The sequence below is a fragment of the Bradyrhizobium sp. BTAi1 genome, assembly GCF_000015165.1.
GTDB classification, from domain to species: Bacteria; Pseudomonadota; Alphaproteobacteria; order Rhizobiales; family Xanthobacteraceae; genus Bradyrhizobium; species Bradyrhizobium denitrificans.
The window spans coordinates 7695814-8157186 of sequence record NC_009485.1 but is presented as its reverse complement, the minus strand read 5'-3'; the positions used below and the strand labels follow the sequence as shown (position 1 = coordinate 8157186).

Annotated in this window: 418 protein-coding genes, 2 tRNA genes, 1 other RNA gene, 3 pseudogenes and 1 riboswitch (1 of these 425 only partly in view); of the genes and pseudogenes, 169 read left to right on the top strand and 255 right to left on the bottom strand. The window is 64.8% G+C overall.

Features of this window, described 5'->3' with window-relative positions:
- The first annotated feature begins 101 nt into the window (after positions 1-101).
- Positions 102-728 carry a helix-turn-helix domain-containing protein gene (locus BBTA_RS39415; RefSeq protein WP_168167945.1) on the top strand — a complete coding sequence of 209 codons (627 nt, stop codon included), beginning with the start codon at positions 102-104 and terminating at the stop codon, positions 726-728.
- Positions 729-738: 10 nt separating this feature from the next.
- Here BBTA_RS39415 and BBTA_RS36335 read toward each other — a convergent pair whose 3' ends face one another.
- The gene (locus BBTA_RS36335; RefSeq protein WP_049795447.1) at positions 739-1353 is read right to left on the bottom strand and encodes an adenylate kinase; all 615 of its coding nucleotides are present in this window, start codon (positions 1351-1353) and stop codon (positions 739-741) included.
- Positions 1354-1859: 506 nt separating this feature from the next.
- On the opposite strand from BBTA_RS36335, the gene BBTA_RS39410 reads away from it, so the two are divergent.
- Together BBTA_RS39410 and BBTA_RS36325 are read left to right on the top strand one after the other, a co-directional pair.
- Entirely contained in the window at positions 1860-2321 is a 462-nt protein-coding gene (locus BBTA_RS39410) for a helix-turn-helix domain-containing protein (protein ID WP_012047488.1), read from the top strand.
- Positions 2322-2741: 420 nt separating this feature from the next.
- Positions 2742-3449 carry a helix-turn-helix domain-containing protein gene (locus tag BBTA_RS36325; protein WP_012047487.1) on the top strand — a complete coding sequence of 236 codons (708 nt, stop codon included), beginning with the start codon at positions 2742-2744 and terminating at the stop codon, positions 3447-3449.
- A gap of 281 nt (positions 3450-3730) precedes the next feature.
- Here BBTA_RS36325 and BBTA_RS36320 read toward each other — a convergent pair whose 3' ends face one another.
- Positions 3731-4384, bottom strand: a complete 654-nt coding sequence (locus BBTA_RS36320; RefSeq protein WP_012047486.1) for a BON domain-containing protein — start codon at positions 4382-4384, stop codon at positions 3731-3733.
- Positions 4385-4526: 142 nt separating this feature from the next.
- Here BBTA_RS36320 and BBTA_RS36315 point away from each other — a divergent pair, with 142 nt between their 5' ends.
- From BBTA_RS36315 to BBTA_RS36305, 4 genes are all read left to right on the top strand, one after another.
- Complete coding sequence (locus tag BBTA_RS36315) at positions 4527-5336, top strand: SDR family oxidoreductase (protein ID WP_012047485.1); 810 nt, start codon at positions 4527-4529, stop codon at positions 5334-5336.
- Between the two features lie 98 nt (positions 5337-5434).
- Positions 5435-5659 (top strand): hypothetical protein, encoded by a 225-nt coding sequence (locus BBTA_RS40485; RefSeq protein WP_148221566.1) that lies wholly within the window; start codon positions 5435-5437, stop codon positions 5657-5659.
- A 162-nt stretch (positions 5660-5821) separates the two neighbouring features.
- A complete protein-coding gene (locus BBTA_RS36310; protein WP_041751142.1) occupies positions 5822-6280 on the top strand; it encodes a host attachment protein in 459 nt (152 codons plus the stop codon).
- 256 nt (positions 6281-6536) lie between these two features.
- Positions 6537-9248 (top strand): bifunctional acetate--CoA ligase family protein/GNAT family N-acetyltransferase, encoded by a 2712-nt coding sequence (locus BBTA_RS36305; protein ID WP_012047483.1) that lies wholly within the window; start codon positions 6537-6539, stop codon positions 9246-9248.
- Positions 9249-9278: 30 nt separating this feature from the next.
- Here the strand turns inward: BBTA_RS36305 and BBTA_RS36300 are convergent, their stop codons facing one another.
- Positions 9279-9902, bottom strand: a complete 624-nt coding sequence (locus BBTA_RS36300) for an HdeD family acid-resistance protein (protein ID WP_148221565.1) — start codon at positions 9900-9902, stop codon at positions 9279-9281.
- Positions 9903-10414: 512 nt separating this feature from the next.
- Here BBTA_RS36300 and BBTA_RS41185 point away from each other — a divergent pair.
- Complete coding sequence (locus tag BBTA_RS41185) at positions 10415-10657, top strand: BON domain-containing protein (RefSeq protein WP_201159211.1); 243 nt, start codon at positions 10415-10417, stop codon at positions 10655-10657.
- 331 nt (positions 10658-10988) lie between these two features.
- On the top strand, positions 10989-11957 hold the full coding sequence (locus tag BBTA_RS39405) for a LysR family transcriptional regulator (protein ID WP_168167944.1): 969 nt from the start codon (positions 10989-10991) through the stop codon (positions 11955-11957).
- A 37-nt stretch (positions 11958-11994) separates the two neighbouring features.
- Here BBTA_RS39405 and BBTA_RS36285 read toward each other — a convergent pair whose 3' ends face one another.
- The 53 genes and pseudogenes from BBTA_RS36285 to BBTA_RS36035 form a co-directional block, all read right to left on the bottom strand.
- Positions 11995-12246 (bottom strand): hypothetical protein, encoded by a 252-nt coding sequence (locus BBTA_RS36285; RefSeq protein WP_041751139.1) that lies wholly within the window; start codon positions 12244-12246, stop codon positions 11995-11997.
- The gene (locus BBTA_RS36280; protein WP_012047480.1) at positions 12243-13865 is read right to left on the bottom strand and encodes an IS66 family transposase; all 1623 of its coding nucleotides are present in this window, start codon (positions 13863-13865) and stop codon (positions 12243-12245) included. The genes BBTA_RS36285 and BBTA_RS36280 overlap by 4 nt, the downstream gene beginning before the upstream one ends.
- 2 nt (positions 13866-13867) lie before the next feature.
- Positions 13868-13915, bottom strand: a pseudogene (locus BBTA_RS41510) (hypothetical protein); the annotation flags it as partial.
- Between the two features lie 170 nt (positions 13916-14085).
- On the bottom strand, positions 14086-14352 hold the full coding sequence (locus BBTA_RS41180; RefSeq protein WP_012047478.1) for a transposase: 267 nt from the start codon (positions 14350-14352) through the stop codon (positions 14086-14088).
- Between the two features lie 87 nt (positions 14353-14439).
- Positions 14440-14664 (bottom strand): DUF2274 domain-containing protein, encoded by a 225-nt coding sequence (locus BBTA_RS36270; protein ID WP_012047477.1) that lies wholly within the window; start codon positions 14662-14664, stop codon positions 14440-14442.
- Positions 14665-14666: 2 nt separating this feature from the next.
- On the bottom strand, positions 14667-15866 hold the full coding sequence (locus tag BBTA_RS36265) for a TrbI/VirB10 family protein (protein ID WP_012047476.1): 1200 nt from the start codon (positions 15864-15866) through the stop codon (positions 14667-14669).
- Positions 15866-16843, bottom strand: a complete 978-nt coding sequence (gene trbG, locus BBTA_RS36260) for a P-type conjugative transfer protein TrbG (RefSeq protein WP_041751138.1) — start codon at positions 16841-16843, stop codon at positions 15866-15868. Before trbG (BBTA_RS36260) ends, BBTA_RS36265 begins: the two co-directional genes overlap by 1 nt.
- Positions 16844-17524, bottom strand: coding sequence for a conjugal transfer protein TrbF (gene trbF / locus BBTA_RS36255; RefSeq protein WP_012047474.1), 681 nt, complete (start codon positions 17522-17524; stop codon positions 16844-16846). It lies immediately after the preceding gene.
- Positions 17524-18873, bottom strand: a complete 1350-nt coding sequence (gene trbL, locus BBTA_RS36250; protein ID WP_012047473.1) for a P-type conjugative transfer protein TrbL — start codon at positions 18871-18873, stop codon at positions 17524-17526. The genes trbF (BBTA_RS36255) and trbL (BBTA_RS36250) overlap by 1 nt, the downstream gene beginning before the upstream one ends.
- Positions 18874-18877: 4 nt before the next feature.
- Positions 18878-19213 carry a putative entry exclusion protein TrbK-alt gene (gene trbK-alt / locus BBTA_RS36245; RefSeq protein ID WP_148221564.1) on the bottom strand — a complete coding sequence of 112 codons (336 nt, stop codon included), beginning with the start codon at positions 19211-19213 and terminating at the stop codon, positions 18878-18880.
- Positions 19214-19224: 11 nt separating this feature from the next.
- Positions 19225-19989: a P-type conjugative transfer protein TrbJ gene (gene trbJ / locus BBTA_RS36240; RefSeq protein ID WP_012047471.1), complete on the bottom strand. Its 765-nt coding sequence runs from the start codon at positions 19987-19989 to the stop codon at positions 19225-19227.
- Positions 19986-22424: a conjugal transfer protein TrbE gene (gene trbE / locus BBTA_RS36235; RefSeq protein ID WP_012047470.1), complete on the bottom strand. Its 2439-nt coding sequence runs from the start codon at positions 22422-22424 to the stop codon at positions 19986-19988. Before trbE (BBTA_RS36235) ends, trbJ (BBTA_RS36240) begins: the two co-directional genes overlap by 4 nt.
- An 8-nt stretch (positions 22425-22432) precedes the next feature.
- The gene (locus BBTA_RS36230; protein ID WP_041751137.1) at positions 22433-22711 is read right to left on the bottom strand and encodes a VirB3 family type IV secretion system protein; all 279 of its coding nucleotides are present in this window, start codon (positions 22709-22711) and stop codon (positions 22433-22435) included.
- A complete protein-coding gene (locus tag BBTA_RS36225; RefSeq protein ID WP_012047468.1) occupies positions 22711-23070 on the bottom strand; it encodes a TrbC/VirB2 family protein in 360 nt (119 codons plus the stop codon). Before BBTA_RS36225 ends, BBTA_RS36230 begins: the two co-directional genes overlap by 1 nt.
- Positions 23067-24050, bottom strand: a complete 984-nt coding sequence (trbB, locus tag BBTA_RS36220) for a P-type conjugative transfer ATPase TrbB (protein ID WP_012047467.1) — start codon at positions 24048-24050, stop codon at positions 23067-23069. Before trbB (BBTA_RS36220) ends, BBTA_RS36225 begins: the two co-directional genes overlap by 4 nt.
- Before the next feature lie 169 nt (positions 24051-24219).
- Positions 24220-24654, bottom strand: coding sequence for a hypothetical protein (locus BBTA_RS36215; protein ID WP_012047466.1), 435 nt, complete (start codon positions 24652-24654; stop codon positions 24220-24222).
- Positions 24655-24660: 6 nt separating this feature from the next.
- On the bottom strand, positions 24661-26646 hold the full coding sequence (locus BBTA_RS36210) for a conjugal transfer protein TraG (protein ID WP_012047465.1): 1986 nt from the start codon (positions 26644-26646) through the stop codon (positions 24661-24663).
- Positions 26647-26674: 28 nt separating this feature from the next.
- On the bottom strand, positions 26675-28414 hold the full coding sequence (locus BBTA_RS36205; RefSeq protein WP_041751775.1) for a VirD2 family relaxase/mobilization nuclease: 1740 nt from the start codon (positions 28412-28414) through the stop codon (positions 26675-26677).
- A 244-nt stretch (positions 28415-28658) separates the two neighbouring features.
- Complete coding sequence (locus BBTA_RS36200) at positions 28659-29432, bottom strand: lytic transglycosylase domain-containing protein (RefSeq protein ID WP_012047463.1); 774 nt, start codon at positions 29430-29432, stop codon at positions 28659-28661.
- A 4-nt stretch (positions 29433-29436) separates the two neighbouring features.
- Positions 29437-29772: a DUF736 domain-containing protein gene (locus tag BBTA_RS36195; protein WP_012047462.1), complete on the bottom strand. Its 336-nt coding sequence runs from the start codon at positions 29770-29772 to the stop codon at positions 29437-29439.
- A 45-nt stretch (positions 29773-29817) separates the two neighbouring features.
- The gene (locus BBTA_RS36190) at positions 29818-30363 is read right to left on the bottom strand and encodes a S26 family signal peptidase (RefSeq protein ID WP_012047461.1); all 546 of its coding nucleotides are present in this window, start codon (positions 30361-30363) and stop codon (positions 29818-29820) included.
- Positions 30360-30869, bottom strand: coding sequence for a DUF2840 domain-containing protein (locus tag BBTA_RS36185; protein ID WP_041751136.1), 510 nt, complete (start codon positions 30867-30869; stop codon positions 30360-30362). The genes BBTA_RS36190 and BBTA_RS36185 overlap by 4 nt, the downstream gene beginning before the upstream one ends.
- A complete protein-coding gene (locus BBTA_RS36180; RefSeq protein WP_012047459.1) occupies positions 30866-31120 on the bottom strand; it encodes a hypothetical protein in 255 nt (84 codons plus the stop codon). The genes BBTA_RS36185 and BBTA_RS36180 overlap by 4 nt, the downstream gene beginning before the upstream one ends.
- Positions 31117-31755, bottom strand: a complete 639-nt coding sequence (parA, locus tag BBTA_RS36175) for a ParA family partition ATPase (protein WP_041751135.1) — start codon at positions 31753-31755, stop codon at positions 31117-31119. The genes BBTA_RS36180 and parA (BBTA_RS36175) overlap by 4 nt, the downstream gene beginning before the upstream one ends.
- Positions 31756-31963: 208 nt before the next feature.
- The gene (locus BBTA_RS36170; RefSeq protein WP_012047457.1) at positions 31964-32842 is read right to left on the bottom strand and encodes a replication initiator protein A; all 879 of its coding nucleotides are present in this window, start codon (positions 32840-32842) and stop codon (positions 31964-31966) included.
- Positions 32843-32852: 10 nt separating this feature from the next.
- Positions 32853-33128, bottom strand: coding sequence for an AlpA family transcriptional regulator (locus tag BBTA_RS36165; RefSeq protein WP_012047456.1), 276 nt, complete (start codon positions 33126-33128; stop codon positions 32853-32855).
- A gap of 137 nt (positions 33129-33265) precedes the next feature.
- Positions 33266-33739 (bottom strand): DUF2285 domain-containing protein, encoded by a 474-nt coding sequence (locus BBTA_RS36160; protein ID WP_083780742.1) that lies wholly within the window; start codon positions 33737-33739, stop codon positions 33266-33268.
- Positions 33717-34037: a transcriptional regulator domain-containing protein gene (locus BBTA_RS41175; protein ID WP_012047454.1), complete on the bottom strand. Its 321-nt coding sequence runs from the start codon at positions 34035-34037 to the stop codon at positions 33717-33719. Before BBTA_RS41175 ends, BBTA_RS36160 begins: the two co-directional genes overlap by 23 nt.
- Before the next feature lie 125 nt (positions 34038-34162).
- The gene (locus BBTA_RS36155; protein ID WP_012047453.1) at positions 34163-34420 is read right to left on the bottom strand and encodes a DNA -binding domain-containing protein; all 258 of its coding nucleotides are present in this window, start codon (positions 34418-34420) and stop codon (positions 34163-34165) included.
- Between the two features lie 120 nt (positions 34421-34540).
- Complete coding sequence (locus BBTA_RS36150; protein WP_012047452.1) at positions 34541-34792, bottom strand: helix-turn-helix domain-containing protein; 252 nt, start codon at positions 34790-34792, stop codon at positions 34541-34543.
- A gap of 203 nt (positions 34793-34995) precedes the next feature.
- Entirely contained in the window at positions 34996-35319 is a 324-nt protein-coding gene (locus tag BBTA_RS36145; RefSeq protein ID WP_041751133.1) for a DUF736 domain-containing protein, read from the bottom strand.
- A 589-nt stretch (positions 35320-35908) separates the two neighbouring features.
- A complete protein-coding gene (locus BBTA_RS36140; RefSeq protein ID WP_041751132.1) occupies positions 35909-36349 on the bottom strand; it encodes a hypothetical protein in 441 nt (146 codons plus the stop codon).
- 170 nt (positions 36350-36519) lie between these two features.
- Positions 36520-36942, bottom strand: a complete 423-nt coding sequence (locus tag BBTA_RS36135; protein ID WP_012047448.1) for a type II toxin-antitoxin system VapC family toxin — start codon at positions 36940-36942, stop codon at positions 36520-36522.
- On the bottom strand, positions 36939-37193 hold the full coding sequence (locus BBTA_RS36130; RefSeq protein WP_012047447.1) for a plasmid stabilization protein: 255 nt from the start codon (positions 37191-37193) through the stop codon (positions 36939-36941). Before BBTA_RS36130 ends, BBTA_RS36135 begins: the two co-directional genes overlap by 4 nt.
- A 79-nt stretch (positions 37194-37272) precedes the next feature.
- Entirely contained in the window at positions 37273-38196 is a 924-nt protein-coding gene (locus BBTA_RS36125; protein WP_012047446.1) for a DUF2493 domain-containing protein, read from the bottom strand.
- 334 nt (positions 38197-38530) lie between these two features.
- A complete protein-coding gene (locus tag BBTA_RS36120) occupies positions 38531-39592 on the bottom strand; it encodes a toprim domain-containing protein (protein WP_012047445.1) in 1062 nt (353 codons plus the stop codon).
- On the bottom strand, positions 39592-43947 hold the full coding sequence (locus BBTA_RS36115) for a strawberry notch family protein (RefSeq protein ID WP_041751131.1): 4356 nt from the start codon (positions 43945-43947) through the stop codon (positions 39592-39594). The genes BBTA_RS36120 and BBTA_RS36115 overlap by 1 nt, the downstream gene beginning before the upstream one ends.
- Positions 43948-44086: 139 nt before the next feature.
- Positions 44087-44335 carry a DUF6117 family protein gene (locus BBTA_RS36110; RefSeq protein ID WP_012047443.1) on the bottom strand — a complete coding sequence of 83 codons (249 nt, stop codon included), beginning with the start codon at positions 44333-44335 and terminating at the stop codon, positions 44087-44089.
- Positions 44332-44757: a hypothetical protein gene (locus BBTA_RS36105; protein WP_012047442.1), complete on the bottom strand. Its 426-nt coding sequence runs from the start codon at positions 44755-44757 to the stop codon at positions 44332-44334. Before BBTA_RS36105 ends, BBTA_RS36110 begins: the two co-directional genes overlap by 4 nt.
- A 73-nt stretch (positions 44758-44830) precedes the next feature.
- On the bottom strand, positions 44831-45025 hold the full coding sequence (locus BBTA_RS36100; protein ID WP_012047441.1) for a hypothetical protein: 195 nt from the start codon (positions 45023-45025) through the stop codon (positions 44831-44833).
- Between the two features lies 1 nt (position 45026).
- A complete protein-coding gene (locus BBTA_RS36095; protein ID WP_012047440.1) occupies positions 45027-45680 on the bottom strand; it encodes a hypothetical protein in 654 nt (217 codons plus the stop codon).
- A gap of 72 nt (positions 45681-45752) precedes the next feature.
- A complete protein-coding gene (locus BBTA_RS36090; protein ID WP_012047439.1) occupies positions 45753-45974 on the bottom strand; it encodes a hypothetical protein in 222 nt (73 codons plus the stop codon).
- A 61-nt stretch (positions 45975-46035) separates the two neighbouring features.
- Complete coding sequence (locus tag BBTA_RS36085) at positions 46036-47769, bottom strand: chromosome partitioning protein ParB (protein WP_201767749.1); 1734 nt, start codon at positions 47767-47769, stop codon at positions 46036-46038.
- 166 nt (positions 47770-47935) lie between these two features.
- Entirely contained in the window at positions 47936-48586 is a 651-nt protein-coding gene (locus BBTA_RS36080) for a plasmid pRiA4b ORF-3 family protein (RefSeq protein WP_041751295.1), read from the bottom strand.
- Between the two features lie 87 nt (positions 48587-48673).
- Entirely contained in the window at positions 48674-49186 is a 513-nt protein-coding gene (locus BBTA_RS36075; protein ID WP_244424522.1) for a hypothetical protein, read from the bottom strand.
- Complete coding sequence (locus BBTA_RS36070) at positions 49146-51020, bottom strand: integrase (RefSeq protein WP_011931089.1); 1875 nt, start codon at positions 51018-51020, stop codon at positions 49146-49148. The genes BBTA_RS36075 and BBTA_RS36070 overlap by 41 nt, the downstream gene beginning before the upstream one ends.
- 3 nt (positions 51021-51023) lie before the next feature.
- A complete protein-coding gene (locus BBTA_RS36065; protein ID WP_011931088.1) occupies positions 51024-52835 on the bottom strand; it encodes a hypothetical protein in 1812 nt (603 codons plus the stop codon).
- The gene (locus tag BBTA_RS36060) at positions 52825-53982 is read right to left on the bottom strand and encodes a tyrosine-type recombinase/integrase (protein ID WP_011931087.1); all 1158 of its coding nucleotides are present in this window, start codon (positions 53980-53982) and stop codon (positions 52825-52827) included. The genes BBTA_RS36065 and BBTA_RS36060 overlap by 11 nt, the downstream gene beginning before the upstream one ends.
- Before the next feature lie 345 nt (positions 53983-54327).
- Positions 54328-54729 carry a ParB/Srx family N-terminal domain-containing protein gene (locus BBTA_RS36055; protein WP_012047437.1) on the bottom strand — a complete coding sequence of 134 codons (402 nt, stop codon included), beginning with the start codon at positions 54727-54729 and terminating at the stop codon, positions 54328-54330.
- A 174-nt stretch (positions 54730-54903) separates the two neighbouring features.
- Entirely contained in the window at positions 54904-55275 is a 372-nt protein-coding gene (locus tag BBTA_RS36050) for a DUF2958 domain-containing protein (protein WP_012047436.1), read from the bottom strand.
- Positions 55272-56225, bottom strand: coding sequence for an ArdC family protein (locus BBTA_RS36045; protein ID WP_012047435.1), 954 nt, complete (start codon positions 56223-56225; stop codon positions 55272-55274). The genes BBTA_RS36050 and BBTA_RS36045 overlap by 4 nt, the downstream gene beginning before the upstream one ends.
- Positions 56226-56513: 288 nt before the next feature.
- Positions 56514-57557, bottom strand: coding sequence for a nucleotidyl transferase AbiEii/AbiGii toxin family protein (locus BBTA_RS36040; RefSeq protein WP_012047434.1), 1044 nt, complete (start codon positions 57555-57557; stop codon positions 56514-56516).
- A complete protein-coding gene (locus tag BBTA_RS36035) occupies positions 57554-58216 on the bottom strand; it encodes a DUF6088 family protein (RefSeq protein ID WP_041751130.1) in 663 nt (220 codons plus the stop codon). The genes BBTA_RS36040 and BBTA_RS36035 overlap by 4 nt, the downstream gene beginning before the upstream one ends.
- Positions 58217-58405: 189 nt before the next feature.
- On the opposite strand from BBTA_RS36035, the gene BBTA_RS36030 reads away from it, so the two are divergent.
- The 7 genes from BBTA_RS36030 (at position 58406) to BBTA_RS36005 (ending at position 62900) form a co-directional block, all read left to right on the top strand.
- Positions 58406-58711: a hypothetical protein gene (locus tag BBTA_RS36030; RefSeq protein ID WP_012047432.1), complete on the top strand. Its 306-nt coding sequence runs from the start codon at positions 58406-58408 to the stop codon at positions 58709-58711.
- Positions 58708-59073, top strand: a complete 366-nt coding sequence (locus BBTA_RS36025; RefSeq protein ID WP_041751129.1) for a helix-turn-helix domain-containing protein — start codon at positions 58708-58710, stop codon at positions 59071-59073. The genes BBTA_RS36030 and BBTA_RS36025 overlap by 4 nt, the downstream gene beginning before the upstream one ends.
- The gene (locus BBTA_RS41705; RefSeq protein WP_256374683.1) at positions 59073-59198 is read left to right on the top strand and encodes a hypothetical protein; all 126 of its coding nucleotides are present in this window, start codon (positions 59073-59075) and stop codon (positions 59196-59198) included. Before BBTA_RS36025 ends, BBTA_RS41705 begins: the two co-directional genes overlap by 1 nt.
- Positions 59199-59226: 28 nt before the next feature.
- Positions 59227-59979, top strand: a complete 753-nt coding sequence (locus BBTA_RS36020; RefSeq protein ID WP_012047430.1) for an ImmA/IrrE family metallo-endopeptidase — start codon at positions 59227-59229, stop codon at positions 59977-59979.
- The gene (locus tag BBTA_RS36015; protein WP_244424266.1) at positions 59972-60826 is read left to right on the top strand and encodes a thymidylate synthase; all 855 of its coding nucleotides are present in this window, start codon (positions 59972-59974) and stop codon (positions 60824-60826) included. Before BBTA_RS36020 ends, BBTA_RS36015 begins: the two co-directional genes overlap by 8 nt.
- Before the next feature lie 86 nt (positions 60827-60912).
- Complete coding sequence (locus tag BBTA_RS36010; protein ID WP_049795444.1) at positions 60913-61977, top strand: nucleotide kinase domain-containing protein; 1065 nt, start codon at positions 60913-60915, stop codon at positions 61975-61977.
- A gap of 17 nt (positions 61978-61994) precedes the next feature.
- Complete coding sequence (locus tag BBTA_RS36005; RefSeq protein WP_041751772.1) at positions 61995-62900, top strand: nucleoside triphosphate pyrophosphohydrolase family protein; 906 nt, start codon at positions 61995-61997, stop codon at positions 62898-62900.
- Here the strand turns inward: BBTA_RS36005 and BBTA_RS39390 are convergent.
- The gene (locus BBTA_RS39390; protein ID WP_244424502.1) at positions 62882-63331 is read right to left on the bottom strand and encodes a holo-ACP synthase; all 450 of its coding nucleotides are present in this window, start codon (positions 63329-63331) and stop codon (positions 62882-62884) included. The genes BBTA_RS36005 and BBTA_RS39390 overlap by 19 nt on opposite strands.
- Here BBTA_RS39390 and BBTA_RS35995 point away from each other — a divergent pair.
- From BBTA_RS35995 to BBTA_RS41505, 3 genes are all read left to right on the top strand, one after another.
- A protein-coding gene (locus BBTA_RS35995; protein WP_085972753.1) for an IS3 family transposase occupies positions 63239-64437 on the top strand; the annotation gives its coding sequence in 2 pieces (ribosomal slippage) (positions 63239-63488 and positions 63488-64437; 1200 coding nt in all). The two genes, BBTA_RS39390 and BBTA_RS35995, sit on opposite strands and share 93 nt — an antisense overlap.
- Entirely contained in the window at positions 64403-66088 is a 1686-nt protein-coding gene (locus BBTA_RS35990; RefSeq protein ID WP_201767748.1) for a DNA methyltransferase, read from the top strand. The genes BBTA_RS35995 and BBTA_RS35990 overlap by 35 nt, the downstream gene beginning before the upstream one ends.
- Positions 66085-67878 carry a DEAD/DEAH box helicase gene (locus BBTA_RS41505; RefSeq protein ID WP_012047422.1) on the top strand — a complete coding sequence of 598 codons (1794 nt, stop codon included), beginning with the start codon at positions 66085-66087 and terminating at the stop codon, positions 67876-67878. The genes BBTA_RS35990 and BBTA_RS41505 overlap by 4 nt, the downstream gene beginning before the upstream one ends.
- A 75-nt stretch (positions 67879-67953) precedes the next feature.
- On the opposite strand, the gene BBTA_RS35980 is transcribed toward BBTA_RS41505, so the two are convergent.
- From BBTA_RS35980 to BBTA_RS35935, 10 genes are all read right to left on the bottom strand, one after another.
- A tRNA-Arg gene (locus BBTA_RS35980) sits at positions 67954-68030 on the bottom strand.
- A gap of 313 nt (positions 68031-68343) precedes the next feature.
- Positions 68344-68748 (bottom strand): YccF domain-containing protein, encoded by a 405-nt coding sequence (locus tag BBTA_RS35975; RefSeq protein ID WP_041751128.1) that lies wholly within the window; start codon positions 68746-68748, stop codon positions 68344-68346.
- Between the two features lie 272 nt (positions 68749-69020).
- Positions 69021-72128: an EAL domain-containing protein gene (locus BBTA_RS35970; protein WP_049795443.1), complete on the bottom strand. Its 3108-nt coding sequence runs from the start codon at positions 72126-72128 to the stop codon at positions 69021-69023.
- 211 nt (positions 72129-72339) lie between these two features.
- Complete coding sequence (locus BBTA_RS35965) at positions 72340-73410, bottom strand: branched-chain amino acid ABC transporter permease (RefSeq protein WP_012047419.1); 1071 nt, start codon at positions 73408-73410, stop codon at positions 72340-72342.
- Positions 73407-74417, bottom strand: coding sequence for a branched-chain amino acid ABC transporter permease (locus BBTA_RS35960; RefSeq protein WP_012047418.1), 1011 nt, complete (start codon positions 74415-74417; stop codon positions 73407-73409). Before BBTA_RS35960 ends, BBTA_RS35965 begins: the two co-directional genes overlap by 4 nt.
- Positions 74414-75136 (bottom strand): ABC transporter ATP-binding protein, encoded by a 723-nt coding sequence (locus BBTA_RS35955; RefSeq protein WP_012047417.1) that lies wholly within the window; start codon positions 75134-75136, stop codon positions 74414-74416. The genes BBTA_RS35960 and BBTA_RS35955 overlap by 4 nt, the downstream gene beginning before the upstream one ends.
- A complete protein-coding gene (locus BBTA_RS35950) occupies positions 75133-75897 on the bottom strand; it encodes an ABC transporter ATP-binding protein (RefSeq protein WP_012047416.1) in 765 nt (254 codons plus the stop codon). Before BBTA_RS35950 ends, BBTA_RS35955 begins: the two co-directional genes overlap by 4 nt.
- Positions 75898-75962: 65 nt before the next feature.
- Positions 75963-77156 carry a substrate-binding domain-containing protein gene (locus BBTA_RS35945; RefSeq protein WP_012047415.1) on the bottom strand — a complete coding sequence of 398 codons (1194 nt, stop codon included), beginning with the start codon at positions 77154-77156 and terminating at the stop codon, positions 75963-75965.
- Positions 77157-77299: 143 nt separating this feature from the next.
- Positions 77300-79078 carry a bifunctional diguanylate cyclase/phosphodiesterase gene (locus BBTA_RS35940; RefSeq protein ID WP_012047414.1) on the bottom strand — a complete coding sequence of 593 codons (1779 nt, stop codon included), beginning with the start codon at positions 79076-79078 and terminating at the stop codon, positions 77300-77302.
- Between the two features lie 185 nt (positions 79079-79263).
- Entirely contained in the window at positions 79264-80226 is a 963-nt protein-coding gene (locus BBTA_RS35935; protein WP_012047413.1) for a sensor histidine kinase, read from the bottom strand.
- On the opposite strand from BBTA_RS35935, the gene BBTA_RS41035 reads away from it, so the two are divergent.
- Positions 80225-80398 (top strand): hypothetical protein, encoded by a 174-nt coding sequence (locus BBTA_RS41035; RefSeq protein WP_168167943.1) that lies wholly within the window; start codon positions 80225-80227, stop codon positions 80396-80398. The genes BBTA_RS35935 and BBTA_RS41035 overlap by 2 nt on opposite strands.
- 68 nt (positions 80399-80466) lie before the next feature.
- Here BBTA_RS41035 and BBTA_RS35930 read toward each other — a convergent pair whose 3' ends face one another.
- The 3 genes from BBTA_RS35930 to BBTA_RS35925 form a co-directional block, all read right to left on the bottom strand.
- Positions 80467-81843: a cytochrome P450 gene (locus BBTA_RS35930; RefSeq protein ID WP_172235785.1), complete on the bottom strand. Its 1377-nt coding sequence runs from the start codon at positions 81841-81843 to the stop codon at positions 80467-80469.
- 427 nt (positions 81844-82270) lie between these two features.
- Positions 82271-82429, bottom strand: coding sequence for a hypothetical protein (locus BBTA_RS41030; protein ID WP_011923716.1), 159 nt, complete (start codon positions 82427-82429; stop codon positions 82271-82273).
- 201 nt (positions 82430-82630) lie between these two features.
- Complete coding sequence (locus tag BBTA_RS35925) at positions 82631-82873, bottom strand: hypothetical protein (protein WP_244424264.1); 243 nt, start codon at positions 82871-82873, stop codon at positions 82631-82633.
- Positions 82874-83126: 253 nt separating this feature from the next.
- On the opposite strand from BBTA_RS35925, the gene BBTA_RS35920 reads away from it, so the two are divergent.
- Positions 83127-83537: a response regulator gene (locus BBTA_RS35920; protein ID WP_012047410.1), complete on the top strand. Its 411-nt coding sequence runs from the start codon at positions 83127-83129 to the stop codon at positions 83535-83537.
- 299 nt (positions 83538-83836) lie between these two features.
- On the opposite strand, the gene BBTA_RS35915 is transcribed toward BBTA_RS35920, so the two are convergent.
- On the bottom strand, positions 83837-85078 hold the full coding sequence (locus tag BBTA_RS35915; RefSeq protein WP_012047409.1) for an LLM class flavin-dependent oxidoreductase: 1242 nt from the start codon (positions 85076-85078) through the stop codon (positions 83837-83839).
- A gap of 466 nt (positions 85079-85544) precedes the next feature.
- Between BBTA_RS35915 and BBTA_RS35910 the strand changes: the two genes are divergently transcribed.
- Complete coding sequence (locus BBTA_RS35910; RefSeq protein ID WP_041751768.1) at positions 85545-87068, top strand: PHB depolymerase family esterase; 1524 nt, start codon at positions 85545-85547, stop codon at positions 87066-87068.
- A 114-nt stretch (positions 87069-87182) separates the two neighbouring features.
- Here BBTA_RS35910 and BBTA_RS35905 read toward each other — a convergent pair whose 3' ends face one another.
- On the bottom strand, positions 87183-87851 hold the full coding sequence (locus BBTA_RS35905) for an MBL fold metallo-hydrolase (protein ID WP_012047407.1): 669 nt from the start codon (positions 87849-87851) through the stop codon (positions 87183-87185).
- A gap of 253 nt (positions 87852-88104) precedes the next feature.
- Between BBTA_RS35905 and BBTA_RS35900 the strand changes: the two genes are divergently transcribed.
- On the top strand, positions 88105-88587 hold the full coding sequence (locus BBTA_RS35900; RefSeq protein WP_012047406.1) for an MmcB family DNA repair protein: 483 nt from the start codon (positions 88105-88107) through the stop codon (positions 88585-88587).
- 22 nt (positions 88588-88609) lie between these two features.
- Here the strand turns inward: BBTA_RS35900 and BBTA_RS35895 are convergent, their stop codons facing one another.
- The 3 genes from BBTA_RS35895 to BBTA_RS41025 form a co-directional block, all read right to left on the bottom strand.
- A complete protein-coding gene (locus BBTA_RS35895; protein ID WP_012047405.1) occupies positions 88610-88870 on the bottom strand; it encodes a DUF1488 domain-containing protein in 261 nt (86 codons plus the stop codon).
- Between the two features lie 102 nt (positions 88871-88972).
- A complete protein-coding gene (locus tag BBTA_RS35890) occupies positions 88973-89308 on the bottom strand; it encodes a hypothetical protein (protein ID WP_244424262.1) in 336 nt (111 codons plus the stop codon).
- Positions 89309-89315: 7 nt separating this feature from the next.
- The gene (locus BBTA_RS41025; RefSeq protein ID WP_168167942.1) at positions 89316-89453 is read right to left on the bottom strand and encodes a hypothetical protein; all 138 of its coding nucleotides are present in this window, start codon (positions 89451-89453) and stop codon (positions 89316-89318) included.
- A 499-nt stretch (positions 89454-89952) separates the two neighbouring features.
- On the opposite strand from BBTA_RS41025, the gene BBTA_RS35885 reads away from it, so the two are divergent.
- From BBTA_RS35885 to BBTA_RS35875, 3 genes are all read left to right on the top strand, one after another.
- Positions 89953-90216 carry a hypothetical protein gene (locus tag BBTA_RS35885; protein WP_012047402.1) on the top strand — a complete coding sequence of 88 codons (264 nt, stop codon included), beginning with the start codon at positions 89953-89955 and terminating at the stop codon, positions 90214-90216.
- Positions 90209-90505 carry a hypothetical protein gene (locus BBTA_RS35880; RefSeq protein ID WP_012047401.1) on the top strand — a complete coding sequence of 99 codons (297 nt, stop codon included), beginning with the start codon at positions 90209-90211 and terminating at the stop codon, positions 90503-90505. Before BBTA_RS35885 ends, BBTA_RS35880 begins: the two co-directional genes overlap by 8 nt.
- 288 nt (positions 90506-90793) lie before the next feature.
- The gene (locus BBTA_RS35875) at positions 90794-91159 is read left to right on the top strand and encodes a hypothetical protein (protein WP_041751126.1); all 366 of its coding nucleotides are present in this window, start codon (positions 90794-90796) and stop codon (positions 91157-91159) included.
- Between the two features lie 126 nt (positions 91160-91285).
- Here the strand turns inward: BBTA_RS35875 and BBTA_RS35870 are convergent, their stop codons facing one another.
- A complete protein-coding gene (locus BBTA_RS35870; RefSeq protein WP_049795442.1) occupies positions 91286-92251 on the bottom strand; it encodes a pyridoxal-phosphate dependent enzyme in 966 nt (321 codons plus the stop codon).
- Between the two features lie 116 nt (positions 92252-92367).
- Complete coding sequence (locus BBTA_RS35865; protein WP_012047398.1) at positions 92368-93414, bottom strand: succinylglutamate desuccinylase/aspartoacylase family protein; 1047 nt, start codon at positions 93412-93414, stop codon at positions 92368-92370.
- 130 nt (positions 93415-93544) lie between these two features.
- Here BBTA_RS35865 and BBTA_RS35860 point away from each other — a divergent pair, with 130 nt between their 5' ends.
- Complete coding sequence (locus tag BBTA_RS35860; protein WP_012047397.1) at positions 93545-94459, top strand: LysR family transcriptional regulator; 915 nt, start codon at positions 93545-93547, stop codon at positions 94457-94459.
- A gap of 261 nt (positions 94460-94720) precedes the next feature.
- Here BBTA_RS35860 and BBTA_RS35855 read toward each other — a convergent pair whose 3' ends face one another.
- Entirely contained in the window at positions 94721-95275 is a 555-nt protein-coding gene (locus BBTA_RS35855; protein ID WP_041751765.1) for an ActR/PrrA/RegA family redox response regulator transcription factor, read from the bottom strand.
- Between the two features lie 170 nt (positions 95276-95445).
- Complete coding sequence (locus BBTA_RS35850) at positions 95446-96795, bottom strand: ActS/PrrB/RegB family redox-sensitive histidine kinase (RefSeq protein WP_012047395.1); 1350 nt, start codon at positions 96793-96795, stop codon at positions 95446-95448.
- 97 nt (positions 96796-96892) lie between these two features.
- Between BBTA_RS35850 and BBTA_RS35845 the strand changes: the two genes are divergently transcribed.
- From BBTA_RS35845 to BBTA_RS35825, 5 genes are all read left to right on the top strand, one after another.
- Entirely contained in the window at positions 96893-97684 is a 792-nt protein-coding gene (locus BBTA_RS35845) for an ABC transporter ATP-binding protein (RefSeq protein ID WP_041751125.1), read from the top strand.
- Entirely contained in the window at positions 97681-98493 is an 813-nt protein-coding gene (locus BBTA_RS35840) for an ABC transporter permease (RefSeq protein ID WP_012047393.1), read from the top strand. The genes BBTA_RS35845 and BBTA_RS35840 overlap by 4 nt, the downstream gene beginning before the upstream one ends.
- A gap of 125 nt (positions 98494-98618) precedes the next feature.
- Positions 98619-99947, top strand: coding sequence for a polyhydroxyalkanoate depolymerase (locus BBTA_RS35835; protein WP_041751124.1), 1329 nt, complete (start codon positions 98619-98621; stop codon positions 99945-99947).
- Between the two features lie 208 nt (positions 99948-100155).
- Positions 100156-100995: a M48 family metallopeptidase gene (locus tag BBTA_RS35830; protein ID WP_083780741.1), complete on the top strand. Its 840-nt coding sequence runs from the start codon at positions 100156-100158 to the stop codon at positions 100993-100995.
- A gap of 310 nt (positions 100996-101305) precedes the next feature.
- On the top strand, positions 101306-103984 hold the full coding sequence (locus BBTA_RS35825) for an EAL domain-containing protein (RefSeq protein ID WP_012047390.1): 2679 nt from the start codon (positions 101306-101308) through the stop codon (positions 103982-103984).
- A gap of 40 nt (positions 103985-104024) precedes the next feature.
- Here BBTA_RS35825 and BBTA_RS35820 read toward each other — a convergent pair whose 3' ends face one another.
- The gene (locus tag BBTA_RS35820; protein ID WP_012047389.1) at positions 104025-106229 is read right to left on the bottom strand and encodes a transglycosylase domain-containing protein; all 2205 of its coding nucleotides are present in this window, start codon (positions 106227-106229) and stop codon (positions 104025-104027) included.
- A gap of 154 nt (positions 106230-106383) precedes the next feature.
- On the opposite strand from BBTA_RS35820, the gene BBTA_RS35815 reads away from it, so the two are divergent.
- Entirely contained in the window at positions 106384-106812 is a 429-nt protein-coding gene (locus tag BBTA_RS35815; protein WP_012047388.1) for a DUF1330 domain-containing protein, read from the top strand.
- A 447-nt stretch (positions 106813-107259) separates the two neighbouring features.
- On the opposite strand, the gene BBTA_RS35810 is transcribed toward BBTA_RS35815, so the two are convergent.
- The 4 genes from BBTA_RS35810 to BBTA_RS35795 form a co-directional block, all read right to left on the bottom strand.
- On the bottom strand, positions 107260-108507 hold the full coding sequence (locus tag BBTA_RS35810; protein ID WP_012047387.1) for an ABC transporter substrate-binding protein: 1248 nt from the start codon (positions 108505-108507) through the stop codon (positions 107260-107262).
- Between the two features lie 308 nt (positions 108508-108815).
- Complete coding sequence (locus BBTA_RS35805) at positions 108816-110042, bottom strand: ABC transporter substrate-binding protein (RefSeq protein ID WP_041751123.1); 1227 nt, start codon at positions 110040-110042, stop codon at positions 108816-108818.
- Positions 110043-110360: 318 nt separating this feature from the next.
- Positions 110361-110726, bottom strand: a complete 366-nt coding sequence (locus tag BBTA_RS35800; RefSeq protein ID WP_041751122.1) for a DUF1304 domain-containing protein — start codon at positions 110724-110726, stop codon at positions 110361-110363.
- A 98-nt stretch (positions 110727-110824) separates the two neighbouring features.
- Positions 110825-113620, bottom strand: coding sequence for a [protein-PII] uridylyltransferase (locus tag BBTA_RS35795; protein WP_012047384.1), 2796 nt, complete (start codon positions 113618-113620; stop codon positions 110825-110827).
- A 195-nt stretch (positions 113621-113815) separates the two neighbouring features.
- Here BBTA_RS35795 and BBTA_RS35790 point away from each other — a divergent pair, with 195 nt between their 5' ends.
- The 5 genes from BBTA_RS35790 to BBTA_RS35770 all read left to right on the top strand — a co-directional run bounded on the left by BBTA_RS35790 (position 113816) and on the right by BBTA_RS35770 (position 118096).
- Entirely contained in the window at positions 113816-114790 is a 975-nt protein-coding gene (locus BBTA_RS35790) for an aliphatic sulfonate ABC transporter substrate-binding protein (RefSeq protein ID WP_012047383.1), read from the top strand.
- Positions 114791-114982: 192 nt separating this feature from the next.
- The gene (locus tag BBTA_RS35785; RefSeq protein ID WP_012047382.1) at positions 114983-115831 is read left to right on the top strand and encodes an ABC transporter permease; all 849 of its coding nucleotides are present in this window, start codon (positions 114983-114985) and stop codon (positions 115829-115831) included.
- The gene (locus BBTA_RS35780; protein ID WP_012047381.1) at positions 115831-116616 is read left to right on the top strand and encodes an ABC transporter ATP-binding protein; all 786 of its coding nucleotides are present in this window, start codon (positions 115831-115833) and stop codon (positions 116614-116616) included. Before BBTA_RS35785 ends, BBTA_RS35780 begins: the two co-directional genes overlap by 1 nt.
- A gap of 65 nt (positions 116617-116681) precedes the next feature.
- Positions 116682-117194 carry an OsmC family protein gene (locus BBTA_RS35775; RefSeq protein WP_012047380.1) on the top strand — a complete coding sequence of 171 codons (513 nt, stop codon included), beginning with the start codon at positions 116682-116684 and terminating at the stop codon, positions 117192-117194.
- Between the two features lie 101 nt (positions 117195-117295).
- Positions 117296-118096: a hypothetical protein gene (locus tag BBTA_RS35770; RefSeq protein ID WP_012047379.1), complete on the top strand. Its 801-nt coding sequence runs from the start codon at positions 117296-117298 to the stop codon at positions 118094-118096.
- A gap of 102 nt (positions 118097-118198) precedes the next feature.
- Here the strand turns inward: BBTA_RS35770 and mutS are convergent, their stop codons facing one another.
- Complete coding sequence (gene mutS, locus BBTA_RS35765; RefSeq protein WP_012047378.1) at positions 118199-120931, bottom strand: DNA mismatch repair protein MutS; 2733 nt, start codon at positions 120929-120931, stop codon at positions 118199-118201.
- Positions 120932-121355: 424 nt separating this feature from the next.
- Here mutS and pcaF point away from each other — a divergent pair, with 424 nt between their 5' ends.
- A complete protein-coding gene (gene pcaF, locus BBTA_RS35760) occupies positions 121356-122564 on the top strand; it encodes a 3-oxoadipyl-CoA thiolase (RefSeq protein WP_012047377.1) in 1209 nt (402 codons plus the stop codon).
- Between the two features lie 112 nt (positions 122565-122676).
- Entirely contained in the window at positions 122677-123570 is an 894-nt protein-coding gene (locus tag BBTA_RS35755; protein ID WP_012047376.1) for a dioxygenase, read from the top strand.
- A 317-nt stretch (positions 123571-123887) separates the two neighbouring features.
- Here BBTA_RS35755 and BBTA_RS35750 read toward each other — a convergent pair whose 3' ends face one another.
- The 3 genes from BBTA_RS35750 to BBTA_RS35740 are packed head-to-tail and all read right to left on the bottom strand — an operon-like array spanning position 123888 to position 127082.
- On the bottom strand, positions 123888-125447 hold the full coding sequence (locus BBTA_RS35750; protein WP_041751121.1) for a DHA2 family efflux MFS transporter permease subunit: 1560 nt from the start codon (positions 125445-125447) through the stop codon (positions 123888-123890).
- A 5-nt stretch (positions 125448-125452) separates the two neighbouring features.
- The gene (locus BBTA_RS35745) at positions 125453-126610 is read right to left on the bottom strand and encodes an HlyD family secretion protein (RefSeq protein ID WP_012047374.1); all 1158 of its coding nucleotides are present in this window, start codon (positions 126608-126610) and stop codon (positions 125453-125455) included.
- Complete coding sequence (locus BBTA_RS35740; RefSeq protein WP_012047373.1) at positions 126603-127082, bottom strand: MarR family winged helix-turn-helix transcriptional regulator; 480 nt, start codon at positions 127080-127082, stop codon at positions 126603-126605. Before BBTA_RS35740 ends, BBTA_RS35745 begins: the two co-directional genes overlap by 8 nt.
- Positions 127083-127256: 174 nt before the next feature.
- Here BBTA_RS35740 and BBTA_RS35735 point away from each other — a divergent pair, with 174 nt between their 5' ends.
- From BBTA_RS35735 to BBTA_RS35720, 4 genes are all read left to right on the top strand, one after another.
- Positions 127257-127748 (top strand): Fur family transcriptional regulator, encoded by a 492-nt coding sequence (locus BBTA_RS35735; RefSeq protein WP_012047372.1) that lies wholly within the window; start codon positions 127257-127259, stop codon positions 127746-127748.
- Between the two features lie 48 nt (positions 127749-127796).
- Positions 127797-128750 (top strand): DMT family transporter, encoded by a 954-nt coding sequence (locus tag BBTA_RS35730; protein ID WP_012047371.1) that lies wholly within the window; start codon positions 127797-127799, stop codon positions 128748-128750.
- A 13-nt stretch (positions 128751-128763) separates the two neighbouring features.
- The gene (gene ispG, locus BBTA_RS35725; RefSeq protein ID WP_012047370.1) at positions 128764-130053 is read left to right on the top strand and encodes a flavodoxin-dependent (E)-4-hydroxy-3-methylbut-2-enyl-diphosphate synthase; all 1290 of its coding nucleotides are present in this window, start codon (positions 128764-128766) and stop codon (positions 130051-130053) included.
- 467 nt (positions 130054-130520) lie between these two features.
- Positions 130521-131033, top strand: coding sequence for a GNAT family N-acetyltransferase (locus BBTA_RS35720; protein WP_012047369.1), 513 nt, complete (start codon positions 130521-130523; stop codon positions 131031-131033).
- Between the two features lie 120 nt (positions 131034-131153).
- On the opposite strand, the gene BBTA_RS35715 is transcribed toward BBTA_RS35720, so the two are convergent.
- The 8 genes from BBTA_RS35715 to BBTA_RS35680 all read right to left on the bottom strand — a co-directional run bounded on the left by BBTA_RS35715 (position 131154) and on the right by BBTA_RS35680 (position 140173).
- Positions 131154-132491: an aspartate aminotransferase family protein gene (locus BBTA_RS35715; RefSeq protein ID WP_012047368.1), complete on the bottom strand. Its 1338-nt coding sequence runs from the start codon at positions 132489-132491 to the stop codon at positions 131154-131156.
- A gap of 43 nt (positions 132492-132534) precedes the next feature.
- Complete coding sequence (locus BBTA_RS35710; protein ID WP_041751120.1) at positions 132535-133593, bottom strand: ABC transporter substrate-binding protein; 1059 nt, start codon at positions 133591-133593, stop codon at positions 132535-132537.
- A gap of 64 nt (positions 133594-133657) precedes the next feature.
- Entirely contained in the window at positions 133658-134506 is an 849-nt protein-coding gene (locus BBTA_RS35705) for an ABC transporter permease (RefSeq protein ID WP_012047366.1), read from the bottom strand.
- Positions 134506-135351, bottom strand: a complete 846-nt coding sequence (locus tag BBTA_RS35700) for an ABC transporter ATP-binding protein (RefSeq protein ID WP_012047365.1) — start codon at positions 135349-135351, stop codon at positions 134506-134508. Before BBTA_RS35700 ends, BBTA_RS35705 begins: the two co-directional genes overlap by 1 nt.
- Positions 135352-135370: 19 nt before the next feature.
- Positions 135371-136954 carry a gamma-glutamyltransferase gene (gene ggt, locus BBTA_RS35695; protein WP_012047364.1) on the bottom strand — a complete coding sequence of 528 codons (1584 nt, stop codon included), beginning with the start codon at positions 136952-136954 and terminating at the stop codon, positions 135371-135373.
- Positions 136947-137768 carry an IclR family transcriptional regulator gene (locus BBTA_RS35690; protein WP_049795441.1) on the bottom strand — a complete coding sequence of 274 codons (822 nt, stop codon included), beginning with the start codon at positions 137766-137768 and terminating at the stop codon, positions 136947-136949. Before BBTA_RS35690 ends, ggt begins: the two co-directional genes overlap by 8 nt.
- 393 nt (positions 137769-138161) lie before the next feature.
- Positions 138162-139769: a Na+/H+ antiporter gene (locus tag BBTA_RS35685; protein ID WP_012047362.1), complete on the bottom strand. Its 1608-nt coding sequence runs from the start codon at positions 139767-139769 to the stop codon at positions 138162-138164.
- Between the two features lie 29 nt (positions 139770-139798).
- Positions 139799-140173 carry a nuclear transport factor 2 family protein gene (locus BBTA_RS35680; protein ID WP_012047361.1) on the bottom strand — a complete coding sequence of 125 codons (375 nt, stop codon included), beginning with the start codon at positions 140171-140173 and terminating at the stop codon, positions 139799-139801.
- A 216-nt stretch (positions 140174-140389) separates the two neighbouring features.
- On the opposite strand from BBTA_RS35680, the gene BBTA_RS35675 reads away from it, so the two are divergent.
- A complete protein-coding gene (locus BBTA_RS35675) occupies positions 140390-142294 on the top strand; it encodes a caspase family protein (protein ID WP_041751119.1) in 1905 nt (634 codons plus the stop codon).
- Here BBTA_RS35675 and BBTA_RS35670 read toward each other — a convergent pair whose 3' ends face one another.
- Both BBTA_RS35670 and BBTA_RS35665 read right to left on the bottom strand, forming a co-directional pair.
- Complete coding sequence (locus BBTA_RS35670) at positions 142295-142987, bottom strand: DUF1345 domain-containing protein (RefSeq protein WP_012047359.1); 693 nt, start codon at positions 142985-142987, stop codon at positions 142295-142297.
- A 9-nt stretch (positions 142988-142996) separates the two neighbouring features.
- A complete protein-coding gene (locus BBTA_RS35665) occupies positions 142997-143920 on the bottom strand; it encodes a polyprenyl synthetase family protein (RefSeq protein ID WP_012047358.1) in 924 nt (307 codons plus the stop codon).
- 185 nt (positions 143921-144105) lie between these two features.
- Here BBTA_RS35665 and mtgA point away from each other — a divergent pair, with 185 nt between their 5' ends.
- The 3 genes from mtgA (at position 144106) to BBTA_RS35650 (ending at position 146028) form a co-directional block, all read left to right on the top strand.
- A complete protein-coding gene (gene mtgA / locus BBTA_RS35660) occupies positions 144106-144777 on the top strand; it encodes a monofunctional biosynthetic peptidoglycan transglycosylase (RefSeq protein ID WP_012047357.1) in 672 nt (223 codons plus the stop codon).
- Positions 144778-144944: 167 nt separating this feature from the next.
- A complete protein-coding gene (gene rpmF / locus BBTA_RS35655; RefSeq protein WP_006610266.1) occupies positions 144945-145127 on the top strand; it encodes a 50S ribosomal protein L32 in 183 nt (60 codons plus the stop codon).
- Positions 145128-145314: 187 nt separating this feature from the next.
- Positions 145315-146028 carry a hypothetical protein gene (locus BBTA_RS35650; RefSeq protein WP_012047355.1) on the top strand — a complete coding sequence of 238 codons (714 nt, stop codon included), beginning with the start codon at positions 145315-145317 and terminating at the stop codon, positions 146026-146028.
- A 22-nt stretch (positions 146029-146050) separates the two neighbouring features.
- On the opposite strand, the gene BBTA_RS35645 is transcribed toward BBTA_RS35650, so the two are convergent.
- Entirely contained in the window at positions 146051-146332 is a 282-nt protein-coding gene (locus tag BBTA_RS35645) for a hypothetical protein (RefSeq protein WP_012047354.1), read from the bottom strand.
- A gap of 279 nt (positions 146333-146611) precedes the next feature.
- On the opposite strand from BBTA_RS35645, the gene BBTA_RS35640 reads away from it, so the two are divergent.
- Positions 146612-148303, top strand: coding sequence for a bifunctional diguanylate cyclase/phosphodiesterase (locus BBTA_RS35640; protein WP_012047353.1), 1692 nt, complete (start codon positions 146612-146614; stop codon positions 148301-148303).
- Positions 148304-148399: 96 nt separating this feature from the next.
- On the opposite strand, the gene phaR is transcribed toward BBTA_RS35640, so the two are convergent.
- Positions 148400-148993: a polyhydroxyalkanoate synthesis repressor PhaR gene (gene phaR / locus BBTA_RS35635; RefSeq protein WP_012047352.1), complete on the bottom strand. Its 594-nt coding sequence runs from the start codon at positions 148991-148993 to the stop codon at positions 148400-148402.
- A 385-nt stretch (positions 148994-149378) separates the two neighbouring features.
- Between phaR and BBTA_RS35630 the strand changes: the two genes are divergently transcribed.
- From BBTA_RS35630 to BBTA_RS35615, 4 genes are all read left to right on the top strand, one after another.
- On the top strand, positions 149379-150557 hold the full coding sequence (locus BBTA_RS35630; protein ID WP_012047351.1) for an acetyl-CoA C-acetyltransferase: 1179 nt from the start codon (positions 149379-149381) through the stop codon (positions 150555-150557).
- 270 nt (positions 150558-150827) lie between these two features.
- Positions 150828-151553, top strand: coding sequence for a beta-ketoacyl-ACP reductase (locus BBTA_RS35625; RefSeq protein WP_012047350.1), 726 nt, complete (start codon positions 150828-150830; stop codon positions 151551-151553).
- 148 nt (positions 151554-151701) lie between these two features.
- Positions 151702-152574 (top strand): DMT family transporter, encoded by an 873-nt coding sequence (locus tag BBTA_RS35620; RefSeq protein WP_012047349.1) that lies wholly within the window; start codon positions 151702-151704, stop codon positions 152572-152574.
- Positions 152575-152784: 210 nt separating this feature from the next.
- Entirely contained in the window at positions 152785-154800 is a 2016-nt protein-coding gene (locus BBTA_RS35615; protein ID WP_012047348.1) for a bifunctional diguanylate cyclase/phosphodiesterase, read from the top strand.
- 61 nt (positions 154801-154861) lie between these two features.
- Here the strand turns inward: BBTA_RS35615 and BBTA_RS35610 are convergent, their stop codons facing one another.
- Complete coding sequence (locus BBTA_RS35610) at positions 154862-155296, bottom strand: cupin domain-containing protein (protein WP_041751118.1); 435 nt, start codon at positions 155294-155296, stop codon at positions 154862-154864.
- A gap of 15 nt (positions 155297-155311) precedes the next feature.
- The gene (gene gloB, locus BBTA_RS35605) at positions 155312-156079 is read right to left on the bottom strand and encodes a hydroxyacylglutathione hydrolase (protein ID WP_012047346.1); all 768 of its coding nucleotides are present in this window, start codon (positions 156077-156079) and stop codon (positions 155312-155314) included.
- Positions 156080-156268: 189 nt separating this feature from the next.
- Between gloB and BBTA_RS35600 the strand changes: the two genes are divergently transcribed.
- On the top strand, positions 156269-157036 hold the full coding sequence (locus BBTA_RS35600) for a class I SAM-dependent methyltransferase (RefSeq protein WP_012047345.1): 768 nt from the start codon (positions 156269-156271) through the stop codon (positions 157034-157036).
- Positions 157037-157112: 76 nt separating this feature from the next.
- On the opposite strand, the gene BBTA_RS35595 is transcribed toward BBTA_RS35600, so the two are convergent.
- The 5 genes from BBTA_RS35595 to BBTA_RS35575 form a co-directional block, all read right to left on the bottom strand.
- A complete protein-coding gene (locus BBTA_RS35595; protein ID WP_012047344.1) occupies positions 157113-157967 on the bottom strand; it encodes a DUF4167 domain-containing protein in 855 nt (284 codons plus the stop codon).
- Positions 157968-158488: 521 nt separating this feature from the next.
- Complete coding sequence (gene prmC / locus BBTA_RS35590; RefSeq protein WP_012047343.1) at positions 158489-159376, bottom strand: peptide chain release factor N(5)-glutamine methyltransferase; 888 nt, start codon at positions 159374-159376, stop codon at positions 158489-158491.
- Positions 159377-159455: 79 nt separating this feature from the next.
- Positions 159456-160541 carry a peptide chain release factor 1 gene (prfA, locus tag BBTA_RS35585; protein ID WP_012047342.1) on the bottom strand — a complete coding sequence of 362 codons (1086 nt, stop codon included), beginning with the start codon at positions 160539-160541 and terminating at the stop codon, positions 159456-159458.
- Between the two features lie 65 nt (positions 160542-160606).
- Entirely contained in the window at positions 160607-162874 is a 2268-nt protein-coding gene (gene ptsP, locus BBTA_RS35580) for a phosphoenolpyruvate--protein phosphotransferase (protein WP_012047341.1), read from the bottom strand.
- A gap of 302 nt (positions 162875-163176) precedes the next feature.
- Complete coding sequence (locus BBTA_RS35575; protein WP_012047340.1) at positions 163177-164433, bottom strand: aspartate kinase; 1257 nt, start codon at positions 164431-164433, stop codon at positions 163177-163179.
- A gap of 146 nt (positions 164434-164579) precedes the next feature.
- Here BBTA_RS35575 and BBTA_RS35570 point away from each other — a divergent pair, with 146 nt between their 5' ends.
- The 3 genes from BBTA_RS35570 to BBTA_RS35560 all read left to right on the top strand — a co-directional run bounded on the left by BBTA_RS35570 (position 164580) and on the right by BBTA_RS35560 (position 167047).
- Positions 164580-165047, top strand: coding sequence for a PH domain-containing protein (locus BBTA_RS35570; protein WP_012047339.1), 468 nt, complete (start codon positions 164580-164582; stop codon positions 165045-165047).
- A gap of 47 nt (positions 165048-165094) precedes the next feature.
- The gene (ubiG, locus tag BBTA_RS35565; RefSeq protein WP_012047338.1) at positions 165095-165859 is read left to right on the top strand and encodes a bifunctional 2-polyprenyl-6-hydroxyphenol methylase/3-demethylubiquinol 3-O-methyltransferase UbiG; all 765 of its coding nucleotides are present in this window, start codon (positions 165095-165097) and stop codon (positions 165857-165859) included.
- A 288-nt stretch (positions 165860-166147) separates the two neighbouring features.
- Complete coding sequence (locus tag BBTA_RS35560; RefSeq protein WP_012047337.1) at positions 166148-167047, top strand: EamA family transporter; 900 nt, start codon at positions 166148-166150, stop codon at positions 167045-167047.
- A 7-nt stretch (positions 167048-167054) separates the two neighbouring features.
- Here BBTA_RS35560 and BBTA_RS35555 read toward each other — a convergent pair whose 3' ends face one another.
- The 5 genes from BBTA_RS35555 to BBTA_RS35535 all read right to left on the bottom strand — a co-directional run bounded on the left by BBTA_RS35555 (position 167055) and on the right by BBTA_RS35535 (position 170134).
- A complete protein-coding gene (locus BBTA_RS35555; protein ID WP_012047336.1) occupies positions 167055-167492 on the bottom strand; it encodes an EamA family transporter in 438 nt (145 codons plus the stop codon).
- Positions 167493-167674: 182 nt separating this feature from the next.
- A complete protein-coding gene (locus BBTA_RS35550) occupies positions 167675-168157 on the bottom strand; it encodes a DUF1178 family protein (RefSeq protein WP_012047335.1) in 483 nt (160 codons plus the stop codon).
- Positions 168154-169032 (bottom strand): carbon-nitrogen hydrolase family protein, encoded by an 879-nt coding sequence (locus BBTA_RS35545; protein ID WP_012047334.1) that lies wholly within the window; start codon positions 169030-169032, stop codon positions 168154-168156. Before BBTA_RS35545 ends, BBTA_RS35550 begins: the two co-directional genes overlap by 4 nt.
- Entirely contained in the window at positions 169029-169301 is a 273-nt protein-coding gene (gene grxC / locus BBTA_RS35540) for a glutaredoxin 3 (protein WP_012047333.1), read from the bottom strand. The genes BBTA_RS35545 and grxC overlap by 4 nt, the downstream gene beginning before the upstream one ends.
- Positions 169302-169330: 29 nt before the next feature.
- Positions 169331-170134, bottom strand: coding sequence for a ComF family protein (locus BBTA_RS35535; protein WP_012047332.1), 804 nt, complete (start codon positions 170132-170134; stop codon positions 169331-169333).
- A gap of 77 nt (positions 170135-170211) precedes the next feature.
- Between BBTA_RS35535 and BBTA_RS35530 the strand changes: the two genes are divergently transcribed.
- Positions 170212-171057 (top strand): methyltransferase domain-containing protein, encoded by an 846-nt coding sequence (locus tag BBTA_RS35530; RefSeq protein ID WP_012047331.1) that lies wholly within the window; start codon positions 170212-170214, stop codon positions 171055-171057.
- 151 nt (positions 171058-171208) lie between these two features.
- On the opposite strand, the gene BBTA_RS35525 is transcribed toward BBTA_RS35530, so the two are convergent.
- Complete coding sequence (locus BBTA_RS35525; protein WP_012047330.1) at positions 171209-171619, bottom strand: (deoxy)nucleoside triphosphate pyrophosphohydrolase; 411 nt, start codon at positions 171617-171619, stop codon at positions 171209-171211.
- 189 nt (positions 171620-171808) lie between these two features.
- Between BBTA_RS35525 and BBTA_RS35520 the strand changes: the two genes are divergently transcribed.
- The gene (locus BBTA_RS35520; protein WP_012047329.1) at positions 171809-173158 is read left to right on the top strand and encodes a TadE/TadG family type IV pilus assembly protein; all 1350 of its coding nucleotides are present in this window, start codon (positions 171809-171811) and stop codon (positions 173156-173158) included.
- Positions 173159-173218: 60 nt separating this feature from the next.
- Here BBTA_RS35520 and argJ read toward each other — a convergent pair whose 3' ends face one another.
- Positions 173219-174460, bottom strand: a complete 1242-nt coding sequence (argJ, locus tag BBTA_RS35515; protein WP_012047328.1) for a bifunctional glutamate N-acetyltransferase/amino-acid acetyltransferase ArgJ — start codon at positions 174458-174460, stop codon at positions 173219-173221.
- Positions 174461-174832: 372 nt separating this feature from the next.
- On the bottom strand, positions 174833-175732 hold the full coding sequence (locus tag BBTA_RS35510) for a peptidylprolyl isomerase (RefSeq protein WP_085972659.1): 900 nt from the start codon (positions 175730-175732) through the stop codon (positions 174833-174835).
- 394 nt (positions 175733-176126) lie between these two features.
- Between BBTA_RS35510 and secA the strand changes: the two genes are divergently transcribed.
- Positions 176127-178979: a preprotein translocase subunit SecA gene (gene secA / locus BBTA_RS35505; RefSeq protein ID WP_012047326.1), complete on the top strand. Its 2853-nt coding sequence runs from the start codon at positions 176127-176129 to the stop codon at positions 178977-178979.
- A 320-nt stretch (positions 178980-179299) separates the two neighbouring features.
- Here secA and BBTA_RS35500 read toward each other — a convergent pair whose 3' ends face one another.
- Positions 179300-180598, bottom strand: coding sequence for a flavin-dependent oxidoreductase (locus tag BBTA_RS35500; RefSeq protein WP_012047325.1), 1299 nt, complete (start codon positions 180596-180598; stop codon positions 179300-179302).
- 213 nt (positions 180599-180811) lie between these two features.
- Here BBTA_RS35500 and BBTA_RS35495 point away from each other — a divergent pair, with 213 nt between their 5' ends.
- The gene (locus tag BBTA_RS35495; protein ID WP_012047324.1) at positions 180812-181819 is read left to right on the top strand and encodes a glycerophosphodiester phosphodiesterase; all 1008 of its coding nucleotides are present in this window, start codon (positions 180812-180814) and stop codon (positions 181817-181819) included.
- 102 nt (positions 181820-181921) lie between these two features.
- Here BBTA_RS35495 and BBTA_RS35490 read toward each other — a convergent pair whose 3' ends face one another.
- Both BBTA_RS35490 and BBTA_RS35485 read right to left on the bottom strand, forming a co-directional pair.
- Positions 181922-183832, bottom strand: a complete 1911-nt coding sequence (locus BBTA_RS35490) for an acyl-CoA synthetase (protein WP_012047323.1) — start codon at positions 183830-183832, stop codon at positions 181922-181924.
- A 303-nt stretch (positions 183833-184135) separates the two neighbouring features.
- Complete coding sequence (locus BBTA_RS35485) at positions 184136-184579, bottom strand: MarR family winged helix-turn-helix transcriptional regulator (protein ID WP_012047322.1); 444 nt, start codon at positions 184577-184579, stop codon at positions 184136-184138.
- A gap of 186 nt (positions 184580-184765) precedes the next feature.
- Here BBTA_RS35485 and BBTA_RS35480 point away from each other — a divergent pair, with 186 nt between their 5' ends.
- Positions 184766-185947 (top strand): substrate-binding domain-containing protein, encoded by a 1182-nt coding sequence (locus BBTA_RS35480; protein WP_012047321.1) that lies wholly within the window; start codon positions 184766-184768, stop codon positions 185945-185947.
- Between the two features lie 261 nt (positions 185948-186208).
- On the opposite strand, the gene BBTA_RS35475 is transcribed toward BBTA_RS35480, so the two are convergent.
- Positions 186209-188281 carry a bifunctional diguanylate cyclase/phosphodiesterase gene (locus tag BBTA_RS35475; protein ID WP_012047320.1) on the bottom strand — a complete coding sequence of 691 codons (2073 nt, stop codon included), beginning with the start codon at positions 188279-188281 and terminating at the stop codon, positions 186209-186211.
- A 228-nt stretch (positions 188282-188509) separates the two neighbouring features.
- Entirely contained in the window at positions 188510-190909 is a 2400-nt protein-coding gene (locus tag BBTA_RS35470; RefSeq protein WP_012047319.1) for a membrane-bound PQQ-dependent dehydrogenase, glucose/quinate/shikimate family, read from the bottom strand.
- Between the two features lie 402 nt (positions 190910-191311).
- Here BBTA_RS35470 and BBTA_RS35465 point away from each other — a divergent pair, with 402 nt between their 5' ends.
- On the top strand, positions 191312-192202 hold the full coding sequence (locus tag BBTA_RS35465; RefSeq protein ID WP_012047318.1) for a hypothetical protein: 891 nt from the start codon (positions 191312-191314) through the stop codon (positions 192200-192202).
- 72 nt (positions 192203-192274) lie between these two features.
- Here the strand turns inward: BBTA_RS35465 and BBTA_RS35460 are convergent, their stop codons facing one another.
- From BBTA_RS35460 to BBTA_RS35435, 6 genes are all read right to left on the bottom strand, one after another.
- On the bottom strand, positions 192275-193738 hold the full coding sequence (locus tag BBTA_RS35460) for a hypothetical protein (protein WP_012047317.1): 1464 nt from the start codon (positions 193736-193738) through the stop codon (positions 192275-192277).
- Between the two features lie 126 nt (positions 193739-193864).
- Complete coding sequence (locus tag BBTA_RS35455; protein WP_244424258.1) at positions 193865-194563, bottom strand: hypothetical protein; 699 nt, start codon at positions 194561-194563, stop codon at positions 193865-193867.
- A 380-nt stretch (positions 194564-194943) separates the two neighbouring features.
- Positions 194944-196428 (bottom strand): L,D-transpeptidase family protein, encoded by a 1485-nt coding sequence (locus BBTA_RS35450; protein WP_012047315.1) that lies wholly within the window; start codon positions 196426-196428, stop codon positions 194944-194946.
- A 315-nt stretch (positions 196429-196743) separates the two neighbouring features.
- Positions 196744-197706, bottom strand: coding sequence for an acetyl-CoA carboxylase carboxyltransferase subunit alpha (locus tag BBTA_RS35445; protein ID WP_012047314.1), 963 nt, complete (start codon positions 197704-197706; stop codon positions 196744-196746).
- 218 nt (positions 197707-197924) lie between these two features.
- Complete coding sequence (gene xerD, locus BBTA_RS35440; RefSeq protein WP_041751116.1) at positions 197925-198881, bottom strand: site-specific tyrosine recombinase XerD; 957 nt, start codon at positions 198879-198881, stop codon at positions 197925-197927.
- Positions 198882-199052: 171 nt separating this feature from the next.
- Positions 199053-199199, bottom strand: a complete 147-nt coding sequence (locus tag BBTA_RS35435; protein ID WP_012047312.1) for a hypothetical protein — start codon at positions 199197-199199, stop codon at positions 199053-199055.
- Positions 199200-199537: 338 nt separating this feature from the next.
- Between BBTA_RS35435 and BBTA_RS35430 the strand changes: the two genes are divergently transcribed.
- From BBTA_RS35430 to BBTA_RS35420, 3 genes are all read left to right on the top strand, one after another.
- Positions 199538-200251: a shikimate kinase gene (locus BBTA_RS35430; protein WP_012047311.1), complete on the top strand. Its 714-nt coding sequence runs from the start codon at positions 199538-199540 to the stop codon at positions 200249-200251.
- Positions 200248-201396, top strand: coding sequence for a 3-dehydroquinate synthase (gene aroB / locus BBTA_RS35425; protein ID WP_012047310.1), 1149 nt, complete (start codon positions 200248-200250; stop codon positions 201394-201396). Before BBTA_RS35430 ends, aroB begins: the two co-directional genes overlap by 4 nt.
- Before the next feature lie 75 nt (positions 201397-201471).
- Positions 201472-202776: an HlyC/CorC family transporter gene (locus tag BBTA_RS35420; RefSeq protein ID WP_012047309.1), complete on the top strand. Its 1305-nt coding sequence runs from the start codon at positions 201472-201474 to the stop codon at positions 202774-202776.
- Between the two features lie 63 nt (positions 202777-202839).
- On the opposite strand, the gene BBTA_RS35415 is transcribed toward BBTA_RS35420, so the two are convergent.
- Positions 202840-203109, bottom strand: coding sequence for a BolA family transcriptional regulator (locus BBTA_RS35415; protein WP_041751115.1), 270 nt, complete (start codon positions 203107-203109; stop codon positions 202840-202842).
- Positions 203110-203219: 110 nt separating this feature from the next.
- Between BBTA_RS35415 and BBTA_RS35410 the strand changes: the two genes are divergently transcribed.
- Positions 203220-203861 carry a J domain-containing protein gene (locus tag BBTA_RS35410; RefSeq protein WP_041751114.1) on the top strand — a complete coding sequence of 214 codons (642 nt, stop codon included), beginning with the start codon at positions 203220-203222 and terminating at the stop codon, positions 203859-203861.
- Between the two features lie 43 nt (positions 203862-203904).
- Here the strand turns inward: BBTA_RS35410 and BBTA_RS35405 are convergent, their stop codons facing one another.
- On the bottom strand, positions 203905-204993 hold the full coding sequence (locus tag BBTA_RS35405) for a citrate synthase/methylcitrate synthase (RefSeq protein ID WP_012047306.1): 1089 nt from the start codon (positions 204991-204993) through the stop codon (positions 203905-203907).
- Between the two features lie 83 nt (positions 204994-205076).
- Between BBTA_RS35405 and BBTA_RS35400 the strand changes: the two genes are divergently transcribed.
- On the top strand, positions 205077-206300 hold the full coding sequence (locus BBTA_RS35400) for a citrate synthase family protein (RefSeq protein ID WP_012047305.1): 1224 nt from the start codon (positions 205077-205079) through the stop codon (positions 206298-206300).
- 15 nt (positions 206301-206315) lie between these two features.
- On the opposite strand, the gene BBTA_RS35395 is transcribed toward BBTA_RS35400, so the two are convergent.
- A complete protein-coding gene (locus BBTA_RS35395) occupies positions 206316-206972 on the bottom strand; it encodes a DedA family protein (RefSeq protein ID WP_012047304.1) in 657 nt (218 codons plus the stop codon).
- 293 nt (positions 206973-207265) lie between these two features.
- Between BBTA_RS35395 and cobS the strand changes: the two genes are divergently transcribed.
- From cobS to BBTA_RS35345, 10 genes are all read left to right on the top strand, one after another.
- Positions 207266-208264, top strand: coding sequence for a cobaltochelatase subunit CobS (gene cobS, locus BBTA_RS35390; RefSeq protein ID WP_041751113.1), 999 nt, complete (start codon positions 207266-207268; stop codon positions 208262-208264).
- A 140-nt stretch (positions 208265-208404) separates the two neighbouring features.
- Entirely contained in the window at positions 208405-210306 is a 1902-nt protein-coding gene (cobT, locus tag BBTA_RS35385; RefSeq protein ID WP_012047302.1) for a cobaltochelatase subunit CobT, read from the top strand.
- Positions 210307-210366: 60 nt separating this feature from the next.
- The gene (locus BBTA_RS35380) at positions 210367-211443 is read left to right on the top strand and encodes an esterase-like activity of phytase family protein (RefSeq protein ID WP_012047301.1); all 1077 of its coding nucleotides are present in this window, start codon (positions 210367-210369) and stop codon (positions 211441-211443) included.
- A 109-nt stretch (positions 211444-211552) separates the two neighbouring features.
- A complete protein-coding gene (locus BBTA_RS35375) occupies positions 211553-212665 on the top strand; it encodes an NADH:flavin oxidoreductase/NADH oxidase (RefSeq protein ID WP_012047300.1) in 1113 nt (370 codons plus the stop codon).
- Between the two features lie 233 nt (positions 212666-212898).
- A complete protein-coding gene (locus BBTA_RS35370) occupies positions 212899-213999 on the top strand; it encodes an LLM class flavin-dependent oxidoreductase (protein WP_012047299.1) in 1101 nt (366 codons plus the stop codon).
- 78 nt (positions 214000-214077) lie between these two features.
- Positions 214078-214503 carry a hypothetical protein gene (locus tag BBTA_RS35365; protein WP_012047298.1) on the top strand — a complete coding sequence of 142 codons (426 nt, stop codon included), beginning with the start codon at positions 214078-214080 and terminating at the stop codon, positions 214501-214503.
- A gap of 353 nt (positions 214504-214856) precedes the next feature.
- Positions 214857-216404: an ABC transporter substrate-binding protein gene (locus tag BBTA_RS35360; RefSeq protein WP_012047297.1), complete on the top strand. Its 1548-nt coding sequence runs from the start codon at positions 214857-214859 to the stop codon at positions 216402-216404.
- 82 nt (positions 216405-216486) lie between these two features.
- A complete protein-coding gene (locus tag BBTA_RS35355; RefSeq protein ID WP_012047296.1) occupies positions 216487-217458 on the top strand; it encodes an ABC transporter permease in 972 nt (323 codons plus the stop codon).
- On the top strand, positions 217455-218294 hold the full coding sequence (locus BBTA_RS35350) for an ABC transporter permease (RefSeq protein ID WP_012047295.1): 840 nt from the start codon (positions 217455-217457) through the stop codon (positions 218292-218294). Before BBTA_RS35355 ends, BBTA_RS35350 begins: the two co-directional genes overlap by 4 nt.
- A 3-nt stretch (positions 218295-218297) precedes the next feature.
- Positions 218298-219932 carry an ABC transporter ATP-binding protein gene (locus BBTA_RS35345; protein ID WP_012047294.1) on the top strand — a complete coding sequence of 545 codons (1635 nt, stop codon included), beginning with the start codon at positions 218298-218300 and terminating at the stop codon, positions 219930-219932.
- A gap of 56 nt (positions 219933-219988) precedes the next feature.
- Here the strand turns inward: BBTA_RS35345 and rpsU are convergent, their stop codons facing one another.
- Entirely contained in the window at positions 219989-220288 is a 300-nt protein-coding gene (rpsU, locus tag BBTA_RS35340; protein WP_012047293.1) for a 30S ribosomal protein S21, read from the bottom strand.
- 443 nt (positions 220289-220731) lie between these two features.
- Here rpsU and BBTA_RS35335 point away from each other — a divergent pair, with 443 nt between their 5' ends.
- From BBTA_RS35335 to BBTA_RS35325, 3 genes are all read left to right on the top strand, one after another.
- Complete coding sequence (locus tag BBTA_RS35335; protein WP_012047292.1) at positions 220732-220941, top strand: cold-shock protein; 210 nt, start codon at positions 220732-220734, stop codon at positions 220939-220941.
- Positions 220942-221058: 117 nt separating this feature from the next.
- Positions 221059-221298: a hypothetical protein gene (locus BBTA_RS35330; RefSeq protein ID WP_012047291.1), complete on the top strand. Its 240-nt coding sequence runs from the start codon at positions 221059-221061 to the stop codon at positions 221296-221298.
- Between the two features lie 92 nt (positions 221299-221390).
- Positions 221391-221639: a hypothetical protein gene (locus BBTA_RS35325; protein WP_012047290.1), complete on the top strand. Its 249-nt coding sequence runs from the start codon at positions 221391-221393 to the stop codon at positions 221637-221639.
- Positions 221640-221770: 131 nt separating this feature from the next.
- Here BBTA_RS35325 and BBTA_RS35320 read toward each other — a convergent pair whose 3' ends face one another.
- Both BBTA_RS35320 and rpmB read right to left on the bottom strand, forming a co-directional pair.
- A complete protein-coding gene (locus tag BBTA_RS35320; protein WP_012047289.1) occupies positions 221771-223033 on the bottom strand; it encodes a DUF2235 domain-containing protein in 1263 nt (420 codons plus the stop codon).
- Positions 223034-223371: 338 nt separating this feature from the next.
- Complete coding sequence (gene rpmB, locus BBTA_RS35315; protein WP_012047288.1) at positions 223372-223680, bottom strand: 50S ribosomal protein L28; 309 nt, start codon at positions 223678-223680, stop codon at positions 223372-223374.
- A gap of 590 nt (positions 223681-224270) precedes the next feature.
- Here rpmB and BBTA_RS35310 point away from each other — a divergent pair.
- From BBTA_RS35310 to BBTA_RS35290, 5 genes are all read left to right on the top strand, one after another.
- Entirely contained in the window at positions 224271-225080 is an 810-nt protein-coding gene (locus tag BBTA_RS35310) for a DUF3108 domain-containing protein (RefSeq protein WP_172235885.1), read from the top strand.
- Between the two features lie 439 nt (positions 225081-225519).
- Positions 225520-229053 carry a helicase-related protein gene (locus BBTA_RS35305; RefSeq protein ID WP_012047286.1) on the top strand — a complete coding sequence of 1178 codons (3534 nt, stop codon included), beginning with the start codon at positions 225520-225522 and terminating at the stop codon, positions 229051-229053.
- A 29-nt stretch (positions 229054-229082) separates the two neighbouring features.
- The gene (locus tag BBTA_RS35300; protein WP_041751111.1) at positions 229083-229379 is read left to right on the top strand and encodes an RNA-binding S4 domain-containing protein; all 297 of its coding nucleotides are present in this window, start codon (positions 229083-229085) and stop codon (positions 229377-229379) included.
- 114 nt (positions 229380-229493) lie between these two features.
- Positions 229494-229832: a ferredoxin FdxA gene (gene fdxA, locus BBTA_RS35295; protein WP_012047284.1), complete on the top strand. Its 339-nt coding sequence runs from the start codon at positions 229494-229496 to the stop codon at positions 229830-229832.
- A gap of 495 nt (positions 229833-230327) precedes the next feature.
- Positions 230328-231164, top strand: a complete 837-nt coding sequence (locus BBTA_RS35290; protein WP_012047283.1) for a CarD family transcriptional regulator — start codon at positions 230328-230330, stop codon at positions 231162-231164.
- Between the two features lie 668 nt (positions 231165-231832).
- On the opposite strand, the gene BBTA_RS35280 is transcribed toward BBTA_RS35290, so the two are convergent.
- Both BBTA_RS35280 and BBTA_RS35275 read right to left on the bottom strand, forming a co-directional pair.
- Positions 231833-233299 carry a M48 family metalloprotease gene (locus BBTA_RS35280; protein WP_012047282.1) on the bottom strand — a complete coding sequence of 489 codons (1467 nt, stop codon included), beginning with the start codon at positions 233297-233299 and terminating at the stop codon, positions 231833-231835.
- Positions 233300-233348: 49 nt separating this feature from the next.
- Positions 233349-234038 carry a thermonuclease family protein gene (locus BBTA_RS35275; RefSeq protein WP_041751109.1) on the bottom strand — a complete coding sequence of 230 codons (690 nt, stop codon included), beginning with the start codon at positions 234036-234038 and terminating at the stop codon, positions 233349-233351.
- Between BBTA_RS35275 and BBTA_RS41020 the strand changes: the two genes are divergently transcribed.
- From BBTA_RS41020 to BBTA_RS35260, 4 genes are all read left to right on the top strand, one after another.
- Complete coding sequence (locus BBTA_RS41020) at positions 234037-234186, top strand: hypothetical protein (protein WP_168167940.1); 150 nt, start codon at positions 234037-234039, stop codon at positions 234184-234186. The two genes, BBTA_RS35275 and BBTA_RS41020, sit on opposite strands and share 2 nt — an antisense overlap.
- A 161-nt stretch (positions 234187-234347) precedes the next feature.
- A complete protein-coding gene (locus tag BBTA_RS35270) occupies positions 234348-235532 on the top strand; it encodes an ABC transporter substrate-binding protein (RefSeq protein WP_012047280.1) in 1185 nt (394 codons plus the stop codon).
- 87 nt (positions 235533-235619) lie between these two features.
- A complete protein-coding gene (locus tag BBTA_RS35265; protein WP_012047279.1) occupies positions 235620-236414 on the top strand; it encodes an enoyl-CoA hydratase in 795 nt (264 codons plus the stop codon).
- 14 nt (positions 236415-236428) lie between these two features.
- Positions 236429-237190 carry a hypothetical protein gene (locus BBTA_RS35260; RefSeq protein WP_012047278.1) on the top strand — a complete coding sequence of 254 codons (762 nt, stop codon included), beginning with the start codon at positions 236429-236431 and terminating at the stop codon, positions 237188-237190.
- Between the two features lie 42 nt (positions 237191-237232).
- Here BBTA_RS35260 and BBTA_RS35255 read toward each other — a convergent pair whose 3' ends face one another.
- The 3 genes from BBTA_RS35255 to BBTA_RS35245 all read right to left on the bottom strand — a co-directional run bounded on the left by BBTA_RS35255 (position 237233) and on the right by BBTA_RS35245 (position 240439).
- On the bottom strand, positions 237233-238039 hold the full coding sequence (locus BBTA_RS35255) for an enoyl-CoA hydratase/isomerase family protein (RefSeq protein WP_012047277.1): 807 nt from the start codon (positions 238037-238039) through the stop codon (positions 237233-237235).
- A gap of 155 nt (positions 238040-238194) precedes the next feature.
- A complete protein-coding gene (locus BBTA_RS35250; RefSeq protein ID WP_012047276.1) occupies positions 238195-239352 on the bottom strand; it encodes an acyl-CoA dehydrogenase family protein in 1158 nt (385 codons plus the stop codon).
- Positions 239353-239374: 22 nt separating this feature from the next.
- Complete coding sequence (locus BBTA_RS35245; protein WP_012047275.1) at positions 239375-240439, bottom strand: acyl-CoA dehydrogenase family protein; 1065 nt, start codon at positions 240437-240439, stop codon at positions 239375-239377.
- Between BBTA_RS35245 and BBTA_RS40470 the strand changes: the two genes are divergently transcribed.
- Together BBTA_RS40470 and BBTA_RS35240 are read left to right on the top strand one after the other, a co-directional pair.
- The gene (locus BBTA_RS40470; protein ID WP_148221562.1) at positions 240420-240644 is read left to right on the top strand and encodes a hypothetical protein; all 225 of its coding nucleotides are present in this window, start codon (positions 240420-240422) and stop codon (positions 240642-240644) included. The genes BBTA_RS35245 and BBTA_RS40470 overlap by 20 nt on opposite strands.
- Positions 240645-240680: 36 nt before the next feature.
- Positions 240681-241463, top strand: a complete 783-nt coding sequence (locus BBTA_RS35240) for an SDR family NAD(P)-dependent oxidoreductase (protein ID WP_012047274.1) — start codon at positions 240681-240683, stop codon at positions 241461-241463.
- 114 nt (positions 241464-241577) lie between these two features.
- Here BBTA_RS35240 and BBTA_RS35235 read toward each other — a convergent pair whose 3' ends face one another.
- Together BBTA_RS35235 and BBTA_RS35230 are read right to left on the bottom strand one after the other, a co-directional pair.
- Complete coding sequence (locus BBTA_RS35235; RefSeq protein ID WP_012047273.1) at positions 241578-241844, bottom strand: GlsB/YeaQ/YmgE family stress response membrane protein; 267 nt, start codon at positions 241842-241844, stop codon at positions 241578-241580.
- A gap of 35 nt (positions 241845-241879) precedes the next feature.
- Complete coding sequence (locus BBTA_RS35230; protein ID WP_012047272.1) at positions 241880-242476, bottom strand: YidB family protein; 597 nt, start codon at positions 242474-242476, stop codon at positions 241880-241882.
- Between the two features lie 202 nt (positions 242477-242678).
- On the opposite strand from BBTA_RS35230, the gene BBTA_RS35225 reads away from it, so the two are divergent.
- Positions 242679-244175, top strand: a complete 1497-nt coding sequence (locus BBTA_RS35225) for a TadE/TadG family type IV pilus assembly protein (RefSeq protein WP_041751108.1) — start codon at positions 242679-242681, stop codon at positions 244173-244175.
- 211 nt (positions 244176-244386) lie between these two features.
- Here the strand turns inward: BBTA_RS35225 and BBTA_RS35220 are convergent, their stop codons facing one another.
- Positions 244387-245082 (bottom strand): hypothetical protein, encoded by a 696-nt coding sequence (locus BBTA_RS35220; protein WP_012047270.1) that lies wholly within the window; start codon positions 245080-245082, stop codon positions 244387-244389.
- A gap of 348 nt (positions 245083-245430) precedes the next feature.
- Between BBTA_RS35220 and BBTA_RS35215 the strand changes: the two genes are divergently transcribed.
- Both BBTA_RS35215 and BBTA_RS35210 read left to right on the top strand, forming a co-directional pair.
- On the top strand, positions 245431-247557 hold the full coding sequence (locus BBTA_RS35215) for an NAD(P)/FAD-dependent oxidoreductase (protein WP_012047269.1): 2127 nt from the start codon (positions 245431-245433) through the stop codon (positions 247555-247557).
- Positions 247558-247664: 107 nt separating this feature from the next.
- Positions 247665-248126, top strand: coding sequence for a hypothetical protein (locus tag BBTA_RS35210; RefSeq protein WP_012047268.1), 462 nt, complete (start codon positions 247665-247667; stop codon positions 248124-248126).
- Here BBTA_RS35210 and BBTA_RS35205 read toward each other — a convergent pair.
- From BBTA_RS35205 to BBTA_RS35195, 3 genes are read right to left on the bottom strand one after another with little or no spacing between them, the layout of a single operon-like run.
- Positions 248114-249058: a M28 family peptidase gene (locus BBTA_RS35205; RefSeq protein ID WP_041751759.1), complete on the bottom strand. Its 945-nt coding sequence runs from the start codon at positions 249056-249058 to the stop codon at positions 248114-248116. The two genes, BBTA_RS35210 and BBTA_RS35205, sit on opposite strands and share 13 nt — an antisense overlap.
- A 36-nt stretch (positions 249059-249094) precedes the next feature.
- Entirely contained in the window at positions 249095-249712 is a 618-nt protein-coding gene (locus BBTA_RS35200; protein WP_012047266.1) for a fused MFS/spermidine synthase, read from the bottom strand.
- The gene (locus BBTA_RS35195; protein WP_012047265.1) at positions 249709-250632 is read right to left on the bottom strand and encodes a spermidine synthase; all 924 of its coding nucleotides are present in this window, start codon (positions 250630-250632) and stop codon (positions 249709-249711) included. Before BBTA_RS35195 ends, BBTA_RS35200 begins: the two co-directional genes overlap by 4 nt.
- 333 nt (positions 250633-250965) lie before the next feature.
- Here BBTA_RS35195 and BBTA_RS35190 point away from each other — a divergent pair, with 333 nt between their 5' ends.
- The 3 genes from BBTA_RS35190 to BBTA_RS35180 all read left to right on the top strand — a co-directional run bounded on the left by BBTA_RS35190 (position 250966) and on the right by BBTA_RS35180 (position 253115).
- A complete protein-coding gene (locus BBTA_RS35190; protein ID WP_371260180.1) occupies positions 250966-252015 on the top strand; it encodes an alpha/beta hydrolase in 1050 nt (349 codons plus the stop codon).
- A 123-nt stretch (positions 252016-252138) separates the two neighbouring features.
- A tRNA-Arg gene (locus tag BBTA_RS35185) sits at positions 252139-252215 on the top strand.
- A 189-nt stretch (positions 252216-252404) separates the two neighbouring features.
- Complete coding sequence (locus BBTA_RS35180) at positions 252405-253115, top strand: flavin reductase family protein (RefSeq protein WP_012047263.1); 711 nt, start codon at positions 252405-252407, stop codon at positions 253113-253115.
- A gap of 63 nt (positions 253116-253178) precedes the next feature.
- Here the strand turns inward: BBTA_RS35180 and BBTA_RS35175 are convergent, their stop codons facing one another.
- A complete protein-coding gene (locus BBTA_RS35175; RefSeq protein WP_012047262.1) occupies positions 253179-256712 on the bottom strand; it encodes an autotransporter domain-containing protein in 3534 nt (1177 codons plus the stop codon).
- Between the two features lie 1134 nt (positions 256713-257846).
- On the opposite strand from BBTA_RS35175, the gene BBTA_RS35170 reads away from it, so the two are divergent.
- Both BBTA_RS35170 and BBTA_RS35165 read left to right on the top strand, forming a co-directional pair.
- Positions 257847-258860 carry a hypothetical protein gene (locus BBTA_RS35170; protein WP_012047261.1) on the top strand — a complete coding sequence of 338 codons (1014 nt, stop codon included), beginning with the start codon at positions 257847-257849 and terminating at the stop codon, positions 258858-258860.
- Positions 258861-259119: 259 nt separating this feature from the next.
- The gene (locus BBTA_RS35165; protein ID WP_012047260.1) at positions 259120-261231 is read left to right on the top strand and encodes a tetratricopeptide repeat protein; all 2112 of its coding nucleotides are present in this window, start codon (positions 259120-259122) and stop codon (positions 261229-261231) included.
- A 213-nt stretch (positions 261232-261444) separates the two neighbouring features.
- On the opposite strand, the gene BBTA_RS35160 is transcribed toward BBTA_RS35165, so the two are convergent.
- Positions 261445-262482 carry an LLM class flavin-dependent oxidoreductase gene (locus tag BBTA_RS35160; RefSeq protein WP_012047259.1) on the bottom strand — a complete coding sequence of 346 codons (1038 nt, stop codon included), beginning with the start codon at positions 262480-262482 and terminating at the stop codon, positions 261445-261447.
- Between the two features lie 421 nt (positions 262483-262903).
- Between BBTA_RS35160 and BBTA_RS35155 the strand changes: the two genes are divergently transcribed.
- Positions 262904-263929 (top strand): alpha/beta fold hydrolase, encoded by a 1026-nt coding sequence (locus BBTA_RS35155; protein ID WP_012047258.1) that lies wholly within the window; start codon positions 262904-262906, stop codon positions 263927-263929.
- Between the two features lie 14 nt (positions 263930-263943).
- Positions 263944-264888 (top strand): fatty acid desaturase family protein, encoded by a 945-nt coding sequence (locus BBTA_RS35150; protein ID WP_201767747.1) that lies wholly within the window; start codon positions 263944-263946, stop codon positions 264886-264888.
- Positions 264889-265069: 181 nt separating this feature from the next.
- Here BBTA_RS35150 and BBTA_RS35145 read toward each other — a convergent pair whose 3' ends face one another.
- Positions 265070-267130 (bottom strand): ATP-dependent helicase, encoded by a 2061-nt coding sequence (locus BBTA_RS35145; protein WP_012047256.1) that lies wholly within the window; start codon positions 267128-267130, stop codon positions 265070-265072.
- A gap of 196 nt (positions 267131-267326) precedes the next feature.
- Here BBTA_RS35145 and BBTA_RS35140 point away from each other — a divergent pair, with 196 nt between their 5' ends.
- The 11 genes from BBTA_RS35140 (at position 267327) to BBTA_RS35090 (ending at position 280608) form a co-directional block, all read left to right on the top strand.
- A complete protein-coding gene (locus BBTA_RS35140) occupies positions 267327-269642 on the top strand; it encodes a Tex family protein (RefSeq protein ID WP_012047255.1) in 2316 nt (771 codons plus the stop codon).
- 144 nt (positions 269643-269786) lie between these two features.
- Positions 269787-270431 carry an NAD(P)H-binding protein gene (locus BBTA_RS35135; protein WP_012047254.1) on the top strand — a complete coding sequence of 215 codons (645 nt, stop codon included), beginning with the start codon at positions 269787-269789 and terminating at the stop codon, positions 270429-270431.
- A gap of 281 nt (positions 270432-270712) precedes the next feature.
- A complete protein-coding gene (locus BBTA_RS35130; protein WP_012047253.1) occupies positions 270713-271789 on the top strand; it encodes a cytochrome-c peroxidase in 1077 nt (358 codons plus the stop codon).
- A 14-nt stretch (positions 271790-271803) separates the two neighbouring features.
- Positions 271804-272127, top strand: a complete 324-nt coding sequence (locus BBTA_RS35125) for a plastocyanin/azurin family copper-binding protein (protein WP_012047252.1) — start codon at positions 271804-271806, stop codon at positions 272125-272127.
- Positions 272128-272145: 18 nt separating this feature from the next.
- Positions 272146-273804, top strand: coding sequence for a methyl-accepting chemotaxis protein (locus BBTA_RS35120; RefSeq protein ID WP_012047251.1), 1659 nt, complete (start codon positions 272146-272148; stop codon positions 273802-273804).
- Between the two features lie 315 nt (positions 273805-274119).
- Positions 274120-275013: a TRAP transporter substrate-binding protein gene (locus BBTA_RS35115; protein ID WP_012047250.1), complete on the top strand. Its 894-nt coding sequence runs from the start codon at positions 274120-274122 to the stop codon at positions 275011-275013.
- Positions 275014-275048: 35 nt separating this feature from the next.
- The gene (locus BBTA_RS35110) at positions 275049-277064 is read left to right on the top strand and encodes a methyl-accepting chemotaxis protein (protein ID WP_012047249.1); all 2016 of its coding nucleotides are present in this window, start codon (positions 275049-275051) and stop codon (positions 277062-277064) included.
- A gap of 87 nt (positions 277065-277151) precedes the next feature.
- Positions 277152-277847: an alpha/beta family hydrolase gene (locus BBTA_RS35105; RefSeq protein ID WP_041751106.1), complete on the top strand. Its 696-nt coding sequence runs from the start codon at positions 277152-277154 to the stop codon at positions 277845-277847.
- Positions 277848-277969: 122 nt separating this feature from the next.
- Positions 277970-278971 (top strand): ABC transporter substrate-binding protein, encoded by a 1002-nt coding sequence (locus BBTA_RS35100; RefSeq protein ID WP_012047247.1) that lies wholly within the window; start codon positions 277970-277972, stop codon positions 278969-278971.
- Between the two features lie 40 nt (positions 278972-279011).
- Complete coding sequence (locus BBTA_RS35095; protein WP_012047246.1) at positions 279012-279785, top strand: ABC transporter ATP-binding protein; 774 nt, start codon at positions 279012-279014, stop codon at positions 279783-279785.
- Entirely contained in the window at positions 279778-280608 is an 831-nt protein-coding gene (locus tag BBTA_RS35090; RefSeq protein ID WP_201767746.1) for an ABC transporter permease, read from the top strand. The genes BBTA_RS35095 and BBTA_RS35090 overlap by 8 nt, the downstream gene beginning before the upstream one ends.
- A gap of 5 nt (positions 280609-280613) precedes the next feature.
- Here the strand turns inward: BBTA_RS35090 and gtdA are convergent, their stop codons facing one another.
- A complete protein-coding gene (gtdA, locus tag BBTA_RS35085) occupies positions 280614-281651 on the bottom strand; it encodes a gentisate 1,2-dioxygenase (protein ID WP_012047244.1) in 1038 nt (345 codons plus the stop codon).
- 102 nt (positions 281652-281753) lie between these two features.
- Here gtdA and maiA point away from each other — a divergent pair, with 102 nt between their 5' ends.
- Together maiA and BBTA_RS35075 are read left to right on the top strand one after the other, a co-directional pair.
- Positions 281754-282386, top strand: a complete 633-nt coding sequence (gene maiA, locus BBTA_RS35080) for a maleylacetoacetate isomerase (RefSeq protein ID WP_012047243.1) — start codon at positions 281754-281756, stop codon at positions 282384-282386.
- Complete coding sequence (locus tag BBTA_RS35075) at positions 282376-282885, top strand: MarR family winged helix-turn-helix transcriptional regulator (RefSeq protein WP_012047242.1); 510 nt, start codon at positions 282376-282378, stop codon at positions 282883-282885. The genes maiA and BBTA_RS35075 overlap by 11 nt, the downstream gene beginning before the upstream one ends.
- A gap of 35 nt (positions 282886-282920) precedes the next feature.
- Here BBTA_RS35075 and BBTA_RS35070 read toward each other — a convergent pair whose 3' ends face one another.
- From BBTA_RS35070 to BBTA_RS35060, 3 genes are all read right to left on the bottom strand, one after another.
- Positions 282921-284534, bottom strand: coding sequence for a benzoate-CoA ligase family protein (locus BBTA_RS35070; protein ID WP_012047241.1), 1614 nt, complete (start codon positions 284532-284534; stop codon positions 282921-282923).
- Complete coding sequence (locus BBTA_RS35065; protein WP_012047240.1) at positions 284531-285670, bottom strand: FAD-dependent monooxygenase; 1140 nt, start codon at positions 285668-285670, stop codon at positions 284531-284533. The genes BBTA_RS35070 and BBTA_RS35065 overlap by 4 nt, the downstream gene beginning before the upstream one ends.
- 113 nt (positions 285671-285783) lie before the next feature.
- Positions 285784-286737 (bottom strand): RimK family alpha-L-glutamate ligase, encoded by a 954-nt coding sequence (locus tag BBTA_RS35060; protein WP_012047239.1) that lies wholly within the window; start codon positions 286735-286737, stop codon positions 285784-285786.
- A 285-nt stretch (positions 286738-287022) separates the two neighbouring features.
- On the opposite strand from BBTA_RS35060, the gene BBTA_RS35055 reads away from it, so the two are divergent.
- The 6 genes from BBTA_RS35055 (at position 287023) to BBTA_RS35030 (ending at position 293115) form a co-directional block, all read left to right on the top strand.
- Entirely contained in the window at positions 287023-287796 is a 774-nt protein-coding gene (locus tag BBTA_RS35055) for a ferredoxin--NADP reductase (RefSeq protein ID WP_041751105.1), read from the top strand.
- Positions 287797-288003: 207 nt separating this feature from the next.
- Positions 288004-289569 (top strand): acyl-CoA synthetase, encoded by a 1566-nt coding sequence (locus BBTA_RS35050; protein WP_012047237.1) that lies wholly within the window; start codon positions 288004-288006, stop codon positions 289567-289569.
- Between the two features lie 216 nt (positions 289570-289785).
- Entirely contained in the window at positions 289786-291411 is a 1626-nt protein-coding gene (locus BBTA_RS35045; protein ID WP_012047236.1) for an FMN-binding glutamate synthase family protein, read from the top strand.
- An 81-nt stretch (positions 291412-291492) separates the two neighbouring features.
- Positions 291493-292173 carry an RNA polymerase sigma factor gene (locus tag BBTA_RS35040; RefSeq protein WP_012047235.1) on the top strand — a complete coding sequence of 227 codons (681 nt, stop codon included), beginning with the start codon at positions 291493-291495 and terminating at the stop codon, positions 292171-292173.
- 96 nt (positions 292174-292269) lie between these two features.
- The gene (locus tag BBTA_RS35035) at positions 292270-292791 is read left to right on the top strand and encodes a DUF4142 domain-containing protein (RefSeq protein WP_041751104.1); all 522 of its coding nucleotides are present in this window, start codon (positions 292270-292272) and stop codon (positions 292789-292791) included.
- 9 nt (positions 292792-292800) lie between these two features.
- Positions 292801-293115, top strand: coding sequence for a cupredoxin domain-containing protein (locus tag BBTA_RS35030; RefSeq protein WP_012047233.1), 315 nt, complete (start codon positions 292801-292803; stop codon positions 293113-293115).
- An 11-nt stretch (positions 293116-293126) separates the two neighbouring features.
- Here BBTA_RS35030 and BBTA_RS35025 read toward each other — a convergent pair whose 3' ends face one another.
- The 6 genes from BBTA_RS35025 to BBTA_RS35000 all read right to left on the bottom strand — a co-directional run bounded on the left by BBTA_RS35025 (position 293127) and on the right by BBTA_RS35000 (position 301667).
- Positions 293127-294428 carry an AAA-associated domain-containing protein gene (locus BBTA_RS35025; RefSeq protein ID WP_012047232.1) on the bottom strand — a complete coding sequence of 434 codons (1302 nt, stop codon included), beginning with the start codon at positions 294426-294428 and terminating at the stop codon, positions 293127-293129.
- 15 nt (positions 294429-294443) lie between these two features.
- A complete protein-coding gene (locus BBTA_RS35020) occupies positions 294444-296177 on the bottom strand; it encodes an ABC transporter permease subunit (protein ID WP_012047231.1) in 1734 nt (577 codons plus the stop codon).
- 286 nt (positions 296178-296463) lie between these two features.
- Positions 296464-297774 (bottom strand): hemolysin family protein, encoded by a 1311-nt coding sequence (locus BBTA_RS35015; RefSeq protein WP_012047230.1) that lies wholly within the window; start codon positions 297772-297774, stop codon positions 296464-296466.
- A 300-nt stretch (positions 297775-298074) separates the two neighbouring features.
- Positions 298075-300063 (bottom strand): carbohydrate porin, encoded by a 1989-nt coding sequence (locus BBTA_RS35010; protein ID WP_012047229.1) that lies wholly within the window; start codon positions 300061-300063, stop codon positions 298075-298077.
- A 356-nt stretch (positions 300064-300419) separates the two neighbouring features.
- The gene (locus BBTA_RS35005) at positions 300420-300692 is read right to left on the bottom strand and encodes a hypothetical protein (protein ID WP_012047228.1); all 273 of its coding nucleotides are present in this window, start codon (positions 300690-300692) and stop codon (positions 300420-300422) included.
- Between the two features lie 147 nt (positions 300693-300839).
- A complete protein-coding gene (locus BBTA_RS35000; protein WP_012047227.1) occupies positions 300840-301667 on the bottom strand; it encodes a creatininase family protein in 828 nt (275 codons plus the stop codon).
- A 122-nt stretch (positions 301668-301789) separates the two neighbouring features.
- Between BBTA_RS35000 and BBTA_RS34995 the strand changes: the two genes are divergently transcribed.
- From BBTA_RS34995 to BBTA_RS34965, 7 genes are all read left to right on the top strand, one after another.
- Positions 301790-302779 carry an ABC transporter substrate-binding protein gene (locus BBTA_RS34995; protein WP_012047226.1) on the top strand — a complete coding sequence of 330 codons (990 nt, stop codon included), beginning with the start codon at positions 301790-301792 and terminating at the stop codon, positions 302777-302779.
- A gap of 25 nt (positions 302780-302804) precedes the next feature.
- Positions 302805-303608 carry an ABC transporter ATP-binding protein gene (locus tag BBTA_RS34990; RefSeq protein WP_012047225.1) on the top strand — a complete coding sequence of 268 codons (804 nt, stop codon included), beginning with the start codon at positions 302805-302807 and terminating at the stop codon, positions 303606-303608.
- Between the two features lie 41 nt (positions 303609-303649).
- The gene (locus tag BBTA_RS34985; protein ID WP_041751756.1) at positions 303650-304420 is read left to right on the top strand and encodes an ABC transporter permease; all 771 of its coding nucleotides are present in this window, start codon (positions 303650-303652) and stop codon (positions 304418-304420) included.
- Positions 304420-305403: a 2-hydroxyacid dehydrogenase gene (locus BBTA_RS34980; RefSeq protein WP_012047223.1), complete on the top strand. Its 984-nt coding sequence runs from the start codon at positions 304420-304422 to the stop codon at positions 305401-305403. The genes BBTA_RS34985 and BBTA_RS34980 overlap by 1 nt, the downstream gene beginning before the upstream one ends.
- Positions 305404-305495: 92 nt before the next feature.
- Complete coding sequence (locus BBTA_RS34975) at positions 305496-306092, top strand: AprI/Inh family metalloprotease inhibitor (RefSeq protein WP_012047222.1); 597 nt, start codon at positions 305496-305498, stop codon at positions 306090-306092.
- A gap of 130 nt (positions 306093-306222) precedes the next feature.
- Positions 306223-307875, top strand: coding sequence for a PAS-domain containing protein (locus tag BBTA_RS34970; protein ID WP_012047221.1), 1653 nt, complete (start codon positions 306223-306225; stop codon positions 307873-307875).
- A 103-nt stretch (positions 307876-307978) separates the two neighbouring features.
- Entirely contained in the window at positions 307979-308308 is a 330-nt protein-coding gene (locus BBTA_RS34965) for a glycine zipper domain-containing protein (RefSeq protein WP_012047220.1), read from the top strand.
- Here BBTA_RS34965 and BBTA_RS34960 read toward each other — a convergent pair.
- Positions 308305-309759, bottom strand: coding sequence for a PLP-dependent aminotransferase family protein (locus BBTA_RS34960; protein ID WP_012047219.1), 1455 nt, complete (start codon positions 309757-309759; stop codon positions 308305-308307). The two genes, BBTA_RS34965 and BBTA_RS34960, sit on opposite strands and share 4 nt — an antisense overlap.
- Before the next feature lie 103 nt (positions 309760-309862).
- Between BBTA_RS34960 and BBTA_RS34955 the strand changes: the two genes are divergently transcribed.
- On the top strand, positions 309863-310723 hold the full coding sequence (locus BBTA_RS34955) for a DMT family transporter (RefSeq protein ID WP_012047218.1): 861 nt from the start codon (positions 309863-309865) through the stop codon (positions 310721-310723).
- 50 nt (positions 310724-310773) lie between these two features.
- Here the strand turns inward: BBTA_RS34955 and BBTA_RS34950 are convergent, their stop codons facing one another.
- The 13 genes and pseudogenes from BBTA_RS34950 to BBTA_RS34895 form a co-directional block, all read right to left on the bottom strand.
- Positions 310774-311583: an MOSC domain-containing protein gene (locus BBTA_RS34950; RefSeq protein WP_012047217.1), complete on the bottom strand. Its 810-nt coding sequence runs from the start codon at positions 311581-311583 to the stop codon at positions 310774-310776.
- A 43-nt stretch (positions 311584-311626) separates the two neighbouring features.
- A complete protein-coding gene (locus BBTA_RS34945; protein ID WP_168167939.1) occupies positions 311627-312664 on the bottom strand; it encodes a 2Fe-2S iron-sulfur cluster-binding protein in 1038 nt (345 codons plus the stop codon).
- Positions 312665-312756: 92 nt separating this feature from the next.
- Positions 312757-314238: a PLP-dependent aminotransferase family protein gene (locus tag BBTA_RS34940; RefSeq protein WP_041751102.1), complete on the bottom strand. Its 1482-nt coding sequence runs from the start codon at positions 314236-314238 to the stop codon at positions 312757-312759.
- A 150-nt stretch (positions 314239-314388) separates the two neighbouring features.
- Positions 314389-315114: a hypothetical protein gene (locus BBTA_RS34935; RefSeq protein WP_012047214.1), complete on the bottom strand. Its 726-nt coding sequence runs from the start codon at positions 315112-315114 to the stop codon at positions 314389-314391.
- 306 nt (positions 315115-315420) lie between these two features.
- Complete coding sequence (locus BBTA_RS39385) at positions 315421-315582, bottom strand: JAB domain-containing protein (protein ID WP_083780739.1); 162 nt, start codon at positions 315580-315582, stop codon at positions 315421-315423.
- 108 nt (positions 315583-315690) lie between these two features.
- Positions 315691-315921: a helix-turn-helix domain-containing protein gene (locus BBTA_RS34930; RefSeq protein WP_004620414.1), complete on the bottom strand. Its 231-nt coding sequence runs from the start codon at positions 315919-315921 to the stop codon at positions 315691-315693.
- Between the two features lie 708 nt (positions 315922-316629).
- Entirely contained in the window at positions 316630-316920 is a 291-nt protein-coding gene (locus BBTA_RS41915; RefSeq protein ID WP_012047213.1) for a PilZ domain-containing protein, read from the bottom strand.
- Between the two features lie 771 nt (positions 316921-317691).
- Positions 317692-318997 (bottom strand): annotated as a pseudogene (locus tag BBTA_RS34920) (AAA-associated domain-containing protein).
- A gap of 15 nt (positions 318998-319012) precedes the next feature.
- Positions 319013-320770, bottom strand: coding sequence for an ABC transporter permease subunit (locus tag BBTA_RS34915; protein WP_012047211.1), 1758 nt, complete (start codon positions 320768-320770; stop codon positions 319013-319015).
- Between the two features lie 297 nt (positions 320771-321067).
- The gene (locus BBTA_RS34910) at positions 321068-321604 is read right to left on the bottom strand and encodes a hypothetical protein (RefSeq protein ID WP_041751101.1); all 537 of its coding nucleotides are present in this window, start codon (positions 321602-321604) and stop codon (positions 321068-321070) included.
- Between the two features lie 164 nt (positions 321605-321768).
- Complete coding sequence (locus BBTA_RS34905) at positions 321769-322428, bottom strand: response regulator transcription factor (protein ID WP_004620406.1); 660 nt, start codon at positions 322426-322428, stop codon at positions 321769-321771.
- Positions 322425-323615 (bottom strand): sensor histidine kinase, encoded by a 1191-nt coding sequence (locus BBTA_RS34900; RefSeq protein ID WP_244424253.1) that lies wholly within the window; start codon positions 323613-323615, stop codon positions 322425-322427. Before BBTA_RS34900 ends, BBTA_RS34905 begins: the two co-directional genes overlap by 4 nt.
- 4 nt (positions 323616-323619) lie before the next feature.
- The gene (locus BBTA_RS34895) at positions 323620-323904 is read right to left on the bottom strand and encodes a metal/formaldehyde-sensitive transcriptional repressor (RefSeq protein WP_041751100.1); all 285 of its coding nucleotides are present in this window, start codon (positions 323902-323904) and stop codon (positions 323620-323622) included.
- 61 nt (positions 323905-323965) lie between these two features.
- On the opposite strand from BBTA_RS34895, the gene BBTA_RS34890 reads away from it, so the two are divergent.
- The 7 genes from BBTA_RS34890 (at position 323966) to BBTA_RS34865 (ending at position 332116) form a co-directional block, all read left to right on the top strand.
- On the top strand, positions 323966-324187 hold the full coding sequence (locus BBTA_RS34890; RefSeq protein ID WP_041751099.1) for a hypothetical protein: 222 nt from the start codon (positions 323966-323968) through the stop codon (positions 324185-324187).
- Between the two features lie 288 nt (positions 324188-324475).
- Positions 324476-326104, top strand: coding sequence for an NRAMP family divalent metal transporter (locus BBTA_RS34885; protein ID WP_012047207.1), 1629 nt, complete (start codon positions 324476-324478; stop codon positions 326102-326104).
- Between the two features lie 230 nt (positions 326105-326334).
- On the top strand, positions 326335-326535 hold the full coding sequence (locus BBTA_RS34880) for a hypothetical protein (RefSeq protein WP_041751098.1): 201 nt from the start codon (positions 326335-326337) through the stop codon (positions 326533-326535).
- Positions 326536-326807: 272 nt separating this feature from the next.
- Positions 326808-327125 carry a hypothetical protein gene (locus BBTA_RS40465; RefSeq protein ID WP_148221559.1) on the top strand — a complete coding sequence of 106 codons (318 nt, stop codon included), beginning with the start codon at positions 326808-326810 and terminating at the stop codon, positions 327123-327125.
- A gap of 159 nt (positions 327126-327284) precedes the next feature.
- Positions 327285-329405 (top strand): carbohydrate porin, encoded by a 2121-nt coding sequence (locus tag BBTA_RS34875; RefSeq protein WP_083780808.1) that lies wholly within the window; start codon positions 327285-327287, stop codon positions 329403-329405.
- 44 nt (positions 329406-329449) lie between these two features.
- A complete protein-coding gene (locus BBTA_RS34870) occupies positions 329450-331177 on the top strand; it encodes a Na/Pi cotransporter family protein (protein WP_041751097.1) in 1728 nt (575 codons plus the stop codon).
- 51 nt (positions 331178-331228) lie between these two features.
- A complete protein-coding gene (locus BBTA_RS34865) occupies positions 331229-332116 on the top strand; it encodes a LysR family transcriptional regulator (protein ID WP_012047204.1) in 888 nt (295 codons plus the stop codon).
- 22 nt (positions 332117-332138) lie between these two features.
- Here the strand turns inward: BBTA_RS34865 and BBTA_RS34860 are convergent, their stop codons facing one another.
- From BBTA_RS34860 to BBTA_RS39360, 27 genes are all read right to left on the bottom strand, one after another.
- Positions 332139-332375 carry a DUF2274 domain-containing protein gene (locus BBTA_RS34860; RefSeq protein WP_041751096.1) on the bottom strand — a complete coding sequence of 79 codons (237 nt, stop codon included), beginning with the start codon at positions 332373-332375 and terminating at the stop codon, positions 332139-332141.
- 7 nt (positions 332376-332382) lie between these two features.
- Entirely contained in the window at positions 332383-333558 is a 1176-nt protein-coding gene (locus tag BBTA_RS34855) for a TrbI/VirB10 family protein (RefSeq protein ID WP_244424249.1), read from the bottom strand.
- Positions 333555-334541, bottom strand: a complete 987-nt coding sequence (gene trbG, locus BBTA_RS34850) for a P-type conjugative transfer protein TrbG (RefSeq protein ID WP_012047201.1) — start codon at positions 334539-334541, stop codon at positions 333555-333557. Before trbG (BBTA_RS34850) ends, BBTA_RS34855 begins: the two co-directional genes overlap by 4 nt.
- Complete coding sequence (gene trbF / locus BBTA_RS34845) at positions 334541-335221, bottom strand: conjugal transfer protein TrbF (RefSeq protein ID WP_012047200.1); 681 nt, start codon at positions 335219-335221, stop codon at positions 334541-334543. Before trbF (BBTA_RS34845) ends, trbG (BBTA_RS34850) begins: the two co-directional genes overlap by 1 nt.
- Before the next feature lie 3 nt (positions 335222-335224).
- Positions 335225-336487, bottom strand: coding sequence for a P-type conjugative transfer protein TrbL (gene trbL / locus BBTA_RS34840; RefSeq protein ID WP_012047199.1), 1263 nt, complete (start codon positions 336485-336487; stop codon positions 335225-335227).
- Between the two features lie 5 nt (positions 336488-336492).
- Complete coding sequence (gene trbK-alt, locus BBTA_RS34835; RefSeq protein WP_012047198.1) at positions 336493-336807, bottom strand: putative entry exclusion protein TrbK-alt; 315 nt, start codon at positions 336805-336807, stop codon at positions 336493-336495.
- The gene (gene trbJ / locus BBTA_RS34830; protein ID WP_012047197.1) at positions 336807-337553 is read right to left on the bottom strand and encodes a P-type conjugative transfer protein TrbJ; all 747 of its coding nucleotides are present in this window, start codon (positions 337551-337553) and stop codon (positions 336807-336809) included. The genes trbK-alt (BBTA_RS34835) and trbJ (BBTA_RS34830) overlap by 1 nt, the downstream gene beginning before the upstream one ends.
- On the bottom strand, positions 337550-339982 hold the full coding sequence (trbE, locus tag BBTA_RS34825) for a conjugal transfer protein TrbE (RefSeq protein ID WP_041751095.1): 2433 nt from the start codon (positions 339980-339982) through the stop codon (positions 337550-337552). Before trbE (BBTA_RS34825) ends, trbJ (BBTA_RS34830) begins: the two co-directional genes overlap by 4 nt.
- A 10-nt stretch (positions 339983-339992) precedes the next feature.
- A complete protein-coding gene (locus BBTA_RS34820; RefSeq protein WP_012047195.1) occupies positions 339993-340262 on the bottom strand; it encodes a VirB3 family type IV secretion system protein in 270 nt (89 codons plus the stop codon).
- Positions 340262-340585 (bottom strand): TrbC/VirB2 family protein, encoded by a 324-nt coding sequence (locus BBTA_RS34815; protein WP_012047194.1) that lies wholly within the window; start codon positions 340583-340585, stop codon positions 340262-340264. The genes BBTA_RS34820 and BBTA_RS34815 overlap by 1 nt, the downstream gene beginning before the upstream one ends.
- Complete coding sequence (gene trbB / locus BBTA_RS34810; RefSeq protein ID WP_012047193.1) at positions 340585-341502, bottom strand: P-type conjugative transfer ATPase TrbB; 918 nt, start codon at positions 341500-341502, stop codon at positions 340585-340587. Before trbB (BBTA_RS34810) ends, BBTA_RS34815 begins: the two co-directional genes overlap by 1 nt.
- Before the next feature lie 187 nt (positions 341503-341689).
- Positions 341690-342127: a ribbon-helix-helix domain-containing protein gene (locus BBTA_RS34805; RefSeq protein ID WP_012047192.1), complete on the bottom strand. Its 438-nt coding sequence runs from the start codon at positions 342125-342127 to the stop codon at positions 341690-341692.
- Positions 342128-342129: 2 nt separating this feature from the next.
- Positions 342130-344112: a conjugal transfer protein TraG gene (locus BBTA_RS34800; RefSeq protein ID WP_012047191.1), complete on the bottom strand. Its 1983-nt coding sequence runs from the start codon at positions 344110-344112 to the stop codon at positions 342130-342132.
- Positions 344113-344218: 106 nt separating this feature from the next.
- Positions 344219-345970 (bottom strand): DUF3363 domain-containing protein, encoded by a 1752-nt coding sequence (locus BBTA_RS34795; protein ID WP_012047190.1) that lies wholly within the window; start codon positions 345968-345970, stop codon positions 344219-344221.
- Positions 345971-346217: 247 nt separating this feature from the next.
- Positions 346218-346811, bottom strand: coding sequence for a lytic transglycosylase domain-containing protein (locus tag BBTA_RS34790; protein ID WP_012047189.1), 594 nt, complete (start codon positions 346809-346811; stop codon positions 346218-346220).
- Positions 346812-347038: 227 nt separating this feature from the next.
- Positions 347039-347530, bottom strand: coding sequence for a S26 family signal peptidase (locus BBTA_RS34785; protein WP_012047188.1), 492 nt, complete (start codon positions 347528-347530; stop codon positions 347039-347041).
- A gap of 17 nt (positions 347531-347547) precedes the next feature.
- A complete protein-coding gene (locus tag BBTA_RS34780; protein ID WP_012047187.1) occupies positions 347548-348051 on the bottom strand; it encodes a DUF2840 domain-containing protein in 504 nt (167 codons plus the stop codon).
- On the bottom strand, positions 348051-348305 hold the full coding sequence (locus tag BBTA_RS34775) for a hypothetical protein (RefSeq protein WP_012047186.1): 255 nt from the start codon (positions 348303-348305) through the stop codon (positions 348051-348053). The genes BBTA_RS34780 and BBTA_RS34775 overlap by 1 nt, the downstream gene beginning before the upstream one ends.
- Entirely contained in the window at positions 348302-348940 is a 639-nt protein-coding gene (gene parA, locus BBTA_RS34770; RefSeq protein ID WP_012047185.1) for a ParA family partition ATPase, read from the bottom strand. The genes BBTA_RS34775 and parA (BBTA_RS34770) overlap by 4 nt, the downstream gene beginning before the upstream one ends.
- Entirely contained in the window at positions 348937-349992 is a 1056-nt protein-coding gene (locus tag BBTA_RS34765) for a replication initiator protein A (RefSeq protein ID WP_012047184.1), read from the bottom strand. The genes parA (BBTA_RS34770) and BBTA_RS34765 overlap by 4 nt, the downstream gene beginning before the upstream one ends.
- 8 nt (positions 349993-350000) lie before the next feature.
- Entirely contained in the window at positions 350001-350285 is a 285-nt protein-coding gene (locus BBTA_RS34760; protein ID WP_041751092.1) for an AlpA family transcriptional regulator, read from the bottom strand.
- Positions 350286-350405: 120 nt separating this feature from the next.
- Complete coding sequence (locus tag BBTA_RS34755) at positions 350406-350963, bottom strand: DUF2285 domain-containing protein (RefSeq protein ID WP_012047182.1); 558 nt, start codon at positions 350961-350963, stop codon at positions 350406-350408.
- Positions 350866-351177, bottom strand: a complete 312-nt coding sequence (locus BBTA_RS41500) for a transcriptional regulator domain-containing protein (RefSeq protein WP_244424244.1) — start codon at positions 351175-351177, stop codon at positions 350866-350868. The genes BBTA_RS34755 and BBTA_RS41500 overlap by 98 nt, the downstream gene beginning before the upstream one ends.
- 122 nt (positions 351178-351299) lie before the next feature.
- Entirely contained in the window at positions 351300-351578 is a 279-nt protein-coding gene (locus BBTA_RS34750) for a DNA -binding domain-containing protein (RefSeq protein WP_012047181.1), read from the bottom strand.
- Positions 351579-351626: 48 nt separating this feature from the next.
- Positions 351627-351905 carry a helix-turn-helix transcriptional regulator gene (locus BBTA_RS34745; RefSeq protein ID WP_041751091.1) on the bottom strand — a complete coding sequence of 93 codons (279 nt, stop codon included), beginning with the start codon at positions 351903-351905 and terminating at the stop codon, positions 351627-351629.
- Between the two features lie 194 nt (positions 351906-352099).
- A complete protein-coding gene (locus BBTA_RS39365) occupies positions 352100-352489 on the bottom strand; it encodes a response regulator (RefSeq protein WP_012047179.1) in 390 nt (129 codons plus the stop codon).
- Positions 352486-352887: a response regulator gene (locus tag BBTA_RS39360; protein WP_012047178.1), complete on the bottom strand. Its 402-nt coding sequence runs from the start codon at positions 352885-352887 to the stop codon at positions 352486-352488. Before BBTA_RS39360 ends, BBTA_RS39365 begins: the two co-directional genes overlap by 4 nt.
- A gap of 231 nt (positions 352888-353118) precedes the next feature.
- Here BBTA_RS39360 and BBTA_RS39355 point away from each other — a divergent pair, with 231 nt between their 5' ends.
- Entirely contained in the window at positions 353119-353460 is a 342-nt protein-coding gene (locus BBTA_RS39355) for a zf-TFIIB domain-containing protein (RefSeq protein WP_012047177.1), read from the top strand.
- Between the two features lie 90 nt (positions 353461-353550).
- Positions 353551-354195, top strand: coding sequence for a ZIP family metal transporter (locus tag BBTA_RS34730; protein ID WP_012047176.1), 645 nt, complete (start codon positions 353551-353553; stop codon positions 354193-354195).
- On the opposite strand, the pseudogene BBTA_RS39350 reads toward BBTA_RS34730, so the two are convergent.
- Positions 354195-354614 (bottom strand): annotated as a pseudogene (locus BBTA_RS39350) (helix-turn-helix domain-containing protein); the annotation flags it as partial. The gene BBTA_RS34730 and the pseudogene BBTA_RS39350 overlap by 1 nt on opposite strands.
- A gap of 208 nt (positions 354615-354822) precedes the next feature.
- Between BBTA_RS39350 and BBTA_RS34725 the strand changes: the two are divergent.
- Positions 354823-357111: a heavy metal translocating P-type ATPase gene (locus tag BBTA_RS34725; protein WP_041751087.1), complete on the top strand. Its 2289-nt coding sequence runs from the start codon at positions 354823-354825 to the stop codon at positions 357109-357111.
- Between the two features lie 79 nt (positions 357112-357190).
- Here the strand turns inward: BBTA_RS34725 and BBTA_RS34720 are convergent, their stop codons facing one another.
- Both BBTA_RS34720 and BBTA_RS34715 read right to left on the bottom strand, forming a co-directional pair.
- Entirely contained in the window at positions 357191-357511 is a 321-nt protein-coding gene (locus BBTA_RS34720; RefSeq protein ID WP_041751086.1) for a DUF736 domain-containing protein, read from the bottom strand.
- A gap of 546 nt (positions 357512-358057) precedes the next feature.
- Entirely contained in the window at positions 358058-358540 is a 483-nt protein-coding gene (locus BBTA_RS34715) for a hypothetical protein (RefSeq protein WP_012047173.1), read from the bottom strand.
- Positions 358541-358709: 169 nt separating this feature from the next.
- On the opposite strand from BBTA_RS34715, the gene BBTA_RS34710 reads away from it, so the two are divergent.
- On the top strand, positions 358710-359276 hold the full coding sequence (locus BBTA_RS34710; protein WP_012047172.1) for a flavin reductase family protein: 567 nt from the start codon (positions 358710-358712) through the stop codon (positions 359274-359276).
- Positions 359277-359294: 18 nt separating this feature from the next.
- On the opposite strand, the gene BBTA_RS34705 is transcribed toward BBTA_RS34710, so the two are convergent.
- The 17 genes from BBTA_RS34705 to BBTA_RS34625 all read right to left on the bottom strand — a co-directional run bounded on the left by BBTA_RS34705 (position 359295) and on the right by BBTA_RS34625 (position 382233).
- The gene (locus BBTA_RS34705; RefSeq protein WP_041751752.1) at positions 359295-360233 is read right to left on the bottom strand and encodes a DUF2493 domain-containing protein; all 939 of its coding nucleotides are present in this window, start codon (positions 360231-360233) and stop codon (positions 359295-359297) included.
- A gap of 310 nt (positions 360234-360543) precedes the next feature.
- The gene (locus tag BBTA_RS34700; protein WP_041751085.1) at positions 360544-361605 is read right to left on the bottom strand and encodes a toprim domain-containing protein; all 1062 of its coding nucleotides are present in this window, start codon (positions 361603-361605) and stop codon (positions 360544-360546) included.
- On the bottom strand, positions 361605-365939 hold the full coding sequence (locus tag BBTA_RS34695; protein ID WP_012047169.1) for a strawberry notch family protein: 4335 nt from the start codon (positions 365937-365939) through the stop codon (positions 361605-361607). The genes BBTA_RS34700 and BBTA_RS34695 overlap by 1 nt, the downstream gene beginning before the upstream one ends.
- Before the next feature lie 66 nt (positions 365940-366005).
- Positions 366006-366347, bottom strand: coding sequence for a DUF4326 domain-containing protein (locus tag BBTA_RS34690; RefSeq protein WP_012047168.1), 342 nt, complete (start codon positions 366345-366347; stop codon positions 366006-366008).
- A gap of 147 nt (positions 366348-366494) precedes the next feature.
- Positions 366495-366737 carry a DUF6117 family protein gene (locus BBTA_RS34685; RefSeq protein WP_012047167.1) on the bottom strand — a complete coding sequence of 81 codons (243 nt, stop codon included), beginning with the start codon at positions 366735-366737 and terminating at the stop codon, positions 366495-366497.
- A complete protein-coding gene (locus BBTA_RS34680) occupies positions 366734-367159 on the bottom strand; it encodes a hypothetical protein (RefSeq protein ID WP_012047166.1) in 426 nt (141 codons plus the stop codon). The genes BBTA_RS34685 and BBTA_RS34680 overlap by 4 nt, the downstream gene beginning before the upstream one ends.
- Positions 367160-367260: 101 nt before the next feature.
- Positions 367261-368901, bottom strand: coding sequence for a hypothetical protein (locus BBTA_RS34675; protein ID WP_012047165.1), 1641 nt, complete (start codon positions 368899-368901; stop codon positions 367261-367263).
- A gap of 241 nt (positions 368902-369142) precedes the next feature.
- Positions 369143-369793, bottom strand: coding sequence for a plasmid pRiA4b ORF-3 family protein (locus tag BBTA_RS34670; RefSeq protein ID WP_041751295.1), 651 nt, complete (start codon positions 369791-369793; stop codon positions 369143-369145).
- An 87-nt stretch (positions 369794-369880) separates the two neighbouring features.
- A complete protein-coding gene (locus BBTA_RS34665; protein ID WP_244424522.1) occupies positions 369881-370393 on the bottom strand; it encodes a hypothetical protein in 513 nt (170 codons plus the stop codon).
- A complete protein-coding gene (locus BBTA_RS34660) occupies positions 370353-372227 on the bottom strand; it encodes an integrase (protein WP_011931089.1) in 1875 nt (624 codons plus the stop codon). Before BBTA_RS34660 ends, BBTA_RS34665 begins: the two co-directional genes overlap by 41 nt.
- A 3-nt stretch (positions 372228-372230) precedes the next feature.
- Positions 372231-374042, bottom strand: coding sequence for a hypothetical protein (locus tag BBTA_RS34655; protein ID WP_011931088.1), 1812 nt, complete (start codon positions 374040-374042; stop codon positions 372231-372233).
- On the bottom strand, positions 374032-375189 hold the full coding sequence (locus BBTA_RS34650) for a tyrosine-type recombinase/integrase (protein ID WP_011931087.1): 1158 nt from the start codon (positions 375187-375189) through the stop codon (positions 374032-374034). The genes BBTA_RS34655 and BBTA_RS34650 overlap by 11 nt, the downstream gene beginning before the upstream one ends.
- Positions 375190-375534: 345 nt before the next feature.
- The gene (locus BBTA_RS34645) at positions 375535-375936 is read right to left on the bottom strand and encodes a ParB/Srx family N-terminal domain-containing protein (RefSeq protein WP_012047164.1); all 402 of its coding nucleotides are present in this window, start codon (positions 375934-375936) and stop codon (positions 375535-375537) included.
- Between the two features lie 164 nt (positions 375937-376100).
- Positions 376101-377171 (bottom strand): DMT family transporter, encoded by a 1071-nt coding sequence (locus BBTA_RS34640; protein ID WP_012047163.1) that lies wholly within the window; start codon positions 377169-377171, stop codon positions 376101-376103.
- Positions 377172-377263: 92 nt separating this feature from the next.
- A complete protein-coding gene (locus tag BBTA_RS34635) occupies positions 377264-379189 on the bottom strand; it encodes a potassium transporter Kup (RefSeq protein ID WP_004624790.1) in 1926 nt (641 codons plus the stop codon).
- Positions 379190-379243: 54 nt separating this feature from the next.
- The gene (locus tag BBTA_RS34630) at positions 379244-380521 is read right to left on the bottom strand and encodes a magnesium transporter MgtE N-terminal domain-containing protein (protein WP_004624788.1); all 1278 of its coding nucleotides are present in this window, start codon (positions 380519-380521) and stop codon (positions 379244-379246) included.
- 65 nt (positions 380522-380586) lie between these two features.
- Positions 380587-382233, bottom strand: coding sequence for an Nramp family divalent metal transporter (locus BBTA_RS34625; protein ID WP_004624787.1), 1647 nt, complete (start codon positions 382231-382233; stop codon positions 380587-380589).
- A 678-nt stretch (positions 382234-382911) separates the two neighbouring features.
- On the opposite strand from BBTA_RS34625, the gene BBTA_RS34620 reads away from it, so the two are divergent.
- Both BBTA_RS34620 and BBTA_RS34615 read left to right on the top strand, forming a co-directional pair.
- Positions 382912-383631 (top strand): alpha/beta fold hydrolase, encoded by a 720-nt coding sequence (locus BBTA_RS34620; protein ID WP_004624783.1) that lies wholly within the window; start codon positions 382912-382914, stop codon positions 383629-383631.
- On the top strand, positions 383631-384056 hold the full coding sequence (locus BBTA_RS34615; RefSeq protein ID WP_004624779.1) for a VOC family protein: 426 nt from the start codon (positions 383631-383633) through the stop codon (positions 384054-384056). Before BBTA_RS34620 ends, BBTA_RS34615 begins: the two co-directional genes overlap by 1 nt.
- A gap of 123 nt (positions 384057-384179) precedes the next feature.
- Here BBTA_RS34615 and BBTA_RS34610 read toward each other — a convergent pair whose 3' ends face one another.
- Together BBTA_RS34610 and BBTA_RS34605 are read right to left on the bottom strand one after the other, a co-directional pair.
- A complete protein-coding gene (locus BBTA_RS34610) occupies positions 384180-384551 on the bottom strand; it encodes a DUF2958 domain-containing protein (protein WP_012047159.1) in 372 nt (123 codons plus the stop codon).
- Complete coding sequence (locus tag BBTA_RS34605; RefSeq protein ID WP_012047158.1) at positions 384548-385507, bottom strand: ArdC family protein; 960 nt, start codon at positions 385505-385507, stop codon at positions 384548-384550. The genes BBTA_RS34610 and BBTA_RS34605 overlap by 4 nt, the downstream gene beginning before the upstream one ends.
- 660 nt (positions 385508-386167) lie before the next feature.
- Here BBTA_RS34605 and BBTA_RS34600 point away from each other — a divergent pair.
- Complete coding sequence (locus BBTA_RS34600) at positions 386168-386566, top strand: nuclear transport factor 2 family protein (protein ID WP_049795436.1); 399 nt, start codon at positions 386168-386170, stop codon at positions 386564-386566.
- An 83-nt stretch (positions 386567-386649) separates the two neighbouring features.
- On the opposite strand, the gene BBTA_RS34595 is transcribed toward BBTA_RS34600, so the two are convergent.
- From BBTA_RS34595 to BBTA_RS34585, 3 genes are read right to left on the bottom strand one after another with little or no spacing between them, the layout of a single operon-like run.
- Positions 386650-389274, bottom strand: a complete 2625-nt coding sequence (locus BBTA_RS34595; protein ID WP_012047156.1) for an AAA family ATPase — start codon at positions 389272-389274, stop codon at positions 386650-386652.
- Positions 389275-389305: 31 nt separating this feature from the next.
- Positions 389306-390553 carry a type II toxin-antitoxin system HipA family toxin gene (locus BBTA_RS34590; protein WP_012047155.1) on the bottom strand — a complete coding sequence of 416 codons (1248 nt, stop codon included), beginning with the start codon at positions 390551-390553 and terminating at the stop codon, positions 389306-389308.
- Positions 390546-390881, bottom strand: a complete 336-nt coding sequence (locus BBTA_RS34585; RefSeq protein ID WP_041751084.1) for a helix-turn-helix domain-containing protein — start codon at positions 390879-390881, stop codon at positions 390546-390548. The genes BBTA_RS34590 and BBTA_RS34585 overlap by 8 nt, the downstream gene beginning before the upstream one ends.
- Before the next feature lie 220 nt (positions 390882-391101).
- Positions 391102-391253, top strand: a riboswitch (yybP-ykoY riboswitch).
- A gap of 24 nt (positions 391254-391277) precedes the next feature.
- Between BBTA_RS34585 and BBTA_RS34580 the strand changes: the two genes are divergently transcribed.
- Positions 391278-391835, top strand: a complete 558-nt coding sequence (locus BBTA_RS34580; RefSeq protein ID WP_012047153.1) for a manganese efflux pump MntP family protein — start codon at positions 391278-391280, stop codon at positions 391833-391835.
- Between the two features lie 20 nt (positions 391836-391855).
- On the opposite strand, the gene BBTA_RS34575 is transcribed toward BBTA_RS34580, so the two are convergent.
- From BBTA_RS34575 to BBTA_RS34565, 3 genes are all read right to left on the bottom strand, one after another.
- Positions 391856-393154 (bottom strand): site-specific integrase, encoded by a 1299-nt coding sequence (locus BBTA_RS34575; RefSeq protein WP_012047152.1) that lies wholly within the window; start codon positions 393152-393154, stop codon positions 391856-391858.
- A 148-nt stretch (positions 393155-393302) separates the two neighbouring features.
- Positions 393303-393914 (bottom strand): RadC family protein, encoded by a 612-nt coding sequence (locus BBTA_RS34570; RefSeq protein ID WP_012047151.1) that lies wholly within the window; start codon positions 393912-393914, stop codon positions 393303-393305.
- 126 nt (positions 393915-394040) lie between these two features.
- Positions 394041-395585 carry an alpha/beta hydrolase gene (locus tag BBTA_RS34565; protein ID WP_012047150.1) on the bottom strand — a complete coding sequence of 515 codons (1545 nt, stop codon included), beginning with the start codon at positions 395583-395585 and terminating at the stop codon, positions 394041-394043.
- A gap of 159 nt (positions 395586-395744) precedes the next feature.
- Here BBTA_RS34565 and mddA point away from each other — a divergent pair, with 159 nt between their 5' ends.
- Together mddA and BBTA_RS34555 are read left to right on the top strand one after the other, a co-directional pair.
- A complete protein-coding gene (gene mddA, locus BBTA_RS34560; protein WP_041751082.1) occupies positions 395745-396524 on the top strand; it encodes a methanethiol S-methyltransferase in 780 nt (259 codons plus the stop codon).
- Positions 396525-396748: 224 nt separating this feature from the next.
- Positions 396749-397939, top strand: coding sequence for an MFS transporter (locus BBTA_RS34555; RefSeq protein WP_012047147.1), 1191 nt, complete (start codon positions 396749-396751; stop codon positions 397937-397939).
- Here BBTA_RS34555 and BBTA_RS34550 read toward each other — a convergent pair whose 3' ends face one another.
- The 3 genes from BBTA_RS34550 to BBTA_RS34540 form a co-directional block, all read right to left on the bottom strand.
- Positions 397940-398740 carry an intradiol ring-cleavage dioxygenase gene (locus BBTA_RS34550; RefSeq protein WP_012047146.1) on the bottom strand — a complete coding sequence of 267 codons (801 nt, stop codon included), beginning with the start codon at positions 398738-398740 and terminating at the stop codon, positions 397940-397942.
- 95 nt (positions 398741-398835) lie between these two features.
- Positions 398836-399660 (bottom strand): type I methionyl aminopeptidase, encoded by an 825-nt coding sequence (gene map, locus BBTA_RS34545; RefSeq protein WP_012047145.1) that lies wholly within the window; start codon positions 399658-399660, stop codon positions 398836-398838.
- 98 nt (positions 399661-399758) lie between these two features.
- Complete coding sequence (locus BBTA_RS34540; RefSeq protein WP_012047144.1) at positions 399759-401078, bottom strand: mechanosensitive ion channel family protein; 1320 nt, start codon at positions 401076-401078, stop codon at positions 399759-399761.
- 208 nt (positions 401079-401286) lie between these two features.
- On the opposite strand from BBTA_RS34540, the gene BBTA_RS34535 reads away from it, so the two are divergent.
- Positions 401287-403080: a potassium/proton antiporter gene (locus BBTA_RS34535; RefSeq protein WP_012047143.1), complete on the top strand. Its 1794-nt coding sequence runs from the start codon at positions 401287-401289 to the stop codon at positions 403078-403080.
- Positions 403081-403122: 42 nt separating this feature from the next.
- Here the strand turns inward: BBTA_RS34535 and BBTA_RS34530 are convergent, their stop codons facing one another.
- Positions 403123-403638: a hypothetical protein gene (locus BBTA_RS34530; RefSeq protein WP_012047142.1), complete on the bottom strand. Its 516-nt coding sequence runs from the start codon at positions 403636-403638 to the stop codon at positions 403123-403125.
- A 164-nt stretch (positions 403639-403802) separates the two neighbouring features.
- Positions 403803-404744 (bottom strand): penicillin-insensitive murein endopeptidase, encoded by a 942-nt coding sequence (gene mepA, locus BBTA_RS34525; RefSeq protein WP_012047141.1) that lies wholly within the window; start codon positions 404742-404744, stop codon positions 403803-403805.
- Between the two features lie 409 nt (positions 404745-405153).
- On the opposite strand from mepA, the gene BBTA_RS34520 reads away from it, so the two are divergent.
- Complete coding sequence (locus BBTA_RS34520; RefSeq protein WP_012047140.1) at positions 405154-407364, top strand: bifunctional diguanylate cyclase/phosphodiesterase; 2211 nt, start codon at positions 405154-405156, stop codon at positions 407362-407364.
- 127 nt (positions 407365-407491) lie between these two features.
- On the opposite strand, the gene BBTA_RS34515 is transcribed toward BBTA_RS34520, so the two are convergent.
- Together BBTA_RS34515 and lepA are read right to left on the bottom strand one after the other, a co-directional pair.
- Positions 407492-409459, bottom strand: a complete 1968-nt coding sequence (locus BBTA_RS34515; RefSeq protein ID WP_012047139.1) for a methyl-accepting chemotaxis protein — start codon at positions 409457-409459, stop codon at positions 407492-407494.
- 305 nt (positions 409460-409764) lie between these two features.
- Complete coding sequence (gene lepA / locus BBTA_RS34510; protein WP_041751080.1) at positions 409765-411576, bottom strand: translation elongation factor 4; 1812 nt, start codon at positions 411574-411576, stop codon at positions 409765-409767.
- 116 nt (positions 411577-411692) lie between these two features.
- On the opposite strand from lepA, the gene BBTA_RS34505 reads away from it, so the two are divergent.
- Positions 411693-413297 carry a glycosyltransferase family 39 protein gene (locus tag BBTA_RS34505; protein WP_012047137.1) on the top strand — a complete coding sequence of 535 codons (1605 nt, stop codon included), beginning with the start codon at positions 411693-411695 and terminating at the stop codon, positions 413295-413297.
- 88 nt (positions 413298-413385) lie between these two features.
- Here the strand turns inward: BBTA_RS34505 and BBTA_RS34500 are convergent, their stop codons facing one another.
- From BBTA_RS34500 to BBTA_RS34480, 5 genes are all read right to left on the bottom strand, one after another.
- A complete protein-coding gene (locus BBTA_RS34500) occupies positions 413386-413715 on the bottom strand; it encodes an HPr family phosphocarrier protein (RefSeq protein ID WP_012047136.1) in 330 nt (109 codons plus the stop codon).
- Complete coding sequence (locus BBTA_RS34495; protein ID WP_006611446.1) at positions 413712-414113, bottom strand: PTS sugar transporter subunit IIA; 402 nt, start codon at positions 414111-414113, stop codon at positions 413712-413714. Before BBTA_RS34495 ends, BBTA_RS34500 begins: the two co-directional genes overlap by 4 nt.
- A gap of 204 nt (positions 414114-414317) precedes the next feature.
- Complete coding sequence (locus tag BBTA_RS39340; protein ID WP_012047135.1) at positions 414318-414770, bottom strand: HPr kinase/phosphorylase; 453 nt, start codon at positions 414768-414770, stop codon at positions 414318-414320.
- Positions 414767-416584, bottom strand: a complete 1818-nt coding sequence (locus BBTA_RS34485; protein WP_012047134.1) for a sensor histidine kinase — start codon at positions 416582-416584, stop codon at positions 414767-414769. The genes BBTA_RS39340 and BBTA_RS34485 overlap by 4 nt, the downstream gene beginning before the upstream one ends.
- A gap of 283 nt (positions 416585-416867) precedes the next feature.
- Entirely contained in the window at positions 416868-417569 is a 702-nt protein-coding gene (locus BBTA_RS34480; RefSeq protein WP_006611449.1) for a response regulator transcription factor, read from the bottom strand.
- A gap of 217 nt (positions 417570-417786) precedes the next feature.
- On the opposite strand from BBTA_RS34480, the gene BBTA_RS34475 reads away from it, so the two are divergent.
- Together BBTA_RS34475 and BBTA_RS34470 are read left to right on the top strand one after the other, a co-directional pair.
- Complete coding sequence (locus BBTA_RS34475) at positions 417787-418515, top strand: HugZ family protein (protein WP_012047133.1); 729 nt, start codon at positions 417787-417789, stop codon at positions 418513-418515.
- A 662-nt stretch (positions 418516-419177) separates the two neighbouring features.
- Positions 419178-420791 (top strand): phosphoenolpyruvate carboxykinase, encoded by a 1614-nt coding sequence (locus tag BBTA_RS34470; protein ID WP_012047132.1) that lies wholly within the window; start codon positions 419178-419180, stop codon positions 420789-420791.
- Between the two features lie 368 nt (positions 420792-421159).
- Here BBTA_RS34470 and BBTA_RS34465 read toward each other — a convergent pair whose 3' ends face one another.
- Positions 421160-421981, bottom strand: a complete 822-nt coding sequence (locus BBTA_RS34465) for an acyl-CoA thioesterase II (protein ID WP_012047131.1) — start codon at positions 421979-421981, stop codon at positions 421160-421162.
- Positions 421982-422088: 107 nt separating this feature from the next.
- Entirely contained in the window at positions 422089-424596 is a 2508-nt protein-coding gene (locus BBTA_RS34460; protein WP_012047130.1) for a glycogen/starch/alpha-glucan phosphorylase, read from the bottom strand.
- A gap of 474 nt (positions 424597-425070) precedes the next feature.
- Between BBTA_RS34460 and BBTA_RS34455 the strand changes: the two genes are divergently transcribed.
- Entirely contained in the window at positions 425071-425502 is a 432-nt protein-coding gene (locus tag BBTA_RS34455) for a hypothetical protein (RefSeq protein ID WP_012047129.1), read from the top strand.
- A 54-nt stretch (positions 425503-425556) separates the two neighbouring features.
- Here the strand turns inward: BBTA_RS34455 and BBTA_RS34450 are convergent, their stop codons facing one another.
- Both BBTA_RS34450 and pyrE read right to left on the bottom strand, forming a co-directional pair.
- Positions 425557-426390, bottom strand: a complete 834-nt coding sequence (locus BBTA_RS34450; protein WP_012047128.1) for a DUF2865 domain-containing protein — start codon at positions 426388-426390, stop codon at positions 425557-425559.
- A 179-nt stretch (positions 426391-426569) separates the two neighbouring features.
- On the bottom strand, positions 426570-427127 hold the full coding sequence (pyrE, locus tag BBTA_RS34445) for an orotate phosphoribosyltransferase (protein WP_012047127.1): 558 nt from the start codon (positions 427125-427127) through the stop codon (positions 426570-426572).
- A gap of 173 nt (positions 427128-427300) precedes the next feature.
- Here pyrE and BBTA_RS34440 point away from each other — a divergent pair, with 173 nt between their 5' ends.
- Positions 427301-427927: a glutathione S-transferase family protein gene (locus BBTA_RS34440; protein ID WP_012047126.1), complete on the top strand. Its 627-nt coding sequence runs from the start codon at positions 427301-427303 to the stop codon at positions 427925-427927.
- A 152-nt stretch (positions 427928-428079) separates the two neighbouring features.
- Here BBTA_RS34440 and BBTA_RS34435 read toward each other — a convergent pair whose 3' ends face one another.
- From BBTA_RS34435 to BBTA_RS34425, 3 genes are all read right to left on the bottom strand, one after another.
- Entirely contained in the window at positions 428080-429279 is a 1200-nt protein-coding gene (locus BBTA_RS34435; RefSeq protein WP_012047125.1) for a glycosyltransferase family 87 protein, read from the bottom strand.
- Between the two features lie 1112 nt (positions 429280-430391).
- Positions 430392-433427, bottom strand: coding sequence for a DNA polymerase I (polA, locus tag BBTA_RS34430; protein WP_041751749.1), 3036 nt, complete (start codon positions 433425-433427; stop codon positions 430392-430394).
- Between the two features lie 72 nt (positions 433428-433499).
- On the bottom strand, positions 433500-434354 hold the full coding sequence (locus BBTA_RS34425) for a LysR family transcriptional regulator (protein WP_041751078.1): 855 nt from the start codon (positions 434352-434354) through the stop codon (positions 433500-433502).
- A gap of 98 nt (positions 434355-434452) precedes the next feature.
- Here BBTA_RS34425 and BBTA_RS34420 point away from each other — a divergent pair, with 98 nt between their 5' ends.
- Positions 434453-435421, top strand: coding sequence for a quinone oxidoreductase (locus BBTA_RS34420; RefSeq protein WP_012047122.1), 969 nt, complete (start codon positions 434453-434455; stop codon positions 435419-435421).
- Positions 435422-435429: 8 nt separating this feature from the next.
- Here the strand turns inward: BBTA_RS34420 and BBTA_RS34415 are convergent, their stop codons facing one another.
- Positions 435430-436482 carry an acyltransferase family protein gene (locus BBTA_RS34415; protein WP_012047121.1) on the bottom strand — a complete coding sequence of 351 codons (1053 nt, stop codon included), beginning with the start codon at positions 436480-436482 and terminating at the stop codon, positions 435430-435432.
- Positions 436483-436634: 152 nt separating this feature from the next.
- On the opposite strand from BBTA_RS34415, the gene BBTA_RS34410 reads away from it, so the two are divergent.
- The 4 genes from BBTA_RS34410 to BBTA_RS34395 all read left to right on the top strand — a co-directional run bounded on the left by BBTA_RS34410 (position 436635) and on the right by BBTA_RS34395 (position 442869).
- A complete protein-coding gene (locus BBTA_RS34410; protein ID WP_012047120.1) occupies positions 436635-437954 on the top strand; it encodes a UDP-glucose/GDP-mannose dehydrogenase family protein in 1320 nt (439 codons plus the stop codon).
- Between the two features lie 130 nt (positions 437955-438084).
- Positions 438085-440559, top strand: coding sequence for an ATP-dependent helicase HrpB (hrpB, locus tag BBTA_RS34405; RefSeq protein WP_012047119.1), 2475 nt, complete (start codon positions 438085-438087; stop codon positions 440557-440559).
- A 159-nt stretch (positions 440560-440718) separates the two neighbouring features.
- Positions 440719-441219, top strand: a complete 501-nt coding sequence (locus BBTA_RS34400; protein WP_012047118.1) for a TIGR02281 family clan AA aspartic protease — start codon at positions 440719-440721, stop codon at positions 441217-441219.
- A gap of 150 nt (positions 441220-441369) precedes the next feature.
- Positions 441370-442869: a phosphomannomutase/phosphoglucomutase gene (locus BBTA_RS34395; protein ID WP_012047117.1), complete on the top strand. Its 1500-nt coding sequence runs from the start codon at positions 441370-441372 to the stop codon at positions 442867-442869.
- Positions 442870-442875: 6 nt separating this feature from the next.
- On the opposite strand, the gene BBTA_RS34390 is transcribed toward BBTA_RS34395, so the two are convergent.
- The 3 genes from BBTA_RS34390 to BBTA_RS34380 all read right to left on the bottom strand — a co-directional run bounded on the left by BBTA_RS34390 (position 442876) and on the right by BBTA_RS34380 (position 444875).
- Complete coding sequence (locus tag BBTA_RS34390; RefSeq protein WP_012047116.1) at positions 442876-443376, bottom strand: Lrp/AsnC family transcriptional regulator; 501 nt, start codon at positions 443374-443376, stop codon at positions 442876-442878.
- Between the two features lie 137 nt (positions 443377-443513).
- Complete coding sequence (nudC, locus tag BBTA_RS34385) at positions 443514-444452, bottom strand: NAD(+) diphosphatase (protein ID WP_012047115.1); 939 nt, start codon at positions 444450-444452, stop codon at positions 443514-443516.
- A 3-nt stretch (positions 444453-444455) separates the two neighbouring features.
- The gene (locus BBTA_RS34380; RefSeq protein ID WP_012047114.1) at positions 444456-444875 is read right to left on the bottom strand and encodes an HIT domain-containing protein; all 420 of its coding nucleotides are present in this window, start codon (positions 444873-444875) and stop codon (positions 444456-444458) included.
- A 148-nt stretch (positions 444876-445023) separates the two neighbouring features.
- Between BBTA_RS34380 and ffs the strand changes: the two genes are divergently transcribed.
- From ffs to BBTA_RS34350, 7 genes are all read left to right on the top strand, one after another.
- An RNA gene (ffs, locus tag BBTA_RS38420) (signal recognition particle sRNA small type) lies at positions 445024-445120 on the top strand.
- Positions 445121-445266: 146 nt separating this feature from the next.
- A complete protein-coding gene (locus BBTA_RS34375) occupies positions 445267-447108 on the top strand; it encodes a DNA polymerase III subunit gamma/tau (protein WP_012047113.1) in 1842 nt (613 codons plus the stop codon).
- Between the two features lie 20 nt (positions 447109-447128).
- On the top strand, positions 447129-447449 hold the full coding sequence (locus BBTA_RS34370) for a YbaB/EbfC family nucleoid-associated protein (protein WP_012047112.1): 321 nt from the start codon (positions 447129-447131) through the stop codon (positions 447447-447449).
- Between the two features lie 24 nt (positions 447450-447473).
- Positions 447474-448073: a recombination mediator RecR gene (recR, locus tag BBTA_RS34365; RefSeq protein WP_012047111.1), complete on the top strand. Its 600-nt coding sequence runs from the start codon at positions 447474-447476 to the stop codon at positions 448071-448073.
- Between the two features lie 20 nt (positions 448074-448093).
- Positions 448094-448519 (top strand): hypothetical protein, encoded by a 426-nt coding sequence (locus BBTA_RS34360; RefSeq protein ID WP_012047110.1) that lies wholly within the window; start codon positions 448094-448096, stop codon positions 448517-448519.
- A gap of 100 nt (positions 448520-448619) precedes the next feature.
- Entirely contained in the window at positions 448620-449315 is a 696-nt protein-coding gene (locus tag BBTA_RS34355; RefSeq protein ID WP_041751077.1) for a hypothetical protein, read from the top strand.
- A gap of 8 nt (positions 449316-449323) precedes the next feature.
- Entirely contained in the window at positions 449324-449734 is a 411-nt protein-coding gene (locus BBTA_RS34350) for a hypothetical protein (protein ID WP_012047108.1), read from the top strand.
- 9 nt (positions 449735-449743) lie between these two features.
- On the opposite strand, the gene BBTA_RS34345 is transcribed toward BBTA_RS34350, so the two are convergent.
- The 3 genes from BBTA_RS34345 to BBTA_RS34335 all read right to left on the bottom strand — a co-directional run bounded on the left by BBTA_RS34345 (position 449744) and on the right by BBTA_RS34335 (position 452923).
- On the bottom strand, positions 449744-451126 hold the full coding sequence (locus BBTA_RS34345) for an MFS transporter (protein WP_012047107.1): 1383 nt from the start codon (positions 451124-451126) through the stop codon (positions 449744-449746).
- A gap of 168 nt (positions 451127-451294) precedes the next feature.
- The gene (locus BBTA_RS34340) at positions 451295-451600 is read right to left on the bottom strand and encodes a GIY-YIG nuclease family protein (RefSeq protein ID WP_012047106.1); all 306 of its coding nucleotides are present in this window, start codon (positions 451598-451600) and stop codon (positions 451295-451297) included.
- A gap of 90 nt (positions 451601-451690) precedes the next feature.
- Positions 451691-452923, bottom strand: a complete 1233-nt coding sequence (locus tag BBTA_RS34335; RefSeq protein ID WP_012047105.1) for a DNA recombination protein RmuC — start codon at positions 452921-452923, stop codon at positions 451691-451693.
- 169 nt (positions 452924-453092) lie between these two features.
- On the opposite strand from BBTA_RS34335, the gene def reads away from it, so the two are divergent.
- The 4 genes from def (at position 453093) to BBTA_RS34315 (ending at position 457758) form a co-directional block, all read left to right on the top strand.
- Positions 453093-453620: a peptide deformylase gene (gene def / locus BBTA_RS34330; protein ID WP_012047104.1), complete on the top strand. Its 528-nt coding sequence runs from the start codon at positions 453093-453095 to the stop codon at positions 453618-453620.
- A gap of 141 nt (positions 453621-453761) precedes the next feature.
- Complete coding sequence (gene fmt, locus BBTA_RS34325) at positions 453762-454697, top strand: methionyl-tRNA formyltransferase (protein ID WP_012047103.1); 936 nt, start codon at positions 453762-453764, stop codon at positions 454695-454697.
- Between the two features lie 116 nt (positions 454698-454813).
- Entirely contained in the window at positions 454814-455551 is a 738-nt protein-coding gene (gene truA, locus BBTA_RS34320; protein WP_012047102.1) for a tRNA pseudouridine(38-40) synthase TruA, read from the top strand.
- 149 nt (positions 455552-455700) lie between these two features.
- Positions 455701-457758 (top strand): methyl-accepting chemotaxis protein, encoded by a 2058-nt coding sequence (locus BBTA_RS34315; RefSeq protein ID WP_012047101.1) that lies wholly within the window; start codon positions 455701-455703, stop codon positions 457756-457758.
- 19 nt (positions 457759-457777) lie between these two features.
- Here BBTA_RS34315 and dapE read toward each other — a convergent pair whose 3' ends face one another.
- From dapE to BBTA_RS34295, 4 genes are all read right to left on the bottom strand, one after another.
- Positions 457778-458932, bottom strand: coding sequence for a succinyl-diaminopimelate desuccinylase (gene dapE / locus BBTA_RS34310; protein WP_012047100.1), 1155 nt, complete (start codon positions 458930-458932; stop codon positions 457778-457780).
- A 59-nt stretch (positions 458933-458991) separates the two neighbouring features.
- Positions 458992-459837 carry a 2,3,4,5-tetrahydropyridine-2,6-dicarboxylate N-succinyltransferase gene (dapD, locus tag BBTA_RS34305; RefSeq protein WP_012047099.1) on the bottom strand — a complete coding sequence of 282 codons (846 nt, stop codon included), beginning with the start codon at positions 459835-459837 and terminating at the stop codon, positions 458992-458994.
- A 130-nt stretch (positions 459838-459967) separates the two neighbouring features.
- Positions 459968-460663, bottom strand: coding sequence for a pyrimidine 5'-nucleotidase (locus tag BBTA_RS34300; protein ID WP_012047098.1), 696 nt, complete (start codon positions 460661-460663; stop codon positions 459968-459970).
- A gap of 220 nt (positions 460664-460883) precedes the next feature.
- Positions 460884-461373, bottom strand: partial view of a DUF1036 domain-containing protein gene (locus BBTA_RS34295; protein ID WP_041751747.1) — the 3' portion only. 575 nt of this gene lie beyond the right edge of the window; the window shows 490 of its 1065 coding nt (coding positions 576-1065); its start codon lies beyond the right edge, outside the window; the stop codon is at positions 460884-460886.

Sequence of the window (461373 nt, the reverse complement as noted above, 5' to 3'; positions counted from 1 at the left end):
ACGATCGGGGCTTCGATCATTGCAAGTTCCATTCTCGACTTACAAAATGGCGAACGGTTGTAGCAGCTTCGAAGGGCCAACCGATTTGCGAACCGGACCGATTGGCAGACTACTGGTGGCACATCAAATCCGGCGCGGTCAGGCAGGCCCGGCTGCAAAGTAATGGCTTGCGATGCATACACGAATTCTTTCTGCCGAATGAGTGGTTCGTTTGCGACAACGCAGGCGAAGACACGGTTGTCGACGCCGTCTGCGACGGCACTGTGCTCGGTCGGTACAAGCGGGCCGATCTTGAGGGTCTTGCCGAGGAGGGCTCCTCGATTGCGCAAACTTTACGCGAAGCTCGGCTTCGACGTATCGCCAGAGCGGAGGAGCACATTTTCAATCTTTGGCATCAGCGATCGGTGGACAAGGTGCGTGTCTTTCTCGATCAGATGAGCGCGCGCATGCCCGCTAGAGCCGACGGATTTGTATCATTACCGATGTCGCGTTACGATATCGCTGATTATCTTGGTCTCTCCGTCGAAACCGTCAGTCGGGCGCTAGGTGACCTGCAAGCCCGCCGTATTGTAGAGTTCGATGGCGTTCGGCGACTGCGCATTCTCCGGATGCTGGCAACTTTACCCCCCCCCCCGGCAAATTGGGGCAAAGGGTCGCCAAGGGGTACAGTTTCTTTCGGCAGCATGATTGATGCATCAACGATAAGCTCATCTCGCGCCGATCGCTGAGGGCAGGGCATCAAGCGTCAGAGTCGAGTCCCTTCTGAGGGGGAAGGCACGCCAGAACCCGGTCGATCTCTTGTTCGACCTGAGCAATTGAAAGCATGCCGTTCACGGACTGCAAAAGGCCTTGTCCCCGATAATAATCGAGAACCGGAGCTGTCTGTCGATGGTAGGCATCGATCCGCGGCCGCAGCACCTCGGCATCGTCGTCGACCCGCCGCAACTCTCCACGGCTCCCGGTGTTTGCGTTCCGCGCAGCAATCCGATCAAGCAGTAACCGGTCATCCGCCTTCAGCTCAATCACCGCATCGAGATCGCGGCCTCGTTTCTTGAGCCGACGGCCGAGCGCCTCAGCCTGCGGTATTGTCCGCGGGAAACCATCAAGGATGAATCCTTTGGCGGCATCGGGACCATCAAGTTGCTTCAAGACGATAGTTTGCACGATATCGTCCGATACAAGATCGCCGCGCGCCATGGCATCCTTGATTAGCGGTCCGACCGGCGTGTCAGATGCGACCGCTGCCCGCAGTAGATCGCCGACCGAGAGGTGTGCGATTCCATACTTTTCAGCCACGCGCCGCGCCTGTGTACTTTTGCCCGCCCCCGGCGGCCCCAAGATGACAAGCCGCATCGGCTGACCTCCTTTGCATCTTGCCGCTGCGGAGCTGTCCACGATTGGCCTCGCCCCTGGAGGAGGTGAAGTAGCCTCGGGGCTGCTGCTGCGGGCCCCGCTTGAAAGACGCCTATTCGCAATCGTCCCAGACACAGAAAAATATCAAATATGTGGTGGGTGTGGAACCCATGTGCCAGTGTGGCAATTTTTTGACCTGAGCCCTTGAAACATATTTGACGCTGCCCAAATAATGCGCGCGCGATCTTTTTCAGGTCGCTCCCTCCGCCCAGTTCAATCAGCTATCGCATGCCACGTGCGGCCGCGCCGCTTTCGCGCGACTCGTCTCGCGCGCATGCGGCCAGAATACCGCAGTGTTACGAAAACTGATAGAGTTGCGAACCGCAGTCGCGTGCGCGAAAGGGCGAGAGGTATGCCCACCGGAACGCTTGAACGCATACTGGTGGCAAGTAGAAGCCGGTGCTGCTCGAAAGGTGCTGCTATCGCCCAGTGGGCAGCGGTGCATCTTGGAATTCCTCCTTCCGGGCGAATTCTTTGCATGCCATACCGATGGCCGCGCAGACCTCGTCATAGAGGCCATCGGCGATGGCACAATCCTGGGACGCTACGATCGCGCAGATATCGAGCGCCTCGCACGAGAAGATGGCGCCATCGCTGAAATGGTTCGGGACGCGACTGTCCGTGCGGCATTTTACATGGATAACCACATCAATAATCTCTGGCATCAGCGTTCGATCGATAAAGTGCTTCTATTTCTCACAGAAATGCAGACGCGTTTGGGGCAGGCGCCAGATGAATTCTTTTCGTTGCCAATGAGCCGTCATGACATGGCAGACTACCTCGGGCTTTCCATCGAAACAGTCAGTCGCGCACTGACGGAATTGAAGGAGCGCGGCATCATTGAATTTGACGGGCCTCGCCAAGTGAAATTCGCTCAGCCGATCGATCGTGGCCCTCGGAGACGCTAGTGTCCGCGGCGACCTGCAGGCTTCGCTTGTTCTTTCATGAGCGGGCCAATCATAGGCGAATGGCCTCGGCCCTAAATGCTTGATCTGCAGCCCTTCTGAGCCGCATTGAGCATTGCCGGGCCTTTAGATTTGGCACCGCCTGGCAGGCTTGTCGCCACCATGTCCCTTGGGCGTCAGACCAAGACAGCTTGCCAGATATGCAGCCATACAATCGCGAGCCGTCCACCGGTCAGTACCCGCCTTTGCGCGAGAGCGAAAATGGCTGAAAAATGAGTGATTTGTCAGACTCTTGACTCTTGCGGAGAATGATAATTTTTAACGCTTCAGCTCTTGAAATACAGATCGGGCCTACCCAAATCGACCGGCGCCGCCGCTATCCGGCGTCTCTCGCTCGACAAACGGTTTTGTATGGAGGAATTCATGCAGCTCCGCGCTTGTCACGATGACTTCGCGCGATCCGCTCCGCGTTCGCCTCATCATCGTCCCGAACAAAATCTCCAAAAACTACGGACAACTGTGGCGTGCGCGAAAGGACAAGAAATATGTCCGCCGGATTGCCTAAACGCTTATTGGTGGCAGGTGGAGACGGGCGCTGCTCGAAAGGTATTGTTGTTGCCCAGCGGACAGCGATGCATCATGGAGTTCTTTTTTCCGGGCGATTTCTTTGCATGTCACACTTATGGCTGTGCAGATATCGTCGTGGAGGCGATCTGTGAGGGCACGGTTCTGGGGCGCTACAAGCGTGTCGACATCGAGCGCCTCACGCGCGAAGATAGCAACATAGCCAGAATGCTGCGGCATGCGGATGTTTGCGCAGCCTTCCACATGGAGACTCATATTCTCAATCTCTGGCATCAACGTTCCATCGATAAGCTTCTCGCTTTTCTTACTCAGATTCAAAAGCGCCAGCGACGAAATGAGTTCATATCGTTACCGATGGGCCGGCAGGATATCGCTGACTATCTAGGGCTTTCCGTCGAGACGGTCAGCCGCGCGCTAACAGAATTGAAGGAACATGGCATCCTCGAATTCGACGGAACCCGCAAGCTGAAGATCGCCCCCCAAGCGTATGATTTTCTATCATTGCCTACCAATGCAAATAGCAATCAACTTATGACTGCGGCTTAAGGCGATGTGAATGGCCGCGCGATCGCCGGCCATGGGCCAGCCGGGTACGGAACAGAAGCATGGCAATCAAAGGCGAACGGCCTCAGTCCTGAATGCTTGATCTGCGGTCTTTTGAACTGGAGCAAGAGCAAAATACGCAACGATTGCCAGGGCGACCGCGGCGGCGACCGCGCATAGAAATGCGCGCATTGGAGTACTCCTTCGAATAAAGGCCAGTCGTCAGGCGAACGTGGAGAAGGGCGGCAGCAAGACCCGCCGCCCGTACCCCTGCGGCTGTCAACCTACGGGCTGACGACGATGCGGTTGTCAACCTTGGTAACGCCCGGCGCAGCCCACGCTTGCCGCCCCGCTTCCTCTCGCTCCGCCCACGACCGAACGGTGCCTTTGAGGATCACCTCGCCGCCATTGGCTTCCACGGTAATCCGATTCGCGTCAATCTCGGCAGTGCGCTTGAACGCGTCTTCGATCTTACGTTTGATTTCCGACGGCTGCACGCGCGGCTTGATGACGATCGAATTGATCACACCACGGACACCCTTGAGCCGGCGGACGGCCGATTCCGCCGTACTTTTCTGATAGTACCACTCGACATTTCCTTCGAGCGTAATCCAGCCGTTCTTGACGACCACGCGAATGTCATCGGCGGACAAGGGAAGTTGACTCTTGAGTGCGGAAACGGCATCTCGCGCGATATCTGGATCGGGACGTTCGTCGACGTTCGGGAGGCGTACCTCCAAATCGTTGGCGATGCCGCGGACGCCAGACACGCGCTTGGCTGCCGCTTCAGCTTCGTACTTGTCGCTCCAGCTTTTGACGAATCCAGCCAGCGTTACGACCCCCTGCTTGACCGAGACCGCGATATCGGTCGCGTCGAGATCCGGGTCCCATTGCAGCTCATCCTTCACGTCACGTTCGATCTCATTGTCCGTACGCATTGTCATCTCCAAAGCTTTAGCTCCGTTGGTTGTTAACCCCGTCTCGATTTCCGAGAAGCGGGGCTTTCGCAGGCTAGAATTGTTCGGGTCGCGGCTCGTTTCGCATTGACCGCCGTCAATTTCCTGGCAGGAAGCACATTCTATGGTGATTTCAATAATTGGAACCGGTGAGGTCCCCATTTTGGACATCCGCGGCAAGACGATTGTCATCACCGGCGCTGGCCAAGGTATCGGCCGGGAAATGGCAAAGACCCTGGCTCAGTGCAAGGCAAACCTTGCGATCATCGATCGCGACGCTTCCATGCTGGAGGAGACACTGCGGCAATGTGCTGGCTTGGCCGGCTTGGACGGCATGAGCAAATCCTTCACGCTCGACGTTACCGACGAGCCGGCGGTTGAAGATGCGTTCCGCAAAATCCGTCTTGAATTTGGCTCCATCGACGGACTGATCAACAACGCTGGCGTGGTGAGCGATGCGCTTCTGGTCAAGGCCGTCGACCACAAGGTGCAGCGGAAAATGTCGCTCTCAGAATTCAACAAAGTGATCGCCGTCGATCTGATCGGCGTGTTCCTGTGCGGGCGCGAAGCAGCCCTTCACATGATCGAGGAGCAACGCGGCGGGCTAATCATCAACATTTCAAGCATTTCTCGCTACGGCAATGTGGGACAAACAAATTACTCGGCTGCCAAGGCAGGCGTGGCGGCCATGACCGTGACCTGGGCCAAGGAGCTCGCACGCTATAACATTCGCGTCGCCGGTATCGCGCCGGGTTTTGTCGATACAAGAATGGTGGCCGGAATCCCACCAAGAATCCGAGAAAAAATTGTTTCAAGCATACCGATGCGCCGTCTGGCGACCCCTGCGGAAATAAGTCATGCAGCGACGTTTATCTTGCAGAATGACTACTACACCGGCCGCGTCCTGGAGATCGATGGCGGGCTCCGCTTATGATCCAGTTGAGATGGTGCAACGACCTTATTGACAACTGTCAAGGCGAACCCTTGCACCACTTCAGAATGTTCTGCTGAATAGCCACGGGAGAAGCTCCAATGCCGACGCAAGCTGAAATAGAAGCCGCAGCCCGCGTGCTCTGTCGGATGGCCTATTTTCAGATTCCCGCAAACGAAAGAATTTGTAGCGCCGATCAATGGCCGGATGAGGACGTTATCGATCACAAGCAACATCTCCGCACTACACCTTACAGGCGTTGGGAGACGTTCGTTCACGAGGCGCGACTTGCGCTTGAAGCTGCAGAAAACGTGAAAGGGACATGATTAGAAGTGCTGCCGAAGCCAGTCGCTTCCGATGAAGATGCGGGAGTGATAGCACTAACGTGCCGAGCCGTTCGTAGCAAGAACCAGTATGGCAGAATGAGTCGGCAACAGGCTCTTTCGCAGATGGTGACTGGAAGTGGTCATCCTCTTGAGTGACGCCCGATGACGAAGCTCAAAATCCCGCATGGCGCCTTTGTCTTCGTTGGCGACGGCCGCAAAGCTCTATTTTTACGGAATGACGGCGATGAGCACTATCTGGACTTGAAGACCGAGCGCGTATTTGTCGACGACAATCCCCCAGCACATGAGCAGGGTAGCGATCGACCTGGGCGCGTTTTCAAGCGTGCTCGGACAAATTTGCGCAGCGCTGTGGCGCAGACCGACTGGCACGAACTAGAAGAGCATCGCTTTGCCAAACGAGTGGCGACGGCCATGGAAAACTTGGTACGCGACCGTAACGCACGAGCGCTTGTGGTTGTTGCCCCGCCGCGAACGTTGGCAGACGTGCGCGAGGCGCTCAATCCTGCCATTAAAAAACGCATCATCGCGGAAATCGGAAAGGATCTGACCAAATATCCGATCTATGAGATCGAGAAACACTTACACCATTTCGTTGACTGAAGTCCGATGCTTGGTTCTGTGGACTTGCGGCTTGTCATAAAGCTGCCTTCTGAGGCCATGAGCAAACTTGATCATGCGTGTGTCGATTGACTGACGGGGTTCGGATAGCCAAGGGCATCAACGGAACCGAATGGCTAGACCACCGAGTGCCCAGAAAGTTCGTCGTTGCAGACCGGTGAGTCGGGTTACAATGGGTAACTCTCCCGCGCTTGCCCCAATGTCTCGATATCCAGGCTGCTCCTGATGAGAACGCGGCATGTCGACATACAGGCTTGAAAAGCTCTTGAATCCTGGGTCGATCGCGGTTGTCGGAGGAAGCCTGCGAGAAAAATCGCTTGGACGAGCGGTACTTCGAAATTTACGCACAGCTGGCTTTACCGGGTCAATCAGCCTGGTCAATTCACGATATCCTGCAATCGATGGCAACATATCTGTAAAGGCGCTTGCCGATCTCACCTCACCGCCAGATTTGGTTGTCATTTGCGTTCCTCCGGTCAGTGTACCGTCGGTCGTTGCGGAAGCAGGAGCCCGAGGTGCTGCCGCAGCTATCATTATCACCGCGGGACTCGGTCATGGCTCCGGCTCGCTTGCGGACGTATGCGAGCGCTCGGCCCGCGCGGCGGGACTAAGGCTGGTCGGCCCGAATTGCCTTGGCGTGCTGGCTCCCGGAGCGAGACTCAATGCAAGTTTTGCATCGCGCATGCCGCTGGCCGGAGACCTTGCAGTCGTCTCGCAGTCCGGCGCCATTGCGGCTGGTATGGTCGAGTGGGCTTCTCAGCGCACAGTCGGCTTCTCCGCGATCATCTCTATCGGCGATCAACTCGACGTCGACTTTGGAGACTTGCTTGATTTTTTTGCTTTCGATCGTGCAACGCGTGCCGTTCTCCTTTATGTGGAGTCCGTCAAGGATGCGCGCAAATTCATGTCGGCCGCACGCGCAGCAGCTCGTACCAAGCCTGTGGTTGTTGTGAAGTCCGGACGTCATGCTGCGGCCGCAAAAGCAGCGGCGACGCACACCGGCGCTATGGCCGGCTCGGACGCTGTATATGATGCTGCTTTCCGGCGAGCGGGTCTGTTACGTGTGCTTGACCTTGGTGAATTGTTCGATGCGGCAGAGACATTGAGTCGAGTCAAGACAGTCGCTGGAAAGCGGCTTGCGATCTTAACCAATGGTGGCGGCGCAGGTGTGTTGGCAATCGATCGCCTGCTGGATTTCGGCGGTGTTGCAGCCGAACTCTCGGAGGAGGTCCGCGCGCGTCTTGATACAGTCCTGCCCATTACTTGGTCGAAGTTAAATCCTGTTGATATCATCGGCGATGCCGATGCTGTTCGTTACGAAACGGCATTGGAAATCCTCGCCTCCGACTCCGCAAATGATGCCGTTCTGGTCATAAATGTGCCGACGGCGCTTGCCTCGGCAACGGACACTGCCAATGCGATTGTGAGATTCAACGAAAAGCAACAGAAAAAAGACGGTCTGCCGAAACCACTCTTTTCGGTCTGGCTTGGCGCTGGCAGAGACGTATCCGAAATCTTTGACCGCGCAAGGATACCACACTACCCGACCGAAACCGACGCCGTTCGTGGGTTCATGCACCTGGTCCACCATAGCGAGGCTGCAACGGCGCTCATGGAGGCTCCGCCAAGTCTTCCGGAGACTTTCGCCCCGGACACGTCGACCGCTCGCCGCGTCGTCATGGCCGCCATTTCCGAAACACGGGATTGGCTCGATCCGCTGGAGGTTGTCGAGCTATTCAATGCCTATGCTATTCCAATCGCTCCGACGGCATTCGCCGCTACGCCTGAACAGGCCGAAAAAGCCTGCGCCCCCTTCCTGACTGATGGTAATAAAGTCGCGGTCAAGATCGTTTCTCGCGATATTACGCACAAATCGGATGTGGGCGGGGTGCGGCTCAACCTTTCTAGCCCAATGGAGGTGCGAAGAGCAACCGAAGAAATGTTTGTGAAAGTCAAAGCCGCAAGGCCACAAGCACGAATAACCGGGGTCAGCCTTCATCCCATGATCGTGCGACCGGCCGCCCGCGAACTCATAGCCGGAATCGCAGATGATGAGACCTTCGGTCCCGTAGTTCTATTTGGCCAAGGAGGCACTGCGGTTGAGGCGATCAACGACAAAGCGTTGGCGCTCCCACCGCTGGATTTAAAGCTGGCGCATGAACTCATTGAACGAACGCACGTTTCACGTCTGTTGCGCGCCCATCGCAATGTTCCACAAGTCAACGTAAACGAGGTCGCCCTGGTATTGGTCAAGCTCGCGCAGCTTGTCGCGGACGTGCCCGAAATCCGTGAGCTCGATATCAACCCCCTGCTCGCGGACGACACAGGGGTCCTCGCTCTTGATGGCCGAGTAGTTGTGGGGAAAGTAGTTCCGAAAGTTACCGGGCGTGGCCACCCTCGTCTGACTATCCGGCCATATCCGAAAGAGTGGGAAAGGCATGTTTCTATTGATGAAGATTGGCGTCTGTTCATTCGCCCGGTCCGCCCAGAGGATGAACATCTGGTTCGCGCGTTCTTCGAGCGCGTATCACCAGAAGATTTACGGCTGCGTTTTTTTACTCCAGTCAAAGAGTTTAGTCGTATCTTCATCGCGCGCCTCACCCAACTCGACTACGCGAGAGCGATCGCATTCATTGCCATCGACGAAGCCAGCCACGAAATGATTGGCGGCGTTCGCCTTCATGCCGATGCAGACTATGATGTTGGAGAATATGCCATTCTTCTTCGCTCCGACGTCAAGGAACGCGGGCTTGGCAGGACGCTTATGAACTTGATTATCGAATATGCTCAAGCCGAGGGTATCAAAAACATCAAGGGCCAGATCCTACGTGAAGATGGGGCGATGCTACGTATGTGCCGAGAGCTTGGCTTTAACATCGTCGATGATTCCGAGGATCCGGGAATTTGCACCGCCGTGCTATCGCTTTCGGATAAGAAAAAGCTTCCGTGAACTCAATGATCGTTGTTTGTCGGCTAACGGTCAATGGAAACTCGGTGTGCTTTGTCTGTGCTGCTGTCGCAAAAGCCCGGACAGAACCAAGAGTGCCACAGCAAAAGCCAGTGCGTAACCGATCAACCAGCTACTGACCACATCCGCCGTGCTATCCGGCAAAGGACCTACGACGCCCAGCAGCAAACCCCAGACAATCGACACCAGCCCCGCCAATGCGAGTAGTCCCTGGACGTGGGTCTTCGACGTGCGCCGCGCAGCGGCGAGCAACAATGAACCGGTCGCGACAGCCCAGATACTGGCCAGCCGGACAAAGGCTGTCGCAGCGATGGCAGGCCATACGAGAATGGCGCTTGCGAAAAATAGATTGAGCGCGCCTTCAAAGATCAAGGTCCGCCATGCCTCACCATGCTTCATCTTGAGCAATCCAGCAGCGATCGCGGCTGCACCATCAGCCGCAACATAAATTGCAAAGAACACAACGAGGGTGGCGAATGTATGCGTGGGACCCCAAAAGAGGCTGATTGCAAGCCCAGCAGCAAGCACTGCGCGAATCGCAATCGCCCACCAATTGCGAGCCAGCCCAGCACCGCTCAAAGCGGAATGAACATCTGAAACGTCTTGGCCATTGGTGCTATCAGATGAAGTCATCATTATGGATCACAAAGATCACACGGGTCGCGCCAACGACGCTATTTCCGTTTGAACTTTCTCACATGATCGTTTATTTCGAGGCAAGTCAGTAGAGACGTGTAGGTCGCGCCTACATCGCCTAAAGTCGCCAAGCGCGTGCAGTGGGCGCGATCAGCCGGATCAAATTCCTTCCATTTATGTATGATTGTTTCATATGCCTCTCGCTCCCTGCGTATGCAACTATCGAAGACTAAAAGTGGCGCGGCAAGTTCCGCAATTGTTCGACAGTGCTGCTCGACTTTCAGATGCGGAGCACCCTCTGAAACGAACAAGACGGATGCGGCAACGACAAGCCTGATCAAGTGGCCATCCATTAAAGTTATAATAGTCGAGTAAGCCATATGGCGAGGGTGAATGGCCTGCAGGATCGCCGTCGTTCGAGAGCTATTCTGCTCACGCCTCGGTGGCAAACATTGACAACGGTCAATGATCGTTAACCCGTCACGCAAGTGCCTAAAATCTAGGTGCATACATTGACGATCGTCAATGCGATGTTGATCCAGTGTTGTAGACTTGAAAGCTATCCGAAAGCAGCGGAAGCAAAAATGATATCTCTATTTTGTGCGGACTCAACGATCAAACGCGACGTCGAGGATGAGATCAAGTGGGATTTGTCGATTGGCGATTCCAGTCATATTGCCGTCGCCGTCAAGGATGGTGTGGTGATCCTCCCTGGCTCCACAAAGAACTACATGGTTTCCTGCTCCAGGGGTTAGTAGCGTTGAGAACAAGATTGTCGTGTCGCTTTAGAGTTAGTCAAATTCGAACGCGCAAGGTCGAGATAGTAATGCGCGCTCAAACTTTTGCGAATTGAATGCGCTCGCTGTCTGTGCTGTCATTTAGGACACGGTCAGCGAACTGCACCCGAGGCTGCCTTGCACGTCACTTTGGGAGTCCTGGGGCGAAGGTGAAGATCGCCGGCGGATAGCGGGGGCCCTGGTTTATTCAAAAGGTCCCTGGCGAGTTGGCACTACTGCGCGCAGGGCGGTAACAGGAGCCGAGCGATTCGCGATGGTGTCATCACCTGACCGTAAGGCGCGAGCAGGAATGGACGACGCGATTTCCAGCCTCGGAAACGGGCTCATTTCCGCCATTGCTGGATCGAAGATTAACCTGCATGCAATATTGCAGTCGATTGTGGTGTTGGAGCAGCGAAGCTTCCATCGGGCTGCAAGCATAATCGGGACTGACCAGTCGGTAGTCAGCCGCAGAGTCCGTAAACTTGAGGACGAATTAGGTGTCTCGTTGTTTGAGCGGCATCGTGCGGGTGTTCGCCCGACAGCAGCTGGCAAGGAATTTATTTTCAAGGCGAAGGCGGCTTTATGCGATCTCGACTATGCGGTGAAGTCGGCACGAAGCGCCGGAAGTGGATCCACGGGCTTCCTTAGAGTTGGCTTTCTCTGCTCGCTCGCGTCCGGCTTTCTCCGGAAATTGCTGATAGAGTTTGGCCAAGGCCATAGTGCCGTTACCGTTGACGTGGCGTATGGAGGATCCCGCGATCACATTTGTCAGATACGCGATCGCAGTATGGATATAGCTTTCTTCACAGGAGTTCCTGAGCTCCCAGATTGTGATGTTGAGTTGCTCTGGCACGAGCGCGTTTACTGTGCGCTGCCGGAAGAACATCGGCTTTCTTCGCTCAATGCAGTTCAATGGCCGGATCTTCAAGCAGAAAGCTTTATAGTCAGTCGAGACGAGCCTGGTCCCGAAATCCACGAATACCTCATTCGCCGGCTCGCAACACTCGGCTTTCATCCGCGAGTAAGACGCTTGTCCGTCTGTCGTGAGAGTCTATTCCACCTAGTGTCGATGGGCTTTGGGGTGACGCTGACGAGCGAATCGGCCGTTGCAACTCCATTCCATGGCGTCCGATTCAAACCCGTAGACGGCGATGGAGATCTCCTACCGACGGTGGGCGTCTGGCTTCCCGGCAATGACAATCCGGCACTCCGGCGCTTCGTAGGCCTCGCTCGAGCGATGAAGAACGCGCAGACGTCTGGTCGGAATCCCAACTGAAACGTACGCATCCGGCGTAGGTCGCAGGCTGATTGGATCATTCCCGTTGCCAGCGCGTGAGCAGCTTGGGGTTTTCTTTGTAGAACCTGACGAGCTCGATCAGGTTTTCGATGCCAAAGTCGGTGAACGCCTGAACACCATCTTCGCCGACGCCATAGACCCAGATCAGGCCGTCCTCGATCTCCATTTCGATGGCAATGTCGCGCAGCCAGTCTTCGTCTTCACCGAGGTCCTTTGCGACCTGGGTGATGGTGGTGACGTGATGAACCTTGTTGACGTGCGTGGTCATGCCGCTCGAGCGGAGAACGCTGATGCCGGCGTCCAATTCCAGGGCAGAAGCTCGTCCAGCCGGTGAGCTGGGTGGGCGGCGATGCGGGCAAGGATATCCGTGAGCCAGGCCTGTGGATCGACGCCATTCATTTTGGCCGTGATGATCAAGCTATACATGGAAGCCGCGCGCCGTCCGCCGCGATCAGAGCCGCAGAACAACCAGGATTTTCGTCCAAGGGCGATGCCTCGCAAGCCTCTTTCGGCGGCATTGTTCGAGAGACAGACTCGGCCGTCCTCCAGGAACCGCGTGAAGCTCGCCCACCGCTTCAGGATGTAGTTGAACGTCTTGGCCAGGTCGTGCCCACGGGACAGCTTGGCGAGCTGCTCCCGCATATAGACCTGCAGGTCCTCGACCAGGGGCCGGCTCAGCGTCTGTCGCATCTCCAGACGCTCTTCGGGGCTCCTGCCATTGATGGAGCGCTCGATCTCGAACAGCGCATCGATCCGCCGCACGACCTCGACGGCGATGGGCGAGAGCGGGATCTCTTTCTTGCCGGTGGCCTTGCGACGCGCATTCTCTTCTATATCAGCCATGGCGAAGAATGGGCGCCGCGCATGGACCCAACACGCCGCTTCCCGGATCGGTCCAGGGTGGCGTCCCGCCAGATAGAGCTGGTTGTACCCGTCATAGGCGTCGGCCTGCAGGATGCCGGCATACCCGACCAGATGCGCCTGGGGATGCTCGCCCCTACGGTCGCGGGAGTAGTAGAACATCGCCGCCGGCGGCCCGGCGCCGCCAAACGGCCGATCGTCTCGGACGTAGATCCAGCACCGTGCCGTATCGGTCTTGCCCTTGGCCAGCACCGGCACCGTCGTATCATCGGCATGCAGGCGCTCGGCCGCCATGACATGGGCTTCGACCAGGCGCAGCAGGAGATCCAGCGACGCACTGACCGATCCCACCGCGTCCGCCATGGTCGACAGCGCGATCGGCACGCCTTCCAGGGGGTAGCGCTCAGCCTGGCGGTTTAAGGGCTGATGTTGGCCGAACTTCTCGAACATGATCATGGCCAACAGGCTCGGGCCGGCCCATCCCCGTGCGACGGCATGGAATGGCGCCGGGGCCTGGCTGATCTTCTCGCAGTCGCGGCAGGAGAACTTCTCCCGCACCGTCTCGATCACCTTCCGCTGGCGTGGTACCACTTCCAGTGTCCTCGTCACGTCCTCGCTGAGCTTGCGCAGACGATTGCCGCCACAGCACTCGCAAGCCGTCGGCGGTTCGATCACCACTCGTTCGCGCGGTAAATGCTCAGGGAACGTCTGGCGTTCGCCGCGCTGGCGCGTAAATCCGCGCACCGTCGTCGCCTTGGCCACAGCGCGCTCCGCCGCCAGCTCGTCTTCAGTGGCGTCACTTTCCAACTTGACGTGCTCCCCTGAATTCCGGCCAGGGATACCCGCAGCTTGCGGCCGGTTGCCAGCTGGTCGTGCACGAAGTCCATGGCCCAGGTCTCGTTCGATCGTGTGGCCGGTCGGCGGTCGTCCCGCAGTTTGGCCTTCACGCGACGCTTGGGCGTTTTGTTGAGCAATTGTAGGCCTAACTCGCGGTAGATGCGCCGGGTTTTGTTCTGACCATGACACCAACCCCCTCGTCGCAGCAGCACGTGAACACGCCGATAGCCATAGCGCACGCGCGTCTGGCAAATCTCCTTGATCCGTTGTTCGAGGGGCGCCTGTCCGCGCCGACGCGACTTGTAGTGATAGATGGACGTATCGACCAGCAGCACACGACACGCTCTTCGGATCGAAACACCCCAGTCGCTACGGACTGCGTCAACCAGCTTGCGCTTCCGGACAGGCTTCACAGTTTGCGGCAGATGACGTCCTGCAGCATCTCTTTGTCCAAGCTCAAATCTGCCACGACCTTCCGCAGCTTGGTGTTGTCGTCCTCCAGCTGCTTGAGCCGCCGCATCTCAGTCGGCAGCAGGCCATCGTACTTCTTCTTCCAGTTGAAATAGGTCGCCTGGCTGATCCCGGCCTTGCGGCAGATGTCCGCGACCGGCATTCCGTCAGCCCCTTGCTTCAGAATGAACGCCTTCTGGGCGTCCGGAAACTTCGAAGCCTTCATCGCTCTGCGATCCTCCCAGCCGGGGAATCGGCGCCGAAGACTCTAACCAAAAACGATCCAATTTTGCGGCCTCAGAGCACAGGCATTTCAAGTGTCGCGCTGCCGACGCGCTTTGGCGAACCCGCGATCTGTCGCCATGAATCGACGGATCATGTGAGGAATAAGTTTCACGGGATCGGACACGGGCTTGCTCGTCTCTCGTCCCAAGACCTCGGCATAGGCGATCAGCTCGCGGTGCACCTCAGCGGGCAGATCGAAGGACACCCTGACGGGCTTGTCGTCTTCGAGTGCGGCGAGTCTGAGTTTTGTCATCGCTATCCTCGATAGGGTTCGAGCACGAGATCGCGGGTGACGATCACGCGGACCGGAAAGCCAGGCCGGATGGTGAGCGTCGGCGCGACGTTGAGCTGCCGGCGGATGATTTCCTGGCCGGCATCGTTGATTGTATCCTGGCCACCGTTGCGGATGGCGCGCAGCAAGCGGTCATCGTCGTCGATCGCGAGCTCGGTGCCGACGCTCAGGAGCGTGGAAAGGCCAGCGGCTTTGGCGAGGTCCCACCAATGGTAGTCGACACCGTCCTCGAGGCCGGCGTATCCGGCCGCATCCGCGCCTGGCTGGCGCTCCAGGACGATTGACCGGCCGTTCGGCAGGATTAGGCGATTCCACACCAACAACACCCTGCGTTGGCCGAATTGCACGGCATTGTCGTACTGGCCGATGATCCGGGTGCCTTGCGGCACCAGAAGTAGTCTGCCGGTCGGACTGTCGTAGATGTTTTCGGTCACCTGGGCGGTGATCTGTCCGGGAAGATCGGAGCGAATGCCGGTGATCAAGGCGGCCGGGATCACCGCCCCGGCTTGCAGCACGTAGGGCGAGGCCGGCGGCATCACACGATCCGGAGCGACAGTGCGGCGATCGGCAGCGGCGTTGAGGAAGGCCAGTTGCCGATCCTGCGCGCGTTCTTGCGCCGTCGGCATGTTGAACTGGCCGGGAAGCCCGAGGCCGGACAGGTTCGTGTTGGTGGCGGCGCCGCCAGGTGCAGGCGAAGCGGCAAGCGCCCGCGCCTCGGTCTGGAAGAAGACGCGGCTCGTGCGCGCAGCTTCCTGCTCGGCGAGGCGACGCTGCTCCGCGGCATCCACGGTCGGCTGGATCGTCGGGGGGACGACCGGCTGTCCGCGATCTTGCGCGCTCAGGATGGGGCGGCCCAGGTCGCCCGGCAGCGGTGGTCCAAGCCGCGGGCCGGTATAGTCGCGCGGCAGCCCGGCGAGTCCATCGGCCGTGGGCCGGTTGGTGGTGGAATAGAGTTCCTCGTTGCGGGGGCCGGCATCGCGGGTTTGCAGCGCGTAGATCAGGGCGCCGCCGAGGCCGATCGACGCGACCAGGCCGATCCCCGCCAACGCCTTGCGGGACAATCGGGTGACGCGGGGCGGGTCGCCGCGCAGACGCATAGGCGCCGCGGAGTCACGCGGACCTTGTTCTGTCTCAAGGCGGTCAGGATTGTCAGAGCTGGTCATTACGATGGCCTCCCGTCGCTGCGCGAGATCCTGATCTTTTGCTGGCGGTCACCGCTGCCAAGGCGAAGCTCGGCGGCGCCGAAGAGGCGATCGACGATTAGGACGTTCTGGTAGATGCGGCTGTTGGCGATCTGGAGCTCGCCTTCCGAGCCGATGACGAAGAGCGGCGGCATCTCGCCCTGAACGATGCCGCGCGGGAACTCGACATAAACCCGCCGTCCATCGTCATAGATGGCGATTGGTCGCCAAGGCGGATTGTCGCCGCTCAAAGCGTAGCGATAGTTGCGCGCCGCGGCGGCGGGGATGACCGGCGTCGCCGGGACACCCGCACGCTGCGAAGCGGGAAGTTGTGGATAGGCCCATGCCACGGCCGGCATGTACGGATTGGCGCCGGCCCGCAGCTCGATCATGTAGCTGCGGCGATCGGTGGTGATGACAAGGTTGGTGGTGATGTCGGGCCGCGTCGGCTTTACTAGCACGTGGACACGGCGCGTGATCCCCGATCCGCTTTCGGTGTCGCCGATGATCCAGCGCGCGGTGTCGCCGGCGGCGATCGGGCCGGCGCCGGTCAGGCTCTCGCCAGGCTCAAGCGCGATGTCCGTGATCTGTCCCGGCGAGGTGTAGACCTGATAGAGCGCGCCTTCCGACCATGGATAAATCTGGATGGCGTTGTAGTAGCCCTCTCGGCGAGGCTCGACGCGGGCGGCGGCATTGGCGTTCGCCACCCGCGCCGTCGGCGAATTGGCGGCGGCCCCGCCATGGCTGGGAGTCCAAGCGGGCGGAATGTGCAGCGGTCGCGGCCGCTCGTCCGCGATTGCCGCTGGAACGGCCGGCAATGGCGGGACATCGGAGTCATAGCTGATCTGCGGCGGCCTCTGCGTGGCGCATGCGCTCAGCAGCGCGGCCGACAGGAGCGCGGCAGGGATTGCGTATTTACGGAAAACCGGCTTTGCGGCACAAACGTTCTCTCGATTCATTTACCCCAGCTCCCGCGACCAGTTGATCGCATTGACGTAGATGCCGAGCGGATTGGCGCGCAGCCGCTCTGCGTCACGCGGCGGCTGCACCACGATGGTGAGGATGGCGGTCCAACGTTCGGTCGATGCGAGCTGGCCGTTCTCATAGCGCCGCTCGGTCCAGGCCACGCGGAAGCTGTCGGGCGACGCTCGAATGACGCTCGAAACGTCGACCGCGACCTGTTGCTTGCCCACTTTGGTGAAAGGGTCGTTGGCGCGTGCGTAGTCGTTCAGAGCCGCAGCGCCACGGTCGGTCGTGAAGTCGTAGGCGCGCAGCCAATTCTGCCGAACCACGATCGGATCGGCCGGGATCGAGCGGACCTGCTCGATGAAGCGCGCGAGATGGAACGCGATCTGAGGATCGGTCGGGCGATAATCGGCGACCGCAGGTGCGACTGCCTGGGCTTGGCCGAGATTATCGACCTGCACGACCCAAGGGACGACGGTGCCCCGCGCCGATTGCCAAACCAGCGCACCGGCGAAGGCGGCCGACAGCGCGAGCGAACTGAAAGCCATCAGCCGCCAGTTTCGGGCCTGCACGCGGGCCGAGCCGATGCGCTCGTCCCAGACCTGCGCGGCGCGCTGATAGGGCGTCTCGGGCTCAGGTGTCTTGCCGTAATGCGTCGAAGGTCGCTTGAACATTATTGGTCTCGCTGGGAAAGGTTAACGGAGCTGCCGCCGCCATGGCTGTCGCCGCTGCGGATCGCGTGCGCGGCGGCCATGACGCCGTGATGGAGCTGCTGGGAGCGCTTCATGCGGCGGGCCCAGGCGGGCGGACCGTCAGACACGGGAGCTCCTGACGCGTTGACCGCGCCGCCGATGGTGCCCATCGTTGAAGCGCCGCCGGTCGCCTCGAAAGCGGACTGGGCGCCTCGGGCGTAGCTGGAGCGCATGCTGTCGGCCGCGTGAGAGACCGCGCGGCGAAGCGGCGAGATGGCCGCGCCTCCAGCCGCCCGTGCGACACCGCCGAGGCCGGAGGCAACGCCGGCCGGACCGGATTGTCCGGCCGCCCCGAGGCTGTAAGCGGTCGCCGCGCCGCCCGCGAGGGTCGCGCCTCCGCGCGCTGCCGCGGCGGTGCCCGAGATCGCGGCCGCGCCGCCGCGCAAAGCGAGACCGCCGGCGGCACCCGCTGCGACCACCGCGCCGCCGGCGGCAAGGCCGGTGCCCACGGCCGCGCCGGCGCTGAGCTGCGGGCCGCTGCTGACGAGGCCGTTGGCGATGCCGGGCCCGAAGATCCCGAGGCCGAGAAGCGAGAGCGCCGCGAGCACGATCGCCATGGCCTGATCTATCGTCGGGCTGGCGCCGCCGAAGCCGGCGGTGAACTCGGAGAACAGCGTCGAGCCGATGCCGATGATGACGGCGAGCACCAGCACCTTGATGCCGGAGCTGATGACGTTGCCGAGCACGCGCTCGGCCATGAACGCGCTCTGCCCGAACAGCCCGAACGGGATGAGGACGAAGCCCGCGAGCGTGGTCAGCTTGAACTCGATGAGAGTCACGAAGAGCTGCACCGCGAGGATGAAGAACGCGAGCAGGACGAGCGCCCAGGCGAGGAACAGGCAGGCGATCTGGATGAAGTTTTCGAAGAACGACCAGTAGCCCATGAGGCCCGAGATCGAGTCGAGCAGCGGACGGCCGGCATCGAGGCCGGTCTGCGCGACGCGGCCCGGGCGGAGCAGATCAGCCGTCGTGAAGCCGGTTCCGCTCGCCTTCAGTCCGAGGCCGGCGAAGGACTCGAAGACGATGCGCGCGAGGTTGTTCCAGTTGCCGATGAGATAGGCGAACACGCCGACGAACAGCGTCTTCTTGATGAGGCGGGCGAGGATGTCGTCATCGGCGCCCCAGCTCCAGAACAGAGCGGCGATCGTGACGTCGATCACGATCAGCGTCGTCGCAACGAACGCGACTTCGCCGCCGAGCAAGCCGAAACCGGAGTCGATGTATCGAGTAAATACCTCGAGAAAATGGTCGATGACGCCAGTGCCGCCCATGATTCTACTCGCCGTTCGGCGCGGCGCCTTCGCCGCGCGTCTCGCCGGTGGGCCGGCTCGCATCCGACGGGCTCGTCGAAGGTGTTGTCCGCGGCATCAGAAATCGTCGGCGGCTCTCCGCCCAGGCGCGGAGGCATGCCCGATCGCGCGGCCCGGCCTCGCCGAGGCTCTGGCATCGGAACAACTCGTCTCGCAGCGGGTCGGCCGCACCCACCTCCGCTTGCCGGGCTGGAGTGGTTTCAGGCCGCTCCACTTTCCGGGTCAGCTCGATGACCGTCGCGGTGATCGCGACGGCGACGAACGCGACAGCTCCGATTCGGGCGAGAGTCTTGGCGTCCACGGGACGCGCCCTCATTTGCCGCTATTCGGGAACATGCGGGCGTTTCCGGCCTGATAACCGGCGCCGGGCGTCAGGAAGCGCCGGCGCTGTTCACGTCCTTGCTCGGCCGCGGCCGCGCGCTCGGCATCGGCGAGAGCCCGTGCTCGCCCATCGGCTGCCACGACAGCAGTCAAGTCGGCGAGTTGTTGCGCTTGGAGTGCGAGGATCTGGTTGCCAGCCTGTGTTGCTTGCAGCGCGCCCGTGGCGCCTTGGCTCTGGCCGACCAGCGCCGACATCTCCGTGCGGTTTGTGTCGATGTTGCCGACCACACCGGCCTGGACGCGCATCGCGTCCTGAAGTCCGCCGACCGTATTCTGCCAGCGCGTGCGCGCATCCGCGATCAATTGCTGATCCGATGCCGAGAGTGACGCGTTGCCATAAGTGGTCTGGAACGCGCGGTCGACCTGCTGCACGTCGAAGGCGATGTTCTGCGCCTGGCCGAGAAGCTGCTGGGTGCGCTGGACGGACTGATGGAGACGCTGCAACGAGGAATACGGCAAGCTCGCGAGATTGCGCGCCTGGTTGATTAGCATCTGCGCTTCGTTCTGGAGCGAGGTGATCTGGTTGTTGATCTGCTGCAGCGCGCGCGCCGCCTGCAGCACGTTCTGCGCATAGTTGGTCGGGTCGTAGACGATCCACTGGGCTGCGGCAGGCGCGACCAGGACCGGCGAAAACCAAAGCGGAAGTGAAAGAGCCGTCGCGGCAAGAAGCGCCGCGCGGGAACGACGGACAATCATGATTGTGTCTCCAGGTTGGTGAGGTTTGGGATGAGATCGGCGGCCCACGCGACGCCGCGCAGGTGCAGCCATGCCGGCAGGAAATTCTCACGGCCATGTTCGGCGACGATGCGCTCGATGGCGGCTTGATCGGCCTTGGAGGACGCGGCGCACAGGGCGAGAGCGACGTCGGAGAGGCCGAGTTCGAAGAGCCTGTTGCCGCGTCGCGACTGGCAGTAGTAGTCGCGCTTCGGCATCGCGCGCGCGAGGATTTCGATCTGGCGATCGTTTAACCCGAACCTGCGGTAGATCGCAGTGATCTGCGGCTCGATCGCCCGCTCGTTCGGGAGCAGCACTCGCGTCGGGCAGCTCTCGATGATGGCCGGCGCGATCGGTGAATTGTCGATGTCGGAAAGCGACTGCGTGGCGAAGACGACGCTGGCGTTCTTCTTTCGGAGCGTCTTCAGCCACTCCCGGAGCTGGCCCGCGAAGCCTTCGTCGTCGAGCGCCAGCCAGCCTTCGTCGACGATCAGCAAGGTCGGCCGCCCGTCGAGGCGATCCTCGATGCGGTGAAACAGATAGGCGAGCACGGCCGGCGCCGCGCCGGTGCCGATCAGGCCCTCGGTCTCGAAGGCCTGGACCGATGCCTCGCCGAGATGCTCGTGCTCGGCGTCGAGCAGGCGGCCATAGGCCCCGCCGACACAAAAGGGCCGCAGCGCCTGCTTGAGATCGTTTGATTGCAGGAGCACCGCGAGGCCGGTGATCGTGCGTTCGACGACGGGAGCGCTGGCAAGAGAGGTCAGCGCGGTCCAGAGATGCTCCTTGACCTCGGGTGTGATCGCCACGCCCTCGCGCATCAGGATCGCGACGATCCAGTCGGCGGCCCAGGCGCGTTCGGGGACATGGTGGATGCCGGCGAGCGGCTGCAGCGAAACGCTCTCGGCGGACCCGTCCGTGAGACCGCCGCCGAGGTCGTGCCAGTCGCCGCCCATGGCGAGCGCGGCGGCGCGGATCGAACCGCCAAAGTCGAAGGCGAAGACCTGCGAGCGGGAATAGCGCCGGAACTGAAGGGCCATCAGCGCCAGCAGCACCGACTTGCCGGCGCCGGTCGGGCCGACGACGAGCGTGTGACCGACGTCACCAACATGCAAAGAGAACCGGAACGGGGTGGACCCTTCGGTCTTGCCGAACAGCAAGGTGGGTGCACCGAAGTGCTCATCCCGTTCCGGCCCCGCCCACACCGCCGACAGCGGGATCATGTGGGCGAGGTTGAGGGTCGAGATCGGCGGCTGGCGCACGTTGGCGTAGACATGCCCCGGCAGCGAGCCGAGCCAGGCGTCCACGGCATTGATCGTCTCGGGCATCGCGGTGAAGTCGCGGCCCTGGATGGCCTTCTCGACCAGCCGCAGCTTTTCGGCGGCGATGCGGGGGTCATCGTCCCAGACCGTCACCGTCGCGGTGACATAGGCCTCGCCGGCGTAGTCGGCGCCGAGCTCCTGGAGCGCGAGGTCGGCGTCGGCCGCCTTGTTCGCGGCATCGGTGTCGACGAGAGCCGAGGCCTCGTTGGTCATTACCTCCTTCAGGATCGCCGCGATGCTCTTGCGCTTGGCGAACCATTGCCGGCGGATCTTGGTCAGCAGCCTGGTTGCGTCGGTCTTGTCGAGCAGGATCGCGCGCGTCGCCCAGCGATAAGGAAACGCCAGCCGGTTCAGCTCATCCAAAATGCCCGGCGTGGTTGCCGTCGGAAAACTGACGATCGTGAGCACGCGAAGGTGTGCGTCGCCGAGCCGCGGCTCGAGGCCTCCCGTCAGCGGCTGGTCGGCCAATAACGCGTCGAGATATATCGGCGTCTCGGGCACGCGCACGCGATGGCGCCTGGTCGAGATGCAGGAATGCAGGTAGGTCAGCGTCTCGCCGTCATCGAGCCAGGCGCATTCGGGCATGAAGGCTTCGATGAGCTGCAGGACGCGATCCGTGCGGTCGACGAAGCCGCTTAGGATCTCGTGCGGATCGACGCCGCGGTCGGCCTTGCCCTCGTAGAGCCAGTTCTCGGCGCGCGCGGCGTCCTCGGCCGGCGGCAGGTAGGTGAAGGTGAGGAAGTAGCTCGACTCGAAATGCGCACTCGCTTCCTCGAAGTCCGCCTTGCGCTCGGCGTCGACCAGCGCAGACGCGGCATCGGGAAAGCGGCTCGACGGATAGGCGCCGACGCCGTGACGCTGCGCCTCGACGAAGATCGCCCAGCCGGAGCCGAGGCGCCGGAAGGCGTTGTTGAGGCGGCCCGCGACGGCGACCAGCTCGGCCGGCACGGAGGAGTCGAGGTCGGGGCCGCGGAAGCGTGCCGTGCGCTGGAAGCTGCCGTCCTTGTTGAGGACGACGCCCTCTGCGGCGAGCGCTGCCCACGGCAGGAAGTCGGCGAGGCGCGAAGACGTGCGGCGATATTCGGCGAGGTTCATCATCGGCCGCCTCACACGCCCAGGAAGCCGGGAATGCGCAGGTGCCGGCGCGTGACCTCCACGAACATCGGATCGCGCTTCGCCGCCCACACCGCCGCGAAATGGCCGACGGCCCAAAGGCCGAGGCCGACGAGCCAGAGCCGCAGGCCGAGCCCGAGCGCGGCGGCGAGCGTGCCGTTGAGGATGGCGATCGAGCGCGGCGCGCCGCCGAGGAGGATGGGCTCGGTCAGCGCCCGATGGACTGGCACCGAGAAGCCGGGGACCTCGGCGGTCTCAAGCACACCAGCCATCACACCACCGCCCCACCGCCGAAGTTGAAGAAGCTCAGGAAGAAGGAGCTGGCTGCGAATGCGATCGACAGGCCAAAGACGATCTGCACGAGCCTGCGGAAGCCGCCGCTCGTATCGCCGAAGGCGAGCGTCAGGCCAGTGACGATGATGATGATCACCGCGATGACCTTGGCCACCGGGCCTTCGATCGATTGCAGGATCTGCTGAAGCGGCTGCTCCCACGGCATGGACGAGCCGCTGGCATAGGCCGGCGCCGCGTAGAGAAGCCCTGTCGCGGTCAGACCGATGGCGCCGATCCGGTCGAGAACCGAGCCGACGAATAGGCGATGCTTAGTTGATGGCTGTCGGGCGGCGGTCATGCGTGATCTCCTGCTGGGCCTGCTGTCGCGGGGGTGATGCGGTAGTCGCCGCCGGGTCCGAGGCCCTCGACGCGGGCGAGCTCGGCGAGACGGCGCGAGGCGCCGCGGCCGCTCAGCACGGCGACGAGATCGATGGTTTCTGCGATCAGCGCGCGCGGGACCGTGACGACGGCTTCCTGGATGAGCTGCTCGAGGCGGCGAAGCGCGCCGATCGCGGTGCCGGCGTGGATGGTGCCGATGGCGCCGGGATGTCCGGTGCCCCACGCCTTCAGGAGGTCGAGCGCCTCGGCGCCGCGCACCTCGCCGATGGGAATGCGGTCGGGGCGCAGGCGCAGCGAAGAGCGCACGAGGTCGGAGAGCGTGGCGACGCCGTCCTTGGTGCGCATGGCGACGAGATTGGGCGCCGCGCATTGAAGCTCGCGCGTGTCCTCGATCAGGACGACGCGATCGGCCGACTTCGAGACTTCCGCGAGCAGTGCGTTGGTGAGCGTGGTCTTGCCGGTGCTCGTTCCGCCGGCGACCAGGATATTGCGGCGGTCGGCGACGGCGCGGCGGAGAATCTCCGCCTGCTCGGCCGACATGATGCCGGCGGCGACATAGTCGTGCAGCGTGAACACGGCGACCGCGGGCTTGCGGATCGCAAACGCCGGCGCGGCCACGACAGGCGGCAGGAGGCCCTCGAAGCGCTCTCCCGTTCCGGGCAGTTCGGCCGAGACACGCGGGCTGCCGGCGTGGACCTCGGCGCCGACATGGTGGGCGACGAGCCTGACAATGCGCTCGCCGTCGGCAGGCGACAGTCGCTCACCCGTATCGGCCAAACCCCCGGAAAGCCGGTCGATCCAGAGCCGCCCGTCCGGGTTGAGCATCACCTCGACGATCGACGGGTCTTCCAGGAAGCCTGCAATGGCCGGGCCAAGCGCCGTGCGCAGCATACGCGTGCCGCGAAGGACCGCCTCGGATTGCTGGAATGAAACCGCCATGTCGTCCCCGTTCTGCGCGGGACCGCTCGCGAGCGGCCCTGGATCGGGGATGAGTAGAAGAGGCAGAAAATCGGTCGGTGCAACAAGCGCGATGGGGTCGTCGTAGTGTGGCGTAGAAATACAGGGAAACGGCGAAGCCGCTGACGACTTGCGAGCGTCGTGATCTCGCTTATTCGTTACTCGGTTCGCCCGGAACGTCCTCGGAGATTTCTTGGCCGAGCTTTGGCCCCTTGGCGAGTCGCCGTCCGAGCGCGGCGACAAACGCGTCATAGCGTTCGCCTGCCTTCGCGCGCGCGGCGGCCTGCGCAGGCTCTGGCAGCGGCGGGTTGGTGGTCAGCCAGAAGCGGACGAAGACGGCGAGCGTCTCGACGGCGATGCCAAGATCACGCTCCAGGCGCGCCATGCGCCGGTCGAGCTGATCGAGCCGCCTGGTGAGCGCCGCCTCCTGCCGCTCGGCGGCGTCGGGTGAGAGGAATGAGGCGATGGCCGCCTCCGCGACGAGCGAGCGCGACTGGGCGCGGCGTGCGGCGTATTCCGCCAGCGCCCTGGTCACGCCGGGTTCGAGATAGACGGAAAGCCGCCGCTTCTTGTTCGGATTCGGCATGGCGTCCTACAGCTCCATGCCGTCGTCGGGATCGAGTGAGACCTGGCGCGCGAGGCCTTGCACGAGACGGTTCATGCGGCTCAGCCGTGCGGCATCGTCCGGCTCGTCATCGTTGGGGTCGATCTCGAACTCGTTGTCGATCGGCGGCTTCTTCTCGACCGGGGCCACGCGACTGAGCTCGGGCTGGCGCCGCTTCTCGGAGCCCGTCGGATCCTCGTCATTCATGCCGCTCACGGGTGGCGCGGCTTCCGGCAAAGGTTGCGGCGGCAGGGGCCTGCCGGTCCAGTCATTCGCTTGATGGTGTTCCGCCGCCTTCAGCACCGGCGGCGGCAAGATGCGCGCCTGTAATCTCCGGTCCTCGAAGTAGCGCGCCTTCTTGGCGCGGATGGGCGGCGTGCCGGCGACCATCACGATCTCGTCTGTGGGCGGGAGCTGCATGATCTCGCCGGGCGTGAGCAGCGGCCGGGCCGTCTCCGAGCGCGAGACCATCAGGTGTCCGAGCCAGGGGCTGAGGCGATGGCCGGCGTAGTTGCGCATGGCGCGGAGCTCGGTCGCCGTGCCGAGCGCGTCGCTCACGCGTTTGGCCGTGCGCTCGTCGTTGGTCGCGAAGCTCACCCGCACATGGCAATTGTCGAGGATCGAGTTGTTCGGGCCGTAAGCCTTCTCGATCTGGTTGAGGCTCTGCGCGATCAGGAACGACTTCAGCCCATAGCCGGCCATGAACGCCAGCGCGCTCTCGAAGAAGTCGAGGCGGCCGAGTGCGGGGAACTCGTCGAGCATGAGAAGCAGGCGGTGACGGCGGGACTTCGCATGGAGATCTTCCGTCAGCCGCCGGCCGATCTGGTTGAGGATCAGCCGGATCAGCGGCTTGGTGCGGGCGATGTCGGACGGCGGCACAACGAGGTAGAGCGTCGTCGGCGGCGCGCCGCCGACGATATCGGTGATCCGCCAGTCGCAGCGGCGCGTGACGGCCGCGACGACGGGGTCGCGGTAGAGGCCGAGAAAGGACATGGCGGTGCTCAACACGCCGCTGCGCTCGTTGTCCGACTTGTTGAGGAGCTCGCGCGCGGCGCTGGCGATGACCGGGTGCGGTCCGGCCTCTCCCAGATGCGGGGTCCTCATCATCGCGGCGAGCGTCGACTCGATCGGTCGGCGCGGATCGGAGAGGAAGGAGGCGACGCCGGCGAGCGTCTTGTCCTCCTCGGCGTAGAGCACGTGGAGGATGGCGCCGACCAGCAGCGCATGAGAGGTCTTCTCCCAATGGTTCCTCTTCTCGAGCGAGCCTTCCGGGTCGACCAGGATGTCGGCGATGTTCTGGACGTCGCGGACTTCCCATTCGCCGCGCCGGACTTCGAGCAGAGGATTGTAGGCAGAAGACTTGGCGTTCGTCGGATCGAACAGGAGCACGCGGCCGTGCCGGGCGCGAAATCCCGACGTGAGCTGCCAGTTCTCACCCTTGATGTCGTGGACGATGGCGCTCCCCGGCCAAGTGAGGAGCGAGGGAATGACCAAACCCACACCTTTGCCGCTCCTGGTCGGGGCAAAGCAGAGGACGTGCTCGGGGCCGTCGTGGCGGAGATAGTCGCGGCCGAGCTTGCCGAGCACGACGCCGTCGGGGCCGAGCAGGCCGGCGCCCTTCACCTCATCGGGGCGGGCCCATCGTGCTGAACCGTAGGTGTCGACGTTCTTGGTTTCGCGGGCCCGCAACACCGACATGGCGATCGCGACAGCGATCGCCATGAATCCGCCCGATGCTGCGATGACAGCCCCTTCCACGAAGATCGCCGGCGCGTAGGCGTCGTAGAAGAACCACCACGCATAGAACGCTGGGGGATAATAGACCGGCCAGCCGAACAGGATGAACCAGGGCTCACCGAGCTGCGCCTGAAAGTTCAATCGCCACGCCGTCCATTCCGTGGCGCCCCAGGTCGTCGCCAGGATGATCAGCGCGACGACCAGAATCTGACCCCAGAGAATCTTCGTTGCCGACATCACGCGCTCTCCTTGGCCGATCGTCTCGTCACAAGCCGATCCCCCGTTTGCGGCCGAAGCTCCAGTCGATGCCGCCGTCGCCGCGCGCCATACCGGAGACATGGCGGCCGAGATGCTGTTCGAGCGAGGGCGACCACGGCACGAGCTGGAAGCCGAGGCCGTCGTCGAGCATCGCGAAGCGTCCAGAGGCGAGATCGAAGCGGCGGCGGTAGGTGCCCGCGACGTACTCGCCGGCATTGGATTTGACGGCCGTCCGTCCGGTCCCGGCGGCGAGGCGCTCGCTCAGCGCATCGAGCTCGCGACGCCGCAGCGTCTCGATCAGGTTGCGGCTGAAGCTGACCCCGCGGCTCTGCCGCTCGGCCAGGCCCTGAGCGATGAGATGCTCGGCGCGACGGTCGAGCGCGTCGCGGACCTCGGCGCCGAAGCCGCCGGCGCCAAGCGGGACTGGCTCGCGCGCAATGGCCTGGCGGTCGAGCCAGGTGGCGCCGTTCGCCGTGATCTGCTGCTCGAGCGGAAGGTCCGACCGGACGGCGAGCGCGACACGCCGCCGGCCCTGCGCATCGTCGAACCGGCGCAGCTCGACGATCGAGCCCGGGGCGGAGTCTCCGGCCGCGTTGAGATCGGCGAGCCTGATGTGATGGGTGCGGCCATCGACGCCGTCGACGACGGCGTAGGCGGTGCCCTTCAGCTCGTCGTCGAGCCCGCGCGCCAGCAAGCGGCCGACGATCGGCTCGTCCAGGCTTTCGCCGGCCAGCACGTAGCTCGAAGGCCCGCGTTCGATACCGCGCTCGGCGAGGCCGCGATGAATCCGCTTGATGATGTCGCCACGCTCGCCGAGCTCCCGCAAACTCTTCTCGGCCTGATCGAAGATGACCCATTGACTTGGCCCAATCTGGTCGGCGAGCCCGAGGGCCTCCAGCTTGCGCAGGCGTCCGACCTTCAGCGCGTGGAATTCGTCGGGCTGACGGCCGGCGCGCGGCGCGAGGTCGATGATACCGGTGCGATAGGCATCGCGGGCAAGCTGGCGGTCGAGGTTCGTCCAGCGCTCGGCTTCGATTTGGCGCTCCAGCGCGGTGCGGATGTCGTGGTCGGTGCGCAGGCCGAGTTCTTGGGTGATCAGGTCGCGCGCGCGGTCGCGCATGCCTTCCTTGATGTAGTCGCGCGCGATGACGAGGTTCTCGCCGTCGTCACGAACGCCGCGCACGATCAGGTGGACGTGGGGGTGCTCGGTGTTCCAGTGGTCGACCGCCACCCAGTCGAGTCTTGTCCTGAGATCTTTCTCCATCTGGCCGACCAGGTCGCGGGTGAACCGCTTGAGGTCCGCCATCTCGATCGCGTCATCCGGCGACACGATGAAGCGGAAGTGATGGCGGTCGTCGGCGCAGCGCTCCGCGAAAGCCTTCGGATCGGCTTCATCGGTGCCGGGACCGAAGAGCCGCGCCTTCTCTCCGTCCCGGGTGACGCCCTCGCGCCGGAGATAGCCGAGATGGGTCACGAGCGAGGCGCCGCGTGCGCCGTGGCGGACGACGCGTGCCTTGACGACGGCGCCGCGCGAGCGCGACGTGATGAGCCGGTTGGCCTGGATCGAGGCGCGCTGGCCGCGGCCGAAGCGGGAGCGATGGCCGGGACCGATCGTCCCTTTGCGGGAGACGGAGCCGCCGGCGCGCTGGGCGGCGGCGAGCGCCTGCGCGATGAAGGGCCGCGCCCGCTGCGTGCGCGTCGAGCGGATGCGGCCAGGCCGGATGCGGAAGTCGTCCTCGGCGCTCATGGCCGCGGCCCCGCACATCGCGCCAAGCGACGGAATTCATTGAAGAAGTGCCGAAGCCGCAGGCTGCGCCGGGACGGCGCACCTCGCGGCTTCGGCATGTAAGCTATTGAAAACGCACAACCGTCCTGGCGCGCACCTCGCGCCCCTTTATCCTGCCATCGTGCGGACGTGGTTGCGCCCTCCCGCCTCACCACACGCTCTTGTGCGCTGGGGGTCGCTACATCGCGATTGGGCAACGAGCGCGTCATTGCTGCGGGTCCGGACTCGCTTGCGCGACGAAGAGGCCGGAGGAGCGCGGTGAAAGCGCTGCCGCGTCCCGCGCTCGTGGTGCTGTCGCGTTGTCACCGGGCGCGCGCTGTTCTTGCGATGGGGCTGCATTCGCGTTGCCGTTCGCGCGCACGACGAACAAAGGAGAGCGCGTCCAGGCGAGCGAATCAGGCGCAATCGCGGTCACGCGCTCGAGCGGTTCGCCGCCGACAAGGGGCGCGAGCAAAGCGACATAGGCACGCGTTTCGGCCGGCAGAGCGCGCACGCCCGCAAGGTATTCGTCATAACGCTGCGGGCCCGCATTGTAGGCCGCGAGGAAGCCCGGCGATCCGTAACGGTCGTGCATCTCGCGCAGGTACGCGGCGCCGGCCAGGATGTTGTCGCGCGGATCGAACGGATCGCGGCCGAGACCGTAACGGGCGCGCAGCTCCGACCACGTGTCCGGCAAGATCTGCATCAGGCCCATCGCGCCGTTGCGAGAGACGGCGCGCACATCGCCGGCGCTTTCCGCGTCCATGACGGCCCGTATCCAAGCGACGGGCAGGCCGAAACGCCGCGCCGCTTCCGCGATGTAGTCAGCGATTGTGTGGTCGCTCCGAAGACGCGCGGTAGACGCGTTCTGCGCAAGCGCAACGCTGGTGAAGGGCGCGGCGATCAGCAGGCCGGAAAGGAGAAGAGCGGGAAGACGCCGGGCGAGCGAGCCCCGCCCAGCCGTCTCACTCCGTCTCCGCGAGATCAAGCGGATGACCATCGCGTCAATCCCGCTCGGGGCGCTTTTGAGGGCGGTTCCAGTGCAGGCCCCAGATCGACTTTGCGTCGCCGGACTGGAACAGGTTGGCGCGGATCGGCTGGCTGAGCGCCGGGTCGTCGATCTGGACGGAGACGTAGTCGCCGGCCTTCTCGCCGGTGCGCTTCCAGCCGGCGCCGATCTCAGGCCCGTTGCTGTCGCCGAGATGGACGCGGTAGTCCGGCGCGTTCTCGGCGTCCGAATGCTCGGCCGGAATGAGCACGATCTCGCCGTTCAGCGTGAGCGTGCGGACGTGCCCGGCATAGCCGTTCTTGGTGCGGGTGAACTCTCCGATCTGTGGCATTGAAAGCTCCCTATGTGCGGTGAAGGGGACGTGCTCGGCGCGCCGTCACCGCGTTGCGGCGTGCCATTGGAAGCGGCCGTCGCCGTCCTCGTCGGTCCACAGCGGCACCGCGCGGCCGATGATCGTTTTCGTGGCGAGCGGGCCGAAGTAGCGGCCGTCCATGCTGTCGGGAGCGGCCCAGTTCATCAGGAAGACTTCGCCATGGGCGATGCGGCGGCAGCCCTGCCAGGACGGCAAGACACGGCCGGCGCGGTCGCGCGCCAGCGCGTCGCCCATGTCGATCCCGTCGACCGTGATGTGCGATCCGTCCCGGCAAACCTGCTGGCCAGCAACGGCGGCGACGCGCTTCATCAGCGGCACGCCGCGGGGCAGATAGCGGCGTTCGGCCATGAAGGAGGCGAGCGGCTCGGGCGTCTCGACCGCGACGAGATCGGTGACTTCGAGGTGACGCGCCGGCGCGATGGAATAGAGGCCGAGCGGTACGCTGGCGGACGCATTCCAGATGAGCCTCGGCGTCACTGGAAGGAAGGAGAGAACGCCGACCGCCACCACGGCGAGGGAGGTCGTCATGACATAGCCGAGGCGCGTCACGGCTCGACCCTCCGCCGCAGGAGGATCGCCCGATGCTGCTCCACGGTGTAGCGGCGCGGCTCCTCGCCGGCGGTCAGGCGGTGGTGGACGTGGCGCCAGTGATGCGGCGACACCTCGGCCGGGTCGATGCCGATCGCCTCGATCGCATCGACGATCTGGAGGACGCGCTCGACCTTCGGCCAGCCCTCCATCTTGAGCAAGATGTCGCCGCCGGGGCGCACGAAGGGCAGCGTCTGATAGCGCTCGCCGGGCGTGATCGCGCGCACGATGTCGATGCGCGACAAGATGGTGCCATGGTCGTTGGAGGCCCAGCGCACGAAGGCGAAGACGCTGTTGGGCGTGAAGGCGAGCACGCGGCGGTGCCGGTCGAGGATCTGCTCGTCCTTCTCCTTGCCGAAGCGGATCCAGTATTCGACCTTCTTCTCGATCCAGGTCAGCTCGACGCGTGTCAAGCCGTCGGCGGGAAGCGGCGACGGCACGAGGCGCAGGTGAGGCGCACCGGTCATGGGTGGTCTCCTTCGGCTGGAGGGAATTCGCGGGCGAGCAGGTCGCGCAGCATGTCCGCGACGGTCAGGCCGTGCTGGAAGGCTGCGATCTTGATGCGGCCGCGCAGCTCCGGCGTGATGTCGATCGTCAGCCGCGCGGTGAAAGCGGCCGCGTCGTCGTTGCTGTTGGGGCGCGGTGCAGATGCCTTGATCCAGCGTTCGGGATCGGCCGGCCGCGCGATGAAGGCGCGTTTCGGGGAGCGCTGCGTCATCGCGCCAGCCTCCCGACTTCGGCCGCAAGAGCGGTGATCTCGCGCGCCGCCGGACTTTCTGTGTGTGCTTCCCAGACGAGGCGGCCGGACTGCGCGGCCTCCGCGAAGGCGACACGCTGACCGATCCTGGAGGCGAGCAGCGGCGGGTCGTGATCGGCGAGGGTGAGCGCGGTCTCGCGCGCGATGACAGTGCGCGCGGCGCATCGATTGAGGACGAAGCGGGCGACGAGCTGCGGGCGATACACGCGCGCCTCGCTCAGCAGTGCTAGCATCTCGGCCGATCCCCAGCCGTCGAAGGGCGACGGCTGCACCGGGATCAGGACGATGTCGGCCGCGAGCAGTGCCGAGCGCATGAGCCCGGCGACGCGCGGCGGGCCGTCGATGACGATGTGATCGGCATTGCGCGCGAGCTCGGGCGCTTCCCGGTGCAGCGTATCGCGCGCCAGGCCGATCACGCCGAACAGCCGTGGAAGGCTCTCGCGTGCGCGCTGCTGCGACCAGTCGAGAGCAGAACCTTGCGGATCGGCATCGATGACAGTGACGCGCTGGCGTCGTCGTGCCCATTCGCCGGCGAGGTGGAGGGCGAGCGTGGTCTTGCCGACGCCGCCTTTCTGGTTGAGCAGCGCGACGATCATGGCGCCGCCTCCCGTTGGCGGCACTCATCCACAGGTGTGGAACGCGGAGCGGCCGTTAGAAAGATTCCGAAGGAATCCTGGTTAGAAGAGTTACGCCGCGCACATTGCTTTGAATCGACGCTCGGATTCGATGAATCCGGTCCCCGATGGCACGAGGATCGGGTCCCCGATGGCACGATAGGTTCCGTCCCTGATAGCACGAGGCGATTCACAGCTTGTCCCCAGCGCGAGAAGTCCCGCGCGGCCGCAGCGGAGCGAGGGCCGCGGAAGCGACGGGAACGAATGCGAGGCGTTCTGGGGCGTCCGGCGGCTGCTCGATGGTCAGCCGGTAGCCGGGCAGCGTCTGCCGGCGAACGATGTCGCGCAGGTCGTAGGCGAAATGCTTGAGCGGTGAGAGGCTGCCGGACTTCGCATGGAGATAGGCGACGTCGAAGCTCCAACCGTAGTGCTGGCGGCCGCCGTGCTTGCGCACCAAGCGATACAGCCAGCGCTCCAGCCCGCCGGTCAGACGGAAGTACGCGCGGTCGATTGTGAGCACCAGCGCGTCATCAAGGACAGCGGCAAAGAACCAGTCCGGTACGATCAGCTCGAGACCGAGCGGACGGCCGTGCGCGTCCGCACGCTCCTTCCACTCGTTGATCCAGGAGAAGCGGTGCATCCGCCGCTCGGTTGGCTGGCGGATCGAGGTCGCGACGGTGGTCGATTGCAGGCGGTCGAGCGCGGCCTTCAGGCGGTCGTAGTCGCGCGCGCTCACCCCGCGGCCGATGAAGGAGAGAATTTCGTATGGCGTCGCCGCCACCAGGCGCGACGGCCGCAGGCCGAGGTCGCGCGCCTCGACGATCTGTGAGGCTGCCCAGATCAGCACGTCGGCGTCCCAGATCGTCGCCATGCCGTGCTCCGGGACCGCCTCGACCCGGATGACAATGGTGCCGGCCTTGAAGTCGATCGGCGCCAGCCGCTTCGACTTGGCGAGCGAGAAGAACGGATAGGCCATGAGGTCCTGCGCGTCGCGCGGCGCGAGATCGCCGGGCAGCGCCCGGAAAAGATCGAGCTGCTCGCGTTCGCTATGGCGTCGCGCCCAGGACATGTCGCGCCTCTCAACGGCGGCTACGACCGGCCTGCGCCGAGGCCGAGTCGTGGCGCTTGGCCGGCAGCACGGAGCCGCGCGGGTCGGACGTCGAGGTGACCGCGCCGCGGTCGGCCCAGGCCTTGAGGTCGTCGAGCGCATAGACGACGCGACCGCCGAGCTTCCGATAGGCCGGCCCGGTGCCGTAGGTGCGATGTTTCTCCAGTGTCCGGCTGGACAGGCCGAGGAAGTCGGCGGCCTCCGGCGTCCGCAAGAAGCGCGGCGGCAAGCCGGCGAGATTCGTCATGTCGCACCTCCGGGCGTTCGTTCAAGTTGCCGGCGAGCACCGGCGAGCGAAGGCCACGGTGGCGGAGGAAAGCTGCGTGAGGGGATGGCGAAGATGCGAGTGCTAAAATCGCACCCCTGCGGAATAGCGCGGCAAAACTACTGACGGCGTCGCCGACGCAGGAGCGCACGATAGCCACCAGCGATCAGCGCGAGGCCGTCCTTCACGAGATCAATCGTCACGTCGCGAAGGGCGGAGGTCTTCCAAGACGCATCGGCGATGCGGGCGGCCCCGAAGATAGCTTCGGCGATTTCGCGGTAACTCGCCCCTTCCGTGTGTCCATCCACCGCCTGAAGCATGCGCCGAAGTCGCCGACGCTGCTGCTTGGTCAGTCGCCCGTCGATCGGCACCTTTCGTCCGTTGACGGCACGCCAAAGACGGGTGACCGCGTCGATGCGGTCGAGGCCATCGGCCCCCAGCGGGACCAATGCGACAACTGGGTTCGCGGGCGAGGCATCAGTTGTGAGGAAGAGTCGAACGGCGTTCGCGCCGCGACCCTGGACAATGCTTAACCCGTCTGCGCCGTCGCGGGCGGTATTCGCATCGAGGTCAGGCGGGACGGCGCTCTCCACTGAAGGCGATGGAGGCGCTGCGGTGAGGATGACAGTGCCGGGATCGACATCGGGGGTCCAGAAGACGGGGGCGTTCGTGGCGGCGAGCGACGGGTCGATCGCGAAAGCGCAACCCCCAGCGCGGCCGCACCAGCACGGCGAAGCGCTGGGCGGCAGCGGAGGATCGCTCGCTTTCGGCAAAGTCTCGTTGGTATTTCGGGTTGCGCCTCAGCCATTCCCAGGCGAGGTCCGGCGCGAAGAGATAATCGAGATAGTCGTAGGTCTCGGAGGTGCGCCAGCGCGATGTGTCGGGACCCATGTGTTTCCTCCCCTGACCCTTTGGTCGGGCGCGTGCGAAGGAGGAATACGATCGCGGGTTGAGACGACGGCGGGTAGCCGCCGAACATGCAAGGGGTGATGCTAGGACAGCATCACGTCTCGATATCAGGCCTCGCGCGCGAGCTGCCGGTAGCCGTACTCACGCATCCAACGGGCACGGGCGAGATGGCTGCGGTGCACGCGATAGGCGCGCTCAGGTTCCCTGCCGGCGTCGATGCCGAACAGGAGCGCCACGGCTTCGCGCCAATCGGCGGCGTCGGTTTCCGCGTCGAGCAGCCGCATGTAGAGCTTCATGTGAGCGCGGTCGTAGCTCGTCAGCAGCGTGCTTTGCGGCGGCTCGTCTAGGAATGCTTGGTGTGTCAATTCGAGCCCCGACGGTCGACACGGGTTCGGTGCAACGGATTGTTAACCCTACGCACACTGGCGGCCGGTGCAAGAGGAGCGCCGTGCACGCTCTTCCGCCCGCTGCACGGGGGTGCCGCGTCAAGTTCTGCCGTGGCCGCCCACTTTCGCGCGTACAAGCATCACTCCTTCGCCCTGGTCGGACGACAGGAAGACGATGCCGTTGGCCTCTAGCGTGCGACGGACCTGATCTTCCGTCGACTCGAAGACGGCGCTGTGAGCGGATTCGAGTCGTTTGAGCGCCGTTAGCGATACCAGGGCCTTGTCCGCGAGCGTCTCCTGTGTCCATCCCAGCAACGCGCGAGCGGCCCGCCATTGTCGGGCGGTGATCATGCATGATCACCTCCCACCGGGCCGATCGAGCAGCCAGAACTACGACTAAAATAGTCGTTCTTGGTCAAGGAGGCGATCAAAAATGGCCGACAAAGACAGGCTGTTAGCCGACTCGCCGTGAACTGATTCGGTCGTTTACGCCTCGTCTCCGGGAGCGAGCAAGCCCCGCCCGGTCAAGCCGGGCGGGGCCTGGGGCTTTCGCCTCACTCGCCGTTGCGGCGGTTGGGGCGGGACCAAATCAGGCTGTAGCCTTCGCCTTCCTCGTCGTCGAAGAGGTTGGCGTAGATGGGAGCCGTGAACGACGGGTCGTCGAGCTTGAGACCCAGATAGTCGCGGCCTTCGTTGGAGCGCTTGGTCCAGGCGGCGCCGATCTCGACGCGTCCCGCAAAGACTCGGTGGCTGGGGGCGTTCTCACCCGAGCGGGTGGCTTCGGGGACGATGCGGACGTTCTTGGCCTGGACGCTGAGGGTGACGATCTGGCCGACGAACTCGTTGCCGGACTTCTTGAAGGTGCCGATGGTCGCCATGGTAGTTCTCCTTGATCTCTGTTTCGAGTCCGCACCATTGCGGCCTCGATGGCGATCGGTTGGCCGGAGGCGATCGACGCCGCACCTGCTTGCGGGCCGGAGCGCAGCGGAGGATGGCAGCCGGGAGACTTTCTTGTTTCGCGAGGAATGGGCGCAGCCCAGGGGAAGAAAGTCGACCGGTGCCATTGCGGCATAGGCGGTCGAGGCGAAGCCGGCCTGCGGCCAGATCAGCTCATCAAAGAGGCCGCATGGAGCGCTCGATCAGGCAGAGAGGATCAAGGAGAACTTGGCGGTTCCGTCGTGCAACCGCAGGGGTCCGGCGGCGTCGGCGCACGGCGCTCATCCCGCGTCGAGGCGACCGGACCGGCCGCATCAATGCTCTCGATGAGCAGCGACAGGCGTGCGACCAGCCCGCTGTCTTCGATGGCGTGGAGGTTCGTCGCGCGGGCCAACCCCGCGTTCCAATGCAGCGCGTGACTATGGGCCCAGCTTGGCAATCCGGCGCTCGTTCTCCCCCCGAATTGCCAACAGGCGACGAGGAGCGCGCAGGAGGCGTGATCTCGTCATGCCTTGAACCGCCGAAACAGTCTCAGGCGCGCGCCACGCCGTGGCCGGTCCGGCCGGGCGGGGCCAGCGTCGCCAGCCGCGCGAAGGCGGTGATGCCGACGACAACGGCCCCGACAACTGAGAAGGCGACCTGCCAGGTTTCGGAGGGCATCGTGTGCTTCACGATGCCATGTGTCGCGTGATAGCCGGCGATGGCGGCAGGTGCGACGAAAGCGGCGGAGATCATGAGCCGCAGCCAGAGCGGCTTGACGAATGCGAGCAGGAGGTGGCCGGCAAGCAGGGTCGCGAGGCCGGCGACCGCCCCGACGGCGATTCCGCCAAGCCAGCCGGCGCCTGTGCCATACACCCAGACGCCTGCCATGACGCCCGCGAACAGCGGCAGCGCGTAGACCGCGAGGTAGAACAAGAGACAGCAGATGACGCCGATGGCGGCGATGCTGGCGAGCACGCTGAGTAAAATCATGGTGGTGGCCTCCGTGAGACAAGGATCTGACGGTCGCGCCTTCCACCACCACCACGGCGCAGGGGCTTTATAGCATAAGATCGTCGGCGCGTGAGCGGACATCGCGAACGGCTTCCGTCCGGCGTAGCTGAGCCGGATTGTTCCGCATCAGAAACTTCTCCGACTGCTGATCAGCCGCCGCCCGTCCAGGGATCGATGACCGTCAGGCCGGCGGCCGCGAACGCGGCGGTGTGGCGCGACGCCACGGCGAAGCCGTGCGCGGCGGCGATCGCGGCGATGTAGCCGTCGGGCGTGGGGAAGCCCTTGCCGGCCTTGCGCGCCTTGACGGCGAGGTCGGCGTATCGCCGCGCCGCTTGCGTATCGAAGGGCAGGACTCTCGGCTTGAACAGCTCCATCACGCCGTCGAGCGTGGTTGCCAGGCGGTCCTTGCGCTTGCCCCTGGGCAGCGCGCCGATGCCGAACATCAGCTCCGCGATGGTGACGCTGGAGAGAAACAGCGTTTCCGCGGCCTGGGCGTCGAGCCAGTCCCGGACAGACGGATGTGGCTCGGGCTTCATCGCCTCGGAGACGACATTGGTGTCGAGCAGGATCATCCGAAGCGCATCGGCTGGGCGGGCCGGGTGTCGCGAACCTGTTCGACCGCCTCGACATCGGCATTGTTGAGTCCGATCTTGCGGCTCATCTCCGAGAGCGCGGTGCCGATCTTGAGCCGCCCCGCGGGGCGCACGGCGGCTTCCAGAATGGCGCGCATTTCGGCTTCCGTGCTGCGGTTGTGCTGCGCCGCCCGGACCTTCAGGGCGCGATGCGCCTCCTCCGAGAGGTTGCGAATAGTGACAGCGGGCATGATAGCGTCCTCGGCGGATTGACTGCGGCGCTATCAGTATTACGAATGTGATAGCATTTTTCAAGGATGATGCCGGCGCTCAGGCGCCGCCGAACCGCCAGACCGGGATGCCGAGCTTCTTCGCCTTGTCGGCCAAGTTTTCCTGGATGCCCGTGCCGGGGAAGATCATGACGCCGATGGGCAGCACCTCCAGCATGGCGTCGTTGCGCTTGAAGGGCGCGGCTTTCGCGTGCTTTGCCCAGTCCGGCTTGAAGGCGATTTGCGGCACGTTGCGGTGATCGGCCCAGCGCGCGGCGATGCGCTCGGCGCCCTTCGGCGAGCCGCCGTGCATGAGCACCATGTCGGGGTGCTTGGCGTGCACCTGGTCGAGCTTGGCCCAGATCAGCCGGTGATCGTTGAAGTCGAGCCCGCCGCTCAGCGCGACCTTGGGACCGGGCGGCAGCATGACCTCGGTCTCGGCGCGCTTCTTCGCGGCGAGGAAGTCGCGGCTGTCGATCATCGCAGCGGTCATGGCGCGGTGGTTGACGAGCGAGCCACTGCGCGGCCGCCAGGCCGAGCCGGTGTGGCGCTCGAAATGCTCGCAGGCCTGGTCGCGCATCAGCTCGAAGGCGTCGCGGCGCTCGATGAGGGTCTGCCCCTCGGCGATGAGCCGCTCCAGCTCGACCGACTTGACCTCGGTGCCGTCCTGCTCCTGCTGGCTCCGGCGCTGCGCCTGCTCGTTGTCGTCGAGCTCGCGCGCGATGCGGTCGGCGGCGCGGTGGAAGATGTTGACGGTCGACCAGAGCAGGTCCTCGAGATCGGGCTCGAGGCGGGTGTCGCCGAGCGTGGCAACAAGAGCGTCGAAGATGTCGGCGATGGCCCCGGCGACGGCATTGCCCTCGGGAAGCGGGCGCGGGTCGGGTTCGTCCTGGAAGGGGCGGAAGCCGTAGAGCTGAAGCTCGGTCAGGACGTGATCGGTCGGGGAGGAGCTGTGGTGGGGCTCGAAGTCGTCGTCGCTGGTCATGGGATGCTCCGTCGCTGGATTGGCCGCGACCCTCGCGGCCTTCATGGCGACGGAAGACGGTGGGCGGGCCGGCCCTGCACCTGGAGCGAAGCGCAGGGCCGAAGCGCCAGCGGAGGATGGCGAAGGCCGGCTATTTTGCCTGGCGATGCAAAGGCGCGTCAGCGCCGGCGGAAAATAGCCGGCCGCAGCCATTGCCGGGCCGGGCCGCTTGCCGTCCCGTTCGCCTCTCAGGAAGGCCGCGGGCGCGGCTCTGTCCCGGCGCGAGCAGCATCGGCCGCCGGCGTGACGGCGAGCCCCATCATCCGTTCCGGCCGCACGTCCAGGTTCATCAGGGCTATGCGGCCTCGGCTATGAAGCGAGCGGCATCCCGGGCCGCGATCTGCGCCCGAAGGGCTGCGCGTAGGGCGTCGGGGCCGAGCATCCGGAGATCCTCGTTGAAGTCGGCGAGTCGTGGCGACAGCACGATCGCCTCGATGCTGTCGTGGGACGCGCGCTCGATCAGCGCGGCCATCGCGCCGTTGCCGGCCGGATCGTCATCGCGCGCGATGTAGAGCCGGCGCAGTGTGTCGGCGAAGAGGATGGCCGAGAGATGGGCTGCCGACAGAGCGGCGACCATCGGCATGTCCGGCAGCGCCATCCTCAGCGAGAGCATTGTCTCGATGCCTTCGCCAGCGGCCATGACCTCGCCGGCGACGCCGAAGCGGACGGCGTGTCCGAGAAGATCGCCCATCGCGCGGCGCGGCGTGTCGATCGGCGCCTTACCGAGACGGATGGGATCGAAGCCATCGGGATCGAGCCAGGTCCGGTGCGCGCCGGTGAGGCGGCCGTCGAGATCGGTGACGGCGGCGATCATGGCGGGCCAGGTCTCCGTGGCGGAATGCTCGTCCGGCCGGTAGTAGCAGCGCGGGTGGAAGCGCAGCGAACCGGTTCCGTGCAAAGCCGTAATGCCGCGCCGGCGGAGATACGTCTCGACGAGCGTGCCGTGGATCGGCCGCGACATGGCGAACAGCCGCCGCGCGGCTTCCGGCGAACCCGTTGGGACTGGCTGAATGGCGCGACGACGTTCATGCGCCTGCGGTTCGGGTTGCGGCAGGCTGAGGAAGGCACGTGCCTCCCTCGCGACGTCCGCGAAATCCACGAGGCCGCAGCTCTCGCGGATGACGTCGAGCAGGTCGCCGTGCTCGCCGGTCGCGGCGTCGGTCCACTTGCCGGCCGCGCCCTTGCCGCTCTCCGGGCCGATGAGGCGCACAAACATCGAGCGGCCGGGCGTGTTGCGCACGTCGCCCACCATCCAGTAGCGGCCTTCGCGATGACCGTTGGACAGATAGTGGCGGCACACCGCTTCGGCATTGCGCGCGAGCCGGCGTGCCAGTTCGGAAGCGTCGAGCCGGGACATCACAGCGCCTCCCGCTCGCCGACGCGCTCGATGGGATAGCGGTCCATCACCCTGGCGAGGATCGCGGGACCGCTGGCGTCGGTGGGCACGAACAGGCGCAGCTTCCACGAGATGATCTCGTGGAAGAGGCCGTAGGCGGTGAGCCGCTCGCGCATGGTGTCGGTGAAGCCCGCCAGCTCGATGCGATGACCGCCCATCACCCGGACACGGCGAAGCTGAAGCCCCTCGGCGAGGTCGATGACGGTGTTGCCCTCGATCAAGGCGGCGAAGGCCTCGTCCGGCGTCAGCGACGGCAGGCCGGTCGAGGTTGCCGTGGCGGCCCAGGCCGGAGAGACCTTGCGGCCGATGATGCGTTCGTCATCGTCCGTCTGCAGGCGATACACGCGGGTCGATTCGTTCGGGAGCCGCTTCCAGATCGGCAGCAGCAGGCCGGAGACCATGTGCAAGGTCGAGTCCGTGAACGCGGGGACTTCGGCGAGTTCGGCCGTCCAGGCGGCCGCGAAGCTCGCCTCGTCGGCGTCCTGCCAATGACTCTCCGCCGTCGCGCGGACGGGCACGTTCGGTGCTTCCATCGGCCGGATCAGGCGGACGCGGTACTCGACTTCGCCGTCGTCGAGCATGACGGATGGGGCACGGACCTGCACGGCGGCACGGCCGGATCGCGCGTTGACGAGAAGCCGCGCCCCGCGTTCGCTCAGCCGGCTCAAGGCCTCGTCGAGCGTGAGTGGCCGGTTGCGCTGGCGCTGCTTGATGGTGAGAAGCCGCGTCTCGGCGCCCGTGCCGGGATGGGTATAGATCGTCTGCCGGCCGGTGACGACGAAGCTCTCGGCGCGCAGCGTCTCAAGCCCGACATCGTAGGTGCCCGCGGCAATGGCGCCCTCGATGCGCGCGTTGAGAAGCTGCTCGAACGCGGTGAAGAGTACCCCCTGAAGCTCGATGGTCAGCGCCAGCATACGGTTGAGGAACGTGCTGATGCCCGGCAACTGGTCCTTGAGGCCGTTCGCATCGGTGAGCGTGAGGCCGGTGGCCGCCTCGAAGCGCTCGAGAGAACAGCCCTCGATCTTGCCGCGGGCGATGAGCGCGTAGAGCTGGCGCAGGGCGTCCCGCGCATAGTGGGATTCCAGATTGTCCTCCGGGCGGAACAGGCCCTGGCCGGCCGTCTCGCGCTGGCCGCGCGTGATCGCGCCGAGCGTGTCGAGCCGGCGCGCGATGGTGCTGAGGAAGCGCTTCTCGGCCTTGACGTTCGTCGCGACCGGTCTGAACAGCGGAGGCTGCGCCTGGTTGGTCCGATGCGTGCGGCCGAGGCCCTGGATGGCCGTATCCGCCTTCCAGCCGGGCTCGAGAAGATAGTGCACGCGAAGGCGCGTGTTCCTCGCCGTGAGCTCGGCGTGATAGCTGCGCCCGGTGCCGCCCGCGTCGCTGAACACGAGGATGCGCTTGTGGTCATCCATGAACGCCTGCGCCTCGGCGAGGTTGGCGGACGCCGCGCGCGTCTCGACGACGAGACGGTCGCTTCGGCCGGCGCCGCCCGGCTTGCGGACGATGCGGCGCGAGCGCCCTGTCACTTCGGCCACCATGTCGGCGCCGAAGTGCTGGACGATCTGGTCGAGCGCGCCGGGAACGGGTGGCAGGCTTGCGAGCTTCGCGATCAGAGCATCACGACGGGCAACCGCCTCGCGGCTCTCGACCGGCTGTCCGTCGCGATAGACCGGACGCGACGACAGCTTGCCCTCGCTGTCGGTGTAAGGCTCGTAGAGCTGGACCGGGAAGGAATGGGCGAGATAGTCGAGGACGTATTCGCGCGGCGTGATGTCGACGCGGACGTCGTTCCATTCCTCGGTCGGCAGCTCGGCGAGGCGGCGCTCCATCAGGGCCTCGCTCGTCGAGACGATCTGGACGACGGCGGCATGGCCTTCCTCGAGATCGCGCTCGATCGCGCGGATCAGGGTCGCCGTCTTCATGCTGGTGAGCAGGTGGCCGAAGAAGCGCTGCTTCGCGCTCTCGAACGCCGATCGCGCGGCCGCCTTGGCCTGGCGGTTCAGCGTGCCCGATCCGCCCTCGCTGCCGCCTGTGATGTTGGCCGCCTGCATGGCGGCGTCGAGGTTGTTGTGGATGATCGCGAAGGCGTCGGCGTAGGCGTCATAGATGCGGGTCTGCTCAGGCGTCAGCGCGTGCTCGACCGGCTCGTATTCGACGCCGTCGAAGGAGAGTGAACGGGACGTGTACAGCCCGAGCGCGCGCAGGTCGCGGGCAAGCACTTCCATGGCCGCGACACCGCCGGCTTCGATCGCCTCCACGAACTCAGCGCGCGTCGAGAACGGGAAATCCTCGCTGCCCCAGAGGCCAAGGCGTTGCGCATAAGCGAGATTGTGCACGGTGGTCGCGCCGGTGGCGGAGACGTAGACGACGCGTGCGTCCGGCAGCGCGTGCTGGAGCCGCAGGCCCGCGCGGCCCTGCTGTGAGGGCTCCCGATCGCCGCGTTCGCTCCTGGCGCCGACCGCATTCTGCATGGCGTGCGCTTCGTCGAAAATGATCACTCCGTGGAAGTCGGAGCCCAACCATTCGACGATCTGCTTGACGCGGGAAAGCCTTTCGCCGCGCTCGTCGGAGCGCAGCGTGGCATAGGTTAGAAATAGGATGCCTTCCCGCAGCGTGATCGGCTTGCCCTGCGGGAAGCGGGAGAGCGGCGTGATGAGGAGGCGCTCCATGCCGAGCGCGGACCAGTCGCGCTGCGCATCCTCGATCAGCTTGTCGCTTTTCGAGATCCACACCGCCTTGCGACGGCCCCGCAGCCAGTTGTCGAGGATGATGCCGGCGGCCTCACGCCCTTTGCCGACCCCGGTGCCGTCGCCAATCATGAAGCCGCGCCGGAAGCGAACCGCACCCTTGGTGTCCTCGGCCGCGGCGGTCACGACGTCGAGCGTTTCGTCCACCGTCCAGGCGCCGGCGAGATAGCCGGAATGCGCCTCGCCGGCATAGATCACGGTTTCGAGCTGGGCGCCCGAGAGCAGGTTCAGGATGTTCGCCGGCAGGCGCGGACAATAGCCCGGCTTGGGCGGCGCGACGGATGCCATCGCAGCCGATTGCACGAGCTGTGTGGGATGGTCCTGAGCGCCGGGAATCCGGATGCTCTGGAGCGCATAGTCCTCGTAGATGGAATCGGAGAGACGCGCACCCTGCGGCGGCGTCCAGTCGACGGTCTCGTAGGCGAGCTCGATGCCTTCGGGCTCGGCCGCCATCGCTGGCCGCGCTGCGGCTTGTGCGGTACGGGCGACGTAGCCGCGAACGGTGCGCGGCGTGGTGACAATGGGCACCGCCACGCAGGCATCCACCGGCAGCCGTGCCGGAACGTGCTCTGTGACCCAGGCCAGCAGCGTGGCAGCGTTCGGTGCGACACCGGGCGCGGCTGGGAAGACGGTGGGATTGTCGGCCGGGCGCTTGTCGATCACGGTCAGCCGCGTCGGGAAGGTCGTGCCGTGCCTGGCGTAGACGCGGCCGTCGATGGCGGCGGAGAAGACGACACGGCCGCGCTCCTGAAGCCGGACATAGGCGTCGCGCCAGGCCGGAGCGTCCGGCGCGAATTTGGCGCCGGTGATCGCGACCAGGCGGCCGCCGTCGGCGAGCCGCGCCAGCGCCGAGGCGATGTGCCGGTAGGCGGCATCCGTCATGCGCCCTTGCACGTTGGCCATCACCGAGAAGGGCGGGTTCATGATCACGACGCTCGGCACGATGGTGGCGTCGAGGTGGTCGTGAATCTGTGCGGCGTCATGCCGGCTCACGGCGATGTCCGGAAAGAGGAGGGAGAGGAGGCCGGCGCGGGTCTCCGCCAGCTCGTTGAGGACGAGCGTTCCGTCCGCGATCTCGGCGAGGATGGCGAGCAGGCCGGTACCGGCCGAAGGCTCGAGCACGCGGTCGGCTGGCGTGACCGCCGCGGCCGTCGCGACCGCGAGCCCGAGTGGCATCGGTGTCGAGAACTGCTGGAGGGTCTCGCTCTCGATCGAGCGGCGTGTGTGCGTCGGCAGGAGCCCGACGATCTTGTCCAGCATGGGGAGGGCCAGGGCCGGAGAACCGGCCTTGCGCAAAAGCGCCTTTCCGTATTTGCGGAGAAACAGGACGGTCGCGGCCTCGCAGGCGTCGTAGGCCGATTTCCAGTCCCAGGCGCCGGACGTGTCGGAGCCGCCGAAGGCCTGCTCCATCGCAGCGCGAAGGGTTGCCGCGTCGACCTGACGGCCCTGTTCGAGATGCGGAAGGAGATGGTGCGCGGCTGCGCCGATGCAGCGAGCGATATCGGAGGGAGACGCAAGCGGCGACGCCGCGACCGCGGGCGCGGCCGCGAGAGCGGTGGACGGGGTCATGTCGGTGAACCTCGGGAGAGCGGAGACGGGCGAGCCGGCCGGCGCTCTCTCTGGACCGCTCCGGCTCAAACCCGTCCCGGCTAGGCTCTCCCTCTCGTCACGCCGCCGCCTTCACCGCGCGCCGCCACGCACGCGAGGATCAGGGAGCCGGTTCGTCCGGCAGGGTTACCGAAGGAGGAACGTAGGCGTCGAAGGGGTTGCCGTCGGCGAGATGGCCGAACGGCGTGAACACGAAATCCGTGCCGTCGCGCCCCACGGCACAGATACAGATGACGTAGTGCGCCTCGCCGGTGATGGCGTCGGCGCATTCCATGAGCGCGAGGTTGCCGTCCGCCGCAGCACGGAGCAGCGTCGTGAAATTGGCGCGCGCGTGATCGGGGATGCTCATTGCGCACCTCGCTTTCCCAGCCGGGCGGACAAGGTGCGGTCGAGCCAGCCATTGGTCGCGATCCACGCGACGGTTTTGCGGCGGCCGAGATCGAGCACATGCGCGCCGCCGCCGAAGGCGTTCACGCGCGGGCGCGAGCAGGTGTTCGCCCATTGGAAACCCCAGCGCCCGGAGAGGCCGAATTCCTCGGCGCAGCGGAGCACGAATTCGATGACGGCCTGCGGATCGCCGGTCGTGTCATCGCGAATCCAGAGCTGCGTTCCGCCATGCTCGGGCTGGATGGAAAGAAGAAACGCCTCGGATGGCGGGTCCTCGGCGGTGTTCTCCTCCATCATGCGATTGTAGAGATCGAGCGCACGCGCGGCGTTCTCCGGCGTGCGGACATCGAGAAGGCAGGAGAAGTGCGTGAAGAAGTCGGCCATGTCAGGCTCCTGAAACGACGAAGCCCGGCGCGATGGCCGGGCTGGTTGAAGGACGGGATGGCGATTGTCGGCGTCAGAGCCGGAATTCAGCGACGAGGCGCTGCGCGTTGGAGTGATGCGCCAGCATCTCGCGGTAGAAGCGCCTGCGGGCCTCCCGCTTTGCCGGATCACGCCGCGCGGACCGTGTGAGCTTGCGCCGCGCGGCGCGAATCACCGTGCGGTCGCTGTCCCAGACGGTGACGCCGAGGCGGAGATAGGTGCCGTGCATCTCAGCCTCCGTCCGCCTGCTTCGCCGCTCGCAGGGCGGCGAGCGCCGCGCGGAATTCCGCCGCGCCGACTTCCTCGGACAAGTCGATGTTGGCGGCGACGGACACGCATGCGCTGTGAATGTCAGCGTCCGGCACGGCGTCCGCGGTCACACCTGCGAATTCCAGATCGGTCTCGATGATCGCGCCAATCTGGTCCCGAACGCGGTCCTCCTGGATCTGCGCGAGGACGTGACGTGGGCGTGGAGCCGTGACGGGTTCGTCGGGATCGCGCGCTCCAGCAAGGATCGCTTCGGCCTTCGCGACCGCGGCGCTCGCCCGTGCGAGCCAGTAGGCATCCGTACGCCGCTGGGAGATCTGGTCCGCAACGACGATCTTGAGGAGGCCGAACAGCACCTCGAAATGCGCGGCCTTCCGCTGAATGGTCTCATCGAAGTGCGACGGGACCGGGACGGCCTCGCCCGAATAGGCGGCGTCAGCGCCGATCCAGATGCCGGTGACGTAAGTTTTGCCGGCGGCCTCGTAGTCGAGCTTGTCGTTGGACCAGTCATCGTCCTCGATGGCCTGGCGGCAGGCCTCGACCGGTGTCGCGGCGTGATAGGTGCGCTGCCGGTAGACCGGCACGCGGTAGGTCGTTTCGACGGTGTAAGCGGGCATGACAGGCTCCTGAAAACGCGAAAGCCCGGCGCGGCGGCCGGGCTGTTGGGGTTGGATGGAGAGAAGGTCGGGCTAGAAGCCGAATTGCCAGGACGGCCAGGGCTGGCCGTCATTGGCGGCCTTCACCGCCTCCTTGAGATAGTCGGCATCCCCCTCCACGACGGTCGGGTGTTCGACGGGCGTTTCGTCGATCACCGTCACGCTGTGGACGAGGCCGTCCTCGACTTCGACATGGACGGGCACGAGATACTGGAAGACGACGCGGCGAGGCGCGCCGGGTCTGGGCTTCGTCATCGGATTGCTCCTGATCGAGAGGCTGGCGGGAGCGGCCGAAGCCGCCCCCGCCAAGGTCGCGTCACTCGGCGGCGATCATCGCCGGGTCGTCGGCATCGGGGTCGCCATCATCCGGCTGCTCGTCCTCATCATCCACGAGGAATGCCGGCAGTGCTTCATCGCCTTCACCTCCGCTTGCATCGACCGAGGTCGTCACACCGGGATCGGCGGAACGCAGCGGCTCCGGCAGCCAGCCGGTGTCGGCGAGCAGGCGCTCGGCCTCCCTCGCCATCTCTGGCTTCTTGAGGTGGTCGATGAGCTGCGCCTTCTCCTCGCCGAGGGCTTCGCGAACGGCTTCGACGATCCGGCTCTTCGTCACACGGCCAAGATAGTTCGCCACCGTCGGCCGCCATCCGGCCTCCACCATGTCGAGACCGGTGGCGCGCGCCAGCCGATCGGCATTACGCATGCGCCGGTCGAGACCGTGCTGCGTGACGCCATAGCCGCTATGGGGATTCGGACGCTCGTAGAGCGCGTTGATCCCGTAGCTGACGCAATGGGCGAGCAGCGCGAGGCGGCTCGCATCGTCGAGCGCTGCGATCCAGTCCCAGAGCCGATCGTCGTCATCGAGCGGCATGTCGGCTTTCCAGGCCTCCACGCGGGCCTCGATGGCCTTGGCGGAGGCGCTGTCCTTCAGGTCGGTGGCCTGGACGGGGAAGTGGACCTCCCGGACCGACGCCTCAACGGCGGAGCCGTGCACGTTGCGCCTGAAGGCGTCGAGCACCAGCCTGTGCAGGAGCGCCGTCAAAGCGACCTGCGGGTGATTAGCCACCGCGTCGCGCAGCGCCAGCGTGCGATGGGCGGTGAGCTCGATCACCAGCCGCTCGGGCAGCGGCTTGACGGCATCGTCCTCGTCGTCCTCTTCGGCGCCGGTGGTATGGCCGCCGATGGTGATGACAGCGCGCTGAGCGGACGGCGTCGCGGGAGCATCGTCCCCGCCGGGTTCTCCATCGCTATTGGCGCTACTGCCATCGACGGCGACAGGCGCTTCGTCCTCGGGCGGCACATAGCCGCGATCGACCACGATCTCGCCGTTGCGGTCCACACTGACGAAGACGCCGGCGCGGGTGATGTCGGCGGGGTCGAAGATAACGGGACGCTTCTCGAAGGCTTCGAGCGCCTCCTCGATCTCCCCGAGGCGCTGATCGATCTCGTCCGGCAGCTCGTCGGCGCCGTCATACTCCGCCTCGAGCCGGTCGTACTCGGCGCGCAGCGCCTCGCGTTCGGCCCGCTCCTCGTCGGTGAGATCGACGAACGTGCCGGTGATCTGGCGCAGGCCGTGGTCGTAGCCATACGGCAGGTCTAGGTCGACCTTGATCCACTTCCAGCCTTCGGCGGCGATGTCGTCCGCGACCGTCTTGAGCTTCTCGCTGACCAGGCGGTGAAGGAGTGCCGGGTCGGCGAGCCAGCCGCCGTCATCCTCCTCGAACAGGTCGCGCATGACCGTGCCGCCGGCCGCGACATAGGCGTCGATGCCGACGAAGCGCACGCGCTTGTCGGAAGCGGGGATCGTGGACTCGGTCAGCAACTGGCGGATATGCCAGGGCTGCCGATTGTACGAATGCTGCACAGCCTCCCACACCTGCTCCTGGCGCTGGTGGTCCGGGTTGACGGTGAAGGCCATCAGCATGTCGAGCGTCATGCACTCCTCGGCATAGGCGTCGCGCAGCACGGGTGAGACCGCGTTCAGCCGAAGCCGTTGCTTCACGACCTGGACCGTCGTGAGATAGGCTGCGGCGATCTCCTCCTCGGTCATGCCCTTGTCGAGCATGTCCTGGAAGGCGCGGAACTGGTCGAGGGGATGCAGCGCTTAGGTTATGCGTCAAGTGTCCTGTTAGCTGGATGACGTTGATTCTTTAGTCTTCTTGGCTGCGCCTTGCGTTTTGGGTGTCTCTTTGGCACTGAAGCGCAGCCGGTTGGTGTCAATCACGATGGCTTTCTCGACGGAAGCGATAGTCGTCCTTTGATGCGTGTAGTGCTTTGGCGATAGCCTTGTTGATGTCGTCGAGATTGCAGGACTCCGGGTGGAACTTGCGGCCAGCCCATCGTTGCATCGCTTTATGTTCTTCATGGTCGGGGTCGAGCCAGGCCTCGAGGAAGTCGGCATAGCCTGAAGGCCCACCAGCGTCTTCGGGGGGTCCTGAGCGTGCGGCGGCGATACAGCGAGGATATTGGGCACTCTCCTCGCGCGCGACGCGCTCCAAGCGCAGCAGATGACGCCAATTGTCGCCGAAGTCGTATTCGTAGAGGATCGCGAGAGGGTTTTCGCTGGGATCGTCGGGAAAGTGAAGGTCGATCATCCTGACCTCGGTCGCCTCGAAGATCCTGCTGTCGGACAGACCGTCGTCATCGAACTCTGGAGCTCCGTAGATGAGACCGCCAATATTGAACTGATGCAGATGGCTGTCGGTCCAGCCAAAGGCGGCCTGCAGCACCTCGTGGAGTTGGGCTAGGTTGAGAGTGATTGGCAGTTCGAGGATGCGGCTGATCTTGGGCTCGATGCCGAGGATATGAACCTCGGCGCGCACAATGAAGCTGTCTGGATCGAAGGGGTCAAGCATGCCGCAGATCATGCCGCGCATGATTGTCGCAGGCAATAGATGGGGCGACGATTGTCCTTCGGCGACCGCACCGACACAAACCGGCAGTCGTAGACGACGTCAGGATTTTGGCCCGCGAGTGAGCGGCACTGGTTTCACGGCGCGATCGCGTTCGGCGATCAGGCGGGCATTATGACGCTTCTGCCGCTCAACCTCCGTTTCGGCGTCGAGGATGCGCTTCAGCAGGACGGCATTTTCCGTCACCATACGCCGCTCCTCGATCTGCAAGACCTGGATCAGAGCGCGCTGCTGGGCGAGTTTGTCTTCCCAGGCTGCGAGCTTCTCGGGAACGACCTTGCGATCACTGGCGCGGCGTAATTCGTCGATGATCGATCGATGATTGGCGTAGATCGCATTGCGGCCGACGCGCGCTTCGCGTGCGAGCGTCGCGACGGTCAGGCGGTAGGATCGCTTTTGCAGGTCCGGGTGTGTGGGCAGCCCCTTCACCAGCCGCTCCAGAGCATCCCGCAGCTTGCAGTGGGTGTTGCGCAGGCGCTTTTCGGCAGGCGTGAGGGCCGGCATTTTGCTGGTCTTACGCGCCATGGCGAACATCCTTTGCATGGTCGAGTTCACCAAGGATGCGATCGCATTCGGCAATCCGGGTTTCGGCGAGTTGCCGGCTGACCGGGTCCAGGCCGGGATGGCCGAGAAGATCCGTATTGCGATCGCGGCGGGCCTGCCAGACAGGCCTGTGCCTGGCGGTGACGGCGAAGTTGGCGCAGGCGAGACACGTACTTTCGGTCCTCAGAACGGGGTTGGGGCCTTTCTCATCGCCGAAGCAGGCAGCCGTTTCGACGCGGTAGACGCAATAGCCCCAATCGCAGACGCCGAGCCGCAGATCAGTCTCCTCCATCAGGAAGGAGACATAGGCCTGGACATCGCCGTCGCGCGTGCGCCCGCGGAACTGGGAGCGGGCGGCGATCATCCGTCCGCCCTTGCCCGCGAGGGCGGTTGCCGTCAGCACTTCTTCGAGAGCGGCGCGGGTTTCTTCCCGGGCATGCCGGTCGATCAGGTCGTCGAGCGCGAAGTCGGTCCCGACGTAGCCGCGATCAGTCATGGCCCGGGTCACATGACCGAAGTGGGCCTGAAGCGCATACAGGCCGGTCCGGTCGCGTTTGCCGACGAAGCGGGCAAACGTCTTGCGGCCCTGATGCGTGTTCAGATGCCAGGGCTCGCCCTCGTGGTCCGGCAGGCCGATGAACAGCGCAAACAGATCATTCAGCCGCCTTATGATCGTGGAGCCGACGGGGAGGTTGATGCGGGCCGCAGGACCAATAAGGCCGTTGCTAGCCATCGCCAGAAAGAGATCGTCTCGTCCGCTTTGGGCCCGAAGACGGGCGGTCAGCCGCTCCATGACTACGACAGCCCGCTCGACGGGTGCCGGCGCAACCCAGCGATGGGCTTCGCCATCGATGCCACGCGCCGTCTTGTAAATCCGCCCGACGAGATAGGCGAAGCTCTCGCTGCCGTCGTCGGCAGGATGCTGCTCGATGCAGCCGACCTGAAGGCCGAGGATCTCCGAGATCCGGGCGCCGACCAGATAGCTGACCACCACAAAGCAGGCGTCGTAAATGCGATCGGCGAGATTGCGCACCTGCTTGGTGCTGGTGACGGGCGCTTCATGCCAGGCAGTTTCCTCACCAGGCAGTGTCGCGAAGGTGAACGGCGCGATCGCGTCAGTCACGATGAAGCCGGCCTTGGTCTGGCTGATCCCGTTAGCGAGCGCATGGTCATAGACGGACTGCGCCTGGGCCTGCAGAGCGATGACGTCGTCGGCCGGCGTCCCGATCAGCCGCAGCGCCGCCGAGACCAGGGGCACGGCGATCGCGTCCGGCGTATAAGGCAGCCACCCCCGGTCGCGGCGAACGAACGGCGGCGCGATCCCCGGGAATGGATCGGCGATTGCGATCTCCGGGAACTTTGCTCCCTGCAGATAAAGGCGCGTCAGCAGATTGGCATGGTTTCCCAGTGTCGTGCTCTTCAGCGTACTGCCAGGCTTGTGGCCCGGACGCTGCGCCATCACCGTCATGAACCGGTCGCAGGCGTCGCGGTCGAGATCGGCAAAGCACCGATATCCCTGCGCCGCCATCCAGCGGATCAGCATCCGCAACCTATTGAAGACGGAGACGATCGTCGATTCATGAGCGTTGCGGTACCCAGGAGGCGGATCGAGCTTCAGACTCCATAGGAACAGCTTCGCCGCCTCTCGCCAGTCAGCCCATCGCGGATCACTGAACCGGCTGTCGTCAGCAAGAACAAAACCCCAGTCGAGCGAGAAGTCGCTGCGGTTGCTGCCAGGACGATGACCGTCGAGATGCCAGACCTGATCGGACCATACGGACCGCGCCGATATCCGAAGCGCCGGCCTGACGGCGGCGACAAGATTGCGCGCCGTGGAAGCCGTCATCGCTCACTCCAGCGCCGGAAGCCGTGCGAGAGCCAGCATTCGTTGTTCGGCATCACCTCGCAGTGTTTGCGGGAAGTCCGGCAGGATGTCGTCGACCAAGATGCGCAGGCTCGGCGCATACAGGAGCTCGAAGCGGCGCGGATCAATGCGTTCACGCGCGCGCTCCAGTTCGCCGATCGCCTGAAGGATGCGCGCCATGTGCTCCGCATCGATCGGGATGACCAGTCCCGGGCAGCGCAGGCATCCGCCGAAGTGCCGGCAGACCCGACCTGCTATCGAGTCTGGTGCTGTGCCCGCGAGCGGGTTGAGGCAATCATGACTGAACGGAACCGTCGCATTGCTCGCCAGCGCAATCCGGTCGCGCTGCGCCCGATTCTCGCAGTTCGCCTTCGCGCCGACGATCCAGCCGAGCATCAGCTCCTGCAATCGGGCGATTGTCTCGCGCTGGATGCGGCGCGTCTGCGGCCCCTTGATGTAAAGCTCGGTCGTGTCGGCGCGGGCATGGTTGAGCACATCCTGTGTCGCGACGATGTCGCCGCCAGACGCCTTGTAATATTCGGTGGCGACGCTGCCGCGCAGCAGAACGGCGGCAAAGTCCGGCAAGAGCTGACGTGCCCGCTCCGGTGCAGCCTTGTTCCAGATGGCGATCCGGGCATTGGAGCGTTTGATGAACGGCTTCAGGGCGTGCGACAAGGTCGCCTCCGCAATGAGCGTGACCGCGTCCTTCTTCTCGCTCTTGACCAGGAACAGGCGATTGCGGTCCTGCCGGCTGGCCCGGGAGACGAGCGGCGCCGTCATCGCCAGCAACCGGTCGATCAGGTTCGGCGCAGCATGTCGCCGACGGCGATCGAAGGACCGCCGCTGCGCTCGCTTCACCTTGGCACCGGCCCGGGGCTTGGCCCATTCGACGATGATGCGATGCTCGTCGAGCGGATGCGCCACTTGGCAATCGCGCGTTATCAGCCGCAGCGCATCCGGATTGCCCGCCGTTTGGATCGCAATGGCGATGAAGAACGCGACGACCGTTTCGCCGGTCAAGTGAAGATAACCGCCAAGATGACGAAGCCCGCCATGGCGGCTGACCGCCGATATGTTGACCTGGCTGCGGATCGCAAGCGTCCGCGATGGAAGCACCCCGTCATTCACCCGAGCAAGCGCCCGGACCATGTCGCAAAGCTCGGGATCGACGCCATCAGCCGGGCCGCTCGTCGCGAGGATGGTCCGCCCCGTGTCGAAGCGATCCCACGCCTCGTCGAGTTCTTCATAGCACGCGCGTAGGATCGCCTTGAGATCCTCCCCGCCAAGACGCGGTCGGGTGTCGGCAGTCCGGTTCGGCCAGACCCGCCAGGGGAAGTCGATCCGGGACGGCAGCCGCGACGGATGCCGGCGCTTCGTCCAGTCGATCATCTGGCGAAGCTGCATCAGCACATTCGCCCGCGCCCCCTTTGACCAGGGCTTGTTCGTCTGTCCCGCGATCTGTCGATCCAGCCAGGCGATATAGCGCCCGACCATTGCGGTGGTCAGATCCCCGGCAGAAAGAACATGCCCGTCCTCGACCGCAAAACGGGCGAAGACACGCAGTGCCATCCAGCAATGACGGTGCGTTTCGGAGCTCGATGCGGCATGATGATTGCGGAAGGCGTCCGCCAGAAGCATCGTAACGTCTGTCGGCAACCCAAGCTTGCCGAGATCGTAGCGCTTTGCGACCTCGCCCCAACCGTCGCGGAAGACGGCAATGGCATCGGCCGGCTGCTCCAGCACCTTCGCTGACGCAGCCGATAGACGCCGGTCGATACGCTCACGCTTACCGGCCATCGGGGATCAACTCGCCATAGAGATAGTCGATGCTGTCGGCGAGTTCCCGGGCATTGAGCTCGACGCAGCGCAGGTAGATCGCCGTGCTCTGGATCGAACTGTGCCCCAGCAAGACCTGGACGATCTTCAGCGGATTGAGGTCAGGCGTGATCGATGCCTGTCGCTGTAATCGCACCAGCATCGTCATCGCAAAGGTATGGCGCAACCAATGCAATGAACCCGCCACACCGGCAGCCCGGAAGGCTTCCGCAAACACCGCAGTCAATCGCGTCTTGCTGACGGCATTCCCCTGAAGATTGAGGAAGAGCGCCGATGGCGACCGATAATTTGACCGTTGGCGACGCAACGCCCGTACCTGCGGCGTGCGCACTTCGTCGATATAGCGCTGCGTGCGGTCAACCAAGCGGATCGGCGGGTAGATCGTGCGAGGCTTGTCGCCCTTGGTGATCGTCAAGGGCACGCCGACTAGCGGATGATCCTCGTCATCAAGATGTGCTGTCTCCGGGACCTGGAAGACAGCCAAGCCGCAAAGCTCCTTGCGCCGCAATCCCGTCGCCAGCGCCCATTCCGCCATCAGGCGGTAGGGCATCTCCAACAGGGCGAAGACCCGACGCAACTGATCGACCCGCAACGGTCGCGGCAAGCGCTCATGCTCGGCAACAGTCAGGATGTTTGCCGCCACGACACCGGGACGCGCATCGACATGCGCAAGGAACGCTTGTCGCCGACCAGAGCCCACCCGCACGTCGACAAAGTGGAACGGCAAGGCCTCGATCCAGCCGCGTCCCTGCGCCCAGGCATAAAACCGGCAGACCGTGCGAACCCGATCATTCACCGTCGACCGCGCGTATGGCCGCTTCGTATGCGGGCTCGGCTGTGAGAGCATGCGGTTGCGCCAGGCCGCAATCTCCGCCTCGCCGACCCCGCGCCAATTGAGCCCGGATTGCTCCAGGCTGTCGAACCAGTCATGCAGGTGCTCGCCGTAGGTCCGAATCGTTTCAGCCGCATGGCTGCGGCCCGGTATGGTCGCCAACTCCATCAGCCAGGCAAACGCCGGCTCGATGATCGCCATCCGCTCCGACACCAGAATCGGAAAGCCTGCCGGGATTGCGGCATAGCCCATCGCCGCCTTGATGATCCGCGCCATACTGTCCTCTTTGGTCCTCGCCGTCCGAAACGGCAAAAGACGCCGAGCTCGGCGCAACTCCCTGTACAGCAACAAAGAAGACAGCTTCCCGAACCAGCTGTTATTAAGCGGAGCGCCTGCGGCGCACTCTTTTGTTTAGAATGCGAGGGGTTCCCCTCGCGCTCTCCCGTTCGCCACGTGGCAGGGTTGCAGGACTTCGCCTGCAACCATTTGACTAGTTTGTGGTGTCGCCGCCGCGTCAAGCATTGTCCTCGCTACGCTGCGGGAACGCTTGACTCGGACGTCTACGTGCCCTCCTCAAAATGCCCCACGCATATGAACCATAACGATGACAGCCACACGACTCTAACAGGACAGTTCGAGCACAGAACCTAAAAGTCCGGCGCGCAGCAGGTTCTCGGCGAGGGAGTCGTCCTCGGCGAGGATTGTGGTGTCGGACTTGCGCACGATGCAGGGCACGAGCCCGTCCTTGGGGAAGCGCTTGGCCTTGACCAGGCGCTCGATGGCGCGATAGCGGCGGCCGCCGGCCGGCACCTCGAACATGCCTGTCTCGTTGCCCTCCGCGTCGAGGATGGCGCGCACGTTGAGGCCCTGCACGAGGTCCTCGCGCCGGTCGATGTCGTGGATCAGCGCGTCGAGCTCGGCCTCCGGCCGGGTGCGCCGGACGTTGGACTCGGAGAGCACGAGCTTGTTGAAGGGAATGTCGCGCGAGCGCGAGAAGACGATCTTCCTGGCAGCCTTTGCCATGTCGGGATACTCCGCGACGGGCGCCGAGAGCCTCTCTCTCGGTCTCCAAACCCGTCACGAAGCGAAGCGCCGCCCTCTCACTCTGAGGGGCGGCGGCTCCTCCCGGCGATCCGGGGCGCAAAACCGGAGATGCGCAAACGCTCATCTCCGGTTCCGCGAAGTTCAGGATGGGCGTCACGCGCCGTCACGTCGAGGCGAAGCCGCTCGGTAGAGGATGCGCTCGGCCGCCCGGATGCTTCCCGCCTCGCGGGCGGCCTCCGCCCAGACCGAGATCGGAAAGTCGCCGGTGAAGAGAATGTCGCGCTCGATCCTCATGCCGAAGGGCAGGACGATCGATGCCAGTTCCTCGAGCGAGAAGCTGCCCAGTTCGGGATAGCCGAGATCGGCGAGGCCGAAGAGGGTGTCGCCGTCCGCGTTCCGTTCGGTCGCGAGCCAGACGCCTTCGCCCAGCGGGTTGAAGAACTTGACGACGGGCACATGGTCGGCGCCGCGTTCAAGGCCATTGGCGAGCAGGCGCTCGCGCAGGTCGTCGGTCAGGAGGATCATGCTGCCCTCCTGTCGTTCGCGGGTTCGCCGGCGATGTCCGTTTCGGGGAGGAACGCCAGCAGCCAATTGGCCGCCTTGCTCGCCTGCGACGCGGCGCGGACGATGGCGCGGTTGTCTTCGCGCAGCACGTCCAGCCACGAGCCGATGTAATCGGCGTGGCGCACCGTCGGAGTGATGCCGAGCGAGGCGCAGCAAAAGGCCGCGTTCATCTCGGCGACGAGTTCCTCAAAGGCGTACTTCTTGGAGCCGAAGGAGCCGGTGAGGTCGCGGCCGAGACGGGACGAATGGCCCGTCGCATGGCCGAGCTCATGCAGGGCCGTGCGATGCCAGTTGATCGTCTCGAAATACGCCTGAGGCGGCGGCACCTGAACGGAGTCGTGCGCCGGCACGTAGAAGGCGCGATCGCCGCCGATGCGGAAGTCGATACCCGTCGCCTTGATCAGCGCCTCGACGCGCGGCTCGATCAGGCCGGGCTCCGGCGCAGGCGGCGCGACGGCAAGGCCGTCGGGCAGATCCTCGCACTGCGCGACGTTGAACACGGTGAAGCGCTTCAGGAACGGAATCGCCTGCGCTTCCTCGGCGGTCTCCTGCGCGCGCTTCTTTTCGTCGTCGGGGATGAAGCGGTCGGCGTAGACGACGGTGGTGCCGCGCTCGCCCTTGCGGACATGGCCGCCGAGGGACAGCGCCTGGCGGAAGGTTAGCCAGCTTTGCACCGGAAAGCCGTGCTCGATGACCGCGCCCCAGAGGATCAGCACATTGATCCCGGAATAGGCGCGGCCGGTGGCGGCATTCGCCGGCATGGCGACCGGCGCTTTCGCAGCGGCCGTTCCCCAGGGTTGGACCCAGGGCACGCGGCCGGCCTCCAGCTCGGCGATAATCTTGTTGGTGATGTCGTCGTAAAGGCTCGCCCGGTTGGTCCCGGCGCGAGCGTTGCGGCCATGTCTGGACATCGCGGTTCTCCGCGACGGGCGCCGGAGGCCTCTCCTCCAGCCCTCAACCCGTCACGGCAAACCCGGTCCGCACTCTCACTTTCCTTATGGGGGCGTTGCGGGGTCTCCCCGCTAGAAGGGGTCGGCCCGAGACCGCGGCTCGGCCGCAGGGGAAGGCCTTCACCGCCTGGCCATGCAATGCGCGCTGATCGCCAATTACTGGGCTGGATCGGCTACGCTGGCCTTGTGCCGAGCCATGGTCCTGCCGGGCGCCGGAGCGATGAATCGCCGTTAGGCTGAATGACGGGCTCACGAGGATGCGTTGGCCGCTGCATCGAGCTGATGCATCGAGTCAAGGATAAGGTCGAAGCTGGGGGGCTCGTCAAAAATCATCGCGGCGGTTTTAGCGTAGTCACGGCGAAGCGCGTCAATCATGCCCTCGACAGGGGCAATCGCGAATGTGCCGGGCTGCGCTGACGCAAGATCGAAGTCCGGCCGGTCGAAGAACATGCGCGCGTGGCGCAGGCAGTCGCGTGCAAGCTCCAGGTCGCCCAACGCGTCCTTCCCTGCTTGCGACGCGAGCAGCTGGTGCAGGTCGTAATAATGGCGCGAAATACGCTGGCCTTCCTGGCGCAGCACGCCGCGCCGCTCATACCATCGCCGCAGGCCGTGCGCGATCACCACCTTGTCCCAGAAGGTTCGGCCTGGCTCGATGGTCGTGACGTTGGGGACCGAAAGGTCCAGGTCGGGAGTTTCGTCGGCAATGTATGGCCTGATCAGGACCGGACGGTTGGGATCGAGCGCTGACTTCGCACCTGACTCGATCCGCACGGCCGGGCGCACATAGCCGTCGTCGCGCGGTTCAACCTCCGGATACCAGAGAAGCAAAGTCTGCCCCTCGGGATCGGCCTGATCGATCTCCACGCGCCCGGCTCCGCCCGTGGCCTCGGCCAGGAGCCCGGCGAGGCTCTCCCGAAGCGGACCGGTGACAAAAGCGCGGCAGGCGTCACGGATGGCGTCAAGCCTGGCGCGGCGCTTCTTGCCGGAGAGCGCCTCCAGTTCCTCGGCGGTTGCCGCTTGTTCGAGATCGTCACGGAAGACCGTAACGTCGATGTCCTCTGAAAACCGGTTGATGAGGCCATAGGCTTTGGACAGCGAGGTGCCGCCTTTGAAGAGAAGGCGCGGCCGGTCTGCGGGGAGGCGGTGATAGAGCGCGTCGAGCGTCCAGCAGACCCAGAAGTCCTTTTCGATGTTGCCGATCGGTGCGCCGAGCCGATTGGCAGTGGAGAGGAACAGATCGAGGCGGTCGCGCGCCGGGGCTCGGATGACCGCTGCATAAGCCTCGGCGGTCACGTCTTCGCGCCCTCGCCGACGATCAGCGGACGCAGGAACTCCTGCATCCAGATGGGTAGAGCCGAGAGCCCTTCGCGTAGATCATCGCGAATGCCCTGGCCGTGGTCCGGATCGGCGAGCAGCCGGCGCAGAATCTCGGTGACACGGGCGCGTTCGTCGTTCTCGTTCAGCACGTCCTGAAGCCAGTGCAGAGCCTGGACGACGCGCATCGCCGGCCGGCCGGCCCAGTAGAGCCGGCTTGCCGCGGCTGCCTTGAAGTGGATTTCCTGGTTGCCGAGCTTGATGGGCTTTAGTCGGGCATCGACCAGGACCTCGATGCGGGCGGGCACGGCTGTGGTGAGACCGAGATCGTTGGCAGCCGTCATGCCGTCCACGACGAAGCGGGCCTTGTCGCGCCGGGCGACGGCGCGGATGACGGCGCGATAGTCCGGCACGGTGGGACGGCCGGTCAGGCTGTTGACGCTCGGACGATCATAGAGGCCGCGATCGATTCGCCGGAGCTCGCCTGCAGCCGCCAAGCGCTGCAGCGATTTATCGACGGCGCCGCGGCCGGCGAGATCGGCGAAATCGCTGGGCGTCCACACCTCGCCCGGCTGTTCGGCGATGCGGGCGAGCAAGCGGCTGCGGAGGTCGGAACCCGGCTGGTGAGCATCGGTCATGTCCGAAATATGCCGCATGTTTCGGACGATGAGAAGCGTCCGAAGAATGCTACATTTTTCGGACAACCCTTTTTAAGGAGGGACATTGCGGAATGCCGGGTTGCCTTCGGCCCCTCCAGATGAGAGCCACCCCTTGACTCCGTCTGATGTAAGATTATCTTACCACGTGTCGGACCAAGGAGGTACTTCATGGATCCCGCCGCACTGAAAGAGAAGCTGATCGCCGTCCTCGGCCAGATTCAGGTCGACAGCGGCCTCGAATGCCCAGCGATGACCGGCGCCACCAAGCCGGTCGAGAACTTGCCGAAGTTCGATAGCAAGGTCTGGCCGGTCGCGACCACGATCCTCGCTACGGAGATCGGTGCGACGATCCCCAATGACGTGAACATCTTCGTCGACGAGACGACCAAGCTCCCGCGCTCGATTGACGAGACCGCTGCCTTCGTCTGCGAGCTGCTCAAGAAGGAAAGCGCGAAAGAAGCGGCGGCGGCATGACTGAACTCGATTCCGGCAAGCGAATGCAGATCGCAGAGCGGCTGAAAGAGGCGCGCAAACTCGCGGGCCTGTCGCAAAGCCATGTAGCGAAGATGCTCGGTCTGCATCGCCCCTCCATCAGTGAGATGGAGGCCGGCAACCGGCGCGTTTCGGCCGACGAGCTCGCCCGGCTTGCCGAGACCTATGACGTCAGCGTCGCCTGGCTCCTCGGCGAAGCGCCCGAGACGCTCGACGCCCAAGACCCGCGGCTCGAGCTCGCAGCGCGCGAACTCTCCAAGCTCAAGCCCGACGATCTGGAACGCCTGCTCAAGTTGCTGGCCGCCATGCGCAGCGATTCCACCGCGAACGGAGGCAATCGCTGATGAACATCATGCGCACCACCACGCCCAGTTTCAATCGCCGCGCCCTGGCAACCCAGGCGATGCAGGCCGCCGCGGCGACGCGGGCAAAGGCGAAGCTCGACCAAGTCGGTCCGATCTGCATTTAATGGGCTGTGCGAGACGCTGGGCGTCGCGGTGCGCTTCAACAACATCAACATGGAAGGGATGTACCAGCGCGGCATCCCACCGCGCATCCATCTCTCCGCCCGACGACCGCTGCCGCGGCGCGCCTACAATTGCGCGCACGAGCTCGGCCATCACGTGTTCGGCCATGGGTCGTCGATCGACGAGCTGCGTGAGGACGCGAAGGCGCAGCCCTGGGAGGATCCAAAGGAGTTTCTGGCTGACACCTTCGCCGGCTTTGTCCTCATGCCGATCATCGGACTGCGCCGCGCCTTCTCGGTCCGAGGCTGGACCCCGGAAACGGTGACCCCGGCGCAGATGTTCACCATCGCCTGCGAGTTCGGTGTTGGCTATGCGACGCTCCTGACCCACCTCTCGGCAGGCGTGAATATGCTGTCGCGCGGCCGCGCCGCTGCCTTGCACCGTGTCACGCCCAAGTCGCTTCGCATGCACATTCTCGGCGCACTGACGCCCGAGCCGCTGATCGTCACCGACCGCCATCGCGCTGCGCCCACCCTGGACGCTGAGGTCAAGACGCTGCTCCTGCTGCCGCGCGGAACGGAGGTGGCGGGGGACGGTGGACTCGCCTTCGAACGCGACCTCGAAGGCGGACGCCTGTTTCGGGCAGTGAAACCGGGAATCGTCCAGGCCGCCGCCGGTGACTGGGCCGTCTTCGTGCGCATCGCCCCGATCCAGAAAAACGAGCCCTACGGCTATATCGGTCTCGCGCAATATCGCCATCTGGAGGAGGACCCGGATGAGTAAGGCCAAGATGCTCGCGGCGCCGCCCCCGATGGTGATCGATGACACCAATCTCTCGCGCGCTTGGGCGCGACTGCTGTTGCAGGTCCTCAACGGAGCCGGAACCGAGGTTGCTCCTTTGATTCTGAGCCTTAGTGGCTTCACAGAGAACGGCGCCGCCATCGAAGATCCAGCCGTGCGCCAGGCCCTCGATCGGCTCCTCAAGCGCAAGGGGCGACTCGTGGTCGACGACGTCGCGTTCACGATCTTCCCGCAGCGCCTCTGGGAGATGTCGCGCGGTGACCGGTCCCGCCTTTTCATCCTTTATCGCGCGACATTCCCGCGCTGGCAGGCCATGAACCGCAAAGCCAATGGCCGCGGCCTGTATTTCGAGCGCATGGTCATGTATGGGCGCGGCCCGCACGACGGCAATCAACTGGAGTGGATTTTGTCTCAATTTAGTTCGCGGACGGGCGTGCGCCGCTCGATGCTGCAGGCCACCACCTTCGATCCGGCTCGTGACCATGTCGCGAGCGCGCAGTTGGGCTTTCCGTGCCTCCAGCAGGTGAGCTTCGAGCCGACTGCAGCCGGACTCGTCACCAACGCCTTCTACGCCACCCAGCAAATCTTTGATAAAGCCTATGGCAATTATCTCGGCTTGGCCCAACTCGGAGCCTTCATGGCCCGTGAGATGGGCATGCCGCTGGCGCGCCTAAACGTCATGGTGGGGATCGCTAAGCTCGAGCGGATCACCAAGAGCGACGCGGATTTTGCTCCGCTCGTCGCCGCCGCGCAGGCCCTCGCGGCGCCGCCCGCCGCGCCGTCGGCGCGGCCCGCCATCGCTCCTGCGACAGCAGGAGCGATGCTTTGAGTTCGAGGTCGCCCAAAGTCCCCACAAAACGTCCGCGCGGTCGCCCTCCCAAGTCTCGTCCGACCGCAGCCAATGCATCCCTGCCTATGGAACTGCCAGTCGCCGTTCGGCCGGCGGCAGCGTCGACGGCGCTTACGCCGATCGTGCTGCGGCACCTTGCGCCGGCCAAAGCGTCAGAGGTCTATGAGAGCTATTGGCGTTTTGCCGCCGAACGGCAGGCGGTGTTCTTTCGCCGCGTGCGCGGCGAGACGCGTCCCTGGACCAAGAATCCAGTGCTGGCGATCTACAAGTTCACCAACGCCTATCGTGCGTCCGACCGGGTCAGCCAATTTCTTATCCGGCATGTCATCTATCGCGACGACCTCCCAAGGTCACCACACGAAGTGTTCTTTCGCATTCTGCTGTTCAAGCTGTTCAACAAGATCGAGACTTGGGAGCTTCTCGAACGCGCGCTCGGCCCGATCACCTTCGAGGACTATAGCTTCGTTGCCTATGATGCGGTGCTCTCGCGCGCAATGCAGACCGGCCATCGCATCTACTCGGCCGCGTACATTATGCCGCCCGGCAGTCGCGCCTTCGGACGATCGGCCAAGCACCAGAATCATCTGTTGCTGCTCGAACGGATGATGGCGGATCGGCTTGCCGAGCGGCTGACCGAGATCCGCACGATGCAGGATGGTTTCGAGATGCTGCGCGCCTATCCGACGATTGGTGACTTCTTAGCGTACCAATTCATCACCGACATCAATTACAGCGAGCTCACCGATTTCAGCGAAATGGACTTCGTGGTGCCCGGCCCCGGCGCACGCGACGGCCTGCGCAAATGTTTTGTCGATCCGGGCGGCCTGAACGAGCCAGAGCTGATCCGACTGATGGCGGACCTTCAGGAGCAGGAGTTTGAGCGGCTGGGCATCGACTTCCAATCGCTCTGGGGGCGGCGACTGCAGCTGATCGACTGCCAGAACCTGTTCTGCGAGGTCGACAAATATGCGCGCGTGGCGCACCCGCAGATCGCGGGAAAGACCGGCCGTGTCCGCATAAAGCAGAAGTTCGAGCCGACCCCAGAGCCGATCGAGCTCTTCTATCCCCCCAAATGGAAGCTCAACGACAAGATCCGCGTAGACGCGCCACATCGCGCTGCAGCGGGTTGACGCCGAAGGAGGCGAGCATGGATTTCAGAAGCTATCAGAGGGAGGCATTGCGCACTGATCGTGTGCCCGCCCGCGATGGCGCCGACGATGCCGCATCGCTGATCGTGCCGATGCTCGGTCTCGCAGGTGAGACGGGTCAGCTGCTCAGCGAGTACAAGAAGCATCTGCGCGACGGCGAAGCGCATCGCCTGTTCAAGGAGCGCGTGTCAGAGGAACTGGGCGACCTGCTCTGGTACATCGCCAATGTCGCCAGTAAGTTCGATCTCTCGCTCTCCGACATCGCTGCCGCTAACTTGGCTAAAGTCAAGCAGCGCTGGGCCAGCGAACGCACCGAGCCGCTTACCTTCGATGCCGAGCTCCCCGAAGGCGAGCGGCTGCCGCGCAAGTTCGAAGTTGAGCTCATCGATGTGGAGGGCGAATCGCGCCAGCGGGTGCGTGTTCTGATTGACGGTACACCATTCGGCGCGGAACTCACGGACAACGCCTACGATCCTGACGGCTATCGCTTCCACGATGTCTTCCACTTTGCCTATGCGGCCGTGCTCGGCTGGTCGCCGATCACGCGCGCCTTGCTCCGGCGAAAACGCAAGAGCCAGCCGCTGCTCGACGAGGTCGAGGATGGCGGCCGCGCTGCCGTCATCGAAGAAGGCGTGGCGGCGCTTGCCTTCGACTATGCGCGACGCCACCGCTTCCTCGACGGCGTCGCGGCTCTCGATTTCCAGCTTCTGCGCACGATCAAGGATATGACGTCCCATCTGGAAGTGCGGCAATGCACGACCGGCGAGTGGGAGCAGGCAATCCTGCAAGGGTTCAAGGTGTGGCGCGCCGTACTCGCCGCGCGCGGCGGTCGCATCGCCGTCGATCTCGACGCGCGCCGCATAAGTTTTCTCGGCCCGTCCGGCCGTCAGGAGCCGCGCGCGTGAGTCTCCGCCCCGAGTGCGAGAACGCTCGCCATTGCGAGGCCGCTAGTGTGGCTGATGCTGAGCCGCCAGGCGGTCACCCCCAATGCTGCTGCAGCCTTCGCCGCGCCGCCGGAGAGCCGCACCTCGGGCGTGGTGCCCGGCGCCCGGTGAATTACCACATCGGTGAACGCCACGCCCGCACCGAAACCCGTTCCGAGCGCCTTGAGCACTGCCTCCTTGGCGGCGAACCGCCCCGCCAAACGCTCTATCCGATCGGCTCCAACGCCAATCTCGTCGAGCTCCGCCTGGTCGAAGCAACGCGGAATCAGTGGGTCGCGCGGATCGTCGATCCAGCGCCGCTGAAGAAGTCGCGGTTCAACGAAGAGCAGATCATCGCGATCCTGCGGGAGCAGGAAGCGGGTGCGAAGACGGCAGATGTTTGCCGCAAGCACGGGATCAGCACGGCGGCGTTCTACCAATGGAAGGCGAAGTACGGCGGCCTCGAGGTATCGGAGGCGCGGCGGCTGAAAGCGCTGACGGACGAGAATGCGAAGCTGAAGAAGCTGCTTGCTGAAGCAATGCTCGACAACGCGATGCTGAAGGACCTCAATTCAAAAAAATGGTGACGCCCGCCGTGAAGCGGCAAGCTGTGGCTCACCTTTGTGCGTCCTACGAGGTGAGCCAGCGGCGGGCGTGTTCCGTGATTGGCGCCGACCGCACGTCGATGCGCTATCGCAGCCGGCGTCCTGACGATGCCGCGTTGCGCGCGCGCCTGCGTGAGCTTGCAGCGCAACGCCGCCGCTTTGGCTATCGCCGCCTCCAAATCCTGCTACGCCGCGAGGGCACCCGCGTGAACCACAAGAAGCTCAGAAGGCTCTATCGCGAAGAACGCCTTCAGGTCCGCCGCCGCGGCGGTCGCAAGAAAGCCATGGGAACACGCGCACCGCTGGTATTACCGCAAGGAGCGAACCAACGCTGGTCGCTTGACTTCCTGAGCGACCAACTGACCAACGGTCGGCGCTTTCGCGTGCTGGCGGTCGTCGATGATTTCACGCGCGAATGCTTGACCCTCGTCGCCGATACGTCGCTTTCGGGCAGACGCGTCGCGCGTGAACTGGATGCCATCGTCGCCAAACGCGGCAAGCCATGCACCATCGTCAGCGACAACGGCACCGAGTTGACCAGCACCACCATCTTGAGCTGGTCGCAGGCGATGCAGGTCGAATGGCACTACATCGCGCCAGGCAAGCCGACGCAGAACGCGTTCATCGAGAGCTTCAACGGCCGTCTGCGCGATGAGTTTTTGAACGACACGCTGTTCGGCTCGCTCGATCACGCCCGTGAAGCTCTTGCGCTCTGGATGGACGATTACAACACCGTCAGGCCGCACAGCGCGATCGGCAACGTGCCGCCGGCGCTCTACGCCAAACTCAGCGATCCCTGGAAGCAACGGGACGGGTCGCTTGAGCTGTCATGGGGCTCCGCGCCCCGTCCCGTTGCATCACCGAGCCAACACGGCTCAAATGACGAACGGATTCTACTCGTCGGCGGCGGATAGAAGGGCTCAGGTCACCCGCCTCGCCCTCATCATCGCCGAGTATCAGTGCGACGTGCTCTATCGCGGCCAGAAGGAAGCCCTGCGGGACTTCCTGCCGCTCGATGCCGAGAACTGGATCACCTGCGGCAACGCCCTGCGGCTCGATTGGCTGAGCATTTGCCCACCGACCGGGACAGGTGTGAAGCACCGGGCCGATGACCTGTTTCGCACGCCGCTCGATCAGGCACAGATCGACTTCGAGAACGAAGGCGGCGAAACCTACATCTGTGGCAACCCGCCATATCTCGGCAGCAAGAAACAGACCGACGAACAGAAAAATGACCTTGGCGCGCTTTTTGATGGACGCATTAAGAAGTGGAAGTCGTTGGACTATGTATCTGGATGGTTCATCAAGGCCGCCGACTACGGAACCAGGACCAAAACGACGGCCGCGTTTGTGGCAACAAACTCCATTTGCCAAGGCCAGCACGTTCCGATTCTCTGGCCCGTAATCTTCGCGACTGGCAGTAAGATCGTCTTCGCCCACACGTCCTTCAAGTGGGCGAACCTTGCGAGTCATAATGCCGGTGTGACCGTCGTCATTGTTGGTATTTCCAACACATATGGACTTCCGAGGCGGCTTTATTCAATCTCTGATACTGAGGAACAAACCGTTGAGCGCAAGGAAGTTGCCAACATCAATGCGTACCTTGTCCCCGCGGCGAATATTGAGGTTGAGCAAGCAGCGAATCCAATGCAAGGCATGGTGCCGATGCAATTCGGAAACCACCCGTATTATGGCGCGGCACTAATTTTCTCAAATGACGAAGCATATCAAATCATAAAGCAAGCGCCGGATGCAGCACGTTTCATCCGACCATTTTATGGCTCAACTGAGTTCATCGACCGCTCCCCTCGCGCTTGTTTTTGGATTTCCGATGAAGATGCCTGTGAAGCGTTGAAGCTGAGTCCCATCGCTGAGCGAGTTGCGGTGGTCAAAGCATCTCGCATAGCGGCGGAAAATGGAGAAACCAGCGCAAGAAGCAAAGGCAATGGCGGCGGCGGCAAGAGAAAGAAAGAGGATGCCAGCGCGAGAAAGCTGGCTGATACGCCGTGGCGTTTCCGCGAGCAGGTGATGTCAGAGACTCAGACAATCATTGTGCCCCGCGTGAGCTCCGAGAATCGGCCCTATCTTCCAGTTGGGTTGCTTGAGCCACATTGCGTTGTGCAGGAAAAAGCCTTTGCAATGTACGACGCCCCGCTCTGGAGCCTAGCGGTCATCGCTTCACGCTTGCATTGGGTTTGGATTGCCACAGTCTGCGTTCGACTTCGTACCGATTTTTTGTATTCCAACACTCTCGGCTGGAACACCTTTCCGGTTCCCACGCTCACTGAGAAGAACAAGGCCGACCTGACCCGCTGCGCCGAGGACATATTGCTGGCGCGCGAAGCGCATTTTCCGGCGACCATCGCCGAGCTTTACGATCCGGACAAGATGCCGGACGACCTGCGCGAGGCCCACGAGCGCAATGACGAGGTGCTTGAGCGCATCTATATCGGCCGCCGGTTTCGCAACGACACCGAGCGGCTGGAAAAGCTGTTCGAGCTTTATACCAAAATGGCCGTCTCACCTGGCGCGGCGAAGAAAAGCAAGGCGGAGGCGCGTGCATGACCGACGAGAAGAAATCCATCCCCTCTGTCTCCGTCACCTATGCGCGCAATGGCAGCTCAACCAAAGCCAATGCGCTCGGCATGAGGCCGATGCAGGAGCGCGCCTATGAGAAACGGGGCGAGCAATATCTTCTCATCAAGTCGCCGCCGGCCTCGGGGAAGAGCCGCGCGCTCATGTTCATCGCCCTCGACAAGCTGCACAATCAGGGCTTGAAGCAGGCGATCATCGTGGTGCCGGAAAAGGCTATCGGCGCGAGCTTCAATGATGAAGCCTTGTCCAAGTTCGGCTTCTGGACCGACTGGACGGTCGCGCCCAAGTGGAACCTCTGCAACGCGCCGGGCTCGGACAATGGCGGGAAGGTGAATTCCGTCGAGGCGTTCCTGAAAAGCGGCGACAAGGTGCTGGTCTGCACCCATGCCACCTTCCGCTTCGCCGTGGACAGGTTCGGGGTGGAAGCCTTCGATGACCGGCTGATCGCGGTTGACGAATTCCATCACGTCTCTGCCAACCCCGACAACAAGCTCGGCCTGCATCTCGGCCAGTTCATCGCTCGCGACCGCGTGCATATCGTGGCGATGACGGGCTCCTATTTCCGGGGCGACGCCGAAGCCGTGCTCGCCCCGCAGGACGAGTCGAAGTTCGATACCGTCACCTACACCTACTATGAACAACTCAACGGCTACGAATATCTCAAGCAACTCGACATCGGTTACTTCTTCTACAACGGCCCGTATACGGACGACATCCTGAAGGTGCTCGACCCGGCCGAGAAAACCATCATCCACATTCCGAATGTCAATTCCCGCGAAAGCATGGGCGACAAGATCAAGGAGGTGGAACACATCCTTCACGAGCTTGGCGAATGGGAGGGCCGTGATCCCGTAACCGGCTTCCAACTGGTCAAGACCCCAGAGGGCCGCGTTCTTCGCATCGCCGACCTGGTTGACGACGATCCCGCCAAGCGCGACCGCGTGACCGCTGCGCTGAAGGACCCAGCGCAGAAGAACAACCGCGACCATGTGGACATCATTATCGCGCTTGGGATGGCGAAGGAAGGATTAGACTGGATCTGGTGTGAGCACGCCCTGACGGTCGGCTATCGGTCGAGCCTGGCGGAACTTGCCACCACCGAGAACAAGTCCGGCATTATTTTTGACGATCCAGTATCGTCACTCGACCACATGCACCGAGAGGCCGTCGCGAAACGCTTGGTCGCCGAAGCGGCACGCCGACAGGTTATCGTTTTTACGCATGACCTTGCATTCTTGTTCGAGTTGAACCGTGCGGCGGATAACGCCGATCCAAAACTGCAAGTCGCAATCAGCTCTGTTAGTCGGGGCGCAGACAAGGCCGGCTTTTGCCGTAGCGAGCCGCCATTCAAAGCGCGGCGTGTCAGCGACATTACGGCGAGCCTGACTAATCAGCTCGCGAACGAACGCTACTACTTCGATCAGGGCAACGAGGACGAATGGCGCAAGACCGTCAAATCCATCGCCGGAACGCTGCGCGACACATGGGAGATCGCGGTTGAGGAAGTTGTCGGTCACGTCATCCGGCGTCTGTCTAACGAAGTGAAAACGCCTGGCTTGGTCAAATTGACCGCAATCACTGTTGCTGATTGCGAGGCCATGCGGGACGGATTTGGCCGATGCTCCGAATTGATGCACAGCGCCGCCGCGGCACTGAATCGCCCGCTTCCGAGGCCAGATGTGCTCTCAGCCGAGATAAGCGCTTTGGCTGCTTGGGCGGATAGCCTCCGGCAGCGCCAGGGAGCTGCAAGGCTGCCCTGACTGCGGTCTTCCTGCAATGCCGCTTAGCCGATGATGCCGCCAACGGCGGCTGCCCTTCCTGAGAGGGGTTACAGTTGGCGCACCCAACAGGATTCGAACCTGTGACCTCCACCTTCGGAGGGTGGCGCTCTATCCAGCTGAGCTATGGGTGCATGCCGTGTTGCTTACGTGGTGCTTACGCGGGTTTCTTGCGAGTGAGAAGTCTCTGAGCACCGATCTCGCAAGTCCTTATTTTTCGAGCTCCTTTCGATCTCCTTTCCTGTGCGAACCGGCTTGACACCTGCCTTCGGAGGGCAACGCTCTATCCAGCTGAGCTACGGGTGCGTACGGAATCGGTTTAGCCGATTGCCCCGGGGTCGGCAACGGCCTTGAACGCGACGCCTGGCCGGGTTCGGGGCGACCGCCGGTGCAGTGTTCGGCCTTGAGGGGGCGGATGGGCCGTGGAGCGATCGGCCCCCTCCGGGGTCAGGCCGGCACGATGGTCTTGCCGATCGGCCAAAGCGCCAATCCGGCCAGCTTCAGATGCGCCCAGGCGAAGGGCAGGCCGATGATGGTCACCGCCAGCGCGATCGCCGTCAGCAGATGGCCGAGCGCCAGCCACCAGCCGGCCAGGACGAACCAGATGATGTTGCCGAGCAGCCCCAACGGCCCGGTGCCGACATCCTCCATGCCGGTGAGCTCGTCGCGGCGGACGGCGCGCGAGCCGAATGGCAGCAGCGTATAGGCGGCGATGTTGAAGGCGGCGCGGGCCCAGGGCAGGCCGATGATGGTGATGGCCATGACGACCGCGGCCACGAGCCAGCCGAACGCCATATAGGCGCCGCCGAGCACGATCCAGAGGACGTTGAGAAGCAATGAGACGGGTTGCATGGGCCACCTGCTAGGTTCCGACGACGCTTATATAGGTCTTCCCAGCGCCAGCCAAAGGCACGCCGCGGCGGATCGTGCAGGTGTGTTGTGGGGCGGTTTGGCGCAGCGGGGGCCTGTGACCTCGGACACGAACGGCGCCCCCATGGGGCGGCTTTGTCCTCAAGCCGGCTGCATGACGCGGTCGCCCAAGCAAAGGATCTGGACGATATGGCGGTCTCGCAAAGCGCTTGTCGCGCCGGTCATCGCCGGTGCCGTTACGCCCTGCGGCGCCGTCAGCCGGCGGCCTGCAGATCGTCCGGGACAATCGGGCCCGGCGCGAACAGCTTGCGCAGTTCCGCGGCCGGCTTGGGCGCGCTGAACAGATAGCCCTGCATCTCGGTGCAGCCGAGCTGGCGCAGCGCCGTCTGCTGTGCACCCGTCTCGACGCCTTCGGCCGTGGTCGTCATGTTGCTGGCCGCGGCAATGCTGACCACCGCCTGCACGATCGCCGATGAACTGTCGGCGCCGATATCGCTGACAAAGCAACGGTCGATCTTGATCTTGTCGAACGGAAAGCGCTTGAGGTAGCTGAGCGACGAATAGCCGGTGCCGAAATCATCCAGCGCGATGCGCACGCCCATGGCGTGCAGCTGATGCAGGATGTCGAGCGCCACGTCATCGTCGCCGATCAGAACCGCTTCTGTGATCTCGATCTCGAGCCGTTCTGGTGCAAGGCCGGCGGCTGACAATGCGCTCGCGACATGCAGCGCCAGCGTCGGGGATTTCAACTGGATCGGCGAGACATTGACGGCGACGCGGATGTCGCTCGGCCAGTGCGCCGCTTCGGCGCAGGCCGTTCGCATCACCCAGTCGCCGATCTCGTTGATGAGGCCGGTGTCCTCGGCGAGCGGGATGAAATCGAGCGGCGGCACCATGCCGCGCTCGGGATGCCGCCAGCGCAGCAGCGCCTCGCAGCCGGTCATGATGTTCTCCCTGAAGCCGAGCAGGGGCTGATAATGCAGCTCGAACTGGCCCTCGGTGATGGCGCGGCGCAGATCCTGCTGCAGCTGCAGCCGCTCCCGCGCGCTCTCATCCATCGCCGGCTCGAAGAAGCGGAAAGTATGGCGGCCGTCCGCCTTGGCAGCGTACATCGCGAGGTCCGCATGCTTTGTCAGCTGATCGATCTCGACGCCATGTTCCGGCGCGAGCGCGATGCCGATGCTGGCGTCGGTCGACAATTGATGGCCGAGGCAGCGATAGGGCTCGCGAATCCGCTCGAGAATCTCGGTGACCTTGGCAATGACTTCGTCGCGATCGGCCGCCATGGTCAGGAGCACCGCGAACTCGTCGCCGCCGAGCCGAGCCACGGTGTCCTCCGGCGCAAGGCAGCTCCTGATCCGGCTGGCGATCGTCCTCAGCAGCTCGTCGCCGACGTGATGTCCAAGCGAGTCGTTGATGCCCTTGAACTCATCGATGTCGAGATAAAGCAGCGCGAAGAACATGCCGTGCCGCGCGCGCTCGATCTCGTGGGCGATACGCTCCCGGAACAGGACACGATTCGGCAGCTCGGTCAGCGCGTCGTAATGGGCGAGATGGGCAATCCTCTCATCAGCCAGCCGCCGTTCAGTGGTGTCCTCGATCACGTTGATCAGATAACGCGGCCGCTGCCTGTCGTCGGTGACGACGATCCGGCGCGAGGTGATATAGCGCAAGCCGAGGCCGGGCGTCTGCCACGGATGCTCCTCGAGAACCAGCCCGTCCGCATGCTCCAGCGCCCGGTCGTCATCGGCGGCGGCCTTTTCCGCGATCGGCCGGGGCATCAGGTCGAATAGCGTCTTGCCGACGATCTGCTCGCACGGCCGGCCGAAGCACCGCTCGGATGACTTGTTGACCAGTACGTAACGGCGGTCTTGGACATCCTTGACCATGATAGGCGAGGGAATGTGATCGATGATCTCGCGCAGGAATGCGTAATTGCGATCGCGCTCCTGCTCGAGCTTGCGATGCTCGCTGATGTCCTCGAGGGTCGTGACCCAGCCGCCGGTGGCCAGCGGCTTGTCGATGACGTTGAGGAACCGTCCCGCACCCGCTTCGATGACCATCTGCGAGGTGCCGCCCGCGGCCGCCCGATCGTGGATGGCGGTGCAGAAGTCGGCGACATCCCCGTTGAAGGATCCCTGCGCCTTGCAATGGGCGATGACCTCAGTGAGGTGGACGCCCGGCCTGATCACATCGGTGGACAGGCCGAGCATATCGATGAAGCGTCGATTGAACATCACGACGCATGCGTCGGCATCGAACGAGATCAGCCCTTGTGTCATGTTGTCGAGCGCCGTCTCGACGCGTTGCTTCTCGCCTTCGAGCTGTTGCCGGGCGATCCGGTTCTGCCGCAGGATCTGCCTGATCATCAGGCTGAACATCACGGCAATGACGCCGGCCGCCAGCGTCGCGGCGCCGACCAGCAGGACCACCTGAGAACGCCAGTCCGCGAGCGCGTCGTCGATCGTCCGCGTCGCGGTGATCGTCAGCGGGAAGCGGCTGACCCTGGCTCCGGCAGCAATCTTATCGAGGTCGTCGAAGGGGCTCGTAACCAGCGCGGTGTGGACCGCGCCGTCAGCGACGCTGCTGAGCAGCCCGCCATTTCCTCCGACCCGGCGCCCGATGACGGCCTCGCTGTGCGGGTAGCGCGCGAGCACCGTGCCGTCGGCGTGGAACAGCGTGATCGAAGCGCCATTGCCGAGCGACATCGATTCCAGGAATTTCTCGTAGGTTTTCGGATCGACGCGGCGCGACAGCAGGCCGAGGAATTCACCGTTGGCACCGCTCAAGCGGTGGGCGACGATGGTGGCCCATTTGCCGGTGACATAGCTCACGACCGGTGCAATGATGACGGCGTCGGACTGCTGACTGTCAGCGAGGGTCTTGAAATATTCGCGGTCTGCGACGTTGATCGCCGGGACCTCTCTGTTTTCCGACCAGTTGATGAAGCTGCCATCGGCGCCGATGATCGTCAGGTCGCCCATATAGGACAGGCCATTGATCTGCGACTGCAGCATCTCGCGAATCTCGGGCCGCGCCATGCGCGAGCGGAAGGCCTCGGGCGAGTCGATCGATCCGAGCTGCATGCGGTGGACCGCGTGAGAGACCGCGGTGTCGGCATCCTCGAACTGCTGCGCGAAATGCCGGCTGAGCAACAAGACGGTATTTTCGAGCTCGCGCTCATTATTGCCGATCGTGCGGTCTTTGAAGCCATTGGCCATCACGAGCGTTCCGATCACGATGGCTGCAATGAGGAGCGCGCCACAGGCCGCGAGCCACGGCACCGGACCGCGCCAGATCGACGTGCCCAGCCGCGTTGGCTCGGTCTCGACCGCCCCTGACGTGTCTGCTGCGCGTTGCATGCCTGGATCGACCCGGGAGGAAATCAATGATCGCAAGCATGCTTGATAACAGGGCACTGGTACCGGAGCGGTTAGGAAACTCAGTTAGCCGCTTGTTAAATGCCGGGAGGAATTTCGTCGAAAAGCCGCGCGGTCAGCACGGCGATACCGCGCCGGCAGAATCCGGGACCGGCGCGTGCGCAACAGGCTCGCGCGCTGCCGGAGTTGAAGTTCAGCGCTGGCTGCCTGGCTTGCTGCGGAGGCGGCCGACCACGCCTGTTGGAAAGAAGTAGACGCTGGCGATGAACAGCAGGCCGAGCCACAACAGCCAGCGATCCGGATGCAGCAGGCCCGGAAGAAGCGGCAGTCCGGCGTCTGCCGCGGCGGTCGAGGCGATGCTCATCAGCGCCTGGAGATAGTTCTGGGCCAGGATGAAGATCGCAGCCCCGATGATCGCGCCGTAGATGGTGCCCATGCCGCCGATGACCACCATCAGTAGAATGTCGAGCATGATCGAAAAGCTCAGCGAGGTATCAGGTCCGGCATAGCGCAGCCAGAGCGCGTTCAGCATGCCGGCGCCGGCCGCGATCATCGCGGCGATGCAGTTGGCATAGGTCAGGTGAAACACGGTGCGGTAGCCGAGCGCCTCGGCCCGGAAACGGTTTTCGCGGATCGCCTGCAGCACGCGGCCGAACGGCGAATTCACGACCCGCAGCAATGCCAGGATCATCAGCGCGCAGGCCGACAGCACCAGGTAATAGGTCAGGATGCGGCCGTTGATCGGGAAGCCGAACCACTCCTTGCCGATGAACACGGTGCCGGGACGCAACAGCTCGGGCAGCTGGAAGCTGCGGCCGTCCTCGCCGCCGGTCAGCCACGACAATTGCGACGCCAGTACCAGGAAGGCGGAGGCGACCGCCAGCGTGATCATCGCAAAGAAGATCGCCTCGACGCGCAGCGAGAACAGGCCGATCGCGAGCGCCAGCAGCAGCGCGAGCGGCAGGCCGGCCGCGACGGCCACCGCGACCGAGGTCCAATTGGGCCCGAGTCCATAGAGCGCGATGGCGATCGCGTAGGACCCGATGCCGTAGAACATCGTATGCGCGAACGAGACCGAGCCGGTGTAGCCGAGCAGCAGGTCGTAGGATGCGACGAGCGCGGCGAAGATGCAGATCTTGGCGGCCACATTCAAGGCCTTGGCGCCTGGGAAAATGAAGGGCGTGGCCAGCAATGCCAGGATGATGATGACGAGCAGCACGGACAGCGTGCGGCTGCGGGGAGGATCGCCGGACAGGATCATCATCGGCTGGTCACCGCATAGAGGCCGCGCGGTCGCCACATCAGCACGGCGACCATCAGCAGGATGTTGGAGACGAGGGCGAGCTTCGGCACCAGGAAGCCGCCATAATTCGCGACCATGGCGACCAGGATCGCGCCGATGAAGCAGCCGGTGATCGAGCCGAGGCCGCCGATGATCACGACGATGAAGACCAGCACGGTCAGCTCGTCGCCGATCGAGGCGTGCACCTGCTCGCGATAGAGGCCCCACATCACGCCGCCGAGCCCGGCCAGCGCCGACCCGGTCATGAACACGCCGAGGAACAGGCGGCGGATGCGATAGCCGAGCGCCTCCACCATTTCGCGATTCTCGACGCCGGCGCGGATCAGAAGGCCGATCTTGGTCCGGTTCAGCACCAGCTCGATGGCGACAAAGATCGCAAAGCCGATCAGCATCGCCAGCAGCCGGTATTTGGCGATCGCGATGTCGCCGATGATGAACGAGCCGCGCAGCGCCGCCGGTACTGGCAGCGGGATGATCTGCGGGCCAAACAGCGCATAAAGCGTCTGCTCGGCAACGATGAGGCCGCCGGTGGTCATCAGGATCTGCTTGAGGTGCTGGCCATAGACCGGCAGCACCAGCACGCGTTCGACGACCAGGCCGAGTGCGGCGGTCACGCCCATCGACAGCAATGCGGCCGGGACCAGTACCGCGAGGTTGGCCAGCAGCGAATCGGCCTGCGCCCAGCTTGCGAGCGGCAGCAGGACCAGCGTTGCGACATAGGCGCCGACCGCGATGAACGCGCCATGGCCGAAATTGAGCACGTCCATCAGGCCGAACACGAGTGTCAGGCCGGAGGCCATGATGAAGATCATCATGCCCATCGCCAGGCTGGCGACCGTCAGCGTCACCCAGGAGCTCGCCGATCCGACCAGCGGAAGCATCAGCAGCGCGAGCAGGACAGGCAGCAGCAGCGGGGCGAGGTCGCGCTTCGGCTTCGGCAGCGGATCGGTTGCGGCGATGTCGCTCATTGATGCGCCTCCAGGCTCAGTCCCAGCAGGCGCTCCTGCAGCGGCACGTCGGCGGCGAGCGCCGCCATCTCCCCGCGATGGACGATGGTGCCATTGTCCATCACCAGGACCTGATCGCCGAGCTCGCGCGCGGCGTGGAAATTCTGCTCCACCAGCAGGATGGTGACGCCGCGTCGCTTGATCTCCTTCAGGCATTCGATCAGCGACATCACGATGGCCGGCGCCAACCCCTTGGTCGGCTCGTCGATCAGCAGCAGCTTGCGCGGCTCGACGATGGCGCGGGCGATCGACAGCATCTGCTTCTGGCCGCCGGACAGGCTGCCGGCGCGCGACAACCAGAATTTCTTCAGAGCCGGAAAAAAGCCGAAGATCCAGGCGAGTTGGGCCTCGTCGAGCGGGCCGTTGCGGGCTGCCAGCACCAGGTTCTCCTTGACGGTGAGGTCGGAGAACACCGCCATGCTCTCGGGCACGTAGCCGACGCCTCGCTGCGCAATGTCGGGCGTCGCCAGTTCCTCGATCGCCTCGCCGGCCAGCGAGATGCTGCCGGTCCTCGCCTGCCATAGCCCCATGATGGTGCGCAGCGTCGTGGTCTTGCCGGCGCCGTTGCGTCCCAGCAGCATCGTGGTCTGGCCTTCGGGCACGTCGAAATCGACGCCCTGCAGGATGTGATAGCGGCCGATATAGGTCTGGACGCCCGACAGCTTCAGCAGCGCGCTCATGCCGCGCTCCGCGGTGCGACGCCGAGATAGGCCTCCTGCACGATCGGCGAGGCGATGACCTCGGCCGGCTTGCCATCGGCGACCAGCTGGCCGTTATGCAGCACGATGATGCGATCGGCGAGCGAGCGGACGACGTCCATCTTGTGCTCGACGAGCAGGATGATCTTGCTCTTGTCCTGCTTCAGCCGGCCGATCAGGTCGAGCACGACCGGCACCTCGTCGATGCTCATCCCGGCGGTCGGCTCGTCGAACATGAAGACCTTGGGCTCCAGCGCCATCATCAGCGCGACTTCGAGCTTGCGCTGGTCGCCATGCGAGAGCGTCGTTGCGGTGACGCCGCGGCGGCTGCCGAGGGCGACCTGATCGAGGATCGCATCGGCCCGCGCGATCAGGTCGCGCCGCGCCATCCACGGACGGAGCAGGTCGTAATGGGTGCCGCTCTGCGCCTGGACGGCGAGGCGCACATTCTCTTCCACGCTGAGATTCGGAAACAGATTGGTGAGCTGGAACGCGCGCCCGAGGCCCGCGCGGGTGCGCAGCGGAGCAGAGAGTTGGGTGATATCGCGGCCATCGAACAGGATGGAGCCGGCTGAGGCCCGCAACTGGCCGGATATTAGGTTGAAATAGGTGGTCTTGCCGGCGCCGTTCGGGCCGACGATCGCCGTCAGCTCGCCGGGGCGGAAGCTGCAGCTGACGTTGTTGACCGCGACATGGCCGCCGAAGCGGATGGTCAGATCGCGGGTTTCGAGGGTGAGGGCCATGTCGTCAGCCGTATGACTTCCAAAGTGAAGGTGCCCGGCGCGGGCCGGGCACGGATGTCATTTACTCAGCGCTTGTTGCGGATCGGGATATCCATGTCCTCGATCTTGATCTCGCGTACCGGTTCGTTCACGGCCCAGGCGAGGTTCGGATCGACCTTGACACGGAAGTGATACATGCTTTGCAGCGCCTGGTGATCTTCCTTCCGGAAGATCATCTTGCCCTTGGGCGTGTCGAACTCCATGCCCTCCATCGCCGCGATCAGCTTCTCGGTATCGGTCGACTTCGCCTTGGTGACCGCGGCGACAACCGCCATCGCGGCTGAGAAGCCGCCGGCCGTGAACAGGTCGGGGGGCGAGCTGAAGCGCTTCTGGTGTTCGGCGAGCAGCCAGTCGTTCACCGGATTCTTGGGAATGTCATAGTAGTAATAGGTGGCGCCTTCCATGCCCGGCAGCTGCTTATAGGCGGCGAGCGCGGCGAGGATATTGCCTCCGGTGGAAATCTCGATGCCGTAGCGCTTCGGGTCCATGTCCTGCAGCTTGCCTGGCGGGTTGCCGCCGCCGGCCCAGAGCACCCAGATGAACTTCCGCCCCGGCTTGTCCTTCAGCACGTCGAACAAGCGCTGCGCGACGGCAGTGAAGTCGGTGGTGTTGGTCGGGACGTATTCCTCGGCTGCCAGGGTCGCGCCGGTCTTGGCCAGCGCCTCCTTGAAGGCGGCGACGCCGTCGCGGCCGAACGCGTAATCCTGCGCCAGCGTGGCGACGGTGACGCCGGGCTTGCCGATCGCCACCGCGTTGGAGATCGCGTCCTGCGACGAGTTGCGGCCGGTGCGGAAGATGTAGCGGTTCCACTTCTCGCCAGTGATCTGGTCCGCCACGGCCGGCTCGACGATCAGGATCTTCTTGTTCTCCTCGGCGACCGGCAGGTCGGCGAGCGCCGCGGCCGAAGACGTGGTGCCGATGGCGATGTCGGCGCCGTCATCCTGATAGGCCTCTGAAAGCGCGGCTTTCGACAGGTCGGGCTTGCCCTGATCGTCCTTGGTGATGATGACGATCTTGCGACCGTCGATCATGTTGGTGCCTTTGGTGGCGTATTCGAAGCCGAGACGCAGGCCGGTTTCGGTCTGCTTGGCGTAGGCCTCGAGCGGCCCGGTCTTGCCATAGATGAGAGCGATTTTCAGATCGTCGGCCTGTGCGGCGGTGGCCAGCACGGCTGCAGCCAATGATAAAGCAATACCTTTGAAAATATGTGACGTTCCCACGAGCCTTCCTCCCAGCTACCGGCGGCTGTTGTCTGCAACTGATAGTGTGCAGCCTCGGGGCGGGTCAAGGCGCTTTCATCGGCAGTGCGGGAGGGCTCATACTTTGTGCTGATAGGCTTGCTGCCTCTCCCGCGCCAGCGCGATCAGCGCCGATAGCGGCCGCTGCGGGCATAGGCCTGCCGATTTTCCTGCACAGGGCGACTGGCGAGGCTCATACGCGCTTCGCTTGCAAGCGGGATCGCCGGCTTCAGCTCCTCCAGGAAGATCGGACGCGAGAAGTAGTAGCCTTGCGCGTAGCGAATCTTGGTCGCGGCCTGCAGATAGGCCAGCTCCTCGAAGGATTCGATGCCTTCGGCAATCACGGTCATGCCGAGCGCCTCGCTCAGCGACTCGATCGCGCGCAGGATGCCCTGGCTGCGCGGCCGCTTATGGATGTCGGTGATGAAGGAACGATCGATCTTGATCTCGTCCGCGGTGATGTCGGCCAATGCCGACAGCGACGAATAGCCGATGCCGAAATCGTCGATCGAGATGCCGACGCCGATGCCGCGGAGCAGCGGCACGATCTCGTCCTGAAAGTGGCTGCGCGTCACGAACGCGTCCTCGGTGACCTCGACCATGAACCGCTTCGGAAACCCCGTCGATTCGAGCGCCCGCGCGAACGGGCGCATGAAGTCCGGGTTCGCGGCCTGCTTGGCGGCGACGTTGATGCTGATCGTCGTTTCGTGGCCGAAGGTCTCGTTGATCAGGTCGATCGATTTGACGATTTCGTCGAGCACCAGATGGGTGAGCTCATCGATCAGCCCGAGTTCGACCGCGAGATTGATGAAGGCGCCGGGCGCCTGGATCACGCCCTCATTGTCGCGCAGCCGGACCAGCGCCTCGATGCCCTTGATCTCCTCGGTGCGGATGTCGACCTTGGCCTGGAACGCACAGCAGAAGCGCTTTTCGAGAATGGCGAGCCGCAGCGACTGCTCGACCTTCATGCGCGCCAGCGCCTCATGCTCCATCGCGCTGGAGAAAAAAGCCAGCGTCCCCTTGTCGCTGTTCTTGACGCGATACATCGCGAGATCGGCATTCTGGCGCAGCACGTCGTAGCTCGCGCCGTGCTCGGGAAACAGGCTCACGCCGACCGAGGCGGAGGCAAACACCTCGGCGCCGTCGATGAAGAACGGCGCGTTCAGGCGGTCAAGCATGCCTTGAAGGAACTCCGCAACCTCTTCGGTACGCTCGATCGGATGCAGCAGGAGCAGAAACTCGTCGCCGCTGATGCGGGACAGCAGGTCTGACTCGCGCAGATCCCGGCTGATGCGCTTGGCAAGCTCGACCAGCAGGGCATCGCCGGTGGCGTGGCCATAATAGTCGTTGATGTACTTGAAATTGTCGAGATCCAGGAAGGCGAGTGCGAAACGGCCATCGACGCGGCCGCGCCGGACCAGAGTGTCGGCGCGATGCTCGACGACGCGGCGCATCGGCAGGCCGGTCAGCTCATCGTAATAGGCGGCGCGGAACAGCTGGTCCTCGAACTCCTTCTGCTCCGTGATGTCGGCCGAGCTCGAGAGCAGCAACCGTTGCTCACCGATCTGGACCGGACGGTGCGCGGTCAGCAGCGTCTGCGGACCACGTTCGCTCGTCACTTTTTCCTCGGCGATCACAACCCGGCCGCGTCCGAGCAGCTCGCGGCAGGTCGCGCGCCTGACATCGAGATGCGGCGCGGCGATTCCATCGGCACTATTGGCGGCGGCGCCGAGCTGGATGGCCGCGGTATCGTTGACGAGCAGAAAGCGACCGTGCTCGTCCTGGACCGTGATGCCGGAGGGCAGCTGGCTGACGATGCTGCGGAGAAAGCGCAGCTCGGCCTCGGTCTCCCCGAGGCCTTCGCGCGCCTCGGCTGAAAAATTGAATCGGTCGCTGCTGTACATGCGCCGATTGTGCAAAGTTCCCGCTTCATTTTAGTTAAGCGGTACGTAGAAACACGGAACTCTGCGGGCAAGCATCGGAAATGATGCGAAACCCTGCCGAGGCGTCATTAACGGCGGGTAAATCGTCGGGGAGAAGGACGCGATCGTCCTGCTGCGAAAGTCGAATGCCGCAGCGGCGTCTGTCGTCAGCTCGGCGGCACTCTGAACTGCATGGTGCAGTGAATCCCGGTCTTCAAGAATGTGGTTTCTGTCTTGCCTTCGAACGGCGACAGCGCCGCCTTGAGCAGCTTGGTCCCGAAACCCGGTTTGCCGACCTGATCAATCGGAGGTCCCTCGGTTTCGTCCCAGCTCAATCTGAGGCGGTCCTCGTGCAGCGTCCAGGACACCTGCAGGAAGCCGCGCGGCGAGGCGAAAGCGCCATATTTGGCGGCGTTGGTGGCGAGCTCGTGGAAGATCAGCGCCAGGCTGACCGCGAGCTTGGCGGGAAGGAACAGCGGATCGCCATTGAGCTCGAAGCGGACATGGCCATAGGGTCCGAGCTCCGACATCAAGAGATCCTTGAGATCGCAGCCCTGCGCGTCGACCCGTGCGATCAGGTCGTCGGCGCCGGCGAGTGCGCGGATGCGCTTGTCGATGCTGCTCCACACCTGCGGCTGATCGTGCAGGACCTGATGCAGAACCGCGTGAATGGTGGATGTCTTGTTCTTCAGCCGATGATGCAGCTCGTCGACCAGCAGCTTGCGATATTGCTCCTCGTCGGTCAGCCGCTTCGCGATCTCGCGCTGCTTGGCGGCGAGGTCGCGGTAATGGTTGACGCCCCAGATCACCAGCGCCGCGACGGTGAGATACATCGTCATCAGCGCCACCCGCGCGACGTCCACAGTCGCGCTGCCGAATTCGAGCAGCAGCCCGAGCGCCGCGCCGATGATCGCAGTGACCAGCCCGACGGCGGATCCGCCCATGGCGGTCGCAAAGAACACGGCCGGAATATAGGGTGTGAAGAACACGTCGGGCCGCAGATGCGCCATGCCGAAGCGGACCATGGTGGCCATCGCCAGGCACATCGCTGCAAATGCGCTGCTCCAGGCGAGCGAGGGCTGCAACTCGCCGCGCCAGATCCGGCCGATGTCCGAGATGAGTCGGTTCATGAAGCTGCATGAGCCTCAATCGCGCAACCAAATTATGGCCGCGATGGCGGTAATTCGTCCAATCGGTGCAGACCGCGCGATTTTCATGGCATTGCTGCGCGCCACGGATGGTTCCGTCTGCGGAACCTCCGCTGCGCTGATGCGCGTCCGCGATCAACCGGCTCATATGTGACGGTCACAGCGCGCGACGCGATCCGGGTCTCGCCGTCGCACGCCGCGCTGCTGGTGACGATGCCGCAATCACACCGCTTTCAGCATCACCCGCAATCCGTCGCGCGGCTTGGGGATCGGCCACACCTGCCAATTGGGCCGATAGCCGGGCGCAAATGACACCTCGATGTTCGACAGGAAGTGCCGCGCAAAGCACTTCACCTGCATGTAGGCGAAGTGCAGGCCGAGGCACATATGCGCGCCGCCGCCGAACGGGACCCAGGCAAAGCGGTGCCGCCCGCGCTGCGCCTCGTCGGTGAAGCGCAGCGGGTCGAAGCGCTCGGGCTCGGGCCAGATCTCCGGCATATGGTGTGTGAACATCGGATTGACGCCGACGCCGGTCCCGGCCGGAATCGCATAGCCCTTGAACGTGAAGTCCCGGATCGGCCGGCGCGGCAGCGACGGCACCGGCGGCATCAGCCGCAGCGTTTCCTGGAACGCCATCTCGGTCAGCTTCATCTTCTCCAGATGCTCCGAGGCCATCGGGGCGCCGGCCACGAGGCCAAGGCTCGCGACCTCGTCGCGCAGCTTCTGCTGCCATTCCGGATGGGCGGCAAGCTGCGCAATGAACGACGTAATCGACGAGGTGAGCGTGTCATGCGCCGCCATCATGAGGAAGCTCATATGATCGACGATGTCCTGGGTCGACAGCAGCGCGCCGTGGTCGTCGGTGGCCCGGCAGAGATGCGAGAACAGGTCGTCGCCGTCGCCTTTCGCGCGGCGCAGCGGAATCTGCTCCGAGAAATAGGCGACGATGCGCTGGCGGCCCTTGACGCCGCGGGCCATCTGCGTGCCCGGCAGCGGCTTGCGGATCGGGGCCACGGACGCTGCGACCATGTCGACGAAAGCGCGGTTGATGGCATCGACCTCGGGTCCGATCTCGGTCCCCAGGAACGATGTCGCGGCGAGGTCGAGCGTGAGCTGCTTGATCGCCGGATAGAACAGCATCTCGCCGGGAGTTTGTTTCCACTGCGCGATGCGCGCTGCGATACCGCGATCGAGACCGGTGAGATAGGATTTCATCGGCCCGGCTTTGAATGCGACCGACAGGGCCTTGCGATGCATGCGGTGCTCTTCGAAATCGAGCAGCATCAGCCCGCGCGGGAACAGCAAATTGAGGATGTGGCCCCAGCCATGGGCCGACGAGAACAGCTTGGCCTGGTCGAACAGCACCAACTCGTTGGCTTCCGGCCCGAGCAGCACCACGTTCACCTCGCCGAACATATGGCTGCGATAGACCGGGCCGTACTTCCGGGCATTGCGCTCGACATGGCCCTTCGGGTCGGCGAGCACCTCGAAGGTCTTGCCGATGATCGGCCAGCCTTCGTCGCCGGGGATATGGGTCAGTGAGTTGCGCCGTGGCGCGGTCAGCCTGATCGGATCAGAGACCACATGCTGCATCGACATCCCGGGGTTTCCTCTCGTCTGCTGGCCGGCCGTCTGCCGTTTGGCGTCTCGGGTCTGACTTCGTCTTGGTCAGCCTCGCATGGCCGGACTCCCTGACCATCATTGATAGGCGGTTGCAGCCGCGATGCAATACGCTCCGGTGTCTCATGATCGGCTCGTTGTGCTGCATTGCGAACGACCGCAGTCTCGCCGCGCGCCCTTGCGCCCGAGAGATGGACGAGAGATGGAATATTCCGCCCTCCTTCAGACCGAGGGCACGGGCAATGCCGGGCGCTGACCGCACCCATGGCGTCCTGCTGTCGTCGCTTATAAGCGACGCGGCGATATCGGCGACCGATCGCAGCAGGATCAGGGGATCATCGTCGAAGCGGGGAGGCCTCGCCGCCGCCTCGGCCCGCCAGACCTTCCGACGCGGACGCCAGGACCATCAGCCGGCCGACTTGTTGATCTTTTTCACCTTGGCATCGGTCGCTTCGATCGAGGCCGCCAGCTCCAGGATTGCCTTTGCCAGGAGGTCGGCGGCCTCCTTGGGATCCTGCGACCGTTCGGCGCGCAGCGCGTAGTTCTTGGCTGAGGAGAGTGACATTGGCGACCTTTCCCACGGAAAAGCCCGCCGGGTCGAAACGGCGGGCCGCCTGACGCATCCATACGCGCGAGCGGTCCCCTGCAGGCCCTGCTCAAGTGGCCGTCAGTCTAGCAGGACCCGGTTAAGGAAATGCTCGTCCGTCCGATCGCCCCGATGTCCGCCGGCTTGCTCATTGCAGCTCGCCTCAGGGCCGCCTGCGTCTCAGAACTTGTCGGCGAGGCCGACCGTTGTGGTATGCGTTCGCGTCGTGACATGCGTGGTGAAGCGGTCGTCGAAGCCGACTCCAGCGCCGCCGGTGGTCCAGCCGACCCGGGTGGAGGCGCAGCTGTCGTTGTGCGGATTGCCGAAGCAGAACGGGTTGCCGGGAATGACGGTGCAACTGGCGTTCAGCCCGACGGGCTGCCACGCCACGCCGGACTGCCCCAGCCCGCGACGTCCCTTCAAGACGATCGCCGTCACCGCCGATGGTTGTCGTCAACGCCGCAATCGCTCATCGGGCGGTTGGCCAAAAAGCTCGCCATGTTGCCGCGAGTCCACATTGATCATGCCCGTCGGGTGGGCGCATCGGGCGAAGCCGACCTCGTCGTGCCGACTCGCTCCGTAAATCTACGGACCGGAATCTTTACCTCGCAGCCATCGCTGTCATCTAGCACGGCCAGACCGGGACGTCTGGCCAACAGGCAACGAGGGCAAGAGCATGAGCAATCAGTTGCTGGTGATCGAGGATGCCGAAGTTCATCTCTCGATCCTTCGCAAGATCGCTGTCCAATGCGGCTACGAGGCGACGTGTGTCACCTCGGTCGACGCCGCCGCCGAATTGCTGCGCAGCCGGACGTTCGACTGCATCACCCTGGATCTGTCGCTGGGCGATCGCTGCGGCGCCGACATCCTGCTGCTGCTCAACGAGCTGAAATCGCGCACCCCGGTGATCTTCATCAGCGGCGCCGAGGACGGCACGCGTGAGGAGCATGTGCGGCTTGCGACCGTGCTCGGGCTGGTCGTCTACCCGCAATTCCAGAAGCCGGTCGACCTGCCGGCGCTGCGCGAGACGCTGAAACAGATCGCGACCATCGCCGATTGCGAGAAGCTGGTCGCGGCGGTGAGGTGAGAGTAGCCGCAGCTCGCGGCGCTCTCTGCTCGCTCCACACCGTCATTCCTGGTTCAAGGCCTCAGGCCTTGAACCAGGAATTTCGACGTGGGGTTGCTCGGGGCCGATACAACAGTTCGAACTGACGTGGCGAACGATTTCCATATCGTCATGGCCGGGCTTGTCCCGGCCATCCACGTCGTTCGGCACGGTGGATAGACGTGGGTGCCCGGGTCAAGCCCGGGCATGACGGAGGAAACTCATTGGCGCCATCGAACGCGGCGGTAGGGCCGACCTTGCGGCGCTGCTCGCCCTCGTACTCAGCCCCGTTGCTTCGCTGCGGCCTGCTGCAGATCCGGCGCGTTGACGGCAGGAATCGCAATGCGTCCCGGTCCGGTCTGCGACAACGCCGCGGCGGCCTTTTCATTGTCCATGATCTTGGCCATCACCGCTTGTCCCGCGCGCTCGAAGATGGCGCGGTTCTCGATGACGAATTTTTGCGAGCGGCGCAGGCCGTCGATATAGCCGTTGATCTCCGGCACGACGTAGCGCGCGACCATGTCCCAGCTGCGGCGGGTGTTCTCCGGATTGGCCCAGTCGTGCACGAAGCCGATGATGGCGCCGACGCCGCCTGACACCTGCATCAAGTTCTTGATCGTCTTGACGAGATCGTCCGGGGTGCCGATCGTCGACGCCGCGCCCTCGACGAAGGCGGTCTTGTCGACGGCTTCATCGGGTGACGAGAACGGCTGCAGGCCCGGTCGCATCAAGGTGCCGACGGTATATTCGTTGTGCCAGCGCATCAGGCCGGGGCCCGCTTCGCGGCGTGCCTGCTCGCGCGTCTCGGCGATGTGCCAGGACAGCAGCACGCGCCAATCGGCGCGGCTCACCGTGGTGCCGTGCTTGCGTGCCGCGTCCTCGGCGAACTCCCATTGCTGCGGCAGCGCCATCAGCCCTTGCGTCGACATCGAGCCGAGCGAGATGATGCCGATGCCGTATTTGCCCGCGAGCGTCATGCCCGACGGCGAGATCTGCGAGGCCACCACGAACGGCATCTCCTCCTGCAAGGGCAGGATCTGCAGCGCGGCGTCGTTCATCGTGAACCAGTCGCTCTTCGCGGTCACGCGCTCGCCGTTGAACAGGCGGCGGATGATGCCGATCGCCTCGTCCTGGCGGTCGCGCTGCGTCATCGGATCGATGCCCAGCGTATGCGCATCGGAGGCGAGCGCGCCGGGACCTGAGCCGAAGATGGCGCGGCCGCCGGTCATGTGGTCGAGCTGCACCATGCGCTGCGCGACGTTGTAGGGATGATGGTAGGGCAGTGAGATGACGCCGGTGCCGAGCTTGATGCGCTTGGTCCGCTCGCCGGCGGCGGCGAGGAACATCTCGGGCGACGCGATCATCTCCCAGCCCGACGAATGATGCTCGCCGCACCAAAACTCATCATAGCCGAGCTCGTCGAGCTGCGATACGAGATCGAGGTCGCGGCGGAATTGCAGCATCGGATGCTCGCCGATCGGATGATGCGGCGCGAGGAACGCGCCGAATTTGAGCCGCGCCATGTGTTTTCTCCCGAATGGAATGTCGTTGTTGGTTGCGCGTCAGGCTAATTGGCCCGTCATGCGCAGGCAATGGTGCTCAGATGAGAGCGGTGCATGCCTGCCATTTGTTGTTTACTGATCGCCGATCGCTGCGCACACTTCGGAGCGAGATCGCGATTCGCAGAGAAAAAGACTGACCACGGCCCTCTCGTAGCCAACGGTTCAAAAGCAGTTGCGTGGTTGCCGTTGCTCATCCTCACCGCGATTTCGGCGCAGCATTGTTCGCGTTTCGGTGATTGTTGTGTGAAGCGCCGCGTCCGCGTGGCATTTTGATCGCAGCAAGACCGAAATTCGCAATCAAATTGCTCACGTCCGCGCTCGCGCGGGCTTTTTCTTTTGCACTGCAGCAACCATCTGGGTGATGGTGGCGTTGATCCGCGCTGACGTGAACTGCCGACTTGAAGACGTGACTGCCAAGGAGCTGCCGTTGTCCCTCGCTGAAAATGTTGAGTATTTGCGACGGCTGCGTGAGCTGAACGGCATCACAGGATTCGCCGATTTTCATCGCCAGCCGCGGCCCGTGCCGGAATGTCCGCTGGTCGAGATTGAGAGCTTCGGCAGCAATCCCGGCCGGCTGAAGATGTTCGCGCATGTGCCGGCACAGCGCCAGCCGCTGCTGCCGCTCGTCGTCGTGCTGCATGGCTGCGGGCAGGGCGCGGTCGATTATGATCTCGGCGCCGGCTGGTCGACGCTGGCAAAGCATTTCGGCTTCGCGCTGCTGATGCCGGAGCAGCAGCGCATCAACAATCCGCAGCGCTGCTTCAACTGGTTTCAGTCGGAAGACATCACCCGCGGTCAGGGCGAAGTCGCATCGATTCGCGAGATGATCGCGCGCATGGTGGCCGATTGCGCGATCGATCCGCGCCGCATCTTCGTCACGGGCCTCTCGGCCGGCGGCGCGATGACCATGGCGATGCTGTCCGCGCATCCGGATATATTTGCGGCCGGCGCGGTCATCGCGGGTCTGCCGTTCGGCACCGCGCGCAGCATGCGCGATGCGATCCTGCAGATGCGCATGCCGCCGGCGCGTCCCGCCGGCGAGCTCGGCGACCTCGTGCGCCGCGCCTCCAACCATCGCGGCAAATGGCCGAAACTCTCGGTCTGGCATGGCACCGCGGACTACACCGTGCATCCGGACAATGCCGGCGAGATCGTCAAGCAATGGCTCGATCTGCATCATCTGCCGTTGGCGCCGATGGCCGCAGGACGCGTCAATGGCTATCCGCATGAGCAGTGGTGGAACGCCGATGGCGAGACCGTGGTGGAATCCTTCACCATCACCAACATGGCGCATGGCACGCCGATCGGCGTCGCGGCCAACGACAAGCGCTATGGCAAGGCCGGGCCGTTCCTGCTCGAGGCCGGCATCTCCTCGTCCTATCTGATCGCGAAATTCTTCGGGATCACCGACTGGATCCGCCAGCCGAAGCCCGCGGTCACGTCGCCGAGCACGAAGCTCATCCCGGAGGTCTCGCCGATCTCGGTGCTGCCGGCCGTGACCAAGCTGCTGCGCCGCTCGGCAGACATGCCTTCAGGCGAGCCTGCCGAGGCCAAGGCAGCCCCGGAGACGCTGCGCGAAAATACATCCAGGATATCGAAGCCGGCGCAGCCGCGGCCGGCGCGGGCCAAGCCGGCGCGCTCAGCGGTCAAGCCGGCAACGCCGAGGGCCGAGCCACAATCCTCTCCGCAGGCGACGGCCGAGATCAAGGCTATCAGCGTAACGGCGCCCGACAGCCCTGCCGACGTGAAGCCGCTCGGCGCTACGATCGCCGTCGCACCGCCGGCAGCCGCCAAGGCGCTCGACATGACGCCGGCCGACGCGGTGTCCGCGATCGACCAGGCCAAGCCTGCGATCTCCGCCGCCGCGACACCGCCCGTTCCGAAGCGCCGCCGCGTGATCGATGTCGCGGCCGTGATCGAGCGTGCGCTGCAGGCGGCGGGATTGAAGTAACTAGGTCATGGGTCAGTCGCGGTTCGCCGAAAAGCTGGCCGCGATCTCTGCTTCAGATTTCCGTTCGCGGGAGGCCGGCGAACTGACTCTGAGCTGCCGCCACTCAGCCAGGCGTCAGGCCATCCCCGTCAGGAACGGGTTGGTCATCCGCTCCTGGCCGAAGCTCGAGCCGGCGCCATGGCCGCAGATGAATCCGACATCGTCGCCGAGCGGCAGCAGCTTGTCCTTGATCGAGCGGATCAGCGTCTCATGACTGCCGCCGGGCAGGTCGGTCCGGCCGACAGAGCCGTTGAACAGGACGTCCCCGACATGGGCAAAGCGCATCGCCTTGTTGAAGAACACGACGCTGCCTGGCGAATGTCCGGGGCAATGCAGGATGTCGAAAACGAGCTCGCCGATCTCGACGGTGTCGCCTTCCTCCAGCCAGCGGTCCGGCGTGACGTCGCGCACCCCCGTGATGCCGAAACGGGCGCCGCTGGCGACGACATTGTCGAGCAGGAACTTGTCGGCGATATGCGGGCCCTCGATCGGCACCTTCAGCGCGTCGCGCAGGTCGGCAGCGCCGCCGACATGATCGATATGGCCATGCGTCAGCCAGATCTTTTCGACGGTGACCTTGGCCTGCGCGATCGCCGCCTGGATGTTCGGTACGTCGCCGCCGGGATCGATCACGATCGCCTTCTTGGTCGCCTCGCACCACAGGATGGTGCAGTTCTGCTCGAATGGCGTGACGGGCACGATCATCGCGCCAGCCTTCGCCTTGCCCTGGTTCGCTTCGCTCATGGCGCCAGCATGCCGATTTTTTGCAATGCGCCAAGCGAAAAACGCCGGGTCGCGCCCGCTTGAGCCGTGTGTCGGGAAGCTGACGACGGGGGCTTGTGAAGCCGCGGCGCGAGCTCGTCGCGATTGCGCAGGAACAGCTCCCGTTGCGCCGTCCGAGGCGACGGCCGCTTGATCAACGGAAGGACGGCGCAGGGGGCCGGTTCCGCACCGACGGCGTGCTTGGGCTGCTCCCAGAATCGGCTATGCTGCTGATGTGAACACGTCAGCCGCCCGGATCAGCCTCGTTCCCATCGACCGCCGCCAATCGGAGACGGCGCTCGCCATCGCGCGCGGCACGTCGCGTCTGTTGCGCTCGCTGGGCTTTGCCACGATCAGCGAATTGCCTCTGCCGTCGGGACGCCGCGCCGATCTGGTGGCGCTCAATGAGCGCGGCGAGATCTGGATCGTCGAGATCAAATCATCTCTGGAGGATCTGCGGGCCGATCAGAAATGGGAGGACTATCGCGCCCATTGCGACCGGCTGTTCTTTGCCTTCACGCAGGAGCTGCCCTGTGAGGTCTTTCCGCAGGACACCGGCCTGATCGTCGCCGATGCCTATGGCGCCCATCTGCAGTGCGAGGCGCCCGAGCACAAATTGCCAGCGCCGACCCGCAAGCTGATGACGGTGCGTTTCGCGCTCGCCGCGGCACACCGGATGAACCGCCTGATCGATCCGCAGGGCCACGCGGAGGTTTAGTCCATCCGGGGCTCCATCGCCGTCAAAAATGGGCGGCGAGGAGATCGTAGGAGCCCCGGCTGCCGCGGACATAGACCTTGGCGGCGGCGGCGCAGATGCGATCGCGGTTGGAATCGAACGCGGTCAGAAAGCCTGTCTCGTCCGGACGGGTGTCGGGCTGAAGGCGTCGCAACGCGCCTTCATCGACGAAGAACGAGGCTTCCATCGCGCTGTCATAGCCCCAGAAGCGTACAGCCCGTCGCGTGCGGTCGTAGGAGCGGCTGTGGTTTGGGAACTCAATCATGTGTGTAACCGATCAGGTTCGGATGGCGCCGCGGCGAGACCGGACGTCATCCAGGGGGGCGTCGCACGGCAGCGGTCGCCGGCGACAAATGGGGTGCGCATCTCAATCGAACGCGGGCGGCAGCGCGCCGTGGCGGAAGAGGACCTTGGGCTCGTCGTCGTAGTCGCCCATGTCGGGATCGCCCGACGATGAGAAGGCGACGACGCCTGCCTTGCTCGACACCAGTCGTTCCGCGGTCCGCAGCGCGCTGGCTTCCGTCTTGCAGGCGATCGGCGGCTCGGCCTTCGCGTGTCCGCCCCGGCCGGCGCTGAAGGCCTGGACGACATAGATCGTTTCGCGCGCCATGGTCTGTCCTTTGGACTCTCGAGAACGCTCGACCGCATCGTCGCTGATTGCGTGCGGCGTTGCGTGGGCGCCGTCCAGGTCGATGAGCGGCAAAAATGCCTTAGCGCTTCTTCTTGTCGCTGGAGAAATCCGGCTGCCAGCCTCCGGCCTTCTGGCTCGGTGCTGCGGCAATGGACTTGGGCTTCTCCTTTTTGGGCTTCTTGGCTTCGCGATTGCCTTTTTGCTGACCTTTGGCCATGTCGGTCTCCTCGCTTCGGGGGTGGAACTGTTCAACGCATCGGACGAGGCGCCGCGTCGATGCTGCAGGCGCGGCGTCGCTGATCATCGGCCGGGTGGTCGCCGTCCACCGGTTGCCGACGGGCGCGCGGTGGTCTTGTTCTACGAATTCTGTTCTACGAATGCAGTGCGGCAGCCGCGAGCACGAGCAGCAGAAGCGAAACAATGACGGGTGGAACGGTCCACTCGCTCAGACGAAATCGCGACCCTTCGCATGTTGCGGCGGGAGTGCGCGCGACCCTCGGTCACCGGTGAATGCCGTCGGAATTACGGTGATTGCTCACCGTACACCCGGACCGATGTAATAGCGAGCACCAAAGCGCGGCAAGCCGAGTACGACCTCCAGCCCGCTGCTCACGCCTTCGTGGCTGATGAGAAAGCGGTGGCTATTGGGCCCGGCAAGGCGCATGCTTGGTGAGGCTTCGGGGTTACCTCGACGGGCCTCTGAAAGGCAGGCGCAGATGAGCATCCGCTCGCAGCGCGAATTCGTCACCTTCAAACATCCATTCCGCATCAGGACCATCGAGCGTCTCCTGCCTGAGGGCACCTATGAGGTGCTCACGGACGATGAGATGATCGAGGGACTGTCCTTTGCCGCCTACCGCCGGGTGGCGACGATGATCATCGTTCCGGCCGCACACAGCGCCGCCATGGAGATGCTGTCGATCAGCTCGGCGGATCTTGCCGCTGCGCAGCGTGTCGATGCGAGTGCATCGGATGTCTGACGAGCCGCTCGATCTCGACCGTCACCGCGGCATGAGTGAGCAGAAGGCCGTGGACCTGCGCCGCGCGCTCGCGGAGGCGGAAAGTCATGCGCAGGAGCTGCGCCAGCGGCAGGCCGCGCTCGAAGGGCATCTGCTGGCGAACGCAGCGGTGTCCTGGCCGGAAGCGGCGGCAAAGGCACGCTATCTCCTCAACCTCTACGCCGCGAGCCTTTCGGAACACGATACGAGGCATCGCGAGCTGATCGCCTCCGTTCTCGCCGATTTTTCGCGGCTGAGCGGAGAGGACTGACCGCAACGGCGTCATGTTGCCTGTCCGTCCATCCGCGACGTGCGATCTCGCGGCTGCATGCCGGCCCGCGCCGAAGGCGCTGCAGGAGGATGGTACCGTCAGGGTCCCTGGAAGATGCCTGGCGGATCGAGCCGGGACTATGACAACGTTGCGACAGTGGTGATTGAACGTCGGCCCGGGCCATTTTCCCGGTTCTGCCCGACAATTGCCCTGCATGGGGCGCAACATGTCGCAACCTTATTAAGGCTTGACCGGTAATCAGACCCGGGGGTTCAGACAGGACGGCAGATGCGAAGGGTGGTCTTGGCGCTGGCACTGCTCTTCGCGACCAACGTTCGCGCGGAGGAAGTCGCGTTTTATGTCCTCGGCGTGGGCTCCGATTCCTGCGAGCGGTTCATCGCGGCCGCCGAGGAACAGCCGCCCGGCACCTACAAGGCGATCGGCAATGCCGACGGGCCCTATGTCAACAGTATTTCGAAATATCAGCAATGGATGATGGGCTACATCTCGGCCGTCAACGCCGCGCGCGGCGATGAAGGCATGCAGATCAAGCTCGACCTCACCGAGGTCGACAGCTGGATGCGCAATTGGTGCAGCCGCAACCAGCGGCGCACGGTGTTCCATGCGCTGCAGGCGTTCGTGAAGTCGCACTGATCCGTCCCGCGAACGGACGACGGTGCGATCAAGCATCGGTCCTTGCGCCGTTGGCAGTAAGGGCAGGATTGCGCGGTTGCGCGCCGGTCGCAATGAGCTCGCGACGAGCCTGTCTCATCCGGATCCTCATCTCGGGACATGAGCCTCTGCCGCAGCCGGAGACGTCGACTCGCCAGCAAAGCTCGCGCGCCAGCGGAAGAGATCTTCAGCGCTGGCGCCGACCCCGCCGCACACGATGACGACGATACGTCCGGCGCTCTGCAACACAGTCCTCGACTGTGTCAGCGCGGCGAGCGAAGCGCCGCATGCGGGCTCTACAACCACGCGGTGGTCGTCCATCAGCCGTAGACAAGCTTCGACCGCCTCGGCGTCGGAGACGACGACGGATTCAATCCGATGAGACTGCACCACCTCCAGCGCCCGGCGGCAGACCGTCTTGGCTCCGAGCGATGTCGCGATGCTATCGATGCGCGCGAGTGTGGTCGGCTGACCGGCCGCAACCGCCTGAGCAAAAGAGTCGGCGCCGCGAGTTTCCACCGCGACGATCGGCACATCGCCCCAGCCGTTGCGATCCAGCCCTTCGGCGACACCGCAGAGGAGCCCACCTCCACCAACCGAGAGGACGATGGCATCCGGTTTCTCGCCTTCGGCGCGCAGCTCATCGACGAGGGTTGCGTGACCCGTCCAGAGCAGCGGATCGTCGAAAGGATGGATGAAGGCATCGGCTTGAGAGAGCATCGAGAGCGCGTATTCGTTCGCCTCGGTCCAGGACGAGCCGTGGACGACGATCTCTGCCTTTTCCAGCCCGATCATCGTCTTGGCGCGCTGGGACGTCGTGCTCGGCACGACCACGACGACCGGTACTCCAAGTTTGCGGCCGGCATGGGCGACCGCCAAGCCCGCATTGCCTCCGGAGGAGGACACGAAGCGGCGCGCGCCCCGGTTTCGGTGCACCATGCAGGCGTGGCCAACTCCGCGCGCCTTGAACGAGCCGGTGGGTTGGGCGGCGTCCATCTTCAGGTGGATGTCCTTGCCCAGGCTTACGGAAAGGCTGAGGGCCTGTACCAGCGGCGTTTGCCGATGAATCATCATGATGCGCTTATCTCCATAGGCTGCGGAGGGGACGCTGCTCGGTGGATCTCCGCCGTCTCTCGTTGCGATCCGCCCGCCCTCTGCTCGATGCGTCCTCAACTCAGGTCATTGCTCGATCAGCTGTCGGGCGTAGCGACGACCGCGCAGACGTTGCCTGGCCGCACTCGCCCTGGCTGTCGGCGGGCGAAGACGATCCCGTCGGCTGTGTAGGTGAGTACGACTGGCAGCTTGCGCGGATCGGTCAGGAAATGAATGCGTCCGGCGGTTTCACCGGCGCAGACGGGCTCACCAGGATGGTGCAGACCCTCAAAGACGCCATCCTCTCCGGCGATGATGTAGGATTGCGGCCCGAGCACCCGATGAAGGGTGCGCGCCTCCGGTCGGGGGAGGTCCAATCCGGAATCGAGCACGCCCCAATGCTGCAGAACTTTGAAAACACCTCGCCGGCAAAGCGCGAGCGCATCACGATCGACCGTCCCGCGGCCTGCCATTTCCGTGCTGACGCAAGTCAGTCCAGCCGCAACAGCGGAAGCGACGCAGGTCCTCGTGTCGCCGAGGTTGTTGAGCTGCACGTTGATGGACGCGCCAAAGGCAAGCACCGCGTCGAGATTGCGCTGTTGTTGAAAAGGGTCCTGCGCCGGTTGAACGAGCGCGCTCGGCACAATGTCGAGCGAGCTCCCGCCGGAATGCAGACTGAGGAAGGCGTCGGCGCGTGAGAGCAACTCGTCGCTGAAGAAGGCCGCGATCTGCTGGGTGATCGACCCAGCGTGATCGCCAGGAAAAACACGATTGAGATTCAGCCCGTCATCCGGCGAAGTTCGCTTGCCTGCCGTCGATGCCGGGATGTTGACGGAGGGAACAAGAATCAAGCGACCCTGAACCTGGGAGGGAGCAAGTGAGCGTATCAGTTCTCCAACAATAATCTGCCCCTCGTACTCGTCGCCGTGGTTGCCGGCCTCGACGATGACCGTCGGTCCGGTGCCGTTGGCGACCACGGCGAGCGGAATGCGCACCGTGCCCCATGCATCATGGTCAGGTGACTGGGGAATATAGAGGAAGCCGACACTGCGCCCCGGCCCGTCGAGGTCGACGTCGGAGAAATAGGTTTTGCAGTTCCCGTTCGATGCCGGGATGTGGGGGACGCTGCGGTCGCGCAGCGGCATAGGAGCCGACGTCCCCGAGATGGACCTATGCGTATCCAGCATCCGATCGTCCTCTATTTCAAGACGAAGCAACAATCGAATGGACGCCGAACTCAGACAAATACTATGTTCGGATATCGATCCATGCTGAATGGGTATATCAGTGGAGCTGAGACAGCTGCGCTTCTTTCTGTGTGTTGTGGACCATCGGAGTGTGGCCGCAGCGGCGCGGGTCCTGAACATCGCCCAGCCGGCGCTGTCACGTCAAATTTCGACGATGGAAGCCGAAATGGGGGCAAGGCTGTTCAATCGTCTGTCGCGTGGCGTCAGTCTGACCCGCTTCGGCCGCGAGTTGGAGGTGCGGGCGCGCGTGTTGGTCGCGCAGGCCGATCAGATGAGATCCGAAGTGGCGCAGGCATTTGCTGGCACGATCGGGCGGCTCAGAATTGGTGTCATCCCCGGCTACGGTTGGCTGCCAGGAATCACCGGGGCCGTGTCGGGTCTTGCCTCGAACCAGCGTGAGGTCAGATTTGAGTTCGTGTCGTGCCTTTCCGGGGAACAGATCGAGCTGATCAAGTGCGGTCGGCTGGATGCAGGGTGCCTCGCGTGGCGTTCACCGCAGGACCCCTCCCTGCGCGGTATCGTGATCCACAGCGAAAAAATGGCGATTGCCATCCCCCGCAAATCCTCACTCGCGTCCAGTCGCAACCCTCGCCTGCGAGATTTCGCCGGGCAGACGTTTCTGACTTTTCCACGCGATAGATCGCCAGCGCACTACGATTCGTTGATGCGGAAATTCGCGCAAGCCGGTATCGAGCCGGCCGAAAGTGCCGCGACTGCGTCCGATAGCGCTACCCTGCTGGGACTGGTCGCTGCCGGACTGGGCTTCGCTATCGTACCGGAAACCTTTGCGCGATATCATCAGAACGAAATTGTGCTGCGCAAGATACCCGAACTCGATATGCCGTTCGAGCTTCAGTTGGTGTGGAGCGCCGATAATCGCGATCCCTTGTTGTTGGAACTCGTCCGAGCATTCGAGCATCCATTGCCACCCGATGGTCATTGATCGGGGGCTGCGCGGAATCGGTTGAGACGAGAGCGCAACATCGTCTGCCACCCTGTTGTGCGTGCGCTCCCCATCGCTGCTTGGCGGCGCTCCGAACAGACGGCCAGATGATGCCGCCAGCGCGTGTGACTCGCGCGCCGTGTTGGATGGATGCAACGCGGGTGGGGGAAGAAGGCTGCCGACAGCTTGATGGCGAGTCGTCGTGGTATGGGACTACGGCGCGGTTTCGCTGCGCCGTAGTCAGAGAGCCGGACGGAGGGCTTATTTCGGCGCGCGCTTGGCGAGGATGCGCTGCAACGTCCGGCGGTGCATGTTGAGCCGGCGGGCCGTTTCCGAGACGTTGCGGTTGCACATCTCATAGATGCGCTGGATGTGCTCCCAGCGCACGCGGTCGGCCGACATCGGGTTCTGCGGCAGCTCGGACTTCTCGCTGGTGGTCGCCAGCAGCGCGGCGACGACGTCGTCAGCATCGGCCGGCTTGGCGAGATAGTCCACGGCGCCCATCTTCACCGCGGTGACGGCCGTGGCGATGTTGCCATAGCCGGTCAGCACGATGGCGCGGGCATCGGGGCGCTTGCGCTTCAGCGCCGATACCACGTCGAGGCCGTTGCCGTCGCCCAGCCGGAGATCGACGACCGCGAAGGCAGGGGCGGCCTTGCCAATCTGCGAAATGCCCTCGGCCACGCTATCGCAGGACGTGACGGTAAAGCCGCGGCTCTCCATGGCGCGCGACAGCCGCTCCAGGAACGGCTTGTCGTCCTCGACGATCAGAAGAGAGCGGTCCGGGTGGTTCGTCAGTTCGGCGATGGCGCCCACGGTCATATTCCTCGAGAAGGCTCGATGTTGCGAGACGATCTGTTCCAGCATCATATGGTCTGCCGGGCAGCCGCTGCCAAGATCGCGCCTTGCCGCAGTCTGCGGCGTGACGCCGCGCATCGCGATGCTCTGTATGCCAGCCGCGATGCATCGGTTCGACGCGGAGGGCGCTATTCCGGCTCCGTCTGATCGCCGTCCTCGCTGGCCTCGAACCGCCGGCGGGGCCAGGCGATCTGGACCACGGCGCCGTGGTCCGGGAAGGTGCGATTGGTAAACGAGACCTTTGCGCCGGTGCGCTCCAGCAGGGTGCGGGCGATGAAGACGCCGAGACCCAGGCCGCCGGCCTGGTTGCCGCCTTGGGCGTCCTCTGTGCTGCGCCGACGGGACAGATAGGGCTCGCCGATGCGCTTGAGGATGTCTGGCGCGAAGCCGGGTCCGTCGTCCGAGATCACGAGCTCGACCGTCTCGTTGTTCCACCAAGCGTTGACCTCGACGGAATCGCGCGCAAAGTCGACGGCATTTTCCAGGATATTGCCAACGCCATAGAGGATCGCCGGATTGCGGGTGCCGACCGGTTCCCTGGTCGCGGTCACCGCGACGCGAACCTTGATGTCCACGCCGAAATCGCGGTGCGGCGCCACTGTCTCCTCGATCAGGGTCGACAGCTTCATGCGGTCGAACATCGATCCCGTGGATGATAGCTGCGTAATCTTGCCGAGAATGTCACGGCACCGTTGGGCCTGCTCGCGCAACGTCTTGATGTCCGAGGTCACCTGGCTGTTGTCCTGCAGCGCCCGCTCCAGCTCGCGCGAGATCAGCACGATGGTGGCGAGCGGCGTGCCGAGCTCATGCGCGGCGGCTGCCGCAAGCCCGTCCAGCTGGGTGAGATGCTGCTCGCGCGCCAGCACCAGCTCGGTGGCGGCCAGCGCGTCCGACAGCTTGCGCGCCTCTTCGGTGACCTGGAACGCGTAAAGGCTGGTGACGCCGATCGCGAGCGCGATCGAGAGCCAGACGCCGAACAGGTAGATCGGCGGGAAGATCAGCGGCTCCTCGCCCTCCCAGGGCAGCGGCAGATGCATGAAGAACAAGGCGGTGGCGCAGGCGACCGCAAGCAGGCCGAGCGTGATCGTCATGCGCACGGGCAGGGCGGTTGCCGAGATCAGCACCGGTGCCAGAAACATATAGGAGAACGGGTTCTCCAGCCCGCCGGTCAGATAGAGCAGCACCGTCAGCTCGATGATATTGAGCGCGAGCAGGCCGCCGGCATGCGCCGGCTCCAACAGCTGCATCGGGTTGAAGGCGATCTGCAGGCCGAGATTGAGCAGCGCGGACACGCTGATCACTGCGAGGCAGGGCACCACCGGCAGGTCAAACTCCAGACCCTGTACGACGATGAAGATCGCGCTCAGCTGCCCAAGGGCCGCCAGCCAGCGCAACCGCAGAATGGTGTCGAGCCGGACGCGCTGCCGCGGATGGCGATAGTCGGTGTCGGGCGTGTCGATGATCAGCGTGTCGGTCATGGTGGGAACTTAATGCCGCGCATGTGCGGCGACAAATGGGGCCGGCCGTTGGTGGCCTGTTGCGGTTTGCGGCACAATGCCTCAATGAACTCCCGACATGACGCAAGATGACGCAGCATTGCCTCCAGCCTCGGCTTCTGGTCCCGCTTCGCCAGCGATCGCCGTGGCGCGGCTGACCAAGATCTACAAGACCGCGACGGCGGTCGACGGCATCTCCTTTGCGATCCGCCGCGGCAGCATCACCGGATTGCTCGGCGGCAACGGCGCCGGCAAGACCACTACGATCGCGATGATCATGGGGCTGGTGCAGCCGACCTCGGGGCAGGTCGAGGTGCTCGGTCACAGTATGCCGGAGGAGAGCGCGGCCGTGCTGGGGCGGATGAATTTCGAGAGCCCCTATGTCGACATGCCGATGCGGCTCACGGTGCGCCAGAACCTCACCATCTTCGGCCGGCTCTACGCGGTCGATCATCTGAAGGAACGCATCGCCGAGCTTGCGTCGCAACTCGACCTGACCGACTTCATCGATCGGGCCAGCGGCAAGCTGTCCGCGGGGCAAAAGACGCGCGTGGCCTTGGCCAAGGCGCTGATCAACGACCCCGAACTGCTGCTGCTGGACGAGCCGACGGCCTCACTCGACCCCGACACTGCGGATTGGGTCCGGGGCCATCTCGAACGCTACCGTGAGCGCCGCGGCGCGACCATCCTGCTCGCGTCGCACAACATGCTGGAGGTCGAGCGTCTCTGCGATCGCGTCATCATCATGAAGCGCGGCCGCATCGAGGACGACGACAGCCCGGCCGGGATCATGGTGCGCTACAACCGCTCGACGCTCGAAGAGGTCTTCCTCGACGTCGCCCGCGGCCGCGACCGGGAGGCGGCGCAATGAACGACCTGTCCTTGCGCATCGCCCCGCATCGCATCGGCGCGATGGTCCTGCGCTATTGGTATCTCCTGCTGTCGTCCTGGCCGCGGCTCCTGGAGCTGATGTACTGGCCAACCCTGCAGATCATCACCTGGGGCTTCCTGCAGACCTATATCGCCAGCAATGCCGGGTTCTTCGCCAGGGCGGGCGGCACGCTGATCGGCGCCGTGATCCTGTGGGACATCCTGTTCCGCGGCCAGCTCGGCTTCTCGATCTCCTTCCTGGAGGAGATGTGGGCGCGCAACATCGGCAATCTGATGATGAGCCCGCTGACCCCGCTCGAATTCCTGCTGGCGTTGATGACCATGAGCCTGATCCGGCTCGCCATCGGCATCATCCCGATGACCCTGATCGCGGTCTGGTTCTTCGATTTCAACTTCTACAGCCTTGGCCTGCCGCTGGTCGCGTTCTTCTGCAACCTGATCTTCACCTCTTGGGCGGTCGGCATCTTCGTGTCGGGCCTGGTGCTGCGCAACGGGCTCGGCGCCGAGAGCATCGTCTGGACCCTGATGTTTGCGCTGATGCCGCTGGCCTGCGTGTATTATCCGGTGCAGGTGCTGCCGCACTGGCTGCAATGGGTCGCCTGGTCGCTGCCGCCGACCTACGTGTTCGAAGGCATGCGCGCGCTGCTCTCCGATCACGTGTTCCGCTCCGACCTGATGCTGACCGCGCTCGGGCTCAATGCCGCCCTGCTATTGGCGTCGTTTGCGGCATTCATTGCCCTTTTGCGCAGCGCGCGCCGTGCCGGCTCGTTGCTGTCATCGGGCGAATAATTTGCTTTTTCCCGTGGATTTTCGGGCTCATTTCGCTGCTTTGAGGCACCAACTCGTACAACACCGCATTGACGCTTAATTACGCATTCGGCAGTATGCTGCGTTGCAGAGAGGGTTGAACGAGAATGCCGATAGGTGAGTTTGGCGGTGCGCCGCCCCTGGCGTCGGAAGGCAGTCCGGTCCTGACGACGCCGATGTACTGGATGTACGAAATGGCGCATGCCTCGCTCAATCCGGCGCGCGCTGTCACGGATGCCACCAAGATCCTGTTTCAGAATCCGCTCAATCCCTGGGCGCATACCGAGATGGGCAAGTCGATCGCCGCGGCCTGCGAGCTGTTCGAACGCACCACGCGCCGCTACGGCAAGCCCGAATGGGGGCTCGACGAGACCGAGGTGAACGGCGTCAGGACGCCGGTCGAGGTCCGCGCGATCTGGGAAAAGCCGTTCTGCCGCCTGCTCCATTTCGACCGCAAGCACATCCGCCCGCTGCGCGAGCCGCAGCCGCGGCTCCTGATCGTGGCGCCGATGTCCGGCCACTACGCGACGCTGCTGCGTGGCACGGTGGAGGCGTTCCTGCCGACCCATGAAGTCTATATTACCGACTGGGCGGATGCGCGGATGGTGCCGCTGGCCGAAGGCCGCTTCGATCTCGATGATTACATCGATTACGTCATCGAGATGCTGCGCTTCCTCGGCACCAACATGCACGTGATGGCGGTATGCCAGCCGGCGGTGCCGGTGCTGGCGGCCGTGTCCGTCATGGAGGCCGAGCGCGATCCGTTCGCACCGATCTCGATGACCCTGATGGGCGGCCCGATCGACACGCGGCGCAATCCGACGGCGGTGAACAACCTCGCCCAGGAGCGCGGCATCGACTGGTTCCGCAACCACGTCATCACCAAGGTGCCGTTCCCGCATCCCGGCGTGATGCGCGATGTCTATCCAGGCTTCCTGCAGCTGAACGGGTTCATCAGCATGAACCTCGACCGCCATGTCGACGCCCACAAGGCGCTGTTCGCCAACCTCGTGAAGGGCGACGGCGACCAGGTCGACAAGCATCGCGACTTCTACGACGAGTATCTCGCCGTCATGGACTTGGCCGCGGAATATTATTTGCAGACAGTGGAAACGGTGTTCATCCGCCACGCGCTGCCGAAGGGCGAGATGACGCATCGCGGCGTGCTCGTCGACCCGTCGAAGGTCACGCGCGTCGCGTTGATGACGGTGGAAGGAGAGAAGGACGACATCTCCGGTCTCGGCCAGACCGAAGCGACGCATGGTTTGTGCTCGTCGATTCCCGATCATCGTCGGGTTCACTACGTGCAACCGGGTGTCGGACATTACGGCGTGTTCAACGGCTCGCGATTCAAGTCGGAGATCGTGCCCCGCATCAATGATTTCATGCTGTCGGCAGCCGATCCGAAGTCGCTGCTCGCCATTGCGGCTGAATAAGCGACAACAACGTTCACCGCGCATCCGAATCCGGCTGCGCGGTAACTCCTTGAAGAGACGTTGGAAACCTGATTTCCGGACTGACTCAAGCAGTGAATGTGGCGTCGCTTCTTGAGCGACGCTCTTGAATCTGAATTCAGCTCATGCGCGGCGCGCGAGCCCCAACGGATAGGGGGCGGAACCTGCGGGCCCCCTGTATGTTGGGCAAATGATTTGTTTTTGCGCCGACCGCTTTCCCTGGCGGTGGATATGGCAAAATCCGGGCGAGTTCTTCCCTCCCGGACTGACAGAAATGGCCACTCGCGCGCTACTCTATCGGCGGCCCGCCGAACCTTCGCGTCTTCTCGTCAAGCATGGCTCGCAAATCTACTCGATTAGATTGCGGCGTCACCGTCGTGCGCGACGTTATACCCTGAGAATTCATCCGTCGGATCGCGAAGCGATCCTGACGATGCCGCCGCGTGGCACCATTGTCGAAGCGAAAGACTTCGCGCAACGGCACGGTGCGTGGATCGCGGCGCGTCTCGGTCGTCTGCCCAAGGCAGCGCCGTTCCTGCCGGGCACGCTGGTGCCGCTGCGCGGCGTGCCACACAAGATCGTTCATCGCGCCGGCGAGCGCGGCACGGTCTGGACCGAGACCCGCGACAGCGGTGAGAAGATCCTCTGTGTGGCCGGTGGGATCGAGCACACCGAGCGCCGTGTGCTCGACTTTCTCAAGCGCGAGGCCCGCCGCGACCTTCAGAAGGCAGCCGATGCCTATGCCGATCAGCTCGGCGTCAAGGTGAAGCGGCTGTCGATCCGCGACCAGTCGAGCCGTTGGGGGTCATGCACCTCGGCCGGCTCGCTGTCATTCTCCTGGCGCCTGATCCTGGCGCCGCCCTTCGTGCTCGACTACCTCGCCGCCCACGAGGTCGCGCATCTGGTCGAGATGAACCACTCGCCGAGGTTCTGGAAGGTCTGTGGCAAGATCTGCTCCTCGGTCGACCGTGCCAAAAAGTGGCTCGACACCTGCGGGAATGATCTGCACCGCTATGGCGTCGACGATTGACGCCAACGGTTCTGCGAATTGCCGATTGATCATTGTGAATGGCCCGGCCTCTGGTCCGGGCCATTTCGCTTTGTGCCCGCGGTTAATCGATGTGGAATGCCGACCGCGGCTATCGAATTCTTAAGCGTGCCGACGGCGCGAGCTGAAGATCGGGCCGAATGCCAGGCCGCCTTAACGTGGCTGTAACGCTGTGCTCGTCAAATTTGACGCCATCAGCCCATGGTGATGTCCCAGCCAGGCGCCGGGAGTTTCCTGCAACCAAAGCGCAGATCGTTTCTCTCAAAACGTGCAGCGCGCCCCGAATCGAACGATGCTTGCAAGCGAGTTCCCACCGGCCGCATCTGCGAACCTGCTTTCGGCCGCGCTCGATCGTGTCTCCGAGGCGATTCTCTTTCTCGACGCAGAGGGCCGTGTCCATCACGCCAACCAGGCGGCGGTTGCCTTGTTGCGACGCGACCTCAAGGACCTGATCGGCGCCGATCTCGATCGTCTCGGCCTGCCGGCCGAGCAGCTTCGCGCAATGACCAAGAGCGAAGCCGAGGCGCCCGCAGATGCGCCACACGCGGCCGAGGCGGGCGATGCCGGCCGTGAGATGATGCTCCGCCACGCGGATGGCTCCCGCTGCCGGGTGCGCGCTATCGTTCGCGATCTCCCGTCCGACCACGCGCCGATGCATTCGCTGCTGCTGCTGCGCGACGTGACGTCCGATGTCGAGATGCGCGAGCGCAACGCACTGCTGACCTCGGTCGCCGACCGCAGCAACCGCGCCGTCATCGTCACCGACCACGAGTTGAAGATCCTCTATACCAACGCGGCCTTCTGCAGCATCTTCGGCTACAGCAGCGCGGAGGTGCTCGGGCGGCAAGTGGAGACACTTCTGGTCGGGCCCTGTACCGATCCCGCGACGGTCGAACGCCTGAAGCAATGCGTGGAGGATGATCGGGGCGTCGAGGACGACCTGATGATCTACGACAAAGCGGGCTGCGAGATCTGGACCACGGCCCACGTCAAGGCGCATCGCAACCAGCGCGGCAAGGTCAAATATCTGGTCGGGCTGCTCAGCGATATCCGCGAGACCAAGCAGCTGCGCTCCCTGCAGCAGCTGATCATGTCGTCCTTGGCCTCCGACATCGCGATCGCGACCATTGCCGACCAGCTCTGCCGCCGGGTCGAGGAACTCGCCCCCGACGTCGTCTGCTCGATCCTCCATGTCGACTCGGGAGGACGGATTCATCCGCTCGGCGGCCCAAGCCTGCCGGCGGACTACTCGTCCGGCCTGGACGGCGTTGCGATCGGTCCCGACGTCGGTTCCTGTGGCACGGCCGCCTATCTGTGCGAGCCGGTGCTGGCCCGCGACATCGACAGCGATCCGCGTTGGCAACCCTATAAGGCTGGTCCGCTCGGAGCGGGGCTGCGCGCCTGCTGGTCGACGCCTATCCAGGGCAAGGATGGCCGGGTGATCGGCACCTTCGCCTTCTATTTCCGCGAATGCCGAGGCCCGAGCCCCTGGCACGAGCAGATCGTCGCCGCCTGCGTCCAGCTCGGCGCGCTCGCCATCGAGCGGCAGGAGGTGAGGTCGACGATCTCGCAGGTCGCCTATCACGACATGCTGACGGGCCTGCCCAATCGCGCCCGCATCCCCTCGATGATCGCCGAGGCTATCAATGCCTGTCCCGAGGGCAGCCATCTCGCGATTGCCTTCCTCGACGCCGACAATTTCAAGGACGTCAACGACACGCTGGGTCATGCCGCCGGCGACGAGTTCCTGGTTGCCTTCGCCAACCGACTCCGCGCCCAGATCCGTCCCGGTGACATGCTGGGCCGGCTTGGCGGCGACGAGTTCGTGATCGTGCTGCAGAACCGCGATGCCCTCGAGGCGTCGCTGGCGGCGGCGCGGATCACCGCCGCGCTGGCGATGCCGCTGACGATCGGCAAGCGCCAGGTGCCGATGTCGGCGAGCATGGGGCTCAGCCTGTATCCGGACAACGCCACCGACATCGAGACCCTGATCAAGCAGGCCGATGGGGCGATGTACAAGGCCAAGCGCGCCGGGCGCGCCACCTATCGCTTCTTCAGCGCCGACATCGACAAGCTCGCCGAGGAACGGCTGATGCACTCGACCGCGCTGCGCGAGGCGATCGCGAGCGAGGCCCTGACGCTGAATTATCAGCCGCAGATCTGCACCCGCAATGGCGCGATCCATGGCGTCGAGGCGCTGGCGCGCTGGCATGATCCGGTGCTGGGCGAGGTCTCACCTTCCAAGTTCATTCCGCTCGCCGAGGAATGCGGTCTGATCGAGCAGATCGGTGTGTGGTCGATCAAGCAAGCCTGCCAGCAGATGGCGTCGTGGCGGCGCGCCGGTCTCGACATCCCCTGCATCTCGGTGAACCTGTCGCCGATCAACTTCCAGAACGTCAATCTGGCGGCCGTGGTGGCTCAGATCCTGGCTGCCAACGACCTGCCGGCGAAGATGCTGATGCTCGAGATCACCGAGGGCGTGATTCTCAATGAGCGCGCCACCGTGATCGCCACCATGAGCGAGCTGCGCAACATGGGGGTGGGCCTGTCGCTGGACGATTTCGGTACCGGCTATTCCAGCCTCAGCCGTCTGGCGCAGCTGCCGATCCACGAACTCAAGATCGACCGCAGCTTCATGCGCGATTTCGAGAACGACCAGGGCACGCGGGCGATCGTGACCGCCGTGGTCAGGGTCGGCCAGAGCCTGGACGTCAAGGTCGTCGCCGAGGGCGTCGAAACCGAGCCGCAGCGGCGGCTGCTGGCCGAGCTTGGCTGCGATGCGATGCAGGGCTTCCTGTTCGCGCGGCCGATGGCCGCTGGAGCGTTCAGCCGCTGGCTGCTGGACTACAGCGCGCATCGCGCCAGCCTCATGCTGCGGCAGGTCGGCCGCGCACTGGCGCAGGCGGCCGGCGTCAGCGAGGTCAGCGAGGGCGAGCGCTTATCGCCTGCTGCGATCGCCGCAGCCAGTTGATCGCTGCAAGCCGTCGCCCGTCGCGGCGGCGGGTCTCAAGCTAGCGCTGACCACCAAACAACCGGTCCACCAGCCAGCCGTCGAGCCCGGCGGCCGCTTCGGGCCGTGTCGTGCCGCGACCCGAAGGCGCGGCCCGCGCGGTGGTGGCTGCATTGGCTCCCGGCGCCGAGGGCGCGCTGATCTGCGAGGTGATCTGCGCCAAGGTCGGCGCGAGCCCGGAGCCCTGCGCATTCGGCAGCGCCGCGACCGGCACGCCTTGATGCGCCGCGCGCATGAAGCGGGTCCAGACCTCGACCGGCAGGCCACCGCCGGTCGCCTTCTTGGTCGGCGAATTGTCGTCATTGCCGAGCCAGACGCCGGTGACCAGGCGTGCCGTGTAGCCGATGAACCAGGCGTCGCGGAAATCCTGGCTGGTGCCGGTCTTGCCGGCGGCGACCCAGCCGGGGATCTCGGCCTTCTTGGCCGTGCCCGAGATCAGCGTTTCCTGCATCATCTGGTTCATCATCGCGGCATTGCGCGGCTCGATCACCTGCGCCGGCGGCTCGCTCTGGCGCATGTAGAGCAGCTTGCCGTCGAGCGTCTTGATCCGCGTCACGACATGCGGCGACACGCCGACGCCGCCATTGGCAAACGGCGCATAGGCGCCGACCAGCTCGATCATCGACACTTCCGACGTGCCGAGCGCGATCGACGGGTTGGGATCGAGCTTCGAGGCGATGCCGAGCCGATGCGCGGTCCGCACCACGTTCTTCGGTCCGACCTCGAGGCCGACGCGGACCGCGACGGTGTTGAGCGACATGGCCAGGGCTTGGGTCAGCGTCACCGGGCCGAAATATTCGCGGCTGTAGTTCTCCGGCTTCCAGCCCTTCAGATCGAGCGGCGCGTCCTGGCGCACCGTGTCGGGGGTGAGGCCCTGCTCGATCGCGGTGAGATAGACGAATGGCTTGAACGCCGAGCCGGGTTGGCGCTTGGCCGTGACCGCGCGGTTGAACTGGCTGTCCGCATAGTTGCGGCCGCCGACCATGGCGCGCACTGCGCCGTCCGGCGTCATCGCCACCAGCGCGCCCTGGCTGACATTGAACTTGACGCTCTTGGCCGCGAGCTCGTCGATGACGGCCGCCTCGGCGACGGCCTGCAGCTTCGGATCGATCGTGGTCTCGACCACGATCGACTGCTCGATCTGGCCGACGAGGTCGTCGAGCACCTCGCCGATCCAATCCGCGACGTAGTTCACGGTCCCGGCGCCGGCCGGCTTCACCGCGACGGACGGATGCGCGATCTGGGCCTGGGCCTGGGCCTCGGTGATGAACTTGGCGTCGGCCATCGCCGCGAGCACAGTCTGCGCCCGTTTGGCGGCGCCTTCGGGGTTGCGGTTCGGCGCCAGCCGCGACGGCGATTTGACGAGGCCGGCGAGCATCGCGGCCTCGCCGATCGTCACCTGCTTCGCCGACTTGCCGAAATAGCGCTGTGCCGCGGCCTCGACGCCATAGGCGCCGGAACCGAAATAGACGCGGTTCAGATACAGTTCCAGGATCTCGCGCTTGGAATATTTGCGCTCCAGCCACAGCGCGAGCTCGGCCTCCTGCAGCTTGCGCGCCAGCGTGCGCTCCTGGGTCAGGAAGAGGTTCTTGGCGAGCTGCTGGGTCAGGGTCGAGCCGCCTTGCGACACGCCGCGATGCAGGATGTTGGCGACGAGTGCGCGGGCGATGCCGATCGGATCGATGCCCCAGTGCTGGTAGAAGCGGCGGTCCTCGATGGCGATGAAGGCCTTGGGCAGATAGGGCGGCAGATCCTTCAGCGCGACATTGGCGCCGGCCATCTCGCCGCGCTGGGCCAGCATGGTGCCGTCGACACCGACGATGTCGATGGTCGGCGGGCGCTTGGGAATCTCCAATGATTGGATCGGCGGCAGATGCGCACCGGCCCAGACGACCACCCCGACCAGTGCGATCACCCCCCACAGGCCGCAGACCAGCGCCCAATAGGCCATGCGTCCGATCGATAATCCCCAGCGGGATTGGCCGCGGCTCGGCTTCGGCTTGGGTGGTGCGGCCTTGGGCTCGCGCGCCGGCACATCGTCCTCGTCGTCAGGCTCGACCGGCTTTTTCTTCGCAGCCGATTTCTTCGGGGCGTCTTCGCCGGCGGGGATGCGGTCCTTGGGATCAAGACGCAGATCGGCCATCGCCGCCGCAAGGCCGAATCGCGGCTCCTTGCGCCCGCCGCCCTGTTTCCGTCCCCGCGCCATACGCAACCCGAGCCCGCGACCTGCCGTCCAGCCACGCTAATGTCCGGAGTTTAAGGGGCAGTTAGGAAGAGCTTAACGCGCGATTAGGAGTTTCGCGCTGCTAACGCGGCGTTATGGTTAAGCTCTGGTAAACAACAAACCGGCGAGGACAATCATGGGTCATATCGATCCTACCAAGGAGGTGTTTGCGCAGTTCCGGGAGAGTGACCGGCCGGGCCCGATCCACATGCTGAACCTGGTCCGGCTGCGCAAGGAGGCGGCCTATCCCGACGGACGCAAGGTGAGTGGCGCCGAGGCCTATGCCGCCTATGGCCGCGAGAGCGGCCCGGTGTTCGAGCGTCTCGGCGGCCGCATCGTCTGGCAGGGCCGCTTCGAGCTGATGCTGATCGGTCCACAGGAGGAGCGCTGGGACCACTGCTTCATCGCGGAATATCCAAGCGTGCAGGCGTTCGTCGAGATGATCCGCGATCCGGTCTATCGCGAGGCGGTGAAACACCGGCAGGCCGCGGTGGAGGACTCGCGGCTGATTCGGCACGCTGTGCTGCCGGTCGGAAAGAATTTCGGCGAGGTGCCGGCGGCGTAACGGTCCTTCTCCATTCTCTCTGTTGGTTTGACATTAGCGCCGCCGCGCAACCAGTGCGTTCCCTCCCCCCTTGTGGGGGAGGGCTAGGGAGGGGGGAGCCACGGAGACGGTCGCCCGTGGGCTCCGCTCCCCAACCCTTCCCCACAAGGGCGGGAGCGCAGCGATGGGCTGGGTGAGAGATGGCCCTCACTCTGTGAAAGCGCAGCGCAATGACTGTCAATTGAGATTGCAAGCGCTTGCCCCAATGTCGTCATTCCGGGCTCGCGCTTCGCGCGCCCCGGAATGACGTGGGGAGAGAGCAGGGGCCGCGAAGATAGGTGACATTGTTCGGCGAGACACTTCGGATCAGCCGAGAGGTTGCGGCGTACTGGATGCCCCGCCTGCGCGGGGCATGGTATGTGCGGAAGCAGGCTCGGCCTCAAACAGCCCTGCTTCAGACAGGTCGGCTTATCCCGCGGCCCCCGTGTCCTCGATGATCGGGCCGAACAGCTCCCAGCGCTCGCCATTGAACCTCATCATCTGCATCTGCTTGTTGATGCGGAAGTCGGTCGGCGAGGTGTTGATCGACAGGCCGGGCAGCGCCAGGCTCGGCACGAAGCCCTTGATGTTGGCGGCTTGGCGCATGACGTTCTCGCGCGTCAGGTCGTCGCCGCATTGGCGCAGGATCTGCACCAGCAGCTCCGCGGTCGAATAGCCGTAGGTGTTGACCGTGTTGAGCTTGTCGCCCTCCGGGTAATATTTGTCCATGAACTCGAAATAGGCCTTCACGCCCGGATCGTCCTTCCATTGCGGATCGGCCGGGTCCTTGCCGTAATTGGTGCTGATGATGTCCTTGGAAATGTCGAGGCCGGCCGGCTTCAAGGTCGCCGACACCGGGCTGGCATTGATGTCGAGGATGTGCACCGGCTTCCAGCCGAGATCGGCGAGCTTCTTGATCGCCTGCGCCGCGAATTTCGGCGTCGAGGCATTGTACAGCAGATCCGCACCCGACGATTTCAGCTTGACGATCTGGGAGTCGACCGTCGGATCGGACAGCTCGTAAGACGCCTCCGCGACGATCATGGAATCCGCCTTGGCGCCAAGACCGCTGCGCAGGCCGGCGATGTAGTCGCGGCCGAGATCGTCGTTTTGGTAGAGGATGCCGATCTTGGCGTTGGGATGGTTGGCGAGAATGTATTTCGCGTAGATCCGTCCCTCCGATTGGTAGTTCGGATTATAGGCGATGGTCCACGGGAAGTTCTGCGGATCGGTGAAGCGCGAGGCGCCGGTCGAGGCCAGCAGCTGCGGCACCTTCTTGCCGTTGAGATATTTCTGTACGGCAGCGTTCGACGGCGTGCCGATGATCTGGAAGGTGAACAACACCTCGTCGCCTTCGACCAGCTTGCGGACCTGCTCGACGGCCTTCGGCGGCGAATAGGCGTCGTCATATTGAATCAGGTTGAGCTTGCGTCCGTTGATGCCGCCTTTGTCGTTGATCATCCTGAGATAGGCAGCCTGGGTCTTGCCGATGCCGGCATAGGCCGAGGCCGGGCCGGAGAACGGTACGGTCTGGCCGATCTTGATCTCGGTGTCGGTGGCGCCGGTGTCGTATTTCTTTTGGGCGAAGGCTGATGAAGCAGGCAGCGCGACGGCAAGCGACGTAGCAAGCGCCATCGCACATGTTTTGGCGCCGAGACCGAACAGTGACGTTCTCATGCGAGTCCTCCCTTCGGTGAGATAGGCCGATGGTCTTGTTGGTTGTTATGTCGCCATCGCTACACGCGAGTGTGGAGGAACCAAGTCGACAACGCAACGCTTCGTGGCGCGACGAACGGGCGCAATCTGTGCCGCAACGCAAAACGGGGCCGCGCAATCGCGCAGCCCCGTACCGTTGATCAGGGTGTTCGATGACGACTGCCGACTACTCTATTCTGTGGCGCGGCAACGGAGGTTCACCTCTCCCCGATGGGGAGAGGTCGCCTGAGATCGTGGCAGCTAACTTGGTCAGATCGCGCGTGAGCCAGCTAACCCGCCGCGCCCTTGTCCTCCAGGATCGGGCCGAACAGTTCCCAGCGCTCGCCGTTGAACTTCATCATCTGCAGCTGCTTGTTGACGCGATAATCCGTCGGCGAGGTGTTGATCTTCATGCCGGGAAGCGCGAGGTCGCCGACGACATCCTTGAGCGAGGCCGCCTGCTTCATGACGTTCTCGCGGGTGAGATTGTCGCCGCACATCTCGAGCACGCGGGCGAGCAGCTGCGCGGTCGAATAGCCGTAGGTGTTGAAGTTCGAGTTCTTGTCGCCGTCCGGATAATACTTGGCCATGAAGTCGAGATAGCGCTTCAGGCCGGGATCGTCCTTCCAGGTCGGATCCAGCGGCTCCTTGCCGTAATTGACCGAGATCACGCCCTTGGCGGCGTCGAGGCCGGCCGGCTGCATGACGGCGCCGACGGAGGTCGCGTTGATGTCGACGATATGAACCGGCTTCCAATTGAGCTCGTGCAGCTTCTTTATCGCCTGCGCGGCCTGCTTGGGGGTGGCGGCGGAGAACAGCAGGTCGGCGCCGGCCGATTTCAGCTTCAGGATCTGCGAGTCGATGGTCGGGTCGGAGACCTCGTAGGACGCCTCGGCGACGATCATCGTCCCGGCCTTGTCGCCGAGCCCGGCCTTGATGCCGTTGAGATAGTCCTTGCCGAGATCGTCGTTCTGATAGAGCACGCCGACCTTGGCGGTGGGATGCTCCTTCAGAATGTATTGCCCGTAGATGCGGCCCTCGGTGAAGTAGTTGGGATTGTATCCCATGGTCCAGGGGAAGTTCTTCGGATCGGTGAATTTGGATGCGCCGGTCGCGGCGAACAACTGCGGCACTTTTTTGGCGTTCAGGTATTTCTGAACCGCGGCGTTGGACGGCGTGCCGATGATCTGGAACGTCAGCAGCACCTCGTCGTCTTCGACCAGCTTGCGGACCTGCTCGACGGCCTTCGGCGGCGAATAGGCGTCGTCATACTGGACGAGCTTGATCTTGCGGCCGTTGATGCCGCCCTGCTCATTGATCATGTTGAAATAGGCGGCCTGCGTCTTGCCGATCGAGGCATAGGCCGAAGCGGGACCCGAGAACGGCACGGTCTGGCCGACCTTGATCTCGGTGTCCGAGGCGCCGGGATCATACTTCTTCTGGGCCGAGGCTGACGTGACGGAGAGGGTGACAGCCAAAGCGGCCGCTCCCGCGAGACGGAAAAATCCCTGTCGCATGGGGTCTATCGTTCCTCCTGATGTTTTATGCGGCTGGTCTGCCCCGGGCAGGGCGCCATCGCTTTCGGCAGTGTGGAGGAAGGGCTGGGCCAGCGCAAGGCGAGCGGGGGGAGGCGAGGAGGGTTCCGCGAGGCTGGGCGCGCCGCCGTGCGCAGAGCCGGGATCCATAGCCGTAGGCGGTCGTGTGGTGACGACCCGGAGTGGCGATGGCGCCTCAAACAAGTCCCGGGATGATGGATCCCGGGTCGGCGCACGCCGCCGACGCTTCGCGCCGTCGTGCTTGCCCGGGACGACACCAGTGATGGGATGCAGTCCGCCTCAGCCCGCGAGCCAGACCAACACGAGTCCGATCGTGGCCGGCACGCTCTGGATGAACAGGATCTTGCGGCTGGCGGTGGCGGCGCCGTAGAGGCCGGCCACCAGCACGCAGAGCAGGAAGAACACCTTGATCTGGAATGCGAATGCCGGCGCCGGGTGCGCGAGGCCCCAGAACAGGCCGGCGGCGAGGAAGCCGTTGTAGAGGCCCTGATTGGCGCCGAGCACCTTGGTGGCCTCTGCGCGTTCGGGCGTGTTGTTGAACGCCTTAAGCCCGGCCGGCTTGGTCCAGAGAAACATCTCGAGCACGAGAATATAGACATGCAGCAGGCCGATCAGCCCGACGACGATATTTGCAATCAATGCCATGGTTCGGCTCCCCCAAGCCCATCTGGACCGGCGGAGGTGCCGGTCCCCTCAATTCGTTCCGTTGCGGACAGCCGCCGCGTCTGACCTGCTCGATGCCTTCAGGCCGCCGGCTGAGCCGCCGTGTCGTCGCTGGCGAGCAGATGCAGCAGCGCGCTCTTGATCGCCGCCTGCCGCGTCGGCGCGTTGATCTGCGCGCCCAGCAGGTCGGTGACGTAGAACACGTCGCGTGCGCGCTCGCCGAAGGTCGCGACATGCGCCGAGGCGATGTTCAGGTTCAGCTTCGAGATCGCGGTTGTCAGCTCATAGAGCAGGCCAGGGCGGTCGAGGCCGGAGACCTCGATCACCGTGTAGAGTTCCGACCACTGATTGTTGATGCTGACCTCGGGCTCGACCGAGAACGCCTTGTGCTGCTTGCCGCGCGTGGTCCGCCGCGCCACGGCGTCCGGCAAACGCAGCTTGCCTTCCAGCACCTGCTCGATGGTTTCGCCGATCCGCGTCGCACGGCGGCCCTCGTCCTCGTCGCGCTCATATTCGCGGGAGATCGCGATGGTGTCGAGCGCGCGGCCGTCGGTCGTGGTGTAGATCTGGGCGTCGACGATGTTGGCGCCGGCCGAGGCGCAGGCGCCGGCGATGATCGACAGCAGCCACGGATGGTCCATGGCGAAGATCGTCAGCTCGGTGACGCCGCGCGCCGGATCGAAGCCGACATTGATCGCGAGCTTATGGCCGGCATCCTCGCTCGCGCGCACGAAGCGGGCGTGGCGGATCTTGCGCGGCAGCTCGACCTTGAGCCAGTAGGCCGGATAGTGCCGGCCGATATAGGTGTTGAGCTCGTCCTCGGGCCAATCGGTGAAGGCGTTGCGGAACTCGGCCTGCGCCGCGGTGATGCGCTTGGCGCGGTTGACCTCGGAAAAGCCGCCGGTCAGCACCGGCTCGGTCTCGTAATACAGCGTTCGCAACAGCTGCGCCTTCCAGCCGTTCCAGACGCCGGGGCCGACGCCGCGAATGTCGGCGGTGGTCAGGATCGTCAGCAGCTTCATCTGCTCGACCGACTGCACCACGGCGGCGAATTTCTCGATGGTCCGGCGGTCCGACAGGTCGCGCGACTGCGCCACCGTCGACATCGTCAGGTGCTCCTCGATCAGCCAGGCCACCAGTTCCGTGTCGGCATTGTTGAATCCGAGCCGCGGACATAGCCGGCGCGCCACTTTGGCGCCGGCAATCGAATGATCCTCGGGCCGGCCCTTGGCGACGTCGTGCAGCAGCACGCTGATATAGATGACGGCGCGGTGCTCGGGCCGGATCTTGCGCATCAGGTCGGAGGCCAGCGCGAACTCGTCGATGCCGCCGCGCTCGATCTCCTGCAGGAACCCGATGCAGCGGATCAAATGCTCGTCCACCGTATAGTGGTGATACATGTTGAACTGCATCATCGAGACGATCCGGCCGAAGGCCCGGATGAAATGGCCGAGGACCCCGGTCTCGTTCATCCGCCGCAGCACGGTCTCGGCGTCGTTGGAGGTCAGGATCTCCATGAACAGCCGGTTGGCGTCGGGATTGTCGCGCAGCTCGGTATTGATCAGGTTCAGCGAGCGCGTCACCGCGCGCATCGCGTCGGGATGGAAGGCGAGGTTGTTCTTCTGCGCCAGCCGGAAGATGCGGATCAGATTGACCGGGTCGTGCTTGAAGACGTCAGGTGCGGCGAGATTGATGCGGTTGTTGTCGACGATGAAATCGTCGCTTTCCGGCACGCGCCGCCAGCTGTTGCCGGTCTTGAGGCGCGAGATCACCCGGCTCAGCACCGGCGCCGGCTTGGCCTGCTGGTCCTCCAGCTTGGCGCAGAGGATGGCGGTGAGGTTGCCGACCTCCTTGGCGACCAGGAAATAGTGCTTCATGAAGCGCTCGACGTCCTGCATGCCGGGGTGGCTGGTGTAGCCCAGCCGGACGGCGATCTCGCGCTGCAGGTCGAACGACAGCCGCTCCTCGGGCCGGCCGCTGACGAAATGCAGATTGCAGCGCACCGACCAGAGGAAATCGGCGCAGCGTCGGAAGGTCCGGTATTCGTGGGCGTCGAATACCCCGCGCTCCACCAGCTCGGCGGTCTCGCGCACCCGGTAGACGTATTTGGCGATCCAGAACAGCGTGTGCAGGTCGCGCAGCCCGCCTTTGCCGTCCTTGACGTTGGGCTCCACCAGATAGCGTGATTGGCCGCCGCGGCGGTGCCGCTCCTCGCGCTCGGCGAGCTTGGCAGCGACGAACTCGGCCGCGGTGCCTTGCACCACCTCGGTGTCGAAGCGTTCGACCAACTCGTCATAGAGCGGCCGGTCGCCGGCGAGATAGCGCGTCTCCAGAATGGCGGTGCGGATGGTCATGTCGCCGCGCGCCTGCCGGATCGATTCATCGACCGAGCGGGTGGCATGGCCGACCTTCAGGCCCATGTCCCACAGCGAGTAGAGGATGGCTTCGGCGACCTGCTCGCCCCAGGCGGTCTGCTTGTAGGGCAGGATGAACAGGAGATCGATGTCCGACTCCGGCGCCATCAGGCCGCGGCCATAGCCGCCGGTCGCGACCACGGCCATCCGCTCGGCGCCGCTCGGCACCTGCGACCGGTACAGATGCTGGGTGGCCGCCGCGTAAAGGATGCGGATGATCTCGTCCTGCACGAAGCACAGCCGCTCGGCGCAACGCCGGCCGTGGCGGTCCTTCAGGAGCTGCGCCTGGGCCACGGCGCGGGCCTTGACCAGCTCGGCCTTCAGCAACTGCACCACGGCGGCGCGGAACATGTCCTCCCGGCCGGAATGCTGCGCGGCGAGCGCATCGACGGCCGCCGCGAGGCCGGCGCTGTCAAATTCGGGGAAGCTTTCGGGTCTGGAATTCGGGGTGACGCTGTCCATGGATGCAACCGGATATCGAACAAGGCCAGTGCTGTCACGAAACTTCCAATGCGGCAATCGATCCATGCTGCCGTCGGCCACATGGAGATGAGGATTGTTCTCGGCGAGGCAATCGAAAGGAAAAACAATTCTCGCGAGCCCCTGGCATAACGCATTGAAACAACAGCGATGTTTTCTTGATCAGGAGGATTGATGATGGGTGGACTGTCAAGGCGCGGATTCGCCGGGCTTGCGGCCGTGTTTCTACTGGGCTGCGGCGCCGCACGCGCCGCCGAACCGGTCAAGGAGATCCGCATCGACTGGGCGACCTATAATCCGGTGTCGCTGGTGCTGAAGCAGAAGGGGCTTCTCGAGAAGGAGTTCGCCAAGGACGGCATTAGCATCGTCTGGGTGCAGTCGGCCGGCTCCAACAAGGCGCTCGAGTTCCTCAATGCCGGCTCGCTCGATTTCGGCTCGACCGCCGGCTCCGCCGCACTGGTCGCCAAGATCAACGGCAACCCGATCAAGTCGATCTATGTCTATTCGCGGCCGGAATGGACGGCGCTGGTGACGGGCAAGGACTCCAAGATCGCCTCGGTCGCCGATCTCAAGGGCAAGCGCGTCGCAGTGACCCGCGGCACCGATCCGCACATCTTCCTGGTCCGCGCGCTGCTGGCAGCGGGCCTCACCGACAAGGACATCACCCCGGTGCTGCTGCAGCATGCCGACGGCAAGGCGGCTTTGATCCGCGGCGACGTCGACGCCTGGGCCGGGCTCGATCCGATGATGGCGCAGGCCGAGGTCGAAGAGGGAGCCAAGCTGTTCTACCGCAAGGCCGATGCCAACACCTGGGGCATCCTCAATGTGCGTGAGCAGTTCCTGAAGGACAATCCCGACATTGTCCGCCGCGTGCTCGCCACCTACGAGGTCGCGCGCAAGGATGCGCTGGCCAATTACGACGACCTCAAGAAGACGTTCGTCGCCGTCACCAAGCTGCCGGACAGCGTGGTCGACAAGCAGCTCAAGGAGCGCACCGAGCTGACCCACAGCCGCATCGGCGCCCCTCAGCGCGAGTCGATTTTGGCAGCCGGCCTCGCGCTGCAGCAGGCCGGTGTGGTGGACGCCAAGGTCGACGTGAAGGCGACGCTGGACGCTCTGATCGACGACCAGGTCCCGCTGCCGACGAATTGAGGCTTGCTTCATCCTCCAGGGGCACCAGACCCGCGGAGAGTCCCCCCTCACCCGGATTGCATCTTCGATGCAATCCGGCCTCTCCCCGCAAGCGGGGCGAGGTAAAGGGGAGAGCGCCGCGGCATGGCCGCCTGACGCGGCATGAACGCCATCGTCACGCCTTGCATTCTCGCGCGAGACACTGTTCTCACTATGACCATGACCGTCGAATTGCAGGCCCCCGCCGCGGCTGCCACACCCCAGACCGGCCGCGCGGCATGGCTCACCCGCTTGGCGCGCCCGCTGCTCGGCCTGTTGCTGCCCCTGTCGCTGGCGCTGGGCTGGGAGCTGCTCGTCTGGGCCGGCTGGTCGAACGGCCGGCTGGTGCCGCCGCCGTCAAAGGTCTTTACCACCATCGCCGAGCTCGCCCGCTCGGGCGAGCTGACCCGGCATATCGTCGCGACGCTCTCCCGCGTCGGCATCGGTTTCGGCTTCGGCGTCGCCGCCGGCACCTTGCTCGGCGGCATCTGCGGCTATTGGGGTCTTGCCCGCCGGCTGGTCGATCCGACCATCCAGGCGCTGCGCGCGATCCCCTCGATCGCCTGGGTGCCGCTGTTCATCCTGTGGCTCGGCATCTTCGAGACCTCGAAAGTGGCGCTGATCGCGGTCGGCGTGTTCTTCCCAGTCTATCTCGGCCTGACCGGCGCGATCCTGTCGGTGGACCGCAAGATCGTCGAGGTCGGCCGCATCTTCCGCCTCTCCGGCCCGGCGATGATCCGCCGCATCCTCCTGCCGGCCGTGCTGCCCGCCTATGTCGTGTCGCTGCGCGTCGGCCTCGGTCTGGGGTGGATGTTCGTCGTTGCCGCCGAGTTCATGGGCGCGTCTGAAGGCCTCGGCTACCTGCTGATCGACGGTCAGCAGCTCGGCAAGCCGGCGCAGATCGTCGCCGCCATCGTGATCTTCGCCATCATCGGCAAGGCCACCGACTGGCTGCTCGAGATCGCCACCGCGCCGCTGCTGCGCTGGCAGGACAGTTTCGCGCGCCAGAGCGGAGCGGCCTGATGCTGCAGCTCGCCTCCGTCACCAAGGTCTATCCCAACGGCGTCCACGCGCTGGAGCGGTTCTCGGCCGAGATCCAGCTCGGCGAGATCATCGCCATCATCGGCGGCTCCGGCTGTGGCAAGTCGACGCTTCTCCGCGCTGTCGCCGGGCTCGACCGCGCCAGCGCCGGCACCGTGACGCTCGACGGCGAGACGATCACGGCGCCACATGCCAAGGTCGGCATCATTTTCCAGGAGCCGCGGCTGCTGCCCTGGCTCACGGTCGCCGACAATATCGGCTTCGGCCTGTCCGAGCTGCCTGCGGCCGAGCGCCGCGAGCGCGTGGCCAAGGCGTTGGCGCGCGTCGGCCTTGCGGACAAGGCCAAGGTCTGGCCGCGCGAATTGTCCGGCGGCCAGGCGCAGCGCGTCGCGATCGCCCGCGCCTTGGTGGCGCAGCCGGAGGTGCTGCTGCTCGACGAGCCGTTCTCGGCACTCGACGCCTTCACCCGCAAGGATTTGCAGGACCATCTGCTCGATCTCTGGGCCGATACCCGCCCGACCCTGGTGCTCGTCACCCACGATGTCGAGGAAGCGGTGGTGCTGGCCGACCGCGTGCTGGTGATGCGGCCGCATCCCGGCCGGTTGTTCGAGGAGATCACCATCAATTTGTCGCGCCCGCGCGACCGCAATGCGCCGCTGTTCGAACAGTTCAAGCGCCATGTGTTGACCGCGCTGGACCGGTCGCTCGACCGGACGGTGCCGGACATGCAGGGCAGGCGTGACGCGGGCGGCGGGCTGTGGTGGTGACATCGGCGGCGCGGCCCGGTACATCTCTTGCGAATGGTAGGAAATGAATCCGGGAGAGAACGACAATGGATGCTGCCGAGCTGCGCGCCATGCAGGCGCCGATCAAGGAACGCTACAAGGCTGATCCCTCCGCTGCGGTCATCACGTTGAAGGCCAAGGGCGAGGTCGGCGGCGAAGGCCTGACCTGCAAGCTCGAAACCGGCCGCGCGCTGGCCGTCGCCGGCCTGCATCCGGCCACCGGCGGCTCCGGGCTCGAACTGTGCTCCGGCGACATGCTCTTGGAGGCGCTGGTCGCCTGCGCCGGCGTCACGCTGAAATCCGTCGCCACCGCCGTCGAAGTCCCGCTGAAGAGCGGGCTGGTGCTGGCTGAAGGCGATCTTGATTTCCGCGGCACGCTCGGCGTCGACAAGGAGGCCCCGGTCGGCTTCCAGGAAATCCGCCTGCGCTTCGAGGTCGACACCGACGCCCCGCAAGACAAGCTCGACCTGTTGCTCAAGCTCACCGAGCGCTATTGCGTGGTCTATCAGACCATCAAGAATGGCCCGAAGGTCTCGGTCAGTTTGAAGCGGGTGGCGTAGCCACGGCTCTGTCTTGGCGCTGATAAGCGCAAGGCAGCAAGGCTCGCTCGGTCTGCGCCTCCCCCGCGTGCGGGGGAGGGAGCCTCGCGCCACAGGACCTGATGTCCCTCGATCCCTCCTTTCTGCTGCTGCTCGGCTTGCGCATGGCGATCGCGGCGTCGTTCGTGGTGTCGGCGTCGATGATCGCCGAGCGCACCGGACCGGTGATCGGCGCGCTGGTCGCCACCCTGCCGATCTCGGCCGGACCGACCTATGTGTTCCTGGCGCTCGACCACGATGCCGCGTTCATCGCGGAAGGAGCACTGACCAGTCTGCCGATCAACGCCGCGACGATCTTTCTCAGCCTCGCTTACGCCGTGCTGGCACAGCGCCACAGCGTGTGGATTGCGAGCGCCACCGCCGTCGCGGTGTGGCTCGGTCTGGCGTCGCTGATCAAGAGCGTGCAATGGACGCTCGCGATGGGCATCGTCGCCAACATCATCACCTTCGCGATCTGCCTCCCGCTGCTGCAGCGCTATCGCCATGCCAAGATGCCGCTGCTCACGCGGCGCTGGTACGACGTGCCGTTGCGCGCCTCGCTGGTGGCGACGCTCGTCGCCACCGTGACCTCGGTCTCCGGTTGGGCCGGCCCCAGCGTGTCCGGCATCCTGGCGCTGTTTCCGATCGTCTTCACCTCGATGATGCTGATCCTGCAGCCGCGCATCGGCGGTTCTGCGACCGCCGCCGTGATGGCCAACGGCGCCTGGGGCCTGATCGGCTTCTCGCTGGCGGTGGTCGTGCTGCATCTCGGCAGCCTGCATCTGGGCGCCGTCGCCGGCTTGAGCGGCGCGCTGGCGACTTGCGTCGGGTGGAATCTCGGCCTGTGGTGGCTGGGGAGAAAGACGGCGCCCGCGATTCGCTAGCTCCATCCCCCGTCATTGCGAGCGAAGCGACGCAATCCAGGGCTCGGATGGGACCCTGGATTGCTTCGGCGCAACGGCGCTTCGCAATGACGGAGAGACAAATTAGCCCTTCGGCAGCTTCGCCTTCAGCGCATACAGCGCGTCCATCGCTTCGCGCGGCGTCATCTCGTCGGGGTGCAGCGCCTTGACCGCGGCAATCAGCTCCTCCGCTTCTTTCGACATCGCGGGCTCGGGCGCCGCGCGCGACGGCACGGCGAACAGCGGAAGATCGTCGACCAGCGCCCGCGCGTTCTGGCCGCGGTCGGCGGCCTCCAGCTTCGCCAACACCGATTTGGCGCGGCTGATCACGGCCGGCGGCAGGCCGGCGAGCTTCGCCACCTGAATTCCATAGGAGCGGTCGGCGGAGCCGGGCAGCACCTCGTGCAGGAACACCACGTCGCCGTGCCATTCCTTGACCCGCACCGTGGCGTTGAACAGCCGCGGCAGCTTGGCGGCGAGCGCCGTCAGCTCGTGATAATGCGTGGCGAACAGCGTGCGGCAGCGGTTGCTCTCGTGCAGATGCTCGATCGCGGCCCAGGCGATCGACAGGCCGTCGAAGGTCGCGGTGCCCCTGCCGATCTCGTCCAGGATCACCAGCGCGCGCTCGCCGGCCTGGTTGAGGATCGCCGCCGTCTCGACCATCTCGACCATGAAGGTCGAGCGTCCGCGCGCCAGATCGTCGGCGGCGCCGACGCGCGAGAACAGCCGGTCGACGATGCCGATGCGGGCCCGCGTCGCCGGAACGAACGAGCCGATCTGCGCGAGCAGGGCGATCAAGGCGTTCTGGCGCAGGAAGGTCGATTTACCCGCCATGTTCGGGCCGGTGAGCAGCCACAACTGGCCGCTTTTGTGCCCCGGCGTCGGCGACAGATCGCAGGAATTGGCGATGAAGGGCTGGCCTTCGCGCTTCAAGGCCTGCTCGACCACCGGATGGCGGCCGCCCTCGATGGCGAAGCCGAGCGAGCCGTCGACCTCCGGCCTGATGTAGTTGTCATCGACCGCGAGCTTGGCCAGCGCAGTCGCGACATCGAGCATCGCAAAGCCATGGGCCGCAGCGCGCAGATCGTCGCCGATCGCCAGCGCTTGTCCGCACAGCCGGTCGAAGATCTCGAGCTCGAGATTGAGCGCGCGTTCGCCGGCGTTCGCGATCTTGGCCTCGATCTCGCCGAGCTCCGATGTCGTGAAGCGCACCTGTCCGGCGAGCGTCTGGCGATGGATGAAGGTCGCGTTCAGCGGCGCCGACATCAATTTATCGCCGTGCTGCGCGGTGACCTCGACGAAATAGCCGAGCACGTTGTTGTGGCGGATCTTGAGCGCCTTGACGCCGGTCTGGTCGGCATAGCGCGCTTGCATCGAGGCGACGACGAGGCGGGACGCGTCGCGCAGATTGCGCGTCTCGTCGAGGGTCGAATCATAGCCTGAGCGGACAAAGCCGCCGTCACGCTTGATCAGCGGCAACTGCTCGTCGAGCGCGCGGCTCAATTCTTCGGCGAGCGCGCGCGCCGGCCGCGCCAGCGCCGCCATCGCGGCCGCGATCTCCTGCGGCGGCTGATCCAGCGCCGACAGCCGCCCGAGCGCCTGGTCGGCGGCGAGGATGCCGTCGCGTAAGGCCGCGAGATCGCGCGGGCCGCCGCGGCCGACCGACAGCCGTGCCATCGCGCGCGTCATGTCCGGCGCGCCGCGCAGGATCGCGCGGATGTCCTCGCGCGCGGCGCTGTCGGCGACGAACACGTTGACGGCATCGAGCCGGCGGCCGATCTGCGCCGGCTCCGTCAAGGGCGCCGCAAGCCGCTGCGCCAGCAGGCGTGAGCCGGCCGAGGTCACCGTGCAGTCGATGGCGTCGAGCAGCGAGCCGCGGCGCTCGCCGGCGAGCGTGCGCGTCAGCTCGAGATTGGCCCGGGTGGCCGGGTCGATCGCCATGGTGCTGCCGGTCGCCTCGCGCGCCGGCGGCGCCAGCGGCGGGCGCTGCCCCACTTGTGTCCGCTCGACATAAGTGACGCAGGCGGCGGCAGCGGTGGTTTCCAGCCGCGACAGCACGGCGAGGCCGTCCATCGTGGCCACCGCGAAATAATCGCACAGCCGGCGCTCGGCGGTGGCGCCGTCGAATACGTCGCGCGTCAGCGGCGTCACCGCGGCGAGCTCGCGCAGCACCGGCTCGAAGACTTCATCCGAATACAGCGCATCCGAGATGATCACTTCGTTCGGATTGATGCGGGCGAGCGTCGCGGTCAGCTCGGCGAAGGCGCATTCGGTGACGATGAAGTCCGAGGTCGAAATGTCGATCCAGGCGAGCCCGAGCCGGTCGCCGCCGGAGGAGCCGCGGCTGCGCGCGATCGCCAGCAGATAATTATTGGCGCGGGCATCGAGCAGATTGTCTTCGGTGAGCGTGCCCGGCGTCACCACGCGCACCACGCCGCGCTTGACCACGCTCTTGTTGCCGCGCGCGCGCGCCGCCGCCGGATCCTCCATCTGCTCGCAGACGGCGACACGGATGCCTTGCGCGATCAGCCGGTGCAGATAGTCCTCGGAGCGCTCCACCGGCACGCCGCACATCGGGATGTCCTGGCCCTGATGCTTGCCGCGCTTGGTCAGCACGATGCCGAGCGCCTTCGACGCGACCTCCGCGTCCTCGAAAAACAGCTCGTAGAAGTCGCCCATCCGGTAGAACAGCATCAGCCCCGGATGGGCGGCCTTGATGTCCAGATATTGCTCCATCATCGGCGTGAGCTTGGCCGGCGCCTCGGCGGGCGCGGTTTCCTGTGGAACCGGGGCGGTGATGGGCTGCTGGATCGTCATGGCGCGGAAACTAGCCAATTTGCCCGGACGGTCCTACCGCTTTGCAGGCGATGTCCCGGTTTTCCACGATGGCAATGTCGCCCCCGATATGGTGCCTGAGATGATCGCAGCTCTCTCCTCTCGTCATTCCGGGGCGTGCGCAGCACGAACCCGGAATCCATCATGCGGCGGGTCGTGTGGACCGATCGATTCCGGGCTCGTCGCGCTTGCGCGCGCCGCCCCGGAATGACGGAGAGTTTGAGGCGGGGCCTGCGCTGAACCTCGGACGGTGGCCGGCTTTGCTCCTCCCCCGCGGGCGGGGGAGGTCGCATCCGACGGCGCCACGCATACCACCCCGCGCCCCCGTCATTTGACCTGCCTTCGGCGCACTCCTAAAACCGCCGTCAATTCTGACCAGAAAACATCGAGATCCCGGGAGAGAGCGATGCGAGACGTGTTCATTTGCGATGCGGTGCGGACCCCGATTGGCCGTTTCGGCGGCTCGCTGGCGAAAGTGCGCACCGACGATCTCGCGGCGACGCCGCTGAAGGCGCTCAAGGCCAAGCATCCGAATCTCGACTGGGCCGCGGTCGACGAGGTGTTCTTCGGCTGCGCCAACCAGGCCGGCGAGGACAACCGCAACGTCGCGCGCATGGCGCTGCTGCTCGCGGGCCTGCCCGACTCCATTCCCGGCCAGACGCTCAACCGTCTCTGCGCCTCCGGCCTCGACGCGGTCGGCGCCGCGGGCCGCGCCATCCGTGCTGGCGAGGTCGATCTCGCGATTGCCGGCGGCGTCGAATCGATGACGCGAGCGCCGTTCGTGCAGGGCAAGGCGACGGAAGCGTTCTCGCGCTCGGCCGAGATCTTCGACACCACGATCGGCTGGCGCTTCATCAATCCCTTGATGAAGCAGCAGTACGGCGTCGATTCGATGCCGGAGACCGGCGAGAACGTCGCCGAGGAATTCCAGGTGTCGCGCGCCGACCAGGACGCGTTCGCGATCCGCTCCCAGCAGCGCGCCGGCCAGGCGATCGCGTCAGGCTATTTCGCCGCCGAGATCACGCCGGTGTCCGTACCCGGCGGCAAGGCTGGTCCCATCACCGTCGACAAGGACGAGCATCCGCGTCCCGAGACCACGCTGGAAGGTCTCGCCAAGCTGAAGCCGATCGTGCGCAATCCGGGTACGGTGACCGCCGGCAACGCCTCGGGTGTCAATGACGGCGCCGCCGCGATGATCCTGGCCTCGGAAGCGGCGGTGAAGAAGCACGGCCTGACGCCGCGTGCGCGCGTGCTCGGCCTTGCCTCGGCCGGCGTGCCGCCGCGCATCATGGGCATCGGTCCGGTCCCGGCCGTGCGCAAGCTGATGGAGCGGCTTGGCCTGAAGATCACCGATTTCGATCTGATCGAGCTGAACGAGGCGTTCGCCAGCCAGGGCATCGCCTGCCTGCGCCAGCTCGGCGTCGCCGAGGACGCCGATTTCGTCAACCCGCATGGCGGCGCCATCGCGCTGGGACATCCGCTCGGCATGAGCGGCGCGCGCATCGCGATGACCGCCGTGCACGGCCTCGAAGTCCGCGGCGGCAAGCGCGCGCTGGCCACGATGTGCGTCGGCGTTGGGCAGGGCGTCGCGCTCGCCGTCGAGAAGCTCGACTAATACTCCGCCGTCATTGCGAGCGAAGCGAAGCAATCCAGAGTCGCATGTGTAGCCCTGGATTGCTTCGTCGCTGCGCTCCTCGCAATGACGGAGAATGCCGAGGGATCGTGCCATGACCATCTCCCGCGAACAGGACGTCACGCCGGCGGTGCTGGCGGTGATGGAGCAGACCTCCAATCCGCGGCTGCGCGAGATCATGGTCTCGCTCGTCAAGCACCTGCACGGCTTCGTGCGCGATGTCCGTCTCACCGAGGCCGAATTCCGCGAGGCCGCCGCCCTCATCGCTGAACTGGGACAGCGCACCAACGACACCCACAATGAAGTGGTGCTGATGGCCGGTTCGCTCGGCGTCTCGCCGCTGGTCTGCCTGCTCAACAATGGCGATGGCGGCAACACCGAGACGGCGCAGTCGCTGCTTGGCCCGTTCTGGCGGCTGAACTCGCCGCGGACCGAGAATGGCGGCTCGATCGTGCGCTCGGCCACACCGGGTCCGGCGCTGTTCGTCACCGGACGCGTGGTCGATCCGCACGGCGCGCCGGTCGCCGGCGCCGAGGTCGACGTCTGGCACGCCTCGCCGGTCGGCTATTACGAGAACCAGGATCCGGAGCAGGCCGACATGAACCTGCGCGGCAAGTTCACCACCGATGACGACGGCCGCTTCTGGTTCCGCTCGGTGATGATGGTCGGATATCCGATTCCGACCGACGGCGTGGTCGGCCGGCTCCTGAAGGCGCAGGGCCGGCATCCGTATCGCCCGGCGCATCTGCATGCGCTGATCGTCAAGCAAGGCTTCAAGGTGCTGATCTCGCAGGTCTACGACCCCCACGACCCGCACATCGACAGCGACGTGCAGTTCGGCGTGACCAAGGCCTTGTTGGGCAACTTCATCCGCCACGACGAACCGCATCCGACCGACGCCGACGTCACCGCGCCCTGGTACGCGCTTGATCACGTCTACCGCATGGAGATCGGCGACACCGTGCTGCCGCGCGCCCCGATCAAGTAGCCGCTAAGCGGTCGTCGTTGCAGGCTTTCTCGCCTGCAGGCGAAATACGGTATTTCATGAGCGGAAAATCCCCGGGGGCTGGGGGCGGCGCTGGAGGAGCCACCGCCCCCGCCCGGCACATCACGAGTGGGGCGCTCATGAGGTGCAGTCTCTGCGCGCAACTCATACGCAGAGATCCGAGTGGGGTATGGAAACGATAGCTGGAATCGGGCCGGCTTGAAGTTACAATTGCATCACGAGCCGGTCACCTTTTCGCTATCCGACGCGCGCCGCGTCCGAACGCCGCACGCGCGTCCGCAGCATAAGCATACCGGGAACTACTCCATCACAGCGTGCTCCGCCGGTGCGGACTGGGCGCGGAGCGCGGTGCGGGTCGAGCCGATCATGACGGCGAGCGGGATCGACACCAGGATGAACGTCATCACCAGCTGGTAATCGTGGGAGAACGCCAGGATCTGGGCCTGCATCATGACCATGGCATCGGCCATCGCGCGTCCGGCATCGGTCGACAGGTTGAGCAGCCCCGCCACGTTCGGCATCTGCAGAGCGTGGTTGAACGGGTTGATGTGCTCGACCAGGATCGCGTGGCTGCGGCGTGTTCCTTCCGTCAGCTGCGCGATCGCGATCGAGATCCCGATCGAGCTTGCGACGTTGCGCACCAAAGTCAGCATTGATGTTCCATCCGTGCGCAAATGGCCCGGCAAGGTGAGGAACGCCACGGTCGACAGCGGCACGAACACCAGGCCGAAGCCAAAGCCCTGCATGATGCTGACGGTGATGATCTCGGGCACGCCGGTGTGGTCGGTCCAGCCGGTCATCTGGAACAGCGACAACGCCGTCAGCGACAGTCCGACCACGATCAAGGTGCGCGCCTCGATAAAACGCAACAGCCGGCCGACCAGCATCATTGCGACCAACGTGCCGCAGCCACGGGTCGCCAGGAGGACGCCGGCGGTGATGATCGGATAGCCGATGACGTTCTGCAGATACGGCGAGGACAGCGCCATGGTCGAGAATAGCACAAGGCCCATCACGGTCATGAACACGCAGCCGCCGACGAAATTACGGTCCTTGAACAGCGCGAACTGGATGAACGGCCGTTGCGTGGTCAGCGAATGGGCAAGGAAGTAGTAGAAGCCGACGCCGGCAATGATGAACTCGATGATGATCTCGTTGCTCTCGAGCCAGCCTTGATCCTCGCCGCGATCGAGCGCGATCTGCAGCGAGCCGATGCCGATGGCGAGCGCGACGAAGCCGAACCAGTCGAACGTGAGTTCCGCATTCGGCTTGGTTTCCTCCATGAAGGCCATCAGGCCGAGCACGGTCACGGCGCCGAACGGCAGGTTGACGAAGAACACCCAATGCCAGGAATAAGTCTCGGTCAGCCAGGCGCCCAGCGAGGGCCCCATGATCGGGCCGAGCATCACGCCCATGCCCCAGATCGCCATCGCCTTGGCGCGCTCATGCAGCGCGTAGGAGTCGAGCATCACGGCCTGCGACAGCGGCACCAGCGAGGCACCGAACACGCCCTGCAACAGGCGGAACAGCACCATCTGGGTGATGTCCTGGGCCAGACCGCACATGACCGAAGCAATAGTGAAGCCGGCCGAGCAGACGATGAAGGTGCGCTTGCGGCCGAAGCGGTTGGCGATCCAGCCCACCGGCGCGGTCATGATCGCGGCCGCGACGATGTAGGAGGTCAGCACCCAGTTGATCTGGTCGGTCGAGGCTGACAGCGTGCCTTGCATGTAGGGCAAGGCGACATTGGCGATGGTGGTGTCGAGCGCCTGCATGATCGTCGCCGTCATGGCGCAGATCGTCACCATGTTGCGGCGGAACCCAGGAACCGCCGAGGATGAGGCCGCCGGCGCAGTCATCGCGGCTACTCCTCCTTCTCCGCCGCGTGGGCGGCGCCGAAAAGACCCGCCAGCGTGCGCTGATGGCCGGTGTCGATCGACACGTTGACGCTCATGCCGGCCTTGAGCCTGGTGACGAACTTGTCGGTCTTGTCGAAATAGATCCGGACCGGCACGCGCTGTACCACCTTGACGAAATTGCCGCTGGCATTCTGCGGCGGCAGGATCGCGAATTGCGCGCCGGTGCCCGGCGACAGCGAGCCGATGGTGCCCTTGAAGCGATGGTTCGGGAAGGCGTCGACATCGAGCTCGACCGGCTGGCCGACCGCGACATAGGTGAAGTCGCTCTCCTTCGGATTGGCGTCGACCCAGGGATTGCTGACGTCGATCACCGAGAACACCGGCGTGCCCGCGGTGACGAAGCGGCCGAGCTGGATCTGGTCCACCTGGGTGGCGACGCCCGGCATCGGCGCGCGCAGGGTGGTGTGGTCGAGGTCGCGCTGCGCGTCCTCGAGCTTGGCCTTGGCCTGGACGTAAGGCGGGAACTGCTCCAGCGGCAGATCGGGATTGCCGAGCAGCTGCGTCCTGGCGTTCGACAGCTGCTGCTTGATGAACTGCGCCTGCGCGCTCGCCGTCACCAGCGCATTCGCGGCATTGTCGAGATCGAGCTGCGAGCCGAAATTGTTCTTGGCCAGGGTCTGCTTGCGCTCGACGTCCTTCTGCTTCAGGTCGATGCCCTGCTGTGCCAGATCGAGCATCTGGCCGTAGATCTTGACGTTGGCGGTGAGATTCTCATAGCTCGTGCGCGCCTGCTCCAGCGCCGCCTTGGCTTGGTCCACCGCGAGGCGATAGGGCACCGGATCGATTTCGAACAGTTCGTCGCCCTTCTGTACCTGCTGGCCTTCCTTCACGACGACCTTGACGATCTTGCCGGAGATGTCGGGGGTGATGAGCACCTTTTGCGCCCCGACATAGGCGTCGTCCGTGGTCACGTAGCGGCCGCCATTGAGATAGAGCGCGAGGCCGCCGGCCGCGGCGAGCAGCGGCAGCACGATCAGCAGCAGCGGGCGGCGATAACGCCGCAAAAATCCAGGCCGCGCCGGCTTGGCTTCCACGGCCGGAGGCGGCGCCGCATCGGGATTGGTCTTCTGGTCAGGGGCGAGTTTCAGGGCTGGCTCAGCCATAGCGCTGCTCCTTTCGCTGCGCGTCACACAGGGACTGCAGGGCGTTTCTGACATTTTCTTTGATGGCTTCGAGATGGGTCATCAGCCGTTCGGCCTCGGCCGGGCTGATGCCCTGAAGGGCGGTGTCGGTCAGCTCGCCGCGCAGCACCGCCAGCTTGGCGAGCAAGGGGCGTGCAGCCTTCTTCAGATAAAGCCGGTTGACGCGGCGATCGGTATCGTCGCCGCGGCGCTCGATCAGACCGGCCTCGGCCAGCTTGTCGATCAGCCGCGTCAGGGTGATCGGCTGCATTTCCATCTGCTCGGCGAGCTCCGATTGTTTCAGGCCTTCGTTGCGCTCGACCTTGGCGAGCACCGCCCATTGCGCGCGGGTCATGCCGAAGCGCGCCGCCTCCTTGTCGGCATAGGCGCGCACCAGGCGCTGCAACTCGCCGAGCGTAAACAGGAAATTCACGTCCACGGACGTGCGGGGCATGGCTGATCTCGGGTGCAAGCGGGAAACGAAGCTGAGGCTCTTATGAGCCTCGAATATAATAAGCAAGCTTATGAATATTTGATGGTGACGGAGTGCGGCCGGGCCTTGTCACAAATGCATGGCTCGGCCGCCCGCCCTTTGGCGGGAGCCGAAGGGAATGCTAGATTGTCTGCAATGACCCTCGCAAAACCCACCTTCCCGGCGCCGGACCATGATCATGGCCGCTGTGCGGCCGATGCTCTGACCCACGCCGAGCGCGTCTGCGCCCAGCGCGGCCAGAAGTTCACGCCCTTGCGGCGCCAGGTGTTGGAGGCGTTGCTCTCCAGCCATCGGCCGCTCGGCGCCTATGAGATCATCGAGGAACTCGCGAAGGTGGCGCCGCGGCCGGCCCCGATCACGGTGTATCGCGCGCTCGAGTTCCTGATGGCCAACGGCCTGGTGCACCGCATCGAAAGCCGCAACGCCTTTCTCGCCTGCGCGCATGACCATGAGCAGACCGCGCTGGTGGCGTTCCTTATCTGCGAGAGCTGCGGTGCCGTCGGCGAGGTTCCCGCCGCGCCGATTGCGGAAAGTTTGAAGAGCGCGGCGGCGGCGTCGGGGTTCCTGCCCAAGATGTCGGTGGTCGAGATCACCGGCCTCTGCGCACATTGCCAGAAGGCGGCGTGAGCGCGATAAGCGTTCGGCCCAACGAAAATCAACGTCTGCCGGGAGCAAATGTCCGCAAACTCATCGCCACCGGCCGGGACCCGGCCGCTCGGTCCGGGCGCGATCGCCATCGTGCTCGTGCTCTGTCTGTCCTGGGCCTTCAACCAGATCGCGATCAAGCTGGCGCTGCCGGAGATTCCGCCGCTGCTGCAGGCGACGTTCCGATCGGCCGGTGCGCTGCCGGTGCTGCTGATCTTTGCGCAGCTGCGCGGCGTGAAAATGTTCGAGCGCGACGGGACTCTGGGGCTTGGTCTGGTCGCGGGGGCGCTGTTCGGGTTTGAGTTCGTGCTGATCTATCAGGGCCTGCTGCTGACCTCGGCGTCGCGGGCCGTGGTGTTTCTCTACACGGCGCCGTTCTTCGTCGCGCTCGGCTCGTTCCGCTTCCTCGGCGAGCGGCTGGGCCCGGCGCAATGGGGCGGCCTCGCCATGAGCTTCACCGGCGTGGCGCTGGCGATCGGCATTCCCCAGGCCAATGTCGACGGCAGGGTGCTGCTCGGCGATCTCCTGGTGGTCGGTGGCGGCCTGCTGTGGGGCGTGACCACGGTGTTCGTCAAAGGCACAAGGCTGCGCTTCATCGCGCCCGAGCGCGCACTGGGATACCAGGTCGGTGTCTCGGTCCCGATCATGGCGGCGGCGGCCCTGATTGCCGGCGAACGGCTGGCCCAGGTTCCCAGCCCCTTCGTGATCGGGCTGATGGCCTACCAGTCGATCTGGGTGGTCGGCACCACGTTCACGATCTGGTTCGCGCTGATCAAGGCCTATTCGGCCAGCAAATTGTCGGCATTTACCTTCATCACCCCTTTATTCGGGGTCGTGGCGAGCTATTTCATCCTGCATGACGCCCTGACGCTGGCCTTTGGCCTGGCTGCTGTGCTTGTGATCATTGGGCTTTTTCTCGTCAACCGCCCGAACCGTGCGGTCCTGGCCGCGACTGATCCATTGCTGAACGTCACCAAAACCTGATATCCGAGCGCCCATGAACAAGCCCGAGATCATGACCCAGACCGATATCGCCGGACCCGCTCCCCGGCATCAGACCACCAAAGTCATGGTCGGCAACGTCGCCGTGGGCGGCGGTGCGCCGATCGTGGTCCAGTCCATGACCAACACCGACACCGCCGATGTTGAATCGACGGTGGCCCAGGTCGCAGCGCTGGCGCGCGCCGGGTCCGAGATGGTCCGCATCACCGTGGATCGCGAGGAGGCCGCGGCGGCCGTCCCGCATATCCGCGAGCAGCTCGACAAGCGCGGCATCACCACGCCCCTGATCGGCGATTTCCATTACATCGGCCACAAGCTCCTGACCGATTATCCGGCCTGCGCCGAGGCGCTGGCCAAGTATCGCATCAATCCCGGCAATGTCGGCTTCAAGGACAAGCGCGACACCCAGTTCTCGACCATCATCGAGCTCGCCAACAAATATGGCAAGCCGGTGCGCATCGGCGCCAATTGGGGCTCGCTCGACCAGGAGCTGTTGTCCAAGCTGATGGATGAGAACGCCGCGTCGGCGACGCCGCGCGACGCCCGCGCCGTGACCCGCGAGGCCATGGTGCAGTCGGCGCTGCTGTCGGCCGCACGGGCGCAAGAGCTCGGCATGCCCAAGGACCGCATCATCCTGTCGGCCAAGGTCTCGGCCGTGCAGGACCTGATCGCGGTCTATCAGGACCTCGCCGCACGCTCCGACTACGCCATCCATCTCGGCCTCACCGAGGCCGGCATGGGCTCCAAGGGCATCGTCGCCTCCTCGGCCGCGCTCGGCATCCTCCTGCAGCAGGGCATCGGCGACACCATCCGCATTTCGCTGACGCCGGAGCCCGGCGGCGATCGCACCCTCGAGGTCCAGGTCGCGCAGGAGCTGCTGCAGACCATGGGCTTCCGCACCTTCGTGCCGCTGGTCGCGGCCTGCCCGGGCTGCGGCCGCACCACCTCGACAACGTTCCAGGAACTGGCGCGTTCGATCCAGGATTTCATCCGCGAGGAAATGCCGGCCTGGAAGTCGAAATATCCGGGCGTCGAGAATCTCAACGTCGCCGTCATGGGCTGCATCGTCAACGGCCCCGGCGAATCCAAGCACGCCAATATCGGCATCTCCCTGCCGGGTACCGGCGAGGCCCCGGCCGCCCCCGTGTTCGTCGACGGCAAGAAGTTCCGCACGTTGCGCGGGCCGACCATTGCCGCCGATTTCAAGGCGCTGGTCATCGACTACATCGACCAGCGCTACGGCAGCGGCGCGAAGGCGCCGGAGAGCGTGACCGCGGCGGAGTAGGACGCGCCCGGATCTGGGCCGGCGGCGCCTCCTGCGCCGTGGGCTGATTGCGCGGTGCGTCAGATCGCGGCGCAAACGTCTGCCCTTGAGTTTCTCCGTCATGCCCGGGCTGTCCGGGCATCCACGTCCTTCCGTGGATGCCGAACGACGTGGATGGCCGGGACAAGCCCGGCATGACGGTGGGGAAGCAGACGAGCGCATCACTCCGGTCGTCATCGGCGATGGTGCTGTTGCAGACGGGTGGAGCTCAAGAAGACAAAGCCCGCGGTGAGATCTCGTCCTCAAGATCTCGTCTTCAAGATTTCGTCGTGAGCACGACAGCTGACTCAGCAGCCGTTGGCCGCTTGTGCAGCTTACCTCGGTCTGAAATTCGTCGCCCGCGGATCGGCCGCAACGGGCCGCCGTCGTGCCGCCCTACTGCAGCCCCGCATGATCGGCACCCTGACGCCTGGGGAAAGGGCGTCTCGATGAATCTCGACATCCGCGACATGACACTCGACGAGACCGCGATGGTCATCGACTATTTCTATTCGTCGACGGTCGAGCAGCTCGATTTGATGGGTATCGATCCGACGCGGATGCCGACCAGGCCGGTCTGGAGCCATCTGTTCAAGTCACTCTATGAAACGCCGGTTGCCGAGCGCGCGGTGCTGATGGTGGTCTGGCAGCTCGACGGCCGGCCGATCGGCTTCTCCAGCTGCGATCGGATCGTGCGCGGCAGCCACGCCAATATGCATCTGCACGTCACCGCGCCGGAGCTGCGCGGCCGCGGCCTCGGCACCGCCTGCGTCAGCCGCAGCGTCGACCTCTATGTCGAGCGGCTCGAGCTCAAGCGGCTGTTCTGCGAGCCGCATGCCTACAACACCGCCCCCAACCGCGCGTTGCAGAAGGCCGGCTTTCGCTATGTGAAGACCTATAAGACCGTGCCGGGTCCGATGAACTACCACCAGGCGGTGACGCGCTGGATGATCGAGCGGTAAGGCCGCCGGATCGCTCCGGCTGGGCCACAAGCGCCCGCGAATGTCGCCTTGCGTTCTCAGGAGGTGTTTGCGCCCGTCCTGAGGATCAGCCGGTGCCGGCGTTCGATCGCCGGCCCGCGCTCACGCGGCAAGTCGCCTGAGGCCGCTGCCGATGGCGTCGACGATCTGTCCGATCTGTCCCTCGTCGATCACCAGAGGAGGCGAGAGAATCAGGGTGTCGCCGAGGGCTCGGATGAACACCCCGCGCTCCAGGCAGACCTCGGCGCAGGCGCGCGCGCGTTCGCTCGGGGCACCGTCTCCGCCGTCGATCTCGATGGCGCCCAGCAGGCCGAGATTGCGGATGTCCCTGACCGGTCCGAGCGTGCGCAGTCCGTGCAGCGCATCCTCCCAGATCGGCGCCAGCCGGGCAGCCCGCTCGAACAGCCCTTCGTCGCGGTAGACGTCGAGCGCGGCAAGTCCCGCTGCGCAGGCGAGCGGGTGGCCTGAATACGTGTAGCCGTGGGCGAGTTCCGGAACCGCCTCGGGCCCCTGTGACAGCCCGTCGTGAACGCGATCGCTGATCAACACGCCGCCCATCGGCACGGTGCCGCTGGTCATGCCCTTGGCGCAGGTGATGAGGTCGGGGCCGACCCCGAGGGCCTGGGCCGCGAAGGGGGCGCCGAGCCGGCCGAAGCCGGTCACCACCTCATCGAAGATCAACAGAATGCCGTGGCGGTCGCAGATCTCGCGCAGCCGCTGCAGATAACCTTGCGGCGGCGGCAGCACGCCGCCCGCGCCGGCGACCGGCTCGACGATGACCGCGGCCACCGTCGATGGATCGACCGCGAACAACAATCCCTCGAGCGCATCGGCGAATTCGACGCCATGCGCCGGCTGGCCGCGGCTGAACGCGTTGCGCGCCAGATCATGCGTGTGCGGCAGGTGGGACGTCGCCGGCAACAACGCGCCGAACTGCGCGCGCTGCCAGCCGATGCCCGATACCGACAGGCCGCCGAAGCCGACGCCGTGATAGGCGCGCTGCCGGCCGATCAGTCGCTGGCGGTGTCCCTCGCCACGCGCCCGATGATAGGCCAGGGCGAACTTCAGTGCGCTGTCGACGGCTTCCGATCCGGAGCCGGCAAGAAACAGATGGCGAAAGCCGGGTGGTGCGATCTCGACTACACGGTTCGCGAAATGGAAGGCCAGCGGATGACCGACGCCGAAGCTCGACGCGTAATCCAGCTTGCCGGCCTGAGCCCTGATCGCCTCGACGATCCTGGGATGGCAATGGCCCGCATTGACGCACCAGAGTCCGGCGATCGCATCCAGCACGCGGCGGCCATCGGGCGTCGCATAATACATGCCTTCGGCTGCGGAGAAGAACATCGGCGTCTTCTTGAAGCGCCGGTTCGCCGTCATCGGCATCCAGAAGGCTTCGAGATCGTTGGGTGGAACGTCGATCGATATCGCGTCTGGCATCTGTTTCTCTCTCGGGTGTTGATGAGACGGGTGCGGCTCGGACTTAGTTGGCCAGCGCGGCTTCGACAGCCTTCAGGTCAAGGTCCTTGTTGATGGCGTCGACCAGCTCGTTGGTCGCGATGTCGCGCGCATCCACCTTGTCCTTCAGGATGCCGGCATCGCGGAGCCAGTCGAGATAGCGCTGATAGGTATCGAGGCTGCTCTCGCCCCAGCGGATGTCGGTCGACTCGAGCGTCCATTTCGCGATGACCGTGCTGAGCATCGTGGTGGTCTGGTCCAGGGCCTGGACCGGGTCCATGCCAGCCGGGACCACCTGCGGATAGACGGCATGGAACATCTCGCTGGCGGCGCGCGGCTTGGCGATCGTGTACAGCACGCCCATCGTGTAGGCGCGCATCATGCGGCTCAAGAGATCGCTCTTGGTCTTGATGGTGTCGGGTGTGGCCACGAAGCTGTTGGCAGGGAAAGAGCTGAGAGATTTGTCGTCGAGCTGGCGCATCGGCACGCCGGCCAGTTCCATCAGCGCGTATTGCGTGTCCCATTGCGATACCGCATCGATGTCGCCCCGCTTGAGCAGGACCGCAGTCTGGGCCGGCTGCCCGGACACCACGATCCGAATGTCGCGGTCGGGGTCCAGCGACGTTGATTTGGCGACCGATCGCGCGACGATCACACCCGCCGACGCCATCGAGGTGACGCCGATCTTCTTGCCGCGGAGGTCGGCGTAGGTCTTGATGGGACTGTCGGCCGGCACCGCCAGCCCGAAGATGTTGCGGCGATAGGCGGTGTAGAACACCTGGGTTCTGACGCCGGTCAGACCCAGGATGGCGACTGGATCGACCGTTGGCACGGCGACCAGCACCTCGCCGGTGGCGACATTGCGGACGCAATCGGAGGAGCCGGGAAAATTGACGAGCTCGACATCCACGCCGGCCTGCTTGAACCAGCCCAGCTTCGTCGCCACGGCGAACGGCACGGCACCTGTGGTCGGAACGCTGGTGCACCAGCCCACCCTGACCTTGGTCTGCGCGATGGCGGCCGTAGCCTGGAGCAGCACCGCAACGCCCAGCGATGCGGCGACGAGTGCAGACTTGTAGTTCATGTCCTCTTCCTCCGTTTGACCGACCCGCGACACGCAACGTCATGCTGCCGGGGGAGACGTTGGCTCAGCGCGAAACGGCCAGCGTGTTCTCGACCTCGGTCGCAGGCGACGCGCGCCTTGATGGGGTCGATGAGGCGCGGCCGGCATTTTCCCAGAAGATCATCCGGCGGCGCGCCGACTTCAGCGCCTGGTTCAGGACCAGGCCGACGATTGCGAGCACGATCAGGATCGAGAACACGCCGGCGGTATCCATGGAGAAATTCATGCTTTGCATCAGCATGCCCAGGCCCTGCTCGGCTCCGATCAGCTCGGCGACCACCGTTCCAATCAAGGAAAGTGTCATCGCGATCTCGAGCCCGGCGACGATCATGGGCAGAGCCGCGGGCAGCCGAAGCATGGTGAAGATCTGGCGCTCGGTACCACCAAGCGAGCGGATCAGGTCGATGCCGTCGCGATCGGCGGCGTTGAGGCCGGCGATGGTGTTGACCATCACCGGGAAAAAGGTGACCAGCGCGGCGGTGACGATCTTCGATGTGATGCCGAGGCCGAACCAGAGCACGATCAGCGGCGCCAGCGCCACTTTCGGCATCGACAGGAACATCACGATGTAGGGATAGACGAAATAGGCGATGTGTCGATTGAGCGCGATTCCGACGCCGAGCACCAGGCCGACGGCGGAGCCGAAGATGAAGCCGAGCAGCACCTCCGCAACGGTGGTCAAAGTGTGCTGAAGGAACGGCCCATTCGCAAAGCCGCGCCACAGCGCCTGTGCGACGGCCGATGGCGCCGGAAGGATGAAGGGCGCGATGCCGAACACGCGGATCACGACCTCCCAACTCACGAGCAGGCCGGCGAGCAGCAGAACACTCAGAAGACGGTTGCGCGGCGTGTCGACGGAGGCGAGGTCGAGCATTAGTCTGCTCCTTTGGCGCCGAAATGGGTTCTGATGCGGTTGACGTAGTGGCCGAACGCGGTGCTGCCCATCATCTCGAGCGTGCGAGGCCGCGGCAGATCGATCTCCAGCACTTCGGCGATCCGTCCCGGCCGCGCGGTCATCACCACGACGCGGTCGGCGAGGAAGACGGCTTCGGAGATCGAATGGGTGATGAGCAGGACGGTGTTGCCGTTGCTCTGCCAGAGCCGCTGCAATTCGACGTTGAGGTTCTCTCGCGTCATGGCGTCGAGGGCGCCGAAGGGCTCGTCCATGAGCAGGATCGCCGGATCGTTCACCAGCGCCCGCGCGATGCCGACGCGCTGTTGCATGCCGCCCGACAACTCCGCTGGATATCGGTGGGCGAAATCGGCAAGGCCGACCATGGCGAGCAGGTCGCGCGCCTTCGGCAGGTTCTGCTGGCGGCCGCGGCGCTGAACGTCGATGGGAATCAGGACGTTTTCGAGCACGGTGCGCCACGGAAACAGGACGGGTGACTGGAAGACGATGCCGATGTCGCGCCGCGTTCCCCGGACGATGTCGCCGCCCAGCCTGATCTCGCCGCGGCTCGGCGCGATCAGCCCGGCGATCATGCGCATCAATGTCGATTTTCCGCAGCCGGATGGGCCGACGACCGTGACGAACTCCCCTGCACGGATGTCCAGGTTGATGTCGTCCAACGCCATGACGCCGGTGTCGTCGGTGCCATAGGTCTTGCAGAGCGCGGAGACATGGATCGCGGAGGGGTGAGCACCGGGAGCGGCGGAGAAGTTCGGCGATGAAGCCCGGTATGGGGTCCGTTGGTCCTGCGAGATCCGGTCATCCATGGCTTCTTCCCTCTCCGCCTTAGAACCCGAGCGCCATCCCGTCCTTGCGCTGGTCGGATGCCCCGATCAGAATGCCGCGTTCGCGATCGATCCAGACCGCTTGGGCGCCACCGATCGGAAAATCAGACCATTCGACCGTGTGGCCGCGGCCTTCGAGGTCGCGCTTCACGTCGGCTGAGATGGTCGTCTCCAGAGACAGCTTGCCGTCGAAGGCGAACGAGCGCGGCGCGTCGGCAGCTTCCTGGACGCTGCGTCCGTGATCGAGGATCTGCGAGACGAAGTGGGCGTGGCCCGTCGCCTGGTAGTGGCCGCCCATCACGCCGAACGGCATCATGGGAAGGCCGTCGCGATAGAGCATCCCCGGAATGATGGTGTGCATCGGGCGCTTTCCAGGGGCGATCGCGCTTGGATGCGCCGGATCGGTCCGAAAGCCGAGCCCGCGATTATGCAAGAGCACGCCGGTCGTGGGCTCGTAGAGGCCGCTGCCGAACGGGGCGAACAACGAATTGATCAGCGAGACGGCGTTCATATCGCGATCGACGACGGAGACATAGACTGTGTCCTTGTGCTCGATCTCGCCCCAGGCCTCCGGCGCGGTGGCGCGGTCGGGTTGGATCAGATCGCTCGCGCGCTGCGTCCAATCGTCGGACAGAAAGCTGGCGGCAGGCGTGTGTCCGAACGCGGGGTCGCAGAAATAGGCGTCGCGCGCACGGTAGGCGGCCTTGGTCGCTTCAGCCAAATAGTGGATCCGGTCGGCCTCGGAGTGCCGCGCATGGCCGAGCGCGAAGCGTTCGATCAGGCGCAGAATCATCAGCGCCGCCAAGCCCTGTCCCGCTGGAGGGCATTCGTAGACCGTGTGGCCGCGATAGGCCGTGCTGACCGGCTGCACATAGTCGCTATGCTCGCTGGCGAAGTCGTTGATGCTGTGCAGCCCGTCATGGGCGCGCAGCTTGCGTGTCAACGCCTCCGCCACGCTGCCGCGATAGAACGCAGCCGCGCCGTCTTGAGCCACCGCACGCAAGGTGCGGCCAAGGGCCGGATTACGGAAGAGGTCACCGAACGCCGGCGGCTTGCCGCCAGACAGGAAAACTGCGCGGGCATCGGGATCGCGCGAGAGCTTGTCGACCTGTCGTGCCCAGTCCCATGCGACGCGCGCGGTGACCCGCATGCCCTGCTCGGCGAGACCGATCGCCGGCGCGAGGACTTCCGCGAGGGACTTTGCGCCATAATCCTTGTTGAGCGTGCACCAGGCTGCGATCGCGCCGGGGATGGTCACGGCATGGGCCGACTGGTCCGGAATCGCCGTCAGGCCGCGCTCGACGTACCACGCGGCCGTCGCAGCCTGCGGCGCGCGGCCCGAGCCGTTCAGCGCGATCGGCGACGCCCCGTTCCAGGAGAACAGAGCGAAGCAGTCGCCGCCGATTCCGGTCATATGCGGCTCGACCACGCATTGGACGGCGACGGCGGCGATCGCCGCGTCCATGGCGTTGCCGCCTGATCGGAGCATCTCGAGGCCCGCTGCCGACGCCGCCGGATGCGACGTACAGACCATGCCGCGTTCGCCGATGGCGTCCGAGCGTCCGGGCTTGCTGAAGTCACGCATGGCTGCGGTCCTGTGCCGAGAGTTGTGATGCTGCGCGGGCGAGTCGTGGACCAATCTCATGTTCGAGCCGCTCGGCCGTGACTTCCGACGGCATGCCGCCGCAATTGAGCGCGAGCACCAGCCCCTCGGGCGTGACCAGCGGCGCGCCGACCGCGAACACGTCCGGGCGCCTATCGCCGAGCGAGACGCAGAAGCCGCGCTCGGCCAGCGACGTGAACGCCTTGTCGATGCCGGCATCGATCGTCTGCCACTCCGCCTTGGTCCATTTCAGGCGCAGCCGGCGCAGCAGCAGCGTGCGCTCGTCCGCCGGCAGCGCAAACAGATAGGCCCGTCCCATCGACGTTGTTTCGATGGGAAGCCGCGCGCCGAGATCGAAGCGGGGCGGGCGCAGGCCCGCGTGCCGCGCTGTTTCGATCGTCAGCATCTCGTTCTGATCCGGCATGCCGAGAGAGGCGGGCAACCGGGCGAAATCGGCGATGTCCTGCAGCAGTGGCCGGGCGGCGAGGCGGTGCGGCATGCCGGCCAGCAGCGAGTGGCACAGCGCGACCACGCCGCCCCCCAATTGGTAACGACCCAGGCGCGGCACATAGGACAGATAGCCCAACGCGGTCAGCGTCTGCGTCAGCCGTGAGATCGTGCACTTGGCGAGGCCGGTGCGCGCCGCCAGCTCGGTATTGCTCAGCGATGTCTCGCCGGGCTGGAAGGCCCTGAGCACCGCGAGCCCGCGAGCCAGTCCCTGAACGATCCGCGTATCCTCGCCGGGGTCCAGCAGGGCCGTATCGGTCTTGCGTTGCACCGGGGTGAGCCGAGCCATCGTGCACCTCATTTCTGAAATAGAATTTCAGATATTGAAATTAACCTGTCAAACGGTCATGAGGCCGCGGCTGCGGAACTTTTGAGCCTGACGTGCGGAAATTGGCGGCAAACGGCTGCCGCTTGGTCAGATCAGATCATCAGAGCGAACGACGGTGCCGACGGTCATGTCCTGGGCATGATCCATCGAAGTTGTCCGGCATCTCCGCTACGGCGACCCGGGATCATCGTTGGCGGGGATGGCCGACGCCGGCGTGCTGGGGGCATCGTGCGGCGGGCGTATGCGCCGTGGCGTCATCGGCGCCATCCGCCTCACGGATCGGCGCCGTTCGTCTACCGGAGAACGGGTGCTATTTCGGACGAGCAGTGCTGGCCGAGGACGGGATGTCGTCCGTTACAGCGGCAGGTGCTCGTATTCCCGATTGGCGAGGCTTGCCTCTTCCAGATCGAGGTCGCGCTCGATGCGGCGGCGGGTCTCGTCGGTGATCTTGCCGTCGCGCAGCATCACATGGATGAACTTGCGTTCCGCCGTGATCAATTCGCGCGTCAGTTCGATGCCGAGCGCGGACGCGTCGTTGTCATCCGGCTTGAGACCCTCGGGCAGCTGGTTGGCCCGCACCTCGTGGCGTGCCCGCAGCAGCCGAACCACCTCATCCGACAGGTCGCGATCATTGGTCATCGTCTCCAGCGACCGCAGTGCGCTGTCGAGCGCCTCGCGCCGGGCGGCGATTTCCTGCTCGTGCTCGCGGGCATGCTCGGCGCGTCCCGTGCGGGCGACGCCGAGCCATTGCACGACCGTCGGCAGTGTAAGGCCGAGCCCGATCAGGGTGAAGAAGATGACGCCGAAGGCGATGAACAGGATCTGGTCACGATAGGGGAAGGCATCGCCGGTCGACAATGTCAGCGGCAGCGCCAGGGCGGTCGCCAGCGAAACCGTGCCGCGCACGCCGGTGAAGCCGATGATGAAGGTCTGCTGCCAAGGCGGCAGCGGATCGCGGGCGCGGAGCGAACTGCTCAAGAGGCGCGGCAGGATGGTCGCCGGAAACGTCCAGGCGAAGCGCGCGATCACGACGATGGCGAGCACCAGAGCGGTCGCGATCACGATCTCGTCGAGCGAAAAGATCTTCGACTTCTCGTAGATCAGCCGCATCTGGAAGCCGGTGAGCAGGAACAGCATGCCCTCGATCAGGTAGATCATGAGGTCCCAGAAGAAGACGCCCTGCAGGCGGGTTGCCGAGGAGATCCACAGCGGCCCGTTCCAGCTCATATAGAGGCCGCAGGCGACCGTTGCGATTACGCCGGAGCCCCCGACATGCTCGGGGATCCAGAACGCCAGATAGGGCGTCAGCACGGACAATGTGATCTCGACCTGCGGGTCGCGCGCATAGTGGCGGGCGCGCAGCATCAGCCAGCCGACGCCGATGCCGAAGGCGATCTCGCCGACCACGATCGCGGCAAACTCGCCGGCGGCAACCGGGAGCGAGAAGGTGCCGGTGGTGATCGCGGCCACCGCGAAGCGATAGAGGATCAGCGCGGTCGCGTCGTTGGCGAGGCCCTCGCCTTCGAGGATCACCATGACCCGGCGCGGCAGATGCAGCCGGCGGGCGATGGCGAGCGGCGCCACGACATCAGGCGGTGCGACGATGGCGCCGAGCAGGAAGCCGATGCTCCAGGGGAGGCCGAGAAGATAGTGGGTCGCGATCGCCACCGCGGAGGCGGTGAAGAGCACGCAACCGACCGCCAGCAGCACGATCGGCCGCAGATTGCGCTTGAACTCGCGCCAGCTCATCGCGACGCTGGAGGAATAGATCAGCGGCGGCAGCACGACGAGCAGCACCAGCTCTGGCGGCAGTGCGAAGGCCGGCATGGTCGGCACGAAGGCCAGCGCGATGCCGGCCAGCATCATGAGGATCGCCGGCGCGAGATTGGCGCGCCGCGCGATCAATGCGGTTCCCGCCAGCACCGCCAGCAGGACCAGGAATATCTGAAAGTGAGCTTCCATCGGATCGGCCGGGCGTCGCTGCGCCGGGCTCAGTCCCTGAGATCGTAGCGGTAGGACTTCGAGACGATCTGCCAGCCGTCCTTCAGCTTCATGGCGACGAGATAATCGGTGAAATAGCGCGGTGGCAGCTGGCAGCGCACCTTGATGAAGGCGGTCTTGTCGTCCGAGCGGTCGATGGTGACGATGAAGTCCTCGCGCGGCTTGCCCTCGGCCTTGGCGGACGGACGTTTGCGGACCCAGGCCAGCCAGTCCGGCACGGTCAGAATCTTGAGCTCGCCATTCTCGACCCAGCGCAGATCGGCCGTCGGATGGAACACGGCGCCCAATTTGTCGGCATCGCCCTCGTAGAGCGCGTCGAAATAGCCCTGCACGACGGCCTCGATGCTGGAACGGTCTGTGCTCACGGCTCTCTCCATTGCGGCGAACGAACAACGATCGCATTTTCGATGCAAAAGCGTGCTTGGCAAGGCTTGAACTGCCGCCACCCCGAGAGCGACGCAATAAACGTGGAGAACTGGGCGAGAGCGGGATAATGGCTGCGTGATCCCAGTCACAAGCCGAACGATCCGGAATCTGATAGACAGGTTCCAGCAGGTCTCCCAGCGGGATGGGGAAGTCAAATGTCTTGGTCAGCTCGATGCGGCGGGTTCCTTTTGGCGGCAGCGTTGGTGCTGCTCTGCCATCCGGCGCTCGCGGAGAAGCGCGTGGCGCTCGTGATCGGCAACTCGGCCTATCAGAACGTGCCGCAGCTGACGAACCCCGCCAATGACGGGGCAGTCATGACCACGACGTTCAAGAACGCAGGCTTCGATGTCGTCGACTATCGCCGCGACCTGACGGCCAGAGAGACGCGGCGGGCGCTGCGCGATTTCGCCGATGCCGCCCGTGATGCCGATATCGCGGTGGTGTATTACGCCGGCCATGGCATGGAGGTCGAAGGCTCCAACTACCTGATCCCGATCGATGCCCGGCTCGAGCGCGACACCGACGTCTATGATGAGACGCTGTCGCTCGACCGGATCCTGGTTGCCGTCGAGCCGGCCAAGAAGCTGCGGCTGGTCATTCTCGACGCCTGTCGCGACAATCCGTTTACCAGGACGATGCAGCGCACGGTCGCGACCCGCAGCCTCGGCCGCGGCCTGGCCAAGGTCGAGCCGACCAGCCCCAACACGCTGATCGCCTATTCCGCCAAGGCCGGCTCCACCGCGCAGGATGGCGACGGCACGAACAGCCCGTTTACGCTTGCACTGTCGCGGCACATCGCGACTCCCGGTCTGGACGTCCGTAAGGCGTTCGGCTTCGTGCGCGACGAGGTGTTGAAATCGACCTCCAACCGCCAGGAGCCGTTTGTTTATGGGTCGCTCGGCGGCGAGGACGTGCCACTGGTGCCGGGCGTGCCGCGCGTCGTCACCCAGATGCCGGTGGCGCCGCCGGTCAATGCGCAGGCCGACACCCGTCGCGACTACGAACTCGCGATGCAGATCGGCAACAAAGGCGCGCTGAACGCTTTCCTGGCGCAATATCCCGACGGCTTCTATGCGAGCCTCGCCAAGCTGCAGCTCGAGAAGCTGGCCGCCGAGGAGAATCGCGCCGCTGCCGCCGAGAAGGCGCGCGTGACGGAGGCGGAGCGTGCGCGCCTCGCCTCCGAGGGGGCGCGCAAGGATACGCTCGCCAAGGCGGAGGCCGAGGCCAAGGCGGCCGAGCAGGCCCGCATCGCGGCCGAAAAGGCCAATCAGTTGGCGCAGCAGCAGGCCGCCGACGCCGAAAGGAAGCGGCAGGAGCAGCAGCTCGCGGCGACCGACAATCCGCGTGCGGCGACATCACCGGCCGCTTCCCCGCAACAGGGGCCGCAGGTCGCCGCGCTCACGCCGGCGTCGCAGCCCGCCGATTTGACCAAATCCGTGCAGCTCGAGTTGCGCCGCGTCGGTTGCCTCACCGAGGACGCCGATGGCGACTGGGGCTCCGCCTCGCGGCGTTCGATGTCGCAGTTCAACCGCTATGCCGGCACCAGGCTCGACACCCAGGCCGCCTCGGCCGATGCGCTACAGGCGATCAAGCTCAAGCAGGCGCGGGTCTGCCCGCTGGTCTGCCAGCACGGCTACAAATCGGATGGCGATCGCTGCACCCGCATCGTCTGCGCCGAGGGTTCCTTCGTGAACGACGACAATGAATGCGAGAAGCGGCGCGACAAAAAGCCGGTCGTCAGGCGCGACACCAGCGATGACGAGGAGGCGCCGTCGCGCCGCCGTGCCCGTGCGACGCCTGAGCCGGGCATGCCGATGCCGCCTCCCAACGTGGGCGTCGGGGTGGGGATCGGTGTCGGCGGCGGTGGTCTCGGTGTCGGCATCGGCGCGGCGCCGAGCATTGCCCCGCCCAGGCCGCAGGCGCAGGCGCGTCCCAAGCCGTCCTCGGGCCAGATTTATTGCGACGCCTATCTGTGCCGTCCTGTCAGGCAGGGCTGCCGGCTCGAATATCGCGGCGGCGGCGGCCCCGCCAACAACGCCAGCGTGGAAGTCTGCAACTGATCAGGACGAGATCGCGCTGGCGGCGATATTGACCATCAGTGCGACCAGCGCGGTGTTGTAGACGAACGAGATGATGCCGTGGACGGTCGCGGTGCGGCGGATGATCTTGTCGGTGATGCCGACGTCCGAGACCTGCGCGGTCATGCCGATGATGAAGGAGAAGTAGACGAAGTCCCAGTAGTCGGCGTGCTCGTCCGTGTCGCCGCTCGGGAATTGCAGGCCGCCGGGCTTGGCGCCGCGGTAATAGTCATGGGCGTAGTGCAGGGCGAAGGTCGCATGCACCGCGGCCCAGGACAGGCTGACGGTGAGCAGCGCCAGCGTCAGCGCCGGCGCGTCGCGCTTGGAGGCGCCGAGCTCGAACACGATGGCGGCGATGCTGGCGAAGGCGCCGAGTGCGGTGACCATCAGGATCACGAAGCGGCCGTCGTCCTGCATGATCGCCTTGCGGCGGATGTCATGATGCTCGCTGCGCAGCATCATCACCGCGACCAGGACGAGATAGATCGCGGTGAAGATGTCCCAGCTGATCAGGAGCCGCGTGACCAGCCGCAGCGCCGACGGCAACAGCACGAACGCGACGATCGCGATGCCGAGCGAGACGAAGGTGCGCGGACGCGCATAGACGATGCGCAGCGGCGCCGGCAGCCTGACGAAGCGGGCGAGGGCCGGATCATCGGGATGGAGTCCGGCCAACGCCTCGCCTCAGCTCTTGCGCTCGGCGACGAAATGGGCGGCGGCGCGCAGCACGTCGCCCTTGCTGCCGAAGATCGACAGCGCGGCATCGCCGCGGGCGAGCAGATCGCGCACGCGCTGCTTGGCGCCCTCGATGCCAAGCTGGGTAACGAAGGTGGTCTTGCCGAGTTCGGCATCCGCGCCGGCCGGCTTGCCGAGCGTGGCGGCGTCGCCCTCGACGTCGAGCAGGTCGTCGGCGATCTGGAAGGCCTCGCCGAGCGCGCGGCCGTAATCGTCGAGCGCCTGGTATTCGGCCGGAGAGGCCTGGCCGAGCAGGGCGCCGGCGATGCAGCCGAAGCGCAGCAGGGCGCCGGTCTTCATCTGCTGGACGCGTGCGACGTCGACCGGGCCGCTGTCGCCGAACCGACCCTCGCCAGCGAGATCGAGGATCTGGCCGCCGGCCATACCGCCGACACCGGCGCAGCGCGCCAGCGCCCGGGTCAGCGCCAGACGGACGCCGGCGTCGGGGTGGATCTCGTCGCGGGTGATGATGTCGAAGGCGATGGTCAAGAGCGCGTCGCCGGCCAGGATCGCGGTGGCATCGTCATAGACCTTGTGCAGGGTCGGACGTCCGCGGCGGAGGTCGGAATTGTCCATCGCCGGCAGGTCGTCGTGGATCAGCGAGTAGCAGTGGATGCATTCGAGCGCTGCGCCCGCCAGCAGCGCGCCCTTGCGTGGCACGCCGAACACGGCAGCGCTTTCGACCACCAGGAACGGCCGCAGCCGCTTGCCGCCGCCCAGGCTGGAATAGCGCATCGACTCGATCAGCCGCTGTGGCCTGGCGATCTCGTCCGCCAGCGGCGCATCGCCAAGCAGCTCGCCGAGCAGGGCTTCGGTCTCTTCCGCGGTCTTGTCCAGGCGTTGGGTGAAGTCGGTGAGGGCCGTCGCAGTCATTTAAGAAGAGCTCCAGGGACGAAATTCGCCGGACAATCGTTGATGGCGGCGACTTCGTCAATTGCGGGGACAATGGGCCCTTTCGGCCATAATGACGGAAAAAAGCAGGAATCCTCTTGCAGATGTCGGATAATCCGGGGCAACTGACCGCCGCCTCGGCGGTCCAACCCGGGCGACGCCTGCCATTGCGTACCGTCAGAACCATCCTGCTGATCGTCGTGCTGGTGCTGCTCGTGCCCTATGTGCTGACGCCGTTCTATGCTGCCGGTCACCCGGTTTCGACCCTGATGCTCTGGCGGTCCCTGACCGGCCAGCCGGTGACGCGGCATTGGATCGACCTTTCGGCGATGTCGCCTTATCTGCCGCGGTCCGTTGTGGCGGCCGAGGATGCCAAATTCTGCAGCCATCACGGCATCGATTGGGGCGCGCTGCGCGAGGTGATGGACGATGCCGAGGAGGGCGACGTCAGCCGTGGCGGCTCGACCATCACTCAGCAGGTCGCCAAGAACCTGTTCCTGTGGCAGGGCCGCAGCTATGTCCGCAAGGCGCTGGAACTGCCGCTGGCGCTCTGGATCGACCTCGTCCTCGGCAAGCGGCGCATCCTGGAGATCTACCTCAACATCGCCGAGCTCGGTCCATCCGGCCAATTCGGGGTCGAAGCCGGGGCAAATTACGCCTTCAACCGCTCAGCCGCCGGGCTGGGGCCGCGCGAGGCGGCGCTGCTGGCCGCGATCCTGCCGAATCCGGTCCGGCGCTCCGCCCGAACCCCTGGTCCTGGCGTGCGCCGTTTGTCGGGGACCTATATGGTGCGGGGCCAGGCCTCGGCCCTGCAGACCTGCTGGGGCGAGCGGCACTGAGCGCGGCGGGGACGCAAATTTGGCCAAAAATGCCTCGGAGAGCCCTAGCCATACCGGACCCCTTCCTCTATAAGCGCGGCCTGATCGGCATCCGGGCTCGCCAGCTTCATGGCTGCAGCCGTCCTTCGCGGACGATGCCTTACAAATTACCCCTAGAGGATACCGATATGGCCGTCCCCAGAAGAAAAACTTCGCCGTCGCGCCGTGGCATGCGCCGCTCGGCTGACGCGATCAAGAAGCCGACCTATGTCGAGGACAAGGACTCCGGCGAACTGCGTCGTCCGCACCACCTGGACCTCAAGACCGGCATGTACAAGGGCCGTCAGGTCCTGAAGAAGAAAGACGCCTGAGTGCCCGCAGGGCCGCTTTCCAAGCGGCCCGAATTCGGCCATCGATTGGGGTGAAAGCGGTCCCGTGCGATTTGATTCGCAGGGGCCGTTACGCATGAGTGCTGCGTGATCCCATCTCGCCGCCATTATCTTTCGACCAATCGATTTCGCGCAGGGCCGTGGCCCGCCCCACCCAAGGCTTTAACCGATGTCGATGATCGGTTTTCCGCTGCTGCTGATCCCGTTGGCGATCTACAACATGATCGTCTTCCTGATGCCCGGGGTCGCGTTCAGCGAAACGCTGCTGCGCCTTCAGCTCCCGTCCGGCGAGGTCTGGACGGTCTCGCTCGGCGACATGCTCCTGGCGCTGGCCGTGCTGCTGCTGCTGCTGGAGGTCATCAAGGCGGCGAAGCCCAATGGCAAATACCTGACCGACCATCTGCTCTCGCTGCTGGTGTTCGGCGGCGCCGCGGCCGAGTTCGCGATGTGGCCGAAATTCGGGAACTCCACCTTCCTGCTGCTGACGCTGCTGTCCATGGTCGATTTCTTCGGCGGCGTCGCGTTGCGCACCAAGCGCCGCGCCCGGGCGGCCGTCGCCGTGCCGGCCCCAGTGCCGGCCGCAGAGCCAGCAACGCTTCCGGAACCCACGGCGACGGAAGAACCGGCCAAGGCAGAGGCCATTCAGCCGGGGGATGCTCCAGCGGTTGCGACGCCTGTTCATGCGGAGCCCAGCGATGCCGTGCCGGCCGCGGCCTCGGTCGCGGAATCGGTGCTGCTGGATCACTCGCTGCCGCGCCCGCCGAGCGCAGCGCCCGCTCCGGCCGAGCCGACCGCGCCGGACTTGCAGGCCGAAGGTGCCGCCGAGGCGCCGGCCGATCCCGCAAAAGACCCCATCAAGGCGCCGGACGCGTCGAAGCCCTGATTCCGGCGCACCACCTTCCTGTTCAAACCACCTGGCGGGTTCTGCCGCCGAGAGCGGTGGCCGGCTGAAGCCAGGCCGTATAGGCCGATTTCGCATCGGCTGGGGCCGCCCGTCGGAGCGCGCGGGTCTGCGGCAGCTTTTCGGCTGACGCGATCAGATGGGCGACGAAGCCGGCATCTGGGCGTGGGGCGCGAACCTTGGGCGCCTGCTGCTCGACCTGCGCATCGGTCCGGACCAGGGTCAGGCAGCGTGAGGCCTCGTCGGCGGTTGCCGGTCCGGTCTGATCCTGATCGATCGTTAACATCGTCCCACCATACCCGGCGCGATTGTCACGTTCTGAGACGCCGAAGCCTTTCACCATCCGATCTCGCAAGAGCAATGCCGCTCCCGGAGAGCGCGTTCCGACATGTTGCGTGATGGTTGACGTGGATTCCGACGCGTGTCTGTCGCATCGGCATGCTCTCCGTTAACCAGAGATGCGTAGTCTGATTCGCGAAATCCGGTGCTGTCGCTCGCGAGAGTAGGCGCCGGCTCCTTGCTGTTGACCTCGGGCCGCGCCCGCTTGTCCCGAAACGAGGCGATCTTGACACCCGAATTGCCACAGACCGCGACGATCCTGTCGTCCCTCGGCCAAGCTGCCTTTGTATGGGATCTGGCCAGCGACGTGATCGTCTGGAGCGACCATGTCGGCGCCGTGTTTCCGGACGTGCCGCTGCCGCAGCTCTGCAACGGCACCGAATTCGGCAAGCTCATCGAGCCGGAGCGTGGCGTCCGTTCCGAGGCCATGCGTCAGGTCGCGCCGCTGCACGGCGTCGACGGCACGCCCTACCGCATCGAATATGGCGTGCGGACCCACTCAGCGGCGCCGCTGATCTGGGTCGAGGAAACCGGGTGCTGGTTCGCTGGCCCCGATGGCCGGCCTGCGCGCGCGCAAGGCATTGTCAGGATCAACAACGAGCGCCATGCGCGTGACGAGCAGCTGCTCAAATTGTCACGCCATGATCCGCTGACCGGCGAGCTCAACCGCACCCATTTGCTGGCGACGCTGGCGGAGGTGATCGAGGAGTCGCAGCGGTTTCGCTTTGCCTGCGCCTTCATGCTGATCGGGATCGATCATCTCGCCCGCATCAATGACGCGTTCGGCTTCGACGTTGCCGACGGGGTGGTGCTCGAGGTCGCGCAGCGCATCCGCGCCCGCTTGCGGGGCGGCGATACGCTCGGACGGTTTTCGGGCAACAAATTCGGGTTGATCCTGAAGAACTGCACGATGGACGACATGACCGTCGCCGCCGAACGCTTTCTCGCGGCCGTGCGCGACGAGGTGGTGCCGACCAAATCGGGTCCGGTGGCGGTGACCGTGACGATCGGCGCGGTCAGTGTGCCGCGGCACGCAAGGTCGGTCGAAGAGGCGGTCAACCGCGCCCATGAGACGCTGGATTCGGCCAAGCGGCGCCGCATCGGCTCGTTCTCGACCTGGCGGCCGAATGTCGAGCGCGACGCGCAGCGCAAGGTCAATATCCGGGTCACCGACGAGATCGTCACCGCGCTGAACGAGCGGCGCATCGTCACCGCGTTCGAGCCGGTGGTCCATGCCGACACGCGCCAGACCGCCTTCTATGAGTGCCTGGTGCGCATGCGTCAGGACGATGGACGCGCCGTGCTGGCGCCGGACATCGTGCCCGTCGCCGAGCGACTCGGCCTGATTCGCCTGGTGGATCACAGGATCCTCGAGCTCGTCGTGGCCGAACTGGCCAGCGCGCCCGACGTGACCCTGAGCCTGAATATTTCCCCGGAAACGACGATGGACCCGGATTGGTGGGCCTCGATCGAATCGATGATGCGGGCCCATCCCGGCGTCGCCGAAAGGCTCATTGTCGAGATCACCGAGACGGTCGAAATTCAGGATATCGACGACCTCCGCGGCTTCGTGACGCGGCTGAAGGACCTGGGCAGCCGGATCGCGATCGACGATTTCGGGGCCGGTCACACCTCGTTCCGGAATTTGCGCAAGCTCGGCGTCGACATCGTCAAGATCGATGGCGCGTTCGTCCAGAACCTGGCGCGCTCGGCCGACGATCGCGCCTTCGTGCAGACCCTGGTCGAGCTGGCGCGGCGGCTGCAGATCAAGACGGTGGCGGAATGGGTCCAGGACGACAGCTCGGTCACGCTGCTGCGCGACTGGGGCTGCGACTACATCCAGGGCCGATTGATTGGGCTTGCCTCGATCGAGAAGCCGTGGGTCGCGAGCAGGGCTGTGCTGCCTGCGGCGAGCTGACGACGGGCGGCGCAAGCGGATTCGCGCAGCCCACCAGGGGCGTCGATCATGATGCGATGTCGTCGCATCGCACCATGATCCAAGCTCAGCCCTGATTTAGCTCTGCTCGTCCTTTTTCGGCTCGGACATGCGGTCCAGCCGGTCCTGCATTTCCTTCATCTGGCGGCGCAGATCGTCGATATTATCCTCCGCGGCGGCGGCCGGCTCGGCCGCCTTCTCGTCGGTGCGTGCAGGCACCGGCGCGAACGGCTTGAACATCGAGAAGGTTTGCTGGAACAGCTCCATGTTGCGGCGCACCTGCTCTTCCAGCGGGGCAAAGGGTGTGCCGCTGAAGGTGTCGGCGATCTGCTTGCGGAACTTCTCCTGCTCTCGGGTCAGCGTGTCGATCGACTGTTCCAGGTACTTCGGAACGACCATCTGCATGCTGTCACCGTAGAACCGGATCAGCTGGCGCAGGAAGGTGGTCGGCAGCAGGTTCTGACCGGCCTTGTTTTCCTGCTCGAAGATGATCTGGGCCAGCACTGAACGGGTAATGTCATCACCGGTCTTGGCGTCATAAACGAGGAAATCCTCCCCGTTCTTAACCATTGCGGCCAGATCCTCGAGGGTCACGTATGTACTCGTCCCGGTATTGTAGAGCCGCCGGTTCGCGTATTTCTTGATTGTGGTCGGTTGGTCTGATTTCGCCATGGAGCTCACACATGCAATCCGGGAACGGGAAACCCTGCGGCGTTGCCGCAGGGCAAACGAGCTGCGCAATGCAATAACGTAATCACTTTCGAGCGAGTTCGGCTACGGTTTTGTGCGGAACGGTTAATCCGGCAGCAGAAATCTTGCCCATCAAACCGCCAAGCGTCCCATTTTGCGTGCGCCGCAACAGGAATTGCCTATGCCGCCAATTGACATGTCGCAACGACGTTCACAGGATAAAGAGCGAAGGTTGCGCACTTGCCAATCCCTCGGCTTGCGGACGGCCGGCACGACCGTGAACTAAAATATTTGGCTTCGTTTCAAATACTCCCAAGTCCTCAAGCCCTCGCTTCACCTCTCAAGATCAAGAACCCAGGAGATGCCCATGTCAGACGATGTCGTCATCGTCAGCGCCGCCCGCACCGCGGTTGGAAGCTTCAACGGTGCTTTCGCCAACCTTCCGGCCCATGAATTGGGGGCGGTGGCCATCAAGGCCGCGCTGGAGCGCGCCGGCCTCGAGCCCGGCCGTGTCTCCGAGGTGATCATGGGACAGATCCTGACGGCCGCTCAGGGGCAGAACCCCGCTCGGCAGGCGTCAATCGCAGCCGGCATCCCGGTCGACAGCCCGGCCTGGGGCATCAATCAGCTCTGCGGGTCCGGCCTGCGCTCGGTGGCGCTCGGCTATCAGGCCCTGAAGAACGGCGATTCGGACATCGTGGTCGCTGGCGGCCAGGAGTCGATGAGCATGGCGCCGCATGCGCAATATCTGCGCGGTGGCGTGAAGATGGGCGCGCTCGAATTCGTCGACACGATGATCAAGGACGGCCTGTGGGATGCCTTCAACGGCTACCACATGGGCAACACCGCCGAGAATGTCGCGAAGCAATATCAGATCACGCGCGCGCAGCAGGACGAGTTTGCCGTTGCATCGCAGAACAAGGCCGAGGCCGCGCAGAAGGCTGGCAGGTTCAAGGACGAAATCGCGCCGGTGACGGTCAAGAGCCGCAAGGGCGACGTTGTGGTCGACACCGACGAATATCCGCGTCACGGCGCCACGCTCGATTCGATGGGCAAGCTGCGGCCGGCCTTCGAGAAGGACGGCACGGTCACCGCGGGCAACGCCTCGGGCATCAACGACGGCGCTGCGGCCGTGGTGCTGATGACCGCGAAGCAGGCGGCCAAGGAAGGCAAGACGCCGCTCGCCCGGATCGTGTCGTGGGGGCAGGCCGGCGTCGATCCGAAGATCATGGGCACCGGCCCGATCCCGGCGTCGCGCACCGCGTTGAAGAAGGCCGGCTGGAACATCGCCGACCTCGATCTGATCGAAGCCAACGAGGCTTTCGCCGCGCAGGCCTGTGCGGTGAACAAGGACCTCGGTTGGGATCCCGCCAAGGTGAATGTCAACGGCGGCGCGATCGCGATCGGTCATCCGATCGGTGCGTCGGGCGCGCGCGTGCTCGTCACGCTGCTGCATGAGATGCAGAAGCGCGATGCCAAGAAAGGCCTTGCTACGCTTTGCATCGGCGGTGGCATGGGCATCGCACTGTGCGTTGCACGCGACTAAAATCGCGGCACTGATTGCGAAGCATATCGCCTTCGCATTCGCACGCGCTTCAACTAAAGATCAACGCCCGGCGATTTCGCCGGGCGTTTTGTTCTTGATGTCCGTCAAACACGTCGCATAATCGATCAGTAAAAAAGAGCAGTTGAGCGATCAGGGATATCTCAGCGACAAGTTGATGTCGCGCAGCGGTCCATGGTCCAATAACAACGGAATGCGCGGCAGCATCCACAGGTTGTCGTGCTGGAGCAGTCATCGAGGGAAGGATTCGACATGGCACGTGTGGCGTTGGTGACGGGGGGAACGCGCGGTATTGGCGCAGCAATCAGCAAGGCACTGAAGGCTGCGGGACATAAGGTCGCAGCGAACTATGGCGGCAACGATGCCGCTGCGGAGAAGTTCAAGAGCGAGACCGAGATCCCCGTCTACAAATGGGACGTCAGCTCATTCGACGCCTGCGCCGAGGGGATCAAGAAGGTCGAGGCCGAGCTCGGTCCTGTCGACATTCTCGTCAACAATGCCGGCATCACCCGGGACACGGCCTTTCACAAAATGACGCTCGAGCAATGGAGCGCGGTGATCAACACCAATCTCGGCTCGCTGTTCAACATGACCCGTCCGGTGATCGAGGGCATGCGCGCGCGCAAGTTCGGCCGCATCATCAACATCTCCTCGATCAACGGCCAGAAAGGTCAGTTCGGCCAGGTGAACTACTCCGCCGCGAAGGCGGGCGACATCGGCTTCACCAAGGCGCTGGCGCTGGAGACCGCCAAGGCCGGCATCACCGTCAACGTGATCTGCCCCGGCTACATCAACACCGAGATGGTGCAGGCGGTGCCGAAGGACGTGCTCGAGAAGGCCATCCTGCCGCTGATTCCGGTGGGCCGGCTCGGCGAGCCGGAAGAGATCGCGCGCGCCGTGGTGTTCCTCGCGGCCGACGAGGCCGGTGCGATCACCGGGTCGACCTTGTCGATCAATGGCGGCCAGTACATGGCCTGACACGCGCAGCGGCGTTGCGCCGGGATTAAATCTACGGCATGGACAAGGAATGCCCGCGCTCGCCGCGGGCATTCACGTCTCTGCGATTGCTCGATGCGGGCATCGGCGTGAATGGCCGGCCTGAGCCGGCCGCGACGGAGCCGGCCGGATGTCTCAACGCACAGCCACCCTCATTGGTCTGGCGGCGATCCTGATGTGGTCGCTGCTCGCCGTCATGACCGTTGCAACGGGTACCATCCCGGCTTTCCAGCTTGCCGCGATGACCTTCGCGATCGGCGGCGCCGTGGGCCTGCTGACATTGTTGCGCAAGCCCCAGGCGCTGCAATTGCTGCGGCAGCCGGCAGCCGCATGGGCCGTCGGCGTCGGCGGCCTGTTCGGCTATCACGCGCTGTACTTCCTGGCGCTGCGCTTCGCGCCACCGGCCGAGGCCGGCCTGTTGAACTATCTCTGGCCGCTGCTCATCGTGCTGTTCTCGGCCTTTCTGCCCGGCGAGCGGCTGGCGATCCATCATGTCATCGGCGCCGCCCTGGGCCTGGTCGGAACTGTGCTGCTGTTCGTCGGCAATGGCGCGAGCTTTGCGGCGAGCCAGCTGCCGGGGCTGGCGGCGGCTTTCGTCGCTGCGTTCGTCTGGGCGATCTATTCAGTGCTGTCGCGGCGGCTGAAGGCGGTGCCGACGGAGGCCGTGGCCGGCTTCTGCCTTGCGACGTCGCTGCTCGCGGCAATTGTTCACGCTGCGATCGAGCGCACGGTGTGGCCCGGCACTCCAGCGCAATGGCTTGCGGTGATCGGCCTCGGAATAGGCCCGGTGGGCGCGGCGTTCTACGCCTGGGACATCGGCATGAAGCGCGGCGACATTCGCGTGCTCGGCGCCGCCTCCTATGCGACGCCGCTGCTGTCGACGGCTTTCCTGATTCTCGGCGGCTACGCCCGGCCGAGTGCCGCGATCGCGGTTGCGGCCTTGCTGATCGCCGGTGGAGGTTTGGTCGCAGCCAAGGACATGTTCCGTCTGCGTGGCCGATAGCGCAACGCTTTGCTCGGCTCGGCTCAAGGCCGCCGTCGCGTTCGCGAATCCGGTGCCATCCTTGATGCAAGCTTAACGGTGGGGCGGCACGAGCCGGTGTGGCGGTAGTTCGCAACCGTCCGTCGATGCGGCCAGTGCTGGCACCTAACGCGCCCTTTACCCGTCACGGGCAAAACTCCGCAAGCAATAGTGCTGATGACGGGGCAGCGGATGCCGGATGTGAGGGGCTATTTCGCTCGCGCTGCGGACTTGTTTCGCGTGCCTCCAGACCAGCCCGAGCTGACGCGGGCGCAGTTCCAGGCGTTCTCCAAACAGGTGCCGCTGCTCTATTTCATTCTGATCACCAACAGTCTCGCCCTCGCTTATACGTTCCTGCCGCTGGCGCCGATATGGCTGACGATGGCGGTCCCGGCGCTGCTGTCGGCGCTGACCGGCTTTCGCATGCTGTGGTGGTTGCGCCAGCGCGATGTCGGAGCCAGCAGCGATCAGATTCTGCACAAGCTGCGCGTCACCAATCGAATCGCCGGGCCGATCGGAGCGTTGTTCGTCGCCTGGTCGTTCGCGCTGTTTCCCTATGGCGATCCGTTCGCGAAGGGGCAGGTCGCTTTCTACATGGCCGTCACGGTCATCGGCATCATCTTCTGCCTGATGCATCTGCGATCGGCCGCGCTGATCGTCACGCTCGTGGTGATCGTGCCCTATGTGATCTTCTTCATGTCCACCGGCGTCCACGCGTTGCGTGCAATTGCAGTCAATCAGCTGCTCGTCTCGTGCGCGATGGTGATCGTGCTCTTTATCTACTACCGGGATTTCGCCGCGCTGGTCGCCAGTCGCAAGTCTCTGCTGGCCGAGCAGGCCGCGACCCAGGCGCTGTCGGACGAGAACTTCCGTCTCGCCAATCTCGATTCGTTGACGGATCTTCCCAATCGCCGTCGCTTCTTCTCGGAGCTTGCGCAAGCCTTCGAGGACGCCGAGCGGGACGGCACGCGGCTCGCGGTCGGCATCATCGATCTCGATGGCTTCAAGCCCGTCAACGACACCTACGGCCATAGCGTCGGCGATCGCGTCCTGATCGAGGCTGCGCGCCGGATCAGCGACGTGTGCGACAGCGTGGGCGACAACGTGCATCTCGCGCGGCTCGGTGGCGATGAATTCGGACTGATCGTCGCGGGCGATCCGGAGGATGACGAGCTTCTCGCGCTTGGACGACAAATCACCGAGCGGATCCAGCTGCCCTACGAGCTCGATACGGCGCATACGGGAGTGTCGTGCTCGACAGGTTTCGCGCTGTATCCTCGCTCCGCGACCGCCGCCGATGCGTTGTACGAATGCGCCGACTATGCGCTGTATCATGCCAAGCGCCATGCGCGCGGCCAGACGGTGATCTTCTCGAGCGAGCTGGAGGCGGAGATCCGCAGCCGCAACGTGATCGAGCATCTGCTGCTTGCCGCCGATTTCGAGCGCGAAATGGAGCTGGCGTTCCAGCCCATCGTCGACGCCGCGAGCGCGCGCACGACGGGCTTCGAGGTGCTCGCACGCTGGCGCAGTCCCAAGCTGGGCCTGGTCTCGCCGTCGGCTTTCATTCCGGCTGCCGAGCGCATCGGAGTCATCCGCACGCTGACGCGCGTCCTGCTGGTGAAGGCGCTGGCTGCGGCGCGGACCTGGCCGGAGGACATCCGGATGTCCTTCAATCTGTCGGCGCATGACATCTGCTCGCCTGACGGCATTCTGCCGCTGATCTCCGTCATTCACGCCAGCGGTGTGCCGCCACGGCGCATCGAGTTCGAGATCACCGAGACCGCGGTGACCTTCGATTTCGTTCATGCCGAGCAGTCGATCTCAGCGCTCAAAGCCATCGGTTGCGGGATCTCCCTGGATGATTTTGGCACCGGCTATTCCTCGCTCAGCCACGTTCACCGGTTGCCGCTCGACAAGCTCAAGGTCGATCGCAGCTTTGTCCATGACGTGAACGCCAACCCGATCAGCCACAAGATCATCAAGTCGCTGACCGGCCTCTGCGCCGACATGGAGATTTCGTGCGTCGTCGAGGGCGTCGAGACCAAGGAGCAGCTCGACAGCCTGCGCCGGCTCGGGGCCGACTACATTCAGGGTTATTATTTCGCTGAGCCGATGCCGGCAGACGCCGTGCTCGGCTTCCTGACCAGGGAGCGCCAACGTCTGGCCGAGCCGTCCGAAGGCAAGCTCGCCGGCGCCGGCGCTGCGTAGTCCGGAGCATGATCCGGTCGGCGAACGCACGTTGCGAACGGATCGTCCGCAAACAGCGGATCTACATCGACGGCTCCCAGCCCTGCGGCGCGAGCTCGAATCCGGCAAATTCGAATCCCGGTGCCACCGTGCAGCCGACCAGGGTCCAGTCGCCGGTGCTCTCGGCGGCTTGCCAGGCATGAGCCGGGACCACCGCCTGCGGCTCCTGGCCGCCAGCGAGGTCAATGCCGAGCGTCGTCGTGCGCGGTGGCTGTCCGGCGGCAGCGATCCGCAAAGTGAGCGGCGCGCCGGCATAGAAGTGCCAGGTCTCGACCGCATCGACCCTGTGCCAATGTGAGCGCTCGCCGCGGGCGAGCAGGAAGTAGATGAGGGTCGACGCGGCGCGCCCGGCGGCATTCAAAGCCGGATCACGGAAGGTCTCACGAAAATGCCCGCCTTCAGGATGCGGCTGCAGACCAAGGCGTGCGATGATGTCGGCGGCCGACAAGGCGGTCATCGGGGACGTTCCGGCTCAGGACTTGTTTTTGCGCTCGCGCAATTCACCGAACACCTGCTCGGCCGTCGCGCCCTTCATCCGCAGCTTGATGGCGACGGCCGGGTCGTCGGCGCGCAGGAACACGTTGGTCTGCTTCTCGTCCCCGAGCAGAGACGGAATTGTCGACTCGTTCGCGGCGCGCAAACGCGTCACCTCGGCGGCGCGGGCCTTGAGGGCCTCGTTGTCGCCGTCGACGGTCAACGCGAACTTCACATTCGAGGCGGTGTATTCGTGGCCGCAATACAGCCTGAAATCGTCCGGCAGCGCCCGCAGTTTCAAGAGCGAGTCCCACATCATCGGATAGGTGCCCTCGAACACCCGGCCACATCCGACTGAGAACAGCGTGTCGGCCGCGAACACCGCCTTGTCGGCATCGAACACGTAGGAGACGTGATCAAGCGTATGGCCGGGCGTCTCCAGCACGCGGGCAAGCAACTCGCCGACCTTGATGACGTCGCCATGGCCGACGCGCAGATCGACATCGGCAATCGCGGTCGTCTTGTCATGCGGCGCGACCACCCGGCAGCCATACTTCTGTTTGAGTTCGGCGACCGCGCCGACATGGTCGTGGTGATGATGGGTGATCAGAATGTCGGTCAGGGTCCAGCCGGCAGCCTCGAGCTGGCGGATGATCGGACCAGCTTCGGGCGCGTCGACCGACGCGGTGGCGCCGGTGGCCGGGTCATGGATCAGATAGCCGAAATTGTCGGACAGGCAGGTGAAGACGCGGATGTCGGCGGCCATGATGTCTCCGTCGGCGGTACCTGGGCGGGAGCGCGGGGGTGGCGCTTGCTGTCAGAGGTCGGGGGAGGCCGGGCACGACGTTGCGGGCGGTCTCCGGGTCTCCAGTCGGCAGAGATATGGCGTTAACGTTGCAGGCGCAACGCAATATTGGGCGGGCGGCAACGTCCTCGAGCATGGTACATTGACGCGATGGACGTGATCGATCTGCGGAATTTCTATTCGGGTCGCCTTGGCATCGTCGCGCGGCTGTTGATCAACCGCGGCATCCGCGCGCGCTGGCCGAGCGCGGCGGGACAGCGCGTGCTCGGCATCGGCTATCCCACGCCCTATCTCGGACTGTTTCGGGAAGATTCCGAGCGCTGCATCGCCTTCATGCCGGCGGCGCAGGGCGTGTTGAAATGGCCGACGGCGCGCCCGACGCTTGCGTCTTTGGTGGACGAGTTCTCGCTGCCGCTGCCGGATTCCGCTGTCGACCGCATTCTCATCGTGCATGCCCTCGAAATGTCGGACGATCCGGCCGGCTTGCTGCGCGAAGTCTGGCGCGTGCTGGCGCCCTCCGGACGATTGATCATCGTCATCCCGAACCGGCGCGGCGTTTGGACGCGGACCGACAACACGCCGTTCGGTCATGGCCGCCCCTATTCGCGCTCCCAGATCACGCAATTGCTGCGGCAGACCTGGTTCACGCCCAGCGCCTGGGGGGAAGCGCTGTTCATGCCGCCGATCGGCGGCTGGTTCCTGAAATCGGCAATGGCCTGGGAGCGGGTCGGCGCCGCGTTGTCGCTGCCGTTTGCCGGGGTCCATATCGTCGAGGCGACCAAGCAGGTCTATCGGGTGATCCCCGCCCGGCGCGAGCGCATCAGGCTGATCCCGCGGCTCGAGCCGGTGCTGGCGCCGTCGCCGTCAACCCAAGGGTCGAGCCGGGAAGGAACTGCTCCGTCCCCGCGCGACCGGTAGAAGCTGTTTGTTGCCGCCGCAAAAAAAGCGGGCGGGCTCGTCGCCCACCCGCTTCTTCAACAGTGGTCCTGATCGATTACTCGCCCGGATTGAGGTCTTCGCTCGGGGCCGGCGCGGCAGCGGCTGCTTCCGGACGCGGACCATGCGGGCGGCGGCGCCGACGCGGATAGCGCTCAGCGGCACCTTCGAACGCCGCCGGCGCATTGGCGATCTGCGGCTGCGGGCCGGTGATGAAGGACGGCAGGCGGTCGACCCCGCTATCGGCGATCACCGGCTGCGGCTGCGGTTGCGGCTGATACTGGGCTGGCTGCGGACGCTCGCGGTGCTCGCGCGGCTCCCGTTCGCGATGCTCGCGCGGCTCGCGATGCTCCCGAGGCTCGCGATGCTCCCGGGGCTCGCGATGCTCACGGGGTTCGCGGTGCTCACGAGGTTCGCGCGGCTCACGCGCTTCCCTGTGCTCGCGCGGCTGCTGATCGCGCTGATAGGGAGGCTGGTTGTCGCCGCGCTCGCGCTGGCCGCCCTCGCGCATGAACGGTTGAGGCTGCGGCTGCGCGGGAACGAAACCGGGCTCCTGGCCGAAATGCGAGAAGCTCTCGCCCTCGTCATCGAGATCGTCAACGGTCAGGTCATCGGTATTGCGCGGCTGCTGCGGCTGGTTCTGGCGGAACTGCTCCTGGGCGGCGGCAATCAGGCGGAAATAGTGCTCGGCATGCTGGTAGTAGTTCTCGGCAGCCACCGGGTCGCCCGAGGAGCGGGCGTCGCGGGCGAGTTGGACATATTTCTCGGCCACATGGGAGGCGGTGCCGCGGATCTTGATGTCCGGCCCGTTGGATTCGAACACGCGGGTCAGCGGGTTCTGGCCGCGCCGGTTATTATTATTGTTACCGCTATTCCGGTTGCGCATCCGCTTGTTGTTCTGACCGTTTCTCATGTCCTGCCTTTATTCCAACCCTGCGTTAGGACCACTGATTGTCATCGGAATACCGATACCGTATTGAAATACCGCAGCGGATTTGGCCGCATCTTGCGCGGTCCAAAGGGGCTGGCCCGGCTCATGCCGGTTCCGACCCGTGCCGATCTGATCGACAGCCGATTCTCTCGACAAAAGCGCGTTCAAAACGCGTTCCCCACCCACCAGCCCGTTCGGCCGGCGAACCACGTCATTCAGCCCGCGTGCGCGACATGCGCCACGACAGACCCAGTTTGCTTAGCGTAAGACGTCAAGTGCAAAGTCAGGCTTTCGTTCGCTTTGCAGTCGCGGGCTGCGCAGCCATCCGGCTCTCGCGCTCAACAGATCTGCGTTCTGGAACCAATCGCCCGGCGCGGCTCTCTGGTATCTCTCCGCAGCGGTGTTCCGTGAATACCGCTCAGCGGGGCCTGCGCCGATGCTATGAGCGGAACGTAGTCGCTCCCGGGGGATATTCCAAGAGCTTTTTCTGCAATTACGGGCCTTCAGCGGACCTTTTTTAGACCCCTGACGGCGCGTGGAATACCGGCAAGATCGGCCTTGATGGCCGACGAGTCGATCGCCAGCCGGGCCGCCCTCATCAGCTCTGCGACGTCCTCGCTCTGGCCCTGACCGACCTCCACCACGAGCGTGCCGCCCGGCTGCAGCAGCTGCGCAGCCTGCGGGATCAGCGCCCGATAGGCGTCGAGCCCGTCCGCGCCGCCATCGAGCGCGCGCAGCGGGTCGTAAGCGCGGACGTCGATGGCGAGATCATCGATCTCTCGCGATGGAATGTAGGGCGGGTTCGATACGATCAGGTCAAAGGGCGGCGACAGCGCCGAGGCATAGGAGCCGGCGATGAAGCCGGCGCGATCGCCGAGCCCGAGGATCCGCGCATTGTCCCGTGCGGTCTGAAGCGCCGCGTGGCTGATATCGGTGCCGACGCCATAAGCCGCCGGCAGCTCGGACAACAGCGCCAGCAGGATGGCGCCGGAGCCGGTGCCGAGATCGGCGATGCGCAGCGGCCGCTTCAGGTCGCCGCCGGCGGCGAGATGCTCCAGCGCCAGTTCGACCACGGTCTCGGTGTCCGGCCGCGGCACCAGCGTATCGGCCGACAAATGCAGCTCCAGGCCCCAGAACTCCTTGGTGCCAAGGATGCGCGCCACTGGCTCGCCGGCAAGCCGGCGCTGCATCAGCGCCTCAAGCCATGTAATGTCGGCGGCAGAGAGCGCGCGTTGGCCATGCATGACGAGGCCGGTGAGGTCGAGCTGGAGCGCATGGCCCACCAGCAGCCGCGCATCGAGCTCCGGCGACTCGAGACCCGCAGCAGACAAGCGCGACGCCAGCATACGCCGGGCCGAGTCGATGGTCGCGCCGGCGACGATCTCGGTCATCGCCAAGGTTCCCTCGCCGGGACGACACCGTGGTTGTCGCGACAATGCCGCGAGACGAACAACAGCGTTCGGACGCTCGTCACGCCGCGGCGCCTTGCGCCGCGAGCTGCGCCGCCTGGTGCTCGGTGGTGAGCGCGTCGATCAGTTCGCCCAGCGCTTCGCCGGCGATCACCTGCGGCAGCTTGTAGAGCGTCAGATTGATGCGGTGGTCGGTGACGCGTCCTTGCGGAAAATTATAGGTGCGGATGCGCTCCGAGCGGTCGCCCGATCCGACCTTCTCCTTGCGCTCGGCAGAGCGCGCCGCGTCGACCTTCTGGCGCTCGGCATCGTAGATCCGCGAGCGCAGGATGTTCATCGCCGAGGCCCGGTTCTTATGCTGCGAGCGGCTGTCCTGCATCATCACGACGATCCCGGTCGGGATGTGGGTGATGCGGATCGCCGATTCCGTCTTGTTGACGTGCTGGCCGCCGGCGCCTTGCGCGCGCATGGTCTCGATGCGCAAATCGTCCTGCTTGATGTCGACGTCGACCTCCTCGACCTCGGGCAGCACGGCAACCGTCGCGGCCGAGGTATGGATGCGTCCCTGGGTCTCGGTGTCAGGCACGCGCTGCACACGGTGCACGCCGGATTCGAATTTCAGCTTGGCGAAGGCGCCGCGGCCCTGCACCTCGGCGATGATTTCCTTGTAGCCGCCGACCGTGCCCTCGGACGCCGAGATCACCTCGACCTTCCAGCCCTGCAGGGAGGCGAACCGCTCATACATGCGGAACAGGTCGCCGGCGAACAACGAGGCCTCGTCGCCGCCGGTGCCGGCGCGGATTTCGAGCACGACGTTGCGGTCGTCCATCGCGTCCTTCGGCAGCAGTGCGACGCGGATCTTCTGCTCCAGCTCGCCGCGGCGCGCGATCAGCTCGTCGCGCTCGGCCTCGGCCATCGCGCGCATCTCGGCATCGGTGGCCGGGTCCGCGATCAGCGCCTCGGTGTCGGCGAGCTCCTTCACGCCGGCGCGATAGGCCTTCACGGCCTCGATCAGCGGATTGAGCTCGGCGAGCTCGCGGGTGATCTGCACGTAACGGTCGGAATTGACCTGGCCGAGCAGCTCCGCCTCCAGCGAGGCGTGGTGTGCGAGCAGGACATCCAGTTTGGCTTCGGGGAGCGACGACATCGTGCGATCTCAGGACGGCAATAGGGAATATGGGGCTCAGGCGGAGCGGACGCGAGGCAAGCCCGCTACAACGCCAGGCCTTCGCTCTCGGCGAACTCGGTCAGCTTCTGCCGCATCGATAGGCTGCCCGCCGGCGCGGCCAGCCATTCCGCCATCTTCGCCTCCGCCTTGGCGGCGTCGAGCTCGAGGATCATCGCCTTGACGGGCCCATGCGCGGTGGCCGACAGCGACAGCGAGCGGTAGCCGAGCGCGATCAGCGCCAGCGCGCCGATCGGCTTGGAGGCCATCTCGCCGCACAGCGACACCGACCGCTTGGCGGCCTTGGCCTTGCGCACGATCTGCTGCAAGGCCCGCAGGATCGGCGTCGACAGCGTGTCGAAACGCTCGGACACTTTGGCATTGCCGCGGTCGACCGCGAACAGGAACTGAAACAGGTCGTTCGAACCCACCGAGATGAAGTCGACCCTCGAGAGCAGCTCGTCGAGCTGATAAAGCAGGGCCGGCACTTCAAGCATGGTGCCGATGTCGACGCGCTCCGGCAGCGTATGGCCATGCTGGCGCAGATAGGTCAGCTCGCGTTCGACGATCGCCTTGGCGGTGTCGAACTCGGCGACCTCCGAGATCATCGGGAACATGATGCGCAGCGAGCGGCCGCCGCCAGCGCGCAGCAGCGCCCGGATCTGACCACGCAGCAGGCCCGGACGATCGAGCCCGAGTCGGATCGCGCGCCAGCCGAGCGCCGGGTTCTCCTCGATCACGGTCTCCATGTAAGGCAGCGCCTTGTCGCCGCCGATGTCGAGCGTCCTGAACGTGACCGGCTTGGTGCCGGCGGCGTCCAGCACACTGCGATACAGCGCAAGCTGGTCGCTCGAGCGCGGCAGGCTGGCTGAGACCATGAACTGCAGCTCGGTGCGGAACAGGCCGATACCGGCGCTGCCGGTGTCCTCGATATGCGGCAGGTCGATGACAAGGCCGGCATTGATCATCAGCTCGACCGGCTGACCGTCCTTGGTGACGCAGGGCTTGTTGCGCAGCTCGCTATATTGCGCCTGGCGGCGGGCGCGGAAACGCACCCGCTCGGCATAGGCCGATTCGATCTCGGCCGAGGGCCGCACATAGATCGAGCCGGAGGTGCCGTCGACGATGATGGCGTCGCCGGGATCGGCGATGCCCGGCGCATTCGGCACCTCGCCCACGGCGGGAATGCCGAGCGCGCGGGCGACGATGGCGACATGCGAGTTGGCGGTGCCTTCCTCCAGCACCAGGCCACGCAGCCGCTTGCGGTCGTAGTCGAGCAGCGCCGCGGGGCCCATCGCGCGCGCGATCAGGATCGCATTGTCCGGCAGGTGCTCACGGCTCGGTGCGTGGTCCTGGCCGACCAGCTGGCGCAGCAGCCGATAGCCGAGATCTTCCAGATCGTGCAGGCGCTCGCGCAAATAAGGGTCGGTGGAACGCAGCATGCGGGCGCGGGTGTCGGACTGCACGCGCTCGACGGCGGCTTCGGCGGTGAGGCCGGTCGCGACCGCTTCATGCAGCTTGTGCGACCAGCCCTGGTCGTTGGCGAACATGCGATAGGCTTCGAGCACCTCGCGATGCTCGCCGCCATCGGCGACGTCGCCGCGTTCCAGCATGCGATCGAGATCGGCGCGCAGCTTGACCAGCGCGGCATCGAGCCGCTTGATCTCCTTCGGCAGGTCCTCCGCGATGTAATTGTTGACGACGACGCGCGGCTCGTGGAGCACGACATGGCCGAGCGCGATGCCGTCGGACAGCACGGCGCCGGTCTTGTGGACCGAATGCCGGACCGCCGGCTCGGCACCGGGCTGCGCCAGCGCCGCGAGCTCGCCGGAGGCGATCATCTCGGCGAGCACCATCGCGGTGGTCTGCAGCGCCTCGACCTCTTCCTCGACATAAGTGCGCTTGGCGCGGTTCTGCACCACCAGCACGCCGAGCGTATTGCCGGCGCGCAGGATCGGCACGCCGAGGAAGGAGTGGTAGATCTCTTCGCCGGTCTCCGGGCGATAGGAGAAGGCCGGGTGATTCTGTGCGTCGCTCAGATTGAGCGGGGTCGCCTCGCTGGCGACGAGGCCGACCAGGCCTTCATGCGCACTCAGAACCGTCATGTGGACGGCGTCGCGGTTCAGACCCTCGGTGGCATAAAGTTCGAGCGTATTGTCGACGCGCAGCACATAGACCGAGCAGACCTCCGCGACCATGTTGGCCGCGATCAGCACCACGATCTTGTCGAGCCGCTCCTGTGCCGAGACCTGCTCCGCCATGGTCTCGCGAAGCCGTCTGAGCAGGACGCGGGGGCCTCCCGACGTGCTTCGCATGTGGCACAATCCCCCTTCCTGGGGCCAGCCCGGCGCGGAGCCGGGATCTGGCGCTAAACTCGCGAAATCGAACAGCTTTCTTGATTCGCAGCTGTAGCACGCCAAGAGTGCCGGTTCGAATCAGGACAACCATCACTGAGCACACTTCGCGGCAGCCATCCTGCGAGGCGTATAGCGAATTAGGGCTTGTTTTGCCAAGCAAAACGCCTGCCAAGGAGGGCGGCGTCAACCGCTTTCGCGCACGTCTGCGCGATGTCCCGCTGTTGCGAAACGGGACATCGGGCGCGACGGGGGAGATTATTCTAGGCTTGGTCCAATCCGTAGAGCGTATGCAGCGTGCGGACGGCCAGCTCGGTATAGACGGCGTCGATCAGCACCGAGAACTTGATCTCGGAGGTCGTGATCGCGCGAATATTGATGTTGCGGGCGGCCAGGGCCGCAAAGCCCTTGGCGGCGACGCCGGCATGGCTGCGCATGCCCGAGCCGATCACCGAGACCTTGGCGACGTCGGTCGCGGTATCGAGGCGCTGGTAGCCGATCTTGTCCTTGGCCGCCGCGATCGTCTCGCGGGCCCGGTTATAATCGGTGGCCGGCACCGTGAAGGTCAGATCGGTGGTCTTGCCGTCTTCCGACACGTTCTGCACGATCATGTCGACATTGATGTTGGCATCGGCCAGCGGCCCGAAGATCGAGGCGGCGATCCCGGGCTTGTCCTCGATCTGGCGCACCGAGATCTGGGCCTCGTCCTTGGAGAAGGCGATGCCGGTCACGACGTGATTTTCCATGATTTGTTCCTCGCTGCAGATCAGCGTCCCCGGCGGCTGCTTGGCGTGCGGGTCGATATCCTCGGGCTTGTCGAATGAGGAGCGGACGAAGATCGGCATGTTGTGGACCATGCCCAGTTCCACCGAACGGACCTGCAGGACCTTGGCGCCCTGGGAGGCCAGTTCCAGCATGTCCTCGAAGGCGATCTTGTCGAGCCGCTTGGCCTTCGGCACGACCCTGGGATCGGTGGTGTAGACGCCGTCGACGTCGGTATAGATGTCGCAGCGGTCGGCCTTGATGGCGGCGGCGATCGCGACCGCCGAGGTGTCGGAGCCGCCGCGGCCCAGCGTGGTGATTCGATTGGTGGCGGGATTGATGCCCTGGAAGCCGGCGATGACCGCGACCTCCTTGCGCTCCTGGAAGCGCTGAATCAGCTCGGAGCCGTCGATGTCGACGATGCGCGCCGAAGCATGCGCGTCGCTGGTCTTGATCGGGATCTGCCAGCCCTGCCAAGAGCGGGCCTGGATGCCCATGCTCTGCAGCACGATGGCCAGCAGGCCGGACGTGACCTGCTCGCCCGAGGCCACCACGGCGTCATATTCCCGCGCATCGTGCATCGGCGACGCCTCGGTGCACCAGGCGACCAGTTCGTTGGTCTTGCCGGACATCGCCGAGACCACGACGGCGACCTCGTGGCCGGCGTCGACCTCGCGCTTCACGTGGCGGGCGACATTGCGGATGCGGTCGATGTTGGCGACGGAGGTGCCGCCGAATTTCAGCACGAGGCGACCCATGACGACGCGCCCATTCCCATCAGGAGGATAAGTTGACCGGCCCTGCGCGAAACCGGAGGCGCGCCAGCCGAAACGCGCGTATACATAGCGGCGCGGCCCGGGGCAAGACGGTTCCTGGTGGTGTTGGAGTGGGCTAGAGGCGGAGTATGGCGCGTTACATCGACGAAATCCTGCAACCCGGCGAGAAGGTGCTGTATTCCACCAATGCACACTGGATGTTCTACCTGCCCGCCATCGGCGCCTGGATCGTGGCCTTCGCGCTGGTCATCCTGTCCCGCACGACCGTCAACGATAATCTGACGATGCTCTGCCTGGCTTCGGCCGCCGTCATCGCCGTGGTCGCGCTGTATTGGACGGTCCGCGCCTGGTTCCACCGGCTGACCACCGAGACCGACGTCACCAACCGCCGGGTCGTCCACAAAACCGGCTTCATCCGCCGCCGGACCTTCGAAATGGCCCTCGACAAGGTCGAGAGCGTCGACGTCAACCAGACCATCATGGGCCGGCTTCTCAATTACGGCGACGTCACCATCTTGGGTGTCGGTGAGGGCAGGGAGACCATCTCGACCATTGCCGAGCCGCTGGCGTTCCGCAACGCCATCACCGCGCGTTAGGCCGATACGACGCGTCAGGTCAGATCATTGAGTATTCAGCGATGACAATGCCTCAGGATTCCCACAGCACCTCCGTTCCTCCGGGCTCGACCGTCGATCCGGCCGAGATCGCGAAGTTCTCGAAACTGTCTGAGACCTGGTGGGACCCCAAGGGCAAGATGGCGCCCCTGCACAAGATCAATCCGTTGCGCCTGACCTATATTCGCGATGCCGCCTGCCGGAAATTCGAGCGCAATGCCAAGAGCCTGAACTGCCTGTCGGGCTTGCGCATGCTCGACATCGGCTGCGGCGCGGGCCTGTTGTGCGAGCCATTCACGCGGCTGGGCGCCCAGGTCGTCGGCGTCGATCCGTCGCCCAGCAACATTGTCGCCGCCAGGCTGCACGCGGAAAAGGGCCATCTGTCGATCGACTATCGCTGCACCACGATCGAGGACATGGATCCGCGCGAGCGCTTCGACATCGTGCTGGCGATGGAGGTGGTCGAGCACGTCACCGACGTCGGCGCCTTCCTCAGCCGCTGTGCCGCGGTGCTGAAGCCGGGCGGCATGATGGTGGTCTCGACCCTGAACCGCAACTGGAAGAGTTTTGCCCTCGCCATCGTCGGCGCCGAATATGTGCTGCGCTGGCTGCCGCGCGGAACGCATGAATGGAGCAAATTCGTCACCCCGGATGAGCTGACGAAATACCTGCTCGACAATCGCCTCGTCATCACCGAGCAGAGCGGCGTCGTCTACAGCCCGTTCGCCGACCGCTGGAGCCTGTCGACCGACATGGACGTGAACTACATGGTCGTCGCCGAGCAGATGGTGTAGCCCGGCCGTTCGCTTCGGCCGCTGGCGAGAATATAGACGTAGTACATGGCCACACCATCGCGTGGAGGGACCGCCCAAGAACAACGGGAGCCGGTGGTTATGGGTCCCTGCGTTCGCAGGGACGACACCGTCATTGTAGCGCGATTGTACCATAGCGACCCGAGTTTGGCCGGCCATCCCGCCGCGATCTGCAATCCTGACATGCGGCTGAATTTCCGCCTGCACGGTTGACCCGGCGCGCCCCGCTGGTCACGGTGGCCGTCCCTCACCGCCGCGCAGTCGCCCCGAATGTTGTCCGTCGCCTCGCTCTGGATTCCCTTCACGCTGGTCGCTGCCGCCGGTCAGGTCGCGCGCAATGCGATGCAGCGCTCGTTGACGGCCAAGCTCGGCACCTGGGGCGCGACCAATATCCGCTTCCTGTTCGGTTTCCCGTTCTCGCTGGTGTTCCTGGCCGCGGTGCTGCTGGCCACGGGGGACCATCTGCGCTGGCCTCCGGCTCTGTTCTGGCCGTGGCTGCTGCTCGGCGCGCTCAGCCAGATCGTCGGCACCGGACTGATGTTGCTGGCCATGACCGACCGGTCCTTCGTGGTGACCACGGCCTATCTGAAGACGGAGGCGATCCAGACCGCCATCTTTGGCTTTGTCTTTCTCGGCGACCCGCTCTCGCTGCCGAAGGTGATTGCGATCCTGATCGCCACCATCGGCGTCGTGATCACCGCGCTGCGGCCCGGTGGCGACAAGAGCTTTGCGGAGCTGAAGCCGACCGTCACCGGTTTGGTGGCTGCGGCGGCGTTTGCGCTCTCGGCGGTCGGCTTTCGTGGCGCCATCATCAACGTCCAAGGCGTCTCCTTCGTCACCGCGGCGTCGACCACGCTGGTCTGGGGCCTGTTCGCGCAGACGGCGATCCTCACCATCTATCTGCTGGCGCGCGCGCCGGACATCCTGCGCGGCATCCTGTCGCTGTGGCGGCCATCGATGATGGCTGGCTTCATCGGCGCCTTCGCCTCGCAATTCTGGTTCCTGGCCTTTGCGCTGACGGCGGCGGCCAACGTCCGCACCCTGGCGCTGGTCGAGGTGCTGTTCGCACAGGGCGTGTCCTACTACTCGTTCAAGCAGCCAGTGTCGCTGCGCGAGGTCTGCGGCATCGTGCTGATCGTCGGCGGCGTGGCGCTGCTGATCGCGGTGTAGTCAGCCCTCAGCTCTTGATGGCGATCAGCACGGCACCGCAGGCGATCAGCCCGATGCCGATCCAGCCCTGCAGGCTGGGGCGCTCGCCGAGAAAGACGACGCCGAACAGGGCGACCAGCACGACGCTGAGCTTGTCGATCGGTGCCACCAATGTGGCGGGGCCGAGCTTCAGGGCGCGGAAGTAGCACAGCCAGGACGCGCCGGTACCGAGCGCGGACAGGGTCAGGAAGATCCAGCTCTTTGTGGAAATCGGGCCGGGACTCGTGAGCTGGCCGGTCGTGAACAGGATCAGCGCCAACGTCACCAGCACGATCGCGGTGCGGATCAGCGTCGCGAGATCGGAGTTGATGCCCTCCACGCCGACCTTGGCGAAGATTGCGGTGAGCGCGGCGAAGAATGCCGAGAGGAGCGCCCAGAGCTGCCAGGAGGAGGAGAGAGGAGACATCGTCATCTCGCGGAAAACGGTCGTCGTTCAAGCCGAACTGTCTCGACCGTCATTGCGAGCGCAGCGAAGCAATCCAGGGCTGCGGGCGGGACTCTGGATTGCTTCGCTGCGCTCGCAATGACGAAGTGCGAATTGACGGAACGCAAAACTGAATGCGCCGCTGATGATCGACGCGCCTCGCCTCAGTTCCGATCATCCGGCAGCACCGGGATCGGTGCGACTTCGATGCCTTCCTCGATCAGTTCGCGCGCTTCCTCGATGGACGCCTCGCCATAGATCGGCCGGTGCTCGGTCTCGCCGTAATGCATCTTGCGCGCCTCGGTCGGGAAGCGCTCGCCGACATCGTCGGCATTCTTGACGATATGGTCGCGCAGCTCCTTGAGCTTGGCGCGCAGCTCGCGCTCCTGCGCCATCAACAGCGAGGTCGGTCCGGGCGGGATCACCTCCGGGGCCGGCGCGGGCACCGGGGCGGCCGGCACCGGCGCAGCGTCGCGGCCCTTCTTGCTGACGATGCGCGGCGCCATGATCGCCTTCTCGACCTTGGTCGAGCCGCAGGTCGGGCATTCCACCAGCTTGCGCTTCACCTGGGACTCGTAAGCCGAGGAGCTCTGAAACCAGCTTTCGAACGTATGATCACGCTCGCAGCGCAAGGCGTAGCGGATCATGCCGAGCCCCGCACCAGGTGCAGATAATCCGGCCCCGCTTTGGGATCGGCGATGCCGAACCGGCGGCCATGCTGCAGCGAAGGGATGGTCTGGCGGACGGTCTCGACGCGCGCCGGGTCGATCCGCGCCACGATGACGCCGGGTTCGACGCCGCCCTCGGCGAGGATCTCGCCCCAGGGATCGATGATCAGCGAGTGTCCGAAGGTCTCGCGCTTGTTCTCGTGCAGGCCGCATTGCGCGGCGGCGAACACGAAGCAGCCGGTCTCGATCGCGCGCGCGCGCAACAGCGTGTGCCAATGCGCCTCGCCGGTTTTGCGGGTGAAGGCCGAGGGCACGCTGATGAAGGAGGCGCCGCTCTCGGCCAGCGCGCGATACAGCGCCGGGAAGCGGACATCGTAGCAGATCGTCAGTCCCAGCCGGCCCCACGGCAGATCCGAGATCACGGCGGTCTCGCCGGGCTGGTAATTGGCGGATTCGCGATAGCTCTCGCCGCCGGGCAGGTCGATGTCGAACATGTGGATCTTGTCGTAGCTCGCCAGCACAGTGCCGTCGGGCCCGATCAGGAACGAGCGGTTCACCGCCTTCTCATCCGAGAAGCGCAGCGCCAGCGATCCGATATGCAGATGGATACCCAGCTCCTTGGCCAGCGCGCGATAGGCCTTCAGCGAGGGATCGTCCTCCTCGCTCTTGAGCTGCGCGAACAATGCCGTCCGGTTGAGCTGCATCATGTTGCTCACTTCGGGCGTCTGAACATATTCGGCGCCCTGCGCGACCGCTTCCCGGATCAGCCTGGTGCCCTGCTCGAGGCTCGGCTCGGGCAGCAGCGCGGTGCGCATCTGCACCATGGCGGCGGTAAAGCTGCGGTCATTGCTCATGATGTCGTCTCTCCGGCCAGCATGGCGTCGAGCTTGCCTTCGCGATCGAGCGCATAGAGATCGTCGCAGCCGCCGACATGGGTCGTCCCGATGAAGATCTGCGGAAAGGTCGAGCCGGGTCCGACCCGATCATACATCTTCTGCCGGATCGTCGGATCCTTGCCCGCGTCGTGCTCGGTGAAAGGGACGTTCTTGCGGGTCAGGAGCGATTTGGCAGCGGTGCAGTAGCCGCACCCCGGACGGGTATAGATTTCAATCGCAGCGGTCATGTCGCGCTCAGCTGTTACGGAACGTTGGATTATATGGGAGCGCGGGGCGCATCGACAACCCGGGCGAAGACCAGCACGCTGACCTCGGCCGCCTTGGCGCGCAGCAGCGCGCGGGCGCAGGCATCGACCGTCGCGCCGGTGGTCAGGACATCGTCGACGATCACGATGCGGCGCCCCTGCACCTCGTGCAGACGGTCTGGGGATACCTGGAATGCACCCTGCACATTGCTGCTGCGCTGGGACCGCGACAACCCGACCTGCTGCGCGGTGGCCCGGACGCGGCGCAGCGCATCGCCCTGGAGTCTGACGCCGCTGCAGCGGGCGATCACCCGCGCCAGCGCGCCGGACTGGTTGTAGCGGCGGCTGAAGCCGCGCTGCCAGTGCAGCGGCACGGGGACCAGGAGATCCGCATCCGCCAGCAGTTCGCGGCCCGCGCGCGCCATCCAGCGCCCCATGATCGGCGCCAGATCGGTACGATCCTGATATTTCAGTTGATGCACCAGGGTGCGCGCGACCTCGTCATAGCGCACGGCGGCGCGCGCCTTGGCATAGGCCGGCGGCGCCGCGATCGCCTCCATCGACAGCAACTCGGGGCCGGGATCGTACACGAAGGGGATGCCGAGCTTCGGGCAGTAGGGCCGCTCGATGAACGACAATTTGCCCCAGCACGCCGCGCAGACGCCTTCGCCATCCACCGGCTCGCGACAGGAGATGCAAAGAGTCGGCAGGGCAATGTCGAGCGCGAGCTTGGCGATGTGGGCGAAGGCGCCCCGCGCCGCATGGGCGGCAGGACCGAGTCGTCTGATGCTGATCGGAGCAAAGTTGAGGCCCATGCATTGAGGCTAGCCGCGCACTTGGTTTGGCTCAAGCGCGCATTGCCCGGTCGGCAGGATCGTCGTAACCAGCCGCCATGACCCAGCCTGCCACCGCTCCCGTTCTGTTCGATCGACGCCTGCTTGCGCTGAGGCAGCGCCGGGCAGCAGGCGCGCCGGAGACGTTCCTGCTGGAGCGCGTCGCCGAGGATCTCGGAGATCGGCTTGCCGCGGTGAACCGGTCCTTTACGGCAGCCGCCGATGTGTGGACGCCCGGCGCCGGCCTCAAGCCGCTTCTGACGGACCCTATGGCGCAGCTGGTGCATCTCGCGGCACCCGAGACGGCCGATGAGACGCTGCCGCTGGCGCCGCATTCGCTCGATCTCGCGCTGTCGGCGCTGGCGTTCCAGTTCGTCAATGATCTCCCCGGCGTGCTCGCGCAGATCCGCCGCGCCTTGCGCCCCGATGGGCTGTTGCTCGCGGCGATGATCGGCGGCGATACGCTGACCGAGCTCAGGCAATCCTTTGCCGCCGCCGAGGCCGAATGCGAGGGCGGCGTCTCGCCGCGCGTCGCGCCGTTCGCCGATCTGCGCGACATTGGCGGCCTGTTGCAGCGCGCCGGCTTTGCGCTGCCGGTCACGGACGTCGATCGTGTCGTCGTCCGCTATGCCAGCGCGTTCGGGCTGATGCATGATCTGCGCCGCATGGGGGCCGCCAACAGCCTGGTCGAGCGCCGCCGCACGCCGCTGCGCCGCGCCACCTTGCTGCGTATGGCCGAGATCTATTCCGAACGCTTCGCCGATGCCGATGGCCGCATCCGCGCCACCTTCGATATCATCTGGATCTCCGGCTGGGCGCCGCATGAAAGCCAGCAGAAGCCGCTGAAGCCGGGCTCGGCGACGGCAAGCCTGGAGGCGGCGGTGAAGCGAACGCCGCGGGAATGATCGCACTGCTCGTCATCGCCGGGCTTGACCCGGCGATCCATCGTCTTCGGAACTGATGGATGCGCGGGCCTTCGCCGCGCCGAAGGGGCTTCGGCCCCGCAGGCGGGTCAAGCCCGCGCATGACGACTGGGGATAGGCAAATCGCCGTGCCTCACAGCAACAGATCAATCAGATGCGGCAGCAGCGGAATGTCCGCCGGTGGCATCGGATAGTCGCGCAGCTTGTTGGGCCGCACCCAGGCCAATTGCTGGCCCTCGCGCGCGGTCACCACGCCTTCCCAGCGCCGGCAGATGTAGAGCGGCATCAGCAGATGGAATGTCTCATAGGCGTGGCTCGCGAAGGTCAGCGGCGCCAGACAGGCTTCGCGCACGGTGATGCCGAGCTCCTCGTCGAGCTCGCGGATCAGGCTGGCCTCCGGCCGTTCGCCGGGCTCGAGCTTGCCGCCGGGAAACTCCCAGAGTCCGGCCAGGGCCTTGCCGGCGGGGCGCTGGGCCAGAAGGACGCGATTGTCGGCATCGACCAGCGCGCAGGCGACCACGAGGGTGAGTTTCAAGTCAGGCATGATCCGGTCGGGCGAGGTGGCAACGCATCACGGCATGATCGCATGCGTGAGCTGCGTCTGTTGAGGGAATCTTAACCTAGGCGGTTTCGTGCCGTGTTTCCACGATTGAGATAAGCCAACCTTAATCGGCCCATGCGTATTTTCACGGGAGAACGCCGTGACCCCATCATGGTTCGTTAGGCATCCTTCATGCGCATGTTATCGAGTCTGCTCGCCCGCTTCCGCAGCGACATCCAGGGCAACGTCGCGGTGACGTTCGCCATCGTCTGCGTGCCGCTGATCACGGCGGTCGGTTGCGGCGTCGATTACAGCCGGGCGAACCAGCTGCGCGCCAAGTTGCAATCAGCGGTGGACGCCGCCTCGGTCGGAGCGGTGTCGCGGACGTCGCCGGCCTTCATCGCCGCTGGCGCGATGACCGCGGACGGCATCATCACTGCCGGCAATGACGATGCCCGCAATATCTTCAACGGCAACATGAACGGCACCACCGGCTACACGCTGAACAGCGTCACGCCTGAGGTGAAGAAGACCGGCTCGGTACTGACCGCAACCGTGTCGTTCTCGGCGAGCGTGCCGATGATGTTCATGAACATCGTCGGGATCAAGACGATGACGTTGCAGGGCATGTCGAAGGCGACCGCCTCGATGCCGAAATATATCGACTTCTATCTGCTGCTCGACAACTCGCCTTCGATGGGCGTGGCGGCGACGCCCGACGACGTCACCAAGATGGTCAACGCGACCTCGGATGCGAAGTATGGCAGCAATCGCTATTGTGCCTTCGCCTGCCACGACTACAACGATTCGAACAACTTCTATAATCTCGCGAAGAGCATCGGCGTCACGACGCGGATCGACGTTCTGCGCAGCGCCACCCAGCAGCTGATGGATACGGCCACGCAGACCCAGACCTATCCCAATCAGTTCCGCATGGCGATCTATGATTTCGGCGCGGCGTCGAAGACGATCGGCCTGCGCGCTCTGTTCGCGCTGTCGGCCAATCTGTCGAGCGCCAAGAGTGCCGCAGGAAATATCGACCTGATGGGCGTCTACGGCAACAACGATGCCTATACCGCCGACAAGGACACGCCGTTCACGGCGGTCTTTCCGGCCGTCAACAATGAGATCTCGACGCCGGGCGATGGCACCACGGGATCACCGCTGAAATATCTGTTCTTCGTGTCCGACGGCGTTGCCGACGAAAGCAATGCGGCGTGCCTGAAGCCCAAGGCAAGCGGCAATCGCTGCCAGTCGCCGATCAACCCGGCGCTCTGCACCACGCTGAAGAACCGCGGCATCAAGATCGCGGTGCTCTATACGACCTATCTGCAGCTGCCGACCAACAGCTGGTACATGAGCTGGATCGATCCCTTCAACAAAGGGCCGTTCGGCCCGTCGCCGAACAGCGAGATCGCGCAGAACATGCAGGCCTGCGCTTCGCCCGGCTTCTATTTCGAGGTGTCGCCGACACAGGGCATCGCCGACGCCATGAATGCGCTGTTCAAGAAGGCGGTGGCGGACGCGCGCATTTCGAGCTGACCCAGCAATCATCCCGGGACGGCCGAGCCCGGCCCGGGATCTGTTGCAGAGCGTGGAAAGCTACGAGCGGTAGTCGCCGTTGATCGCGACATACTCCTTGGTCAGGTCGCAGGTCAGCACGCGGTCGCGGCCCTTGCCGAGGCCGAGCGCGACCTTGATCTGAATGGTCTGCGCCTTCATCGCATTCGACACTTCCGTCTCGTCATAGGACGGATCGCGCGCGCCCTTCGACGCCACGCGGATGCCGTTGAACGAGATCGACAGCTTGTCGCGATCGGCCGGCTCGCCGGCCTTGCCTACGGCCATCACGACGCGGCCCCAATTGGCGTCCTCGCCGGCGATCGCGGTCTTCACCAGCGGCGAGTTGGCGATCGACATCGCGATCCTGCGCGCCGACTGCTTGGTCTTGGCGCCTTCGACGATGATCTCGACCAGCTTGCGCGCGCCCTCGCCGTCACGCGCCACCTGCTCGGCGAGATCGGCCAGCACGGCGTTGAACGCCTTCACGAAGGCCTTGGCGTTGGGATCGCTGATGCGGCTGATCTTCGGTGCGCCCTTGGCGGCGGCGGCGCCGGTGGCGAAGGCAAGCAGCGTGTCGGAGGTCGAGGTATCGCCGTCGATCGTCACGGCGTTGAAGGTGTCCTCGACGCCGGCCTTGAGCAGCGCCTGCAGCGCGGGCGCCGTGATCGGCGCGTCGGTGAAGATGAAGGACAGCATCGTCGCCATATCAGGCGCGATCATGCCGGCGCCCTTGGCCATGCCGTTGATCGTCACCTTGGCCTTGCCGAGCTTGACGGTGGCGGTCGCGACTTTCGGGAACGTGTCGGTGGTCATGATGGCGCGCGCGGCGCCCATCCAGTCCTCCGCGTCAGCGGTCCCGGCGAGACCTTCGAGCACGCCGTCGAATTTGGTGGCATCCAGCGGCTCGCCGATCACGCCGGTCGAAGCGAGGAAGATCTCGTCCTGCTTGCAGCCGACCGCCTTGGCGGCGATCGCCGCGGTCAGCGCCGTCGACTGCTTGCCGGTCTTGCCGGTGAAGGCATTGGCATTGCCGGAATTGACGACCAGCGCGCGCGCCTTGCCGCCCTTCAATTTGGCGCGGCACCATTCGACCGGCGCCGACGGGCATTTGGATTTGGTGAACACGCCCGCGACGGTGGTGCCGGGATCCAGCAGCGCCAGCAGCACGTCGGTGCGGTTCTTGTAGCGGATGCCGGCCGCGGCGGTGGCGAGCCTGACGCCGGCAAGCGCCGGCATGTCGGGGACGTCGGTCGGGGCGAGCGGGGAGACGGCTGAGGACATCGAGAGGCTTCCGACAGGGAATGAGCGGGAAGCGCTCTGTATCATCTCGCTTGTCGTTGGGGGAGTGGATGTTGCCACGTCAACAGCTGCCAACGTCGCTGCGGCAAACTCAGTGTCACCCTCCCCTGGAGGGGGAGGGTCGGCGCGTGTCGCGATAGCGATACGCGCCGGGGTGGGGTGAGGCCACGGGCACCGGCGCGCATGGAGAGATCACCCCACCCCGCCTCGCATCTCGCTTCGCTCGTTGCGACCCTCCCCCTCCAGGGGAGGGTGGCGGCAGGCTTTAGTCGGGACGACACCTTTTGTGACGCGAAGGTGACGACCCTGACGCGACGACAGCGTGTCGCGCCTCAAGCCAAGCGGCCTCGCCGCTTACTTCTTCGCCGGCTCGGCCGGCTTCGCGTCTGCCGGCTTGGCGGCCTCGGCGGCCGGCTTGTCCAGACGCTCGATCTTGGCGGCCTCGCGCAGCTTGCTGACATAGTCGGCCTGGGCCTTGCGGGTGACATAGGTCTCGATCTGGCTCTTGACCTGGTCGAACTCCGGCGGCTTGCGGTTGCGCTTTTCCTCGACCTTGATGATGTGCCAGCCGAACTGGGTCTTCACCGGGTCCGAGATCTTGCCCGGCTCCAGCGCGAATGCCACGTTGGCGAATTCCGGCACCATCTGCTCCTTGGTGAAGAAGCCGAGATCGCCGCCATCGGAGGCGCCGGGGTCCTTGGACTTTTTCTTGGCGAGTTCGGCGAAGTCGCCGCCCTTGGCGAGTTCGGCCTTGACGGCCTTGGCCTCGTCCTCGGTCTCGACCAGGATGTGGCGGGCATGCACTTCCTGCTCGCCGCCGATCTGCTTGGAGGCCTCCTCATAGACCTTCTTCATCGCGTCCGGCGTGGTCGCGGCCTTGCCCTCGCTGGCGAGCAGGCTGTCCATCAGCAGGCGGTTGCGGGTGAAGGCAAGGCGCTTCTTGAACTCCTCGCTGTCGGCAACCTTCTTGTCCTCGGCCGCCTTGGCGACGAGCTTCATGTCGATCAGGAACGACAGCACGTTGTCGTCCTTGGTCGCCGGATCCATCTGCGCGAGGCTCGGCCCGAGCTCCTCCTCGGCGAGCGTCACGTCGCTCTTGCGGATTTCGGCGCCGTTCACCTTGGCCAGCACCGGGTTGGCATCGTCAGCCGCGCGTGCCGGGGCGACCAGCAGGGACAATGCGAGACTGCCGGCGAGAGCGGTGGCAAGGCCGAAGCGCAGGCCGGTTTTCGTAACCGGGAACGACGTGGTCATGGAAAATCCTTGTCTTGGAAGAGGGGGCTCCAGGGGCGTGGCCTCAGGGCGGCGGGGACACTCGCCCAATCGCGATGCCTTGGCAACGCGAAAAGTCTGTCAATTTCGTGAAATCGGCGACAGGTTTGGGGCTGATGTCCCGGTGTCGGGCGCCGTTGACAACGTTCCCCCCCAGCCATATCTCTCCCCGATCGCTGCAAGGGCGATAGCGCTTATTTTGCTGCGTTTTTGGCCGTTGAACCCTGGTTTGCTCGTCTCCCACTCATCTGACGGCCGCCCCCCGGCGCCGACGTTCGAGCCTGGCGCGGGTGCTGCGGTGCATCACGTCGGGAACAGCAAACCCAAAGCATGAGTTACGGCTGCAACGCAGACCCATAGAGGCAGGATTTCAGCAATGATCGGCGCGCTCGCCCGTAAGCTTTTCGGCTCCGCCAATGACCGTCGCGTCAAGGGTTACCAGGCCCGTGTCAACGCCATCAACGCGCTGGAGCCGGAGCTCGCCAAGCTGACCGACGAGCAGCTGAAGGCGCGCACCGCGGAGTTCAAGGCGCAGCTCGCCGAGGGCAAGACGCTCGACGACATCCTGGTCCCGGCCTTCGCCACCGTCCGCGAGGCCTCCAAGCGCACCCTCGGCCAGCGCCATTTCGACGTCCAGCTGATCGGCGGCATGGTGCTGCACGAGGGCGACATCGCCGAGATGAAGACCGGTGAAGGCAAGACGCTGGTGGCCACCCTCGCCGTCTACCTCAACGCGCTGGCCGGCAAGGGCGTCCACGTCGTGACGGTGAATGATTACCTCGCCCGCCGCGACGCCGGCTGGATGAGCCAGATCTACGGCTTCCTCGGCCTGACCACCGGCGTGATCGTCCACGGCCTCGACGATGCCGAGCGCAAGTTGGCCTATGCCTGCGACATCACCTACGGCACCAACAACGAATACGGCTTCGACTATCTGCGCGACAACATGAAGTACCGGCTGGAGGACATGGTCCAGCGCGGGCACTATTTCGCCATCGTCGACGAGGTCGACTCCATCCTGATCGACGAGGCGCGCACGCCGCTGATCATCTCCGGTCCGCTCGACGACCGCTCTGACTTCTACAACACCATCGACACCTTCGTGCCGAAGCTCGACAAGTCCGACTACGATGTCGACGAGAAGCAGCGCACGGTGACCTTGACCGAAGCCGGCATGGAGAAGATCGAGACCCTGCTGCGCGACGCCGGTCAGCTCAAGGGCGAGTCGCTCTACGACGTCGAGAACGTCTCCGTCGTCCACCACATCAACCAGGCGCTGCGCGCCCACACGCTGTTCACCCGCGACAAGGACTATATCGTCCGCGACGGTGAGGTCGTGATCATCGATGAGTTCACTGGCCGCATGATGCCGGGCCGGCGCTATTCGGAGGGCCTCCACCAGGCGCTCGAGGCCAAGGAGCACGTCCAGGTCCAGCCGGAGAACCAGACGCTGGCCTCGATCACCTTCCAGAACTATTTCCGCATGTACGAGAAGCTCGCCGGCATGACCGGCACGGCCGCCACCGAGGCGGACGAGCTGTTCGACATCTACAAGCTCGAGGTCGTGGAGATCCCGACCAACCTGCCGGTCGCGCGCCTCGACGAGGACGACGAGGTCTACCGCACCCAGCAGGAGAAATACGCCGCCATCCTGGCCGAGATCGAGCGTGCGAATTCCCGCCTGCAGCCGGTGCTGGTCGGCACCGCATCGATCGAGAAGTCGGAAGTGCTGGCCGCCTATCTCAAGCAGCACGGCTACAAGCAGATCGATTTCGGCAGCGAACGTGCGCTCGACAAGCTCTATGCGGCGGCCCGCGCCGGCAAGCCGGCGAAGCTGTTTGCGGTGCTGAATGCGCGCTTCCACGAGCAGGAGGCCTATATCGTGGCCGAAGCCGGCGTGCCCGGCGCGATCACGATCGCGACCAACATGGCGGGACGCGGCACCGACATCAAGCTCGGCGGCTCCTTGGAGATGCGCATCCAGCAGGAGACGGCCGGGATCACCGACGAGACGGAGAAGGCCGCCAAGATCGAGCAGATCAAGGCCGACATCGCACGCTTCCGCGAGATCGTGCTGAAGGCCGAGGAGACGGTCGAGATCGAGCCGGCCAAGGGCTCCAAGCCGGCCAAGACGGTGGTCAAGCCGGGCGGCCTCTACATCATCGGCTCCGAGCGCCACGAATCCCGCCGCATCGACAACCAGCTGCGCGGCCGTTCCGGCCGCCAGGGCGATCCCGGCCGCTCGAAGTTCTTCCTGTCCCTGGAAGACGATCTGATGCGGATCTTCGGCTCCGACCGGCTCGACAGCATGCTGACCCGGCTCGGCCTGAAGGAAGGCGAGGCCATCATCCATCCGTGGATCAACAAGGCGCTGGAGAAGGCTCAGCAGAAGGTCGAGGCGCGCAACTTCGACATCCGCAAGAACCTCCTGAAGTTCGACAACGTCCAGAACGACCAGCGCAAGGTGATCTTCGACCAGCGCGTCGAGCTGATGCAGGACGAGAGCGTCGCCGAGACCATCGCCGACATGCGCCACGCCTTCATCGACGACCTCGTCAGCAAGCACGTGCCCGAGCATGCCTATGCCGAGCAGTGGGACGTGGCCGGGCTGAAGGAGGAGCTGAAGCGCGTGCTCGACATCGAGCTGCCGGTCGACGAATGGGCCAAGGAAGAAGGCATCGCCGACGAGGAGCTGCTCAAGCGCATCGAGACCCATGCCGACGAGCGCATGGCCGCCAAGGTCGGGCAGTGGGGCCCGGACGTGATGCGCTACGTCGAAAAGACGATCCTGCTGCAGACGCTCGATCATCTCTGGCGCGAGCATCTGGTCATGCTCGACCATCTGCGCCAGGTGATCGGCCTGCGCGGCTATGGCCAGCGCGACCCGCTGCAGGAGTACAAGTCGGAAGCCTTCACGCTGTTCGAGGCGATGATCGCGCATTTGCGCGAGGCGGTCACTGCGCAACTGATGCGGGTCGAGATCGTGCCGCCCGAGGAGCAGCAGCCGGTGCTGCCGCCGATGCAGGCGCATCACGCCAACCCGACCACCGGCGAGGACGAGATGGCCTTTGCCAACGTCTCCCTGGTGCCGTCCTCCGGCGCCGCCCCGGTCCCCGCCGAAGCGCGCAATCCGAACGACCCCTCGACCTGGGGCAAGGTCGGCCGCAACGAGGACTGCCCCTGCGGCTCCGGCAAGAAGTACAAGCACTGCCACGGCCGCTACGCGTAAGCGCGGCCGCAGCATTCTCCATCGTCATTGCGAGCGGCAGCGAAGCAATCCAGAGTCCCGCCCACGACTCTGGATTGCTTCGCTTCGCTCGCAGTGACGTTGTTGGTGGAGCTGTTTGCCAAACTAACAGTGTCGTCCCTGCGGACGCAGGGCCCATCACCACAGGACGATGTGCTGAGGCACGCCGGTAGCTCCAGCGTTGCGCCGCACTGCTGCCTGGGAGTATGGGGTCGTGGGTCGGCGCCCCGCCACGCTGCGCGTCGCAGGGCTTGCCCGGGACGACAGTTGCGGGATGGGCTGCGTTAGGCCGCCTTCGCCAATTAGGCCGCCTTTGCCGCGTCGACTCGTGCGCCGTCCGCAATCGTGCGCGGCGCCGTGTTCAGCTGTTCGATGGCAAAGCCTGCGGCCTTCTTGTAGCCGGCCATGAAGGCCTCGCGCTCGGCCGGCGGGATCACGTCGTCGATATTGCTGAACGTGCCGCCGCAGCGCTCGTCGACCAGGTTGAGCAGGCCGAACGGGCCGGCACCGCGGTTGCGCAGGATGACCTGCGAGATCGGGCCGCAGAGTTTCTCGTCATAGGCTGACAGCGCCGCAGGCGTGACGCCATGTGCCAGCAGTGATGCGCCGAGCACGCGGGCATCGACGATGGCCTGGCTGGCCCCGTTGGAGCCGGTCGGGTACATCGCATGCGCGGCGTCGCCCATCAGCGCCACCGGGTCGTCGACCCAGGTCGGCACCGGATCGCGGTCGATCATCGGGTTCTCATAGGCGCCGTCGGCGCCGGCGATCAGCGCGGGCACGTCCAGCCAGTCATAGGTCCAGCCGGCGAAATGATGCGCGAACTCGCTCACCGGCACCTGGCGGAACCAGCCGGTCTGCTTCCAGCCCTCGCTGTTGTCCATCGTGACTTCCGCGATCCAGTTGATCAGCGCCAGCCCGGTGTTCGGATCGGGATGCGAGATCGGATAGACCACGACGCGGTGGCGATGGGTGCCGAGCCCGACGAAGGACGCACCGGTGCGCATCGGCTTGGCCCAGGTGACGCCGCGCCACATCACCGCGCCGCCCCAATGGATCGGCGGCTGCGTCGGATGCATCTGGGCGCGGATCGCCGAATGGATGCCGTCGGCGCCGATCAGCAGCCGCCCGCGGGCCTCCGATGCCGATCCATCGGTATGCTCGATATGGGCCGTGACCGAGCCGTCCGCATTCTTCTGATAGCCCGTGACGCGGCTGCCAAGCCGCACGGTCTGAGCCCCCGCGCGCTCCACCAGCCGGCTGTACAGCAGCATGTGCAGCTTGCCGCGATGCACGGCATATTGCGGCCAGTCGTAGCCGGCGAGCAGGCCGCGCGGCTCGGAATAGATGTCGTTGCCGTTCAGCCCGACCAGCGCCCATTCCTTGGCGGGGACGCCGACCTGGTCGAGATCACCGGCCCCGATGCCGAGATCGTACAGCTCGCGCACTGCGTTGGGCTGCAGGTTGATGCCGACCCCGAGCGGCCGCATCTCGCGCACGCTCTCATAGACGACGCAGGGCACGCCGATCTGCTGCAGGGTCAGCGCGGTTGCGAGGCCGCCGATGCCGCCGCCGGCGATGATTACGGGAAGGTCGGTCATACGCGTGATCCGTTGGACGCTGAAAGGGAGCGGTGGGGACGAAGCGGGCCGGCAGCCGCCGCGGTGAGCCGGTTCTGGCTGCCCAAACCTGTCCTCCCATGGTCTCGCCGGCCGGTGTCCCGCCCGGCCGCTGCCGAAAGGCCTAATTCAGAAGAATTGCCGAGACAAGCGAAATGGCCCGCGGGGTCTGACAGGGTATGATAGTCTGCCCCGATGTCGCAAACCTCTCTTGTTTTCAGCCTGCTGTTCCTGGGTCTCGCCAGCCCCGCAACCGCGTTCGATATCCAGGCGCATCGCGGCGGTCGCGGCTTGCATCCGGAGAACACGCTGCAGGCGTTCAGCAGGGCGCTGGACCTTCATGTCGATACGCTCGAGCTCGACGTCGGTGTGACCCGCGACGGCGTGCTCGTCGTCTCGCATGAGCGGCGGCTCAACCCCGATCTCGCCCGCGATGCGGCCGGCGACTATGTTGCGCCGCCCGGGCCGCTGTTGAACGCGCTGCCGCTCGCCGAGGTGCAGTCCTACGATATCGGCCAGATCCGACCCGGCAGTGAGTACGCCAAGCAGTTCTCCGAGCAGCGCGCGCTGCACGGCCCCGGCGTCGCGCCGCCGCGCATTCCGACGCTGAAAGAGGTGATCGATTTCGTGCGGAGCTCGGGAGACGAGCATGTCCGTCTCAACATCGAGACCAAGCTCGATCCGGCGTTTCCCGCCGAGTCGCCGAACCCGGAGCGCTTCGTGACGCTGCTGCTCGGCCTGATCCAGGCGGAGCATTTCGCTGGCCGCGTCATGATCCAGTCGTTCGACTGGCGGACCCTGCAGCTGGTGCAGCAGCGTGCGCCGGACATCCCGACCGTGTATCTGTCCCGGCAGAGCGGCGAGACGCCCACGGTGTCGCTGACCGCGGCGACCCGCTGGACCGCGGGATTCAACCCCGCCGATCATGGCGGCTCGTTGCCGCGGACCGTCAAGGCGGCCGGCGGCAAGGTCTGGTCGCCCTATTTCACCGAAGTGACGCCGGAGCTGATCGCCGAGGCGCATGCGCTGGGGTTGAGCGTGATCGTCTGGACCGTCAACCGTCCGCAGGACATGGGGCGGCTGATGGACATTGGGGTCGACGGCATCATCTCCGACCGGCCGGAACTGCTGCGTCAGGTCGCGCTCGGCAGGGGCGCCACCCAGCCGCTCGGGCTGTCGCTGAAGCCGTCGTCCCCGAAATAGGGCGTGATCCGGAAACAGGAAGCTGGATTTTCCGAACAGATCGGAGAAGAGGGCGGCTTCTCCAGCCGCCCGAGTGGTTGCGAGGACAGCGACCCAGGTCGTTCACTCCTGCACCACCTCGTGCCGGATCACGAACGGCGCGAGCAGGGTGTGCACCTCGTTCGCGATCGCCTCGCGGCTCTCCGCCGGCACGTTGCGCAGGGTGACCGTGGCGATGCTGCCATGGCTGCCATGGGCGCCGACCTTGACGGTGCAGTCGATGCCGCGATCGGTCAGTTGCGACAGCACCTTCGTGAACACGCGCGTCGCCGCGTCCCAGCGCAGCTGCGGCTTGAACACCTTGCCGACGCCGGTCACCGGCATCGGATCGATCGGGATGATCTGCACCGGCACCGCGGCGCGCTCCGGCGTGCGGGCGCGCACCCAATCCTCCAACTCGCCCGGCTGCACGGCCGCGCCCGGCTTGAGCTGGACGTAGCCGATCGGCAGCTCGCCGGCATAGGCGTCGGGCTGGCCGACCACCGCGGCGAAGCCGACGGCCGGATGCTGGAACAGGATCTCCTCGACCGGCGCGGGATCGATGTTGTGGCCGCCGCGGATCACCAGGTCCTTGGCGCGGCCGGTGATCCAGAGGAAGCCGTCGGCATCGAGCCGGCCGAGATCGCCGGAATTGACCCAATGGCCGTCGATGAAGGCACCCTTGTTATGCGCGGCGTCGAGATAGCCGGAGAACACGCCGGGGCCGGCCATGATGACGACGCCGATCTCGTCCACGGCGCAGTCGCGTTCATAACGCCCGTCGGCATCGAGCTTGACGATGCGCACCTGCGCGTAAGGCAAGGGCAGGCCGACTGAGCCGAGCCGGATCGGCTGGTCCGGATAGGCCATGGTGTGCACGCTCGCGGTCTCGGTCATGCCGTAGACCTCGACCACCGGCAGCTTGAGCTTGTCCATGATCGCCTGCCCGACCGCGACCGGAATGGCCGAGCCGCCGCCCGCGGCATAGCGCAGGCTGGAGATGTCGGCTGCGCCTGGCGGCACGGCGAGCGTTGCCGCCAGCACCGTCGGCACGCTCGACAGCGTCTCCGGCCTGTAGCGGGCGACCAGGCTCCAGATGTTGCGCACCGCATTCGGATTGCGCCAGCCGGCGCCGGAGAGCACGACGAGGCTGCCGCCCGCCGAAAAAGTCTGCAGCGCCTGCGTCAGCGAGCCGCCGACGTGGAACAGCGGCATGCCGAACAGCAAGGTGCCGCCGGGCTTGGCTTTCAGCACGAGGTTGATCGCCCAGGCCTGGTAGACCTGGTTGCCATGGCTGTGTCGCACCAGCTTCGGCGTGCCCGTGGTGCCGCCGGTGTGGAAATAGGCCGCGGTGTCGCTGGCCTTGATCTGCCGGCCACTGACGAGGTGATCCGCGGGCTGCGGCTTGATCAGGTCGTTGAAGGCGTGGATGCCGTTCGCCGGATCACCGCCGCCGCCATACACCTGCACGATCGCCTTGAGGTGCGTGAGGCTGCCGCGCACCTTCTCGACCTTCTGCCAGATGTCGGTGCCGGGCAGGGGACCGAGCGCCACCAGCACCTTGGTCTTGGCGGCCTCCAGGATCTCGGCGATCTGGTGCGGCTCCAGCAGCGGGTTGACCGGGTTGGCGATGCCAGCGGCCTCGGCGCCGAACAGCGTGATGAAAGCTTCCGGCACCAAGGGCAGCATGAAGCTGACGACGTCATTGGGGCCGACGCCGAGCGCATGAAACATATTGGCGGCCTGCGTCACCTTCGCGATGAAATCGCGATAGGTGATCACGACCGGCGTGTCGGCCGGATCGGCATTTGGCAGGAACTGGATCGCCGGCGCGTCAGGATTGGCGGAAGCCCCGCATTTGAGGGCCTCGTAGGTGCTCTGTGCGGCGATGCGTTCGCTGTACGGCGTCTGCTCGAAGGCGCGGATGTCAGCGGTGCTGGCGAATGTCGGATAATCGCTGCCGATGGCGCGATCGAGCAGATGAATGCCCGTCATGGCCTGTCCTCCCTGTGTCGTGTCCTCGTCCGGCCGGACATGGTCCAGCCGGTGGTCGCGCGCGGGCTCTGTGCGGCCCGTTCGTCGCGATCGTGATGGAGCAGGATGAGGGAGGATTCGTCTTGCGTCTATCCCGGCGTTGCCGGGCAAGCCGATACATTTGCCGCAGGCAAGTCGGCGAACAGGGATCAAGTCTCTTTGATGCGCCGCGAGACCGCTCCGAACTCCGCGTCATTGCGAGCGCAGCGCGCAGCGACGGGGAGGATGGAGCTTGGTCTTGAATGCCTGCCGAGCAGAGTGCCGTCAGCTCGCCGCGTCGATCAGGTTCTCCAGCAGCCGCTTCAGCTCGCCGGTGGCCTTGTCGCCGTAATTCTCCAGGATATGCGCCTCCTGGCTGGCGGCGAGCGAGTTCAGCCGCTTGCACAGCGCCTTGCCGCGGTCGCTGATGAACATCAGCACCTTGCGGCGGTCATGGGCGTCCTGGCGGCGGTAGACCAAGGAGTCCGACACCATGCGGTCGATCATCTTGGTCAGGGTCGGATGGTTCAGCAGCACCGCCTCGGCGAGATCACCCATCGAATGCCCTTCGCCGTCGGAGAGCACCTTGAGGATGCGCCATTGCTCGACGGGCACGCCCTCCGTGCTTAGGCGTGTCTCCAACTGCCGGTTGATCTCCCGGTTGGCTTGCGCGAGCAGGTAGGCGAGGTGTTCGGTGAGGGGGGTGTTGGGATGGGGCGATTTGGCCACGGTGAACTTCGCTTGCGGGTCCCGAATTGAATGATTGTCCGGCAGTTGCTGCCCGATCTATATGCATCCCAATTCTTGAACATTCAACATTTTCGAATAGGATATTTGTCGAACCTGTGCTGATTTTGACGGCGTATGACCGCCGGCCCACAGTGGGCCAACCACGGTGCGGGCCAAGGAGTGGGTGTGCTCTCGACAGGATCTGTCACGGCCGGGCGCCCCGGCCTGCCGCCATCCCTGCTGTTCAGGAGCCCGCCCCGGCGGGGCGCCGTTCCGTTCCTCGCTCCCTTCGATCCTGACCGCGCCGAACGGCGCGGCGCGCGCAACCGGCTGCGCATCGGCAACTTTCTCACCTTCTCCGGCTCACCCGGCATCTGGGGCCCGGCGGCGACCAACAGCGCGCTGCTCGCGGTGTCCGAGATCAACCGCCGCGGCGGCATTCTCGGCCGCGAGATCGAATTGTCGTTCTACGACTCCGGCGGGGCGGTCGAGGACGTCGCTGCGCGCGCCAGGGACGCGCTCGACTTCGACGACATCGACGTCGTGATGGGCTCGCATATCAGCGCCGTCAGGCTGGCGCTGCGCCGGCTGACCCGCGGCCGCATTCCTTACGTCTACACCCCGGTCTATGAAGGCGGCGAACGCACGCCGGGGGTGATGGCGATCGGCGAGACGCCGCACAGCCAGACCCGCCCCGCCATTCACTGGCTGGCCGAGAACAAGGGCGCCAAGCGCTGGTATCTGATCGGCAGCGACTATGTCTGGCCGTGGCAATCGCACCTCCAGACCAAGATCTATATCGGCGAGGCCGGCGGCCATGTCGTCGGCGAGGAGTTCGTCCCGGTCGGCCATGATGATCACGAGGCGCATCTGGCGCGCATTCGCGCCACCAGGCCCGACGTTGTGTTGATCTCGTTGATCGGCACCGACAGCATCACCTTCAACCGCGCTTTCGGCGAGTCCGGCCTCGCCGCGACCACCCTGCGCCTGGCCGGCGCCGTCGATGAGACCGTGCTGCTCGGCATCGGCGCCGACAACACCGAGAACCTGTATTCCGCCTCGGGCTATTTCAACTGCATCGGCTCCCGCGCCAATGACGAGTTCATGAGCCTGTACACCGCGATGTTCGGCGTCGATGCGCCGCCGGTCGGCTCGGTCGGTCAGTCGAACTATGAAGGTCTGCGCTTCCTGAAGGCCGCCGCGGAGCGGGCCGGTTCGCTGTCCCTGCATCCGCTGGCCGCCGCCGGCCGCAACATCGTCTATTCCGGTGCCCGTGGCGAGGTTGCCATCCGCCAAGGCCGCGCCGGAATGGCGATGCATCTCGCCGCCGCCGACGGGCTGGATTTCAGGATCATCCGCACGTTCTAACCCACGCCACGGAAGGTCTTCCGCGGGACGTTCCGCTGCCACCCTCCCCTGGAGGGGGAGGGTCGTCTCGCATGAGCGAAGCGGAATGTGAGACGGGGTGGGGTGATCTCTCCTCTGGCACCGGCGTCTGTGGAGAGATCGCCCCACCCCGCTCTCCCGCTGCGCGTGCGATCGACCCTCCCCCTCCAGGGGAGGGTGGCCCTGCATTGGCGGTCGGGTGCCCAGTCAGCAACGAGGAAATCACCATCACCAGGTCTGCGGTTACGCCGCCGCGGCGTTCTTGACAGCCACCTCGGCGACCACCGCCTGCGTGGCACCGACGTCACGGATCATCCGGTGGATCGCCTCCTGCGGCATCGGCTTGCCGAACAGGAAACCCTGCACGCTGCTGCAGCCTTCCTCGCGCAGGAAGGCGAGATGCTGCTCGGTCTCGACGCCTTCGGCCAGTACGGGGATGTTGAGGCTGCGCCCGAGCAGCAACGTCGCCTTGACGATCGCCGCGGCATGCACGCTGGTCTCGACCGACTGGATGAAGCTCTTGTCGACCTTGATCTTGTCGAACGGAAACACCTGGAGGGTGGATAGCGACGAATAGCCGGTGCCGAAATCATCCATCGCCACGGTGACGCCGATCGCCTTCAGCGCCTGCATCACCTGCAGCGCGTGCTGGCGGTCGGCGATGATGCCGGTCTCGGTCAGCTCGATCTCGAGCCGCTCCGGCGCCAGGCCGGTCTCGCGCAGCACCTCCGCGACACGCTTCGGCAGGTCGTGATTGAGCTGCATCGGCGCGACGTTGACGGCCACCTTGAACGGCTGGCTCCAGCTGGCCGCGGTGGCGCAGGCGGTGCGCATCACCCAGTCGCCGATGTCGACAATCAGACCGGTCTGCTCGGCCATCGGGATGAAATCATTCGGCGGCACGCGGCCTTTCACCGGATGATTCCAGCGCAGCAGCGCCTCGAAGCCGATGATCTCGCCGCTCTGCGTATCGTTCTGCACCTGGTAGTGCAGCTCGAACTCGTTGCGCACCAGCGCGCGCTTCAGATCGATGGCGAGCTCGGCGCGACGACGGCTCGCTTCGTCCATCGACGGCTCATAGGTGCAGATCTTGCCTTGGCCGAGGCTCTTGGCGCGGTACATCGCCAGATCCGCGCGGGTGAGCAATTCGTCCGATGTGAGGCCGTGCTCGGGATGCAGCGCGATGCCGATGCTGCAGCCGACCGAGAGGCTGCGTTCCTCCCAATCGACCGGTGCGAGCACCAGGCTGCGAATGCGGTCGGCGAATTTCGCGGCTTCCGTGCGTGCGAAGATCTCGCTCTTGACCGCAACGAACTCATCGCCACCGATGCGTGCCAGAAACTCGCCCCGCTGCAAGGTCGCCGCGATGCGTTCGGCGACGGTCTTCAGCACCGCGTCGCCGGCGGCGTGGCCATGCGCGTCGTTGATGTCCTTGAAGCGGTCGAGGTCGATCGCGAGCACGACGAGATGGGCGGTTTCGTCGCCTGTCGCCAGCAGCGGCGCCAGCCGGTGGCCGAGACCGTTGCGGTTGGGCAGTCCGGTCAGTGGATCCTGCAGCGCCAGCTGCCGATAGCCCTCCACCGCCTCCTGCGCCGCCTGCATGTCGATCATGTAGGCCGAGGCCGCCATCGCCATGATCAGGCCGATGCCGGTGACGATGCTGATCAGCAGCAGGCTGTCCGGCAGCGCTTGCGCGGGGGTGTCGAGGCCGGCCATCGGCGCCACGGTCAGCGCGGCCATGCCGGTGAAATGCAGACTGAGGATCGCGAGCGCCATCGCCAGCGAGCCGCCATACTTGCAGAACCGCGTCACAGGGCGCGCGATGCGGTTGGCGGCGACGGCGCCGAAGCCCATCGCCAGCACGAGCGAGAGCCAGATCGCCGGCGCGTGCCAGGTCTTGATGCCATCGAGATTGAGCGCGCTCATGCCGGTGTAGTGCATCGCGGCAATGCCGAAGCCGAACACCGCGCCACCGGCCTCGATCAGCGGCCCGCGCTGGGTGCGCGTGGTGATGAAGAAGCCGAGCAGGGAAAACACGACGGCGAGGCCGAGCGAGGCGAAGGTGAGCCCTGCCTCGAACGAGCGATGTCCCGGCGCATCGTAACCGAGGATGGCCGCGAAATGCGTGGTCCACACCGTGCCGCCGGCGACGAGGCCGGCCAGGAATAACAGGTGAAAGCGGCGAAGGCCGGTGTTGCGGCGTACGCGGGCGAGCAGCCGCATCGACAGAATCGAGCCGAGCCCGCAGACCAGCAGCGCGGCGGCGACGTAACGCAGATCGTGATCGGCAGGCAGGCAGGACAGGATCGTCAGCATCGGCAATGAACCCTCATGCAGGCGAGCTACGCATCGCGGCAGGACGGGTTTTGCGCGATGGACATCGCGGTTACCGAAGCGTCAACCCGACCGGCCGCGACAGCCTCGAGTGATGCATGAGCTTCGGAAGCCGATGCTTAAGGCCGTCCGGGTTCCAGGCGGGAACCCGGGACATCATGACGAAACCAACAATTTGGCGCGTCATTCTGGGCGCAGCTGGAACCCGCTTCAGCGGCTGGCGACGTTGCCCGGCAGTGCATAGGCGCGGACGTAATCGCCGAGCCTGGTGCCGAACGATCCGTGGCCGCCATCCACGGTCACGATGTACTGCCTGCCGCCGGCCTCATAGGTCATGGGCGTGGACTGTCCGCCGGCGGGCAGCCGGTCCTGCCACAGCAGGCGGCCGTCCTTGACGTCGAAGGCGCGGATATAGTCGTCCATCGTGCCGGTCAGGAAGGCCACGCCGCCCGCGGTCACCATCGGGCCGCCGAGCATCGGCACGCCGAGCTTGAACGGCAGCGGCAGCGGCGCCTGGTCGCGGATGGTGCCGACGCGGTGCTGCCAGACGATCTGGTTGGTCTTCAGGTCGATCGCAGCGAGACTTCCCCAGGGCGGCGCCATGCAGGGGATGCCGAGCGGCGACAGGAAGATGCCGAGCTCGACGCCATAGGGCGTGCCGTACATCGGCTGCACGCCGAGCTCGGTGCCCGGCGGATGCGCCGAATTCGGCGCGGCCGGATTGTCCTTGCCGCGCGGCACCAGCCGCGACACGAACGGGATCGATTGCGGATTGGCGATCGCGATCTTCCTCACAGGATCGATGGCGATGCCGCCCCATTCGAACATGCCGAAATCGCCGGGAAACACCAGCGTGCCCTGCTCGGACGGCGGCGTGAACGGCCCCTCATAGCGCAGCCGCTTGAACATGATGCGGCAGGCGAGCTGATCGAACATCGTCGTGCCCCACATCTGCGCGCCGGTGAGATCCTTGCGCGGGCGGAAGCTCAGCTCGGAGAACGGCTGCGTCGGCGACAGCCGGTCGCCGGGCGCAGCCCCCTGCGGTACCGGCTTCTCCGGCGCGGGGACCAACAGATGGCCATCGCGGCGGTCGAGCACGAAGATGTTGCCGGTCTTGGCCGGCACGTAGATCGCCGGCACCACGCCGTCCTTGCCGGGCATGTCGACCAGGCTCGGCTGCGACGGCATGTCCATGTCCCAGAGATCGTGATGCACGTTCTGGAACGACCAGCGCAGCTTTCCCGTGGCGATGTCGAGCGCCACCAGCGCGGAATCGTAGCGCTCATTGTTGGCCGAGCGATTGCCGCCCCAGATGTCCGGCGAGCTCGAGCCGAGCGGGATGTAGACGAGGCCGAGCGCTTCGTCGGCGGCGCCGACGCTCCAGCCATTCGGCGAGCCTGGCGTGAAATGATGCGTCGCCGACGGCATCTCGTTCGGATCGGGATTGCCGGGATCGAACGCCCACAGCAGTTTGCCCGTGTAGACGTCGAAGCCGCGGATCGCGCCCGACGGCACCTTGTTGGAGTAGTTGTCAATCACGGCGCCCGCCATGATCACCACCTTGTCGGTGACCACCGGCGGCGACGTGCCCTCGTAGAAGCCGAGTGTGGTGATCTCGTTGCCGGCCTTGAGATCGATCTGGCCGTGGGCACCAAAACCCTCGCACGGCTTGCCGCTGGCGGCATCGAGCGCGAACAGCCGTCCGTCATCGGTCGGCAGGAAGATGCGCCTGGCGCATTCGGCCGGCGCCGCGGCGCCTGCGATATCGACCGCGCCCGGCCTGGTCTCGTGATAGGCGACGCCGCGGCAGGTCATGTGCTGGAAGTTCTTGTGGTGCTCGATCTTGGGATCGAATCTCCAGCGCAGTCTGCCGGTGGCGGCGTCCAGCGCGAACACGATCTGGTGCGGCGAGCAGGTGTAGAGCAGATCGCCGATCTTCAGCGGCGTTACCTCGTTGGTGAACTCGTCGGGATCGTCGGGGCCCTTGTGGTCGCCGGTCTGGAATTCCCAGGCGAGTTGGAGGTTCTTCACGTTGTCCGCGGTGATCTGCTTCAGGCTCGAGAACCGGGTGCCGAAATTGCTGGCGCCATAGGCGGTCCAGTCGGCTTTCGCCTCGGCCGGCGCGGTGTCGGTGCCAGCCGAGGCCTCTGCAGCCTGCGGCAAAGCGCCATTGACCCCGAAACGATCGCCGTGGAGCGCGGCGCCGAGCACGACCAAGGCGACCGCGAGCACCGCGACCAAACCCCAGCGCGCGGAGCGCATGTCGCCGACCAAATGCGCGGTGATGAACGGCAGCAGCAGCCAGACGCCGAGCGGCGCCAGCACGTCGCCGCGCGGGGCCAGCGACCAGAAATCCAGCCCGACCTCAGAGATCGCCCAGATCATCGTGCCCAGCAGCAGCGCTGCATACAGCCACAACGCCGCAGCCCGCCGCTGCCACAGCAGCCACGCGGTGCCGAGCAGGGCGGCGCCTGCGACGACGTAATAGAGCGAGCCGCCGATCGCCGCGAGCCAGGCGCCGCCGGCAAGCAAAGCAAGGCCCATCAGGCCGACGATGACGGCAGTGAAGGTCAGCAGCGGTGCACGCTGCAGATCGCGGGCAGCGGCCATGTGCTTCTCCAGGCTGAGGATGACCAAAGCGCGGCGCAACGCCGCAGTCGCGTCATGAACGGCGCGGCAGGGCGGAAGTTCCCTGCTGGGAGACAGCATCTCCTGTGGCCATCCTGCGAGACGACCGCCTGCGGCGGTCTCCTCAGGACGAGGACTGAATGCGTAGCATGACGCCGGGGGCGTGACCCTCATGGTGAGAAGCGCCGCACCTGTGTCTGGCGATTGCTGATACCGCCAGCTCGCGGCGCGTCTCGAACCATGAGGCCCGTGAACGCTCCGGTTCATTACCCCGCCCGCTGCCTCCACACGGTCTTTTGCTTCCCCCCGGGCCTGCAACGGGTTGCTGATACATGACAGAATTAATACGATCACATGTCGTTCACATGAAGATTGGAGTGCCGGATGCGTGCGCAGTCGCGAGCCTTGTCGAACCCGGTCGCCCTGTGGTGGGCGATGCTGACCCTGGTCAGCTTCGCCAACATCGCATTCTGGTTCATCCTGTACCGGCAGCTCAGCGGCGGTGGCGCCGCGGTGACCCACTCCTCCGACACCAGCTCGATGCTGGCGCTGTCGGCCGCCTATGTGTTCGGCTGCGCCTTCCGCTCGGTGCTGCCGCGCGCCGACGTGCAGCGGATCTGTCTTGTCGACAGCTGGCTGTCGAGCGTGTTCGTCGGCCGCAGCGTCGCGACCATCGCCGAGATCGCCTTCGCGGCGCAATGGGCCATCATTCTGGCGCAGCTCGGCGCGATCGCCGATGCCGAGACCGCGGTGAACATGGCGCGCGTCATCGTGCCGATCATCGTCGTCGCCGAGATCTGCTCCTGGTACGCGGTCGTCACCAAGAACTTCCTCTACAATGCGATCGAGAACTCGCTGTGGGCCGTCGCCTTCCTGTTCGTCGGCATCGGGCTCGGTCGGCTGTTGCCGGAGTTCGACGGCCTGGTGCGCTGGCTGCTGATCGCCGGCCTTGTCGGCATCGCCTGCTATCTCGCCTTTCTCGTCGTGGTCGATGTGCCGATGTATGTGAAACGCTGGCGGATCGAGCGCGCCGCCGGCACGCCGCTGCTGCACCCGCTGGTCGGCCTGCGCGATTCCGCGACGCGTTGGACCGTCACCCACGACATCGAGCACTGGAGGGAAGAGATCGCCTGGATGTCGCTGTATTTCAGTGCCGCGGTGTGGGGCTCGCTGGCGCTCTGTGCATTGTCGGCGATGAACGATCATCTGCCGCATGATCGCGCGCAGGCCTCCGTGGCGCCACCGGCGATCGCCCAGCCGGCCACTGTGCGCTAAGCATCACGCATCCCTGAGACAACAGAGAACCCGCGGTGATGATCACCGCGGGTTTTGCGTGTCTCGCCCATCTCAGCCATGCAGCGTGAAGTGATGCGAGTCGTCCATGTGAGCGACGTGGCTGAAATCGTGGTGCGGGGCGTCGTGCGTGCCACCGGCGTGGCCGATGTCGAAGTGCGGCGGAACGATGCCGGTGTTGCCCGCGTGGCCATGATCGCCATGGCCGTGATCGCCAATCCCATGGTCGCCGAAGCCGTCGGCGATGATCGGGTGATGCGACGAGCCGTCGCCATGCAGCGGCAGGTGGAACACGCCGGAATTCGCGTTGCCGCCGTGGGCGTTGTCGCCGGCATGGTGGATCGCCTGCGCGATCTGGTCCCAGAATCCGCCATGACCGCTCTCATGGCCGCCGCTGTGGCCGCCATCATGGCTGCCGAGCACGTCACCGGCGAGCTTGAACAGGTCATTGAGCGCCGCATGCGCGTTGCCGTGGCTGAGGTCGCTGGCCAGCGCGCCGAGATCGTGGCTGATGGCGCCTGCCTGGTGTCCGATCGATTGCGACAGGTCACCGGCGGCATTCAGCACGCCCGACACGCCCGCGCCGACCGCGTGGCTGATGCCGCTCGTCAGGCCTGAGCCGAGCGTATCGGCGGTGTGTGCGACGTCCGAGATGATGTGACCGAGCGGTCCGCCGACGAGGTGACCCGCGCTCGAGACCGCGTCGGTGACCGCGCCGAGCGCACCGTGACCCAGCGACGTTCCGACGTCGAGGCCGCCCTTGACCACGTCGCCGGCCAGATGCAGCGCGTCGGCGCCGACATGGCCCGCGGTGTCGACGATCGTGCCGGCCATGCCGAGCGCGCCGTGACCGATCGCGCCGGCCGCTTCGAGCCCGGCGTGTCCGAGACCGACGGCGCCGTGGATGGCATCACCCGCCGTGGCGATCACACCATGCGCGAGATCGCCGCCGACCTTCACGCCGCCATTGACGATATCGCTGCCGATATGCGCGACGTCGTGGAGAACTCCGCCGATATCGCCATGAGCAAGATGGTTGAGGCCGGAGCCGACGTCGCCGATCACATGGGCGCCAGTGTTGACGATATCGCCGGCCACATGCCCGGCGGTCGAGACGACGTCCTGAACCGTGTGAATGAGGCTGCCGCCGACCGCGGCGCCGGCATGCTCGACCGCGTGGACCACGCCGCCGACGGTATGGATGGCTTCGCTGCCGAGATGGCCGATGCCGTGCGCCACATCGCTCACGGCATGCCCGACGTCGCCGGCGACATGCCCGACGGTATGGACCGCGCTCGACGCCGCGTCGCCCACCGCATGGGTGACCTTGCCGATGGTATGGATCAGCGACCCGCCGAGATGGCCGACCTCATGCGCGACGCCGCTCGCCGCATGCTCCACGGTATGCACCACCCCGGAGGCGGCGTGACCGACCGCATGACCGACGTCCGACGCCACATGCGCCACACCCTTCACAGCCGACCCCAGAGCGTGTCCGATATCGCCGAATAAGCTCATTGTTGTTCTCCCTCGGTTTGACGTCACCTCACCGCGGGTGACGGCCGAGTTGTCGCAGAGCTTGCGCTTGCGCTCCGTGAGGGACGTCACGCAGCGATGTGAGCTGGCGGAGGGCTGCGGGACGCGTCAGGCGTCGCGGGCCGGGTCCGCCTTCACCACCCGGACCCCCACCACATGCGTGCCCTCGAACTCGCGCACGATGCGCTCGTCCCGACCGACTTCGCCGAGATCGAAATCCTGCCCCGGCGTGATCAGGATCATGCGACGGCCAATGATGACGAGAACCGTGACGTCATTGTCTTCCCCGCGACGCGCCCATTCACGGATCTGCGCCTCATAAGGCGGACGCCGCCACGCCTCGGGAAAGCCAGGGTCGCAGCGAACCTCGACGCCATCCGCCGACATCGTCAGCACGAGCTTCGCCCGGCTCGGTTTCCAGCTGTCGTCGAGCTGGACGTTGGAGAGCCACAGGCAGCGGAAGTCCACGCATTCGATTGGACGGGTCTGATAGATGGCGCAGCCGTGCCGGGGCCGGCAATGCCGGCACCATGTCTGCGCCGGCTTATCGAGCTGCTCGATTTCCATGATCTTGCAGCAGAGCGTGCAGTCGCCGCACTGGCGCGATGTCTCGCATGAGGATGTCATGCCGATATCGTCTCGCTGACGAGGCTTGTCATCAAGCGGCCGCGCGTCGGGCGACTCGGTCATTGCTGCTGGAGTTCGACGGGCCGAAAGCGTTTCGCTCGGCCTCGGCGCGGCCGGCGCGAGTAAACCGATTATACTTGCGCGTTCAAGCTGATTTGCCCTGTCCAGTCCCGCCAGCAAAGATTGTTAAATTCGATTTTTCAGAATTTTATGATCTTATCCGGTCGTCCCGCCTCATCGACGAGGGGCGCTGCGCGGTCGTCACGAAGCGTGGAACCGCGAGGACAAAGGCGCATGTCCAAAACTGCCGCAGAACCTGTTGACCGCGGCGCTGCGGCGAGCGCGATGCTCACCCTCCCCTAGAGGGCGAGGCGGGGTGGGGTGATCTTTCCTCTGGCACCGGGGCGTGTGGAGAGATCACCCCACCCCGCTCGCCCGCTTCGCGTGCGATCGACCCTCCCCCTTCAGGGGAGAGTGGCAACGCGTGTGGAGTTTAGCTGTTGTGAAGCCGATTCTCGTGAAGCCGGGCAGCGACGGAGCAAGGGCGCCGATGATTGGGCCTACTTGAACCCGGCGAAGCGGCTGTCGAACGAGTTCGACTGCAGCACCGGAGCGGCGCCGGACACCAGCGCGGTCTGGGTCTGGGCGGACGCCGAGCCGGTCGTCGTCGGCGTCTCATTTGCGGCGGGCTTGTACGGGGGCCGCGCAGCGGCCTGCTTGGTCTCAGCCGGCTTGGCAGCGACCGGCTTCGGCGCCGGCTTGCCCTCGGTGGGCTTGGCCTCGGCGGTCTTGCTGTCAGCGGTCCTCTCGGCCGGTTTCGCTGTCGCGGTCGTCTCGGCCGACGCATTGCCGCCAATGCCGACCTTGCGGGCGAGGTTCGACATGAAGCTCGGCTTGTCGGGCGCGCTGACGGCGGCCACCCGGGCCGAGGGGGCCGTCGTCGGAGGCGGCGCGGAGTCGGCCGGAGCAGCGGCGACCTCGTCCTCGGTGGGCGCACGCGGCGGATTGACATGACCCGGGATGGTGCCGGGCGCCGGCGTGAAGTTCGCGAGCGACAGCCCCGGTGCCTCGCCGGGGACCGACAGGCCCGTCGATGCGCCCGGCACGCGGGCGGCGAAGATCGGATTCATGCCGCCGTCGATGCCGGTGTTGAGCTTGGCGACCGGCGTGCCCTTCGCGACGAGCTTGGCATACTCGGCTTCGTCGGCCTGCTGCTTCTCGCGCACAGCGGTCGTGATCTCATCGGGCACGACATAGGCCGGGCACTTCGCGGCGGCGTCGAACACCGGATCATGCGTGGCGCCCGGCGGCTTCTGGGCATTGAAGACGTATTTCTTCTCGCAGAAGTCGACCTTCGGTTCCTGGCGGGTCACCTCGAAATGGTCGTAGCCTTCCTTGATCATGCGCCAGAACGGCATGTTCGGATTGTTGCGATGCCGCGCCATGTTCATGGGCGTCATCCGGAACGGATAGGCCTGGAACTGGAAAGCGCGCTGTCCGCCGAAGAAGGATTCGCGTCCGAGCGCATAGATCTCGGCGATCTGCTCGTCGGTCATCGCGAAGCAGCCGCGCGAGGAGCAGTCGCCATGCACCATCAGCTGCGAGCCGGTGCGGCCCAGCGCCTTGTCGAAGGCGTTCGGATAGCCGGTGTTGAACGAGAGATAGTAGGCCGATTGCGGGTTCATCTGGCTCGGATTGATCGAGTAGAAGCCCTCCGGCGCCTGGCGGTCACCCTCGCGCACTTTCGGCCCGAGATCGCCCGACCAGCGGCAGATCGGATAGGTCTTAAGCAGCGCGAACTTGCCAGAGCGGTCCTGCTTCCAGACCTCGAGCTCGGCCTCCTGCTTGAACACGCGCACCAGGATCGGCGACTGCGTATCCATATCCTTCTCGGCGATGGTCGCCACGAGCTTGGGCGGCACCGGCTGATTGGCCTTGGCACTGGTGGCGAGCGCGACCTGATCGCTGTTGCAACCGGTCAGCAGCGCACCGGCGGCCAACGCCGCCGAGGTCATCAGAACCCGGACGAAAGCGCGGTTGATCAAAGCGAAGCTCCCCGCAAACCCAGCATGCCGCAATACCCCAGTCTCGTCTCGATCGATCGGCCGGGAAGCTGGATGGATCCCGGATCGACCATGCGTCATGCCACCGTCAAACCAATGATTAAAATTGTATCCGTTGGTCCGAAGCGCTGCAACCCGCGGTGCAGCGGTGCCGGCGCGCCCTGACCCTTGTGGTCAACAAGTTCTAAACATCAGACGCCGACGGCGGGGCCGAAATACGGCCAAACGGCTGGAAAGACTCACAAAACCGCGAGCGAGATCGGCCCTGAAGGGGCCTTCGGCAGGGCCGCTCCGGGCTCAGCTCAGCTTGCGTCCGATGTCGATGAACTTCTGCCGGCGCTGCTTGCGGATGGCATCGGCGTCGAGGCCCTTCAGCTCGTCGAAGGCCTGGGCGATCGCCTCGCCGGTCGCCGCGATCATCGCGGCGGGGTCGCGATGCGCACCGCCGACCGGCTCCTTCAGGATGGTGTCGACCACGCCGAAGCGCAGCATGTCCTGGGCGGTGATCTTCATGCTGTTGGCCGCTTCCTGGGCCTTGGTGCCGTCGCGCCACAGGATCGAGGAGGCGGCTTCCGGCGAGATCACGCTGTAGATCGCGTGCTCCAGCATCAGCACCCGGTTGGCGGTGGTCAGCGCGATGGCGCCGCCCGACATGCCCTCGCCGGTGATGATCGCCACATTGGGGACGCCAAGCGACAGGCAGGCATCGGTGGAGCGGGCGATGGCCTCGGCCTGGCCGCGCTCCTCGGCGCCGATGCCCGGATAGGCGCCGGCGGAATCGACCAGCGACAGCACGGGGATGCCGAAACGCTCGGCCATCTCCATCAGCCGGACGGCCTTGCGGTAGCCCTCCGGGCGGGCCATGCCGAAATTGTGCTTGAGGCGGGATTCGGTGGTGGCGCCCTTTTCCTGGCCCATCACGCAGATCGGCTCGCCGCGGAAACGGCCGAAGCCACCCAGCAAAGCGGCGTCCTCGCCGAATTTGCGGTCGCCCGCCAGCGGCGTGAACTCGGTGATCAGGCCGTTGACGAAGTCGGTGAAGTGCGGCCGCTGCGGGTGGCGCGCGACCATGGTCTTCTGCCATGGCGTCAGATTGGCATAGAGGTCGGCCAGCGCCTGGCCGGCCTTCTCCTCGATCCGGCTGACCTCCTCGCCGATATCGGTGCCGGCGGCGGCCATCGCCCGGAGTTCATCGACCTTGGAATCGAGCTCGGCAACGGGCTTTTCGAAATCGAGGTAGCTGCGCATGGGATCCGGCATGGAGGAGCTGAAGGAAGAGCGCTGGGAAACGAAATCGGTTCGGCCTTCGGACCTGAAGATCAATGTCCTCAGGAGCTTAGGGTGCGATCGGTGCGCCGCGGCCAGGCCTCATGCCAGGATCACGGGCAGGATGGCGCTCTTTCGGGGCAGACGGGCGCGAAGTCAAGCGGGCCGCGCGCCGCGCCCAAGGATTTGGTTTCGGGATTGTGTGGGGCGGGTCAGGTCTCGGCGAGCGGGTGCAGGTCGCGCACCAGGCTCTTGAGCCGTTCCTCGACCACATGGGTGTAGATCTGGGTGGTCGAGATGTCGGTATGGCCGAGCAGTGTCTGGACGATGCGCAGGTCGGCGCCATTGTGCAGCAAATGGCTGGCGAAGGCGTGGCGCAGCACGTGCGGTGAGACGAGCCGGGCCGGCAGGCCGCTCGCCACCGCCAATTCCTTGAGGTCGCGCGCGAAATGCTGTCGGGTCAGATGGCCGCTCTCGCCGAACGAGGGAAACAGCCATTTGCCGAAGGTGGCGCTGGCCTTCTTCTCCGGCTTCAGCGCATCCAGCGCCGCCAGATAATCCGCCATGGCCTGGCGCGAGGCCTGGTTCAGCGGCACCAGCCGCTCCTTGTTGCCTTTGCCGCGCACCACGATCATGCGGGCGTCATGGCGTGCCGCCGTGCGCGGCAGCGCCACCAGTTCGGAGACGCGCAGGCCGGTCGCGTAGAGCACTTCGAGCAGGCAATACAGGCGCAGCGCCCGCAGCCGTTGCGCCGGGGACGCATCGGCGGTCTCGGTCAGCTCCTTGGCGCGGGTCAGCATCCGGTCGACATCGCCGATCGAGAGCACCTTGGGCAGGGGACGGCCGCGCTTGGGGCCGGACAGGATGGCGGCGGGGTCGTCGCTGCGGATGTGCTCGCTCAGCAGGAAGCGGAACAGGTGCCGCATCGCCGACAGCCGCCGCGCCACGCTGGACGATTTGAAGCCTCTCGTGTCGAGATCGGCGAGATAATCGCGCAGCGCCTGGGTGTCAGCGGTGGTGAAGCTGTTCGCCTTGCCAGCGAGAAACTCGGACAGATCGCTGAGGTCGCGGCGATAGGCGTCCAGCGTATTCTGGCCAGCGCCCTGTTCGGCGGCCATCATGTCGAGGAACAGGCTCATCAGCCGGGCGTCAGAGGCCTTGACCTTCATGTCGTGAAATCCGCTGCGTCGGAGGCGATCGAATCAGGACCAGGAGTTCGCGCCGGCACGTCAAGCGGTGGCCTCAAATCTGGCCGATATCACGGCGCCGGGCCACCTCAGACAATCGTAAAAATCTTAATCAATGCCCTGTGGCTTTTCGGTCCGCCGCAGCCATCCGGATCATTTCTTCTGGAACTTGTCCGGGGGGATCGTCACCGTCATCTCGCGCGGCTTCGGGGTGACGAAATTGGCAAGCGCATAGATCGCGCCATAGACCACGCCGACGATCACGGCGATCACGGTCAGGAAGCGGAACAGGCTGGGCATCGGCGTCGCGCGGGCCACCAAAGAGGGACTGTTTCATCCAACATGTTCGCACCCGGCTGGCAAGTCCGGCCGCCCGCTGTCCCCCCTTGCTCGGTCATTCCGGGGCGGCGCGCGCAGCGCGGCGAGCCCGGAATCCACAACCACAGGACGATGTCGTGCGCGAGATGCCAACGACCAGCCTGTCTCACGCTGCATTCTGTGGGTATGGGTTCCGGCCTCGCGCTTCGCGCGCCCCGGAACGACGTCCGGGAAACGACGTCCGGGACGTGGGCCTCCGGCTGCACGGGCTGGAACAGGATGCCTTTGAAAGCAGCAAGGGCTGGGCTAGAAGCCTAGTGATGATCGAACCGACGCAATCCGCACCCAACCCAGCCGCTCCGGAGGCCGCGATTACCGCGGCTCTCGGCAAGCGGCTGATCGTGCTGGTCGGCATGATGGGCGTCGGCAAGTCCACGGTTGGCCGGCGGCTCGCGGCGCGGCTGCGGTTGCCCTTCGTCGATGCGGATACCGAGATCGAGACGGCGGCCGACATGACAATCCCGGAGATCTTCGAATCCCGCGGCGAGGACTATTTCCGGAATGGCGAGGCCCGCGTGATCGCCCGCCTGCTGGAGAATGGTCCGGCGGTGCTGGCGACCGGCGGCGGGGCCTTCATGCGCGAGGAGACGCGCCGCCGCATCCACGAGAAGGCGGTCTCGATCTGGCTGAAGGCCGATGCCGACGTGATCATGCGCCGGGTTCGCCGGCGGGCCGATCGGCCGCTGCTGCAGACCGCCGATCCTGAAGGCACGGTCGCGCGGCTCTTGAGCGAACGCGAGCCGGTCTACCAGCTCGCCGACCTCACGATCTGCTCGCGCGACGTGCCGCACGACCGTGTGGTCGAGGATTGCATCGAAGCGCTGCAGGCGTTGCTGTTGCCCGCGCCGGAGGCCGAGGTCCAGCCTGCCACGCCGCAATCCGATCCGGGCCAGACCGATCCCGTCCAGGCGGATCCGGTTCAGGCGGATTCCATGCAGACCGATTCCATGCAGGCGATGAGCGCGCTCCGATGACTGCCCCCCTGAAGACTTTCGATCCGATCATCGTCGACGTCGCGCTGGGTGAGCGTGCCTATGACATCGTCATCGGCCGCGGCGTGCTGGCCTCGCTCGGTCAGCGCATCGCGGCGCTGCGTCCGGGCGTGCGGACAGCGATCGTCACCGATCGGACCGTGGCCGCACACTGGCTGAAGCCGACCGAGGCGATCCTGGCGGAGGCGGGCATTCCGTCTTCGACCATCGTCGTCGAGGAGGGCGAGGGCTCCAAGACCTATGCCGGCCTGGAAAAGGTCAGCGAGGCGCTGATCGCAGCGAAGATCGAGCGCAACGATCTCGTCATCGCGCTCGGCGGCGGCGTGGTCGGCGATCTCGCCGGCTTCGCGGCGGCCATCCTGCGCCGCGGCGTCAACTTCGTGCAGGTGCCGACCTCGCTGCTGGCACAGGTCGATTCCTCGGTCGGCGGCAAGACCGGCATCAACTCGCCGCAGGGCAAGAACCTGCTCGGCGCCTTCCACCAGCCGGTGCTGGTGATCGCCGACACCGCCGTGCTCGACACGCTGTCGCCGCGCCAGTTCCGCGCCGGCTATGCCGAGGTCGCCAAATACGGCCTGCTCGGCGACGCCGGCTTCTTCACCTGGCTGGAGGCCAACCACGCTGACATCGTCACGGGCGGTGCGGCACGCGAACATGCCGTCGCCACCTCTTGTCGCGCCAAGGCGGCGATCGTCGCCCGCGACGAGCGCGAGACCGGCGACCGCGCGCTGCTCAATCTCGGCCATACTTTCGGTCATGCCCTGGAGGCGATCACCGGCTTCTCCGATCGCTTGTTCCATGGCGAGGGCGTCGCGGTCGGCATGGTGCTGGCGGCGCAGTTCTCGGCCGAGCTCGGCATGCTGCCGCCGGACGATGTCACGCGGATCGAGCGTCACCTTGCCGCGGTCGGCCTGCCGACCCATTTGCAGGATATCGCCGGCTTCGCCCAGGAGGGGATCGGCGACGCCGACCGGCTTTTGGCCTTGATGGCGCAGGACAAGAAGGTCAAGCGCGGCAAGCTCACCTTCATCCTGATGGAGGCGATCGGCCGCGCGGTCATTGCCAAGGACGTCGATCCGGCGCGCGTCCGCGACTTCCTGCAGGCCAAATTGCACCGTCGCGGCTGATCTTGTGCGCTTTACGCCGCGTTGAGCAGTGGCGGCGCATCATCGGCAGCTTTCATCGAGGGTGACATCGGCGTCATGGACTGGATCACACTCACCATCGTTCTCGTCTGTCTCGGCGCCTCCGCCTTTTTCGCGCTGAGCGAGACCGCCCTGACCGGCGCCTCCCGCGCCTCGATGCTGCGGCTGTCGAAACAGGGCAATCGCGACGCCGACGTGGTCTCGAGCCTGTTCGACATGCGCGAGCGGCTGATCGGCGCGCTGCTGCTCGGCAACAACATCGCCAATATCGCCGCCTCGGCGCTGGCGACGGGCATCTTTACCGCCTGGTTCGGCGAGGTCGGCGTGCTCTATGCCACGGGTGTGATGACCGCCTTGGTCGTGATCTTCGCCGAGGTGCTGCCGAAGACGATCGCCATCAACGCGCCGGATCGCGTCTCGCTCGCGGTGGCCCGGCCGATGCGCGCGACCGTGATCGTGCTCGGTCCGGTGCTCGCCGTCATCGAGGCGATCGTGCGCGTCCTGATGCGGCTGATCGGCTTCAAGGTCGGTGCCAACCAGCCGATCCTGTCGCCGACCGAGCGCCTGCGCGGCGCCGTCGACCTGTTGCACCACGAGGGCAAGGTCGAGAAGCAGGACCGGGACATGCTCGGCGGTCTGCTCGACCTGCGCGAATTGCAGGTGTCCGATGTGATGGTTCACCGCACCGAGATGGTGATGGTGAATGCGGACCTGCCGCAGGAGGAACTGGTGCGCGAGGTGCTGGCGTCCGAATATACGCGTATCCCGCTGTGGCGCGGCACGCCGGAAAACATCATCGGCGTGCTGCATGCGAAGGATCTGTTGCGCGCGATCCGCTCAGCCGAGGGCGATGTGTCGCATATCGATGTCGCGTCGCTGGCGCTGCCGCCCTGGTTCGTTCCCGAGATGCGTTCGGTGTCGGAACAGTTGAAAGCGTTCCGCCGGCGCAAGACGCATTTCGCGCTGGTCGTCGACGAGTATGGTGAGGTCGAAGGTATCGTCACGCTCGAGGATATTCTCGAAGAGATCGTCGGCGACATCTCCGACGAGCAGGACGTGCAGGTCGCCGGCGTGCGCGTGCAGCCGGATGGATCGGTCGTCGTCGACGGATCCGTGCCGATCCGCGATCTCAATCGCGCGATGGATTGGACGCTGCCGGATGAAGAAGCGACGACGGTGGCCGGTCTCGTGATTCACGAGGCGCGCTCGATCCCCGAGCGCGGCCAGAGCTTCACCTTCCACGGCTTCCGCTTTCGCGTGCTGCGCCGGGAACGCAATCGCATCACCGCGCTGCGCATCGTGCCGGTGCCGCGCGGCGAGACAGAGGAGACGCGGCCGCGCCGTGCCGGCACGGCGTTCTAATCATGGTCGCGCGCGCCGGTATCTGGGATTTGTTGCCAGGCTTCTGGTGTCAGCGTTCTGATGTCAGGCTTCGCCGGGTGCCTTCGCATGCAGCGCCAGCGCATGCACCGAGCCGGCAAGTTCCGCCGCCAATGCGGCGTTGATCAGGCGGTGGCGATCGACCCGGCTCTTGCCGGCAAAGGCCTGCGACACAATATACACGCGGAAATGGGTTTCACCGCTCGGCCGGTGTCCCATGTGGCCTGCATGCAGATGTGATTCGTCCTGCACATCGAGGCTTTCCGGCGAGAAAGCTTCGCGCAACTTTTCGATGATAGCATCTTGGGTCCGCATGGTCTCTGGAAATACGCATCAAATTATTTTTCGTCAATCGGCGGTCCCCGCCTGAGGTATTCGCAATGTCAAGACTTGAAGCTTTTCGCGTTGCGTAGTCAAAGTCCGCCATGCCGATCGATTCAAACAAATTCTTCGACTCCATCCGCATCAAGCCCAAAAAGCAGGCTGCGCGGCAGCCGGTGCGCGAGGAGGCTCAGCCGTGCCAATGGCCGGACTGCACGAACCGAGGCTCGCATCGCGCGCCGAAGGGGCGCGAGAACGCGCGCGAGTATTGGCACTTCTGTCTCGACCACGTGCGCGAGTACAACCAATCCTATAATTTCTTCTCAGGCATGAACGCCGAGGCGGTCGCGCGTTATCAGAAGGATGCGCTGACCGGACATCGCCCGACCTGGAAGATGGGCGCGAATACCTCGGCCAAGCGCGGCACCGGCAGCCCCGAGGCCGATCTCGGCGATGCGTCGGATCCGTTCAGCGTGTTCGCCGAAATCAACGGCCGCGGCAGCTGGCGGCCCAATCCGCAGGCGGCGCCCAAGGCGGAGACGCGCAAGGTCTTCAACGCCGAGCGCAAGGCGCTGCAGGTGATGGGCCTCGGCCCCGATGCCACGCTCGAGGACGTCAAGGTCAAGTACAAGGCGCTGGTGAAGCAGCACCACCCCGACGCCAATGGCGGCGATCGCTCCACCGAGGATCGCCTGATCGAGATCATCAAGGCCTATAATTACCTCAAGACCGTGGTGAAGGGCTGACGCGGCAGCGGGGTCACGCTGCCGCGTCGTTCATGCGACGGGGTCAGGGCTTCGGCCCGATATAGGCCGAACTTGGCCGGATCAGTCGTCCCGTCCGCTGTTGCTCGCGGGCATGTGCGGTCCAGCCGGCAACGCGCGCCACGGCGAAGATCGGGGTGAACGCCTGGCGCGGAATCTTCAGCGCATCGAGCAGGATGGCGGTGAAGAACTCGACATTGGTATCGAGCACGCGCTCGGGATTTTTCTGCCGCAGCGCGGCGCGGATATAGGCCTCGACCTCGCTCGCGAACGGCAGATCGGCGCCACTGCCGGCCAGCCGCGCGATCGCTGCCTTCAAGACGTCCGCGCGGGGGTCGCGCACCCGATAGATGCGGTGGCCAAACCCCATCAGCCGCTCGCCACGCCCGAGCGCCGCATCGACCCACGGCTTGATGTTGTCGCGGGTGCCGATCGCATTCAGCATCTCCAGCACAGGCTCCGGCGCGCCGCCATGCAGCGGGCCGGTGAGCGCGCAATAGCCGGCGGTGACCGAGGCGAACAGATCGGCCTGGGTCGAGGCGATCACGCGTGCGGCAAAGGTCGACGCGTTCATGCCGTGATCGCTGACCGTGACCAGATAGGTATCGAGCGCGGTGACCTCGCCAGCCTCCGGGGTGCCGCCGCGTACCATGCGCAGGGTGTCCGCGGCGTGGGTCGCGGTGGGGTCGGGAGCGATCGGCTGTGATCCCAGTGCGCGCTGGACGAGCGCGCCGGCGATGACCGGGCAGGCGCCGACGATCGTCGCCTCGTCGGAGAGTCCTGCTTCCGGCCGCAACGCGGCGACGGCCGCGCGGAAGCCGTCGATGATCGGCAGTTCGGCGGTGGCCGCCAGCAACTCGGGAAGTCGCGCAAAGGCGCGCTGGCGGGCAAGCCCGAGGCTCGCGCGGACCTCCGCGTCGCTGACGCTGCGCTTGGTCGCTGCGCTCCACAGCCGGGCGGTGACACCTTCGAAGCCTGCGCTGGCTGCAAGATCGGCCACCCGGCGACCGGCAATGATGAGCTCGCCCTGCTGACCGTCGACATGGCTGAGCACGGTCTCGGCAGCGGGGATGCCATCAAGGCCGATAGGGGACTTTGCGAGCTGAATCGTCATGGCGGGATCTCCTTGTGTGAATGATCACGCCGGTAAGATCCGTCCGGTCGACAGCTTGATCAATCTTGATTAAGCTGATCAATATGAAAAAAGACAGTGGCCTTTACCTATCGGCCCGCGAAGCCTCGGCCGAACTCGCGATCTCGCCTGCGACCCTCTACGCCTATGTCAGCCGCGGCCTCGTGCGCTCGGAGCCGTCGCTGGATTCGCGGAGCCACCGCTATCGCGCCGAGGACATCCGGGCCTTGAAGGAGCGGCGGGCGCCGGCTCCGGAGCCGCGGGTGTTCCGCAGCTTCGATGCGGACCTGCCGGTGTTCGATTCCGCGGTCTCGACGATCACCGAGGCCGGTCCGATCTACCGCGGTGTCAATTGCGTCGATCTGGCCGAGCGCGATTCGCTTGAACACGCTGCGACCCTGTTGTGGGACATCACCGCGATCGATCCGTTCGCGCCCGACAACATGCCCCACATCTCCGGCGAGATGCGCCTGATCGCCGAGGCGGCGCGCCGCGCGGCGCCGATCGACCGGGCCATCGCCGTCCTGGCGCTGGCGACGCAAGCAGATCCTGCCGCGTTCAACCGCGCACCCGACGGTCGTGCCCTGGTCGGCGCGCGCATCCTTCGCCTTGTCGTTGCGGCCATGCTGGACGCCGCGCCGTCCGCCGAGCCGCTTCACATCCAGGTAGCCAAGGCCTGGGCAGCCGAGCACAAGCATGCGCCCGACCTGATCCGCCGCACTTTGGTGCTGCTTGCCGATCACGAGCTGAACGCCTCGACCTTCACTGTCCGCTGTGCGGCGTCGACGGGGCTCAGCCTCTATGATGCGGTCATTGCGGGTCTCGCCGCCCTCAAAGGCCCGCAGCATGGCGGTGCCGGCGTGCTGGCCTCGCAGCTGGTGAAGACCCTCATCGATCGCGACGTGGCACCGCTGATCCGCGAGCGGGTGGCGCTCGGCGAGCGCTTCGCGGGCTTCGGCCACGGCGTCTACAAGCGCGGCGATCCGCGCGCGATCGCGCTGCTGGATGCGCTGACGCGCGCCGGCGCGCCGCGCAAATTCACTCGTGAGGTGCCGGAGCGGATCGCGGAGGCGACCGGCGAGTTCGTCAATATCGACTATGCGCTGGCGGTGCTGGTGCACAGCCTGCGGCTGCCTGCGGGCAGCGAGCTGGCGTTGTTTGCGATGGCCCGCTGCGTCGGCTGGATCGCCCATGCCTGCGAGCAGCTGCAGTTCGGCCGCCTGATCCGGCCGCGCGCCCGCTACACCGGACCCGTGCCCGGCCGCGGCGCCATTCTGGATCCGCTTTAGCGGGTGAGGCCGCGCCTATTCGGCCGTCCCGGCCGCCAGCTGCGTCTCCCGCCGCTTGCGCACCAGCCGCAGCACCAGCCAGACCACGATCGTGCCGGCGACCGCCGCGATGATCCAGGTCGATTTGGCGATGTGGCTGTGATGCGGGATGCCGCCATAGCGATGCAGCAGCTGCACCGCGAAGACGCCCGGCAGCACGTGGGCGCAGGCCCACAGCGCGATCGCGGGAATGTTCACGGCGTAGAAGCGAAGGGGCGGGATATCGAGCGCGCCCGCCGTGATCGGTACCACGGCGCGGATCGGGGCCACGAACCGGGCGAAGAAGATCGCGAGCGTGCCGAAGCGGTGGAAGAAGGCCTCGCTCTGCGCCACCAGCCGCGGATAGTTCGAGAACGGCCAGGCCGTGAGGATTTCGCGCTGCTGGCGATGGCCGATCCAGAAGGCCCCGCCATCGCCGAGCACCGCGCCCAGAATGGCCGCGGCCAGCACCCATTGCAGCGTCAGCTCGCCGCCCGGAATCAGCGCGCTCAGCGCCAGGATGATGGTCGTGCCGGGGACCACCGAGCCGACGATCGGGACCGCCTCGAGCAACGCCGCCAGAAACAGGGTGAGATAGGCCAGTCCCGCATGCGCGGAGACGAAGGCAATCAGGGGATCAAGCAGATGGGCCACGCGGTTCCTGCTGATGGGAAAGGTTGGAGGCTTATCGATAAGTAGGAACCCCGCTCCCGAGTGCCACGCCAGAAGGCTGGACGCGAGACTCGCGGCGAAACGGTGGCGCTTTCCGCAGGGCAGCCTTCCAAAAACGTCGTCCCATGCCTATCTCGATGATATAACGACGGAACTTTGATCAAGGCTTAGGCTTCTGCCCGCGCGTGCTCTCTGCTAGGCTGGCGCCCGAAGCCCTTCAACCGCAGCCAAACATGAAATCTGGTTTCGGGAATGCCCGGGACCTCGGAGGATGAATGACGACCGCCGCTACGACCAATGCGCAGGAGATGACCGGTGTGCCCGACATGAAAGTGTCGGTGCGGCAGGTGTTCGGGATCGACAGCGACCTTGAGGTGCCGGCCTTTTCCGAAAGCGATCCGCACGTTCCCGAAGTCGACGCCGACTACCGTTTTGACCGCGCCACCACGCTTGCGATCCTGGCCGGCTTCGCCAAGAACCGCCGCGTAATGGTGACCGGGTATCATGGCACCGGAAAATCGACCCATATCGAGCAGGTCGCCGCCCGCCTGAACTGGCCCTGCGTGCGCGTCAACCTCGACAGCCATATCAGCCGCATCGATCTGGTCGGCAAGGATGCGATCGTGGTCAAGGACGGCAAGCAGGTCACGGAATTCCGTGACGGCATCCTGCCCTGGGCGCTCCAGCACAATGTGGCGCTGGTGTTCGACGAATATGACGCCGGCCGCCCGGACGTGATGTTCGTGATCCAGCGCGTGCTCGAAGTCTCGGGTCGGCTGACCCTGCTCGACCAGAACAAGGTCATCAAGCCGCATCCGGCCTTCCGTCTGTTCGCGACCGCCAACACCATCGGCCTCGGCGATACGTCGGGCCTCTATCACGGCACGCAGCAGATCAACCAGGGCCAGATGGACCGCTGGTCGATCGTGACGACGCTGAACTATTTGGCGCATGATGAGGAGGTCGAGATCGTGCTGGCCAAGGCCAAGCACTATCAGAACCAGCAGGGTCGCGACACGGTGAACAAGATGGTCCGGCTTGCCGACCTCACCCGCAACGCGTTCGCCAATGGCGACCTGTCGACGGTGATGAGCCCGCGCACGGTGATCACCTGGGCCGAGAACTCCGAGATCTTCGGGGATATCGGCTTTGCCTTCCGCGTGACGTTCCTCAACAAATGCGACGAGCTCGAGCGTCCGCTGGTCGCGGAATTCTATCAGCGCTGCTTCAACGCCGAGCTGCCTGAATCCGCCGTCAACGTGGCGCTCAGCTGACAAGGCGTCGTCCCGGCCGCGAGACCGGGACCATACGTCGTGACATTCGGCACGACGCTGACATTGGCGTCGACACGAATGAATGACCGCCGGTGGCTACGGCTCCCGGCGTTCGCCGGGACGACAGCGGCAGGGACAAGATGACGACATCCAACAGCAAACTCCGTCCCGGAACCAAGGAGGCGCCGACCGAGCCGTTCAAGCGCTCGGTGACCGGCTGCCTGCGCGCGATCGCGAGAGCGCCCGAGCTCGAAGTCTCCTTCGCCGCCGAGCGGCCGGGCCTTGCGCCGGGCAAAGCGCGGTTGCCGGAGCCCGCGCGCAAGATGACCAAGCGCGATGCCGCGGTCGTGCGCGGCCATGCTGATTCCATCGCGCTGAAACTCGCCTGTCATGATCCGAAGATTCACCGCAAGCTGATCCCCGGCAATCCGCAGGCGCGTGGCGTGTTCGAGGCGGTCGAGCAGGCCCGTGTCGAGGCCATCGGTGCCAAGCGCATGGCCGGTGTCGCCAAGAATCTCACCGCGATGCTCGACGATCACTTCCATCGCGGCAAATATGACGAGATCACCGACCGCGCCGATGCGCCGCTGTCGGATGCGCTCGCGATGATGGTGCGCGAGCGGCTGACCGGTCTGGCGCCGCCGAATGCGGCGCGCAAGGTGGTCGATCTCTGGCGGCCCTTCCTGGAGGAGCGAATCGGCTCGCAGCTCGACGAGCTCGGCCGCTTCACCGAGGATCAGGCCAAGTTCGGCGACCTCGTCCATGACCTGTTGTCGGCGCTCGATCTCGGCGATGAGCGCAACGCCGATTCGGAAGAGGATGAGGACAACGACGACAATCGCGACGGCGACAACGACCAGTCCGGTGCCGAGGGCTCGCCGGAGTCCGACGCCGCGCAGGAGATGAGTGCCGACCAGGCGCAGACGACATCGGACGAGATGTCGGAGAGCGCGATGGAGGCCGCGCAGGCGTCTGCGTCCGATACGCTGGATGACGGCGAGCTTGGCGATGACGAGACGCCGGGCGAGGCGACGCGGCCGAACCGCGGCGGCGCCAACGAGCCGCGCGGTCCCGAATATCACGCCTTCGCGCCGAAATTCGACGAGATCATCGCGGCCGAGGACCTCTGCGACCATGACGAGCTGGAGCGGCTGCGCTCCTATCTCGACAAGCAGCTCGCGCACCTCCAGGGCATCGTCGCGCGGCTCGCCAACCGGCTGCAGCGCCGGCTGATGGCGCAGCAGAACCGCGCCTGGGAGTTCGACCTGGAAGAGGGCATTCTCGATCCGGCGCGGCTGTCGCGCGTGGTCATCGACCCCTACCAGCCGCTGTCCTTCATGCGCGAGAAGGAGGCCACCTTCCGCGACACGGTGGTCACCTTGCTGCTCGACAATTCCGGCTCGATGCGCGGACGGCCGATCACGGTGGCCGCGACCTGCGCCGACATTCTCGCCCGCACCTTGGAGCGCTGCGGCGTCAAGGTCGAGATCCTCGGCTTCACGACGCGGGCCTGGAAGGGCGGGCAGTCGCGCGAGGCGTGGCTCGCGGCCGGCAAGCCGGCCAATCCCGGCCGTCTCAACGATCTGCGCCACATCATCTACAAGGCCGCGGACGCCCCATGGCGCCGGGCGCGCAAGAATCTCGGCCTGATGATGCGCGAGGGTCTCCTGAAGGAGAACATCGACGGCGAGGCGCTGGACTGGGCGCACAAGCGCCTGCTCGGCAGGCCCGAGCAGCGCAAGATCCTGATGATGATCTCCGATGGCGCGCCGGTCGACGACTCCACGCTGTCGGTCAATCCCGGCAACTATCTCGAGCGCCACCTGCGCCACATCATCGAGGAGATCGAGACCCGCTCGCCGGTCGAGCTGATCGCGATCGGCATCGGTCACGACGTCACGCGCTACTACCGTCGTGCGGTCACGATCGTCGATGCCGAGGAGCTTGGCGGCGCCATCACCGAGAAGCTCGCCGAATTGTTCACCGAGACTCACGCGGCGCCGCAGCCTGCGCGTGGGCCGAAGCGCAAGCTGCATTCGTAATCGGGAGCGGATGCGTTCCTCCCGCATGTGGGAAGCTGTGGGGAGGGGGCCCCTCGAGCGATGTCGCTGCAGGCGATCTCCGACCGCAGGCGCTTTCTTGCGCTGACCTTGGCCGGGGTGGCGACGCTCGCGGGCGCGGGGACAGCTCGCGCGCAATCGACGCCGGCGCCGGTCCGGAGGCGGGCGGCCACCGACGAGCATTCGGTCACAGCGGCCGTCAAGATCGAGGTCAAGGCGCGGCCGCTGCCCGCGTTCGACCTGCGCGATCGCACGCGTCTGCAGTTCGGGAAATTGCACTACCGCACCGGTGTGGCGCTGACCTCGTCCTATCCGGGGTTCGGCGGATTGTCCGGCCTCCGGCTGGATGCCAAGGGCGAGCGCTTCCTTGCCATCAGCGACAAAGGCGGCTGGTTCACCGGCCGCATCGTCTATTCCGGCCACGAGATCACGGGGCTTGCGGAGGTCGAGGCGGCGCCGTTGCTCGGGCCCGACGGACGGCCGATCACCGATCGCGGCTGGTATGATTCCGAGTCGCTCGCTCGCGATGGCGACGTCGTCTATGTCGGCCTTGAGCGCGTCAATCAGCTGCTGCGCTACGATTTCGCCAAAGGCGGCACCGGCGCACGCAGCGAGATCATACCGTTGCCGCCGGCCGCCAGGCGACTGCCCAACAACAAGGGCCTGGAGGCGCTGGTGGTGGTGCCGAAGGGCCTGCCGCTCGCGGGCAGCGTGATCGCGATCTCCGAACGCGGCCTGGACGCGAACGGCAATCTGCTGGCGTTCCTGATCGGCGGCCCGGCTGCGGGACAGTTCAGCATCATCAGAAGCAACGATTTCGACATCAGCGATGCCGTGCTGCTGCCGTCGGGAGAGCTCCTGATTCTGGAACGCAAATTCTCGCTGTTCAGCGGCGTCGGCATCCGGATTCGTCGGCTGTCACTGGCGCAGATCACGCCGGGCGCGCTGGTCGACGGTCCCGCGATCTTCGCAGCCGATCTCGGCCAGGAGATCGACAATCTCGAAGGCATCGATGCGCACGTCACGCCGGAGGGCGACACCGTGCTGACATTGGTGTCCGACGACAATTTCTCGATGATCCAGCGTACTTTGCTGTTGCAGTTCACGCTGATGGAATGAGCTGCGACATCGCTTCGGACGGCGCGTTGACCGCGGGCCGCCGATGGCCGACACTTGCGAAACATCAGACCAGCGCGCCTTCCGTCGTCCACCCTTCCGGAACATCCGCATGAGCGTCCTGTTTACTCCGATCAAGCTGCGTGGCCTCGAACTCGCCAACCGCATCGTTGTCTCGCCGATGTGTCAGTATTCGGCCGAGAATGGCGCCGCCAATGACTGGCACTTCACCCACATCAACACGCTTGCGCTGTCAGGCGCGGCGATGTTCTGCATCGAGGCGACGCATGTCGAACCGATTGGACGCATCACGCCGGGCTGCCTCGGCCTGTGGGACGATGCGACCGAAGCGGCGCTGGTGCCGATTCTGACATCGGTGCGCAAGCATTCGAAGACGGCGATTGCGATGCAGCTCGCCCATGCCGGCCGCAAAGGGTCCAGCCATAAGCCTTGGGATGGTGGCCAGCAGATTGCTCCCGCGAGCGGCGGGTGGCAGACGGTCGCACCTTCAGCCGTGCCCCACAAAGACGGCGAGCTTGCCCCAGAGGCGCTCGATACCGACGGCTTGGCGCGCATCCGCGACGCCTTCGTTTCGGCAGCGCAGCGGGCTGCGCGGCTCGGCATCGATGCGATCGAGCTGCATGCTGCGCACGGCTATCTGCTGCATCAGTTCCTGTCGCCGCTCGCTAACCGGCGCAGCGACGCCTATGGCGGTTCGCTGGAAAACCGCATGCGGTATCCGCTCGAGCTCTTCGATGCCGTGCGCAGCGTGTTCCCGGCCGACAAGCCGGTGGGCGTGCGGGTGTCGGCGACAGACTGGGTCGACGGCGGTTGGGATCTCGACCAGACCATCGTCTTCGCGCAGGAGCTCAAGCGCCGCGACGTCGATTGGATCGACGTGTCCTCGGGCGGCGTGTCGCCGTTGCAGAAGATCACCCTCGGGCCCGGCTATCAGGTGCCGTTCGCGGCGGCCGTGAAACAAGCGACGGGACTTCCGACCATGGCGGTCGGCCTCATCACGCAGGCGCAGCAAGCCGAGGAGATCGTTGCATCAGGCAAGGCCGACATGGTCGCGCTCGCCCGCGGCATGCTCTACGATCCGCGCTGGGGCTGGCATGCCGCGGCCGAACTCGGCGGGCAGGTGGCCGCGCCTCCGCAATATTGGCGCTCGCAACCGTCGACGCAGAAGGAGCTATTCGGCCGAACGACGTTCGGCGCACGTTGATGTGAAATTGGCGGCGGGCCCCGGCGTCCGGGGCGTGATGTTGCGGCGCCTCGACACAGAATTCGCGTCATCATTCCGCCAGCGACACAGCGGACGATTGTCGCTGTCCGACGAAGTGCTAGTCTTCGCAGACCACGTGCGGCGTTGCCGACTCGGTTGGTCGTGTTTCGTCTCGCGTGACGATGAGCGCATCGCAAAGATGCGCCGCAATATAACAGCGAGAGGAAAGCGCCATGGAAATCGGATATTTCACGATGCCCTCGCATCCGCCGGAGTGCGGATTGAAGGAGGGCCACGATTGGGACCTGAAGGTCCTGCGATGGCTTGATGAGCTCGGCTATCAGGAAGCCTGGATCGGCGAGCATCACACCGCGCCCTGGGAGCCGCACCCGGCACCCGATCTGCTGCTTGCGCAGGCCTTCCGCGAGACCAAGACCATCCGGCTTGGGCCGGGCGGTTTCCTGCTGCCCTATCATCATCCGGCCGAGCTCGCCAATCGCGTCGCGATGCTCGATCATTTGTCCGAAGGTCGGCTCAATTTCGGCATCGCCGCATCAGGCCTGCCGAGTGACTGGGCGATGTTCAACGTCGACGGCATGAGCGGCCAGAACCGTGAGATGACGCGCGAGGCGCTGGAGATCATCCTGCGGCTCTGGAGCGAGCCGGCGCCGTTCACGCACAAGGGCAAATACTGGACGGTGACCAAGCCGGACGTGATGTTCGACTTCCTCAAGCCGCACCTCAAGCCGGTTCAGGCGCCGCATCCGCCGATCGGCGTCGCCGGCCTATCGAAGAACTCGGATACGCTGAAGCTCGCCGGCGAGCGGGGCTTCATTCCGATGAGCCTGAACCTCAACCCGGCCTATGTGTCGTCGCATTGGGATTCGGTGGAAGCCGGCGCCGCCAAGTCCGGACGCAAGGCCAACCGCAGCGATTGGCGGCTGGTGCGTGAGGTATTCGTCGCCGACACGGACGAAGAGGCATGGCGCCTGTCGAGCGGCGACATGATGGGCCGGATGATGGGCGAATATTTCCTGCCGCTGCTCGGCCATTTCGGCTTCAAGGATTATCTGAAGCACGCGCCCGACGTGCCCGATTCCGACGTGACGGTGGACTATTGCGCCAAGCGCAATTGGATCATCGGCTCGCCGGCGACGGTGACCGAAAAGATCGAGAAGATCTGGCACGAAGTCGGCGGCTTCGGAACCCTGTGCGTGTTCGGCTTCGACTACAAGCACAGGCCGGAAGCTTGGCACAACTCGCTCCGCCTGCTCAAGCAGGAAGTATTGCCGAGGTTGCGCCATCTCAATGCCGATATGACCAAGGCGGCGTAGCCTTGCATTAATCACTTCTTGCGTTGATGACGGACGGATCGGCGGACCCCGCCGATCCATCATTTCCGAGGACTGCTCATGCGCCTTCGTGTGCGACAATTCGCCCATGTCCTCGAGCGCTCCGGTCTTGCTTTGGCGGGCGCCGCCTGCGGCCTGTTCGTCGGTGCCCATGTCGGCTCCAGCGTACCGGCCCTGACCACCCAGGGCTTTCTGCTGCTGATGATGGTGTCCGGCGCGTTCGGCTTCTATCTCGGGATCGACACGCCCCAGATACCTTTCCATCCGCATGAGGAGGGGACGCCGGCGGAACGCAAGATCGATGCTGCGGAGTTTCTCAGTGCGGTCGGAACCTTCCTTGCGACGCTGACGGCTTTCTTCGCCGTCGGCATCATCATTCTGCGCGAGGACCCGCACATCGTCTGGACCTCATTGATCATGGCGGGCTGGGTGATCGGCGTGGTGATGCAAATCGTCGCTGGTACAATCGCCCGTCTGAGGCGCTGATCGCGCTGGGCAAATCTCGGCCGCCAGACGATCTCGAGAGCGGTCACGCTGTTCAATTTTTGGGCTGATCCTGTCGCCACTTTCATCTCGCGACGATGACGACGACTTCGCGCGGCGATTCATGACAGCCGCGAAATCCACGATGCCCTGCCGGCAAGGCCCTGCGAACCCGCTCACGGGGCGTCCAGAGCATCGCAAGTGCGACGACCGCGGCCAAATCATCCGACAGCGCGCGTCATCGCTCCCGTCCATGCGCCCAGAGCAGGCGTCAGGTCGGAATGCCGCATGGCGATTCGTCGCGCGTTGGCGCGCTTGATGCATTGCAGCGGATCGAAACAGTTGGGAAGTTCATCATGTTGAAACGGGTATTGCTGGGTGTCGCCATCGGCTGCGTTCTGTCCGCGGCTCATGCTGAGGAGCCGAAGTCGGGCGGTGTCGTCAATGCTGTCATCCAGCCCGAGCCTCCCGGTCTGATGCTGGCCATGGTCCAGAACGGCCCGACCCAGATGGTGTCCGGTAATATTTTCGAGGGCCTGCTGCGCTACAGTCCCAAGCTCGAACCGTTGCCCGGCCTCGCAGAGAGCTGGACGATCAGCCCGGACGCGAAGGTCTACACCTTCAAGCTCAAGCCCGGCGTGACCTGGCATGACGGCAAGCCGTTCACCTCGGCCGACGTGCTGTTCTCGATCGAGATGTTGAAGCAGACCCATGCGCGCGCCCGCAACAACCTCGTGATGGTCGATAAGGTCGAGGCGCCGGATGATCTCACCGTGGTGTTCACCTTGAAGGAGCCGTTCGGTCCCTTCATCGGCATCTTCGAGGTCGGTTCGATGCCGATGGTCCCGAAGCATCTCTATGAAGGGACCGACTTCAAGACCAATCCGAACAACAACGCGCCCATCGGCACCGGGCCCTTCATGTTCAAGGAGTGGCAGAAGGGATCGTTCATCCGCATGGTGAAAAATCCGAACTACCACGAGAAGGGCAAGCCCTATCTGGACGAGGTCTATTGGCAGATCATTCCGGATGCGGCGGCGCGCGCCGTGGCGTTCGAAACCGGCAAGGTCGACGTGCTGCCGGGCGGCTCGATCGAGAATTTCGACGTGCCGCGCGTCTCCAAGCTGCCCGGCGCCTGCGTCACCGGCGCCGGCTGGGAGTTCTTCTCGCCGATATCCTGGATGTGGCTGAACCTCCGCAATCCGATTCTCGCCAACAAGAAGGTGCGGCAGGCGATCATGTATGCCATCGATCGCGACTTCGCCAAGGACGTGATCTGGAACGGGCTCGGCAAGGTCGCGACCGGCCCGTCGGCTTCGACCATCAAGTTCTACACTGACGACGTGCCGAAATATCCGTACGATCCGGCCAAGGCCAAGGCGCTGTTGAAGGAGGCCGGCTACAAGGGCGAGAAGATCCGCATGCTGCCGCTGGCCTATGGCGAGACCTGGCAGCGCTGGGGCGAGGCGGTGAAGCAGAACCTGCAGGACGTCGGCATGACGATCGAGACCATCGCGACCGATGTTCCCGGCGGCAACCAGAAGATCATGGAGTGGGACTACGATCTCGCCTTCACCTATCTCTATCAGTACGGAGATCCCGCGCTCGGCGTGTCCCGCAACTACATCACCTCGGCCATCGCCAAGGGGCAGCTGTTCAACAATGTCGAGGGCTATTCGAATCCGGAGGTCGACAGGCTGTTTGCCGAGGGGGCGACCGCGCCGACCGACGCCAAGCGCAAGGAAGCCTATGAGAAGGTGCAGAAGATCCTCGTCGAGGACGTGCCCGTCGCCTGGCTTCTGGAGCTGCAGTTCCCGACGATCACCAAGTGCAAGGTGAAGAACCTGATCACCACGGGCGTCGGCGTCAACGACGGTTTCCGGGACGCCTGGCTCGACAAATAGCGCTGTTTGAGGGAGCGCGGCCATCAGCGCCGCGCTCCAGCGCATCACTCGATCATGCCGAGCTGACCACCACGGGCCCTCTATGCTCTCCTTCATCGCCCAGCGCGTGGCGAAGGGCGTCATCGTCCTTCTGGCCATCATCGTGCTGAACTTCTTCTTGATCCGGCTGGCGCCGGGCGACCCGGCCGTCGTGATGGCCGGCGAAGCCGGTGCGTCCGACCAGCTGTTCGTCGCGCAGTTGCGCGAGAAGTTCGGCCTCGATCGTCCGCTGCCGGAGCAGCTCCTCATCTACGTCAAGGGGATCGCCAGCCTCGATCTCGGCTTCTCGTTCCGACAACAGGCCCCGGTGGCGAAGCTCATCGCGGAACGGTTGCCCGCGACCTTGCTGCTCACCCTATCGGCGTTCGCGATTTCGCTCCTGCTCGGCGTCTTCTTCGGTGTGCTGGCCGCGCGCTTCGCCGGCACCTTCCTGGATACCGCGATCACGGTGCTGGCGCTGATCTTCTATGCCACGCCGCTGTTCTGGATCGCGCTGATCGCGATCCTGCTGTTCTCCGTTTGGGCCGACTGGCTGCCGAGCTTCGGCTATGAGACGGTGGGCGCCGGCTACACGGGACTTCGCCATGCGCTCGATGTCGCCGCGCATCTGGTGATGCCGGCGGCGACGCTCGGGCTGTTCTTCATGGCGACCTACACCCGCATGACCCGCGCCTCGATGCTCGAGGTCAGACGGCTCGATTTCGTCAAGACCGCCAGGGCCAAGGGCCTGCGTGACGGCGTCATCCTTCGTCGCCACGTGCTGCGCAACGCGCTGCTGCCGGTGGTGACCTTGGCCGGCGTCCACGCCGGCACCCTGGTCGGCGGCGCGGTGCTGACCGAGACCGTGTTCGCCTGGCCCGGCATCGGCCGGCTGATGTACGACGCGCTGATCCAGCGCGATTACAATCTCCTGCTCGGCGTGTTCGTCGTCTCCTCCGCCATGGTGCTGATCTTCAATCTCATCACCGATCTCGTCTACCGCCTGGTCGATCCGCGCATCGAGTACGCCTCATGAAGCAGTTCTGGCGTACGATGCTGCGCAGCCCGAGCGGGATCATCGGGCTGATCATCCTGGTGCTGGCGATCGTGATCGCGGTGGCCGGGCCGTTCTATTTCCCCAACTCGCCCTGGCGCATGGTGCAGCGGCCGTTCGTGCCGCCGTTCACGGTGGCCAAGGTCCCGCTCGGCACCGATGCGCTCGGGCGCGACGTGCTGGCCGGCTTGATCTTCGGCGCGCGCGTTTCGCTGCTGGTCGGCTTGGTCTCGACCCTGGTCGCGCTGGTCGTCGGCGTGCCGCTCGGCGCCATCGCCGGCTATTTCGGCGGCCGTATCGATGATGCCCTGATGCGCTTCACCGAGTTCTTCCAGACCATCCCGAGCTTCGCGCTCGCCATCGTGCTGGTCGCGATCCTGCAGCCCTCGATCTACTCGATCGTCGCGGCGATCGGCCTCGTCAGTTGGCCGCCGGTCGCGCGTCTCGTGCGCGGCGAGGTCCTGAGTCTGCGGACGCGGGAATATGTTCAGGCCGCCATCGTCACCGGCCAGAGCAATGCCTGGATCATCTGGCGTGAGATTCTGCCCAACGCATTGTCGCCGGTCATCGTGCTGGCCTCGCTGATGGTCGCGACTGCGATCCTGCTGGAATCATCGCTATCGTTCCTCGGGCTCGGTGATCCCAACCTGATCTCCTGGGGCTACATGGTCGGCGCCGGCCGCACCGTGATTCGTCAGGCGTGGTGGATCACGGTGTTTCCCGGCGTCGCGATCCTGCTGTCCGTGCTCGGCCTCAATCTGATCGGCGAGGGCCTCAACGACGCGCTCAACCCGCGCCTGTCGCGCGAGGGCCGGTGACCCATGTCTGATCCCGTCGTTTCTGATCCCGTCGTTGCCATCAAGAACCTGCGCATCGCTTTGCCGAACGGCGCGGAGCGCACGCATGCCGTCGATGGTGTCTCGTTCGATCTCACTGCGGGGAAGATCGTCTGCGTCGTCGGCGAGTCCGGCTCGGGCAAGTCGATGTGCGCCCATGCGCTGCTCGGCCTGCTGCCCGACACAGTCAAGGTGGACAGCGGCGAGATCCGCTTCGACGGACGCGATCTGCTGACCGTCGACGAGGACGGCTGGCGCGATCTGCGGGGCCGCCGCATCGCGATGGTGTTCCAGGAGCCGATGACCGCGCTCAATCCGTTGATGCGGATCGGCGACCAACTGATGGAGGTATTCGAGGCGCACGATTTGCTGACGCCGCGGGAGCGCCGCGCGAAGGCGCTGGCGCTGGTGCGCGAGGTCGGCCTGCCCGATCCGGAGCGCATCATCCGGGCCTATCCGCACCAGCTCTCCGGCGGCCAGCGCCAGCGTGCGATGATCGCGATGGCGCTCGCGCTCGAGCCGGCCGTGCTCGTCGCGGACGAGCCGACCACCGCGCTCGACGTCACGACGCAGGCGCAGATCCTCAAGCTGATCCGCAATCTCCAGGCCAGCCACAACATGGCTGTCATGTTCATCACCCATGATTTCGGCGTCGTCGCCGATATCGCCGATCAGGTCGTGGTGCTGCGCCATGGCAGAGTCGTCGAGGAGGGCACGGCCGCCGCGGTGCTCGGCAGCCCGCAGCACGACTACACCAAGGCGTTGCTTGCTGCGGTTCCGTCCTTCGATCCGCCGCCGCGGCAATCGCGCGAGGCGGCGCCGCGGGCCGTGGAGGTGATCGGCCTCGACAAGACCTATTTGACGCCGACGGGCTGGTTCCGCCCCAAGCGCGAGACGCGCGCCGCCCATGCGGTGCATTTTGCCATCCACCAGGGTGAGACGCTCGGGCTGGTCGGAGAGTCCGGTTCGGGCAAGTCATCGGTCGCGCGGCTCGTCATGCGGCTGATCGAAGCGGACCGCGGCACGGTGCGCATCGGCGACGTCGATCTCACCGCGCTGGAAGGCCGCGCGCTGCGCGCCCAGCGGCATCGCATCCAGATGATCTTCCAGGATCCATTCGCGTCGCTGAACCCGCGCCGCAAGGTTGGTCGCATCATCGCCGATGGCATGGTGGCGCGTGGCACGCCGCTCGATACTGCGCTGAAGCGTGCGCAGGAGCTGCTGGCGATGGTCGGGCTCGATGCCGGCGCCACCGGTCGCTATCCGCATGAATTCTCCGGCGGTCAGCGCCAGCGCATCGGCATCGCACGCGCGCTCGCGCTCGATCCGGAGATCATCGTCGCCGATGAGGCCGTCTCCGCGCTCGACGTCTCCGTGCAGGCGCAGGTGCTGCGCCTGCTGGAGGATTTGAAGGCGCGGCTCGGCCTGTCAATGCTGTTCATCACGCATGATCTGCGCGTCGCCGCGCAGATCTGCGATCGCATCGCCGTGATGCAGAAGGGCGAGATTGTCGAGCTGAAGCCGACGGCGGCGCTGTTCGCCAATCCTGAGCACGCCTACACGCGCGAGCTGCTCGCGGCCGTGCCCGGACGCCGCCCCGAGATGGCGGTGATCTCGTAGGATCCGTCCGGGACGCGCCAGCAATGCTCGCGCGGGATCAGCGATCGTTTCGGAGACTAAGCCCTTGCAGGACCGCTGCCAGTCGTAGGTGCGGAGCTCGGCGGCAGCCCGCGCGGCGGTCGTGGCTGCAATATCTTCTTCACGGGAGCGGGCAGCAGCCCCTCGCGAATGGCCTGCTTGCGGGCCACCTTGCGCTGGCGCCGGATCGCATCCGACTTCTCGCGCGTCTTGCGCTCCGACGGCTTCTCATAGGCTCTGCGGCGCTTCATTTCGCGGAAGACACCTTCGCGCTGCATCTTCCGTTTCAGGATGCGCAACGCCTTGTCGACGTCATTGTCACGAACCAGAACCTGCAAAAGCGTCCTCCTTGCTTCATTTGTCGAAATGTCTGTAGGCAAAAGCAACGGCAGCGGTGCTGGTCCGGCATCGCGTGAGCCGGACGGCTGCGATCTTTCGATCTAATGAGTTGTGCGCGCTGCCATTCGACACAGTGATCCGCTTCGGGGGAAGGCGGGAGCACAATGTGTCTCTCAGCCATCGATGGCCGGGCCGTTATCGATGGTGTGACGAAGATAGGCGTTGTAGGCAGCCAATGCCAGCTCGCTGATTGGGCGCGCCGCGACGCCGAAACATTTTTGCTCGCGGCCTTGTATTCTCGCCGGAAAGGTTTAGTTTGACAGGAGTTCGATTAGCCGCTGTGCCTTTCTGAATGTGCCCGTGGGCTATTTCCCGAAGTCATCGCTCAGTTGAATGAGATCGCGCGGTCGTCGTGCGATGATTGATTTCTTGGAGAAAGAACATGCCGCAGGGTACCGTTAAGTGGTTTAATGGTCAGAAGGGTTTCGGTTTCATTCAGCCGCAGGACGGCGGAACTGACGTTTTCGTTCATATCAGCGCCGTCGAGCGTGCTGGTCTGGGCGGGCTGGCCGAAGGCCAGAAGGTCAACTTCGACCTGAAGACCGACAAGATGCGTGGCAAGGTCAGCGCAGAGAATCTCTCGCTGGCTTGATCACTGCCAAGCCATTTCACGGATGTACTGAAATGGTTGGTTTGCCCGCTCGATCCTGCGATTGAGCGGGCCATTTGCGTTCGCACGACAACCGCAGCCTTGCGGAAGGAGCTGTCCATGGCGAAGCGAGCCTCGGAGCCATCGCCAGAGAGCGTCGCCAGGGCGCAGCGGCGGCAGATCGCTGCCGAAGAGGGCGCCAAGGCGATGGCCGATACCGACCAACGTGCCGCTGCAATACGCCAGAACATGGCGCGGCTGCGCGCACTCAGGCTTGCCAAGGAAGCCGAGGACGCAATGGCGGGCAATGCTGCGGCCTCTGCGCCAAGTCCCAAGCGACGGAAGAAGGCGCTCCGTTAGAGCGCTTGCGTGTGCGGCTGCTGCTATGGCGTCAGCGCGTGTCCAGGCGAGTGTTTCGCGTCCAGCTTTAATGTCCTGCCGAGGAGGCTGACGTGGCCAGATCCATCGCATTGAACTTGCGTATCGCCAAGGATGATGCGGACGGCGAAGGGAAGACGATCGCGTTTGCGCTGGCGATCGGTTCTGCGCGGCAGGTCTGCCACCTCGAGACCAGCTTCTGCACCCGCAATCAGGCCTTTGCCTATTTGCAGCGAAATCGCACCGTGTTCGAGCAGCGGGCCCGCGAATTATTTGCCCGTGGCGAAGTCACGGATGGCGTCATTCATCTGAAGATGATCTGACATCTCGCCGCCAGGCGGCGCCCTGGTCGCGGCAGCATAGCCGCCGGTGCGGCGCCGACCGGCGCTCGTGCCTGATCCGGACAGCCGCAACGGGGTGTTCGAAAGCGCCTGCTCCAACCAACATCGCGATCTTAGTCCGCCTTCTGCTTGATCGGCAGCGGTACGCGTTGATAGGTCGCCGGCAGGTTCACCGGTCGATAGTCCTTCGATTCCGCGATTCGCATCAGGACGCTTTCGTGGATGAAGGCGCCGTCGGGGATGAAGCGCGGCTCGCAATTCGGAATGTAGAAGCCGAAATGCACTTTGCGTTCCGGCCATTCCTTGTATTTGGCCTTCTTGGGAAGATATTCGAGCAGACGCCAGGCTGGCGTCATCGAGTGATGGAGCTGACCCTGGACGCTCGGGGCGACATAATGAAACGGGCTGTTCTTGCGCTGAACGCCCCAGGCCAGCTGGTTGACGGTGCGCGGGTTGACCGCGAGCCCGGCCTCGACCGCCTCATCGATCATCCATAGCAATGGATATTTCGACGCCGCCGATTGCGCTTCCGGATAGCCGCCGCCGACGTCGCAATGCACGCCGGCGAACCACACCTGCTTGGCATCCTGCGGCCGCGCCTGCGCCCTGTTGAAGCGGTTTGGCGTGAAGGTCTGCGGGATGTTCCATGCCTTGAGGCGGAACATGCAGCGCCGCTCGTCCATCGCTGCCGCTTGGCGGAAGATCTTCACGCTCGGATTCTGGATGGTGAAAGCGAGTTCTTCCAGGCTGGGCCATGCAAGCAGGCGATCGGTGCGCGGCACGATGACGCTCGCGACCGTATCCCATACGCCCACGAAGTGGATGGTCGGCCAGCGTGACGACGTGATCCGCGCGAATTGCGCGGCCTGGTCGTCGCGGCTTTCCGGAATCGGTCCGTCTTCCTCGGTGCTCTCGAGCTCGGTGGTGACGCCGCGCCCGGCCTTCGGATTGTCGGACGAGTATTTCTTGTAGGCGATCACGCCCGAGCCGGCGAGATTGATCTGATCAGGAGAGATCAATCCGACCTTGTGAATGAGTCCGGCCAGCACGCGCACAGTATAGGCGCCGCGCGAGAAACCGAACAGGAAGATGCGGTCGCCGTCTTCGTAATGCGTCGCGAGGAAGCAATAGGCATTGATGACGTTGTCGTCGAGCCCGTAGCCGGTCGCAAGCCCGAGCACCATGTTGAAGTTGGCTTTGAAGCGATGCCAGCTGTCGGGCTGCGTCAGCGTGCCGACACCGGGATCGTAGAACACCGCCTGATGCGGCGACGTCTTGTCGGTCTTGCGCAGGCAGCGATAGAGCTTGAGGACATTCGAGATGTTCTCGCTGATCTCGTTGCCGGTGCCGTCGCAGCAGATGACAATGTTCTTCATGGCAGCGTAATGCCCACAATAATTCTACCGCAACGAGTGTAGAGCATCCGACGAAGCTTGGGGAGATTGGTTGGCAGGGGCGATCGGCTCGCGTCGTCGACGGGTGGCGGGCGTGCTCCGGACGGCGATGTCGCTCGATGATGAGGCCGCGTTGCGAACTTCCGGTCGCCGGTCTTGGTCGCACGTCGCGCGAGGTGTTCGTGCCTGCAGCCAAGTGTCGTCCAGGCGCTGTCGGGCGTCGTCAAACAGAAACGGCCGGATCCTGCGATCCGGCCGTAGCTTTATTCGACGTGCTCAAGCGGGGCCTTGATGCACCCGCTTTCGCGTCATTGATGAATTCAGCTGGCCTTCGCGACCGGCGCTGCCTCGGCAGCCTTCTTTTCGATCGCGCGCTTCAGCTCCAGCGCGCGCGGCGACAGCGTCGCGGCGTTCGCCTTCAGCAGATAGGCGTCGAGGCCGCCATTGTGGTCGACGCTCTTGATCGCATTGGTCGAGACGCGCAGGCGCACATTGCGGCCGAGTGCATCCGAAATGAAGGTCACGTTGCACAGGTTCGGCAGGAAGCGCCGCTTGGTCTTGATGTTCGAGTGGCTGACCTTGTGGCCAACCTGGGGGCCCTTGGCCGTCAGTTCACAGCGCCGCGACATGGCAATAAATCCTCTCTCATCCCCGCACCCTTCGTCCGCCAGTCTCGGCGGGCCGCGGGGGTCCAAAACTCGTCCAGCTCTTCTCTGGGAGATGCGGTCCTATAGGGGGGATGCGGCTTTTCGTCAAGGTTTTGAAGGCCGCAGCGAAACACGATGGCTGCGGCCCGCCGATCGAGGGGTCCTCGCCGCGCGCCGCACGGGATGAAGTTGCGAGCCGGGCGCGAACGCCGGCGGATCGAAAAGCGGGCGTACAATCAATGGTATAGGGGGCAGTTTAGACCATATAAAGGGCGTATTCGCGGGCGATGGATCGGATCCCGGTGCGAGCAGGGCGACGCGGCAAAGCAGGCGCCGGCGGGCAAGGCGCAAGCCCAGCCTCCGGCAGATGTCTGGGCGCGGTTGTGGCGAGCGGTTGGAGCGCAAAGCCCTGGACAAGCCGCTATTGTCGGATGGTTCGCGTTGTTTGAAGGCGTTTTTGGCTTAAGTAGCAAGGACGACGCGCCGGGGTGATCCGGCGCACAGGCAGGCGGATCGGCAGGATCATCCCTCACGTGAGCATCATTTCGGCTTCCTCATTCCTCTCCTGTCGGCTGGTCGCGGCCGGTTCCGCTCTCGGCCTGCTGCTGCTGGCCCAGAACGCCCAGGCGCAGGCCCGGCTGGATGCGCAATATGAAGCTTCGCTCGCCGGTATCCCTGTCGGCAAGGGCACCTGGGCGGTCGAGATCGGCGACGACCAATATGGGGCCTCGGCCCAGGGCGGCACCGCCGGGCTGCTCAAGAGCTTCTCGCAGGGGGCCGGTACCGGCGCAGTCCAGGGACGTGTGGTCAATGGTGCGCTGGTCGGCCAGAGCTACCAGGCCTCGACCACCACGGGGAAGAAGTCCGAGCAGATCCACATCAATCTGCAGAACGGGAATGTGAAGGATTTCGCCATCGAGCCGACGCCGCCGGTCGATCCCGACCGTATTCCGGTGACGGATGCGCATAAGCGCGGTGTGCTCGATCCCATGACGGCCTCGCTGGTGCGCGTGCCCGGCAATGGCGAGCTGCTGGCGCCGGATTCGTGCCGCGGAGCGGCGCCGGTGTTCGATGGGCGCATGCGCTACGAGCTCAAGCTCGACTATAAGCGCATGGAGAACGTGAAGGCCGACAAGGGCTATCGCGGCCCGGCGCTGGTCTGCGCGATCTATTTCACGCCGGTGGCGGGCTACATCCCTGATCGTCCCGTGATCAAATATCTGGCCCAGGCCCGCAACATGGAGATCTTCTTCGTGCCAATCGCGGGCACCCGCGTCCTGGTGCCGTTCAAGATGGTGATCCCGACGCCGCTGGGAACCGCGATGCTGGAGGCCACGTCCTTCATCACCCAGGCGACACCGCACGTCGCCAAGACGCAGTAGCGTCAGACCCTCATCGCCGGCGGCTACCCTGTGAACGTCCGAGCTTAGCCGAATGCTTGGCTCACACGCTCGCGTCATCGCCGTTTTGCGCGAATCCGTTTGACTCTTCCCTTATTCTGATTCGACTCAGACCCCGTGACCATGCGTGGCGGTTCCATGGCGAAAGCGTTGCTTGTGGACCGGCCAAAAGCTTGATCTAGTGGAGTGGTCAACGCAGAGCGCGAGATGTTGCGGTGAACGAAGCCGGAAAGACGATGGAGTCAGCGATTCCTTCGTGATTCGTTCTCAAGGCGTTCCGAAGCTTAAGCGGCGTCACTATATGCGTCACAATGTGAGACAAGGGCGAGGATCGCAGCCGCTTCAGAACCCCGACAAATTCAGCATCCATCGCGCCTGACCCGCGCGCCTGCAACGCCGGCCCGAGACCCAAATTTAACGAATGGCTTTTTCGTCTTCTTCGGCTGCCTCGCCTTTCGAGCGCACGCCCGATCGCGTTGCCGGCAACGGCGTCACCGCCGTGCTCGGCCCGACCAACACCGGCAAGACGCATCTGGCGATCGAGCGCATGCTCGCGCATTCCTCAGGGATCATCGGCCTGCCGCTGCGGCTGCTGGCGCGCGAGGTCTACAACAAGATCGCCGACCGGGTCGGCAGCGAGGCGGTGGCGCTGATCACCGGCGAGGAAAAGATCAAGCCGAAGGCTCCGCGCTATTGGGTCTCGACCGTCGAGGCGATGCCGCGCGATCTCGATGTCTCGTTTCTCGCCGTCGACGAGATCCAGATCGCCGCCGATCTCGAGCGCGGCCACGTCTTCACCGATCGGATTCTCAACCGCCGGGGTCGCGACGAAACACTGCTGCTCGGCGCTGCGACGATGCGCCCGATCATCGAGCGGCTGTTGCCGGGCGCCTCGATGGTGACGCGGCCGCGCCTGTCGCAACTCGAATTCGCCGGCGACCGCAAGATCACGCGGCAACCACGCCGGACCGCGATCGTCGCCTTTTCCGCCGACGAGGTCTACGCGATCGCCGAGCTGATCCGGCGCCAACATGGCGGCGCCGCGGTTGTGCTGGGCTCGCTATCGCCACGAACGCGCAACGCGCAGGTGGAGATGTTCCAGAACGGCGACGTCGACTATCTCGTCGCCACCGATGCCATCGGCATGGGTCTCAATCTCGACGTCGACCACGTCGCTTTTGCCTCCGACCGCAAATATGACGGCTATCAGTTCCGTCGTCTCAACCCGTCGGAGTTTGCTCAGATCGCGGGGCGTGCGGGCCGCGCAACGCGTAACGGTACCTTCGGCACCACTGGGCGTTGTGCGCCGTTCGAGCCGGAGCTGGTCAACGCGCTGCAGAACCATACTTTCGATTCCGTGAAGGTCCTGCAATGGCGCAATTCGAGGCTCGATTTCGCGTCCCTGAGCGCGCTGCAGGTGTCGCTGGCGCTGGCGCCTGCGCATGAGGCGCTGACGCGGGCGCCGATCGCGGAGGATCTGCGCGTGCTCGATCACGCCGCGCGCGACGCCGAGGTGCGCGATATGGCCCATGGCGCGGCGGCCGTCGAGCGTCTGTGGGAGGCCTGCCAGATCCCGGATTATCGCCGGCTGTCGCCGGCGGCTCATGCCGAGCTCGTGACCACGCTTTACGGGTTTCTGATGCAGAAAGGGCGGATTCCCGATGCCTGGTATGCCGCGCAGGTCGATCAGGCCGACCGTGTCGACGGCGACATCGACACGTTGTCGGGCCGGATTGCACAAATTCGCACCTGGACCTTCGTCGCGAACCGACCGGATTGGCTGCGTGATCCCGACTATTGGCAGGGGATTACCCGCGAACTTGAAAATAAATTGTCAGACGCCCTTCATGAACGGCTCACGGAGCGTTTCGTTGATCGTCGTACCAGTGTATTGATGCGGCGCCTGCGGGAGAACAGTGTTTTGAATACGGAAATCGGCAAGACCGGCGAAGTGATCGTTGAAGGGCACACGATCGGTCGCCTCGATGGATTCACCTTCGCGCCCGACGCCGCTGAGGCTGGCTCTGAAGCCAAGGCCCTGCAGGCTGCCGCCCAGAAGGCGTTGGCTGGCGAGATCGAGGCCCGGGCCGAGAAGCTGTCCAATGCGCCGGACGAGCATCTCGTGCTGACCGCCGACGGCACCATCCGCTGGACCGGCGACGCGGTCGCCAAGCTCGTCGCCGCGGACGACGCGCTGCATCCGCGGCTGCGGATCATCGCCGATGAGCGCCTGACGGGCGCGGCGCGCGACAAGGTGCAGGCGCGGCTCGATCTGTGGCTGAAGACCCATATCGAGAAGCTGCTCGGGCCGCTGTTCGAGCTGTCCAAGGCCGAGGACATCACGGGAATCGCGCGCGGCATCGCCTTCCAACTGGTGGAAGCGCTGGGTGTCATCGAACGCGCAAAGATCGCCAACGAGATGAAGGATCTCGACCAGCCCTCGCGGGCGACCTTGCGCAAATATGGCGTGCGCTTCGGGGCCTATCACATCTATGTCCCGGCTCTGCTCAAGCCCGCCGCGCGGGCGCTGGCCGCTTTGTTGTGGGCCGAGAAGCAGGGCAATGTCGACATGTCGGCGCTGACCGGCGCACAGCATCTGGCGAGCTCGGGCCGCACGTCGTTCCCGGTCGACAAGGCGTTGCCGCGCGATGCCTATCGGGTGCTCGGCTACAAGCAGGCCGGCGAGCGCGCTGTCCGTGTCGACATTCTCGAGCGCCTCGCCGATCTGATTCGTCCCGCGCTGGCCTGGCGTGAGAATGCGCCGGGCGAGAAGCCGGCGGGGGCCTTCGACGGCCGCAGCTTCGTCGTGACCCAGGCGATGACCTCGCTCACCGGGTCGGCCGGCGAGGATTTCGCCTCGATTCTGCGCGCCCTCGGCTACCGCATGGAAAAGCGCCCGCCGCTGCCGCCGAAGGTGGTCGAGCAGCCCGCAGAGTCGCCGGCGGCAGAGGTTTTTCCCGCTGTGGCGGAGGCGACCGGCGAGGCCGTTGTGGCAGAGACGCCGTCGGCCGATGCGGTCGAGGCGAGTTCCCCCGAGCAGGCTCCGACCCTGGCGGAAGCCGCCGTCGCGCCGGTGACCGAGCAACTGATGGCCGCGCCCGAAGCGCTCGCGGAGTCTCCTGCGCAGACCGCGCCGGCCGATGAGGCGCCCGCGCCGGTCTCCGCGCTGGCGTCGTTGCCACTTGTCGATTTCGTTGCCCCGGCTGCGGCCGGTGAGCCTGAAGCCGCCGCGCCCGATGCGGCGGCTCCAGATGCGGTCGCGGTGGACGCTGCATCCAGCGTCGCTGAGACCGAGGCCGCGCAGCCGGCAACCGGCGAGGCGACGCCGGCCGGCGCAGCATCTGCCGAGGCTGTGCCCGCCGAGGCGGAGCCGGCGGCTGCGGCCGAGCCGGTTCTTATCGAGGTCTGGCGGCCTGGCGGGCGTTCGGAGGAGCGCCGGCCGCGCCATGACCACCATCAGCGCAACCGGCACCAGCGCCCGCAGCACGACCGCGGACAGCCCGCCGCTGGCGGACAGCAGGCCGGCGGCGAGCAGGCCGCTGGCGCGGCGCCAGCCGAGGGCGAGACGCGCGACCGCCATCGCGGCCATGGTCGCCGCGACCGGATGAAGGAGTTCGGCAAGGACTTCCGGAAGGGCCCCCGTGAGGCGGCCGCGGCGCCGGCCGAAGGCGCGCCGGCCCGTGAGGACCGTGGTCCGCGCCGCGACCAGGACGCCAAGGGGCGCGACCAGAACCGCGATCGCAACAAGGGCGGCAAGTTCGGCGGCGACCGTGGCGGCCGGGACTTCGGCAAAGGCGGTCGCGACAAGCGCGACGGCGGCCCGGCGCTGCGGCCCTACGCCTCCAGCGGCGGCGGCGGCGGACGGGACCGCGACCGGCCGGTCGATCCGAACTCGCCGTTTGCCAAGCTCGCCGCGCTCAAGGAGCAACTCGCGGCGAACAACCGCAAGGACTGATCCGCGTCGCTTGAGCGCGCCGAGCCGAGATGACAACGCCGACGTCCGACGTCCCTTTAGAGCGCCAGCGCCTCGACAAATGGCTCTGGCATGCGCGGGTGGTGAAGGCCCGCACCAGCGCCGCGGCTCTGGTGACCTCCGGCCATGTCCGCATCAACGGCGTCCGCGAAACCTCGCCGGGCCATGGCGTGAAAGCGGGGGACGTGCTGACGATCGCGCTCGACCGCAATGTGCGCGTGCTCAGGGTGACCGCCTTCGCCGAGCGCCGCGGCGATGCGACATCGGCCCGTACGCTCTATGATGAGCTCGATGGCGGCGCACGATGACGATCTGCTGTGTTCAATCCGACGGCGGTTCAGTTCTTCGTTCTGCTTCACTTGCGGCACATCACGTCCTGCGCTAGTGCAGGCGTGATTTGTCGATCCGTTCCGGAGCCCTGGATGACTTACGTCGTCACCGAAAACTGCATCAAATGCAAATACACCGATTGCGTTGAGGTCTGCCCGGTAGACTGCTTCTACGAAGGCGACAACATGCTCGTGATCCATCCGGACGAATGCATTGATTGCGGCGTCTGCGAGCCGGAGTGCCCGGCCGACGCCATCAAGCCGGATACCGAGCCGGGGCTCGAGAAATGGCTCGGGGTGAACGCCGAATACGCCAAGGCCTGGCCGAACATCACCCAGAAGAAGGACCCGCCGGGCGATGCCAAGGAGCATGACGGCGAGGCCGGCAAGTTCGAGAAATATTTTTCGCCCAAGCCGGGCGCCGGCGACTGAGCAACCCGAGGCGGCGCGGCCAAGCCCTCATCGAGGCCTCGCCGAGAGATCACAGCCGAGAGGAATCCCGGCGCGCAAACAAAGGGGTAGGACGATTTTGCAGCCGGCGGGACGGCCGCAAAATTCTTCGAAACAAGCGCGCCTCGTTTAACCCTAACTTTGCGGATCCGTCACAATACCGCCCCTGCGCCCTCTAAATCATTGATTTTTGCGGGAAATGTGCTATATATGGCACATTCTCAGAGCCGAACCCGGCCATGCGTATACTTTTTTGGCCGCCCTTTTAGGTTCCCGCAACATCAAACAGGGGCGTGGCAGTTCCGCGCGCAGGCTGTGTCACAGAAAACGCGTAAAAAGAGTGCTTCCAAGAGTACCAAAAAAGCCGCCGCGGCCAGCCGCAGCGTTTCCAAGGGCCGTGCACGAGCTCCTGTAAAGGAGATTCGGGCTGCCGCAAAGGCCTCGGCTGCCAAGTCCACCAAGAACAAAAGAAGCGCAATGCCTGAAAAGACTGCCAAGACTGCCGCGAAAGCATCCGCCGCGAAGACCACTCTTGCAAAGGACTCTGTTGCGAAGACCGCAGCGAAGCCGGCAGCTGCGCCCAAGGCTACCAAGACGGCTATTCCTGCGGCCGCCGCCGCTGCCAAGGCCCCTGCCGCCGCCAAGCCGGCTCCGGCGCCCGCGGCTGCCGCTGCTGCTCCCCGGGTCGAGGAGAAGAAGTTGCCGACCCAGCGTCAGGGCTTCAAGACCAACGAATTCGTCGTCTATCCTGCTCACGGCGTCGGCCAGATCCTGGCCATCGAGGAGCAGGAGATCGCAGGCGCGAAGCTTGAGCTGTTCGTCATCAACTTCATCAAGGACAAGATGACGCTGCGCGTGCCGACCGCCAAGGTCGCCAATGTCGGCATGCGCAAGCTGTCCGATCCGGCGCTGGTCAAGAAGGCGCTGGAGACGCTGAAGGGCCGTGCCCGCGTCAAGCGCACGATGTGGTCGCGCCGCGCCCAGGAATACGAAGCGAAGATCAATTCGGGCGACATTGTCGCGATCGCCGAAGTCGTGCGCGACCTGTATCGTTCGGAGTCGCAGCCGGAGCAGTCCTACAGCGAGCGCCAGCTGTACGAAGCCGCGCTCGACCGTCTGTCGCGCGAGATTGCGGTCGTGCAGCACTCGACCGAAACCGAGGCCGTCAAGGAGATCGAGACGCAGCTCGCCAAGAGCCCGCGCCGCGGCGCCAAGACCGAAGCCGATGCGGTGGCCGAGGGTGATGCCGACGCCGAGGGCGATATCGATGATATCGACGGCGACGACAATGCCGTGGCCGACGAGGCCGCCTGATCAATCGTTAGCGCGTTTTCGAATTTGTTGCTTACGAAGGCCCGGCCGCAAGGTCGGGCTTTTTGTTTGGCGAGCGCGACGGCGGCCCATCGCCGCCCCCTCATGACCCTGGGGCGCGGTGCCGAGCGTTGCCTCGCGCGCCTGGAGCTTGTGGTCGGCCCTCCGGAAGCCCGGTTCAGGCTCAGAAGGGGCGGCAGGCGCCGTTGTGGGCTGCTCTGCGTCGCATGGAAACCCGGGGCGCGAGGGCTCTGAGGACGCCCGCCTCGAGGCCGCGGAGAGGCGGCAGATGACGCTCTGGCTGCAGCGCTTGAGGAGGCCGGCCACCGAGGGCCAGCCCCATCGGGAGCTGTCATCCACGAGGGACGGCAAGCCGCAGGCGATCTTGAGCCGGTCGTTCAAGCCAGGACGGAGGAGCAGGTGCTTCTGTGGCGACCGGAGGAATTCGTGGTGCGCCGCGCCGCCGACGCCCAAGCTGGCGTCAAGCGAATGATCGTCGAAATTGCGTCGCTGCAGGCCACAGGCTGGTCATTCACGGCATTTGTTCATTCAGGGCCGTCCAGACATTGCCCTCAGCGACCGCCTGCACTGACCAAAGGCCGCCGCGCGACACAGCATCATGTGCGTCGGCAAGGCTGGCCGTTGGCGCAGCGCCTGCCCGGCGGGCCGCGTCACTCCACCACGATCTTGACGCGGTCGCGGACCTTGACCTGGGCGCGGGCGTCGAGGCCGTTGAGAACGCGGAAACGCTCGATCGGTCGGTCGACCCCGGACATCCGATGCGCCAGCGACTCGACGGTGTCGCCCGGCTGGACCGTGATGACCTTGATGCGCAGCGGGCGCGCCGACTGCGATTCCTCAAGGCTGAGGCGGCGGAAGGAATTCACCGTCTCGCGAGCGTTGCGCTCGCTCTCGGTGCTCTTCTGGCGGGACGCGAAGATGAAGCGGTAGACGTCGCTGCCGACGCGCAGCGCATAGACCTTGAACTGCCAGGGGTCGCCGCTGGCTGTGGTCGACGCCGCCGGGAAGCCGTTGATGGTCAGCTCCTCGGTCGCTGACTTGTCGACATTCTCCATCCAGCCGGAGTTGAGATAGTCGCCGAGCGTCTGCTGTGCGGGCACCCGCACGACGTCGAACCGCATCGCCTGGGCGCCACCTTCGCGCACGCCGATCACCGCCTGCGCGGTGTTGTCGAGGGTGAAGTTTTCGGGGGCCTGGAACGTGAAGCCCAGCTTGGGATGCAGGAACCGCCGCCCACGCACGAAGCCTTCGCTGGGGTCCTCGCCGAAGACGATATTGTCCACCGCGGCCAGATAGGTCTCGCGGTCGTGCTCCCTGGCCTCCGGCGAGACGTATTGTTTCGCAATCGCCGCCGCATTCTGCACCCGCTCCGGCGTCGCCGGATGCGAGGAGAGGAAATCCTGCGCGCGGGGGTCGATCGCGACCTTGCCGGCCTTCAGCTCGGCATTGCGCTCCATCGAGGTCAGGAACCGGGCCGCGCCATAGGGATCGAACTTGGCCTTGGCCGAGATGCCGACACCGATGCCGTCGGCCTCGAACTCCTGGGTGCGCGAGAAGCTCGCCATCGTCAGCTTGGTCTTGGCGAGCGCCAGCGCCGTCAGATCCGGATCATTGCTCATGTCGGACACGACGCGGGTGACGACCGCCGCCTGGCGCGCCTGGTCCTCGCGGATCGCGGCGTGACGCGCCAACACATGCGCCATTTCGTGGCTCAGCACCGACGACAGTTCCGAGGTGTCGTTGGCAAGCGCGATCAAGCCGCGGGTGACGTAAAGCTGTCCGGTCGGCAACGCGAAGGCGTTGACCGCACCCGAGTTCAGGATCGTGACCTTGTAGCCCTGGTCGGGCCGGTCCGACGCGGCAACCAGCCGGTCGACGATACGGCTGATCAGGCCCTCGAGCTGGGGATCCTCATAGGCACCGCCGTAGGTTGCCAAAATGCGCTCGTGCTCGCGATCGCTGGCGGGCGTGCTCTGAACCATCGCCGGCTTCGGCCGCGGCGTCGGCATCGGCGCAGTCGCTTGCTGCAGCTTGCCCATGTCGCTGCAGCCGGCCAGCATCAAGCCGACGCACAGCAAAGCTGGTGCGATCCGCGAACCGCAGTTCACCATCGTCATGCGTGCACGAACAGACAGGTTCACGTCGCTACTCACGTACCTTCGCGGATCAGTTGCCGCTCAACATCTCGATCTGTGCGATCTGCGTCAGTTCCAGTCTCGGGCCTTGATGCGCCTCGATCCAACCGCGCACCCGAACCCGCCGATTCGCAAGTGATTTTGTGTCGATGCCGGCACCTTCCATTACCGGCATCATACGCTTTGGAATAATCACCGCGAAGCCCCGTGTCCAGTTACGCGCGAAGTTCAGATAAGTTGTTGTCCCTGTCTGTCGTACGGACAACACCTTCCCTTCGACAACCGTAAATAGCCCTGCGCGAGCCAAAATATCGTCTGGACTTTCGGCGTTTTTTATGACGGTCGGGGACGTCCAGAGTCCGCGCGACGCGATGCGCGCGTCTGCCTCCGCTGCAACCAGGGTGAGAGCGCAATCCCGGTCCTGAACATCGGTGCCACGCAGGACGCTGCCGCGCGCCAGCAACTCGCCCTGGACCGTGCGCTCCTCCCCCGCCAGGAACGCGAAGGCCCGCTGGCGGCCATAGCGGTCCGGGGCATCGTCCTCGCCGCGGAGCACGACATCGCGATCGCGCAGCAGCGCGCCGAGGGTCGCGACGGCGGCCGCGGCATTGTCCGGCGGCGGCTCGATGCCGGCCAGCCTGACCTCGCGGCCATCAGCTAATCGGAAGCTGCGCGCATCGACGATCTCGGTGACGCGCCCCTCGCCCAAGGTCGCGAACATGCAGGGCGCCGCGCCGCTCGTCGTGATGGCCACTGACTGCGCCGCCAATATCAGGACGGCGCAGAGCCAATCTCTGTTGCGAAGTCCGCAGCGGATCGTCGACGCATTTGCCATGCTGCATGATGGCACGTTTCATCCATTCCATTGAGCGGAAAACCACGTTGCGCGATGGCACTTGTGAGTGCTTGCCGCTGAGATGCGCCTGCGCCATGATGCGAACTATCAACGAGGCTGCCGCCATGTAGCGGCATGTCCGGCAGGGAGGAATCGATGAACAGGTCCATTGGCGGCGCGGCTGCGTCGTTGTTCATGCTGGCGTCCGCGCTGACGCTGTCGGTCGGCGCGGCGCATGCGCAGAGCAAGACGCCGCTGAAGATCGGCGGCATTCTCGACATGTCGAGTCTCTATGCCGACATCACCGGTCCCGGCAGCGAGACCGCGGCGAAGATGGCGGTCGAGGATTTCGGCGGCGAGGTGCTGGGACGCAAGATCGAGGTGCTCGCGGCCGATCATCTCAACAAGGCCGATCTCGCCGCCAACATTGCCCGCGACATGCTCGACAATCAGGGCGTCGAGATGATCTACGACGTCGCGGCCTCCGCCACCGCGCTCGCCGCTGGCGAGATCGCCAAGGCGCGCAACAAGATCATCATCTTCAACGGCCCCGGTTCGGTCCGGCTTTCCAACGAAGCCTGCGGCCCCTACACCGTGCACTACGTGTTCGATACGTTCGCGCAGGCCAACGTCACCGGCCTTGCGGCCGTGAAGTCCGGCCTCGACAGCTGGTTCTTCCTCACCGCCGACTACGCCTTCGGCCAGGACCTGGAGAAGGACACGACCGCTGTCGTGGTGAAGTCCGGCGGCAAGGTGCTGGGCAGCGTGCGGCATCCGCTCAACACGTCCGACTTCTCGTCCTTCCTGCTGCAGGCGCAGGCCTCCAAGGCCAAGGTAATCGGGCTCGCCAATGCCGGCGGCGATACGATCAACGCGATCAAGCAGGCCGCGGAATTCGGCCTCACCAAGGGGGGCCAGAAGCTGTCACCGCTGCTCGCTTTCGTCTCCGATATCGACAGCGTCGGGCTGGAGACCGCGCAGGGGCTGCTGGTCGCGGAGGCGTTCTACTGGGATCTCAACGACGAGACCCGCGCCTTCACGAAGCGTTTCATGGAGCGCACCAAGCGGGTTCCGACCTCGGCCCAGGCCGGCGTCTATTCGTCGGTAACGCACTATCTGAAGGCGGTGAAGGCGGCAGGCACCACGGATCCCGACGCCGTGATGAAGGTCATGCGGGCAACCCCGATCAATGACATGTTCGCCAAGGGCGGCCGGATTCGCGAGGACGGCCGCATGGTGCATGACATGTATCTGTTCGAGGTCAAGAAGCCCTCGGAGTCGAAGGCCAAGTCCGACGACTACAAGCTGCTTGCGACGGTGCCCGGCAACGAGGCCTTCCAGTCTCTGGAATTGTCGCGCTGTCCGCTGGTGAAAAAGTAGCAATCGCCATGGCGCGAAGCCGCCGGGCTCGCCGCAGGCGGGACTCGCGGCTCTTCGCATCGAGGGCCAACCCGGAGACGTTCCGTCATGACCACGAACACCACCGTGCTGCAGCATCTGGACGCCGGCCTGCTCACGATCACGATGAACCGTCCTGAGCGGCGCAACGCGCTCAACAGCGACATGACCAAGGGGCTCGTCGAGGCGGCGCATCGCGCGGCCGATGACCCGGAGGTGCGCGCGGTGCTTCTCAAAGGCGCCGGCGGCACCTTCTGCGTCGGCGGCGACGTCAAGGCGATGGCCGAGGCGAAGGGGGCGCCGTCGTTCGAGACCAAGGTGTCGACGTTGCGCGAGCGCATGGAGGTGTCGCGCTTGCTGCACCAGATGCAGAAGCCGGTCGTCGCGCAGATCGACGGCGCCGCTGCGGGCGCCGGCCTCTCGATTGCGCTCGCCTGCGATCTCCGCGTCGCCGCAGCCTCCGCCAAGATCACGACCGCTTTCGCCAAGGTCGGCCTGTCGGGTGATTTTGGCGGCACCTATTTCCTGACGCAGTTGCTCGGCAGCGCCAAGGCCCGCGAGCTCTATCTGACCTCCCCGATCCTTTCCGCGCAGGAGGCGCTGGCCCTGGGCATGGTGACGAAGGTGGTGCCAGACGCCGAGGTCGACGCCGCCGCGCGCGCCCTTGCGCTGTCGCTGGCGGAGGGACCGAGCGTGACCCTCGGCTACATCAAGCGCAACATCAACAATGCCGAGACGATGACCTTGGAGGCCTGCTTCGATGCCGAGGCGGTGCATCACTCGCGCTGCAGCGACACCGAGGATCACAAGGAGGCCGCAAAGGCCTTCGTCGAGAAACGGGCGCCAGTGTTCCGAGGCCGATAGGCCGGGCCGGCGCCATGATCGATCTCCATCTGCGCCAGATCTGTCTCGTTGCGCCTCGGCTCGCGCCGGTGGTGTCGGACATCGCGGCGATCATGGGCCTCGACGTCTGCTATCGCGATCCGCATGTCGGCAAATACGGGCTGGAGAATGCGCTGCTGCCCGTCGGGCCGATCCTGCTCGAAGTGGTGGCGCCGATCCGCGATGGCACCGCGGCGGGCCGCTTCCTGGAGAAGAGCGGCGGACGCGGCGGCTATATGGCGATCTTGACCTGCGAGGATCCGGACAGCCGGGCCGCTCGCGCCAATGCCATGGGCGTGCGGACCGCCAATGTCATCGATCATCCGCCCTATCATGGCGTGCAGTTGCACCCACGCGACTGCCGCGCGGCCTTCATCGAGCTCAATCACACCGCGGGAAGCGACGACCTGTTGGGCCCGTATCCGCCCGCGGGGCCGGATTGGACGCGAGCCATCCGCAGCGACGTGACCCGCGCGCTGACGGAGGTCGCGCTGCAGAGCCCCGAACCGGCGTCGCTGGCGGCGCATTGGGGCCGCATTCTGGACCTGGCCCCTGCAACGCGTGCCGACGGCGTCCAACAGCTGACGCTGCCGAATGCCGGCATCCGTGTCGAGCCGGGTGAGCGCGAGCTCATGAGCGGCCTGACGTTCCTCGTCGCGGACGCAGCGCGTGTCGCCGATGCCGCGCGGGCGCGCGGCTATCGGATGTCACATGATAGCTTCGAGATTGCCGGTGTGACCTTCACGCTCACCGCGTGAGCGCGTCTGCGAGTCGGGCCAGCCGCAGCACCGGCCCTCTGCTCACCGCCCCTTGAAATTCGCGAAGCGCCGTTCCTCGGTGGCCTTGACGCCTTCCTTGAAATCCTCCGTCGCGCGGAGCCGTGTCTGCTCGGCAAGCTCGTGCTCGGTGGCGGCCATCACCCGGTCGGCGAGGCCGGCGCGCATCGTGGCGCGGGTCGAAAGCAGGCCGAGCGGGGCGCATTCGGCGATCTCTGCGGCGAGCTTCATGGCGGCTGTCCGCACCTGGTCCTGCGGCACGCATTCATTGGCGAGCCCCATTTTATAGGCGTCCTCGCCGGTGACGCGGCGGCTGGTGTAGAACATCAGCTCGGCGTTGTTCTTGCCGATCAGCTCCGGCAAGGTCACCGTCAGTCCGAAGCCCGGATGGAAGCCGAGCTTGGTGAAGTTGGCCGAGAAGCGTGCTTCCGGGCAGGTGACACGGAAATCGGCCGACACCGCGAGGCCCAGCCCGCCGCCGATCGCCGCGCCATGGACGGCGGCCACGATCGGCTTCTTGCAGCGGAAAATGCGCACCGCCTGCATATAGAGATGGTTGATCGGTCCGAGACTGTCGGCCGGGTCGCCTTTTGCCTCGGCTGCCTCCTGCGCCTGCCGCGCCGGGTCGGTGAAGTTGGCGCCGGCGCAGAACGCCTTGCCCTGCGCCGCCAGCACCGACGCGCGGATCTCGATGTCGCGGTCGAAGCCCTCGAGCGCATCCGCGATCTGGTTGATCAGCGAAATGTCGAAGAAGTTGAGCGGCGGCCGGCGGATCTCGATCAGGCCGACATGGCCGTGGATCTCGACGCCGATGTCAGGAAAGTGGGTCATGTGGGGATCTCCAATTCTGCTTCTCGGGGCGTCATTGCGAGCGAAGCGACGCATTCCAGAGTCCTTGCTCGGTCCTGGACTGCTTCGCTTCGCTCGCAATGACGGAGTGTGTCGTCGATGCTGTCAGCTTGCGATAGCCAGGATGCGACCCGGCCTCACCTCAGCCCCAGCCCGCGCGCGATGATGCCGCGCAGCACCTCCGTTGTGCCGCCTTGAATGGTGAGCTTCGGCGCGGTGCGGATGGCGAAGTTCAGCTGGTTCTCCAGCGTCTCGCGATTGCCCGCCTCCTCCTCGACGAAGGCGGCGAGGTCGCGCACGCGGTGCGGTAGCTGCTGCTCCCAGATCGTGCCGACATCCTTCACGATCGAGGCCTCCACCACCGGCTCCTTGCCGGCCTGCAGCATGCCGGCGACCGAGACCGACATCCGACGCATCGTGTGCAACTGCGCCACCAGGCGGCCGATGCCCTCCGCGCCACGGGTGTCAGGATCAGGACCCACGGCGCGCACCAGCTCGGTCAGCACATAATAGGTTTCAAGGAAGCGTTCAGGCCCCGACCGTTCATAGGCGAGCTCCGAGGTCGCCTGCTTCCAGGCGCCGTCGATCTCGCCGAGCTGATGATCGTCGGGCACGAACGCGTCGGTGAAGACGACCTCGTTGAACTCATTCTGGCCGGTGATCTGTCCGATCGGGTTGACCTTGATGCCCGGCGATTTCATGTTGACGAGGAACTGCGTCAGCCCGTGGCGCCGGTTTTCCTTGGTCGCCGGCGAGGTCCGGAAGATCGCGATCATGTAGTCGGCCATGTGCGCCGACGTGGTCCAGATCTTCGAACCATTGATCAGCCAGCCGCCCTCGGTCCTGGTCGCGCGGGTCTTGGCGGCGAACAGGTCCGAGCCGGAATTGGGCTCGCTCATGCCGATGGCGAAGCACAATTCGCCGCGGCAGATCCGCGGCAGGATGTCCATCTTGATATGTTCGGGCGCATAGCGCAGCAGGATCGGCCCGCTCTGGCGGTCGGCGACGAAGAAGCGGCGCACCGGCGCGTTGGCGACCCGCATCTCCTCGGTCACCACGTAGCGCTCCAGGAACGAGCGCTCGTGACCGCCATATTTTTTCGGCCAGGTCATACCGATCCAGCCACGCTCGCCAACCCGCCGCGAGAACTCGCGGGCATCGGCATCCTCGCGCAGCGGCTGGAACGGGTTGAACGTGCCGGCTGCGATCTCCTCGGCGAGAAAGGCGCGCACCTCCTTGCGCAGTTCCTCGCATTCGGGCGGCAGACGGATCGGATCGAAACGGAGCGCGGTCATCGGCTATCCTTCTCGTTTCGTTTCAGCGTGATGCGACCAGGGGCCACAGCTCGTCGGCGCCGCGCGCAGCGATGCGCCGGCCGAGCGCGACGGCCCAGTGGCTCTCGGAGCCGAAATCGTCGCGCCAGGCCAGCGCGCGCAGCGAGAACCGGTGCAGGATGTGCTCGGTGGTGAAGCCGATCGCGCCATGCACCTGGTGGGCGATCGCGGCGCCTTTTTCGGCCGCCTCGGCACAGCGAATCTTCGCCGATGCAGCCTCGAGAAACACGGCGTCGTCGAAGGCGCCGCTGCGGGCGATCGCATCGGCCGCCGAGGTCGCGGCGGCGTTGGCGGCCGCAGCCTCGCCGGCCAGCCGTGCAAGGTTATGTTGCACCGCCTGGAATTTGCCGATCGGCTTTTCGAACGCGACACGCTCGCCGGCATAGGTGACGCTGATCTCGAGCAGCCGGTCGAGCGCGCCGGCGATCTGCAGGCCGCGCACGACGCCGCCCATCAGCATCATGTTGTCCTGATCGAAGCCGGCGGGCGCCGAACGGATGGCCACCGGAGCCATCCTGTCGAAGATGACGGTGTCGCTAGGATCGTTGGCGAGCGACAGGCCGGGCTCGATGCGCAACTGGTCCGCCGCGACCAGCGCAATCGAGACGCCGTCATCGCCATGGGCGACCACCGCGACGTGTCTTGCCGCTTTGGCGAACGCGACGCCACGGGCGCGGCCGGACAGCGTGCCGTCGGCGCCGAGCGCGATCCTGTCGTTCGGGCGCGCGGGCGCGATCGTCATGCTGCCCTCGGGCGCAGCGATGCCGCCTTGTTGCAGCAGCCAGCCGGCCAGCAGCGTCTCCGCCAGCGGCACCGCGACGGCGAAACGGCCGGCAGCATTGACGACCGCGAAGCCGTCGGCGAGATCGGCACCGGCCCCGCCGAGCTCCTCGGCGACCCATGCGAGCGGCAGGCCGGCCTCGCTCAGCGCCTGCCACAGCGGTAGCCGCCAGCCGCCGTTCTTGTCGTGATTGATCGTCTGCGGATCGGCGAGATCAGCGAAGATCTTCTCCGCGGTCGCGACCACGATGTTCTCAGCTTCCGCCACGGCGTTCCTCGTCCTGATTATTCGACCTTGTTCGACCTCGCTGCAGCACGAGATCCGCGTCGGTCGTTTGCCCGGCATGATGAGCGCAAGCGGCGATGATGACAAGCGCTGGCGCCGCAACGCCGTGCCCGCGCGCCGCATGGGCTGCGTTGATTTCCGCGTTGCGGAGATTGCAGCGATTTGCACGGCACCAGAACTTGGCTAAGAAGGCAGCCGGATCAGATGAGAGGGAGAGGCCGGCATGCCGACCAAGGGTCTTTGCGCGATCGTGACGGGTTCGGCATCGGGTCTCGGGGCCGCGACCGCGCTCTTGCTGGCGAAGGCCGGCATGCGCATCGTCGTCAATTATTCGAACAGCAAGACCGAAGCCGAGCAGACGGCGGATCTCTGCCGCACGGCGGGCGCCGACGTCGTCGTGGTGCAGGGCGACGTGTCGCGCGACGAGGACTGCAAGACCATCGTCGCGGCGGCCGCGCCCTGGGGACGGCTCGATGCGCTCGTCAACAATGCCGGCACCACCAAGCATGTCCCGCACGATCAGCTGGATGGCCTGTCGGCCGAGGATTTTCAGCGCATCTACGCGGTGAACACGATCGGTCCGTTCCAGATGATCCGCGCGGCGCGTCCGCTGCTCGAAGCCGCCGCCAAGGCGAGCGTCCGCGCCTCCGCCGTCGTCAACGTCTCCTCGGTCGCAGGCATCAGCGGCATCGGCTCCTCCGTGGCCTATGCCGCCAGCAAGGGCGCGCTCAACACCATGACCTTGTCGCTGGCGCGCGCGCTGGCGCCGTCGATCCGCGTCAACACCGTCTGTCCTGGCTATATCGACACGCCCTGGTTCACCAAGGGCCGTGGCGAGGCTGGCGCCAAGCAGGTGCGTGATGCCGTGGTCGCGCGCGTGCCGCTGCGCGCCGCGTCGACGGCCGAGGACATCGCACAGTTGGTCGCGTTCCTGGCCACCCCGGCATCGGGGCACATGACCGGCGAGGTCGTGCGCATGGATGCCGGAATGCATCTGGTCGGGTAGTCGTTGCGAGCAGCCGAGGCAGTCCGGCTCTTAGATGCTGGATTGCGTCGGCCGATGCCGTTCGCGCGCCGGCGCACGCGTCGCTATCGTCCGCAATGACGGGCGACGTCGGCGCTACCCGTTGAAATCGCGGACCTTGCCGCTGGCGACCAGCCGGTTCCACACGAACAGGACGACGATGGCGCCAATGGTCGCCGTGATGTAGCCGGCGCCCTCGTCTGGGCTGTAGTGGCCGATCGTCTGCCCGATCGCGGTGGCGACGAACGCGCCAACGATGCCGAGCACGACGGTCAGAATGAAGCCGGAGGGATTGTTAGGCCCTGGCGAGAGAAGCCGCGCGAGGAAGCCTGCAACCAGCCCGACGATGAGAATGTGCAACACGAGTCCTGTCCTTCCCGTCACGTCATCCAGGATCGTCAGATCCGGCCTGCGAGCTCATGCTCGGTCGGCAGCCGTCCGTCCGGCGTCAGCTGATCGATCACCTTCGGCAGGTACTGGCTCAGCCCGTTCAGCAGTTCGTCCCGCGACAGACCACTCTGCGCGGTGAGCTGATCGAGCTGGTCGGCGCCGAGTGCGTTGGCGAGGTCGCCGGGCGAGATCGGCTTGTTCTCACCGGGCGAAACCCAGGAATTGGCGGTGTCGCCGTGGCCGTTCTCCTGGAATTGCCGCAGCAGATCGCCGAGGCCGCCGGACAGCACGCTGCCTGCTGCACCACCGGCCAGCAGGCCGCCAAGTCCTCCGGCGAGAATGTTGCCAAGTCCGCCGCCAAGTCCCCCGCTGAGCCCGCCGCCAAGCGGCCCGCCCTGACGGCCGGTCGGCTGCGGCGGCGGAACCGGCGCAGGCGCCGCATTGGGCTGCTGATTGCCTTGCGAGAAGTGCTTCACCGCCTTCCACGCCAGCAGCGCGAGGATGGCCATCGTCATCGGCGACATGCCGCCGTTCTGCTGCGTGGTGGGGTGACTCGGCCCATGCGGGCCGTTCTGCATGCCGTTCAGGATATCGAGTAGACCCATGATCCGCCTCCTGCGCCCCGCACGTAAAAATACTGATTGGAGATGACGGTTACAAGGCGCTTACGGCAACTCGATTGGATCGGCCGCAATTCTACCGGAAGGCCGCGCAAGGCCAGCCGTGTCGGTGATCGGCTTAACTTCAGGACAACGTGCCGCATGACCTGTGTCCGCGAACAGCCCTTCACGGACAAAGGATATCAGCATGTCGTCCGCGTTCCGCGGTTTCCTGCAACAGGCGCTGCGTCTTGGCCATGACGAGCGTGCCAACATATCCATCATCTTCGCGATGGCGCTGCTGCCGATCCTGAGCGCGATCGGCTGCGCGGTCGATTATACCCAGGCGACCCGGTTGCGCAGCAAGCTGCAATCAGCCGCGGACGCAGCCAGCGTCGCATCGATCTCGCAGCAATCGCTCGGCTATAATGCGGCGCTGCAGATGACCAGCGACGGCACGGTTCAAGTCGCGGTCGAAGAGGCCACCAAGCTCTTCAACGGCAATGCCGCCAACAGTCTCGGCTATACCAACCTGTCGCTCAACGCGCAGGTCATGAAAACGGGCGTGAAGCTCGCCGCGACGGTCGCGTTTTCCGCCGACGTGCCGACCACCTTCATGACGGTCGTGGGCTACCGCAAACTGACGGTGACCGGCACCTCCAAATCGACCTCGTCGCTGCCGCCTTATCTCGACTTCTACCTGATGCTGGACGTCTCCGGATCGATGGGCCTGCCATCGACCGACGCGGAGCAGACGCGCCTGGCCGCGATCAATCCCGACAACTACAAGCAATATCCGAACGGGTGCACGTTTGCGTGCCACTTCACGAGCGCGAGTTCCTGTCCGGCCGCGAACCAGAAGTACAATACCAACGGCTCTTGCATGGGCTATCCGATGTCGCGGGTCAGCTATAGCGGTGTCAAGAAGCTGTTGACGAACAATGGCGGCAAGCTCCCGAGCTCGCTCCTGTCGAGCCTCACCGCGGTCACCTCCTGCCCGACGGACGGCTCCGATGCCTGTATTCAGCTGCGTGCGGACGCGGTCGGCGCGGCCGTGCAGCAGCTCCTGGTGACGGCGAACGCGACCCAGAAGACGCCGAATCAGTTTCGCATCGGCCTCTATCCGTTCGTTCGCTATCTCTATGCCTATTCGCCGCTGACGGCGAGCATCAACGGCTCTCCGACGACGCCCGGTACGATCAATCACGCCGCGGCCAATCTCGCAAGTCAGCTCGATACCGGGGCCAATGCCAGCCTGGGCTCGGGCGGCACTCATTTCGAGAACGCCTTCCCGACGATGAACGGCATCATCACTTCGGTCGGGGACGGCAGCGCGTCCAACAAGACGCAGCCTTACGTCTTCCTGATCACCGATGGCGCGCAAAATCCGCAAGTCTATTGGAACGGATCATGGTCGGGCAGCAATTCGGCGACGACCATGGACACGTCGAAATGCACCACGCTGAAGAGCCGTGGCATCATCGTGTCCGTGCTCTACATTCCCTATCAGCCGATCCAGAATCCGACGAGTTTCGCCAATTCCGAGGATTTCTACGCCAACGCCAACATTCCCAAGATTCCGCCGAGCCTGCAGGCCTGTGCGTCACCCGGCTATTTCTATACTGCGAATTCGCCGGCGGACATCACGGCGGCGCTGAACGCGATGTTCAACCACGCGCTGGTCACGGCTCACATCACCAATTGAGTGTCAGGGAAGGGTTGAGCGGTCAGCGCAGCGCGCTCGCGTCACGTTGCGAACTGAGACGCTGCTGCGCGCCGGCTCCGACGCGGGGCCATGGCAGCTGTTGCGGACAGAACAGGGCGGCTCAGGACCTGACCTCAGGACATAGCCTCAGGACTTGGCCAAAATACTTGGCCAAAATACTTGGCCTCGGTACCCGGCGTCAGTACCGGGCTCAGTACTTGGCGTCGGCGCGCTTGGGGGCTTTGCCGGCCGCGACTTGTCCCTGGCCAGGCCCGCTGAAAATCTTCTTCAGCTCGCCGAGCTTCTCCGAGAGGACCGGGAAGTTGCAGGAGAAGGAGTCCCTGATGACGCCCTTGGCGCATTGCGCCGCTTTCACACGCGCCCGTGCTTCAACCGTCGAGCCCGGAGGCGTCCCGGCCTGTGGCGGCCGGGCCGGCCGCTGTGGCGGCGTCGCAGGGATCGCTGGCTTCGGCGGCTCGATCGCAGCCCGCGCTGTCATGTCCTTGAGAGATGTCGGCTGCAGGTCCTGCGGCTGCGGCCGCGTCATCATCGCCGAGCTCATATTGGCATGGCGCTGCCGCTCGAGATATTGCGTGTACTGCTGATCGATGAACTTTTGCTCGTCGGGAGTCGGATTGGGACCGGCGATGTCGAAGCTGCGATCCTGCATGAAGTCGTAGTAGACGTAGCCGCCGCCCGGTTTCCGTCTCCCGGCAAATTTCGCGTTGCATTGTGCGAGCGCAGCCGTCTTCTCTTCTTTGGTCGCGGACTTCTCGGCCGCGTCGGCGCATTCCTCGAAGTCCGACGGAGCGCGACTCCACCATTGCGCTTGCGCGCGTTCAGGTTGAATCGCGGGCAGGCAACTCAATGCAGCAAAGACCAGAATTGGCAGGCGGGGTGGATACACGAACGGCTTCCTCAGCGTGTCCCGCCTCAGATGACGGGAGATTGTCGCCAATTTGCGGCGGGGTGTCTCTCTGATGTTGCGCAATTTCCGGCTTTCTTCGTGGCGGACTCGAGTTCCGTGATCTTGTTGCCACAGTTGAGTGGCGCCGGAGCGGCACGACGCGCCTGAATCGTTCCTTGCTGTGGCGCCGGTACGATAGGGAGCACCCTTCTACCATTTTTATCACGTCTCGGTTGATGAACGAATCTTGACGCTGGAAAGATTTGCGTTGACCTGCGCTGGAGCTCGTTCTAGGTTATCTTGACAATGGAAAGATATGTCGCGGCGTCGCGCCGAAGAGAGGCTGGTATGAAGGTATTCCTCACCATCAAGCTCGCGCTGCTGCCATTCGTCGTGTTCTGGGCTGTGCTCGCCTGGCAACAGCCTGCCTGGGCGGTCTGGTCGGGCCTCGGCCTGTCCCTGGCCGGCAATCTCTGGCGCGCCTCTCGCGCCGAGCTTGCCCCGCTGGAACTCGGCGGCCTTGCGCTGTTCGTTCTGCTGGGAATCGCCAACGACGTGGCGCCGAGCTGGACGGCTGCCAATGCATTATGGCTGTCCTTTGCGGGTCTCGGTGGGATCAGCTTCGTTTCGCTCGCGGTTGGCCGTCCCTGGACGGCGGATTACTCGCGGGCGAGCTACGCGGACAGCGCGTCGACGCCGCAGTTCCAGCTCATCAACATGCTGATGACGGGACTCTGGGGCATGCTGTTTCTCGTCCTCGGCCTGTGCCGGTGGGCCGGCGTGTCGTCTTGGATCACGACCGCGATCGTGGTCGTCGGTGCGCTGATCTCGATTTTCGGTCCGCACTTTGCGATCCGCCAAGCCTTGATGCGGATGCGGGCCTCACGTGAGGAGTGCCATTGGCCGGCTCCGAGCTTCTCCGAATCCTCGACGATCGATTGCGACGTCGCGGTGATCGGTGCCGGCATCGGCGGGCTCACCGCGGCAGCGCTGCTCGCCGACGCTGGACTGAAGGTGAAGGTGTTCGATCATCACGTCGTGCCCGGCGGCTTCTGCCATAGCTATCTGCGCAAGGCCCATCACGACAACAAGCCGGTGCTCTACCGCTTCGATGCCGGGCCGCATGACTTCTCCGGGGTCTGGCCGGGCGGGCCGGTCGATAGCGTCTTGCGCCGGCTTGGCGTTGCCGACCGGATCCAATGGAAGCGCGTCACCCATTCCTACCGCCTGCGCGGTCGCCGCATCGACGTCCCCGCGGATTGGCGCGCTTATGTCCGGCTGCTGTGCGAGATGTTTCCGGCCAGCGCAGACGGGCTCGTCAAACTCTTCGATACGATCCATGCGATCTTCGAGAGCATGTATGCGACCGGGCGCGGCCGCAGCGGCATTCCCGGAATGCCGGAAACGCTGGAAGAGCTGCTGGCCTTCCCGCGCAAGCATCCGCAGGCCTTCCGCTGGATGAACCGGCCGTTCGACGACCTGGTCGCCGCGCATGTCTCCGATCCGGAGCTGATTGCCTATCTCAACGCGTTGTCGGGCTATCTCGGCGACGGCAGCGAGCGACTGAGCTGCGCGCAGATGGTCCCGATCTTCGGCTATTATTTCAAGGGCGGCTTCTACCCGGTCGGAGGCTCCGGTCGGTTGGCCGACTTGCTGACGGAAGCGATCACCGCGCGCGGTGGCGAGGTGCTGCTCAAGTCCAAGGTGACGCGCATCCTGGTCGAGCAGGGCCGTGCCGTCGGCGTGGCGCTCGGCGATGGCCGCATCATCCGTGCGCAGGCGGTGATCTCCAACGCCGATCTCGGGCGCACCTTCACGGAACTCCTGAAGCCGGACGATCTGCCGGCCGCCTTCCGCGCGCGCGCCGCCGCGATCCTGCCGGCGAACTCCTGCTTCTCGGTGCATCTCGGCCTGGATGTCGTGCCGGAGATCGCGCCAGCCACGCATCTCGATACGCCGATGGGGGTGGGCCTGGCGGTGATGTCCAAGCTCGATCCCTCCGCGGCGCCGGAGGGGCATGCGACGATGACGATCATCAGCCTGCTGACGCATGAGGAAGCCAAGGCGTGGTTTCCGGACGAGGGCGGCGACGATTGGAAGAACTGGCGGCGCTCGCAGTCATATGACGCGCGCAAGCAGCAGCTCGGTGATGCCATGGTCGCGGCCGCCGAGACCATCATTCCCGGCCTCTCGCAACATATCGTCTACCGGACGGACGCCAGCCCGGTGACCTATGCGCGCTACGATCTCGCCAAAGCCGGCTCGATCTACGGTGTGGCCCGTGCGGGCAGGCTCAAGGGCGCCAAGGCGCCCGTGCGCGATCTCGTCATTGCCGGAGGCGGCAATGCGGGGGCGGGTGTCGAGGCCGTGGTGATTTCCGGCGCCGAGGCGGCCGAGGCCCTCGTGCCCGGCCTGTTGGCGCGCAAGCAGGCCATGCCGACTCAACGGCCAACGCCCGTGCTGGCGATCGCCTGAATGTTTTTTGGATGGCTGTGGCGCACAGATCTCCACCGTTGTCTCGCGCCATGCGCGAGACTGTCGTCGATGGCACGCTATACTAAGTCCGGCCAGCTTGCGGGGGGATGGCCGTGCGATACCGTCACAGACAATGGGGCCTGGTCGCCATCGCGACATGTCTCGGATCGGGCGCGCTTGGCGCGGTGCTGCTGTGGAATGCGGGCCATGGCATCGTCGCCGCCGGGTTGCTCGCGACCGAGCTGGTGATCGCGCTGCTGTTCGCGTCGCTGACGGTGGAGATCGGCGACGGCGAGCTGTGCTGGTTCTTCGGCCCCGGGCTGTGGCGCTACCGCGTCCCGCTCGACGCCATCACCGAGATCGCGGTCGTGCGCAACAAATGGTGGCATGGGCTCGGGGTCGGCATCGTCTCAGGAGTCCGCTTCTACACCGTATCCGGACTCGACGCGGTCGAGCTGCGGCTTGTGCACGGCCATGTGCGTCGCATCGGCACCGACGATCCGCACGGTCTCGCCGCGGCGATTCGCGGCGCGCGGTCGGCGCAGCGGCGCGCCGCTCAGGGGGCGTAGAGATAGCGCAGCAAGGTGCGGCCGACACTCTCCAGGCTCTGAGCCGAGCACTGCTCGATCGTGTCCTGGGTGGTGTTGAAATAGGGTTCGTAGTCGAAGTCGATGACCAGGAAGCTCGGAATGCCGGCCGCCTGCAGGGCGGTGTGGTCGTCGCTGATCGGGAAAGTGGTCGGCTCGGGCGAGAAGGCCGACGGCGCGATGCGGCTGCCGATGCTCCAGAACTTCTTGACCTCGGGCAGGGCCGAGGTCAGTGAGGACGGCTCCGGCTGCAGCTTGAGGTCCTTGTCGCAGACCATGTCGAAATCGACCGCCTTCTCCGGCTTGCGCGACGGATAATAGTCCTTCAGGTGCGCGGCGAAATGCGGCGAGCCCAAAGCACGCCAGGCCGGATCGCCCGCGCCCAGCGATTTCGGACCTTCCTCGCCGTCGAAGAAGATCATGTCGATGCCGACATCCAGCTTGGGCGACAGCGACAGCACGCGCGCCGTCTCCAGCAGCAGCGCCACCGCCGAGGCGGAGTTGTTGGCGCCGGGCATCGGCGCGTCGGGCGATTTCGGATCGCGATAGGCCTTGATGATGCTGTCGTAATGGGTCGCGACGATCACGCGGCGCGGATTTTGGATCTGGAAGCGGGCGATGATGTTGGTGAGCGGGATCGCCTTGCCGTCATCTGCCTTGGCGGTGAAGCTTTGCGTCAGCACTGCATCGGCCGCGCTCTTGGCCATCGCCGCCTTGATGTAGTCGATCGTCTTCTGGTGGCCCGGCTCGCCCATCGAGCGCGGCGTGAATTGCAGCAGATCGGCAATGTGCGCCATCGCGCGCTGGCCGTCCCACAGCTCGATCTGCGGCTCGGCCGCGCGTGTGTCAGGCGGGGTCAGCAGCACCACCGCCGTGGCCGCCAGGGCGGCGAGGCGAGGCCAGGACTCAGTCATCGACTCAGTCATCGCAAAGCTCTTCAATGATGAATGTCAGGACGTCTTCTTGCCGAAGGGGATGAACAGGATGGCGGCGCAGCCGGCCAGGATCACGGCGAAATAATAGGTGATCGCGCGCGAGCCGATGGTGGGGATCAGCGCGAAGGTCGTGACCAGCGTGCCGACGACATTGCCGATGGTGGAGACGCCGTAGACGAGGCCGGCGACGCGGCCGGCTTCGCCGGCCGAGCGGGTCAGCAGGCTGACCGCGATCGGCGAAAACGTGCCGAGCAGCGTCAGCGGCACCAGCAGCAGCGCTGTCGCGGCCATCAATGTCGCCGAAGGGCCATCACCGATCGTGTCGAGAATGTCGGCCATGACCGTGTCGGCGGTCGCCGGCACCAGCGCCATATAGGCCGCGGCGATCAGGATCATGGTGCCGATGGTGCGCGTCGTGGGCTGGCGGTCGACGATGGCGCTGCCGGCGAAATAGCCGATCGCCAGCGCGCACAGCACGGTCGAGATCAGGCTGGCCCAGGCGCCGATGCCGCTGCCGAAATAGGGATTGAGATAGCGGCTGCCGAGCATCTCGAAGCCCATCAGCACGCAGCCGACCAGGAACGAGCAGATATAGATCGCCAGCAGGCCTGCGCGGGAGACCGGTTCGCTCACGGCAGCTTCCTGTTGTGGCGCTCGATGCTCTTGAGCGCTTCGACCGGCGCGAAATCGTCGGTCAGCACTTTGGCCTTGGCATCGATCACCTGGCCGTTGTCGATGTCGACGCGCTTGCGCTGTGCCAGCATGTCGGCGAGCTTGTAACGGAAGCCGAACTCCTTGTCGCGCTCCTGGGAGATGGCCGCCAGATCCTCCGGCTTCCGCTCGTCACCCGGATAGGCGACCATCACGATGTTGCCGCCGGCTTCGTAGAAGTCGACCTGCGGGAACACGCTGTGAATGGTCTTGACCGCGGCATCGAACAGCATGGTCGAGGGTTCGACGTTCTGCGCCACCACGCCGCCCTCGGCGAGATGGTCCTTGACCAGCTGATAGAATTCCTTGGTCAGCAGGTGGAACGGCACGAACGGCCCGCGATAGGCGTCGATCAGGATGATGTCGTAGCGCTCCTTGGATTCCTGCACGTAGAGCCGGCCGTCGCGGTTGACGACATGGAAGTTCGGCTCTTCTTTGATGCCGAAATATTTCTTGGCCAGCTCCAGCACGGTCGGGTCGAGCTCCACCGACGTCACCTGCACCTTGGGCAGGAAGCGATGGAGGTACCAGGCGGTGCGGCCGCCGCCGAAGCCGATTTCCAGGATCGAGCGGACGTCCTTGGCGTACATCACGCTCGCCGTCATGAAGCGGGTATAGTCGACCGGCAGGTCGAGCTCGTCACGGGTATTGTAGACGCTCTCGGTATAGATGCGCCGGTTGTGACCGAAGGTCATGCTGCGGTAAGGCGCCTGCTCGTAGACATAGATGTTGTTGTAGAGGGACTCCTTGGACTCCAGGAGATTACGGGTGTCCTGCGCGCTTGCGGCGGCGATGAAGACGAGTCCTGCGAGTGCGCCTGAGATGACCGACCGGATGAGCATCGACTTGACTGTTTCCCTCAGCTGAATGGAACGGGCATCCATGGAACGGGCATGAACGGCTGCCAACATTGCGTCGCGAGACAGCCGCCCCTTGAGGCCATGCGCTGCGCTCAGGCACGACCAATACGGCGATCCCGAGGCCGGTTCCATGCTGGCGCCGCTCTCTTAGACCATCGGCAGTCTCCCGGATAGTCAAACCGCCGCCGCCAACGGGGCTGTGATCGATCCGCAAGACCGGTCACAGCCCAGTCGCAACTGATGTCAGGTTCCCGTCGGCAGCGTATGGTCGCTCGGGGAGACCGTTCTGCCCCTCGTCAGGTCCAAGGAGGCCGCATGACGTCGTCGAAATGGGCGCTGATGGGCTTGTTGGGGGTCCTGCTGTTCGCCGCCGTGGCGCTCGGTCGCCTTGCCGTCGCGCAGGACGAGACAGCACCGAACCGCCGGCCGGTCGCGATCGTCGCCGATCAGCGCTTCGCTGTGGGCGACCGCGGCGTTCTGCCGCTTTATGTGTCCAGGCCATGGACGGAGACGCTGCCCGACGTCACGCGCGCCGTCGTGGTGCTGCATGGCCGGCTGCGCAACGCCGACGCCTATTTCGAAACGGCCAAGAAGGCCCAGGCTGCGGCCGGCGCCGCGGGCGCGACGACGCTGCTGATTGTGCCGCAATTTCTGGCCCAGGCCGATGTCGAGTTTCATCACCTGCCCGCCGACACCCTGCGCTGGACCCTGACCGGCTGGCAGGGCGGCGACGCGGCGCTCGGGCCGCAGCCGGTGAGCTCGTTCGAGGCGCTGGATGCGATCCTTGCCCAGCTGGCGAATCGCGCGCTGTTCCCGGCCTTGACCGACGTCGTGATCGCCGGCCATTCCGGCGGCGCGCAGGTGGTGCAGCGCTACGCCATTGGCGCCCGCGGCGGGGCGGCGCTGGCGCAGCAGCACATCGCGGTGCGCTATGTGGTCGCCAACCCTTCTTCTTACGCCTATTTCTCGGCCGAGCGGCCGGAGCCGGCGATCGCCGCGGCCTGCCCCGGCTATGACAGCTGGAAGTTTGGCATGGTCGACCGCCCGCCCTATCTGGCAGGTGCCACCCCCGCCGAGCTCGAACGGGCCTATGTCGCGCGCAACCTGATCTATCTGCTCGGGACCCGCGACATCGATCCGCACCATCCTGCCCTCGACAAGAGCTGCATGGCCGAGGCGCAGGGGCCGACCCGCTACGTGCGCGGCCATGCCTATGCCGCGATGATGGCCGCGCGACCCGGCGGCACCCCGCATCACCGGCTATGGGACGTCAACGGCGTCGGCCACAATGGCGACAGGATGTTCACGTCGGCCTGCGGGTTGCAGGCGCTGTTCGACCTGCCGGGCTGTGCGGAGAGCCAATGATCCAGCCGCCCCTTGGCACGGCTGTGCCGGGTGGAGCAATCCCGGTTGGACTTAAAGGCTTCCGGTCGGTTTCCGGGTCTGCTATGCAGGCTGCCGAAGCAGGTGCACGTCGGTGCAGGCTCCGGTCCCGTAGCTCAGCTGGATAGAGCGGCGGTTTCCTAAACCGTAGGTCGCATGTTCGAGTCATGCCGGGATCGCCATCTGCCGCAGCGTCAGGCGCGCGCAGACCTCGTCCAGATCGAAGCGTCTTCTGCTCACGCCTCCCGCTCGGGAATCGGGTGGAGCATGGCGTCCCGATCGATGAACCTTCCAGGGTGAGGCGGCGGCTTAGGTCCCGTCCGCGCGGTGCGCGACGGCGCCGCGACATGCATCACCTGGAGAATCTTCCCATGCACGCGACCATCGAGCCCGGCATCCTTTATTTCGGGACGCCTGTTGTCCTCGTCAGTACCGTCAACGGGGACGGCAGTTTCAATCTTGCGCCGATGTCGTCGGCGTTCTGGCTCGGCTGGCGCTGCATGCTCGGCCTCGCGGCAGGATCGAAGACGCCGCAGAACATGCGGCGTACCGGCGAATGTGTCTTGAATCTGCCGTCTGTCGATCTCGTCGCCGCGGTCGATCGCCTCGCGCTGACCACGGGCTCGGACCCGGTGCCGGCGATGAAGCAGCGCAAGGGCTACCGCCATGAGCCGGACAAGTTCGCTGCGGCCGGTCTGACCGCGCTCAGGTCCGAAACCGTCGCCGCGCCGCGCGTCGCCGAATGTCCGGTGCAGCTCGAAGCGCGCGTCGAAGCCGTGCACGGCATTGCCGATGACGACGCACTGCTGAAGGGGCACATCCAGTGTTTCGAGGTCCGCGTCCAGCGCGTTCATGTCGAGGCGGGCCTCTTGATGGACGGCGCGCGCGACCACATCGATCCGGACAAATGGCGGCCGCTGATCATGAGCTTCCAGCAGTTCTATGGCCTCGGCCCGCGTCTTCACGATTCGCGGCTGGGAACCATTCCGGAAGCGGCCTACCGCACGCCCGATATCGATCGCGCGCGCAAGGCGCCGACGGCGGACGCAAGCGGCGGCGAGCTGACAACACGTGCAGTCTGATGCGGAGAGAAAAGGAGCCGCGTCCTTGCGGGCGCGGCTCCGGATGATGGAAGGGGCGTTAGCTCACCATTGATAGCGCAGCCGGCCGGTGCCGGCCCAGGTTGTGGCCGACGGCGCGAACTGGCCGTCGATCTGCCCGGACAGCGACAGACGCGAGGTCAGCGCGACCTCGGCGACACCGGACAGCAGCGCCGAATCCGCCGCGATCCGCGCGCCGGTGGTCACGAAACTCGCGCCCGGCAAGGTCTGGAATGTCGCCGTCACCGTCGCATCGTGATTGTAATCGTGCGACCAGGCCGCCCGACCGCGCAGCAGGAAGGTCTCGGAGATGCGGCGATCGGCCCAGACGCCAAGCTCGGTGCGCGGCAAGGTCGTGTCGCGGGCGGCGAAGCTGAGCGCCGAGCCGTTGGCGCTAAGCGAACTGGTCTCGGTATAGGACGGGCTCCAAACCTGCTGCAGCTGCAGCGCGGCGTAGGGCGTCAGGCTGCTCCAGCCGAGATCGAAGCGGTATCCGGCCTCGGCCCGCGCGGCGAGCGTCGGAGCCGTGTAGCTCGCCCGCAACGTCTCGGCGGCGCCGGTCGCAAGGTTGCGGGTCGTCGACATCCAATGCGCGCCGGCGGCGAGGCTGCCGGAGAGATAGGCCTGGCCGAAGCGCTTGGTCGCATAGGCCGCCGCCTGGATGAAATCCGAGCTGCCATAGCCGCCGCCTTGCGCGACGTTGAAGCTGGTCTGGCCGCCCGACAGCGCGAAGCCGACGGTCATGTCCGGCGCCAGCCGATAATCGGCGCCGGTTGCCAAGCCATAGATTCGCGACGAGACGTCCTGGCTGCCTGCCGCTGTGTCGCCGCCGATATGGCCGCCGCCGCCGAACGCCGACCCCCACACCGCCCAGCCCGGCTCCGCCGGCATCGCCTTGGCGAACATCTTCGCCGCCTTCGTGCTCGGGCCGCCGGTTGCGTCCGCATAGGCCATCATCGGCGAGCTGCCGGTCGATGCGAAGCCGCCGGCGCGGCCGCCGCTGCCGAAATCGAGCACCGTGGTCATGAAGCCGGTCATGCTCTGGCCGAGGCTCTGGGTCGCGGCCGGCGCGCTCTGGCTTGCGAGCTGATTGAAGACGGCCCCAACGCCTGCGGCATTCTGGAAGTAGATCGACTGCAGCGACACCGGCAGCGTGCCGCCTTTGCTGACCGCGTTGTTGAGCGCAGCATAGATCTGCTGCCCATTGCCATTCACGCCGGTCGCCGGCAGCGACGGCAGCGCCGCCTGGTTCAGCGTGAGATAGGCGTTCTGGCCGTCATAGCTCAGGCTCGGCGCCACGTTGGTGGGGCCGGTCATCGTGGTGCTCAAGCCCGCGAAGCGGCCGCTCACGCCGCGGCCGCTCGAGACGATCGCGAGTCTGCTGCCGGCCGCGTAGATGCCGCCGGCGAATGTCGCCGTGACCTGGCCCGCCAACGTCGCCGTGCCGGAGACGCTCGTGGTGCTGAAGCTGCCGGGCGTGAGCTGCAGCGCGTAGGTCGCGCCGCTGGTGAAGGCGAGGCTGCCGAGCACGTTGAGCTTGCCGGCTTGGCCGGTGAGGCCGGTGACCGCCTGGTAGCCCGGCGCCAAGGTGCCGGCGACGCTGACGTCGCCGACCGTGCCGAGGCCACTCAGTGTGCCGCCCGCATTGACGGTGACCGGGCTCGTGACCGTGGCGCCGGCCGCGACGACCAGCGTGCCGCCGTTGACGGTGGTGCCGCCGCTATAGCTGTTGGCGCCGGCGAGCACGAGCGTGCCGGAGCCGCTCTTGGTCAGAGATCCCGCCCCCGAGATATCGTTGCTCCAAATGTCGAAGGCGTTGTAGCCGCCCTGCGCCGCGTCCATGCTGACGGTGACGGCGCTGTCGAACGCGCCATAGCCATAGGCTGCCTTGTAGAGGTTGATGCGGCCCCAGCCGTCCCAGGTGTTGCCGTCCAGCAGAGCGTAGCCGGACGGCAGCGCCGTCGTGCGCAGGATTTCGGTGCGCTGTGCGTCGCTCAGATAGGGAAAGCGCGTCAGCAGCAGCACCTGCGCCTGCACCGGCACGGTCTCCGGCAAGGTCGTGCTGGCGCCGGCGAGCTGCATCCCATAGGTCATGCGATAGGTGTAGCTCGACGGATCAGCGTTGCTGAGATTCACGTCCTTCGAGGATGCCGCGATCGCCGCCGCGCCGCCCTGGCTCTGAAGGATGCAGGCCTGCACGCTGACCGTGCCGCAGGATTGCGACAGGTAGGACTGCGTCTGGGTATAGGCCTGGTACACAGCATAGGCGCTGGCATTGGCGGGATTGGTCCAATCCAGCCGGTTGCCGTTGGCATCATACAGCGAATTATAGATGTTGGTCGCGGCGACCGCGGTCGCGAACATGCGGCCGCCGATCACGTCGAGCGGCGAGTGCATGCCGGCGAGAATGCGGTTGTTGCCGAGATCGGCCGCGCGCGCCAGCAGGCTCTGATATTCCTGCGGCACCAGGAAGGCGAGCCCGAGCGCCTGCGTGTAGCCGGAATTGGTGTGGCCGCTGATGAAGCCGCCATCGGCATAGGGGTTGGTGCTGTTGATGATCTGCAGCAACGGCGTGGGCACGTTGACGTCGGTCGACAGCCGGTAGGGCCGCGCCGACGCGCCGACGCCGGGCACGTAGTCGCCGACATTGAACTGAGTCGGCTGCAGCACGCCGTTCACGATGGTGCCGACATTCGGCACGGTGAGATAGCCGAGGCTGGTGCCGTTCGCCACGTTCTGCGCGTCGATCATCGCCTGGGTCACGGTGAATCCGCGCACCCAATTGGTCACGTTGCCATAGACCGCAGGCACCGTGAGATTGCCGTAATAGGAAGGGACGACGATGTTGGCGGTGTCGGCGGTGGAGAGCCCGGTCTTGGTGGTGGCGTTGTAGTTGCTGAACGCCGCCGCGAGCGGACTCACCGTGGTCTGGTTGACCGATGCACCCAAGGCGGACGGGGTGGTGACCGGCGCGGTCGAGCCCATGTAGCGCTCGAAAGTGCGCTTGGAAGGCTCGGTCGACGAGTTGGCGCGCACGACATTGTTGACGAAGTTGACGGCGGAGGCGAGCGGCGTTGCTGTGCCGTTGCCGAAGCTGGTGGCGCCCCAGCTCGCGCTGTTCAGATAGTTGATGTTGGACTGGAAGTTCTGCAGCGTGTACGGCGCGTAGGTGGTCGGCGTCAGGCTGGTCGGGGTGGTGCTGGCGGATGCGCCGGTGCCAGTCATGAAATAGCCGGTGAGAACGCCGAGGCCGTTCAGCACGCTGTATTGCTGGCTGGTGCGGTCGTCATGGATCGCCTCCAGGGTCTGCGCCGCCGTGCGCGCATTGGTCATGCGGATCACGGTCGCGAGGTTCTGCTCCATGACGCCTGTGCCGTTGGTCAGCTTCGGATCGTTCAGCATCAGGTTGGTATAGGCATCGACCACGTTGACCATGGTCGAGCCGACCGTCGCGGTGCTGGAATTGGTGAAGTTCACCGGGGGCGTGGTCGGGATGTCGCCGGCCTTTGCGGCGATGGGCAGCAGCGCCGAGCCCAGCGCGGCATATTTCCAGACCTTCAGATACGCAGACGACGACATTGCAACGGTCTCCAGACACACGAGATCGATGCCGGGCGCGGGCGCCCGGCGAGGACCAGCCGCAAATCCTGCGACGTTTTGCCCCGCCGCCGTCACTATTTACCGTTTGTTTCAGATTCTTAACGGACTGTTAGCGACGTCCATTCCTTGGTCTCTGTCGTCGGAAAGGCACACAATCCAAGGTGAATCGCGGTGGCCTCGAAGCCGCGCAGCGCGATTATTGCAACGAAATTGGTGTAACGCGGGTCGTTTCGCTGATTTGGTGTGTCGGTTGCGCGCGGCCGGATGGGAAGCGCTTTCGGCCGACACCGAACTCAGCGGCCAGGACGGGTCGTCCCAGAGGATCGCTTCGACGTCTGGTCGGGCGTCGCCACACCGCCTGCTTGCTCCTGCATCGGAATGCGCGCCGGAGAGGCGTCGTCGGGCAATAGGTGCGCCTACTGCCTCAGAGACACACGGCGCGTTCGCACCAGGTATCGGGCCCTGAACCACGAATGGTGTGTTCGAGTCTTGGCCGGATCACCACCCGACGTCCAACGTGCTCGATCGTGCCTGTCCGATTTGCGCGTTCCGAGTTGAGTACATTGCTCAAGCGGACTGCGTCATTTCGCTTTCGTATACGCCGGGGAGATGTTGCCTAAATCCTGGCTGCACAGTTTGGCAGTGCATCCGGTCCTGATTGGCTGATATGCATCATTCTTAGCGGCTTCGTCCGCGTTGTTCGCCAGCGACAGCGGGCGGTTGCTACAGACACTGCGCCGGCCGCAACCGGGCGATACGTCGCTTATCTTAAAGCGAGTAGTATAATAAAAGCATCCTTGAATGGATTCGTCTTGATCCTTCGGGAACCCAGGTATTACGATACTGCCGCAGTGCAGCGAACCCAGCTCTAAGACGTGATCATCGACGGTGAGTTCGCGACCTGCCGGCTGCCGGGAGCCGTTCAACAGAGTGGTTGGGGAACGGATCGCGATGCGAATGTCAGACTTGATTGATTGCCGTGGATCGGTTTTGCCGAGCCCAGACGGGGCCGGTGAGTTCTCAAAAGCCCATGACGGGCGGGGGCTGGCGCAAAGACGTCAGGCAAGGGCCTTGTTCGCTCCGCTCTGTCGAGCGGCCTGTTCCGCGAGCCCGATGTTTGCCACGCTCATCGAAGCGGCCCTGCTTTCCACGATGAATGCACGGCCGGCCGACGCCCATGTGAAATGGTTCTGTGCTTTCGACGTTGCGGCACAGCCGAGGACGCTCGAAAACGTGCTGTGTCTGGACTTTGAGCTGCTTCTCAGCCTGGCCGCCTTTTCCGTGCTGATGGCCTGCTTGGCCGAACCGACTGCGCTGGGGCATGCGGCCACCCGTGCATTCGACCACGTCACCATGCCGCTGCGGCTGCGGACCGAAGAAATGATCCGTGCGATCTGCGGCTTCTTCTTCATCTCCATTGGCATTTTGGGCGGTTTCCTGTTGACGCCCGAACTGAAGACGACGGCGCCGCAGGTCGCCGTGCTGCAATTCGCTATTGCTGCCGGAATGTTGTGGCGGCAGACGCTGCCGCTCTCGGCCGCGGGAATCGTCGTGCTGTTCGGGATTGCGGTCAGCAATTATGGCGTCTTCCACCTGATGGATTATCCGATCTTCCTCGGCCTCGCCGCCTATCTCGCGCTGGTCGGCCTGCAGAAGAACTCATTGTTCGGAGTCAGTCCGATCGACGTGCTGCGATATGCGACCGCGCTGACTTTGATGTGGGCCTCCGTGGAAAAATGGGCCTACCCGCAATGGAGCTTCCCGATTCTCATCGAGCACTCCATCATCACGCTCGGTTTCGACAGCGAGTTCTATATGCGCGCGGCCGGAATGGTGGAGTTCACCCTTGCCTTTGCGCTGCTTTGGACGCCGCTGATCCGGCGCTGCTCAGCCGCCATCCTGGTCGTGGCGTTCATCGCCGCGTGTTTCGAGTTCGGAAAGATCGATGCGGTCGGACATTCGGCCATCATCGCTGCCTTGTTCGCCATCGCCTGCGACGGCAAGGCCTATGCACGTGATCGGCGTGTGCCATGGCTTGCACCTATTGCGCTATGCGCATCGCTGGCCGCGACGCTGCTCGTCTATTATCTCGATCACGCGCTGTCGTTCGACACGGCGCTCCTCTAAAGAGCTTCATATGGGAAGGTGGAAGCCGGTTATCCGAAAAGGTCACGTCTGAGCAATGAGCTAAGATCATGATGGGTGCATCATGATCCAGGCATCGCGTGACCTCCGAGAGCGGGCCGTTGTCCGCCACCGCGGCTTTCTTCCGGGAGTCGGACGCCGCCGGACGCACGCTCCCGGGCGCCGCTGCATCGCGCTTCCGCGCCTGAAATGGCCCGGCCGCACGTTCAACTCTCATCAGAATGCGGGAGGCGGGGTCGTCATGGGGGGAGCGGTTGTCAACCGGTTGCTGATCGAGGCGGCTGATCACTACAATGCAGGGCGGTCTGAGCCCGCGCAGGCGCTCTGTCGCGACATTCTCGATCGTCAGTCGGATCATCTGCCGGCGTTGCATCTCTCGGCGATCCTTGCTTTCGCCGACGGCCGCATGTCCGAGGGCGCGGCGCTGCTGGGCCGTTTGTTTGCGCATGATCCCGGCCACGCGCCGGCCTATGTGACGCTCGGCGATGCGCTCGCGGTCAAGGGTGAGCGCCACGGCGCGGCCGATGCGTTTGCGCGCGCCGCCGCGCTGCGGCCGCGGGATGCCAGCATCCACAGCAAGCTCGGCACCGCGCTGCTCGCGCTGTCGCGCTTCGCTGAGGCCGAGGCCGCCTATCGCCGCGCGCTGGCGCTCGATCCCGCGCTGTCGCATGCGCGCTGGAATCTTGCGCTCGCTTTGACCCGTCAGGGACGGCTCGCCGAGGCCGAAGCCGCCTATCGTGCGCTGCTCGACCACGATCCGGCCCATCCCGATGGCTGGCGGGCGCTCGCGCATGTGCTGGCCGACCAGGGCCGCTACGATGCGGCCGTACCTGCCTATCGGCAGGCGCTGGCCGCGCAGCCGGCTGATGCCGGCCTTCATGTCAGTCTCGGCGACGTGCTCTACAAGCAGCGGGCCTTCGCCGATGCCGCGCGTCATTATCGCTTGGCCGCCGAGCTCGCCCCCGACGACGCCAACGCCGCGCGGCTGCTTGGCCATGCGCTGCACGAGGCTGGACGCGCGACCGAGGCGATCGATGCCTATCGCCGCGCGGTCGCGCTCGACCCGACCGATGTCGTCGTGCTTTCCAATCTCGCCGCCTGCCTGTGCGGCGCCGGCCAGCTCGAGGCCGCCGCCGCGGCTTGCGAGCACGCGCTGGCGCTGCAGCCCGACCACGCTCCGGCGCACACCAATCTCGGGATCATCCATGAGAAGCGCGGCGAGATCGACGCGGCCGTGTCGGCGCATCGTCGCGCCATTGCCGCCGACCCGGCCTATGCCAAGGGCCATGCTAATCTCGCGGTGGCGCTGCGCAATGCCGGCGACATCGACGCCGCGCTGGCCGCCTCGCATCGCGCCGTCGCGCTGGCGCCCGACAATGCGCTCGCCCGCTACAACCACGCGCATTTCCTGCTGATGTGCGGCGACCTGCCGAACGGCTTTGCCGAGCATCGCTGGGGCCGCGACTGTCCGGACCTCGCCGCGGGCATGCCGCGCTTCGATGTGCCGGAATGGCAGGGCGAGCCGCTTGAGGGACGGACGCTGCTGCTGTTTGCCGAATACGGCATTGGCGATGCGCTGCAGTTCGTCCGCTACATCGATCGCGTCAAGCGAATGGGCGGTTCGGTCGTGTTGCAGGTGCAGCCGGCGATTGCGCCGCTGCTGCGCTGCCTGGAGGGCGTCACCGTGCTGGCGCGCGGCGAGACGCTGCCGCCATGCGATCTGCAGCTGCCGCTGATGGACCTGCCGCGCATCTTCGGCACCACGCTGGAGACGATCCCGGCCGATGTGCCCTATCTGACCGCCGATCCGATCAAGATGGCGGCGTGGCGCAACGTGCTCGGCCGCGCGCCGCAGTTGAAGGTCGGCGTGGTCTGGGCCGGCAATCCCCGGCACAAGGGCGACCGCCAGCGTTCGCTCGCTGCGCGCGACGTGCTGCCGCGGCTGCTGATGCCCGGCGTGCAGCTCTACTCTCTGCAGAAGGAGCCGCGGCCCGACGATGCGCCCACGCTGCTCGATCTCGGCAGCGACATCATCGACTTCGCGCCACTGCTGAAGGATTTCGCCGAGACGGCTGCGGCCGTCTCGGCGCTCGACCTCGTCATTTCCGTCGATACGTCGGTCGCGCATCTCGCCGGTGCGCTGGGCCGCCCGGTGTGGATGCTGCTGCCCTATGCGCTTGACTGGCGCTGGCTGCGCGACCGCGCCGACACCCCCTGGTATCCAACCATGCGGCTGTTCCGGCAGGAGCGGCCGATGGCCTGGGACGGCGTGCTGGCGCGGACGGCGGCCGAGCTGGCGCGGGTGGCCGCGGGGGAGCGCGGGTTGTTGCTGCCTGAATCGATGCCGAGTTGATGAGATCGAAGACCTTGCTGGGACGGCGCCCTCGCGAAGCCGCTCTGCTTGCAGTCCAGTCCCCTGCGTTCGATCCGGCGGACGTGGTCACGCTGTGCCGTGGTCTTCTCACCTCTGCACGGGCTGCGTGATCGGCTTTCCCTTCTCGATAACGAACACGTTGAATGTTCGTGCTGGCTTGCTGTCGACAGCAACGCGGGGCCGCGGCCGGCCCTACCCCGCCGCCACCAACTCCCGCACCCGCGGCACCACCTCCCGGCCATACAGCTCGATGCTGCGCATCAGCTTGGCATGCGGCAGCGGGCCGGCGGAGTATTTCAGCTGGAAGCGCGACAGGCCGAGGGCCTTGATCGTCGCAGCGATCTTCTGCGCCACCGTCTCTGGCGACCCCACATACAGCGAGCCGTGATCGGCCTCCTGAACGAATTCGTCACGGCCCATCGGCGGCCAGCCGCGCTCGCGGCCGATGCGGTCGCGCATGGTCTTGTAGTCAGGCCACAGCTCCGCGCGCGCCTGTTCGTCGGTGTCGGCGACATAGCCCGGCGAATGCACGCCGATCGGCTTCAAGTCGCGGCCGAACTGCTTGATCGCGCGGTGATACAGCTCGACATAGGGCGCGAACCGCTTCGGGTCACCGCCGATGATCGCGAGCATCAGCGGCAGCTCGTAATGCGCGGCGCGCACGACGGACTCCGGGCTGCCGCCGACGCCGATCCAGGCCTTCAGCCGGCCATGCTCGACGGGCGGATAGACCAGCTGTTCGCGCAGCGGCGGCCGCAGATTGCCCTGCCAGGTGAGCGGCTGCTGCGGCAGCAGGCTGACGAACAAATCGAGCTTCTCCTCGAACAGCGCTTCGTAGTCCTTCAGGTCGAAGCCGAACAGCGGAAAGGATTCGGTGAAGGAGCCGCGGCCGAGGATGACCTCGGCGCGGCCGTTCGACACCGCGTCGAGCGTGGCGAAGCGTTGAAACACGCGGATCGGATCGTCGGAGCTGAGCACCGTCACCGCCGAGCCGAGCTTGATCTTCGTGGTGCGCGCCGCGATCGCCGCCAGCGCCACCTCAGGCGCCGAGATCGCGAAGTCGCCGCGGTGGTGCTCGCCGAGCCCGATGAAATCGAGCCCGAGCTCGTCGGCCAGCACCGCCTCCTCGACCACGTCACGGATCACCTGGGCATGCGTGGCCAGCGCGCCATCAGCGCCCCGCGTGACGTCGCCAAAAGTGTCCAGGCCGAATTCAAGTGCTGTGGTCATGTCTCGTTCCATCCCGTCGTGCCGTCATACGGCGTCCCGCTGTCAGCTGGAAGGGGTGGAACCGGATTGCAAGCCGGCTGTGGCGAAACACAGGGTTTCGCCGTCGCGGCGACAGCTTGTCTCGCACAGCCCGCGTGATCGCGCACGCATTCCTCCGTCATGGCCGGGCTTGTCCCGGCCATCCACGTCGCCCGGCGATGCCGATGGACGTGGATGCCCGGGACACATTGTCGAGGGTGTTCCATCCTGCAACACCCGGGCGCAACCGACCGCGGGAACGCGAGCGCATGGCGACGCGAAGCGATTCGTCCCGGCCATGGCCGCCGTGCCGACCATGCGGTCATGCCATGCCAAAAAATGGGCGTGTGAACCGGCTGCGCATCACCTAGGCTTGCTGCAGCTTCTCCATGGAACGGCGCGCATGACATCAGTTGCGGACTATCAAATCTTCGAAGCCGGCGACGTCGTGCTGCAATCGGGCGCGACGGTTCCGTCGCTGCGGCTTGCCTACAAGACCTATGGCACGCTGAACGCGGCCAAGGATAACGTCATCCTCTATCCGACGTCGTTCAGCGCCCAGCATGTCGACACCGAGTGGCTGGTCGGACCCGCTGACATTCTCGACTCCGACAGATACTTCATCATCATCCCGAACCTGTTCGGCAACGGCCTGTCCTCATCGCCTTCCAACACGCCGCCTGCAGACGCGCCGTTCCCTGCGATCAGCTATCACGATGCCGTCGCGATCCAGCGCCGGCTGGTGGAGGAGCAGTTCGGCATCACCAGGATCGCGCTGGTCTATGGCTGGTCGATGGGCGGCATGCAGGCCTATCATTGGGCCGCCTGTCATCCGGACATGGTCGAGCGCGCCGCGGTCGTGTGCGGCAGCGCGCGCTGCTCGCCTTACAATCATGTGTTCCTCGATGCGGTGAAGGCGGCGCTGATCGCCGATCCCGCCTACAAGAATGGCCGGTTCGTCGCCAAGCCCGTGGCTGGCCTGCGCGCGATGGGCCGCATCTATGCGGGCTGGGCGATGTCCTATGAGTTCTATCGCGACGAGGTCTGGCGCGAGCAGGGCTTCGCCGCGCAGGAGGACTATCTTGCTGCGACCTGGGACACCGCCTTCGCGCATCGCGACGCCAACAACCTGCTGGCGCAGATCGCGATCTGGCAGAACGGCGATATCAGCCATTGCTCCGCCTTCGGCGGCGATCTCGATCGGGCGCTGTCGGCGATCACCGCGCATATGCTGCTGATGCCGGGGCAGACCGATCGCTATTTCGACTGGCGCGACAATGAGCGCGAGCTGCCGAAGCTGGTCAACGCTAGCTCCGCCGTGCTGCGGCCGATCCCCTCGATCCACGGCCATCGCGCCGGCAATCCGATCCGCATCCCCGCCGATCGCGACTTCATCAAGGCCAATATCTTGACCCTTCTGCAGAGCTGACAGCTGAGTCCGACATGACCGATGTGCCCACCGACGCGTTCGCGCCCCGCCTGAAGCTCTTGACCCCGCCGGTGCTGCAGGAGCTCTGCAGGCGCTCCGACCTGCAAGGTGCGCTGCGCACGCTCGGTCATTACGGCGCAATCATCGTGGTCGGCATCCTGATCGCGTGGATCGCATCGACCCATGGCGTGCTGTGGGCGCTGCCCTTGTTGCCGGTGCAGGGCGTGCTGGTCGCGTTCCTGTTCATGGCCGTGCATGAAACGGCGCATAAGACGGCGTTCGACAGCCGCAGGCTGAATGTCGTGATCGGCAACCTGTCCGGCTTCTTGATCGGACTACCCTACGACTATTACTGCCTGTTCCACTGGGAGCATCATCGCCACACCCAGGATCCCCAGCGCGATCCCGAGCTGATCGTCGGCCCCAAGCCGCGCTCGGAGACGCAACTCGCGATCGCCTATTCCGGCCTGGTTCAGGTCGCCGGCCGGCTCAGGCTGGTGCTGAAGCATGCCGTGACCGGCGAGGTGACGGTGCCCTGGGTGCCCGCCGGCCGTCGGGCCGCCATCGTGCGCGAGGCGCGCGCTTACGTCGCCGGCTACGCGCTGCTGCTGATCGGCTCGCTCGTGTTGCACAGCACGCTACTGCTGTGGGTCTGGGTGCTGCCGCTGCTGCTGGGACAACTGATCCTGCGGCCCTATCTCTACGCCGAGCACACCGGCTGTGATCACACCAGGAGAGCCTTCCACAATACCCGCACCACCTTGACCACGCGCGCCGTGCACTGGCTGACCTGGAACATGCCCTATCATGTCGAGCACCACGCCTATCCGGCCGTGCCGTTCCACGCCCTGCCGAGGCTGCATGCGATCGTCGACGACGAGATCAAATATCGCGGGCAGGGCTACATCGCCGTGACGCGGCAGACCTGGGCGTGGTTTCGCGCGCAATGGGAGGATTGAAGTCCCATACAAGATGAGTTCGGGTCCAATCGCCGCGCAGACGTTGAGGGGGGGCTCCGCGGAGACGGTGATGCCGTGGAGAGACCCTCCTCACCCGAGCGAGTATGACGCTGATATCGGCGATGCCCTCTCCCGCAAGGGGAGAGGCCGCCATTATCAGCACCGCTGGTGCGGCGTCTGCTCACCGCCAGCGCTCGCGCATGCGCGCGCCGAGGTCGATGCGCGGGCCTTGGCTGGCATATGTCGCGCCCGGCTGCGCGCGCGGCCAGCTGATGCGGTCGAACAGCGTCACCAGGGCCTCCGGAATGAACCGCGTGCGTGAGGCGTAGACATGACGATCGCCGCGCACCGGCTGGCCGTGAACGAAGAAGCGCTGCGGCACCAGCAGATGCAGGTCGTCCTTGGCGCGGGTCATCGCGACATAGAGCAGCCGGCGCTCCTCCTCCAATTCGGCGCTGGAGCCGGCGCCGAGATCGGACGGCATGCAGCCGTCGACGACGTTGAGGACGTGCACCGAATTCCACTCCATGCCTTTCGCGGAATGGATGGTGGACAGGATCAGATAGTCCTCGTCGAGCAGCGGCACGCCGGCCTGGTCAGAGGTCGCGTCGGGCGGGTCGAGCGTCAGCTCGGTGAGGAAGCGCTCGCGCGAGGGATAGCCGCTCGCGATCTGCTCCAGCTGCAGCAGGTCGGCGCTGCGCATCTCGGCGTCCTCATGAACGCGCTCGAGATGCGGCTGATACCAGTGCCTGACGCGCTCGATATCGGCCGGCCAGTCCGAGATCCGCAACTGCTCCAGGGTGCGTATGAACGCCGTCCAATCCTCGCCGGCGCGCGCCGGCGCCGGCTGCGCGCACAGCGCACCGATCGGATCGACGTTGTCGCCGGCGGCGTCGAGCAGCCGCTGTGCCGAGGCGGGGCCGATGCCGGGGATCAGATGCAGCACCCGGAAACCGGCGATGCGGTCGCGCGGGTTCTCGATGAAGCGCAGGCAGGCCAGCATATCCTTGACATGCGCCGCATCGAGGAACTTCAGCCCGCCGAACTTCACGAACGGGATGTTGCGGCGGGTCAGCTCGACCTCCAGCGGCCCGCTATGCGACGACGTCCGGAACAGCACCGCCTGCTGCTTCAGCACGATGCCTTCTTCGCGCTTGGCCAGCACCTGTTCCACGATGTAGCGCGCCTGGTCGGCCTCGTCGCGCACGCTCACCAGTTGCGGCTTGCGCGACGCGGTGCGGTCGGTCCACAAATTCTTGGTGAAGCGCTCGCGCGCCAGTCCGATCACGGCATTGGCGGCGGAGAGGATCGGCTGGGTCGAGCGATAGTTGCGGTCGAGCGTGACAATGTCGGCGCGCGGGCTGAACTGATCGGGAAATTCCAGGATGTTGCGCACGGTGGCGGCGCGGAACGCGTAGATCGACTGCGCGTCGTCGCCGACGACCGTGAGCCCCACGCCGTCAGGCTTCAAGCCGAGCAGAATCTGCGACTGCAGTCGGTTGGTGTCCTGGTACTCGTCGACCAGCACGTGGTCGAAGCGCTCGCCGATCTCGCGCGCGATGGTTTCGTCGGCCATCATCTGCGCCCAGTAGAGCAGCAGATCGTCATAGTCGAGTACAGCGTTCGCCTGCTTGGCTTCGACATAGGCCGCGAACAGCCCCTTCAGCTCGGCCGCCCATTCCGTGCACCACGGAAAATGCCGCACCAGCGCCTCGTCCAGCGTCATGTCGGCATTGACGCAGCGCGAGTAGATCGCAAGGCAGGTGCCTTTGGTCGGGAAGCGCCGCTGCGTATTGGACAGGCCGCGCTCATGCCGCACCAAATTCATCAGGTCGGCGGAATCTTCGCGATCATGGATGGTGAAGACCGCATCGATGCCGATGCGCTCGGCGTAGTCGCGCAGCATCCGCGCGCCGAGCCCGTGAAACGTGCCGGCCCAGGTCAGTCCCGCGGTGATCGCCTCGGCCTGGCCGCCGAGCACCTTGCGGGCGATGCGCTCGACGCGGCGGCTCATCTCGGCGGCGGCGCGGCGCGAGAATGTCATCAGCAGGATGCGGCGCGGATCGGCGCCGTTGACGAGCAGATGCGCGACACGATGCGCCAGCGTGTTGGTCTTGCCCGAGCCCGCGCCGGCGATGATCAGCAGCGGCGGACCCGGTGCGGCGCAAGCGCCGCCATGCTCGACGGCACGGCGCTGCTCCGGATTGAGATCGTCGAGATATGTCGCCGCAACGGCCTGCACGAATCGCCCCTCGATCTGCGAGAATCCGCGATTTGCCGCGCCGACGCAACGACATGGCGCCGTCGCTGCAGCGTTTTACATGATTCGCAACCGGTCTTTTTTGCCACGGTTGCCCACAGAGCGTCAGCCAGCCGCTTGCGCCGGCGCGCGCGGACTCCTATCCAATCAGCCCCGTCACGAATCTCGGAAGAACACCGTGTCGAATTTTGCCTCCATCATCGCTGCTGAGCTCTCCGTCAGGGATGCCCAGGTCCAGGCCGCGATCGACCTGCTCGACGGCGGCGCGACCGTTCCGTTCATCGCGCGCTACCGCAAGGAAGCGACGGGCATGCTGGACGACACGCAGCTGCGCACGCTCGAGGAGCGGCTGCGTTATCTGCGTGAGATGGATGCGCGGCGCACCGCGATCATCGAGAGCATCAAATCCCAGGGCAAGATGACGCCCGAGATCGAGCTCGCGCTGGCGACCGCCGACACCAAGGCGCGCCTCGAAGATATCTATCTGCCGTTCAAGGAGAAGCGCCGCACCAAGGCGCAGATCGCCAAGGAGGCCGGGCTCGAGCCGCTCGCCGACATGCTGATCGGCGATCCGATGAAGAATCCGGAAGACGAGGCGAAGGCGTTCATCAAGAAGGACGGCGACAATCCGGTCAAGGACGTCAAGGCGGCGCTCGATGGCGCCCGCGCGATCCTGGTCGAGCGCTTCGCCGAGCATGCCGATCTCGTCGGCTCGCTGCGTGAGGAGATGTGGACCCGCGGCGCCGTCAAATCGACGGTGCGCCACGGCAAGAAGACCGAGGGCGCCAAGTTCGCCGACTATTTCGATTTCTCCGAGCCGTTCACCAAACTGCCGTCGCACCGCATCCTGGCGATGCTGCGCGGCGAGAAGGAAGATGTGCTGCAGCTCGACTTCGGTGATGGTGAGCCGGAGGATTCGAAGGATCCGTCGCTGTATGAGAACCGCATCGCGGTGACCTTCGGCATCTCGCGGCAGGGCCGCCCCGCCGATCAGTTCCTGTCCGATTCCGTGCGCTGGGCCTGGCGCACGCGCATCAAGACCTCGCTGGCGCTCGATATCCGCATGCGCCTGTGGCAGGAGGCGGAGAAGGAGGCGGTGCGCGTGTTCGCCGCGAACCTGCGCGATCTCCTGCTCGCCGCGCCCGCCGGCGGCCGCGCCACGCTCGGGCTCGATCCCGGCTTCCGCACCGGCGTCAAGGTCGCGGTGATCGATCGCACCGGCAAGTTCGTCGATCACGCCACGATCTATCCGCATGAGCCGCAGCGGCAATGGAACGAGAGCATGCTGACCTTGGCTCAGCTCTGCATCAAGCATCGCATCGAGCTGGTTGCGATCGGCAACGGCACCGCCTCGCGCGAGACCGAGAAACTGGTCAACGACCTGATGAAGCTGAAGCCGGATCTCAAGCTGACCAAGGCGATCGTGTCGGAAGCGGGTGCGTCGGTCTACTCCGCCTCAGAATTCGCGGCCAAGGAATTCCCGAACCTCGACGTCTCGATCCGCGGCGCGGTCTCGATCGCGCGCCGCCTGCAGGATCCGCTCGGTGAGCTCGTCAAGGTGCCGCCGGCCTCGATCGGCGTTGGCCAATATCAGCACGACCTCAACCAGTATGAGCTGGCGCGGGCGCTCGATGCCACCGTCGAGGATTGCGTGAACGCGGTCGGCGTCGATCTGAATACGGCCTCGGCGCCGCTGCTCGCGCGCGTGTCAGGCATCGGCGAGAGCCTGGCGCAGAACATCGTCGCGCATCGCGATGCCAACGGGCCGTTCCCGACTCGTGACAAGCTCAAGGACGTGCCGCGGCTCGGACCGAAGGCGTTCGAGCAGTGCGCCGGCTTCCTCCGCATCCGCGACGGCGACAATCCGCTCGATGCCTCCGGCGTGCATCCGGAATCCTATCCGGTCGTGAAGAAGATTCTCGAGACCACCAAGAGCGACATCAAGGTGCTGATCGGCGACAGCAAGACCCTGAAGACGCTCAATCCGGCGAAGTTCGCCGACGAGCGCTTCGGTGTGCCGACGGTCACCGACATCATCAAGGAACTGGAGAAGCCCGGCCGCGACCCGCGTCCCGAGTTCAAGACTGCGACCTTCCAGGAGGGCGTCGAGAAGATCACCGATCTCAAGCCCGGCATGATCCTGGAAGCGACGGTCACCAACGTGGCGGCGTTCGGCGCCTTCGCCGATATCGGGGTGCATCAGGACGGCCTCATCCACATCTCGGCGATGTCCGAGAAGCGCATCAACGATCCGCGCGAGGTGGTGAAGCCGGGGCAGGTCGTGAAGGTCAAGGTGCTCGACGTCGACGTCCCGCGCAACCGCATCTCGCTGACCTTGCGGCTGTCCGATCCGCTGCCGCCGAAGGGTGAGAAGCGTACCAGCGCGCGGCCGCCGGCGGCGGCGCGCATGACCACGCGCGAGGAGAAGCCGGCGGGCGGCGGCGCATTCGCCGCGGCGATGGCCAAGGCGGTGGAGCGGCGCAAGGGCGCATAGGCGCCGCGCTTGCTCTTGCCAAGCCAATACGGGCCGCGGAATTGACCTTCCTTCCGCGGCCTTGCCCAAAAAGAACGGGCCGCTGCCTTCCCTGTCGTCGTCGCGATGCCTACCTTCATCGCCAGGTCGACAGGGAGATCGGACATGGCAAACCGCACCGTGATCATTGCCGGCGCGACCGGCCTCGTCGGCCGGGAGATTCTCCGTGGCTTGCTGGCCGATCCCGCCATTGACCATGTGCATGTCCTCGGCCGCCGCGCGCCTCCGGTCGTGTCTCCCAAGCTGACGGCCCATGTCGTCGATTTCGCCGCGTTGCCGTCGCTGCCGTCCGCTGACGAGCTCTATCTGGCGCTTGGCACCACGATCAAAACCGCCGGCAGCCAGGCGGCCTTCCGCGCCATCGACCACGACGCGAATCTTGCTATCGCCAAGGCTGCGCTCGCAAGCGGCACCAGGCGTGTCGGCCTCGTCAGCGCCATGGGCGCCGATGCGACGTCGCGCATCTTCTACAGCCGCGTAAAGGGTGAGCTCGAGAACGACCTGACCGCGCTGCCCTTCGCGGGGCTCGTCATCGCACGGCCATCGCTGCTCGTCGGCGCGCGCGCCGAGCTCGGCCAGCCGAGCCGGCCCGGCGAGGATTGGGGCGCAAGGCTGTCGAGGCTGCTCGGCGTCCTGATCCCGCCGAACTACAAGCCCATCAAGGCGGCAGACGTCGCAGCTGCGCTGCTGGCCGCGGTGCCGTCGGCCACGGGCACGATGGTGCTTCTGTCTGGCGCGATGCGTCGCTGATCTCGCACGCCGCCCCTTACGCAACCGTGCGCTCTGATTATCGAAGATGCAAGCACGATGGGAGTCATGTCTTTCGTGCCCGTGTCGCCAAGCCGGCGCTTCCGTCCAACTACTGAGTTCGGGGCCTGAAGCGTGACTGATGAGTGCCAGGTTCCGTAGTTTACCGGAGCGTCAGCGTTCCGGCGGATCAGCTTTTCTTAATCCGAAGCGGGTCTAATTCGTGCAGTCCAACCGAATGATGCCAGCGCTCGCAGTCGGCGAAGAATTCCCAGGAAAGATCGATGATGCCGCGTAGCCTCACCGCACGTTCGCTTTCGCTCGGTACTGCTCTCGCCCTCATTGTCGGATTCTCCAGCGCAGGCCTCGGTGCCGCCCTTGTCGGCGAGACCAAGCAGGTCACGCTGCAGCAGAAGGGGCCGTCGGGCACCGATGCGCTGAAGGCGCTGTATCGTCGTCCCGCGACGATCCCGTTTCCGAAGGACAACGCTTACACGCCGGAAAAGGCCGCGCTCGGCAAGAAACTCTATTTCGACACCCGCCTATCGGTCTCGATGGCGCAGTCCTGCGCGAGCTGCCACAGCCCGAGCTTCGGCTGGGGTGATGGTCTCGCGGTCGGCGTCGGCAACGGGATGAACAAGCTCGGCCGTCATTCGCCGACCATCGTGAATGCGGCCTGGGGCGAGATCTTCATGTGGGATGGCCGGCTCGCGACTCTCGAAGATCAGGCGCTGGGACCGATCCAGGCTGCCGGCGAGATGAACATGCCGCTGGATCATCTGATGCAGCGGCTCAGCGGCATCCCCGATTACAAGCCGTTGTTCGAGGCTGCATTCCCGCGCGAAGGGATGACACCGAAGACGCTGGCCAAGGCGATTGCCACCTATGAACGCACGGTCGTGTCCGAACGTGCGCCGTTCGACGCCTGGATCGATGGCGATGAGAAGGCGATTTCGGAAGAAGCCAAGCGCGGCTTCGCGCTGTTCAACGGTAAGGCGCAATGCATGACCTGCCACGAAGGCTGGAACTTCACCAATGACGGCTTCCAGGACATCGGTCTGCCGAGCAAGGATGTCGGGCGCGGCGAGTTTGCTCCCGGCGTCATCAAGATGCAGCACGCCTTCAAGACGCCCGGCCTGCGCGAGATCACGCGCCGTGCGCCCTTCATGCATGATGGCTCGCTGGCGACGCTCGAACAGGTGATCGACCACTACGACAGCGGCGGCGTCGACCGGCCGAGCCGCTCGGACCTGATGCGCCCGCTCGGCCTTACGGCGCAGGAGAAGTCCGACCTCGTTGCCTTCCTGAAAACCCTCACCAGCAATCTCACCCCGACGGCCGCCCCGGTGCTGCCGCGCTAATGACGGGAAACACCATGTATCGAGCACGAACCGTTCTCGCCCTCGCGGTCGTCGCGGGCCTCTCCACCGGCGCGCTGGCCGCCACCCAGGTCATTCACCAGCAGGGGCGCGCCTTCTCGGAGGAAAGTGTGACCGTGACGAAAGGCGGTGCCATCACTTTCCTGAACGACGACACGATTCCCCACAACATCATGTCGACCAGCAAGGGCAACGAGTTCAATCTCGGCTCCCAGCCTCCCGGCGCGTCCACCGACGTCACCTTCAAGGAGACCGGTGACGTTGCTGTCATCTGCGCGATCCATCCGCGCATGAAGATGACCGTCAAGGTCGTCGACTAGTTTCTGGAGCGTTGGCAAATGTCGATCCGGTTGAGGATCCTCGCGGTCCTGAGCATCATGCTCACATTGGCCTGCGGCCTCGCGCTCTACGGCCTGCGTGGCATCACCTCGGCCGGCGATCTCGTCGTCCGTCTTTATGACGGGCCACTGATGGCGATCAATCACGCCCGCTCGGTCCATGCCGAGCTCAATGCGGCCTTGCTGATCCTCAACCGGGCGGAGACCGTCGGAACCTCGAAATCGTCGGCCGACAGATTCGAGAAGCTCGTGAAGGCGATGTCGGAGGATCTCGACATCGTGCGCGAGCGGGTGAAGTCGAGCAGCGTCGATTCGGCCCGCGAGCAGGCGACCAAGAAGTTGCGTGACTGGTCGGATGCTGCACTCAAGCTGCTCAAGCCTGCCCCCGAGGGCGTCACAGAAATCCCGACCACATTTCTGCTCAGCAAGCTCGGCAACGAAGCCCTGGCGACAGTCGACGACCTTGTCGAACTGGTCGCTGCCTATGGCTACGAATATCGCAACGAAGCCGAGTCCCATGTCGCCAGCTCGCGCATGATGATGATGACCGCGACCGGCATGACGCTGGTGCTCGGGCTTGTTCTCGCGCTCGGCTTTGCCTACTCGCTGAGCCGTCCGATCATTTCGCTGGAGAAAGCGATGATCCGGCTTGCCGATGGTGACTTCGACGTCATTCTCCCCGGGGTCAGGCGCAAGGACGAGATCGGCCATGTCGCGCGCGCGGTCGAACGTTTCAAGCTGCTGGCGGCCGAGCGCGCGCAGCGCGAGGTCGAGGCCAAGCTTGTGCAGGATCAGGCCATCGCAGAGCAGCGCAAGGCGGACATGCACCGGCTCGCCGATACGTTCGAAGCGGCGATCGGCGAGATCGTCAGGACGGTGTCGGCGACGTCCGACGATGTCGAGTCCTCGGCGACCGCGCTGACCGGAACCGCCGACCGCGGACGCCAACTGGCGGAAGTCGTGGCGGGGGCTTCGGAAGAAGCGTCCACGAATGTGCAATCGGTCGCGTCAGCAACCGAAGAGCTGTCCTCGTCCGTCAATGAGATCAGCCGACAGGTGCAGGAATCGGCTCGCATGGCTGGAGAAGCTGTCGAGCAGGCCCGCAATACGACTGATCGCGTGGGCGAACTGTCCAAAGCAGCCAACCGGATCGGCGACGTTGTCGAGCTCATCAACGCGATCGCTGGCCAGACCAACCTGCTGGCGCTCAATGCGACCATCGAGGCCGCGCGAGCGGGCGAGGCCGGTCGCGGCTTTGCCGTGGTGGCGTCCGAGGTGAAGGCGCTGGCAGAGCAGACGGCGAAGGCCACAGGTGAGATCGGCACGCAGATCGCGGGCATCCAGGCGGCCACACAGGAATCGGTGAGTGCGATCAGCCAGATCAGCTCGACGATCGAGCGCCTGTCCGAGGTGTCGTCGGCCATCGCTTCCGCGGTAGAGGAGCAGGGCGCTGCGACTCAGGAGATCTCCCGCAACATCCAGCACGCCGCACACGGTACGCAGGAGGTCTCGACCAACATCACCGATGTGAAGCGCGGAGCGAGCGATACGGGGGATGCTTCTGCGACGCTGTTGTCGGCGGCGAGGTCGCTCGCCAATGACAGCAAGCGGCTGCGCACCGAAGTCGACCGATTCCTGGCCACCGTGCGGGCCGCGTAGTCCGCGGGTCCGATGTGATGTACGGACGCCGGGTCGGCATTCGTCCGGCGCGGCGAGCTCGTCGTGGCGTGCGGCGAGCGCAACAGCCCGGCTGCAGCCGCGCTGGCATGCCTGCTTCGGACTGGAGCACTCAAGTACCATTCGACCTCGTGATCGTGAGGCTTAATATCTCATCTACCAATCGGAACTATGATTCCAATCATTGGGGTGCGCTGGCGAAGCAAATTGGGTGCGGGCTTGTTCAGATTAGTATCAGTTTTCGTGCTCGCGGCTCTGGCGTCATATCTCCCGCAACAATCGATGGCGGCACCACGCATGCTTTCGGTGGCGTATAATGCGCAGCCGCAAAGCCCGCAGCAGATGGCTGCGGACGAGGTCCGCGCCAAGCTTATTGGAGCGGCCGGCAAGTCTTTCGTCGTCGATGAGCGCGGCGGCGGCGCGCTCGGCAGCGAGACGGCGATCCTGGCGGCAACGCGCAGCGGCGCGGTCGACGTCTCCGTGCTCTCCGGGCCAGTCCTTGGCCCGGTGGTGCCGGAAATGGGCATGTTCGACATTCCATTCCTGTTCCGCGATGCAGCTCATGCCAAGGCCGTGGCCGAAGGGCCGGTCGGCGCCGGGGTGGCCGCCAAGTTCGCCGACAAGGGTCTTGTGCTGCTCGCGGTCGGGCTGCATGGCTTTCGCAACATCACTAACTCAAAGCGGCCGATCATCACGCCGGACGACGTGAAGGGCCTGAAAATCCGAGTGCTGCCGAATGCCGTCTATCAGATGACGTTCAAGGCGCTCGGCGCCGACGTCGTGCCGATGGATTTCCCACTGGTCTATGCCGCGCTCAAGGACGGCCGGCTTGACGGCCAGGAGAATCCGATCGCGACCATCGCGTCGAGTCGCTTCGACGAGGTTCAGAAGCATCTCACGCTCACCGGTCATTTCTTCTCGCCGGTCGCCATCGTCGCCAACCGAGCGATGTTCGAGCAGCTCGACCCGTCCGAGCGTAGCGCGCTCATCGCAGCTGCCAAAGGCGCGGCTGAGGTGACGTGGACGTCGAAGATCAATACGGAGAAACTCGACCTGTTGCGCCAAAAAGGCATGCAGGTGGTCGAGACATTCGATCGCAGGGCCTTTGTCGAAGCGATGAAGCCGCTCGAGCCGGAGTTCGAGAAGCGCTTCGGCAAGGAAGCGCTTGCCGCGATCCGATCCACGCCTTGAAACAGCCAGGTCCTGCCATGAAGATGTATTCGCTGATGTCCTGGCTCGGTATACGCCCGCGCATCTTCGGCGGCTTTGCCCTGATCCTCAGCTTCCTGGTGGTGCTCGGCGGCTTTGCCAAGATCCAGGTCGAGCATATCGGCAGCACGGTCGACGAGCTCGTGGCGAGCGGCGCGGCTGACGCCGGAATGTCCCAGGTCCGCGCGGCTGTGCTCAATGCCAACGGTTTGGTGGAGAAGTTCATCCGCACCTGGAATGTCGCCGACAAGGACGCGGCCACCAAGGCGATCGACACGGTCGGTCAACTGACCGAGCAGGTCGAGCGGGATTCCGGAAGGCTCCAAACCATCGCCCAGGGCGTCGGCGCGATACGGAGTGCGATCGCGACCTATCGGGCGTCGTTCGCGGCCGCCGCGGATGCCGTCGACCGGCTGCGCGCTGCGACCAACAAGACCGACGCGCTCGGCGCTGTCGCGGGGATCAATGCGGCCGGCATCCAGGTCGCCCTCGCCAATCGCTCCGGATCGCCGATTTTGCTGAATCCGATGCGGCTGGCGGCCATGGTGGACAGCGTCCGTGTGACATTGATGCGTCACAACGCCAGCTTTTCGGGCGGCGATGCTGATGATGCCCGTCTTGCTTTTCGCTACGCCAATCTCGCGATCGCGGATACTGAGGCCGAAATCGCCGGACTCGTGGAGCCCAAATTGGCCTCGCTGGTTGCAGCGCTGAAGGAAGCGCTGACGGCAGACGCGGCTGCGCTCGAGGATGTCGTGAAGGTGGCCGCCGAACTGCGCGGCAAGCAGGCCGAGCTCGCCAGCGCCAGCGCCACGATCGATGCGCAGGTCAGCCGCATCAACCAGCAGCTCGCGACGACGCGTGCGGAGCAGGGCGCCCGGACCAGGGTCACCGTAGATGATACCAAGCAGACCGTGATTGCGACGGCCGGCGGCGCGCTCGCACTGGGGGCTTTGCTGGCCTGGCTGATCGGCAGCAGTGTCTCGAGCCCGATCCGCAACATGACCGAACGCATGCAGTCGCTGGCCGCGGGCGAGCTGGAGCAGCCGATTCCGGGCGGCGAGCAGCGCAACGAGATCGGCCGGATGGCGCGTGCCGTGGAGGTGTTCCGGGACAATGCACTCGCGGTCCGGCGGATGGAGCAGGAGGCGGCGGCCCAGCGCGAGGCATCGGAGGCCGAGCGCACCCGGATGATGGCTGATCTGGCCGGGCGCTTCGAACAGGGCATGCAGGGCGTCATCACCGGCGTTGGCGGCCGTGCGACCGAGATGGGCCAGAGCGCGAGCGAGCTGGCGCGTGTGGCCGAACGCGGCCGTGGCTTGGCGGAAGCCGTGGCCAGCCGCGCCGAGCAGGCTTCAGTGAACGTGCAGACAGTGGCTTCGGCCACCCAGGAACTCGCAGCGTCGATCCGCGAAATATCCGGGCAGGTGCAGCGTTCGGTGACGGTCTCCACCCGCGCCACGCACGAGACGCAGCGAACCTCCGAATTGATCAATGGCCTGTCGAGCGCCGCTGAGCGGATCGGAACCATCGTGCAGCTGATTCAGGCGATCGCGAGCCAGACCAACCTGCTGGCGCTCAACGCGACCATAGAGGCGGCCCGTGCCGGCGAGGCGGGCAGGGGATTTGCGATCGTTGCCAGCGAGGTGAAAAATCTGGCGTCGCAGACGGCGCAGGCCACCGAGCAGATCTCGAGTCAGATCGCCACCATTCAGAGCGCTACCGAAGAGACGGTCGGGGCGATTGCCCAGTTCGGCACCACGGTGCGCGAGATCGCCGAGATCTCCAATGCAATCGCTGCGGCGGTCGAGCAGCAGGGCGCCGCCACCAGTGAGATCGCGCGCAATGTCGAACAGGCGGCCAGCGGCACCGCGGCCGTGACGCAGGAGATCGGCGACGTTCGCAACGTGGCTGGACAGACCGATGCGGGCGCCGAAGCGGCGCTGGCGACCGCTGCCGCGCTCCAGCAACAGGCGGAGTCGCTCAAGAGCAATGTGGCGGATTTCCTGCGGACGATCCGCACCGCTGCCTGAGCGGCGCGCGACGGCGGTGGCGATGATCGCCGCTCGGTCGGATGAAGGGAGTTGACCCTCCGCGGGCCGCAGCCGCAAGCTGACGGGATGACCGGTTCGCCATTGCGTTCTCTCACCATCGCTGTCGACGGGTTCGGCGCGGTATCGGCCTTGCTGCTGGCTCCGTCGCAGATGCGGGCATGCTTCGTGTTCGCTCATGGCGCCGGGGCCGGCATGACGCACGGCTTCATGACGGGCGTGGCCGAAAGCCTCGCCGCACACGGCGTCGCAACGCTGCGTTTCCAGTTTCCCTACATGGAGAAGGGTAGCAAGCGTCCCGACTCGCCCGCGCTGGCGCAGGCGGCGGTGCGCGCCGCTGTCGCCGAAGCCGCGCGCCTCTATCCGGATCTGCCGCTGATCGCGGGTGGCAAATCCTTCGGCGGTCGGATGACATCGCAGGCGCAATCTGTGCGTCCGCTGCCGCGGGTTGCAGGCCTCGCCTTCTTCGGCTTTCCGCTGCATCCGGCCGGCAAACCGTCGGTGAGCCGCGCCGAGCATCTCGATGCGATCGCGGTGCCGATGCTGTTTTTGCAGGGCACGCGTGACAAACTGGCGGACATCGCACTGCTGGAGCCCGTCGTAAGGCGGCTGGGGCCGCTTGCGACGCTGCATGCGATCGACCAGGCCGATCACGGCTTTCATGTGCCCGCACGCTCCGGCCGCAACGATCAGGCGGTCATCACGGAGTTGACCGCGGCGTTCGCAGCATGGCTGGATGGCGTGATATCGGCACGCGAAAGCTGAAGCGGCGAGGATTGCTCGAAGCACGGTCGCAAAATTTGCCGCGACAACAAGCGGGAAATATTGCAACAAGTCCCGCGCCACCGGCGGTCGGGCCCGCCTGTGACAGGATCTTGGAGAGCTGGATGTTCGGATACGCCAAAGTCGTGCTGGGAACCTTCCTCGCCCTGGCTTCAATCGCCGCTGCGCGAGCGGACGAGACTAAGCTTCGCATCGGCGTACTTAGGCTGTCGTCCTCGGCCCCGGTGTTCATCGCGCTCGACAAGGGCTATTTCCGCGACGCCGGGCTGGACGTCGAGCTGAAGTTCTTCGATGCGGCCCAACCGATTGCGGTCGCGACGGCCACCGGTGATGTCGACGTTGGCGTCACCGCGTTCACGGCCGGCCTCTACAATCTTGCGGGCAAGGGAGCCTTGAAGATCATTGGGGGAATGAGCCGCGATCGTCCCGGCTTCCCGCTGATCGGCTACTTCGCCAGCAACAAGGCTTATGAGTCGGGCCTGAAGACGCCAAAGGACATCGCCGGCAAGCGCGTGGCGATGACCCAGGTGGGATCGAGCTTTCACTACTCGGTGGGGCTGCTCGCCGAGAAATACGGCTTCAAGCTCGCCGACGTGAAGATCGTGCCGCTGCAATCGATGTCGAACATGGCAGCCGCGATCAAGGGGGAGACCGTCGACGCGGCGCTGATGCCGGTCTCCGCAGCGCGCAAGCTGATGGACGAGGGCGCCATCAAGCATCTCGGCTGGGTCGGCGACGAGACCCCCTGGCAGGTGAGTGGCGTCTTTGCCGGTCCGAAGACCCTGGCGAATGCGGCGTCGGTCAGCAAGCTGCTCGCCTCGCTGCAGCGCGCCGAGCGCGAATATCATGACGTGGTGCTGGCGTCGGTGAAGGATGGCACCGCCGCGATCGACGACAGGACGAAGCCGCTGCTGGACATTGTCGGCAAGTACACCAATTTGCCGGTCGATCAGGTGGTCGGCAATTGCGCCTATATCGATCCCGACGGCAAGCTCGACGTGAAGAACATCGACAGCCAGATCAAATGGCTGCAGGCGCAGGGCTTTGCGGACCCGGGCTACGATGCCGCGGCGATCATCGCCAAGGACTATGTGAAGCCGGATTGACCGGAGTGAGGCTCCCGGAGCTGCAGCGGAAGCGACTGACATGGATCTGATCGCGCAGGGCATCAGCCATCGGTTCGATCGGCTCGAGGTGCTCGATGACGTATCGTTCACGGTTGCGGCCGGCGAGGTGGTTGCGATCGTCGGTCCGTCCGGCTGCGGCAAGAGCACGCTGCTATCGATCCTCGGCGGGCTGCTCCAGCCGAGCGCGGGACAGGCGCTGCTGCGCGGCGCCCCGCCGCCGGGCTGCCTCAATCCTCTGACCTTCGTGTTCCAGGATTTCGCCCTGCTGCCCTGGGCGAGCGTCGCCGAGAACGTCGCCTTCCCGCTCCTGCATACGTCGCTGTCGGTGGCGCAACGCACCGCTGTCGTCGACGATGTCCTGCAGCGGACCGGACTGAGCGACTTCCGCGCCGTCTATCCCAAGCAATTGTCTGGCGGCATGCGGCAGCGCGTCGGCCTTGCCCGCGCATTGGCGGTCCGTCCGGCGATGCTCCTGATGGATGAGCCGTTGTCCGCGCTGGATTCGCAGACCCGCGAGCTGCTGATGGAGGATTTTGTCGACCTGCTTGCCGATGGTACGCTGGGCGCGGTCTATGTCACGCATAATCTCGAGGAGGCGGTGCGGCTCGCCGATCGCATCGTCGTGCTGTCGCGCCGTCCAGGTCGCATCCGCAAGATCGTCAATGTCGCATCACCGCGTCACAGCCGCGGTGATGCCGCGACGCGGGCGCAACTCCTGGAGCTGCAGAACGAGCTATGGGTGCTGATCCGGGACGAGGCGATCGACGCCGAGCGCGAGGTTCAGCATGCTTGAGCGGACCTCGAAGGATCCGACCGAGACGGCCGGCGTGCAGCCGGCGCGACACGTGCCGTTCCGCGGCGCTGGCTTCACGCCGGCCGCGAGCCGCTGGGCCGGTTGGCTTGCGCTCGCCGCGGTGCTCGTTGTCTGGCAGTTGGTCGGTGGTCTTGCACTGGTCAATCCGTTGTTCCTGCCGACCCCGGCGATGATCATGCGCGCATTGTATCGGCTGGCGGCGAGCGGTGCGCTATGGCAGCACGTCTCGGCGTCGTTCGTGCGCATCGTCGCCGGCTGGGCGCTCGGCACGGCCTCAGGCATCGCCGTTGGCTTCGCCATCGGCCTGTGGCGGATCGCACGCAGCATCGGCATCACCTTCGTCTCGGCGCTGTTTCCGATCCCAAAAATCGCCGTGCTGCCGCTGCTGATCCTCTGGCTCGGCATCGGCGAGCAGCCGAAGATCGCGACCATCGCGCTGGGCGTGTTCTTCTCGACCACGATCTCGGTCTATAGCGGTGTCGATGCCGTGCCGCGCAACCTGATCCGGATGGCGCAGAGCTTCGACGTGCCGTTTCCCACGATCGTGCGCAAGGTGATCTGGCCCGGTGCGCTGCCGTCCATCCTGGCGGGATTCCGCATCACTGCGTCGGTTGCACTGATGCTGGTGGTCTCGGCGGAGATGATCGGCGCCGAGACGGGCATCGGCACCTTCGTGCTGCAGGCCGGCAACCTGATGCAGACCGATCAGCTGATGGCCGGCATCCTGGTGCTCTCATTGTTTGGCCTTGCCGTCGGCCGGCTGATCAGCCTGCTCGAGGCGCGGCTCCTGCACTGGCGCTGAGCGCGTCAGGCGTTGCCGCGGTCCTCCCGGAACAGATCGAGCTTCTCCTGCACCGGCCGGTCGGAGAACGAGAACAGCACCGCATCCTCGTCAGCCTCATGGCTGACCCATTGCCAGCTCGGGACGACGAACAGATCGCGCGGACCCCATTCAAACGTGTGGTCGCCGATGCGGCTGCGGCCCTTGCCCTCGATCGCGGTGAACACGGTCGCATCCGTGGAACGATAGCGCGCCGTCTTGAATCCCTTCGGCAGCAGCTGAATGAAGGTGCCGATCGTCGGCATGGCGAAGTCGCCGGTCTCCGGGTTGGAGAATTTCAGCTTCAATCCGTGGCACGCATCCCACTCCTCGCGCCGCTTCGCGCTCTCCAGCGCCTCGCGCGTATAGGCGTAGGGATAGTTGAAGATCGGCGAGGTCCTGGATCGGCGCTTGGCGTCGACCGGCAGCAGATTGTGGCCGTAGCGTGCGAAGCTGTCACCGGCCGGCCGCGCGACCTTCTGTTGATCCTCCGCCGACCCTTGCGCAAACGAGGCGTCGAGGAACTGCACCAGCGGAATGTCGAGACCGTCGAGCCAGAACATCGGCTCGGAGGTCTCGTTGCCATGATCGTGCCAGGTCATCGATGGCGTGATGACGAAGTCGCCGGGCTGCATCAAGGTGCGCTCGCCGTCGACGGTCGTGAATGCGCCCTGGCCTTCCAGCACGAAACGCAGGGCCGACTGGCTGTGCCGATGCGCGGGCGCGATGTCGCCGGGGATCACCATCTGGATGCCGGCATAGAGCGAGGTGGTGATCTTGGATTGGCCGCGCAGGCCTGGATTTTCCAGGATCAGCACGCGCCGCTCCGCCTCCTTGGCGGTGATCAGCCGCCCGGCTTCGATCATGTAGTCGCGAATGGCCGCGAACTGCCAGAGATGCGGCCGGCATGCGCTTTTCGGCTCCGGCGTGATGAGATCGCTCATCACGGTCCACAGCGCAGTCATGTTCGCGCCGTCGATCTTCTTGTAGAATGCCTCGCGTTCCGGCGTCGAAACTGCGGCCATGCCTGCCTCCCGGGATCAGATGTCGTTCTTGATTGACAGTATACTGCCAATTTGATTACCGTCAAACACAACCAGAGCCATGATATCGGGAGGAATGCCATGATGAAGCTGCACGGCTATTTCCGCAGCAGCGCGTCCTATCGCGTGCGGATCGCGCTGAACCTCAAGGGGCTCACGGTCGCGCATCTGCCGCATCATCTCCGCAAGGGCGAGCAGCGCGCCGCTGCCTATCTCACGCTCAACCCGCAAGGCCTCGTTCCGACGCTCGAGGACGACAGCGGCACCGTGCTGATCCAGTCGCTTGCCATCATCGAATGGCTGGACGAGACGCATCCCTCGCCGCCGCTGCTTCCGCAGGACCCATTGCGCCGGGCGCAGGTCCGCGCCTTCGCGCAGGTGCTGGCGTGCGACACCCATCCTGTTCAGAACCTGAAGGTGCTCGCGCGGTTGCGCGAGCTTGGCCTGCCTGAGGACAAGGTCACGGGATGGGCGGGCTGGGCCAATCGCGAGGGGCTCGCGGCCTGCGAGGCGCTGGTCAAGCATGAACCCGGTCCGTTCTGCTTCGGCGCGACGCCGACGCTGGCCGATCTCTGTCTGGTGCCGCAGCTCGGCAATGCGCGCCGCTTCGGCGTCGATGTCGCGGCCTTCCCGCGTCTGTTGCAGGCCGAAGCTGCAGCGAAGGCCTTGCCCGCTTTCGCAGACGCCGCCCCGGAGCGCCAGCCAGATGCCGAGTAAGCCGTCCGACATCACGATGGACGCGGTCTACACCAAGCCGGGCTATCTGTTCCGGCGGATGCAGCAGATCGCCGTCTCGATCTTCGTCGAGGAATGCCGGGAGTTCGATCTGACACCGGTGCAATATGCGGCGCTGGTCGCGATCCAGAATCACCCGGGCATCGATGCGACCAGGCTGTCGGCCGTGATCGCCTTCGACCGCTCGACCCTCGGCAGCGTCATCGAGCGGCTCGAGGCCAAGGGCCATATCGAGCGCAAGCCGTCGGCCGAGGACAAGCGCGTCAAGCTGCTTTATCTGACCAAGGCCGGCGCGACACAGCTGCGCAACATCCTGCCGTCGGTCGATCGCGCGCAGGCGCGCATGCTGGCGCCGCTCAAGGCCGCAGACCGCAAGACATTGCTGGCCTTGCTGGGGCAACTGGTCGACCTCAACAACGAGGTGTCGCGCGTGCCGCTGCGGGCCGAGGATGCGCTGGAACATCTCGGCAGGACCGGCTGAGCGCAGCGAGGGGCGAAGACCGCCTGCGGTCGCGCTCACAGCCGCATCACCGCCTGACGGTCGATCTTGCCGGTGCCGGTCTTCGGCAGCTCGTCGATGAAGACGATCTCACGCGGATATTTGTAAGGCAGCAGCTTCGCCTTCACATAATCCTGCAACGCTTTCGTCATCGTCGGCTCATCGCGGGCTTCGCCGTTGGTCACCACCACCGCCTTCAGGCTCATGCGCCGGTCCGGCAGCTCATGCGCGAACACGGCGCATTCGCGAATGTCGGGGTGCTCGGCGAGGCAGAGCTCGACCTCCAGCGGATAGACCCATTGTCCGGAGATCTTCACCAGATCATCGGCGCGGCCGCGGAAGAAATGAAAGCCGTCGGCGTCGCGGACGAAGCGGTCTCCGGTGTAGATCCAGCCGCCGTCGCGGATCGTTTCCGCGGTCTTGTCCGGACGGTTCCAATATAGCGGCGTGTTGGAATCGCCGCGGACCCAGAGAATGCCCTCTTCGCCGGTCGCGACCTCGTGCCCCTCGCTGTCGCGCAAGGCGATCTCGTAGCCGGGGACGCGCAGGCCGGCGGCGCCAAGCTTCTTCCGGTCTTCGCGATTGGACAGATAGACGTGCAGCACTTCGGTCGAGCCGAGACCCTCGACGATCTCGAGGCCGGTGAGGGTCCTCCAGCTGTTGAAGACCTCGGCCGAAAGAACCTCGGCCGCGGACACCGCCAATCGCAGCGACGAGAAATCGGTCTCCCGCGCGCCGTCCGCCTTGGTCAGCGCCGTGTACAGCGTCGGCAGCCCGAAAAACACGGTCGGGCGGAAGCGGCCGATGGCGTTGAAGATCGCGGCAGGCTTCGGCTGGCCCGGCAACAGCAGCGTGGTGGCGCCAGCGGAAAACGGAAAGGTGATCGCGTTGCCGAAGCCATAGGCGAAGAAGATTTTCGGCACCGAGAAGCAGATGTCGTCCGGCCTGAGACGCAGCACGTTCCGTGCGAACGCCTGCTCGCTATAGGCCATGTCGTGCTGCAGATGGACAATGCCTTTCGGACGGCCGGTCGAGCCGGACGAATACATCCAGAACGCCATCTCGTTGCGGTGGGTGTCGGCCTCGGCCAGCTCCGTCGCGAAGCCGTGCAGCCATCCATCGGCCGTGAGCGTCGACGGTGCCGACGTGCCTGGCGTCTCGCCGTTCACGACGATCAGCGTGTGCAGCGCGGTCTCTGCGCAGGCCTGCGCGTCGAATCGCGCGGCGAAGTCCGCGTCCGCGACTGCGACCTTGGCGCCGGAATCGGCGAGATAGAACTGCAGCAGATCTGGCGGGGTGAGCGTGTTGATGAGCAACGGCACAAAGCCGGCCCGGACCGCGCCGAAGAACGCGGCCGGATAAGCGGGCGTATCGTCGAGGAACAGCAGGACGCGGTCGCCGCGCGCGAGTCCGAGCGATGCGAAGCCGTGCCCCCAGCGGCAGGCGTCCGCGCATAGTTCGGCATAGCTGCGCTGTCCGGCCGGACCGATCAGCGCGGGCTTGTTCGCGTTGCCCCGGGCGAGATTGTCGAACAACACCCGGCTCGCATTGTAACGATCGGGAATCGCGAAGCCGATTTCGCGGGCGCCAGCGCTGTCGCGCGGCACCTCGTCTGCAATCCCGGTCGTCATGCGTGGGCTCCCGCTTTGCGCGACGCCTCGTAGCGCTGCATGAATTGCGGCGCCATGGCCCGCAGCCTCGCGTCATCGATGCGGCCAGAGCGGGTGATGTAGCTGTAGGCGAAGTCCATCAGATCGAGCTTCATGTGGGTTGGAAACGATTCGTACCAGCCGGCACTGGTGCGGGCGGCGGTCACGAGCTTCTTGACGATGGGCTGCCGTTCGGCCTGGTAGCGGGCGAGACCTTCGGGGAGCTTGTCTTCGGCGTCGAGCGCCTTGACCAGCGCGATGGCGTCCTCGATGGCAAGCCGCGTGCCCGAGCCGATCGAGAAATGCGCTGTATGCAGCGCGTCGCCGATCAGCACCATGTTCCGGTGCCACCAATGCTCGTTCCACACCCATGGGAAATTGCGCCATACCGACCTGTTGGAGACCAGCGCGTGACCGTCGAGCACGGGCGCGAACACCTGCTCGCAGACGCGCCGGGACTCGTCGACCGACATCTCGGCAAAGCCATAGGCCTGCCACGTCGTTCGATCGCATTCGACCAGGAACGTGCTCATGTCCGATGCGTAGCGGTAATGATGCGCGTTGAAAGTGCCGCGGTCGGTTGCGACGAAGGTCTGGGACAGTGTCGGAAAGGTCTTCGAGGTCCCGTACCAGGCGAACTTGTTGCTGGAGTAGGACACCGAGAAGCCGAAATCACCTTCGAAGCTGCGGCGTACGAGCGAGTTCAGTCCATCGGCCGCGACGATCAGATCGTAGCCCTGCAACTGGTCGAGTGATTGAATGGGCGTGCCGTAGCGTGAACTGACGCCGACGCCCTCGGCGCGCGCCTGCAGGAGCTTCAGCAGTTCGAGCCGGCCGATCGCGGAGAAGCCGACGCCGTCGATCTCGACGCTCTCGCCATGCAGAGTGAGCGTGATATTGCGCCAGCTTTCCATCTGCGGCGCGATCGCGTCGACCGTGTCGGGATCGTCTGCGCGCAGGAATTCGAGCGCCTGGTCGGAGAAGACCACGCCGAAGCCCCAGGTCGCGCCGGCCGGGTTCTGCTCGAACAGGTCGACGATTGCGGCGGGATGCCGCTTCTTCCACAGATAGGCGAAATACAGCCCGCCAGGGCCGCCGCCGAGCACGGCGATGCGCAAGGACGTTCTCCCAATTGACAGTATACTGTTTATTTTGGGTCGGAGACTAATCCCTCATTCGGATCCAGGCCAGCGAAATCTTATTGCCGGCGGGTGGACCGGAGGGCTGCAATTCAGCGGAGCGGGTGGGTGCCAAAGATCTTGTCGAGCGCCGCGACATACGCCGCCTCGACCAGTTCCGGCGCGTGCCGTCCGAGCGCCTCCATCTTCACCCCGGAATTGATTTCCAGCACCTGCCAGTGCCCGCCGGCCATGACGACGTCGACCGAGGCGTAGCGGATGTCGATGACGCGCGCGGCCTTGCGCGCCAACGCGGTGCAGGTCTCGCGCACCGGGCCGTCTGTCAGCAGCACCGGCTGGGCTCCGAATTCGAGATTATGCCGCCAGCTCAGCAGACTCTGCTCGCCTGGAGGGATGACCGCGTGCAGCGCCGACACGTCGAATTCGTCGGCGAGGCGCCGCAGCAGTTGCGGGTGCTGCTGGGCCGGCGCGATCGCGAGCGCGAGCTCGCGCAGCGAATGAACGCCGTCTCCGGTCACGACCGGCCGCTGCTTGCGATAGACGATCAGCGGCACATCATCGAGCATGATCACGCGAACCTCGTCGGCGATCTCCAGCAGAGGTGCGATGGCCACGCTCGCGCCCGTTTTGAAGATGTGCGTGACGGCGTCCTTGAGTTCAGCGGGAGATGCCGCACGCCTGACCGCACGGCCCGACGTCCCTTCATTGGGCTTCACCACCACCCCATGCGGGTGCGCTTCGAGCAATTCCAGGATGGCGGTCCAGGCCGGCTCGGCGGCGCCGGTCACCGCCGGCGCGAGGAAGAACGCGTGAGGCACCGCGGGAACGCCGGATGCGGTCAGCAGCCCGGCGGTGGCCGCCTTGTCGCAGGCAATTCTGTGCGCCACTGCACTGTTCAGGCCGAGATCATAGCCGAAGATCAGGTGACGCCGGGTGGCATCCTCAAGCGATAGCAACCAGCCGCCGTCGCGGATCTCGAGACGGAGGCCGCGTTTCGCGCAATAGCGCGTGACGGCGGCCAACTGAAGATGCGGATGGTTAATCATTGCTCAAGGATTGGGCCGGAGATGCGGAATTAAAGTGCTGGAAAACCACAATCTCGGCAAGTAAATTACCCATATCGTTTGTGTACGAATGAATGGCCGATCGAGGCAATCCGGCACGAGCCGGCATGCGTTTGATCGTGATCAATGGTGCGTCCATGCGGGTTGATTATTCGCTGTTTTCACGTACATCAGGCGCCGAAATCGCTGGATCTATAGGGTTTTGCGGTCCTGCCTCCGTCACGACTTGTTTCTTTCAACTTCAGCCCACGTGAAAAAACAAACGACATGAGCGCGTTCTATAAAGAGAAAGTTCTTTCCGTTCACCACTGGACGGACACTTTGTTCTCCTTCCGGGCGACCCGTGATGCGGGCTTCCGTTTCCAGAATGGCCAGTTCGCGATGATCGGCCTCGAGGTCGAGGGCCGCCCCTTGCTGCGCGCCTACAGCATGGCGAGCGCCAATCACGAGGAGGAACTCGAGTTCTTCAGCATCAAGGTCCAGGACGGCCCGCTGACCTCCCGGCTGCAGAAAATCAAGGAAGGCGACACCATCCTGGTCGGCCGCAAGGCGACCGGCACGCTGATCCCGGACAATTTGCTGCCCGGCAGCCGGCTGCTGCTGCTGTCGACCGGCACAGGGCTGGCGCCCTTCGTCAGCCTGATCAAGGACCCGGATGTCTACGACCGCTTCGAGAGCATCGTCCTGGTGCATGGCTGCCGTCAGGTCGCCGAGCTGGCCTATGGTGAGAGCGTGGTCGCCAAGCTGCGCGAGGACGAGTTGTTCGGACCGCTGCTCGACGGCAAGCTGCAGTATTATCCGACCGTCACCCGCGAGCCGTTCCGGAACCGCGGCCGGATCACCGACCTGATTTCCTCGCAGCAGCTGTTCAACGATATCGGCCAGCATGAGCTCGATATCGCCAAGGACCGCATCATGATGTGCGGCAGCCCGGCGATGCTGGAAGAGCTCAAGGGCATGTTCGAGTCGCGTGGCTTCCTCGAGGGCAGCGGCAACGAGCCCGGTCATTTCGTGATCGAGAAGGCGTTCGTCGAGCGCTGAGCCGCGAACCGTCCGATCCTGGACGTCGTCAAAGAGCGCCTCGACGCAATCGGGGCGCTCTTTTTGTTGGCAATATCCTCCTTGCACGCGTGGAACTGGCTGTGCGATTTTCACGCGCAGAACCGGACCCTCAGACGTCCGGCGCTAAGGGAGGGGAGTTGGATTGCCCGAACGGCGGCCATCCCCGTGACAGCAAGGGGAACGGCCATGGATTCCATCGTTCGCAGGCAAACGCTCGGTGACCTCCTGCGGCGGAGCGCGGCGCGCACGCCGGGCAAGACCGCCGTCATCTGCGGCGAGACCAGCTGGACCTATGCCGAGTTCAACGCCATCGTTGACCGCCTCGCGGCCGGCCTCGCCGCCCGCGGCGTCGTCAAGGGCGAGCGCGTCGCCATTCTCGCCCGAAATTCGCATGCATTTGCCGCCCTGCGCTTCGCGCTGGCGCGGCTCGGGGCCGTGCTGGTGCCGATCAACTTCATGCTGAAGCCGGAGGAGGTTGCCTACATCCTCAAGCATGCCGGCGCGCGGATGCTGGCCACCGACAGCGGCTTTGCCGGAGTGGCGCGCGACGCCAAGGCGCTGGCGCCGGCCGTGGAGCAGCTCATTTGGCTGCCGTCGGAAGGGCCCAGTGAGCGGCAGACGGATATGATCGATTTCGCCGATCTTGCCTCGTCCACGGCGCAAGTGCCGGCCGTCGAAATTGCCGGCAGCGACGTCGCGCAGATCGTCTACACCTCCGGCACGGAGTCGCTGCCGAAAGGCGCGATGCTGACCCATGACGCGGTCATCTGGCAGTATGTCAGCTGCGTGGTCGATGCCGGCATCGCCGCCGAGGACGTGACGCTGCATGCACTGCCGCTCTATCACTGCGCGCAGCTCGATGTGTTCTTCGGTCCCTCGATCTATGTCGGCGCCACCAACATCATCACCGCATTCCCGACACCGGACAATCTGCTGCCGCTGATCGCGAAGTACCGCATCACCTCGTTCTTCGCGCCGCCGACCGTGTGGATCTCGATCCTGCGCTCGCCGCTGTTCGAGACCACCGACGTCTCGACCTTGCGCAAAGGCTATTATGGCGCATCGATCATGCCGGTCGAGGTGTTGCGCGAGCTGGCGCAGCGGCTGCCGAAGGTGCGCTTGTGGAATCTGTATGGCCAGACGGAGATCGCCCCGCTGGCGACGATGCTCGGTCCTGAGGACCAGCTGCGTAAGCCCGGCTCTTGCGGCCGCGCCGTACTCAATGTCGAGACCCGGGTCGTCGATGACGACATGAACGACGTCGCGCCAGGCGAGGTCGGCGAGGTCGTGCACCGCTCGCCGCATCTGATGCTCGGTTATTTCCACGACGACGAGCGTACCGCGGCGGCCTTCCAGGGCGGCTGGTTCCACTCCGGCGATCTCGCGACCATCGACGAGGAAGGCTACATCACCATCGTCGACCGCAAGAAGGACATGATCAAGACCGGCGGCGAGAACGTCGCCAGCCGCGAGGTCGAGGAGGCGCTGTATCTGATCCCGGAAGTGTCGGAGGTCGCCGTCGTCGGCCTGCCGCATCCACGCTGGGTCGAGGCCGTGGTTGCGATGGTGGTGGTGAAGTCGGGCTGCGATCTGACGGAAGAGGCGGTGCTGAAGCAGGCATCGGCCAAGCTTGCGACCTTCAAGACGCCGAAGCGGGTCGTGTTCGTTGATGCGCTGCCGAAAAATCCAAGCGGCAAGCTGCTGAAGCGGCAGTTGCGCGAAGCCCATGCCGGGCTGTTCGCAGAGGGGTAAGCGGCTGCCGCCTCAAATCGCCGGCTGCCCTGTCCGCGTCTCGGGAGGCCGGTCCGGCGCGGCGGACCGATACCGCAGCGCCGCAGCGGGTGGCCTGCGGCTGTCGACGTCGTGATCAGAGCGGCGGCCGATCGCGCGTGCTTGTGTAACGAATGTTTCGCGATACGCGTAGTATCGTGATGATCGACCTTTCGCGAGCCGCCCTGAGGCCTCCCCATGGATACGCTGCTGCTTCCGTTCTCACCGCGCTATATCGTGCTGACGATCTGTGCTTCGACGACGGCGCTGCTGCTCATTCTCGGCGTCTACGACCGCAAGATCCTCGATCTTGTCCTCATTCCCCTGCTGATCTTCGGTGCGCTGACGCTGCTCGGCGTGCGCGATCTCTTGCAGAGCAGTCACGCCGTCCTGCGCAATTATCCGATTTCAGCACATCTGCGTTTCCTGCTCGAAGAGATCCGGCCGGAGATGCGGCAGTATTTCTTCGAGAGCGAGAAGGATGGCATGCCGTTCTCGCGCGACACCCGCGCGGTGGTCTATCAGCGCGCCAAGATGGTGCTCGACAAGCGGCCGTTCGGTACCCAGGAAGACGTCTATCGCGAGGGCTATGAGTGGATGCATCACTCGGTGGCACCCAAGCCGCGTGCCGAGGAGAAATACCGCATCACCATCGGCGGGCCTGATTGTGCCAAGCCGTATTCGGCCTCCGTCTTCAACATCTCGGCGATGAGCTTCGGCGCCTTGAGCCCGAACGCGGTGCGCGCGCTGAACGGCGGCGCCAAGCGCGGCGGCTTTGCGCATGATACCGGCGAAGGCGGCTTCAGTCCGTATCACGCCGAAATGGGCGGGGACATCATCTGGGAAATCGGCTCCGGCTATTTCGGCTGCCGGCATCGCGACGGCAGCTTCGATCCCGACGCCTTCGCGCGGGTTGCGGCGACCGAGCAGATCAAGATGGTCGAGCTCAAGGTCAGCCAGGGCGCCAAGCCCGGCCATGGCGGCGTGTTGCCGGCCGCGAAGGTGTCGGAGGAAATCTCCAAGATCCGCGGCGTCGCCATGGGCGAGGACTGCATCTCGCCCCCAGCGCATCGCGCCTTCTCGACGCCGATCGGCATGATGCAGTTCATCGGCGAGATGCGGCGGCTGTCGGGCGGCAAGCCGGCCGGCTTCAAGCTGTGCATCGGCCACCCCTGGGAATTCCTCGCGATCTGCAAGGCGATGCTCGAGACCAGCATCTATCCGGATTTCATCGTCGTCGACGGCAATGAGGGCGGCACCGGTGCGGCGCCGCTGGAGTTCATGGACCATCTGGGCATGCCGATGCGTGAGGGCGTCAACTTCGTGCACAATGCGCTGATCGGGCTGAATGTGCGCGACCGCATCAAGATCGGCGCCTCCGGCAAGGTCGCCACCGCGTTCGATATGGCGCGGGCGATGTCGATCGGCGCCGACTGGTGCAATTCCGCCCGCGGCTTCATGTTCGCGCTCGGCTGCATCCAGTCGCTGAGCTGCCACACCGACCGCTGTCCGACCGGCGTCGCGACGCAGGATCCGACGCGGGCCCGCGCGCTGGTCGTGCCGCACAAGGTCGATCGCGTCTACAACTATCATCATGCGACCCTGCATGCGCTGGCCGAACTGCTCGCTGCCGCCGGCCTTGAACATCCGCAGGACCTGCGCCCGATCCATTTCTCGCAGCGGACCTCGACCACGGAGGTCGCCTCGTTTGCCAAGCTCTATCCGTCACTACGCCCAGGCGAACTGCTCGACGGCACCCAGGATGTCCGCTTCCGCGACGCCTGGGCGATGGCGCGTCCGGACACGTTCGCGGCGGTGCAGTGAGGCGCCTCGCGCGATCTTTTTTGGGAACCTCCGGGCTCGAATTCCATCTAAGCCAGGTGTGCTCAGCTGGGATGATCGACAATGCCTTGGACCACCACAGCCTCTGCGGTGCCGAGCGGCGAGGATGACCTGATCCGACGGGCGAGAGCCCGCGACGAGGCCGCCATTCGGGCCATCCTGCAGGCCAACAACCGCCGTCTGTTCCGGATCGCCCGCGGAATTTTGCGCAATGACAGCGAGGCGGAGGATGTCGTGCAGGACACCTATGTCCGTGCGCTCACCCATCTCGGCGAGTTTCGCGGCCAGTCCAGCCTGTCGACGTGGCTGGTTCGGATTGCGATGAACGAGGCGATGGGGCGCCTGCGTGGAGCGCGGCCGGCCTTGCCATTGGACGAGCAGCGAGAGGACAAGTCGGGCGCCGAGGTGATCGAATTCCGCGCAACATCGAGCGATCCGGAGAAGTCCGTGGCGCAGCGCCAGATCCAGGCCGTCGTCGAGCAGGCCATCGATGATTTGTCCGAGCCGTTTCGCCTCGTGTTCATCGCCCGGGTCATCGAGGAGATGAGCATCGACGAGACGGCGGACCTGCTCGGATTGAAGCCCGAGACCGTCAAGACGCGCCTGCATCGTGCCCGCGGTATGCTGCGCGAGAACGTCGAGAAGGAAATCGGCCCCGTCCTTCTGGACGCGTTTCCCTTTGCCGGACAGCGCTGCGAGCGGCTGACGGATGCCGTGCTCCGGCGTCTGGGACTTTCGACCTGAAGATTCTCGGGAACGCCGGCGGAGATTTTTCATCCAATCCCTGTGCAGCCATTCACCCGCCGGCGACGAGATCCGGCGGCACAGGAGATTGAAGCCATGTTCAAGCGTATCGGCACGACTATCGTCATGCTCTGCCTCACGAGCAGCGTCGGGCTGTCCCAAGGCGCCAAGCTCAGCGATCCGCAGATTGCGCATATCGCCTACACGGCCGGTGAAATCGACATCAAGGCGGCGAAGCAGGCGTTGGACAAGGCCAGCAGCAAGGAAGTCAAGGAGTTCGCGCAAGGCATGGTGCGCGATCACGAGGCGGTCAACATGCAGGCCCTCGCGCTCGTCAAGAAGCTGAAGGTCACGCCTGAAGACAACGACACCAGCCGCGCGCTGTCGAAACAGGCCAGCGAGACGCTCGACGAACTCGGCAAGCTCAAGGGTGCCGCATTCGACAAGGCCTATATCACCAACGAGGTCGCCTACCATAAGACGGTGAACGGTGCGCTGGACACGCAGCTCATTCCGTCGGCAAGCAACCCCGAGCTGAAGGAGCTTCTGCAGGCCGGCCTAAAGCTGTTTCAGGGACACGAGCTGCATGCCGAGCATGTCGCGGCGGATCTGAAGTAGGATCAGCCCATGTTTCCCGAGCGTATTGCTCTCCTGAGTGTGGTCGTGCTCGGCCTGATCGTTCCGGCGCGCGCGGCCTCGATCCGGATTACGATAGACAAGCTCGTGTTCTCGCCGACCATGGCTTTGGCCAAGGTCGGCGACACAGTCGAATGGATCAACAAGGATGCGCTGACCCATACGGCGACGGCGCAGAATGGCAATTTTGACGTCACTCTGCCGCCCAGCAAGACAGTCAGCTCGGTGCTCAAGAAGGCAGGCACGGTCGACTACTATTGCCGCTTTCACCCGAACATGAAAGCGACCCTGACCATCGCGCCGTGACGCCGCAAGGCTCAATGCGGGTTTTCGAGGCTGAACGTCTCGGACTGCTCGTCATAGGCGAACAGCTCGGCGTAGCGCCCCCAGGAGACGATGGTCTGCAGGGTCTCGTCGGCATATTGTTCGGACATGTAGTCCTCGAGCTCGATGCGGAAGCGCGCGGCGGGGGCGGCGTGCGAGGGGCGATCGTCGAGCACGCGACGGATCAGGCCCATCAGCGGCACGTTCTCCATCAGATGCGCCGCGAACAGCTTCTTGCGCTCGTCGGTCTCGAGATGCGCGAAGCGCTGGCCGGCCTCCGTCAGGGTCAGGTCGCCCTCGCTGAGATGGGCGAAGCGCAACAGCTGCAACGCCTCGGCCAGCGGAAAGATCTCGTCGACCTCGAGCTGCAGATGTCCGGCGAGCACCGGCAGATCGGCGTGGCCATTATAGGGTTCGCCGGCCAGCGCCTCGATCAGGCCGGAGATCGAGTTGGAGGAGACATGGCTGAGCACCATGCCGACGCCGGCGTTCGCGGTGCTCGGCAGCTTCGGCTCGGGCCGCTGCGTCATGCGGGCATAGAGGCTGTCGACCAGCTGGCGGAACGCCGGATCGAGCCGGTTGCGCGGATGCGGCAGGTCGACCTTGAACTCGGCGGCGACGCGGCCGGGATTGGAGGAGAACACCAGGATGCGGTCGCACATCAGCACCGCCTCCTCGATGTTGTGCGTCACCATCAGCACCGATTTGATCGGCAGCCGTCCGTCGATCCAGAGATCGACGAGGTCGGTGCGCAGGGTCTCGGCGGTCAGCACGTCGAGCGCGGAGAACGGCTCGTCCATCAGCAGCAGGTCGGGATGCACGACCAGCGCGCGGGCGAAGCCGACGCGCTGGCGCATGCCGCCGGAGAGCTCCTTCGGGAAGGCGGATTCGAAGCCGTCGAGACCGATCAGGTCGATCGCCGCCAGCGCGCGCTTGCGCCGCTCGGCGCTGTCGATACCGAGCGCCTCGAGGCCGAGTTCGACATTCTGCAGCACGGTCAGCCAGGGAAACAGCGCGAAGGATTGAAACACCATGGCGACACCGCGCGGCGGGCCCGCGATCGTTTCGCCGCGGCATGTCGCTTGGCCCGAGGAGGGCGACACCAACCCGGCGATGATCCGCAGCAGGGTCGATTTGCCCGAGCCGGAGCGTCCGAGCAGACCGACGATCTCGCCGGCGCGGATCGTCAGATCGACCTTCTCCAGCACGATGAGATCCTCGCCGCTGCCCTTTGGAAACAGCCGGCTGACGCTCTTGATCTCGATCAGCGATGTCTCTTTGACCTGGTCGCGCATGAACATCTCTCCCGGTCAGCCGAGCCGCAGCCGGCGTTCGCCGAAGGCATAGAGCGGCCGCCACAGCAGCCGGTTGAACAGAGTGACGAGAATGCACATCACGGCGATGCCGAGCACGACGCGCGGGAAATCGCCGCGCTCGGTCGCAGCCGCAATATAGGCTCCGAGCCCCGAGGCGGTGAGATGAGTGTCGCCCCAGCTCGCGACCTCGGCGACGATCGCCGCGTTCCACGAGCCGCCGGAGGCGGTGATCGCACCCGTGATGTAATAGGGGAAGACGCCCGGCAGCACGACCTTGAACCACCAGCGCCAGCCGGTGAGGTGCAGGCTCGCCGCGGCCTCGCGCAGGTCGGTCGGGAAGGCGCTGGCGCCGGCGATGACGTTGAACAGAATGTACCACTGCGTGCCCAGGATCATCAGCGGGCTCAGCCAGACATTGGCATTGAGACCGTAACGCACGATCAGCACGACGAAGACCGGGAAGGCGAGATTGGCCGGGAAAGCCGCGAGGAATTGCGCCAGCGGCTGGATGCGCTCGGCGAGCTTTGGCCGCAGTCCGATCCAGACACCGACGGGAACCCAGATCAGCGAGGCCAGCGCGATCAGCACGGCGACGCGGATCAGCGTGATCAAGCCGTAGCCGGTCGCGCTGAGGACGTCGGAGGGCGCCAGGGTCGCCGAGAGGTAGAGATAGGTCTTCCAGCCGGCATAGGCGCAGCCGATCACCACGACCGCGAGCCAGAGGCCGTCGACAAGCTGCGACGGCGGCGCGCGGCGCACCGGTCCGCTCCATGCCGTCGGCCAGTTGAGGCGCAGGTTGGAGAACGCGCGATTGAGCGCTGCGAAAGGTACGGACAGCTTGCGCAATGCGCGCGTGCGCCGGAACAGATCGAGCATCCACGAACTCGGCGGATCGCCGGAGGCCGTCTGCTCGAAGCGGAATTTGTCGGCCCAGGCGACGATCGGGCGGAACAGCAGCTGGTCATACGCTGTGATCACCAGCAGCATGGTCAATAGCGCAGCGCCGATCGCGGCGAGGTCTTTCTGCTGAATCGCCAGCGCGACATAGGAGCCGATGCCGGGCAGCGTGACGGTGGTGTTGCCGACGGTGATCGCCTCCGACGCCACGACGAAGAACCAGCCGCCGGACATCGACATCATCGCATTCCAGATCAGGCCCGGCATCGCATAGGGCACGTCGAGCCGCCAGAACCGCTGCCAGCCGGAGAGGTGGAAGCTGCGCGTGGCCTCCTCGAGATCCTTCGGCACGTTGCGCATCGACTGGTACATGCTGAAGGTCATGTTCCAGGCCTGGCTGGTGAAGATCGCGAAGACACAGGCAAGCTCCGCGCCCAGCACCTTCCCCGGGAACAGGTTCATGAAGAACACGACGGTGAAGGTCAGGAAGCCGAGGATCGGCACCGATTGCAGGATGTCGAGCAGCGGGATCAGCACGATCTCGGCGCGCCGGCTCTTGGCCGCCAGCGCGGCGTAGACGAAGGTGAAGACCAGCGAGCAGGTGATGGCCAGCAGCATGCGCAAGGTGGTGCGCAGCGCGTAGAGCGGCAGGTTGGACGGGTCGAGCGAGACCGGGGCGGTGTCCAGCGCCGACAACGGCTGCGTGGTCTGCTCGCCGCCATAGACGATCAGCACCATCGCGCCGACCACGATGATCAGCGCGACCACGTCCCAGATGTTGGGGCGCACGGTCTCTCGCAGCACGGCCGTCCGAAAATCCTGGAGCATCATCTGCGTGTCTCGTGTCGTCCCGCAACCATCGGCGGTGGCTGCGGGGGTCTCCTTGTGATGGCGCTGAGAGCTGGTTCGAGCCGGCGGATCTGCTAGCCGAATCCGCACCCTAAGTGCGCTGTGTGATGGTTTGATTGCAAGCGGGGACCGCCGGAACTGGCCCCTTGTGCCGGCCTATCAAAGGATACGCCGGCCGCATCTTCACGTTCCCGCGACGTCGGATATCCTGGTCATGCACGGTCGTCGACCCTAACCCCGGCAGACAGCGCGTCAGTTGCGAAACGCGCTACCCCACATTCGGCTCGCCGCCGTCCGCTGCCAGCTTCGTGGCCAGGATCTTGTCGATGCGGCGGCCGTCGAGGTCGACGATCTCGAAGCGCCAGCCGTCCAGTTCGAAACTCTGGCCGACCTCCGGCACGCTGCCGAAGTGCTGCAGCACCAGGCCGGCCACGGTGTGATAGCCGCGATGCGGCGGCACCTCGATCGCGAGCAGATCGGCGAACTCGTCGAGCGGCATCCAGCCGGAGACCAGCAGCGAGCCGTCGTCGCGCCGGACACAGGCCGGCTCAGGGGGGCCTTCCTCGGAAGAGAAGGCGCCGACGATGGATTCCAGAATGTCCGCCGCCGTCACGACCCCCTCGAACGCGCCGTACTCGTCATGCACCAGCCCCATATGCACGGGGGCGACCTTGAGAATCGCAATGACGTCGCGGGCGTCGACCGTCGAGGGAATGATCGGCACCTCGCGCACCAGGCTGCGCAGATCCGGCGTCTCGTCACGCAGATAGGCGGCCAGCAGGTCCTTGGCCTGCAGGACGCCGATCGGACGGTCGCGCTCGCCGTCGGACACGGGTAGCCGAGAATGCGGGCTCCGGGCGAGCAATTCGCGGATCGCCTTGGGATCATCGTTGAGATCGACGACATCGACCTCCGGGCGCGGCGTCATGATGGCGCCGACCGGGCGGTCGCCGAGCCGCATGACACCGGCGATCATCTCCTTCTCGCCGGGCTCGAGCACGCCGGCGGTCTCGGCCTCGCGCACCAGATGGTGAATCTCCGCTTCCGAGACTTTTTCCTCGGCCTCGCCAGACCGGCCGAGCAGCGCCAGGATCAGCTTGCCGGACATATCCAGCAGCACCACCAGCGGCAGCGACACCTTTGCGAGCACCTGCATCGCGGGCGCGACGCGCACCGCAATCGCTTCGGGATCGCGCAGCGCCAGCTGCTTCGGCACCAGCTCGCCGACGATCAGGGTCGCATAGGTGATGATGGTGACGACCAGGCCGACGCCGACGATATCGGCGACGGATGCGGACAGTCCGAGCTCCAGCAGCCATTGCGCCAGGCGCTGGCCGAGCGTCGCGCCGGAGAACGCGCCCGAGAGCACGCCGACCAGGGTGATGCCGATCTGGACGGTCGACAGGAAGCGGCCGGGATCGGACGCCAGCGCCAGCGCCCGCCGTGCGCCACCGATGCCCTTTTCGGCCAGCATCGCCAGCCGGGCTGGCCGCGATGACACGATCGCGAGTTCAGACATCGACAACAGGCCGTTGACGACGATGAGGACGACGATGATGGCGAGTTCGGCTGAGAGCATTGCGACCTGGTGTGGCGCCCGGAGGGGCGGGAATTGAAACAGGTCCTAGCATATGGGGATGGCAGGCGCCCATTGCCTGTGCGGTGGCCGCATGGCGGCCTGCGGCGGCGGTCGACTTGGCAGGACAGGCACCGGTGGGGCCAAAACCCCGCTGTTATCCCGGGCAAGCGTTTGGCGGCACCCCGCCGGCGCTGGTGCGCCGGGCAGGGCTTGCCCGGGATGACGGCGATTGTGGAGCGCGCGGTGTGGCTCGTACCGGCATCCAGATGCTGAGTGCCGCGCCGTGCGAGCAGGCTGGCCTCAGAAATCCCCGTGCAGCCGTCCCGAGAAGATCGAGACCGGGCCGCGGTCGGCGTTGTAGGCGGGGTTGTTGACGAACTGATAGTCGGCCGTGAAGGTCAGGTACTTGTTGATCGAGTAAGCGTAGTAGGCCTCGATGATGCTCTCGCGGCGATAGTTCAATGCGCCGTCGCCGATCAGCGGGCCCAGGCCGCCTGCGGCAAGGAAGGCGCGGTGGTCGCGCGACAGGCCGTTGGTCACACCGGCGAGGCCGATCGTGTCGTCGGGGCGGCCCCAGCGGTTGCCCTTGATCGAGGCGCCGAGCGACAGGCTGTTGTCGATGTCGGTGAAGGCCATGATCTCGGTCTTGCCGTCGTTCCAGCTCCAGCGGCCGAACAGGCCGAACTCGTCCGATAGCGCCTGGTCGAAGCTGACGACATAGCCATATTTGCTGCGGCCGCGGCGGGTCTGGCTGATGTCGGCATTGAGCGCGGGATTGTCGAGCGTTTCGCGATAGCTGCCGGAGAACACGCTGTTGAACCAGCCGATGGTGCGCAGATGCCCTGGCTGCGAGAACAACTGATAGCGCATCTCCAGCTCGACGACGTAGCTGCCGCGGCGGAAGACGTTCATGTCGAAATTGTTCGAGTTCGAGACCGCGTCCATCAGGAAGTAGCCGGAGCGCAGCGCCCAGCTCTTCTGGTTCAGCTCGGCGGTCGCGCCATAGGTCAGGCCGAGCTTGTCGGCCGCATAGTCGAACGCGCCGGGCGCCCAGATCGACCAGTTCATGAAGTCCTTGCGCGCGTCCTTGGCGTAGGCGTTGCCGTCGAACACGTCGAGCACGGGGAATTTGCCGATCTGCAAGGTGAGCCGCGACACGTCCTGCTTGCCGGAGAGCTGCAACTGGCCGGAGCCGAGCTGCTCCTGCTCGCCGCCGAAGCCGAAGGTCTGGCGCAGGAAAAGCCGCGAGGTGTTGTAGTGCGGATAGGGAAAGTCAGACTTCTGCGCCTCGCCATTGGCGAAGCCGCCGAGCCCGACCGTGTTGCTGAGGCCGAAGCCCTGCAGCAGTTCGGGATTGTAATAGACCTCGCCGCCGTCCCACAGCCGCGCATTGATGAACAGGCTGTTGCTCCAGGTTTCCTGGAACTGTCGTGCCGGGGTCAGGCTGTTGGTGCCGGTGTAGGGAGCACGAAACGACGGATATCCCTGGCCGATGACGGTGGCCTGGCCATGGATCTCCCAGCGATCCGACTCTGGATCGGACGGATCGCTCTTGAGCTTGAGATCCGGGCCGTCTGCAAAATCGAGCTTGCGGTTGAGCCCGACGCGCAAGGTCTGAAATTCGAGCGTGGAAGTGTAGCTGGCGCCGTTGGAGAAGCGCACGCCGCCGTTCTCGAACTGGCTGTAGAGATATTCCAGCCGCCAGCTCCAATGCGGCGCGAAGGCGCGCTCGATGCCGGCGCCGGCCGTCCAGCCGACCCGCGTCGTCAGCAGCTTCTCGTCGCCCGCCGCCGTCGTGTTGATGAAGCGGCCCCCGGTCCATGCAAGGCCGCCGGTGGCATAGACCAGCCAGTCGCCCTGGGCGTAGCCGATCCGGCCGCGTGCCGATGCGACATAATCCCACAGCTCGGACACGCTCGATCCCGGCCTGTTCAGCATTGCGACGGTGTGGTTGGAGGTCAGCGAGTTCGGGAAGCTGAAGTCGCCTTCGAATCCGAGCAGCAGGCCGGAGCGGGTCACCCAGTTGTAGCCGGCCTGCACGCCGCCGGTGAGGCCGCTGAACCGGCTGCCCGCGCCTGCTCCGCCGATCGGATCAATCAGGGAGGCCTGGGCATGGTCACGCGTGTAGCCGGCGTGCGCGCCGACATAGATCCCGCTCCAGTCGAACACGGTCTGCGCCATCCGCGCCTTGACCGGGAGATCGGCGGCGGCAGCCGGCGCTGCCAACGGACCAAGCGCGGCAATGGTGCCGGCCAGGACCATGTCCCAGGTGCGGTTCGAGCGAATCATGGTGGCAGAGTCCCCAAAGCAAAGCTCACGGCGCGAGCCGATTCAGAACCCCATTGCCCGCGCACAGTCACGAGAAGATTACGAAGTCGCCCATGATCGACCGGAAATGTGGATGACCAGGGGCGATTTGTGGATCATCTTTATTGCGATTAATTTGCAAAAGCAAGATCGCGGTGAACGTTCGGGCGTCTTCCCTTGGGGCTGTCTGTATTGGGGCTGTCTGTAAAAGAAGCAGCCCGTCCGGGGCGGCCGGACGGGCTGTCAAAACATCTAATCGGCCGATGAGGATCGGCGGCGGGGCCAGGGGAAGAGAGGGACAGGCTGCTCCGCCAATGGTGGCCGTCACTCCAGGACCATCAATAGCGGCAGGTCCGGACGCGACCGACATACTGGCCGTAGACGTCGTATTGCGGCACCCAGCGGCAATAGCGATAGCCGCCGTAGTAAGGGCCCTCGTTGCTGGCGGCGATAGCGCTGCCGACGACAGCGGCTCCGACGAGGCCGGCGCCGACGCCCCAGCCCCAGTGATGAAAGCCGTGAGCCTCGGCAGGGGTGGAGGTCGCTGCGACACTGCCGGTGACGGCGAGCGTGGCAAGCGCGAGGGCGGTAATCCTGGTCCTGATCGACATGATGAAAGCTCCTGTTTTGCGTTGGAGCGGCCGGTAGCCGGCCGCTTGCACAATTGGACGGAGGCTTCTCGAAAGCGGTTCGAATCGCCCGATCGCCATCGGGGCGCGCGGAAAATTTGTGATGCCGCTGAAGGGGTTGGGAGAAGTTCAAAGACGTGCAAGCGGGCCGGCGGCAAGCCTGTTCACGTCGAAGTGTCCGACCTCCTCCAGCAGCGTGCAGAACGCGCGTGCGCCGTGTGCGAGCACGCGCTCGCCCTTTTCGGCCGAGGCCTGCGTGGCGTCGCCGACCGCACCGCTCGCATTGAGATCCTGCGTCTGCCAGGCGAGCGGTGCCGGCCGCTGCGTCGACAAGACGCGATAGGTCTTTTCCATCTCGGCAGCCGACGATGCGAAATCGGCGATGGCTTCACTTCGTACCAGCTCCGGATGGCAGGCGAGCATGATCGAGGTTTCGACCGCGCCGCCATGGATGCCGTGGCGCATCTCGTCGGCAGAAAACAGGCCGTCGGGGACGCCGAAGCGCGACCATGACGTCGTCACCACCAGCATGCGATGGACGGCGCGCAGTTCCTGGGCGACCAGGGTCATCGCGGCGCTGTTGCCGCCATGGCTGGTGACGATCACCAGCTTGCGGAGGCCGGCGCGCGCGACGCTGTCGCCGATCGCCCGCCAGCTCTGCAGCGCGATCTCGGTCGGTACGGTCAGCGTGCCCGGATAATCGATATGCTCGGTCGAGATGCCGACCGGCTGCACCGGCAGGATCGTCACCGGCAGCGTTGCCGGCAGCAACGTGCGGACTCGGGCAAGATAGGCGCTCGCAATGTAGACATCCGTGCCCAGGGGAAGATGCGGCCCATGCTGCTCGGTGGCGGCCAGCGGCAGCACCGCGATCCAGCGCGCCGCCTCGGGCGTTCCCGAGGTGGACGTTCCGAAAGCGGGCCAATGTAGCTCGGTCCAGTCGCGGGGCAGGGTCATCGCGCGGGCAGTTTCCTTCGTCCGTCGGGCAGGGTAGTTATCACGTGACCAATCTTAGCATGTTCAGCCTGAAAGAACCGGGGAGACCAGACATGGCGCAGGCGCTTCTGTCGCGAACGTTAATGGCGGCATGGCTGGTCGCGGGCGCGATGGTCGGGGCCGTCCAGGCCCAGACCCTCGACAAGGTCTCGTTCGGCACCAATTGGGTGGCCGAGGCCGAGCATGGCGGCTTCTTCCAGGCGGTCGCCGACGGCACCTACAAGCGCTACGGCCTCGACGTGACCATCGTGCCCGGCGGTCCCAACGAGAACAACCGGATGCTGCTGATTTCCGGCAAGATCGAGTTCTTCATGGCGGCGAACACGCTGATGGCGTTCGATGCGGTCGCCAACAACGTGCCGGTGGTGTCGATCGCGGCGATGTTCCAGAAGGACCCGCAGGTGTTCCTGACGCATCCGGAGTCCAAGATCACCAAGCTGGACGAACTGAAGCCGCTGACCCTGTTCGTCTCCAAGGAGGGCATTTCCAGCTATTATCAATGGCTGAAGTCGGAATACGGCTTCTCCGAGAAGAACGTCCGGCCCTATACCTTCAATCCGCAGCCTTTCATCGCCACCGCCCAGAGCGCGATGCAGGGCTATGTCACGTCGGAGCCGTTCGCGGTCGAGCGCGCTGCAGGCTTCAAGCCGGGCGTGATCCTGCTCGCCGATTACGGCTTCAACACCTATTCGACCTTGATCGAGACGCGGCGCGACCTGATCGAGAGCAAGCCGGACCTGGTCCAGCGCTTCGTCGATGCCTCGATCATCGGCTGGTACAATTACATCTATGGCGACAACTCTGCAGGCAATGCGCTGATCAAGAAGATGAACCCGGAGATGACCGACGACCTGCTGGCCTATTCGGTGGCCAAGATGAAAGAGTACGGCATCGTCGATTCCGGCGACAGCGTGGAGAAGGGCATCGGCGCCATGACCGAGGAGCGCATCACCAGCTTCTTCGACAAGATGGTCCGGGCGGGCGTGGTCAAGCCGACCGTCGATTATCGCAAATCCTACACCTTGCGTTTCGTCAACAAGGGCGTCGGCGTCGATCTCCGGCCGAAGAAGTAGGACGCGTGACCGGCGCTTTCAGCAGATGAGCTCGTCCCCTTCGCCCGAGCGTGCCGCCGATGTCGCGGTGCGCCTGCGCGGCGTAACCAAGATCTATGAGTCCGGCGTCGCTGCGCTCGGGCCGATTGATCTTTCGATCGGCAGGGGCGAATTCGTCTCGCTGCTCGGCCCGTCCGGCTGCGGCAAGTCGACGGCGCTGCGGCTGATCGCGGGATTGGCCAGCCCGAGCAGCGGCACGCTCGACATTGCCGCGGCGTCCTCGGCACCCCGCCCCGGCCATCGCATCGGCTTCGTGTTCCAGGAGCCGACGCTGATGCCCTGGACCAGCGTGCGCGACAATGTCGGTCTGCCGCTGAAGCTTGCCCATGTGCCGGCGGCCGAGGCGCGAACGGGCATCGATGCGGCGCTGGCGCAGGTCGGCCTGTCCGATTTTGCCGATGCCTTTCCGCGCGAATTGTCCGGCGGCATGAAGATGCGGGCGTCGCTGGCGCGGGCGCTGGTGACGCGGCCGGACATTCTCTTGATGGACGAGCCGTTCGCGGCGCTCGACGAGATCACGCGTTTCCGCCTCAATAACGACCTGCTGGCGCTATGGCGCAGCCTCAGCATGACCGTGTTGTTCGTCACCCATTCGGTGTTCGAGTCGGTCTATCTGTCGCAGCGCGTGCTGGTGATGACGGCGCGGCCGGGCCGGCTCAGTGCCGAGATCAAGATCGACGCCGATGCGCCGCGGGATGATGCGTTCCGCGCATCCGCCGCTTATGCCGGCTATTGCCGCCGCGTCTCGGATGCCCTGGCGCCGGCCTATACCGGAGTGCATGCGCTGTGACCGGCCCCCGTGAGCGAGGCGCATTCGTCTCCGGTGCGCGGCTGGCGAGCCTGGCCGTTCCGGCTGTCGTCTTCGTTGCGGCGCTGACGGCGTGGGAGGTGGTGGTGCGCCTCAATGGGATCCAGCCTTATGTGCTGCCGGGACCGCTGTTGGTGTTGAAGACGCTGGTCAGCGACTGGGACATACTGGCGCAGTCGCTGCTGACCACGCTCATCACGACGCTGGAAGGTTTCATCGCCGCAGCCCTTGGCGGCATCGCGCTGGCGCTGCTCTTCAATCAGTCGCGCTGGCTGGAATGGGCGCTGTTTCCCTACGCCGTTGTGCTGCAGGTGACGCCCGTGATCGCGATTGCGCCGCTGCTGCTGATCTATCTGCCGCAGCAGACGGCGGTGGTGACCTGCGCCTGGATCGTCGGCTTTTTTCCAGTGCTGTCCAACACCGCGCTCGGGCTCAACTCGGTCGACCGCAATCTCGCCGGTCTGTTCCAATTGTATGGCGCCTCGCGCTGGCAGACCTTGCGCTATCTGAAGCTGCCCGCCGCCTTGCCCTATATTCTCGGTGGGCTGCGCATCGCCGGTGGCCTGTCGCTGATCGGTGCCGTCGTCGCCGAGATCGCCGCGGGCAGCGCCGGTGCCGGCTCGGGCCTTGCCTATCGCATCGCGGAATCGGGTTACCGACTCAACATCCCCCGCATGTTCGCAGCGCTGGTGCTGCTGTCGGTCGCCGGGATTGTCATCTATGGCTTGCTGGCGCTAGTTTCCCACCTCGTTTTGCGGCGCTGGCATGAGAGCGCGCTTGGAAAGGACAGCTGATGGCGGCCACTTCGTCTGACAAGATCGATGTTCTGATCTATGGGCCGCTGCGGCCGATCCTGGAGAAAGGGTTCCCGGACAGCTTCAACGTGCACCATGCGACGACGCAGGCCGATCTCGAAGCGCTGCCGGCGGAGGTGAAGGGCCGGATCCGCGGCGTCGCCGTGACCTTCCACACCGTGAAGACCGATGCCGCCGTGATGGCCTCGCTGCCCAGGCTGGAGATCATCGCGAGCTTCGGCGTCGGCTACGATCACATCGCAGCCGCCCACGCCGGTCAGCACGGCATCGTTGTCACCAACACGCCGGACGTGCTGACCGAGGAGGTCGCCGACGTCGCGCTCGGCCTGCTGATCGCGACCTGCCGCGAGTTCATCAAGGCCGACCGCTTCGTGCGCTCGGGCGAATGGACGTCAAAGCCGTATCCGCTCAGCGTCGGCTCGCTGCGCGACCGCACCGTCGGCATGGTCGGCATGGGTCGCATCGGCCAGGCGATCGCGCGCCGGCTCGAAGCCTCGCTGGTGCCCGTCGTCTATCATTCGCGCAATGCCGCCGCCGGCGTCGCCAACAAGCACTATCCCGACCTGCTGCAGATGGCGAAGGACGTCGACACCCTGGTCGTGATCGTTCCCGGCGGCGCCAGCACCAACAAAATCGTCAATGCCGAGGTGCTGAAGGCGCTCGGACCGCGCGGCGTCGTCGTCAACGTCGCCCGCGGTTCGGTGATCGACGAGGCGGCGCTGGTCGATGCGCTGAAGTCCGGCACCATCCTGGCCGCCGGCCTCGACGTGTTCGAGAAGGAGCCGGCGGTCCCCGACGAGCTCAAGGCGATGGATAATGTCGTGCTGCTGCCACACATCGGCTCGGCTGCCATTGTAACCCGCAACGCGATGGATCAGTTGGTGGTCGACAACCTGAAGGTCTGGTTCGCCGGCAAGCCACCGCTGACGCCCGTTCCCGAAACGCCGGTGAAAGGCCGCTGATGAACCGAGCTCTCTCCTTGCTGATCGCGCTTTCGTCGTCGGTGGCTGTGATCCCTGCCGTTGCGCAGGATGCGACCAGCCTGAAGAAGGCGATGATCGGCCAGTGGGAGCTCGCGACCACCGAGCGCAGCAAGACCTGCGTTCTGACCTTGAAGCCCGACGCGGCGCCGCGCGGGCAGAAGCTCGAACTGGAGCCGGGCTGCGCCGCCGCGCTGCCCTTCACCAAGGACATCGCAGGCTGGACCGTGAAGGGGCTCGACATCGTCAGCCTGCAGTCCGCCAATGGCGAGGCGGTGATCGACTTCACCGAGGTCGAGTCCGGCATCTTCGAAGGCCTGCGCCAGGGCGAGGGTGTCTACATCCTGCAGAACCTGGCGGCGGCGCGATCGCTTGCCAAATCGATGGACCAGATGATCGGCGACTGGGCCATGGTGCGCGGCAATGGTGCCACGATCTGCAGCCTGGTGCTGACCAATAACGACGCCGGCAACGACAACTTTCAGGTGTTCGTGAAGCCGAAATGCGATTCCGCGATCGCGGCGTTTGCGCCGTCGCAGTGGCGGCTCGAGCACGGCCAGATGATGCTGATGTCGGATCGCGGCGAGACCTGGCGGTTCGAGGCCGACGACAATGCGCAATGGCGGCTGGTGCCGGACAGCGCCAATCCGCTCATCATGCTCAGGCAGTGAGGTCGACGCCCGGCGGGCGTTAACAATCGCGAAACCCGGGTTAACGATTCGTTGCGACTTGCTGTGCCGCTTGGAACGTGTCGTTTACAGATCTTGCGTCTGATGGTTGTCTCCGCGCTGGGAGCCAGCCATGCAAGCCGTGTTGCGCAGGTTCACCAATTCACTGCCGTCCTTCGACCTCAACGACAAGATTTCCGCCGCTGCGGCCGGCTTTGCCGTCCTTGTGATGTTGTCGACGCTGGGTGCGCTGTCCGCGCTCCGTGAGCAGCGCCTGTTCTACGACCGGCTCGAAGCCCTCGCCGCCGCATCGCGCAACATCGAGCGGGCCAATGCGACGATCTACGCCGTCGTCATGGAGTCGCGCGGCATCTACATGTCGGCCGATCGCAACGTGGCGCGGCGCTACGCTGATTCATTGCTCGCGAAACTCCGGCAACTGACCAAGATCGTCGAAGAGTGGGAAGCGCTGCTGCCTGCCGACGATGCCGCGACATTCGCGCCGTTCCGGCAGCGGATCGATCAATTCGTCGCCTTCCGCACCGAGATGGCGCGCCGTACCATCTCGGTCGGCTCATCCGCGGCGCGCGAGCTCGGCGACAATGACGAGAACCGCGCGGTGCGCACCGCGTTGAACGAGGACCTCGAAACATTGTCACAGCTCTACGCTGATCGCATCCGCGAACTCGGTGAGGCCGCCGACGCGCGCGGTATGGTGGCGTTCTATCTGGGTGGACTTGGCCTCCTCATCATCGTGCTGATTGCGGCTGCAGCGCTGGCGCTGCGCTGGGGCGTCCTGATGCCGCTTCTGGACATCGCCCGCGTGACCGATCGTATTGCTGCGGGACGGATCAAGCTGAAGATTCCGCATGCGCGGCGCCATGACGAGATCGGCCATGTCGCCCATGCCGTCGAGACGTATCAAGACAATGTATTCCGGCTGCAGGAACTTGAAGAGCATGAGATCGAGATCGAGCGGCAGCATGCCGTTATCCTGCGCCAGCACGAGCGGCTGGAGCAGGGCGCGCTCAGCAGCCAGCAGCGCCTGGATGCCGCCGTCGCCAACATGGCCCAGGGGCTGATCATGCTGGACAGCTTCTGTTATGTTCTGATGGTCAACGACCAGTATCGTGCGCTGTATGGCCTGCCCGCCTCGATCGCGCGTCCCGGCACGCATATGCGCGACATCCTTGCGCATCGCGCGCGGCAGGGGCTCCTGCGCGAAAAGCCGGCCGATTTTCTCGCCTCATTGCGCGAGCGCATCAGAGAGGGCAAGCCGGCGATCTCCGAGTTCGAGCTCGGCGACGGTCGCATCATCCGGGTCTGCGAGCGTCCGATGGATGGGGGCGGCTGGATCGCCACGCATGAGGACTTCACCACGCAGCGGCGCAATGAACGGATTCTGGCGCGCGCCGAATATTTCCTCGCTGCGCTGTTGGAAAACATCCCGCAGGCGGTCGTGGCGAAGGATGCACAATCGCTGCGCTATGTCTTCGTGAACCACGCGGCGGAAAAGCTGTTCGGTCTGCCGCGTGCGCAGATCATCGGCCGCGCCGCCCGCGAGCTGTTCCCCGAGCCCACAGGCGAGCTGCTGGAGAGCTTCGATCGCGCTCATCTCGATGAGGTCGGCGACGAGACGCCGAAGGCGCATAGCATCGACACGCCCGGCAATGGCAAGCGCGACGTGGTGGTCCGCCGGCTCCCGGTGACGGTCGGAGAGGGGCAGCCGAAATATCTCCTCAGCATCGTCGAGGATCATACCCAGGATCAGCGCGCCGCGGCCTGACGCACGGCGCGGAATCCGGATTCTGCTGCCTTGACCTCGCCTTGATCTGCATCAAGAACGGCCCGGCCGGGCTGACTAGCGTGCTCGGAACGGAGGCCCGCTCATGATCCGACACCTGGGGATACGCTTTGCCACCCGTCTCGGCGCCGTCGCGCTGCTGACCTTGGCGACTGTCGCGCCGCTGCATCAGGCCGCCGCGCAGGACGCGCTGGGCGGCGCCATTCTCGGCGGCGCGGGCGGCGCGATCCTGGGTGGCGCGCTGGGCGGCGGACGTGGCGCGGCGATCGGGGCCGTGATCGGAGCCGGAACGGGAGCCGTCATCGGCGCCGAAGGCGAGCGTCGCCGCAGCGGCTATTATTCATACCGGAACGGCTGCTACCTGCAGCGCGGCGACGGCGCCTGGGTGCGCGTGCATCCGCGCTATTGCTACTAGGCTTCAGCTCCCCTCGAAACCCGAGCTGCGTTGCCATGCGCGACTTGCGCAATGGCGCGTTCCAGCACGGCCATCACGCGCGCATCCTCGCAATGCGCGACGTTGAACCGCATCATGGCCGCGGCTGATTGCGCCGCGCTGAACACGTCGCCGGGCGCCAGTACGACATCGTTCGTGAGCGCCGCCTGCGCCACGTCGATCGCCAAGCATCCATCCGGCAGCCTGCACCAGAGGTGAAAGCCGCCGCGCGGCATCAGCCAGGGCACGATGCTGAGGCGCTGCAGCCGTGCGGCGACGCGCGGCCGTGCCCGGGCCAGACGCGCGCGCAACTCGTCGACATGCTTGCGGTAGCTGCCGCCGGTCAGGATCTGCGTCAGCGTCTCTGCAGCGAATTGTCCGGGGCCGCCGAAGCCGGTCGCGATCTGGAGGTCGATCAGCGGTTCGATCCAATCGGCGCGTGCGGCGATGAAGCCGCAGCGCAGCGCGGCCGACAACGTCTTGGAGAAGCTGCCGACCAGGATCACGCGCGCCAGCCCGTCGAGCGCGGCGAGGCGCGGCGACGGCTCGGGCGCGAAATCGCCGTAGATATCGTCCTCGATGATGATGGTGTCGTGCGCCGCGGCGGCGTTGAGCAGACGATGTGCGGTCTGCGCGGATAATGTCGCGCCGGTCGGATTATGCAGCCCGGAATTGGTGATGTAGAGCCGCGGGCGCTCGGCCGCGAGCACCGCCTCGAATTGCGCGATATCGGGGCCGCTCGGCGTCATCGGCACGCTGACGATCCGGGCTTGGTGTGCGCGCAGCAGCGCCAGGAAATTGAAGTAGCAGGGATCGTCGACCAGCACGGTGTCGCCGGGGCGTAGCAGCATGCGACAGATCAGGTCGATGGCCTGTGTACCTGACGAGGTCAGCACGAGTTGCTCGCTCGTGGCCTCGATGCCAAGGCCGGCGAGGCGGGACTGCAGCACGCGGCGCAGGCTCGCCGATCCGCGGGCGGCGCCGTAATGCGTCAGCACCGGGCCGTCGTTGCGCGCCAGCGCGCGAACGGCGCGGCGCAGCGCCTCCTGCGGCATCCAGTCGGCCGGCAACCAGCCGCAGCCCGGCATCAGCGTGGTCGCATCGGCATCGAGTGACTGCCGCGACACCCAGAACGGATCGACCGCGCGTGGACGGCGCGGTTCACTCCCGGCCAAGGCGAGCGGTTCCGGCGCCATGTCGGCGACATAGAAGCCCGACCCGCGCCGGGCACGGATGATTCCCTCGGCCGCCAGCCGATCATAGGCCTCGACGACGGTGGCTGGCGCGACGCCCATCAAGGCTGCGAAGGCGCGGATCGATGGCAGGCGCTGGCCTGGCCCCAGGCTGCGCGTCGCCAGCCGCTGCCGGATGGCTTCGACGACCGCTGTCGTTCTGAGGCCGGCCGGACGCGGCTCTGAGGTCGAAGGGCGCAAGTGTATCACCAGATAGGCCAGTACAGTTTTGCCGGATTGTATTGCTCTGTGGCTGTCACGGCAAGGCGCGCGGAGCTAAGCAGGAGCCTCGACGGAGGCTCACATGAAGGGATCGATCGACGGCTGGGGCAGCGGCGCCATCGGTATGACCATTTTCAGCGGCTCGCTGCCGGCGACGCGCGCCGCGCTCGATGGCTTCGCGCCGCTCTTTCTGACCGGCGCGCGTGCCACGCTCGCGGCGCTGCTTGCGTCACTGTGCCTCGCAGCGCTGCGGCAGCCGCTTCCGGGACGGCGCGAATTGCCGTCGCTGATGATCGTCGCGCTCGGCGTGGTCATCGGCTTTCCGCTGCTGACCGCGCTCGCGCTCCAGCACGTCACCTCGGCGCATGCGATCGTCTTCATCGGCCTGCTGCCGCTCTCGACCGCCTTGTTCGGCGTGCTGCGCGGAGGGGAACGGCCGCGACCGTTGTTCTGGCTGTTCGCGGGTCTCGGCGCGGCCGCTGTGTCGGGCTTTGCGCTTTCGCAGGACGACGCGGCTTCGCCCATCGGCGATCTCGCGATGATCGCCGCCATTGTCGTCTGCGGCCTAGGCTATGCCGAAGGCGCCGTGCTGACTCGCCGGCTGGGGGGCTGGCAGGTGATCTCGTGGGCGCTGCTGCTGTCGTCGCCGGTGATGCTGACGCTGTCGCTGCTGACATGGCCGCAGTCGGCACAGCCCATCACCGCGCCGGCCTGGCTGGGGCTCGCTTATGTCTCCGTCTTCAGCATGTTCATCGGCTTCGCCTTCTGGTACCGCGGGCTGTCGCGCGGCGGCACGGCCAGCGTCGGCCAGTTGCAGCTGCTCCAGCCGTTGCTCGGACTGGCCTTTGCGAGCCTGCTGCTGCACGAGCCGGTGTCCGCCACCATGCTCGGCGCCGCAGCGATCGTGGTGCTCAGCGTCGCGATGGCGCGGCGGTGGGCGTGAGCAGTCGCGCGCGCGGGAACGGTTGCGCGCGACGCGGCAGGGCTGCTCGATCAGAAGTTCAATTCGATCTCCAGCCGACTTCCGGCCGCCAGTCGTTTGCCGATCCCATCCGCGACGGCCGCATAGCTGCCGAACCGGACACCGATGCTCGAATGTCTGTAGTGGCCAAGTGTTTGTAGCGGCTCGTGGCCGAATTCCGCTTTGTCCTGGTCGATCGTGGTCATGTTGCAGCGATAGCACACGTCCACGAAGCGGAGAGCGACATCACCGACATAAGCGCGCGCAAAATAATCCTCGCCGTAGGCGTCGACGCCCTCGATCACGATGTTGGGCCTGAAGCGGTTCATCGGCACGCCGGAAGCGAGTCTGCTGTTCAGATCGGCGCACGACGCCTCCGAGACGACCAGGATTCCGTAATTATCGACGAAGCTGGTTGGCGCATCGTCTCGCGACGGATATTGGACTCCGCCCTTCCGAAGAAATCGCTGGTCGCGCGAGACAAAGCTGAAATGTCCGCCCAGATAGTCGCTGAACCAGCTCGAAGGCTCGTCGCCCGCGATGATCGCGGGGATCTTCTCGCCGAACAGCTCGACGTCGCGGCTTTGGCTGGAGCAAGTCTTGCGTGGAACGGCCAGATCCTGCATGCCGGGAGCCTTCAGGATGAGCTCGTCGGCGGTGAGCGTCGGCTCGACCAGAGCAAGCTTCGGATGTTCCCGCTGGGTGACGAATACGCCGGCTTCGTCGATCACCATCCAGTTCCGGTCGTCGAGAAAGCCGGTCGGTGACAGCTCGACCTCGGACACTTTGATGCCCTTGCACGATTTGACGGGATACACGAACAGATCCTTGATGCTGATCATGAGGCAGTCCTTCTCTGGATTGAGATGAGGCGGGATGTAACGATCATCGATGATCGAAGCTGTCCGCAAAGAAGCGGTCTGGCCGGGCGCCCCGCGAGCACACGGCCTTGTACGTGGCGTTAACCATGTGAGGATTTCCGCAGGCGTAGACGTCGATACCCGACAGGTCGGCGAAGTCCTGCAGTACGGCCTCATGCACCAGTCCGGCGCGTCCCGTCCAGCTGGCATCGGGCACCGACAGCACCGGAGCATAGGTGAGGCCGTGAATTGCCGCGCAGAGGCTCTTGATCTCGCCGTCGATATAGAAGCCGTTCCGGTTGCTGCTGCCCCAATAGAGATGAAGCGGTGAGCTTGATATCTCCTGCGTCAACGCTTCAAGGATGGCGCGGATGGGCGCGATGCCCGTACCGCCGGCAACAAAGATCGAGGGACGTTGCTGAGACGAATAGACGAAGCTTCCGAACGGGCCGTTCACCTGCAGGATCTCGTTGATCTTCAACTGCTCGAACACGTGTCCGGTGAAAGCACCACCGGCGACACGTCCAATGTGCAACTCGATCGAGCTGTCCTCGCGGGGGGCATTTGCAATCGAGAACGAGCGGTCAAAGCCGTCGGAATGGCGAATGCCGATGAATTGGCCGGGCGTGTAGTCCGGCTTTGCGAACGGAGGAAATCGGAGCGTGACGCGCATGACGTTTTCGGTCTCGCGCTTCAACGCGATCACCCGAGCGGGAACCGTTGGTCTTTCACGCGCTGGCGGCTCGGACAGCTCAGCGATGTCGATGGTGATGTCGGTGAGCGCGCTGGCACGGCACAGCAGCGCCGCAGCCGGGTCATCGGTGCGGCCGAGGCTGCTGGTCGACCCGCGATGAACGAACTCACCCGTGATGATTCTGGTCCTACAGCTGCCACATGATCCCACGCCGCAGGCGCTCGGCAGCCAGACGCCTGCTCGCGTCGCGGCCGCGAGAATGGTTTCGTCCGGCCGCGCCTCGAACGTTCGTCCTGATGCAAGTGTTACTCTGGTTGTCATCACGCAACGGCCTTGGTCACCGACCATCAACTTGGTCGCGTCGATCAATAATCCGGGAAACGGAAACGAGCCGTGGTCCAGTTTTTCCGAACTCAGATGGTCCAGCGGACCGTTGCTGATGAAGGAGTCGTGTCCGCAGCTCAGGAGGCGATCGCCGCCTTCATCCGTCTGACCGCTTCGCGCAATCCTGCATCGTCCAGGGCGGCAAAGCCGATCCGAATTCCGCGCCGGCCGTCGGGCCGGCCGGAAAAGCTGCGGCTGGGCAAAAACTGCAAGCCATGCTTCGGCGCAGTTTGCTCCAATCGATCCAGGTCCGACGTCCGGACAAAAGTGAGCCAGAACGCCAGACCGCCGTCGGGAAGGCGGAAGTCGACCGTGCCGTGAAGCTCAGCGCGCAACAGCGCTGCCAGCTTCTTTCGTCGAGTTGCGTAGATCTTACGCGCCCGGCTGGCGTGGCGTCTGACCTCGCCGGTCTCGACGAGCTCAGCGACGGCCTGTTCGGTGACGGGATCGCCCTGCCGGTCGATGAGACAGATTTCCTGCGCCGCCCGTTCGATGAATTTCGCAGGCGCAAACATGTAGCCGAGCCGGAGACTCGGAGACAGCAGCTTTGACATCGATCCGATATAGAGGACCGATGGATCGAACGACGCCAACGGTAGCAGAGGCTGATGTTGGAAATGAAATTCGTGGTCGTAGTCGTCCTCCACGACGACGAAGCCGAAGCGCGAGGCGAGCTCGAGCAGCCGCAGCCGCCGAGTCGGACTCAGCAGCACAGTCGTTGGGAAATGATGGTGAGGCGTCAGATAGACCAGACGGACCCGATGACGTCGGCAGACCTTTTCGAGGCTTGCCATATCGGTGCCATCGTCGTCGACGCGCACCCTGAGAATATTGGCGCCCGCCATTCGAAACGCCTCGCAGGCGGGCGGATAGGTGAGGTCGTCCACGACAACGTGATCACCCGGGCGAATCATGAGCCGCGATACGAGATAGATCGCCATCTGGCTGCCTCGCGTGAGGCAGATGTGCTCAGGGGTGGTTGCGAGGCCTCTGTCGACGTTCAGCATGCGCGAGATCGCGGACCTTAAACTGAGATTGCCGCGGGGATCGCCATAGCCGAGCTTCCCGACCTTGCCTCCCACCGTCATGATGCTCCGATAGGCGCGTGAGAAGCTCATCGCGGGGAACAGTCGAGTATCGGGCGTTCCATCATCGAGCAGCAGCATGCCCGGCTGCGGGAAGATGACAGGAAGCTGCACCGCCGGCGCCAGCCTGCCGATATTCCTTGCTTCGTTCCGTGAGCGCACGCCATCGTTGCTCGATTCCGATGGCCTCGCCTTGGGCTCCGGAAGTTTTGCGGAGACGAACGTCCCTTTGGTGCCACGAGACGTCAGCCAGCCCTGAGCAATCAACTCGTCATAGGCGATCATGACGGTCTTGCGGTTGACGCCGAGTCTTTGCGCCATCTCCCGCGAACCTGGCAGCACTTCCCCCGGGATGAGCCGTCCGCGCCTGATTTCGCCAAGGAGACCGTGAACAATCTGAAGATACACAGGGACGTCGGCCGGTCCGCGTTTCAGATCAAGCTTCAGGTTCAGCCGCCACCCGCGAAGCGCCATTGTTTCCTCATCTGGCCCGGATGAGATTCTATATTCCAGCTGGGAGCTGGTCCAGCTTAGTCCTGGCTCGAGCCGTCCACTGCACCCGACAAGCACCCCGCAACGGCTCAAGAGGCGCGATGGTGCGCGGATGAGAGCGAGCTGTGCGCGCTATCTGCGATGGTACAGCCCGGTGAAGCTGACGCCGGCGCCGCCGCAATCATTGTTGTCCTCGACCAGCAGCAGGGCGCCGATTCGCTGCAGGCGCACGCGGCATTCGTCGGCGCCGTTCGGTTGCTCGAACGGCGTGGTGCCATCCTCGACGAAGGCGATGACGCCGCCCTTCGGCTGCGCCGTGGCGGCGATCGAGCCGTTGTTGAGATCGCGGCCCGCCGGCACGACCTGGTCGCCTTCGATTCTGAGCCGGCCTCCGCCTGCCGCCTTGATCGTGAGCTGGCCGCCGGGATGTACCCAACTGCCGGTCCAGTCCGAAAGCGTTGGCGCAGCCATCGGCGCGACGGGCGCGAGCGCCGCTCGCGGCAACCAGCCGCGGGCCCAGGTCTGGCTCTTCGTGCGCGGCGGCTGGTAGGTGACGCAGGTGAAGTTGCCCCTGGTCCTGCCGACCAGCACCCAATCATCGCTGACGAGGTAGCTCTTCTTCCGGCAGGCCTCGGTCGGCGCGGGGCAGCTCGCGGCCTTGAAGTCGTCGTCATAAGGACTCTTGACGAAGTTCACGCGCGGCTGCCCAGTCACCCGGGCAACCGTCAGCGGCCGGGCATCGTCCCAGCCGATGCCCGTGCAATTGGCCGGGTCGGTGGCGTCATAGGCGCTTGCCGCGCTGACCGCGAGAAGGTTCAGGGCAAAAAGGTTCAGGAGTCCGAGCCAAGCCGCTCGCATGCGTGATCTCTCCGTTCAGGCCTCACCCGATTGGGTGACGCTTCACAGTCGATCGGTTCAAGTGGAGGTCGTGCAGCTCACCCGCCCGCGATCCTGGCGGCCTCCGCCGCGGCCCGCTGCATGCTGTCGACATCTCGGTCGTCACGGTGCTCTGCTCCTCGACCGCGGCAGCCGTTGAGGTGACGTATTCGCTGACATTGTGGATCGCCTGCGTGACGTTCCACGATCTGCCGGGCTGCGACAGGGACGCTGCGCGCGGCTGATCGCCTGCCGTGCGGCGAGGCTGATCACAGCCGCATCGGCGGCTCACATCAGCCCCGATCCCTTGAGGCTGATGTGCCCGTTCCGACCGACGATGATGTGGTCGTGAACGGTGATGCCGAGCGGCTTGGCGATATCGACGATCGTCTTGGTCATGCGGATGTCGGCCTGCGAGGGCGTCGGGTCGCCCGACGGGTGGTTGTGCATCAACCGCGTCGCATGCGGTAACCTATTGAATTAATGATGGTTTCTGGTAATGCCCGAGGGGGCGGGGGTATGAGTTTGGGGTCGGTAGATCGTGAAGTTGCGTGACATTCACTTTCGTTCAGCCTCTGTCTCAATGAGTTTATGCGAAGCACGGCAGATCACGAGATTCTTTTTGTCCCAATCCTCGAGTCCAGGCACGGGGTAAAGCACCGACTTGCCGATTTTGATGTATGGCGGACCGACGCGCTGTGCTCGCCAATTGCGAAGGGTGCCGACAGAGATCTGACCGCGGTATCGCTCGGAGACCTCTTCGGTGGTCAGAAATTTCTCTTCGGCCATCTGCACCTCCGTCGTAAATCCAAGACTATGACCCGGGATTTGGTCACCGGTCGCGCATCGAGCGGAAGCCTGCGCATGTCTCCGTCACATTGTGGAGGTGCTCGTCCCGGCTTGTCACGATGGCGCACGAGCAAGATGAGAGTTGATGCGGCTTGTGGGAAGTCGTTGTTGATTGCGATGGGGCCGCAGGATGGGCGAGGTTAGAAATCGGATGGCCATCGTACGAGACATGCCACCCGGACCTCTTGGCCCATCCTGCCTTCACGCCAATCGGTCGGCGCCGATCCGTGATATTGCGTGTCTTGGGGGCGGCCTCGTCAGCCTACCCGGCCGCATTCGAGAAGAGATTGCCTAGCGGCGCAACTTATTTAGACTTATTCGGATCATTATGAGGATAACCAGAGCGAAGGTGGCCAACGTCGCAAATATCGTGGCCTTTCCCGTAATTACCTCGTACCCACATACAATCGAGACGATGACGGACAATGTAGCCAAGGCAATGTAACTTGGAATCGGGCGCTTTATGGCGGCAATAACGACGACGATCATGGTGAAAAGATTTGCAACAAGCGTTATTTGCGTAGCACTCACTGTCGAATCCCTATCGTGATCGCTTTCATCTTGTTGCGCTGGCTTGCTGAGAATGCACAGGCGCTGAGGGATGAGGCGCTCTTACCTGCTCGCCGTATCAGACCACTTTAGGCGTGCTCATTCTCTTGAAACTCCGATGAGATTCCCGCGGCGCCAGATTATGCGGCATGACATCGTTATGCCGGCACTCGGTACGTCCAGCTCAAACTTGTCCGGGATGTGGATCGAGGGCTCGACTTCGAGACGGGCGCCGGACTCCGAAACATTTCGCACCATGCAATTGATGACCGAGGATTGCTGATTGAAAATTATTCGGCCTGCGAGGAGTGTGCGCCGGCGCGGAGAGTTGCGGCGATCGTTTGCAGGGACATCCCGCCGACCGCTGGAATTGTTTATCGGATTGCTCATGTATCGAGCAGCCTCAAACGTTCAGAGAGCCTATGAACTGTCGAGTGCCACCGTTCATAGGGTTGCATTGATTTCAATTCCTTCCCGCGATTTAGCTAGCCCTCCCGAGGGCACCAAGTCGTATACCGAGGTATATTGTGCGGTTGTATGCGAACCGCCTGTGCGAGAAGAGCGGTCGAGGTTGCCGTGCGTGCCAATACCAGGCCCGGAAACCATGATGACCTCGCACAAGATGGCAGCTTTCCGCCTTGCGGCGCCTCATCGAAATGCAAGCTTGAATCCCCAGGCGCGAATGCGATGTGCAGCTCGGAGCGTTGCCTTGGTAAAGCGTGCGTCGACCAAGCGGCGACGGTACAGCCACAGCGTTGCATGACAGAGACGGTCCGCACTCGCCAGCACGACGCCTGCCAGCCAAAGCTGTAATCGGACGGGGCGACGGCCTGCTCGGGCGCGCCGGCCCGTGTTGCCGGAACGTCTTGGTGGCTCGCGGTCGTAGAAATCTGATCCAAGGGAGGACCGCGCCAGTCGCTGGGCGGAATCGAAACCGTCGCGCGCGCACCGTTGTGGAACTGTATTCGGGGTGTTGACCTGAGCTGTACAGAGCGTGCGTAACTGTGGCTCAAAGAACGAAAATAGCGCTTGCCTAGTGCCGGTCGCTAAGTTGCGCGCAATACGAATATAGCTGGTCATAACATGCTCCCAAAGTGCGGGATGCGTCGCCAAATTCAAGGCGCGACTCTGTGTTGCTTACGGTGTCTGGTCGGTTTTCGTCTAAGTTGGGTCATCGAGACTGAACAGATCGGTGGTTTCGTGGTAGGCAAAGACCTCCGCGTATCGTGCCCATTGCGTCACTGCCTTAAGTGTTCGGCTGGCGTAGCTTTCGGACATGAAGTCTTCGAGCTCGTCGTGAAAACGCCGGGCTTGGGATTTGTGACTTGGGCGATCGTCGAGGACGCGCCGGATGTGTGCGGCCAGGGGCACATAACTGAGAAGCTGCTGCGCAAAGATCTTCTTGCGTTCATCGACATCGGCCAGTGCATAGCGTCTGCCCGCCGGAAGAAGTTTGATGTCCCCACCTACCAATTCGGCGAAGCGGAGCAACTGCAGAACCTCTGCTATCGGAAATAGATCGTCGGTCTCATAGAGGAGACCGCTCGCAAGTTCGGGCAGATCGGCTCGGCCGTTATTGGGTTCTGCATTTATGGCCTCGATCAGACCGGCCAACGCATTCGTCGAAACAACAGGAAGAGCCATCCCTATGCCGGATCCCGGAAAGAGGCCGTCTCGGGGCTGACTGTCGTCGTTCTTTTGCGTCATGCGGACGTAGATCTGTTCGACCAGCGCACGGAAGGTCGGGTCCTGTCGGTTGCGTGGCTGCGGAATCTCCACCTTGATTTCGCCGATGACGCGCCCGGGATTTGAGGAAAAGAGCAAGATGCGGTCACACATCAGCACCGCCTCTTCGATATTGTGGGTGACGATCAGGATCGATTTGAATTGGCATGCGCCCTTCGGACCAAAGGTCGAGAAGATCCGTGCGCAGCGTTTCCGCGGTTAGCACGTCAAGGGCAGAGAATGGTTCGTCCATGAGCAGGATGTCCGGATCGACAACCAATGCTCGCGCCAAGCCGACGCGTTGGCGCATGCCGCCCGACAGCTCTTTCGGATAAGCGCTTTCGAAACCGTCCAAGCCGATGAGGTCGATCGCCGCCAACGCGCGCTTGCGTCGGTCAGTCGGGGGCACGTTCTTCGCCTCGAGGCCGACTTCAACGTTCTGTAAGACCGTGAGCCATGGAAAAAGCGCGAAGGTTTGAAATACCATCGAAACGGTGGCGCGCTGTCCGTCTTCGATTTTGGGAAACTCAATGACGCCCTGTGTCGGCGTCACGAGGCCGGCAATGGACCGGAGCAGCGTCGATTTGCCGGAGCCGGATCGGCCGAGCAGCCCGACGATTTCATTCTCTTTGAGGGTGAGATCAACGTCGTCGAGGACCAGCAAATCGGGTCCCCCGGACTTTCCGTAGACCTGGCGGACTTTCTGCACTTCGACTAAATTGCGGCTCTCAATGACAACCATGAACTGATCCTCCTCTTAATCGAAGCGCAGCCGGCGCTCGGCGTACCGATAGAGTGGGCGCCAAAGCGTGCGATTGAGGGTGACGACGAAGGCCGACATCACGACGATGCCGACGGCGACCCGCGGCAGGTCGCCAGCAGCGGTCGCGTCGGCGATGAAGGAGCCGAGACCAGTGGCCTGCAGACGTTTGTCGCCCCAGGAAACGGATTCGGCGACGATGCTGGCGTTCCACGACCCGCCTGACGCCGTGAGCGCGCCGGTCACGAAGTAGGGAAAAATGCCGGGCAAGGCGACTTGGCGCCACCATTGCAGGCCGCGCATGTTAAACGTCCGCGCCGCTTCCCTCAGATCGTTAGGAAGTGCGCTAGCTCCAGCAATGACATTGAAGAGAATGTACCATTGCGTGCCCAGAATCATGAGCGGCGAAAGCCAGATGTTCGGATCAAGCCTCAGCCCGATGATGATCACGACCGCGAAGGGAAACAGCACATTGGCCGGGAAGGCGGCCAGGAATTGGGCGACGGGTTGCAGGCGCTCGGACCAGGTCGGCCGTAATCCGATCCACACGCCGATCGGCACCCAAATGATGCTGGCGATCGCAATGAGGACGGCGACGCGAACCAAGGTCGCAAAGCCCAGGCCAACAATTGATATGATGTCCGCCGCTGTCAGGGATGTCGAAATAAAGCGCAGCAGCCAGAGCGAGGCGCCGAAGCAGACCACGGCGATGAAACCGATCCAGAGGCCGTCGGGGACACGAATGATGTGTTTATTGGGGTGGAGCGTTTGACGTCGAGGTGGGGCCGACCAGCTCAGCGCACTCAGGGCTCGGCCAGCCACCAGCAGAAGCTCGATGATCGACGGCAGAAGGCGCGTGCGGCGTGCGAGGTCGTATACCCAGGAGCGCGGTCGTTCACGCGACGCGGTTTGCTCGAATCTGAACTTGTCAGCCCAAGCGACGATTGGCCGGAATATGAGCTGGTCGTAGAGGACGATGACGACGGCCATTGCGAAGACTGCCCAGGCGACAGCGCCGAAATCTTTCCGCTCAATTGCGAGCGCCAACCAGGAGCCGATACCGGGCAATGCGATCGTCGTGTTGCCAACCGCGATCGCTTCCGAGGCGACAACAAAGAACCATCCTCCCGACATCGACATCATGGCGTTCCAGACCAGACCTGGCATGGCGAACGGAAGCTCGAGGCGCACAAATCTGCGCCAGGACGAAAAGCCAAACTGCCTGCTTACCTCATCGAGATCCTTCGGGACCGTGCGAAGCGACTGGTAGAAGCTGAACGCCATGTTCCAGGCTTGGCTTGTGAAGATCGCAAAAATCGCGGCGCACTCGACCCCAAGCTGGCGCCCAGGAAACAAGTTCATGAAGAACATGACGGTGAACGTCAGAAAGCCGAGCACCGGAACCGACTGTAGAATGTCGAGAGCAGGAACGATGATCAGTTCGGCTTTGCGGCTCTTTGCTGCGAGGGTCGCAACAGTCAGAGTGAATATCAGAGATGCCGCAAGTGCCCCGAACATGCGCAGGGTCGAGAGAAGCGCATATTCAGGAAGGTGCAGGAGCTGAAGGTCGACGGGCGCGGCATTGAGAGCCGTCAGCGGTTGGCGCATTTGGCCAACCCCGACGATGACGAGCAATGCGATGACTAGCAGAAGGGCTATGGCGGCGAGGTCTGCCCAACTTGGCCCGGCGAGACGAGGCGCCAAGCTCCTATCGAAATGGCGGTGTTTGCCGTCACTCCTGGAATGAAAGACCATGGCGCCCTCGTGTCAGCCGTGCCGGCCGTCACGAGCGAGCTCTTGTCTAGGCTCGGCGAAACGTCCCTGGCGGCGTAAGCTGTCGACTACCGTCGTTCGGCATCGTTCGGTTTCCTAGAACTGCTCAAGCGAGGCTAGACGATTCCCGCCAAGCAGATTTGCTGTGTCTATAGAGTGCGATCGTTGTTTGCGCTACTTATACCCGGAGGCGTTCTTCGCTCGAAAAGTGTCTGAAGAATATACTCGGGTATATTCGGCGTGGCGCTTTGGCCGTCCGCCGCGCGGATTCGCCGGTGTTCAGCGCATCGTAGTCCAGCCGCTCAATGCAAGAGCAAGAAACGCGACGGCTTCGTGCCAGTAGTTCAGGCGCGCGAGCGTCCAGGCCTCACGACGCACGAGCGCCAGACCAATGCAGATCATGCCCGATAACGCCGTCAAAGCGACGAAGGCGTAACCGAACCCCCATCGCGACGGTATTTGCGCAAGGGCAAAGACGAGAAGTATTGCGAGCTTTAACGCAAAGCGCTTCACGACGTAGCGGATGCTCGGACTATCAGGTTCTCGTGGCCAAGCCTTGATCTTATGGTTGTTGATCGTCGTTGTTTCGATCCCGTTCAAAAGCCTGGGAACGAGTCGGCCGCTCGGCCCGAATAGCGAGGTGATCGCCGCTCGGCCGGTCGAGGTGAGTTCAAGCGTATATTGGTGTTCAACAACGAGGCCTTCGCGAGTCAGCTCTTGCTGACCGAGTTTTCGGACGTGAGCGTCGCCAATATAATCGGTGATCTCGTCGTATCTCAGAGTATCGCCGGCGCTCTTGTGGAGCTGTGCGAACACCGCCAGGATCGCTTGGGCCCTATGTCCTAACGTGGCGGTGTGGGGCACGATCTCCGCCCTTTTCTTCTCGGAGGTACGACTCCGATAGAGCGTTGCGACAAATCAGCTCGTCGCACAACTATCCTCGGGTATATCGAGCAGCAGCGATCCGACCGTGGCTTCTTCTACCGGAGCTCCGCGGGTCCGCTTCTCATCCTTTCCAGTTTCTCTGACATGCGTCCGAGGTCGAGCATGGAATTCGCCTGCATCTTCGTCATGATTTGCCGGCGGCAGACCTTAACGGTGATTTCGCTAAGGTTGAGTGTTGCCGCAATCTGCTTCGTGAGTTGACCCTTTGTAATCAGATCCATCACCTCTCGCTCGCGATTGGACAGCGATTGGTATCGAGCTTCCAATTCGGCATTCATCTCGAGCGCGTTACGGCGCATACGACTTTTCGCCAAGCCGCCGTTGATGGCGTCGAGGAGGTCCTGATCCCTGAACGGCTTTGTCAGGAATTCGATGGCGCCAGCCTTCATGGCGCGGACAGACATGGGAATGTCACCGTGCGCCGTGACAAACACGATCGGAATTTCAGCGTGAGACTTCGCTAGCTCGACTTGAAAATCCAGCCCGTTTTCGCCCGGCATGCGGACGTCCAAGACCATGCAGACGGGTGTCTCCGGAATCGACCAGCGCAAGAATTCGGCCGTAGAGGAGAACGCCACGACGTCGAACCCTTCGGATTCACATAGATTGCTAATGGCTTTCCGGACGGACGGATCGTCATCCACGATCGCCACGGTTGATTTCTGAGTGCGGGTGGCTGGAGCGCCGAGGTTCATTGGTTTGCCTCCTGAGTCCCAGGCAGCGTGAAGTGGAAGGTGGCTCCTGAAGGCTCGCCCTTTTCGGCCCAGATGCGGCCATGATGAGCTTCAATGATCGAGCGGCAGATCGAGAGACCGATGCCCATGCCCCCGGTCTTCGTCGAAAAGAATGCATCGAAGATCTGATTGACATCAGTCGTAGTCAGTCCGCCGCCGGTGTCCTCAATGCTGACCTCGACGCCACTCGGCCGTGTCTTGCGTGATCTAATGCGAATTTCTCGGGGGTCTGCTTGTGCAGCACCGATTGCGTCGATGGCGTTGACGATGAGGTTGAGAACGGCTTGCTGTAATTGGATTCGGTCACCGAAGACGCTCGGCAGGCCGTTGTTAAGTTCAGCTCGGACCACGATGCGGTTTTCGTTCAACTGAGACTGGATGAGGACAAGCACCTCTTGTATCACCGCGTTGATGTCGACCCATGCGTTTTGGGGTTCAGCGCGTGTGGTCAGGGCTCTAATTCGAGCGATAATCTCACTCGCGCGCCGTGCGTCCTCGACGATGCTTTCGATCGAACTCGTGACCTTCTGCGGATTTGGCGGCTCACTGCGGATCCAGCGTGTGGCGGCATTCGCATTCGTGATGACCGCCGTCAGGGGTTGGTTCAGCTCGTGAGCGATTGAGGCGGAAATCTCGCCAAGTGTTGTCAGACGAGCCACGTGGGCGAGGTGCGCTTGCGCGCGTTCAGCCGTCTGGCGGGCGGTCTCGGTAGCCAGCGCGAGGTAAGCAGTTGCTGCGATCGCAGTCAGACTGATCGACGTGTTGATGACACCGAGACTGAAGGTGCTCCCGGCGGTTGGAACATAGCTCACGATGGTAAGTACGGCGCTGAGGATGCTGAGCGCGGCACAGCCTAGCGACACGAAGATGACGCCTTGTTTCCGGCAAAAGCGCAGGGACAGGAGGACGACCACGACCTGGAGGCTCGCGGCCGCGATTTCGTAGGGTGTGACCGTGTCGAAAATGAAGATGGCGATGGCGAGTGCTGCCGTGAAGATCGGTAGCATCGGCGAGAAGAGGGCCTGTGGTCGCGGGTCCAGGCGGGAGACAAAGTATGCCCATGGCCGAGCAAAGCGGCGCGCCCGGTTCGGGTGTGCGGGCGCGTTCGGCTCGTCAACGCCCTGAGCTTTGGCGTGAGGCGGCATCATTACGTCACCTAAGATATGTTCGCAGGACACTGACCAACTCGTCCGCGGCGTTTCGCTCGCTCTGGCTGGGCGCGCGGTTGGGGTCGACCATGTGGGTGCGGATGTGGCCGTTGATAACTTCCGCCATGATTCCGTTGATCGCTCCGCGGGTTGCAGTGACCAGGCGCATGACGTCGTTATAGGCTTCGTCGGCGATGAGAGCCCGCTCTAATGCGTCGACCTGGCCGCGCAAGCGGCGGACACGGTTAAGGAGTCGCTGCTTCTCGGCAACGACGTGCGATCTGCCCATTTCGTATACCCGGGTATAGTTACAATATACCCCCTCGGGTATATATCAAAACCGTGGCGCTGTGAAGACCGGCAACGATTTCACGCGCCAAGGTCCAGCCTATGGTGGGCTGGATTTTCCATTGGCACAGCAAGGGATCGATATGAACCCGCGACCTAGCAGTCTGGCCGACGAATGCGACAGTAGACGCTCGACGTCTGCTCTCGTTTCGCTGCGGCTCGGCTATGCTCAGGGCGACGACACGATTGTCGAGGGCCGCGCGATCCACTTCGCGCTGCTTTGATGCGTGCCGCCTCCTGAGCCCAGGCATCAGGAGGCAAAAAATGACCTTCCAGTTTTCCAGTGTGCGTCCGCAAGGCGTCACTTCCCCAGCGAGCTCGGTTCTCTCTTTCAAGCGCAGGCGCCCGCGGTTGACAGCCCGTTGGCGACTGACGGCGGCAGGGCGCCTCGAATGCCGGTGGTTTCTGTCACCGGACTGAGCGCGGTCGCGTGTCGTGCGCGACAGGTCGAGCCGCACGACCGCTCCAACGCAAGAACCCTCAAGTCAACGCCATTTCAAAGGCGGTTAATCATGCTGTCTAACCTCGATACTCCCGTGCGTCACGCTGTGCTGGATGAAGCGCATATCGGCGACATCAAAGGCGCGCTCGGCACAATCAAGAAGAACGATACGGGTCCCAGGAACGGTTGGCGTGCTCGTTTGATGACGCTGCTGGCAATCCTTGGACCGGGCCTGATCGTCATGGTCGGTGACAACGATGCCGGCGCCTTCGGCACCTACACGCAGGCGGGCCAGAACTATGGCACCTCGCTGTTGTGGACGCTCATCCTGCTCATTCCCGTCCTGTACGTGAACCAGGAAATGGTTTTGCGGCTCGGCTCGGTGACGGGCGTCGGCCACGCGCGGCTCATTCTCGAACGGTTTGGCAAGTTCTGGGGCGCCTTCAGCGTTGTCGACCTTTTCTTGCTGAATGCTCTGACCATCGTCACCGAGTTCATCGGAATCAGCCTGGCGCTCGAGTACCTCGGGCTTCCGCGAGGCGTAGGCGTCATTGCCGCAGCGGCCGTCATTATCGCCGCGGCTGGGACGGGCAATTTCCGGCGATTCGAAAGATTTTCGCTGTTTCTCGTTTTCGGCAGTCTTCTGTTGGTGCCGGTGCTCGTCTGGGTTCATCCCCCGGTCAGCCAGATCGCCCATGATCTCGTCGTGCCGCAGTTTCCTGAAGGCGGGAAGCTGAGCGAGGTGATGCTCCTGATCATTGCCATTGTCGGGACAACGGTCGCGCCCTGGCAGCTCTTCTTCCAGCAGAGCTATGTGATCGACAAGCGCATCACGACGCGCTTTCTGAGCTACGGGCGCATCGATCTCGTCCTTGGCATTGTGCTGGTCGTCATCGGCGCAGTGGCGATGATGGCGTTCACCGCAGCGACGTTCGCAGGTCGTCCGGAGTTCGGGAATTTCCAGGACGCCGGAGCCGTGGCTGCCGGGCTTGGCGCCTATGTCGGGAAGACGGCTGGCGTCTTCTTCGCCCTTGCGCTGCTCGATGCCAGCGTGATCGGCGCGATGGCGGTCTCGCTGTCGACGGCCTACGCGATAGGCGATGTGCTGTCGCTGCGGCATTCGCTGCATCGGAAGCCGCAGGACGCCAAGGGCTTCTATGCGGTCTATGGCGGCCTCGTTACGTTGGCTGCTGCGCTGGTTTTGACCCCCGGCATGCCGCTCGGCCTGCTAACCAACGCCGTGCAGACTCTGGCCGGCGTGTTGCTACCGAGCGCCACCGTGTTCCTGCTGCTGCTTTGCAACGACAAAGCCGTTCTGGGTCCGTGGATCAATGGGCGGTGGATGAACCTGTTCACCGGCGCCGTCGTCGGTGTCCTCGTGATGCTGTCAATCATCCTGACCGCATCGGTGCTGTATCCAAACATGAGCGAGAGCACGATCCTCGCGATACTCGGGATCGGAGGCGTATTCACGCTCGCCGTCGCTGTCGCCTTCCTCTTCATCCACCGCGAAGAGCCGGCCAACGCGAAGAACGAGATGGTGCGCGCGACGTACCGCATGCCGCCGCTGGATGAGCTTCCGTCAGCTCGGATGACGCCGATGACTCGTCTCTGGATGCTGGTCTTGCGCGGTTATCTGATCTTGGCCGGCGGGCTTGTCCTCGTGCGGATCGTGCAGCTTTCGCTCGTCGGCCGGTGAAGGGGGGAGCATGTGCATACGTCATTCCACATCGCTGCGGCCTCACTCGACGACTGCGGCGTCTGGCCGGCGCCGACCAACAATCTGGGACCGGCTTGTATCGGGTTTCGCCCCGTTTGCCGATCCGGAGCTGTGGTTGCGCGCCTGCACGCTTGCGGCCCTCAGAGAGCGCGACGGCTCTGTTGGGCTGGAGGTCGTGAGCTTATCGGCTCTGTTTGGCGGAGGCAGCCATGATGACCCGCAAGATCCAGCATCGGGAGCGGCCTATCAGCGTTCGGCTGCAGCTCTGGTGGCTCGGGAAAGTGGAGGTCCTTGTTCTCAAACACGTGCCGAAAGGCCCGTTTGCGCGATCCGCTCTCGCATGGGTGGACCAGAGCCACGTGCGAATCCGGCAAAGGCTCGGTCGCAACGAAACCGGCGGGAAGCGCTGATGCGCTCTCCGCGGTCAATCGCGCGTCACTTGGAAGAACGGGCCTGCCTGTTCGGTGCGATCTGGGTTGTGAGGGTCGCGCGCATTCTTGTGCGGGAGGGGTTTCTGAACAGGCGTGGCGCGTTCGCGGCGTTTCGCCTTTCGTCGCGCCTTTCGAGGAGGTCGTGGCGCATTTGGAAGTCCGAGCGAGCCCGCCGTCGAAGCGCAATGTGGGGTGAGTCCAACTGACCTGGCTCGGTCGGCCAGCAGCGAAGTCTACTGAGGAGACGTGCAGTGCAAATGAGAAAGCGAGCTGAATTCTTTCATGGCGAAAGAAGCGCATTCGGCAGCCGGTTGGTGACCGAGCGGCGACGGGACATCGTGAAAACGCGGGGGCGCTCAAGCGCCGCACTTCGGGTTGCTGTCCGTCTGCGGGTCGGCGGGCTGTTGGCGGCGGGTGCCCATTGGCTCGCCCGCACTGCCTTTCAACTCGCGCGGGAGCGCTTGATTTCCGTTGCGCAAGCAAAGGCGCTTTTGCGCATGGCGGCGCAGGTCAATCGGCAAAGTATCCGCCTGCGGCAGCGGGAGCGTTTTAGAACAGATCGCTGGTGAGCAAACTTTGCGTACCAAATCGAAAGGAATCAACCATGCCAGAACCTCCTAGTTGCTGCGTGAGTGAATACTCACGCAGCGCCCCAATACCCCGAAAATAGAGCGGCCTCACGTCGATCACGAGATGGCTTGCTCGTCCCGTGATCAGTGGAGCTGCTGATGATCTGTGATGAAATTGAAGTTCGCAAGAAGGATGCGCCTGTACGGAATTACGGCCGTGAACCGCGGTTCGGTCGACGCGGTCTGTCGGCGCGCGCCTGCTTCCCCGTTCTGGTGCTTGTCGCCGCGACAGGCGCGGGAAACGCGCACGCCCAGGAGATTCCGGCCGGCGCCGACCGCTTGGGCACGGAACGGCGTCTTGATGTTCGGACCAAAGCGGATCGGCCGCCCAGCGAGGCCGAAATGAAGAGGGTTTATGACTGGACCGGCTTTTATGTCGGTGGTCACTTCGGCTACGGTGGCGGCCGCTTGGGCGATGACTCCCACCCCAAGCCTGAGCAGGGCGTCTTCCTGCCTCATAGTCCGACCGGCCTCATTGGTGGTTTTCAGGTCGGCTATAACCGGCAACTCGCCAATCATCTGGTGCTCGGTGTTGAAGCCGATGCGTCGTTCACGAGCCCGACCGACGAGCCGGCGTTGGCGCCGTCGCCGTTCAATTCTACGGTCGACTACGTAGGCACCGCGCGTGGCCGAGTGGGTTACGCATTCGATCGGTGGATGCCCTATGTCACGGGTGGCTTCGCCTGGGGGCATGGTCATATCGAGGTCAACGACGGCAGCGGTGCGCAGCTCGGCCGCTATCAGACGGGCTGGACCGCAGGCCTCGGTGCGGAATTCGCGGTGAGCGGCAATTGGACGGCGAAAGTTGAGTACGACTATGTGAATCTTTCTGCGGCTACTTATGATCTGGGCCGCTTCGATCTGCCGAACGCCCGTCTTGCTCCCGGGCTTCACCTCGCCAAAATCGGACTGAACTACCACTTCAACGATCTGCCGTGGGCGGCGTCCGGCTCGCAGAGCGCGACGCCACGCTTGCCGGATTCGAGTGACTGGAACGTCCATGCGCAAACGACGGTGATTGCGCAGGGATATCCAAGCTTCCGCTCCCCCCAAGCGGGTGCGAACAGCTTGCCGGGGGGCGGCGAGGTCCGCGAGACGTGGACGACGACCGCCTTCATCGGGGTGCGGCTGTGGCAGGGCGGCGAGTTCTATTTCAATCCCGAATTGGCGCAGGGATTCGGCCTGAATGGGACATTGGGTCTGGCGGGCTTCCCGAACGGCGAAGCGCAAAAGGCTGGAGCCGCATTCCCGAAGATTCGGCCGCAACGCTATTACTTCAAGCAGACCTTTGGCCTCGGCGGCGAACAAGAGGACGTCGACGACGGTCCCAACCAGCTCGCGGGCAAACGTGATATCGATCGCATCACGGTGATCGTCGGACGCTTTGCCATCGGCGATTTCTTTGACAACAACACCTATGCGCACGATCCTCGCGCCGATTTCATGAACTGGGCGCTGTGGTCGTCCGCGGCTTACGATTTCCCCGCGGATCTCCCCGGATACACGCGCGGCGCAATCGTCGAATTGAATAAGAAGGACTGGGCAGTCCGCGCGGCATTCGTTCAGGTGCCGTCCGAGCCCAACAGCGATGTCTTGAAATTCAACACGGGCGGCGCCGTGGTGGAGTTCGAGAAGCGTTACGCCATCGCGGGCGAGCCTGGAAAACTGCGGCTCGGCGTCTTCGGCACCCAGGGCGTCATGGGCAACTACCGCCAGGCACTGGCAATCGAGAGCCAGGATTCCGCGCAAGACATCAATACGGTAATGGCGAGTATTCGCCACGTGAATCCGAAATACGGCTTCTACGCGAACTTGGAGCAGCAGATTGCGCCTGGGATCGGCGTTTTCGGTCGCGTGAGCTGGAACGACGGGCAAAACGAGACGCTGTCGTTCACCGACATTGACCGCAGCCTGTCAGGCGGCGTTTCGATCAAGGGCAATCCTTGGGGTCGGCCGAACGATACCGTTGGGATCGGTGGGGCCATCAATGGGCTGTCTGCGGCCCATCGCGACTTCCTTGCCGCTGGTGGAAACGGACTCCTGATCGGTGATGGGGCGCTGAACTACAGCACCGAGCGGATTTTCGAAAGCTATTACGCGCTGGCGATCGGGAACGGGCTCACCTTCACCGCCGACTACCAACTGATCGTCAACCCTGCATACAACGCCGACCGCGGTCCGGTGTCGGTCTTTTCTGGCCGTCTTCACGCGGAGTTCTGAGCCATGGACCGCGTGTACTTGCCAGATGACGGGGGGTGGTTCTGATGACCGGGACCATCGTTCTGTTCGAGCTCGCCGGCTACGTCGGATTGCTCCTTTGGGGCACTCATATGGTGACGACCGGCGTCCAGCGAGGCTTCGGCCATGTCCTTCGGATATGGCTGGAGCACAATCTGACGCGGCGGTGGCGGGCGTTTCTTGCCGGCGTCGGCATTACGGCGCTTCTGCAAAGCAGCACCGCGACGGGTCTCATGGCCTCCGCATTTACGGCGAACGGTCTTATCGGGCTCGGGCCCGCCTTGGTGGTGATGCTGGGCGCCAACGTCGGAACCACGCTGGTTACGCAGGTGCTGTCGTTCGACGCCGGTGTCGTCGGCCCTCCTTTGGTCCTGCTCGGGGTCATGGCTTTCCGCTCGTTCGACGATGATCGGCTGCGCAATGCCGGGCGAATCGCGATCGGGCTGGGACTGATGTTGCTGGCCTTGTCGGGGATGGCGCATGAGTTTGCGCCAATCGAGAACGCGCCTTTGCTGAAAAACGTTCTCGCTGCAATCGGCAACGAGCCTCTCCTTGCGGTGTTGGTGGCAACGCTGCTCACCTGGGCTTGTCATTCCAGCGTGGCGGTCGTGCTTCTTATCGTGTCGCTGACTGCGAGTCAGACCGTTTCGCCGATCGGCGCGCTGGCGTTCGTTGTTGGCGCCAACATCGGCGGCACATTGCCCGCGCTCTTTGAGGCGGGTTCACCGGTTGCTCGTCGTCTTCCGCTCGGCAACTCCCTGGTTCGAATCGTGGGCGCGGTCGTGGCGCTTCCGTTGCTGGCAATATGCGTGACGCTTCTCGCCCACATCGATCCTGCGCCGGGGCGGATCGTGGTGAACTTCCACACCGCGTTCAACCTGATCCTGGCGGCGGTGTTTATCGGGCCGTCTCATTGGTTGGCGCGGTTGCTCGTCCGCATACTTCCCGACCCGCCGGCGCCTGATGATCCCGGAAAACCAATCTACTTGGAGGAGGCAGGATTAGGGGCGGCGACCGTCGCGTTGGCGAATGCCGCGCGCGAGACGCTTCGCATGGGCGACATGGTTGAAGCAATGTTGAAGGGCGCTTCGGAGGTGTTCCAACAAGACGATCCTCGGCGCGCCACCGCGATCAGCCGGATGGATCGATCGGTCGACCGTCTTGGAGCCGCGATACGCAGCTATCTGGCAGATCTCGGAAATGAGCAGCCGTTGCATGACGATAGCGAAGGCGCCCGGGTCCAGGAGATATTGTCAGCCGTCATCAATCTCGAGCACGTTGGCGATGTCGTCGCCAACAACCTCATCGAATTCGTGGTCAAACGGATCAAGCGGGGGAGGCCGTTTGCGAAGGACGAACGCGATCTCATCGTTTCGATGAATGCGGAAATCCTGGAAAGCCTCCACATGGGGCTTGCAGTGTTTCTGACCCGTGATCCCGCCGAGGCGAACCGGCTCATCTCGCGAAAGAGCGCTCTGCGGCGACTGGAGGCGCGTGCGACCGCGCTCCATGTGCAGTTGCTGCGGGTCGCGGCTACCACGGCGCGAGCGGATGCTGGCGAGGGAGTCGCTCGTGTCGCCGAAGATGGCGGCCAGTTTCTGCGTATTGTCAGAGACCTCCGGCGCGTTCACTCGCACATCGCAGCGCTGGCATATCCGATCCTGAACGGTGCCGGCACCGCTGATGGGACACCGGCGCGAGAAGGAACTGCAGAAGAAGAAGCCAACGAATCCGAGCTGCAAGGCGCGCAATGATAGCGGTGGTCGCGATCAATTTGCAGGATCGTCACGCCGCGGTCTTATGAAATGGACCTCGCCGACCTCCAGTTTGTGACGGCGGCGGTGGATGCAGGAAACTTTGCGCGTGCAGCGCTCGTGCTCGGGTTGCATGCGTCGACGATCAGTCGGCGTATCGCACGGCTTGAGGATGAGCTTGGCCTCACCCTCTTCGAGCGCAACCGTGCCGGTGTGCGGCTCACGCCGAGCGGACAGACGGTCATGCGGCACATTAGACGTGTCCTCGCTGAAGTCGATGCCGTGAAGGCCGCAGGTCATCACAACGGCCTTGGCACGACGGGCGAGATTCGTCTGGGCCTACGAATGCCGCCGATCGGAAAGCCTCTGGGGGATTTGTTGCGGTGCTGGCACGGACGATACCCTGGTGTTTCGGTGGTGCAATTCGAGATGCATGAACGGGAGATCGCCGCCGCGCTGGCCGATCGACGACTTGACGCCGCGTTTGTCCCGAGCTTCGCGTTGTGGCCGCATGCGGCGATGCTGCCCATCTATAGTGAGCGGCTGATGGCGGCGCTTCCCGCGAAACATTCCCTGGCGAGGCGTAAGGCGCTTGGTTGGAAGGAATTGTCGGGCGAGACGGTTCTTGTCGAAGGCTGGGGCGAAAGTCAGGCGCAGCGCGAATTCTTCGCCTCGCTTCTTGGCAGGAACGTAGACTTTCAGTCGCACGCCGCCAGCAAGCAATATATTCTCGCGTTTGTGGCAGCGGGCTTTGGCGTGACGCTCGCGGCAGAGAGCCAAGCCGAGCTCGGATTTCCTGACGTGGTCTTCAGGCCGATTTCGGAGGCGAATGCATCATTTTGTGTGAATCTCGTGTGGCTTCCTGAATGCGAAGAACCCGTTGTAGGACGGTTTGTCGCGTTTATGCGCGATGAAGCGAAGGATCGCGGGCTGCTTTAGCAGAGGCAGCCTCGGCACGTCATCACGATGTCTTCTGCGACGACGAGGTCCGGCGGGTCTTTCGGAAGGCTCGGTCCGTCGCCATGAAGCGCGCCAGCATCGGTGGAATCAGCTTGGCGGGCTCGATACCGCTCTGGTTGGTCTCGTGGGAGAGCGCTTCGGCATAGGCCTGGAGGTCACGATGAACGGCCGCCGGCAGCTCGATCGTCATCTTCACCGGTTTGTCGTCTTCCAATGCGCTTAGTTTGAGTTTGCTCATCGGGCACCTAGCCTTTGTAGGGTTCGAGGACCAGGTCGTGTGTGACCATGACCCGCACGGGGAAGCCCGGTCGGATTGTGATCGTCGGCTGGATATTGAGGGAGCGGCCTACGATCTGTTCGCCAGCCTGGTTGAAGCTTTGCGACGCGCCCATCCGGATCGCCTGGGCGAGGTTGTTCTCGCTATTGCTCGTTCCAGCCTCGGCGCCGACGGATAAGATGGTCGAGAGGATCGCAGCCTTGAACAACATGCCCCAATGGTTGTCGACCTCGTCTTCGAGCCCGGCATAGCCCTCGGTGTCGGCGCCGGGCTGGCGTTCGAGTACGATCGACTTGCCATTCGGCATGATGAGGCGGTTCCAGACGAGCAAGGCGCGCGACTGGCCAAATGCGATCTGCGCATCATACTGGCCGACGAGGCGCGACCCCTGCGGAATCAATAAGGTCTTGCCCGTCGGACTGTCGTAGACGTCCTCGGTCACCTGCGCGGTGACCTGTCCGGGCAGATCGGACCGCAGGCCTGTGATCAGCGATGCCGGAATCACGGCGCCCGCCTGCAATACATAGGGGCTTGCTGGCGGCTGGACGCGATCGGAGCTCGTTGTTCTGCGGTCGATGTTGCCATTGAGGAATGCGAGTTTGTGATCTTGCGACGTGAGATCAGACGATGTGCTCGCCGGCGTCTGTCCCGGCGAGACAGCCGTTGGAGATGGCGCGATCGGCATGCTCGGCGCGACGACGTTCGTTGTCGCGAAGAGATGACTGGTGCGGGCGGCCTCCATCTCCTGAGCGAGCCGTTGCTCCTCCGGTGTCGGTCCCGGCATTGGCATGCTGGGCGAAGGCGCTCCGGCGTTGAGGATGGGCTTGCCGAGATCACCGGGCAGCGGCGGTCCAAGCTGTGGCACGGGCTTTGGCAGCCCCGTATAATCGCGCGGCAGGTTCGCGAGACCATCTGGCGTGTTGCGGTTGTTGGTGTTGAAGAGTTCGGCGCCGGTTGTCTGATGCTGCGGCTTCAAGGCGAAGAGTAGTGCGCCTCCAATGCCAATGGCCGCGGCGGCGCCGACGCCAAGCAGGACCTTGCGGGACAGCCGGGTTACCGGCGGTCGCTTGGCGCGCAAGCGCATCTCCTCAGCCGGACGTGCGGCCGCGCTCGGCCCCACGTCATCCCTGGCTTCGTCCGTCACCGCGGCCTCCCATCGGTGCGGACGATGCGCACCAGCTCCTGGTGCTTGCCGCCGAGCTTCAGCTCCGCCGCAGCGAACAGGCGGTCGACGATCATGTGATTGCCGCGGACACGGTAGTTGACGAGCTGGCCGTCGCCTTCCGCGCCGATCACCCAGAGCGGTGGCAGCTCACCCTGTGAGATCCCGGTCGGGAATTCGATGAACACCTGCCGGCCGTCATCGAAGGCGCGCAGCGGCCGCCACGGCGGAGTATCGCCCTCGATGCGATAGCGGAAGTTCAGTGCATTGATGTCGACGCCGGTTGCGACGGGGGCAGCGGCCTCGGCGGCCGCATTCTGCTGGCGCAGCGCGATGAGCTGATCCTGCGCATAAGCCCAAGAGACCGACGCCATATACGTCTTGTCGTCGGAATGCAGCTCGAGGTGATAGGTCCGGCGGTCTGTATTGATGACAAGGTTGGTGATGAGATCCGCACGGGTGGGCTTCACCAGGATGTGGACACGTTTGGCTGGCCCGGCGCCGCTCTCGGTGTCGCCGATGATCCACCGCACGGTATCTCCGGCAGCGACAGGCCCTGAGCCCGTCAACTGCTCGCCCGGCTCGAGCGCGATGTCGGTGATTTGGCCCGGCGCGGCATAGACCTGATACAGCGCGCCATCGGAAAAGGGGTAGACCTGGATAGCGTTGAGATAGCCTGCCCGTGTCGGCTGGACGCGGGCCGCGCCATTGGCCTGATCGACGCGAGCATGCGGATCCGCAGGTTCGGGGGCGCGCTTCGTGTTCCCGGGCAGCGGCTTGAGTTGTCCGGGCAGCGGCAACGGCTTCGGCACCTCGACGATCTGAATGGGCTTGGGCGGCTCGGCCTGCAGCACCGCGGGCTTCGGCGTGTTGTCGTAGCTGATCTGCGGCGGTTTCCAGGCTGTGGCGCAGGCGCCGAGGGAGACAGACGCAAGTAAGAGCGACGAGATCGCAAGCGGGCGCATCAGCCGAGCTCCTTTGACCAATTGAGGGCGTGGACGTAGACGCCGAGCGGATTCTTCTTCAGCCGATCGGCGTCGGTCGGCATCTGCAGCGCGATGGTGAGGATGGCGCTCCATCGCTCAGTCGAGGCAAGCGCGCCGTCGATGTAATGACGCTCCGTCCATTCGACGCGAAAGCTGGAGTCGGAGGCGCGGATGACGCTCGCGACGTCGACGGAGACTTGGTTCTTGCCGACCTTGGAAAACGGATCGCTCGTCCGCGCATAGTCATTGAGCGCGAGCGCCCCCTTGTCCGTGACGTAGTTGTAGGCGTCGAGCCAGTTCTGACGCAGCACCACGGGGTCGGCGGGGATGCCGCGCACTTCCTGGATGAAGCGCGCCAAGTGCCACGCGATCTGCGGGTCGGTCGGCTGGTAGTCCGCGGTGGCGGGCGCGACGGCCTGGGCCTGGCCGAGCTTGTCAACCTGCACAACCCAAGGCGTGATGGTGCCGCGGGCCGATTGCCAGACCAGGCCGCCGGCGAGCCCACCGCTGAGAACGAGTGCGCCGAAGAAAGCCAGGCGCCAGTTCTTGGCCTGAACGCGCGCGGAGCCAATCCGCTCGTCCCAGACCTGGCCGGCCTTTTGATATGGCGTCTCCGCGTCCGGCGTCTTGCCATAGCGCACGGTCGATCGTCGGAACATGAGCTATTCCCCCTCGGAAAGATCGACCTGATGCCCGCCGCTTGCCCGATCACCGGAGCGGATTGCGTGGTCGGCGGCGGTGACGCCGCGGTTGATGGTCTGGCCGCGCTTCATGCGCTGGGCCCATGCTGGCGGGCTGTCCGACGCGGCGGACGCGCCGGCGGATGACGACGAGCGCGCGCCGCCGCTCATGACGGCACGCTCGCCAGAGGCGAAGCTTTCTTGAAGGCTGCTGGCGGCGCGGCGCAGTGGGCTCATGGCGACTGAGCCGGCAGCTTGGGCGACACCCGCTGCCCCACCCGCGCGATATGCGGCGCTGGCGCCGCCCGCGACCGCGGCTCCCGCGCGCGCCGTCCCGGCGATCGCGCCGCCGGCCGCGGCGACACCCCCGGCGGTCGCCGCAATGCCGGCCGCTCCGATCCCGGCCGCTCCCAATCCTGTCGCGACAGCCGCGCCGGCGCCGAGCTGCGGTCCGCCCGCGATCAGGCCATTGGCGATGCCTGGACCGAAGATCGTGAGGCCAAGGAGCGAGAGCGCTGCGAGGATCAGCGTCAGCGCGTCGGAAATTGTCGGCGGATTGTTGAAGCCGCTGGTGAATTGATTGAAGATCGTGGAGCCGATGCCGATGATGACGGCGAGCACGAGAATCTTGATCCCGCTGGACACCACGTTGCCCAGCACCCGTTCGGCGAGGAAGGCCGTACGGCCGAAGAGCCCGAACGGCACGAGTACGAAACCGGCCAACGTCGTCAGCTTGAACTCGATCAAACTCACAAAGAGCTGGATCGCCATGACGAAGAAGCTGATGACGACGATCAGCCACGCGACCAGAAGAATGACGATCTGCACCAGATTGGCGAAGACGCTGGTGAAGCCCATCATACCGGAGATGGCGGTGAGGATCGGCTTGCCGGCATCGATCCCGACCTCGGCGATCTTGCCGGGCTGCAGGAGCTGCGCAGCGCTCATCGTGCCGCCACCGGCCTTGATCCCGAGGCCGGCGAAGCTGTTGTAGATGATCTGCGCGAGATTGTTGTAGTTGCCGATGATGAAGGCGAAGAGGCCGATATAGAGCGTCTTGCGGATCAGGCGCGCGAGCACGTCCTCGTCGGGCGCCATCGCCCAGAAGAGCCCCGCCAGCGTGATGTCGATGGCGATGAGGACGCTGGCGAGCCAGCGCACGTCACCTTGAACGAGGCCGAAGCCGGAATCGATATACTGGGTGAAGGTGCCCAGGAAATTGTCGATGACTCCCGTGCCGCCCATGATGCTTACCTGTCGGTGTTCTTGGCTGGAGCCGGAGTCGGGTTCTTCGGTCCGGAGGCCGGCGTATAGGTGAAGAAGCGGCGGCGGTTTTCAGCCCAGGCCGCCTCGCAGGCCGGATCGTCCTTGGCCTGGTCGGCGATGAGCTGACACCGCTTGAGCTCTTCGGCGAGCGAGTCGGGCGTGTGTTCCTCCATCGCACGCGGCTCGAGGCGTGGAGGCGATGTGTGGAAGTGCAGTGCCGCCGCGACGATCGCGATGGCGACAAGCAAAAAGCCGACAGCCCGGCCGACAGCAGGCAGATTGAGAAGCCGGGTTCGCATCAATGGAACATCTGCGCGGAGCCGGCCTGGTAACCAGCGCCGTAGTTGAGGAATGCCTGTGTCTGCGCTTGTGCCTGCGCCTGCGTCTCAAGGGTCCGCGCGGCATCGAGGCTCTGCGCGCGTGCGATCGACGCCATCAGCGCGGTCAGGTCCGCAAGCTGCGTGGTCTGAAGCGCCACGAGCTGATTGCCCGACTGTGCGGCCTGCAGCGCGCCGGTCGCCGACTGGCTGGAGGACACCAAAGCGTTGATCTGCGTCCGCGTGGTGTTGAGATTGCTCACAACGCCGGCTTGCACGCGCATCGTATCCTGGAACCCGGCGAGTGCGTTCTGCCAGCGACTCTTCGCATCCGTGAGAAGCTGCTGCGACGACGTCCCGCTGGAATAGGCCTGCGGATAGGTCTGCGTGAACGACTGGTCGATGCTTGAGACGCTGTAGGCGATGCGCTGCGCCTGCGCGAGGAGCTGCTGGGTCTGGGTGATCTGCTGCTGAAGCTGCGTGAGCGACGAGTACGGCAGGCTTGCGAGATTGCGCGCCTGATTGATCAGCGACGTCGCCTGGTTCTCCAGCATCTGGATTTCATTGTTGACCTGCTGAAGCTCACGCGCGGCGGTTAGGATGTTCTGCGCATAATTGGTCGGATCGAACACGATCCATTGCGCACGCGCCGGTCCGCTGGCGATGGCCGTAATGGTGAAAGCGGCGGCGCCTGCGATGAGCAAGGCGCGCAAGCGGTGACGGATCATGACGTGGTCTCCTGGTTGTGGGTGAGCATGTCCGCTGCCCAGTCGAGATCCTTTCGGCGCAGCCAGGCGGCGGTGAAGCCGCCGCGGCCGTGTTCCGCGAGCAGCTCTTCGATGGCGGTCTGATCGGATTTCGCCGAGGCGGCGGTGAAGGCGAGCGCGACTTCGGACAGCCCGAGTTCGAATAGGCGATTGCCGCGTCGCGACTGGCAGTAATATTCGCGCTTCGGCGTCGCGCGGCTCAGAATCTCAATTTGGCGATCGTTGAGACCGAAGCGCTGGTAGATCGCCGCGATCTGCGGCTCGAGCGCGCGCTCGTTGGGAAGCAGGATGCGGGTCGGGCAGCTCTCGATGATGGCTGGTGCGATCGCACTGCCGTCGATGTCGGCAAGCGACTGCGTGGCAAAGATGACGCTGGCATTTTTTTTCCGAAGCGTCTTCAGCCACTCTCTCAGTTGCCCGGCGAAGCCGGGATCGTCGAGGGCGAGCCAACCTTCGTCGACGATGAGCAAGGTGGGTCGGCCGTCGAAGCGATCTTCGATGCGATGGAAGAGATAGGATAGGACGGCTGGAGCCGCGCCCGCGCCGATCAACCCTTCCGTTTCGAAAGCCTGGACTTCGGCCTCGCCGAGCCGCTCCGTCTCGGCGTCGAGCAGTCGTCCCCAGGGGCCTGCCACGGTGTAGGGCTGGATCGCCTGTTTCAGGGCATTTGATTGCAGGAGCACCGAGAGCCCGGTGATGGTGCGCTCCTGGATAGGCGCGGACGCAAGCGAAGTCAGCGCTGACCATAGGTGTTCCTTCAGTTCCGGAGTGACGGTGACGGACTCGCGACCGAGGAGCGCCGCGACCCATTCGGCGGCCCACGCGCGCTCTCCGGGATCATCGACCCGCGCGAGCGGTTGGAGCGCGACGGGCTCGGCGGCGCTGTCGGAGAGCGCTCCGCCGAGATCGTGCCAATCGCCGCCCATCGCGAGCGCCGCCGCCCGGATGCTGCCGCCGAAGTCGAAGGCGAAGACCTGTGCACCGGCATAGCGCCGGAACTGCAAGGCCATCAACGCGAGCAGCACACTCTTGCCGGCGCCCGTCGGGCCGACGATCAAGGTGTGGCCGACATCCCCGACATGGAGGCTGAGGCGGAACGGGGTCGATCCCTCGGTCTTGGCGAAGAGAAGCGGCGGCGCCTGGAAGTGCTCGTCCCGTTCAGGCCCGGCCCAAACCGCCGAAAACGGCATCATATGCGCGAGGTTGAGCGTGGAGATCGGCGGCTGCCGGACATTGGCGTAGACATGCCCTGGGAGAGACCCAAGCCAGGCTTCGATCGCGTTGACGCCTTCGCGCATGCAGGTGAAGTCGCGGCCCTGAATGGCCTTCTCGACCAGGCGAAGGCGCTCGTCCGCGATCCGCGGATCATCGTCCCAGACGGTAACAGTGGCGGTGACGTAGGCCTCGCCGACGAGGTCGGTGCCAAGTTCTTGCAGAGCGGCGTCGGCATCGAGCGCCTTGTTGGCGGCGTCGGAGTCCATCAGCACCGACGCCTCGTTGGTCATCACCTCCTTGAGGATCGCCATGATGCTCTTGCGCTTGGCGAACCACTGACGGCGGATCTTGCCGAGGAGCTTGGCCGCGTCGGTCTTGTCGAGGCAGATGGCGCGTGTCGCCCAGCGATAGGAAAACGCCAGGCGATTGAGGTCGTCGAGCAGGCCCGGCCAAGTCTGTGATGGAAAGCCCATGATGGTGAGCGTGCGCAGATGTGCGCGGCCGAGCCGTGGTTCGAGGCCACCCGTCAGGTCCTCGTCCACCAGGATGGCGTCGAGGTACATCGGCGTTTCCGGCACGCGCACGCGCTGGCGCCGCGTCGAGATGCAGGAATGCAGGTAGGTCAGGGTCTCGGCGTCATCGAGCCAATCCGATTCCGGCATGAAGCCTTCGAGCAGCGCGAGCACGCGATCGGTGCGGTCGACGAAACCTTCGAGCGTGGCACGCCAGTCGGCGGCGCCCTGGGCGCGGTTCTCATAGAGCCAAGCTTCCGCGCGGGCCGCGTCATCGGCGGGCGGCAGCCAGAGCAGTGTCAGGAAGTAGCCGCTCTCGAAATGCGCGCCTTCTTCTTCGAATTGGGCTCGACGTTCGGCATCGACCAGCGCCGAAACGGGATCCGGAAATTGAGTTGACGGATACCTGTGCGCCGGCACGCGCTGGGCCTCAATGAACACGGCCCAGCCGGAGCCAAGGCGACGCAACGCATTATTGAGACGCGACGTGATGGCCACCAACTCGGCGGGCGTGGAAGAATCCAAGTCTGGACCGCGAAAGCGTGCGGTGCGCTGGAAGGAGCCATCCTTGTTGAGAACAACGCCCTTGGCGACGAGCGCCGCCCACGGCAGGAAGTCGGCGAGGCTCTGGTTATGGCGACGATACTCGGCAAGGTTCATCATCGGGCGAACCTCACGAGACCATGTGCTGCGGATAACGCAGATGCCGACGCACGACGTCGACGAAGGCGGCGTCACGCTTCGCCGCCCAAACGGCGGCGATGTGACCGACAAGCCAGATGAGGCCGCCCACGATCCAGAGCCGAAGACCGAGCCCGATCGCGGCAGCAAGCGTGCCGTTCACGATCGCCACGGCGCGCGGCGCGCCGCCCAAGAGGATCGGCTCGGTCAACGCTCGGTGAACGGGCGCATAGAAGCCGGCGATGGCGCCATCTTGCTCCATCACACCGTCACCCCGCCGCCGAACTGGAAGAAGGTCAGGAAGAAGCTCGACGCTGCGAAGGCGATGCTGAGGCCGAAGACGATCTGAATGAGGCGACGGAAGCCGCCGCTGGTCTCGCCGAAGGCGAGCGTCAGACCGGTGACGATAATGATGATCACCGACACGACCTTGGCCACGGGCCCTTGGATGCTCTCCAGGATCTGGTTGAGCGGCTGCTCCCACGGCATGTTCGATCCGGCCGCATAGGCCGGCGCGGTTGCGAGGGCGACGAAGACGAAGGCGGTTGCCGTGGCGAACGCACGGCGGGCATCCTTGATTAACATCACGGTTCTCCTGCGGGGGTGAGGACGTAGTCGCCGGCGGGCGAGAGGCCCTTCACCGCTGCGAGCTCGGCGAGCCGGCGCGCGGAGCCGCGGCCGGTGAGGACCGCGATGAGGTCGATCGTCTCGGCGATGAGCGCGCGCGGAACGGTGACCACGGCTTCCTGGATGAGCTGTTCGAGCCGGCGCAGTGCGCCGATGGCGGAGCCTGCGTGCAGCGTGCCCACGCCCCCGGGGTGTCCCGTGCCCCAGGCTTTCAGAAGATCGAGCGCCTCTGCCCCGCGAACCTCGCCGATTGGGATGCGGTCGGGCCGCAGGCGCAGCGACGAGCGGACCAGATCAGACAGCGACGCAGCCCCGTCCTTGGTGCGCAGCGCCACGAGGTTCGGCGCGGCGCATTGCAACTCGCGCGTATCCTCGATGAGCACGATGCGGTCGCCGGTCTTGGCGACTTCTGCGAGGATCGCGTTGACCAGCGTCGTCTTGCCGGTGCTCGTCCCGCCGGCGACCAGCACGTTCTTTCGGTCGCGCACGGCCGCGCGGAGCAGCTCGGCCTGGTCGGCCGACATGATGCCGGCCTCGACGTAGTCGCCGAGCGTGTAAACGGCGACGGCCGGCCGCCGGATGGCAAAGCACGGCGCAGCCACCACGGGCGGCACCAGGCCCTCGAACCGCTCCCCGCTTTCCGGCAATTCCGCCGAGACGCGCGGGCTGCCGGCATGCACTTCGACCCCGACATGGTGCGCGACCAGGCGCACGATGCGCTCGGCGTCCGCGGGCGTGACGCGACAGCCGGTGTCTTCAAGACCGCCTGACAGCCGATCGATCCAGAGGCGACCGTCAGGGTTGAGCATCACCTCGACGATGCTGGGATCTTCGAGATAGCCGGAGATCGCCGGACCAAGCGCCGTGCGCAGCATGCGCGCGCCTCGGGCGAATACTTCAGATCGGAGGGAGATCGTCGTCACAAGAGCCCCGCAAATTAGCCTCCTGTGGAGGCGCAGATGTCAGCGGGGTTGAGTAGAAAGAGCCGGAACTGGGACTGCGCAACAACAACAAGGAGGCGGGAGGGCTCTGGGATAGAATGACAAGCGAGAAGGACGATCGCTATTCTGACTGCGTGTCTGCTGAACCCTCCTTTTGCGGCGGCACGTCGCGAATCACCTCGTCAGCTAGTTTGTGACCGCGCGCGAGACGACGGCCGAGCGCTTCGATGTAACCTTCGTAGCGCTCTCGTCCTTTTGTTTGCGCGGCGGCAAGCGCCGTGTCAGGCAGCGGCGGCGTGCTGGTCAGCCAAAACCGGACGAACACCGCGAGCGCTTCATTTGAGATCGTGACGTGGCGCTCGATGCGCTCCATGTCGCGGACCATACGGTCCAGGCGTCGCGCGAGCGCCGCTTCTAGTCGGTCCGCGGCATCGGGCGAAAGATAAGAGGCGAGCGCTGCCTCGACGATCAACGCCTGCGGCACGCGCTTGCGGGCGGCGTAATCGGCGAGCTTCGTAGCCAGGTCGGGTGGAAGCCGAAAGGTGTGCTTCGTGCGCACGGCTACATCTGCATGTCATCGTCCGCGTCGAGCGAGATTTGTCGCGCGCTGCCGAAATTGCGCTGCATGATCCGCTGGCGCTGGGCGTCGTCGTCTGGCTCGTCCTCGACGGGCTCGAATTCCTGCACCGGCTTTCGTGGCTCGGGAACAATCTCCTCATGGTCCGGAAGTTCGGGTTCGCGCCGGATTCCCGCATTGTCCGGATCGTCCGTCTCTGCGGCGGTTGGCGCTGACGCGATCGCGCCGCTCCAGGTATTCACCTGGGACATGTTGGGGGCTGGCGGTCGAAGAACAGCGTTTCCGCCCGATGATCTGGGCGGCGGAAGAATCCGCCCGGCGAGCTCGGGGTCTTCGTAATACCGAGCTTTCTTCGCCCGGACGGGCGCACTTCCCGATATCATGACGATCTCGTCGTCGGGCGGGAGCTGCATGATCTCGCCGGGAGTCAACAGCGGCCGCGCGGTTTCTTGCCGGGAGATCATCAGATGTCCAAGCCACGGACTGAGTCGGCTGCCGGCATAGTTTTTCATCGCTCGGATTTCGGTGGCCGTGCCAAGTGCATCCGACACGCGTTTCGCCGTGCGTTCGTCGTTGCTGGCGAACGAGACGCGCACGTGGCAATTGTCCAGGATGGAATTGTTCTGACCGTACGCCTTCTCGATCTGGTTCAGCGACTGCGCGATCAGGAAGGATTTCAATCCATAGCCCGCCATGAACGCCAATGCCGACTCGAAGAAGTCGAGCCTGCCGAGCGCGGGAAACTCATCGAGCATCAGCAGCAGGCGATGTCGCCGCCGCTTGTTCTCTAGCTCTTCGGTTAGCCGTCTTCCGATCTGGTTGAGGATGAGGCGCACGAGCGGTTTCGTGCGGCTGATGTCCGAGGGTGGCACGACGAGATAGAGCGTCACCGGATGCTCAGCCTCGACCAGGTGGCGGATGCGCCAGTCGCAGCGTTGTGTGACCGCCGCGACCACCGGATCTCGATAGAGGCCCAGGAAGGACATCGCGGTCGACAGTACGCCGCTGCGCTCGTTCTCGCTCTTGTTCAACAGCTCTCGCGCGGCGCTGGCGACGACGGGATGGACTCCCTTCTCGCCGAGATGCGGCGTGGTCATCATCGCCCGAAGCGTCTTCTCGATTGGTCGCTTCGGATCGGAGAGGAAATTGGCGACGCCGGCGAGCGTCTTGTCGGGTTCGGCGTAAAGGACATGCAGGATCGTGCCGACCAGAAGCGAATGGCTGGTCTTCTCCCAATGGTTCCTGCGTTCCAGTGCCCCTTCGGGATCAACCAGCACGTCGGCGATGTTCTGGACATCTCTGACTTCAAACTCACCGCGCCGGACCTCGAGCAAAGGATTGTAAGCGCTGCTTTGCGGATTGGTCGGATCGAACAGGACCACGCGGCCGAACCGCGCACGCCAGCCGGCGGTGAGCGTCCAGTTCTCCCCCTTGATGTCATGGACGATGCAGCTTCCCGGCCAGGTCAGCAGCGTCGGAACAACAAGACCGACGCCCTTGCCGCTTCGGGTCGGTGCGAAACACAGCACATGCTCGGGCCCATGGTGACGGAGGTAGGCTCCGTGCCAGCGGCCGAGCAATACGCCATCTGGGTGAAGAAGGCCGGCTGCGCGGATCTCGCGTTCCTCGGCCCAGCGAGCCGAACCGTAGGTCGTGGCGCGCTTTACCTCGCGCGCACGCCAGACCGACATGGCGACCGCGACGACGAAGGCAGCGACCCCGCCTGCGCCAGCGATGAAGCCGCCGGTGACGAAAATGTCGTGTGCGTAAGCGTCGAAAGAGAACCACCACCAGAAGAAGGCCACCGGGAAATAGACCGGCCATCCGAAGAGCGAGAACCAGGGGCTGCCGAGCTGCGGCTGGAAGGCAAGCTGCCACGCCGTCCATTGCGTCGCGGCCCAGACGAAGCCGAGCGTGGTCGAGCACACAACGAAGACTTGCAGCCAGAGTATTTTGGTCGGGTTCATGGCGCCACACCAGCGCTTCCGCGATCGCTTGCTGCAAGCACGAACCGTATGGGATCAAAGGGCCGGACACGCTGGGTCAGAAATCGGATGCACCGCAGGCGCGCCTTCACAGGCCCAGTCCCCGTTTCCGCCCCGGGTCCCAGTCGACTCGTCCGCCCGGCGCCATGACGCCACGGACTTCGCGGCCGAGGTTCTTTTCCAAAGCCGGACGCCACGGCACGAGTTGGAATCCCAACCCATCATCGATCATGGCGAAGCGCCCCGACGCGAGTGTCACCCGTTCGCGATAAACGCCAGCGACACGCTCGCCTTCAGCGGCCGGGTGGTACGCCAGACCCGTGTCGGCTGATAATCTGGCCGTGGCCTCCTCAAGCTCGCGTCGCTGGAGTGTCGAAAGGAGATCGCGGGCGACGATCACGCGCTGGCCCTGTCGTCTGGCCAGGCCTTCCTCGACCAGGTGATCAGCGCGGGCATCCATTGCGTCGCGGACTTCGGCGCCGAAGCCGCTGGCGCTGAGCGGTGGGTCTTTCGCAAGAAGCTGACGATCGAGCCAGGTCGCTCCCGATGCCCCGACCTGATCAGAAATGGACAGATCCGACCTGGTCGCGAGCGATAGTCGTCGTCGTCCATCGGGATCGTCATAAGCGCGCACCTCGACGATCGCGTCGGGCGTGGCATCGCCGGTGAATTCGAGGTCTGCAAACCGCAAATGGTGGGTATGGCCGTCGACGCCGGCGACGATGACGTAGGCCGTGCCCTTGAGCTCGTCATCGAGACCACGCTGGACGAGTCGGCCGAGCACCGGATGGGAAGGCTCGTCGCCATGCAGCGCGAAGCGGCTGACGTCCGGTTCTGATCCGCTTCGGCTCATGGCTTGGTGCATCGTCTTGATGATGTCGCCGCGGATACCGAGCTGGCGCAGTGTTCCGTCGAGGCCGGGCTTGAGGGTCCAGCAGGCCGGGCCAACCGGATCGGCCAAGCCGAGACGTTCGAGCTTGGCCGCCCGTCCGAGCAACAGGCGACGCAGCTCCGGATCCTCGGCGTTCGGACCAGGCCGAAGATCTGCGACGCCGCCGCATTCGTCCGAAATGTCGCGCAGCGCCCGATCGAGACTTGTCCAGCGCTCGGCCTCCACCTCGCGTTGAAGCGCGCTGTGGATTTGCTGTTCAGTGCGGGGACCAAGTTCGAGCGTGATCCGCTCGGCGGCCCGGTCGCGGATTCCTCGGCTGATATAGTCGCGGCTGATCACCAGATCCTGGCCGTCATCGGCGCGGCCGCGGATCAGGAGGTGGACATGGGGATTGTCGGTGTTCCAGTGATCGACGGCGACCCAGTCGAGCTGGGTGCCGAGGTCCCTTTCCATGTCGGTGACCAGCTCGCGCGTGAACGTCTTGAGGTCGCCGATCTCGGCCGCATCCTCTGGAGAGACGATGAAGCGGAAATGGTGGCGATCGTCCTTGCAGCGCTCGGCGAACGCACGCTCGTCGGCTTCGTCTCCGGCCGCATCGAACATCCGCGCCGGCTGACCGTCTTTGGTGACGCCTTCGCGTTTGAGATAGGCGATGTGCTTCGGCAAAGGCGCCGAGCGGAATCGCGGACCCTGGTGACGGACGACGCGCGCCTTGGTGACGACGCGCCGGGCATTCGAGCGCAGCCGGATCGAGACTGCGGCGCGCCGGCCACGGCCGAAGCGGGAGCGGCTCCGCCCCTGGCCGGAGCGGAAGCTGTTCCCGACATGCCCGGCCTTCTTTGCGGCCCGCATCACCTCGCCGACGAAGGTCTGCGGACGTTTGCCGCCGCGGTTGCCATGCTGGATGCGGCCGGGCCGGATGCGCAGGTCGTCGTCGCGCGTCGTCATCGGGCCGAATCCGGGTGTTCAGGCGTGCGACGGCGGTTCAGACATTGATTTGCTTGGACAAATCGAGGTGAGCGCCAGCAGGGGTAGTCGGTGATATCGGTAAATTGTCCAATACAACCAACCACATAAGCCGCGCCGAAGGCCGGCCTTTTCCCTTGCCGTCCGTGGTTGTGGTTCCTCTGCCGACCTTCCGACCCTCGCAACTGTCGGGGTACGCAGTTCAATGCACCTGCCGAACTGACACCGCTCATGGGGTTCGTCGATCAGACGACAGCACGACGAAGAGCCCGTCGGCTTGCGGTGCGAGTCCGGTCCAATCCTGCGGCGAACGGACGCTCGGCGCGTTGGACGACTGCGGCCCGCCGGTCTTCGTTGTGTCGTCCGATGCGGTGGACGGCTGTTTTGGAAACAACGATGCCTCGGTCCATGATCGGACGACGGACGCGAGCAATGTCGTGTCGTCGATCACGCTGCCACCGACAATGGGCGCGAGCCTGGTCAGGTAAGCGCGCGTTTCCGCCGGCAACGGGCGGCCGGTGGCGAGATGATCTTCCCAGCGCGCTGGACCGGCGTTGTAGGCCGCAAGGAAGCCGGGAACCCCATAGCGGTCGTGCAGTTCGCGCAGATAGCCGGCACCGGCGATGATGTTGTCATGGACGTCGTAGGGATCAGCGCCGAGATGGTAGCGTTGTCGCAGTGTCGCCCAGGTTTGCGGCATGATCTGCATCAAGCCCATCGCCCCTTTCGGCGATATCGCGTGTACGTCGCCGAAGCTCTCGGCGCGCATCACGGCCCGCATCCACGTTGTCGGAATGCCGAAGCGCTGCGAGGCCTCGGCCACGAACGCTGCAAAGCGTGTGGCATCTGGAACGCGCGCGATATGATGGATGGGCGTCGATTGGGCGCACACCGGCCCGCCAGCCGCGATCACCCCGGCGGACAGACAAGCGCTGATCAGCGCGATGCGAAGATGCGATGGCTGTCCGGATCGGCAGGCCGGAAAGGAGAAGGGGGATCGACCGTGCGCCGACGAAGCTCGGCCGCAGGACGGCTGGAGGTGAAGCACGGTCAGTCCTCCTCCCGCGTCCATATCGGGTCGGCGCGGCCGGCGATCGTCGTGCGGGAAAGCAGCCCGAAATAACGGCCGTCGAGCGAGTCTGCGGATTGCCAGTTCATGAGGAAGACCTGGCCGTCGGGAATGCGCTGGCAGCCTTGCCAGACGGGCAGCGGTCGATCGTGCGTGTCGCGATCGAGCGCATCGCCCATCGCTATGCCGTCGACGGTGATGGTGCGCTGGCGGCGGCATACCGTCTGGCCTGGAAGCGCGAGCACACGCTTCAGCATGGGCACGCCCTTGGGCAAATAACGGCGGTCGGAGAGGAATTGGGCCAGGGCGTCCGGTGGACGCACGACGACAAGTTGGGTGACGTGGAGCGCGCCGACAGAGTGGATGGCGTAGAGGCCGATCGGCACGCTGTCGCTGGCGTTCCAAATGAATTTGGGCGAGACAGGGAAGATCGCGCTGCAGGCGGAGACGAGCAGCACCAGATACGTCGTCATGACGTAGCCGAACCGCGTCACTTGAGCACCCGGTCGCGCAAGAGCCACGCGCGATGCTGGTCGCGGCTGTAGGGGCGGGGCTCGTAACCTGCCCCGAGGCGATTGTGGACGTGCCTCCAGTAGTCCGGCGCGACGGCTGCAGGATCAATGCCGAGCGTTTCGACCGTGTCGATTGTGGCGAGGACGCGCTCGACTTTGGGCCAGCCGCTGATCCGGAGCAGGATCTCGCCGCCGGGACGGACAAAAGGCAGCGTCTGATAGGCCTCGCCTGGCGCGATCGCGCGCAAGATGTCGATGCGTGAAACGATCGTGCCGTAATCGTTGGAAGCCCAGCGAACGAAGCCGAAGATCGTGTTCGGCGCAAAGGTGAGGACACGTCGGCGACGATCGATGATCGTTTCGCCCGTGTCGTGACCGAATCTTATCCAGTGCTCGATGCGTTTCTCGAGCCACGTCAGTTCGACTGCCGTCAGCGTGTCAGGCGAACCGGCTCGCGCGTGTGCGAAGGCGGGATTGGTCATCATGTTTGTTCTCCATCGGTGTTGGGGAATTCGCGCGTGAGGAGCGCCCGCAGCATGTCGGCGACCGTCTGGCCCCGTTGGAAGGCCGCGATTTTGATGCGGCCGCGGAGCGCGGGCGTGATGTCCACGGTGAGGCGCGCCGTATAGGGATCGCTCTCCGGCGTCGCACCGGCGCTGCGATCGGGCGCCTTGATCCAGGCGTCCGCATCGCGTGGTCGGGATGCGAAGCCGCCGTTCGAACGCCGCGCCGTCATGGTGCGAGCCTTTCGGTCTCGACAGCGAGGGAGGCGATCTCGCGGGCAGCGGCGCTCGTCGCGCTTTGCTCGAAGGCGAGCTGACCGGTGCGCGCGGCGTCCGCGAAAACCACACGCTGGCTGATGCGCGTGGCGAGCGCCGGCGGATCGTGGTCAGCGAGACTCTGCGCCGTGTCGCGGGCGATGACGGTGCGCGCGGCACAGCGGTTGAGCACGAAGCGTGCGACAAGGGCAGGACGGAAGATGCGCGCTTCGGCGATCAGGGCCAGCATCTCGGCGGACGCCCAGCCATCGAGCGGCGATGGCTGGGCCGGTACAAGAACGGCGTCGGCCGCGAGCAACGCCGAGCGCAACAAGGCGGCGATGCGAGGCGGGCCGTCTATGACAATATGGTCCGCATCGCGGGCAAGCTCGGGAGCTTCACGGTGGAGCGTATCGCGGGCGAGACCGACCACGCCGAACAAACGTGCGTGGTGGCGCCGGGCGCGCTGCTCGGACCAGTCGAGAGCCGATCCTTGGGGATCGGCGTCGATGAGGGTCACGCGCTTTCCGTGACGGGCCCAGTGTCCTGCGAGGTGCAAGGCGAGTGTCGTCTTGCCGACGCCGCCCTTTTGATTGAGCAGCGCGACGATCACGGCGCGTCACCATCGGTTTTCCACCCTGCGGGCCGATGGGAAACAACAGAATCGTTAGATTCTTGTTTGTTAGATTCTAAGTTAGGGGCGTCGTAAGCAGCGGATTTTCCGTTTGAAAATGCGCCTTCCGGTTCCTGATGGCACGGGCGCGCGGTTCCCGATGGCACGGGAACGGTGGTTCCTGATGGCACGACCGCTTCCACAGGCTGTCCACATGCTGCTGTGGACAAACGAGCCGGAAGGAAAACGAGCAGTTCATGTCCGCCGCGGTCGCGCTCGACATCGAGCCGATAGCCCGGAAGCGGCTGGCGGCGCGCGATGTCGCGCAATTCGAAGGCAAAGCGTTTGAACGGCGAAAGGCTTGCGGACTTGTCGTAGAGATGACGAAAGGCGAACCGCCAACCTGCACGCTGGCGACCGGCATGCTTGCGCACGATGCGATAAAGCCAGCGCTCCAGGCCGCCGGTCAGCCTGAAGTAGTCGCGGTCAATCGTGAGCACCAACGCTTCGTCGAGAACAGCTTTGTAGAACCAGTCCGGTACGATGAGATCGATGCCGTCGGCGCGCCCATGCGCATCCGCGCGCTCCGTCCATTCGTTGATCCACGAGAAGCGGTGCGCGCGGCGTTCGTTGGTCTGGCGCAGCGTCGTGGCGACGGTCGTCGATTGAAGGCGGTCGAGGGCCGCTTTCAGCCTGTGATAGTCGCGTGCGCTGTCACCGCGACCGATGAACGACAGAATCTCATAGGGTGTTGCCGCCATCAGGCGTGAGGTGCGCAGGCCGCTGTCGCGTGCCTGGACGATCTGGGAGGCGGCCCAGATCAGGATATCGGCGTCCCAGATGGTCGCCATGCCGTGCTCCGGCACGGCCTCGACGTGGATGGCAATCTCGCCGCTCCGGTAGTCGATCGGCGTGATGCGATGGGTCTTGGCGAGCGAGAAGAAAGGATAGGCCATGAGGTCCTGGGCGTCGCGCGGCGCGAGATCGCCTGGCAGCGCCCGAAACAGTTCGAGCTGCTCGCGTTCGGAGCGTGAGCGGTGGCGCGACGACATGGCGGTGATCAGCGGCGCGGATGACGCGCCTGCTCGAGCTCGGCAGGCGAATGGCGGCGCGCGGGCAGGACGACGGCTTTGCCAGGGTCGGACGTCGACGCCTTGGCGGCTGCGTCGACCCACTCCTGCAGGTCTTCGACGCGATAGACGACACGTCCGCCAAGTTTCGAATAGCGCGGGCCAGTGCCGTAGATGCGGTGCTTTTCAAGCGTGCGGATGGAAAGACCAACGAAGCGTGCCGCTTCGGGCGTACGCAGGTAGCGTTGCGGCACGCCTGCGAGAGTGGTGGACATGGGATACCTCGGTGATCGTTGGGGCGGCCGTCGGAGGACGGCGGCTACTGGCGATCACGGTGGCGGAGGGGTCTCGGCCAAAATAGTGCGATGTCGGCAGGCAGTGAGATCGCACCGGTCTCAGATGCGGCGCCGGTAAGGATAGAGAACAAGCTGCCGGTAGCCGCCCTTCATCATCTCGAAACCGAGCCGCACGAGACGGCCGGTCTGATCCCGCAGTTCGTGCGAAATCCAGTCACGTTTGGTGATAGGGGCGGTTTCGAAGAGACCAGCCGCGATGTCCGGATATGTCGTTCCGAGCAGGCGTGCATCGAGCGCGCGCAGCGCAAGGATGAAGCGCTTGCGGCGCTCTTGAGTAAGGGCGCCGGCATCCGGTGGCGTTCGACGCCCGCCGAGGCCATGCCAAAGGCGTAACGCGGTAGCGACGCGGATTTCGAAAAGCCGGTCGAGCGGTAGGAGCACAGCGTATGGACCATCCGTGTTGAGGAATTCAACACGGACCGGCGTGCCGCCGAGCGTTAGAGCCCGTGCGGCGGCCGCTCTTGCAATTGCGCTAAGAAGTCTCGGCGGCAAGCCGAGTTCAGGATTGACGAGTTCGTCGGGCGCATCTGTGATGGTGACGACGCGAGGGAGCGCTTTGGCTGTCCATTGAGCGGCCGTTGCGGGGAGGTCGGGCAATTCGGGGGCGAAATCGCACCCCCCAGCGTTCGGCGAACGCAGCCGTCTCGGCGTCCAAGGGATTGATAGCGCGGCCCCGGCTCCGGTGTGCAAGCCGCCTATGGTCTTCCTGAAATTCGGAGTTCCGGCGCAAGAATTCAAATGCGAAAGCCGGCGCGTCGAGCAACCGCAGTTCCTGGTACGCGTCCGCCGATCGCCAATCGGCAGCACTCATTGTGATGTCTCCTCCAGCGTCCGCTCATGCGCGGATGTGGATAGGAGAATGCACGTTCAGGTGGTGTTCTGAAACCCACAGCAACAGCAGCGCATGCTGCGCGGTCTGCACGGAACTATTTTCTAGTGCGGCGCTCCACCATAGAGAAGATGGCGGTAACCCTTCTCCGTCATCCATCGTGCGCGGGCGAGATGCGTCTCCCAGGCGCGGCGTGCGCGATCGGGTTCCGTCGCCGGGTCGATGCGCAACACGAGCTTTGCGACCTCTTGCCAGTCGGCGCCATCGGAGTCGGCATCAAGCAGACGGAGATATGTCACGAGGTGGCGCTCGTCATAGCCGGTCAGGATTGCGGCTGTCGGCGCGATATCATCCACTGCTGGATCCCGGGGTGGCGACTGCATCAAAGCTCCTCGACGACACGGTTTCTTAAACGTTAACACATGCTGGTTTCAACGTTTCAAGTTTGCCGACCTTCGCCCTGAAGCCGTTGCAGGCTTTGCCTCGTGAAGCAGCATGATTCCGCGGCCACGGTCGGATTCGACAAAAAGAATCCCCGCCGCCTCCAGCGCGCGGCGAACTTGGTCCCGCGTGCTCTCGTGCGTCGGGAGCCCGCGCTCGGACTCCAGACGTTTGAGGGCGGTCAACGCCACCAGGGCTTTTTCGGCGAGCATCTCTTGCGTCCAATTCAGCAAGGCTCGCGCCGCCCGCACTTGTCGGCCGGTGATCATTCATGATCACCTCCGACAGACGATCTGCGCGCACCAGAAAAACGACTATAATAGTCGTTATGGGTCGTCGCAACGGTGCGCCGAGGCCATATTTGGCCTCAGGAGCGGGTGGGCGGGGTGCGGGGTGATTCGGGTCAGGCCGGGACGGTTGTGAGATGCTCGGGGGCGATCCGACGCACCGCCTAGCACGGTTGTCAGGCCTGGTCGCCGCGGTTCTTGGCAGCCAGAAGACGCTGGATACGGTCCAGCACGAGGCGGTGATCATAAGGTTTCGATACGGCCGGCCCGTCCTGACAAAGATCCGCAGCTTTCTCGACAGAGCCCGTAATCGTTCCGGCGAGGATTACGCGTGGACCTGGGGCGCGATCGCGTATCCAATGCGCGAGAGCGAATCCGCTTTGGTCTTCAGCGCCGACATCGATAAGCACGACGTCAATGGGACGAGCCGTGTTGTTCAATACCTCTTTGGCTTCTACAGAATTGGTGGCTTCCAGCACTTGATAACCGCACTCGCGGAGATATTCGGCGAGCGGTGTGCGGACCAGGACGTTGCTGTCGACAATGAGGATGCGTGTGTCGCTCACGCGGGCGTTCCCGGCGGCGCGACGCCCAAAGTTACAAAAACCAATGCCACTGTCTGTGTGATGTCATATGGCTTCGCGATAAAGCGCCCGGGCATCGTCTCGCTGTTCAAGTGATCGTTTCCGGACGTGAGGATCACTGGGACGGTCGGAAAATCTGCGCGGACTCGCTCGGCGAGCTGCAGGCCGTTGAGGGAGCCAGGCATCTGGATATCGGAGAACATAAGATCGACCTTGCCGCCGGCCACGAGATAATCGAGCGCCTGGTCAGCGGAGTTGGCCTCGATGACGGCGCAGCCTGCTGTTCGCAACTCGTCGGCGATGAGTGCGCGCATAAGGACTTCATCCTCGACAACGAGCACATGAGGTTTCTCGCGATCCAACGCCGGCTCAGGCAACACTTTGATGCCCTCCTATTGAGCGAAAACGGAGGGCTTGCTGTGGCGTTCCTTGCGAAGACGAAAATAGTTGCTTTTTTCGGCGACTGTGGTGGTCGTCGGCGGAATTGGGTGAGACCGGGATTAGGGGGCGTCGGTGCGGCGCGAGGTTTCCTGCTGAGAACCTCTTGCTCCTCTAGTCACTAGAGGATTTAGGATCTCCTTCCAGCTTGGTGAAGGAAGGAGTTCTTTGCGATGGAGCGAACCGAAGGCACTGGCATGTTGTGCCCCGTCTGCCGTGTCGATCTCGTGATCAGCGAACGGCAGAACATCGAGATCGACTACTGCCCGAAATGCCGCGGGGTATGGTTGGACCGTGGTGAGCTTGACAAGATCATTGAGCGGAGCGCGGCCGAGACCTCTCAGGTTTCCCAGCAGAGGTCTTCCGCACCGCCTTCGTCCTCAGAGGCACCGAGCGCGCCGGGACCGTGGGGCGGATATGATCAGCACGGCGGTCATGGTGGCCACGGGTCACGTGATGGCCACGGCAGCCGCGGTGGTCACGGACGCGGCTTCCTCGGTCGGATATTCGACTGACGCCAACAACAACAAGAGCAACGAACAAACAATAAGGTGCTTGGGGTGGCCTCAGCTTGGCAATTCACCTTGATCCCGGCTGCGGCCGCAATGATCGGCGCCGTGATTGCGGTGAACGCGCGGCCGAAAGCAACTTTGGTCAGCGCGATCCAACATTTTGCTGCCGGCGTTGTATTCGCGGCGGCGGCTGGCGAGATCCTGCCCGATGTCATGCATCGAGGCTCGCCCTGGGCGACGGCGATCGGTGGCGCGATCGGCGTCGTCACGATGCTGCTGGTAAAACAGTTGGAAGAGTGGGCGAAAGGGCCAGCGGGCCTGTTGACGGCAATTGCCGTCGATATTCTGATCGACGGTCTGGTGCTTGGGATCGGATTCGCGGCGAGCCCAAAAGTTGGCATTCTGTTGACGATTGCCTTGACGATCGAGATTCTGTTTCTCGGCCTTACTGTGGCGACGGAGCTCGGAGAGAGTGTTCACTCCAAAGCCAGAATCGTCGGAATAACGGCCGGGCTGATCATCCTGCTGCCTGTCGGCGCTTTACTCGGGGCTCCGGTCGCGTTGCTGCCCGGTCCGATTCTGACCGGTTTCTTTGCATTCGGACTGGTCGCTCTTCTCTACCTTGTGACCGAGGAATTGCTGATCGAAGCTCATGAAACGCCCGATCGGCCGTGGGTGACAGCGATGTTCTTCTTCGGCTTCTTGGCGCTTTTGCTTGTTGAGGAGGCGATCGGCTGATTGTGCGGGTGCATGCACTGGCCATGGTCAGCTAGCACCTCGATGACACGACACTCCGCCAGGCGTCCGTGACTGCAACCGTCGATCATCACCTCAAGCTCGGCCTTGAGCGCACCTAGGCTCGCAATGCGCTGCTCGACCTCGACAAGGCGGGCTTTCGCGATTGCATCCGCCGTCGCGCAAGACTGATTGGGCTGATCCTGCAAGGTCAGCAAGGTCCGTATCGCTGGGATCTCGAACCCCAATTCGCGAGCGTGGCGAATGAACATCAGCCGGTGAAGATCGCGCGTATCGTACGTGCGACGATTGCCTTCGGTTCGGGGTGGGGCCGGCAGCAAGTCGATCTGCTCGTAATAGCGGATCGTCGGTACTTTCACGCCGCTGTGTCTGGCTGCCTCGCCGATGGAGATGTGGCGCACGACGGTCACTCCTCTAGTCACTAGAGGAATTGGCGATTGCGCACCAAAAATCAAGGGCTGCCAGTGGGGAGCTCTTTCTCGCCCGGGCTCTGCCCAGCCGCGAGATCGACAGCGCGCCGTGCGCATTTTCTATCCCGCAGCGGATCTTTGCCCTTGCTCCTCTAGCGACTAGAGGACGTAGCGCTATGGCTGAATCGAGGATTTGGTCATGACGAAGCATTCGCAACAGAGCCGCTATCGGGTCGATGGCATGGACTGCGCTTCATGTGCGGCAAAGATCGACACCGCGGTGCGCCGCGTGCCGGGTGTCGAAGATGTCTCCGTGTCGGCCACCGCCGGCACGATGACCGTGCGCCACGGTGACGATGAGGCAGTTGGTCCGGCGATCACGAAGACGGTGACCGGACTGGGATACAAGCTCAGACTGCTGACAGAACATTCGATCGGCGACGGCGGACCGAAGGCGGTCGAGGCCTGTGGTTGCCAAGGTCGCAGCGGCCCGGACGCTCACGCGCATGACGATGCCCGAAAGAGCGAGGGTCCTGAGCATCGTCATCACAACGGGCAGAACGACGGCAAGGCGTCTAGTGCCGAACTGCACGGTCACGACCATGGTCCGACAAACGGCCCATGGTGGCGGAGCGGTAAAGGACGGCTCACGATTGCCAGCGGCATCGCGCTGATCGCGGCCTACGCGATAGGCAAGTTGGTTCCAGGATTTGAACCCTGGATATTCACGGCGGCGATGCTGGTTGGACTCGTGCCGATCGCCCGGCGCGCCATCATGGCGGCTATCGCCGGCACGCCTTTCTCGATCGAGATGCTGATGACGATTGCCGCCGTCGGCGCCGTCGCCATAAGCGCAAGCGAAGAAGCGGCAACTGTCGTCTTTCTCTTTCTGATCGGCGAACTGCTCGAAGGGGTCGCGGCGGGCCGAGCGCGCGCCAGCATTCAATCGCTGACCGCGTTGTTGCCGAAGACCGCTTTGCTCGAAGAGGGAGGCAAGACGCGTGAGGTCCCGGCCGAGGACCTCATAGTCGATTCCTTGATCCTCGTGCGGCCCGGCGACCGCATTCCTGCGGACGGCTTGATCGTATCGGGTGAAAGCGCGATCGATGAGGCGCCCGTCACCGGCGAAAGCACGCCCGTCCGTAAGGGCGTAGACGCTATCGTCTTCGCTGGCACCGTTAATGGCGAGGCGGCGCTGCGCATCCGCGTGACGGCCGCCGCTGCCGACAACACCATCGCCCGCGTTGTGAAGCTGGTCGAGGAAGCGCAGGAGAGCAAGGCTCCAACCGAGCGCTTCATCGACCGGTTTTCGCGCTACTATACGCCAGGCGTCGTCGTGGTCGCCGCTTTGGTCGCCGTCATACCTCCGCTGCTGTTTGGCGGCGCCTGGAGCGAATGGATCTACAAAGGCCTTGCCATCTTGCTGATCGGATGTCCGTGCGCGCTGGTGATCTCGACCCCGGCGGCGATCGCAGCGTCGTTGTCGGCCGGCGCCCGGCGCGGCTTGTTGTTGAAGGGCGGCGCCGTTCTGGAAAAGATCGGAACGATTACCGCCGCCGCCTTCGACAAGACTGGCACGTTGACAGAAGGCAAGCCGCAAGTGACCGACATTGTCGGCTTCGGCCGGCCGGAGGCAGACGTGCTGAGGCTCGCCGCGGCGCTTGAAACCGGCTCAAACCATCCGCTCGCTAGGGCGATTCTGGAGCGCGCGGCGAGTGATAATGCTGCCGTGCCCCAGATCACCGACGCCAAGGCGATCGGTGGAAAGGGGATCACCGGGACGGTCGACGGCAGCGAGGTGTTCTTCGGCTCACCGCACGCAGCGGGCGATCGCACGGCGCTTACGCCCGATCAGATCGCACGGATCGCTGCCTTCAACGACGACGGAAAGACCGTATCGGTGTTGCTCGCCGATGGACAGGTTGCCGGCGCCATCGCGATGCGGGACGAACCGCGTGTCGACGCCAAGGCCGGTCTGAAAGCGCTGGCTGATGCGGGAATCAAGACCGTGATGCTGACAGGAGATAATCGGCGAACCGCGGACGCGATCGGCAAGCAGCTCGGTATCGAGGTGCACGCCGAATTGCTGCCGCAAGACAAGCAGCGTGTCGTCGGCGAGTTGAAGCGCCAGGGCTTCTCAGTGATCAAGGTCGGCGATGGCATCAATGATGCGCCGGCTCTCGCCGCGGCGGATGTCGGCATCGCCATGGGCGGCAGCGCGGACGTGGCTCTCGAAACGGCCGATGCTGCCGTCCTTCACGGACGGGTGGGGGACGTCTTCGCGATGATCGCCCTATCGAAGCGAACCATGGCCAACATTCGACAGAACATCGCGATCGCGATCGGGCTAAAGGCGGTGTTCCTTGTAACGACCGTCGTCGGCATCACGGGGCTTTGGCCTGCAATCCTCGCCGATACGGGGGCGACGGTGCTTGTGACCATGAACGCGTTGCGCCTGCTCAAGGTCGGGCAAGCTCAGGGTTCCTGAGTTTCGTAAGAGGCCGCCGTCTAATGCTTGCGCGTGCGAACCCCGCCCGGCGCGGCCGGGCGGGGTTGCTGCGAAGGCCTCAGTCGCCGTTCTTGCGGGGCCGCGACCAGATGAGGGTGTAGCCGTCGGCCTCTTCGTCATCGAACAGGTTCGCGTAGATCGGAGCGTTGAAGGAAGGGTCGTCGAGCTTGAGCGAGAGGTAGTCGCGGCCTTCTTCGGAGCGCTTCGACCACGCTGCCCCGATCTCGGCCCGGCCCACATAGACGCGGTGGCTGGGGGCGTTCTCGTTGGAGCGGTTGGTCTCGGCGACGATCCGGACGCCTTTCGTCTGCAAGCTCAGGGTGACGATCTCGCCCTGGAAGTCGCTGCCGACCTTCTTGAAAGAACCGATGTTAGCCATGTCACTTCTCCTTGCTGATTTCGAGCCCGCGACCACCGCGGCCTCGATGGCGATCGACAGGCCGGGGACGATCGACGACGCACCCGCTCGCGGGCCGGAGCGCAGCGGAGGATGACGGCGGTGAGACTTTCTTGCCTCGCGAGGAATGGGCTTTAGCCCAGGGGAAGAAAGTCGAGCCGACGGCGTTGCGGCTCAGGCGATCGAGGCGCAGCCGGTCTTCGGCCAGATCAGGCCATCACGAGGCCAGGTGCGTCCGTGCTCTGAACAGCATCCTCAGGAGGAGACGTGGCGGATATCGGTTCTCTTGCACAAGACGTCGGCGAGTTCAGGCGTAGAGAAAGAAGCCATGGCGTAGAAAAAGGCGGGATCGATTGCCGGGGACTCGCCGCGACTGAACGCCTTCATCCGTCTTTATGTGAGTGCCGGGAGATCGGTGCTGCGGGCTCTGCGCTTCGATAGGCCGGGGCCGTCCTCGTTTCTCAACCGAGACCCGATGGCGCTGGACCGTGCTTCGCGAACCTGTTCGATGACGAAGAGGCCGGCCTCTCAGCCTTCCCGTGTTGCGGCCGTAAGAACCGGCTGCGGCTCATCCGCATTTGCCCCGTCCGGTCGCAGCGGAAGGGGTTCGGCCAACACCGTCATGCGCGCCCAAGCCGTGCAGCCGATGATGATGGCGCCAACCCAAGCGAAGGTCTCCCGCCAGAACAGCGATGGCATGCCGATCTGCGAGAGCCCCAACACGGCGTGGTAGCCGGCGATCGCGGCCGGGATGGCGAAGGCCGCTGCAATGGCCGCGCGCAAGGGGATCGGCTTGACGAGCGCAAAAGCGACCTGGCCGACGCCCAGCGTCAACGCGCCCACGACGATGCCGATAAGGAGGGCGCCGAGGACGCCCGCGCCGCTGTGGAAGGCGGCCATGCCGGCGGTGAGGCCGACGAAGAAGGGCAGCGCATAAACCGCAAGGGCGAAGATCAGCCAGCAGAACAGGCCGATCCCAAAAATGCTGAGTATGAGTCCGATGACGAGCATCGCGGCGTCTCCGTGACAAAGCGTGTGACGGTCGCGCCTTCCACCACCACCACGGCGCGATCCGAACTATAACGAAAATTGGCCTCGAATGGGAGAGGAAACCCGTCCCACCAGACATCGGCGGTGTCCGCGACCGTGCCAGGGGCCTGACCCGACCGCAGGAGGAACGATGGCGAGACGCTCAGAAAAGCTTGATTTTCCGGTCTCTCAGGTTCGGCGCTACCTTGAGCCTGGGCCAATCGTGATGGTGTCGTCAGCGCTGGATGACAGGCGAAACATCATGACGATGGGGTGGCACACGATGATGGAGTTTACACCGTCACTCATCGGTTGCGTCATCGCCGGCGCAAACTACAGCTTTGACCTGGTCTGCAAGAGCCGTGAGTGCGTGATCAATCTCCCGACCACGACGTTGATCGACACCGTGGTCGGCGTTGGCAACACGACGGGCGCTGAGGTCGATAAGTTCGAGAGGTTCGGGCTCACGGCGCAATCGGCAACGCGCGTGAAGGCGCCGCTGATTGTCGAGTGTCACGCAAATTTTGAATGCCGTCTTGTCGATGATGCGCTGGTCGACAAATATAATTTCTTCGTTTTCGAAGTGGTGAAGGCGCATGTCGCCAAGTCGCCGAGGCATCCGGAGACGCTGCATTACACCGGCGATGGGGTATTCATGGTCGCCGGCAAGATCATCAGCCGGCGCCGGCTGTTTCGGCCGGAGCTGCTCGATACCTGATGCCGTAAGTGGCGGCGCTTACGCGCCGCCTTCGTCGTGCTTCCAGACCGGAATGCCGAGCTTGCGTGCCTTGTCGGCGAGGTTGTCCTGGATGCCGGTGCCCGGGAAGTGCAGGACGCCGATCGGCAGGACCGCCAGCATCGCGTCGTTGCGCTTGAACGGAGCCGCCTTCGCGTGCTTCGTCCAGTCCGGCTTGAAGGCGATCTGCGGCACGTTGCGATTGCTCGCCCATTTGGCGGCGATGAGCTCCGCGCCTTTCGGCGACCCGCCATGCAGCAACACCATGTCGGGATGCTTGGCGTGGACTTTGTCGAGTCGATCCCAGATCATGCGATGGTCGTTGAAGTCGAGCCCGCCGGTGAGCGCGATCTTCGGACCAGGCGGCAGCATGACCTCGGTCTCGGCCCGACGCTTCGCAGCCAGAAAGTCGCGGCTGTCGATCATCGCTGCGGTGAGCGCGCGATGATTGATCAGCGATCCTGACCGGGGACGCCAGGGTGTGCCGGTGTGCGTCTCGAAGTGTTCGGCGGCCTGGTCGCGGAAGAGCTCCATGCTGTTGCGGCGCTCGATCAGCGTGATGCCCTCGGCCGTCAGGCGTTCGAGCTCGACCGATTTCACTTCCGAGCCGTTCTGCTCGCGCTGGCTGCGCCGCTGCGCCTGTTCGTTATCGTCGAGTTCGCGCTCGATGCGATCGACGGCGCGGTGGAAGAGATTGACCGTTGACCAGAGCAGATCCTCGAGGTCCGGCTCAAGGCGCGTTTCACCCAGAGTCGAGATCAGGGCGTCGAAGATGTCGACGACGGCGCCGGCCACGACATTGCCTTCGGGAAGCGGCCTCGGGTCGGGTTCGCCCTGGAAGGGACGGTAGCCGTAGAGCTGAAGCTCGTTGAGGACGTGATCGGTCGGGGATGAGCTGTGCGGCGGTTCGAAGTCGATGTCGTCATGGTCGGTCGTCATGGTGAGGTCCTTTGCCGGATCGGCCGCGCCCATCGCGGCCTTCGTGGCGATCACTGGACCGGGAGCGGAACGGGCTTGCACCGCGGCGCCCTCGCGCCGCGGCCGAAGCGCAGCGGAGGACCGAAGGGGCCGGCTATTTTGTCTCGCGCTGTAAAGGCGGCTTCGCCGCCGACGGAAAATAGTCGGCCCTTGAGGTTGCTGGACCGGGGCGCTTCTGGTCCGATCGCCCTCTAGAAGGCCAGGGTGCGGACTCTTTCCGGCTTGCGGGGCCTCACCAGACCAACCATGGCGACACGCGAACCGTCGCCCTTCATCCCGTCTCGGCGGCGTCAACGTGCATGAAGCGCGCGACGTCCTGCGGGATAAGTTCGATCCGCAAGGCTGCTGCCAGCACGTCGACGCCGATGCCGCGCAGATCCTCGTTGAAGTCGCCCCGCCTCGGGGTCCAGGTGATCGCCTCGACCCCGGCCGAGCGGGCCCGCTCGGTCAACGCGATCGCGGCCCCGTCGCCGGCCGCATCGTTGTCGCGAGCGATATAGAGCCGGCGCAGCGTCGGCGGAAGCAACAAGGCTGCGAGGTGATTGGCCGAGAGCGCAGCGGCCATCGGCAAGGTCGGCAACACGCAGCGCAGCGACAGCATGGTCTCAATGCCTTCGCCGGCCGCGAGCACATCGGTGGCCACACCGAAACGGACGGCGTTGCCGAGAAGATCGCCCATCGCGCGCCGTGGCGTATCGATCGGCGCCTTGCCGAGACGGACGAGATCGAAGCCGGCGGGATTGAGCCAGGTGCGGTGCGCGCCGGTGATGCGCCCATCAAGGTCGGTCACACGTGCGATCATCGCTGGCCAAATTTCGGTCGGCGAGTAATCATCCGGGCGATAGTAGCAGCGCGGGTGGAATCGCAATGCGCCGGCTTCGTGCAAAGGCGTAATGCCGCGATTACGGAGATACGTCTCTGCGAGTGTGCGCATCATCGGCTGCGACATCGCAAAGAGCCGCCGTGCGGCCTCCGGCGAGCCAGTCTGCGCAGGTGGTCTGGCCGAGTTTGGCGAAGGCTCCTGTTCGCTGCGCGGCAGGTTCAAGAAGCGGCGCGCTTCGTCAGCAACATCGTGGAAGTCGACGAGGCCGCAGCTCTCGCGGATGATGTCGAGGAGATCGCCATGTTCGCCTGTTGCGGCATCGGTCCACTTGCCGGCTGGTCCTTTCGATGACTCCTTCAACCGAACGAACATGGATCGACCGGGTGTGTTGCGGGCATCGCCAACCTGCCAATAACGACCTTCGCGGCGGCCATTGGAAAGATAGTGACGGCACACCGTCTCCGCGTCGCGCGCGAGCCGGCGTGCCAGGTCGGAAGCGTCGCGCGGCATCACGCGGCCTCCCGTTCGCCGACGCGCTCGACCGGATAGCGATCGAGCACGCGATTGAGTGTTTCGACGCCGCTCGCATCGGTCGGCACGAACATGCGCAGCTTCCAGGAAATGATCTCGTGGAAGAGGCCATAGGCTTTCAGCCGGTCGCGCATCGTGTCGTCGAATCCCGACAGCTCGATGCGGTTGGCGCCCATGACGCGAACACGGCGAAGCTGCAGGCCCTCGGCGAGGTCGAGGATGGTTCGCCCCTCCATCAGTGCGCCGAACGCCATGTCAGGCGTCAGGGTCGGCGTGTCGGCCGCCAGCGCGTTCGCCGCCCAGGCGGCCGAAACCTTGCGGCCAATGATGCGCTCACCCGTATCGGTCTGGAGTCGGTAAACCCGGGTCGACTCGTTCGGCAGCCGCTTCCAGATCGGGAGGAGCAAGCCTGCCACCACATGGATGGTGCTGTCGGTGAAATCGGAAACTTCGCCGAGTTCGACGTGCCAAGCCTCCGCGAAGCGCTCACGGTTGGCCTCCATCCAATGGCTTTCCGCCATTGTCTTCAGCGGAAGGCTGTGATGCTCCATCGGCCGGATCAGCCGTACCCGCCGTTCAATCTCGCCGTCGTCGAGCATGAGGCTCGGCGCCGGGACCTGAACGGCGGCGCGTCCCGATCGCTCGTTGATCAAGAGCACCGCGCGCGGATCGGAGAGACGATCGAAGGCTTCCGCCAGCGTCACCGGAAGGTTGCGTCTGCGCTCGGTGATGGTGAGCAATCGCGTCTCGGCGCCGGTCGCGGGATGGCTGTAAATGACGCTTCGATCCGTGATGACGAAGCTCTCGGCGCGCAGCGTCTCGAGGCCCGCGTCATAGCTGCCGGATGCGATCGCCCCTTCGATGCGGGCGGTGAGCAACTGTTCGAACGCGGTGAAGAGGACGTTCTGCAGGTCGATGGTCAGCGCCAGCAGACGATTGAGGAAGGTGGTAATCGGCGGCAGTTCGTCCTTGATGCCGTTCGCATCCATCAGCTTCAGACCCGTGGAATCCTCGAAGGTCTGAAGCGAGCAGCCTTCGACCTTGCCACGCGCCAGCAGCATGTAGAGCTGACGGAGCGCATCGCGGCCGTAATGACTTTCGAGATTGTCTTCAGGCCGGAACAGGTTCTGGCCGCCGGTCTGACGCTGTCCGCGCGTGATCGCTCCGAGCGTATCGAGACGGCGGGCGATCGTGCTCAGGAAACGCTTTTCGGCCTTCACATTGGTCGCGATCGGGCGGAAGAGCGGTGGCTGCGCCTGGTTGGTGCGGTTCGTGCGACCCAGGCCTTGGATGGCGGCGTCCGCCTTCCATCCGGGTTCGAGGAGGTAGTGAACCCTCAGCCGGTGGTTCCGCGCCGACAGTTCGGCGTGGTAGGAGCGCCCCGTGCCGCCGGCCTCGGAGAACACCAGAATGCGCTTGGCGTCGTCCATGAAAGCCGCGGTTTCTGCAAGGTTCGCCGAAGCCGCGCGGTTCTCGACCATCAGCCGATCGCCCTTGCGGATGACGCGGCGCGAGCGTCCTGTCACTTCGGCGACCATGTCCGTGCCAAAGCGCTGCACGATCTGATCGAGCGCGCCGGGCACAGGCGGCAACGAGGCGAGCTTCTCGATCAGCCGGTCGCGGCGGGTAACCGCTTCGCGGCTTTCGACCGGCTGGCCGTCGCGAAAGACCGGCCGCGACGAGAGATTGCCTTCCGAGTCGGTGAAGGGCTCGTAGAGCTGCACCGGAAAGGAGTGGGCAAGATAGTCCAACACATACTCACGCGGTGTGATGTCGACCTGGACGTCGCCCCAATCCTCAGTCGGGATCTCCGCGAGCCGGCGCTCCATCAGCGCTTCGCCGGTCGAGACGATCTGGACCACGGATGCGTGGCCGGCCTCGAGATCGCGCTCTATCGAGCGGACCAGCGAGGGCGTTTTCATCGAGGTGAGCAGGTGGCCGAAGAAGCGCTGCTTGGCCGACTCGAACGCCGAGCGCGCGGCGGATTTCGCCTGCGCGTTCAGCGTGCCGCTGTCACCGGTGATGTTGGCGGCCTGCATCGCGGCATCGAGGTTGTTGTGGATGATCGAGAAAGCGCCGGCATAGGCATCGTAGATGCGGATTTGCTCCGGCGTGAGCTCGTGTTCGATCAACTCGTATTCGACGCCCTCATAGGAGAGCGAACGGGCGGCATAGAGGCCGAGTGCGCGAAGGTCGCGCGCCAGGACCTCCATCGCCGCGACACCACCGTCTTCGATCGCCTCGACAAACTCGGCGCGTGTCGCGAACGGAAAGTCCTCACCGCCCCAGAGGCCAAGGCGCTGGGCATATGCAAGATTGTGAACGGTGGTGGCGCCTGTCGCGGAGACGTAGACAACCCGCGCATTCGGCAGCGCGTGCTGCAGCCGTAGGCCGGCGCGCCCCTGCTGCGAGGGTGCCTGGTCGCCGCGTTCGCCCTTGCCGCCCGCGGCATTCTGCATGGCATGAGACTCGTCGAAAATGATCACTCCGTCGAAATCGGCCCCCAACCATTCGACGATCTGCCGGACACGCGAAAGCTTCTCGCCGCGCTCATCGGTGCGTAGCGTCGCGTAGGTCGTAAATAGGATGCCTTCTGCGAGGCGGATCGGCGTGCCCTGGCGGAATCGAGAGAGCGGCGTGACGAGCAGACGTTCCATGCCGAGCGCCGACCAGTCGCGCTGCGCATCCTCGATCAGCTTGTCGGACTTGCTGATCCACAGCGCACGCCGACGACCCTTCAGCCAATTGTCGAGCAGGATGCCGGCGACTTGGCGGCCCTTGCCGGCGCCGGTGCCATCGCCGAGGAACCAGCCGCGACGGAAGCGTACGGACGTCTCGGCGTCGTCGCGTGCGGCGGTGACGAGATCGAAGGTTTCGTCCACGGTCCATGCGCCGGCGAGGAAATCGCCGTGCGCTTCGCCGGCGTAAATGACGCTCTCGAGCTGCGCGTCGGATAGCAGGCCGCCCGTGACGAGGTTCACTGGAAGATGCGGCCTATAGGAGGGCTTCGGCGGTGCAACCGACGCCATCGCGGCCGATTGCACGAGTTTGGTCGGATGCGCCTGCGAGCCGGGAATACGGATCGACTGCAATCCGTATTCTTCATAAAGCGCATCGGTGAGGCGGGCGCCCTCGGGCGGCGCCCATTCGAGGATCTCGTAGGAAAGCTCAACGCCTGCAGGGTCCGCAAGCGCGGCGGCCGGTTGCCGCGAGGCGGCGCGGGCGAGATAGCCGCGAACGCTGCGAGGCGTGGCGACGCCGACGGCGGTCGGCGCGGCGAGTGATCTGGCGACCGGGCGGCGCGGGGGAACATGCTTGGTGATCCAGCCGAGCAGCGTGGCGATGTCCGGCGCGATGCCGGCGGACGCTGGAAACTGAGCCGGATCGGACGCGGGCATCTTGTCGATGACCATCAGCCGCGTGTCGATTGTCGTGCCATGCTTCGCGTAGACTGCGCCGTCGACCGCCGCGGTGAAGACGACAGTGCCGCGCTCCTGCAGACGGACGAAGGCGTCGCGCCACGCCGGCGTTTCCGGGCCGAAGTTCGCGCCGGTGATCGCGACAAGCCGCCCGCCGTCGGCGAGACGTGCCAACGCCGAGGCCACATGGCGGTAGGCGGCATCTGCCATCCGGCCACTGACATTCGCCATCGCCGAGAATGGCGGGTTCATAAGGACGACGGTCGGATCGATCGTGGAGCCAAGATGATCGTCGATCTGCGCAGCATCGAACCGCGTCACGGGGACGGCCGGAAAGAGGGAGGAGAGCAACGCGGCGCGGGCCTCGGCCAACTCGTTGAGTGCGAGCGCGCCGCCGGCGATTTCCGCCAGAATGGCGAGAAGGCCGGTGCCTGCTGATGGTTCAAGCACGTGGTCGCCAGGTGTGATGGCGGCGGCACAGAGCGCGGCGAGGCCGAGCGGGATCGGCGTCGAGAATTGCTGGAGCGCCTGGCTCTCCTCTGACCGCCGCGTATGGGTGGGAAGAAGGCTCACGAGCTTCACGAACTGCGGCAGCGCTGCCGACGCAGAACCGGCTTTACGGAAAATCGGCTTGCCGTATTTGCGCAGAAACAGGACGGATGCTGCCTCGCAGGCGTCGTAGGCCGTCTTCCAGTCCCAGGCGCCGGACGTGTCGGAGCGGCCGAGGGCTTGCTCCATCGCCGCACGCAAAATGGCGGCGTCGACGCGCCGGCCTTGCTCAAGGTGGGGAAGAAGAAGCTGCGCGGCCTCGGCGAGGCGTGGCGCAGGAGCTACCGTGGGAGTGCACGGGATTGGCGCGGCCGTCGGATCGGCCGCTGCGGAAGGATGCGACATGGGAAGGGACCTCGGGAGAGCTGGACACGGGCGAGCCGGCCGGCGCTCTCTCTGGTCCGCACCGGCTCAAACCCGTCCCGGCCACACTCTCCCTCTCGTCATCCCGCCAGCCTTGACGCCGCGCCACCACGCGATCCGCGCTTCGCGTGTCGCGTTCGCGAGCCGCAGCAAGAAATCGCCGTGGCATGGTCGCGGCGCGCAGAAGCAGACGAGATCGCAGCCGCGAAGCTCGTCGAGCGCGCGCAGGAGATGATGCTGGTCTGCGAGCCAGCGCTCGTACTTCGCGATGACGGCGGCGCGGTCGCCGTCGGGGCCAATTCGGAAAGGATTGCCCCATTTCGAGCCGCGCCCGACATAGACGGCGCTCGCCGGCACGCCTGCGTGATGCTTGTTGAGAACCCTGTACATTGTAGACCGCCTCCTGATCTCCGTTGCGACGGGGCTGGCGACCGGGATGCGGTCAAGGCCTGGCGGTCACGCATCGCGCGCGATGCGGAAACGGCTTGCCCGTTGACCGACGGGCCGCCGCGTCCAGACAGGTCACGACGCGGGGTGTCAGGAGGCTGATTCGTCCGATAGGTTCTCAGACGGCGGCACATAGGCGTCGTAGGGATTGCCATCGGCTAGGTGGCCAAAGGGCGTGAACAGGAAATCCGCGCCATCGCGTCCGACGGCGCAGATGACGTAACGGGTCTCGCCGGTCGCTGCATCGGCACATTCCATGAGGGCGAGGTTGCCGTCTGCCGCAGCGTGGAGCAGCGTCTGAAAGTTGGCGCGCGCGTGATCGGGAATGCTCATCGCGCACCGCGCTTTCCGCGGCCCGGCGACAAAGTCCGCGCGAGCCAGCCGCGCGTGTCGGTCCATGCGATCGTCTCGCGGGTGGCGAGATCGAGACAATGGGCCCCGCCGCTGAAGGCGTCGATGCGGGGCCGGGAGCATGTGTTGGCCCATTGAAAACCCCAGCGACCCTTGAGATCGAAGATCTCCGCACAACGAAGGACGAAGGTGATGACTGTTTGCGGATCGCCCGTGACATCATCACGGATCCACAGCACGGCGCCGCCGTGTTCGGGCTGGATGGAGAGCAGAAAAGCATCCGAGGGCGGGTCTTCCCGGGCGTTCTCTTCCATCAGCGCATTATAGAGTTCGAGCGCGCGCGCCGCGTTGTCGGGCGTGCCGACATCGAGCACGCATGAGAAGTGCGTGAAGAAATCAGCCATGATGGCCTCCTGAAACGAAATCGCCCAGCGCGATGGCCGGGCGGAGGGAATTCGATGGAGAGAAGTAAGCGGGGCGACTCATGCCGCCCCGCTCCTGGGCGTTACTCGGCGGCGATCACGACTGGCGCGTCGGTCTCGTCTTCGCTGGCTGTGTCTTCACCGTCGGCGAGAAAGGCGGGCAGTGCTTCCTCTTCGCCGCCGTTGGCGTCGGCATCGCCGATGTCGGCAGTCGTCGCTTCGGAAGACCGGAGCGGCTCGGGCAGCCAGCCGGTGCCGTTGAGCAGCCGTTCGGCCTCCTTCGCCATGTCCGCCTTCTTCAGATGGTCGATGAGCTGCGCCGACTGCTCGCCGTTCGCCTCGCGCACCGCTTCGAGGATACGAGGCTTGGTGACGCGGCCGAGATAATTCTCGACCGTTGGCCGCCAACCGGCGTCGACCATGTCGAGCCCGACGGCCCGTGCGAGGCGGTCAGCCTGGGCGAGACGATGTTGGACGCCGTGAACGGAGAGACCGGGACCGCCATAGCGATCGCCTTTCTCGTAGAGCGCGTTGACGCCGAAAGAGACGCAGTGCGCCAGCAGTGCGGCCCGGCTGGCGTCGTCCAGTGCGGCGAGCCAATCCCAGAGCGCGGCTTCATCCTTCGGCATGTCGGCCTTCCAGGCATCGTGCCGTTCGGTGACCGCCTTGGCGGACGGGCTTTCCTTGAGGTCGGCAGACTGGATCGAGAAGAACACGTGCCGCACCGACGCTTCGAGACAGTTGCCTGTCGCTGTGTGCTGGAAGGCGTCGAGGCAGAGTTTGTGCAGGAGCGCCGTCATCGCGACATGCGGATTGTTCGCCACGGCATCCCGCAGCGCCAGCGTGCGGTACGCGGTCAGTTCGCTAAGCAGCCGATCCGGCAACGGCTTAACGACGTCGTCCTCATCGTCTTCCGGCTCGGCCTGGCCGCCGATGGTGATGACGACACGCTGAACCGGCGACGTGTCGTTGTCGATCCTAACCTGCTCGAGATCGTCGCGGTCTTCCTGACCGGGCTCGACGACTGGAGCTTCATCCTCGGGGCGAACATAGCCACGATCGACCTGGAGCTGGCCGTCGTGAGCGATGCTGACAAACACCCCGGCCCGGGAGATGTCGGCCGGATCGAAGACGTGCGGTCGCGACTCGAACGCCTCAAGCGCGGTTTCGATCTCGCTGAGGCGCTGGTCGACCTCGTCGGGCAGTTCGTCGGCATCTTCGTATTGCGCCTGAAGCTGATCGAACTCGGTGCGCAGCGCTTCACGCGTGGCACGTTCGTCGTCGGTGAGATCGGCCGGTATGCCGTCGAGCTCGCGCAGGCCGTGGTCGTGACCGTAGGGGAAGTCCACTGCGACCTCGATCCATTTCCAGCCCTCGGTGGCGATATGTTCCGCGTCGGTCTTCAGTTTTTCGGCGACAAGGGTTTCGAGAAGCCCGATATTTTCAAGCCAGCCACCGTCGTCCTGCTGGAAGAGATCGCGCATGACGACACCGCCCGCGTTCTCGTAGGCGCCGATGCCGACGAACAGCACGCGGCGATCCGACGCGCGGACGGTTTTCTCCGTCAGCATGCGCCGGATCTGATAAGGCTCCTGGCTGTAGGACCGCTGGAGCGCGTCCCAGACCTGGAGCTGGCGCGCATGGTCCGTTGTCACGGTGAACGCCATGAGCTGCTCGAGCGACATGCCATCCTCGGCATAGATGTCGAGAAGCTTCTCCGACACCGCGGCGATGCGCAGGCGCTGCTTGACGACATTGACGCCGACGAAATAGGCGGCCGCGATGTCTTCGTCGCATAGGCCCTTGTCGCGCAGGGTCTGGAAGGCGCGGAATTGATCGAGCGGGTGCAGCGCTTAGGTTATGCGTCAAGTGTCCTGTTAGCTGGATGACGTTGATTCTTTAGTCTTCTTGGCTGCGCCTTGCGTTTTGGGTGTCTCTTTGGCACTGAAGCGCAGCCGGTTGGTGTCAATCACGATGGCTTTCTCGACGGAAGCGATAGTCGTCCTTTGATGCGTGTAGTGCTTTGGCGATAGCCTTGTTGATGTCGTCGAGATTGCAGGACTCCGGGTGGAACTTGCGGCCAGCCCATCGTTGCATCGCTTTATGTTCTTCATGGTCGGGGTCGAGCCAGGCCTCGAGGAAGTCGGCATAGCCTGAAGGCCCACCAGCGTCTTCGGGGGGTCCTGAGCGTGCGGCGGCGATACAGCGAGGATATTGGGCACTCTCCTCGCGCGCGACGCGCTCCAAGCGCAGCAGATGACGCCAATTGTCGCCGAAGTCGTATTCGTAGAGGATCGCGAGAGGGTTTTCGCTGGGATCGTCGGGAAAGTGAAGGTCGATCATCCTGACCTCGGTCGCCTCGAAGATCCTGCTGTCGGACAGACCGTCGTCATCGAACTCTGGAGCTCCGTAGATGAGACCGCCAATATTGAACTGATGCAGATGGCTGTCGGTCCAGCCAAAGGCGGCCTGCAGCACCTCGTGGAGTTGGGCTAGGTTGAGAGTGATTGGCAGTTCGAGGATGCGGCTGATCTTGGGCTCGATGCCGAGGATATGAACCTCGGCGCGCACAATGAAGCTGTCTGGATCGAAGGGGTCAAGCATGCCGCAGATCATGCCGCGCATGATTGTCGCAGGCAATAGATGGGGCGACGATTGTCCTTCGGCGACCGCACCGACACAAACCGGCAGTCGTAGACGACGTCAGGATTTTGGCCCGCGAGTGAGCGGCACTGGTTTCACGGCGCGATCGCGTTCGGCGATCAGGCGGGCATTATGACGCTTCTGCCGCTCAACCTCCGTTTCGGCGTCGAGGATGCGCTTCAGCAGGACGGCATTTTCCGTCACCATACGCCGCTCCTCGATCTGCAAGACCTGGATCAGAGCGCGCTGCTGGGCGAGTTTGTCTTCCCAGGCTGCGAGCTTCTCGGGAACGACCTTGCGATCACTGGCGCGGCGTAATTCGTCGATGATCGATCGATGATTGGCGTAGATCGCATTGCGGCCGACGCGCGCTTCGCGTGCGAGCGTCGCGACGGTCAGGCGGTAGGATCGCTTTTGCAGGTCCGGGTGTGTGGGCAGCCCCTTCACCAGCCGCTCCAGAGCATCCCGCAGCTTGCAGTGGGTGTTGCGCAGGCGCTTTTCGGCAGGCGTGAGGGCCGGCATTTTGCTGGTCTTACGCGCCATGGCGAACATCCTTTGCATGGTCGAGTTCACCAAGGATGCGATCGCATTCGGCAATCCGGGTTTCGGCGAGTTGCCGGCTGACCGGGTCCAGGCCGGGATGGCCGAGAAGATCCGTATTGCGATCGCGGCGGGCCTGCCAGACAGGCCTGTGCCTGGCGGTGACGGCGAAGTTGGCGCAGGCGAGACACGTACTTTCGGTCCTCAGAACGGGGTTGGGGCCTTTCTCATCGCCGAAGCAGGCAGCCGTTTCGACGCGGTAGACGCAATAGCCCCAATCGCAGACGCCGAGCCGCAGATCAGTCTCCTCCATCAGGAAGGAGACATAGGCCTGGACATCGCCGTCGCGCGTGCGCCCGCGGAACTGGGAGCGGGCGGCGATCATCCGTCCGCCCTTGCCCGCGAGGGCGGTTGCCGTCAGCACTTCTTCGAGAGCGGCGCGGGTTTCTTCCCGGGCATGCCGGTCGATCAGGTCGTCGAGCGCGAAGTCGGTCCCGACGTAGCCGCGATCAGTCATGGCCCGGGTCACATGACCGAAGTGGGCCTGAAGCGCATACAGGCCGGTCCGGTCGCGTTTGCCGACGAAGCGGGCAAACGTCTTGCGGCCCTGATGCGTGTTCAGATGCCAGGGCTCGCCCTCGTGGTCCGGCAGGCCGATGAACAGCGCAAACAGATCATTCAGCCGCCTTATGATCGTGGAGCCGACGGGGAGGTTGATGCGGGCCGCAGGACCAATAAGGCCGTTGCTAGCCATCGCCAGAAAGAGATCGTCTCGTCCGCTTTGGGCCCGAAGACGGGCGGTCAGCCGCTCCATGACTACGACAGCCCGCTCGACGGGTGCCGGCGCAACCCAGCGATGGGCTTCGCCATCGATGCCACGCGCCGTCTTGTAAATCCGCCCGACGAGATAGGCGAAGCTCTCGCTGCCGTCGTCGGCAGGATGCTGCTCGATGCAGCCGACCTGAAGGCCGAGGATCTCCGAGATCCGGGCGCCGACCAGATAGCTGACCACCACAAAGCAGGCGTCGTAAATGCGATCGGCGAGATTGCGCACCTGCTTGGTGCTGGTGACGGGCGCTTCATGCCAGGCAGTTTCCTCACCAGGCAGTGTCGCGAAGGTGAACGGCGCGATCGCGTCAGTCACGATGAAGCCGGCCTTGGTCTGGCTGATCCCGTTAGCGAGCGCATGGTCATAGACGGACTGCGCCTGGGCCTGCAGAGCGATGACGTCGTCGGCCGGCGTCCCGATCAGCCGCAGCGCCGCCGAGACCAGGGGCACGGCGATCGCGTCCGGCGTATAAGGCAGCCACCCCCGGTCGCGGCGAACGAACGGCGGCGCGATCCCCGGGAATGGATCGGCGATTGCGATCTCCGGGAACTTTGCTCCCTGCAGATAAAGGCGCGTCAGCAGATTGGCATGGTTTCCCAGTGTCGTGCTCTTCAGCGTACTGCCAGGCTTGTGGCCCGGACGCTGCGCCATCACCGTCATGAACCGGTCGCAGGCGTCGCGGTCGAGATCGGCAAAGCACCGATATCCCTGCGCCGCCATCCAGCGGATCAGCATCCGCAACCTATTGAAGACGGAGACGATCGTCGATTCATGAGCGTTGCGGTACCCAGGAGGCGGATCGAGCTTCAGACTCCATAGGAACAGCTTCGCCGCCTCTCGCCAGTCAGCCCATCGCGGATCACTGAACCGGCTGTCGTCAGCAAGAACAAAACCCCAGTCGAGCGAGAAGTCGCTGCGGTTGCTGCCAGGACGATGACCGTCGAGATGCCAGACCTGATCGGACCATACGGACCGCGCCGATATCCGAAGCGCCGGCCTGACGGCGGCGACAAGATTGCGCGCCGTGGAAGCCGTCATCGCTCACTCCAGCGCCGGAAGCCGTGCGAGAGCCAGCATTCGTTGTTCGGCATCACCTCGCAGTGTTTGCGGGAAGTCCGGCAGGATGTCGTCGACCAAGATGCGCAGGCTCGGCGCATACAGGAGCTCGAAGCGGCGCGGATCAATGCGTTCACGCGCGCGCTCCAGTTCGCCGATCGCCTGAAGGATGCGCGCCATGTGCTCCGCATCGATCGGGATGACCAGTCCCGGGCAGCGCAGGCATCCGCCGAAGTGCCGGCAGACCCGACCTGCTATCGAGTCTGGTGCTGTGCCCGCGAGCGGGTTGAGGCAATCATGACTGAACGGAACCGTCGCATTGCTCGCCAGCGCAATCCGGTCGCGCTGCGCCCGATTCTCGCAGTTCGCCTTCGCGCCGACGATCCAGCCGAGCATCAGCTCCTGCAATCGGGCGATTGTCTCGCGCTGGATGCGGCGCGTCTGCGGCCCCTTGATGTAAAGCTCGGTCGTGTCGGCGCGGGCATGGTTGAGCACATCCTGTGTCGCGACGATGTCGCCGCCAGACGCCTTGTAATATTCGGTGGCGACGCTGCCGCGCAGCAGAACGGCGGCAAAGTCCGGCAAGAGCTGACGTGCCCGCTCCGGTGCAGCCTTGTTCCAGATGGCGATCCGGGCATTGGAGCGTTTGATGAACGGCTTCAGGGCGTGCGACAAGGTCGCCTCCGCAATGAGCGTGACCGCGTCCTTCTTCTCGCTCTTGACCAGGAACAGGCGATTGCGGTCCTGCCGGCTGGCCCGGGAGACGAGCGGCGCCGTCATCGCCAGCAACCGGTCGATCAGGTTCGGCGCAGCATGTCGCCGACGGCGATCGAAGGACCGCCGCTGCGCTCGCTTCACCTTGGCACCGGCCCGGGGCTTGGCCCATTCGACGATGATGCGATGCTCGTCGAGCGGATGCGCCACTTGGCAATCGCGCGTTATCAGCCGCAGCGCATCCGGATTGCCCGCCGTTTGGATCGCAATGGCGATGAAGAACGCGACGACCGTTTCGCCGGTCAAGTGAAGATAACCGCCAAGATGACGAAGCCCGCCATGGCGGCTGACCGCCGATATGTTGACCTGGCTGCGGATCGCAAGCGTCCGCGATGGAAGCACCCCGTCATTCACCCGAGCAAGCGCCCGGACCATGTCGCAAAGCTCGGGATCGACGCCATCAGCCGGGCCGCTCGTCGCGAGGATGGTCCGCCCCGTGTCGAAGCGATCCCACGCCTCGTCGAGTTCTTCATAGCACGCGCGTAGGATCGCCTTGAGATCCTCCCCGCCAAGACGCGGTCGGGTGTCGGCAGTCCGGTTCGGCCAGACCCGCCAGGGGAAGTCGATCCGGGACGGCAGCCGCGACGGATGCCGGCGCTTCGTCCAGTCGATCATCTGGCGAAGCTGCATCAGCACATTCGCCCGCGCCCCCTTTGACCAGGGCTTGTTCGTCTGTCCCGCGATCTGTCGATCCAGCCAGGCGATATAGCGCCCGACCATTGCGGTGGTCAGATCCCCGGCAGAAAGAACATGCCCGTCCTCGACCGCAAAACGGGCGAAGACACGCAGTGCCATCCAGCAATGACGGTGCGTTTCGGAGCTCGATGCGGCATGATGATTGCGGAAGGCGTCCGCCAGAAGCATCGTAACGTCTGTCGGCAACCCAAGCTTGCCGAGATCGTAGCGCTTTGCGACCTCGCCCCAACCGTCGCGGAAGACGGCAATGGCATCGGCCGGCTGCTCCAGCACCTTCGCTGACGCAGCCGATAGACGCCGGTCGATACGCTCACGCTTACCGGCCATCGGGGATCAACTCGCCATAGAGATAGTCGATGCTGTCGGCGAGTTCCCGGGCATTGAGCTCGACGCAGCGCAGGTAGATCGCCGTGCTCTGGATCGAACTGTGCCCCAGCAAGACCTGGACGATCTTCAGCGGATTGAGGTCAGGCGTGATCGATGCCTGTCGCTGTAATCGCACCAGCATCGTCATCGCAAAGGTATGGCGCAACCAATGCAATGAACCCGCCACACCGGCAGCCCGGAAGGCTTCCGCAAACACCGCAGTCAATCGCGTCTTGCTGACGGCATTCCCCTGAAGATTGAGGAAGAGCGCCGATGGCGACCGATAATTTGACCGTTGGCGACGCAACGCCCGTACCTGCGGCGTGCGCACTTCGTCGATATAGCGCTGCGTGCGGTCAACCAAGCGGATCGGCGGGTAGATCGTGCGAGGCTTGTCGCCCTTGGTGATCGTCAAGGGCACGCCGACTAGCGGATGATCCTCGTCATCAAGATGTGCTGTCTCCGGGACCTGGAAGACAGCCAAGCCGCAAAGCTCCTTGCGCCGCAATCCCGTCGCCAGCGCCCATTCCGCCATCAGGCGGTAGGGCATCTCCAACAGGGCGAAGACCCGACGCAACTGATCGACCCGCAACGGTCGCGGCAAGCGCTCATGCTCGGCAACAGTCAGGATGTTTGCCGCCACGACACCGGGACGCGCATCGACATGCGCAAGGAACGCTTGTCGCCGACCAGAGCCCACCCGCACGTCGACAAAGTGGAACGGCAAGGCCTCGATCCAGCCGCGTCCCTGCGCCCAGGCATAAAACCGGCAGACCGTGCGAACCCGATCATTCACCGTCGACCGCGCGTATGGCCGCTTCGTATGCGGGCTCGGCTGTGAGAGCATGCGGTTGCGCCAGGCCGCAATCTCCGCCTCGCCGACCCCGCGCCAATTGAGCCCGGATTGCTCCAGGCTGTCGAACCAGTCATGCAGGTGCTCGCCGTAGGTCCGAATCGTTTCAGCCGCATGGCTGCGGCCCGGTATGGTCGCCAACTCCATCAGCCAGGCAAACGCCGGCTCGATGATCGCCATCCGCTCCGACACCAGAATCGGAAAGCCTGCCGGGATTGCGGCATAGCCCATCGCCGCCTTGATGATCCGCGCCATACTGTCCTCTTTGGTCCTCGCCGTCCGAAACGGCAAAAGACGCCGAGCTCGGCGCAACTCCCTGTACAGCAACAAAGAAGACAGCTTCCCGAACCAGCTGTTATTAAGCGGAGCGCCTGCGGCGCACTCTTTTGTTTAGAATGCGAGGGGTTCCCCTCGCGCTCTCCCGTTCGCCACGTGGCAGGGTTGCAGGACTTCGCCTGCAACCATTTGACTAGTTTGTGGTGTCGCCGCCGCGTCAAGCATTGTCCTCGCTACGCTGCGGGAACGCTTGACTCGGACGTCTACGTGCCCTCCTCAAAATGCCCCACGCATATGAACCATAACGATGACAGCCACACGACTCTAACAGGACAGTTCGAGCACAGAACCTAATAGCGGCACGCGCTGGACGTTCTCAGCCAGCGAGTCGTCCTCGGCGAGGATCTTGGTGGAGGGATCGCGGACTACGCAGGGCACGGGCGCGGTCTTGGTAAGGCGCTTCTGCTTGACGAGGAGCTGCAACGCCTGGAAGCGCCGGCCACCGGCAGGCACTTCGAACATACCTGTCTCGACGCCCTCCTCATCAAGAACCGGGCGGACATTGAGGCTCTGGAGCAGGCAGCCGCGACGGGCGATATCCGCCGCGAGATCCTCGATCGAGACGCCGGCCTTCACGCGCCGGACATTCGACTGGGAGAGGATGAGCTTGTTGAGGGGGATGTCGCGCGAGGACGACAGGGTGATCTTCTGAACGGCACTGGCCATCGGGACTTACTCCGCGACGGGCGCCGAAAGACTCTCTCTCGGCTTTCAACCCGCCGCGAAGACCGGCGCAGCCCTCTTCCTCTTATGGGTTTTCGCCCCGGACATCGCCGCAGCCTTCCCGGCCAGACCCAAGTCTCACCGCCGATGACTGTCGTCGGGAACAGTCATTTTGCCTGGACGTGCGTATGCCGATGATGCAGGTCGGGGTAATGGGCGTGACCGTGGCGCAAGGGTGCGTGCCGATGCCAATGCGAATGCGGTTCTGTTACCAGACCATCATGCTCATGTTGGTGGTGCTCGTCGTGCACGTGCACATGCTCGTGCGCTAGGGCATCGTGTAGATGCTCATGCTCATGCCGCTCCGCGAGGTGAAGCCAGAGCCCCACCATCATCAGCATTCCGGCGGCGATCAATTGGATCGTCAAAGGCTCGCCTAGCAGAACCACGGCGATGATCGCCCCAATGAAAGGCGCCAGCGAGAAGTAGGCGCCGGTGCGTGCGGCTCCGAGGTTGCGAAGCGCAAGCATGAAAAGAACGAGGCTTACACCGACGCCGAGGAAGCCGACGGCGGCCGCGGCCGCGATCGTGGTCGGCGTCGGCAGATGCGCGCCAAGCACCATCGCCAAGGCGACGTTCGTACTGCCGGCCGCGATACCCTTGATGGCCGCCGTGATCACCGGATCGGCCAAAGACAGTTTGCGCGTCAGATTATTGTCGATGCCCCACGCTAGGCACGCGACGGCGATAAAGGCACCGCCCGCGTCGATGCGTACACCTGTTCCATTCCACGCGAGGATCGCCGCTCCCGCAAGGATGGCGAAGGCGCCCAGCATTAGCCGCCGATCCACGTTTTCCCGGAACACGACCCACGCGATCGCCATGGTCGCGAGCCCTTCCAAGTTCAGTAGTAGGGACCCGGAGGCGGCGGACGTACGCGCCAACCCCAACATCAAGAGGAGCGGTCCGGCTACCCCGCCGCATAGGACGACGGCCGCGAGCCAGGGGAGGTCATGGCGCCGTAGGGGCGCCTCCGGAGCCGGAGCGCCGAAGGCTGCTCTGCTAGCGATGATGGCCACCAGACCGATGCCGGCCCCGAGATAGAGCAGTCCGGCGAGGAGCTGCGGCGGCATCGAGCCGAGCAAGAGCTTCGCGAATGGCGCCGAGGCACCGAAGAGCACTGCCGATATGAGCGCCAGTGGCACGCCTGGCCAGAGGGGAGAGCGCGACTGTGTCATGCCGCAAGCTTAGCAGAATAGAGGTGTGTCCACCTCCTTCTTCGCTGCATCGACGGCGGGACTGTCTTGTCTGAGCACTTGACGGGGATGACTTACAACTCGATCTGCCGCGCGATTTCCACGACGCGGTCGGGCGGCAAGCTGAAGCGATCAACCACCTTTACGGCATTGCGATAAAGAAAGGCGAACACTGGAAGACGCCAATGCGCAAACAGCGAGCTTCCGGCCCTTGCAACGATAATATCGCGTGTCGCGAAATAAATGGCGTGATCGAGATCGATCGACGGATCGAGACCCTTAACCCGCTTCAGAGCGGCGGTGAGGTCTGGTATTTCGACGAAGCCAAAGCGCATCGTCACGCGCCAGATCCCGTCGGCAATCTTTTCTACGCCACAGCGCTCCTCATCATCGATGCGCGGCGATTCCTCGAACAGAATCGTCAAGGCGATTACCGACTGATGGAGGGCGCCCATGTGTTTGACGTGGTCGATCAGCAGCGGCGGGATTTTCTGATAGGTCCGGGTCAGGAAGATCGCCGTGCCGGGGACACGGGGCACCTTGCCGGCGGCCAAGTCAGCGACAAATCTTTCGGGTGCTTCCGACGCTTGCGCCAGGCTCTCGCGAACCGCATCGATCCCCGACCGCCAGGTCAGCATCAGGAAGAAGACGAGCGCGCCGAAGGTCAGGGGCAGCCAGCCGCCTTCGGCGATCTTCAGCAGATTGGCGCCAAAGAACCCGACATCGACGATCAGGAAGAGTCCGGCGATTAGGATCGAAACCGCGAGCGGCCAACGCCATGTTTTCCGCATAGCCGTGAAGAGCAGGCAGGTGGTCAGCAGCATCGTTGTCGACACCGCCGTGCCGTAGGCGCCGGCAAGCCTGTCGGAACTGCCGAAGGCGATGGTGATCCCGATGGTCGCTACCATCATCATCCAGTTTACGACGGGCACGTAGATCTGGCCGTAAACTTTGTCGGACGTCTGGCGAATATGAAAGCCGGGCAGCCAGCCGAGTTGCATCGCCTGCCGTGTCATCGAGAACGAACCCGTGATGATCGACTGGCTGGCGATGATGGTGGCAATCATCGCCAGGAACACAAGCGGATAGACTCCCCATGTGGGGCAAAGCTGAAAGAACGGATTGCCTTCGATCGTACCCTTCTGGATGAGCAAGGCGGTCTGTCCGGCGTAGCTGAGCAGCAGCGACGGCAGCACGATCGCGTACCAGGACAGGCGTATGGGGCCGGGCCCGAAGTGTCCCATGTCGGCGTAAAGCGCCTCGCCCCCGGTGATGCAGAGGAAGACGCCGCCGAGCACCAGCATCCCGTTTCCTCCGCTATGGGCCAGGAAGCCGATTGCGTGACGCGGATCGAGGGCGGTGAGGACGCTGGGATTGCGAACGATCCCGGTGAGCCCAAGGACCGCGATAACAAGAAACCAGAGCAGCATGATCGGGCCGAAGGCGGCGCCAATTCTAGCCGTGCCGAACCGCTGGGCTGCGAAGAAGACAATCAGGATGGCGACGGCCGCCGGCATGACGAAGGGCTTGAGCGAACCCGTCACGACATTGACACCTTCGAGCGCGCTGAGCACCGAGATGGCCGGCGTGATGACGCCGTCGCCATAGAGCAAGGCCGCGCCGAGCAGGCCCATGACGGCCAGGATTTTGGCGGTCCCTTTGAATCTGTTGGCGCCGACCAGCGACATCAGGGCAAGGATTCCGCCTTCCCCATGGTTGTCGGCGCGCATGACGAACAGACAATATTTGATCGAAATGGTGATGATCAGGGTCCAGACGAGCAGCGACAGGATGCCTAGCGCGCTGGCGGTCGTGAAATGTCCGCCGGTTGCTTGGACGACGGTCTGGAGAGTGTAGAGCGGGCTGGTGCCGAGATCGCCATAGACGATGCCTAGCGCGCCGAGCGCCGCCCAATGCTGGGGTTCGCGGGTGCGTGTGGATACGTCCTGGGCGACAGTGGGGGTCATGAGCCATTCATGTAGGGCGGTGGCCCGCAGCATGGAGGAAGACGAGGATGGTCGTCTCGTTGGGCTGGAATCCGTGGGTGTCGGACATCATCCCAGTCGGCGTTGCGGCGAGCCACTTGCCCCCTCGCGCCGGGCCCAGTCCTGCGGGATGGCGGCTTCCAGCGCGTCGTCTACGGTCACCAACCCCAGCAATTTCCCCTCGGCATCAACAACCGGCAAGCTCAACAAGTTGAAGTCAGCCATCCGCGTGGTGACCGCAATGATGTCGTCATCAGGCGATGCGACGATTGCGCGCGCGTCGACTGCGTCGCGAAGTAACGTCGAGGGACTAAGTTGCAGGGCGCGCACAACGCTTAGCGTTCCGGCCAAGGCGCCGTCCGCATTCAGGCTGTGAATCGTCACCAAGGCCTCGGGCTGCACGGTTGTCAGTGTTCGCAGTTGCTCAAGCGCATCGCCGATCGTGCGATCCTCCGGCACGGCGAGGAAATCGGCGCCCATCAGGCCGCCCGCCGTCGCCGAATTAAAGCCGAGCAGCATGCTGACCTTCATCTTCGTCGCCGTCGGGAGACGATCGAGCACGTTCTGTCGGCGTTCCTGCGGCAACTCCATGATCGCGTCGGCCGCGTCGTCGGCGCGCATGCGCGACAGTACGTCGGCCACCTCGTCGTCGTTGCGCGATTTCAGCAGTTGCGCCTGCTTGTCATCGTCCAACTCCTCGAAGACATTGGCTTCCAGGCTGGGATCCGTATGCACCAAAGCCAGCAAGACATCCTGCTCTTGGCTCGGAGCGCGTTCAATAATATCGGCGATCTGAGCCGGCTTCAGCGCCTCGATGCGGCCGAGCGATGATGTAGATCTGGCCTGCGCTGCGTCGCGGGTGAGCGGCAGGAAGTCGTGCCAGTCCCGGGCCGGGTGGTGCTCATGCGAGCCGAAGTGCAGCCAGCTATGCTTGTGCACGTCCACGCTGACCATGCGCCAACCCGACGGGGTTGCGTCGAAGCGCACGTCGTGCGCCTTGACCAACACGCCGCGCGGCAGATCGACCAGACGCCGGCCGAGCATCTCGGCCTTCAGCAGCGTTTCCCCAGCCTCTTGTGAGAAGGGTCGTCGTTCTCCCGCCGCGATCCGCACAGCGCCATCGGGCTTGATCTCGATGACGTCCGCCATCGGCACGAATACCGGGCCGCTGCCGACCAGGAGGCCTTTCAGCAGTGGATAGTCATTGTCCCGCAAGACGGCGACAACGTCTTCCAGGCGGCCGGCCGGGGCGCCGTTGGCGTCCACGACGCCATGCTTGAACATGGAGACCAGGGAGACCGTCTCGTGGACGGGCGCATGAGGGGCATCGGTGGCGTTAGGAGTCATGGCAAACCTCTTCAACAGGATGAGCCCGGTGGAATGCCTTGGCGAGAAGGCTGGTGACGGCAGGGTCAGTGGCCAAGGGCAACCTCCACGACACGAACGATCACCAGGATCATCGCGATCAACAGATAGGTGCGGAGGACAGTCAGACCGATCCGCACCTCGGCGGAGAGCTGCGGCGCCTTAAGGAGCGCCAGCGGGGCCATCCGCCAGGTAGCGCGGAGGCTGGTGTCGACGGCGACCTTGGGCGCCGCGGGATGCAGGCGCCGGTAGGTGAAGAAAGCTGCGGCGCTGACCGCGGAAACCGCTGCGCCGATCTCCAGGATCAGGATGATGGTTTGGGCGCTGATGTCGGGGAACAGCACGCTGGCGGTCAGCACCAGGGACAGCACGACCAAGACGGCGATGACTGCGGATGTGAAGAGGTTGGCGAAGAGTCCATTCACCCACGGACCCACCACCTCGGTGTCGTTGCAGAGGAGCAGCAGGAACACTGTCGCCGAGGGCAACAGAACGCCGGCCAACACTTGCACGCCGACGGTCAGCAGGCCTAGCGGACTACCGGGGACCAGAACGACAATCGCCGATACGAACAGGATACCGGCAAAGACGGCGTAGAAGCCCTTTGCATCGGAGATCTTACGATGCAGCGAGTGCTTCAGCCCCAGCACGTCGCCCAGGGCATAAGATGTCGCAAGCCCCACAGCCGCGGCGCCGATGATCGAGGCGTCAATCAGGGCCAGTGCGAAGAGCACGCCGGCGACGTGGCCAACATACTTCTGCAGCCCCTGGGCGACCCCTTCGGCGTCGGTGAAATTGCCGAATTCCGGATGGCCGGCGAAGGTCGCGGCGGTGAAGGCGATGATCGCCGCAGCGCCTATGATCACGATGGCGATGCCGATCCACAGGTCGGTGCGCTCATAGTTCATGAAGCGCGGCGTGATGCGCTTGTCGATCAGGTAGGACTGCTGGAAGAAGAGCTGCCAAGGCGCGATGGTGGTGCCGATGATGGCGATGATCAGCAGCACCACGGCCGACAGGTCCGAGCCCTTCGGCAGGCCGGGAACGACGAAATCGTGCAGCATCTGTCCGCCGCTTGGGTGAGCCATCACAAAGATCGGCACGAGCAGGAGCGATCCCGCCACCAGCGCCATGCAGACTTGCTCAAAACGCTTGAACGACCCTGTGCTGGCTGCGGCGACAATCAGTACCGCGGAGATCGGCACGCCGAACATCTTCGGGATGCCCAGGTAATCCATGCCCAGACTGATGCCGATGAACTCGGTGACGATGGTGAGGGCGTTCAGGATGAAGAGGTCGATGACGCTGAAGGCGCCCCAGAACTTGCCGAAGCGTTCGAGAATGAGCCGCGCGTGACCGACGCCGGTCACCACGCCGAGCCGCAGCACCATCTCCTGATTGACGTAGAGCACAGGTACGAGAACCAGCAGTACCCACAACAGGCGCGTGCCATAGACTTGGCCAGCCTGCGTGTAGGTACCGAAGGCGCCGGCATCGTTGTCGCCGACCATGACGATCAGACCCGGCCCAATGATAGCCAGTAGGGTCGTGAGGCGGGCTTTGAGGCTCGCGCGCGGCAGTTCGTCGCCGCGTTGGATCGAGCCGAATGCGCCCTTGATGTCGCCGATATGCGCTTCATCGAGCACTGCGGCGCGCGCGTGATTGTCGCGTTGATTTTCCGGGTCTGCCAGCACGAGGAGCGCCTTCCCAATGGGCGTTGATGTATGGGGTTAGGTATCGACGGCGAGCGACCGTGGCGCCCGCCGCATGGAGCGCAGCGCTCAGCTTGGTTGTTGGCGCCACCCGCACCCGAGACGCCGGCGCGCCAGTGCGAGACGCGGGCGGATCTCCGATGAGCTGGCGCCGCGCAGGCGTGCGCTGAAAAATTGGTAGGTCATTCCTGCCTCCTGATGCCTGGCTCAGGAGGCGGCACGCATCAAAGCAGCGCGAAGTGGTTCGCGCGGCTCTCGACAATCGTGTCGTCGCCCTGAGCGTGGCCGAGCCGGCGATAGACGAGTGCAGACGTCGAGCGTCTGCTGTCGCAATCGTCGGCCTGACCGCTAGGTCGCGGGTTCATAGCGATCCCTTGCTGTGCCAATGAAAAATCCAGCCTTTGCAGGGCTGGATTCCGGAGCGTGAATTATTGCTGGTCTTCAATGCGCGCCGCGGGTTTCATACATACCCATAGGGGTATATTGCAACTATACCCGGGTATAGAAATGATCGATCGCGGCGCTGCTTGCGAAGGGGGCCGCGCGGCCGGGGATAGGCTCGCGTTCTTGACGGGCGGCAGCCGTGGGCCGCGATGGAGGCGTCGGTGAGACGCGGCAAGCCAATTTGAAGCTGCGTCTTGTCGACCTATTGTGGTGAGGATGTCTTACGCGAGCAGATCTCGGCGGTTCGTGTTTGTCCACGGTGCTTGGCACGGCGGTTGGTGTTGGGCGACGGTTCGACAACTTGCTGACGATCGAGGTCACAGAACTTGGGCGCCGACACTATCCGGCATGGCAATCGACGAACCTTGCGCTCACGTCGATCTCGATGCCCATATCGAGGACGTGCACAATCTCATAATTCGAGAGGACATTCGCGATGTAACGCTGGTGGGCCACAGCTATGGAGGGCTTGTGATTACAGGGGTGGCAGACCGTGTGCCGGATAGGATAGAGCGGATCGTGTATCTCGACGCCTTTGTGGGCGCGAATGGGCGATCCTTCGCCGATCTCGCGCCGATACATGATATCGAAGCGCTGGTCGTCGAGGACCGCATCGCTCCGATGATCCCTATCGAGAAACTTGGATCGTTCGATAGGGAGATGGCAGTGATCTTGGCCAGTCGTTTGGTGGGGCAACCGTGGCGCACGTTTGCGCAATCCCTCCACTTCTCTGCGAGGGCTCTCAACCGTTTGCCAAGGGCGTACATTCGGACTTCAGATCTCATTCCCGAACAGGCGGAGCACGCCATGGCTCTTGGGATTGAGATGATTGACGCACGGCCGGCGGGACATGACGCGATGCTCACGGAGCCCGCCAAGATTGCGATGCTGCTGGAGCAAATCGAGGGGCTTCCTGTACATCGGGCGGAGGAATGATGTTGGCCGTGGAAGAGAAATACCTCAGCGCAGCAACGCGCCTCCCGGCACAGGATCTCGACCGCGCGCGACGATGGTATCTGGAAAAGCTCGGCGTGAGGCCAACGGAGGAACGCCCCGGTGGCCTGCGCTATTGTATCGGTGCGAGTGAGTTTTCGATATTCCTCTCAAGCGGCCGATCGGCCGGAGACTTTACACAGCTCGCGATCACCGTTGACGACGTCCGCTCCGTCGTCGATGAGCTCAAGCGTCGCGGCGTCAACTTTCTCGAGTATGAAAGCGGCCGGCTAAAGACCATCGATGGCATAGCGCACGTCGCCGGCAACTATCCCAGCAAGGGATCAGCGGAACTTGGCTGCTGGTTTCACGACAGCGAGGGGAATTTGATAAGTCTTGGGCAGTCCTTGAAAGAGGCTATGACGTAGGATGGCATTTCGCCATCGAAAGCGCTTCAAGGGTCCCAGAGCATTCGCGCTCGAGGCGCTTTTTGCGAGGCGGGCCGCGCGCGTGCTCGTACAGCGTTAGCCGTTGCCCGTGACGGACGAGCATCAGCCGTCCTCTTGCTTGGATCGATGGACGGCGTGAAGTACGCGCTCGGCTTCCCGGATGCTGCCGGTTCGCCGCGCCGTTTCGGCCCAGACCGAGATCGGAAACAGTCCCTCGAAGAGAATGTCGCGTTCGATGCCGAGACCGAGCGGAAGCCTGACCGCGATCATTTCGGCGAGGCTGAATGAGCCCAGCTCGGGCTCACCGAGATCGGCGAGGCCGAACAGGGTGTCGCCGTCCGCGTCAAGCTCGGTCGCGAGCCAGACGCCTTCGCCGAGCGGGTTGAAAAACTTGACGACAGGAACGTGATCGACGTCGCGATCACGGCCGTTGGCGAGGAGTTGCTCGCGCAGCTCGGGCGTGAGGAGGATCATGCCGCCCTCCTGTCAGTCGAAGGCTCCGCCTGCAGTTCGGTGCTGTCGGCCGGCACTAGACCGAGCAGCCAATCCGCCGCCTTGCTTGCCTGGGACGCGGCACGGACAATGGCGCGATTGTCTTCGCGCAGCACTTCGAGCCACGAACCGATGTAATCGGCGTGCCGCACGGTCGGTACGATGCCGAGCGATGCGCAACAGAAGGCAGCGTTCATCTCGGCGACCAGTTCTTCGAACGCGTATTTCTTCGTGCCATACGAGCCGGACAGGTCGCGGCCGACTCGCGAGGCGTGACCTGTGGCATGCCCCAGTTCGTGCAGGGCCGTGCGATGCCAGTTGATGGGTTCGAAATAGGCCTGCGGCGGCGGGACCATGACGAAATCGGGCCCCGGCGCGTAGAAGGCGCGGTTGCCGCCGATACGGAAGTCGATGCCGGTTGCGCGGATGAGCGCCTCGACTCTGGGCTCGATCAATCCGGGCGGCGGAGGCGGCGCAGCAACGGCAACGTCATCGGCGAGGTTTTCGCACTGGGCGGCGTTGAACACCGTGAACCGCTTCAGGAACGGGATCGCCTGGGCTTCCTCGCCGGTTTCACGTGCGCGGCGTTTTTCATCGTCGGGCACGAAGCGGTCAGCGTAGACGACGGTCGTGCCGTGCTCGCCCTTGCGGACATTGCCGCCTAGTGCGAGCGCCTGGCGGAAGGTGAGCCAGGTCTGTGCGGCATAACCGTGTTCGATCACGGCGCCCCAAAGGATCAGCACATTGATGCCTGAGTATTGCCGGCCGGTGGCGGCATTCCTCGGCATGGCGAGCGGCGCCTTTACCGCCGCCGTCCCCCAAGGCTGCACCCATGGGACGCGGCCGGCTTCTAGCTCGGCGACGATTTTGTCGGTGATCTCGTCATAGAGGTTCGCCCGGTCTGAGCCGGCGCGAGCGCTTGCGGTCTTTCTGGACATCGCGGGTCTCCGCGACGGGCGCCGGAGGCCTCTCCTCCAGCCCTCAACCCGTCACGGCAAACCTGTCCGCACTCTTACTCTAAAGGGGGCGTTGCGGGGATCTCCCCGCAGAAGGGGGTGTGCCGGCGACCAAGGCGCCGGCCGGGGGGAAGGCATTCCCCCTCAACCCGTCTTTCCGTATTGCCGCAATTGAGACTTTCCGGCTGAGCACAGAGCCGCTGAGCTAGAATCAACCCGCGTGAGATCCGCGTGGATCAGATTTGGCGAACGGCGCGATCACTACAGGAGGGCTCGTGGCGGAGCTCGGCACTTCGTTTTTGCCACCCCTGATACTGGCGATGGCCACCACGCATCCATCGGGGATCGCGCAGCCAGATTCCCACCGAATGGGTGGAAGATCGATTTGAGCATCTTCAACAATCACCGCGCCAAGGCGCCGCGCCCAGCCGTCCGAAGCGGAGGGCGGCGAGGCGAGGCGACCTATGCCGTGGCCGCCGAATAGCGGCCCCGGACTTCCTGCATCCCGAGAATTTGGCCGCGCACAAGCGCGCGGAAATCGGACGCCGAATGAGTTTAACCGCAGGAAACGGGTGGCCGAGATATCTGGCGAATGTCTATGCTAGAATTATGGATGCACAAACACCGGCACTTCGCGCTCTGATGCGTTTCTATGAGGCGGAAGCCCGTTACTCTGCTTCGGGATTGCCAGCCGATAGAGCTGCACTGCTCGAAACGTTGCATCCCGACATCGTTCTACACCAGCCGGATTCCCTGCCCTATGGAGGCCAATGGAGAGGCCGCGAAGAGTTCGGGCGCTGGATCGACTCGTTCGTCGAGACTTGGGTCGATATCAAACCGACAGACCCCGTCTTCCACACATGCGGCGACGATATCGTCGTCTGCACCGTAACAATGCGGGCCACCGCAAGATCGACCGGAGCGCTGATTGACATGCCGATGTGTCAGGTGATCCGGATCGCGGCAGACCAACCCGTTGAGTGGCGAAACTTCGCCTGGGATACCGCAATAATGCTGAAGGCGCTGGGCGGTTCGGTGTAGGCGATCACTTCTACACGCGCGCGGCGACGCCCGACATTCCCTTGCACACCGATCGATATCGACCGGCTTGGCGAGAAGCATAATTATGCGGCTTTCTCCTGCCGGGCCCGGATATCTGCAATCCACTTCTCCAGTGCATCAATCTCAGCTTCGATGGCCGTCGGTTCGGGTAGCCGCGGATTGAGCTCTCCCGGCTGGCTGTGAAGAAGGGCGGAACAACGCCCAAACGCTAACCGCATCGCGGTGCAGTCGCCATCCGTTAGTACGGTGAGTTTGATCAGTCCCGTGGTGTCGACCTTGCGTGACAAGCGGCGGATCACCGGCCCGACGGCCTCCTCGACGGCGCGCTCCCACGTGGTTCGAAGTTGATCCTGGAACGACGTGACCTCGCGCAGCCATCTCGCCTGGTCGCCGCGTTCATGGTGGATCTTGACGTTTGCGAGGTGCGCTCTCATGCCGTCAATGACCTTGTCGAGCGGCATGACGTTGGCCGGGGGATCCTGATGGCAGTAACCAGCATTTTCGGTGCCGCGGCTGATCAGGCGATACGCCACAGGCGTCGCTTCTCGATCCTTTGTCGTCCGGCAGGCTTCGTCGAGCAAGAGCAGAAACGCCATGTCGTGGGTGAAGACGATCACCTGGCGAGTCTGGCCAGCTTCTGCCAGACGGGCGGCGACCTTGTCTCGATGCAAGTGATCGAGTGACGACACCGGATCGTCGAACACGATCGCCGATTGCGCATCGATGGTCGATAGCTCGGCGAGAAAGGCGGCGAGCGCGACGCAGCGATGCTCGCCTTCGCTGAGGACCTTTCCCACTGGTTCGTTCGGCTTGTTGATCAGCCTGACCTGGAAGAAGGGAACGCCGGCGGTGGTCTTGGCTTGCTGAAGCTCGATCGCGAGGCCGGCGACGCCGAGCTTGTCGACTTCGATTGCGAACCGTCCGCGCAGGCGGTTGGTAACGAGCGCCTGGGCAATACGGGCGCTCTGGGTGGTGATCTTGTTCGTCGCCGTGTCCTTGCTGGCCTTGTCGATCGCTTCGATGGCTTTGAGGCGATCGATTTGGGCGAGCACATCGGTCTTCACAACGCCGAGCCATTTGCGGTCGCTGAGGCCGTCACGTTCAGTGATGAGCATGGCGCGCTCCGGTGAACTGGCGTCGGATTGCAGGGCCTGAATGCGCCCGGCGATGCCGGCCAGCACTGCGCGTAGCGGATCAAGAGAGAGGGCGGCAGCAGGAGGAAGGGCCGGCGGTGTCGCGAGAACGTGGGTGCGCAGGACTGCTCGCAACCGCCATGCGAGGTGGAGCATGTCGCGGCGCAAAGCGCTTGCGAGATCCTCGCGACCGATATCGTCTCGTATCAATGAGACGATTGCAGCGAGATCTTTCATCGAGACTGCCGCGGCCGAGACGCCCTGCAGGGCGTCGTCATAGGAGTCCGCCGCCTCCTGCTCGCGACGTTTGCTTTCGTCCTGCACAAAGGCCTCGAAGCTGCTGAGCCGTCTCGAGGCCTCCTCGCTGAGCGGCTGTTGACATAGGACGCAGTGCGCTTTGCTACCGGTCACCGGGAAAGGCTGTTTGGGATAGGCCGCCGCGCGCGAATAGTCGCGGGCGGCTTCCCACAGGATCTTCCAGACATCCGAGCCGATGTCCGGCAACGGTTCCTTGGAGAACAGGTTGGCGGACGCTGCGGCGGCGGCCATGCGCGCATTCGCAAGGTTCGTGTGGGCATCGCGAAGGGCCGTGCGATTGTCATCCGTGGCGGATGCGGCCAGGCGCTCGAGCTGCGTTATGATGCCGGTGATGCGCGTCTCTTGGCCCTGAAGCTGGCGGATTGTGCGAGCCGGATCGCTCGACAAATCGGCGGTGAGCGTTTGAAGGCGCGTCTCGTCCTCGGCGGTGAGGCCGGCGAGTTTCTCGACGGTTTCTGGCTTCGTCTTGCCCGAGAGACCGGCGATCAGCTTGCCGACCGGAGTGTTCTGCTTGCAGTCCGGCGTCGTCAGGATGGTGGGCGTTTGCTCCTGGAGGGCCTTGATTTCGGCGGCCAGCTTGCTCTTCACGTCCTGGCAGACTTGCGCGAGGCCCGCGAGGATGCGTAGCGGCAGCGGCGTATACGCGAGGTCGTTGGTGTTCTCGACATGGATATTGGCCGTGCGCGAGTCGAAGACGCTGACGGCGGACAGCATGGCGTCTGGCGAGCTGCCCTGCGTCCAAGCGGCATTGCGTTTTTGGGCGCCGATGAAGAACTCGACGCTGGCGGCTGGCGCGCCGCTCGTGGCGGCGTAGATGTTTGGCAGGATCGCGTCGCCCTTTGGCGAGCGCGCCCGGCAGAGCTGCTTCAGGACGCGGGCATAGCCGGATTTGCCGGCTCCGTTGTCGCCGTAGATGATGGTGAGGCCCGCTTTGCCGAAGGACAGCCGTTCGCCGGGAGCGAGGGCGTTGACGTTGGACAGACCGTAAAGGGCGCCGAGCGTCACCACGGCATGGCTCGCGGCGGGATCGCGGATATGGCTGGCGTCGAGTGGGGTGCCCTGATCGAGGCCCTTGCAGATCGCGGCCAACTCCACGACATCCGTGGCTTCCAGTTTAGGTTGGTTACAGAGGCGGCGCAGCGTGTCGCGCTGCCAGGCTGGCAGATCCGCGGACCACTTCAGGATGTCTGCGAGCGCCGTTGCTTCATTCGAAAGATCATCTTCTTGCTTATTCATTTGTGTCCCCCACTTGCCACCCGTCCTAGCGTCATAGGATCAACGCCCGCTTGAGGTCGTCGTGCTCGAAGGCGCTGGCCATACGGGTGATCTCGGTGGCGCGGGCGCACACCGCCTTGGCGGTGTCCCGCCATGTCGCGGTCACGGTCGCAACCTCTTTGATGATCGCGCGCGCCTGCGGCAGTGTGAGCGCGAAATACTCGGAGGCGGCCTCCAGCAGTTCGAGCGAACACGTGCCTTCGTCGAGATCGATGTTCGTCGTCAGCACCCGCGCCTTGAGATCGGTCGGGACGGGATTGAGATCGTAGGCCGGTGAGAGCGACCAGCCTGCCTTGCCCAGCCACAGGAAGCCGTGATTGCGAAGGTGATCGTCGACATTGGAGATCAGGACGTTGAAGACCACGCGCCGATAAAGGGCATGGGCATCCGTCTTGCCCTGGGCGCCATGTTCGGCAAGAGCGTCGACAATCTCCGGGTAGCTGCCGCGCTCGCCATCCTTCGCGCCCATCATCGCCATTGCCGAAAGGAACGGAATTCGGATGGCGCCCTCGCGATCAAAGCGTCGCGAAAGCATGACGGCCTTACCGGCTACGCTGATCAGCTCGTGTTGAGGAGTCGTGATGCCGGCACGGCCAGCCAGCCGCAGAGCAATCTCCTCCCAGGTCTCCATGCTATAATCGTCCGTCTCCTTCGGGAATTTGGCGATGGAGAGGTGACCGTGCTGGTCGATTACTGATGCTTTGGGGCGTGCGCCGCCGAGGGAGGAGCCGGGAGCGAAGATGAGCTGGAGATCTTCGTCCGTCTCCTCGTCGCGCAGGATGCGCTCGGTGATCTGGAGAAGTCGGCCAAGTTCGATCAAAGCTGGAACGCCGGCGCGGATTGGCGCCTGGAACGCGTCTTCGCCGACCCAGCGGAAGCGAAGCGCGCCGAGCCGGGTTTCGTCGGCGACACCGAGCAAATAATCGCTTTCGACAAGAGTGCGGACGGCACGGCCTTCGCGATCAGCAAGGCGGCGCTCAGCGCGCTGCATGAGGCGGCGTCCCCATGTGTCGGGTGCGGAATCGCCTATCGAGCCGAAGGTGGCAAGGCCGGCTGGCGGCGCGAAGGCGCCGCGGGTCAGCGCCAGAGCGGGCTCCAACGAGAAGCGCTCCGGGTCTTCCAGCCAAGCACCTTCATACTCAAAGAGGATGGTCTCGGCGCCTCGCACACGATTGCTTCTCGCCAATCCGATCAGGCGGGTGCGGCCGTTAAGGTCGATATGAACCTCGAAGTCAGCCATCGCGGGACGATCCCGCCGACCGCTTCAAGTGGATGTGCTTGGGCAGCTCGGCGCTGGCGAGCGCCTGGCCGACGCTGTCGTTGCTGATGTCGGCGATCCGGGTCAGACCGTCGAGCAGGCCGAGGGCTTGAAGCACGCCGGCATAAATGCCGACGCTAACGTTGGTGTCGCCTGCCTCGACCTTCTGCAGGGTCGAGCGCGACGTGAAAGCCCGCTCGGCCACGACCGCCATGGGCAGCTTGCGGCGACGGCGAGCGTCATGGATGTCCGCGCCGAGCTTGCGCAGGGCGCGCCGCACGGCTGCTGGAGGGTTATGGGGAGTGGGCATTTGACACCTTCACACTACATATTGAGCAGATATGTAGCAGGAAGATTACAATTTTCCTAGCTCCCAGCCGCAGGATGCGGCAGTCATCCTACCAGACCGCTTGGAGGCGGGCCGTCCGAAGCCTGAAGACCAAGGCTCCACCTGCAAATGAGTATTATAAGCGCAAGTATCTGATGGGTATCGACTTTTAGATTTTGACTTTGCCGATGTCGCTTCCTATCTCTTCCGCATCGGGGAGTAGCCACCGCTCAGACAGCGGGATCACGCCAACAGGCTCGCGCCATGCGCGTGGTGTGATCAGCCGGTTTTTCACCGGCCCGGCAAGACCGTGGTGAAACTCGCCTTTGTCGGACAGGTGAGGGCCACCCGGTTCAATGTCCGTTTGGTTATCCTGCTATGTCCCCTTTTGCAGTCGTCCTGCTTGCTTTCAGCATGTCCGTCGATGCCTTTGCGGTTTCCGTGGGTAGAGGCGCAGCCCTTGGCCGCCCGCGATATTCAGAAGCGCTACGCAGCGGTGCGGTCTTTGGTGTAGTCGAGGCGATCACGCCTGTTATCGGTTGGGTTGCCGGCGTTGCCGCGAGCAGCTTCGTCCAGGCTGTTGATCACTGGCTCGCCTTTGGCCTGCTCGCTGCGGTTGGTCTTCATATGCTCTATGCGGCCGTATGGAAGAAAGCCGACGCCAAGCCAGTGGGCCGATCGTTTACAGTCTTGATGGCAACCGCAATCGGCACGAGCCTCGATGCAATGGCCGTCGGCGTCTCTTTGGCCTTTCTGAACGTCAACATTGTTGTGGTTGCGACCGCGATTGGCCTTGCGACGTTCCTCATGTCGTCGGGGGGCATGCTTATCGGTCGGCTGATCGGCGAGCACTTCGGCCGCATTGCGGAGGCTGTCGCTGGGATCGCGCTTTTCGGTCTGGGATTGTCAATCCTTATAGAGCACCTGACGGCTTAGAGCGATTTTGCGGACGCCTCTCAGGCTGCATGTTGGGTGGCGCCTTCAACGCCCGAACGGATATTCGGTCTAGATGTCTCTCTTGCCGGCTTGGGGCGCTTCTTGGTTAGCATCGCTCGGACGAATGCATTCCACTTCTTCATGGCTGCCCGCTTCTCGGGCATGTAACTCCAACGATCGTAGCTCTTCGAACTGACATCCTGGAGCGTGTGGTTCTGTATGCGGTCGCGAATTTCTTTGGAGAGGCCGGCCTGACCTGCGAGCGTCTTCCAGGTTCTGCGCAGATCGCGGTTGGTCACGACAGGGATCACCTCGCGCTCGCGCTGACGCCACATGAAAGAGTACAGCGTGCCGTGGCTGACGGGCTTGGTTGGGTCGGTCGCGGAGGGGAAAAACCAGCCGTGTGCGTTGGGCTTGATCGATTCGATTAACTCCGCCGCCACTTCCGGGACCGGAATGGCGTGTGGCTTGCCATTCTTGGTCTTTGACCAGTCGATGATCCGCTCCTTCGCGTCCCACTGATCGACATGCAGGCGGGCGATTTCCTCCACGCGCTGCCCCGTGAGCATGAGAATGCGAACGGCCCGTGTGTAAGGCGGATGCACGGGCGCGTCCGGACATTCAAGCCAACGGTACAGGCGTAGGAATTCTTCTTCATCAAGCCAGCGAGTGCCGACTTTCTTGGGCTCTGTGGGGATGCCGGCGGCGGGATTGTAGACCAGCCGGAAACGCCGCTGCGACGCGTTGCGGTAGTCGTGTTCCGATTTCAGACCCCAGCTATATGCGGATCGGATGTAACTGCGGACGTGATCTGCCATGGAGCGCTTACCGCGGTCATAGATCGGTCGGATGAGATCGGTGATTTCGTCGGGCTCGATGTCGCGAGCGGGCCGATTGCGGCCGAGGGTGTCGGCGATCTTGTTGAGGCCTTTCTCAGCCTCTTTCCAAGATGACTTTTCGGATGCCTTCAGGTGAGCGACATAGGCTTCGAAGAGATCGGCCACGGTGCCGGGACGCGTGTCGCCGGCGATCTTGATGCTGCGGCCCTTCTGGATCATGTCGGCGAAATCGCGTGTGAAAACTTCGCGCGCTTTGCTGAGCGACATGGATGGGTATGAGCCCAGTTTCTTCTTGAAGCGCTTCTGATCGCGCCACTGCTGCGCCATCCAATCGGCGGTGACGCGCGTGGGCATGGGCTTCATGACCAGGACAAGGCGACCGGTGCCATGTCCTTCGCCATCGACCAGGCTTAGCTGTTTGCCGGTCTGCTCCACCTGCTTCAGCGCGCGGCGAATTTCTCCATCGGTAAGGCTTGGCACTGGGCTCTCCCATTGGCTTTCAAGTGGGGTCGCCAGACGGCTAGCAGGGGTCGGCGACTGGGGTCACAAGGGCGATCGATCCCCCTCAAAACCGACCCCAATATGCCACAACGTCCTGCGCTACGACAAGCCTAAAAGTTCAAGTGATTCAACGGTTAGGAGCGTGATCGAGCGTGATGGAAATAGGTTGAGTGGGATGGTTGTGAACCAGGATGATCGCCGTCGCCGACAGCTCCAGGGCCCGCTTGATGACTTCGCGCGGATAGACCGGCGTATGGTCCACGGTGCCGGTCTGCTGCACTTCGTCCGCGATCAGCTGGTTGCGCTTGTCGAGGAACAGCAGCCTCAGCTGCTCCTTTTCGGCGAAGGCCATGCTGGTCCGGCAATAAGTGATCACCTCCTGCCAGGACGACAGCGCGTGCTTGTGCTTCACCTCGCCTTTGGCGATGCGGTGCGCGGCGGCGGCGATCAGCTTGAGCTGGGTGATCGAGGCCTCGCCGATGCCGTCGATCTCGCGCAGCCGCGGCTCCGGTGCGTGGATCACTTCGGCAAACGAGCCGAACATCTTGAGCAGGGCCTTGGCCAGCGGCTTGACGTCGCGCCGCGGCAGCGCCGCGAACAGCACCATCTCCAGCAGCTCATAGTCGTTCAGCGCATCGGGGCCGGCGCTGTGAAAGCGCTCGCGCAGCCGCTGCCGATGGCCGTGATAATGCGGCGTCTCGGGTGGCGGAGCGTCGGCCGGGAGGGATTTGTCTGCCATCGGTACCAGCATGCCGCGGCGGCGCGCTTTTGCAACCTCGAACTGTCGCGGCCTGCGTCGGAAATGGACGGTCGCGCTCGCCCGACGCGTCGAATCACGCGCGTCGCACGGATCGAGACATTGTGCTCACATGGGCAGGCTGGCGAGAAACGCACCGATCTCCGCGATGACTGGCTGCTGCTCGCCGGCGAACATCCAGTGATCGGCGCCCTCCAGCTCGACGAACCGCGCATCACGGATGTGACTGGCGAGATGCCGGCCGGCCCCGATGACCACGGCGCGGTCGCGGCGCCGGTGCAGCACCAGGGTCGGAACGGACACCAGCGGCAGCAGTTGCCGGACGTCCATGTCCCGGAACGCCTCGAGCAGGCCCTTGATGGCGCCGGGACTCGATGCCGCCCGCAACAGGCCGGCCCACCAGGCGCGGGCCTGGGCATCGCCGGCGAGGCTCGGCGCGAAGGTCTCGATCCCGGCGGGCCCGCCCCATTCGGTCACCAATTGTCGCAGCCACCCATCATATTGCGCAGCCTGCAACGCATGCGGATAGTCGGCCGTCGCGCTGCCCTTGGCCAGCGACGCGAACAGGATCAGCCCGGCGACGCGCTCGGGGTGCTCGGCGGCGAAGGCGATGCAGGCGGGGCCGCCCTCGGAGGCGCCGAGCAGGACGGTGCGCCGGCTGCCGGCGGCGTCGAGCACGGTTGCGATGTCTCGCGCGGTGGCGGCCACGCTGGGGCTGAAGCCGACGCGATCCGACAGCCCGATGCCGCGGCGGTCGAACAGGATGAGACGGCCCATGGTTGCGAGTGTGGACAGCAGAACCCGGCAATGCGGCTCCTCCCAGACCCGTTCGACATGCGAGACGAAGCCGGGCAGCAGCAGAATGTCGAGCGGGCCTGCGCCATGGATCTGGAATGCGAGATGAACGCCGTCGCCGGCGACATAGCGCGTCGTCGGCGCATCGTCGGTTCGCAGAGCCGGGCTCAGCAGCGCCAGAGTCTCTGGCTCAGGCGCCACACCGAGCTCGTCGCGCAGCCGCACTGTGAGGGCGTCGAGCTGCCGCTCGGCCGCGCTGCGGTCTCCGGCCAACATCAGGTTGCGGATCAAAGCGCGGCCATACACCTCGCTCAGCGGGTCGAGCGCGACCAGGCGGGCGGCATGGGCTGCGGCCGCAGCGTAATCGCCGGCGGCGTTCTTGTCCTGCACCACGCGTTCCAGCGCCTGGACGGCCCGGCCGCGCAGGGCTTCGCGCCGAAAGAAAGCCCATTCGTCGAATTGCGGGCAACCGTTCGGCGTGAAGCCGGCGAGAAATTCGTCGGTCTGGAGACGGCCGGCGAGCTCGAACGCGCCGCGATCGCAGGCCGCCTCGAACAGCGCCGAATCCACCTCCAGATCCACCGATGGCGCCCAGCGGATCGTCGACCGGTCGATGCTCAGGCAGTCATCGCCGAGCGTCAGTTGAATGCGGTGCAACAGCCGTCGCAGCCGCCCGCGCGCAACGCCTTCGGAGCTGTCTGGCCAGAACATCGTCGCGGCGACCTCGCGTGCGACCGCGCTCTTGGTCTCAGCCAGGTAGACGAGCAATGCGAGCCCCTTGCGCAGCGGCAGGCGGCACGGCTCGCCGTCGCGCCGGATCTCCGGATAGCCAAATGTCCTGATGCTGAACCGCGCCATCTGGATGCGACCTGCTGGATGCGACCTGCAATGACGGCGTCCGGGGACGCTCGGGGGACGGTCGCCTGCTAGCGATCAGGTCCGATCGCGCGCGCCGCCCCAAACCGTCGACGTTCCACGGTCGGCAGCGCTGCGGACCACATACCAGGGAACCGTTTCATGATCGCACGTCTCTTCATCATGTTCTACGCCATTGCGAGCTACGCCGTTTTTTTCGTGTCCTTCATCTGGGCGCTCGGCTTCGTCGGCAACTATAACCAGTTCATTGCCAAATCGATCGACACTGGTCCTCCGGGGGATTGGGGGGAGGCGATCCTGATCGACGTCGCGCTGCTTGCGCTGTTCGCGCTCCAGCACAGCGTGATGGCGCGGCCGGCTTTCAAGCGATGGTGGACGCGCGTCATTCCGGCGGCGGCCGAGCGCAGCACCTATGTGCTGCTGACCAGCCTGATGCTGCTGTTGCTGTTCTGGCAATGGCGTCCGATTCCGGCACCGGTCTGGCAGGCCGAGGGCATCGTGGCCGCCAGCCTGACGGGCATGCATTGGCTGGGTTGGCTGATCGTGCTGGCCTCCACCTACATGATCAATCATTTCGACCTGTTCGGGCTGCGCCAGGCGCTGTTCGCGCTGCGTGGCACCGAGGCGCCGCCGGAACCCTTCAAGGCACCGCTGCTGTACCGTCTGGTGCGGCACCCCCTGATGCTGGGTTTCCTGCTCGCTTTCTGGGCCACGCCGACGATGACAGTCGGCCACCTGCTGTTCGCCGTGCTGAATACGGCCTACATCCTGGTCGGGCTGCAATTGGAGGAGCGCGATCTGATCGCCGCGTTCGGCGAGACCTATCAGCGCTACCGCGAGCGGGTTCCGATGCTGCTGCCGCGACTCATCGGCGGCCGCCGGCCCGCCGCCTCCGAGACCGGCGTGCCTCGCGCGCCCTAGAGAAACCGAACGGCGTGTGCCTGCCGCGATCGCGCAGGCGCACGCCGGTTGTGTTTCCTGCTTTCGTGTGACTCCTGCCCGTTGCGGCGCCCACGCAGACGTGAATTGGTGCGGCGGATGGCCAGCACCTATGTCAGGCCTTCCAATGTCGCGATGCAACATCGCGGCCAAGGCTTTCATTTCGCGATCAGGACATTCCGGTCCCGCCCCGGGAGACGCTTCCATTGACCACTTTGACGTCCGACTCCGCCGACAGCCTGTCGGCCTGGATCACGCTGCTACTGGCCTTCTCCTGCGGGCTGATCGTCGCCAACATCTATTATGCGCAGCCGCTGATCGGGCCGATCAGCGCTGATCTCGGCTTGAATCCGCAACTGGCCGGACTGCTGGTGACCATGAGCCAGATCGGCTATGGCGCGGGCCTCCTGCTGGTCGTGCCGCTCGGCGATCTCATCGAAAACCGCAAGCTCGTCATCACCACCATCATCGTCGGCGCGGCCGCGCTGACTTGCGCCTCGCTGGCGACGAGCCCTGCCACGTTCCTGTTCTCGGCGCTGCTGATCGGCTTCGGCTCGGTCGCGGTGCAGATCCTGATCCCCTATGCCGGACACATGGCGCCGGAGGCGATCCGCGGCCGCACCGTCGGCAACGTCACGACGGGGCTGATGCTCGGCATCATGCTGGCGCGTCCCGTCGCCAGCTTCGTCGCGGCCCATGCGTCCTGGCACGTGATCTACGCGGCGTCGGCGGCAGCCATGGTCGCCCTGGCCGTGGTGCTGCGCCTGACCCTGCCGCCGCGCACGCCGCAGGCACGGCTGAGCTACGGCCAGCTGCTCGGGTCGATGGTCGAGCTCTATCGCGACACGCCGGCGTTGCGTCGCCGGGCGCTGTACCAGGCCGCCTTGTTCAGCTGCTTCAGCGTATTCTGGACGACGTCGCCGCTGCTGCTGGCGGGACCCGACTTCCGGATGTCGCAGACCGGGATCGCGCTGTTTGCGCTGGCCGGCGTGGCCGGCGCGATCATGGCGCCGATCGCAGGGCGGATCGCCGACCGCGGCTGGACCAGGCCGGCGACCATCGCCGCGATGCTGCTATGCGCCATCGGCTTCGCGCTGACGCTGGTCTTTCAGCCGGGCAGCAACTGGTCGCTGACCATGCTGGTCGTTGCCGCCATCGCGATCGATTGTGGTGCGCAGCTCAGCCTCATCCTCGGCTATCGCGTGTTGTTCGTGCTCGGTGCCGCGCAGCGCAGCCGGCTCAACGGCCTTTACATGACCACCTTCTTCGTCGCGGGCGCAGCCGGCTCCGGCATCGGCGCCTTTGCCTATGCGCATGGCGGCTGGACGCTTGCGGCCGCGCTCGGCACGGCCCTGCCGCTTGCGGCGCTGGCCTATCTGTTCAGCGAGCCGAGGTGATCAGAACGGGCTGCGCTTCAGCCCGGGCACCAGCGCCGCCAGCCGGTCCTTGATCCACGGCGCCGGCGGCAGCTTGCCGGTTGGCATCTCGACCGGCGCCGCTGCCTTGCGGCTCACGGCCAGCGTCAGCGTGGCCAGATAATGGTCGCGCTGTTCCTTCACGGCGCAATAAGCGCGGTGCTCCGGATCGGCTTCGCTGGCGACACGATCATTGGCGTTGATGACGAAGCGCTGTTTCGGCCGGCCGGTATAGTCCGGCACGTTGGTGTAGATGAACTCGTTCAGCGCCTCTGGGAAGAAGGTCTGCCCGGTCAACACCGTGGCGTCGTCGAGAATGACGCGGAAGTGGATGTGGGTGGCGCGTCCGGCATACCAGCCGGGATAGATGGTCTTGAAGCCGGCCCAGCCCGCGATGTCGGCCATCTGCGTGCCGCGCAGGAAGGTCTTGCCGCTCTCGTCCACCTTATGATTGTCGCTCTGGCCCGGGAAGCCGGAATAGACGCCACGGGCGTCGCAATGCCAGATGTCGACCCGGGCGCCGGCGAGCGGCGTGCAGGATCCGGCCTCGATGATGCGCAGCCGCAATGCCAGCGGCACGCCCGACCGTCCCTCGGCGAGGTCGGCGCGGACCAGCTTGGGGTCGAGATAATAGGGGCCGGATTCGGATTGCGGCGTCAGGATGCAGGCATCATCGGCGCTGCCCGATGCCGCAGGTGTCTCGGCGGCCCGCGACGGCCGGGACAGCAGCGCGGCGCTCGCCGAGAGAAGGCCAAGGACACCACGGCGTGTTGCGATCGTCAGAGCTGCCTCCCGCAGTCGCATGCAAGGGAGGAACAGTCGAGCAGCCGGGCATGGCAACAATCGGACCGCGGCGATAGCAAGCCGCCGCGCGCCGCTCACACCTGCGTCAGCGGCTTCTCGCCATGCCGCTCGGAGAGCGTGAAGATCTCGACGCCATGATCGGTCACGCCGACCGAATGCTCGAACTGTGCCGACAGCGACCGGTCCCGCGTCACGGCGGTCCAGCCGTCGGACAGAATCTTCACATGCGGCTTGCCGAGATTGATCATCGGTTCGATCGTGAAGAACATGCCGGGCTTGAGCAGCACGCCCTCACCGGGGCGGCCGACATGGATGATGTTCGGCTCGTCATGGAACAGGCGACCCAGGCCATGGCCGCAGAAGTCGCGGACCACGCTCATGCCCTGCGGCTCGACGAAGCTCTGGATCGCATGTCCGATGTCGCCGGTGGTGGCGCCGGGCTTCACCGCAGCGATGCCGCGCATCATCGATTCGTAGGTGACCTCGATCAGCCGCTCGGCTTTGCGCGAGATCGGACCGATCGCATACATCCGGCTCGAATCGCCATACCAGCCATCGAAGATGAAGGTCACGTCGATGTTGATGATGTCGCCTTCCTTCAGCGGCCGGTCGTTCGGCATGCCGTGGCAGACCACATGATTGATCGATGTGCAGGTCGAGTAGCGGTAACCGCGATACATCAGCGTCGCCGGATAGGCGCCGTGGCTGAAGGCGAAATCGCGGACGAAGTCGTCGATCCGCGAGGTCGGAATGCCCGGCTTGACGATGTCGGTGAGCGCATCGAGGCACTTCGACACCAGCGCGCCCGCCTTGCGCATGCCGGCAAAGCCGCTTGCGCCATGCAGCTTGATTTGGCCGTTTTTGCGCGCAGCGGTGTCGGTGGCTTCGATATAGCTCATGGACCTGTTTCGTTCCCGGATGTCGTCAGGTGATCGCCTAATTTAATGATCGTGCCGGCCTGTGCAAGTCGGGTGTGTACGGCCGGATCAGCAGGACCCTAGCCGGTCGGGACCTCCACGGTGGTTTCCACCGGGAGTGCGCCGCCGCGAACGCGAAGCTCTCGCACCGGGTAGGGTACCCGGATTCCCTCGCGCTTGAACGCCTCCCACAACGCCAGCATCACCTCGCTCTTGACGCTGTCCATGTAGCTGGGATCGGCGATCCAGCAGGTCAGCGAAAACTTCATGCCGGCCTCGGTGAACTCCGTCAGCAGGCAGCTCGGCGACTTGGATTTCAGCGTGCGCGGGGTTTCGTTGGCGATTTCGATTGCGAGCTTGCAGACCACCCGCGGATCGGCATCGTAATTGGTGCCGAAATTCACTTTCACCAGCGTGTTCTTGTCGGTGTAGGTCCAGTTGGTGACCTTCTGGGTGACCAGATCCTCGTTCGGGATCAGGAACTCGCGGCCATCGCCGGCGGCAACCGAGATATAGCGCGTGTTCATGGCGCTGATCCGTCCTGAACTGTCGCCGATGGTGACGAGATCGCCCGGCTTCACCGATTTGTCGGCAAGCAGGATGATGCCGGCGACGAAATTCGCGACGATGCGCTGCAGGCCGAGACCGATACCGACACCGGCGGCACCGGAGAAGATCGCGAGTGCCGACAGGTTGATGCCGACCGCGCTGATGGCGATGGCGACGCCGAGAATCATCAGGCCCATGCGGACCATCTTGATCAGCAGCACCTGGATCGACGGTGTCAGGTCGGTCGAGCGCGTGATGCGGCTCTCGACGAAATTGCTGGCGACATTGGTGAGCCAGAGCACCCCGAGCAGCAGGACACCGAGCTTGATCACCAGCAGCGGCGTCAGCCGGAGGCCGCCGAGCACGACCGACACCGAATCGAGCGCGTCGACGACGTTGTCGAGCTGGCCGATGATGCTGAGCGCCGCCACCAGCCAGGCCGAGATCGACACGATCTGGACGATGAAGGTGTTGCGGATCACCGAGGTGATCAGGCGGATGACCAGCCAGGCCATCGCCAGCTTGAGCGCGACGGCCAGCAGATAGCTGCGGCTCGGCCACGTCCACAGCACCATGCCGGTGCGGGCGATCCGCATCAGGATCACGAACACGACCGTGGTGACGCTCTCGAGCAGTACGCGCAGCAGCTGCCGCAGCGGGCCCGGCCAGCCCAATGCCAGCGAGGTCACGTCGATGCGTGCGCGCACCGCCGCGCTGGTCGCAAAGGCGATGCCCGCGCCGCTCAGCACCAGCCCGAGCTGGAGGTAGAACCAGGGCGACGTCACCTCGGCGCCGATGGAGCGGGCGACGGTCTGCAGGAGTTCGAGAACGTCTTTTAAGTCAAAGTCCATCGGCGGGTCTCGGAAATGAACGGAAGGGCAGGGACGCCCGGCGCTTAGGATTTAGCTCGTTTTCGTCACAGGCGATTGCCATGAAATATACCGCGAACCTGCACAAGGATGGAAAAATGGGCAAATCGCCGCGATATGAGCAAATCCGGTTGGCGTGCAAGTGTGGCGACGATAAGGATGTAAAAGTCGGATTCATCAACGTTTTTTCATGACATCACTCGACGCCGTCAGCATTGCCATCCTTCTTGGCGCGGTCCTGGTCATGGCCGGCATCCTGTCGAGCCTGCTGGCCCTGCGCTTCGGCGCGCCGCTGCTGCTGGTGTTCCTGGTGATCGGCATGCTGGCGGGTGATTCCGGCCCTGGTCATATCGAATTTCAGGATGTCCGTACCACTTATCTGGTCGGATCGGTCGCCCTCGCGCTGATCCTGTTCGATGGCGGCCTGCGCACCCGCTTCCAGAGCATCCGCACCGTGCTGGCTCCGTCGATGGTGCTTGCCACCGTCGGTGTGCTGATGACGGCGTTCATCACGGCGCCGGTCGCCAAATATGCCCTGGACCTCGGCTGGACCGAGGCCCTGCTGGTTGGAGCCGTCATCGCGTCGACCGACGCAGCCGCGGTGTTCCTGCTGGTGCATGCACAAGGCCTGCGCCTGCGGCCGCGCGTCGGCGCGACGCTGGAGGCGGAGTCCGGCAGCAACGATCCGTTCGCGGTCTTCCTCACCCTGATGCTGGTCGAGCTGATCTCGGTCGGTCACGGCTCGTTCGGGCATTTTCTGTTTGAACTCGTTCGTGAGGCCGTGCTCGGCACGTTGTTCGGCATCGTCGGCGGCCGCTTGGTCGTGATGGGGCTCAACCGGGTGGCGCTGCCGCAGGGCCTGCACGCGCCGTTCGTGACGACGGCCGCGCTGGTCATCTTTGGCATGGCGCAGATCGTCCATGGTTCCGGCTTTCTCGCCGTCTATCTTGCCGGAATCATCATCGGCAACCGACCGACGCGTGCGCATAATTCGGTGGTGACTTTCCTCGACGCCGCAACCTGGCTGGCCCAGATCGTGATGTTCGTGCTGCTCGGGCTTCTCGTGTCGCCGCAGCGGCTGCTCGACAGCCTGCTGCCGGCGATCGCGGTTGCCTTGATGCTGATGCTGGTGGCGCGGCCCGCCGCGGTGTTCTTTTGCCTTTATCCGTTCCGTTTCAATTGGCGCGAGAAGGCCTTCATCGCCTGGACCGGCTTGCGCGGCGCGGTCGCGATCTTCCTCGCTTCGATCCCGATGCTGGTCGGCCTGTCCAACGCCTATCTCTATTTCGACGTCGCGTTCGTCGTGGTGATCATCTCGCTGCTGGCGCAGGGCTGGACGCTTGCGGTGGCGGCGCGCAAGCTGCATGTAGCTCTGCCGCGCACCGATCGCGGCCCGCGCCGCATCGAACTGGATCTGCCCGGCCAGCTCGAGCAGCAGTTGGTCGGCTACGCGATCCGCCCGAAGAGTCTGTATTTCCGCCGCGGCCTGATCCCGTCCTGGTCGAAGCCGACGCTGGTCATCCGCAACCAGCAGATCCTGTCGCCGGCCGAGGCCGAGCCGATCGCGCCGGGCGACTATCTATATCTGCTGGCTCCGCCCGAAAAGGCCGAGTCGCTCGACCGTTTCTTTGTCGACATGCCGCCGTCCTCGGCGCCCGATCCGCATCTGCTCGGCGACTTCATGGTCTCGGCCGAACACACGCTCGACGAGGTCGCCGGCATCTACGGGGTCAAGCTCGGCGAAGGCGAGGAGCGACTGACCTTGGCGGATTATTTCGACATCCATCTCGACAACGCCCCGAAAGAAGGGGCGACGGTCGCGCTCGACACCATCGTGCTGGTCGCCCGCTCGATCTCCGGCGGCCGCGTCAATGTCGTCGGCTTGCGCCTGCCGGAGGACGAGGAGGAGGTGCCGGTGCTGACACGCAAGGAGCAGGTCAAGCGCAGGCTCGCCGATGTCTGGTCCTCGGTGGCGGGTGTGTGAGGGCGCGCGGCGCTGATCGCGCTGTCGGTCGGCCGGTCCGCCTCACTCCGCGGGCAGGATGGCGAGAGAGATCGCAGCCTCCGGGGCGCCGCTGAGCTGCAGCACGAAAGGCTGCGCGCCGAGTTCGTATTTCACGGTCTTGCGGATGCCGTCGCAATCGATGGCGCCGCTGAAGGCGAGTGGCTTGAGGATCTTGCCGTCCTGCACGAGGTCGATCCAGGCAGGCGCCGACAGACTCACGGTGTAGACGCCGGCCTTCGGCGTGCCGCTGATGCGGATGGCGCCGGCGAACGTGCCGTCCTTCGGCGCGCGTTCCGGCGCGTTCGGCAGCTTGGCGTCAGCGAGCGGGCGCAAGGTCAGCAACAGGCCGGCAGCGGGCACCGCTGCGAGGTCCACGCCGGACTCGCGCTTCTGGCGGTCGGCCGCCATCAATGCGGCACGCTCGCGCGCGATGTCCCATTTGAACTTGTCGCAGCCGCTCGGCTCGGCCGCGAAACTGGCATGACTGACGGTGAGCGCGAGGAGAGAGGCGGTCGCGGAGAGGCGGAACCGGATCATGACGGACTCGTCCAAAATGGGTCACGCAGCGAGATCGCCGCACGTGACATCGTTACCTGGCTGGGACCGTCATCCCGATTGCAAACATCACGCTTACGGCGCGACGCCGCCAGTCTAGCGGATCGGAGCGCGAGACCGCGACTCTCTTCTGCGTGTCTCGCGGCTCAATTCTTGGCGTCCGGCGCATGCAGCACCGCGCGGCAGCTCGGTGGCAGCTGCGCCATGGTGATCGGCTGCGGCGGCTTGGGCGGCTCCTTCGGCGGCGGTGGATGCAGCACCGCATCCGAGAACCAATAATCGAGCTCGTTGCAGCCGTCACCGCCCTCCTGATCGGTCTGGCCGTGGCAGTCGGGATTGCCCGGCGGACAGAGCATCCGGATGTGGAAGTGGTAGTCGTGGCCCCACCACGGCCGCACCTTGGTCAGCCAGCCGCGATCGCCCTTGGCGTCGCGGCACAACGCCTTCTTGATGGCGGCATTGACGAAGATGCGCTGCACCGACGGCTCCTGCGCGGCGGCGCGGATCACGGCCAGATGGCCCCGGGTGAACACCCGCGGATCGACGTCGAGCCGGTCCTCTCGCACCATCATCACCGCCGACATCTCCTCGCGCTCATTGCGCGACAGCCTGTGCTCGGGCATCGGGGTCAGCCAGATGTCGGCGTCGAGCCCGATCTGGTGGCTCGCATGGCCGCTCAGCGCCGGCCCGCCGCGCGGCTGCCCGATATCGCCGACAAGGATCCCGGGCCAGCCGGCATCCTTGTGCGCGCGGGCCGCCAGGCGCTTGAGCAGCGCGATCATCAGAGGGTGACCGAAATTGCGGTTGCGGGACAGCCGCATCACTTGCCAGCCCTCGCCGTTGATCGGCATTCGCTCGGCACCGGCGATGCAGCCCCGATTATAGGTGCCGATCACCTTGGTCGGTTGGGCCGACGGCAACAGCTTGCGGGCGAACAACTCCTTGGCCGGCGTGCTGGGATCGTCGGGGTGGGCCAGGGGGGGAAGCGCCTTGGGCTCCACGGTCCCCTTGTCTTGGGCATGAGTCGGCGCTGCTGCGGTGAGTGCGGCCGAACTCATGATGGCAACCAGAATCAGGCGGACATGCATGGCGCCAGTCTAGCGGCTGCTGTCCCCCAGGAAAGGTCAGGCGAGCGCCAGGACCTCGCTGCCTTCGCCCGCTGACTGATCGTGCGATTTACCGTCCCGTAACCCTGCTCTTGAATTGGAGGAACCCGCCGAACAAGGCTCAATTACCTGAGTTTGTTCAGTAGATGGGCGCCGTCCCGGTGCGGTCCACACGGAATGCGTGTCTTTTAGATGTTTCGGCAACCGTGTCCGCTTACCCGTGGTTGTAGAGCCGCTCCTGGTTGATCGCGCCCCGAGTCATCATCTCTCGCTATCCGAGAGTGTGTGGTTGAATACACGTAACTGTCGGCTGCGGCCTTCTGCATCGAGATACCATTTTTTCAGACACTTGGCCGAAGACTGCCCACCGAGAAGGAGAGTGAGGCACGCGATGCGGCCCGTTCGGCCAATTAAGCCCAAGAAGCTCAATCGCGTGCCCCGTGCTCGTGATGCAATCCGCCCGGTCAAGCCAACCCCGAAGCTGGCACAGCACAACCTGGGGACGACTGCCGTCATCGATGAGGTCGCCGGCAGACGTGCCGAGGCGGAAGCCGCGATCGCCGAGGCGGAGAAGGCTCACGACCGGCTGATCGAGGCGATCGACATTCTCCCCGAAGGGATCGTGTTCCTCGATTCCGAGGGCCGCTACATCCTCTGGAACAAGAAATACGCCGAGATCTACAATCGCAGCTCGGATCTCTTCAAACCCGGTGCCCGGCTGCAGGACACGATCCGGATCGGCGTGGCGCGTGGCGACTATCCGGAAGCCGTCGGGCGCGAGGATGAATGGGTCGCGGAGCGTCTCGAGAAGCTGTTTCGACCGAAGGGCCGCCACGAGCAGAAGCTGGCGGATGGCCGCACGATCCTGATCGATGAGCGGCTCACCAGTGACGGCGGGATCGTCGGTCTGCGGGTCGACATCACCGAGCTGAAGCAGCGGGAGGAATCATTCCGGCTGCTGTTCGACGGCAATCCGGTGCCGATGATCGTATGCGCCAGGAGTGACGGCCGTGTGCTCGGCGTCAACGAGGCGGCCGCCCAGCATTACGGCTACAGCCGGGCGGCATTCGAGCAGCTCAACATCCGCAATCTGCAGGCCTATGAGAGCGAACCGCCCTGGGCGGCGGAGCATTCCGGTGAGGAGCAGGCGGCCCGGACCTGGAAGCATGTTCGTGCCGACGGCGCCCTGATCGACCTCGCGATCTACTCGCGCCATCTGGTTCACAACGAACAGCCTGCCGTGCTGCTGGCGCTGATGGACATCACCGAGCGCAAGCGCGCCGAGGCGCGGCTGGCCTTCCTGGCGCAGCATGATGCGCTGACGGGCCTTCCGAGCCGAAACCTGCTGCGTCAGAAGATCGAGGACAAGCTTGGGCAGATGCGGCGCGGTTCCGAGAAGATGGCGGTGCTGGTGCTCGGGCTCGATAATTTCAAATCGATCAATGACACGCTGGGGCATGCCGCCGGCGACCGGTTGCTGCGTGGGGTCGGCAAGCGGCTGCGCTCCATCCTGCGCCAGGAGGACGTTGTCGCGCGCTTGAATTCGGACGAGTTCGCCATCGTCCATGGCGGGCTGGCCCGGCCGGAGGATGCGGCCCAGCTTTGCCGGCGGCTGCTGCAGGCGATCGCCGATCCCTATCTGATCGACGGCAGCTCCGTGACCATCGGGGCGACCGTTGGCATCGCGATGGCGCCGAATGACGGTGACGATGCCGAGAAGCTGCTGAAGAACGCCGACATGGCGCTGTCGCGGGCCAAGACCGAGACGCGCGGCAGCTTCAGCTATTTCGAGACCGGAATGGATGCACGCGCGCAAAGCCGGCGCAAGATTGAGATCGAGCTGCGGGACGCCATCCAGCGCGATGTGTTGCAGCCTTATTATCAGCCGCTGATCGACCTCTCGACCGGACGCATCACCGGCTTCGAGGCATTGGTGCGTTGGCCGCATCCGGAGCGCGGCATGATCCCGCCATCCGAATTCATCCCGGTCGCCGAGGACACCGGCCTGATCTCCGCGCTCGGTCGCGTCATGCTGCGCCGGGCCTGCAATGATGCCGCGAACTGGCCGGACGAGGTTCGGGTCGCGGTCAACATGTCGCCGCTGCAGTTCCGCGTCGGCAACGTGCTGTCGTTGGTCATGGACGTGCTGAAGCAGTCGGGCCTGCCGCCGAGCCGCCTCGAGCTCGAGATCACCGAGACGCTGGTGCTCGAGAAGAGCGGCCAGGTGCTGGCGACGCTGCATGCGCTACGCGCGCTCGGCGTGCGCATCTCGATGGACGATTTCGGCACCGGCTATTCCAGCCTGAGCTATCTGCGCAGCTTCCCCTTCGACAAGATCAAGGTCGATCAGTCGTTCATCCGCGATCTCGCCGCCAACCGCGAGGCCCAGGCGATCGTCCGCTCCATCGTCAGCCTCGGCAAGGGGCTCGGCGTGACCATCACGGCGGAGGGCGTCGAGACCGAAGCGGAACTGCGCTGTCTGCGCGCCGAAGGCTGCCATGAGGGGCAGGGCTATTTGTTCAGCCGTCCCCGGCCCAACGCCGAGATCGTCGGCCTGCTCGAGGCGCAATCGGCGGCCGATCGCCGGGTGATGGTGGCCTGAGACACGCGAGGCGATCTGCTGTCGAGCGATCGCCAGCAGGCGAGCGGCATGCGGCACGAATCAAAGAGCCCCGTTGCGGCCGATCCGCAACGGGGCTCTTTCGTGATTGTAGGGGCCGCGCAGGCCGTCAGGCGGCGCTGCGCAGGCCGGCCAGGAACGTGTCGACGCTTCTGAACAGCTCGTCGGCTTGTTTCCCGAGATCGCGCGTGGCGACCATCACGCCGTCGGCCAGCCGGCGCGACTGCTCGGCGGCATCGCTGGCGCCGACCACGTTCTGCGACACGTCTGCCGTACCCGTCGCCACCTGCTGGACGCTGCGCGCGATCTCGCGCGTGGCCGAACCCTGTTGCTCGACTGCGGCTGCGATGGTCGCGGCAATGCCGCTGATCTCCTGGATCGTGGTGCTGATGCCGCCGATGGCGGTGACGCAGTCGGACGTGGCCGCCTGGATTGAGGTGACTTGGCCGGCGATTTCCTCGGTCGCCTTCGCCGTCTGTCCGGCCAGCTCCTTGACCTCGGCGGCCACGACGGCGAAGCCGCGGCCGGCTTCCCCCGCGCGCGCCGCCTCGATCGTGGCGTTGAGCGCCAGCAGGTTGGTCTGGCTCGCGATTGCATCGATCAGGCGCAGCACGTCGCCGATCTTCTCGGCGGCGGCAGCGAGGCTGCCGACCATCTCGGTGGTCTGCCGCGCCTTGATCACGGCGGCATCGGCGACCTTGCTCGAATGCGTCACCTGGCGGCCGATCTCGCTGACCGATGATGCGAGCTCCTCGGAGGCGGCCGCCACGGTCGACACGCCGCTGGATGCCTCCTCGGAGGCGGCGGCGGCCGCCGCGGCGCGTTGCGAGGTGCCGTTGACGCTGGCGGTGATCTCGTGGACGACGCGCTCCATGTCTGCGGTCGCCTTGGCCACGGTGGACACCACGCCCTTGACGTCGGCCTCGAACCGGTCGGCCATCTGCCGCTGCAGCGCCTGCTTCTCCTGCTCCGCGCGCTGCTGCGTCGCCTGCTGCGCCTCGCGCAATGCATTGGTTTCGATCATGTTGCGACGGAAGACGTCGACGGCCTGGGCCATGGTGCCGAGCTCGTCCTTGCGCTGCCCGCCAGGAATCGCGACCTCGGTGTCGCCGCTCGACAGCCGGTGCATGACGGCGGTGATTGCCACCAGCGGACGCGAGATGCCGCGCGCCACGAACAGCGCGACCATGACGGCGAGCAGCAGGATGACGATGGTTCCGATGATCAGCTGGTGCTGCGCGCCCGCCGCGGCGGCCTCATAGGCGGTGGTGTCCTTGATCAGTTCGAGCACGGCGATCGGATCACCGGCATAGTTCCTGATCTGGCCGACATAGACCGCAGCCGGCCGGCCTGACAGGATCCCGTCCCGCTGCAGCGGAGTGCCCTTGAACACCGCGAGCACCTCCTCGGGCGTGGCGACGACGTCGTCGCCAAACGTCGAGGACAGCCGCTTCGGCTGGCCGTTGTCGATCCAATAGACGGCGAGATCGATGCCGAAGCGCTGCTTGGCGCGATCGACGAACTCCTTGCCGAAGGCCGCGCCGACATCGACGGTGGCGATGGCCTTGCCGTCGCGCATGATCGGCGTCATGCCGAAAATGCCGAGCGACACCCGGCTCTGCTCGACGCCGGCGATCTGCCGCCCGGTCTGGTTGGCCTGCACCACGGTCAGCCGCCGCTTGGAGGTGTCGTCACCGAACAATTTCGGCTCATGCACGCGATAGAAGTTTGTGGCGGGCGGCGCCCACACATTGACCAGCGGAATGCCCTGCGCCTTCAGCGAGGTCATCGCGCCGCCGAGCAGGGCGCCCAGCGCGTCGCGGTCGCCTTTGAGATAGGCGTCGGCAACGGGCGGTAGCGCGGCCAGGGTCGCGCTCACCGCGAGCGCAGCGCGGCCTTCGTAATCGATGCCGGCGGTCACACTGTCGAATTGCAGCTTGAGCTGCTGCTCCAGCGCCAGGCGGGTCAGAGCGCGCTGCTGGATGACGGAGAAGGTGCCGAGCACGGCACAGGCAATGGCCACGGTGAGCGACAGGGCAATGATAAGACGGGCGGAGATCGACCGAAGGCGGGACATTGGGGCATTCCTTGCTACGCCGCAAAGCGTCCCAAAATACCATTAAGGAACAGATACCGTAGATTTACGGGAACGCGTATTTGTCCCTCAAACTCGCGTAGATCGCCTCACAAGTCAGCATCCTTTGGATGACGCCAGACAACGCTTCTTCTCATGATTGAGTTCGACGTCGGCCAACAGACCGGGAGGTGCGCACTCGGACCGATGCGCAAAACTTGATCGAGACAGGCCGCCGGAGCAGCGTGCGCGGCGAAGCGGCGGGACGCGTTTGACCGCGGCTCCCGGAACCGTGCCGCGACCTGTCCTCAGCTATCGACCTTGAGCGCGGCGATGAAGGCTTCCTGCGGGATGTCGACCTTGCCGAACTGCCGCATCTTCTTCTTGCCTTCCTTCTGCTTCTCCAGAAGCTTCCGTTTGCGGGTGATGTCGCCGCCATAGCACTTCGCGGTGACGTCCTTGCGCAATGCGCGCACGGTCTCGCGCGCGATCACCTTGCCGCCGATCGCCGCCTGGATCGGGATCTGGAACATGTGCGGCGGGATCAGGTCCTTCATCTTCTCGACCATGGCGCGGCCGCGGCCTTCCGCACGCGTCCGATGCACCAGCATCGACAGCGCATCGACCGGCTCGTTGTTGACGAGGATCTGCATCTTCACGAGGTCGGCCGGCTTGTAGTCGGTCAGGTGATAGTCGAACGAGGCATAGCCCTTGGAGACGGATTTCAGCCGGTCGTAGAAGTCGAACACCACCTCGTTCAGCGGCAGGTCGTATTTGACCATCGCGCGCGAGCCGACATAGGTCAGCTCCTTCTGATTGCCGCGGCGGTCCTGGCACAGCTTGAGCACGCTGCCGAGATATTCGTCCGGCGTCAGGATCGTCGCCTCGATCCAGGGCTCCTGGATCTCGGCGATCTTGACCACGTCGGGCATGTCGACCGGGTTATGGATCTCGATCTCCTGACCGTCGGTCAGCTTCATCTTGTAGATGACGCTTGGCGCAGTGGCGATCAGGTTGAGGTCGAATTCGCGGGACAGGCGCTCCTGGATGATCTCCAGGTGCAGAAGGCCGAGGAAGCCGCAGCGGAAGCCGAAGCCGAGCGCGGCCGAGGTCTCCATCTCGAACGAGAAGCTGGCGTCGTTGAGCCTGAGCTTGCCCATCGCCGCGCGCAGCGTTTCGAAATCGTCGGCGTCGACCGGGAACAGGCCGCAGAACACCACCGGGATCGCCGGTTTGAAGCCAGGCAGCATTTCCGAGACCGGCTTGCGGTCGTCGGTGATGGTGTCGCCGACGCGGGTGTCGGCGACTTCCTTGATCGCCGCGGTGATGAAACCGACCTCGCCGGGACCGAGCTCGTCGACCTGCTGCATTTTCGGGGTGAAGAAGCCGACGCGCTCGACGTCATAGGCCGCGCCGGTGCCCATCATGCGGATGCGCTGGCCTTTCTTCATCACGCCGTCGACGATGCGCACCAGCACGACGACGCCGAGATAGACGTCGTACCAGCTGTCGACCAGGAGCGCCTTTAGGGTCGCCTCGCGGTCGCCCTTCGGCGGCGGCAGCCGGGTGACGATGGCTTCCAGCACGTCGGGAATGCCGAGGCCGGTCTTGGCCGAGATCATGACGGCATCGGAGGCGTCGATGCCGATCACGTCCTCGATCTGCTGCTTGATCTTTTCCGGCTCGGCCGCGGGCAGATCGATCTTGTTGAGGACCGGGACGATCTCGTGATTGTTGTCGAGCGCCTGGTAGACGTTGGCGAGGGTCTGCGCCTCGACGCCCTGGCTGGCGTCGACCACCAGCAGCGAGCCTTCGCAGGCGGCCAGCGACCGCGACACTTCGTAGGCGAAGTCGACGTGGCCGGGCGTGTCCATCAGGTTGAAGATGTAATCCTTGCCGTCCTTGGCGCGGTACTGCAGGCGCACGGTCTGCGCCTTGATCGTGATGCCGCGCTCGCGCTCGATGTCCATCGAATCGAGCACCTGCTCCTTGCCGGCCATCTCGCGGTCCGACAGGCCGCCGGTCATCTGGATCAGGCGGTCGGCCAGCGTGGACTTTCCATGGTCGATATGGGCGACGATGGAGAAGTTGCGGATGTTGGGAATGGGGACGGTCGTCATGGGTCGCGCAGATAGCATCCCGAGCCCCCAACCAGCAACCATATTGCTGAATTTCCAGGGCCTTTCTTCACGCCAAGCTGATTCCCCGGGCGCCGAAAACAGGCTACCGAGGGCGGATGTCGAGTACCTCTCTTCCGCCTCTGACGGCGCGCCTGCGCGGCCGTTTCGGACCGCAGCGCCTCGCCGCCTGGCTGGTCGCGCGCGCCACCGCGCCGGCAACCTCGGTCTGGGTCGTGATTGGCTTCGCCGTCGTCCACGCCGTGCTGTGGACGGCGATCCTGACCAATCTGAAGGCGGCTCAGGACATCCATATGGACGTCGCCGAGGCCTATGCCTGGGGCAGCCGCTTCCTGATGGGCTATGGCAAGCATCCGCCGCTGTCGGGCTGGATCGCGGGCCTGTGGTTCACGGTGTTTCCGGTCAAGGACTGGGCGACCTACGCGCTGGCGATGGCGATGGCCAGCAGCGGGCTGGTCGTCGTCTGGTTCGCAAGCCTGAAAGTGGTCGACCGGCGCCGAGCGTTCTTCGTCCTGGTGATGGTCGCACTGTACCCGATCTTCAATTTCAAGGGTTTCAAATACAACGCTGACCTGGTCCAACTGCTGACCTTGCCCCTGGTGGTGCTGGCCTATCTCCATGCCTTCGAGAAGCGCAGCTTCGCCTCCGGTGTCTGGCTCGGCCTCGCCGGTGCGGCCGCGATGATGACCAAATACTGGGTGCTGACGATGATCGGCGCGATCGGGCTCGCGGCGCTGCTGCATCCGGACCGGTTGCGCTTTCTGGCTTCGCCCGCACCCTGGGTCGCCATCGCCACGATGCTGGTCGCGGTGATTCCGCATCTGGTCTGGCTGTGGCAGGTCGATTTCGTCCCGCTCACCTATGCCGGCGACGTCTATTCACTGTCGGATCGCGGCCGCGCCGCCGGGCTGGTGCTCGGCTATGTCGGTCATAATGCGGCGTTGCTGGCCTTGCCGATCGCGCTGGCCGCGGCGGTGCTCGCTTGGCCGCCGCGCTTCGCTTTCCACAATTGGCGGCGTGGTCCTCATCCCGGCGTGAATGTCAGCCAGGCGATCAATGTCTGGCTGGTGCAGGCGATCGTTGCCATCGGGCCGCCGCTCGGCGGCCTCGCCTTCACGATCTACATGAAAACCGATTGGGGCATCTCGCTGTTCTTCCTGGTGCCGCTGGCCCTGGTCGCGATCCCCGCGCTGCGGCTGCGAGCGGTCATGCTGCCGCGGCTCACCGCCGTCTGGCTGGTGCTCTCGCTGCTCACCTTGTTCGCCTCGCCCTGGATTGCCCAGCGCGAGATGGCCGCCAATCCGAATGGCGCCACCGGCTACGGCGCCCGTTCGGAGCTGGCGCGGGAGCTGACCAAGGCCTGGCATGCCCGGTTCGGCTCGCCCTGGCCGCTGGTGGCCGGCTTTTCCGAGATGAACACGCCGATGACCTTCTACAGCCCGGACCACCCGCGGCCGTTCACGGTGCCCTACACGGCGGAGGAAACCTGGAGTTCCGGCCTGAGCACGCTGGACGACCTCAAGCGCGAGGGGTTCATCGGCATCTGCGACACCACCGACAACCGGATCGCGGCCTGCGACGCATGGATGGCCAAGGAGGCGCCCAAGGCCGAGTCCCTGGTCATGACGACCCAGCGCTTCTTCCACGGCCAAGCGGGCCCTGCAATCGTTTGGAAGGTGTATATTCAGGCGCCGGCACGGTAGCTTCAGTGATGTGATCGAAGCTTGCCTCGAACGCGCTCGTGCCCGCACCTTTGGCGCGGTGCGGACCGGACTGACGAGCTTCGGTTTCTCACACGCCTTCTTCGTGGAACTTGTCGTTCACCAGGTCGGTGATTGCCTGCAGCGCGGCCTCCGCCTCGGGGCCTGTCGCCGAGACCAGGATCTTGGTCCCGGGCGCCGCCGCCAGCATCATCAGGCCCATGATCGAGCGGCCACCGACAGTCTCGCCGCCGCGCGTGACCCAGACCTCGGCCTGGAAGCGCTCGACGGTCTGGACGAACTTCGCTGAGGCCCGCGCATGCAGGCCGCGCTTGTTGGTGATCAGGAGCTCCCGCGACAAAGCGCCAGCGGGCACGGCCGGCCCGGCGATATTGTCCTGCGGCGCGTCCTCGTCACTCATTTGCCGGCAAGCACCCGGCTGGCGATGGTCACATATTTCCGCCCGGCCTCCTGGGCCATGGCGATCGCGTCGGGCAGCGAGCGTTCCTCCCGCACCTTGGCCAGCTTGACCAGCATGGGCAGGTTGATGCCCGCGAGCACTTCGACCTTAGGCCGGCTCATGCAGGAGATCGCGAGGTTCGACGGCGTGCCGCCGAACATATCGGTGAGGATGGCGACGCCGTCGCCGGTATCCACGCGGTTCACGGCTTCGATGATGTCGCTGCGACAGAGATCAGAATCATCGTCGGCGCCAATCGTGACCGCTTCGATTTGTTTTTGAGGACCCATCACGTGTTCGAGCGCCGCTCGGAACTCGTCGGCGAGGCGCCCATGGGTCACCAGTACCAGGCCAATCATCGGTTACTCCTCGCGGGCGCCTTGGGTGCACCGCACGAACGCGCCACTTTGACCATCCGGAGCCCCCGCGCAAGAGGGCATGTTCGCGATTCTCCCGGAGACAGGCATAGCGGCGGGGAGGTTGGCGACGGTCTATCGGGTCGCGATAGTGGGGCTGATATGGTTACCAATTCGCTTCACACAATTGGCCGAAAGATTACCGGGTCATGAACTCTCGGTCGTGAGGAGAGCGGCTACAACCAGCGGGAGGGGTGAATGCCCCGCCCCTACGGGAATTCGCGGCAATTCAATACCGTTTTCGTGCAGAAGCAGGGCAGATCGCGGTGGAAGCCGCTCCGCGTCCTCTGCCATCAGATCGACGACAAGGCCGATCCGCGCCTCGGACACGAAGTCGCAGCGGCGGATCCCGAGCCCGCGAATCTCGATCAGCCCGGCCAAAGCTGGGGCCGGGTGAACCCACATTTCTCCGTCACGTGTGGCGAGATGAACACGGTCGTCCCCGACCAGGACAGCCGGCGGGATTTGTCCGGTGCGACCGGCCAGAATCAAATCGAACGCCAGACGGGACTTGCCGGACCCTGAGGGACCCCTGATCAGCACCGCGCTTTCGCCGATCTTGACGGCGGACGCGTGGACCGTGGCCGGGGTGAGGGTCACGACGCCGGCAGTCGGACGATGAAGCGGGCACCGGCCACGGTCGGATTGCCGTCGGCATCCACCGGGCCAGGGCGGTTCTCGGCCCAGATCCGTCCGCCATGGGCGTCGATGATCTGCTTGGAGATCGAGAGCCCGAGGCCGGAATTCTGGCCGAAGCCCTGATGCGGCCGGTCGGTGTAGAAGCGCTCGAAGATGCGCTGCAGGGCATCCTCGCGAATGCCGGGTCCGTCATCGTCGACCAGGATCTCGATTTCGGAGCGCACCCGCCGGCAGGTGATGCGCACCTTGCCGCCTGCGGTCGAGAACGACTGCGCATTCGACAGCAGGTTCGAGATCACCTGTCCGAGCCGCGAATCATGCCCGGGCACCGAGAAGGTGTCATTGGTGCCGCGGCCTTCGAACCGAACCTCGACGGCCACATCGGTGCCGAGCTTGGTCTCGTTGGCGACCGAGGTCAGCGTCGTCAGCAGCCGGCGCAGATCGACCAGGGTCATATCCTGGCGCTGCAACTCGGCATCCAGGCGGCTGGCGTCCGAGATGTCGGAGATCAGCCGGTCGAGCCGCTTGACGTCGTGCTCGATGACGGCCAGCAGCCGGCCCCGGCTGTTGTCGTTGCGCGCCAGCGGCAGCGTCTCCACGGCCGAGCGCAACGAAGTCAGCGGGTTCTTGAGCTCGTGAGCGACGTCGGCGGCGAACATCTCGATCGCCTCGATGCGGTTGTAGAGCGCATCGGTCATGTCGCGCAGCGCCCCGGACAGATGGCCGATCTCGTCGCGGCGGCGGGTGAAATCGGGAATTTCGACGCGGGTCTTGATGCGGCGCCGGACCCGTTCGGCGCTGTCGGCCAGCCGCCGCACGGGGCCGGCAATGGTGCTGGCGAGCAGCAGCGACAGCACGATCATGACCGCGGAGGCGACGCCGCCGACCTTGAGGATCGCGAGGCGCTCGGCGGTGACCATCTGGTCGATGTCGTCGCCCTGGGTGGACAGCATCAGCGCGCCATGGATGGTGCGCGAGCGCTGCACCGAGACGGCGACCGAGACGATCACCTCGCCCCGCGAATTGACCCGCACCATGCTGCGCTTCTGCCCCTTCAGCGCATCCGCCACTTCCTCGTAGCCATTGCCGTTCTCGGGGCCGTATTCGCGATACAGCGGCAGGTCGCCGCGATTGAGCCAGGTGCGCACCGAGATCAAGGCGCGCTCGACCAGGCCGGGCTTTTCGCTCGACGGCGGCGGCAGGTCGAAGCGCAGCACGTTCTCGAGATTGCGGCTGTCGAGCAGCAGGCCGCCATTGGGGTCGTAAATGCGTGCGCGCGTCTTGGTCGGCGAAATCAGCGTGCGCAGCACAGGCGCGACGCGCTCGGGATTGATCGGGAAATCGAGCGGCGAATACTCCTCGGGGGCGCCGTAGCTCTCGCCGGGCTTGAGGTCGAGCAGGCGCTCGGGATCGATGGTGATCGTATTGGTCTGCACCGTCGCGGAGGCTGCGATCGCGCCGGCGATGATCTCGGCCTGGACCAGCAGGCTCTGGGCCCGCGCGTCGATCAGGCCAGCACGGAACTGCGACAGATACAGAATGCTCGCCACCAGCGCGAGCAGGCCGGCAATGTTGAGCGAGACGATGCGGCGGGTGAGGCTGGAAAACGACAGCGCGAACAGGAACTGCCCGGCGCGGCGCAGCCAGCTGGCCGGTCGCTGCCAGCCGGAGACCTGCGGCGTCTCGTCGGCCGCGCCTTCGGCGACGTCCGACACGATGGACGGCGGGGCGGCGTCAGCGTTCTGGCCAGGGTCAGGATGCGTTCGATCGAGCAATGTGAGCGCTCCGACTCCAAAGTTCGCGACGGAAGTTCGCAAAGCATCTGCCACGGGCTCCCTTGCGACCTTCGGTGGCAAAGGAACACTCGAAATCCATCAATTTCGGCGAAACGCTTCCGGCCGTTCCGGCGGCAATGGCGCCGGAAAACGGATCGAAATCGGCTTCACTCAAACCCGATACCCAGCCCATCGTGCTTGCACTGGCGCCGGTCGCAATATCTTAAACCATCACGTTGGCGGCGTCAGCGAAGAAGTGTCCTGACGCCGCAGACCGGCGGCCTCAGGTTTCCTTGAAGCGATAGCCGACGCCGTAGAGGGTCTCGATCATCTCGAACTCCTCGTCGACCATCTTGAACTTCTTGCGCAGCCGCTTGATGTGGCTGTCGATGGTGCGGTCGTCGACATAGACCTGGTCGTCATAGGCCGCGTCCATCAGGGCGTTGCGGCTCTTGACGACGCCCGGACGCTGCGCCAGCGCCTGCAGGATCAGGAACTCGGTCACGGTCAGCGTGACCGGCTCGTTCTTCCAGGTGCAGGTGTGCCGCTCCGGATCCATGCGCAACAGGCCGCGATCGAGCGCCTTGGCGTCGTTCTCCTTCGGCAGGGCCGTCGGATCCTTCGGCTGCGAGCGCCGCAGCACCGCCTTGACCCGCTCAACCAGGAGTCGCTGTGAGAACGGTTTGCGGATGAAGTCGTCGGCGCCCATCTTGAGGCCGAACAGCTCGTCGATCTCCTCGTCCTTGGAGGTGAGGAAGATCACCGGCAGGTCGGATTTCTGCCGCAGCCGCCGCAACGTCTCCATGCCGTCCATGCGGGGCATCTTGATGTCAAGGATGGCAAGGTCGGGCTGGCTGGTCCGGAAGCCGTCGAGCGCCGACGCACCATCGGTGTACGTCATGATGCGATAGCCTTCGGCCTCGAGCGCGATGGAGACTGATGTCAGAATGTTGCGGTCGTCATCGACCAAGGCGATTGTGGGCATGAGCCTGCTTTCAGAGTCTGGTTAGCCGAGACAGCGAAGAATCCAGCTAAGGGCCGCATATATGGGCTTCGAACATGGTCAACGAGCAATGCAAGCTAGGCTGAAGTGTGACCGAGTTCCACAAATAGCATGGCAAAGTTTTGTGCCCAGCCCTTGTTTGAGGCCCGTTTAGCCGAAAAAAGGCCTTCATTGCAACCGGATGAACGAGGGAAAGACGATGCAGCCGAGCTTTAACCCTAACCTCGTGACGCATTCTTTGCTACGGCGAAGCCGGCAGGGCGCGCTCGCGACGCTCATGATGGGCTCAGGCGATCCCTATTGCTCGCTGGTGAACGTCGCCACCGCGCCTGACGGTGCCCCGGTCATCCTGATCTCGCGCCTGGCCGTGCACACGAAGAATGTTCTGACTGATTCTCGCGTGTCGCTGATGCTGGATGAGCGCGCGCCTGGCGATCCTCTCGAAGGGGCGCGAATCATGCTGTCCGGAAAAGCCGAACAGGCGACTGCGGAGAATCGCGAGATGCTGCGGCGTCGGTATCTCAATGCGCATCCTTCCGCAGCAGATTACGCAGATTTCGCTGATTTCTCGTTCTTCGTCATTCGTCCGTCGGGCACGCATCTGGTCGCCGGCTTCGGCCGCATCGTCGATTTGAAGCCTGAGCAGTTCCTGACTGACATATCCGATGCAGCCGAACTACTTGCGGCGGAGCAGGGCGCGGTCGATCACATGAATGAGGATCATCGCGAGGCTCTCGGTCTCTATGCGACAAGGCTGCTTGGCGCCGAAGCGGCCGAGTGGCGCTGCAGTGGCTGTGATCCTGATGGGCTCGACCTGATGGCGGCGGGCCGGACGTTGCGGCTGCAGTTTCCGGAGCGGGTCACTTCGCCGGGCGGCCTGCGCAAGATGCTCGTTCGACTCGCCGACGAGGCGCGGGCGAAGGTGTGAGATATCCTCGTTGTAGCATCAGCGACGAACCGCTTTGCGGTTCCACGCCAGCCTGAGCGACGCCGCCGGTCGGGAGGCTTGCGTAGGCCTCCCTAAAGAGCGGCGGTCTCAGGACCGCAGCAACGGGCTCGCAGGGCACTTTGGGTGGCCGCCCAGACCGGCCGTCATGCGCAGATCTGGACGCCATCCTTGCGGTTGCCTCGCAGTCGCTCCCGCCAAATCGGCACCTGTGTGGCGCCGTTCGCCGCCAGGGCATGTGCTGCCTGCCCCCCGCACATCGGTCGCGGGAAGGCATTTTGCCGCGCGGGGAGGCGGCCGGGTCTAATCGATGGACAGTCTTCGCTCGCTCACGCAAATGCTTCGCTTCGGGGCCGATCTGCGCCGCGCACGAAAGCGAAGTGCGCGATCGGCTGCTGCGTCGCAGCATGATCGTCAAGTGTGCGCGACGCTGCCGACGGAATATGCATCACACGGCAAATGATGAGCTACGCCAATCAGCTCGGCGCAATAACCAATTCGTTCGGATCGTCTTGGCAAGACCGGCGTTGATCAGTATTAGGTCGGCGACCGCGCTTTGGTAAGGCGATGTAAACGGTAAGGTCACCGCGCACTGCGCCACGAATTTCGCGCGCAACAGCTGCGGGCTCTCAGGAGGGATTTTCGTGCAAGAGACGGGTATTCGCAACGGCGCCTTCGGTGCCGACAAATTCGGCTTAAAGAATCTCAAGCAGGTGCATTGGAATCTCGGCGCTCCCCAGCTCTATCAATATTCGCTGGCGGCTGGAGAGGCCGTGTTGTCTGCGAACGGGGCGCTGTGCGCGGATACTGGCGAATTCACCGGCCGCAGTCCGAAGGACAAGTTCACCGTGCGCGACGCCTCCACCGAGAAGATGTGGTGGGCCGGCAATCAGTCGATCACGGCGGAGCAGTTCGAAGCGCTGTACCAGGACTTCCTCAAACACGCCGAGGGCAAGACCCTGTTCGCGCAGGATCTCTATGGTGGCGCCGATCCGACCTTCCGCATTAAGACGCGCGTCTTCACCGAGCTCGCCTGGCACTCGCTGTTCATCCGTACGCTTCTGATCCGCCCGGAGAAGATCGAGCTCGACACGTTCGTGCCGGAGCTCACGATCATCGACATGCCGAGCTTCCGTGCCGATCCGAAGCGACATGGCGTGCGCTCGCAGAACGTTGTCGCGATCGATTTCGCCCGCAAGATCGTCCTGATCGGCGGCTCCTACTACGCCGGTGAGATGAAGAAGAGCGTGTTCACGACGCTCAACTACTATCTGCCCGAGCGCGGCGTGATGCCGATGCATTGCTCGGCCAATGTCGGGCCGAAGGGTGATACGGCCATCTTCTTCGGCCTGTCCGGCACCGGCAAGACCACGCTGTCGGCCGACCCGAACCGCACGCTGATCGGCGACGACGAGCATGGCTGGGGTCCGTCCGGCGTGTTCAACTTCGAGGGCGGCTGCTACGCCAAGTGCATCAAGCTGTCGCAGGAGGCCGAGCCGCAGATCTTCGCCGCGTCGAACCGCTTCGGCGCGGTGCTGGAGAACGTCGTTCTCGACGAGGACAGCCGTGTTCCGGATTTCGACGACGGCTCCAAGACCGAGAACACGCGCTCGGCCTATCCGCTCGACTACATCCCCAACGCCTCGCGCACCGGCCGCGCGCCGCATCCGAAGAATGTCGTAATGCTCGCCGCGGATGCCTTCGGCGTGCTGCCGCCGATCGCGAAATTGTCGCCTGCGCAGGCAATGTATCACTTCCTGTCCGGCTACACGGCGAAGGTCGCCGGCACCGAGCGCGGCCTCGGCAACGAGCCGCAGCCGGAGTTCTCGACCTGCTTCGGTTCGCCGTTCCTGCCGCTTGATCCCTCGGTCTACGGCAACATGCTGCGGCAACTGATCGCCGAGCACAATGTCGATTGCTGGCTGGTCAACACCGGCTGGACCGGCGGCAAATATGGCACCGGCTCGCGCATGCCGATCAAGGTCACGCGCGCGCTGCTGACCGCGGCGCTCGACGGCTCCCTGCGCAACGTCGAGTTCCGGACCGACAAATATTTCGGCTTCGCGGTGCCGACCGCGCTGCCAGGCGTCCCGAGCGAGATCCTCGATCCGGTCAACACCTGGGCCGACAAGGCCGAGTTCGATAAGACCGCCCGCGCCCTGGTCGGCATGTTCCAGAAGAACTTCGCCAAGTTCGAGGCCCAGGTCGACGCTGACGTCCGCGCTGCGGCGCCCGACGTGAAGCTGGCGGCGGAGTAGAGCTGCTACGCACACGGGTCAGCCGCTTTGCGGCTGACTCCGAACCTGATCCAACGAGCTCCGGCAGCCGAACGCGCTGCCGGAGTTTTTGTATGCGGCGTCGCTGGCGGTGTCGTGACCCGACGCCGGGCCGTTGGCAGAAGCTGCCGCAGCGAGCCCGGTTGTCATCACCCGCGAAAGCGGGTGATCCAGTACACCGTGCAGCCCGTTGTGTAACTCGCTGCCGATCCCGGCTACTGGATCGTCCGTCAACCCGGACGATAACAGTCTTGGTGGTGGCGGCCTTCTCGGCACTAGCTAGCGCCGTTCCGTGTAGATCAATCCCGGCTCGAGTTCTGGCACGCTACCGATCGCATGGTCAGCTGCTCTCACGCCTTGAAATACGCGATCTGCGTCGTGGTCGCGAGGAGCTTGCCCGAGGGCGACCACAGCTCGCTGTTCTGATCGTGATAGCTGCGGTTGAACAGCTTGGCGTCGGCGGTCGCCAGCACATGCGTGATGTTCTCCGTCGCGAGCTCCTCGCGGCTGACATGGAAGTAGGTCGTCAGCGACACCGTGCCGAACGGCACCACTTCGCTGCGGGCCTGGAACACACGGGGAAAAAAAGCATCCGACATCGACAGCAACGACAGGCAGTCGAGCTTGCGCGGCTTGCGGTCGGAGAGCCAAAGGCGCGAATAGCTGCTGAACGGCCCGGCGGTCGCTGAGGCGCCGTAATCGGGAGGTCCGTCCACAAAGCGGAAATCGTACTGCTTCGTCCATCCCACGTGGGTGTTGGGATGGCGTTTGACCTGATCGAATGGCGGCGTATCCGGCATCGGCGCCGGCTGATGCGACCAGGACGGCCGTCGTTCGGCGAACACGGCGGTGGCCAGGGTTGCGGGATCGGCACCCCCCTGGCTGAGCTCGACGAGCCAATGTTGCGAGGAGCGGTTGGCCTTCACCAGCCGCACGTCGAGATCGAACGGGCCTTCGGCGATCGGCGCGCAATAATTCACCGTCACCGCCAGCGGGTCGCCCTGGATTTGCGGATGCTGGATCAGCGCGCGCAGCACGGTCGCCGCGGTCACACCGCCGAACGGGCCGACGAAGGCCCAATAGTCCGGGCTGGTCCGGCCCTGCCAGCGGCTGTCACCCGCGGTGACACGTGTGGCCTCGTCGAACAAGTGCAGTTGCGGAGTGTCGGTCATGCATGCCTCCTGACGATCATCGTATGATGGGCGTCAGGTGAAAAGCAATTGGACACGCCTGCAATGACGTCACGCGTCAGCTGCAGACGCGGCGAGGCAACGTTCGCTCACGCCCGCCGCGCGTGCGCCGGCGCCTGGATCGGGCCGACCGGCACGTTCCAGATGTCGTCGGCATATTCGCGGATGGTGCGGTCGGAGGAGAACCACGCCATGCGCGCGACGTTGAGGATCGAGGCGCGGGTCCAGGCCGGCGCCGTCCGCCAGCGGGCGTCCACGCCGCGCTGGGCCTCATAATAGGAATCGAAATCGGCCGAGACCATGTAGTGGTCGAGATGGCGCAGCGCGTGCGCGATCGGCTCAAAGCGGCCCGGTTCACCCGGCGAGAACAGGCCGGAGGCGATTGCGTCGATCGCCCGGGCGAGCCGCGGCGAACGGCGGATCACATCCGTTGCGTCCAGGCCCTGCTTGCGCCGGAGCATGACGTCATCGGCCTCCATGCCGAAGATCGCGATGTTGTCGGCGCCGACATTGTCGCGGATCTCGATATTGGCGCCGTCGAGCGTGCCGATGGTGATGGCGCCGTTCAGCGCCAGCTTCATGTTGCCGGTGCCGGAGGCCTCCATGCCGGCCGTCGAGATCTGCTCGGAGAGATCGGCCGCAGGAATGATCGCCTCCGCCAGGCTGACATTGTAGTCGGCGAGGAACACGACCTTGAGCCGGCCATCGATCGCCGGATCATTGTTGACGAGTTCGGCGACGTCGTTGATCAGCTTGATGATCAGCTTGGCGTAGCGATAGCTCGCCGCGGCCTTGCCGGCGAAGATCTTGACCCGCGGCACCCAGTCCGCCTGCGGGTTGTCCTTGATGTCCTGATAGAGCGCGATCGCCTCGAGGATATTCAGCAGCTGCCGCTTGTATTCGTGGATGCGCTTGATCTGCACGTCGAACAGCGCGCCGGGATCGATCCTGACATTCATCCGCTCGCCGATCAGGCGCGCCAGCTGCAGCTTGTTGTGCCGCTTCACCGCCCGGAACTTCTGCTGAAAGCCGCTGTCGGCCACGTAGCTCTCGAGGCTCGACAGCAGGGTCGGATCGTCGACGATGGCGTCGCCGCAGGCTTCGCACAACAGGCTGGTCAGCTTCGGATTGGCGAGCGTCAGCCAGCGGCGGAAGGTGATGCCGTTGGTCTTGTTGGTGATGCGGCCGGGATAGAGATGGTTGAGATCGTGGAACACGGTCTCTTTCATCAGGTCCGAATGCATCGCCGAGACGCCGTTGATGCGGTGCGAGCCGACGAAAGCGAGCTGGCCCATGCGCACGCGGCGGCCGCTCTTTTCGTCGATCAGGGACACCGAGGCGCGATATTCGATGTCGCCCGGGGCGCGCTGTTCGGCGAGCGCGAGATGCTGGGCGTTGATGCGGTAGATGATTTCGAGGTGCCGCGGCAGCAGTCGCTCGAACAGTTCGACCGGCCAGGTCTCGAGCGCTTCCGGCAGCAGCGTGTGGTTGGTGTAGGACAGCGTCGCGACCGTGATCTTCCACGCCTCGTCCCAGCGGAAATTGTGCAGGTCGACCAGGATGCGCATCAGCTCGGCGACGGCGAGCGAGGGATGGGTGTCGTTGAGCTGCACCGCGGCCTTCTGCGCCAGGCTGCGCAACTGGCCGTCGGAGCCGAGATGCCGCTTGACGAGATCCTGCAGCGAGGCCGAGACGAAGAAATATTCCTGCCGCAGCCGCAGCTCGCGGCCGGCGGGGCTCTCGTCATTGGGATAGAGGAACTTGCAGATCGCCTCCGCCCGCGCCTCTTCCGCCGATGCGCCGAGATAGTCGCCGGAGTTGAACACGTCGAGCTTCAGCGGATCGGGCGAGCGCGCCGACCACAGCCTGAGCGCATTGACGTGCTGGCCGCGCCAGCCGACGATCGGCGTGTCGTAGGCGACGGCCTGGACGGTCTCGCCGGGATGCCAGATGGCGCGGTCGCGGCCCTTGTCGTCGACATGCTCGACGCCGCCGCCGAAATGGACGTGGTAGACCACCTCCGGGCGCTGGAACTCCCAGGGATTGCCGAAGGACAGCCAGACGTCGGGAAATTCGTGCTGCCAGCCGTCGATGATCACCTGGCGGAACAGGCCGAAATCATAGCGGATGCCGTAGCCGATCGCGGGGATCTGCACGGTCGCCATGCTTTCCATGAAGCAGGCCGCAAGCCGTCCAAGACCGCCATTGCCGAGCGCGGCGTCGGGCTCGCATTTGCGCAGGTCCATCAGGCCGACGCCGAGATCACCGAGCGCGGTCTCGAACACCTTCATCAGGCCCATATTGTTGAGCGCGTCGGTGAACAGACGGCCGATCAGGAATTCGAGGCTGAGGTAATAAACGCGCTTGCGCCCGGCATCGTAGCTCTCTTTGTCGGCGGTCAGCCAGCGATGCACGATGCGGTCGCGCAAGGTCAGGGCTGCAGCGTGGTACCAGTCCTGCGGCGTCGCCTGGCTCGCTTCCTTGCCGATCGCGAGCCGGAGCTTGGCCAGGATGTCGCTCTTGATCTCAGCCACGGCCAATTCATCGACGGGCTGGCCGGTGCTTACGAAACTGCGCTGGGACGGCTGATCTGTCACCTTGAAACCTGTGATGCTACGAGGAACCGGTAAAAGCATACGATGGTTGCGTGCCGACCGAAACCCGGGGAAAGGCTGGTCCGCACAGCAAGGTGATGGAAAATGATGCAAGGTTTGGGCCGGGTTCCCGCAATGAACGTGATTGCTGATGCTGCAAGTGCGTTGGGCAGAAAGCCGCATCGCTCACGAGAACCGGGCGCTCAGAGCATCCTGGCCTGACAGCAGGTTCTCTGCGGTGAGCGGCTGCAAAAGCCCCGCTCGACACACAACTCCTCCGGCAAATCGTCGAGACGTCGGTGGGCAGCTGCACCGGGCGTCGAGATCGTGGCTGTCATCGCTGACCTCCTGCCCTGAAAGGGATGGACAATCGGCTTGGAACAAATTAAGAACATTTTAGCAGGCGATCGTTATCCTTGAATCCGATTCGATCCGCTGCCGGACCCTCCAGTCTCAGAGCATCACGCGAGGACACGCATGTCCACCGTTGCCTTCGATCCCCTGGCCCTGACCCGTATTGCCGATTTCGCGCGCACGCTGACGCGGCTGCACAAGACGGCGCGGCGCCGTGCGGTCGACGACGACCAGATCGACCGCGCGTTCAACGCGGTCTGCATGTCGGTCTGGGGCTACACCATCGACGACATTTCCGATGATCTGTTCTCTGCCACCGACCACACCTTTCTCGATGGGCTGGACGAGGCGCGGGCGCGCATCTTCGCGGCCGAGCAGGGCTATGACCTGGTCGATGACGAGGGCATGCTGACGGATTGGTGGGGCTTCTGCTGGATGATCCTGGCCGAGAAGCGCGGCCTGCTGACGCCCGACAACCGCGCCGCCACGCGGGCGGCGATCGAGGAGAAATATCTGGAAGCGCCGAATGTCATCGGCGTGATCGTCGGCCGCTGAGTTCGCGGCGCGTCCTTGCGCCTGCGGCGAAGCACGCGAGAGTCGCGCGCAGGCTCAATTCACATCCGCGCGTTTCTCGCGGCTTGTCGCCGGCTTCGGCGCGATGCTCATCGGCGAAGCGATGCTCAAGGGCAATGCGACGCTGGCACTGACCTCGGCCGTGGCTCCGGCGGCCTGGGTATCGCTGGTGACCATCTCGGCGCGCACCGGCGCGACTTTCATCTCACTCAGCCGCGCGCGCATGTCGGAGTTCAGCCCCGGATAGGATGAGACCGGCTGGAAATCGGCCGGCTGGCCGCCCCCGCCACGCGGGCCGGAATAGGCGACCAGCCCGTCGCTGGTCGCGATGATGTCACCCGGGCGCAGCGAGGTATCGAGCGACAGGTCGACCGGCGCCAGACCGGCCGGATCGCGGCCGTTGCAGGTGCAGTCGGCGCGCAGCGCCTGGCGATAGGCGAACGCGGTCTCGCTATCGGCGTAGCGCTCGCCATTGGCAGCAGTGGCCCAATCGATGTTCGAGCCGAAATAAACCTTGGTTGGGCTTGCCGGGCAGAACGCCTGGCACATCTGCGCCGGCGAGGTGAGGCCTCGCGTCAGCGGGAAATAGCGGCCATCGCATGTGCGCACACAGAACGCCGCGCCCGATCCGCTGGCGGCCGCGCGCGGCTGCGGGGCGGCCTGCGGAGCGGTGCCGAACGGGTCGGCGCCGACATTGGCCTGCGGGGCCGGCCGCTGGGTCGACGGCTTGCTGAAGCCGCCAAAAAGGAAATCGAACAAGCCTTGCGCGGCGGCGCCAGGAGGCGCCGGCGTGGCCGCTGCAGCCATGCCGATCGCGCCGGCGACGAGCACGCGGCGGCGAAACCGCTGGAACGACCACACGTGACGCAACGCTCACTCCATCCTCAGCGCAGCCACACGTTCCCGCGCCATGCGCGGCGGGGTGACGATGGGCCATCGACAGAGCCGTGCCTCGGGCACGGCCCTGTCAGCTTGGCGGTAACCTTAACGGAGGATGGTAAATGACCCGTGTGTGCCGGCGCCGAATGCAGCGCGGCGCCGCCCGCGCCTCAGAGAAATTCGCGCGCTTTGTACAGGGCGCGGAACGGCAGGCCGGCAGCGGCGAAGGTCTCCGCGGCGCCTTCTTCGCGATCGACCATGGTGAACACCAGCGACACATTGGCGCCGGCCTCGCGCAGAGTCTCGACGGCCTTCATCGCCGAGCCGCCCGTGGTCGTGACGTCCTCGACCACGACGATGCGCTTGCCGGCCAATGTCTCGTCGCGGGTCAGGCCTTCGATGGCGAGCTTGGCGCCGTGCTCCTTCGGCTTCTTGCGCACGAAGAAGGCGGCGATCGGGTGGCCCTTGATCCAGGAAATCTGTGCGATCGCGCCGGCCAGCGGCACCGCGCCCATTTCCAGTCCGCCGATATAGTCGAAGCCCTCGTCCTTCAGCGCCTCATAGGTGAGCTCGGCGAGCAAAGTGGCGCCTTCCGGGTCCATCATGGTGGGCTTGAGGTTGAAGTAGAAATCGCTCTTGCGGCCGGAGGCCAGCGTCACCTCGCCGCGGCCGAACGAGCGCCTGCGGATGATCTCGAGGAGGCGGGCGCGGGAAGCGGATTTCGACACGGCGGTTTCCCCTGAGGGTCTCTGAAGCTTGGGTGGCGCAATCTATCGAGGCGACGAGGCCGAAGCCAGCGGCCAGCATGTCTCATCAACAGAGCTACGTTTGGCGCTGCGGCCGGTTTCGGGCTACTGGGAAGCCAGCCTGCTTGCAAGAGAATTCCCGGGAAGGACCGCTCATGACGATCGAACTGCACACCTGGAACACGCCGAACGGCCGCAAGATCTCGGTCGCTTTGGAGGAGATGGGTCTGGCCTATCGGGTGATCCCGGTCGACATCACTAAGGGCGCCCAGATGGCGCCTGCGTTCCTGGCGATCAGCCCGAACAACAAGATCCCGGCCATCGTCGATCCCGACGGTCCGGATGGCCACCCGGTCAGCGTGTTCGAGTCGGGCGCGATCCTGCTCTATCTGGCTGAGAAGACGGGACAGTTCCTGCCGAAATCCCTGGCCGGACGGATCCCGGTCTATGAATGGCTGATGTGGCAGATGGGCGGCTTCGGCCCGATGCCGGGTCAGGTGCACCATTTCATCGCGCTCGAAAACGAGCAGGACCGCGCCTACGGCCTCAAGCGCTACATGGCTGAAACCGTCCGCCTGTATGGCGTGCTCGACCGCCGGCTGGCGTCGCATGAATTCGTCGCCGGCGATCTCTCGATCGCCGATTTCGCCATCCTCGGTTGGGCCTGGCGCCACCCCCGCCATAAGGTCGACCTCGCCGACTTCCCCCACGTCAAGCGCTGGTACGACACGCTGATGGCCCGCCCGGCCGTGAAGCGTGGCATGGAGGCGAAGCTGGATTGAGGCTGCGCGATGCAGCCCCGCCGTGCCAGCTCCATCGTGCCGTCATCACATCCCCATTCTTCAGGGCCTGCCGCAATCGGGCCTTTCGAAGCATGGCCGCAAGGGGACGATGGCCGACGGTCTCCCGATATCCGCGCCTTGCACCGGAATGGTCAGGTCGCCGCAGGCGGCGAGACTTTCAGGCGATCCGCGAGGCGGCCGCCGCGCTCCAGCACGCCAGCCATGCTCAGCAACATGCCAACGAGCAGGATCACCGCCACGAATGGCACGGAGTAGCTGATCATCGCGAGCACGGTTGCTCCCAGGGCGACGGTCACCCCGATCTCTAGCGGCGGGACTGGCTCGTTGGCGTCGATACGGACCTTCCAGTGCATCATGATCGCTGCCGCGACCATCGGCATGTCGTAGATCATCGCATAGGGCGTCACGATGATGCTGCCGATGGCGATCAGCGCGATGGTTCCGCTGTCGATGCCGCGCCGGCTCGCCCGCCAGATCAGCACGGCGACGAGGCAGGAGAGGATGAGCTGGAGTCCGTATCCGATCGCGGGCGGCGCACCGATGGAATGGGCGCCTGCGATGACCGTCGGCATCATGTGATCGAGGCTGGACTGGTTGGCCTGCAGCAGCGCCTGATAGCTCGGGAAGCGCGCGATCCATTGCAGCCAGATCGACCCGTCGATGGTGGCGCTGGTGATCACGACGACGATCAGCGTCGTCACGACCGCAGCACCAATGGCCCGCCAATTCCGCGAGGCCAGCAGCACGATCGGCATCAGCAGCACGAATTGCGGCTTGTAGGCGAGCAGGCCGAGCAGGGCGCCGGCGACCAAGGGGCGCGTCGCGAGCAGCCGCAAGCCGCCGATCAGCAGGGCGGCGGAGAGGAAGCCGTTCTGGCCGGTGATCGCGTTGATCAAGGTGGTCGGCGCGGCGAGCAGCGCGAGGCCGGGCAGCGAGAGCCAATCCCGCCCCAGGCTTGCCAGGGCGTAGAGCGCGAAGGTGACCGCGATCCAGCAGACATAGGCGGCCGGCAGCGCCATCATGCCAAGCGGGATCAGCGCGAGCAGGAAGGTCGGCGGATAGGGATAAGGAAAGCCGCCGCCTGAGAGCGAAGGGTCCAGCTGCTGCTGATAGGCGGCCAACGCGAACGGATCGTAGATGCCGGCGCCGGCCAAAGCCGCAAATTTGCCGAACGACCACAGGCCGGAAAAGTCGCCGAATGGTGGCTGTGGCGATGACAGCCACCAGCTGACGAGATAGGTGCCGTTGTAGAGCGTCAGCGCGACGAGCAGGATCAGCACGGCGCGCCGGTCGCGCGTAAGGCTGGGGGCTGCAGTTGATGTCGCGGTCATGGTGGTCGGCGTAATGTGTGCATCAAGCGATGGAAGGCGTCACGCGATCGCTCGCCTGTCCATCCAGCGATCTTGCCCATCTCCGCTGCAAGCGGCGTTACCAACGGCTGCGCCGTGCGCGTCAATGGCCATCATGCTCAACGAAGGGTAAAGCCATCGCAAGTAGCGAAGATGGCGTAGGCGATGAGCCCGCGTCGCCGCGGTCTGCATGTGTCTCATGCGCAAACTGCCCGTCGAGCTACTTTGTCGCAGGCTGGGCACGTTGCTTTGTCGGGCAAATCAAGCGGAGATTCCCGCGCATCCCGCCGCCACATGAGGGGCGCTTCGCGAACGTCACGGATCGTCGGCAGTGGGATGCGATGGGCATGTTCCGCTGCAGCATGGTTCGGCCATGCGGACGAACAGCGGAGCATGCACGGTCAAGTCGCGCGGTCCTGATATCCCGATGCTGATATCAACTCACGGCGGAGCGCTTGCTTCGCGTGGGGATGGTGGCCAGCAAGCCCGGCGCACCAGGGAGAACGCGAAGCAGCCGTTAAAGCCGTCGCGCAGGGAGGGCCGGGTCTGTCCGGCTGAACCTGTGGTACCTGCCGCCTGCATTTTTTTCCGCAGGCGGGCCGCAGGCCTCAGCCGAGGCCTGGCCTTCCCTGCGCCCTCATCGAATTCTCGAGGGCGGGAGCCACACAACACTCGGGCGGATCACGCCGCGAGAAGGCGGGGGCATGTCCGCTCACCGGTCGGCTGATCGTGAGGAGTAGCTGATTGTGCACGAGGCGCTCCAAGGAACTCCCTGCCCACCCGTCCCCTGGACGGAGAGGGGCGCCTGTCATGAGCGCAGCGAATGGGAGGCGGGTGGGGTGATCTGTCCACGCAGACCAGCGTGTGCGGAGACATCACCCCACCCCGCTCGCCCGCTTCGCGTGCGACCGACCCTCCCCCTCCAGGGGAGGGGGGCTGCCTGCTCTGGGCTGGTGGCAAGGGCGATACCTCGTATGAGCGTGCGCTCAGCCGTCATTGCGAGCGCAGCGGAGCGATCCAGGCTGTGGCTGCGGAACGATTCAGGAGTGTTTCGCTGCGATCGCAATGACGGAAGAAAGATCAACGCATGCGGATCAATGCGCCTCGTCCCAATTGTCAGCGGCCCGCGCGTCGACGTGCAGCGGCACCGATAGCAGCACGGCCGGGAAGGGGGCGTCCTGCATGACGTGCTGCACCACCGGCAGGGTCGCAGCGACTTCGTCGTCCGGCACCTCGAAGATCAATTCGTCATGCACTTGCAGCAGCATCTGCGCGGAGAGTTTCTTCTCCGCGAGCGCATCCTCGACGCGTGTCATGGCGCGGCGGATGATGTCGGCGGCGGTGCCCTGCAGCCGCGCGTTGATCGCGGCGCGTTCGTTGAAGGCGCGCACCGAGGCGTTCGACGCCTTGATCTCGGGATAGTGGCACTTGCGGCCGAACAGCGTGGTGACATAGCCGTGCTTGCGACAGAATTCGCGCGTTTCGTCCATATAGGCACGGATGCCGGGGAAGCGCTCGAAATAGCGCTTGATATAGGCCGACGCCTCTTCGCGGGCGATGCCGAGCTGGTTGGCAAGGCCGAAGGCGGAGATGCCGTAGATGATGCCGAAATTGATCGCCTTCGCCCGGCGGCGCACCTCGCTCGGCATGTCCTTGATCGGCACGCCGAACATCTCCGACGCCGTCATTGCGTGAATGTCGAGCCCGTCCTTGAAGGCCTGTTTCAGCACCGGAATATCGGCGATCTCCGCCAGCAGCCGCAGCTCGATCTGCGAGTAATCCGCCGACACCAGTTTGTGGCCTGGCGTGGCGATGAAGGCGCGGCGGATCTTGCGGCCATCCTCGGTCCGCACCGGAATGTTCTGCAGATTCGGTTCGTTCGACGACAACCGTCCCGTCGTGGTCGCCGCGAGCGCGTAGGTGGTGTGCACGCGCTGGCTCTGCGGATTGACATAGGTCGGCAGCGCATCGGTGTAGGTCGATTTCAGCTTCGAGACCTGGCGCCATTCCAGGATTTTGCGCGCGAAATCATTGCCCTGCTCGGCGAGGTCATCGAGAATCGAGGCGGAGGTCGACCACGCGCCGGTCTTGGTCTTGGTGCCGCCCGGCAGGCCCATCTTGCCGAACAGGATGTCGCCGATCTGCTTGGGACTGCCGACATTGATCGGCTCGCCGGCCAGCTCCTGCAGTTCGGCCTCGACGCGTCCCGCGGTCTGGGCAAAATCGCCGGACAGCCGCGACAGCACCTGGCGGTCGATCGCGATGCCCCTGCGCTCCATCTGCGCCAGCACGGTCACCAGCGGCCGCTCCAGCGTCTCGTAGACCGCGGTCATGCGCTCGGCGACCAGCCGCGGCTTCAGCACCCGCCACAGCCGATGGATGACGTCGGCCGCCTCGGCCGCATGCGCTGTCGCGCGATCGATGGCGACCTGCTCGAAGGTCAGCTTGTTCTTGCCGCTGCCGACCAACTCGCCTTCCCCGAGGACGGCGTGCGCGAGCACGTGCTCTGCCAGCGACTCGAATTTCTGCGAACCCCGCCCCGCGTCGAGCGCGTAGCTCATCAGCTGGATGTCATCGACGTTTGCGAGCGTGATGCCGTGTTGCGCCAGCAGCACGGCGACGAATTTGATGTTGAAGCCGATCTTGAGAATGCCGGCCGATTCCAGCACCGGCTTCAGCGCAGCCAGCGCGTCGCGGTCCTTGACCTGGTCCGGCGCGAGGCCAGCATCAAACAGGCCGCCGCCGTCGCCGGCCTGGCGATGCGCCAACGGAATATAGCAGGCATCGTTGGGCGCCAGCGCCAGCGCGATGCCGCAAAGGCTCGCCTGCATCGGATCGATCGAATTCGCCTTGGCCTCGATAGTGACGCGGCCGAGATCATGGATGCGCGCGATCCAGGCGTTCAGCTCGGGCAGGCTGCGGATCGTCTGATACTTTTCGCGATCGATGCGCGCGCTCTTCGCTGCTTCCGCGCGCGCCTCGGCGAGGCTCACCGGTGTGCCCTTGCTCATCGCCGATTTGTCGGTGCGCGGATCCCCCGTTTTGGGAGCAGCGGCCGCCGGCTTGCCCGCTGCGTTCGTCCCTGCGCTGGCAGCAGCGGGCGCGGGTACGGCTGTGCCGCCGCCGCTCTTGAGCTGCTGATTCGCCGCGACGTCGGCCGGATCGATCTGCGAATATTCGGCCACCCTCCGCGTCAGCGTGGTGAACTCCATCGCCTTGAGGAAGGCGATCAGCTTGCGCGGATCGGGCTCGTGCACCGCGAGGTCGTCGAGCGGCACCTCCAGCGCGACATGATCATCGAGCAGCACCAGCTGGCGCGAGATCCGCGCCTTCTCGGCGTTCTCGATCAGCGCCTCGCGGCGTTTCGGCTGCTTGATCTCGGCGGCGCGCGTCAGCAGCCCTTCGAGATCGCCGTAATCATTGATCAACTGCGCCGCGGTCTTGATGCCGATGCCGGGTACGCCCGGCACGTTGTCGGTGGAATCGCCCGCCAGCGCCTGCACCTCGACAACCTTCTCCGGCGGCACGCCGAATTTCTCGATCACCTCGGCTGTGCCGATGCGGCGGTCCTTCATCGTGTCGTACATCGTGACGCAGTCGTTGACGAGCTGCATCAGGTCCTTGTCGGACGACACGATGGTGGTGGTGGCCCCGCGCTCGCAGGCGAGCCGCGCATAGGTCGCGATCAGGTCGTCGGCCTCGTAGCCTGCCTGTTCCAGGCAGGGCAGATCGAAGGCGTGCACCGCCTCGCGGATCAGCGCGAATTGCGGGATCAGGTCGTCCGGCGCCGGCGGCCGGTGGGCCTTGTAATCGGCGTAGATCTTGTTGCGGAAGGTCACTTCCGACTTGTCGAACACGATGGCCAGATGCGTCGGCCGGTCGGTCTCGGGCATGTCGCGGAGCAGCTTCCACAACATGTTGCAGAAGCCAAGCACGGCATTGACGTTCAGCCCGTCGGACTTGCGGTTGAGCGGCGGCAGCGCGTGATAGGCACGGAAGATGTAGGACGAGCCATCGACCAGGAACACGTGGTCGCTCTTGGTGGCTCCCTTGGCCGCGCCTTGGGTGGCGGCAGCAGGCACAGGGGCGGCGGGGCTGGTGGCGGCAGTTTTCTGGGGCGCTTTGGGCATGTGCGCAATGTAGGGATTTTCGCTCATATTGACAGCCACGCCGACGCCGAGCGCACCGGATTTTTCCGACCCTCAGTTGGGCCCAGCGCAGCGGACCAGGAAGTCCATGACGGCCCGAATGAGCGGCGAGTGCCTGAGGTCGCGATGAACGACGAGCCAGATGTCGCGGCCGACGCCCCCCTGGCGTTCGTCATAGCGGATCAGGCCAGGATCGTTGTCGCCGACAAAATGCGGCAGGGCGGCTATGCCCAGGCCCGCCCGCGCCGCTGCGGCCTGGCTCTCGAGATCACCGGTCTGGAGCACGATCTCGCGCCGGCCAGCGATCGCCTTCAACCATTGCTGCTGGGGCGCCGAGTCCATGCTGGCATCGTAGGCGATGAAGCCGAGCGCGTGCTGCGGCGTCTCCTTGAGATAGTGAGGCGCGCCATAGAGGCTGAAACCGAAGCGGCCGACCTTGCGTGCGATCAGGCCGGGCTCGTCGGGACGCGACAGCCGCAGGGCAATGTCGGCTTCCCGGCGGTTGAGCGATGCGATGCGCTTCTCCCCGATCAGCTTGATGGCGATGGCCGGATGCTGACGGCGCAACTCGACCAGCCGCGGCGCGATGATCCTGTTGGCAAGCGTCGGTGGCGCGCTGATCGAGACCTCGCCCGTCAGTCCCGGACGCGATGCCACCACGGCCCGTTCGATCGCGAAGGCGGCGTGTTCCATTGGACTGGCGGCCGCGGCAAGGCGACGGCCATCCTCGGTCAGCGTGTAGGTCCGCGCGCGCCTGTCGACCAGCTTGATCTTCGTGGTGCGCTCCAGCGCCGCGACGCGGCGCGCGACCGTGACATGATCGACGCCGAGGGCGCGTGCGGCTGCAGACAGCGTGCCCTCGCGGGCAAGCGTCACGAAATGATGGAGGTCGGTCCAGTCGATCTGCATGTGCGAATATTCACAATGGACGAGACAGGATGGGCAATTCCGCAGATCGAAAATGCAGACCACAATGTTTCGATGCAGGCAAGATCAAGGAGGCGGATATGGCCGTTGTCGTTCATGCGAAGGCGCCGGGTGGCGCAGAAAATCTGCTGCTGGAAACCGTCGAGCTGCCGGAGCCGAGGCCGGATGAAATCCGTCTGCGCCAAACCGCGATCGGCGTGAACTTCATCGACATCTATCAGCGCAGCGGTCTCTATCCGCTTCCGGATCGGGTTCCCGGCGTCGAAGCCGCGGGAATCGTGACGGCGAAGGGCTCGGACGTGACCGGCCTGTCCGTCGGCGACCGGGTTGCCTATGCCGGCGGGCCGGCCGGCGCCTATGCTTCAGAGCGAAATCTCCCGGCCTGGCGCGCAATGCCGCTGCCCGACTCCGTTTCGGACGCGCGCGCGGCTTCGACCTTGCTGAAGGGTATCACCGCCGCGATGCTGCTCGGTCGAACCTATGTCGTCGGACCCGGAACGACCCTCTTGGTGCATAGTGCTGCCGGTGGGCTCGGCCAGGTGCTGACACGGTTGGCGCGGCTGCGCGGCGCGACCATCATCGGTACGGTGAGCTCGGAGGCCAAGGCGGATCTCGCGCGCGCCGCTGGTGCCCACCATCTGATCGTCGGGCGGGACGCGGATTTTGTCGATGCCGTCAGGCGATGGACCGCCGGACGCGGCGTCGACGTGGCCTATGATGGTGTCGGCGGCAGAACCCTGGCGCGGACACTCGCCTGCGTCAGGCCGTTCGGGATGGTTGCCAGCATCGGCCAGTCTGCCGGTCCGATCCCAGATATTGCCGTCGAGGAACTGGGGCCGCGGCGCAGCCTGTCTCTGGCGCGTCCGAGCGTGATGGCCCATGTTAACGATGTCGCTGACTATCGCAGGGACGCCGAGATCGTTCTCGCCGCATTGGCCAATGGTGAACTCGGCGGCGACGGCACACCCTATCCGCTTGCGCAGGCCGTCCAGGCCCATCTCGATCTCGAAAGCGGCCGCAGTCGTGGCGCGCTCTATCTGGTGCCGTGATGGCGACGCTACTCCGCCGGCTGCAGGGCAGCGCGCGGCTTCGGCGGGGCGATCCAGAACGCGATCGGGCGCTCGAACAGGAAGCGGGCGCCGAAGCTCAGGGCGAGTCGCCAGATCGCGAGCGCGCCGAGCACGCCAGCGATGGTGACGAGCAGGGAGATCGTGCCGATGTCAGCAATGACGCCCGTTTTCAGCAGAACCGTGCGCGTGGCCGCCATCGGCAGGAAGAAGGCGAGATAGATCACGATGGAATGTTCGCCGCAGAACCGCAGCGCGTTGAGCAGCTGCGCGCGGGCGAGCAGCGTGCCCGCGATGATGATGGCGACCGCACCGGCATAGCCGAGCAGCAACGAGATCACCGGCCACTCGCTGACGCCGAGGCTGACCAGGCCCTGGTTGATCACCGCCCAGGCGAGCAGTCCGGCGATGGCGATCAGGGGCTGGGACCGCGCCCGCTCCGACAGCGCGAAGATGTAACGCGCAAACAAATAACCCGAGTAGATGTAGACGAAGCGGGCGCAGAACTCGTCGATCACGGTCCAGCCCGTCGCGATATGCGTCATTTCGAGACCGGCCGCGATGCCCCAGATCACCGGCGCCGGCACCTTGCGTGTCAGCTTGATGACGACGAAGAAGATCGGCAGCAGATAGATGAACCACAGCGTGCCGAACGGCTCGATGAAGGATTCGAGATAGAGATAGCCGGCATGCGGCCAGCCGCCTGTGGCCGCGAACGCCGGGGCCTTGAAGCCGAATTGGATGGTGACCCACAGAGCGTAGAAATAGGCGAAGTGGACGACCTTACGGTCCAGATAGGTGCGCCAGTCGCGGTCGATCACCAGCGGCAAGAAAAGGCCCGAAATCAGGAAGAAATCCGGCATCCGGAACGGCTTGGCGAAGGCGACGACGGCGTGCATGAAGCCGGTTTCGCCCGCGGCGAGTTCGACCCCGAGCACCGAATGCATCATCACGACCATGATGATGCAGATGCCTTTGGCGTAGTCGACCCAGTCGATGCGCGCCACGGTTCCAACCGTCTGCGGCGTGCCATTTGCGGTCATGCGGTCCCCCTGTGGCGCGGAGCTGCCGCATTGTCGGGCAGAGCTGTTAATACTCCCTGCCTGTCATCCAAACGTCATGCCGTTTTCTAAATTCCCCTTGACCCGCAATTGGTCTAAGAGGCGGGTGCATTAACCATGAAGGATGGGTTTTCATGCGAATTGCGATGATCGGCACGGGTTATGTGGGGCTGGTGTCCGGTGCCTGCTTCGCCGATTTCGGCCACCAGGTCACCTGCGTGGACAAGGATGAAAGCAAGATCGCCGCGTTGCATCGTGGAGAAATCCCGATCTTCGAGCCCGGCCTGGATGCGCTGGTCGCAGCGAATGTGAAGGCCAAGCGGCTCGATTTCACCACCGATCTCAAGCAGCCCGTCGCCGACGCGGATGCGGTCTTCATCGCGGTCGGCACGCCGTCACGGCGCGGCGACGGCCATGCCGATCTTACTTACGTCTATGCTGCCGCGCGCGAGATCGCGGCCTGCCTGACCGGCTTCACCGTGGTCGTGACCAAATCGACGGTGCCTGTCGGCACCGGTGACGAGGTGGAGCGCATCATCCGCGAGACCAATCCGTCGGCCGATGTCGTGGTCGCCTCCAATCCGGAGTTCCTGCGCGAGGGCGCTGCGATCCGCGATTTCAAATGGCCCGATCGCATCGTGGTCGGCACTGCCGACGAGCGCGGCCGCAAGGTGCTCGGCGACATCTATCGTCCGTTGTCGCTGAACCAGGCGCCGATCATGTACACGGCCCGGCGCACCGCCGAACTGATCAAATACGCCGCCAACGCGTTTCTCGCGACCAAGATCACCTTCATCAACGAGGTTGCCGATCTCGCCGAGAAGGTCGGCGCCGACGTGCAAGAGGTGGCGCGCGGCATCGGTCTCGACAACCGCATCGGCGCGAAGTTCCTGCATGCCGGTCCGGGCTTCGGCGGCTCGTGTTTCCCGAAGGACACGCGCGCGTTGATCAAGATCGCGCAGGACAATGACACCCAGCTGCGCATCGTCGAGTCGGTGCTCGCCGTCAACGACAACCGCAAGCGAGCGATGGCCCGCAAGGTGGCGCACGCCGTCGGCGGCAATCTGCGTGGCAAGACGATCGCGGTGCTGGGTCTCACCTTCAAGCCCGAGACCGACGACATGCGCGAGGCGCCGTCGATCCCGCTGGTCACCGGGCTGCTCGACATGGGCGCCAAGGTGCGCGCGCATGATCCGGTCGGCATCGAGCAGGCCAAAAAGGAGCTGCCGGAGATTGCCTATTACGACGACCCCTATGATTGCGCGACAGGGGCCGATGCGATCGTGCTGGTCACCGAATGGGTGCAGTACCGCGCCATGGATCTTGATCGCCTCAAGGAGGTGATGGCCCATCCCGTCGTGGTCGACCTGCGCAACGTCTATCGCCCCGACGAGATGGCGGCGCACGGCTTCATCTATGAGAGCGTCGGCAGGCCCTCGGCCAAGGGGGCGTGATGCGGCGTGTGTGACAGGGCGTTGTCATACCCCGCGCAGGCGGGGTATCCAGGATGCCCGATCGTCGTGGTCCGCGAGATCGGCGTTTACTGGATTGTCCGCCGCCCGCGGGCAATGACGGGTTCAGCGATTGCCTCTGCGCTTTGACACACCGCTGCCGATCGACGCCGTGCTGGACGCATTGTCCGGCACGCTCGAACGCAGCAACACGGCCGTGCTGGTCGCCCCGCCCGGCGCCGGTAAGACCACGCGGGTGCCGCTCGCGCTGCGCGATGCGCCCTGGGTGGGGGATCGGAAGATCATCGTGCTGGAGCCGCGCCGCATCGCGGCCCGCGCCAGCGCCGAGCGGATGGCGAAGTCGCTCGGCGAGCGCGCCGGCGACACCGTCGGCTATCGCGTGCGGTTCGGCTCCAAAGTGTCGCGCGCGACCCGCATCGAAGTGGTCACCGAAGGCATCTTCACCCGGCAGATTCTCGACGATCCCGAATTGACCGGCATTGCCGCCGTGCTGTTCGACGAATTCCACGAGCGCTCGCTCGATGCCGATCTCGGCCTCGCGCTTGCCCGTGACGCGCAGCAGGGGCTGCGTGAGGATCTGCGCATCCTGGTGATGTCGGCAACGCTCGACGGCGCCCGCGTCGCCAGGCTGCTCGGTGATGCGCCGGTGGTCGAGAGCGAGGGCCGCGCCTTTCCGGTCGAGACGCGCTATGTCGGCCGCAAGCCGGATGCACCGGTCGAGCGCCAGATGGCTGAGACGATTGCCAGCGCACTGCGCGCGGATGCCGGTTCGGTGCTGGCGTTCCTGCCGGGCGCGGCCGAGATCCGGCGCACCCAGACCATGCTCGCCGAGCGGGTCCACGATGCCAGCGTCGAGATCGTGCCGCTGTTCGGTGCGCTCGATGCTGCGGTCCAGGACCGCGCCATCTCGCCCGCGCCGAAAGGCGGCCGGAAGGTGGTGCTGGCGACATCGATCGCCGAGACGTCCTTGACCATCGAGGGCGTGCGCATCGTGGTGGATTCCGGCCTTGCCCGCGTGCCGCGCTACGAGCCTGATATCGGCCTGACGCGGCTTGAGACGGTGCGGGCCTCGCGCGCGGCGGTCGATCAGCGCCGCGGCCGTGCCGGACGGACCGAGCCCGGCGTCTGCTACCGGCTCTGGGACGAGCCGCAGACCGCCTCGCTGGCTGCTTATACACAGCCGGAAATACTCAGCGCCGATCTGTCCTCGCTGGTGCTCGATCTCGCGCAATGGGGTGTCAGCGATCCCGCCACATTGAGCTTCCTCGATCCGCCGCCGCAGCCGGCCTGGAAGGAGGCCCGTGATCTCCTGAACGAGCTCGGTGCGCTGGATGACGATGGAAGGCTGACGGATGAGGGCAGGCGGCTGCGAGCGCTGGCGCTGCCGCCGCGGCTCGCCCGCATGATCGTCGATGCCGCCGATCATGGCGCCGCGGCGCAGGCGGCGGACATCGCGGCCATCCTGACCGAGCGCGGTCTGGGCGGTGACAGCGTCGATCTGGAGGTCAGGCTCGACCAGTTCCGCCGCGACCGCTCGGCGCGGGCGCAGAGCGCGCGCGATCTGGCGCGGCGCTGGGCGCAGCAGGTCGCGACCTCTGCCTCGCCGCAAGACGACGGCGCGCTGACGACCGGTCTGATGCTCGCTTTCGCCTTCCCGGATCGGGTGGCGCGCAACCGCGGCAATGGCAGTTTCGTGCTGGCGAATGGCCGCGGCGCCGCCGTCGAGCAGACGTCGTCACTGGCGCGGGTGCCCTATATCGCAGTGGGCGAACTGACCGGAACGGCGGCGAACGGCCGCATCCTGCTCGCGGCGCCGCTCGCGATCGAGGACATCGAGCGTCATTTCGCGGCTCACATCGAAGCGAAGGACGAGGTCAGTTTTGATCGCGACGCCATGACGCTTCGCGCGCGGCGCCGGCGCAAGCTGCACGCGATCACCCTGGCCGACGCGCCGGTCGCGCTGACGCCGTCGGAGGAGACCGCGCACATTTTCGCGGACGGGATCTGCGCGGCCGGCCTCGACCGACTGCCCTGGTCCAAGGCTGCGAAACAATGGCGGGACCGGGTGATGTTCCTGCGCAAGGCGGAGGGCGACAGCTGGCCGGATCTGTCCGACACCGGCCTGATCGAGCGCCGCGACGACTGGCTGGTGCCGCTGCTCGCGAACAAGATTTCGCTCAAGGACATTTCACCCGGTGACGTTTCCGATGCGGTGATGGCGCTGCTGCCCTGGGATCTGCGCGCGCGGCTCGACCGGGAGGCGCCGACCCATTTCGAGGCGCCGACCGGCACCATGTTGGCCATCGACTATGAGGCGGAGCAGGGGCCGACCATTGCGGTGCGGTTGCAAGAGCTGTTTGGCCTCAATATCCATCCGTCGATCGCCAGGGGGGCCGTTCCGCTGGTGCTCGAGTTGTTGTCACCCGCCCAACGGCCGGTGCAGGTGACACGCGATCTGCCCGGCTTCTGGCGCGGCTCCTACGCGGCCGTGCGTTCCGACCTTCGTGGCCGCTATCCGCGCCATCCCTGGCCGGACGATCCCGCGACCGCGCAACCGACCCGGCGGGCGAAGCCGCGCGGCACCTAGCCGATGCAAATTATACCGCCAAATCGCCTATGTTAACGCTTCGCTCATCGTTTTCGCCAAAATGGCACGGGCAGCCGGTCTGTCGCCGTCGCTCTCCAGCGGCTATGATGATCAAGTTGGTTGCGGGGTAAAGTTGGGCGTTGCGTGATGCGTAACATAATGATCTTCGCCGCCGTTCTTGTCGGCCTCGGCACCTTCATGGCGCAGTTGGCCGACCGCCTGACGCCCGCGCCGGCATCAGCCACGCCCGCGGTGCGGGCCGCCTCGCTGGAATCGGCGGCTGCCGGCCAGCGCAGCCTGAGCATTCCGACCGATCGTCGCGGCCATTTCCGGGCCGACGGGCGCATCGACGGCCAGCGAATCAGCTTCATGGTCGATACCGGCGCGTCGATGGTGGCTCTCAATGAGAGTTCTGCCGCCCGCTTCGGCCTGCGCCCGGCGCGCGGCGACTACACCGCCAACGTCACCACCGCGAACGGCACCGTGAAGGCGGCGCGGGCGAGGCTCGCAATGGTCGAGCTCGGCGAGCTCACCGTGCGCGATGTGGAGGCATTGGTGCTGCCCGACACGGCGTTGTCGGAGAACCTGCTCGGCCTGTCCTTCCTGTCCAAGCTCAAGCGCTTTGCCTATGCCAACGGCGAGATGGTGCTGGAGCAATAATTCATCTGCCGGATCACCTGTTCCGGCCTTTATTCCGACGGACACGACGCGTCTTAACGCATCTCGACGAATCCGGACTGTCGGCCTTCCGCTAGCTTGCCAGTTTCGGTAAGGCTCTATCGTCCATTTCCGAGAAGGCGTATTTCCATGTTGTTCCCCAAGCCCAAGCCTGTCCTGGTTCCCAACACCTACGCGTTCGAATCCGAGCCGATGGTGAAGCCGACCGGCTTTCGCGAATATGACGCGCGTTGGCTGTTCAATAAGGAAATCAACCTTATGGGCGTGCAGGCGCTCGGGATGGGGTTGGGCGCGCTGATCGCCGAGCGCGGCGTTAAGCAGGAGATCGTCACAGGCCATGATTTCCGCGGTTACTCCGCCTCGATCAAATATGCGTTGATCTCCGGCCTGATGGCGGCCGGCTGCAAGGTGCACGATATCGGCCTCGCCGTCACGCCGATGGCGTATTTCGCCCAGTTCGAGCTCGACGTGCCCTGCGTCGCCATGGTGACCGCCTCGCACAACGACAATGGCTGGACCGGCGTGAAGATGGGCGCCAACCGGCCGCTGACTTTTGGCCCGGAAGAGATGACCCGGCTCAAGGAGATCGTGCTCAACGCCGAATTCAAGAACGGCGGCGGCGGCTCCTATCAGTTCCACGAGAATTTCCCGGCGCGCTACATCGCCGACCTCACCAATCGGCCCAAGCTGACGCGCAGACTGAAGGTCGTGGCCGCTTGCGGCAATGGCACCGCGGGCGCGTTCGCGCCGCAGGTGCTGGAGGCGATTGGCTGCGAGGTGATCCCGCTCGACACCGAGCTCGATCACACCTTCCCGAAATACAATCCCAATCCCGAAGACATGGAGATGCTGCACGCCATCCGCGATGCCGTGCTGGCGCACAAGGCCGATGTCGGTCTGGGCTTCGATGGCGACGGCGACCGCTGCGGCGTGGTCGACAACACGGGCGAGGAGATCTTCGCCGACAAGGTCGGCGTGATGCTTGCGCGCGACATGTCGGCGATCCACAAGGACGCGCAGTTCGTTGTCGACGTGAAGTCCACCGGCCTGTTCATGACCGACCCGGTGCTGCAGGCGCAGGGCGCGAAGACTGCGTATTGGAAGACAGGCCATTCCTACATGAAGCGCCGCACCAACGAGCTCGGCGCGCTTGCAGGCTTCGAGAAGTCGGGCCACTTCTTCTTCAATCGCCCGTTCGGCCGCGGCTATGACGATGGTCTGGTCTCGGCGATCGCGATCTGCGAGATGCTCGATCGCGCGCCGGGCAAGTCGATGGCGGATCTGAAGGACGCGCTGCCAAAGACCTGGTCGTCGCCGACGATGTCGCCGCATTGTGGCGATGAGGTCAAATATGGCGTCGTCGACGCCGTGGTGAAGCACTTCCAGGCGCAGCAGCAGCAGGGCGGCAAGGTAGCCGGGCAGCCGATTCGCGATCTCGTGACCGTCAATGGCGTCCGCGTCACGGTGGAGGACGGCAGCTGGGGCCTCGTGCGGGCATCATCGAACAAGCCGGAGCTCGTCGTCGTGGTCGAAAGCCCGGTGTCGGAGCGTCGCATGCACGACATGTTCGAGGCCATCAACGAGGTGCTGCGGACGCATCCCGAGGTCGGCGCCTATAATCAGACGATCTGAGCCAGCTCAGACCGGCGGGACCGGCAGCGCCGTTACTGACTTGATCTTCTCCATGGCGAAGCGCGAGGTGACGTTCTTGAGCGGCACCGCGCTGATCAGCTTCTTGTAGAACACGTCGTAGCTCTGCATGTCCGCGACCACGACGCGCAGCATGTAGTCGACGTCGCCCGCCATCCGGTAGAATTCCATCACCTCTGGCATCGAGCTGACGGCCTCGGCGAATTTCTTCAGCCAGGCCTCGGAATGGTCGGCGCTCTCCACCGAGACGAATACGGAGATGCCGAGGCCGATCTTGTTCTGATCGACCAGTGCCACCCGGCGCAGGATCACCCCGTCGGCTTCGAGCCGCTGGATGCGCTTCCAGCACGGCGTCGAGGACAGCCCAACCCGGTCGCCGATCTCGGCGACCGACAGCGAGGCATCCTCCTGCAGGACCATCAGGATCTTGCGGTCGATCGCGTCGAGCCGGCGGTTGGCTTCGGGGGGCTGGGCGGAGACGTCGGACATGGAGAAATTTGTTCCATAGGAAGGTCTGGAAACCCTCATATAGAGAAAAACGTTCCAAGGCAAGGATTCGCCGTTCAGGCCCCCATGCGGTCTCAGGCGACAGGTCGACCCGGCCTCGCGATGGTCTTCAAATACCCTTATGCGCCGTCTTTGAGCCACCGGCCGACCAGATGGTGGGCAATCGCGAAGGGATGCGGTCCCGCCAGTCCGTCCGGATGCTGCCGTTGCAGCATCAGCCGGGCCTCGTCGCGGCTGAACCAGCGCACATCCTCGAGCTCGTTGTGATCGATCACGATGTCCTCGTTCAAGGCCCGCGCGCTGCAGCCGATCATCAGGGACGAGGGATAGGGCCAGGGTTGCGTCATGTAATAGGAGACATCCGTGCAGCGGATGCCGGACTCCTCGAACACCTCGCGACGCACCGCGTCCTCGATCGTCTCGGCGGCCTCGACAAAGCCGGCGAGGCACGAATACATGCCGGCCGGGAACTGCTTCTGACGGCCGAGCAAGCATTTGTCGCCGGACGCGACCAGCGAGATCACGACCGGGTCGGTGCGCGGAAAATGCTCGGTCTTGCAATTCGGGCATTCGCGCTTCCAGCCGCCCTCGCGCATCGCGGTCTTGGTGCCGCAATTGGCGCAGAAGCCATGGCGCTGATGCCAGGACACCATGGACTTTGCCATCGCGATCGTTGCGAGTTGGTCGACAGGGATTGCGCCCTGCATGGCCATGCCGCGCAGCTCGGTCACCACGACATCCGCGCGCCCGGCGAGCTTTTCGACCGCGGCCGGTGAGATGCCCATGCCGAACACGGCGGCGCCGTCCTGCAGGCCGAGGAAGATCTTGCCGGGATTGGCGCCGAATCCGAGCGCCTCGTCGATCGACAGCAGCGCCCGCACTTGGTCGCCGTCGCGCTTCAGCACCAGCGAATCGCGATGCACGACATAGGCCCGCGTCGACGGCTTGTTCTCGAACGCCAGCAGCTTGTCGTCATGGAAGCGCAGATGCGCGGCGCGATCGATCGGGCGGCCGACGAAGGCCGGCGTGCCCAGCGGAAACAAGTCGAATGGCGACATCTCTCACCCTAACCAGATCTTGCGCCTGACTGCGCTGATGAACTGCTGAACCTCCTGCGCATCATGAGGCAGGGGCGGCGCGACGCCCCAGACCGGGCGCGGCCAGGCCACGTCGCCGGTCCGGCGTGCGATGATATGGATGTGCAGTTGCGGCACCATGTTGCCGAGGGCCGCCACGTTGAGCTTGTCGCACTTCGTGATCTCCTTGACCGCCCGCGAGACCCGCGTGATCTCGGTCATCAGCTGCGCCTGGGCGACCTCGTCAAGATCGATGATCTCGACCGCGCCCTCGCGGCGCGGCACCAGCAATAGCCAGGGATAGTTGGCGTCCTTGATCACCAGCACGCGCGACAGCGGCAGGTCGCCGATATCGATCGTATCCTTCGCAAGTTGCGGATGCAGCGACCAGGCTGATTCGGGCATGCGGCGGGTTCCTGGCAGGCGGTCTGGCGGGGAGCTTTGACGGCACCTAAAGCCTTTCCGAGCTGCGGCACAAGCCCGCGGGGGCGAGGGAGCGGGCCGGCGAAGCTCGCGCTTGCTTTCCGGACGGTTTGGCCCCAAATAGGCAGCGGGAGATTGGCGGTGGACGAGCCACTCGCCAACCGGGTCAGGTCCGGAAGGAAGCAGCCCTAACGAGGTCCGGATCGGGTCGCTCGTCAGTCTCCTACCTGTTTTCTCGAGCGAATCGCGCAAAGATGGCGGGGACCCCGCGCAGGGCGGGCGCTCGACCGCACTCCGGTTGATTGCGTCGAGGCTGATTGCGTCGACGATCGCGATCGATGCCGGCCCGGAATACTCACTTGCGGATCGCTCGATGACTGACGCTGGCGCCCCACCTGTTCCGCCCGACAGCGCCGACGCTCCCGCCAAGCCCTACCGGGTTCTGGCGCGCAAATACCGCCCCTCCAGCTTCGCGGATCTGATCGGCCAGGAGGCCGTGGTGCGCACGGTCTCGAATGCGTTCGAGACCGGCCGCATTCCGCAGGCCTGGATCCTCACCGGCGTTCGCGGCGTCGGCAAGACCACCACGGCCCGCATCCTGGCCCGCGCCCTGAATTACGAGCTGCCTGATGGTTCGGTGAAGGGGCCGACCATCCACATGCCGGTGCTCGGCACCCATTGCCAGGCGATCATGGAAAGCCGGCACATGGACATCCTGGAGATGGACGCGGCGTCCCATACCGGCGTCGACGATGTCCGCCAGATTAATGACAGCGTCCGTTATGCGCCGGCCAGCGCGCGCTATAAGGTCTATATCATCGACGAAGTCCACATGCTGTCGACGGCGGCGTTCAACGCCTTCCTGAAGACGCTGGAGGAGCCGCCGGAACACGCCAAATTCGTGTTCGCCACGACCGAGATCCGCAAGGTGCCGGTGACGGTGCTGTCGCGCTGCCAGCGCTTCGACCTGCGCCGCGTCGAGGCCGACGTGCTGATGAAGCATCTCGCCGGGATCGCGACCAAGGAAGGCGTGACGATCGAGCCGGAAGCGCTGGGCATCATCGCGCGCGCCGCCGAAGGCTCGGTGCGCGATTCGCTGTCGCTGCTCGATCAGGCGATTGCTCACAGCGCCGGCGAGGTCCGTGCCGACGATGTCCGGCAGATGCTGGGGCTCGCCGACCGCACCCGCGTCATCGACCTGTTTCATCATCTCGCCAGCGGCGACATCGCCGCCGCCTTCAAGGAATTCCGCGAACAGTACGACGTCGGCGCCGATCCCGTCGTGGTGCTATCCGATCTGGCCGAGTTCGTGAACTTCGTCACCCGCGTGAAGGTCGTGCCAGCCACCGCCGACAACGTCGCCTTCAGCGAGACCGAACGGCTCCGCGCGCGCGATTTCGCCACCAAGCTGTCGATGCGCGTGCTGTCGCGGATGTGGCAGATGCTGCTCAAGGGCATTGCGGAAACGCAAGGCGCAACACGCCCCGCTGCAGCCGCCGAGATGGTGCTGGTGAGGATCGCCTACGCAGCCGATCTGCCGACGCCGGACGAAGCCATTCGCATGATCGAGCAGAATGGTGGCGGATCGCCTGTCGTCACCCATGGCGGTGGGGCGCGTCCTGCGCCTGCCCCGAGCATGAGTGCAGGAGCTCCGCCGGTGATGAGTTCGGCGCCGATGCAGGCGCCGCGTGCGCAAGGGCCGACCTTGGCCGCGGTGGGCGGTGGCATGCGGCCGCAGGCGATGTCGTCGCAGCCATCGCCGGTCCAGCAGAATCAGTCCGCGTTGCGCCTGGCGAGCTTCCAGGAACTCGTCGCGCTCGCCGGCAAGAATCGCGACCTGATCACCAAGAGCGCGCTCGAGATGGATGTCCGGCTGGTCCGCTTCGAGGATGGACGGCTGGAGATCGCGCTGGAACGGACGGCGCAGCGCTCGCTTGTCTCGGACCTCGGGCGCAAGCTGGAGGACTGGACCGGCCGGCGCTGGACCGTGATCGTGTCGAACGAAGCGGGACAGCCGACCTTGCGCGAGCAGAATCTGCGCGCCAAGAGCGAGCGTGAGGCGGCGGCAGAAGCCGATCCGCGCGTCCAGGAGATCCTGGCGCGGTTCCCAGGTACCAAGGTGATCGAAGTGCGTCGGCTCGCCCACGAGCCGCCCGAATCGGACGCCAGTGCTGTCGAGCCGCCAGACGAGTCCGACGATGATGATGATTTCTAGGCTGATAACGAGGTGCTCCGATGGCTGACTTTCTCGGCATGATGAAACAGGCGGCGCAGCTGCAATCGAAGATGCAGGCGATGCAGGAGGAACTCGGCAGCCTGGAGGTCGAGGGCATCTCCGGTGGTGGCCTGGTCGCCGTGCGTATGACCGCCAAGATGGAAGTGAAGGGCATCAAGATTGATCCGTCGCTCTTGAAGCCCGACGAGGCCGAGATCCTGGAGGATCTCCTGGTCACCGCGCATGGCGATGCGCGCCGCAAGGCGGAAGCGGCGATGCAGGAAAAGATGCAGGCCATCACCGGCAAGCTCGGCCTACCGCCGGGCTTCGGCTTCGGTTAGTCCGTTCATGATCGTCGTGAACTGATGGCCGTCGCCGGTCCTGAAATCGAGCGTCTGATCCAGCTGCTTGCGCGCCTGCCCGGGCTCGGGCCGCGCTCGGCACGGCGTGCCGCGCTGCATCTGATCAAGAAGCGCGAGGCGCTGATGGTGCCGCTCGCCTCGGCGATGCAGGTCGCGATCGAGCGCATCCAGGTCTGCAAGACCTGCGGCAACATCGACACCCAAAGTCCGTGCACGGTGTGCACCGACCCGCGGCGTGATCCCGCGATGATCGTGGTCGTCGCTGATGTCGCCGATCTCTGGGCGCTGGAGCGTGCGAAGGCAAGCAACGGCCGCTATCACGTGCTCGGCGGCACTTTGTCGCCGCTCGACGGTGTCGGCCCGCAGGATCTCACCATCGACGCGCTGGTGCAGCGCGCGCATGCGCCGGAGGTGTCCGAGATCATCCTCGCACTGAACGCGACGGTCGATGGCCAGACCACCGCGCACTACATCACCGACCTCCTGCAGGAGGCGAACGTCAAGGTCACGCGACTGGCGCATGGCGTGCCGGTCGGCGGCGAGCTCGATTATCTCGACGAAGGCACGCTCTCGGCCGCGATGCGGCAGCGCACCCTGTTCTAAGCACAGACGGAAGTGGAATGATGACGAAACGCGGATTCGGCAAACGGCTGGCTTTGGGCGCGATTCTGGTGGCGCTCTCGGCGCCGTCCGTGCTGGCGCAGCAGGGTGAAGTGCCGCAGAAGGCCGGCAGGCCACTCAATGCCGGCGACGTCCTGTCCGGTGAGCTGAACGCGCTGAAGATCAAGAGTGCCAAGCCCGGGCAGCCGTCCGCTGCGTATCAGATCACCAGCGAGCCGCGCCGCCTGCCGCCGCCGAGCGGGCTGTGCAATCTCGAGACCGGCCCCGAGACGTTCCAGCTCGTCACCGCCAACAATGCGCAGGCCTCGCAGCTCAAGGGCCTGCTCGGCAAGCAGATCGCCGTGAAGGTCGACGAGATCGCCTGTGCCCAGGACGCGGGTCAGATGAGCGAAGCGGTCGTCACGAAGTGGAGCCTGGTGAAGCGGTGATCTGCGCGATCCTCGCTCGGCCATCGTTTTTACGCGATGAGTGCCTCTCCTCGCATTGACCGCCAAGTCTGCCGGGCCGAGCCGCCGAGGAGAGAGGACGATGCCGTTCATCCACGATCAATCTGACATCGAATGGCCGGAGGATGGATCCGATGCACCGGATCCGCGCGTCAGCGATTTTGTTTATTTGCCTGCTCCCGAATATGGCGGGCCGCAGGAGCCGGTCCGGTTTTCACTGCAGCCGCCTGCCAGCGAGAGCACCGCATCTCCTGGGGCAGTCGAGCCGCAAAGGCGGAGCATTCTCGATCGTCTGCTCGGACGGCGGACGCCGCAAAGCCGGGTGATCCGGGACCACGAGCGGCGGCGGCAGCTGCTGTTCGCGACGCTCGTGCCGCCGCTGCGGGCTGCCGGCGCCAAGCGGGCGTATTGTCGCTACGATGGCGGCAACGACGAAGGATTTTCCTGGCTCGATCACTACGAGAGCGAAAGCGGGGATCGTCTCGACCTCGATGCGCTGGCCGCGCGGCTTCTCGCGATGGGCGTCCATGATCAGCTGCCCGCGATCGAAGCCCGCTCTCAATCCGCGGCAATTTTCAAGCACCAGAAGCTCGCTGAGTTGCGCGACGTCGTTTCCGATCAATTGGTCGAGGAGTGGGCCATGCTGCTGCTCGGCAGAGGTTTCGGCACCGGCGAATATTGCATGTATGGCGCGTTCTGGGTGGATCTCGAAGCCTGCACCATCATCGATGACGGCAATGCCGATCCGGTCGTGCAGAACATCACGATCGCCGGGTAGAGGCGGCCATGGCGCATCCTTATCACCATGCGGTTCGTTCCGCCCGCCTGTTCGGTGGCGAGCCGGCCGACTATCAGGCGATCCACGACTGGTTCGACGAGAGCAAGGCGCATCTCGCTGACGTCCGCCACCGCGCCCTGCGTCACCACAGCGAAGGGATCTTCCTGTGCGAGGCGATCTTTGGTGCGACCCTGACCAACAGCGTCGGCAAAGTCGTTCCCGTCAGGACGATCGGAGAGCAGCACGTCAAGGATGATCTGGGCTGGATTCCGACCGTCAAGGATTGGCTGCAGCACCTTGAGGTCCAACCCTGGATGGGCCGAACGCCATTCCGTCCGCAGACCGACGAGCGGCAGTCTGCCGGCACGTCCAGTGTTCAGCAGTCGCCGCAGGATGATGCCGCTTCGCCGGAGGGGTGACTGCCGCGCTCAGACCTTGGCCGGGCCCAGCGCCGCGAAATGCCCTCGGCGCTGCAGCCAGGCAAGCAGCACGAGGCTCGGGATCGCGACCAGCACGCAGATCACGAAGAACAGCGGCCATCCTGTGGCCTTCGCCACATAGCCTGCACCCGATGACAGATAGGTGCGCCCGACGGCGGCGAGCGCGGTGAGCAGCGCATATTGAGTCGCGGTGTGCAGCGGGTTCTTGCAGAGCGCCGAGAGATAGGCGACGAAGATCACGGTGCCGATCGCGCTGGTGAAGTTTTCCGCGGAGATCGCCAGCGCCAGCGCCCATTGATTGACGCCGACGATCGCGAGCCATGAGAACGACAGATTGGCCAACGCCTGCACCACGCCGCCGATCCAGAGACTTGTCGCGAGCGCATAGCGGCGGGCGACGAAGCCGCCGGCAAAGCCGCCGGCGAGAGTCGCGGCAAGGCCGACGCCCTTCACGATCGCGGCGTAGTCGACCTTGCTGAAGCCGAGATCGATCACGAACGGCGCGGTCATCGTGCCGGAAAAGGCGTCCGTGAACTTGAACAGCACGACGAAGGCGAGCGCCGCGAGCGCATCGCGCCGGCCGAGGAACTCCACGAAGGCGCCGGCGGCCGCATGCATCACGCGGGTGAGCGCGGTGTCCGCGCCCATTTCCGCTTCCGCCAGCTTCGACTGCGCCGGCTCGGTCGCGGCCAGCGCCGTGATCGTGCCGATCAGAACGAGCGCGGCCATCACGACATAGCCCCACATCCAGGACGCCGGCCGCGGCAGCCCGCTGGTTTCAAAGGCACTGACCACCACCAGCGCGCCAGCGGTCGAGACCAGCATGCCGATGCGGTAGGCCGCCACATAGGCCGCCATGCCAGCTGCCTGCTCGCTCTCCGGCAGGCTCTCGACGCGGAAGGCATCGACCACGATGTCCTGGGTCGACGACATCGCGGCCACCAGCACGGCGGCCAGCGCCACCATGAACGGCGCGCGCGCCGGGTCCGTCAGTGCCAGCAGCAGGATGGCGCCGATCAACAGCAGTTGCGCGAACACCAGCCAGCCGCGTCGACGGCCGAACGCGCGCGTCAGCAGCGGCACGTGCAGCGCGTCCACCAGCGGCGCCCATAGGAATTTCAGCGTGTAGGGCGTGCCGACAAGGGCGAACAGTCCGATCGTGCCGAGATCGACGCCGAGATCGCGCATCCAGATCTGCAGCGTCGAGCCGGACAACGCCAGCGGCAGGCCCGAGGAAAAGCCGAGGAAGAGCACGACGAGAACACGCGGCTGCAAATAGACCGCCATGCTCTCGCGCCAGGTGGGGGCGGGCTTGGTGTCGGGCTTTGCGGCGTTCGCCGTAAGGTCGGATGTCGCGTCGGGTGCGGTCATGAGCAGGTCGTAGCAGATTTGGGGAAATGCCGTATGCTGTTTTGCCCCGCTGGAGCCATGTTTAAGTCGTCATCGTCCGCGAAAGTGGACGATCCAGTAGCCACCGGCTTCTCGGGTCTCAGGGCCGTCTCGGCGTACTGGATGCCCGCCTGCGCGGGCATGACGGTCTTAGAATGAACCTCCAGCGATCCCGGGATAGAGATCATTCCAGTTTGGGTTGTTCTCTTCGATCAGCCGGATCTTCCAGGTTCGATTCCATTTCTTGAGCCGCTTTTCACGTAGAATGGCATTTGCTGCATCGTCGAACTGCTCGAAGTAGACAAGGCGCACGACGTCGTATTTCTCAGTGAAGCTCTCGATCAGCTTTGCCTTGTGCTGTGCCACCCGGCGGATCAGATCGTTGGTCACGCCGATGTAGAACGTACCGCCAATGCGGCTTGCCAGGATGTCCACGTAGTAGGAACGCGCGCCCATCGGACGTCTCTGGAATATTGGAGCGCCCGGTCAAGCCAAGCGACGACCGTCTTGCCTGGATGGCTGTCTCGGACAACACAGAGACTTCGGTCACTCTCCCGCCTGTATGCGCCCTGCCAGCGGAAACAGGTCCGGCGTCGTCCCGACAGCAGGCGCAATCCGCGGCGATTCCACCGGTGCATCCTGCTTGCTGAAATCCAGCTCCTCGATGCGGGCGGCGCGCTTCTCGATCTTGTCGGCGGAGATCAGGATCTGGCGGATATCCTCGCCGACATCGCCAAAATGCTTTTGCAGCTTGAGCACGCGCTCGCGCAGGCGGCCGAGATCGTCGCCGAGATGGATCACCTCGTTGCGGATCTGGTCGGCGGCATCGCGGATGCGCGCATCCTTCATGATCTGCTGCATCACCTGGATCGCCAGCATCAGCAGTGACGGCGACACCAGCACCACGCGGGCGCGATAGGCCTTCTGGATGACGTCGTCGAAGCCGTCATGGATCTCGGCATAAACCGACTCTGAGGGCACGAACATCAGCGCCGTATCCTGCGTCTCGCCGACGACGAGATACTTCTCGGCAATGTCGTTGACGTGCCGCAGCACGTCGCTGCGCAGCCGCTGGGCGGCGGCGCGCTTCTCCTCCTCCGTCTCTGCATCATGCAGCGCCGTGACGGCTTCCAATGGAAACTTGGCGTCGATGCACAGCGGGCGCGCATCGGGCAGGAACACGACGCAGTCCGGCCGCTTGCCGCTGGCGAGCGTGTATTGGAAGGCGTAGCTGCCCTTGGGCAGCCCGTCCTGCACGATCGCCTCCATGCGCGCCTGGCCGAAGGCGCCGCGCGACTGCTTGTTGGCGAGCACGTCGCGCAATGTGGACACCTGCGTGGTCAGCTCGCTGAGGTCGCGATGGGCATTGTCGATGATGCCCAGCCGCTCATGCAGCACGCGCAAGGAATCCATGGTGTGGCGTGTGCTCTGCTCCATCGACTGGCCGACGCGATGGGTGACGGCATCAAGGCGCTCGTTGACGCTGCGGGCCAGGTCCACCTGCCGGCCGGCGAGCAGTTGCGCCATGGCATCGACCCGGCCGGACGCTTCGCTCTGGACCCGGATCATCTCGCTGAACCGCTGTTCGAGCTCGTCGGTGCGACTCGCCTGCTGTGCGGCAAACTCGCCGCCGCGGCGGCTGGACCGGGCGACGGCTGCCACGATCATCACGAGCAGCAGCAGCACCAGCACGCCGAATCCGATCAGCGCGTCACTGGCGCGCAGCGGAAGGTCGCCGATCATCACGATGACAGGATTGAGCGATTGGCTGGCGGTCATCACCCCCGTCTATCCGATTCGCATAAGCCTGCGAACGAATAGAGAACATTCATGGTTAAGATCGGCTTAAGATCTATGGTTAACGAGGCGTTGAATTTCATGGTTAGCGATGTCTTAACCACGCACCGTCACATTGACCGGGCCTGTTCCGGGGCTTAAATCGCGCGCCATGTCCCTACGAGAAATCATCATCCTGCCGGACAAGCAGTTGCGGCTGGTCTCCAAGCCTGTCGAGAAGGTCACGCCGGAGATCCGGCAGTTGGTCGACGACATGTTCCAGACGATGTACGACGCCCCCGGTATCGGGCTCGCGGCCATCCAGGTTGCGCAGCCGCTGCGCGTCATCACCATGGATCTGGCCAAGCCGGATGCCGGTGGCGAGACCAAGCGTGAGCCGCGGGTCTTCATCAATCCCGAGATCATCGCCAAGTCCGACGAGCTCTCGATCTATGAGGAAGGCTGCCTGTCGATCCCCGAATATTACGAGGAGGTCGAGCGGCCGGCGCGGGTCCGCGTCCGCTTCACCGATCTCGACGGCGTGCTGCGCGAGGAGGATGCCGAGGGACTGTACGCCACCTGCATCCAGCACGAGATCGACCATCTCAACGGCGTGCTGTTCATCGACTATCTGTCGAAGCTCAAGCGTGACCGCGTTCTGAAGAAGTTCACCAAGGCCGCCAAACGCGCGGGCGAGTGATCGACGAACTCTGTCCTCCGTCATGCCCGGGCTTGACCCGCGCATCCACGTCTTGCCTCTCGCGTTGGCGTTCAGACGTGGATGGCCGGGACAAGCCCGGCCATGACGCGGAGGATTCGGCAATGCAGGATCTTCCACCCGATGCCCCTTCGCCTGATCTTCATGGGCACGCCGGATTTCGCCGTGCCCACCCTGCTTGAGCTCGCCGGCCACGGCCACGAGATCGCGGCTGTGTATACGCGCGCGCCGAAGCCCGGCGGCCGTCGCGGCCTGGCCCTGGTGCCGACGCCGATCGAGACCGAGGCGCGAAGGCTCGGAATTCCCGTGGTCACGCCGAAGACGCTGAAGACCGAGGAGGCCCTGACCGCGTTTCGCGCCCATCAGGCCGATGCAGCTGTGGTCGTGGCCTATGGCATGATCCTGCCTCAGGCGATTCTCGATGCGCCCAAGCTCGGCTGCTACAACCTCCATGCCTCGCTGCTGCCGCGCTGGCGCGGCGCCGCGCCGATCAACCGCGCCATCATGGCTGGTGACGCCGAAACCGGGGTCATGGTGATGAAGATGGATGTCGGGCTCGACACCGGCGACGTCGCGATGGCCGAGCGCCTGCCGATCACCGATGCGATGACCGCGTCCGACCTGCACGACCAGCTGGCGCGGATCGGCGCCGACCTGATGGTGCGCGCCATGGCTGCGCTGGAGCGCGGCGGGCTCACGCTGACGAAGCAAGCCGATGCGGGCGTCACCTACGCAGCCAAGATCGAGAAGGCCGAGGCGCGGATCGACTGGAGCAAGCCTGCCAACGCGGTATTGCGCCACATCCACGGCCTGTCGCCATTTCCGGGGGCGTGGAGTGAGGTCACGCTCGACGGTGAAGCCGTGCGCTTGAAGATCCTGCGCTGCGCGCTGGCCGATGGCAGGGGCGAACCGGGCGCTGTGATCAACGAGCAGCTCACCATCGCCTGCGCCGACGGCGCCGTCCGTGTCACCGAGCTGCAGCGCGCCGGCAAGGGCCCGATGAAGGCCGCGGATTTCCTGCGCGGCACCCGCGTCGCTCCGGGCCTGCGCTTCGGTTGACGTCCCCAACGCGTCATGCGCGGGCTTGACCCGCGCATCCATCTCGCGAACAAACGTCCTTGTTGGATGGATTGCCGGGTCAAGCCCGGCAACGACAGCAAAACTCGATCCAGGCGATGCCCCGCTACAAGCTCACTATCGAATATGACGGCACGCCATTCTGCGGCTGGCAGCTGCAGGAGACGCTACCGTCGGTGCAGGGCGCGCTGGAGGCGGCGGTGCAGGCGACCTGTGGCGTGCCGACCCGCGTGCACGGGTCAGGCCGCACGGATGCCGGCGTCCACGCCACCGGCCAGGTCGCGCATTGCGACATTGCCAAGGACTTCCGGCCCGACAAATTGCGCGATGCGCTCAACGCGCATCTGCGGCCGAACCCGGTCGCGGTGCTTGAGGCCGAGATCGTTTCCGATACGTTCGAGGCACGCTTCTCGGCCCGTAAGCGGCACTATCGCTATCGGATCGTCAATCGGCGCTCCAATCTCGCGCTCGAGGTCGGGCGTGTCTGGCGTGTGCCGCAGCGGCTTGATTCCGATGCGATGCATGCCGCTGCACAGAGGCTGATCGGCAGGCACGACTTCACCACGTTCCGTGACACAGAATGTCAGGCGAAATCGCCCGAGAAGACGCTCGATCAGCTCGATGTCGTCAGGGACGGGGACGCGGTGACCATCCTGACCTCGGCTCGCTCCTATCTGCACAGCCAGGTGCGCTCGATGGTGGGATCGCTGGTATGGGTCGGGCAGGGCCGCTGGAGCGCCGATGATCTCGCCGCCGCGCTGGCCGCGCGCAACCGCGCCGCCTGCGGTGTCGTGGCGCCCCCGGAAGGGCTGTACCTGGTCAAGGTGGATTATTGAAGCAGTCCCAAGTGGAACCTTGGTGCTGTTAGTTGCGAATGACTATCCTAATTAGTTGCTGTTTTGCGTCGCAATGCATGGTTTCTTAACTCCAAATTGAAATCCTGGCTGTTATCCGGGCCTTGAGTTGCTGTTCAGCGAGGTCCGTCGTGCGCATTCGCCAAGTCTTCCTGCTTTCTCTGTTGCTCGGGGCCGTCATCGGCCTGCTCGCCACCGCGCTGTTTGCCTGGCAGCAGCTGGCCTCCCTGCAAGCTGCGAGGACAGCAGGACGTGATGCGCAGCTGCTGGCTGCCATGCTGCGGCTGCCGGAGAAGTTGAATCTCGAGCGTGCTATGGTCAATCCGCGGTTGGCCTCGCCCAATCCGGCGACCGCCGACGAGCTCGCTTCGCTGCAGAAGATCCTCCAGGGCTCGGATGAAGCGTTCGCCAAGGCGCGAAGCCTCGTGCAGTTGAGCGAAGACTCCGCCGCGCTGGATTCGATCCAGCAGAAGCTGCGCGCGTTGCGCAGTTCCGCGCTCGATGCAGTCGCGCAGCCGAAGGCCGCGCGATCCGAAGCCATTGTCCGCGATTACGTGCCGCAGATGTTCGCGATTCAGGAGACGACCGGCAGCCATGTCGAAGGCATCGTCCGCCGGATCAATTCGGCAAACCCCGCGGTCGGCCAGTCGGCCAGGCTCGCCGTGATCGGGTGGGACATGCGCGATTGGGCTGGTCGCGCCACCACGACCTTCATCCGCATGATCGCGACCAAGCAGCCGATGTCCGGTGAGCCGGCCGAGGCTCTGGCCATGTTCAAGGGGCGGATCGAGCGGATCTGGTCGGCGGCCAAGCTCGCGGCGGCGGAGATCGATCAGAAACCGATCTTCGCAGCCTTGTCGCAGGTGGAAAGCGGCTATTGGGCGCGTGGCGGCGAGTTCTATGCGTCCCAGGTCGCGCCGAACCGCGGCAAGGTCCTCGAGCTCGATCCCGATCAGTTTCTGCGCTCGATGTTCCCGATCCTCGACACGATCCTGCCGCTGCGCGATGCGGCGATTGCCGAGGCGCTCCGTCAGGGCGATCTCGCCATCGCCGAGTCGCAGACGCGCTTCGTGCTCGCGCTGGCCCTGCTGCTGATCAACGTGGCGGCTGCCGCGCTCGGCACCGTCTGGTTCAATGGCCGGGTGATCAAGCCGCTGTCTTATCTGACCGAGTTGATCGGACGCATCGCCAGCGGTGAGCGCGACGTGACGATCGCCTATCGCGACCGGACGGACGAGGTCGGCACGCTCGCCAACGCGATCGGCGTGCTCCAGGAGAAGTCTGCCGAGGCTGATCGGCTCGCGCTTCAGGGCGCCGATGCCGAAGCCCGTCGCGACGCGCGCCGGCAGAAGATCGAGGCGCTCACCGGCCGGTTCGGCGAGGTCATCGATACGCTGTGCGGCCGCCTCAGCGATGCCGCCAGCGGCCTGAAGCAGTCAGCCGAAGCCCTGGACGGCTCCGCCAGCGCCACGGCCTCCCGTGCCACTGCAGTGGCCGATGCGGCAGCGCAGGCAACGGCCGGCGTCAATACCGTGGCCGCAGCCTCGGAGGAGCTGGATCATTCGATGAAGGAGATTACCCGGCAGATTGCGGAAGCGGCGTCGGAATCGTCGAATGCGACCAGTCAGGCGCTCGACACCACCGACAAGGTGCGCACGCTTGCCGGCAGCGCAACGCGCATCGGCGACGTCGTGCAGCTGATCCGCGCCATCGCTTCGCAGACCAATCTGCTCGCGCTCAACGCCACGATCGAATCGGCACGCGCTGGCGAGGCCGGCAAGGGCTTTGCCGTGGTTGCCTCCGAGGTGAAGAGCCTGGCATCGCAGACCAGCAAGGCGACCGAGGAGATCGAGAGCCAGATCGCCGCGATCCAGAACGAGACGGGCAGCACCGTTGCCGCGATCGAGAAGATCGCGGCCGTCGTCAATACGATCAGTGGTGTCACGGGCGCGGTGGCAAGCGCGGTGGCCGAGCAGAGCGCCACGACGCGGGAGATTGCCCGCAGCGTGCAGCAGACGGCCAGCGGCACCAACGACGTCTCGTCATCGATTGCGCTGGTAAGCGCTGCGGCTGCGGATACCCGTGGATCGGCGCGATCGCTGCTCGACTCCGCGGCGAGCCTGGCCGGGCAGGCCACGGACCTGCGCCGCGAGGTCGATCAGTTTTTGGCCGAGGTGAAGGCAGCCTGACCTCTGTCAGGGGTGCCGCTCAGGCGAAATAGCGATCGAGAATGCCGCGATAGATCTTCGTCAGGGTGGCGATATCCGCGACGGAAGCGCGCTCGTCGATCTGGTGCATGGTCTGCCCGACCAGGCCGAACTCGATGACCGGGCAATAGCTCGCAATGAAGCGCGCATCCGAGGTGCCGCCGGTCGTGGAGAGCTCCGGCTTGCGTCCGGTCACGCTCTCGATGGCGGCGACGGCGAGGTCGGTGAATGGCCCCGGCTTGGTCAGGAACACTTTGGAGTTCGACGGCAGCCAGTCGATATGGGCGCGGATGCGGTTTCCGCAGGCCTTGGCCAGCCGTTCCTCGACCAGCGCCCGCAGCGAGTCCTGCGTGTGACAGTCATTGTAGCGGATGTTGAACTTCGCGCGTGCCAGGCCCGGGATGACGTTGGATGCCGTGTTTCCGACATCGACGCTGGTGAATTCGAGGTTCGACGGCTGGAATTGCGCACTGCCGTGATCCAACGGTTCGTCCGACAGCGCGACGATCAGGCGAGAGATGTCGGGCACCGGATTCTCGGCGCGGTGCGGATAGGCGACGTGGCCCTGCCTGCCCTCGACGATCAGCGTGCCGGACTGCGAGCCGCGGCGGCCGATCTTGATGCAGTCGCCCATGACCTCCTGGTTCGACGGCTCGCCGAGCACGCAATGGTCGAATTTTTCGCCGCGCTCGGCCGCCCATTGTAACAGCTTGATGGTGCCGTTGATCGAGACGTCCTCCTCGTCGCCGGTGATCAGGAACGAGATCGAGCCTTTCGGCTGCCCGTCGTGATCGCGCAGATAATCCAGCGCGGCGGCGACGCTGCAGGCGATGCCGCCCTTCATGTCGACCGCGCCGCGGCCGTAGATATAGCCGTCCCTCACCTCGCCCGAGAACGCCGGAAGGCTCCAGGCCGCTTCGTCACCGGGCGGGACCACGTCGGTATGGCCGGCGAAGGTGATGTGCGGACCCTCGGTGCCGATGCGAGCGTAGAGATTGTCGATGTCGGCCGTGCCTGCTTCCGAAAAGGTGATGCGGTGGGTCGTGAAGCCGGCCTGTTTCAGCAGGGCTTCGAGCACACCGAGCGCCCCGGCATCGGCGGGGGTCACGGAGGGGCAGCGGATCAGATCGCGGGTGATGGTGAGGGCATCGGTCATGCCCTCCGCTTAACACGGGCTTTCGGGCGGCGGCTAGTGCGCCGCCCGGGCCAGGACGATCAGTCGCGCAGCAGTTCGTTGATCGAGGTCTTGGAGCGGGTGCGCTCGTCGACGCGCTTGACGATGACGGCGCAGGCGGTGGACGGGCCGATCTGGCCGTTCTTCATCGGCTTACCCGGCAGCGCGCCCGGTACCACGACGGCATATTCCGGCACCTCGCCGACGAAAGTCTCGCCGGTCTCGCGGTCGATGACCTTGGTCGAGGCGCCCAGGAAGACGCCCATCGCGAGCACTGCGCCCTTCCGGACGACGACGCCCTCCGCAACCTCTGATCGTGCACCGATGAAGCAATCATCCTCGATGATCACGGGGCCGGCCTGCAGCGGCTCCAGCACGCCGCCAATGCCGACACCACCGGAGATATGGACGCGCTTGCCGATCTGGGCGCAGGAGCCGACTGTCGACCAGGTATCGACCATGGTGGCCTCGTCGACATAGGCGCCGAGATTGACGAAAGACGGCATCAGCACGACGTTCTTGGCGATGAAGGCCGAGCGGCGCACGATCGCGCCAGGCACCGCGCGGAAGCCGGCCTCGCGGAAGCGGTTCTCGCCCCAGCCTTCGAATTTCGACGGCACCTTGTCCCACCATGACGCCTGGCCGGGGCCGCCCGGAATGACGCTCATGTCGTTGAGGCGGAAGGACAGCAGCACGGCCTTCTTCAGCCACTGGTTGACGCTCCATGTGCCGTCCGTGCCGCGCTCGGCGACGCGCGCCTCGCCCTTGTCGAGCAGCTCCAGCGCACTCTCCACGGCGTCGCGGATCTCGCCCTTGGTCGTGGTCGAGACGCCATCACGGGCATCGAAGGCGCTGTTGATGGTGGATTCCAGGGCGGACAATGACATCGGTCGATCCTCGCTTGGTCCCGGGCCGACCGGGACGGACGTGTACGAGTATGGAGGGCAAGGCGGCTTTTTCGGAGTTTGGGGCAGGGGAGTCAAGGCACACCCACCGCTGGTCCGGGACGACGGTCGGCTATGTAGCCACCAGCCGCTGCAAGAATCCGGTCAGGTCATCCGTGACGTGGTCGACATGCGGATCGTCCCGACCCGACAGCTCCCAGTCCTCGCGCACCACTTCCTTGGTGCCGTCGGGCACCACCAGCACCGTGGTCATGCCGAGGTCGTGCGGGACCACGAGATTGCGGGCAAGGTCCTCGAACATGGCTGCACGGGTCGGATCGACGGCGTGCAGCTCGAGGAATTTGTCATAGGTCTCGCGCGCGGGTTTTGGCGTCAGCTCGGCGGCGATGATGTCGAACACGCCGTGGAAATGGCCGGCGATGCCGAGCCGTGACAGCACCGCATCGACATGATCGACCGAACCGTTGGTCAGGATCAGCTTGCGCCCGGGCAATTTCTCGATCGCCGCGCCCATGTCCGGATTCGGCTCCAGCGGCGAGTGGTCGATCTTGTGCACATAGGCCAGGAAGTCGTCGGCATGCACGCCATGCTCAGTCATCATCCCGCGCATCGTGGTGCCGTAGCGGCGGTAGTAGTCCTTCTGGATGCGGCGCGCCTCGTCCGCGTCGACCTTGAGCCAGTTGGACACGAACTCGCCGATTCGCGCGTCGACCTGCTGCCAGAGATTGACGTGGTGCGGATACAGCGTGTTGTCGAGATCGAACACCCAGGTGTCGACGTGGTCGAAGCTGCGGGGATCTTTCGTCATGTCTGCCTCGGTCCATCATGCCTGGGTTCATCATGCCCCGCTGGCGCGGCATATTCCGCCGTCGTCCCGGCGAAGCCCGGGACCCATACCGCGTGATCTATCATGGGGCAGGATGGCTGATGCCGGTCGCCTCCACCACGGCCGGTGGTTATGGATCCCGGCGTTCGCGGGGATGACAGCGGAGTGTGGGGCCGCAGTGCGCGCCTGATCGACATGATCATCACGGCAGCGCGAATCTGATTGTCTTGCCGCCGCGGGTGATGTCGACCGCGGTGAAGCCGGTGGCGGTGAAGCCGCGGCTCGGACAGTCGCCCTGCTCTGTTGTCTCGAACTTGTTCTCGCGGGTGCAGAGCTGGACGAGGCCGCCCCAGTTCAGGGGCTTGTTCTTCAGCTTGATGGTGCGGTTTTCGTCATCGACCGCCTCGGCGAAGCTGTAGACCTTCTTCGGCTGCCCGGTAATGTCGGGATGCAGGCACTTGCCGGCGTCGATGCGATACCAGCCGCGGCTGACCACCGTGCGGCCGTCGTCGGTCGCGACCGCCGCCATGACCTTGTGCGGCGTGTCGTTGCACCAAGTAAGCCCGGTGGGCGAGGGCGTCTGAACCGCGTCGACCATCGTGGCGAAGAATGTCGACTGCGAGACGATGTCGGACGAGAGCCCGCGACTCTTCAGGAACGCGGCGAGTGCAGCTTGCGTCTTCGGCCCGTCG

Excerpts from the sequence above, each read along its gene's own strand:
- BBTA_RS36105 (WP_012047442.1), bottom strand. The coding sequence starts at position 44,757 with ATGGCCGACTTCTTCACGCACTTCTCCTGCCTTCTCGATGTCCGCACG.
- BBTA_RS34465 (WP_012047131.1), bottom strand. The coding sequence starts at position 421,981 with ATGACCGACACTCCGCAACTGCACTTGTTCGACGAGGCCACACGTGTC.
- BBTA_RS36085 (WP_201767749.1), bottom strand. The coding sequence starts at position 47,769 with ATGACCGAGGAGGAGATCGCCGCAGCCTATCTCACGACGGTCCAGGTC.
- BBTA_RS34750 (WP_012047181.1), bottom strand. The coding sequence starts at position 351,578 with ATGCAGTCGCCACCCCGGGATCCAGCAGTGGATGATATCGCGCCGACA.
- trbK-alt (WP_012047198.1), bottom strand. The coding sequence starts at position 336,807 with ATGCGAACCCGGCTTCTCAATCTGCCTGCTGTCGGCCGGGCTGTCGGC.
- BBTA_RS35825 (WP_012047390.1), top strand. The coding sequence starts at position 101,306 with ATGCTTGCAAGCGAGTTCCCACCGGCCGCATCTGCGAACCTGCTTTCG.
- BBTA_RS41025 (WP_168167942.1), bottom strand. The coding sequence starts at position 89,453 with ATGGCCAAAGGTCAGCAAAAAGGCAATCGCGAAGCCAAGAAGCCCAAA.
- ptsP (WP_012047341.1), bottom strand. The coding sequence starts at position 162,874 with ATGCGAAGCACGTCGGGAGGCCCCCGCGTCCTGCTCAGACGGCTTCGC.
- BBTA_RS34380 (WP_012047114.1), bottom strand. The coding sequence starts at position 444,875 with ATGCCCGAATCAGCCTGGTCGCTGCATCCGCAACTTGCGAAGGATACG.
- BBTA_RS36140 (WP_041751132.1), bottom strand. The coding sequence starts at position 36,349 with ATGATTTTACTCAGCGTGCTCGCCAGCATCGCCGCCATCGGCGTCATC.
- BBTA_RS41035 (WP_168167943.1), top strand. The coding sequence starts at position 80,225 with ATGAAGCTGCATGAGCCTCAATCGCGCAACCAAATTATGGCCGCGATG.
- BBTA_RS36005 (WP_041751772.1), top strand. The coding sequence starts at position 61,995 with ATGGATTTCAGAAGCTATCAGAGGGAGGCATTGCGCACTGATCGTGTG.
- BBTA_RS34955 (WP_012047218.1), top strand. The coding sequence starts at position 309,863 with ATGAAGGGATCGATCGACGGCTGGGGCAGCGGCGCCATCGGTATGACC.
- BBTA_RS34660 (WP_011931089.1), bottom strand. The coding sequence starts at position 372,227 with ATGACGGCTTCCACGGCGCGCAATCTTGTCGCCGCCGTCAGGCCGGCG.
- BBTA_RS34705 (WP_041751752.1), bottom strand. The coding sequence starts at position 360,233 with ATGACGACCGACCATGACGACATCGACTTCGAACCGCCGCACAGCTCA.
- BBTA_RS35830 (WP_083780741.1), top strand. The coding sequence starts at position 100,156 with ATGATTTGTTTTTGCGCCGACCGCTTTCCCTGGCGGTGGATATGGCAA.
- BBTA_RS34815 (WP_012047194.1), bottom strand. The coding sequence starts at position 340,585 with ATGTTAATCAAGGATGCCCGCCGTGCGTTCGCCACGGCAACCGCCTTC.
- BBTA_RS34585 (WP_041751084.1), bottom strand. The coding sequence starts at position 390,881 with ATGCCCACTCCCCATAACCCTCCAGCAGCCGTGCGGCGCGCCCTGCGC.
- BBTA_RS36265 (WP_012047476.1), bottom strand. The coding sequence starts at position 15,866 with ATGACCAGCTCTGACAATCCTGACCGCCTTGAGACAGAACAAGGTCCG.
- BBTA_RS34425 (WP_041751078.1), bottom strand. The coding sequence starts at position 434,354 with ATGCAGATCGACTGGACCGACCTCCATCATTTCGTGACGCTTGCCCGC.
- BBTA_RS35860 (WP_012047397.1), top strand. The coding sequence starts at position 93,545 with ATGGGTATATCAGTGGAGCTGAGACAGCTGCGCTTCTTTCTGTGTGTT.
- gloB (WP_012047346.1), bottom strand. The coding sequence starts at position 156,079 with ATGGCCGCCGACATCCGCGTCTTCACCTGCCTGTCCGACAATTTCGGC.
- parA (WP_041751135.1), bottom strand. The coding sequence starts at position 31,755 with ATGATCGTCGCGCTGCTCAACCAGAAAGGCGGCGTCGGCAAGACCACG.
- BBTA_RS35280 (WP_012047282.1), bottom strand. The coding sequence starts at position 233,299 with ATGACGATGGTGAACTGCGGTTCGCGGATCGCACCAGCTTTGCTGTGC.
- BBTA_RS34605 (WP_012047158.1), bottom strand. The coding sequence starts at position 385,507 with ATGTCCAGAAAGACCGCAAGCGCTCGCGCCGGCTCAGACCGGGCGAAC.
- secA (WP_012047326.1), top strand. The coding sequence starts at position 176,127 with ATGATCGGCGCGCTCGCCCGTAAGCTTTTCGGCTCCGCCAATGACCGT.
- polA (WP_041751749.1), bottom strand. The coding sequence starts at position 433,427 with ATGCCCAAAGCGCCCCAGAAAACTGCCGCCACCAGCCCCGCCGCCCCT.
- BBTA_RS41705 (WP_256374683.1), top strand. The coding sequence starts at position 59,073 with ATGAACATCATGCGCACCACCACGCCCAGTTTCAATCGCCGCGCCCTG.
- BBTA_RS35230 (WP_012047272.1), bottom strand. The coding sequence starts at position 242,476 with ATGGGTCTACTCGATATCCTGAACGGCATGCAGAACGGCCCGCATGGG.
- BBTA_RS34480 (WP_006611449.1), bottom strand. The coding sequence starts at position 417,569 with ATGCCCACAATCGCCTTGGTCGATGACGACCGCAACATTCTGACATCA.
- BBTA_RS34875 (WP_083780808.1), top strand. The coding sequence starts at position 327,285 with ATGATCTGTGATGAAATTGAAGTTCGCAAGAAGGATGCGCCTGTACGG.
- BBTA_RS36300 (WP_148221565.1), bottom strand. The coding sequence starts at position 9,902 with ATGATGACTTCATCTGATAGCACCAATGGCCAAGACGTTTCAGATGTT.
- BBTA_RS34565 (WP_012047150.1), bottom strand. The coding sequence starts at position 395,585 with ATGGCGCGGTTCAGCATCAGGACATTTGGCTATCCGGAGATCCGGCGC.
- BBTA_RS35250 (WP_012047276.1), bottom strand. The coding sequence starts at position 239,352 with ATGACCGCGCTCCGTTTCGATCCGATCCGTCTGCCGCCCGAATGCGAG.
- BBTA_RS39355 (WP_012047177.1), top strand. The coding sequence starts at position 353,119 with ATGGAGCGAACCGAAGGCACTGGCATGTTGTGCCCCGTCTGCCGTGTC.
- BBTA_RS35215 (WP_012047269.1), top strand. The coding sequence starts at position 245,431 with ATGAAGGTATTCCTCACCATCAAGCTCGCGCTGCTGCCATTCGTCGTG.
- BBTA_RS35535 (WP_012047332.1), bottom strand. The coding sequence starts at position 170,134 with ATGGGCCTCAACTTTGCTCCGATCAGCATCAGACGACTCGGTCCTGCC.
- BBTA_RS34745 (WP_041751091.1), bottom strand. The coding sequence starts at position 351,905 with ATGATCACCGGCCGACAAGTGCGGGCGGCGCGAGCCTTGCTGAATTGG.
- BBTA_RS34300 (WP_012047098.1), bottom strand. The coding sequence starts at position 460,663 with ATGACGAAAGATCCCCGCAGCTTCGACCACGTCGACACCTGGGTGTTC.
- BBTA_RS34650 (WP_011931087.1), bottom strand. The coding sequence starts at position 375,189 with ATGGCGCGGATCATCAAGGCGGCGATGGGCTATGCCGCAATCCCGGCA.
- BBTA_RS35520 (WP_012047329.1), top strand. The coding sequence starts at position 171,809 with ATGCGCATGTTATCGAGTCTGCTCGCCCGCTTCCGCAGCGACATCCAG.
- BBTA_RS36150 (WP_012047452.1), bottom strand. The coding sequence starts at position 34,792 with ATGATCACCGCCCGACAATGGCGGGCCGCTCGCGCGTTGCTGGGATGG.
- BBTA_RS35615 (WP_012047348.1), top strand. The coding sequence starts at position 152,785 with ATGCCGGATGTGAGGGGCTATTTCGCTCGCGCTGCGGACTTGTTTCGC.
- BBTA_RS34435 (WP_012047125.1), bottom strand. The coding sequence starts at position 429,279 with ATGACCGCGACATCAACTGCAGCCCCCAGCCTTACGCGCGACCGGCGC.
- BBTA_RS36080 (WP_041751295.1), bottom strand. The coding sequence starts at position 48,586 with ATGATCTGCGGCATGCTTGACCCCTTCGATCCAGACAGCTTCATTGTG.
- BBTA_RS35595 (WP_012047344.1), bottom strand. The coding sequence starts at position 157,967 with ATGAGAAACGGTCAGAACAACAAGCGGATGCGCAACCGGAATAGCGGT.
- BBTA_RS34475 (WP_012047133.1), top strand. The coding sequence starts at position 417,787 with ATGCAGCCGAGCTTTAACCCTAACCTCGTGACGCATTCTTTGCTACGG.
- BBTA_RS35465 (WP_012047318.1), top strand. The coding sequence starts at position 191,312 with ATGCGTGCGCAGTCGCGAGCCTTGTCGAACCCGGTCGCCCTGTGGTGG.
- BBTA_RS36035 (WP_041751130.1), bottom strand. The coding sequence starts at position 58,216 with ATGACCGATGCTCACCAGCCGGGTTCCGACCTCCGCAGCCGCTTGCTC.
- BBTA_RS35240 (WP_012047274.1), top strand. The coding sequence starts at position 240,681 with ATGCCGACCAAGGGTCTTTGCGCGATCGTGACGGGTTCGGCATCGGGT.
- trbL (WP_012047473.1), bottom strand. The coding sequence starts at position 18,873 with ATGGGCGGCACTGGCGTCATCGACCATTTTCTCGAGGTATTTACTCGA.
- BBTA_RS34375 (WP_012047113.1), top strand. The coding sequence starts at position 445,267 with ATGACTGACGCTGGCGCCCCACCTGTTCCGCCCGACAGCGCCGACGCT.
- BBTA_RS35405 (WP_012047306.1), bottom strand. The coding sequence starts at position 204,993 with ATGACGATTCAGCTCGCAAAGTCCCCTATCGGCCTTGATGGCATCCCC.
- BBTA_RS36015 (WP_244424266.1), top strand. The coding sequence starts at position 59,972 with ATGAGTAAGGCCAAGATGCTCGCGGCGCCGCCCCCGATGGTGATCGAT.
- fmt (WP_012047103.1), top strand. The coding sequence starts at position 453,762 with ATGCCCCTTCGCCTGATCTTCATGGGCACGCCGGATTTCGCCGTGCCC.
- BBTA_RS36045 (WP_012047435.1), bottom strand. The coding sequence starts at position 56,225 with ATGTCCAGACATGGCCGCAACGCTCGCGCCGGGACCAACCGGGCGAGC.
- BBTA_RS34695 (WP_012047169.1), bottom strand. The coding sequence starts at position 365,939 with ATGTCGCATCCTTCCGCAGCGGCCGATCCGACGGCCGCGCCAATCCCG.
- BBTA_RS35960 (WP_012047418.1), bottom strand. The coding sequence starts at position 74,417 with ATGAGCGACATCGCCGCAACCGATCCGCTGCCGAAGCCGAAGCGCGAC.
- BBTA_RS35415 (WP_041751115.1), bottom strand. The coding sequence starts at position 203,109 with ATGCGGACCCAAGATGCTATCATCGAAAAGTTGCGCGAAGCTTTCTCG.
- BBTA_RS35700 (WP_012047365.1), bottom strand. The coding sequence starts at position 135,351 with ATGGATGACCGGATCTCGCAGGACCAACGGACCCCATACCGGGCTTCA.
- BBTA_RS35780 (WP_012047381.1), top strand. The coding sequence starts at position 115,831 with ATGCTGCAGCTCGCCTCCGTCACCAAGGTCTATCCCAACGGCGTCCAC.
- BBTA_RS35095 (WP_012047246.1), top strand. The coding sequence starts at position 279,012 with ATGGATCTGATCGCGCAGGGCATCAGCCATCGGTTCGATCGGCTCGAG.
- BBTA_RS34880 (WP_041751098.1), top strand. The coding sequence starts at position 326,335 with ATGATGACCCGCAAGATCCAGCATCGGGAGCGGCCTATCAGCGTTCGG.
- BBTA_RS35060 (WP_012047239.1), bottom strand. The coding sequence starts at position 286,737 with ATGATTAACCATCCGCATCTTCAGTTGGCCGCCGTCACGCGCTATTGC.
- BBTA_RS35870 (WP_049795442.1), bottom strand. The coding sequence starts at position 92,251 with ATGATGATTCATCGGCAAACGCCGCTGGTACAGGCCCTCAGCCTTTCC.
- BBTA_RS41915 (WP_012047213.1), bottom strand. The coding sequence starts at position 316,920 with ATGAGCAATCCGATAAACAATTCCAGCGGTCGGCGGGATGTCCCTGCA.
- BBTA_RS36215 (WP_012047466.1), bottom strand. The coding sequence starts at position 24,654 with ATGCCGAATCCGAACAAGAAGCGGCGGCTTTCCGTCTATCTCGAACCC.
- trbG (WP_041751138.1), bottom strand. The coding sequence starts at position 16,843 with ATGAATCGAGAGAACGTTTGTGCCGCAAAGCCGGTTTTCCGTAAATAC.
- BBTA_RS35175 (WP_012047262.1), bottom strand. The coding sequence starts at position 256,712 with ATGTCGTCGTCTGCGTATCTGAAGGTCTGGAAATATGCCGCGCTGGGC.
- BBTA_RS35820 (WP_012047389.1), bottom strand. The coding sequence starts at position 106,229 with ATGGCGCGGGGACGGAAACAGGGCGGCGGGCGCAAGGAGCCGCGATTC.
- ubiG (WP_012047338.1), top strand. The coding sequence starts at position 165,095 with ATGCCTCAGGATTCCCACAGCACCTCCGTTCCTCCGGGCTCGACCGTC.
- mddA (WP_041751082.1), top strand. The coding sequence starts at position 395,745 with ATGATCGCACGTCTCTTCATCATGTTCTACGCCATTGCGAGCTACGCC.
- BBTA_RS41500 (WP_244424244.1), bottom strand. The coding sequence starts at position 351,177 with ATGAGTGCTGCCGATTGGCGATCGGCGGACGCGTACCAGGAACTGCGG.
- trbJ (WP_012047471.1), bottom strand. The coding sequence starts at position 19,989 with ATGATTGTCCGTCGTTCCCGCGCGGCGCTTCTTGCCGCGACGGCTCTT.
- BBTA_RS36335 (WP_049795447.1), bottom strand. The coding sequence starts at position 1,353 with ATGCGGCTTGTCATCTTGGGGCCGCCGGGGGCGGGCAAAAGTACACAG.
- BBTA_RS34580 (WP_012047153.1), top strand. The coding sequence starts at position 391,278 with ATGTCCCCTTTTGCAGTCGTCCTGCTTGCTTTCAGCATGTCCGTCGAT.
- BBTA_RS41175 (WP_012047454.1), bottom strand. The coding sequence starts at position 34,037 with ATGGGTCCCGACACATCGCGCTGGCGCACCTCCGAGACCTACGACTAT.
- BBTA_RS35290 (WP_012047283.1), top strand. The coding sequence starts at position 230,328 with ATGCCTGAAAAGACTGCCAAGACTGCCGCGAAAGCATCCGCCGCGAAG.
- map (WP_012047145.1), bottom strand. The coding sequence starts at position 399,660 with ATGAGCTATATCGAAGCCACCGACACCGCTGCGCGCAAAAACGGCCAA.
- BBTA_RS41180 (WP_012047478.1), bottom strand. The coding sequence starts at position 14,352 with ATGAAGGCTTCGAAGTTTCCGGACGCCCAGAAGGCGTTCATTCTGAAG.
- BBTA_RS34570 (WP_012047151.1), bottom strand. The coding sequence starts at position 393,914 with ATGGCAGACAAATCCCTCCCGGCCGACGCTCCGCCACCCGAGACGCCG.
- BBTA_RS34685 (WP_012047167.1), bottom strand. The coding sequence starts at position 366,737 with ATGAGCATTCCCGATCACGCGCGCGCCAACTTTCAGACGCTGCTCCAC.
- BBTA_RS34630 (WP_004624788.1), bottom strand. The coding sequence starts at position 380,521 with ATGACTCCTAACGCCACCGATGCCCCTCATGCGCCCGTCCACGAGACG.
- BBTA_RS36325 (WP_012047487.1), top strand. The coding sequence starts at position 2,742 with ATGCAGCTCCGCGCTTGTCACGATGACTTCGCGCGATCCGCTCCGCGT.
- BBTA_RS36090 (WP_012047439.1), bottom strand. The coding sequence starts at position 45,974 with ATGACGAAGCCCAGACCCGGCGCGCCTCGCCGCGTCGTCTTCCAGTAT.
- BBTA_RS36125 (WP_012047446.1), bottom strand. The coding sequence starts at position 38,196 with ATGACCAGCGACGACGACTTCGAGCCCCACCACAGCTCCTCCCCGACC.
- BBTA_RS35990 (WP_201767748.1), top strand. The coding sequence starts at position 64,403 with ATGACGAACGGATTCTACTCGTCGGCGGCGGATAGAAGGGCTCAGGTC.
- BBTA_RS34495 (WP_006611446.1), bottom strand. The coding sequence starts at position 414,113 with ATGATTGGCCTGGTACTGGTGACCCATGGGCGCCTCGCCGACGAGTTC.
- BBTA_RS35470 (WP_012047319.1), bottom strand. The coding sequence starts at position 190,909 with ATGGCCGCTGCCCGCGATCTGCAGCGTGCACCGCTGCTGACCTTCACT.
- BBTA_RS35850 (WP_012047395.1), bottom strand. The coding sequence starts at position 96,795 with ATGACCGACACGCTGATCATCGACACGCCCGACACCGACTATCGCCAT.
- BBTA_RS35045 (WP_012047236.1), top strand. The coding sequence starts at position 289,786 with ATGGATACGCTGCTGCTTCCGTTCTCACCGCGCTATATCGTGCTGACG.
- BBTA_RS34915 (WP_012047211.1), bottom strand. The coding sequence starts at position 320,770 with ATGGTCTTTCATTCCAGGAGTGACGGCAAACACCGCCATTTCGATAGG.
- BBTA_RS34345 (WP_012047107.1), bottom strand. The coding sequence starts at position 451,126 with ATGACCGCACCCGACGCGACATCCGACCTTACGGCGAACGCCGCAAAG.
- BBTA_RS34600 (WP_049795436.1), top strand. The coding sequence starts at position 386,168 with ATGCGTTTCTATGAGGCGGAAGCCCGTTACTCTGCTTCGGGATTGCCA.
- BBTA_RS36225 (WP_012047468.1), bottom strand. The coding sequence starts at position 23,070 with ATGACCGCCGCCCGACAGCCATCAACTAAGCATCGCCTATTCGTCGGC.
- BBTA_RS34800 (WP_012047191.1), bottom strand. The coding sequence starts at position 344,112 with ATGAACCCGACCAAAATACTCTGGCTGCAAGTCTTCGTTGTGTGCTCG.
- BBTA_RS36135 (WP_012047448.1), bottom strand. The coding sequence starts at position 36,942 with ATGATCCTGCTCGACACCAATGTCGTCTCCGAGGCGATGAAGCCCGAG.
- BBTA_RS36320 (WP_012047486.1), bottom strand. The coding sequence starts at position 4,384 with ATGCGTACGGACAATGAGATCGAACGTGACGTGAAGGATGAGCTGCAA.
- BBTA_RS35525 (WP_012047330.1), bottom strand. The coding sequence starts at position 171,619 with ATGCCTGACTTGAAACTCACCCTCGTGGTCGCCTGCGCGCTGGTCGAT.
- BBTA_RS34700 (WP_041751085.1), bottom strand. The coding sequence starts at position 361,605 with ATGCCGCGCGACGCTTCCGACCTGGCACGCCGGCTCGCGCGCGACGCG.
- BBTA_RS36070 (WP_011931089.1), bottom strand. The coding sequence starts at position 51,020 with ATGACGGCTTCCACGGCGCGCAATCTTGTCGCCGCCGTCAGGCCGGCG.
- trbB (WP_012047193.1), bottom strand. The coding sequence starts at position 341,502 with ATGCTGCGCACGGCGCTTGGTCCGGCGATCTCCGGCTATCTCGAAGAT.
- BBTA_RS34530 (WP_012047142.1), bottom strand. The coding sequence starts at position 403,638 with ATGATCCGGTTCCGCCTCTCCGCGACCGCCTCTCTCCTCGCGCTCACC.
- BBTA_RS35750 (WP_041751121.1), bottom strand. The coding sequence starts at position 125,447 with ATGACTGCGCCGGCGGCCTCATCCTCGGCGGTTCCTGGGTTCCGCCGC.
- BBTA_RS39385 (WP_083780739.1), bottom strand. The coding sequence starts at position 315,582 with ATGCACAACCACCCGTCGGGCGACCCGACGCCCTCGCAGGCCGACATC.
- BBTA_RS35000 (WP_012047227.1), bottom strand. The coding sequence starts at position 301,667 with ATGACCCTGCCCCGCGACTGGACCGAGCTACATTGGCCCGCTTTCGGA.
- BBTA_RS35715 (WP_012047368.1), bottom strand. The coding sequence starts at position 132,491 with ATGCCAGACGCGATATCGATCGACGTTCCACCCAACGATCTCGAAGCC.
- BBTA_RS34885 (WP_012047207.1), top strand. The coding sequence starts at position 324,476 with ATGCTGTCTAACCTCGATACTCCCGTGCGTCACGCTGTGCTGGATGAA.
- BBTA_RS35335 (WP_012047292.1), top strand. The coding sequence starts at position 220,732 with ATGCCGCAGGGTACCGTTAAGTGGTTTAATGGTCAGAAGGGTTTCGGT.
- BBTA_RS36230 (WP_041751137.1), bottom strand. The coding sequence starts at position 22,711 with ATGGCTGGTGTGCTTGAGACCGCCGAGGTCCCCGGCTTCTCGGTGCCA.
- BBTA_RS36310 (WP_041751142.1), top strand. The coding sequence starts at position 5,822 with ATGACGAAGCTCAAAATCCCGCATGGCGCCTTTGTCTTCGTTGGCGAC.
- BBTA_RS35110 (WP_012047249.1), top strand. The coding sequence starts at position 275,049 with ATGTCCTGGCTCGGTATACGCCCGCGCATCTTCGGCGGCTTTGCCCTG.
- BBTA_RS34620 (WP_004624783.1), top strand. The coding sequence starts at position 382,912 with ATGTCTTACGCGAGCAGATCTCGGCGGTTCGTGTTTGTCCACGGTGCT.
- BBTA_RS34390 (WP_012047116.1), bottom strand. The coding sequence starts at position 443,376 with ATGTCCGACGTCTCCGCCCAGCCCCCCGAAGCCAACCGCCGGCTCGAC.
- BBTA_RS34930 (WP_004620414.1), bottom strand. The coding sequence starts at position 315,921 with ATGGCCGAAGAGAAATTTCTGACCACCGAAGAGGTCTCCGAGCGATAC.
- BBTA_RS35630 (WP_012047351.1), top strand. The coding sequence starts at position 149,379 with ATGTCAGACGATGTCGTCATCGTCAGCGCCGCCCGCACCGCGGTTGGA.
- BBTA_RS35040 (WP_012047235.1), top strand. The coding sequence starts at position 291,493 with ATGCCTTGGACCACCACAGCCTCTGCGGTGCCGAGCGGCGAGGATGAC.
- BBTA_RS34540 (WP_012047144.1), bottom strand. The coding sequence starts at position 401,078 with ATGGACTTTGACTTAAAAGACGTTCTCGAACTCCTGCAGACCGTCGCC.
- BBTA_RS35790 (WP_012047383.1), top strand. The coding sequence starts at position 113,816 with ATGGGTGGACTGTCAAGGCGCGGATTCGCCGGGCTTGCGGCCGTGTTT.
- BBTA_RS35930 (WP_172235785.1), bottom strand. The coding sequence starts at position 81,843 with ATGTCGATGCAGCATGTGGTCTCTGATCCGATCAGGCTGACCGCGCCA.
- BBTA_RS34780 (WP_012047187.1), bottom strand. The coding sequence starts at position 348,051 with ATGACCAATCCCGCCTTCGCACACGCGCGAGCCGGTTCGCCTGACACG.
- BBTA_RS34670 (WP_041751295.1), bottom strand. The coding sequence starts at position 369,793 with ATGATCTGCGGCATGCTTGACCCCTTCGATCCAGACAGCTTCATTGTG.
- trbF (WP_012047200.1), bottom strand. The coding sequence starts at position 335,221 with ATGTTCCGACGATCGACCGTGCGCTATGGCAAGACGCCGGACGCGGAG.
- BBTA_RS36025 (WP_041751129.1), top strand. The coding sequence starts at position 58,708 with ATGACTGAACTCGATTCCGGCAAGCGAATGCAGATCGCAGAGCGGCTG.
- BBTA_RS35430 (WP_012047311.1), top strand. The coding sequence starts at position 199,538 with ATGATCGAACCGACGCAATCCGCACCCAACCCAGCCGCTCCGGAGGCC.
- trbL (WP_012047199.1), bottom strand. The coding sequence starts at position 336,487 with ATGGGCGGCACGGGAGTCATCGACAATTTCCTGGGCACCTTCACCCAG.
- BBTA_RS35055 (WP_041751105.1), top strand. The coding sequence starts at position 287,023 with ATGAGCGCGTTCTATAAAGAGAAAGTTCTTTCCGTTCACCACTGGACG.
- BBTA_RS35875 (WP_041751126.1), top strand. The coding sequence starts at position 90,794 with ATGCGAAGGGTGGTCTTGGCGCTGGCACTGCTCTTCGCGACCAACGTT.
- BBTA_RS35815 (WP_012047388.1), top strand. The coding sequence starts at position 106,384 with ATGGGTCATATCGATCCTACCAAGGAGGTGTTTGCGCAGTTCCGGGAG.
- aroB (WP_012047310.1), top strand. The coding sequence starts at position 200,248 with ATGACTGCCCCCCTGAAGACTTTCGATCCGATCATCGTCGACGTCGCG.
- BBTA_RS35550 (WP_012047335.1), bottom strand. The coding sequence starts at position 168,157 with ATGATCCGCTACGCCTTGCGCTGCGAGCGTGATCATACGTTCGAAAGC.
- BBTA_RS34645 (WP_012047164.1), bottom strand. The coding sequence starts at position 375,936 with ATGGCCAGTGCCGTTCAGAAGATCACCCTGTCGTCCTCGCGCGACATC.
- BBTA_RS35970 (WP_049795443.1), bottom strand. The coding sequence starts at position 72,128 with ATGCAACGCGCAGCAGACACGTCAGGGGCGGTCGAGACCGAGCCAACG.
- BBTA_RS36055 (WP_012047437.1), bottom strand. The coding sequence starts at position 54,729 with ATGGCAAAGGCTGCCAGGAAGATCGTCTTCTCGCGCTCGCGCGACATT.
- BBTA_RS34980 (WP_012047223.1), top strand. The coding sequence starts at position 304,420 with ATGGCGGCCACTTCGTCTGACAAGATCGATGTTCTGATCTATGGGCCG.
- BBTA_RS34615 (WP_004624779.1), top strand. The coding sequence starts at position 383,631 with ATGTTGGCCGTGGAAGAGAAATACCTCAGCGCAGCAACGCGCCTCCCG.
- BBTA_RS34765 (WP_012047184.1), bottom strand. The coding sequence starts at position 349,992 with ATGTCGTCGCGCCACCGCTCACGCTCCGAACGCGAGCAGCTCGAACTG.
- BBTA_RS35150 (WP_201767747.1), top strand. The coding sequence starts at position 263,944 with ATGACCGATGTGCCCACCGACGCGTTCGCGCCCCGCCTGAAGCTCTTG.
- trbJ (WP_012047197.1), bottom strand. The coding sequence starts at position 337,553 with ATGATCCGTCACCGCTTGCGCGCCTTGCTCATCGCAGGCGCCGCCGCT.
- BBTA_RS35740 (WP_012047373.1), bottom strand. The coding sequence starts at position 127,082 with ATGCCCCGCACGTCCGTGGACGTGAATTTCCTGTTTACGCTCGGCGAG.
- BBTA_RS35575 (WP_012047340.1), bottom strand. The coding sequence starts at position 164,433 with ATGGGTCGCCTCGTGCTGAAATTCGGCGGCACCTCCGTCGCCAACATC.
- trbF (WP_012047474.1), bottom strand. The coding sequence starts at position 17,524 with ATGTTCAAGCGACCTTCGACGCATTACGGCAAGACACCTGAGCCCGAG.
- BBTA_RS35275 (WP_041751109.1), bottom strand. The coding sequence starts at position 234,038 with ATGTTCGCGACCTTGGGCGAGGGGCGCGTCACCGAGATCGTCGATGCG.
- BBTA_RS34760 (WP_041751092.1), bottom strand. The coding sequence starts at position 350,285 with ATGTCCACCACTCTCGCAGGCGTGCCGCAACGCTACCTGCGTACGCCC.
- BBTA_RS34935 (WP_012047214.1), bottom strand. The coding sequence starts at position 315,114 with ATGCGAGCGGCTTGGCTCGGACTCCTGAACCTTTTTGCCCTGAACCTT.
- lepA (WP_041751080.1), bottom strand. The coding sequence starts at position 411,576 with ATGACGACCGTCCCCATTCCCAACATCCGCAACTTCTCCATCGTCGCC.
- BBTA_RS36285 (WP_041751139.1), bottom strand. The coding sequence starts at position 12,246 with ATGACCACGCACGTCAACAAGGTTCATCACGTCACCACCATCACCCAG.
- BBTA_RS35915 (WP_012047409.1), bottom strand. The coding sequence starts at position 85,078 with ATGGCGCGGCTCAAATTCGGCGCGTTCCTCGCGCCGCATCATCCGATC.
- BBTA_RS36120 (WP_012047445.1), bottom strand. The coding sequence starts at position 39,592 with ATGTCCCGGCTCGACGCTTCCGAACTGGCACGCCGGCTCGCGCGCAAT.
- BBTA_RS39405 (WP_168167944.1), top strand. The coding sequence starts at position 10,989 with ATGGACGACGCGATTTCCAGCCTCGGAAACGGGCTCATTTCCGCCATT.
- BBTA_RS34870 (WP_041751097.1), top strand. The coding sequence starts at position 329,450 with ATGACCGGGACCATCGTTCTGTTCGAGCTCGCCGGCTACGTCGGATTG.
- BBTA_RS34410 (WP_012047120.1), top strand. The coding sequence starts at position 436,635 with ATGCGAATTGCGATGATCGGCACGGGTTATGTGGGGCTGGTGTCCGGT.
- dapE (WP_012047100.1), bottom strand. The coding sequence starts at position 458,932 with ATGACCGATGCCCTCACCATCACCCGCGATCTGATCCGCTGCCCCTCC.
- phaR (WP_012047352.1), bottom strand. The coding sequence starts at position 148,993 with ATGGCGAAATCAGACCAACCGACCACAATCAAGAAATACGCGAACCGG.
- BBTA_RS35600 (WP_012047345.1), top strand. The coding sequence starts at position 156,269 with ATGGACGTGATCGATCTGCGGAATTTCTATTCGGGTCGCCTTGGCATC.
- BBTA_RS35840 (WP_012047393.1), top strand. The coding sequence starts at position 97,681 with ATGAACGACCTGTCCTTGCGCATCGCCCCGCATCGCATCGGCGCGATG.
- BBTA_RS35130 (WP_012047253.1), top strand. The coding sequence starts at position 270,713 with ATGATGCCGCGTAGCCTCACCGCACGTTCGCTTTCGCTCGGTACTGCT.
- BBTA_RS35920 (WP_012047410.1), top strand. The coding sequence starts at position 83,127 with ATGAGCAATCAGTTGCTGGTGATCGAGGATGCCGAAGTTCATCTCTCG.
- BBTA_RS35805 (WP_041751123.1), bottom strand. The coding sequence starts at position 110,042 with ATGCGACAGGGATTTTTCCGTCTCGCGGGAGCGGCCGCTTTGGCTGTC.
- BBTA_RS35975 (WP_041751128.1), bottom strand. The coding sequence starts at position 68,748 with ATGCAACCCGTCTCATTGCTTCTCAACGTCCTCTGGATCGTGCTCGGC.
- BBTA_RS35370 (WP_012047299.1), top strand. The coding sequence starts at position 212,899 with ATGGAAATCGGATATTTCACGATGCCCTCGCATCCGCCGGAGTGCGGA.
- dapD (WP_012047099.1), bottom strand. The coding sequence starts at position 459,837 with ATGTCATTGTCCGCCCTGGAATCCACCATCAACAGCGCCTTCGATGCC.
- BBTA_RS35955 (WP_012047417.1), bottom strand. The coding sequence starts at position 75,136 with ATGAGCGCGCTGCTGAAGCTGTCGGGCGTCCAGACCTATATCGGCCGC.
- BBTA_RS35035 (WP_041751104.1), top strand. The coding sequence starts at position 292,270 with ATGTTCAAGCGTATCGGCACGACTATCGTCATGCTCTGCCTCACGAGC.
- BBTA_RS35115 (WP_012047250.1), top strand. The coding sequence starts at position 274,120 with ATGCTTTCGGTGGCGTATAATGCGCAGCCGCAAAGCCCGCAGCAGATG.
- BBTA_RS35330 (WP_012047291.1), top strand. The coding sequence starts at position 221,059 with ATGGCGAAGCGAGCCTCGGAGCCATCGCCAGAGAGCGTCGCCAGGGCG.
- BBTA_RS35005 (WP_012047228.1), bottom strand. The coding sequence starts at position 300,692 with ATGTCGATCAGGACCAGGATTACCGCCCTCGCGCTTGCCACGCTCGCC.
- BBTA_RS35225 (WP_041751108.1), top strand. The coding sequence starts at position 242,679 with ATGTCGTCCGCGTTCCGCGGTTTCCTGCAACAGGCGCTGCGTCTTGGC.
- trbG (WP_012047201.1), bottom strand. The coding sequence starts at position 334,541 with ATGCGCCCGCTTGCGATCTCGTCGCTCTTACTTGCGTCTGTCTCCCTC.
- BBTA_RS35500 (WP_012047325.1), bottom strand. The coding sequence starts at position 180,598 with ATGACCGACCTTCCCGTAATCATCGCCGGCGGCGGCATCGGCGGCCTC.
- BBTA_RS34690 (WP_012047168.1), bottom strand. The coding sequence starts at position 366,347 with ATGTACAGGGTTCTCAACAAGCATCACGCAGGCGTGCCGGCGAGCGCC.
- BBTA_RS35190 (WP_371260180.1), top strand. The coding sequence starts at position 250,966 with ATGACGTCGTCGAAATGGGCGCTGATGGGCTTGTTGGGGGTCCTGCTG.
- BBTA_RS35255 (WP_012047277.1), bottom strand. The coding sequence starts at position 238,039 with ATGACCCACTTTCCTGACATCGGCGTCGAGATCCACGGCCATGTCGGC.
- BBTA_RS35210 (WP_012047268.1), top strand. The coding sequence starts at position 247,665 with ATGGCCGTGCGATACCGTCACAGACAATGGGGCCTGGTCGCCATCGCG.
- BBTA_RS36200 (WP_012047463.1), bottom strand. The coding sequence starts at position 29,432 with ATGGTCATCCGCTTGATCTCGCGGAGACGGAGTGAGACGGCTGGGCGG.
- BBTA_RS35195 (WP_012047265.1), bottom strand. The coding sequence starts at position 250,632 with ATGCTCATCCGGTCGGTCATCTCAGGCGCACTCGCAGGACTCGTCTTC.
- BBTA_RS34335 (WP_012047105.1), bottom strand. The coding sequence starts at position 452,923 with ATGACCGCCAGCCAATCGCTCAATCCTGTCATCGTGATGATCGGCGAC.
- BBTA_RS34895 (WP_041751100.1), bottom strand. The coding sequence starts at position 323,904 with ATGGGCAGATCGCACGTCGTTGCCGAGAAGCAGCGACTCCTTAACCGT.
- BBTA_RS36185 (WP_041751136.1), bottom strand. The coding sequence starts at position 30,869 with ATGACCGGTGCGCCTCACCTGCGCCTCGTGCCGTCGCCGCTTCCCGCC.
- BBTA_RS34655 (WP_011931088.1), bottom strand. The coding sequence starts at position 374,042 with ATGGCCGGTAAGCGTGAGCGTATCGACCGGCGTCTATCGGCTGCGTCA.
- BBTA_RS35265 (WP_012047279.1), top strand. The coding sequence starts at position 235,620 with ATGACCACGAACACCACCGTGCTGCAGCATCTGGACGCCGGCCTGCTC.
- BBTA_RS34420 (WP_012047122.1), top strand. The coding sequence starts at position 434,453 with ATGGCCGTTGTCGTTCATGCGAAGGCGCCGGGTGGCGCAGAAAATCTG.
- truA (WP_012047102.1), top strand. The coding sequence starts at position 454,814 with ATGCCCCGCTACAAGCTCACTATCGAATATGACGGCACGCCATTCTGC.
- BBTA_RS34710 (WP_012047172.1), top strand. The coding sequence starts at position 358,710 with ATGGCGAGACGCTCAGAAAAGCTTGATTTTCCGGTCTCTCAGGTTCGG.
- BBTA_RS36130 (WP_012047447.1), bottom strand. The coding sequence starts at position 37,193 with ATGCCCGCTGTCACTATTCGCAACCTCTCGGAGGAGGCGCATCGCGCC.
- BBTA_RS35135 (WP_012047254.1), top strand. The coding sequence starts at position 269,787 with ATGGCAAACCGCACCGTGATCATTGCCGGCGCGACCGGCCTCGTCGGC.
- BBTA_RS36270 (WP_012047477.1), bottom strand. The coding sequence starts at position 14,664 with ATGACAAAACTCAGACTCGCCGCACTCGAAGACGACAAGCCCGTCAGG.
- trbB (WP_012047467.1), bottom strand. The coding sequence starts at position 24,050 with ATGGCGGTTTCATTCCAGCAATCCGAGGCGGTCCTTCGCGGCACGCGT.
- BBTA_RS35030 (WP_012047233.1), top strand. The coding sequence starts at position 292,801 with ATGTTTCCCGAGCGTATTGCTCTCCTGAGTGTGGTCGTGCTCGGCCTG.
- BBTA_RS35650 (WP_012047355.1), top strand. The coding sequence starts at position 145,315 with ATGTCGATGATCGGTTTTCCGCTGCTGCTGATCCCGTTGGCGATCTAC.
- BBTA_RS35560 (WP_012047337.1), top strand. The coding sequence starts at position 166,148 with ATGTTGTCCGTCGCCTCGCTCTGGATTCCCTTCACGCTGGTCGCTGCC.
- BBTA_RS34860 (WP_041751096.1), bottom strand. The coding sequence starts at position 332,375 with ATGAGCAAACTCAAACTAAGCGCATTGGAAGACGACAAACCGGTGAAG.
- BBTA_RS36170 (WP_012047457.1), bottom strand. The coding sequence starts at position 32,842 with ATGTCCTGGGCGCGACGCCATAGCGAACGCGAGCAGCTCGATCTTTTC.
- BBTA_RS34715 (WP_012047173.1), bottom strand. The coding sequence starts at position 358,540 with ATGCTCGTCATCGGACTCATACTCAGCATTTTTGGGATCGGCCTGTTC.
- BBTA_RS36195 (WP_012047462.1), bottom strand. The coding sequence starts at position 29,772 with ATGCCACAGATCGGAGAGTTCACCCGCACCAAGAACGGCTATGCCGGG.
- BBTA_RS36115 (WP_041751131.1), bottom strand. The coding sequence starts at position 43,947 with ATGACCCCGTCCACCGCTCTCGCGGCCGCGCCCGCGGTCGCGGCGTCG.
- BBTA_RS34965 (WP_012047220.1), top strand. The coding sequence starts at position 307,979 with ATGATCCGACACCTGGGGATACGCTTTGCCACCCGTCTCGGCGCCGTC.
- BBTA_RS35770 (WP_012047379.1), top strand. The coding sequence starts at position 117,296 with ATGTCCCTCGATCCCTCCTTTCTGCTGCTGCTCGGCTTGCGCATGGCG.
- BBTA_RS35610 (WP_041751118.1), bottom strand. The coding sequence starts at position 155,296 with ATGACCGCCTTGTCGGCCGCCGACATCATCGCACGCCTTGGTCTGCAG.
- BBTA_RS35905 (WP_012047407.1), bottom strand. The coding sequence starts at position 87,851 with ATGAGCGAAGCGAACCAGGGCAAGGCGAAGGCTGGCGCGATGATCGTG.
- BBTA_RS34455 (WP_012047129.1), top strand. The coding sequence starts at position 425,071 with ATGTCCACCGTTGCCTTCGATCCCCTGGCCCTGACCCGTATTGCCGAT.
- BBTA_RS35355 (WP_012047296.1), top strand. The coding sequence starts at position 216,487 with ATGCTCTCCTTCATCGCCCAGCGCGTGGCGAAGGGCGTCATCGTCCTT.
- BBTA_RS35690 (WP_049795441.1), bottom strand. The coding sequence starts at position 137,768 with ATGGCTCGGCTCACCCCGGTGCAACGCAAGACCGATACGGCCCTGCTG.
- BBTA_RS34820 (WP_012047195.1), bottom strand. The coding sequence starts at position 340,262 with ATGGAGCAAGATGGCGCCATCGCCGGCTTCTATGCGCCCGTTCACCGA.
- BBTA_RS34400 (WP_012047118.1), top strand. The coding sequence starts at position 440,719 with ATGATCTTCGCCGCCGTTCTTGTCGGCCTCGGCACCTTCATGGCGCAG.
- BBTA_RS34515 (WP_012047139.1), bottom strand. The coding sequence starts at position 409,459 with ATGTCCCGCCTTCGGTCGATCTCCGCCCGTCTTATCATTGCCCTGTCG.
- BBTA_RS34340 (WP_012047106.1), bottom strand. The coding sequence starts at position 451,600 with ATGGGCGCGCGTTCCTACTACGTGGACATCCTGGCAAGCCGCATTGGC.
- BBTA_RS35735 (WP_012047372.1), top strand. The coding sequence starts at position 127,257 with ATGACCCTCGCAAAACCCACCTTCCCGGCGCCGGACCATGATCATGGC.
- BBTA_RS36050 (WP_012047436.1), bottom strand. The coding sequence starts at position 55,275 with ATGATCCTCCTGACCGACGACCTGCGCGAGCGCCTGCTCGCCAATGGC.
- BBTA_RS35205 (WP_041751759.1), bottom strand. The coding sequence starts at position 249,058 with ATGACTGAGTCCTGGCCTCGCCTCGCCGCCCTGGCGGCCACGGCGGTG.
- BBTA_RS34720 (WP_041751086.1), bottom strand. The coding sequence starts at position 357,511 with ATGGCTAACATCGGTTCTTTCAAGAAGGTCGGCAGCGACTTCCAGGGC.
- BBTA_RS35260 (WP_012047278.1), top strand. The coding sequence starts at position 236,429 with ATGATCGATCTCCATCTGCGCCAGATCTGTCTCGTTGCGCCTCGGCTC.
- BBTA_RS35720 (WP_012047369.1), top strand. The coding sequence starts at position 130,521 with ATGAATCTCGACATCCGCGACATGACACTCGACGAGACCGCGATGGTC.
- BBTA_RS35165 (WP_012047260.1), top strand. The coding sequence starts at position 259,120 with ATGGGGGGAGCGGTTGTCAACCGGTTGCTGATCGAGGCGGCTGATCAC.
- BBTA_RS35885 (WP_012047402.1), top strand. The coding sequence starts at position 89,953 with ATGAGCATCCGCTCGCAGCGCGAATTCGTCACCTTCAAACATCCATTC.
- BBTA_RS34355 (WP_041751077.1), top strand. The coding sequence starts at position 448,620 with ATGCCGTTCATCCACGATCAATCTGACATCGAATGGCCGGAGGATGGA.
- BBTA_RS35090 (WP_201767746.1), top strand. The coding sequence starts at position 279,778 with ATGCTTGAGCGGACCTCGAAGGATCCGACCGAGACGGCCGGCGTGCAG.
- BBTA_RS35020 (WP_012047231.1), bottom strand. The coding sequence starts at position 296,177 with ATGATGCTCCAGGATTTTCGGACGGCCGTGCTGCGAGAGACCGTGCGC.
- BBTA_RS35365 (WP_012047298.1), top strand. The coding sequence starts at position 214,078 with ATGCGCCTTCGTGTGCGACAATTCGCCCATGTCCTCGAGCGCTCCGGT.
- BBTA_RS35170 (WP_012047261.1), top strand. The coding sequence starts at position 257,847 with ATGTTTGCCACGCTCATCGAAGCGGCCCTGCTTTCCACGATGAATGCA.
- BBTA_RS35125 (WP_012047252.1), top strand. The coding sequence starts at position 271,804 with ATGTATCGAGCACGAACCGTTCTCGCCCTCGCGGTCGTCGCGGGCCTC.
- BBTA_RS34990 (WP_012047225.1), top strand. The coding sequence starts at position 302,805 with ATGAGCTCGTCCCCTTCGCCCGAGCGTGCCGCCGATGTCGCGGTGCGC.
- recR (WP_012047111.1), top strand. The coding sequence starts at position 447,474 with ATGGCCGTCGCCGGTCCTGAAATCGAGCGTCTGATCCAGCTGCTTGCG.
- BBTA_RS35015 (WP_012047230.1), bottom strand. The coding sequence starts at position 297,774 with ATGCTCTCAGCCGAACTCGCCATCATCGTCGTCCTCATCGTCGTCAAC.
- BBTA_RS35795 (WP_012047384.1), bottom strand. The coding sequence starts at position 113,620 with ATGGACAGCGTCACCCCGAATTCCAGACCCGAAAGCTTCCCCGAATTT.
- BBTA_RS35435 (WP_012047312.1), bottom strand. The coding sequence starts at position 199,199 with ATGCCCAGCCTGTTCCGCTTCCTGACCGTGATCGCCGTGATCGTCGGC.
- BBTA_RS34535 (WP_012047143.1), top strand. The coding sequence starts at position 401,287 with ATGACATCACTCGACGCCGTCAGCATTGCCATCCTTCTTGGCGCGGTC.
- BBTA_RS34730 (WP_012047176.1), top strand. The coding sequence starts at position 353,551 with ATGATCGGCGCCGTGATTGCGGTGAACGCGCGGCCGAAAGCAACTTTG.
- BBTA_RS35010 (WP_012047229.1), bottom strand. The coding sequence starts at position 300,063 with ATGATTCGCTCGAACCGCACCTGGGACATGGTCCTGGCCGGCACCATT.
- BBTA_RS35120 (WP_012047251.1), top strand. The coding sequence starts at position 272,146 with ATGTCGATCCGGTTGAGGATCCTCGCGGTCCTGAGCATCATGCTCACA.
- BBTA_RS34680 (WP_012047166.1), bottom strand. The coding sequence starts at position 367,159 with ATGGCTGATTTCTTCACGCACTTCTCATGCGTGCTCGATGTCGGCACG.
- prfA (WP_012047342.1), bottom strand. The coding sequence starts at position 160,541 with ATGTCGTCGCTCCCCGAAGCCAAACTGGATGTCCTGCTCGCACACCAC.
- BBTA_RS35320 (WP_012047289.1), bottom strand. The coding sequence starts at position 223,033 with ATGAAGAACATTGTCATCTGCTGCGACGGCACCGGCAACGAGATCAGC.
- grxC (WP_012047333.1), bottom strand. The coding sequence starts at position 169,301 with ATGACCGCTGCGATTGAAATCTATACCCGTCCGGGGTGCGGCTACTGC.
- ispG (WP_012047370.1), top strand. The coding sequence starts at position 128,764 with ATGAACAAGCCCGAGATCATGACCCAGACCGATATCGCCGGACCCGCT.
- BBTA_RS35160 (WP_012047259.1), bottom strand. The coding sequence starts at position 262,482 with ATGACCACAGCACTTGAATTCGGCCTGGACACTTTTGGCGACGTCACG.
- BBTA_RS34370 (WP_012047112.1), top strand. The coding sequence starts at position 447,129 with ATGGCTGACTTTCTCGGCATGATGAAACAGGCGGCGCAGCTGCAATCG.
- BBTA_RS35665 (WP_012047358.1), bottom strand. The coding sequence starts at position 143,920 with ATGACTGCGACGGCCCTCACCGACTTCACCCAACGCCTGGACAAGACC.
- nudC (WP_012047115.1), bottom strand. The coding sequence starts at position 444,452 with ATGTCGCCATTCGACTTGTTTCCGCTGGGCACGCCGGCCTTCGTCGGC.
- BBTA_RS36110 (WP_012047443.1), bottom strand. The coding sequence starts at position 44,335 with ATGAGCATCCCCGATCACGCGCGCGCCAATTTCACGACGCTGCTCCGT.
- BBTA_RS35050 (WP_012047237.1), top strand. The coding sequence starts at position 288,004 with ATGGATTCCATCGTTCGCAGGCAAACGCTCGGTGACCTCCTGCGGCGG.
- BBTA_RS40485 (WP_148221566.1), top strand. The coding sequence starts at position 5,435 with ATGCCGACGCAAGCTGAAATAGAAGCCGCAGCCCGCGTGCTCTGTCGG.
- trbE (WP_012047470.1), bottom strand. The coding sequence starts at position 22,424 with ATGATGAACCTCGCCGAATATCGCCGCACGTCTTCGCGCCTCGCCGAC.
- BBTA_RS35895 (WP_012047405.1), bottom strand. The coding sequence starts at position 88,870 with ATGATTGAGTTCCCAAACCACAGCCGCTCCTACGACCGCACGCGACGG.
- BBTA_RS34590 (WP_012047155.1), bottom strand. The coding sequence starts at position 390,553 with ATGGCTGACTTCGAGGTTCATATCGACCTTAACGGCCGCACCCGCCTG.
- BBTA_RS35800 (WP_041751122.1), bottom strand. The coding sequence starts at position 110,726 with ATGGCATTGATTGCAAATATCGTCGTCGGGCTGATCGGCCTGCTGCAT.
- rpmF (WP_006610266.1), top strand. The coding sequence starts at position 144,945 with ATGGCCGTCCCCAGAAGAAAAACTTCGCCGTCGCGCCGTGGCATGCGC.
- BBTA_RS34950 (WP_012047217.1), bottom strand. The coding sequence starts at position 311,583 with ATGATCAGCATCAAGGATCTGTTCGTGTATCCCGTCAAATCGTGCAAG.
- BBTA_RS35420 (WP_012047309.1), top strand. The coding sequence starts at position 201,472 with ATGGACTGGATCACACTCACCATCGTTCTCGTCTGTCTCGGCGCCTCC.
- BBTA_RS36205 (WP_041751775.1), bottom strand. The coding sequence starts at position 28,414 with ATGAGCGCCGAGGACGACTTCCGCATCCGGCCTGGCCGCATCCGCTCG.
- BBTA_RS35070 (WP_012047241.1), bottom strand. The coding sequence starts at position 284,534 with ATGACGACCGGGATTGCAGACGAGGTGCCGCGCGACAGCGCTGGCGCC.
- prmC (WP_012047343.1), bottom strand. The coding sequence starts at position 159,376 with ATGACCGAGATCGTCGCCGGCGCGACCATCGACTCGGCCCGGCGTATG.
- BBTA_RS34995 (WP_012047226.1), top strand. The coding sequence starts at position 301,790 with ATGGCGGCATGGCTGGTCGCGGGCGCGATGGTCGGGGCCGTCCAGGCC.
- BBTA_RS35475 (WP_012047320.1), bottom strand. The coding sequence starts at position 188,281 with ATGCTGACGATCCTGTCCTGCCTGCCTGCCGATCACGATCTGCGTTAC.
- BBTA_RS34795 (WP_012047190.1), bottom strand. The coding sequence starts at position 345,970 with ATGACGACGCGCGACGACGACCTGCGCATCCGGCCCGGCCGCATCCAG.
- BBTA_RS34610 (WP_012047159.1), bottom strand. The coding sequence starts at position 384,551 with ATGATCCTCCTCACGCCCGAGCTGCGCGAGCAACTCCTCGCCAACGGC.
- BBTA_RS35380 (WP_012047301.1), top strand. The coding sequence starts at position 210,367 with ATGTCGCTGCAGGCGATCTCCGACCGCAGGCGCTTTCTTGCGCTGACC.
- BBTA_RS34360 (WP_012047110.1), top strand. The coding sequence starts at position 448,094 with ATGACGAAACGCGGATTCGGCAAACGGCTGGCTTTGGGCGCGATTCTG.
- BBTA_RS35360 (WP_012047297.1), top strand. The coding sequence starts at position 214,857 with ATGTTGAAACGGGTATTGCTGGGTGTCGCCATCGGCTGCGTTCTGTCC.
- BBTA_RS35935 (WP_012047413.1), bottom strand. The coding sequence starts at position 80,226 with ATGAACCGACTCATCTCGGACATCGGCCGGATCTGGCGCGGCGAGTTG.
- BBTA_RS35880 (WP_012047401.1), top strand. The coding sequence starts at position 90,209 with ATGTCTGACGAGCCGCTCGATCTCGACCGTCACCGCGGCATGAGTGAG.
- BBTA_RS41030 (WP_011923716.1), bottom strand. The coding sequence starts at position 82,429 with ATGTCACTCTCCTCAGCCAAGAACTACGCGCTGCGCGCCGAACGGTCG.
- BBTA_RS40470 (WP_148221562.1), top strand. The coding sequence starts at position 240,420 with ATGTTCTCAGCTTCCGCCACGGCGTTCCTCGTCCTGATTATTCGACCT.
- BBTA_RS34350 (WP_012047108.1), top strand. The coding sequence starts at position 449,324 with ATGGCGCATCCTTATCACCATGCGGTTCGTTCCGCCCGCCTGTTCGGT.
- BBTA_RS35350 (WP_012047295.1), top strand. The coding sequence starts at position 217,455 with ATGAAGCAGTTCTGGCGTACGATGCTGCGCAGCCCGAGCGGGATCATC.
- BBTA_RS34440 (WP_012047126.1), top strand. The coding sequence starts at position 427,301 with ATGACGATCGAACTGCACACCTGGAACACGCCGAACGGCCGCAAGATC.
- BBTA_RS34900 (WP_244424253.1), bottom strand. The coding sequence starts at position 323,615 with ATGATGCCGCCTCACGCCAAAGCTCAGGGCGTTGACGAGCCGAACGCG.
- xerD (WP_041751116.1), bottom strand. The coding sequence starts at position 198,881 with ATGAAGGTCAAGGCCTCTGACGCCCGGCTGATGAGCCTGTTCCTCGAC.
- trbE (WP_041751095.1), bottom strand. The coding sequence starts at position 339,982 with ATGATGAACCTTGCCGAGTATCGTCGCCATAACCAGAGCCTCGCCGAC.
- argJ (WP_012047328.1), bottom strand. The coding sequence starts at position 174,460 with ATGTCCTCAGCCGTCTCCCCGCTCGCCCCGACCGACGTCCCCGACATG.
- BBTA_RS36095 (WP_012047440.1), bottom strand. The coding sequence starts at position 45,680 with ATGCCCGCTTACACCGTCGAAACGACCTACCGCGTGCCGGTCTACCGG.
- BBTA_RS35835 (WP_041751124.1), top strand. The coding sequence starts at position 98,619 with ATGCCGATAGGTGAGTTTGGCGGTGCGCCGCCCCTGGCGTCGGAAGGC.
- BBTA_RS35490 (WP_012047323.1), bottom strand. The coding sequence starts at position 183,832 with ATGACGGGCATTCATCTGCTCGATCGCGCCATCGGCAGCGATTATCCG.
- mepA (WP_012047141.1), bottom strand. The coding sequence starts at position 404,744 with ATGCATGTCCGCCTGATTCTGGTTGCCATCATGAGTTCGGCCGCACTC.
- BBTA_RS34505 (WP_012047137.1), top strand. The coding sequence starts at position 411,693 with ATGTCGAGTACCTCTCTTCCGCCTCTGACGGCGCGCCTGCGCGGCCGT.
- BBTA_RS34940 (WP_041751102.1), bottom strand. The coding sequence starts at position 314,238 with ATGGCGCTTCGCGGGTGGCGGCTGAACCTGAAGCTTGATCTGAAACGC.
- BBTA_RS36065 (WP_011931088.1), bottom strand. The coding sequence starts at position 52,835 with ATGGCCGGTAAGCGTGAGCGTATCGACCGGCGTCTATCGGCTGCGTCA.
- BBTA_RS34415 (WP_012047121.1), bottom strand. The coding sequence starts at position 436,482 with ATGACCGCAAATGGCACGCCGCAGACGGTTGGAACCGTGGCGCGCATC.
- rpmB (WP_012047288.1), bottom strand. The coding sequence starts at position 223,680 with ATGTCGCGGCGCTGTGAACTGACGGCCAAGGGCCCCCAGGTTGGCCAC.
- ggt (WP_012047364.1), bottom strand. The coding sequence starts at position 136,954 with ATGCGTGACTTCAGCAAGCCCGGACGCTCGGACGCCATCGGCGAACGC.
- BBTA_RS35530 (WP_012047331.1), top strand. The coding sequence starts at position 170,212 with ATGACCCAGCCTGCCACCGCTCCCGTTCTGTTCGATCGACGCCTGCTT.
- BBTA_RS35645 (WP_012047354.1), bottom strand. The coding sequence starts at position 146,332 with ATGTTAACGATCGATCAGGATCAGACCGGACCGGCAACCGCCGACGAG.
- BBTA_RS35100 (WP_012047247.1), top strand. The coding sequence starts at position 277,970 with ATGTTCGGATACGCCAAAGTCGTGCTGGGAACCTTCCTCGCCCTGGCT.
- BBTA_RS35570 (WP_012047339.1), top strand. The coding sequence starts at position 164,580 with ATGGCGCGTTACATCGACGAAATCCTGCAACCCGGCGAGAAGGTGCTG.
- BBTA_RS36315 (WP_012047485.1), top strand. The coding sequence starts at position 4,527 with ATGGTGATTTCAATAATTGGAACCGGTGAGGTCCCCATTTTGGACATC.
- BBTA_RS36210 (WP_012047465.1), bottom strand. The coding sequence starts at position 26,646 with ATGTCGGCAACGAAGATTCTCTGGGGTCAGATTCTGGTCGTCGCGCTG.
- def (WP_012047104.1), top strand. The coding sequence starts at position 453,093 with ATGTCCCTACGAGAAATCATCATCCTGCCGGACAAGCAGTTGCGGCTG.
- BBTA_RS35730 (WP_012047371.1), top strand. The coding sequence starts at position 127,797 with ATGTCCGCAAACTCATCGCCACCGGCCGGGACCCGGCCGCTCGGTCCG.
- BBTA_RS36030 (WP_012047432.1), top strand. The coding sequence starts at position 58,406 with ATGGATCCCGCCGCACTGAAAGAGAAGCTGATCGCCGTCCTCGGCCAG.
- BBTA_RS35555 (WP_012047336.1), bottom strand. The coding sequence starts at position 167,492 with ATGTCTCCTCTCTCCTCCTCCTGGCAGCTCTGGGCGCTCCTCTCGGCA.
- BBTA_RS34785 (WP_012047188.1), bottom strand. The coding sequence starts at position 347,530 with ATGACGACGTATCTGGTGCTGCTCGTCTCCGCCTGCAGCGCGATCTTC.
- BBTA_RS34970 (WP_012047221.1), top strand. The coding sequence starts at position 306,223 with ATGCAAGCCGTGTTGCGCAGGTTCACCAATTCACTGCCGTCCTTCGAC.
- BBTA_RS34635 (WP_004624790.1), bottom strand. The coding sequence starts at position 379,189 with ATGCTGCGGGCCACCGCCCTACATGAATGGCTCATGACCCCCACTGTC.
- BBTA_RS36100 (WP_012047441.1), bottom strand. The coding sequence starts at position 45,025 with ATGCACGGCACCTATCTCCGCCTCGGCGTCACCGTCTGGGACAGCGAC.
- BBTA_RS35845 (WP_041751125.1), top strand. The coding sequence starts at position 96,893 with ATGACGCAAGATGACGCAGCATTGCCTCCAGCCTCGGCTTCTGGTCCC.
- BBTA_RS36145 (WP_041751133.1), bottom strand. The coding sequence starts at position 35,319 with ATGGCGACCATCGGCACCTTCAAGAAGTCCGGCAACGAGTTCGTCGGC.
- BBTA_RS34725 (WP_041751087.1), top strand. The coding sequence starts at position 354,823 with ATGACGAAGCATTCGCAACAGAGCCGCTATCGGGTCGATGGCATGGAC.
- BBTA_RS35755 (WP_012047376.1), top strand. The coding sequence starts at position 122,677 with ATGACCATCTCCCGCGAACAGGACGTCACGCCGGCGGTGCTGGCGGTG.
- maiA (WP_012047243.1), top strand. The coding sequence starts at position 281,754 with ATGAAGCTGCACGGCTATTTCCGCAGCAGCGCGTCCTATCGCGTGCGG.
- BBTA_RS36305 (WP_012047483.1), top strand. The coding sequence starts at position 6,537 with ATGTCGACATACAGGCTTGAAAAGCTCTTGAATCCTGGGTCGATCGCG.
- BBTA_RS35400 (WP_012047305.1), top strand. The coding sequence starts at position 205,077 with ATGAAAAAAGACAGTGGCCTTTACCTATCGGCCCGCGAAGCCTCGGCC.
- BBTA_RS35620 (WP_012047349.1), top strand. The coding sequence starts at position 151,702 with ATGTCTCAACGCACAGCCACCCTCATTGGTCTGGCGGCGATCCTGATG.
- BBTA_RS35305 (WP_012047286.1), top strand. The coding sequence starts at position 225,520 with ATGGCTTTTTCGTCTTCTTCGGCTGCCTCGCCTTTCGAGCGCACGCCC.
- mutS (WP_012047378.1), bottom strand. The coding sequence starts at position 120,931 with ATGACGATCCAGCAGCCCATCACCGCCCCGGTTCCACAGGAAACCGCG.
- BBTA_RS35745 (WP_012047374.1), bottom strand. The coding sequence starts at position 126,610 with ATGGCTGAGCCAGCCCTGAAACTCGCCCCTGACCAGAAGACCAATCCC.
- BBTA_RS35950 (WP_012047416.1), bottom strand. The coding sequence starts at position 75,897 with ATGGCCCTCACCCTCGAAACCCGCGATCTGACCATCCGCTTCGGCGGC.
- BBTA_RS35785 (WP_012047382.1), top strand. The coding sequence starts at position 114,983 with ATGACCATGACCGTCGAATTGCAGGCCCCCGCCGCGGCTGCCACACCC.
- BBTA_RS35625 (WP_012047350.1), top strand. The coding sequence starts at position 150,828 with ATGGCACGTGTGGCGTTGGTGACGGGGGGAACGCGCGGTATTGGCGCA.
- BBTA_RS35495 (WP_012047324.1), top strand. The coding sequence starts at position 180,812 with ATGTCGCAAACCTCTCTTGTTTTCAGCCTGCTGTTCCTGGGTCTCGCC.
- BBTA_RS35810 (WP_012047387.1), bottom strand. The coding sequence starts at position 108,507 with ATGAGAACGTCACTGTTCGGTCTCGGCGCCAAAACATGTGCGATGGCG.
- BBTA_RS34775 (WP_012047186.1), bottom strand. The coding sequence starts at position 348,305 with ATGACGGCGCGGCGTTCGAACGGCGGCTTCGCATCCCGACCACGCGAT.
- BBTA_RS35410 (WP_041751114.1), top strand. The coding sequence starts at position 203,220 with ATGCCGATCGATTCAAACAAATTCTTCGACTCCATCCGCATCAAGCCC.
- cobS (WP_041751113.1), top strand. The coding sequence starts at position 207,266 with ATGACGACCGCCGCTACGACCAATGCGCAGGAGATGACCGGTGTGCCC.
- fdxA (WP_012047284.1), top strand. The coding sequence starts at position 229,494 with ATGACTTACGTCGTCACCGAAAACTGCATCAAATGCAAATACACCGAT.
- BBTA_RS35865 (WP_012047398.1), bottom strand. The coding sequence starts at position 93,414 with ATGCCGCTGCGCGACCGCAGCGTCCCCCACATCCCGGCATCGAACGGG.
- BBTA_RS35775 (WP_012047380.1), top strand. The coding sequence starts at position 116,682 with ATGGATGCTGCCGAGCTGCGCGCCATGCAGGCGCCGATCAAGGAACGC.
- BBTA_RS35445 (WP_012047314.1), bottom strand. The coding sequence starts at position 197,706 with ATGCCGGATCCCATGCGCAGCTACCTCGATTTCGAAAAGCCCGTTGCC.
- BBTA_RS35075 (WP_012047242.1), top strand. The coding sequence starts at position 282,376 with ATGCCGAGTAAGCCGTCCGACATCACGATGGACGCGGTCTACACCAAG.
- BBTA_RS34640 (WP_012047163.1), bottom strand. The coding sequence starts at position 377,171 with ATGACACAGTCGCGCTCTCCCCTCTGGCCAGGCGTGCCACTGGCGCTC.
- BBTA_RS35155 (WP_012047258.1), top strand. The coding sequence starts at position 262,904 with ATGACATCAGTTGCGGACTATCAAATCTTCGAAGCCGGCGACGTCGTG.
- BBTA_RS34595 (WP_012047156.1), bottom strand. The coding sequence starts at position 389,274 with ATGAATAAGCAAGAAGATGATCTTTCGAATGAAGCAACGGCGCTCGCA.
- BBTA_RS34865 (WP_012047204.1), top strand. The coding sequence starts at position 331,229 with ATGGACCTCGCCGACCTCCAGTTTGTGACGGCGGCGGTGGATGCAGGA.
- BBTA_RS34520 (WP_012047140.1), top strand. The coding sequence starts at position 405,154 with ATGCGGCCCGTTCGGCCAATTAAGCCCAAGAAGCTCAATCGCGTGCCC.
- BBTA_RS35675 (WP_041751119.1), top strand. The coding sequence starts at position 140,390 with ATGTCTTGGTCAGCTCGATGCGGCGGGTTCCTTTTGGCGGCAGCGTTG.
- BBTA_RS35300 (WP_041751111.1), top strand. The coding sequence starts at position 229,083 with ATGACAACGCCGACGTCCGACGTCCCTTTAGAGCGCCAGCGCCTCGAC.
- cobT (WP_012047302.1), top strand. The coding sequence starts at position 208,405 with ATGACGACATCCAACAGCAAACTCCGTCCCGGAACCAAGGAGGCGCCG.
- BBTA_RS36165 (WP_012047456.1), bottom strand. The coding sequence starts at position 33,128 with ATGACGAATCTCGCCGGCTTGCCGCCGCGCTTCTTGCGGACGCCGGAG.
- BBTA_RS35940 (WP_012047414.1), bottom strand. The coding sequence starts at position 79,078 with ATGTACAGCAGCGACCGATTCAATTTTTCAGCCGAGGCGCGCGAAGGC.
- BBTA_RS35460 (WP_012047317.1), bottom strand. The coding sequence starts at position 193,738 with ATGAGCTTATTCGGCGATATCGGACACGCTCTGGGGTCGGCTGTGAAG.
- BBTA_RS35545 (WP_012047334.1), bottom strand. The coding sequence starts at position 169,032 with ATGAGCAATGACCGCAGCTTTACCGCCGCCATGGTGCAGATGCGCACC.
- BBTA_RS34500 (WP_012047136.1), bottom strand. The coding sequence starts at position 413,715 with ATGAGTGACGAGGACGCGCCGCAGGACAATATCGCCGGGCCGGCCGTG.
- gtdA (WP_012047244.1), bottom strand. The coding sequence starts at position 281,651 with ATGGCCGCAGTTTCGACGCCGGAACGCGAGGCATTCTACAAGAAGATC.
- BBTA_RS35705 (WP_012047366.1), bottom strand. The coding sequence starts at position 134,506 with ATGCTCGACCTCGCCTCCGTCGACACGCCGCGCAACCGTCTTCTGAGT.
- BBTA_RS41505 (WP_012047422.1), top strand. The coding sequence starts at position 66,085 with ATGACCGACGAGAAGAAATCCATCCCCTCTGTCTCCGTCACCTATGCG.
- BBTA_RS36010 (WP_049795444.1), top strand. The coding sequence starts at position 60,913 with ATGGAACTGCCAGTCGCCGTTCGGCCGGCGGCAGCGTCGACGGCGCTT.
- BBTA_RS36180 (WP_012047459.1), bottom strand. The coding sequence starts at position 31,120 with ATGACGCAGCGCTCCCCGAAACGCGCCTTCATCGCGCGGCCGGCCGAT.
- BBTA_RS35180 (WP_012047263.1), top strand. The coding sequence starts at position 252,405 with ATGCACGCGACCATCGAGCCCGGCATCCTTTATTTCGGGACGCCTGTT.
- BBTA_RS35375 (WP_012047300.1), top strand. The coding sequence starts at position 211,553 with ATGAGCGTCCTGTTTACTCCGATCAAGCTGCGTGGCCTCGAACTCGCC.
- BBTA_RS35025 (WP_012047232.1), bottom strand. The coding sequence starts at position 294,428 with ATGCGCGACCAGGTCAAAGAGACATCGCTGATCGAGATCAAGAGCGTC.
- BBTA_RS41020 (WP_168167940.1), top strand. The coding sequence starts at position 234,037 with ATGCAGGGCGCCGCGCCGCTCGTCGTGATGGCCACTGACTGCGCCGCC.
- pcaF (WP_012047377.1), top strand. The coding sequence starts at position 121,356 with ATGCGAGACGTGTTCATTTGCGATGCGGTGCGGACCCCGATTGGCCGT.
- BBTA_RS35710 (WP_041751120.1), bottom strand. The coding sequence starts at position 133,593 with ATGAACTACAAGTCTGCACTCGTCGCCGCATCGCTGGGCGTTGCGGTG.
- BBTA_RS36060 (WP_011931087.1), bottom strand. The coding sequence starts at position 53,982 with ATGGCGCGGATCATCAAGGCGGCGATGGGCTATGCCGCAATCCCGGCA.
- BBTA_RS34975 (WP_012047222.1), top strand. The coding sequence starts at position 305,496 with ATGATCGGCCAGTGGGAGCTCGCGACCACCGAGCGCAGCAAGACCTGC.
- BBTA_RS35270 (WP_012047280.1), top strand. The coding sequence starts at position 234,348 with ATGCTGGCGTCCGCGCTGACGCTGTCGGTCGGCGCGGCGCATGCGCAG.
- BBTA_RS35345 (WP_012047294.1), top strand. The coding sequence starts at position 218,298 with ATGTCTGATCCCGTCGTTTCTGATCCCGTCGTTGCCATCAAGAACCTG.
- BBTA_RS35965 (WP_012047419.1), bottom strand. The coding sequence starts at position 73,410 with ATGATGATCCTGTCCGGCGATCCTCCCCGCAGCCGCACGCTGTCCGTG.
- BBTA_RS35105 (WP_041751106.1), top strand. The coding sequence starts at position 277,152 with ATGACCGGTTCGCCATTGCGTTCTCTCACCATCGCTGTCGACGGGTTC.
- BBTA_RS34905 (WP_004620406.1), bottom strand. The coding sequence starts at position 322,428 with ATGAACCTCGGCGCTCCAGCCACCCGCACTCAGAAATCAACCGTGGCG.
- BBTA_RS35685 (WP_012047362.1), bottom strand. The coding sequence starts at position 139,769 with ATGGAAGCTCACTTTCAGATATTCCTGGTCCTGCTGGCGGTGCTGGCG.
- BBTA_RS35510 (WP_085972659.1), bottom strand. The coding sequence starts at position 175,732 with ATGACCACGTCGTTCCCGGTTACGAAAACCGGCCTGCGCTTCGGCCTT.